General features: G+C 54.2%; 344 protein-coding genes and 2 tRNA genes (2 of these 346 running past the window's edge). 171 read left to right on the top strand and 175 right to left on the bottom strand.

The genetic code is table 11. From position 1 onward, the window contains the following. Nucleotides 1–902, bottom strand: the 5' portion of a protein-coding gene (locus tag ACW9KT_RS08695; protein ID WP_457079377.1) for a hypothetical protein. Its footprint begins 340 nt before the window's first position; only the first 902 of its 1,242 coding nucleotides appear in the window; it begins with the start codon at nt 900–902; the stop codon falls past the left edge of the window. A gap of 306 nt (nt 903–1,208) precedes the next feature. After that, the gene (locus ACW9KT_RS08690) at nt 1,209–1,553 is read right to left on the bottom strand and encodes a hypothetical protein (protein WP_457079375.1); all 345 of its coding nucleotides are present in this window, start codon (nt 1,551–1,553) and stop codon (nt 1,209–1,211) included. Nucleotides 1,554–1,962: 409 nt separating this feature from the next. Between ACW9KT_RS08690 and ACW9KT_RS08685 the strand changes: the two genes are divergently transcribed. The 3 genes from ACW9KT_RS08685 to ACW9KT_RS08675 all read left to right on the top strand — a co-directional run bounded on the left by ACW9KT_RS08685 (nt 1,963) and on the right by ACW9KT_RS08675 (nt 8,683). Further along, nucleotides 1,963–2,460: a helix-turn-helix domain-containing protein gene (locus tag ACW9KT_RS08685; RefSeq protein WP_457079373.1), complete on the top strand. Its 498-nt coding sequence runs from the start codon at nt 1,963–1,965 to the stop codon at nt 2,458–2,460. Nucleotides 2,461–2,706: 246 nt separating this feature from the next. Continuing rightward, nucleotides 2,707–4,041: a tyrosine-type recombinase/integrase gene (locus tag ACW9KT_RS08680; RefSeq protein WP_457079372.1), complete on the top strand. Its 1,335-nt coding sequence runs from the start codon at nt 2,707–2,709 to the stop codon at nt 4,039–4,041. A gap of 1,156 nt (nt 4,042–5,197) precedes the next feature. Continuing rightward, nucleotides 5,198–8,683 carry a hypothetical protein gene (locus ACW9KT_RS08675; protein ID WP_457079370.1) on the top strand — a complete coding sequence of 1,162 codons (3,486 nt, stop codon included), beginning with the start codon at nt 5,198–5,200 and terminating at the stop codon, nt 8,681–8,683. 632 nt (nt 8,684–9,315) lie between these two features. On the opposite strand, the gene ACW9KT_RS08670 is transcribed toward ACW9KT_RS08675, so the two are convergent. From ACW9KT_RS08670 to ACW9KT_RS08615, 12 genes are all read right to left on the bottom strand, one after another. Beyond that, on the bottom strand, nt 9,316–9,909 hold the full coding sequence (locus tag ACW9KT_RS08670) for a hypothetical protein (protein ID WP_457079368.1): 594 nt from the start codon (nt 9,907–9,909) through the stop codon (nt 9,316–9,318). A 65-nt stretch (nt 9,910–9,974) separates the two neighbouring features. Continuing rightward, complete coding sequence (locus ACW9KT_RS08665; RefSeq protein WP_457079366.1) at nt 9,975–10,319, bottom strand: DUF5681 domain-containing protein; 345 nt, start codon at nt 10,317–10,319, stop codon at nt 9,975–9,977. A 229-nt stretch (nt 10,320–10,548) separates the two neighbouring features. Continuing rightward, nucleotides 10,549–12,159: a DUF4394 domain-containing protein gene (locus tag ACW9KT_RS08660; RefSeq protein ID WP_457079364.1), complete on the bottom strand. Its 1,611-nt coding sequence runs from the start codon at nt 12,157–12,159 to the stop codon at nt 10,549–10,551. An 86-nt stretch (nt 12,160–12,245) separates the two neighbouring features. Further along, nucleotides 12,246–13,868 carry a DUF4394 domain-containing protein gene (locus tag ACW9KT_RS08655; protein WP_457079362.1) on the bottom strand — a complete coding sequence of 541 codons (1,623 nt, stop codon included), beginning with the start codon at nt 13,866–13,868 and terminating at the stop codon, nt 12,246–12,248. A 249-nt stretch (nt 13,869–14,117) separates the two neighbouring features. Next, entirely contained in the window at nt 14,118–14,738 is a 621-nt protein-coding gene (locus tag ACW9KT_RS08650; protein WP_457079361.1) for a hypothetical protein, read from the bottom strand. 105 nt (nt 14,739–14,843) lie between these two features. Beyond that, on the bottom strand, nt 14,844–15,752 hold the full coding sequence (locus ACW9KT_RS08645; RefSeq protein WP_457079359.1) for a hypothetical protein: 909 nt from the start codon (nt 15,750–15,752) through the stop codon (nt 14,844–14,846). Between the two features lie 368 nt (nt 15,753–16,120). Next, nucleotides 16,121–16,450 (bottom strand): hypothetical protein, encoded by a 330-nt coding sequence (locus ACW9KT_RS08640; RefSeq protein WP_457079357.1) that lies wholly within the window; start codon nt 16,448–16,450, stop codon nt 16,121–16,123. A 152-nt stretch (nt 16,451–16,602) separates the two neighbouring features. Beyond that, complete coding sequence (locus tag ACW9KT_RS08635) at nt 16,603–16,890, bottom strand: helix-turn-helix domain-containing protein (RefSeq protein WP_457079355.1); 288 nt, start codon at nt 16,888–16,890, stop codon at nt 16,603–16,605. Nucleotides 16,891–16,950: 60 nt separating this feature from the next. Then, on the bottom strand, nt 16,951–17,169 hold the full coding sequence (locus ACW9KT_RS08630; protein WP_457079353.1) for a hypothetical protein: 219 nt from the start codon (nt 17,167–17,169) through the stop codon (nt 16,951–16,953). 825 nt (nt 17,170–17,994) lie between these two features. Then, the gene (locus ACW9KT_RS08625; protein WP_457079351.1) at nt 17,995–20,145 is read right to left on the bottom strand and encodes a tetratricopeptide repeat-containing sensor histidine kinase; all 2,151 of its coding nucleotides are present in this window, start codon (nt 20,143–20,145) and stop codon (nt 17,995–17,997) included. A gap of 269 nt (nt 20,146–20,414) precedes the next feature. Further along, nucleotides 20,415–22,160 (bottom strand): FG-GAP repeat domain-containing protein, encoded by a 1,746-nt coding sequence (locus tag ACW9KT_RS08620; protein WP_457079349.1) that lies wholly within the window; start codon nt 22,158–22,160, stop codon nt 20,415–20,417. 101 nt (nt 22,161–22,261) lie between these two features. Continuing rightward, a complete protein-coding gene (locus ACW9KT_RS08615) occupies nt 22,262–23,557 on the bottom strand; it encodes a glycoside hydrolase family 28 protein (protein ID WP_457079347.1) in 1,296 nt (431 codons plus the stop codon). 313 nt (nt 23,558–23,870) lie between these two features. On the opposite strand from ACW9KT_RS08615, the gene ACW9KT_RS08610 reads away from it, so the two are divergent. Further along, the gene (locus ACW9KT_RS08610; protein WP_457079345.1) at nt 23,871–24,326 is read left to right on the top strand and encodes a hypothetical protein; all 456 of its coding nucleotides are present in this window, start codon (nt 23,871–23,873) and stop codon (nt 24,324–24,326) included. 78 nt (nt 24,327–24,404) lie between these two features. On the opposite strand, the gene ACW9KT_RS08605 is transcribed toward ACW9KT_RS08610, so the two are convergent. Continuing rightward, on the bottom strand, nt 24,405–24,821 hold the full coding sequence (locus ACW9KT_RS08605; protein WP_457079344.1) for a hypothetical protein: 417 nt from the start codon (nt 24,819–24,821) through the stop codon (nt 24,405–24,407). Nucleotides 24,822–25,062: 241 nt separating this feature from the next. Here ACW9KT_RS08605 and ACW9KT_RS08600 point away from each other — a divergent pair, with 241 nt between their 5' ends. The 6 genes from ACW9KT_RS08600 to ACW9KT_RS08575 all read left to right on the top strand — a co-directional run bounded on the left by ACW9KT_RS08600 (nt 25,063) and on the right by ACW9KT_RS08575 (nt 35,166). Beyond that, complete coding sequence (locus tag ACW9KT_RS08600; protein ID WP_457079342.1) at nt 25,063–25,767, top strand: outer membrane beta-barrel protein; 705 nt, start codon at nt 25,063–25,065, stop codon at nt 25,765–25,767. Between the two features lie 237 nt (nt 25,768–26,004). Beyond that, entirely contained in the window at nt 26,005–26,874 is an 870-nt protein-coding gene (locus ACW9KT_RS08595) for a universal stress protein (RefSeq protein WP_457079340.1), read from the top strand. 108 nt (nt 26,875–26,982) lie between these two features. Next, a complete protein-coding gene (locus ACW9KT_RS08590) occupies nt 26,983–27,702 on the top strand; it encodes a class I SAM-dependent methyltransferase (RefSeq protein WP_457079338.1) in 720 nt (239 codons plus the stop codon). 815 nt (nt 27,703–28,517) lie between these two features. Next, complete coding sequence (locus tag ACW9KT_RS08585) at nt 28,518–28,853, top strand: ASCH/PUA domain-containing protein (protein ID WP_457079336.1); 336 nt, start codon at nt 28,518–28,520, stop codon at nt 28,851–28,853. A 141-nt stretch (nt 28,854–28,994) separates the two neighbouring features. After that, a complete protein-coding gene (gene gltB, locus ACW9KT_RS08580; protein WP_457079334.1) occupies nt 28,995–33,512 on the top strand; it encodes a glutamate synthase large subunit in 4,518 nt (1,505 codons plus the stop codon). Nucleotides 33,513–33,696: 184 nt separating this feature from the next. Beyond that, nucleotides 33,697–35,166 (top strand): glutamate synthase subunit beta, encoded by a 1,470-nt coding sequence (locus ACW9KT_RS08575; RefSeq protein ID WP_457080179.1) that lies wholly within the window; start codon nt 33,697–33,699, stop codon nt 35,164–35,166. 254 nt (nt 35,167–35,420) lie between these two features. On the opposite strand, the gene leuB is transcribed toward ACW9KT_RS08575, so the two are convergent. From leuB to ACW9KT_RS08525, 10 genes are all read right to left on the bottom strand, one after another. Further along, nucleotides 35,421–36,542 (bottom strand): 3-isopropylmalate dehydrogenase, encoded by a 1,122-nt coding sequence (gene leuB / locus ACW9KT_RS08570; protein WP_457079332.1) that lies wholly within the window; start codon nt 36,540–36,542, stop codon nt 35,421–35,423. Then, a complete protein-coding gene (gene leuD, locus ACW9KT_RS08565; protein ID WP_457079330.1) occupies nt 36,530–37,126 on the bottom strand; it encodes a 3-isopropylmalate dehydratase small subunit in 597 nt (198 codons plus the stop codon). Before leuD ends, leuB begins: the two co-directional genes overlap by 13 nt. A gap of 9 nt (nt 37,127–37,135) precedes the next feature. After that, the gene (gene leuC, locus ACW9KT_RS08560; protein WP_457079328.1) at nt 37,136–38,527 is read right to left on the bottom strand and encodes a 3-isopropylmalate dehydratase large subunit; all 1,392 of its coding nucleotides are present in this window, start codon (nt 38,525–38,527) and stop codon (nt 37,136–37,138) included. A 1-nt stretch (nt 38,528) separates the two neighbouring features. Then, a complete protein-coding gene (locus tag ACW9KT_RS08555) occupies nt 38,529–39,695 on the bottom strand; it encodes a 2-isopropylmalate synthase (protein WP_457079326.1) in 1,167 nt (388 codons plus the stop codon). A 411-nt stretch (nt 39,696–40,106) separates the two neighbouring features. Further along, the gene (gene ilvA, locus ACW9KT_RS08550; protein WP_457079324.1) at nt 40,107–41,381 is read right to left on the bottom strand and encodes a threonine ammonia-lyase IlvA; all 1,275 of its coding nucleotides are present in this window, start codon (nt 41,379–41,381) and stop codon (nt 40,107–40,109) included. Further along, nucleotides 41,374–42,438: a ketol-acid reductoisomerase gene (gene ilvC / locus ACW9KT_RS08545; RefSeq protein ID WP_457079322.1), complete on the bottom strand. Its 1,065-nt coding sequence runs from the start codon at nt 42,436–42,438 to the stop codon at nt 41,374–41,376. The genes ilvA and ilvC overlap by 8 nt, the downstream gene beginning before the upstream one ends. Nucleotides 42,439–42,635: 197 nt before the next feature. After that, nucleotides 42,636–43,241, bottom strand: coding sequence for an acetolactate synthase small subunit (gene ilvN, locus ACW9KT_RS08540; protein ID WP_457079320.1), 606 nt, complete (start codon nt 43,239–43,241; stop codon nt 42,636–42,638). Nucleotides 43,242–43,387: 146 nt separating this feature from the next. Continuing rightward, nucleotides 43,388–45,124: a biosynthetic-type acetolactate synthase large subunit gene (ilvB, locus tag ACW9KT_RS08535; RefSeq protein WP_457079318.1), complete on the bottom strand. Its 1,737-nt coding sequence runs from the start codon at nt 45,122–45,124 to the stop codon at nt 43,388–43,390. Nucleotides 45,125–45,132: 8 nt separating this feature from the next. Then, nucleotides 45,133–46,806, bottom strand: coding sequence for a dihydroxy-acid dehydratase (gene ilvD / locus ACW9KT_RS08530; protein WP_457079316.1), 1,674 nt, complete (start codon nt 46,804–46,806; stop codon nt 45,133–45,135). A 37-nt stretch (nt 46,807–46,843) separates the two neighbouring features. Continuing rightward, complete coding sequence (locus ACW9KT_RS08525) at nt 46,844–47,749, bottom strand: branched-chain amino acid transaminase (RefSeq protein ID WP_457079314.1); 906 nt, start codon at nt 47,747–47,749, stop codon at nt 46,844–46,846. Between the two features lie 462 nt (nt 47,750–48,211). Between ACW9KT_RS08525 and ACW9KT_RS08520 the strand changes: the two genes are divergently transcribed. Further along, on the top strand, nt 48,212–49,756 hold the full coding sequence (locus ACW9KT_RS08520; RefSeq protein WP_457079313.1) for a hypothetical protein: 1,545 nt from the start codon (nt 48,212–48,214) through the stop codon (nt 49,754–49,756). 209 nt (nt 49,757–49,965) lie between these two features. On the opposite strand, the gene ACW9KT_RS08515 is transcribed toward ACW9KT_RS08520, so the two are convergent. The 3 genes from ACW9KT_RS08515 to ACW9KT_RS08505 form a co-directional block, all read right to left on the bottom strand. After that, on the bottom strand, nt 49,966–51,690 hold the full coding sequence (locus tag ACW9KT_RS08515) for a CotH kinase family protein (RefSeq protein ID WP_457079311.1): 1,725 nt from the start codon (nt 51,688–51,690) through the stop codon (nt 49,966–49,968). Nucleotides 51,691–52,069: 379 nt separating this feature from the next. Then, complete coding sequence (locus tag ACW9KT_RS08510; RefSeq protein ID WP_457079309.1) at nt 52,070–53,200, bottom strand: metallophosphoesterase; 1,131 nt, start codon at nt 53,198–53,200, stop codon at nt 52,070–52,072. A gap of 161 nt (nt 53,201–53,361) precedes the next feature. Then, complete coding sequence (locus tag ACW9KT_RS08505; protein ID WP_457079307.1) at nt 53,362–55,365, bottom strand: alpha/beta hydrolase family protein; 2,004 nt, start codon at nt 55,363–55,365, stop codon at nt 53,362–53,364. Nucleotides 55,366–55,723: 358 nt separating this feature from the next. On the opposite strand from ACW9KT_RS08505, the gene ACW9KT_RS08500 reads away from it, so the two are divergent. Both ACW9KT_RS08500 and ACW9KT_RS08495 read left to right on the top strand, forming a co-directional pair. Beyond that, nucleotides 55,724–58,666, top strand: a complete 2,943-nt coding sequence (locus tag ACW9KT_RS08500) for a glycosyl hydrolase 115 family protein (protein WP_457079305.1) — start codon at nt 55,724–55,726, stop codon at nt 58,664–58,666. 60 nt (nt 58,667–58,726) lie between these two features. Then, a complete protein-coding gene (locus tag ACW9KT_RS08495) occupies nt 58,727–60,073 on the top strand; it encodes an alpha-amylase family glycosyl hydrolase (protein WP_457079303.1) in 1,347 nt (448 codons plus the stop codon). Nucleotides 60,074–60,086: 13 nt separating this feature from the next. Here ACW9KT_RS08495 and ACW9KT_RS08490 read toward each other — a convergent pair whose 3' ends face one another. Continuing rightward, nucleotides 60,087–61,667: an N-acyl-D-amino-acid deacylase family protein gene (locus tag ACW9KT_RS08490; protein ID WP_457079301.1), complete on the bottom strand. Its 1,581-nt coding sequence runs from the start codon at nt 61,665–61,667 to the stop codon at nt 60,087–60,089. A 199-nt stretch (nt 61,668–61,866) separates the two neighbouring features. Between ACW9KT_RS08490 and ACW9KT_RS08485 the strand changes: the two genes are divergently transcribed. From ACW9KT_RS08485 to ACW9KT_RS08460, 6 genes are all read left to right on the top strand, one after another. After that, nucleotides 61,867–65,163 (top strand): WD40/YVTN/BNR-like repeat-containing protein, encoded by a 3,297-nt coding sequence (locus ACW9KT_RS08485; protein ID WP_457079299.1) that lies wholly within the window; start codon nt 61,867–61,869, stop codon nt 65,161–65,163. Between the two features lie 253 nt (nt 65,164–65,416). Beyond that, entirely contained in the window at nt 65,417–65,866 is a 450-nt protein-coding gene (locus tag ACW9KT_RS08480) for a DUF983 domain-containing protein (protein WP_457079297.1), read from the top strand. 173 nt (nt 65,867–66,039) lie between these two features. Further along, nucleotides 66,040–66,915, top strand: a complete 876-nt coding sequence (locus tag ACW9KT_RS08475; protein WP_457079295.1) for an AraC family transcriptional regulator — start codon at nt 66,040–66,042, stop codon at nt 66,913–66,915. A gap of 367 nt (nt 66,916–67,282) precedes the next feature. Continuing rightward, complete coding sequence (locus ACW9KT_RS08470) at nt 67,283–68,365, top strand: NAD-dependent epimerase/dehydratase family protein (RefSeq protein ID WP_457079293.1); 1,083 nt, start codon at nt 67,283–67,285, stop codon at nt 68,363–68,365. Nucleotides 68,366–68,411: 46 nt separating this feature from the next. Further along, nucleotides 68,412–69,920, top strand: a complete 1,509-nt coding sequence (locus ACW9KT_RS08465) for a glycosyltransferase (RefSeq protein WP_457079291.1) — start codon at nt 68,412–68,414, stop codon at nt 69,918–69,920. 34 nt (nt 69,921–69,954) lie between these two features. Beyond that, nucleotides 69,955–71,679, top strand: coding sequence for a hypothetical protein (locus tag ACW9KT_RS08460; RefSeq protein WP_457079290.1), 1,725 nt, complete (start codon nt 69,955–69,957; stop codon nt 71,677–71,679). A gap of 391 nt (nt 71,680–72,070) precedes the next feature. Here the strand turns inward: ACW9KT_RS08460 and ACW9KT_RS08455 are convergent, their stop codons facing one another. The 18 genes from ACW9KT_RS08455 to kduD form a co-directional block, all read right to left on the bottom strand. Then, the gene (locus ACW9KT_RS08455; RefSeq protein WP_457079288.1) at nt 72,071–72,931 is read right to left on the bottom strand and encodes an aminotransferase class IV; all 861 of its coding nucleotides are present in this window, start codon (nt 72,929–72,931) and stop codon (nt 72,071–72,073) included. Continuing rightward, complete coding sequence (locus ACW9KT_RS08450) at nt 72,921–74,051, bottom strand: DmpA family aminopeptidase (protein ID WP_457079286.1); 1,131 nt, start codon at nt 74,049–74,051, stop codon at nt 72,921–72,923. Before ACW9KT_RS08450 ends, ACW9KT_RS08455 begins: the two co-directional genes overlap by 11 nt. A gap of 232 nt (nt 74,052–74,283) precedes the next feature. Then, on the bottom strand, nt 74,284–75,828 hold the full coding sequence (locus ACW9KT_RS08445) for an aldehyde dehydrogenase family protein (RefSeq protein ID WP_457079284.1): 1,545 nt from the start codon (nt 75,826–75,828) through the stop codon (nt 74,284–74,286). A 166-nt stretch (nt 75,829–75,994) separates the two neighbouring features. Next, complete coding sequence (locus ACW9KT_RS08440) at nt 75,995–77,347, bottom strand: Gfo/Idh/MocA family oxidoreductase (RefSeq protein WP_457079282.1); 1,353 nt, start codon at nt 77,345–77,347, stop codon at nt 75,995–75,997. 39 nt (nt 77,348–77,386) lie between these two features. Next, on the bottom strand, nt 77,387–78,442 hold the full coding sequence (gene fbp / locus ACW9KT_RS08435; RefSeq protein WP_457079280.1) for a class 1 fructose-bisphosphatase: 1,056 nt from the start codon (nt 78,440–78,442) through the stop codon (nt 77,387–77,389). Between the two features lie 117 nt (nt 78,443–78,559). Further along, complete coding sequence (locus ACW9KT_RS08430; RefSeq protein ID WP_457079278.1) at nt 78,560–79,033, bottom strand: nuclear transport factor 2 family protein; 474 nt, start codon at nt 79,031–79,033, stop codon at nt 78,560–78,562. A 56-nt stretch (nt 79,034–79,089) separates the two neighbouring features. Then, entirely contained in the window at nt 79,090–80,445 is a 1,356-nt protein-coding gene (locus ACW9KT_RS08425) for an MFS transporter (RefSeq protein WP_457079276.1), read from the bottom strand. 81 nt (nt 80,446–80,526) lie between these two features. After that, nucleotides 80,527–81,183: a bifunctional 4-hydroxy-2-oxoglutarate aldolase/2-dehydro-3-deoxy-phosphogluconate aldolase gene (locus ACW9KT_RS08420; protein ID WP_457079274.1), complete on the bottom strand. Its 657-nt coding sequence runs from the start codon at nt 81,181–81,183 to the stop codon at nt 80,527–80,529. 136 nt (nt 81,184–81,319) lie between these two features. Then, nucleotides 81,320–82,327, bottom strand: a complete 1,008-nt coding sequence (locus ACW9KT_RS08415; RefSeq protein WP_457079272.1) for a PfkB family carbohydrate kinase — start codon at nt 82,325–82,327, stop codon at nt 81,320–81,322. Between the two features lie 110 nt (nt 82,328–82,437). Beyond that, the gene (gene uxaC, locus ACW9KT_RS08410) at nt 82,438–83,895 is read right to left on the bottom strand and encodes a glucuronate isomerase (RefSeq protein WP_457079270.1); all 1,458 of its coding nucleotides are present in this window, start codon (nt 83,893–83,895) and stop codon (nt 82,438–82,440) included. A 50-nt stretch (nt 83,896–83,945) separates the two neighbouring features. Continuing rightward, on the bottom strand, nt 83,946–85,601 hold the full coding sequence (locus tag ACW9KT_RS08405; protein WP_457079268.1) for a UxaA family hydrolase: 1,656 nt from the start codon (nt 85,599–85,601) through the stop codon (nt 83,946–83,948). After that, a complete protein-coding gene (locus ACW9KT_RS08400; RefSeq protein ID WP_457079266.1) occupies nt 85,598–87,127 on the bottom strand; it encodes a tagaturonate reductase in 1,530 nt (509 codons plus the stop codon). Before ACW9KT_RS08400 ends, ACW9KT_RS08405 begins: the two co-directional genes overlap by 4 nt. Nucleotides 87,128–87,137: 10 nt before the next feature. Beyond that, on the bottom strand, nt 87,138–89,189 hold the full coding sequence (pelA, locus tag ACW9KT_RS08395; protein WP_457079264.1) for a pectate lyase: 2,052 nt from the start codon (nt 89,187–89,189) through the stop codon (nt 87,138–87,140). 27 nt (nt 89,190–89,216) lie between these two features. After that, nucleotides 89,217–89,561, bottom strand: a complete 345-nt coding sequence (locus tag ACW9KT_RS08390; protein WP_457079262.1) for a cupin domain-containing protein — start codon at nt 89,559–89,561, stop codon at nt 89,217–89,219. A gap of 7 nt (nt 89,562–89,568) precedes the next feature. Then, complete coding sequence (locus ACW9KT_RS08385; protein ID WP_457079260.1) at nt 89,569–91,452, bottom strand: RagB/SusD family nutrient uptake outer membrane protein; 1,884 nt, start codon at nt 91,450–91,452, stop codon at nt 89,569–89,571. A gap of 20 nt (nt 91,453–91,472) precedes the next feature. Then, nucleotides 91,473–94,751, bottom strand: coding sequence for a SusC/RagA family TonB-linked outer membrane protein (locus ACW9KT_RS08380; RefSeq protein ID WP_457079258.1), 3,279 nt, complete (start codon nt 94,749–94,751; stop codon nt 91,473–91,475). A gap of 36 nt (nt 94,752–94,787) precedes the next feature. Further along, the gene (gene kduI, locus ACW9KT_RS08375) at nt 94,788–95,606 is read right to left on the bottom strand and encodes a 5-dehydro-4-deoxy-D-glucuronate isomerase (RefSeq protein WP_457079256.1); all 819 of its coding nucleotides are present in this window, start codon (nt 95,604–95,606) and stop codon (nt 94,788–94,790) included. A 41-nt stretch (nt 95,607–95,647) separates the two neighbouring features. Continuing rightward, nucleotides 95,648–96,418, bottom strand: a complete 771-nt coding sequence (gene kduD, locus ACW9KT_RS08370) for a 2-dehydro-3-deoxy-D-gluconate 5-dehydrogenase KduD (protein ID WP_457079254.1) — start codon at nt 96,416–96,418, stop codon at nt 95,648–95,650. A gap of 337 nt (nt 96,419–96,755) precedes the next feature. Between kduD and ACW9KT_RS08365 the strand changes: the two genes are divergently transcribed. Further along, complete coding sequence (locus ACW9KT_RS08365) at nt 96,756–97,847, top strand: LacI family DNA-binding transcriptional regulator (protein WP_457079252.1); 1,092 nt, start codon at nt 96,756–96,758, stop codon at nt 97,845–97,847. 62 nt (nt 97,848–97,909) lie between these two features. On the opposite strand, the gene ACW9KT_RS08360 is transcribed toward ACW9KT_RS08365, so the two are convergent. The 4 genes from ACW9KT_RS08360 to ACW9KT_RS08345 form a co-directional block, all read right to left on the bottom strand. Continuing rightward, the gene (locus ACW9KT_RS08360; RefSeq protein ID WP_457079250.1) at nt 97,910–99,532 is read right to left on the bottom strand and encodes a glycoside hydrolase family 43 protein; all 1,623 of its coding nucleotides are present in this window, start codon (nt 99,530–99,532) and stop codon (nt 97,910–97,912) included. Between the two features lie 116 nt (nt 99,533–99,648). Beyond that, nucleotides 99,649–101,598, bottom strand: coding sequence for a glycoside hydrolase family 88 protein (locus ACW9KT_RS08355; RefSeq protein ID WP_457079248.1), 1,950 nt, complete (start codon nt 101,596–101,598; stop codon nt 99,649–99,651). Nucleotides 101,599–101,666: 68 nt separating this feature from the next. Further along, nucleotides 101,667–104,027 (bottom strand): glycosyl hydrolase family 28 protein, encoded by a 2,361-nt coding sequence (locus ACW9KT_RS08350; protein ID WP_457079246.1) that lies wholly within the window; start codon nt 104,025–104,027, stop codon nt 101,667–101,669. Between the two features lie 412 nt (nt 104,028–104,439). Continuing rightward, the gene (locus ACW9KT_RS08345; protein ID WP_457079244.1) at nt 104,440–105,327 is read right to left on the bottom strand and encodes a carbohydrate kinase family protein; all 888 of its coding nucleotides are present in this window, start codon (nt 105,325–105,327) and stop codon (nt 104,440–104,442) included. Nucleotides 105,328–105,521: 194 nt separating this feature from the next. Between ACW9KT_RS08345 and ACW9KT_RS08340 the strand changes: the two genes are divergently transcribed. Beyond that, a complete protein-coding gene (locus tag ACW9KT_RS08340) occupies nt 105,522–107,699 on the top strand; it encodes a bifunctional alpha,alpha-trehalose-phosphate synthase (UDP-forming)/trehalose-phosphatase (RefSeq protein ID WP_457079242.1) in 2,178 nt (725 codons plus the stop codon). A 96-nt stretch (nt 107,700–107,795) separates the two neighbouring features. Here the strand turns inward: ACW9KT_RS08340 and ACW9KT_RS08335 are convergent, their stop codons facing one another. After that, on the bottom strand, nt 107,796–109,580 hold the full coding sequence (locus ACW9KT_RS08335; protein ID WP_457079240.1) for a glycoside hydrolase family 15 protein: 1,785 nt from the start codon (nt 109,578–109,580) through the stop codon (nt 107,796–107,798). Between the two features lie 172 nt (nt 109,581–109,752). Between ACW9KT_RS08335 and ACW9KT_RS08330 the strand changes: the two genes are divergently transcribed. Together ACW9KT_RS08330 and ACW9KT_RS08325 are read left to right on the top strand one after the other, a co-directional pair. After that, nucleotides 109,753–110,454: a TVP38/TMEM64 family protein gene (locus ACW9KT_RS08330; protein WP_457079238.1), complete on the top strand. Its 702-nt coding sequence runs from the start codon at nt 109,753–109,755 to the stop codon at nt 110,452–110,454. Between the two features lie 133 nt (nt 110,455–110,587). After that, the gene (locus ACW9KT_RS08325; RefSeq protein ID WP_457079237.1) at nt 110,588–112,828 is read left to right on the top strand and encodes a hypothetical protein; all 2,241 of its coding nucleotides are present in this window, start codon (nt 110,588–110,590) and stop codon (nt 112,826–112,828) included. Between the two features lie 98 nt (nt 112,829–112,926). Here the strand turns inward: ACW9KT_RS08325 and ACW9KT_RS08320 are convergent, their stop codons facing one another. The 3 genes from ACW9KT_RS08320 to ACW9KT_RS08310 form a co-directional block, all read right to left on the bottom strand. After that, nucleotides 112,927–114,237, bottom strand: a complete 1,311-nt coding sequence (locus tag ACW9KT_RS08320; protein WP_457079235.1) for an LruC domain-containing protein — start codon at nt 114,235–114,237, stop codon at nt 112,927–112,929. A gap of 239 nt (nt 114,238–114,476) precedes the next feature. Beyond that, nucleotides 114,477–116,447, bottom strand: coding sequence for a sensor histidine kinase (locus ACW9KT_RS08315; protein ID WP_457079233.1), 1,971 nt, complete (start codon nt 116,445–116,447; stop codon nt 114,477–114,479). A 294-nt stretch (nt 116,448–116,741) separates the two neighbouring features. After that, nucleotides 116,742–119,777 (bottom strand): CheR family methyltransferase, encoded by a 3,036-nt coding sequence (locus tag ACW9KT_RS08310; protein WP_457079231.1) that lies wholly within the window; start codon nt 119,775–119,777, stop codon nt 116,742–116,744. A gap of 324 nt (nt 119,778–120,101) precedes the next feature. Between ACW9KT_RS08310 and ACW9KT_RS08305 the strand changes: the two genes are divergently transcribed. From ACW9KT_RS08305 to ACW9KT_RS08290, 4 genes are all read left to right on the top strand, one after another. Then, nucleotides 120,102–121,112 (top strand): chemotaxis protein CheB, encoded by a 1,011-nt coding sequence (locus ACW9KT_RS08305; RefSeq protein ID WP_457079229.1) that lies wholly within the window; start codon nt 120,102–120,104, stop codon nt 121,110–121,112. Nucleotides 121,113–121,560: 448 nt separating this feature from the next. Then, a complete protein-coding gene (locus ACW9KT_RS08300) occupies nt 121,561–121,965 on the top strand; it encodes a hypothetical protein (RefSeq protein ID WP_457079227.1) in 405 nt (134 codons plus the stop codon). Between the two features lie 196 nt (nt 121,966–122,161). Next, complete coding sequence (locus ACW9KT_RS08295; protein WP_457079225.1) at nt 122,162–122,482, top strand: STAS domain-containing protein; 321 nt, start codon at nt 122,162–122,164, stop codon at nt 122,480–122,482. A 275-nt stretch (nt 122,483–122,757) separates the two neighbouring features. Further along, nucleotides 122,758–124,452 (top strand): MFS transporter, encoded by a 1,695-nt coding sequence (locus tag ACW9KT_RS08290; RefSeq protein WP_457079223.1) that lies wholly within the window; start codon nt 122,758–122,760, stop codon nt 124,450–124,452. Between the two features lie 79 nt (nt 124,453–124,531). Here the strand turns inward: ACW9KT_RS08290 and ACW9KT_RS08285 are convergent, their stop codons facing one another. Next, nucleotides 124,532–125,713 (bottom strand): OpgC family protein, encoded by a 1,182-nt coding sequence (locus tag ACW9KT_RS08285; protein ID WP_457079221.1) that lies wholly within the window; start codon nt 125,711–125,713, stop codon nt 124,532–124,534. 495 nt (nt 125,714–126,208) lie between these two features. Between ACW9KT_RS08285 and ACW9KT_RS08280 the strand changes: the two genes are divergently transcribed. From ACW9KT_RS08280 to ACW9KT_RS08240, 9 genes are all read left to right on the top strand, one after another. After that, a complete protein-coding gene (locus tag ACW9KT_RS08280; protein WP_457079219.1) occupies nt 126,209–129,562 on the top strand; it encodes an efflux RND transporter permease subunit in 3,354 nt (1,117 codons plus the stop codon). Between the two features lie 57 nt (nt 129,563–129,619). Beyond that, entirely contained in the window at nt 129,620–131,125 is a 1,506-nt protein-coding gene (locus ACW9KT_RS08275) for an efflux RND transporter periplasmic adaptor subunit (RefSeq protein ID WP_457079217.1), read from the top strand. Between the two features lie 155 nt (nt 131,126–131,280). Then, nucleotides 131,281–132,753, top strand: a complete 1,473-nt coding sequence (locus ACW9KT_RS08270; RefSeq protein WP_457079215.1) for an efflux transporter outer membrane subunit — start codon at nt 131,281–131,283, stop codon at nt 132,751–132,753. 74 nt (nt 132,754–132,827) lie between these two features. Next, nucleotides 132,828–134,612: an ABC transporter ATP-binding protein gene (locus tag ACW9KT_RS08265; RefSeq protein ID WP_457079213.1), complete on the top strand. Its 1,785-nt coding sequence runs from the start codon at nt 132,828–132,830 to the stop codon at nt 134,610–134,612. Between the two features lie 493 nt (nt 134,613–135,105). Continuing rightward, nucleotides 135,106–135,993, top strand: coding sequence for a membrane-binding protein (locus ACW9KT_RS08260; RefSeq protein ID WP_457079211.1), 888 nt, complete (start codon nt 135,106–135,108; stop codon nt 135,991–135,993). Between the two features lie 113 nt (nt 135,994–136,106). Next, a complete protein-coding gene (locus ACW9KT_RS08255) occupies nt 136,107–137,006 on the top strand; it encodes a PhzF family phenazine biosynthesis protein (RefSeq protein WP_457079209.1) in 900 nt (299 codons plus the stop codon). A 264-nt stretch (nt 137,007–137,270) separates the two neighbouring features. Then, nucleotides 137,271–138,086 carry a DNA-formamidopyrimidine glycosylase gene (mutM, locus tag ACW9KT_RS08250; RefSeq protein ID WP_457079207.1) on the top strand — a complete coding sequence of 272 codons (816 nt, stop codon included), beginning with the start codon at nt 137,271–137,273 and terminating at the stop codon, nt 138,084–138,086. 204 nt (nt 138,087–138,290) lie between these two features. After that, the gene (locus ACW9KT_RS08245) at nt 138,291–139,757 is read left to right on the top strand and encodes a glycoside hydrolase family 30 protein (RefSeq protein WP_457079205.1); all 1,467 of its coding nucleotides are present in this window, start codon (nt 138,291–138,293) and stop codon (nt 139,755–139,757) included. 29 nt (nt 139,758–139,786) lie between these two features. Further along, a complete protein-coding gene (locus ACW9KT_RS08240; protein ID WP_457079203.1) occupies nt 139,787–141,376 on the top strand; it encodes a carboxylesterase/lipase family protein in 1,590 nt (529 codons plus the stop codon). 123 nt (nt 141,377–141,499) lie between these two features. On the opposite strand, the gene ACW9KT_RS08235 is transcribed toward ACW9KT_RS08240, so the two are convergent. After that, entirely contained in the window at nt 141,500–142,555 is a 1,056-nt protein-coding gene (locus ACW9KT_RS08235; RefSeq protein ID WP_457079201.1) for an SDR family NAD(P)-dependent oxidoreductase, read from the bottom strand. 212 nt (nt 142,556–142,767) lie between these two features. Between ACW9KT_RS08235 and ACW9KT_RS08230 the strand changes: the two genes are divergently transcribed. Continuing rightward, a complete protein-coding gene (locus ACW9KT_RS08230; RefSeq protein ID WP_457079199.1) occupies nt 142,768–143,259 on the top strand; it encodes a hypothetical protein in 492 nt (163 codons plus the stop codon). Between the two features lie 86 nt (nt 143,260–143,345). On the opposite strand, the gene ACW9KT_RS08225 is transcribed toward ACW9KT_RS08230, so the two are convergent. Beyond that, complete coding sequence (locus tag ACW9KT_RS08225; RefSeq protein WP_457079197.1) at nt 143,346–144,110, bottom strand: sulfite exporter TauE/SafE family protein; 765 nt, start codon at nt 144,108–144,110, stop codon at nt 143,346–143,348. A 127-nt stretch (nt 144,111–144,237) separates the two neighbouring features. Here ACW9KT_RS08225 and ACW9KT_RS08220 point away from each other — a divergent pair, with 127 nt between their 5' ends. Then, a complete protein-coding gene (locus ACW9KT_RS08220) occupies nt 144,238–145,821 on the top strand; it encodes an MDR family MFS transporter (RefSeq protein WP_457079195.1) in 1,584 nt (527 codons plus the stop codon). Between the two features lie 87 nt (nt 145,822–145,908). Here ACW9KT_RS08220 and ACW9KT_RS08215 read toward each other — a convergent pair whose 3' ends face one another. Next, nucleotides 145,909–147,603 (bottom strand): T9SS type A sorting domain-containing protein, encoded by a 1,695-nt coding sequence (locus ACW9KT_RS08215; RefSeq protein WP_457079194.1) that lies wholly within the window; start codon nt 147,601–147,603, stop codon nt 145,909–145,911. A gap of 230 nt (nt 147,604–147,833) precedes the next feature. Between ACW9KT_RS08215 and ACW9KT_RS08210 the strand changes: the two genes are divergently transcribed. The 5 genes from ACW9KT_RS08210 (at nt 147,834) to ACW9KT_RS08190 (ending at nt 154,244) form a co-directional block, all read left to right on the top strand. Continuing rightward, entirely contained in the window at nt 147,834–148,865 is a 1,032-nt protein-coding gene (locus ACW9KT_RS08210) for an LLM class flavin-dependent oxidoreductase (RefSeq protein ID WP_457079193.1), read from the top strand. A 228-nt stretch (nt 148,866–149,093) separates the two neighbouring features. After that, nucleotides 149,094–151,511: a TonB-dependent siderophore receptor gene (locus ACW9KT_RS08205; RefSeq protein ID WP_457079191.1), complete on the top strand. Its 2,418-nt coding sequence runs from the start codon at nt 149,094–149,096 to the stop codon at nt 151,509–151,511. Nucleotides 151,512–151,605: 94 nt separating this feature from the next. Beyond that, nucleotides 151,606–152,838 (top strand): PepSY-associated TM helix domain-containing protein, encoded by a 1,233-nt coding sequence (locus ACW9KT_RS08200; RefSeq protein WP_457079189.1) that lies wholly within the window; start codon nt 151,606–151,608, stop codon nt 152,836–152,838. A 127-nt stretch (nt 152,839–152,965) separates the two neighbouring features. Then, nucleotides 152,966–153,421: an ankyrin repeat domain-containing protein gene (locus tag ACW9KT_RS08195; RefSeq protein WP_457079187.1), complete on the top strand. Its 456-nt coding sequence runs from the start codon at nt 152,966–152,968 to the stop codon at nt 153,419–153,421. 322 nt (nt 153,422–153,743) lie between these two features. Then, nucleotides 153,744–154,244 carry a hypothetical protein gene (locus ACW9KT_RS08190; RefSeq protein WP_457079186.1) on the top strand — a complete coding sequence of 167 codons (501 nt, stop codon included), beginning with the start codon at nt 153,744–153,746 and terminating at the stop codon, nt 154,242–154,244. Between the two features lie 169 nt (nt 154,245–154,413). Here ACW9KT_RS08190 and dnaB read toward each other — a convergent pair whose 3' ends face one another. Continuing rightward, complete coding sequence (gene dnaB, locus ACW9KT_RS08185; RefSeq protein ID WP_457080177.1) at nt 154,414–155,949, bottom strand: replicative DNA helicase; 1,536 nt, start codon at nt 155,947–155,949, stop codon at nt 154,414–154,416. Nucleotides 155,950–156,369: 420 nt separating this feature from the next. Here dnaB and ACW9KT_RS08180 point away from each other — a divergent pair, with 420 nt between their 5' ends. After that, a complete protein-coding gene (locus ACW9KT_RS08180) occupies nt 156,370–157,755 on the top strand; it encodes a UDP-N-acetylmuramate--L-alanine ligase (protein WP_457079184.1) in 1,386 nt (461 codons plus the stop codon). A gap of 159 nt (nt 157,756–157,914) precedes the next feature. Here ACW9KT_RS08180 and ACW9KT_RS08175 read toward each other — a convergent pair whose 3' ends face one another. After that, on the bottom strand, nt 157,915–158,481 hold the full coding sequence (locus ACW9KT_RS08175) for a hypothetical protein (RefSeq protein WP_457079182.1): 567 nt from the start codon (nt 158,479–158,481) through the stop codon (nt 157,915–157,917). A 24-nt stretch (nt 158,482–158,505) separates the two neighbouring features. Then, nucleotides 158,506–159,303, bottom strand: coding sequence for a M48 family metallopeptidase (locus ACW9KT_RS08170; protein WP_457079180.1), 798 nt, complete (start codon nt 159,301–159,303; stop codon nt 158,506–158,508). A gap of 295 nt (nt 159,304–159,598) precedes the next feature. Here ACW9KT_RS08170 and ACW9KT_RS08165 point away from each other — a divergent pair, with 295 nt between their 5' ends. From ACW9KT_RS08165 to ACW9KT_RS08135, 7 genes are all read left to right on the top strand, one after another. Next, complete coding sequence (locus ACW9KT_RS08165) at nt 159,599–160,213, top strand: fumarylacetoacetate hydrolase family protein (RefSeq protein ID WP_457079178.1); 615 nt, start codon at nt 159,599–159,601, stop codon at nt 160,211–160,213. Between the two features lie 13 nt (nt 160,214–160,226). Beyond that, nucleotides 160,227–162,266 carry a M23 family metallopeptidase gene (locus ACW9KT_RS08160; protein ID WP_457079176.1) on the top strand — a complete coding sequence of 680 codons (2,040 nt, stop codon included), beginning with the start codon at nt 160,227–160,229 and terminating at the stop codon, nt 162,264–162,266. An 84-nt stretch (nt 162,267–162,350) separates the two neighbouring features. Next, nucleotides 162,351–162,911, top strand: coding sequence for a lipocalin family protein (locus ACW9KT_RS08155; protein WP_457079174.1), 561 nt, complete (start codon nt 162,351–162,353; stop codon nt 162,909–162,911). A gap of 10 nt (nt 162,912–162,921) precedes the next feature. Next, complete coding sequence (gene bcp / locus ACW9KT_RS08150; protein WP_457079172.1) at nt 162,922–163,374, top strand: thioredoxin-dependent thiol peroxidase; 453 nt, start codon at nt 162,922–162,924, stop codon at nt 163,372–163,374. Nucleotides 163,375–163,420: 46 nt separating this feature from the next. Further along, complete coding sequence (locus ACW9KT_RS08145) at nt 163,421–164,320, top strand: transketolase (protein ID WP_457079170.1); 900 nt, start codon at nt 163,421–163,423, stop codon at nt 164,318–164,320. 167 nt (nt 164,321–164,487) lie between these two features. Next, nucleotides 164,488–165,888, top strand: a complete 1,401-nt coding sequence (locus ACW9KT_RS08140) for a vWA domain-containing protein (RefSeq protein WP_457079168.1) — start codon at nt 164,488–164,490, stop codon at nt 165,886–165,888. Between the two features lie 75 nt (nt 165,889–165,963). Continuing rightward, the gene (locus ACW9KT_RS08135) at nt 165,964–166,920 is read left to right on the top strand and encodes a transketolase family protein (RefSeq protein WP_457079167.1); all 957 of its coding nucleotides are present in this window, start codon (nt 165,964–165,966) and stop codon (nt 166,918–166,920) included. Between the two features lie 87 nt (nt 166,921–167,007). On the opposite strand, the gene ACW9KT_RS08130 is transcribed toward ACW9KT_RS08135, so the two are convergent. Continuing rightward, entirely contained in the window at nt 167,008–167,550 is a 543-nt protein-coding gene (locus ACW9KT_RS08130) for a hypothetical protein (protein ID WP_457079165.1), read from the bottom strand. 184 nt (nt 167,551–167,734) lie between these two features. Next, on the bottom strand, nt 167,735–168,031 hold the full coding sequence (locus ACW9KT_RS08125; protein WP_457079163.1) for an HPF/RaiA family ribosome-associated protein: 297 nt from the start codon (nt 168,029–168,031) through the stop codon (nt 167,735–167,737). Between the two features lie 109 nt (nt 168,032–168,140). Between ACW9KT_RS08125 and ACW9KT_RS08120 the strand changes: the two genes are divergently transcribed. The 5 genes from ACW9KT_RS08120 (at nt 168,141) to ACW9KT_RS08100 (ending at nt 171,976) form a co-directional block, all read left to right on the top strand. Next, nucleotides 168,141–168,923 (top strand): DUF481 domain-containing protein, encoded by a 783-nt coding sequence (locus ACW9KT_RS08120; protein WP_457079161.1) that lies wholly within the window; start codon nt 168,141–168,143, stop codon nt 168,921–168,923. An 87-nt stretch (nt 168,924–169,010) separates the two neighbouring features. Next, the gene (locus tag ACW9KT_RS08115; protein WP_457079159.1) at nt 169,011–169,562 is read left to right on the top strand and encodes an RNA polymerase sigma factor; all 552 of its coding nucleotides are present in this window, start codon (nt 169,011–169,013) and stop codon (nt 169,560–169,562) included. Between the two features lie 30 nt (nt 169,563–169,592). Then, nucleotides 169,593–170,057 carry a hypothetical protein gene (locus tag ACW9KT_RS08110; RefSeq protein ID WP_457079157.1) on the top strand — a complete coding sequence of 155 codons (465 nt, stop codon included), beginning with the start codon at nt 169,593–169,595 and terminating at the stop codon, nt 170,055–170,057. 39 nt (nt 170,058–170,096) lie between these two features. Continuing rightward, nucleotides 170,097–170,594: a Spy/CpxP family protein refolding chaperone gene (locus tag ACW9KT_RS08105; RefSeq protein ID WP_457079156.1), complete on the top strand. Its 498-nt coding sequence runs from the start codon at nt 170,097–170,099 to the stop codon at nt 170,592–170,594. A gap of 182 nt (nt 170,595–170,776) precedes the next feature. Continuing rightward, the gene (locus ACW9KT_RS08100) at nt 170,777–171,976 is read left to right on the top strand and encodes an aspartate aminotransferase family protein (protein WP_457079154.1); all 1,200 of its coding nucleotides are present in this window, start codon (nt 170,777–170,779) and stop codon (nt 171,974–171,976) included. Nucleotides 171,977–172,040: 64 nt separating this feature from the next. Here the strand turns inward: ACW9KT_RS08100 and ACW9KT_RS08095 are convergent, their stop codons facing one another. Together ACW9KT_RS08095 and ACW9KT_RS08090 are read right to left on the bottom strand one after the other, a co-directional pair. Next, nucleotides 172,041–172,418, bottom strand: coding sequence for a response regulator (locus tag ACW9KT_RS08095; RefSeq protein ID WP_457079152.1), 378 nt, complete (start codon nt 172,416–172,418; stop codon nt 172,041–172,043). 69 nt (nt 172,419–172,487) lie between these two features. Continuing rightward, a complete protein-coding gene (locus ACW9KT_RS08090) occupies nt 172,488–176,534 on the bottom strand; it encodes a PAS domain S-box protein (RefSeq protein WP_457079150.1) in 4,047 nt (1,348 codons plus the stop codon). Between the two features lie 197 nt (nt 176,535–176,731). Between ACW9KT_RS08090 and ACW9KT_RS08085 the strand changes: the two genes are divergently transcribed. Both ACW9KT_RS08085 and miaA read left to right on the top strand, forming a co-directional pair. Continuing rightward, nucleotides 176,732–177,859 (top strand): glycosyltransferase, encoded by a 1,128-nt coding sequence (locus ACW9KT_RS08085; RefSeq protein WP_457079148.1) that lies wholly within the window; start codon nt 176,732–176,734, stop codon nt 177,857–177,859. A 2-nt stretch (nt 177,860–177,861) separates the two neighbouring features. Then, the gene (miaA, locus tag ACW9KT_RS08080; RefSeq protein ID WP_457079147.1) at nt 177,862–178,824 is read left to right on the top strand and encodes a tRNA (adenosine(37)-N6)-dimethylallyltransferase MiaA; all 963 of its coding nucleotides are present in this window, start codon (nt 177,862–177,864) and stop codon (nt 178,822–178,824) included. A gap of 6 nt (nt 178,825–178,830) precedes the next feature. Here miaA and ACW9KT_RS08075 read toward each other — a convergent pair whose 3' ends face one another. Together ACW9KT_RS08075 and pfkA are read right to left on the bottom strand one after the other, a co-directional pair. Further along, nucleotides 178,831–179,385, bottom strand: coding sequence for a hypothetical protein (locus tag ACW9KT_RS08075; RefSeq protein WP_457079145.1), 555 nt, complete (start codon nt 179,383–179,385; stop codon nt 178,831–178,833). A gap of 216 nt (nt 179,386–179,601) precedes the next feature. Beyond that, nucleotides 179,602–180,573, bottom strand: coding sequence for a 6-phosphofructokinase (pfkA, locus tag ACW9KT_RS08070; protein ID WP_457079143.1), 972 nt, complete (start codon nt 180,571–180,573; stop codon nt 179,602–179,604). Nucleotides 180,574–180,835: 262 nt separating this feature from the next. On the opposite strand from pfkA, the gene ACW9KT_RS08065 reads away from it, so the two are divergent. Continuing rightward, entirely contained in the window at nt 180,836–181,288 is a 453-nt protein-coding gene (locus ACW9KT_RS08065; protein WP_457079141.1) for a tellurite resistance TerB family protein, read from the top strand. Nucleotides 181,289–181,353: 65 nt separating this feature from the next. Then, on the top strand, nt 181,354–182,121 hold the full coding sequence (locus tag ACW9KT_RS08060) for an MBL fold metallo-hydrolase (protein WP_457079139.1): 768 nt from the start codon (nt 181,354–181,356) through the stop codon (nt 182,119–182,121). A 24-nt stretch (nt 182,122–182,145) separates the two neighbouring features. Here ACW9KT_RS08060 and ACW9KT_RS08055 read toward each other — a convergent pair whose 3' ends face one another. After that, a complete protein-coding gene (locus ACW9KT_RS08055; protein WP_457079137.1) occupies nt 182,146–182,610 on the bottom strand; it encodes a hypothetical protein in 465 nt (154 codons plus the stop codon). A 153-nt stretch (nt 182,611–182,763) separates the two neighbouring features. Between ACW9KT_RS08055 and ACW9KT_RS08050 the strand changes: the two genes are divergently transcribed. Beyond that, on the top strand, nt 182,764–184,338 hold the full coding sequence (locus tag ACW9KT_RS08050) for an NFACT RNA binding domain-containing protein (RefSeq protein ID WP_457079135.1): 1,575 nt from the start codon (nt 182,764–182,766) through the stop codon (nt 184,336–184,338). A 64-nt stretch (nt 184,339–184,402) separates the two neighbouring features. Here ACW9KT_RS08050 and ACW9KT_RS08045 read toward each other — a convergent pair. Together ACW9KT_RS08045 and ACW9KT_RS08040 are read right to left on the bottom strand one after the other, a co-directional pair. Continuing rightward, nucleotides 184,403–184,485 (bottom strand) — tRNA-Leu (locus ACW9KT_RS08045). A gap of 267 nt (nt 184,486–184,752) precedes the next feature. Further along, complete coding sequence (locus tag ACW9KT_RS08040) at nt 184,753–185,421, bottom strand: Dps family protein (RefSeq protein ID WP_457079133.1); 669 nt, start codon at nt 185,419–185,421, stop codon at nt 184,753–184,755. 508 nt (nt 185,422–185,929) lie between these two features. On the opposite strand from ACW9KT_RS08040, the gene ACW9KT_RS08035 reads away from it, so the two are divergent. After that, nucleotides 185,930–187,957, top strand: a complete 2,028-nt coding sequence (locus ACW9KT_RS08035; protein WP_457079131.1) for a DUF4394 domain-containing protein — start codon at nt 185,930–185,932, stop codon at nt 187,955–187,957. 152 nt (nt 187,958–188,109) lie between these two features. Here the strand turns inward: ACW9KT_RS08035 and cfa are convergent, their stop codons facing one another. Beyond that, entirely contained in the window at nt 188,110–189,231 is a 1,122-nt protein-coding gene (gene cfa / locus ACW9KT_RS08030) for a cyclopropane fatty acyl phospholipid synthase (protein ID WP_457079130.1), read from the bottom strand. Between the two features lie 173 nt (nt 189,232–189,404). On the opposite strand from cfa, the gene ACW9KT_RS08025 reads away from it, so the two are divergent. Beyond that, the gene (locus tag ACW9KT_RS08025) at nt 189,405–189,947 is read left to right on the top strand and encodes an MOSC domain-containing protein (protein WP_457079128.1); all 543 of its coding nucleotides are present in this window, start codon (nt 189,405–189,407) and stop codon (nt 189,945–189,947) included. A gap of 14 nt (nt 189,948–189,961) precedes the next feature. Here ACW9KT_RS08025 and ACW9KT_RS08020 read toward each other — a convergent pair whose 3' ends face one another. The 3 genes from ACW9KT_RS08020 to ACW9KT_RS08010 form a co-directional block, all read right to left on the bottom strand. Next, nucleotides 189,962–191,851 carry a CocE/NonD family hydrolase gene (locus ACW9KT_RS08020; RefSeq protein WP_457079126.1) on the bottom strand — a complete coding sequence of 630 codons (1,890 nt, stop codon included), beginning with the start codon at nt 191,849–191,851 and terminating at the stop codon, nt 189,962–189,964. 301 nt (nt 191,852–192,152) lie between these two features. Beyond that, nucleotides 192,153–194,777, bottom strand: coding sequence for an MGH1-like glycoside hydrolase domain-containing protein (locus ACW9KT_RS08015; protein WP_457079124.1), 2,625 nt, complete (start codon nt 194,775–194,777; stop codon nt 192,153–192,155). Nucleotides 194,778–194,930: 153 nt separating this feature from the next. Further along, nucleotides 194,931–195,746 carry an SDR family oxidoreductase gene (locus ACW9KT_RS08010; RefSeq protein WP_457079122.1) on the bottom strand — a complete coding sequence of 272 codons (816 nt, stop codon included), beginning with the start codon at nt 195,744–195,746 and terminating at the stop codon, nt 194,931–194,933. Between the two features lie 154 nt (nt 195,747–195,900). On the opposite strand from ACW9KT_RS08010, the gene ACW9KT_RS08005 reads away from it, so the two are divergent. Continuing rightward, nucleotides 195,901–196,332, top strand: coding sequence for a hypothetical protein (locus ACW9KT_RS08005; RefSeq protein WP_457079120.1), 432 nt, complete (start codon nt 195,901–195,903; stop codon nt 196,330–196,332). A gap of 56 nt (nt 196,333–196,388) precedes the next feature. Here ACW9KT_RS08005 and ACW9KT_RS08000 read toward each other — a convergent pair whose 3' ends face one another. From ACW9KT_RS08000 to ACW9KT_RS07990, 3 genes are all read right to left on the bottom strand, one after another. Further along, nucleotides 196,389–197,825 carry an RtcB family protein gene (locus tag ACW9KT_RS08000; RefSeq protein ID WP_457079118.1) on the bottom strand — a complete coding sequence of 479 codons (1,437 nt, stop codon included), beginning with the start codon at nt 197,823–197,825 and terminating at the stop codon, nt 196,389–196,391. Nucleotides 197,826–198,066: 241 nt separating this feature from the next. Further along, nucleotides 198,067–199,467: an RtcB family protein gene (locus tag ACW9KT_RS07995; protein ID WP_457079116.1), complete on the bottom strand. Its 1,401-nt coding sequence runs from the start codon at nt 199,465–199,467 to the stop codon at nt 198,067–198,069. A 1,148-nt stretch (nt 199,468–200,615) separates the two neighbouring features. Further along, complete coding sequence (locus tag ACW9KT_RS07990; protein WP_457079114.1) at nt 200,616–202,142, bottom strand: TROVE domain-containing protein; 1,527 nt, start codon at nt 202,140–202,142, stop codon at nt 200,616–200,618. An 805-nt stretch (nt 202,143–202,947) separates the two neighbouring features. Here ACW9KT_RS07990 and ACW9KT_RS07985 point away from each other — a divergent pair. Together ACW9KT_RS07985 and ACW9KT_RS07980 are read left to right on the top strand one after the other, a co-directional pair. Beyond that, nucleotides 202,948–203,865 (top strand): histone deacetylase family protein, encoded by a 918-nt coding sequence (locus tag ACW9KT_RS07985; RefSeq protein ID WP_457079112.1) that lies wholly within the window; start codon nt 202,948–202,950, stop codon nt 203,863–203,865. A 59-nt stretch (nt 203,866–203,924) separates the two neighbouring features. Continuing rightward, complete coding sequence (locus ACW9KT_RS07980) at nt 203,925–204,932, top strand: J domain-containing protein (protein ID WP_457079110.1); 1,008 nt, start codon at nt 203,925–203,927, stop codon at nt 204,930–204,932. Between the two features lie 260 nt (nt 204,933–205,192). Here the strand turns inward: ACW9KT_RS07980 and ACW9KT_RS07975 are convergent, their stop codons facing one another. Both ACW9KT_RS07975 and ACW9KT_RS07970 read right to left on the bottom strand, forming a co-directional pair. Further along, the gene (locus tag ACW9KT_RS07975; protein ID WP_457079108.1) at nt 205,193–206,131 is read right to left on the bottom strand and encodes an alpha/beta fold hydrolase; all 939 of its coding nucleotides are present in this window, start codon (nt 206,129–206,131) and stop codon (nt 205,193–205,195) included. A gap of 57 nt (nt 206,132–206,188) precedes the next feature. Beyond that, entirely contained in the window at nt 206,189–206,779 is a 591-nt protein-coding gene (locus ACW9KT_RS07970) for a TetR/AcrR family transcriptional regulator (protein ID WP_457079106.1), read from the bottom strand. A 361-nt stretch (nt 206,780–207,140) separates the two neighbouring features. Here ACW9KT_RS07970 and ACW9KT_RS07965 point away from each other — a divergent pair, with 361 nt between their 5' ends. Next, nucleotides 207,141–210,314: a hypothetical protein gene (locus ACW9KT_RS07965; RefSeq protein WP_457079104.1), complete on the top strand. Its 3,174-nt coding sequence runs from the start codon at nt 207,141–207,143 to the stop codon at nt 210,312–210,314. A 280-nt stretch (nt 210,315–210,594) separates the two neighbouring features. Here ACW9KT_RS07965 and ACW9KT_RS07960 read toward each other — a convergent pair whose 3' ends face one another. From ACW9KT_RS07960 to ACW9KT_RS07950, 3 genes are all read right to left on the bottom strand, one after another. Continuing rightward, nucleotides 210,595–211,665, bottom strand: a complete 1,071-nt coding sequence (locus tag ACW9KT_RS07960; protein WP_457079102.1) for a DUF6268 family outer membrane beta-barrel protein — start codon at nt 211,663–211,665, stop codon at nt 210,595–210,597. 8 nt (nt 211,666–211,673) lie between these two features. Then, nucleotides 211,674–212,129, bottom strand: coding sequence for a DUF2147 domain-containing protein (locus ACW9KT_RS07955; RefSeq protein WP_457079101.1), 456 nt, complete (start codon nt 212,127–212,129; stop codon nt 211,674–211,676). 459 nt (nt 212,130–212,588) lie between these two features. Continuing rightward, nucleotides 212,589–214,436, bottom strand: a complete 1,848-nt coding sequence (locus tag ACW9KT_RS07950) for a glycoside hydrolase family 15 protein (RefSeq protein WP_457079099.1) — start codon at nt 214,434–214,436, stop codon at nt 212,589–212,591. Between the two features lie 287 nt (nt 214,437–214,723). Here ACW9KT_RS07950 and ACW9KT_RS07945 point away from each other — a divergent pair, with 287 nt between their 5' ends. Both ACW9KT_RS07945 and ACW9KT_RS07940 read left to right on the top strand, forming a co-directional pair. Further along, a complete protein-coding gene (locus ACW9KT_RS07945; protein ID WP_457079097.1) occupies nt 214,724–215,608 on the top strand; it encodes a universal stress protein in 885 nt (294 codons plus the stop codon). Between the two features lie 350 nt (nt 215,609–215,958). Next, a complete protein-coding gene (locus ACW9KT_RS07940; protein WP_457079095.1) occupies nt 215,959–216,501 on the top strand; it encodes a hypothetical protein in 543 nt (180 codons plus the stop codon). 187 nt (nt 216,502–216,688) lie between these two features. Here ACW9KT_RS07940 and ACW9KT_RS07935 read toward each other — a convergent pair whose 3' ends face one another. Next, the gene (locus ACW9KT_RS07935; protein WP_457079093.1) at nt 216,689–217,342 is read right to left on the bottom strand and encodes a DinB family protein; all 654 of its coding nucleotides are present in this window, start codon (nt 217,340–217,342) and stop codon (nt 216,689–216,691) included. A 238-nt stretch (nt 217,343–217,580) separates the two neighbouring features. Then, nucleotides 217,581–219,287, bottom strand: a complete 1,707-nt coding sequence (locus ACW9KT_RS07930; protein WP_457079091.1) for a flavin monoamine oxidase family protein — start codon at nt 219,285–219,287, stop codon at nt 217,581–217,583. A 364-nt stretch (nt 219,288–219,651) separates the two neighbouring features. Between ACW9KT_RS07930 and ACW9KT_RS07925 the strand changes: the two genes are divergently transcribed. Beyond that, entirely contained in the window at nt 219,652–220,179 is a 528-nt protein-coding gene (locus ACW9KT_RS07925; protein ID WP_457079089.1) for a DUF421 domain-containing protein, read from the top strand. Between the two features lie 67 nt (nt 220,180–220,246). On the opposite strand, the gene ACW9KT_RS07920 is transcribed toward ACW9KT_RS07925, so the two are convergent. The 3 genes from ACW9KT_RS07920 to ACW9KT_RS07910 form a co-directional block, all read right to left on the bottom strand. Further along, nucleotides 220,247–221,224 (bottom strand): ABC transporter ATP-binding protein, encoded by a 978-nt coding sequence (locus ACW9KT_RS07920; protein ID WP_457079088.1) that lies wholly within the window; start codon nt 221,222–221,224, stop codon nt 220,247–220,249. A 141-nt stretch (nt 221,225–221,365) separates the two neighbouring features. After that, nucleotides 221,366–221,974, bottom strand: a complete 609-nt coding sequence (locus ACW9KT_RS07915) for a class I SAM-dependent methyltransferase (protein ID WP_457079086.1) — start codon at nt 221,972–221,974, stop codon at nt 221,366–221,368. A gap of 178 nt (nt 221,975–222,152) precedes the next feature. Further along, a complete protein-coding gene (locus tag ACW9KT_RS07910; RefSeq protein WP_457079084.1) occupies nt 222,153–224,705 on the bottom strand; it encodes a DUF5916 domain-containing protein in 2,553 nt (850 codons plus the stop codon). Nucleotides 224,706–225,468: 763 nt separating this feature from the next. On the opposite strand from ACW9KT_RS07910, the gene ACW9KT_RS07905 reads away from it, so the two are divergent. Further along, nucleotides 225,469–227,640: a M3 family metallopeptidase gene (locus tag ACW9KT_RS07905; protein WP_457079083.1), complete on the top strand. Its 2,172-nt coding sequence runs from the start codon at nt 225,469–225,471 to the stop codon at nt 227,638–227,640. 72 nt (nt 227,641–227,712) lie between these two features. Here the strand turns inward: ACW9KT_RS07905 and ACW9KT_RS07900 are convergent, their stop codons facing one another. The 5 genes from ACW9KT_RS07900 to ACW9KT_RS07880 all read right to left on the bottom strand — a co-directional run bounded on the left by ACW9KT_RS07900 (nt 227,713) and on the right by ACW9KT_RS07880 (nt 234,022). Beyond that, nucleotides 227,713–229,056 carry a leucine-rich repeat-containing protein kinase family protein gene (locus ACW9KT_RS07900; RefSeq protein WP_457079081.1) on the bottom strand — a complete coding sequence of 448 codons (1,344 nt, stop codon included), beginning with the start codon at nt 229,054–229,056 and terminating at the stop codon, nt 227,713–227,715. 156 nt (nt 229,057–229,212) lie between these two features. Then, nucleotides 229,213–230,991 (bottom strand): SLC13 family permease, encoded by a 1,779-nt coding sequence (locus ACW9KT_RS07895; RefSeq protein ID WP_457079079.1) that lies wholly within the window; start codon nt 230,989–230,991, stop codon nt 229,213–229,215. A gap of 187 nt (nt 230,992–231,178) precedes the next feature. Next, entirely contained in the window at nt 231,179–231,715 is a 537-nt protein-coding gene (locus tag ACW9KT_RS07890) for a DUF4136 domain-containing protein (RefSeq protein ID WP_457079077.1), read from the bottom strand. A gap of 33 nt (nt 231,716–231,748) precedes the next feature. Next, nucleotides 231,749–232,729, bottom strand: coding sequence for an aldo/keto reductase (locus ACW9KT_RS07885; protein WP_457079075.1), 981 nt, complete (start codon nt 232,727–232,729; stop codon nt 231,749–231,751). A gap of 129 nt (nt 232,730–232,858) precedes the next feature. After that, complete coding sequence (locus ACW9KT_RS07880) at nt 232,859–234,022, bottom strand: MFS transporter (protein ID WP_457079073.1); 1,164 nt, start codon at nt 234,020–234,022, stop codon at nt 232,859–232,861. A gap of 128 nt (nt 234,023–234,150) precedes the next feature. On the opposite strand from ACW9KT_RS07880, the gene ACW9KT_RS07875 reads away from it, so the two are divergent. Further along, complete coding sequence (locus tag ACW9KT_RS07875; RefSeq protein WP_457079071.1) at nt 234,151–235,755, top strand: PQQ-dependent sugar dehydrogenase; 1,605 nt, start codon at nt 234,151–234,153, stop codon at nt 235,753–235,755. Nucleotides 235,756–235,782: 27 nt separating this feature from the next. Here the strand turns inward: ACW9KT_RS07875 and ACW9KT_RS07870 are convergent, their stop codons facing one another. The 4 genes from ACW9KT_RS07870 to uvrA form a co-directional block, all read right to left on the bottom strand. Then, on the bottom strand, nt 235,783–236,208 hold the full coding sequence (locus ACW9KT_RS07870) for a hypothetical protein (RefSeq protein WP_457079069.1): 426 nt from the start codon (nt 236,206–236,208) through the stop codon (nt 235,783–235,785). Nucleotides 236,209–236,472: 264 nt separating this feature from the next. Continuing rightward, nucleotides 236,473–236,859, bottom strand: coding sequence for a DUF3037 domain-containing protein (locus ACW9KT_RS07865; protein WP_457079067.1), 387 nt, complete (start codon nt 236,857–236,859; stop codon nt 236,473–236,475). Continuing rightward, entirely contained in the window at nt 236,837–237,637 is an 801-nt protein-coding gene (locus tag ACW9KT_RS07860) for a HipA family kinase (protein WP_457079065.1), read from the bottom strand. The genes ACW9KT_RS07865 and ACW9KT_RS07860 overlap by 23 nt, the downstream gene beginning before the upstream one ends. Nucleotides 237,638–237,896: 259 nt before the next feature. Beyond that, entirely contained in the window at nt 237,897–240,446 is a 2,550-nt protein-coding gene (gene uvrA, locus ACW9KT_RS07855; RefSeq protein ID WP_457079063.1) for an excinuclease ABC subunit UvrA, read from the bottom strand. Between the two features lie 592 nt (nt 240,447–241,038). Between uvrA and ACW9KT_RS07850 the strand changes: the two genes are divergently transcribed. Next, on the top strand, nt 241,039–242,070 hold the full coding sequence (locus ACW9KT_RS07850; protein ID WP_457079061.1) for an N-acetylmuramoyl-L-alanine amidase family protein: 1,032 nt from the start codon (nt 241,039–241,041) through the stop codon (nt 242,068–242,070). A gap of 21 nt (nt 242,071–242,091) precedes the next feature. Here the strand turns inward: ACW9KT_RS07850 and msrB are convergent, their stop codons facing one another. Further along, a complete protein-coding gene (gene msrB, locus ACW9KT_RS07845; protein ID WP_457079059.1) occupies nt 242,092–242,538 on the bottom strand; it encodes a peptide-methionine (R)-S-oxide reductase MsrB in 447 nt (148 codons plus the stop codon). A gap of 170 nt (nt 242,539–242,708) precedes the next feature. Between msrB and ACW9KT_RS07840 the strand changes: the two genes are divergently transcribed. The 3 genes from ACW9KT_RS07840 to ACW9KT_RS07830 all read left to right on the top strand — a co-directional run bounded on the left by ACW9KT_RS07840 (nt 242,709) and on the right by ACW9KT_RS07830 (nt 246,546). Further along, the gene (locus ACW9KT_RS07840; RefSeq protein WP_457079057.1) at nt 242,709–244,067 is read left to right on the top strand and encodes an HTTM domain-containing protein; all 1,359 of its coding nucleotides are present in this window, start codon (nt 242,709–242,711) and stop codon (nt 244,065–244,067) included. A 315-nt stretch (nt 244,068–244,382) separates the two neighbouring features. Beyond that, complete coding sequence (locus ACW9KT_RS07835; RefSeq protein ID WP_457079055.1) at nt 244,383–245,612, top strand: multidrug effflux MFS transporter; 1,230 nt, start codon at nt 244,383–244,385, stop codon at nt 245,610–245,612. A gap of 154 nt (nt 245,613–245,766) precedes the next feature. Next, a complete protein-coding gene (locus ACW9KT_RS07830; protein ID WP_457079053.1) occupies nt 245,767–246,546 on the top strand; it encodes an oxygenase MpaB family protein in 780 nt (259 codons plus the stop codon). Between the two features lie 72 nt (nt 246,547–246,618). Here ACW9KT_RS07830 and ACW9KT_RS07825 read toward each other — a convergent pair whose 3' ends face one another. Then, on the bottom strand, nt 246,619–247,431 hold the full coding sequence (locus ACW9KT_RS07825) for a DUF2490 domain-containing protein (protein ID WP_457079052.1): 813 nt from the start codon (nt 247,429–247,431) through the stop codon (nt 246,619–246,621). 281 nt (nt 247,432–247,712) lie between these two features. Here ACW9KT_RS07825 and ACW9KT_RS07820 point away from each other — a divergent pair, with 281 nt between their 5' ends. Beyond that, nucleotides 247,713–248,273 (top strand): cupin domain-containing protein, encoded by a 561-nt coding sequence (locus ACW9KT_RS07820; protein WP_457079050.1) that lies wholly within the window; start codon nt 247,713–247,715, stop codon nt 248,271–248,273. Between the two features lie 63 nt (nt 248,274–248,336). On the opposite strand, the gene ACW9KT_RS07815 is transcribed toward ACW9KT_RS07820, so the two are convergent. Together ACW9KT_RS07815 and ACW9KT_RS07810 are read right to left on the bottom strand one after the other, a co-directional pair. Beyond that, entirely contained in the window at nt 248,337–249,338 is a 1,002-nt protein-coding gene (locus ACW9KT_RS07815) for a glycoside hydrolase family 43 protein (protein ID WP_457079048.1), read from the bottom strand. A gap of 338 nt (nt 249,339–249,676) precedes the next feature. Further along, on the bottom strand, nt 249,677–250,522 hold the full coding sequence (locus ACW9KT_RS07810; RefSeq protein WP_457079046.1) for a phytanoyl-CoA dioxygenase family protein: 846 nt from the start codon (nt 250,520–250,522) through the stop codon (nt 249,677–249,679). Nucleotides 250,523–250,756: 234 nt separating this feature from the next. Here ACW9KT_RS07810 and ACW9KT_RS07805 point away from each other — a divergent pair, with 234 nt between their 5' ends. Continuing rightward, entirely contained in the window at nt 250,757–251,320 is a 564-nt protein-coding gene (locus tag ACW9KT_RS07805; protein WP_457079044.1) for a nuclear transport factor 2 family protein, read from the top strand. A 274-nt stretch (nt 251,321–251,594) separates the two neighbouring features. On the opposite strand, the gene ACW9KT_RS07800 is transcribed toward ACW9KT_RS07805, so the two are convergent. Both ACW9KT_RS07800 and ACW9KT_RS07795 read right to left on the bottom strand, forming a co-directional pair. After that, on the bottom strand, nt 251,595–252,413 hold the full coding sequence (locus ACW9KT_RS07800; RefSeq protein ID WP_457079042.1) for a DUF4142 domain-containing protein: 819 nt from the start codon (nt 252,411–252,413) through the stop codon (nt 251,595–251,597). 146 nt (nt 252,414–252,559) lie between these two features. Then, nucleotides 252,560–255,022, bottom strand: a complete 2,463-nt coding sequence (locus ACW9KT_RS07795) for a TonB-dependent receptor domain-containing protein (RefSeq protein ID WP_457079040.1) — start codon at nt 255,020–255,022, stop codon at nt 252,560–252,562. A 257-nt stretch (nt 255,023–255,279) separates the two neighbouring features. On the opposite strand from ACW9KT_RS07795, the gene ACW9KT_RS07790 reads away from it, so the two are divergent. From ACW9KT_RS07790 to ACW9KT_RS07780, 3 genes are read left to right on the top strand one after another with little or no spacing between them, the layout of a single operon-like run. Beyond that, nucleotides 255,280–256,536, top strand: a complete 1,257-nt coding sequence (locus ACW9KT_RS07790; protein WP_457079039.1) for a WG repeat-containing protein — start codon at nt 255,280–255,282, stop codon at nt 256,534–256,536. A 50-nt stretch (nt 256,537–256,586) separates the two neighbouring features. Then, a complete protein-coding gene (locus ACW9KT_RS07785; protein WP_457079037.1) occupies nt 256,587–258,884 on the top strand; it encodes a GH92 family glycosyl hydrolase in 2,298 nt (765 codons plus the stop codon). A 40-nt stretch (nt 258,885–258,924) separates the two neighbouring features. Continuing rightward, nucleotides 258,925–259,380 (top strand): hypothetical protein, encoded by a 456-nt coding sequence (locus ACW9KT_RS07780; protein ID WP_457079035.1) that lies wholly within the window; start codon nt 258,925–258,927, stop codon nt 259,378–259,380. A 291-nt stretch (nt 259,381–259,671) separates the two neighbouring features. On the opposite strand, the gene ACW9KT_RS07775 is transcribed toward ACW9KT_RS07780, so the two are convergent. Next, the gene (locus tag ACW9KT_RS07775; RefSeq protein ID WP_457079034.1) at nt 259,672–259,923 is read right to left on the bottom strand and encodes a hypothetical protein; all 252 of its coding nucleotides are present in this window, start codon (nt 259,921–259,923) and stop codon (nt 259,672–259,674) included. A gap of 146 nt (nt 259,924–260,069) precedes the next feature. Here ACW9KT_RS07775 and ACW9KT_RS07770 point away from each other — a divergent pair, with 146 nt between their 5' ends. The 5 genes from ACW9KT_RS07770 (at nt 260,070) to crcB (ending at nt 265,026) form a co-directional block, all read left to right on the top strand. Continuing rightward, nucleotides 260,070–260,366, top strand: a complete 297-nt coding sequence (locus ACW9KT_RS07770) for a hypothetical protein (protein ID WP_457079032.1) — start codon at nt 260,070–260,072, stop codon at nt 260,364–260,366. Nucleotides 260,367–260,445: 79 nt separating this feature from the next. Further along, nucleotides 260,446–261,720 carry a glycoside hydrolase family 2 TIM barrel-domain containing protein gene (locus ACW9KT_RS07765; protein ID WP_457079030.1) on the top strand — a complete coding sequence of 425 codons (1,275 nt, stop codon included), beginning with the start codon at nt 260,446–260,448 and terminating at the stop codon, nt 261,718–261,720. A 166-nt stretch (nt 261,721–261,886) separates the two neighbouring features. Beyond that, nucleotides 261,887–263,206, top strand: coding sequence for a MutS-related protein (locus ACW9KT_RS07760; RefSeq protein WP_457079028.1), 1,320 nt, complete (start codon nt 261,887–261,889; stop codon nt 263,204–263,206). A gap of 397 nt (nt 263,207–263,603) precedes the next feature. After that, nucleotides 263,604–264,524, top strand: a complete 921-nt coding sequence (locus tag ACW9KT_RS07755; protein ID WP_457079026.1) for an SdiA-regulated domain-containing protein — start codon at nt 263,604–263,606, stop codon at nt 264,522–264,524. A gap of 127 nt (nt 264,525–264,651) precedes the next feature. Further along, on the top strand, nt 264,652–265,026 hold the full coding sequence (crcB, locus tag ACW9KT_RS07750) for a fluoride efflux transporter CrcB (RefSeq protein WP_457079024.1): 375 nt from the start codon (nt 264,652–264,654) through the stop codon (nt 265,024–265,026). 113 nt (nt 265,027–265,139) lie between these two features. Here crcB and ACW9KT_RS07745 read toward each other — a convergent pair whose 3' ends face one another. The 3 genes from ACW9KT_RS07745 to ACW9KT_RS07735 form a co-directional block, all read right to left on the bottom strand. Beyond that, a complete protein-coding gene (locus ACW9KT_RS07745) occupies nt 265,140–268,535 on the bottom strand; it encodes a DEAD/DEAH box helicase (protein ID WP_457079022.1) in 3,396 nt (1,131 codons plus the stop codon). A 92-nt stretch (nt 268,536–268,627) separates the two neighbouring features. Beyond that, a complete protein-coding gene (locus ACW9KT_RS07740; protein WP_457079020.1) occupies nt 268,628–270,229 on the bottom strand; it encodes a protein adenylyltransferase SelO in 1,602 nt (533 codons plus the stop codon). Nucleotides 270,230–270,608: 379 nt separating this feature from the next. Continuing rightward, nucleotides 270,609–272,423, bottom strand: a complete 1,815-nt coding sequence (locus ACW9KT_RS07735; RefSeq protein ID WP_457079019.1) for a M61 family metallopeptidase — start codon at nt 272,421–272,423, stop codon at nt 270,609–270,611. Between the two features lie 261 nt (nt 272,424–272,684). On the opposite strand from ACW9KT_RS07735, the gene ACW9KT_RS07730 reads away from it, so the two are divergent. Together ACW9KT_RS07730 and ACW9KT_RS07725 are read left to right on the top strand one after the other, a co-directional pair. Further along, complete coding sequence (locus ACW9KT_RS07730; protein ID WP_457079017.1) at nt 272,685–273,431, top strand: ThuA domain-containing protein; 747 nt, start codon at nt 272,685–272,687, stop codon at nt 273,429–273,431. A gap of 83 nt (nt 273,432–273,514) precedes the next feature. Further along, nucleotides 273,515–274,516 (top strand): SDR family oxidoreductase, encoded by a 1,002-nt coding sequence (locus tag ACW9KT_RS07725; RefSeq protein ID WP_457079015.1) that lies wholly within the window; start codon nt 273,515–273,517, stop codon nt 274,514–274,516. Between the two features lie 128 nt (nt 274,517–274,644). Here ACW9KT_RS07725 and ACW9KT_RS07720 read toward each other — a convergent pair whose 3' ends face one another. After that, nucleotides 274,645–275,454, bottom strand: coding sequence for a GNAT family N-acetyltransferase (locus tag ACW9KT_RS07720; protein WP_457079013.1), 810 nt, complete (start codon nt 275,452–275,454; stop codon nt 274,645–274,647). 355 nt (nt 275,455–275,809) lie between these two features. Beyond that, on the bottom strand, nt 275,810–276,052 hold the full coding sequence (locus ACW9KT_RS07715; RefSeq protein WP_457079012.1) for a hypothetical protein: 243 nt from the start codon (nt 276,050–276,052) through the stop codon (nt 275,810–275,812). 281 nt (nt 276,053–276,333) lie between these two features. Here ACW9KT_RS07715 and ACW9KT_RS07710 point away from each other — a divergent pair, with 281 nt between their 5' ends. Beyond that, nucleotides 276,334–277,290, top strand: coding sequence for a helix-turn-helix transcriptional regulator (locus tag ACW9KT_RS07710; protein ID WP_457079010.1), 957 nt, complete (start codon nt 276,334–276,336; stop codon nt 277,288–277,290). An 87-nt stretch (nt 277,291–277,377) separates the two neighbouring features. Further along, a complete protein-coding gene (locus ACW9KT_RS07705; RefSeq protein ID WP_457079008.1) occupies nt 277,378–277,905 on the top strand; it encodes a DinB family protein in 528 nt (175 codons plus the stop codon). A gap of 218 nt (nt 277,906–278,123) precedes the next feature. Here the strand turns inward: ACW9KT_RS07705 and ACW9KT_RS07700 are convergent, their stop codons facing one another. Then, complete coding sequence (locus tag ACW9KT_RS07700) at nt 278,124–278,924, bottom strand: SDR family NAD(P)-dependent oxidoreductase (protein WP_457079006.1); 801 nt, start codon at nt 278,922–278,924, stop codon at nt 278,124–278,126. Nucleotides 278,925–279,005: 81 nt separating this feature from the next. On the opposite strand from ACW9KT_RS07700, the gene ACW9KT_RS07695 reads away from it, so the two are divergent. Both ACW9KT_RS07695 and ACW9KT_RS07690 read left to right on the top strand, forming a co-directional pair. Then, nucleotides 279,006–279,626 carry a GreA/GreB family elongation factor gene (locus tag ACW9KT_RS07695; RefSeq protein WP_457079004.1) on the top strand — a complete coding sequence of 207 codons (621 nt, stop codon included), beginning with the start codon at nt 279,006–279,008 and terminating at the stop codon, nt 279,624–279,626. A 96-nt stretch (nt 279,627–279,722) separates the two neighbouring features. Next, nucleotides 279,723–279,980, top strand: a complete 258-nt coding sequence (locus ACW9KT_RS07690) for a hypothetical protein (protein WP_457079002.1) — start codon at nt 279,723–279,725, stop codon at nt 279,978–279,980. 54 nt (nt 279,981–280,034) lie between these two features. On the opposite strand, the gene ACW9KT_RS07685 is transcribed toward ACW9KT_RS07690, so the two are convergent. The 3 genes from ACW9KT_RS07685 to ACW9KT_RS07675 all read right to left on the bottom strand — a co-directional run bounded on the left by ACW9KT_RS07685 (nt 280,035) and on the right by ACW9KT_RS07675 (nt 283,762). After that, on the bottom strand, nt 280,035–280,739 hold the full coding sequence (locus ACW9KT_RS07685; RefSeq protein WP_457079000.1) for a PD-(D/E)XK nuclease-like domain-containing protein: 705 nt from the start codon (nt 280,737–280,739) through the stop codon (nt 280,035–280,037). 149 nt (nt 280,740–280,888) lie between these two features. After that, nucleotides 280,889–281,266, bottom strand: coding sequence for a cupredoxin domain-containing protein (locus tag ACW9KT_RS07680; RefSeq protein ID WP_457078998.1), 378 nt, complete (start codon nt 281,264–281,266; stop codon nt 280,889–280,891). Nucleotides 281,267–281,425: 159 nt separating this feature from the next. Beyond that, entirely contained in the window at nt 281,426–283,762 is a 2,337-nt protein-coding gene (locus ACW9KT_RS07675) for a heavy metal translocating P-type ATPase (RefSeq protein ID WP_457078996.1), read from the bottom strand. A gap of 666 nt (nt 283,763–284,428) precedes the next feature. On the opposite strand from ACW9KT_RS07675, the gene ACW9KT_RS07670 reads away from it, so the two are divergent. The 16 genes from ACW9KT_RS07670 (at nt 284,429) to ACW9KT_RS07595 (ending at nt 311,713) form a co-directional block, all read left to right on the top strand. Next, the gene (locus ACW9KT_RS07670; protein ID WP_457078994.1) at nt 284,429–284,938 is read left to right on the top strand and encodes a hypothetical protein; all 510 of its coding nucleotides are present in this window, start codon (nt 284,429–284,431) and stop codon (nt 284,936–284,938) included. A 174-nt stretch (nt 284,939–285,112) separates the two neighbouring features. Continuing rightward, nucleotides 285,113–286,180: a heavy metal-binding domain-containing protein gene (locus ACW9KT_RS07665; protein ID WP_457078992.1), complete on the top strand. Its 1,068-nt coding sequence runs from the start codon at nt 285,113–285,115 to the stop codon at nt 286,178–286,180. A 91-nt stretch (nt 286,181–286,271) separates the two neighbouring features. Continuing rightward, nucleotides 286,272–287,507, top strand: a complete 1,236-nt coding sequence (locus ACW9KT_RS07660) for a TolC family protein (RefSeq protein ID WP_457078990.1) — start codon at nt 286,272–286,274, stop codon at nt 287,505–287,507. Further along, a complete protein-coding gene (locus tag ACW9KT_RS07655) occupies nt 287,504–288,103 on the top strand; it encodes a hypothetical protein (protein ID WP_457078988.1) in 600 nt (199 codons plus the stop codon). Before ACW9KT_RS07660 ends, ACW9KT_RS07655 begins: the two co-directional genes overlap by 4 nt. After that, on the top strand, nt 288,100–289,314 hold the full coding sequence (locus ACW9KT_RS07650) for an efflux RND transporter periplasmic adaptor subunit (RefSeq protein ID WP_457078986.1): 1,215 nt from the start codon (nt 288,100–288,102) through the stop codon (nt 289,312–289,314). The genes ACW9KT_RS07655 and ACW9KT_RS07650 overlap by 4 nt, the downstream gene beginning before the upstream one ends. A gap of 115 nt (nt 289,315–289,429) precedes the next feature. Continuing rightward, on the top strand, nt 289,430–292,693 hold the full coding sequence (locus ACW9KT_RS07645) for an efflux RND transporter permease subunit (RefSeq protein WP_457078984.1): 3,264 nt from the start codon (nt 289,430–289,432) through the stop codon (nt 292,691–292,693). Between the two features lie 340 nt (nt 292,694–293,033). Further along, entirely contained in the window at nt 293,034–293,417 is a 384-nt protein-coding gene (locus tag ACW9KT_RS07640; RefSeq protein ID WP_457080175.1) for a response regulator, read from the top strand. Continuing rightward, nucleotides 293,414–294,460, top strand: a complete 1,047-nt coding sequence (locus ACW9KT_RS07635; protein WP_457078983.1) for an adenylate/guanylate cyclase domain-containing protein — start codon at nt 293,414–293,416, stop codon at nt 294,458–294,460. Before ACW9KT_RS07640 ends, ACW9KT_RS07635 begins: the two co-directional genes overlap by 4 nt. A gap of 167 nt (nt 294,461–294,627) precedes the next feature. After that, complete coding sequence (locus ACW9KT_RS07630) at nt 294,628–296,124, top strand: M28 family peptidase (RefSeq protein ID WP_457078981.1); 1,497 nt, start codon at nt 294,628–294,630, stop codon at nt 296,122–296,124. 620 nt (nt 296,125–296,744) lie between these two features. After that, nucleotides 296,745–299,819 carry a SusC/RagA family TonB-linked outer membrane protein gene (locus ACW9KT_RS07625; protein ID WP_457078979.1) on the top strand — a complete coding sequence of 1,025 codons (3,075 nt, stop codon included), beginning with the start codon at nt 296,745–296,747 and terminating at the stop codon, nt 299,817–299,819. A gap of 9 nt (nt 299,820–299,828) precedes the next feature. Then, entirely contained in the window at nt 299,829–301,388 is a 1,560-nt protein-coding gene (locus ACW9KT_RS07620) for a RagB/SusD family nutrient uptake outer membrane protein (RefSeq protein ID WP_457078977.1), read from the top strand. Between the two features lie 327 nt (nt 301,389–301,715). Beyond that, entirely contained in the window at nt 301,716–303,080 is a 1,365-nt protein-coding gene (locus ACW9KT_RS07615) for a glucoamylase family protein (protein ID WP_457078975.1), read from the top strand. A 227-nt stretch (nt 303,081–303,307) separates the two neighbouring features. Next, complete coding sequence (locus ACW9KT_RS07610) at nt 303,308–304,960, top strand: family 43 glycosylhydrolase (protein ID WP_457078973.1); 1,653 nt, start codon at nt 303,308–303,310, stop codon at nt 304,958–304,960. A gap of 242 nt (nt 304,961–305,202) precedes the next feature. Next, the gene (gene bglX, locus ACW9KT_RS07605; RefSeq protein WP_457078971.1) at nt 305,203–307,518 is read left to right on the top strand and encodes a beta-glucosidase BglX; all 2,316 of its coding nucleotides are present in this window, start codon (nt 305,203–305,205) and stop codon (nt 307,516–307,518) included. A 437-nt stretch (nt 307,519–307,955) separates the two neighbouring features. Continuing rightward, on the top strand, nt 307,956–309,389 hold the full coding sequence (locus ACW9KT_RS07600) for an AMP-binding protein (RefSeq protein WP_457078969.1): 1,434 nt from the start codon (nt 307,956–307,958) through the stop codon (nt 309,387–309,389). A 2-nt stretch (nt 309,390–309,391) separates the two neighbouring features. Beyond that, nucleotides 309,392–311,713 carry a DUF3419 family protein gene (locus tag ACW9KT_RS07595; protein ID WP_457078967.1) on the top strand — a complete coding sequence of 774 codons (2,322 nt, stop codon included), beginning with the start codon at nt 309,392–309,394 and terminating at the stop codon, nt 311,711–311,713. On the opposite strand, the gene ACW9KT_RS07590 is transcribed toward ACW9KT_RS07595, so the two are convergent. The 3 genes from ACW9KT_RS07590 to ACW9KT_RS07580 all read right to left on the bottom strand — a co-directional run bounded on the left by ACW9KT_RS07590 (nt 311,687) and on the right by ACW9KT_RS07580 (nt 316,635). Then, nucleotides 311,687–312,757, bottom strand: a complete 1,071-nt coding sequence (locus ACW9KT_RS07590; RefSeq protein WP_457078965.1) for a hypothetical protein — start codon at nt 312,755–312,757, stop codon at nt 311,687–311,689. The two genes, ACW9KT_RS07595 and ACW9KT_RS07590, sit on opposite strands and share 27 nt — an antisense overlap. A gap of 170 nt (nt 312,758–312,927) precedes the next feature. Further along, the gene (locus tag ACW9KT_RS07585; protein ID WP_457078964.1) at nt 312,928–315,504 is read right to left on the bottom strand and encodes a PEP/pyruvate-binding domain-containing protein; all 2,577 of its coding nucleotides are present in this window, start codon (nt 315,502–315,504) and stop codon (nt 312,928–312,930) included. A 228-nt stretch (nt 315,505–315,732) separates the two neighbouring features. Continuing rightward, nucleotides 315,733–316,635, bottom strand: coding sequence for a hypothetical protein (locus ACW9KT_RS07580; RefSeq protein ID WP_457078962.1), 903 nt, complete (start codon nt 316,633–316,635; stop codon nt 315,733–315,735). 42 nt (nt 316,636–316,677) lie between these two features. Between ACW9KT_RS07580 and ACW9KT_RS07575 the strand changes: the two genes are divergently transcribed. Next, nucleotides 316,678–318,954, top strand: coding sequence for an efflux RND transporter permease subunit (locus tag ACW9KT_RS07575; protein WP_457078960.1), 2,277 nt, complete (start codon nt 316,678–316,680; stop codon nt 318,952–318,954). A 64-nt stretch (nt 318,955–319,018) separates the two neighbouring features. Here ACW9KT_RS07575 and ACW9KT_RS07570 read toward each other — a convergent pair whose 3' ends face one another. The 3 genes from ACW9KT_RS07570 to ACW9KT_RS07560 all read right to left on the bottom strand — a co-directional run bounded on the left by ACW9KT_RS07570 (nt 319,019) and on the right by ACW9KT_RS07560 (nt 323,024). Further along, a complete protein-coding gene (locus tag ACW9KT_RS07570) occupies nt 319,019–321,745 on the bottom strand; it encodes a cyclic nucleotide-binding domain-containing protein (RefSeq protein ID WP_457078958.1) in 2,727 nt (908 codons plus the stop codon). Between the two features lie 75 nt (nt 321,746–321,820). After that, the gene (locus ACW9KT_RS07565; RefSeq protein ID WP_457078956.1) at nt 321,821–322,516 is read right to left on the bottom strand and encodes an HAD family hydrolase; all 696 of its coding nucleotides are present in this window, start codon (nt 322,514–322,516) and stop codon (nt 321,821–321,823) included. Nucleotides 322,517–322,529: 13 nt separating this feature from the next. Then, a complete protein-coding gene (locus ACW9KT_RS07560; RefSeq protein WP_457078954.1) occupies nt 322,530–323,024 on the bottom strand; it encodes an NUDIX hydrolase in 495 nt (164 codons plus the stop codon). Between the two features lie 52 nt (nt 323,025–323,076). Between ACW9KT_RS07560 and ACW9KT_RS07555 the strand changes: the two genes are divergently transcribed. Continuing rightward, entirely contained in the window at nt 323,077–323,721 is a 645-nt protein-coding gene (locus ACW9KT_RS07555) for a CatA-like O-acetyltransferase (protein WP_457078952.1), read from the top strand. An 87-nt stretch (nt 323,722–323,808) separates the two neighbouring features. Here the strand turns inward: ACW9KT_RS07555 and ACW9KT_RS07550 are convergent, their stop codons facing one another. The 4 genes from ACW9KT_RS07550 to pxpB all read right to left on the bottom strand — a co-directional run bounded on the left by ACW9KT_RS07550 (nt 323,809) and on the right by pxpB (nt 327,724). After that, the gene (locus ACW9KT_RS07550) at nt 323,809–324,999 is read right to left on the bottom strand and encodes an NRAMP family divalent metal transporter (protein ID WP_457078950.1); all 1,191 of its coding nucleotides are present in this window, start codon (nt 324,997–324,999) and stop codon (nt 323,809–323,811) included. After that, nucleotides 324,996–325,778 carry a LamB/YcsF family protein gene (locus tag ACW9KT_RS07545; RefSeq protein WP_457078948.1) on the bottom strand — a complete coding sequence of 261 codons (783 nt, stop codon included), beginning with the start codon at nt 325,776–325,778 and terminating at the stop codon, nt 324,996–324,998. The genes ACW9KT_RS07550 and ACW9KT_RS07545 overlap by 4 nt, the downstream gene beginning before the upstream one ends. A 196-nt stretch (nt 325,779–325,974) precedes the next feature. Continuing rightward, nucleotides 325,975–326,991, bottom strand: a complete 1,017-nt coding sequence (locus ACW9KT_RS07540; RefSeq protein WP_457078946.1) for a 5-oxoprolinase subunit C family protein — start codon at nt 326,989–326,991, stop codon at nt 325,975–325,977. Then, nucleotides 326,981–327,724: a 5-oxoprolinase subunit PxpB gene (pxpB, locus tag ACW9KT_RS07535; protein WP_457078944.1), complete on the bottom strand. Its 744-nt coding sequence runs from the start codon at nt 327,722–327,724 to the stop codon at nt 326,981–326,983. The genes ACW9KT_RS07540 and pxpB overlap by 11 nt, the downstream gene beginning before the upstream one ends. A 212-nt stretch (nt 327,725–327,936) precedes the next feature. Between pxpB and ACW9KT_RS07530 the strand changes: the two genes are divergently transcribed. Continuing rightward, the gene (locus tag ACW9KT_RS07530; protein WP_457078942.1) at nt 327,937–328,638 is read left to right on the top strand and encodes a PA2169 family four-helix-bundle protein; all 702 of its coding nucleotides are present in this window, start codon (nt 327,937–327,939) and stop codon (nt 328,636–328,638) included. A gap of 183 nt (nt 328,639–328,821) precedes the next feature. Beyond that, nucleotides 328,822–331,431: a M1 family metallopeptidase gene (locus ACW9KT_RS07525; protein ID WP_457078940.1), complete on the top strand. Its 2,610-nt coding sequence runs from the start codon at nt 328,822–328,824 to the stop codon at nt 331,429–331,431. 44 nt (nt 331,432–331,475) lie between these two features. Here the strand turns inward: ACW9KT_RS07525 and ACW9KT_RS07520 are convergent, their stop codons facing one another. Then, a complete protein-coding gene (locus ACW9KT_RS07520) occupies nt 331,476–332,204 on the bottom strand; it encodes an arylesterase (protein ID WP_457078938.1) in 729 nt (242 codons plus the stop codon). A gap of 126 nt (nt 332,205–332,330) precedes the next feature. On the opposite strand from ACW9KT_RS07520, the gene ACW9KT_RS07515 reads away from it, so the two are divergent. Together ACW9KT_RS07515 and ACW9KT_RS07510 are read left to right on the top strand one after the other, a co-directional pair. Continuing rightward, a complete protein-coding gene (locus tag ACW9KT_RS07515; protein WP_457078936.1) occupies nt 332,331–333,026 on the top strand; it encodes an ABC transporter ATP-binding protein in 696 nt (231 codons plus the stop codon). A 179-nt stretch (nt 333,027–333,205) separates the two neighbouring features. Next, nucleotides 333,206–335,749: an ABC transporter permease gene (locus ACW9KT_RS07510; RefSeq protein ID WP_457078934.1), complete on the top strand. Its 2,544-nt coding sequence runs from the start codon at nt 333,206–333,208 to the stop codon at nt 335,747–335,749. A gap of 74 nt (nt 335,750–335,823) precedes the next feature. On the opposite strand, the gene ACW9KT_RS07505 is transcribed toward ACW9KT_RS07510, so the two are convergent. Beyond that, on the bottom strand, nt 335,824–336,114 hold the full coding sequence (locus ACW9KT_RS07505; protein ID WP_457078932.1) for a hypothetical protein: 291 nt from the start codon (nt 336,112–336,114) through the stop codon (nt 335,824–335,826). Nucleotides 336,115–336,349: 235 nt separating this feature from the next. Between ACW9KT_RS07505 and umuD the strand changes: the two genes are divergently transcribed. Both umuD and ACW9KT_RS07495 read left to right on the top strand, forming a co-directional pair. Continuing rightward, nucleotides 336,350–336,820, top strand: coding sequence for a translesion error-prone DNA polymerase V autoproteolytic subunit (gene umuD / locus ACW9KT_RS07500; RefSeq protein ID WP_457078931.1), 471 nt, complete (start codon nt 336,350–336,352; stop codon nt 336,818–336,820). Then, the gene (locus tag ACW9KT_RS07495) at nt 336,804–338,099 is read left to right on the top strand and encodes a Y-family DNA polymerase (RefSeq protein ID WP_457078929.1); all 1,296 of its coding nucleotides are present in this window, start codon (nt 336,804–336,806) and stop codon (nt 338,097–338,099) included. Before umuD ends, ACW9KT_RS07495 begins: the two co-directional genes overlap by 17 nt. A gap of 89 nt (nt 338,100–338,188) precedes the next feature. On the opposite strand, the gene ACW9KT_RS07490 is transcribed toward ACW9KT_RS07495, so the two are convergent. After that, nucleotides 338,189–338,261 (bottom strand) — tRNA-Lys (locus ACW9KT_RS07490). A 269-nt stretch (nt 338,262–338,530) separates the two neighbouring features. Between ACW9KT_RS07490 and ACW9KT_RS07485 the strand changes: the two genes are divergently transcribed. Then, nucleotides 338,531–339,055, top strand: coding sequence for a hypothetical protein (locus ACW9KT_RS07485; RefSeq protein WP_457078927.1), 525 nt, complete (start codon nt 338,531–338,533; stop codon nt 339,053–339,055). A gap of 180 nt (nt 339,056–339,235) precedes the next feature. Here ACW9KT_RS07485 and ACW9KT_RS07480 read toward each other — a convergent pair whose 3' ends face one another. Then, a complete protein-coding gene (locus ACW9KT_RS07480; protein ID WP_457078925.1) occupies nt 339,236–340,042 on the bottom strand; it encodes an SDR family oxidoreductase in 807 nt (268 codons plus the stop codon). A gap of 161 nt (nt 340,043–340,203) precedes the next feature. Between ACW9KT_RS07480 and rlmD the strand changes: the two genes are divergently transcribed. From rlmD to ACW9KT_RS07465, 3 genes are all read left to right on the top strand, one after another. Then, entirely contained in the window at nt 340,204–341,613 is a 1,410-nt protein-coding gene (gene rlmD / locus ACW9KT_RS07475) for a 23S rRNA (uracil(1939)-C(5))-methyltransferase RlmD (RefSeq protein WP_457078924.1), read from the top strand. 103 nt (nt 341,614–341,716) lie between these two features. Beyond that, nucleotides 341,717–341,986, top strand: coding sequence for a GIY-YIG nuclease family protein (locus ACW9KT_RS07470; RefSeq protein ID WP_457078922.1), 270 nt, complete (start codon nt 341,717–341,719; stop codon nt 341,984–341,986). 75 nt (nt 341,987–342,061) lie between these two features. Next, complete coding sequence (locus ACW9KT_RS07465; protein ID WP_187308949.1) at nt 342,062–342,436, top strand: hypothetical protein; 375 nt, start codon at nt 342,062–342,064, stop codon at nt 342,434–342,436. An 84-nt stretch (nt 342,437–342,520) separates the two neighbouring features. On the opposite strand, the gene thiL is transcribed toward ACW9KT_RS07465, so the two are convergent. After that, on the bottom strand, nt 342,521–343,549 hold the full coding sequence (gene thiL, locus ACW9KT_RS07460) for a thiamine-phosphate kinase (protein WP_457078920.1): 1,029 nt from the start codon (nt 343,547–343,549) through the stop codon (nt 342,521–342,523). 163 nt (nt 343,550–343,712) lie between these two features. On the opposite strand from thiL, the gene ACW9KT_RS07455 reads away from it, so the two are divergent. From ACW9KT_RS07455 to ACW9KT_RS07430, 6 genes are all read left to right on the top strand, one after another. Then, the gene (locus ACW9KT_RS07455; protein ID WP_457078918.1) at nt 343,713–344,303 is read left to right on the top strand and encodes a TetR/AcrR family transcriptional regulator; all 591 of its coding nucleotides are present in this window, start codon (nt 343,713–343,715) and stop codon (nt 344,301–344,303) included. A gap of 32 nt (nt 344,304–344,335) precedes the next feature. After that, nucleotides 344,336–345,325 carry a 1,2-phenylacetyl-CoA epoxidase subunit PaaA gene (gene paaA, locus ACW9KT_RS07450; RefSeq protein ID WP_133272234.1) on the top strand — a complete coding sequence of 330 codons (990 nt, stop codon included), beginning with the start codon at nt 344,336–344,338 and terminating at the stop codon, nt 345,323–345,325. A gap of 146 nt (nt 345,326–345,471) precedes the next feature. Further along, complete coding sequence (locus ACW9KT_RS07445) at nt 345,472–346,152, top strand: phenylacetic acid degradation b (protein WP_457078916.1); 681 nt, start codon at nt 345,472–345,474, stop codon at nt 346,150–346,152. Next, nucleotides 346,149–346,904, top strand: coding sequence for a 1,2-phenylacetyl-CoA epoxidase subunit PaaC (gene paaC / locus ACW9KT_RS07440; RefSeq protein ID WP_457078914.1), 756 nt, complete (start codon nt 346,149–346,151; stop codon nt 346,902–346,904). Before ACW9KT_RS07445 ends, paaC begins: the two co-directional genes overlap by 4 nt. A 64-nt stretch (nt 346,905–346,968) precedes the next feature. Next, on the top strand, nt 346,969–347,448 hold the full coding sequence (gene paaD, locus ACW9KT_RS07435) for a 1,2-phenylacetyl-CoA epoxidase subunit PaaD (RefSeq protein WP_457078912.1): 480 nt from the start codon (nt 346,969–346,971) through the stop codon (nt 347,446–347,448). A gap of 47 nt (nt 347,449–347,495) precedes the next feature. Beyond that, complete coding sequence (locus ACW9KT_RS07430; protein ID WP_457078910.1) at nt 347,496–348,095, top strand: hypothetical protein; 600 nt, start codon at nt 347,496–347,498, stop codon at nt 348,093–348,095. A 193-nt stretch (nt 348,096–348,288) separates the two neighbouring features. On the opposite strand, the gene ACW9KT_RS07425 is transcribed toward ACW9KT_RS07430, so the two are convergent. Beyond that, on the bottom strand, nt 348,289–350,034 hold the full coding sequence (locus ACW9KT_RS07425) for a M3 family oligoendopeptidase (RefSeq protein WP_457078908.1): 1,746 nt from the start codon (nt 350,032–350,034) through the stop codon (nt 348,289–348,291). A gap of 123 nt (nt 350,035–350,157) precedes the next feature. Beyond that, complete coding sequence (locus tag ACW9KT_RS07420; RefSeq protein WP_457078906.1) at nt 350,158–351,264, bottom strand: 2Fe-2S iron-sulfur cluster-binding protein; 1,107 nt, start codon at nt 351,262–351,264, stop codon at nt 350,158–350,160. Between the two features lie 172 nt (nt 351,265–351,436). Between ACW9KT_RS07420 and ACW9KT_RS07415 the strand changes: the two genes are divergently transcribed. Next, nucleotides 351,437–352,132, top strand: coding sequence for a peptidoglycan DD-metalloendopeptidase family protein (locus ACW9KT_RS07415; RefSeq protein ID WP_457078905.1), 696 nt, complete (start codon nt 351,437–351,439; stop codon nt 352,130–352,132). Between the two features lie 77 nt (nt 352,133–352,209). On the opposite strand, the gene ACW9KT_RS07410 is transcribed toward ACW9KT_RS07415, so the two are convergent. After that, the gene (locus ACW9KT_RS07410) at nt 352,210–353,424 is read right to left on the bottom strand and encodes an ABC transporter permease (protein WP_457078903.1); all 1,215 of its coding nucleotides are present in this window, start codon (nt 353,422–353,424) and stop codon (nt 352,210–352,212) included. A 49-nt stretch (nt 353,425–353,473) separates the two neighbouring features. Between ACW9KT_RS07410 and ACW9KT_RS07405 the strand changes: the two genes are divergently transcribed. The 3 genes from ACW9KT_RS07405 (at nt 353,474) to ACW9KT_RS07395 (ending at nt 356,373) form a co-directional block, all read left to right on the top strand. Then, nucleotides 353,474–354,745 (top strand): exo-beta-N-acetylmuramidase NamZ family protein, encoded by a 1,272-nt coding sequence (locus tag ACW9KT_RS07405; protein WP_457078901.1) that lies wholly within the window; start codon nt 353,474–353,476, stop codon nt 354,743–354,745. A gap of 96 nt (nt 354,746–354,841) precedes the next feature. Beyond that, nucleotides 354,842–355,789 (top strand): methionyl-tRNA formyltransferase, encoded by a 948-nt coding sequence (fmt, locus tag ACW9KT_RS07400; RefSeq protein WP_457078899.1) that lies wholly within the window; start codon nt 354,842–354,844, stop codon nt 355,787–355,789. A gap of 98 nt (nt 355,790–355,887) precedes the next feature. Next, nucleotides 355,888–356,373, top strand: coding sequence for a dihydrofolate reductase (locus ACW9KT_RS07395; protein ID WP_457078897.1), 486 nt, complete (start codon nt 355,888–355,890; stop codon nt 356,371–356,373). Between the two features lie 141 nt (nt 356,374–356,514). Here ACW9KT_RS07395 and porU2 read toward each other — a convergent pair whose 3' ends face one another. Next, nucleotides 356,515–361,644: a putative type IX secretion system sortase PorU2 gene (porU2, locus tag ACW9KT_RS07390; RefSeq protein WP_457078895.1), complete on the bottom strand. Its 5,130-nt coding sequence runs from the start codon at nt 361,642–361,644 to the stop codon at nt 356,515–356,517. Between the two features lie 79 nt (nt 361,645–361,723). Further along, entirely contained in the window at nt 361,724–362,827 is a 1,104-nt protein-coding gene (locus ACW9KT_RS07385; protein ID WP_457078893.1) for a putative type IX sorting system protein PorV2, read from the bottom strand. 469 nt (nt 362,828–363,296) lie between these two features. Between ACW9KT_RS07385 and ACW9KT_RS07380 the strand changes: the two genes are divergently transcribed. Further along, nucleotides 363,297–363,656 (top strand): PadR family transcriptional regulator, encoded by a 360-nt coding sequence (locus tag ACW9KT_RS07380; protein ID WP_457078891.1) that lies wholly within the window; start codon nt 363,297–363,299, stop codon nt 363,654–363,656. Between the two features lie 48 nt (nt 363,657–363,704). Next, entirely contained in the window at nt 363,705–366,350 is a 2,646-nt protein-coding gene (locus ACW9KT_RS07375; RefSeq protein WP_457078889.1) for a PspC domain-containing protein, read from the top strand. Between the two features lie 410 nt (nt 366,351–366,760). On the opposite strand, the gene ACW9KT_RS07370 is transcribed toward ACW9KT_RS07375, so the two are convergent. From ACW9KT_RS07370 to mce, 3 genes are all read right to left on the bottom strand, one after another. Beyond that, nucleotides 366,761–368,191, bottom strand: a complete 1,431-nt coding sequence (locus tag ACW9KT_RS07370) for a CCA tRNA nucleotidyltransferase (RefSeq protein ID WP_457078887.1) — start codon at nt 368,189–368,191, stop codon at nt 366,761–366,763. Nucleotides 368,192–368,269: 78 nt separating this feature from the next. Beyond that, nucleotides 368,270–368,842 (bottom strand): L-threonylcarbamoyladenylate synthase, encoded by a 573-nt coding sequence (locus ACW9KT_RS07365; protein ID WP_457078885.1) that lies wholly within the window; start codon nt 368,840–368,842, stop codon nt 368,270–368,272. Nucleotides 368,843–368,877: 35 nt separating this feature from the next. Beyond that, a complete protein-coding gene (gene mce / locus ACW9KT_RS07360) occupies nt 368,878–369,288 on the bottom strand; it encodes a methylmalonyl-CoA epimerase (RefSeq protein ID WP_457078883.1) in 411 nt (136 codons plus the stop codon). A gap of 166 nt (nt 369,289–369,454) precedes the next feature. On the opposite strand from mce, the gene ACW9KT_RS07355 reads away from it, so the two are divergent. From ACW9KT_RS07355 to ACW9KT_RS07345, 3 genes are all read left to right on the top strand, one after another. Then, nucleotides 369,455–370,669, top strand: coding sequence for an IscS subfamily cysteine desulfurase (locus ACW9KT_RS07355; RefSeq protein WP_457078882.1), 1,215 nt, complete (start codon nt 369,455–369,457; stop codon nt 370,667–370,669). 95 nt (nt 370,670–370,764) lie between these two features. Continuing rightward, nucleotides 370,765–371,181: a Fe-S cluster assembly scaffold IscU gene (iscU, locus tag ACW9KT_RS07350; RefSeq protein WP_084446771.1), complete on the top strand. Its 417-nt coding sequence runs from the start codon at nt 370,765–370,767 to the stop codon at nt 371,179–371,181. Between the two features lie 89 nt (nt 371,182–371,270). Then, nucleotides 371,271–371,597: a HesB/IscA family protein gene (locus ACW9KT_RS07345; RefSeq protein ID WP_457078879.1), complete on the top strand. Its 327-nt coding sequence runs from the start codon at nt 371,271–371,273 to the stop codon at nt 371,595–371,597. 85 nt (nt 371,598–371,682) lie between these two features. On the opposite strand, the gene ACW9KT_RS07340 is transcribed toward ACW9KT_RS07345, so the two are convergent. The 3 genes from ACW9KT_RS07340 to ACW9KT_RS07330 form a co-directional block, all read right to left on the bottom strand. After that, nucleotides 371,683–373,977 (bottom strand): T9SS type A sorting domain-containing protein, encoded by a 2,295-nt coding sequence (locus ACW9KT_RS07340; RefSeq protein WP_457078877.1) that lies wholly within the window; start codon nt 373,975–373,977, stop codon nt 371,683–371,685. Between the two features lie 134 nt (nt 373,978–374,111). Continuing rightward, nucleotides 374,112–377,456, bottom strand: a complete 3,345-nt coding sequence (locus tag ACW9KT_RS07335) for a T9SS type A sorting domain-containing protein (RefSeq protein ID WP_457078876.1) — start codon at nt 377,454–377,456, stop codon at nt 374,112–374,114. A 970-nt stretch (nt 377,457–378,426) separates the two neighbouring features. Beyond that, nucleotides 378,427–379,557: an IS110 family RNA-guided transposase gene (locus tag ACW9KT_RS07330; RefSeq protein WP_457078874.1), complete on the bottom strand. Its 1,131-nt coding sequence runs from the start codon at nt 379,555–379,557 to the stop codon at nt 378,427–378,429. A 312-nt stretch (nt 379,558–379,869) separates the two neighbouring features. Here ACW9KT_RS07330 and ACW9KT_RS07325 point away from each other — a divergent pair, with 312 nt between their 5' ends. Further along, nucleotides 379,870–380,862 carry an IS110 family RNA-guided transposase gene (locus ACW9KT_RS07325; protein ID WP_457078872.1) on the top strand — a complete coding sequence of 331 codons (993 nt, stop codon included), beginning with the start codon at nt 379,870–379,872 and terminating at the stop codon, nt 380,860–380,862. A gap of 51 nt (nt 380,863–380,913) precedes the next feature. Here the strand turns inward: ACW9KT_RS07325 and ACW9KT_RS07320 are convergent, their stop codons facing one another. The 3 genes from ACW9KT_RS07320 to murI form a co-directional block, all read right to left on the bottom strand. After that, nucleotides 380,914–382,086, bottom strand: a complete 1,173-nt coding sequence (locus ACW9KT_RS07320) for a glutathionylspermidine synthase family protein (RefSeq protein ID WP_457078870.1) — start codon at nt 382,084–382,086, stop codon at nt 380,914–380,916. A 101-nt stretch (nt 382,087–382,187) separates the two neighbouring features. Next, nucleotides 382,188–382,847 carry a hypothetical protein gene (locus ACW9KT_RS07315; RefSeq protein WP_457078868.1) on the bottom strand — a complete coding sequence of 220 codons (660 nt, stop codon included), beginning with the start codon at nt 382,845–382,847 and terminating at the stop codon, nt 382,188–382,190. Between the two features lie 191 nt (nt 382,848–383,038). Further along, nucleotides 383,039–383,875 carry a glutamate racemase gene (gene murI / locus ACW9KT_RS07310; RefSeq protein ID WP_457078866.1) on the bottom strand — a complete coding sequence of 279 codons (837 nt, stop codon included), beginning with the start codon at nt 383,873–383,875 and terminating at the stop codon, nt 383,039–383,041. Nucleotides 383,876–383,990: 115 nt separating this feature from the next. Between murI and ACW9KT_RS07305 the strand changes: the two genes are divergently transcribed. The 3 genes from ACW9KT_RS07305 (at nt 383,991) to ACW9KT_RS07295 (ending at nt 390,078) form a co-directional block, all read left to right on the top strand. After that, on the top strand, nt 383,991–384,224 hold the full coding sequence (locus ACW9KT_RS07305; protein ID WP_457078864.1) for a hypothetical protein: 234 nt from the start codon (nt 383,991–383,993) through the stop codon (nt 384,222–384,224). Between the two features lie 268 nt (nt 384,225–384,492). Beyond that, a complete protein-coding gene (locus tag ACW9KT_RS07300) occupies nt 384,493–388,035 on the top strand; it encodes a PAS domain S-box protein (protein WP_457078862.1) in 3,543 nt (1,180 codons plus the stop codon). 126 nt (nt 388,036–388,161) lie between these two features. After that, nucleotides 388,162–390,078 carry an ABC-F family ATP-binding cassette domain-containing protein gene (locus ACW9KT_RS07295; protein WP_457078860.1) on the top strand — a complete coding sequence of 639 codons (1,917 nt, stop codon included), beginning with the start codon at nt 388,162–388,164 and terminating at the stop codon, nt 390,076–390,078. 56 nt (nt 390,079–390,134) lie between these two features. Here the strand turns inward: ACW9KT_RS07295 and ACW9KT_RS07290 are convergent, their stop codons facing one another. The 3 genes from ACW9KT_RS07290 to ACW9KT_RS07280 all read right to left on the bottom strand — a co-directional run bounded on the left by ACW9KT_RS07290 (nt 390,135) and on the right by ACW9KT_RS07280 (nt 391,856). After that, nucleotides 390,135–390,896: a hypothetical protein gene (locus tag ACW9KT_RS07290; protein ID WP_457078858.1), complete on the bottom strand. Its 762-nt coding sequence runs from the start codon at nt 390,894–390,896 to the stop codon at nt 390,135–390,137. Nucleotides 390,897–390,978: 82 nt separating this feature from the next. Next, complete coding sequence (locus tag ACW9KT_RS07285) at nt 390,979–391,335, bottom strand: DUF952 domain-containing protein (protein ID WP_457078856.1); 357 nt, start codon at nt 391,333–391,335, stop codon at nt 390,979–390,981. Between the two features lie 122 nt (nt 391,336–391,457). Further along, nucleotides 391,458–391,856, bottom strand: coding sequence for a hypothetical protein (locus ACW9KT_RS07280; protein WP_133272204.1), 399 nt, complete (start codon nt 391,854–391,856; stop codon nt 391,458–391,460). Nucleotides 391,857–392,039: 183 nt separating this feature from the next. On the opposite strand from ACW9KT_RS07280, the gene hppD reads away from it, so the two are divergent. Further along, nucleotides 392,040–393,173, top strand: coding sequence for a 4-hydroxyphenylpyruvate dioxygenase (hppD, locus tag ACW9KT_RS07275; RefSeq protein WP_457078854.1), 1,134 nt, complete (start codon nt 392,040–392,042; stop codon nt 393,171–393,173). 192 nt (nt 393,174–393,365) lie between these two features. On the opposite strand, the gene map is transcribed toward hppD, so the two are convergent. Beyond that, nucleotides 393,366–394,130 (bottom strand): type I methionyl aminopeptidase, encoded by a 765-nt coding sequence (gene map, locus ACW9KT_RS07270; protein WP_457078852.1) that lies wholly within the window; start codon nt 394,128–394,130, stop codon nt 393,366–393,368. A 469-nt stretch (nt 394,131–394,599) separates the two neighbouring features. On the opposite strand from map, the gene ACW9KT_RS07265 reads away from it, so the two are divergent. Together ACW9KT_RS07265 and ACW9KT_RS07260 are read left to right on the top strand one after the other, a co-directional pair. Further along, a complete protein-coding gene (locus ACW9KT_RS07265; protein ID WP_457078850.1) occupies nt 394,600–396,336 on the top strand; it encodes a phospho-sugar mutase in 1,737 nt (578 codons plus the stop codon). A gap of 178 nt (nt 396,337–396,514) precedes the next feature. Next, nucleotides 396,515–397,759, top strand: a complete 1,245-nt coding sequence (locus ACW9KT_RS07260) for a porin family protein (RefSeq protein ID WP_457078849.1) — start codon at nt 396,515–396,517, stop codon at nt 397,757–397,759. A gap of 124 nt (nt 397,760–397,883) precedes the next feature. Here ACW9KT_RS07260 and ACW9KT_RS07255 read toward each other — a convergent pair whose 3' ends face one another. From ACW9KT_RS07255 to ACW9KT_RS07225, 7 genes are all read right to left on the bottom strand, one after another. Continuing rightward, entirely contained in the window at nt 397,884–399,566 is a 1,683-nt protein-coding gene (locus tag ACW9KT_RS07255; RefSeq protein ID WP_457078847.1) for an ABC1 kinase family protein, read from the bottom strand. Between the two features lie 200 nt (nt 399,567–399,766). Beyond that, nucleotides 399,767–400,297, bottom strand: coding sequence for a phasin family protein (locus ACW9KT_RS07250; protein WP_457078845.1), 531 nt, complete (start codon nt 400,295–400,297; stop codon nt 399,767–399,769). 237 nt (nt 400,298–400,534) lie between these two features. After that, complete coding sequence (locus ACW9KT_RS07245; protein ID WP_457078843.1) at nt 400,535–401,527, bottom strand: alpha/beta hydrolase; 993 nt, start codon at nt 401,525–401,527, stop codon at nt 400,535–400,537. 120 nt (nt 401,528–401,647) lie between these two features. Next, entirely contained in the window at nt 401,648–402,808 is a 1,161-nt protein-coding gene (locus ACW9KT_RS07240; protein WP_457078841.1) for a hypothetical protein, read from the bottom strand. A 186-nt stretch (nt 402,809–402,994) separates the two neighbouring features. Further along, nucleotides 402,995–404,299, bottom strand: coding sequence for an aspartyl protease family protein (locus ACW9KT_RS07235; protein WP_457078839.1), 1,305 nt, complete (start codon nt 404,297–404,299; stop codon nt 402,995–402,997). Nucleotides 404,300–404,368: 69 nt separating this feature from the next. Then, on the bottom strand, nt 404,369–405,451 hold the full coding sequence (locus ACW9KT_RS07230; RefSeq protein WP_457078838.1) for an o-succinylbenzoate synthase: 1,083 nt from the start codon (nt 405,449–405,451) through the stop codon (nt 404,369–404,371). 211 nt (nt 405,452–405,662) lie between these two features. Continuing rightward, nucleotides 405,663–405,944 carry a KGG domain-containing protein gene (locus ACW9KT_RS07225; RefSeq protein WP_457078836.1) on the bottom strand — a complete coding sequence of 94 codons (282 nt, stop codon included), beginning with the start codon at nt 405,942–405,944 and terminating at the stop codon, nt 405,663–405,665. Between the two features lie 399 nt (nt 405,945–406,343). Here ACW9KT_RS07225 and egtB point away from each other — a divergent pair, with 399 nt between their 5' ends. From egtB to ACW9KT_RS07195, 6 genes are all read left to right on the top strand, one after another. Then, nucleotides 406,344–407,651, top strand: a complete 1,308-nt coding sequence (gene egtB / locus ACW9KT_RS07220) for an ergothioneine biosynthesis protein EgtB (protein WP_457078834.1) — start codon at nt 406,344–406,346, stop codon at nt 407,649–407,651. A gap of 132 nt (nt 407,652–407,783) precedes the next feature. Continuing rightward, complete coding sequence (gene egtD / locus ACW9KT_RS07215) at nt 407,784–408,758, top strand: L-histidine N(alpha)-methyltransferase (RefSeq protein WP_457078832.1); 975 nt, start codon at nt 407,784–407,786, stop codon at nt 408,756–408,758. A 53-nt stretch (nt 408,759–408,811) separates the two neighbouring features. After that, nucleotides 408,812–409,918 carry a pyridoxal phosphate-dependent aminotransferase gene (locus ACW9KT_RS07210; protein ID WP_457078830.1) on the top strand — a complete coding sequence of 369 codons (1,107 nt, stop codon included), beginning with the start codon at nt 408,812–408,814 and terminating at the stop codon, nt 409,916–409,918. 126 nt (nt 409,919–410,044) lie between these two features. Continuing rightward, a complete protein-coding gene (locus ACW9KT_RS07205) occupies nt 410,045–411,406 on the top strand; it encodes an MATE family efflux transporter (protein WP_457078828.1) in 1,362 nt (453 codons plus the stop codon). A gap of 110 nt (nt 411,407–411,516) precedes the next feature. Continuing rightward, a complete protein-coding gene (locus tag ACW9KT_RS07200; RefSeq protein WP_457078826.1) occupies nt 411,517–412,098 on the top strand; it encodes a DUF922 domain-containing protein in 582 nt (193 codons plus the stop codon). A gap of 21 nt (nt 412,099–412,119) precedes the next feature. Beyond that, nucleotides 412,120–412,473, top strand: coding sequence for a tRNA-binding protein (locus tag ACW9KT_RS07195; RefSeq protein WP_457078824.1), 354 nt, complete (start codon nt 412,120–412,122; stop codon nt 412,471–412,473). 49 nt (nt 412,474–412,522) lie between these two features. Here ACW9KT_RS07195 and ACW9KT_RS07190 read toward each other — a convergent pair whose 3' ends face one another. Further along, complete coding sequence (locus ACW9KT_RS07190) at nt 412,523–412,927, bottom strand: DUF4296 domain-containing protein (RefSeq protein ID WP_457078822.1); 405 nt, start codon at nt 412,925–412,927, stop codon at nt 412,523–412,525. Nucleotides 412,928–412,964: 37 nt separating this feature from the next. On the opposite strand from ACW9KT_RS07190, the gene ACW9KT_RS07185 reads away from it, so the two are divergent. The 5 genes from ACW9KT_RS07185 to ACW9KT_RS07165 all read left to right on the top strand — a co-directional run bounded on the left by ACW9KT_RS07185 (nt 412,965) and on the right by ACW9KT_RS07165 (nt 417,300). Continuing rightward, nucleotides 412,965–413,867 carry a DUF58 domain-containing protein gene (locus ACW9KT_RS07185; RefSeq protein ID WP_457078820.1) on the top strand — a complete coding sequence of 301 codons (903 nt, stop codon included), beginning with the start codon at nt 412,965–412,967 and terminating at the stop codon, nt 413,865–413,867. A 148-nt stretch (nt 413,868–414,015) separates the two neighbouring features. After that, nucleotides 414,016–414,840, top strand: a complete 825-nt coding sequence (locus ACW9KT_RS07180; protein ID WP_457078819.1) for a hypothetical protein — start codon at nt 414,016–414,018, stop codon at nt 414,838–414,840. A gap of 177 nt (nt 414,841–415,017) precedes the next feature. Beyond that, entirely contained in the window at nt 415,018–416,070 is a 1,053-nt protein-coding gene (locus ACW9KT_RS07175; RefSeq protein WP_457078817.1) for a VWA domain-containing protein, read from the top strand. 126 nt (nt 416,071–416,196) lie between these two features. Continuing rightward, nucleotides 416,197–416,877, top strand: coding sequence for a YggS family pyridoxal phosphate-dependent enzyme (locus ACW9KT_RS07170; RefSeq protein WP_457078815.1), 681 nt, complete (start codon nt 416,197–416,199; stop codon nt 416,875–416,877). A gap of 45 nt (nt 416,878–416,922) precedes the next feature. Then, nucleotides 416,923–417,300 carry a DUF423 domain-containing protein gene (locus tag ACW9KT_RS07165; RefSeq protein ID WP_457078813.1) on the top strand — a complete coding sequence of 126 codons (378 nt, stop codon included), beginning with the start codon at nt 416,923–416,925 and terminating at the stop codon, nt 417,298–417,300. Between the two features lie 111 nt (nt 417,301–417,411). Here ACW9KT_RS07165 and ACW9KT_RS07160 read toward each other — a convergent pair whose 3' ends face one another. From ACW9KT_RS07160 to ACW9KT_RS07150, 3 genes are all read right to left on the bottom strand, one after another. Next, nucleotides 417,412–417,948, bottom strand: coding sequence for a DUF1573 domain-containing protein (locus ACW9KT_RS07160; protein WP_457078811.1), 537 nt, complete (start codon nt 417,946–417,948; stop codon nt 417,412–417,414). A 111-nt stretch (nt 417,949–418,059) separates the two neighbouring features. Continuing rightward, entirely contained in the window at nt 418,060–419,472 is a 1,413-nt protein-coding gene (locus ACW9KT_RS07155; RefSeq protein WP_457078809.1) for an ATP-dependent DNA helicase, read from the bottom strand. A 143-nt stretch (nt 419,473–419,615) separates the two neighbouring features. Next, complete coding sequence (locus tag ACW9KT_RS07150) at nt 419,616–420,050, bottom strand: PaaI family thioesterase (RefSeq protein WP_457078807.1); 435 nt, start codon at nt 420,048–420,050, stop codon at nt 419,616–419,618. A gap of 46 nt (nt 420,051–420,096) precedes the next feature. Here ACW9KT_RS07150 and ACW9KT_RS07145 point away from each other — a divergent pair, with 46 nt between their 5' ends. From ACW9KT_RS07145 to coaD, 3 genes are all read left to right on the top strand, one after another. After that, on the top strand, nt 420,097–420,594 hold the full coding sequence (locus ACW9KT_RS07145) for an NUDIX domain-containing protein (RefSeq protein ID WP_457078805.1): 498 nt from the start codon (nt 420,097–420,099) through the stop codon (nt 420,592–420,594). 189 nt (nt 420,595–420,783) lie between these two features. Next, on the top strand, nt 420,784–421,668 hold the full coding sequence (locus ACW9KT_RS07140; RefSeq protein WP_457078803.1) for a DUF3822 family protein: 885 nt from the start codon (nt 420,784–420,786) through the stop codon (nt 421,666–421,668). Nucleotides 421,669–421,721: 53 nt separating this feature from the next. Next, nucleotides 421,722–422,219, top strand: a complete 498-nt coding sequence (gene coaD / locus ACW9KT_RS07135; protein WP_457078801.1) for a pantetheine-phosphate adenylyltransferase — start codon at nt 421,722–421,724, stop codon at nt 422,217–422,219. Here coaD and ACW9KT_RS07130 read toward each other — a convergent pair. Together ACW9KT_RS07130 and ACW9KT_RS07125 are read right to left on the bottom strand one after the other, a co-directional pair. After that, nucleotides 422,203–422,694 carry a hypothetical protein gene (locus tag ACW9KT_RS07130; protein ID WP_457078799.1) on the bottom strand — a complete coding sequence of 164 codons (492 nt, stop codon included), beginning with the start codon at nt 422,692–422,694 and terminating at the stop codon, nt 422,203–422,205. The genes coaD and ACW9KT_RS07130 overlap by 17 nt on opposite strands. A 17-nt stretch (nt 422,695–422,711) precedes the next feature. Then, nucleotides 422,712–423,413: an NUDIX hydrolase gene (locus ACW9KT_RS07125; protein ID WP_457078797.1), complete on the bottom strand. Its 702-nt coding sequence runs from the start codon at nt 423,411–423,413 to the stop codon at nt 422,712–422,714. 236 nt (nt 423,414–423,649) lie between these two features. Here ACW9KT_RS07125 and ACW9KT_RS07120 point away from each other — a divergent pair, with 236 nt between their 5' ends. Next, nucleotides 423,650–424,144: a metallophosphoesterase family protein gene (locus ACW9KT_RS07120; RefSeq protein ID WP_457078795.1), complete on the top strand. Its 495-nt coding sequence runs from the start codon at nt 423,650–423,652 to the stop codon at nt 424,142–424,144. A 105-nt stretch (nt 424,145–424,249) separates the two neighbouring features. On the opposite strand, the gene ACW9KT_RS07115 is transcribed toward ACW9KT_RS07120, so the two are convergent. Then, on the bottom strand, nt 424,250–424,639 hold the full coding sequence (locus tag ACW9KT_RS07115) for a hypothetical protein (protein ID WP_457078793.1): 390 nt from the start codon (nt 424,637–424,639) through the stop codon (nt 424,250–424,252). Between the two features lie 104 nt (nt 424,640–424,743). Here ACW9KT_RS07115 and ACW9KT_RS07110 point away from each other — a divergent pair, with 104 nt between their 5' ends. Beyond that, entirely contained in the window at nt 424,744–425,793 is a 1,050-nt protein-coding gene (locus tag ACW9KT_RS07110; RefSeq protein ID WP_457078791.1) for a threonine aldolase family protein, read from the top strand. Here ACW9KT_RS07110 and nhaA read toward each other — a convergent pair. Beyond that, nucleotides 425,790–426,965: a Na+/H+ antiporter NhaA gene (nhaA, locus tag ACW9KT_RS07105; RefSeq protein WP_457078790.1), complete on the bottom strand. Its 1,176-nt coding sequence runs from the start codon at nt 426,963–426,965 to the stop codon at nt 425,790–425,792. The two genes, ACW9KT_RS07110 and nhaA, sit on opposite strands and share 4 nt — an antisense overlap. A gap of 162 nt (nt 426,966–427,127) precedes the next feature. Here nhaA and ACW9KT_RS07100 point away from each other — a divergent pair, with 162 nt between their 5' ends. From ACW9KT_RS07100 to ACW9KT_RS07090, 3 genes are all read left to right on the top strand, one after another. Next, complete coding sequence (locus tag ACW9KT_RS07100) at nt 427,128–428,390, top strand: cation:proton antiporter (RefSeq protein WP_457078788.1); 1,263 nt, start codon at nt 427,128–427,130, stop codon at nt 428,388–428,390. Nucleotides 428,391–428,525: 135 nt separating this feature from the next. Beyond that, nucleotides 428,526–429,185, top strand: a complete 660-nt coding sequence (locus ACW9KT_RS07095; RefSeq protein WP_457078786.1) for a metallophosphoesterase — start codon at nt 428,526–428,528, stop codon at nt 429,183–429,185. 14 nt (nt 429,186–429,199) lie between these two features. Further along, nucleotides 429,200–429,835 (top strand): DNA-3-methyladenine glycosylase family protein, encoded by a 636-nt coding sequence (locus ACW9KT_RS07090; protein ID WP_457078784.1) that lies wholly within the window; start codon nt 429,200–429,202, stop codon nt 429,833–429,835. 30 nt (nt 429,836–429,865) lie between these two features. On the opposite strand, the gene ACW9KT_RS07085 is transcribed toward ACW9KT_RS07090, so the two are convergent. Continuing rightward, nucleotides 429,866–430,780: a DUF58 domain-containing protein gene (locus ACW9KT_RS07085; RefSeq protein ID WP_457078782.1), complete on the bottom strand. Its 915-nt coding sequence runs from the start codon at nt 430,778–430,780 to the stop codon at nt 429,866–429,868. Nucleotides 430,781–431,031: 251 nt separating this feature from the next. On the opposite strand from ACW9KT_RS07085, the gene ACW9KT_RS07080 reads away from it, so the two are divergent. The 4 genes from ACW9KT_RS07080 to ACW9KT_RS07065 all read left to right on the top strand — a co-directional run bounded on the left by ACW9KT_RS07080 (nt 431,032) and on the right by ACW9KT_RS07065 (nt 433,784). After that, on the top strand, nt 431,032–431,373 hold the full coding sequence (locus ACW9KT_RS07080) for a DUF3276 family protein (RefSeq protein ID WP_457078780.1): 342 nt from the start codon (nt 431,032–431,034) through the stop codon (nt 431,371–431,373). Nucleotides 431,374–431,592: 219 nt separating this feature from the next. Continuing rightward, nucleotides 431,593–432,690: a redox-regulated ATPase YchF gene (gene ychF, locus ACW9KT_RS07075; protein ID WP_457078778.1), complete on the top strand. Its 1,098-nt coding sequence runs from the start codon at nt 431,593–431,595 to the stop codon at nt 432,688–432,690. A gap of 30 nt (nt 432,691–432,720) precedes the next feature. Next, nucleotides 432,721–433,014 carry a zinc ribbon domain-containing protein YjdM gene (locus ACW9KT_RS07070; RefSeq protein ID WP_457078776.1) on the top strand — a complete coding sequence of 98 codons (294 nt, stop codon included), beginning with the start codon at nt 432,721–432,723 and terminating at the stop codon, nt 433,012–433,014. A 218-nt stretch (nt 433,015–433,232) separates the two neighbouring features. Next, entirely contained in the window at nt 433,233–433,784 is a 552-nt protein-coding gene (locus ACW9KT_RS07065; protein ID WP_457078774.1) for a hypothetical protein, read from the top strand. 54 nt (nt 433,785–433,838) lie between these two features. Here ACW9KT_RS07065 and ACW9KT_RS07060 read toward each other — a convergent pair whose 3' ends face one another. The 3 genes from ACW9KT_RS07060 to ACW9KT_RS07050 form a co-directional block, all read right to left on the bottom strand. Further along, on the bottom strand, nt 433,839–435,287 hold the full coding sequence (locus ACW9KT_RS07060; protein WP_457078772.1) for a M48 family metalloprotease: 1,449 nt from the start codon (nt 435,285–435,287) through the stop codon (nt 433,839–433,841). Between the two features lie 93 nt (nt 435,288–435,380). After that, complete coding sequence (locus ACW9KT_RS07055) at nt 435,381–436,862, bottom strand: M48 family metalloprotease (protein ID WP_457078770.1); 1,482 nt, start codon at nt 436,860–436,862, stop codon at nt 435,381–435,383. 321 nt (nt 436,863–437,183) lie between these two features. Continuing rightward, nucleotides 437,184–438,512 carry a type IX secretion system plug protein gene (locus tag ACW9KT_RS07050; protein WP_457078768.1) on the bottom strand — a complete coding sequence of 443 codons (1,329 nt, stop codon included), beginning with the start codon at nt 438,510–438,512 and terminating at the stop codon, nt 437,184–437,186. Between the two features lie 121 nt (nt 438,513–438,633). Between ACW9KT_RS07050 and ACW9KT_RS07045 the strand changes: the two genes are divergently transcribed. Both ACW9KT_RS07045 and ACW9KT_RS07040 read left to right on the top strand, forming a co-directional pair. Then, the gene (locus tag ACW9KT_RS07045) at nt 438,634–439,848 is read left to right on the top strand and encodes an exo-beta-N-acetylmuramidase NamZ family protein (protein WP_457078766.1); all 1,215 of its coding nucleotides are present in this window, start codon (nt 438,634–438,636) and stop codon (nt 439,846–439,848) included. A 286-nt stretch (nt 439,849–440,134) separates the two neighbouring features. After that, on the top strand, nt 440,135–441,703 hold the full coding sequence (locus tag ACW9KT_RS07040) for a SulP family inorganic anion transporter (RefSeq protein ID WP_457078765.1): 1,569 nt from the start codon (nt 440,135–440,137) through the stop codon (nt 441,701–441,703). Between the two features lie 191 nt (nt 441,704–441,894). Here the strand turns inward: ACW9KT_RS07040 and ACW9KT_RS07035 are convergent, their stop codons facing one another. Continuing rightward, entirely contained in the window at nt 441,895–443,802 is a 1,908-nt protein-coding gene (locus ACW9KT_RS07035; protein WP_457078763.1) for an ABC-F family ATP-binding cassette domain-containing protein, read from the bottom strand. A 417-nt stretch (nt 443,803–444,219) separates the two neighbouring features. Between ACW9KT_RS07035 and ACW9KT_RS07030 the strand changes: the two genes are divergently transcribed. Next, nucleotides 444,220–444,819 carry a porin family protein gene (locus tag ACW9KT_RS07030; protein WP_457078761.1) on the top strand — a complete coding sequence of 200 codons (600 nt, stop codon included), beginning with the start codon at nt 444,220–444,222 and terminating at the stop codon, nt 444,817–444,819. A 164-nt stretch (nt 444,820–444,983) separates the two neighbouring features. On the opposite strand, the gene ACW9KT_RS07025 is transcribed toward ACW9KT_RS07030, so the two are convergent. The 8 genes from ACW9KT_RS07025 to ACW9KT_RS06990 form a co-directional block, all read right to left on the bottom strand. Beyond that, complete coding sequence (locus ACW9KT_RS07025; protein WP_457078759.1) at nt 444,984–446,609, bottom strand: amidase; 1,626 nt, start codon at nt 446,607–446,609, stop codon at nt 444,984–444,986. A 195-nt stretch (nt 446,610–446,804) separates the two neighbouring features. Next, complete coding sequence (locus tag ACW9KT_RS07020) at nt 446,805–449,411, bottom strand: DUF5686 family protein (protein WP_457078757.1); 2,607 nt, start codon at nt 449,409–449,411, stop codon at nt 446,805–446,807. Nucleotides 449,412–449,640: 229 nt separating this feature from the next. Then, nucleotides 449,641–450,534: a ferritin-like domain-containing protein gene (locus ACW9KT_RS07015; RefSeq protein WP_457078755.1), complete on the bottom strand. Its 894-nt coding sequence runs from the start codon at nt 450,532–450,534 to the stop codon at nt 449,641–449,643. Between the two features lie 46 nt (nt 450,535–450,580). Further along, nucleotides 450,581–451,330, bottom strand: a complete 750-nt coding sequence (locus tag ACW9KT_RS07010) for a ferritin-like domain-containing protein (protein WP_457078753.1) — start codon at nt 451,328–451,330, stop codon at nt 450,581–450,583. Between the two features lie 363 nt (nt 451,331–451,693). Beyond that, complete coding sequence (locus ACW9KT_RS07005) at nt 451,694–452,593, bottom strand: ferritin-like domain-containing protein (protein ID WP_457078751.1); 900 nt, start codon at nt 452,591–452,593, stop codon at nt 451,694–451,696. A gap of 54 nt (nt 452,594–452,647) precedes the next feature. Further along, a complete protein-coding gene (locus tag ACW9KT_RS07000; RefSeq protein WP_457078749.1) occupies nt 452,648–453,385 on the bottom strand; it encodes a ferritin-like domain-containing protein in 738 nt (245 codons plus the stop codon). A 286-nt stretch (nt 453,386–453,671) separates the two neighbouring features. Further along, nucleotides 453,672–454,550, bottom strand: a complete 879-nt coding sequence (locus ACW9KT_RS06995; RefSeq protein WP_457078747.1) for a DMT family transporter — start codon at nt 454,548–454,550, stop codon at nt 453,672–453,674. Between the two features lie 134 nt (nt 454,551–454,684). Beyond that, nucleotides 454,685–455,965, bottom strand: coding sequence for an MFS transporter (locus ACW9KT_RS06990; protein WP_457078745.1), 1,281 nt, complete (start codon nt 455,963–455,965; stop codon nt 454,685–454,687). 259 nt (nt 455,966–456,224) lie between these two features. Here ACW9KT_RS06990 and ACW9KT_RS06985 point away from each other — a divergent pair, with 259 nt between their 5' ends. Both ACW9KT_RS06985 and ACW9KT_RS06980 read left to right on the top strand, forming a co-directional pair. Continuing rightward, on the top strand, nt 456,225–457,100 hold the full coding sequence (locus tag ACW9KT_RS06985; protein WP_457078744.1) for an HAEPLYID family protein: 876 nt from the start codon (nt 456,225–456,227) through the stop codon (nt 457,098–457,100). A 430-nt stretch (nt 457,101–457,530) separates the two neighbouring features. Further along, nucleotides 457,531–460,278, top strand: coding sequence for a S8 family serine peptidase (locus ACW9KT_RS06980; RefSeq protein ID WP_457078742.1), 2,748 nt, complete (start codon nt 457,531–457,533; stop codon nt 460,276–460,278). 53 nt (nt 460,279–460,331) lie between these two features. Here the strand turns inward: ACW9KT_RS06980 and ACW9KT_RS06975 are convergent, their stop codons facing one another. Beyond that, entirely contained in the window at nt 460,332–460,511 is a 180-nt protein-coding gene (locus ACW9KT_RS06975) for a DUF2256 domain-containing protein (RefSeq protein WP_457078740.1), read from the bottom strand. A gap of 332 nt (nt 460,512–460,843) precedes the next feature. On the opposite strand from ACW9KT_RS06975, the gene ACW9KT_RS06970 reads away from it, so the two are divergent. Continuing rightward, nucleotides 460,844–461,373: the 5' portion of a DUF1572 family protein gene (locus tag ACW9KT_RS06970; RefSeq protein WP_457078738.1), read on the top strand. The gene runs 52 nt beyond the window's last position; 530 of the gene's 582 nt are visible here — the first part of the coding sequence; the start codon lies at nt 460,844–460,846; its stop codon lies beyond the right edge, outside the window.

The following is a 461,373-nucleotide window of genomic DNA, read 5'->3' as shown; positions in this document are numbered from 1 at the left end:
AAATAGGGTTTAGGCGCGTACTTCCCAACATTCATCTGCAAGTAAAGGGCGGCTAGTTCAACTCGCCGCATAACCTTTTTATGGAAGTCACTCCATTGTTCCTCGGCTATATCAGTGAAGTTGCCATATACCCCTACCTTAATAGCTTCCCTGGCCTTTTTTTCCTCAACTGGCGAGAATCTTTGGCCCTTGTATATGAGGCTTTTTGCATACTCCCAACAAGCGATGACAAGTCCTTCTTCTTTATCTAATCTTGCTTTCAGCAGCGCATTTTTCGAACGCAAGAGCATTTCCTCCTCCCTATTGGCGCGGCGCCCCAGATGACTTGTTTTCATCTTGCTTTCGCTTGGTATCAGGACAGACTGCGGCCCTCCGTTTCCAGAAAATGGGATTCCAGTTATCGGCCCGGAGACTAATTTATCCACATGACCAATTTTCAATTTCAAAGATTCAAGGGGTTCTAGAATCTCAGTATGGGAAAGTTTTTTACTTTTTTCGCCTAAAAAATCACCTATACCCTGACAAGCATCATTGGCCAAACGCCCCGTTTCCACTATATTTTCAGGTGTTTCCCACACGAAATCCGGGTTTATCCACAGATAAAAGCTGGCGCGGCTACCACGAAATTTCTTCTTTTTAATGAACCCAACTTTTGTGAGTTCGCGGATATGCTTACGTTGGGTAACTTTTGATAGACCACGTTTCTCGCCTAGTTCACGGGCATTTGCTTGAATAAAAGGCGTCTGTTGTTCATCATCTGTCAAGCCTAGGGGCTGAGAAAGACCAGATGCCTGCCAAGCTTTGCGCTGACGCTGGATCAGGAATTCACCTAAGGTTTTGGCTCCGTCACAAACAGCCTTCGGCTGAGTAATAATTGTCTTAAGGCTGCCGTCTTTAGACATGCGCGTATGAACCTTAGGCGGATTCTGCTTTCGTAGATTTTCGACGAATTGATGCCAACGTAAACGAGAGGCGCTAAGGGATAGAAGTTGTAGATGCATTTGATTGCTGTTGGTTAGGAGAAAGAGAAAAAAGCGAGGTATCGGTAAAGGCGGGTGCTCCTCTGCCGACACCTTCGCTAGACCTACAGACTGCAGGCCCTCCGTACTCTTAGCCGGAATCGAACTGGCATCTGTGCCCAACTTCGGCACCGACTTAGCATTAGTCGAAGAGAGTTTATTTATGCTTACACTTGATATGACAAGCCACTATGTAGGGATTGTTGCTCTGTGCAGCTTAGTCAAGTCAAACCCTACCCCTTGACCAAAAGCCAGCAAGGCAGCGTAAGGAATGCGTGGAAAACCAGGTGAGAACTCTAGAGTTGCTAGGTGGATAATTTTCCCCTTTCGGTCAGGTTTTCCCACTTTCACCCACTTCTCAACGGTTTTGCGGTTAACTCCCGCCATCGTTGCCACTTCATCAATGCTGTGAAATGTATCGTAGTTAGCAGGACCCAGCAGGCGCATTAGGTTCTGCAATTGCTGCAAGGCCACCTGCACGTCCTCTTTCACGGCCGCTACATCGGCCTTTGTGGCGATCTCATTTGGAGCCATCAGGCAGTAGATAGTATATTATTAAAAAACCAAGCCGACCTACAAGGTTACTGGTCGTAAGTGCTCTGGAATTTGGTATTCTGGGATACCATACTGAATCAAAGCACACAAGTCCGATAGGCTTAGAATTCTGCCTTGACGTACACCCGTAAGGCGCACAGAACTTCGGGGGTACCCATTGCGCACAGCCGTGTCTACACAACCTGTTGGCAGTATCTCACATACGGTTGCGAGAAGGAAATAAAATTTCTGCTTCTCAGTTAAAGGGTTCCCCATAATTCTAAAATTTGATGCTTTCTTGCGTCCAGTTGCCAATCTTATATCTGTGACTGGACGAATGTATGACGATTTGGTGACTTGTACAAGTCACCAAATCGTCATTATTAAATAAAATTTCTTTTAAGTTGGCATGAGCGATAAAAAGGATATCTATATTTCTGTAAATAAGCGTTTTATAGAAATATTCGCACTTATAAGAGAATTACATTTTCTTAAGCGTCAAGAGCTATGCGATATCCTTGATGTCCAATACAGCAATCTGAGCAAGTTTGAGAAGGGAGAAAGGCATATTGACCTGGCCAACGTAGTCAATATGACTAGTAAATTTGGCGTATCGCCTACTTACTTACTCACCGGCGAGGGTGAAATTTTCACATCTAAAGCAGAAGCTCAGCTTTTACTCGACATTGAAGACAACGTGAGGAGGCGTGAGGATCAAATCAGAGACCTCCGGAAACGTTTTTCTGAAGTTGCTTATACTTTAGCACAAGAAAGAAAAGGTATTGTGACTAGTAGATTTGATCAAGAAACTAACGCTTTAAGAAAAGAAATCGAAGTTCTTCAAAGCCAGATTCAGGATAAAGACTTAATAATACAGCTACTTAAAAGCAAGTTGAATATGTCTTGAATACACATATAAAGCGTTTGTAGCACTATTTTCAATCAATTTCATTGGAGCATCGCTGTATCTAACTTCGACCACTGCCGGCATCTAGTGCGCCTAAAATTTCCAATGGTCTCTTGTTGACAAAGCGCATCAAATTAGACTTACTACAGAACAGAAGTCGAGATCAGTCGCTGAGCATATTGCTTAAGTCCCTTGAAATCACACATGGTTTCCTAAGTAACAGCGGCATCATTCTATACTTGTATTTTGGAAATCACGTATCAGCTCCGCAAGGACTTACTGAATAAGAAGGGTTACGCCCCAATCCAAATGACGGTTTGCTGGGCAGGTAAACGTATTCGCGTGGCCACCGGAGAACGTACTAAACCTGAATGGTGGGACGAGGAACGGCAATGTATGGCCAGCCTTAAAGGCACTTACTACGCCGATGTCAATAAGAAGCTTAGCGATTACAAAAATGCCGCCGAGCAGGCCCAACAAGCGTCTGAGCAACGCCACGAAATCCTGAGTGAAACCGCGATGCGAGAAGCAATTCAGCACGTTGTTACCCCTCTTAGCGACACCGGGGCTCCTGCCCTGCTACCAACACCCTTCGATGGCCGCCCCGAATTCTGGCAGCTATTTGATCGCTGGCTCGTGGAGTATGCCAAAAAGGTGCATCCCTCGACCTTTCGGCCTATGTCGCCCAAGACCCTTGCCGGCTTGGAGGCCACGCGCGCACGCTTAGAGCAGTTCGTTCGGCATACCAACCAAGTGCCCACGCTGTCTGGCATGGACCAAGATTTCTACCACGCCTTTCGGACGTATGTGGTTGAGGAGTTAGGCCAAGAGCTGAACACCTTTGGTAAACATGTGCGCCGGTTAAAAGCCTTTTTGGCTTGGTGCGAAGAGCAGGATTTGCCTGTTAATCGAAAGTATCGCAAGTTCGTGGCACCCAGCCTATACGTAGGTGTAGATGCACTTACGGAGCAGGAACTGCGCCGCATCCAGAGCCTCGACTTTACCGCGGCTGACTTACGGGCCCAACTCCAAGTACTGCGCGGGGCACCCGCCAAACACGGCCGCGAGCAGCTTGCCTTCGAAAATTGGGTACGCCAAGTGGAGCTGGCCCGCGACAAGCTGCTAGTATGCGTGTATACGGGCTTGCGAATCAGCGACGCCGAAACACTGAGTTGGCGTCATGTACACGGGCAGATCATTCAGATCCAAGCCGAAAAGAATGTGGCTACATGCTACATTCCCTTTTACGAAGACGACTTATTTCATTTACCCAGCTTGGCGCAACGCTACGAGCATCGTACCTCCGACGACTTACTGCTACCACACTGCCCACACATTAATAAACATTTAGAGTTTGTCCAGGCCCTAGCTGGCATCAAGCGCTTGACTCTCACCACTAAACTTGGCCGCAAAACCTTCGTTACCTTGAAACTCTACCAAGGTGTTCCCACACGTCTGGTCATGCAAGCCACTGGCCACCAAACGGAAGAATCCTTCAATCGTTACGTGGGTGTGGACACCCTGAAATTACTGCACGAATTCATGCGCAAATCACCCGGGTCATACCGATCTTCGAAATAAAACCAGTATCAGATTTTACGCATCTAAGATCTTCGAAGCTTCTATCTACGAATACGCAAATGATTCATTTAGTTAGAAACACAACTTTGACAGTAATCTTATAAGAGAGCACCGTTATCAAAAAAGTTACTTATGCGTTATATTAAAGCCCCTTAGTTTATTCTGAGGGGCTTTTTTCTTCATCTTCGGATACGAATAACGCAGGAGCCCGTATTAGATTAACCCTAGCTTGGGCAAACTTATATAACTGGGAAGCCTATGGATAGGCTAACTTTTGCGTGCACCTTAGCCCACGGTGGGATCATCGCCATTGCTCTCTAGCCTCTACCCCCCCTATCCCTATGTGTGCCCCTAAGAGTTGCCTAGCCTGGCAGGAGGCACGTTGCCCACGGTCCGCAAAACCTTTTAACAAGGCACTAAACAGCAAATGCCAGTTCCCTAGACAACGGAAAGCACAACAGGAAGCTAACGCGGGTATTTTCGGACACGAAAGCGATGTTGACTATCTCGAGGATGAAGGCAGCCAGCCCATTACAGTCTCAAATTAAGTTTCTGTATGCGTTCCCATTATAAATGCTTCCTCTAGAGGTCCTTTAACTTTCCACGAACCATCGAGCCATGTAGTGTATTACTGCCTGTACCCTTCAAAAGCCAGAAACTTAACTTGGATAAGCTTGAATAATTCACCCTTAACCTGTTGACTTCTTCATTACTTAAGGATAAATTGTATCATTCCTTAGCTTTCTAAAACATAATTCTATTTACAGCACACTTACTCTTTTTTAATTCAAATACTATGCAAATTCTGTTCGCTAGCGGATACCATGAAAAAACAGAAGCTTAAAGCATAATTTGTATTATTCAAAGGTGTTTTTATTATAACAAGTAACGCTAGGATACTATGCATGGTAAAGTTTTAATTAACATTAATGCTCTACTTCTGACTTTCCTATAGAATTAGATAAGCTAAAAAATTTAATAATGCTTTTGGTTACCCTAGTTACTAATTTCTATGATCGATCCAAAGCGGAAAGAAATTTATTAATCTAAACTTTATTCATATAACACTTTGGAATTTATTCGTCTTTATTAAACAGGAATAGAACCAATATTTTGTAAATACAAATTCAATTATTCATGTTAAAGCATTTAAAACATGAAATCTATAGACAAAGATTTTTTAAAGAACAAATCAATTTCTATTGTTTCAATAGTATTTTTTGTCTTTACTCTTACGGGCTTACCCAAAAAAGGGCATTCTCAAACCTTCACAAGTGCTAAATATACTAAGGGCACTCAATTACTAGATAGGTTAAATGAAAGGATTCCCTTTTCTAATAAGCTTAATGATCAACAGGTTGTTGAATTGGTCGATAATTTAGCATTTTTACTCATGTACTATGACCCACAAATAGTAGCTGCTGATTACAGTCCAACCACAGATACAGAAATTACTTTTCCGTTAGGACCCTCAAATATTACAGAAGTATATAGCAGGCAAAAAGTAGTAAAAAAAGAAACAGAGTCTAATTCACAAATTTTTAAGCAGCGGTTTATATCTGAGATCCTAATTCACGGTTTTAACAAGCCATTCTTTGAGCTATGTTTTGATATAATTGATAAAACATATTTTTGGGAAGATGACTCAAAATATCTTCTAAGTTGTCTTAACCATCTAATTTCTCAAGTTAACCCTAATATAGCTAGCACCCTAACTAATGAATTGCAAATACCAGTTTACAACGATGCAACTCCGAGGAAATGCGGTTTTCAAGCACAGCTTTTTTCGATGAAATCAGGTAGTAGATTATATAATAGAAAAGGCTTATATAATTTGAGAAGTAGTAAGCATATAGATGCAAGTAAAATTATCAATAGATATCAAGCATTTTCTCAATACTCATTAGCATCGCTTTACACAATTTCAACTCAACAAAGAGAGTTGTTAGCTCGGTCACCTTTTTCCAATATATTAAAAGAATATCGATCCAAGGATTTAGAATGCCTTTTTAAAAATTGGGAAATCGAACACAAACCTTTTGACCCATCCTATTGCCCTGAATGCAGGGATGCTCCATGGTTTAAAGAAGAAAGAGTCAGGAAAATGCTTGAAAAGCAAAATCAATCAAGAAATATAACATCAGAAAAAATTACTTCTAAAGGCCTTGTTAAAACTAGCCTACCAAAGGGGGACAACGCTGAAGGTGTGGCGCCTATCACAACAGGTAGATTTTCTTCAATAACCGAGGATAGAATCAAGGTTCAGAACCACGTTGTTTCTTCAAAGAAAAGGCCATTTACCGGTTATGACGAGAATTACACATATAATTACAAGGTTTTAATAGTTAACGATTTCGGCTTCGGCAAGCATGATTATGATTTAAATGGGCTTAAAGAATTAAAAACCCTTTTAAGGGATGGGGCAATAGTTGCCCAAGGAATAGATCAATCTTATAACAGTTTGAAAATTTACAAATTAGAGCCAGTTGGCAATAACTGTACTAATTGCGATGAACGTCGGATAGGCATTTTACTGTCAGATAAACGATATAATAAATTATTAGAGACAGCCAATTGGTTGGAAGTTCAATCTGGCAATGTGAATTACCAAATTGAGGCCACCGCATCTTCAATAGAGGCTATGCGAGAAAGGAATTTTTTATCTCAAAAGGAATCTGATTTTCAACTAAGCATCAATAGAAAGTGTGTTGAAACTGATTCAAGAGGTATCACAAGAGATGAAACTGATTTAATAATTGCGGGAAACGACTATCATAAAATAAAATTTAATAATATCAAAACATTCTCCCAAGTTGGCGAACAACAATTACAGCGACTCCGAAATGATGTTGAGACTACATTGGCAGCGTCAGATAATATAAATAGTTATTTATCAAATATTCCAGGCAATTTGGAATACCCTTCTATAACAAAGGCTAGAGATAAAAGCTTTTATCATTTTGCTTCTTTCTCAAAACAAAGCTACAAACCTGAAGCAGAGACATACCCCTCCCCAGCAGCTGAACTATACAGCTCATTTATTGAAACCTTTAACCGCTTAACTGAACTAACTAACGCCCTTATTCAAGCAAAAGACTCAAATGAAGAGGTAAGAGCAACTACTAATACCAATAATAAGACATTAGATCAAATTACGTATGAAATTAATAATACGTATCCTCGACTAGAGGAGATTAATCGGAAAATTTTTATTAATTATAACGTCTCAAACTTTAACCTTGGAATAAAATTCCCAGAGAATATTAATATAAAAACTAAAGGAATTTCTAAAAGACCATTGTTACTTATTTTTTCTCAGGGCAATATTATTCCTACAGCGCCTTCGCCTTGCACAGATGGAATTGTAAGGCCGACAGCAACAAAAAAATACTTTGTAAAATTTGTTGACTTACTTCATAAGGAGTTAATAGCTTTGGGGGGAGCACCCGCTATAAAGCCCATATTAAAAAATGAATTTGAGAACGACTTTGATTTCATACAAAGGCAATTTAAAGTCAATCAAGAATGGTGTTATGACCAGAATGATCCAGATCAAGTTTCATTAAACAATAAACTTATAGGTTTAATGGAAAATTTTTCAAAATTAAAGGATCTAAAAAGGGATGCTATATTTCGAGAGTTTTCGAATAGAGTATCAAAAAGGCAAACCCTGTTAAACAATATTAATCAGACAATTCAAAGCGATAATTTTAATGTAGACGACCTTATAAAACAAGCTGCCAAATTGAATGAAAGCCAATTTGGCTATCAACTAATCATAGAAAATGACCCTAAACTTAGGGATGCTGTCAGTAGCTATGAAACTTTACTTCAAAATATTAAACTTAGCTATACCAATGTAGCTTTAGCTATTTTTAAACTCTATACAGGCCGTTCACGGGCTTTAGTTAATGAGTCTTATAAGTTTACACAGAACAAAAATTTCTGGAATTTTGATGATGGGAAAACAGGCTATGAATCCTGTCAATATCACTTAAGCAATATACGATCTAAGTGGGTAGAATTGAAATATATTAAAGACAATTCACAACTAGAAGGCGATGAGATAAAAGGTTTTCAAAAGCAAGTTGACGGCATTGTAGAGTACATAGAAGAAGAAGATAAAAATTTTCCAAAGTATGATCGCCTAAAAGAAGAAAACCATTTAGTTGGAGCGGTACACGAGTCGAAGCTTTATTTAACAAAAGAATTACAAAATATCTTAGATGAGGTTGCTCCAATTTATTATGAAATCGCTAACAAGTACCAACTGTCTAATACTGTTCGAATCACATCTTTGTCATTCGAACATGGAGGAAGTCTTACCTTTGGAAATAATAAAAGGCACACGCTACATAAGCTTGGGAAAAGCGCAGACTTTATACCTATATCAATTTCAGGCAAATCTATACCAAAAAATGAAGAGGAAATAAATGCAAATGCTGAGCTTGTTAACTATTTAATTCAAAATAAATCAATTAAAAAAGTTTATTTTAAGAATTTGAAGGTTAAATCAAAAGTAGAAAAGCTACTTCTCGGTTCATTTCCAGAAGAAAGTGATAAAAAAAAATTAAATGACTATATGAAAAAGCTTGTACAACAAGATGACCACGAAGACCATTTCCATATTGAGCTTTTCTAGCATTATAAAATTATAGTATCTAACTATTTAACTGGCATTGACTACGTCCCATATATTTGGACAGCCGCACAGTATATAATTCGACATCTAGAGCAGAGCGCTCATCGACCAGCACAACTACTTCCCCGCGCGCCTCCGCATAGAACATCAAACTCAATCGCGACAAGCCAGCCGAACTGCTAACTGGGTAACGCACACTAGAAGGGGTAGGTCTCTACCAAGGTATCTCCACCCGCTTGGTCATGCAAGCTACTGGTCACCAAACGGAAGAGTCCTTCAAACGCTACGTGGACGTAGACATCTTAAAGTTGCTCCACGAGCTCATGCGTAAATCGCCTGGTTCATATCTACCTTCAAGTTAAAATCAGTGGCAAAAACCAGTGTCAGATTTTGTGGATCTAAGTTCTTCGCAGTTGGTATCCATCAATATGAAGCTGATTCCTTTGGCTAGAAACGCAATTTTGATAGTAATCTATAAGAACGTAGAGGTAGTAAATAAGTCCCCTACGGACTACTACCCTGCTTGTTTTTGGCTGTAAAAAACCCGCTCAGCATCGCGCTGAGCGGGTTTTTGCCTTTTATGGATTTTCGTCACGGGACAGTTCACGGGACAAAGTTTTGTCTTTGCTCTTTCACGGGACAAAGACGCTACACATCATACTCTCTACTACTGGCCCCACTCTTTCCGCCCGCTGCTCCAGCCTCAGTAGCTTCGCATACCACTTGGTGGGCTTGCCCTGGTAGTGCATTTTGCGGCCTTTCCGATATTCCCTTAACCAGGCGCGGTCGGCTTCGAAGTACACGCCTAAGCCCCGAAGCTGTTTGGGCTCCAGTTGGGATTCATAATACAGGCGGGAAGTAAAGGCCAGACGGTGGGCAAACTGGCCCACGCCAGCGGGCATATACAGAATCGTAGCCCGTCGGCCGGTTGAGGGACAGATAAAGTAGTACCGGTGGCCCGCGCCTAGATTCGAGGGCACGGCTTCCAACTGAATCCGGTAATCATAGGCATCGGTATCGTTGACCGTGTAGCGCAGGCGCACGTAGGTTTCCGCCGGGAGAATAACCGCCTCCAATGCTATGCGCCCGGAGGGGCGGCCGTTGTGCGTCCAGTTAAGGGTAGTGGAGTGGAAGCCTGGCCGGAGCAGCCCGATTTTACGCAGGTAGGAAAGTTCCAGGCGGCGGATAGCTTCGGTGGTGTCGGGAAAGTTGGGGGTGCGGGGCATGGCTGTATAAGAGTGAACCGGACAGAGGTAGCCGAAATCCTTAAGGAACAGGTGGTAGCTTTGCCCTACCTATTCAGGAGGCGAGTGACTTCACGGCCATTGTTTACCCGATTGGCTTCCTGCTCTTCGGCCGTGCTCCCGCCAATGCGGAGCGTCACTTTGATCGGCCCTTTTTCCTGCTCCGCTGCGAGGGTGGTGCGCTGCATTTTGGGCGTAATGAACTCGGCGAGCTTCACGTAGGCATCAATAAAGTCTTTGCCCTCCAAGGCTGCTAGCTTGGTCCGGAGTGTATCCGCATCGGTGCCGGCTAGCGCGTCGGCGATGACTTCGCGGGCTTGGGCAGTAGCCTTATTCGGGCTCCCTTTCCGGCGACCATTAGGGTTGCCGCTGTTTCCTTTCTCGTAGGGCATCGGAGTACAATTTACAGTGAGTGACAAGGGCAGCGGGCAGTTTCAGGCCTTACCCCCTTTACCTTTCATTTTGCACGCGTGAAAATTTCATGTAGACATACGGTTACTATTTAGACTAGACAGCAGAAAGTTACTACCCCCTCCCCCTATAGTGAAGATGAGATAAAAAAGAAGCCCCAGCTAGGTGCCAGGGCTTCTTTTGTGTGTAGTAGGTCAACGAACCAGATGATTAGAAACCTAAGCCTACAGTAAAGGCCCCGCCAAGTCCTCTCGCTCCGGACCCGGTACGGGTGGTGGTAACGGCCCCCGTGGACAAGTCGACCGTAGAGATAAGGGAACCTGATTGACCACCGCCGGCTGAGAATAAGTAGCCCGTGTTGGTAGTGCCACCAATATCAAAACCTGAGGCAAAGCCTGTATTTCCTATGAGTGCTAGCGTGCCGTCATTGGGCGGGCTCTGCCGGTACAGTTTACTATTATCAAGCCCGCTATCCGTACCAATAACGTACAAGTTAGTTGTCGTTGCCCCCGCAAAATTATTATCGTAGGCTGCGGATAGGGCAAAGGGAGTCCCCGGATTCAGGCGGCCATCGGCAATGGCTACCCCATCCGCCGGATTTATCCGCAGATTCTGCCCTGAACGAGTCACTAGGCGAATGCGGTCGGCGACGGGATTAAAATCAAAGCCCACGCCAAAGCCATCTGTTTCTAATGGAATACTCAGGTTAGCCACGAAGGTAGCTGCGCCCGTCGCCGTATTGAGGGTATAGAGCCCACTCAGGTTGGTGACCGCATAGATTTGGCCCGTGGCCGGCCGGAAATCCATCCCAAGAATGGCTTCTGCTACCTTCAATCCCGTAACACTCCTGGTTAGCAAGGGCTCCACATTATTGGTAGGATCGAAAATATAGAATGTACTGAATACTTGGTTATCCCGGGGGCTTTCCTGATACGTCAAGGCGTAGGCCACGGGCCGGGTGGGAATGGCCAGCCCCGTGTAGCCAGTCGTAGCCGCATATTGGGCCAGAGACCGGGCCGCACCCGTGCTCAAATCGACCGCGAAGAGGGTAGGATTGCCATTGACCGAATAGAGGCCTAAGGCCGTGCCCGTCCGGGCATCGATATCAAACCCCCCGTCGCCGCTGATGTTCAGGTTCAGATTACCAACCGCGACCAAGGTGCCCTCGTTGGGTGGGTCCTGGCGGAAGAGCCGGTCGGAGGCCGGATCTAGGTCGTAGAGCACCGTGGTGCTGGCTCCCGCCACATTGTTGGTGTAGGCCGCGCCCGTAATGGTAGCGCCCGTCGCCCCATTGATCGAGCCATCGGTGTTGGCGACCGTGCCGGTCTCGGGATTCAGACGCAAATTCTGCCCGGTCGACGTGATGAGGCGAATGCGGTCGACGGTGGGGTTAAAGTCGAAGGCGGCGACTTGATTGCCGGCCAGTCCTGGGCGAAATGACTCCGTGGTCAGTGCCCGGGCTACGCCGGTGTTCTGGTTGATCACATATAGGCGGCTGCTGCTGCCAATACCGTAGAGCTGGCCCGTAGCAGGACGAAAATCGATGGCTAAGATAGTCTCTCCACTCTGCAAGCCCGTGATGGCCACGGAGCTGGTGCGCGTGGCGGCATTGGTTGTGGAGTAGCCATCCAGCCTAGTACCCCCCGACAAGGCATAGAACGAGATGTCCTGGCCTAAGGGGGGAAAGGTCGGGATAGTGGGCGGGGTGGGGTTGGGTTTGGGGAAGTACTGCTCGAGGATGTCTTCGCAACTGGTCAAGGAGCCTAAAAGAACCAGCAGCAGACCAGCCCCGAGCTTGGTCAGGGGAGAGTTTGTTTTCATAAGAAAATGAACTACTAAAACAGGGTGTAAAAGCCCTGACTCCTCAGCCAGGGCGTTGTTCTTACGACAAGAGAGAAGGAAGTACCTTAAAAGCCTAAACCTACGGTGAAGCCATCGCCGCCGAAGGTTCTAGCGAACTCCCGCGTCACCGTGACCTGGCCCGTGGACAGATTGATGGAGACAATCTGAATGGGGACCACCACCGTGGAATTAATGGGCGTATTGGGTTGTAACAGGGCGTAGCCGATGTTGCTCATGCCACCAATATCAAAGCCCCCCACGTACGCGCCCAGGCTGCCCGGTTGGACCCAGCGGCCGATGGTCGTCAGCCCCCCGGTGGCGGGGGAACTGATCCGGTATATGCCGGCGTCACGCGCGCCTAATACATACAAGGTAGCCGTGCTGGCCCCCGCCACGTTGTTATCGTAGGCCAACTCGATGGGAAAGGGATCAACCTCCCCCGGATTCACGAGCGGGCCATCCACGGTAACGTCGCCGTTATCGGGATTGATGCGCAGAATCCCATTCCTTTCCGTGAGCAGGCGAATCTGGTCATCGACCGGGTTGAAGTCCATGCTGATAGTTTGCCCCTGCAGGGGGACACTTAACCGGGCCACCAAGGTAGCCATGCCAGTACCTAGGTCAATGGTGTAGAGCCGAGGGTTTGGATCGCCCAACGAACTCCGATTGCGCGCGATAGCATAGAGCTGCCCGGTAGACGGGCGGAAGTCCAGGTCTTCAATGCTCGCGTTCTGAATAGTCAAACCGCCTACGAGTTTGGTTATCAGGGGCGAGGAATCGGTGGGATTGAAAATGCGCAGTTGAGCGCCTACCCCCGCGTAGGCCACGGGCTGGGTAGGGATGGCCAGGCCGCTATAGCCGGCGCTCGCGTTGTACTGGGCCAGAGGTCGGGCCGCCCCATTCGTCAGATCGACTACAAACAGGGTAGGGTTGCCATTGACGGCATACAAACCTAAGGCTGTACCCGTTTTGGCATCAATATCGAAACCCCCATCGCCGCTAATGTTCAAGTTCAGGCTGCCCATCGCTACCAGCGTGCCGTTGTTGGGCGGGTCCTGACGGTAGAGTTGATCGGTGGCGGGATCGAGGTCATAAAGTACCGTGGTGGTGGCCCCGGCCGTATTGTTGGTATAAGCCGCCCCGGTGATAGTTGCGCCCGCGGCCCCGTTTAGGACGCCATCGGTAGCGGCCACCGTGCCCGTTTCGGGATGGAGACGTAGGTTCTGGCCTGTGGACGTGACCAAACGGATGCGGTCCACGGTCGGATTAAAGTCGAAGCCCACTAGGTTGCCGGCTACCGCCGGGCTGAAGGCCCCAGCACCGATGGCGCGGGCTACGCCGGTGTTCTGGTTGATCACGTAGAGGCGGCTGGCGCTGCTCACCCCGTAGAGCTGACCCGTAGCGGGCCGGAAATCGATGGCTAAGAGTGTCTCGCCGCTGGCTAGGCCTGTGATAGCCACGGAACTAGTGCGCGTGGCGGCATTGCTCGTATTATACCCATCGAGTCTTGTCCCACCCGACAAAGCATAAAAGGCAATGTCCTGGCCTAGTGGTGGAAAGGTCGGGATGGTGGGTGGGGTGGGATTGGGCTTGGGGAAGTACTGCTCGAAGATGTCTTCGCAGCTGCTGAGCGAGGACAACAAGAGAACAGCCACGCCCCATTTGGCGAGGGAAGAGGGTTTTAGCATAGAACCGAGAAAATAGAAGAATGAAAAGAAATAATAGAACTGATCTGGTTTGACCACTACGGACCATCTAGGCCTTTAGATGCACGCTGTCCCAAATAATATCCAACTTAGTATGTCCTCTCTGGTACTGACCTTGCTCTCCCCTCTGTCCTGCTAGTTGGACACGGGAAAATTATACGAAGGGTACGGTTACTTTCTGGAGTAGCTAACAGGAATTTATCCCCCCTCACCTGCCTCCCTACGAGATCACTAGAGCAGCTCCAGAATCTGAGCAAACGGGGCGCGGGCCTGGGCTAGCAGCTTGATGCGGTGCATATCCTGCGCATAAGAAGCTGAGAACAGGGTTTGCTCCAACCCCCGAATCATCGCCTCTTCCCCGTACTGGTTGCGTTCGGCCTCGGTGAGCGGGCGGGCTGTGCCGTCGGGCTGCAAGTTCACTAAGGCACTTCCAAATAGTTGCGCCAGGCCGTTGCCGGTGCGGCGCTCCATTTCCGGAATGCTGTCAATATAGATTTCTAGCTCCCGGCTCAGGTGCAGGCAACTGACACTACTCTCACTCTCCAGCGCATACAACATATCGGCATAGGGGTCGTAGGGTTTAGGTTCGTCGTGTTCGCCGTAGCCCCATTCATCGTAATCGTCGGGCACAGTGGTAGCCAGTCCGTGGGCGGCGGCTTGCTGAATAGCTTTCAGGTTGTGAATATGATCTCCTACTTCGGCTAGGAGGACTGCCAGTAAGCCGGCGGCCTGCAAGTAGTCATCCCGTCGGGCACGGGCCTGTTTATTCTGGTAGAGCAGGCTGCGCACGTACGCTAGCTGGGAAAGTTTCAGCTTGGTTTTGATGATCTGTAAGCCGTCTATTTTGGGCATAGCGGTAAGGAGGAAAAGGTGAATGTCTAGGGAAGGAGGAATGCGGGATTGCCAAGTGATTACAAGGGGTGCAAAGGGTATCAGATTTGAGCTGTTGGATTACTGCTACCGTTCGCTCTCCGCTACCAATGCCTCCAGCTCATGGGCAAAGACCGCCTCAAAGGGATGCGGCTCGGTGCGTTGCTTTAAGTGCTGGAGCAGCTGAGCAGCGCGGGCGCGGTTGCGTTGGTAGGTCGCACGGGGTTGGGTGCGGCGCATCGCCTCCCAAAAGGCTAGATCAGTAGCGGCATGGAGTAAGGCTGAATCCGACAGGGAAAGGCCAGTATAGTCTAGCGGGGTACGGCGTTGGGTGGTATTCCAGTGGAGGCGCAGGTGAGCGGCGACGGCTGCTAGTACCGGCGGACGGGGCAAGTCGGCTACGGTGAGCGTCGTCTGTCCTAGGGCTGTCAGCAGCGGGCGGGCTTGGGTGAACACCACTTCAAATCGGAGCAGGTGGCCCGGCAGGCAGGGTTCTCCTTTCAGGCGGGCGTATGCTCCCTTGTAGTAGAACTTGAGCCGGTAGGCACTGTGGAAGGCTCCGTACTCCAGCGGGCGGGTCGCGCCGGCCGGGGGGTTGAGGGCCGTGAACCGGCTCTTTTTGTGGCTCACCAGACTCTCCAAAAACAAACGCGGCGCGGTGGGCACGCGCAGATTCACGCCCGCCTCCAGCCGGCGCACCGTGAGCCACTGCGGCGGCATGGCCAGCGCCTGGGCTAGCTCCGCACAGGCTACTCCAATCTCCGGGGCCGAGAACCGGCCCGCGTTGTGGCCGTGGGCAAAGGTGTGCAGCGAGCCACGTACCCGACCCCAGCGGGTAGCAGGGGTATACTCCAGGCGCAGGCCCCGGTAGGCCGCCCGTAACCGGCCGTACTTATCGGGTTCACCCGAACTATGGGCAAAGGCGGGCCCGCGGGCGAGCCGCTGCTCGGCCGCCGCATTGGGCAGCAGAAAATGTAAATGAGTGTTATCGTACACGCGTATCCAGCCCGAAACGGTTATCTTTACTGGCAGTAGTATCCGCCACTTCCTAGCCCGAAACGGCCCACTACGGAGCGGGAACCCTGACACGTTGGGGTTCCCGCTCTTTCGTGTAGGCGGTTGCCGGCGGGCACCCCTAAGGCACCCGGCTTCCTTGCAAATCATTGTTGTTTGCAATGGCCTCCCCTACTCCGGCTCATCTGCGGAGAGCAGCTGCAGCCACGCCGGCAACCGGGCATAAATCTGCCGGACGCGGACCGTGGCAAAGGCCGCATTTATCTCCCGATAGCAGGACTTGTAGCTGTCCCAACAGATCACCAGGAGCATCCAGCCCGGACGTAAGCCGACGGCCTTTCCGAATAGAGCTACCATCGTGCGGGGGTATTCTTGACGTCAAGGTGGTTGAATTTGTAGTCGCCTACCCGCAAGCTATCTATTACTGACGCAGCCGCGCCGGGCACGGGTACCGACCGCAAGCCGCTCAGAAACTCTTTCTGGCCTTCCACGGTCGGGCCCTGCAACATCTCATTGCATTGGTTGCGACTCGTGTAGCGGAGTTGCGAGCGGGACAGGAAGAGCAAGGGATGCACCCGCACGCCGGCCGGAGCGGGTAGCAGGGTGGCTACTAATCGATACTCCAGGAGCATCCCGTTCAGGTTGGCAAAGTAGCTGGAAGTTTCGCAGCGGTAGAGCATCGCGGCATGGCCGCGGTCAGGCGGGGAGCTTTTAGCGGGCGCAGGGGCCGGGGTGGCGTACCTCGGCGGGCATCAGTAGTAGGTTCGGTGACGGGGCGCAACTCCGTTGCAGCGCGGCGGCGATGGTAGTATCCTTCCATTGCCCTAGCCCTTTACCCGTGTGTACTTGGAATGAGCGCGGCCGGCTTCCAACACCTTGCCCCTTCAAAATAAACGCGACGCTCTAGGCGCACAAACGGAACAACGCCGGCCTTACGCCACTCGGTTAGGGTAGTTTTAGATACCCCGAACTCCCGGCACGTTTCGACCATGGTGAGCAACTCCAAGGCGGCGGCATCTGGTGCAGCTGGAGCAGCGGATAGTAGCTCGGTGAGCAGGTTGCAGAGCAGCTCCCGGACGGTATCCGGGCTGCTCAGAATTAGTAGATTTTGGTTGTCCATTGCGGCAGTCATTTAGTGATGCCACAAAGGTTGACTAGGTATGTAAGTATGTGGTCTAAATCAGGCTACTGCGTAGCGGCTATATACTGAAGGGGACAACTGCCATACTCGTTGCTGCAGTTCGATACCTGCTAGAGGGACTGGATGGAGGAGCGGCTGATCGGCCTGGGCAATAAAGGTGCTGATGGCCTGCATGCGCAAGGATACCCGGGGGCGGGCCTGAAGCAACATCCATACAATTGAGACAAGGGGCAATAAAGCCAGCAGGTATAGAGGCATAAACATTGGGGAATTAAGAAAGGTATAGTGCAAATAGCGATCCTATTTTTTGTCTTATGACATCCCCGCCCCCTTTTAAAGTTATTTGGTGGTAACAGTGCAGTTCCAGAACCTGAGCAAATGAGGCGCGGGCTTAGGCTAAGAGCTTCACGCAGTGCATATCGTGAGTATAAAAGGCTGAAGCAAGCTGTTTTCCTATCCCTCAAATTGTAGTTTCTTCTCCTTATTGCTTGCGTTCGATTGAGGGAGGGGACAGGTCTTGCCGACGGGCGCCCAGTTCATTCGATCGGCAGGAATCCACTATTCCTCTATTTTTATCTCCTTAGAGATACGTACCAAGTAGATGCTCAACAGGCAGCCAGAAATAAAGTATTGCTAAGTGATAACCAAGGCAACAGGTATAATATTTGAACTGTGTCCTTTTGGCTAGGAGGTTTGCGAATAGCTCCGTAACTAGCCTATTTATCTTATCAACCTTTATGGAAATACAGCTACTTCTCATCCCTTCCGATTCACAGTCATTCAGCCAAAAGGCAGAAAAGCCCCCTACCCAGGCAAGTCAGCATTGGGTCGTGACGGACAACGAAACGTCTCGCAGAATCAAGTACATATTCCGCCCAAACGGCGATATTCTAACTACTCCCTTAGCGATTAGATCGTCTGCAAAGGCAGAATAATCACTAGCTTTTATTGACTGTCAAATTTCGGGTTCCCAACACAAGTGTACAGGCGGAACAGGACGCGGCTTAGAGTTGCGCTAGGAGGTCTATCCTAATGGAGTGTGGGTTCGGTTGTATTTCCAATTTGCTAGGGATCCCGTATAATTCAGGAAAACAAAGGTCGCTTGGCATCGCGCGGAGCGACTTTTTGTTTTATGCTATGCTTGAGCGGTAGCGTGAGTAGCACTTCGGTGCCTTCTCCCTCTTGTGAATTGACAGACATCGAGCCGCCGTGGCCTTTAGTAATAATATCATAGCTCAAGGATAAGCCCAGACCTGTGCCTTCCCCGGGGGCTTTAGTGGTGAAAAAGGGTTGAAAGATTTTCTGCATTACGGCCGGGGACATACCAATACCATTGTCGCGCACACTTAGCTCTACTTGCTGGCCTGAGCAGCGCGTCCGCACCGTGATCTGTGGCTGATAATCCGCGCCCTGCGTGGCGGCTTTTTGTTGCAGTGCATAAAACGCGTTAGTGTAGAGGTTTAGCAGCACCCGACCAATATCGGTTGGCACCACCTCTACGCTACCTAAGTCAGGGGCAAGGTCAGTAGTTAAAGCGGATGTAAAATGAGGATGTTGAATACACCAGCTCTCGTGGGCAAGGCGTAAATACTCGTCGGCCAAAGCGTTGAGGTCAACCGCTTGACGCTGGCCATTGCTGGGCCGGGCATGATCGAGCATACCCAGCACGATGCCGGACGCCCGCTGCCCATGATGGATAATTTTCTGCATGTTTTGAGCCAGCTCACCGGCCAGATCCTCTACTTCCTCATAATTACCGGCACGAGCCTCTTCCTGCAACTCCTGGCTAAGGTCGGCAGACACCTCGGCGAAGTTGGTAACGAAGTTGAGCGGGTTCTGCATCTCGTGGGCAATGCCGGCTGTCAATTCGCCTAGCGCTGCCAGCTTCTCAGCTTGTATCAATTGAGCTTGGGTTGCCTGCAACTCCTGCTGCTGGCGGCGCAGCTGTTTGTTGGCCTGCTGCTTTTGCCGATTATTGCGCCACAGCAGCACGCTCAACCCCGCAACCACTGCCAAGGCTGCCAGCGAGCCAATAAGGAGCACTTGTTGCTGGCGGTTTTGCTGGCGGATCAACTGCTCGTTGCGGGTTAGCAGCTGTATCTGCGATTTTTGCTTATCCAAGGCATATTGATACTGCAGCGCGGCCGTGCGCCGGGTTACTTCCTGACTAGTAAGACTGTCGCGGTAAGCCATGAATAAGGCGAGGTAGCGGTAGGCATCAGTAAAGCGCCCTCGGTCAGCACTGGCCTGGGCCAATACGTCGCTGGCGTCGCGAATCGTGCTTTTTACGCCGCTCTGTTGGGCCGCCTGGAGGGCTGCTTGTCCGTATGCCCAGGCGCTGTCGGGCTGCTCGGTATGTAAGTAGGCCCGAGCAAGCACAAGCTGCACTAAAGGAATTCTACCTACATCATCTAGCTGCCGCATCCGTTGCAGACAGCGATAGGCTGCGGAAAAGGCCTTTTGATAGCGACCTAATCGCTCCTCCATATCGGCAATATTATAGAGGCTCATGGTGATGCCGCCTTGGTTTCCGAGCGACTCAGAAAGCACTGCATTTTGTTCAAAATACCACCTCGCCTGGGCCCATTGCCCCTGTAAACGGCATAATTCCCCTAGCCCGGACACGCAATGCGCAATACCATCTTGGTCGCCCACGCCCTGGGCCAACTTCAGGCCGCGCACAAAGTACTGCCGGGCTTTAGGGTATTCACCCAATGCAATGCAGGCATTTCCAAGTTGACTATTGAGTAGCGTAAGCCACTTTTGGCTATGGAGTTGCTCGGCTAGCTCTAGTCCTTCGAAGCTATATGCCATGGACTGGGCATAATTGCCCTGCCCGCCCACAGCATACGACAGGTTATATAAACAGGCAATTTGATTAAGTCGGTCGCCGAGCTTCGTAAATAGCTGCTGGGCCTGTTGCGTATAGGTTAAGGCCGGGACATAATCATTCCGAAAACGGTAGTAAAAGCCTAACCCAAGCAGTGCCCGCGCTTCTCCAGACGGATAGTTCAACTGGCGCGCTAAGCTTAACGCTTCCTCATACCCAGCTCTGGTTTGTTGGGGGGCTTGGCTACGCTGGAAAAAAGCCAAGGCGTTGAGACGATTCACGCGCCCCGTATCAGGGGTAGGATGCGCTGCCAGCGCCGCCTGCGCGCGCTCAATAGCTGAAGGCTGCGCCCCCGCTACGAAGGGCAGAATAATAAGCCAATACAGAAGCAAAAGCGTTTTCATCCCTAGCTTTCTATCCGGAAGAAACCTTTCGATAAGGTATTGATTCTAAATGGCATGACAAAGCAGAAAAAAGGAGCCAGCCTGAGCTATGCTCTCTTTTCTGCATTTATATCTAAAATCGTCGCTGCGCTCAATAAGCCGATTGTTCTTTCCTGCTTGTCGTGGTGGGTATTTACGTTTAGTCACCCGCCATACAACACGCCTTATCATGCTGCAACCTTGAGACAAAGCAGCCGCACAGCTTAGCATGAAAAAAGCGTGTTTTAAGCTTAATAGTGCGTATGGTTTACCACTGTGCTTTTCAGGTACTCCAGGTTTTTCTTGGTATCAGGACCATTGTGCTGGGCACTGCGACTACCATACACGCATAGCCGGTCGCGGTTAAGAGTAATGACCTGCTCCGCCCCCTGACCCATGAAGTCGAACATATGAAAGACGGGGTCAGGGAAGTACAGCTCACCGGTGCCCACGTCGTTGAGGCGGAACTTGTGCCAGAATAAATCGATGGAGCCGTCGCCGCGCCAGTTGCCGCGCACGAAATCGGGGTTACCGTTAATGGGGTTGCCGGGCCACTTTTTTACCAGGTTACCCACGTTGTCGAACCAAAATAGCTGACTGGATAAGTAAGGCTCGCCGGCCTCGCGGTTGCCATAGGTGCGGCCACCTACTACCACTTGCGGACCGGGCACGTTTTTGAGAAAATTGCCCCCCGCCAACTGCTGGCTATGCTCGGCGGTGTTTTGCCAAATTATCTTACCCGTAAAGCCCTCATAAATAAATACGCCGGTTTCGCTGTTGGCGGTGGCAATGTCCAGCTTCCCGTCGCCGTTGATATCGAGGAATTTGTAGCTGTCGGCGTGGTCGTGGTTATCGGGCAGCAGGTCGAAGCGGTTCCAGATTTCCTTGCCTTTGGTATCGAGCAATAGCGAGCCAACTAACACCTCATCGAGACCGTCATTGTTCAGGTCGACTGGGTAGATATAGTGGCCGAGGTTATCTTTCTTGCGGCGCTCGGTGTGCTGCCACAGGGGTCTGAGAGCGGCCGTATAAGCATTAATGTTTTGGGTGCCGCCCATATCGGTAAACACCACGATGTCGTTGGGCTGGCCGAGATGCAGCTTGGCAATAGCCAGCCGGAAGTTGTTGTAAACGTGGGGCAGCGGCTGAGTGGGCCAAAGCGTTTTGCGCAGAATCCTGCCGGTGCGACCATCGGCCACCACCAGCCACTCCTGCCCTTCTATAAAGCGCCAATGCACTACCTCGGCGCGGCCGTTACGGTCAAAATCCCAGAGTACGCCCGGCGCCTCAAACTCTGAGCGTTCCTTAGTGTACTCAGTAGGAGCTTTATAGCTCCACAACTCTCGGCCGCTGTGGTCGAACACGTGAGCCGAAAAATCGGGCGCCAGCACCATAAAATCGGTTTGCCCGTCGCCGGTTACGTCCCCGAATTTTACCGCATTGGAGGGTGGAATGCGGTATTCTTTGAGCAGCTGCACATCCTGCGGCAACTGATAGGGTCGTACGTCCTCTGCTCGCAGATTCGCATTTTTGCTGAGCACCAGCACGTCCACCGTGGGCCCCGCTTCAATGCGCGTCAGCTTGACGTAGGCCGGGCCCGCGGGCAGTTCAAACGTGCCACCGCTCTGCCAGCTCAGCTCGGCGCGACCAAAGGCTGCGGGTGTCACTTTATCGTTGATGGCGACTTTGAATGAGCTGTTTTTCTCGCCCTGACTGCGCACAAATAGCGTGTAGGTGCCCGCTTCCGGAATGTGCACCTTGGTCATGAGGTTCGTCTTGGACTTCAACACCAGGGCCGTGTTATTGAAAATCCAGGGCGCACGCAGGGCATCAGCATCCGCAATGATATTGCCCTTGGGTATTTCCTCAATAAAATCAGAGGCCGGAATGATGACGGTAGCCGGCAGCGGCTCGGGGCGAACGACGGGCTGTTGAGCACTGGCCGAGGCGGCAAAAAAGCCCCCCAGCAACACTATGAGAGCAATACGGTTAGTCATAGCAGAGCAGGAATTAAGGAGCGGCAAATGCTGAGGCAGCGTGGTACTATGCAAGGTCGAATAAACCTGAGCGGCAAGCTTCCTGCACCGTCCTGTCGGCGCTAATGCACGTTGGTTTGCCGAATCAGGGCCGGTCCCTCCTTCACTTCTAAGTGCAAACCCGAAAGATCTACCTGCCGGGCGTGCTCTAAGATCAGACCGCGCTGGGCCTGAATGCGGCAGCGCCGAAACCGCACGTTCCGAATGGGGCTGTCGGGCAGGCCGTGCAGGTCGCCGGCGTTGGTAACGGTGCCCGAAACATTAATCAGCCGCACGTGGCGCACCACCGGCAGCACCTGCGCGGGCGGAGCCAGCGGCGGCACCATGCGCCAAGCCATGTTGAATTCCACTGCTTTGCGCGTGTCTTTCAATTGAATATTGCGGTAGGTGATGTGCTCGACCACCCCACCCCGGCTGGGCTGCGACTTAAACCGAATGGGCGCCCAGTTGCTGGCATCGGCCACGCAGTTGCGCACTGTTACGCGACGAATACCACCCGATGTTTCGCTGCCCATCGCCACCCCGCCGTGGCCGTAGCCGAAGTGGCACTTCTCAATGAGAATACGCTGGCTGGGACGATTAACGCGCAGACCGTCAGCATCTTTCCCCGACTTGATGGAAATACAGTCGTCGTTTACATCAATGCTACAGCCCACAATGCGCACCTTTTCGCTGGAGTCCACGTCGATGCCGTCGGAACTGGGAATGTTGTGGTCGGCGGTGATGGTCAGGTTGGCCACGGTCACGTTGCGGCAGTAGAGCAGGTGCAGCCCCCACACGGCCTGATTATGCAGGCGCAAGTCAGCTATGCGCACGTTTTGACAATTCTGAATACCCAGCAGGCGCGGGCGGCCAAGCCGAGGTCCGGGCGCTGGGGGGCTTTTTTCGCGTTCGAGTTGGGCCTGGCGTACCCATTCGTCGCCGGAGCCGTCGATTGTGCCTTCGCCGGAAATGGTGAATCCTGTTAGCCCGTCGGCATTCACCAGCGCCGCCGTCCACTCCCGCTCAATGCCTTCCCACCGAGTATTTATCTGTGGATAGTCGTTGGGACTGATGGAGCCCTTCAGCACGCCTTGCCGATCAATGCGCAGGCTGACGCCGGGTTTGAGAAATATTGCACCGCTGCTAAACACGCCCGCCGGCACCACCACTGTGCCCCCACCGGCCGCTGCGCAGGTCTCAATGGTGGCTTGAATGGCGGCAGTGTTCACTGTTACGCTGTCGCCCTTCGCACCGTAGCTAATAATGGAGTAATCCTTGGTCGCTTTCCTGCTTCGGCCGACTGCCCCAGCTGATCCGCAGGCTGCGACCATAACGCATAGAAATATAGTAAGTAATTGGTAAGCAGCGTATTTCATAGCTAAAACAAAGTAAGAAAGAGGCCTTCAGGGCTACGCCACGAACTTCATGCTGAACCGTGTTGGCTCATATGTAAGGCTGTGGGGGGCTTTTTTTGTCGCCTGCGTAGTGCAAAGGCCAAACCTGACTCCTTAAATATTGGCCAGGAGAACCAGTCGAGCATCCTGCACTTACCTGGGCAGCACATAGCCCGAGCACCGGAATTCGAGGCTTATAACTGTTATTTTCCTGACTGGGGGCTTTTTTAATTGGTGTTTACTGCACTTTCTATCTGTCTTGGATAGCGTGCACTTTCCTGCTTATTTTCACCCCATGCATTCCAACTCAGAGACCTGGCCGGAGCAAGACGCCTCGTTTGCCGCGCACGATGGCGCCGACCTCACCAGTACTGCCCCACTGCCAAATGAAGGCCTCATTGCTCTGAGCCGACGCACGCGAGCTAGCGACGCTGTGCTGCTTAAGATGCTGCCCCTAGTTAAGTTGCTCGACACTATTCAGCCGCACGTGGCCAGTGAGTCAGTGTTTCGCACACGGCGCAAGAAAATTCAGGCGCACTTGGCCGTAGTGCGGGCCGAACTGCACGCGCCCCGACCCAAACACAAGGTTCTAACCCACGCTTTTCAGGCCCTGACCGAGCTGGTGCGGGAAGAAACCCACGACATAAGCAAGAATGAGGTGAAGCAAGCTGCGAAGGAAGTGGTGTTAGCCACGCTTCAGCACGCGCCAGCTTTGATTAACGTAGCCCACCAGGCTCGCCTGCTGTCATAAGCTAAATAGAGAAAGCCATCTGCGCATCCTCTGTTGGGGCCTGGCGTGTTAGCTACATTGGCAGCGATGCCTTTATGCTTACTCAGGAAGGGTAAGGACGTAAGCCTGAGCTTCTTCGAGTGACTGGAAGGCAAATGAGCGATGTTGCCGGCGAGCTATCTCCTGCATTTCATGCACGGAGAGACGCGCTAAGGCATTTTCGGCAAGTACATAGCACGTAGATAAGCTAGTGGGGCGCGCTATTTTTCCGCTATACCATTCCTCAATCAGAAAAGCTTTTTCGGTAGCCGTTAGCGGCTCAATATGACGCATGTCTATGAGGATGCGTTGCCAGCCTCGAAGCAGGAGAATGGTCCCTAAACGCTCAAGCAGGGCACGTAATTCCTTAATACTCCACTTCGACTTATAGTAGTGCACCAGAACATAGCCATCCGGATGCTCGGTAATTTGCCCCATTGCGTTTTGATAACTGACTGAAAGAGAGGCATTAGACATAAGACAGGATACATTCTAAAAAATACGAAAAGGTAGATTAATGTTATGACTAACCTTATCTACTTAAGCAGCTAGTTTCGCAACTGTTGTGCAACTATTGGCGCCCTTCTAAGCTCCTTTATATACTAGGGACTGCGGTTACCTGTAGTTCTGGGGGGCTTTTCATTTCAATATTCATCAAAAAATATTGCCTTGTCCTTATCATTTACCATTTCTAGTCTATTATGATTTCTAGTCTATTATGAAAAGAATTACAATTAACATTTTGGCGGCGGTGGGTTTGTGCTGGTTAGCAGTTCCCAGCCACGCGCAACAGCTACAGGCGGCCGGCATTAGCGGCGGGTTCAATATTGCACGCCTGAATTCAGATCGGGCCGCCTTCCGGTTCAATTCCATCTTGGTTGACCCGCTTGCTGATCAATCCAACGACGAGACCGGCAACAGTATCACCCTCTTTGGTCGCTGGAAGCTGGGCCGCAGTGGCTGGTATCTCCAGCCGGAAGTAGGCTATATGTCGGCGCTAGAAACTCCGGTCAATTTGTCGAATGCCACCGGCACTTTCCCTTACTCCAATAGTCGCATTCGGCGGCTGGATGCGCGGCTGCTGGCCGGCTACCAATCTGGCCCGCTACGCTTGTTTGCCGGTCCGAGTGTGGGCTACTATCTCTATAACTCACGTGACTTTACTTCCCCAGATCCCGAGCTGCAGGCCGCTATGAATGCTCTGAATGCTAAACCCGACCGATTACAGGCGGCTGTGCAAGTAGGAGCAGGCGTAACACTGGGGCGGGTGGATCTGAATGTGCGCTATGAGTGGAGCCTCTCGCCCTACAAACAATCCTTTCCCACGTCTGGGTCTGACAACTCACCTTATCTAACGCGCCGCTTGCAACAGCTGATTCTAGAAGCTGGTATTCAGCTCTATAAGCGACCTACGCCGAAATAAATACTGGCAGCGGGTAGGTAGAGTAGCGCGTGCAGTCACCTTACTTGATAAAAATCAAGCTTTAGGGTGAAGCTAATCAGAGCGCAGGCGTGAGACGACGACAAAATTTGTGGTATCTTCTCTGGCGAATGGCGGGGGGCTTTTTTCTGCTGTCATCCCGAAAAAAGCCCCCCGCTTCTTCTCTGATGTGCTTCCCTTTGGTCGTACGCTGCGCTGGCTTTCAAACTGCCCCATGCTATGAAACCTTCCCTTTTAGTGCTAGCCAATTTCTCGGAAGCTGCTGAGAAAACGGCGCGGGTTGCGGCCGCATTAGGTAGCCCATTGCAGCTACCGCTGGTTCTGCTTCATCTAAACATGCTCCCCGCAATTCTGGAGCCTGAGCTGGTGGCGGCAGCAGCCAAACAACTGGCCCGCGACGAAGCCGAAATCGTGGCTAGCCTCCAGACCCTAGCCCGGCGCTTACCGGTACCCGCCGAAGTAGCGGAAGCAGCCGGCGTCATGACCGACGCAGTGGCTGCAGCAGTTGAGCAGTACCACCCACTGCTCCTGGCTATGGGCGTAAGTCCCGAGCACGACCTATTAGACTACTTGGTGCATAACCAGTTGCTGCCGGTGCTGCGCGCCACGCAGCAGCCGTTATTACTCGTGCCCGAAGCTTGCAATCCTATTGTCAACGCCCCCAGTCGAGTGCTAATAGCCATTGATGCCGAGCCATTTAATTTGAACGAGGCAGCCCGCAACTTAAGCTCGCTGCTAGCGGCTTGGCAAGCCACCTACACCGTGACGCACGTGGCTACCGAGCGTGAGCAGCGAATAAGTTCAGATCGAGTAGCGCTAGCCCATGTTCGCACGAGCGGCCTGCTCCCACCCGACGTTCCTCTGGAGCTTTACCAAGAGTCGCATACATCGCCCGCCGCTGGCATTTGCCAAGCCGTGGCCGACACCCAAGCCGATTTGCTGGTGATGATAGCCCGCCCCCGGAGCTTCTTGGGGCGGCTGTTCCATCGCAGCGTTACGGCGCAGGTATTGCGCCAGAGCCGGGTCCCCGTACTGCTAATGCCGGCCATATCGCCCTCGTTACCAGGCTGGATGTCTGGGCTAAGCTGAGTAAAGGCACTATAACTGGGCAGGTCGGTAGCCGCAAGCAGCTCTACTTTTTGCCTAGTGTTATACTTTGCCAGCCGTTTAGCGCTAGCGTAGGAACCAGCTTCTTCTATGAAAGCCCCCCAGAATCAAACGGATGAGTACGGATTCGCTTCCGCACTGGCCCTTACTCCTGCGACTCAAGCTTTAGCTGCGAGCTATCCACCCCCACCGGCCAATGCTACGCCCCCTCAGGCACTGGAATATGAGCGCGGGCGCTGGAATCATTTCTTGCTCGATGACACTTGGCGCCGCACGCGGTTCAACTCTCACCCGAATACCCTGCTGGTGGAAGCCGTAAGCAAGCGCCCCACCGGCACGGCGCTGGACATAAACATGGGCGAGGGCCGCAACGCTCTATACCTAGCTCAGCAAGGCTGGGCTGTGACAGGCGTAGATATTGCTGATCAAGCCCTAGCGTTTGCGCAGCAACGGGCCCACCAGCAAGGCCTCCACCTTACTACCATTGAGCAAGACCTGAACACGTTTGATTGGGGCACTAGTCAATGGGATTTGATTGTGCTCTGTTACGCCGACGAAGACACCCACGTTGCGCAGGTACAGGCAGCCCTTAAGCCCGGTGGCCTTCTCGTATTTGAGAATTTTCACACCGATATCAACCAGGCGCGCGGCCTCAAGCCCAATCAGGCAATTGGCTTTGCCACCAACCAGCTAAAGGACCACTACGCCGCAGCCGGCTTCGACATTCTGCGCTACGAGGAGCCCATCGGCGTAGCCGACTTTTCCCGCGAAACTCACCGCCTCGTGCAGCTGGTGGCTCAAAAGCACTGATTTGCAGTGACTTTTAGCAGCCAGATACGCATCCCCGTGGCTTACTACTACAGCCGATTCCATCATTCTCCCCAAAACTCCAAGCGCCAGATTACTCTATCCTGCTTGGTATAGAAGATTTGTGCGGCGTTGTTGGGGCCTTGCACCTCAAGGGGCAGCATAGACAAAACACATCCGCAGGCAAAAGTTGCGTGAGGGGCCTATCAGCAAGGTATTAGCTCTCGTAATAAGCTTTATAAAACTAGCTATGACAGCTGCTAAGCTGAGCGGTGCTTACCTTTGCGCTTCGTGTTAAGAGCCAGACCTTTGCAACTTCACTTGCTAATGGCACGCTTTGTTTCTTGCTTGTGTTAGAAGCGTTTTGTCTGTCACTCTATTAAATTTTAAAACAGCACTGAAGTAAGAGTATTGACATTTTAAATCATTTATTTCTTATATTCAGCCAACGTACGCCCTGGAGTAGCTGCCATCCCACCCAGCCCGCTCATTATTTCGCTTGCGACAGGGGGCAAGCGGACCAGACTACCAGAAAGCCTTGCTTTTTGGGGAGTGCTGGGTCATCAGTACAAACACCTTTTCAGCCTTCATTCTAAAAGGCAACATTTTTTTAACACTGACCAGTGGGCTCATTTCGTGAGCTACCAGTAAACGGTCGTGTGGCACGCGTGGGGATGAACATACTTTTCGATGAACGGATGACCTGTACACAGGTCTGTTTTCCCGCGGCCGCTTGACCGCGCTAGCTCAGCTTCTGAGCTAACCCTAACGTGAGCTAACTAGCTGTTAGCCACACCCAACTTCAAACGACGACTACCATGATTACCAATATAGCAACCCTAGATTACCCTACTTCCCTGTCTCATACCCGCACCCACGAGCTGAAAATATGGCCGGCGTGCTTTGAGGCAGTGCAGTCGGGCGCCAAAACTTTTGATGTGCGCGAAAACGACCGCAACTACCAGGTTGGCGACGCCGTGCAACTGCGGGAGTATGAGCCAGAAAGCGAAACCTATAGCGGCCGCTCAGTAGCCCGCTGGATTAGCTACGTACTGCAAGGTGGGGCTTTTGGCCTACAAACCGGCTGGTGCGTACTGGGTCTGAGCGAATTGCGCCCCCTGCCGCCCGGCGTCAGCGACACCCGCCTGTGGTAAACTAAAGAACTTCCTGGGGGCGAAGGTCCATCCGGCCTCGCCCCTTAGGAAACACCGCTCCCACCTATTGCTGCTGTATGAGTCCCAACGTGCTACCGCCAACGAGCAGCACGCCCGAACCCTAACGCCCTCTTTCTAGTGATGAAATTTACTGACTCGCAAGGCCTTTACCGTCCTGAATTTGAGCATGATGCATGCGGCACTGGTTTTATCACTTCCCTCACGGGGCAGAAGTCGCACCAGACGATTGCGGATGCGCTGACTATGCTCGAGAACATGGAGCACCGCGGCGCCTGTGGCTGCGACTCCGATTCGGGTGATGGCGCGGGCTTAATGCTGCAGGTGCCGCACTGGTTTTTTCTGGAAGAATGTACGGCCCTGAATATCAGGTTGCCCGAGCCAGGCTGCTACGGGGTAGGCATGGTGTTTTTGCCCAAAAATGCCCCCCAGCGAGAAGCCTGCCGCGCCAGCATCAACGCGGCCATTGCGCGCTTGGGCATGCAATTGCTGGGGTATCGGCCGGTGCCCGTAAATCCGACTGGTATTGGGCAGACGGCTTTGGCGGCGGAGCCCGTCATGGAGCAGGTGTTTGTGGCGCGGCCTACCGGCATCACCACTAGCGAAGACTTTGAGCGCAAGCTATTTGTGCTGCGACGCCTGATTACGAAAACGGTTATGGAATCGGTGCCGGAGGCGGAAGATGACTTCTACTTTGCCTCGCTTTCATGCCGCGTTATCGTGTACAAAGGCCAGCTAACTACTTATCAGGTGCGCCATTACTTCCCCGACCTTTCCGATCCGCGGGTCACATCGGGGTTTGGGATGGTTCATTCGCGCTTTTCCACGAATACGTTTCCATCCTGGAAGCTGGCTCATCCGTTCCGATTGATAGCGCATAATGGCGAGATAAACACGCTGCGCGGCAATCTGAACTGGTTTTACGCCGGGCTTCGCTCCTACGTCTCGCCTTATTTCTCAGATGAGGAAATGGACATGCTGCTGCCCGTAATCGACAACAACCAGTCGGACTCAGCTTGCTTGGACAATATCGCCGAGATTCTGCTGCACTCGGGCCGCTCACTGCCCCACGTGATGATGATGCTCGTGCCCGAAGCCTGGGACGGCAACACGCAGATGGATCCGCTGAAAAAAGCCTTTTACGAGTTCCACGCCACATTTATGGGGCCTTGGGATGGCCCAGCGGCCTTGCTCTTTACCGATGGTAAGATGATCGGGGCCATGCTGGACCGCAATGGTTTGCGCCCATTGCGCTACGTGGTTACCAACGACGGGCGGGTGCTGGTGGCCTCCGAGGCCGGCGTGCTGGGCATCCCTGACTCTATCATCACCCAGAAAGGCCGCCTGCAACCCGGCAAGATGTTGCTCGTGGATACGGTTGGGGGGCAAATTATCACCGATGAAGAGCTGAAAGCGCAAGCTGCCAGCCAGCAGCCCTACGGACAGTGGCTGAACGAGTACCAGATTCGGCTGGAAGAGCTTCCCGAGCCCCGGCAGATGTTCACCGATTTATCCGCCGAATCGGTGTTCAAATACCATCAGGTATTCGGCTACACTCGGGAGGATATCGACAGCATCATCACACCCATGGCGGTGGAGGGCAAAGAGCCCATCGGCTCGATGGGCGTGGATGTGCCGTTGGCGGTGCTGTCGGATCAGCCCCAGCACCTATCCAGTTACTTCAAGCAGTTTTTTGCTCAGGTCACCAACCCGCCCATCGACCCGATTCGAGAGCGGCTGGTAATGAGTCTAGCTACCTTCATTGGCAACAACGGCAACATCCTCGACGAGGACAAACTGCACTGCCACTGCGTAGCCCTGCACCAGCCCATCCTGACTAACCACGAGTTGGAAAAGCTGCGCAGCATCGATACGGGGCTATTTCATGCCAAAACCTTAATGAGCTATTTCAAGGCTGATGGCAAGCCGGGCTCTTTACAGAATGGCGTAGATCGGCTGTGTCGCTACGCGGAGGATGCGGTGAGCGACGGCTTTGAGGTTCTTATACTTTCTGACCGTGCCCTGGACTCGGAGCATGCGCCGATTCCATCTTTGCTGGCGGTTTCGGCGGTGCATCACCACCTCATTCGCAAGGGTTTCCGGGGTTCGGTGGGGTTAGTAGTAGAAGCGGGCGACGTGTGGGAAGTGCACCATTTTGCTTGTTTGCTGGCATTTGGGGCCACGGCCATCAATCCTTACCTAGCGCTATCCACTATTCGAACGATGCACGCTGGGGGGCAATTTGACTCTTTAGAAGACTATTCGCAGCTGGCCAAAAACTATGTAAAGGCAGTATGTGATGGGCTTCTCAAGATTTTCTCCAAAATGGGAATCTCCACCTTGCAGTCGTACCACGGCGCGCAAGTGTTCGAGATTTTAGGTCTCAATCAGGCGGTAGTCGACTATTGTTTCACAGGGGCTGTCACGCGTATTGGCGGGCTTGGCTTCGATGAAATAGCCCGCGAGACGCTGTACAAGCACTTTCAGGGCTTCACTAGCACCACGCTGGAAGAGCAGCAGCTTCTGCCCGATGGAGGCGTGTACCAGTGGCGCCGTCGGGGGGAGGCGCATATGTTCAACCCCGAAACCGTGCACCTGCTCCAGCACGCCACCCGCACGAATAATTACCAGACCTACCAGCGCTACGCCCGCTTGCTCAATGAGCAAACTGACCGGCTGTTTAGCATCCGGAGCCTGTTGGATTTTGCCCACCATCGCGAGCCCATTGACCTAAGCGAAGTAGAGCCCGCCGAAAACATCATGCGCCGTTTCGCGACCGGGGCCATGTCGTTCGGCTCCATTTCGCACGAGGCGCACAGCACGCTAGCTATTGCAATGAACCGCATTGGGGCCAAAAGCAATACCGGCGAGGGCGGCGAAGATGCCATGCGCTACGAGCCTCTGCCCAACGGTGACTCTATGCGCTCCAGCATCAAGCAAATTGCGTCGGCTCGCTTTGGCGTCACGGCTCATTATCTTACTAACGCCGACGAGCTACAAATTAAAATGGCCCAGGGGGCAAAACCCGGCGAGGGTGGCCAACTCCCAGGCCATAAGGTAGATGAGTGGATTGCCAAGGTGCGCCATGCCACGCCCGGAGTGGGGCTCATTTCGCCCCCACCCCACCACGATATCTATTCTATAGAGGACTTAGCCCAGTTGATCTTCGACCTGAAAAACGCCAACCGGGCGGCCCGCATCAATGTAAAGCTGGTGTCGAAGGCGGGTGTGGGCACCATTGCGGCTGGCGTGGCCAAAGCCCATGCCGACGTGATTCTGATTGCCGGCTATGACGGCGGCACGGGTGCTTCGCCCATGAGTTCCATTAAACATGCCGGCCTACCTTGGGAGCTAGGCCTGGCCGAAGCGCATCAAACTCTGCTTCGCAACCAGCTCCGCAGCCGCGTGGTATTGCAAGCGGATGGTCAGCTCAAAACCGGCCGCGACCTTGCCATTGCCGCCTTGCTTGGCGCCGAAGAATGGGGTGTTGCTACGGCTGCACTCATTGCAGGGGGCTGCGTGATGATGCGCAAATGCCATCTCAACACTTGCCCGGTGGGCGTAGCAACCCAAGACCCGGAACTGCGCAAGCTCTTCACGGGCCAGCCAGAGCACATCGTGAATCTATTCCGCTTTTTGGCGGAAGAGCTTCGCGAAATAATGGCTGAATTGGGCTTTCGGACGGTGAATGAGATGGTGGGCCGAACGCAATTTTTGAAAGTGCGCGAAAGTGTAAGCCACTGGAAAGCCCGCACCTTGGACTTGAGTGGACTGCTACACCCTGCTCCAAACCCTTCGGGGGGCACTTTATACAATAGTGAAACCCAGGACCACGGCCTCGATAATATTCTGGACTGGCAGTTGCTTGACCACGCCAAGCCAGCGTTGGAGGAGCGCATTCCGGTCTTCGCATCGTTCACGGTCCGTAATATCGACCGGACCATCGGCACGCTGCTTTCCAACGAAATAACCAAGCGCTACCACGCTGCCGGCCTACCTGATAACACAATTAACTTCCGCTTCAGCGGCTCCGCTGGGCAGAGCTTTGGAGCATTTAGTGTGAAAGGCTTATCGCTCACCCTTGAGGGTGAAGCCAACGATTATGTTGGCAAAGGGCTATCAGGCGCTCAATTAGCTATTTTCCCTTCGCCGGATAGTCAGTTTGTACCCGAGCAAAATATCATCATTGGTAACGTAGCCCTGTATGGCGCGACCTCTGGAGAGCTATTTGTGCGAGGCCAGGCTGGGGAACGGTTTGCAGTGCGCAATTCTGGCGCAACGGCGGTAGTAGAAGGCGTGGGCGACCATGGCTGCGAGTACATGACGGGCGGACGAGCACTTATTCTGGGCAAAACCGGGCGCAATTTCGCCGCTGGCATGAGCGGCGGCATCGCCTGGATTTATGACCCTGACGGTAGCTTTCCCGACAACTGCAACACCGAAATGGTGGAGCTGGACCCGCTGGACTCGGACGACGAAGACCAGATTCAGGCGCTACTGCGCAAACACGTGCAGCTCACCGGAAGCCAATTAGCTGCTTATATGCTAGATAGTTGGGCAGAAGAAGCGGGCAAGTTTGTCAAGGTTTTTCCTTCCGAATACAAAAAGGTGCTGCAAAAGGCGCAGTACGCTACCGTGTAGAGTCGCAATACTTTGCGTCTCCCCATTGCAGAAATTGTCATTCTAATGTCTGTCAAAAAAGAACGTCTCAAGTAGACGGTTATGCAGCGAAGCGCGAAGCATGACGGGCAAAATTAATTAACTGCTCAAACCCAATTGTTCAACGCCGAGGCATTTCGTGGCTCGTCTCTACATCAATTCCAATATGGGGCACATCACAGGATTTAAAGAGTTTGAGCGCCAGTTACCACCCAAGGCAGCACCACAGGAGCGGGTAACGCACAATCAGGAATTCGTTGGGATGTATTCTGAGGAGCAACTCAACCACCAGGCCGCTCGGTGCATGGACTGCGGCATTCCGTTTTGTCACGCGGGCTGTCCTTTGGGCAATATTATTCCTGAATTCAACGATGCAGTACACCAGCACGATTGGGAGCAGGCGTATCAGATTCTGTCTTCGACCAATAATTTTCCCGAGTTCACGGGCCGCATCTGCCCAGCGCCCTGCGAATCGGCTTGTGTGTTAAGTATTAACCGTGAGCCAGTTGTCATTGAGGAAATCGAAAAGCACATTATTGAAATTGCTTTTAGCAAAGGCTACGTGCGGCCAACAGCCCCTATTCTCAAATCTGGGAAAACGGTAGCGGTAGTTGGTTCTGGTCCGGCGGGCTTGGCGGCGGCAGCGCAATTAGCCAAAGCGGGACATTCTGTGACTGTATTTGAGCGCGACGACCGGCCTGGGGGGCTTTTACGTTACGGAATCCCCGATTTTAAGCTCGACAAATGGGTGATTGACCGCCGCATTCAACTACTGGAGGAAGACGGCATTGTGTTTCGCTGCAATACCGAAATTGGTAAAGACTTGCCCGCCACTGAGCTTACCCGCACGTTCGATGCGGTAGTGCTGGCCGGCGGCGCCCTGCTGCCCCGCGACCTGCCCATTCCGGGCCGGGACTTAGCCGGGATTCACTTCGCCATGGATTACCTGACGCAGCACAACCGTCGGGTGAGTGAGTTACCCATCACCGATGAGCCTATTCTAGCCACCGATCGTCAAGTAATTGTCATTGGCAGTGGCGATACGGGCTCCGACTGTGTGGGCACCGCCAACCGGCAGCGGGCCAGTTCCGTCACGCAATTTGCTCTCATGCACGAGCCCTCCACCGACCGCCCTGCGCACACCCCTTGGCCTAATTACCCCACTATTTTCCGCACCAGCACCTCCCACGAGGAAGGCTGCCACCGTTATTGGGGCATTCATACCAAGGCATTTCTGGGTGATGAGCTAGGCCAGTTGCGGGCTGTATTGGTTACCGACGTAACCTGGGAAACCGATGTACTCGGCCGGCGCATTGCCTTTCAGGAAATAGAAGGCTCCGAACGCGAGATACCTTGCGACATGGTACTGTTGGCCTTGGGCTTCGCCTCCCCCCAATACAAAGGCTTATTGGAGCAACTAGGCGTAAAACTGGACGAGCGCGGCAACGTACTCGCCCCCGACAATACCTATCGCACAAGCCTAGCGAACGTGTTTGTGGCCGGCGACATGCGCCGCGGTCAGTCATTGGTAGTTTGGGCCATCTCCGAAGGCCGGGAAGCAGCGCGGCAGGTAGATATGTTTCTGACCGGCAAGACCTCGCTGCCTAGCAAGAATGCCGTGGCAATGTTTGCTTGAGATAGATAAATTAATCGACATCGAGTAAAGTAAAAAGCCCCCCAGATATGTGCTGGGAGGCTTTTTTACTTTCGAGAGGGTTTAAGCTTTTCCGAAAGCTAAATCATGAACCTAAAAATTATCAAGGCCGTCATGCAGAGTGAAGCGAAGCATCTCGCGTGTTTAGTGAGAGTAGTAATCCTGCGTCAGCACGCGAGATGCTTCGGCTCCGCCTCTGCATGACGGCCTTCTTACTTGATGTTAGTATCGAGAGGCTAAATAATGGTGCTTAGACCAGCTTCGATATTGCTTCTATGCAGCTGACAATCATTAATATCCAGCACGCCGTAGGCAATAAAGCTTCCCACCTGCTCGGTCGTGTAAGGCACGCTAGAGGTCAGTTCTGGAGTGAGTACTCCTTTGTCTAGGGCATTGTGGACAGCATCCTTAACGCAGTCGGCTTCTATCTGCATTCCGAAGTGCTCCAGCATCATCGCTGCCGATAAGATCGTAGCAATGGGGTTGGCGATGCCTTTGCCTTTGGCCTGCGGGAAAGAGCCGTGAATAGGCTCAAACAAAGCCACTTGGTCGCCGACGGAGGCGGAAGGCAGCAGGCCCAACGAGCCAGCAATGACCGAAGCCTCATCAGAGAGAATATCACCAAACATGTTCTCGGTCAGGATTACATCGAACTGGCGCGGGTTGAGGATAAGCTGCATGGCGGCATTATCAACGAACAGATAATCGACGGCCACGCTGGGGTACTGGGGGGCAATTTCCTGCACCACTTCGCGCCATAAGCGTGAGGTTTCCAGCACGTTAGCTTTATCCACCAAAGTCAGTTTCTGGCGACGATTGTCGGCCGCCTGAAAAGCCCGGTGGGCAATGCGGGCAATTTCCTCCCGATTGTAGGTGCAATGGTCATAGGCAGCGCCATCATTGGTGCGGCCTTTTTCACCGAAATAAATGCCCCCTGTCAGCTCCCGGAAGATGAGCATATCAGCACCCTGAATGCGGTCCTTCTTGAGAGGCGAGTGTTCCAGCAGCCGGTCGTAGGCCGTAACGGGGCGAATGTTGGCGTAAAGCCCCAGCGACTTGCGCAGCTTCAGCAGCCCTTGCTCGGGACGAACTTTGGCGGCAGGGTTGTTATCGTATTTGGGGTCGCCAATGGCGCCCAGCAGCACCGCATCAGCTTGCCAGCAGGCGGCAAGGGTTTTGTCGGGCAGCGGGTCGCCGGTGGCATCAATAGCACAGGCGCCCATAAGCTGGTAGTCGAACGTAAACTCGTGCCCAAAGCGCTCAGCTATGGCTTTTAGCACCCGCACGCCTTCTTGACACACTTCGGGGCCGATGCCATCGCCAGCCAACACTACAATTCGCTTTCTTAGTATGCCCATGGTCGCTGCTGTTCGTAGGCCGCTATAGCCTCTTTTTGGTTGAGTAAAAAATCAATGTCGTCGTACCCATTGATCAGGCATTCTTTCTTGTAAGGATCCAGCTCAAAGCCTATGCTTTCCTCCCACACGGGCACCGTCAGCGTCTGCGTAGGCAGGTCCACTACCAGCTGCGTCTGCGGGTCCTGCTCTACCTGCCGGAAAAGCCGTTGCAGAATTTCATCCGAAACTTGTAGAGGCAACAGCCCGGTGTTCAAGGCGTTACCCTTAAAAATATCCGCGAAGTAGCTGGAGATGACCACCTTGAAACCAGCGTCGTAAAGTGCCCAAGCCGCGTGCTCGCGGCTGGAGCCGCAGCCAAAGTTTTTGCCCCCCAGCAGAATTTGCCCCCCATAGCGCGCATCATTCAGCACGAAGCCTTGCTTGGGCTGGCCGTCGGCCGTGTAGCGCCAGTCGCTGAACAGGTTGGCGCCGAAGCCTTCGCGGGTCGTCGCTTTGAGAAAACGGGCTGGGATAATCTGGTCCGTATCGATGTTTTCGATGGGCAGCGGTACGGCCGTTGACAGGAGCGTTTGAAACTTTTCCATGGACGCAGCCTAGTTTAAGTACTTGGTAATGTCAACAATGCGTCCTTCCACGGCCGTAATGGCCGCGACCAGCGGACTAGCCAGCAGGGTGCGGGCACCGGGCCCTTGCCGCCCTTCGAAGTTGCGATTGGAGGTAGAAACGCAGTAAGCGCCAGCTGGAATCTTGTCGTCGTTCATGGCCAAGCAGGCACTGCAACCGGGCTCGCGCAGCTCAAAGCCGGCCGCCGTCAGCACTTGGTCCAAGCCTTCGGCAATGGCCTGCTTTTCCACCGACTTGGAGCCCGGCACAATGATGGCCTCCACGTGCGCCGCTTTGTGCTTCCCCTTCACATAGGCAGCGACAGCGCGGAGGTCCTCAATGCGCGAATTGGTGCAGCTCCCGATAAATACATAGTCAATCTGCTTGCCCAGCAAGGATTCGCCGGGCACAAACCCCATGTAACTTAATGACTTATCAAAGCTTACTGCTTCGCTTTCCAGCACCCTTAACGGAATGCTGCCGTTCAGCGCCATGCCCATACCCGGGTTGGTACCGTAAGTAATCATGGGCAAAATGCCCCCCGCATCGAATTGCAGCTCAGCATCGAAGCTAGCGTCGGCGTCTGAATACAGGGTTTGCCAATACGCCACGGCCTGCTCCCACCGCTCGCCTTGCGGAGCGTAAGGGCGGCCTTTCAGGTAGGCAAACGTGGTAGCGTCGGGCGCGATAAGACCGCCGCGGGCGCCCATTTCAATACTCATGTTGCACACCGTCATGCGGCCTTCCATGCTCAGGGCTCGAATGGCGCTACCCGCGTACTCCACAAAGTAGCCTGTAGCGCCGCCCGTACCGAGTTGAACTATTATGTGCAGAATCAGGTCTTTGGCCGTAACGCCTGGCCGCAACTCGCCGTCTACGGTAATGCGCATGCGCTTGGGCCTACTAATCAGCAGGCATTGCGAAGCCATTACCTGCGTTACCTGACTGGTGCCAATACCAAAAGCAATAGCGCCAAAAGCGCCATGCGTGGACGTGTGGCTGTCGCCGCACACAATGGTCATACCGGGCTGGGTAATACCCAACTCTGGTCCAATGACGTGCACAATACCTTGGTATTCATGCCCTAGGCCAAACAACTCAACGCCATGTTTGGCGCAGTTTTCACTCAACTTATCAACCTGAGAGCGCGAAAGCGGGTCCTGAATAGGCAAGTGCTGGTTGCGCGTAGGCACATTGTGGTCCGCAGTGGCTACTATCTGGGCGGGGTTATACAAGGTCAAGCCGCGGGCGGCGAGTTCGTCGAATGCCTGCGGACTGGTCACCTCATGAATCAGGTGGCGGTCGATGTAAAACACCTCCAAATCGCCCACGGCCTTCACCACGTGCGCATCCCAGATTTTATCAACTAACGATTTACCCATCTTAATTAGCCGTAACCAGGTTTTCTTGTTCCACTAATAAGTGCAAATCACTATCCACCACTTCCTTCTGACGGTCTGCGAGTTGCATAAAAGAGACATAGGCTTTGTTTAACGCCTGCCGGTCAAATTCATAGCCTAACTTTTGGAGACGATATGCCAATGCAGCGCGCCCAGAGCGAGCCGTAAGTACAATAGAGGAATCGGCCACACCTACCACACGTGGATCAATGATTTCGTAAGTTGCCCGATGCTTAATCACCCCGTCCTGGTGAATGCCGCTGGAGTGAGAAAAGGCATTGGCCCCCACAATCGCCTTATTAGGCTGCACCGGCATCCCCATCATAGTTGAAACCAGGAGCGAAGTATCAGCCAGCCGCTGGGAAACGACGCTGGTATCGAGTTGTAGATAAGGATGCTGGCGCAAAATCATGACGACCTCTTCCAAAGCCGTGTTACCAGCCCGCTCCCCTACTCCATTGATAGTGCACTCTATCTGGCGGGCACCATTCAGCACGCCTGCAATTGAATTTGCCGTAGCCAGCCCCAAATCATTGTGGCAATGCGTTGACAAACAGACATTTTCAATGCCGCGCACATTCTCTCGCAAGTACTTAATCTTGGCGCCGTATTCGTCGGGCAAACAATAACCGGTAGTATCCGGAATGTTCAGAACGGTGGCGCCAGCCTTTATAGCAGCCTCACAAACCCGGGCCAGATAAGCGTTTTCTGTGCGGCCGGCGTCCTCGGCGTAAAACTCGACGTCTTCCACAAAGGATTTGGCCAGCCTCACAGCCGCTACAGCGCGCTCAAGTACTTTATCCTGGGTGCTGCAAAGCTTGTGCAGAATGTGCGATTCAGAAGTCCCGATACCGGTATGAATGCGTGGATAACGTGCTGGCTTCAGCGCTTCAGCCGCCACCCGAATATCATTCTCTACAGCCCGCGTCAGGCCGCAAACGGTAGCTTCGCGGGTTTGGGCTGCAATAGCCTGTACAGCTTCAAAATCGCCGGGACTAGATACCGGAAAACCAGCTTCTATTACATCAACACCGAGCTGCTCGAGCTGTTCGGCAATAATGAGTTTTTCGTCGCGGTTGAGCTTGCAGCCCGGCACTTGTTCGCCGTCGCGCAGCGTGGTATCGAAGATTTGAATTTTCTCAGCTGCCATATAGTCGGAGTGCTTTTAGCAAATAGCTGCTCGCAAGTACACCGGCAAAACGCGGAGAGGGAAACGAATTTTCGAGAAGCCTACTATTTCTAATTGCGTCTTTTTATATTATAACATATTGATTATCAGCATTTAGAATTCATATAAGATACAATGGCTAACGCTTGAATAGGCTATATTTTTTGCTGGATATATACTAAAAATGCCCCCTAAAGAACGTCATGCAGAGCGGAGCGAAGCATCTCGCGTGCTGATGTATGATTACTAATCAATCATCAGCACGCGAGATGCTTCGCTCCGCTCTGCATGACCGCCTTCTTGTTGGAGTATTAGCACTACAACGACCGCGAGCAAGATGCTCCGCTCTGCATGACGTTGTTTTTAAGCTTAGGCTGTTAGCACATTATAAGCCTAAACTAGCAGGCTCAAGAAATCCTGCTTACCGTTGAGGTATTCAAAAGCAAATCCTTCCGCCTCCATCCGAAATTGAATGCCTTCAATTTCATGGGGCTTTTTCACTTCGATCCCCACGAAAACTGGTCCTTTTTCCTTGTTGTTTTTCTTGATGTACTGGAAATGAATGATGTCATCGTCGGGATGAAGCACGTTGTTCACGAAGCGCCGTAGCGCACCGGGGCGCTGGTTGAAGGTGACCATAAAGTAGTGCTTCAGCCCCTGGTGGCGCATAGCGCGCTCCTTAATATCCTCCATTCGAGTGATATCGTTGTTGCTGCCGCTGAGCACGCACACGACCGTTTTGCCTTTGATTTCCTTGGCATACTGGCGTAGGGCGGAAATGCTCAGCGTACCGGCGGGCTCCAGCACAATGCCTTCTTCATTATACATTTTGAGCAAGTCTTCGCACACCTGCCCCTCCGGCACCAGCACCACGTCGTCGAGTAGCTCCCGACACAGTGCAAATGTGAGGGCGCCAGGGCACTTTACGGCGGCCCCATCTACGAAGCTTTCGATATTCTCCAAAGCCTGCCGCTGCCCGGCCTGAATGGCTTGCTGCATAGAAGGTGCGCCTTGCGGCTGCACTCCAATGAGCTTGGTGTGCGGACTCAGTTGCCGAAAAACGCTCCCCACGCCCGAGGCTAGCCCACCCCCACCGATGGGCATAAAGCAATAATCGATAGGTACTGGGGAAGCTTGCAGAATCTCCAGGCCCACGGTAGCCTGGCCTTCTACAATAGCCATGTCGTCGAAGGGGTGAACAAAGGTGCTGCCTCGCTCATCGCAGAAGTGCTTGGCGGCTGTGAACGTGTCATCGAAGGTGTTGCCAGTTAGGATTACTTCCACCTGGTCTTTCCCGAACAAGCGCACCTTGCTCACCTTCTGAGCCGGCGTATTGGCCGGCATGAAAATATAGCCCTTCAGCCCCAGCAGCTGACACGCATAGGCCACGCCCTGGGCGTGATTGCCAGCGCTGGCGCACACTACATCGTGCGCGCCCTGCTCCCGCGTCAGCGTGCAAATCTTGTTGTAGGCGCCCCGAATCTTGTAGGAGCGCACCACCTGCAGGTCTTCTCGCTTGAGGTAAATGGCGGCCCCGTAGGTGGCCGACAAACCCAGATTCTGCTGTAACAGCGTTTCGTAAATCACGCCCTGCAGATTGCGGGCGGCTTGCTTCACGTTTTTCAGCAGCACCGCTGGGGCTGAAGTGGCTATCGTTTCGCTATGCATCTGCTTCTTGGGTCTTTTTAAGGGAGCGAAGCTGGCGCACAGTCGCACCAGTCTGCCACAGCTCCGACTCGCGGACTTCTTTTAATTCAACCTCCAGTTCCTGGCGGTAATTAGGCGTGGAGCCTCGCTGAATAGTGCGCTCCGCTTCTTTGCCGGAGGCTACACTGTCGTACAGCTCATTGAGCACGGGCAGCGTGGCTTCGCGGAAGCGGCCTTTCCAATCGAGAGCACCGCGCTGGGCCGTTACGGAGCAGTTGCTAAACATCCAGTCCATACCGTTTTCGCCTACCAGCGGCACTAGGCTCTGGGTGAGTTCTTCCACCGTTTCATTGAAGGCTTCCGAAGGCGAGTGCCCGCGCTGCCGCAACACTTGGTATTGGGCTTCAATAATGCCCGCCAAGGCGCCCATGAGCACGCCTCGCTCCCCGGTCAGATCTGAGTAAACTTCCTTCTTAAAATCGGTTTCAAACAAGTAGCCGGAGCCCACACCAATGCCTAATGCAATAGCTTTTTCGTACGCTTCGCCCGTAGCATCCTGGTACACGGCAAACGACGAATTTAGCCCCCCACCCTGCAAATACAGCCGCCGCAGACTGGTACCGCTGCCTTTGGGCGCTACCAGAATTACGTCCACGTCGGCGGGCGGAATGATGTTGGTTTGGTCGTTGAAAGTGATGCCGAATCCGTGGGAAAAGTAGAGCGTTTTGCCAGGCGTCAGTCGGTCTTTAAGCGTAGGCCACAGCGCAATCTGGCCGGCATCCGACAGCAGGTTGGCGATGATGGTGCCGCGCTCCGCTGCTTCCTCAATAGAAAACAGCGTTTCGCCTTCCACCCACCCATCCTGCAGGGCTTTCTCCCAAGACGGCGAATCTTGGCGCTGCCCGATGATAACATTGAAGCCATTGTCGCGCAGGTTTAGCGCCTGGCCGGGGCCTTGTACCCCGTACCCGATCACGGCAATTACTTCGTCCTTCAAATAGGCTTGCGCCTTGAACAGCGGATATTCATCGCGGGTAATTACAGTTTCGTCTACGCCGCCAAAGTTGATGGTTGCCATGTTGTGGGGGTTTGAGTTTTATGGTTTAAAGTTGTTTTGCTGTCGTCTGGGGGGCTTTTTTGACTGTCATGCAGAGCGCAGCGAAGCATCTCGCCTGCTGATGTTAGACTACTAACCTCACGGCCGCGAGCGAGATGCTTCGCTGCGCTCTGCATGACGTTCTTCTAAATATTGTGGCGCACAAAGCCACACCTGCATTACATCGTAAAGACCTTGTCGCGACTGTTGAGAAATTCATTCTCAATGACTTCGGAGCCCGGCTCGGTGCGCTCGAATTCGCGCAGTTTGCGGTTGAAGCCGTCGCTGTGCTTGATGATGGCGATGCGGGCGCTGCGCACAAACTCGATTAGGCCGTAGGGCTGCAGCACCTTGATTAGGTTGTCGGTTTCTTCGCGGTGGCCCGTGGTTTCGAACACCGTATAATCTCTGCGAATCACGACGGCGCGGGCACCGTATTCGCGTAGCAGACGCTCCACAGAGGCTTTTTCGGCTATGATATCGGTAGGCACTTTGTAGAGCGCCATTTCCTGCCAAATCACCTCCTGATTGGTATTGAAATACACTTTCAGCACTTCCACTTGCTTCTCAATTTGCTTGGCGATTTTGCGTACCACCTCTTCCGATTCATGAATCACGATGTTGAAGCGGTGAATCCCATCGATTTCGGAGGGCGAAGTGTTCAGGCTCTCAATGTTGATTTTGCGGCGCGAGAAGATGATGGCAATGCGGTTGAGCAAGCCGATCTGATTCTCGGTGTACGCCGTGATGTTGTATTCCTGGCGGTCGATGGGTTGCTCACTCATATTTCTTGATTTAACTCTCTTCTTGGCCGTCATGCAGAGCGCAGCGAAGCATGCTTCTTAGATTACCAATCCTATGTCAGCATGCGAGATGCTTCGCTGCGCTCTACATGACACGTTCTTTTGGTAATCGCAGTACTAAGTCGCCTTTAACGCAATCGAATTTCGCTGACGCTGCAGCCTTGCGGAACCATTGGGAAGATGTTGTTTTCCTTGGTCACCATTACTTCGAGCAGAAAAGAGCCAGGATGCTCCAGCATCTCTTGCAGGCTACTTCTCAACTCATTGCGATCTGAAACGCGTTTGCCACTAATGCTGTAGCCGCTGGCTACTGTCACGTAGTCGGGGCTGGCGATGTTCACGAAAGAGTAGCGCCGGTCGTTGAACAGCTCCTGCCACTGCCGCACCATGCCCAAAAACTGGTTGTTGAGGATGATGATTTTGATGTCGACTCCGGTCTGCATAATGGTACCCAGCTCCTGAATCGTCATTTGGATACCACCGTCACCAATAATGGCAACTACCGTGCGGGCGGGGCGACCAAACTTGGCTCCGATGGCTGCGGGCAAAGCAAATCCCATCGTGCCCAGCCCGCCGCTAGTGATGTTACTGCGCGAGTGGTTGAACTTGGCATAACGACAGGCGACCATCTGGTGCTGACCCACATCGGTCACCACAATGGCGTCGCCCTGAGTCAGCTCGTTTAGCTGCTGAATTACTTCGCCCATCGTCAGCTCATCCGAGGCCGGGAAAAGCTCGTCCTGAATAACGGTGGCTACTTCCTCGGTCTGAAATTGCTCGAACCGCTGCCGCCAAGCTGGGTGGGTTTTCGCTTCAATCAGCGCCGTGAGCAATGGTATCGTTTCCTTACAATCGCCCCACACGGGCACGGTCGTGGCCACGTTTTTATCAATCTCCGTGGGGTCGATGTCGAGGTGAACTACTTGGGCCTGCTTGGCATATTTATCGAGGCGGCCGGTTACCCGGTCGTCGAAGCGCATACCGATGGCAATAAGCACGTCGCACTCGTTGGTGAGCACGTTGGGGCCGTAGTTGCCGTGCATACCCAGCATGCCCACGTTTAGGGGATGATCGGTGGGCAGCGCGCCGGCTCCCAGAATAGTCCAGGCGGCCGGAATGCCGCTTTTCTCAATAAAAATGCGGAATTCCTGCTCGGCCGCTCCCAAGATTACCCCCTGACCCCAGAGCACAAAGGGCCGCTTGGCTTGGTTAATTAATGCCGCTGCCTGATCCACGTATTCAGGCCGTACAATGGGCGAGGGCCGGTAACTGCGGATGTGGGTACAGGGCTGGTAGGCAGAAAAGCCAAACTTCTGCTGCTGCGCGTTTTTAGTAATGTCAATCAGCACCGGGCCGGGCCGGCCGCTGCGGGCAATGTAGAAGGCCTTGGCTAGGGCCTCCGGAAGTTGACTAGCCTCAGTTACCTGATAATTCCACTTGGTAACCGGGGTCGTAATATTGATAATGTCGGTTTCCTGAAAGGCATCAGTACCCAGCAAATGCGCGAACACCTGCCCGGTGATACACACTAGAGGCGTGCTGTCGATAAGCGCATCAGCTAGGCCCGTAACAAGATTAGTAGCGCCGGGCCCACTGGTGGCAAACACCACCCCTACTTTACCGGAAGCGCGCGCATAGCCTTGAGCTGCGTGAATACCGCCCTGCTCGTGGCGCACCAACACGTGGTTTAGCTGCTCCTTGAAGTCAAAAAGCGCGTCGTAGATGGGAATAATGGCCCCGCCCGGATAGCCAAAAATGGTGTCTACGCCTTCCGCCAGCAGGGCCCGCAGCGTCATTTCAGCTCCCGACATGGTCTGGGGGGCTTTTTCCTGCAGCAGTTGGACTGTTTCTTCCTTCGTGAACATAGTCTTGCTTATGAATCGGTGATGCACCCCTCACTGGCGGAACCCACGGTGCGGATATACTTGCGCAGCACGCCCCGGGGGGCTTTTTCGGCTGGTGGCGTCCATTGGTCCCGGCGAGCAGCCATTTCGGTTTCCTCCACCAGCACACTGATCGTATTGTTGGCGGCATCTAGCACCACCTGGTCGCCGTTGCGGACCAGGGCAATGGGGCCGCCATCGTAGGCCTCGGGGCACACATGGCCGATAACAAAGCCGTGGGTGCCGCCCGAAAAACGGCCGTCGGTTACCAGCGCTACTTTATCGCCCAGGCCTGCCCCGATGATGGCCGAGGTCGGCTTGAGCATCTCGGGCATGCCGGGTCCGCCTTTTGGACCCACGTAGCGGATAATGACCACTTGACCGGCCTCAACTTTGCCTTGGGTTAGCCCCTCGTTCAGTTCTTCTTCCGAATCAAATACACTGGCTGGGCCCACAAACTTGGTACCTTCCTTCCCCGTGATTTTAGCCACGGCACCTTCCGGCGCCAGATTGCCGTACAGAATCTGAATGTGGCCGTCGGCTTTGATGGGATTGGAGAAGGGCCGCAGCAAATCCTGCTCTTCGCCCAAGGCAGCTATGCTGGCTAGGTTTTCCGCCAGGGTTTTGCCAGTTACCGTCAGCAGGTCGCCAGTCAGTAGCTTCTCGTTGAGCAAGGTTTTCAGCACGGCCGGAATGCCCCCCAGCGCCGACAGGTCTTCCATCAGATACTTGCCGCTGGGCTTGAGGTCGGCCAGCATGGGCACCCGGTTGCTGACTTGCTGGAAGTCCTGCAACGTCAGCTTCACGCCCGCGGCATCGGCAATGGCAATGAGGTGAATAACGGCGTTGGTAGAGCCTCCCAGCGCGGTAATCAGCACCATGGCGTTTTCGAAGGCTTCGCGCACTAAAATATCCCGCGGCTTGATGTCCTTTTCCAGCAGGCGCAGCAAGTACTCGCCCGTGTGCAGGCATTCCTCCCGCTTGGCTGCACTCACCGCCGGCGCCGACGAGGAATAGGGTACCGACATGCCCAGTACTTCCGCCGCCGAGGCCATCGTGTTGGCCGTGTACATGCCCCCGCACGCCCCCGGCCCGGGGCAGGCGTGGTTGATGATACCCCGATAATCCTCATCGGAAATGGCATTCTGTAGCTTCTTTCCATAGGCCTCAAAGCACGAGACGATGTTGAGCTGCTGCCCCTTAAAATTGCCCCCCTTGATGGTGCCGCCATACACCATCAGCGAAGGCCGATTCAGGCGCGCCATTGCCATAAGAGAGCCAGGCATGTTTTTGTCGCAGCCCACCACGCAGGCCAGCGCATCATAATTGTGCGCGGCGGCCATGGCCTCAATAGAATCGGCAATTATCTCTCTCGAAACCAGGGAATAACGCATACCCGGCGTGCCGTTAGTAATGCCGTCACTCACGCCAATTGTATTGAACCGCAGCCCCACCATGCCGTGCGCACCCACACCCTCCTTCACCTGATCGGCCAGCCCGTTTAGGTGCATGTTGCAGGTGTTACCATCGAAGCCGGTGGAGCAAATACCCACGAACGGTTTGCGCAAATCTGCCTCCGACAGGCCGGAGCCAATCAGCATAGCCTGGGAAGCCGGCAAGCTGTCGTCTTGAGTATAAATGCGGCTGTAAGGATTGAGAGCCATGAGCGGTGAAATGGTGAGTGGTGAGTCAATCTGGTTTTTACTCGCTTCCCACCTCTTGCTTCTCGCTTTTATAAACCTGGCCCGTCACCAGCGCGTGGTAGCGGCGCGCAAGCTGGGCTCCAATGGTATCCTGGTAGGGCGTCTCGAACACAACATCATCTACGGAAGACACGCCAATCACCTCGGCGGCAGTACCCGTCATGAAGGCGCCGGCGGCGCCCTGCAAGGCGGCGGGCGTGAAGAACTTTTCGTGCACTGTAATACCCGCTTCCCGGGCCAGATCGATGATGGTGTTGCGGGTGATGCCGCGCAAAATGCTGCCGGCCGGCGCGGTAAAAAGCTCCCCGTTTTTCTCGAAGAAGAAATTGGCCCCCGGTCCTTCGGCCACGTAACCATTCATATCTAGCAGCAGCGCCTCATCGTAGCCCCTACCTTTCGCCTCAGAGCTGGCAATGATGGAGTTGACGTAGTGTCCGGATATTTTTGCCTCTATGGGCACTGCTTTGGGGTTGGGCCGCTCGTAGGGCGAAATGGTCAGGCGCAGGCTTTGGTCGCCGAGGTATTTGCCCCACTCCCACACGGCCATCAGCAGGTTGCTGCTGCTCGCGCATTTCAGACTCATATTGGGCGTAGCGGCGTATACCAGCGGCCGAATGTACGCGTCAGAGAGGCCGTTTTTTTCCAGCAGCTGGTAGCTGATTTGAATCAGTTCCTCCACCGAATACGGCAGCGGCATTCCCACCGTATCGCAAGAATATTGTAACCGTTCGTAGTGCTCGCGCGCCTTAAAAATCTGGGAGCCTTGGGGGGTAGTATAGGCCCTGATGCCCTCAAAAACGGCATATCCGTAGTGCAACGATTGCGCATAAACACTACAGGTAGCTTGATCGACCTGAACAAACTCACCATCAACAAAAGCGACAGTGTTTTCCTTGAAATACATAGAAGCGGTGAATTTGAGTTAAGTAGTCAGCAGTAAAAAAGCCTCTCCGAGCGTGGGCTTAGAAAGGCTTATTCTTGAAAAACAGAAGTAGCTCCTTCAGCCCAGCGGCAGCTGAATAATGACCAGAATGACGACTAGGACAGTAAAAAGCATGGCGGCTGGAGCGGTGTTGCTGTTGATGCGTGCAGGAGAGTATAGCCCAACTATGCACGTAGATACATTTGAGTTTTCGGTCAGGATGAACAGCTAGCGGGCAATAAGCAGGTGCTGCTTTCTGTTTAGCTTGCGTCATTACGCTGAGCTGTGGCTGAGAGCAGGCTCATTGTTGCCAGAAGCTGCACGCAAGTAGCACTGCTAGTTTAGCGGGCTAAAAACTAAATTCACTTTATTCACTATTTCCAAATGCAGCCTTTTTGGCTGTAATGCGCTATTATATAAGCATTTACCAAACACCGAAATACAATGCCTAACGAAAGCCTTGATCCGGTTTTTCAGTTAATTAAGTCCTTAACTCGCTCTGAAAAGCGACACTTTCGGCTATTTACCAACCGGCAAGGCTCCAATGAGGGCTTAAAATTTCTACAGCTTTTCGACGCGCTGGATGAGCAGAATCGCTACGACGAGGAACGGGTGCTTGCAGAAGTGCCGGCCATTAAAAAGGTGCAGCTGGCCAATCTGAAAGCCAACTTGTACAAGCAAATGCTGGCCAGCCTGCGCCTTTACCACTCAGGCCAAAACCTGGATATTCAGCTGCGCGAACAGCTCGATTATGCTCGCGTGCTATACAACCGGGGCCTATACCAGCAGAGCTTAAAGATGTTGGAGAAGGTGAAAGTAGGCGCTCACCAGGCCGAAATGTCCCACATCGCTTTGCTGGCCCTTGATTTTGAGAAACTAATTGAGGCGCAATACATTACCCGCAGCTTGCGGGGCAAGGCGGAGAGTTTGTCGGCGGAGGTGCTCGACACGGTGGCCCACTTAACTCAGGAGCATGAGCTATCCAATCTGGCGCTGCGGATGTATGGGCTTTACATCAAAATCGGGCACTCCCGAAACCAGCAGGATTACGAAAGCATCAGCAAGTTTTTCCGCGCTGCCACAGCGAAAGTTGACCTTACGAATGCCGGTTTTTTCGAGAAGCTTTATTACTACCAGGCGCAGGTGTGGTACCACACGATCACGCAGGATTTTCGGGCTTGTTATCGCTATGCACAAAAGTGGGTCGATCTGTTTTTCCACTATCCTGCCATGCAAGAGCAGCAAGCCATGCTCTACCTCAAAGGCCTGCACAATCTACTAATCTCCCTGTTTAACCTACAGTACTACAGCAAGTTCAGTAAAGTCTTGAAGATATTGGAAGCGTTTGCCGCCAACCCGGAGCGGCGCACGAGTCCCAACACCGACATGCTGATTTTTTTGTACAACTATACTAATCAAATCAATGCCTACTTCATGCGGGGGCGCTTTACAGAAGGCCTCGGCATTATTCCAGAGTTGCTCGACAACCTAACCCGCTTTTATCACCAGCTAGACCCGCACCGCCGTATGGTGTTTTACTATAAAATTGCCAGCCTGTATTTTGGAAGTGGCGACTACGGTAAAGCCATTACCTATCTCGAAAAAGTCATTCAGCAAAAGGACGTTAGCCTGCGCGAGGATATTCAATGCTTCGCCCGCATCCTGAACCTTATTGCACACTATGAGGCCGGCCGCGATGAGGTGCTCGAATACCAGATCAAATCGGTGTACCGCTTTCTGGGCAAGATGGATGAGCAGCAGCAAATGCAGGTTGCCATATTCCAGTTTCTACGAGGGTTAGGCGACATCGCCCCGACTCAATTAAAGGATTCTTTTTTCCAACTCAAGGACCAGCTTATCCGCATTGCCGCGAATCCGTTTGAGCGCCGCCCTTTCCTCTACCTCGACATTATTTCCTGGTTGGAAAGCAAGATTGAGAATGTGCCCGTGCAGGAGATTATTCAGCGAAAGTTTCTACGGTTGAAATAAGCTAGCTCTAAACCAAGCGCTACCGCGTACCCTTGCCACAGACTACAACACTTATGCTAAAAAGCCCCCCAGAGTAGTTCTGGGGGGCTTTTTTATATTTTAAATCAGCTATTTCGCTTAATCGCTCTCTCGCACCTTATGTTACAGTGATCAAAGCCTAAACAACGAAGAAATAACTCACATCTAATATAGTACTTTATCTAATCGCGTTAGTCAACTATTAGCTTCTGCTTTTTGAATGTTTTATCATTTTTTACAGTAACCACGTACATCCCTTTTTTCATACCATGCAGTGGTAATTTATTTACTTTTCCTGATAAAAAATATTTGGTTACCACCTTACCATTTATATCCTGAATAATTAAGTCGTAGGCTCCAGAATCAAAAGTTACAGTAAAATAGTCTTTCGCAGGATTGGGGTAAAGTTGCAATGACACTTCGTTTTGAGCGTCTTGGGTACTTAAGACCACGTCTGAAGGAAGTAATTCTTTACCAAAAGCAACGTCCAAAAATTCTAGACGGTACTTAAGCCATATTCCAATATACGTAAGTTGAGATTCTTCGTGCGTGTATGCACTCCAAGCAGCATGCTCTCGCTCATAAACATTGTTATTTAAGAGAAGCTCATGGTTGCTATTGAATTTCGATAAAATAAAATCTTCAGTTATAACCGTAGCTCGCAGCTCAGCCCAGCGCTTATTTAATGCAGCTCGAAAGCCTGTAGGCGAACGATCCTGCATCATGCGTGCATAAAATCCATTCGTTAGGATACCATCTGTGGCATTTACATTCTGCCCCGACCAATCAGTGCCGAATACGCCATCTAAATCCCAAGGCACATAGAAGTAAGGGTCATCCGTTTTGTACTTAGCGATATATAAGTTTTTCCCATAATTATCACCAGCTCTTAATAAATTAAGGAAAATATAGTAGTCAACAGCATTATCAAGTCTGAACCATTTTTTATAATCACGATTAAACTCTTGGTCAGTGCTTTTCGTGACAAAGTTTACGAAGCTGTATAAGTTAGACCAGTTAATTTCTTCCTCGGGGTGCTTATATTCAAAGCCACTCCAAGTTTCACTTGCGTTATTGAATGGTGGCGCACTATTGAATATTACCGCATCGTCCCAATAGGAGCCTTTATACAATTCACCTTTTATGCCACTGCTATATTTTTTTAATTTCAACTGCTTGCGGTCAACTCGCTCACTAAGCGCGTATAGTCCTTTATAATGATTATTTATAAAAACCTCTACATACGCCATATCAATTCCATTTTTAGCGTCGGGCTCTTTATCCTTATAATATATTTGGTGAATATCCTGCCATAGTTCATTAGAGACTTTACTTCTTAAGCGTAAAGGCTCGTTATACATCGCCTGTAGATTCCATTTATTATCAGTGCGCATTTGCAGAAATCGCACGTCGCGGCTTTCTTTTCCAGTTTTATCACTCCAAAAGCTTAGTTCGTAAGACTTTTTAGGAAATGATTGTGAAAAAGAACCGCGAACTTCTACGCCCACTGCCGACTCCGTAATAACCCCATTCGACTCAGACATCGAAAACTCAGCATAAACGCTGGGGCTATCTACTATTTCATTTTCAGACCCAATATGGATGACCGGAAGCTGTGTAAAGTATAGCGTATATAGTACGTCTTCGTAAGTAATTTGATAAGAGGATGCTGTATTAAAAGAAGTGACTGGCCCTACAAAATCATACTGCTTGTCGAGTAGAAGTGTAGTAACCCCAGTAGCATCTAAAGAAATTTGGCTTATATTTCTATTAATTATTATTAAATGGTTTTTATGATCTATATGGTAAAACTTTGCTGGAATTGTAACGATATCACCAGCAACTGATTTCGCTGTTATAACGAGTAAGGCAATTAGAAAGCTTGTTATTTTTATAGCAGTAAGACTTTTTCGCATATGGCTTGGTCAAGTAGAGAAAGTATAGCGTGAATAATGGGTTTTATGAATATGCTCATTTACTAAAAATCATGCCACACCTATATATTATATAACTAAACAAAGAAAATAGATTTTACTATACTAATGCCCTGAAAGTTAGGCGAATACCAAAAAAGCCCACCGTCTCTTACTATTGCTGAGACGGGCTCGCGCAAGAGATGATGAGCTTTATAAGCTGCTTTTTGAAGGAAAGAGAAGTAATGCCCCCTCTTACGGGTAGACAATTGGCGCAAGGCGCAGGCGCGAAGGGGCGCTGCTCGCTAGCATGGCAAAAGCAACAACACGCAATGTGGAAATGCTAATGCCGCTCGTACGAGTGACTTACAGAGCGGAGGACCTAATACGCTACAGCGCGGGTTACTAGCGATAAGTCGCTGCCAACTAATTGTACATAATAAATGCCCGCGGGTAACGCATTGCGTTGCCATTCAAGACGATGGCGGCCAGCCTTTACCAAGCCTTGATGAAGAGTAGTTACTTCCTTACCTAATGTATTTAGAATCCTCACTTGCACTACTGCATCTGTAGGCAAGGAGAACTCAACCCGCGTTACGTCCTGAAAAGGATTAGGCGTAACTGGGTACAGCATAGGCGTCGTACTTAAAGCTTGGTGGATGGTATACGTATCAATCAGCTGTCGTTTGCGAGTATAAAACTGCATAACCAAGCTATCGGGTGAAGCATTGAGCAGCATGGCCCCGAAGTCGTCGCCATATAGGGCCTGGCTTTGGGGCAAGGGTGCCTTTTGGACCTTTTTAACGCTATGACCCCCTAAGCCATTAACAAAATATGGCAAGCCATCAACTAGAAGTCGCTCGTAGTGGTGGTCGTGGCCGGCTAATACGACGGATGCGCCCCACTCGCGGAAAGGCCACTGTACTACTTTAATACTACCATGATGCCCCGATGAGGAATATGGCGCGTGGTGCAAATACACAACCTTCCAGCGCGCCGTAGAAGCTGACATTTTCTTCTTAAGCCATTGAGCCTGGATGGAATTGGCATCTATGCCATCGGGCTCGGCGGGGTCACTGTCGAGGGCAAAAAAGTGAACGTCGCCACGCACAAAATCGTAATAGCGGCCATTGCCAGGCAGGGTAAAATAGTCTTTGTACGGCTCACCATTTCTGGTGTAATAATCATGGTTGCCGAGGGCGGGAAAAAAGCGGTTGGTGGATGCGCTGGGCCCGTAGCGACCTTTGTAATTGTAAATGTAGGCGTGATAATACTGCCCTATATTTTGGTCGATGGTGGCGGAGTCGCCCAGCTCGTAGTTGTTGTCGCCGAGGGTGATAATAAAGTTTGGATCCCAGCTCTTGACTAGGTTCGCAACATCTTGCTCAGCACGGCCCGCGTGCCCGTAGTCGCCTATGGCTGCAAAGCGCTGCCCGTGACTGAAATGAGCTACTGCCCACAGACCAATAATAAGAAAGAAGCGGCGGAAAGCGAAAGGGAAACAGAGTAACATCAGATCGGCAGTACAAAACAAAACACTGTAATTAAAGCCAATATGAATCAATTCATACTTCCCTTGGCCACCTTCCCCCTGCTGCTGCCCCAAATGAATTCAATTTTCTTGCCACTGTCACCTCACAAAAAAGGCTGAACAGTAAGCAGGCTGCCGCCTGTTCACTTTACAAGCGCAACCCGACTATGCAGCCGTAGAGGACCCAGTGCCGTTATCAAGTCAGGTAAGTCGTAGTAATGCAGCACTTTGGGCAGCACCAACGAATACCAATCTTTGGTGGTTGGGTGGGTCAGAATATCTATGAAAGTGCTAGGCAAATTACTCACCTCAACCCGGCTAATCTGCGGGGTTAGTACGGCCGCGTGCAGAGCAACCGGCGCCGCTCGACCAGTTGCGTGTACATCAATGGGCAAAGCCCTGAACCGGTTATCATGACTAATAAAGCTCAGTACCGTAAATACATCCTCCACGCGCTGCCCCAGCAGGGGCCGCCCCAGATGCAGGGCCAGTAGCGCCGGCCGGTATTCTTGGTTGTAGTACTTAGGGTCGTTGAAGGCGGGTGGATCGGTGGTTTCGCCCAAACCTCGCAGATCTACGAGCAGTACGGCTGCTCGCTCCCGCAAGTAGCTCGCAAGTAGCGTGGCGCTATCTAGGAGAGCAGCTTTGCCTTGGTCGGACAGCCAGACAACAACCTTGCTGGGGGGCAAATTATTGGGCGGCAAAGCCAGCAGCGCTGGTAAAGGTGGCTGGCCGGCGCGGCGCAGCAACAGCTTGCGCAACGTGAGGCCCCGAGCTTGCACGTTGCCCTGATCGGCGGCAGTTGTGGGGGGCACTACGGCTGTGGTAGCAGGCAACGCTAGTACTTTCCGCACTGCGGCGGCCAGATCCAGCTGCGTAAGGGTTGGGCGCTGACGAGCCAGCTCCTGAGCCTGCACTAGGTACTCCTCGGGCAGGGTGCTTTCGTTGGCGAAGGCCGTAGTCACCTGGCCCGTTGAGGTGCAGCGCAGCTTCTCGGCTGGTAAAGTAGCTACGTTGGCTTCCTGCACGGGTCGAGTATCTTCGTACAGCCAGCGCCGAAACCAGGCGACGGCCACCTCACGCTTGGGCTGGGAGATGCCGTGCCCATCGTCATAGGTAAAGTGACTGATCTGCAAAGGCTTCTCCAGCACCGTATAGCTGTGCTTCAACTCAGCGTACGTGGCCATTAGGCTGGTATAATCCACAAAATCGTAGCGGCCAGCCAGGAGCAGCAGAGGTTTGGGCGCAAACATGAGGGGCCAGTCACCCAGGTCGAGGCCAGCAGGGCCGGAGCCGGGCAATTGCACGCAGCCGTCGGCAGGACCGCTAAGCTCTAGGTTTCGCTCGCTAATAACCACGTAGCTGCATAAGGCGGCCACTTTCACCCGTTCATCAAAACCCATAAAATAGGCCGCTTGAGTGGCCCCCCCGGAGTTGCCGAGACAGCCGATGCGGTCAGGATCTACCTCGGAGCGGGTGAGGAGGTAGTCGAGGCCACGCACGTTGTCCCAGAGTTGGGCGGCGGGCACACTAGTACCCAGCAGGGTAGCGCCGGCATTGAGCAGGGTGTGCTCGGTGGTGCCTCCGCGGGTAAGCGGCTGGCCGCTGGCGTCGGTCAGCTGGTACCGTTCGCCCTGCGAGATCGGGTCGATGACCAGCACCACAAAGCCATTTTGGGCAAATAGAATAGCAGTCTTTTGGTATGATTCGGTGGCTTTGGCAGTAGCCTCATGCCCACAAAAAAGCAGCACGCCCGGCTTGCGGCCCCGTCGGTTCGACACGTACAGGTTAGCCGTTACGTGGTGGCGCGGCGTGCTTTCGTAGATTATCTTTTCGATGCGGTAGCCGTCGCGCGCGATTTTGCCCCCCACGCGCGCCTTCAGCGGCGTGCGCGTCGGCAAAGGCCCTATCAGGCTGCGGTAGCGCGCCCGAATGCTATCCTGATACACCTGCATCGCCAGGCCTGCGTGCGTGGCCCGTGCCATGGCCGCGCGCCGCCGGTCGTACTGCTGGTGCACCTGCTGGAGCAGATAGGTATTGAGCGTGGTGGGCGCCTTCCAGTCAATAACCGCATAGGGCGTCGTCTGGGCGTGGGTGTAGCCAGCGAGCAATAATCCGAGCAGTAGGGTAATCAGCAGACCTCTCACGGCGCGTAGCGGATTAACTCCATTGAGTATTCTTAAAGCTACCAAAAACCCTCATTAATCACTGAAAAAAGCCCCCCAGACTTCGATATTAGAAGCATTTTTATTGCTTCTGTTACCATACATAAAGCGCTGTACTGTAGATTGTCGCCTAGTGTTAAGCGGCTTTAGCGTGGCCTCGGGCAGGCGGCTGGTCGTTGGTCATTATCTCTTGGTCATCTTATGTCCCAGCGTGCCCTCTTCTTCCCTTCTGCTTATAGGAATCTGATATCCGATGAAAAAATGGACAGTGCACCTTCTAGCATTGCTGACTTTACTTCTAAGCCAACCGGCGAGGGCACAGGAAAGTAAGCCGGCACCTTTGCAATTAGCTGCTTCGCACAGCTCAGCGGTTTTTCCGTTGGTGCACCAGCGCACAGCGGCCCCGATCTACCTAGATGCAAAGGATGCGGAAGTGGTGCGCGTAGCGGCCGAAGCCCTAGCTCACGACATCAACAGTATAACCGGCACGACGTCCGCGTTGCACACCGAACCTAGGCCGCTAGCACCCTATTCTGTGCTAATCGGCACCTTGGGCCAGTCTGCCCTGATTGATAAGCTGGCGGCGGCGGGAGCGGCAAATCTAAAGCAGCTTCAAGGGCAGCACGAAACGTTTAGTATCGGCGTGGTAGACCAACCGTTTGGGAGGGCGGGAAAGGCGCTAGTAGTAGCGGGCAGCGACCGGCGGGGCACGGCCTTCGGAGTATTCGAGTTGTCGCGTCGCCTGGGCGTGTCGCCCTGGTACTGGTGGGCCGATGTGACACCTCAGCATCAGGATAATCTGTACCTCACGGCCGGCGTATACCACAGCCCCGCGCCTACAGTGAAGTATCGTGGCATCTTTCTGAATGACGAAGATTGGGGCTTACAACCCTGGGCGGCGCTGAACTTGGATAAGGATATTAAGGACATTGGTCCGAACACCTACGCGCGCCTTTTTGAGTTGCTATTGCGCCTGAAAGCCAACCTGATTTGGCCGGCTATGCACCCGAGCACCAAAGCGTTTTTTCACTATCCCGGCAACGCGCAAATGGCCGAGCGCTACGCTATTCTAGTGGGCACTTCCCATGCCGAGCCCATGCTGCGCAACAACGTAGATGAGTGGCACGAAAAAACGATGGGGCCGTTCGACTATTTTCGTAATAAACCCGCCGTGTACCGCTACTGGGAGCAGCGAGCCAAGCAAGCGGGCTCGTTGGAGGCCATCTATTCGCTGGGTATGCGCGGCGTGCACGATAGCGGTATGGAAGGCGCCAAAACGCCTCAGCAAGCCGCCCATATGCTGCAAAACGTGCTGGCCGACCAGCGCGAAATCCTGCGCCGCCACGTGGCTCCAGACGTGACCCGCATCCCGCAGATATTCACGGCCTATAAGGAAGTCCTGGACGTATACGACGCCGGCCTAAAACTTCCTGATGACGTGACGCTGGTGTGGCCCGATGATAACTACGGTTATATCAGCCGCCTGAGTAACCCGGAAGAGCAAACCCGTGAGGGCGGCTCAGGAGTGTATTATCACGCTTCTTACTGGGGCCGGCCGCACGATTACCTCTGGCTAAGTTCCACCCACCCGGCCCTCATTCGGGAGGAAATGATGAAATCCCACGCGCTAAAATCCAATCGGCTTTGGGTGCTGAACGTGGGCGACCTTAAGCCGCTGGAATACAACACGCAACTGTTCCTGGATATGGCCTATGACGCCCGGCCATTTGCGCAGAGCACTTATGGGCCAGCGCACTTACAACAGTGGTTGCAGGAGGCGTTTGGAGAAAAACACGCCGAGGCATTGCGCGACATCTTGTGGGAATACTACGACCTGGCCTTCGAGCGCCGCCCGGAGTTCATGGGCTGGAGCCAAACTGAGCCCACCACGCCGACCCAACGTACGCAGTATAACCACTTCTACTACGGCGACGAAGCCCAACGCCGCCTCGACCGCTACCAAGCCTTAGTGCAGCAAGTCCAGCAGCTGCGCTCCCAAATCGCGCCGGCCCGCGCCGATGCGTTTTACGAACTGGTCTATTATCCCGTCGTGGGTGCGGCGCTGATGAATCAGAAGTTTCTGTATCAGGACAAAAGCTACCTGTACGCGAAGCAAAACCGCGCCAGCGCCGCGGATTATGCTTTGTGGGCCCAACAGGCCTACGCCAGTATTGAGCAAGAAACGGAGTATTATAACAACCAGCTGGCGGGGGGCAAATGGCGCGGCATGATGTCGATGAAGCCCCGCGACCTGCCCGTGTACCAAGCGCCAACTGCTCCTCCCCTCACCCTTGATACCACCCAGATTTGGGGCATCGCGCCCGAAGGATTTGCCCCCCACGACTCAATTCAAGCCGTCACGCCCGCATCTTCCCTGAGGCTGCCCACTTTTTATCCCTGGGGTCAACAGTCATATTTTATTGATGTATTCCTAAGCCGTCGCCAAGCCGTTACTTGGAAAGTGAAGTCCTCAGCTAAATGGTTGGGGCTTTCCGCGAAAAAAGGCAGTCTGACTTCAGTCATCGGCCAAAAACAGCAGCGCCTGCAGGTTTCTGTCGACTGGAGCAAAGTACCCAAGCGTGGCGAGTCTACTGGCTTCCTGACGTTTACTGGCGCTGGCAAAACCTTCCGTGTGGCTGTGCGAGCCGCGGCGGCTGAAGCTAAACTAGCGGCTGATTACAAAGGCTTTATCGAAAGTAATGGGTACGTTTCTTTGGCGGCTGCTCATTACAGCCGAAAAGTCGATAAGGCCGCGAGCCACTGGGCCGTAGTGGAGGGACTTGGCCACACGGGCCAATCCGTACAAGCTCAACCTTTGCTGGCCACCCCGCCCGTAGATACCGTCAACCTACGGGTGCTGGCGCCGGCCGTGGAGTACGACTTTTACACCTTCACGCAAGCGGCGCCCGTCGTTACCGTCTCTTCGCTGCCCACCCACCCTACCACCCGCTCAAGCAGCATGCGCTACGGCGTAGCCCTGGATAATGGGCCTGTACGCGTAGTTGATTTTAAAACGGTAGGTCGCTCGGAAGAGTGGAAGGTGAATGTGCTACGCAACAGCGCCCAGAGGCAAATTAAAGGGCAACAACTCAGCCCAGGGCGGCACACGCTCACGCTTTACCTGATCGACCCGGGCGTCGTGCTCGACCGTATTGCCATCGACTTAGGCGGCTTGCAGCCAGCGTACGGCACCATTCCCGAAACGCGCTTGTCGGGTTCTATCTTACCTATCAACGGTGGAGAAAAAGACGGCCACAATCCACTGAAAAAGTCACTGCAGTAGCCTGTTGAGCTTCATCCTGCGTACACTGACGCAGTCATTTTGCCCCCCATAGTTGCTGCCGTGTCTGATTCTGCCCTTCATCCTCATGCCCATCTGTTCCAGGTTCGCCATCCGGAGTGGGCAGCCCAGGCTACTATTTACGAGGTGAACCTGCGTAATTATACGCCAGAAGGTACTTTCCGTGCATTCGAAAGTCATCTACCCCGCTTGGCCGCTATGGGCATAAGCATTGTGTGGCTGATGCCTATTCATCCCATTGGCGAGGTGGAACGCAAAGGCAGCCTAGGCAGCCAATATGCCGTGCGCGACTATTTTGGTGTCAATCCCGAGTTCGGTACCCTCGACGACTTGCGCAATCTTGTAAGCAAAGCCCACGGCTTAGGTCTGCGTGTATTGCTCGATTGGGTAGCCAACCACACGAGTTGGGACAATGCACTCGTAACCGAACACCCTGACTGGTACCAGCACGACGCCCAGGGCAACCTGGTGCCGCCCGTAGCCGATTGGACCGATGTAGTAGCCTTCGACTACACCCACCCAGAGTTGCGCCGCTACATGACGGATACTCTGCTCTACTGGGTGCGCGTGACCGACATCGACGGTTACCGTTGCGACGTGGCCGGCCTCGTGCCCACCGATTTCTGGAACGATGCCCGTGTGGAGCTGGACGCGGTGAAGCCCTTATTTATGCTGGCCGAATGGGACGAATTATATCCATCTGGGGGGCTTTCTTGGGAGGAATTCAACGGCGATACCAAGCTGCTAGAAAAGGCCTTCAACATGAGTTTTGGCTTGCGTCTGCACTACCTGCTCGACCACATTGCGGAAGGCAAGCAGCCACTCCAAGCCATTGATGACTACCTGGCCGCTGAGCGAGCCAAATATCCGCCTTCGGTCTATCTGATGCATTTTACCAGCAACCACGATGTGAACAGTTGGGACGGCACCGAGTATGAGCGTCTGGGACCGATGGCGCTGCCCTTCGCCGTGCTCACGGTGCTATTACCTGGCATGCCATTGCTCTATACTGGTCAGGAAGCGGCCCTGAACCGGCGCCTGGCCTTCTTCAATAAGGACACGATTGATTGGCAAGATTTTCCGCTGCAGGATTTCTACACTCGCCTATTGCAACTCAAGCGTCGGCACCCGGCCCTGCGCAACGGCGACACCGCCAGTCACTTCGAGCGTCTACCCGGTCCCGCCGGCCTTTATGGTTTCTGGCGCCACAAGGAAGGTAACGCCGTGCTCTGCGTTATCAACGGCGCGGCCACTTCACAGACGCTGCCATTACCTGGTGAAGTTGCAGGTACTTGGACCGACATCTTCAATGACACTACACTCACCCTATCGTCGGGCGAAGAATTGCTAGTACCAGCCCACGGCTGGCGGGTATTGGAGAAAGCGTAAAACTCGAGTAGCGTTATAGCTGGCGGCCCGGACCATACAAAATTTGCCCCCCACGGGCTCCGGTATGGCGGCCATCGCGCAGGGTGATGCGGCCATTTACCAGCACATACTGCATGCCCACAGAGTATTGATGAGGCTTCTCGAAGGTCGAGCGGTCAGCTACAGTAGTTGGATCGAAAACGACAATATCAGCGACGAAACCAGGGCGCAGCAAGCCTCTATCCGCGAAGCCGAAGGTTTGGGCGGGCAGGCTGGTCATGCGGCGGATGGCTTCCTCCAGAGTCAGCACGTGCTTTTCGCGCACGTAGTGACCCAGTACACGGGCATTGGAGCCGTAGCCGCGCGGATGCGGTACGCCCTCCTGCCACACCCGAATGCTGGCATCCGATGCCACCATATTCTGCGGGTAACGCATGATGTTTTGCACATCTGTTTCACTCATACCGTGGAACACCATGCCCGCATCGTGCTGTAGCACCAGATCGAGCACAGTGGCGGCTTCGGCGCGGGCGTTGTGACGACGGCCCCGACGACGGTTTATTTCCTCAATGCTACGGCCTTGATAGCTAGTATCGGGCGGAAAGCTGGCCACCACGGCGTAGCTGAAGTGCTTGAGCTTACGACGGCGCAGGCGCTCTACCATGCTAGCCACTACCGCCTTACGAACGGCAGGGCGCGCCAAGCGAGCCTGCAGGGAGTCGCGGCCATCGGCCTGCACATCCTCAGGAATCAGAGTACTGAGTGAAGTAGAGCTAGCCGTGTAGGGGTATTGGTCGATGGTGACTTCCTGACCCGCCCGACGGGCTTCCTCAATAAGATTGAGCATGTTGGCAGTTCGGCCCCAGTTCTGCTGTCCGCCCAGCTTGAGGTGAGAAATCTGGACCGGTAGCCCGGCTTCGCGGCCAATGCGCAGCGCCTCCTGAATGGAGAAGGTAACACTGTCGCTTTCATTACGCATATGAGTGGCGTAGAGGCCGTGGTGCCGGCCCGCTACTCGCGCCAGGCGCACCAGCTCAGTGGTCTGCGCATAGGTGCCCGGAATATAGATTAGCCCCGACGATAACCCCACGGCGCCGGCCCGCATAGCGCTATCCACCAGTCCTTCCATGCGCAGCAACTCGGCTTCCGTGGGCGTGCGCTTTGCCCGGCCCAACACGGCCTTGCGCACGGTGCCATGACCTATCAGCGAAGCTACATTCACCGACAATCGGGCACTATCCAGCACGTGAAAATAGCCCCCCAGTGCCAGTCGCGAGGAGCCGCAGTTGCCCGTCACCACGGTTGTCACACCGTCGTAGATAAAGTTATCGGCGGTGGGTTGGCGCAGCTCGTCGTCTTCGATGTGGGTGTGCACGTCGATGAAGCCGGGCGCTACGGCCAGCCCTTTCACGTCCAGCACGGTGTCGGCGGGGTAACTGGCGGCCAGCCAGCCCACGGCCACAATACGCCCCGCTCGGATGGCCACGTCGCCCAGGGTCCAGGTATTGCCGGTGCCATCGTAGATCCGACCATTACGGATTAGAACGTCAGCCTTCTGGGTTTGAGCCGAGGCGATTTGGGCGAAAAGCAACAGAAAGAGCAGGTAGCAGCGCATAGCTGCTAAGGTAGTACAGAGCAGGTTTTACTGCGTCATCAGCAGCAACTCCATCAGTAGATTATAGCCCCTCAGAAAGCTGCTCGCTAGTTTAGTATTTAAGGCTGATTACCTTAGAGGCAGTTGACTTGCTAAGCCCTTTCACCGTGGTTTTTGGGCGCCCGCTCTCAGCGTTTACTCCATGTTAATTTCCCTGCGCATGAAACTTTCGCTACCGTTGAATGCCGCTTTTGTTGGCGTGCTGTCTCTTCTGCTACTTGCTACTTCAGCCGAGGCACAACAGCGCTCCAAATCAAAAAAAGCCCCCCAAGGCACGGCGGCCGTATATGACACTACCCTGTACAACGGCTTGCGGTGGCGCTCCATTGGCCCGTACCGTGGTGGGCGGGCGGGTACGGCGACGGGCGTGCCCGGCAACCCCAACCTGTACTACATGGGCACGGCCGGGGGCGGCGTGTGGCGTACCACCGATGGCGGTGGCACTTGGGAAAACATCTCGGACCGCTACTTCGGTGGCTCCATTGGGGCCGTAGCCGTCAGCGAGTCAGACCCGAACGTGCTGTACGCTGGCGAGGGCGAGCAAACCGTGCGTGGCAACGTGTCGTCGGGCTTTGGGGTGTGGAAGTCGCAGGATGCGGGCCAGACTTGGGTGAACGTGGGCCTGAAGGATTCGCGCCATATCGGCCGCATCCGCATTCACCCCAAAAACCCGGATCTGGTGTACGTAGCAGCAATGGGCGACCTGTACGCGCCCAGCGAGATGCGCGGCGTGTACCGCTCTAAGGATGGCGGTAAGAAGTGGGAGCGAGTTCTATTTGCCAACAAAGACGCGGGCGCCGTCGACCTAATTATGGACCCTGGGAACCCGCGCATTCTGTACGCCAGCACCTGGAACGTGCGGCGCACCCCGTACAGCTTCTCCTCGGGTGGCCCGGGCTCGGGCCTATGGAAAAGCACCGATGGCGGCGACACTTGGCAGGATATTTCCCGCAATGAAGGTTTGCCAGCGGGCACTTTAGGCATCATTGGCGTGGCGGTTTCGCCCGTAAATTCCAGTCGGGTGTGGGCTATGGTGGAGGCTGAAAAGGGAGGCTTATTCCGCTCCGATGATGGCGGAAAGAACTGGCAGAAGCTCTCAGACGACCGCAATCTGCGCCAGCGGGCCTGGTACTATACCCGTATTTATGCTGACCCCAAGGATGCAGACGTCATGTACGTGCTGAACGTATCGTACCATAAAAGCAAGGACGGAGGCCGCACCTTCCAGGCCAATGATGCCCCCCACGGCGACCACCACGATCTATGGATCGCTCCCGAGAACCCCAACCGCATGGTGATGGCCGACGACGGTGGTGCCCAAGTGAGCACCGACGGTGGCCTGAACTGGACTACGTACCACAACCAGCCCACGGGGCAGTTTTACCGCGTGGTTACCGACAACTCTTTTCCCTATCGCATTTACGGGGCCCAGCAAGACAACTCAACCGTACGCATTCCGCACCGCACGGCGGGCCGTAGCATCGAGGAACGCGACTGGGAGGCAACGGCAGGGGGCGAAAGCGCCCACATAGCAGTGGATCCGCGCAACCCTGACATCGTGTACGGGGGCAGCTACGATGGTTTTCTTTCCCGCGTAGACCATAGCACCAAGCAGGAGCGCAATATTGACGTGTGGCCCGACAACCCCATGGGCCACGGCGCGGAGGGCATGAAGTATCGGTTTCAGTGGAATTTTCCCTTGTTGTTTTCCGCCCACGACCCCAAAAAGCTTTACGCCGGCTCCAACCATCTGCACGCTACAACCAACGAAGGGCAGTCGTGGGAAATAATTAGCCCCGACCTGACCCGCAACGATCCGAAAACCCTGGGGCCGTCGGGTGGACCCATTACCAAAGATAATACGGCCGTGGAGTACTACGGTACCATCTTCGCCATTGCGGAGTCGCCGGCCGAGCAAGGCGTTATCTGGACAGGTTCCGACGATGGGCTGCTGCACGTAACCCGTGACCAGGGCAAAACCTGGACGAAGGTGCAGCCCAAAGGCATGCCCGACTGGATTCAGATTAACAGCATCGACGCCCACCCCACCAGCAAGGGTACCGCCTACGTGGCGGCCACCATGTACAAGTCCGGCGACTTTCGACCCTACCTGTATAAGACGACCGACTACGGCAAGACGTGGACAAAAATCACTACCGGCATTCCTGATACGCATTTTACCCGCGTAGTCCGCGCTGATCATAAGCGCCCCGGTCTACTTTACGCCGGCACCGAATATGGCATGTACGTCTCCTTTAATGATGGCAAGCAGTGGCAGCCGTTTCAGCTTAATCTGCCGCCGGCTTCTATCACCGACCTCACGATTAAAAATGACAACTTAATTGCCGCAACTCAGGGCCGCGGGTTCTGGTTGCTCGACGACATCACGCCTCTGCACCAGCTGAGCGCGCCGGTGGCCGCCAGCAAGTTTCATCTGTACACGCCTACCCCGACCTATAAGATGGAGGGACGCGGCACTCCTACTATTCCTAAAACCGCAGGCCAGAATCATCCGGGTGGGGTTATGATTCACTATCACTTCGCCCAAAAGCAAGATTCTACCAGCAAAGTGAAACTGGAAATCCTGGATTCAAGTGGCAAGCTTATTCGCACGTTCGCTAACACCGACCGCGAACTGGGGGGCAAAAATTTGACGAAGGCAGAAAAAGCCAAGGTAAAAAGAGAGCTACTGCCTACTCGTAAGGGCCTGAACCGATACGTATGGGATTTGAGCTACCCCGATGCCAGCCAGTTTGAAGGGCTAATTCTGTGGGGTGGCGGCACCCAGGGACCTAGGGCCGTGCCAGGCACTTATAAAGCCCGCCTGACACTAAATCAGGAAACTCGGGAAACGGCCTTTACCGTGCTGCCCGACCCACGTAGCAAAGCCACCCCCGAGGACTTACAGGCGCAGTTTAACTTCCTACAAGAGGTGCAGCAGAAGCTCACGGAAACCCACGATGCTATCCGCGATATCCGCACCATTCGCGGGCAGCTCAACACCATCATGGGCCCCTTGAAAGACCAGGCTAATGCTAAGGATGTGGTGGATACAGCAGCGGCCATTGACAAGAAAATGACCCAGATTGAGGAGACACTGTACCAGACCAAGAACAAAAGCGGTCAGGACCCGCTGAACTTCCCCATTCGCTTAAACAACAAGCTGGCTAACCTGGTCGGCCAGGCCAGCACCGGCGACTATCGACCCACAGAACAGGCTGTAGCGTTTAAGAAGGAAGTAACGGAGCAGATAAATCAGCAGCTCAATCAGTTCAAGATGCTCAAGGAGCAGGATATTCCGGCATTGAACAAGCTCATTCGGGATAAAAGTGTGGATGCTATAACGCTGCCGCAGCCAGCCCCGCCGGCTTCGCTCAGAACCCTGAGACCTGACCATCCAGGCAGGCCAAATGCAGCCTGCCTGGATGGTCAGGTCTCAGGGTTCTACTTTGAATGAGAATATCCGCTTTCGGGGTTTAGATCAAAGTAGTTAGAGCAAGGCCCAGCAAGAAAACATATTAGGTAGCGAGTACTCCCAACATCAATGTGCCTCCCTTTGGAAAGGGAGGCACATTGATGTTGGGAGATTTCATACAAAGTCAGAGTGAGCAGATCGTTGATTTGTGCGGTAACTACCCGAGTTTGTGTCTTACCTGGCTAGTGTACCATAGTTAATTTTGTGTTAACAAATTATTCATAATCAAACTGTTATGAAACCTATTGATTCTTCAACATTAGCTCTTCTGGATCTACGCTGCCCGCGCTGCCATCAAGGCAAGTTGTTTTTTTACCCCGCCTATCGACTTACCAAGTACGCGGTGATGCCCGAGCGGTGCCCCGTCTGCGAGGTAGCCTATGAGCCAGAGCCAGGCTTCTACTGGGGGGCAATGTTTGTGAGCTACGCCTTTTCAGTGGCTTGCTTTGCGGTGGGAGGAGTAGCTACCTACTACTTATTCAACGATCCAGCAGTGTGGGTATACGTGCTTGTGGTAACAGGCTTTGTGCTGGTCACGGCGCCGCTCACGTTGCGCTACTCTCGCGCCATCATGCTATATCTGTTTGGCTTCATTCATTTCGACCCGAAATACTCTAAACGTCGGCAGCTAGAGGATGGGCAGAAGCCTGTCGAACAAAAAAGCCCCCTGAACGCCCTTGCTTAACTTTTTTCACCGGCCAACCGATATCGGTTGGCCGCTTTTTTTATGTTACTGCAATACCGCACGCCAGCTACCGCCAACCAGCCGTACGTAGTAGCGAGTTAACACCTGGAAGCGAACCTTGTGTAGCTTGCGCCGACAAGCTAGGGCCTGGATAACGGCTTCAGCCCGCTCCTATGAAAGCTCCGTCGTTGCCGGTTTTGGCGCTTGATGCGTTCCTCTCCCATCACCAGCACCTATACTATATTCAGCAGTTAGAGGTGCACGTGGCGCAGTTTCCGCACGTGCAAGAGCCTCACGCGCACGATTTTTACCTGCTGCTCTACATTACGCACGGCTACGGCACCCATACTATCGACCTGATTTCGTACGATTTACAGCCGGGCAGCTTGTTTTTTCTGGTGCCAGGGCAGGTTCACTCGTGGTCACTGTCGGCTGATGCGCGTGGGTTTATCTTATTTTTTGAGGAGGGATTTTATCTACAGCAGTACCCGGCGGCTAGGCTGGTGGAGTATCCTTTTTTTAACCCGATTAATGCTCCCGTAGTCTACACAAGCCTTGCCGACAATGGCTTGCTATCTTTAATGGAGCGCATTTACCAAGAGAATACCGCCGCTCAGCCCGCCTCGAATCGTGACCTTGTAGTGGGCGCCTACCTCTTCTTATATCTGGAGCTCGCGGCCCGCTTTTACCCTCACGATTCGCCTTCGCCACCGGCTTACGGCCAGCACCATGTGCGGGAGTTTGGTCGGTTGCTTAATCAACATTTTCGCACCCAAAAATCGGTAGGATATTATGCCGAGCGCTTATCCCTCACGGCCAACCACCTGAATGCTATCTGTCGCCGTATGCTCAACAAAACAGCTAGCGACCTAATCCATGAACGGGTAGTGACGGAGGCCCAGCGCCAATTAAAGCACTCCGCGCTGTCAGTGGCTCAAGTGGCAGATGCGCTGGGTTTCGACGATGCTTCCTACTTTGCTCGGTACTTCAAAAAGTACGTGGGCCAGGCGCCGGAAACTTTTCGCCAGCACCAGCATAGCTCCACTTAGTAGCTTATAGTTTCCTGTAGTTTATTATTGACGGCATAAGCAAAGTGGCTCCAAGGGTGTGTCTGAAAACAGGAATAAAACTTATTAGTAAATTGCAACTTGAAAAGTTGCAATCATGTCTCGCTTATGGCACTTGTTGTTATTTGTTTAGTCTTTTAACGACTTTTAGCAACTGCCTATATTTATCTACTCTAGTGGTGGTGGCATAAACAAAATTGGCGACTAAAAGTCAACTCATTAGCTTATTGTAAAGTTGATTTAGAAGGCATTGCGTACCATTGGCACTAAATTTTCATATAGTCTAAGTTCGAAATATACACAAATAGTCAGCTACGCAGAAAGCGCTTGCATTTTACTTATTCAATAGATGAAAAAAATTTTAGTAACGGGCTCCTCGGGTTTAATTGGTTCTGAAGTAGCCATATATTTCGCTAATAGAGGATGGCAAGTCCATGGGGTAGATAATAATCAAAGGGCCGTTTTTTTTGGTCCCCAGGGCGATACCCGCTGGAACCAGCGTCGTCTGGTTATGCAACTAGGCAGTGACTTTCATCATCACGAATTAGACATCCGGGACCGCGAACAAGTGCTTGGGTTAGTAAAGCAACTCAACCCAAGCGCCATTGTACACGCCGCCGCCCAGCCTTCCCATGACCGGGCCGCCGCCATTCCCTTCGATGACTTTGATACCAATGCGGTGGGCACGCTGAATCTGCTGGAAGCCGCGCGCCGCGTCTGCCCGGAATCTCCCTTCGTACATATGTCGACCAATAAAGTGTATGGCGACAAGCCCAATCTGATCGATTTAGTCGAGTTGGAAACGCGCTGGGATTACGCCGATCCCAACTATTTACATGGTATCGCGGAGGATTTTCCCATTGATCAATCTAACCATTCCATTTTTGGAGCCTCGAAAGTGGCGGCCGATGTAATGGTGCAGGAATATGGACGCTATTTTGGTATGCCCACCTGTTGCTTGCGCGGAGGCTGCCTAACCGGTCCTAACCACTCGGGGGTGGAGCTCCATGGGTTTCTGAGCTATCTCGTTCTATGTAACCTAGAGGGGCGTGAGTACAACATCTTTGGCTACCAAGGCAAGCAAGTGCGCGATAACATACACTCCCACGATGTAGCTCGTTTTATCGAACACTTTATTATGGCGCCCCGGATAGGCGAAGTGTATAACCTGGGAGGAGGCCGGGCCAACTCCTGCTCGATTCTAGAAGCCTTCGAACTAGTTAAACAACATTCTAATATACCTCAGGTATACAAATATGTAGATCAAAACAGATCCGCTGACCATATATGCTACATATCGAACCTGGCGAAGATCCGGGAGCACTTCCCCACTTGGGATATTTCTATCTCCCTCGACGAGACAATACGACAAATAGTTGAGGCCTCGCGCTTGAGATTTTCGCAACATTCTTCTACAAGTGTTAGCCGATAGAACCACTTTCTGGAGTGGTAGTAAGTCAATTATAGATCCAAGCTGAATGCCGGAAGTTATAGAGTCGCTAGGGGAACGGGAGCAGTTTCGAGATCATTATTGGCAGGAAAGAGATCCTATCGTTGAGGACCGATTGCTCTGGAGGGCTCAAACGTTCCGGCATGTGATGCACCTCATGCCCAGTCAGTCCATTCTAGAGCTGGGCTACGGACAAGGTTTACTCACGGCGAAGCTACTAAAGGTTTCCAGAGCCGAAAATCCTATTACAGCGGCCACTTTCACAGCCAATTCAGCGCAGGCAGTCAGCAAAATCGAATCCGTAGAGTATGTAAACCTGGCCCTTTTCCCAGATGCCCTACAAGGCAGGGAATTCGATTTTATTATCGCCATGGACTTGTTGGATGTCACGAACTGCTCCTGGGTTCTCCAACAAGCCTACACCTTATTAAAGCCTGGGGGGCAAATTCTATTTTACGAGAGTAACCCTTGGAATCCCGTTTTAAATCTAAACCGATTCATCTCAAGATTTCTGGGCAACAAAGACCAACGACGATTACTGAGCAAACCGGCGCTGTATGAGATCATCTCAGAAGTTGGGTTCATCAAAGTATTCTCAGTTTTCACTGATTTTGCTTATGCTCCACTGACGTATAAGGGCTCGTGGCTTCTCGAGAATTTATCTATTCTGCTCGAGAACATGCCTTTCATTCGCGTTCTGGCCGGTTCCATTCTCCTTCATGCCCAAAAGCCTCCTCGAGTAACCACGCAACCGGAGTGTAGCCTATATGAGCATACTCGCTTAAGAAAAGCGGTATCCGTCGTTGTTCCCTGTCACAATGAGGAGATGAATTTGCGCCCTTTAGTCAGCCGGCTGATGAATTTATACGGGGAGTATATTCGGGAACTAGTCTTAGTGGATGATAATAGCCGGGACAATACCAACAACGTCATTATTGAATTATCAAAGGAATATCCATTAATTAAACTTGTTACGCGCACACCGCCCAATGGAGTCGGCCGGGCGATACAGGACGGGTATAAAGTGGCTACAGGAGAATTCATTCTCTCTATGGATTGTGATTTCCAGCATTTGTTACCCGAGTTACGAGATATTTTCGATGCAGCAAACGAAGGCTATGATGTCGTAATAGGCAGCCGTTTTTCTCGGCATAGTGTACTGTTAAACTACCCCTTCCAAAAGATTTTCGCGAACAGAGGATTTCATTTTCTAGCACGCTTCATTTTAAGAACCAAGTTTAGAGACCTGACCAATAACCTGAAGCTTATTAAAAAGGAAGTGCTAGAACAGATTGAACTGACTCAGCCCGGTTTTGCGATAAATGCTGAAACGGGCTTGCTTCCAGTTTTAATGGGCTTTAGTTTTAAGGAAGTACCTATATCGTGGATTAATCGCACGCATGACATGGGAATATCCTCCTTCAAATTAGTAAAAGTAGGGGGTGGCTACTGGCAAGTATTAAGTAGACTCTGGGCGAAGAAAGTATTAAATAGCAAGAAATATTATTCAAAGATCACCCTTAGAAAAGCAGTTTAAAGCTACGAACTCATTAACTTATGCTAATTAAGAAATGACAAAAAAGGAAGTAAACGAAGAGAGCAGCGTGCAAGAATACAGCAAAGAACAAGAAAAAGAACAAGAATCTATCTCTAAACCTGCTAGCTGGGAGTATCTTTTGCTTTCGCTAGCTGTGATCTCTCTATTAAGCAGTTGTGTTATTATTTCCTCAAAAAAGTACTTTTGGAATGACGAGCTATTTTCTTATTACATGACAGCAGAACCGTCATTCACTAGAATGATCGCTGCCTTTAATGATAAACTGAATAACACTCCTTTTTTATACTTTTTTTTGGGCTGGAACTGGGATAAGATTTTTGGCTCATCTGAGCTATCCCTACGCTTATTTTCTTCCTTAGGCATTTGCACGGGATTATTAGCCGTGTGGACCACAGTACGACGAAGCTTCAATGCTTGGCCAACGATTATCGGTGTTTTAATAATATTCTGTACTTCGAGTGTTATTCTTATTCAGAATGCTGAAGCGCGAATGTATGGTTTGTTTCTTGCCTTGGTTACTGTAGCTTATTTTTTGTATGATTATTTAACTAGAAATCCTAAAGCAGCTGCAAGTATACTTTTAATAAATATTATCCTACAAGCATGTATTATCCATACTCATCTTTATGGTTTTTTTTACAGTGGAGCTATATTGTTTTCGATTGTCGTATTTGATCGCATTTATAAAATTTTTAGGCCTTTGCTCTACGTATCCTTTGCTATTGCCTGGGCTACAATTGTTTTCTATCTACCCACTTTTTTTATTCAGGCTGATGCTGGTAAGCCAAGAACTTGGATACCTAAGCCTGATTTTCGGGATTTAATCGATATTTACAATATCTCTACTAACAGTTTTTTCTCGAGATTTATTTGTGTTTTGTTTTTTGCCATTCTAGCTATTATATATTTTAACGCAAGGCGTATTAATACCCGCACCATACTACACAAAATCAAAAAGCACGAATTAAGCAATATTGTACTTAGCGCTAGTTTTTTGCTTGTTCCCTTAGCAATATGGGTTATTTCTTTGACCGTTAAACCTATATTCTATAATCGTTATCTGATTCCAAGTTCTATAGGCTGGGTGCTGCTTTTTGCATTTATATGCAGCCGTATGAAAGTCCATGCGCCAATTGTAGTTGGAAGCTCTTATAAAAAGCGAGGTATGCTGCTTCTGCTGACTATGCTTATCATTGCTTATCCTATCTATAATGCAGTACAATTTGAGCGGGCTGGCTTCCCAGGAAACTATGATATGTCACCCGACCTTGTAAAGAAGTATGCAGATTTACCTAGAGTTGTTCCCTTTTCGTCGGCCTTTCATCAGCGCATGTATTATTCAGCGCATAAAAGTAAATACTTTTATATTTTAGACTGGGAGTCAGCAATTAATAAGTACAGCGGAAACTTTCTTCCTCAGGAATATAAGCACATGGAAGCTTGGAAGCGCAGATTCCCTGAAGTATTTGACAAAAACGTTTTAACCTCTGATGAATTTCTGCAGCAGTACGACCGTTTTATAGTCCTTGATGCTCCAGATTATCTCTGCAAATGCGAACCAGATCACAGGGGTTTACACACACCTGATTTGTGGATGAAGCATTTATCTTGCCCCCAATGGGTTGAAATGAAACTATTAGCCAACCCTAACTACAAAGTAACATTTCTCAATAGAAAAAATTGGTTTTCCGTATTATTAGTAGAGAAGCAAAAAATGCATGTTGCAATACACCCATAATACAATAGTTATAATATTCATAAAAAATCACTCTTACAATTATTAGCTTTACTAAGCTCTTATATGTGGCTGATATAGATAAATTATTAATTAAATAATATCTTTATAGTTTTACTAACTTTGCTATAATCGAGCAGCTTGAATATTGAGTAAGGATAAAATCTGTTTTTAAATTCACATTCAGATCATTGATTACTCCTTGTGGTTGACGCAGGAGTGCCGTCTATCCCATTCTTTTTTTGAAGCGCATACTTTCTTGATTGAACGTAGACCCGAAATCAAGCCGCCCAACTATAACCTAACCGACGGGTACAGCTGTAACAAATAATTTCTTGGCTATTGCGTCCAGCGGGCTTTACTAACTAATGCTACATCTCCTAGGCTGGCTTGACTAGGTTACGACTACTGTTTGCTGCTGTTGTTCTTCCAGTTGCAGCAGGGCCCGGAGCAAAGCCATGGTTACTGGCCCCGGCTTGCCCGTACCCAGTACAACATCATCAATTTGCACCACTGGCAGCACGCGCTTGGTCGTGCTGGTCAGGAAAGCTTCTTTGGCTTGATACACATCGTCCAGGGTTACAGTACCTGCTGTTACTTGATAAGGCTGCCCAGGCAACGCCAGGATATTGCGGCGCGTGATGCCCGCTAGCACATTAGTAGCGGGGGTAACTACCGTGTTGTCCTGCTTTACCAGGAAGAAATTAGCGCGCGGAAATTCCGTTACCACGCCTTCGTGATGATAGAGTACCTCATCGGCACCGTGGGCCTTAATCTGCTTGAGCAGCCGGATGCCCATAGAATAGTTGATGGTTTTGGCCGGCGGTATTTCGCGCAAGTAGTCGTGCGTTATCACTTTGATGCCCTCATCCAACTGCTCAGGCGTAGGCAGCACCAGCGGCTGCTCAGTGAGCAACAAGTTAGGTGTGCTCGGCTCGTAGCCGTTGGCCGAGTAGCCACCGGTCAGGATCATCTTAATGCCAGACAGGGGCAAGCCGTTGCGTCTAATCAGAGCCTGAATAACTTCAATCAAAGCCGGGCGCTCTAACGGTACCGTCAGTTCCATGAGCTGCGCCGATTGGTAGAAGCGGTCGAGGTAGTAGTCGAGAAACAGCGGCTGTGCCGCGTGCACCTTGAAGAAGTCGAATACGCCGTAGCCACGCTGAATGGCCAAGTCGCTGATGTGTAAAAAAGCCTGATCGAGGGGTGTAATCTGACCGTGAATGTAGGCGTGCAGGGGCGAGTTAGCGGGCATGATGGTGCTTTAAAATCTTCAATACTTTCTCTAGCGGCAGGGCCTCAATGCGCTGTTGCTGCTTGCCCTGCATGGTTTCGGCCTTGAACAGTGAGTTGACGATTGCTTCTTCCGTGGCCTCAATAACCGCCAGAAACAGCGGCGACATGGCGTCGTTGGTAAGCGTAGTCGTGGTTTGGGTAGCAGGCGTAGGCGCATACGGCACACGCAACCCCGGATGAGTGGAAAAAGCGATGATATAATCGCCGCTGCCATTAGTGGCAATGCCACCCGTTTTGCCCAGGCCTAGAAAGGCCCGTTTGGCTAGGCGCTCCAGGTTGCGGGCATCGACTGGCGCATCGGTGGCTACTACAATCATGCATGACCCATCGGCGCGGTCTTTCAGCTGCTGACTCAGATAAAATTGCTCTAACTCCTGGCCTACCGGTGCCCCGTTAATTTGAAGCACGCCACCAAAATTTGTCTGCACCAGCACGCCCACGGTATATCCTCCCTGCTGGGCTGGTACGCGGCGCGATGCCGTGCCAATGCCGCCTTTGAAGCCAAAGCACACTGTGCCCGTGCCGGCACCTACGTTTCCCTCCGCTACAGGGCCAGGCTGAGCCTGCTCGATGGCGGCCAGCACGTGTTGCTCCGTGACGTGGCGGCCACGGATGTCGTTAAGGGAACCGTCGTTGGTTTCCCCCACCACCGCGTTCACCGACTGTACTGCTTCATTGCCAGGCTGCCGCAGCACATACCCGACAACCGCGTTCATTGCGGTGCCCACGCTGAGCGTATTAGTCAGGATAATGGGTGTTTCCAGGAGGCCGAGTTCTTTTATTTGCGTGCTGCCCGCCAGCTTGCCGAAGCCATTGCCGACGTACACCGCTGCAGGTACCTTTTGCTGAAATACATTGCCCGCATGCGGCACGATGGCCGTGACGCCGGTGCGCACCTCTTGGCCTTGCACCAGCGTGGTGTGCCCGACGCGCACACCCGCTACGTCGGTAATGGCATTGAGCGCTCCGGGGGGCAAAACTCCAATGCGGATGCCATACTCGCGGGCGCGTTTGCGCTCCTGGCTTCGAGCTTGTAAGGCCAGGCCCAAGAGCAGCAGCACTAGCAAGGAAAGTTTCATGCGGTGGAACAAGGAGAGTGGGTAAAGGTATCAGCCTGAGCTTTAAATACCAGTGGACAGTTTGGGCGAGCGGAGGCGTGAGTTTATATCAAGAGGCTTCTAAAAAGTAAACGCTATTTGAAGCAATCAACCCTCAAAAGCTACTCTCACCTAAGCAAAAAGGCCCGAAAAAGCCCCCAGGGTCCTTTTCGAGCCTTTTTGCATATGCAGCTAGTATTATGAAACCCAGCTTCTAAATCTTCTCTGGTAGCAGCGTGGCGTCCTCGTAATTCCCCAAAACGGAAACCCCCGAGTCGCCTTCCGTGACGGCTTCGACCAACAATTTGCCCCCCACGAAGGCTCCTTTCCAGCTTTCACCCAAGCCACCGAACACTTCTTCCCGGTCGCCGCGGGAACGCAGCTTGTTAAGGCCCACTTTGAAGGCGCGCACTTCCTTAGCCGTACGACGGGCCAGCTTTTCGTCGTCGGAGGCAATGGCAGCTACTAGGGCCCCGTTGCTGATATTCATCTCTCCCACCAGTTCTTCTACCCTATCTACTAGCACGATGGAATCGATGGGGCCGAACGGCTCTTTGAAGTAAAGCTCGCTTTGGCGGGGCAAGTTGACGAGCGCACGGGGCGCCACGTAGGCTGAGCGGTCTTGGCCGGGAAGGAACAGACTATCGTCGAGCTTACCTTCGTAAATGGGCGTGGCACCGGTCTGGAGGGCGTTTTTGTACAACCGATCCAGGTCCTGAGCTTGCTGGGCGTGAATCACCGGGCCAAAAGCTAGGTCTGGCAGCTTGTCGTCGGCGTTATCGACCAAGGTAGGGTTACCCACTTTCAGGCTGCGGATAGCGCTTTGGTAAGTTTCAAGGAACTGCGGAAACAGCCGACGTTCTACCACGAAGCGCACGTAGGCGGTGCAGCGCTGCTTACCGTAGTCGTAGCCTTTCTTGAGCTGATCGGCCATGCTGTTCCAGTCGCTGTAATCCCAGATGCCGTAAGTGTTCACGCCTTCCATTTCCAGCATGTAGCGCTTGTGATGGGCGCTTAGAGCATCAGCAATGTTGCGGCCGTTGTAGCGGCCACCCACGAAGCTGAGGCAGTCGATGGCATCATGCTTCACGAGCACGTCGCTCAATTCGCCCCCCGGACCGCTCACCAGCGTAACCGGTAGGCCGCAGCGCCGAGCAATAGCGAAAGTGAGGCTCAGGGAGATAAAGCCGCCATCGGTAGGCGTCTTGGCAATAACAGAGTTGCCGCAGAGCGCCTGCACCAGCACCGCGTGCAGCAGCACCGACATGGGATAATTCCAGGAGGCAATATTGCTCACCAAACCCAGGGGCTTGCGCTGACCCAGCATTTCCTCGATGTTATCGACGTACCACTGCACACCCTCAATGGCCCGGTCGATGTCAGTGAATCCCAGCTTATAGGTTTTACCGATCTCCCAGATGAGCAGCTTACCCACTAAATCTACCTGGTCGCGGAGTTGGTTGAGGCAGTCCTGCACCCGGCTTTTGCGCTCGTCGAGGTCGGTGGCGGCCCAGGCGGCGGCTTCTTGCTTGGCGAAAATAACGGCTCGCAAACCCGTATCGTGGTCGAGCATAGGCAGGGCGCCTAGGTCCGTGCCATCCACGGGCGACGTGAATTTGCGGGGCTTGCCGGGTTCCTGCCAGCGGCCTTCCATCAGGTTCAGAAACTGACCATCGGGCGTCAGGATTTCGGGAGTGACACTTCTAACCTGGCTCAGTAGATGACTGAACTCGACCTGGGGGGCAATTATTTTGGGCATAGTAGAGGAAAGGGCTGGTTGTGAAGTTGACGGCAACCTAGCTCCCAGTGGAAGGGTGTGGTAAATTGTTTAGAACGATGATGAGGTGTCAGACCCAATAAATCGATATCTCAAACCAAGAAGCAGTCATGCTTCGCGCTACTCTACATGAACGCCTTTTTAGCCTTTAAGCCTTCACGGCCACAGGTTTCAAATTGGTAAGGTCGGCAATGCGAACGGGCTGACCGCTGGCAATGCTTTTGCGGGCCGCTACGCCCACCAGAATGGCCATGGCACCATCGCGGCTACCGGCGGCCTGGCGATAGGTGTCGGGGGCTTCCGGGTGACGAAAAATCTGAGCCCGCAGTAGCTTGTCGCCGCCGCCGTGGCCCTCGGCCTGGGGCACCTGGAAGTACTCCACTTTGCCGAAGTTTCGAGAAAGCATAATCTCATCGTAGGGCTCCATTTTCATAGCCCCCGACTCTTTTATCCAGGCGTCGATGCGGCCTTTGGTGCCGTTGAAGGCAATGCGGTAGCCTTCGTAGGGCGAGTAAGCCGTGAGCGAGTAGCTGACCTGCGCACCGTTGGCGTAGCCGATGGTGGCGGCCATCTTATCGTAGATGTTCACGTCTTCTTTGTACACACAGCCGTCGCGCAGGTAGCCATCGTATTGCTCGTTGGCGGCGTAGAGGGCCATCAGGCGGGCATCTTTGGTCATGTCCCAGTAGTAAGGGCACTTGTCTTTGTGCGGGCAGGGGCGGCAGTTGGTGAAGCGGAACGGGCCGTTTTTGCCATAGTTTTCCAAGGCTCCTTTGGCGTACACGGTCTCGGGCTCCGACTCCAGCCACCAGTTTAGCAAGTCGAAATGGTGACTGGCTTTGTGCACCCATAATGAGCCGCTTTTCTCGGTGAGGCGATGCCAGCGGCGGAAGTAGTCGGCGCCGTGGCGGTTGTCGAGATACCAGTGGAAATCGACGGACGTCACCTCCCCGATTTCGCCCTGCCGGATCAGATCATACATCTTCTGGCGGTGGGGCGAGTAACGATAATTGAAGGTAACTGTTACCTTCTTGCCCGTCCGCTTTTCCGCATCCAGGATTGCCTGGCACTTGGTTTCGTCGGTAGTCATGGGCTTTTCCGACACGATGTTGGCGCCCATTTCCATCCCCTTGATAATGAATTCATCGTGGGTGGAATCCACGGTGGTCACAATCAGAATTTCGGGTTTGGTTTTGCGCATCATCTGCTCAAAGTCCGTGAAAGTGGGGCAGTTTACGCCCATCATCTTCTTCGAGGTTTCGAGCCGACCTTTATTCGTGTCGCAGAGGCCTACAAACTCAATAACATCACCGTGTTCTTCGAGCAATAGCTTGCCCCACATACCGGTGCCACGGTGCCCGGTGCCCACCATGGCTACGCGGCGCTTGGCCTTAGCCGCCCCAAGTACCGTGAGGGGCAGCGGCGTGAGCAAACCCGCTGTTGCCAGCATTGACTTCTGCAGAAATTCCCGGCGCGAAGCATCGCCCTGAGTCGCATTCATAGGATGAGAAACAAGCAGTGAAACGGAGAAAACTTACTCTTACTGAACGCTATGCATGCCAGAGGCCGCCTCGTAGGTCGGCGTCGGCACCAGCTCGTCGGCGCCGGCTAGCAGCTCGGCCACCAGATCAGGGGAGCCGATAAAGAGAGGCGCGCGCTGGTGGTAATCGGTAGGCTCGATATCGAGCACTGCTTGGGTGCCTGAAGAGGCCAGGCCGCCAGCTTGCTCCATCAAGAAGGCCAATGGATATCCTTCATAAAGCAGACGCAGCTTGCCCTGGGGGGCTTTTTTATTAGGCGGATACAAATAAATGCCTCCCGTAAACAGGTTGCGGTGGTAGTCAGCCACCAGCGAGCCCACGTAGCGTCCGCTCATGGTGCGGCGCTTGCAGTTGAGCAGAAACTTACGCACGTACTCGGGGTACTCAAACCAGTAGCCCTCATTGATGGAGAACACCGGGCCGGTAGCCGGAATGCGGATATCGGGGTGCGAGAGAAAGAATTCGCCCAGCGACGACTCGTAGGTGAAGCCCGCCACGCCGTGCCCCGTAGTATACACGAGCATAGTGCTGGAGCCGTACAAGATGTAGCCCGCGGCCACCTGCTTGCGCCCGCCCTGCAAAAAATCGGCGGCGGTGGCTTCTGTTCCCACCGGAGATATGCGCCGGTAAATGCTGAACAGGGTGCCAATACTGATATTCACGTCGATGTTAGACGAGCCATCCAGAGGATCGATGGCTACCACGTAGCGGCCCTCACAGTTGCCGGTATGGATAATGTCTTCCTCTTCCTCCGACAGCACCGCGCAGGCTTCCTTGCCATTGGTTAGCGCGCGGATAAAGCGAATATTAGCTTCTACATCCAGCTTTTGTTGCTGCTCGCCCTGCACATTTTGCCCCCCAGCGGCCCCGATAATACTTGTAAGACCGGCGCGGTTTACTTCGCGGTTCACAATCTTACCGGCTAAGGCAATGTCGCGAAGCAGCTGCGACAGTTCGCCGGTAGCAAACGCAAACTCCAACTGCTTGCGCATAATGTAGCGGTCGAGCGTGGTACCAACCGGTTGGGCTAAGTTGTTTTCGTGGGCAGGATTCATGGGAGAGAGATGAGAGGTAAGAGCTTAGAACTTAGACAGTAGAGGTAAGATCTTGGAGCTTTAGCGGTCATGAGCAAGAACCTACGTTCTTCACTCTTACCCCCTAAGCTCAACAATCTAACTCTTCACTTCGGGCTGTTTTTGGGACTGCCAGAGCACTACCTGCCAGCCTTTCTTGGGGTCTTTTATCTGCACCACCACATACTTGATGTGGGCAATATTGAGCTGCCCATCAGGCTTGGGCGGCGAGGTGATAGTAATGGTGCCATTCACCACCGCAGCTTGGCCGTCGTTGTAGGCCCGCACGTTCACCGCTTCCACATCAATCTTATCGTACACGCTCTTGCCGTCGCGAATGCTCTGGATGTAGCTGGTCTTGTTGTCCTGCTTGCCGTTGGAGTGCGTGTACACGAGGTCCTCGCCGAAAAACTTATCTAGCAGCGCGTAGTCTTTGCTTACCTGGGCCGCAAAGCGCTGGCGCTCCAAGGCTTCCACTTGTTTGGCGGCGTCTATATTTTTCTTGTTTTGGGCGAAGCTGAGCGCCGGCAGCACCAATAATAGGAGCGCCAGTAGCAGAAAATGTTTTTGCATAACACGGGAGAGTTAGAGAGCGGGAAAGCAGTTCAGTAGTGAGGGCAGCTTACCGTTTAATCGAGAGAAATTTGCTTCATGCGCGGCGCGAGGAAGTGCATGAGCACCCAGGCCAGCAGATAAGCGCCACCGCAAATCAGGAACATGATGAAGTAGGCCTTGTCCAGCTGATTGATGCTCTCGTAGTACACGAACATCTGCTTCTGTACTAACGCTGTCAGCAAAATGCCCCCCAGTCCACCAGCCATGCCGCCGATACCGGTAACCGAGGCCACGGCGCGCTTCGGGAACATATCCGATACGGTGGTGAAAATATTGGCGCTCCAGGCTTGGTGCGCGGCCGCAGCAATACCAATTACCAACACCGCTAGCCACATATCAATCCGGCCGAGGTACTGGGCAAATACAATTGGGAATACGCACAGGGCAATGAGCAGCATGGAGGTTTTACGAGCCTTGAAAGCAGGCATTCCGTGCTTGATAAAGTTTAGCGGAATCCAGCCGCCACCCACGCTACCGATGCTCGACAGCACGTACACCGCCGCCACTGGCAAGGCCACATCAGTGCCTTTCAAACCGTATTGCTTATTCAGGAAATCGGGCAGCCAGAAGAGATAAAACCACCAAACTGGGTCGGTGAGGAATTTGCCTAGCACAAAGGCCCAGGTTTGACGGAAAGTCAGGAGCTTAAACCAAGAAACTTTAGGCTGGGTCGTAATCGAAGCGGCCGCCATATCGTCCACGTCGCTGTGGATATAGTCGAACTCGGCTTTAGTCAAGCGAGCTTGCTTAGCGGGTACCTCGTAGTAAATAAACCACAAGAGCAACCAAACGAAACCAAACGCGCCGGTGATGATAAAAGCCCATTTCCAGCCGATGGTTTCGGCAATGAGCGGCACGGTGAGCGGGGCGATGATGGCGCCCACGTTGGAGCCCGAATTGAAGATGCCGGTAGCTAAAGCCCGTTCGCGCTGCGGAAACCACTCGGCCGTCGTTTTGATGGCCGCTGGGAAGTTGCCGGCCTCCGTTACACCTAGGAAAGCCCGCGCTACACTGAAGCCAAAAGTGCTGGTGACAAAAGCGTGGCCAATAGCGGCCAAGCTCCACAGGAAAGTGGCTAAGGCGTAACCAATCTTGGTGCCCAGTGCATCGATGATGCGCCCCGCTCCTAGCATACCTAGGGAGTAAGCGACTTTGAAGGCTATCTCGATGTTGGCATAGTCACCCGAATTCCAGTTAAACTCCGTCTCGAGGTAAGGCTTCAATAGCGAAATAACGGCCCGGTCAAGATAGTTGACTGTAGTAGCGAAGAACACCAGCGCGCAGATAGTCCACCGATACTTGCTCATCTTTTCAGATGCTGCAGCAAGCGGGGTGCCGGGCGGAGATTGAGTTGGAGAGGGTATCATCATCGGGTGTGGAAATTGATAGCAAAGCAGAACTCGTACTCGTGGGCAAACTAATGGCGCGACCAACGCGCCATCCGGGCAGCGTTACTTTTTCAAGGTTTCGACAAACGCCAGCAAATCAGCAATCTGTCGGCTTAGGGCTGCCGTGTCATCAGCATTTTTAAAAAGCTGCGAGCCCATCCCAACAACATTTACACCGGCGCCAAACCATTCAGATAGGCTCTCCGTCGTGGGCTCTACGCCACCAGTCACCATTATCTTCACAGCAGGCATGGGGCCGCGCAGGCTCTTAATGTAACCCGGCCCGACTACGTTGCCCGGAAACACCTTCACGAGCTTCGCGCCCAGTTGGGTAGCGTTATAGATTTCGTTCAGCGTCATAGCACCCGGCAGCCAGGGCACATCGTGCTGCTGGCACACGGCTGCTACGGACTCCGTGGTCACGGGCTGCACCACAAAATCGGCGCCGGCGGCAATGAAGCGCTCCGCTTCTTCGGCCTGATAAATCGTGCCGATGCCAAGCAGCATATCGGGGCAAGTATCACGCACAAAAGTGACCAGCTCAGCGAAGACCTGGGGGGCTTTTTCGCCTCGATTGGTAAACTCAAAAACCCGTAGTCCGCCATCGTAGCAGGCCTGCATAATACGCTTAGCGTAGGCTACCTCAGCGTGGTAAAAAACCGGCACAATGGGGTGGCGCAGGACAGTTTCGAGAATATGGTCAGCGGAAAAACGAGGCATGAGGGAAGGTAAAATGGTGATTAAGGGATTAAGGGATTTAGTGACTCAGTGATGTAGTGAAATGGCTAGTTTGTCATTTGACTTGCGCAGCAGGCACAGACATTTCACCAGTTCACTAATTCACTAAATCGCTAAATCACCGTACCAAGCGGCCAGTCGTGTTGCCTTGGAGCACGTGCTCCACTTCGGCCACCGTTACTAGGTTCACGTCGCCGTGAATGGTGTGTTTGAGGGCCGAGGCTACTACCGCAAAGTGCAGCGCCTCCTGCGGCGTGGCGTACTTCAGAGAGCCATAAATAAAGCCCCCCAGAAAGGCGTCGCCACCACCTATTCGGTCTACCACGGGCGTGATATCGTAGTAAGGCGTTTCCGAGTAAGCACCATCGAACAGTTGGCCCTTGATGCGCTCGTGAGAGGCACTTTGGGTTTTGCGACGAGTGCTGATTACTTGTTTGATTTGTGGAAAGCGAGTCATGAGCTGCTCGCTGATAGAAGCGAACTTGTTCTCTGCGCCCGCAGCTGGTGTTATCCCAAATAAATCGTCGGCGTCATTTTCCGAACACACCACTACGTCGCAGCCAGCCACGAGATCAGGCATTACATCCTGGGCGCGCTGCCCGTACTGCCACAGATTGCGGCGGTAGTTCACGTCAGCTGACACGGTTAGACCCATACGGCGAGCCGCCTGGATACCTTCACCGATGGCTTGAGCAGCCGCAGCCGAAATGGCAGGCGTGATGCCCGTCCAGTGCAGCCATTGGGCATTTTTCAAAATCTCATCCCAGTCAAAAGCAGCTGGATCGAGGTTAGCGAAGGAAGAATCGGCGCGGTCGTAAACCACTTTACTGGCCCGCATTGATGCCCCCACTTCTAAGAAGTAAAGCCCCAGCCGCTTGCCGCTGTATACCGTGTGGCTCATGTCCATGCCTAGGCGCTGAAAGCTTTGGGTGGCGGCCTGGCCTAGCTCGTTGGCCGGAAAGCAGGTAACGTGCGCGGCTGGTATGCCTAGCCCTGCTAATGCTGCGCCCACATTTGCCTCGCCGCCACCGTAGTTCACCTCGAAGCTGGCTGCCTGCGTGAACCGATAGTTTAGAGGCGGCGAAAGCCGCAGCATAATTTCGCCAAAGGTGACAACCTGTTTCATCGGGAAGGTAGGAATGCTGAAAAGAAAAGCGAAGCTAATTCGCCGGTAAGCCGGAGCCCATCTTGCTTCTCCTCATTTCGTGGTACTAGCAAGATGGGCAATGAATACGGCTATACCTTCATGTACTCACCTGAAGCGGCAGTTGGTGCCGCTTGGGCTACCGCGTCGAAGCCGAAGTATTGCTTGGCATTGTAGTAGCAAATGTTCTCAATAATGCCCCCCAGCAGCTCCATATCATCGGGCAGTTCGCCGTTCTCTACATCGTTGCCAAACAGGTTGCAAAGCACGCGGCGGAAGTACTCGTGGCGCGGGTAGGAAAGGAAGCTGCGTGAGTCGGTGAGCATGCCCACAAACTTGCTGATTAAGCCCATGTTCGACAGGGCGTTGATCTGCTTTTCCATGCCGTCTTTCTGGTCCAGAAACCACCAGCCCGAGCCCCACTGTACTTTGCCGGCTACCGTGCCATCCTGGAAGTTACCAATCATGGTAGCCATCAGCTCGTTGTCGGCGGGGTTGAGGTTGTAGAGAATGGTTTTGGCCAGCTGATCCGACGAATCGAGGCGGTCGAGGAAGGTAGACAGGGCGCGACCTTGGGGGAAGTCACCGATAGAATCCCAGCCGGTATCGGGGCCAAGTTGGCGCAACATACGCGCGTTATTATTGCGCAGCGCGCCCAGGTGAAACTGCTGCGTCCAGCCGCGGGCGTGGTCCATGCGGGCCAGTTCCAAGAGCAAATCAGACTTGAGCGCCTCCGTGTCGGCCTGGCTTAGCTCTTGTCCGCTGCGTGCTTGCGCAAAGGCACTGGCAACCTGTTCCGTTGAGTAGTCCGAAGCATACATTCGCTCCAAGCCATGATCCGAAAGACGGCAGCCTTGGGCGTGGAAGAAGTCGTGACGACGGCGCAGGGCCTCCAGCAAATCGTCGTAGGTAGCAATGTTGACATCGGCCGCCGCGCCTAGCTTATCCAGGTATCTGTTATAGGCGGTTATGTCTTCTGGCGACATAGCCTTATCGGGACGGAAAGTAGGCAGAATTTGGACCCCAAATGGCTGGGCCGCAATAGCCTGATGATACTCCAATGAATCGGCTGGATCGTCGGTGGTGCACACCACTTTCACCTGCATTTTGAGCAGCAGATTCTTAACCGAATATTCCGGCGTGCGCAGCTTCTCGTTGCAGGCGTCGTAGATGCGGCGGGCGCTGTCCTTGTTCAGCACTTCCGTGATGCCGAAGTAGCGCTGCAGCTCTAGGTGAGTCCAGTGATAAAGAGGGTTACGTACGGTCTGCGGCACTGTCTCGGCCCACTTCTCAAACTTTTCCCAGTCCGATGCATCGCCCGTGATGTAGCGCTCATCTACGCCATTGGTACGCATGGCGCGCCACTTATAATGGTCGCCATACAGCCAGATTTGCGTGACGTTCTCAAACTGCCGATCCTGGGCAATCTGATCGGGCGGCAGATGGCAGTGGTAATCGATGATAGGCATTGGCTTCGCAAACTCATGGTAGAGCTGTTGGGCCGTTTCCGTTTGCAGCAGGAAATCGTCGTTGAGAAAGGGCTTTTTCATAGTGGTGATCTTAGCTAATTGTTCTGGGAGGCTTTTTCGGCGGGGCTCAATTACAGCGAAACCCCGCGCTTCCACGGAATGAAGTCAGTTTGTCCGTGGCGCACGGCGGCAACTTCTTCCCCGCTAGCTACCCGAACTACATAATCCAGAATTCGCTCGGCCGCCTGCTCAATAGTTTCTTCGCCGTCGATAACGGTGCCGGTGTTCACGTCAATGATATCGGGCATACGCTTGGCCAGCGCTGTGTTGGTCGCAATCTTCACAACCGGGGCAATCGGGTTGCCGGTGGGCGTACCCAAGCCAGTGGTAAACAACACAACGTTAGCGCCCGAGCCTACCTCAGCCGTCGTTGATTCCACGTCGTTGCCGGGCGTGCAAAGCAGGTTCAAGCCAGGCTTAGTCACAGGCTCAGGGTAGTCGAGCACCGCCACTACCGGCGAGCTGCCGCCCTTGCGCGCCGCACCCGCTGACTTCATAGCATCCGTAATCAACCCATCTCGAATGTTGCCGGGCGAGGGGTTCATGTCGAAGCCCGAGCCCACCGCAATAGCGCTGTCGCCGTACGCCTTCATCAACTGGCTAAAGCGCTCAGCCGTAGCGTTGTCTACTGATCGATTCACCAATTCCTGCTCAACGCCGCACAACTCCGGAAACTCCGCTAGAATAACCGAGCCACCCAGCGCCACGACCATATCCGAGACGTAGCCAACAGCCGGATTAGCCGAAATGCCAGAGAAGCCATCGGAGCCGCCACATTCCAAACCGATGTTCAGCTTGCTCAGTGGGGCCGGGTGACGACGAATCTGATTCGCCTGCATCAAGCCCGCAAACGTCTGCCGCAGCGCCATACTGATCATGGCTTCTTCCGTACCAATTTTCTGCTGCTCTAGAATGAACAGCGGCTTATCAAAGTTGGGGCTGCGCTTGTTGATTTCGTCTTGCAGCATGGTCACCTGCGCATTCTGGCAACCCAAACTCAGCACCGTCGCACCTGCCACGTTCGGATGTGTGATATAACCAGCCAGCAGCCCGCACAGCGTCTGCGCATCCTGACGAATACCGCCGCAGCCGCCTTCATGGCTCAAAAACCGGATACCATCTACGTTTGGAAACAGCCGGTTCGGGCCCTGGGGGGCATTTTCATCGCTTTGCAGGTCGGTTTGCAGAATTTCTTCTACCGACTTACCTGCTTGCATCAAGGAAATGAGCGCTTGCGTTTGGGGCTGGTAGCTCTTGCGGCGAGCGTACCCCAGGTCATTTACCAAAGCTTCTTCCAGCACCTGCACGTTTCGGTTTTCGCAGAACACGAGTGGAATAACCAGCCAATAATTGGCCGTGCCCACGCGCCCGTCGCTGCGATGGTAACCCATAAAAGTGCGGTCCTGCCAACGGCTTACGTCGGGGGCCGTCCAGGGGGCTTTTTCGTGCTGATGCTCGTCGTAGCTGTCGGTGGCGTGCTGAATATTGCTGGTTGTCAGCAAGCCGCCAGCCGGTATCGACTGGCGCACTTTGCCCACCAGCACACCGTACATGGTTATTAAGTCGCCGGGCTCGAAGTCGCGGGTGGCTAGCTTATGCTTGGCCGGAATACGAGCCGTCGTAGTTAAGGTCGTTCCATCCCACGGTACGGGTGTGCCTTCTGGCAAATCAGCCAGGGCTACCAATACGTTATCGTCGGGATGAATTCGGGCTACCTGATGCTTCATTTGACTAAGGTGGCTTTTTTATTTAAATGCTTTGCTACGGTGGCCGAAACGCCAGTTTCCAGCATTTGCTGCAAGTTGTCGCTCACGCGTTTGGCAAAGCCGGGTAATTGGCTGAGGTCGTGACCCCAAAGTGTTTGATTCTGCAAAACCGTTGTCGTCAGCTCGGCCGCCGAGAGGTTGCGAGCCCACAGTTCGGCAAAGTAGCCCGCCTGATCATCGTTAATGGGATACTCCGTGCCGTTGGCCGTGCCGTGCCAGGTTTTGCCTTCTTGCCGAGTGCCGCGCATGAAAAGCAAATAGGCCGCAAACCCCATTGCCATGTACTGAGGCGCAGTGTTGAAGCGCTTATAGTAATGCAGCAAGGTGGGCACGTTGCGCATCTGCATTTTCATGGTGTACTGCATGGTAATGGCCAGCCACCGGTGCTCGATATAGGGGTTGCGGAAACGGTCCAGCACCTGCAAACCAAAGCGCTGACCAACTTTCTCGTCCACGGCATACGGGATGCCCGGCAGCAGATCACCTAACATCAGATTGTGGACAAAAGTGGCCACACAATCATTCTCCATGGCACCGCGCACCGTCTCGCATCCACTCAAATAAGCCAAGCCGCAGCTCAGCGTGTGCGTGCCATTGAGTAGGCGCAGCTTCAACTCCCGAAACAAGTTGATATCGGGGCGAATAAATATCCCCTTATCCGCCTGGTGGAAAGATAGAACTCCCTTCACCCGCTCGTCGCCCTCAATTGCCCACAGCAGGTATACTTCCGTCATGGTCAGCAGCTCATCGTCGTAGCCTAACTGGGTGGTCAGTGTCTGCTGTGTGGCCGCGTCGGGTTTGCCCGGCACTATGCGGTCCACGAGCGAATTGCAGCAGGTGTTTGCCGTTTCCAGCCACTCGATAAACTCCGGCTCCAGCCCATTACGGTGTGCTAGCTCTAACAAAATGGCCTCTAGCTTGCGGCCGTTATCGGGAATGAGCTCCGTAGGCACAATGACCAAGCCTTTCGAGACATCGCCGCTAAACGCCTGAAAACGGGCGTAGAGTACGGCCAACAACTTGCCCGGAAACGAGTGCGGTGGCTCCTGACGGATGTCATCAGCCGTAAGCTGAATACCAACTTCAGTGGTGTTCGAAATCACGATTTGCAGGTCTGGGCTAGCGGCGTAGGCTAACACATCCGCCCACTGACTCTTGGCCGACAGCACGCGGCTAATAGACGCACAGAGCACATTTTCTTCCACCGTCTGGCCGTCTTCCACGCCCCGAATACCCACGGTATACAGGTTATCCTGGCGCTCAAAAGCCGTGAGGTCGCCCCCGTCGGTAGACTTCACGACCACGATGCGGCCATTGAAAACACCTTGCCGATTGGCTTTATCAATCAGATAATCTGGCAGGCCGCGTAGCAAGACGCCGGTGCCAAATTGCAGTACTTTTTCGGGCAGCTCCAGCAGCGCAGCCGTGGGGCGGAGCACGGGTGCCTCAGTGTCAGCTAAGGCAACGGCACGAGAGAGATTTTTCATAGTTCGATACTTATAATTTCGCACCGGTGGTAGTAGCCCACTTCTGTTGCCATTTGGGGTATTCTTTGTTCAGCAGCTTAGCGGGCCAAGTGCCTGCGTAGGCATAGCCCGCCCGCCGCTCATTCTCAATTTCAGCCAGGGTAGATTTTTTTACCCCATCGCGGCCCACATAGATGGGCTTATTGGTTTCCATATCATAAAAGCGGGCCCAGATAACGGAGCCAGGCTCTGGCACAATCACACGGTCTTTGCCGGTAGGCTCCTTGGGCGCGTCAATCAGCTTCACGGCGTATCCCGATAGCTTCACGGCGTCCAACCATGCCACCGCTGCCTCAATTGATTTCTTAATTTCTGGAGTAGGATTGTCTACTTCCATCAGGAATTCCACAATCTCAACTGTTTCCATACCGCTGAGCGAGGCCAGCTCAAAGGCTCTGGCTTTTACCGGTTGTAGAGTTTTTTCGTCGTGCTGAGCGCCCCATGCAGTGAGCTTTCCGTTCTGCACATACTGGGTTTTGAGAATGCAGTCAATTCCGCGCGCTACAGCTGCCTGGGCCTGAGGTATTAGGCTCGAGTTCACGATTGCAAAGTTGCCTTTTTGCTGAGCCACATTGCGCAGCAACTCCAGCACCCGAATCATGGCGTTGTCGTTGTAGGTAATGGCATGGCGGTAGCTGCTCATGTCGGGGTAGTACTGCGGAAAGCCCCCGTTAGGGTACTGCATCTTCAGCAGAAAAGCGATACCTCTTTCAGCTGCTTTTCGGTAAGCTTGGTTATTGGTTTTCTGAAACGCCTCCATCAGGTACTTAATCTCCCGGGTGGTGGCATCGTTGTCGATGGTAGCATCGTTGCGACTAGCGTCGTCGAGCGTAGCCGCTTTTTTAGCAGTACTCAACGGCTTGCTATAGTCTACTTTCACGTCGCCCACGGCTTTAGGCCAGCCGCCTACACTGCGCTGATACACCAACATTTTCTCGGCAATGGTATCAACACCTACAGGCGCTATTGCCGTGATGGCTGGCGACTTCCGGTCGGGGTTCCAGCGGCCACCAAAAGTCCAGTTAGCCGTTATTTGGCGAACCTGGGGGGCTTTTTCTGCAGTGTTCAAGTTGTCGCTGTGCCAAGCATAGTCACCGCCTTCGCGGTGGCAATTGGCATAATACACACGCCGACCCCAATTAGGCGTACCTGGCCCCGAGGGTGAATGGTAGATGTCGGCATCAGCCATGTTCTTGGGGAACTTGCAATCAATCAGATAGAACTGCGACTCGCGGTGATATCGACCTAGCTTAAAGTTGTCGTCGCCTTCAAAAGTGCAGTTTTTGAGCACCGTTTTGGAGTCGCGATTACCTGAACCATCATGCCAGATGGCGGCCGACATATTGTGGCAGATAAAGCGGCTGTTTTCGATGTAAGCCCAGCCCCGCGGACAGTAGAAATCCACACCACCTTCCATGGTGCAGTTTTGAAAATAGAACATGCCATTCTCGGTGTCCCATGGGCTAACGGTATCACCGCCCAGCGCCCGAAACGTACATTGCCGCACCGTGATGCGAGTAGCGCCCTGAGAGGTACGCATGGCCATTTGGTGACCGTCTTTTTGCACCTTCTTTTTACCACTCGGGTCGGCGGGGCAGTCTATCGTAATCTCGCCTTGGGCATCGAAGCCGTAGCTGTTGATGAAGGTGAGATTTTCGAGCGTGATGTCAGGAGAGTTACGCATGTTTAGCGTCGCTACGCCCCAGTCATCAGCACCTTTCACAGGGTCGCAACGCCAAGCGTCGCGGGCCTGCGAAATGGTGATGATAGTGCCTTTCTCGCTCTGACCTTTAAGCGTGATATTGCTCTTGCCGTCGATGAAAAGCTTCTCGCGGTACGTACCGTTTTTGATCAGAATTACCCGTGGCTTCGCAGCCTCATTCGGCAGGCTATTGATAGCCTCCTGAATAGTGCGAAATTTCCCCGAGCCATTCTGAGCTACCACAATCTGCTGAGCCTGACTGGGGGACAAAATGCTCCCCAAGAGCAGTAGCAGCAGAAGTGATTTGATAAGTTGTTTCATGTTCATTGTACAGGTGCCTTCGAGGCATTACACAAAATCCTCCCGCATGGGGCTGAAGGCATCCACCAGTTTTCCCGCTTCTTCGCACACCACGCCATGCCATACTTGGGAGGGCGCATAAAAGGAATCACCAGCTTTTAGCGTGCGTTCCTCCTCTCCTACTGTGCACCGAAAGACGCCGCTTTCCACATAGGTTATTTGGGTGTGCACGTGCTGATGCAAGGCACCTACTGCGCCCGCTTCAAAGCTGACACGCACCAGCATCAAGCTTGGCTCGTGGGTGAGAATCTGCCGTCTCACTCCTTCTCCGACCGTCTCCCAGGGAAGACGGTCGGAGTGGATGAAAATGGGCGACGTGGGCACAGTTGCCATTAGCTGCTTAGTAGCCGAAGTTCTGCACCAGTTTGTTATCTGCCGCAATAGTAGCCTGCGGAATGGGTAACAACTCTCTGCCGGCATTGGGCACGTATTCGGCGGCTAAACCAGTACCCAGGCTGACAGCTGTGGTATTGCCAAGTGTGAAGGGTGTACCCAGAGGCCTGGTATTAGCAATGTACGCCGCATCAATTGCCTGGCGCCAGTTTACCCGCACTGTACCCGTAGGAGCGGTATTTGGAGTGGGTGATGGACGATAGAACGAGCGTGTCCACTGTACGCTACTACCTACAGTAGTAGGTGTGCGGAAGTACATATACTGCGGTACGTTTTGGTAAGGTGCTTGGCCCCTGGCTAGCTTCTCCAGGTTGGCCTTCACTTCAGCCATCTTCGCGCTGAACAGATTCCAGCGGATCAGGTCGTATTTGCGAATAGCTTCGCTGCCGAACTCTAGATACCGCTCGTTTACAATAGCATTGAAAAAATCTGTTTTGCTGGTCAGTCGGAAGCCACCCTGCGCAAGCGTGGCCTCAGCCCGAGCACGGCTACCACCGAAAGCACGTGCCCGGACGCTTAGCATGGCTTCCCGCGCATTGGCAGTGGGGCCTTCAAGTTCGTTTTCGGTTTCAGCGAACATCAGCAACACATCGGCAAACCGAATGATGGGCCAGTTGTACCCTAAGTAGTTGCTTGCGCCCGTGAGCAGCGGGGTACGCCAGTCGCGGCGGAATTTGCCGTCCGCTATCACGTTCAGAGCCACGCCCGTAAAGAACGTGCTGTTGCTAGCCATACCGTAGGTGGTAATAGTGACGTCGCGCCGCGTATCCGTGGAGTCGAAGGCGTAGAAGTAAGTTGGTACCACATTTACGCCCCCTTGGGTAGAGCCGTAAATGCTGGAAGCATTTTGCAGACGGGGTCCATTATAGTAGCCCAGTTTGCTATCCGACACAGCTGTTGAGCCTGTCATTCCCACCTGAAACATAATTTCATTAGCACTTTCGTATTGCAGCTGATTAATGCTCTTGAATAGCCCTTCGAAGCTAGGATTCAACGAATGCTCGGCCGGCCGCGCCATTATCTCGCTGCATTCTTGTCGCGCAATGCGGTAATAGTCAAGGTAGTCCGCGGGGCGCTCCATCTGGCCGGTGGTGGGGTTAGGGCTATAGCCGCCCCGAAACAGGGCAATACGGGCCCGCAGAGCTTTCACAGCTCCTTTGGTTATCCGCTCGCTAGTCACGCCAGCAGCAGAGCGCCACGGCACCAGCTTCTGCGCCAGCGCCAGGTCTTCAATCAGTTTGGCCAGCGTGGCTTGACGGTCAGCGTTGGGCAGCAGGAAATCCTGGCCTGATACTGACGGCGTAAATTGGGCCGGCACGTCGCCCCAATGACGTACTAGGTCGAAATAATACTGCGCCCGCAAGGTAAGCGCCTCCCCGTGCAGTCGGTGCATGGTCGCCGTGTCGGCGGCACTACCGCTGTTGTAAAGCGGCGACAAAGGAATTTGCTGAATACAAATGTTGGACCGTTCAACGCCTTGGTAGAGAGTGTTCCAAGGATTGGTTAAGTCGGTGTTCGTTGACAGCGCTTTGTAGCGAGCGATGCCCCGGCGGCCGCCATCCGTAGCCGGGCCCGGTGAGCTGATCATTTCGTCGCTATCATAAGGAAAATACATGCTTATGCGCTGTCCGTAGCTATTATCTCCTGACAGTGGATCATAAGCCCCGATAACGGCAGCCGTGGCGCCTGCTACAGTGCTGAAAGTATATTCGGTTGTATTGAGTGCAATAGGTTCTACGTCGAGGTAGTCTTTGCAAGACGTTACCATCCCAGCGGTACCAACTAGCGCACTAGCGGCCAGTGCAGCCCGGAAAAAAACAGAGGATTTCATATCGAGTAACGGATAGAGAATTACAAAGAAAGATTCACACCAAACATGAAGGCGCGGCTGCGTGGGTAAGCAGCGTAATCAACACCGGGTGTGAGCGGTGTATTGCGGCGCGTGTTCACCTCCGGGTCGTAGCCCGTGTATTTGGTGAAGGTGTACAGGTTGTTAAGCGTCACGTAGAAACGCAACTGCTGGACTTTAGCCCGCTCAGTTAGTGCTTTAGGCAGGGTATAGCCCATAGTTACGTTGTTGATGCGCAAGAACGAGCCATCTTCCACTGCCCACGAATGCAGGAAGTAGCTGGAGGTTGGCCGCCAGATGTTAGCGTCCTGATTGATTTCGCTTAGCCGCTCTGCCGACGTGATGAATGTACCATCGGTTTCGGTGATGCGGTAGCGCGAGTTCATGTCGTCGAGCACGTTGCTAAATACCGTGTTGGCTGTGTTCGTAGTAAACTCAATCTTGTTGGCATTGTACACATCGTTGCCCAACACAAAGTTCAGGAAGATGCTGGCATCGAAGTTCTTGTAAGTGAACTGCTGGTTCAGGCCACCCACCATTTTAGGGTTGGCGTTGCCGATAACTACTTGGTCCTCCTCATTAATTAAACCGTCGCCGTTCTGGTCTTTCAACCTCAGTAAGCCCGGCTGTGCCACCACGCCATCAGGTGTGCCCGAAGCCAACAAGCCGGGGCGATCGGTTCGCAGAACCCACCGCTGAGCAGCTGGGTTGGCCGGATTGTAGCTCACGAAATCATCAGCCGTGTAGTAACCATCGGTTACGTAGCCAAACATTTGACCCACTGGCTGGCCAACTCTAGCTACGTAATCGCGGCTGAGCGTGGCTGCGCTTCCAGCCCAACCGGAGCTGATGGCCGGTAATTCATCAAGACCCTCACCCAAACTCTCAATACGGCCCCGGTTGAACGAGGAGTTGGCCGTTGCCGTCCAAGTGAAGGCGTCATTGGTGATGATAGTGCCAGTCAGTTGCAGCTCCAGGCCGCGGTTGGAAGTAGAACCGATGTTCTGGGTTTGGCTAGTGTAGCCCAGGAACGCCGGAATGGTGCGGTTGATTAGCAGGTCGCTGGTCGTATTGTAATAGGCATCAGCGGTGAACTGCACCCGGTTATCAAGCAGGGCCAGATCAACTCCAATGTTGCGCGACGTAGTAGACTCCCACTTCAGGTTGGGGTTAGCCAGCGAAGTGGCAGCCGAACCCAACACGATAGACCTGTTTATAGCATAAGGCGCGCTACCAGCTGAGAAGAGCTGCTCACCTAAGAAGTCCGCAATCCGGTTGTTACCAGCTTTACCGTAGCTCAAGCGCAGTTTCAAGTCCGAAATAGCAGCGGCCTCTATATTTTGGAAAAAGCTTTCACGCGAAATGCGCCAGGCTAGCGAAGCCCCAGGGAAATAGCCCCAGCGGTTGCCGGGCCGGTACTTCGACGAGCCATCGGCCCGGAAGGTACCCGTGAACAGATACCGGTCGTCATAAGAGTACGTGACGCGGCCAAATCCCGAAAGGAGGCGGTAGTCTTGTGGAATGCTAGTTTGCGGCAACACCGGCTGCGACGTCTGGCCAGCGGGCAGTACGCCCTGATTGATGTTAGCCAAAGCCCGCTCGGCCGTGATATCCAGCGGCAAGAAGTTGGTTTGGATGTACTGCTGTGTGTTGCGTTGCTGATAAATTTCTTGGCCAACTAACACCCCTACCGAGTGCAGGTCTTTTTTGAAATTATAATCTAACACGTTGGAGTTGTTGAACGTGTTTTGCACGCCTGTCGTGATAGAGGCGGTAGGCAGCTGCTGGTAGTTGCCGGCGGGCTGCCGCAACAGCGGAGAGAAACGACCATTGAAGGTACCAAGGTTGGCATTCGTGATATCGAAACCAGCCGTAGTCCGAAACGTTAGATTCTCAACGATTTTCAGAGCTGCGTTAGCGCTTATGTTAAATGTTTGGCGCTTATCACGGCGGTATTCACTGTCGATAGCTACAATTGGGCTCACCAACGAAGAAATGGCGAGGAACTCATCGTCGAAGGTGTTCGGATCTAGCACCGCGCCGGATGCTCTGGGCACCGATAAAGGCTGATACTGCACTGTATTACGCAACCGCGATGTGGTGTTGGAGCCCGTAGTAGAAGTACCAGCCCCGTTGGTGGTTTGGTCGTTGAAGCGCACGTTCAATCCCACCTGCAGCCGCTCACTTGCTTTGGTATCGAAGCGGAAGTTGACGAGTTTCCGGTCGTAATCGGAGCCGCGCTGAAGACCATCCTCTAGGTTGCGCGTCAGGCTCAGGGAGTAGGTAGTGCCTTTCACGCCCCCTGCTACTGACACGTTGTGGGTTTGCTGAAACGCGTCGCGCCCGAAGGTTTCATCCTGCCAGTCAATGAACGGGGCACTACGAGCTCGTTGCAGCGTATCGCTGTTGAAGTTGCTGCTCCCGAAGAGTGATCTGAAAGAAGGCAAACCGCCCGTACCAGTGCCTGCTATTTGAGCGCGCTCGAATTGGTAATCTAAGTATTGCTCGGGGTTGAGCACGCCTAGTTTATTGGCAAGGCGCCGGACACCAGCGAATCCGTTGTAGCTGATAACGGTACGACCCTCAATTCCTTTCTTAGTGGTAATAATTACTACTCCGTTAGCACCGCGCGCACCATAGATGGCCGTAGCCGAGGCATCTTTCAGCACGTCAACGGATGCAATATCCTGGGGGGCAATTACGCTGAGTGCATTTTCAACCTGCACCCCGTCCACTACATAGAGTGGTGAGTTGTCTTGCGTGATGGAGCCACCGCCTCGTACCCGCACCTGCACGTTCTGGTTGCCAGGAGTACCTTCGGAGCTGGTTAGCTGCACACCCGCTAAGCGGCCGGTCAAGGCCTCAGCGGCCGAGTTTACAGGAATGTCCTTGATTTGCTGAGCACTCACCGATGATACCGAGCCAGTTACGTCGCGGCGATTAACCTCTTGGTAGCCAATTACCACTACATCGTTCAGCTGCTGCGCATCTTCCTTCAGCGTAACATTGATCTGGTCACGGTCGCCGACGGCAACTTCCTGCGACACGTAGCCGATAGAGCTGACATTCAGGGTCACAGGCTGGCCCGTTGGCACCGTAATGCTGAAGCGGCCTTCTGGGTCAGTAGATGCACCGTTGGTAGTTCCTTTAACGAGTACAGTCACGCCGGGCAAGGCCTCGGTTGCCGAGCGTACCACGCCCGTAATGGTTCGTTGGGCCTGAGCGAAGGCCCCCGTCGCCGCACCCAGCAGCAGACAGAATACGAATAGATATTTTTTCATGAGTAGGGAATGGAATGGTGGGTTTTCAGTAGTCAGTTACCGCAAATCATAGATGCCTACAGCATCCATGTCGGTGTATTCTAGATTTTCGCCGGCCATACCCCAGATGAAGGCATAAGCGGCCGTGCCGCAGCCCGTGTGCACTGACCAAGGTGGCGAGATGATGGCCTGCTCGTTGCTCACCCAAAGCGGCCGCGTTTGGTTCGGCTCACCCATTAGGTGCAGCACCCGCTGGTTGGGGGGCAAATTGAAGTAGAGATAAGCTTCCATGCGCCGGTCGTGAGTGTGGGCCGGCATGGTGTTCCACACGTTGCCCGGCTTCAGCTGCGTAAGGCCCATCACCAGCTGGCAGCTCTGAATGCCTTCATTGTAGATGTACTTGTAAATAGTGCGCTCATTAGCTGTTTCCATGGACCCCATCTCTACCGGGGTGGCTTCAGCCTGAGTGCGCAACGTGGTCGGGTAAGTAGCGTGGGCCGGAGCCGACAAGAGGTAGTATCGAGCATCATTACCACTGAACGTAATGGTTTGCGCGCCTTTACCTACATATAAGCAATCCTGATTGCCAAGCTCGTAGCTGGTACCATCCACTGATACCTGACCGGCGCCCCCCACATTCAGAATGCCCAGCTCGCGGCGCTCCAGAAAGTAGTTAGCTTTCAGGTTCTCAGGGTTGGGCAAAGTCAGCGTCTGCCCAGCCGGCACCGCGCCCCCCACAATCATGCGGTCGTAGTGGGAATACACAAGCTCAATCTGACCCTCGACAAAGAGCTGTTCGATCAGGAACTGCTCGCGGAGCTGTTCGGTGGTCAGGGTGACGGTTTCGCGGGGGCTGCTGGCGTGGCGTTGCTGCATAGATAGGTGGTACTTTATTCTGTAGTTGGTTATTGTTGAATTTAGCGGCCCATCCAGCCGCCATCGACGGTAAGAATAGTGCCGTGCACGTAGTTGCCGGCCTCGGAGGCCAAGAAAACAGTAGGCCCTTTGAAGTCCTCGGGCGTGCCCCAGCGGCCGGCCGGAATGCGGCCTAGAATGCTCTGGCTGCGGTCGGGGTCGTTGCGCAGGGCTTCGGTGTTGTCGGTGGCGATGTAGCCGGGGGCAAGGGCGTTCACGTTCACGCCCCGGCCGGCCCACTCATTGGCCAAGGCTTTCACGACCGAGCCAATGGCGCCCTTGCTGGCCGCATAGCCCGGCACGTTGATGCCACCTTGGAAGGTGAGCAGAGAAGCCGTGAAGATGATTTTGCCGCTGCCTTGCTGTAGCATTTGCCCCCCAATGGCGCGGGCCAGGCGGAAGGGTGCGTCCAGATTGATAGCCAATACATTATCCCAGTCGGCATCGGAGTGCTCAGCGGCCGGCGCGCGGCGGATGGTGCCGGCGTTGTTGATCAGGATGTCAATGCGGGGAAAGTCAGCCTGCACTTGCTGAATGAAGGCATCAACCTGAGCCCGCTGACTGAAATCGGCCTGATAAGCCGTAAACTGCCGGCCTAGCGCCTGCACCTGCTGCTCCGTCTCACTGCCACTAGCGGCGAGCGAGGCCGATACGCCGATAATGTCGGCGCCCGCCTCAGCTATGCCAACGGCCATCGCTTGCCCAATGCCCCGATTACAACCCGTGACAAGTGCGACTTTACCGGCTAAGCTGAAGAGGGAAGAATGACTCATAGAGCAAGTGGTTTTATAAACTTTTCAAAGAAATTCAGTGTACTTTTAAGACATCGATCATTCTGTCTAGTCTGTTAATATCATATCATATGACGCTTAACAGAAAGAATATCACGGCTTTTATTCGCGCAAACGTTATCGGGAACGTTGCCAGCGGAGCATCTTGGCCGGTGCCCAAGTAGCATTTGCGCTGAAATCTGAGACATATTGTAGGTGCTCACGCGTAATCGGCGCTGGCAGCGAGCTACTAAATGTTGAACTTTAGTGGGTTTTGCCCCCCAGCCATCTCGCCCCTACCCTTCCCATTTACTTACACTCTCCCTTACCTGTACTTAACTTGGAAACTTTCACGATAAAGGATATTGCCCGCGAGCTGAACATATCAACCTCTACCGTTTCGCGAGCCCTGCGCGGCAGCTATGAAATCAACCCTGAAACCAAGCGATTGGTGATGGAATGCGCTGAGCGCCTGAACTACCGGCCCAACCCCATTGCGCTCAGTTTGAAAGGCAGCGGTACCCGCGCCATCGGCGTCATCGTACCGCAGATTGCCAACTACTTTTTCTCTCAAGCCATTAATGGTATTGAGGCCATTGCCTACAATCGAGGCTACCACGTTATTATTTTTCAAAGCCACGAGTCGTACGAGCGAGAGGTGGCCAACGTGGAGCAGGCCATGTCGCGGCGGGTTGATGGGTTGCTGTTGTCACTATCCAGCGAAACCTCCGACGTGACTTATCTGACTGAGCTGCATGAGAAAAAGGTACCTATTGTGCTCTTCGATCGGGTGTCGTCGGAGCTGGAGGTAACGAAGGTGGTAGCCGACAACTTCAAGGGCGCTTTTGCTGCCACGGAGCACCTGATTCAATCGGGGCGGCGGCGCATTGCTCACCTCACTATCCAGCCTTGGCTGAGCATTACGCAGGAGCGCCTAGCTGGCTACCGTGCGGCCTTAGAAAAGTACGGATTAACCTACGATGAAAACCTGGTACGCTACGGCACTTTCGGGCCTAATGAAGTGGGCCCAATGGTTGATGAGTTGATGGCGCTGCCCGTCGCGCCCGATGCCTTTTTCACTGCCAGCGACCGGCTGGCTGTGGGTTGCCTCACGGCCCTGCGCCAGCGCAATCTCACCATTCCCGACGATGTCTCGCTCATTGGCTTCACCAATCTGAACGTAGCTGAGCTTTTGTCACCTTCCCTCAGCACTGTAGTCCAGCCAGCCCAGGAAATAGGGCAGGTGGCGGCCGAGCGACTTATCGATTTAATTGAGCGCAAACACCGCGCGCAGCCCGTGGCTACTGTCCGTATTCCCACGGAACTCATCGTGCGTGACTCTACGCGCCTGTCGGAACGCTTGGTGGCGCAGATGGCCGCCACGCCCCCAGATCAGAAGTCGAAGCCGCGGGATTTTGTGCTGTCAATTTGATTTGAGAAAGCCACAAGAAATTTGCCCCCCAGCGTTGGTTTAGCAACGATTGGGGGGCTTTTTTATTCAATCCGAAACCAATCAATGTCGGCCGAGCCGGCGTCGTTGGTTTTGCTGGCACGCGTGCAAAACAAGCCTACTTTGGCTCCAATCCAGCGGCCTTCACGGGCTTGAAATTCGGTGCCGATGGGCTGAAACTGCTGACCATCGAGGCTATAGCTGAACTGGCACTTGGCGCCTTTGCGCACGGCCACGCGCAGATAAATCGGTTGGTTAGCCGGCACATTCACCGACGGCGCGGTGGTCGTTTCGGGAGCTAGCTTATCGGCATTCTGGCACATCACGGGCGCCAGCGAGAGGCGGCCATTTTGGTTGGTAATACTCAGACGCGCGTAGTCCATGCCCATCATAATTAGCCCTGTCTGTTCGCCCTCAAAGCGGGGTGTAAATGTGAGCTTGGTGGTAGCAGTAAAAATCTCCGCGGGCAGCTTTTGCAGCAGCAGATTTGGCACTTGCCAGAAATTCTTGAAGTCGGTGGGCAAGGGTACAGAATAGAGACGCAGTGTGCTCTGAGAAGTATTTAGGAAAACCCAGCCCGGCTGCGGATTGGCGTGCCACTGCCACTGTAAACCCAGCGTGGCGGCATCAAATTCGTCGGAGGTGGCGGGTGTGGCTAGCGGTTGCGCTGCGCCTTTGTGCGAGGGTTTACGGTAGGTGAGCACGGGTTCACCTTTGCCGTCGCCGTCCGGGTCGTTGCCGATGACGGGCCAGTCGTTTTTCCAGACCATGGGCTGCAAATGCACCACTCGCCCGTAGGGTCCCTGGTCCTGAAAGTGCATAAACCAGTCTTCCTTATCGCCGGGCGTCGTGATCCAGGCGCCCTGGTGAGGGCCGTTGACGGGCGTGGTGCCTTGGTCCATCACAATGCGGTCCTCGTAGGGCCCAAACACGTTCTTGGAGCGCATGACCACTTGCCAGCCCGTAGACACTCCCCCGCCCGGCGCGAAGATGTAGTAGTAGCCGTTGCGCTTGTAAAACTTGGGGCCTTCGATGGTCGGGTGCTTGTCGTGCCCATCAAAAATAATCGTCTCATCACCCAGCACCTTCATGCCGTCGGGCGACAGGCGGGAGATGGCCAGTACGCTCTTAAACCCCGCCCGCGAGCCGGCAAAGGCGTGCACCATATACGCTTGCCCGTCCGCGTCCCAGAGTGGGCACGGGTCAATCCAGCCTTTCGCTTCTTTAATAAGCACGGGCGCCGTCCAGGGTCCGGCTGGGTTCTTCGCCCGAGTCACATAAATACCGTAGTCGGGATCGGGATAATAAATATAAAACTCGCCTTTATGATAGCGAATGGAAGGCGCCCACACGCCGTTGCCGTGCTGAGGCTGATTGAACGCCTCAACCGGCGGCTGCTTGGTAAAAACTGTGCTGATAATCGTCCAGTTTACCAGGTCCCGGGAATGCAGGATTTGCAAACCGGGCGCACTGTTAAAGCTTGACGACGTGAGGTAGTAATCGGAGCCCACGCGCACCACATCCGGGTCGGAATAGTCGGCGTAGAGTACCGGGTTCTTGTAGGTACCATTGCCCAGATCCGGCACCCACACTTTCGACAACGTGGATGATTGGCCCGCAGCAAAAAGCGGCAGTCCCAGAAAAATCAGAACGAGAAATTGCCTCATGAAAGAGTACGCTAAGCTATAGCTCGGCGCACGAGCAGAGCGAGTTAAAACAGACAGACATAAGCGGCGCGGTGGCACCTGCTTGCTATACTCGTGCGCCGAACCATAGCGTAGCGTTATTTGCGGGCGGCTTGCTGCAACAGCCAGGTGGCTAAGTCTTTGCCGGCCTGGAAGTTCTCGTAGGTAGCCGGAATCTTGCGGCCGTCTACGTACTCGTTATACAGCCACGGGTCACCAAGGGCAAACACAGTTCCTTTGCCCAGCTTGGCCGTAGCCATAATAACGTGGCCTCCATCGGACACGAGGGGCTGGCCTGGGGCCTTGACATCCAATGGTGCCAGTTCTTTGATATAGGCAGTTTTGGCGTTTTTGAACACGGCCTTACCCGAAGTGAGGTCTACTTTGCCTTGCTCAAACTGGTCGCCTTTCACCATGTTTAGATTGGTGTTGGTGAAGCGTAAACCGAAGGCCTTAGCCAGCTCATTAAAACGAGGAATCTCCGCGTTGGAAGTGTCGTTAGCCAGCATTACTAGCGTGCCGCCAGCTTTTACCCAGTCGGTGATGGCCTGCACGTGGGCAGCTTCTACGAAGTTCGGATTAGGCGTTTCCTTGCGCGTGTCCGGGTCAACAATGATGTAGACATCTACGCCTTTGAGGGTAGCGGCAGTAGGCGCAGCGGGTATGGAAATAGTTTTGCCCCCCAGCTCCCGAAACTGGTTGCCCCAGAACCAGAAACCGCCGTGGGTGCGCTCTTCCCAAGTGTAGTGAAAAGGTTCCTGCTCGCCCGTGATAGGGCTCTTGCGCGACTCGTGGTTGAAGTAAGTATCTAAGCCCACGGTTTTGCCCTGCCCGAGCTTGTTTTCGGCGGCAATTTCCATCTCCACGCTAGCCAGAATAAACGGCCCAACGCCTTTCAAATCGTTCTTGCGCAGGGGCTCCGTTAGGTAGTACTCGAAGCTACCGTCGCGGTAAGGGTTGCCCCCTAGACCGCCTACACTGACGGTCCCGTTGAAGGCTAAGGCGCCATCAGCCTCGTTGCTAACAAAAGTCTTCAATAAGCCCTGATACCCTTTGTCGGCCACCTTCTGGAATGACTTGTCCAAGTAGCCCATGCGTACGCCTTTGGCTAGCATATACACAAACATGCTGCTACCCGAAGCCTCGGCATAATTTCCCTTGCGCGTGGCCTGATCGACTACCAGCGACCAAGTGCCCGTTTTTTGGTCTTGATACTTTGCCAATACTGGCGCCAGACGCTGTACGTACTTCACCAGATTAGCGTGTTCCTTATGTTCTTTGGGAAAATAATCGAGCACATCAACTAGCGCCATCGCGTACCAACCCATGCCCCGATCCCAGAAGTTAGGGGACTGGCCCGTCTGCTTGTTGGCCCATTTCTGCTCCCGGCTTTCGTCGTAGCCGTGGTAGAGCAAGCCGGTTTTGGGGTCGACCAGATTTTTCTCGATCAGGGCAAACTGCTTGGCTACATCGTCAAAGTCCTGCGGCTGATTGAAAACCTGATTGTACTCAGCATAAAACGGCTGAGCCATATACAGGCCATCGAGCCACATTTGGTTGGGATAAATCTTCTTGTGCCAGAAGCCGCCGGCCTTTGTGCGGGGCTGCTCGGCCAGTTGCTTGCGCAACAGCTGGGCGGCCTTGATGTATTTTTGCTGCGCTGCCGAGCTGCCCAAGGATACCTGGCTCATCAGCAACAAGGCGTGACCGGTGGTCAGGTTATCGAGGTTATAATCTTCGATTTTGTACGTGCGAATGGTGCCGTCGGCCTGCACAAAATGGTCGAGGTCTTTCTGAATGTAGGTGAAGTATTTTGCGTCGCCGGTGCGCTGCCATACTCGCTCCAAGGCCTTCATCATCAGCCCTTGCTCGTAGTCCCAACGAGCGGTCTTGCGGTTACCGATCAGAATGGAATCGGGAAACCATTTGATGAAGGAATCAGTCATGCGCTGCGACATGGGTCGCGCGGCGGTCTGGGGGGCTTTTTGGGCTTGAGTTCCAAAGGAAACGAGCAGCAAGCCAATAAGGAGGAAGCGGCGAATACGCATAAGTATGGTAGAGGGCTAGGAGAACGAAACTCCCTACCTCAGACGAGGCAGGGAGTTTTGATCGGGCGTTATCGGCTGGAAACGGTTACTACTTTCTTGGATACTTTCTGGCCAACTTCCAGGTCGCGCTTAGCGGCTTTGGTGTTGGTGTTGCGCAGCGTTACGGCTTTGCTACGGTCGCCGGTTACGCGCAGAAGCAGCTCAGCACCGTTGGCGTAACGAATGTTGTCGAGCACAATGTTGCGGCTGTTTTGCACCTCCAGCACGGGCTTGGTATCGGTGGAAAACAGCGCCACGTTCTTGAGACGAATACCGTCGGCTTCCTGACAGATGAGGCCCTTTTTGCTTTCCAAAACGACATTTTCTATTTCAATATCCTTGATATTCATCTCGGGTACACCGCGAATCAGGATACCAGTATTAGCACCCTTACAGGTTACGTTTTTAATGCGGAAACTGCGGAACTGTGGCGTACCCTCGTTCACTGGCTCAGCTTTAATTTCGGGAATGGCAAAGGCCTCGCCGTTCACTTGCACCGGATCCTTGGCGGCGTAAAACATATCGAACAGGATGGCTTCACCAGCAATATCGGTCATGTCGACGCCATCCACGAAGATATTCTCTACTACGCCGCCACGGCCGCGAGCCGTTTTAAAGCGCAAACCAACATCAGTGCCCATAAAGGTGCAGTTAGTCACATAGATGTTGCGGGCGCCGCCCGACATCTCGGAGCCAATCACGAAGCCGCCGTGAGCGTGGTATACTTTAGTGTCGCGGATGATAAAGTTCTCGGTCGGCACCCCGCGCTTGCGGCCCTGCTCGTCGCGGCCCGACTTTATGCAGATGCCATCGTCGCCCACGTCGAACGTGCAGCCTTCCACCAATCCATTGCGGCAAGATTCGAGGTCTAGGGCGTCCGTGTTTTGGCCATACCAAGGGTTTTTAGCCGTCACGTTGCGCAGGGTAATATCATCGCAGAGCAAAGGATGAATCGTCCAAGCTGGTGAGTTCTGAATCGTAAAGCCTTCGAGCAGAATCTGCTTGCAGCGCTGTAGGCTGAGCATGTTGGGCCGCAAGAAATCCTTTACCTCGGTGTAGCGGTTGAAATCAATCTCAGTCTGACCAGCCGGAATAACCCAGGCTTTGGGGGTGAGTGAGCCTTTCAGTGAGCCGGCCGTGGGGTACCAGGTGGTGCCTTTCTCATCGACTAAGCCACCCGATTTCACGAGCTTCTGCCACTGGCCTTCGCTCAGTTTTTCCTTCTTTACCATGCGCCAGGCGTCGCCGGCACCGTCGAAGGTACCCTCGCCAGTAATGGCAATATTTACAAGGTCGAAGCCCGAAATGGGCGACTGATTGCGCACGGCGTCCTCGCCTTCCCAATTGGTTTTGATCAGCTTATAATCGGAGAGTTTGCTGCTAAACTGCACCAGCGCACCGCGCTGCACGTGCAGGTTCACGTTGCTTTTCATCTCAATCGGGCCCGTGAGCCACAGACCGCGCGGCACCAGTACCACTCCGCCCTGCTGGCTGCAAGCGTCGATGGCTTTGCGGAAGGCTTCGGTGTTCAGGGTTTGGCCATCGGCTACGGCCCCGAACTTTGTGATGTTAAATGTATCGGCGCGGAAGCTAGGCTGGAGTACTACTGGCAAATCGTAGGCGTACTTACCAGCAAAGGCTAATGGCTTGAGGCGAGTAGCCAGACCGAGGTTTTGTTTCTTGATGTCCTGAGCTACCAGCTGCGCGATGCGCTCGGCGCCGTAGGCCGAGAAGTGCGTGTTGTCGTTCTTGGCGGGCGCTACTGGGTTCTCAAGGTAGTGGCCGTTCTGGTAGCTCCAGAACAAGGGGCGGCTGCCTTTCTCACCGAGCTCCGAGTACAGGGCCCAGCTTTTCTCATGCATGTCAATTAGCGGCACTTTCTGCGACTTGGCTACCTCGCGGACTACGGCGGGATATTCGCCGTGGTCGTCTTTGCGCTTGCCTTGCTCGTCGAAGTAGCGCCGGCCTACAGGCGTGAGCAGCACCGGATTTGCCCCCCGTTGCTTGGCCTCCTGCACGTAGCGTGTCAGGTTTTTGCGATAGTCTGTTTGGGGCGCAGCGTAGCGGGCGGTATCTTCTTGCTTACTATCATTGTGGCCAAACTGGATGAGTACCCAGTCGCCGGGCTTCACCTGCTCCATCACCTTAGCCCAGCGGCCTTCGTGGCGGAAGTTGCGGGTGCTGCGCCCATTCATGGCGTGGTTCTGCACGGTAGTTTCGCCGTCAAGAAATTGGCTCAAATACATACCCCAGCCCCGCTCCGGTTTGCTGCGGTCTGGCTTCTCCGACATGGTAGAGTCACCAACAAGGAATACTTGAACCTTCTTTTCTTCGGCCGGGCGAAAAGCCAGAGCTACCAAAGACAAGAGCAATACAGCGTATTTTTTCATAGAATAAGCTTTGTAGAAAAAAGCCCCCCAGCCCAGGCTGGAGTGTAATTCTTTCCTGATGCGGCCACTTTAGCAGCTATTGAGCAATAGCTTAAGCTACAGACGGAGGCGTTAGGGAAACGGGCTTAGCAAAGAGTTTATTTGCGCAATCGTTACCGGGAACGTTCTCATTCCGCCTTCTTACGCCTTTTGTTATCCTCAAATTATGCGCTTCTGAAGCCGTTTTGCGTGTTAAGCAAGTGGAAGCAACTTCTTTGGGCATACATTAATGTTGGATTTCTACAAGATGCTATAAAAGTAAATCGGGTAGCACACCAAGTCTATCTTAGTATGCTACCCGATTTACTTTTATAGTGTGATTTCTATAGTGAAACCGTTCTTTTTGTCTAGCCGATTACATAAGAACTCATGCTTAGCGATCTAGCTCCAGCAACTCCGCAATTTGCGCTTGACTGAGAGCTGGAGTTGCTCCCTGATAGGTGGCCACCAACGCCCCACTCGCGCAGGCAATGCGCAGGCATTCGTCGTAAGGCCGACGGCTCAACCAGGTTTGCAGGAAAGCCGCCAGAAAGGCGTCGCCGCTGCCGATGGTGTCCTCTACATCGACTTTGAAACCTGGGGCACGATACAATTGCCCCCCAGCCCACAGCATGGCCCCATTGACACCGAGCGTTACGCAAACCGCTTGCAGGCCAAAACGACTGGCTAAACTAGCCAGTGCAGCTTCGTCGTCGGGGCCACTGCCAAACCAGTCCAGAATTTCAGCCAATTCGTGATGGTTCATCTTCACAATTTCGGCTTGTTCGAGCAGATGTGTAATTACCTCCTGGGTGTAGTGCGGCGGGCGCATGTTCACGTCGAACACCTTTAGCTGAGCGCTTCGCAACAATTCATACAAGGTTTCGCGGGTTGCCGGGCTACGCGCGGCCAGACTACCATACACGAATACGGTGGCGCCGGCTACCAGCTCGCGCACCTCGTTGTTGTATTGAATGTAATCCCAGGCCACGGGCTGCACAATCTGGTATACTACCTCTTGGAGATCATCCACATTGACCTGTACGACGCCCGTGGGATGAGACTCTGCGCGCTGCACGTACTTAGTGCTGACGCCCCGGCTTTCGAGAAAATTTACAAGCTCAGTTCCCAAATCGTCATCGCCAACCCGGCTGATAAGCTCCACGGATTGCCCAAACTGGTGCAAGTGCACGGCCACGTTGAAGGGCGCCCCACCCGGCTGCTTGCCCGAGGGTAGTACGTCCCATAGTATTTCGCCAAAGCATACGACTACATCTCGCATAGTAAGTTAATTTAATGATGTATAGAACAGCGAAGCCATCTGTCATCCCCAGTTTGCCGAGGGCGTTTTTAGACGCAATTCCCCGCTTATAAATCTAATTTTAGGAGCCTTCTTCACACTTTGATTACAAAGAGTTTTATCGAAAAGGCTCATTTTACCGTAAGAAAACCTATTTATTACGAAGTGAATACCCTATGTCCCGAACTATTATTGTTTCTAATCGCCTACCAACCAAAGTACAACGCAGCGAAGAAGGCCTTTCATTTTCCCCCAGCGAAGGGGGTTTAGCCACCGGTTTGGGTTCTATTTACCGGGCTGATAACAACGTTTGGGTGGGCTGGCCCGGCATCTCGGTAGATGAAGAGGAAGAGCAGGAAGTAAGCAAGCAGCTCCGCGCTGATAGCATGCGCCCAGTGTTCTTGACGGAGGCTGAAATCCGGGATTTCTACGAAGGCTTCAGCAATGAGACGCTCTGGCCGACCTTCCACTATTTTGCCCAATACGCCATCTACGACCAGAGCCACTGGGAGGCGTACGTAGCCGTAAATGAGAAATTCTGTCAGGCTGTGTTGGAGCTAGCGGGCCCTACTGATACCATTTGGGTGCACGACTACCAACTGCTGCTGTTGCCGCAGATGCTGCGCCGGGCGCGGCCTCAGGCTACTATCGGCTTTTTCCTGCACATTCCGTTCCCTTCCTACGAGCTGATTCGGGTGTTGCCGTGGCGCCGCGAGTTGCTAGAGGGCATGCTGGGGGCCGATTTGATTGGCTTCCATACCTACGGCTACATGCGCCATTTTTTGAGTTCTGTATCGCAGCTGTTGGGCTACCAAAGCCAGAATGGGCTAGTAGAAGCAGGCCCGCGCAGCGTACTGGTCGATGCTTTCCCGATGGGAATTGACCAAGCCAAATACGCCGAAGTGGCGCAATCGGAGCAGGCGCGCAAGCACGAGCAAACCTACCGCGACGCGCTTCGCAACGAGCGTATTATCCTGTCCATCGACCGGCTCGATTATACTAAAGGCATTGCTCAGCGTCTTCGCGCTTATGAGCTATTGTTGCAAACCCACCCTGAGTGGCTTGAGCGCGCTACCTTGCTCATGGTAGTAGTGCCTTCCCGCGACCAAGTAGATCAGTACAAGGAGCTTAAAGAAGAAATTGACGAGTTAGTAGGCCGCATCAATAGCACTTATCGTACTATCTCCTGGAACCCAATTCAGTACTTCTATCGCTCTTTTCCGCTGGAAGAACTAGCGGCGCTTTACCGTATGGCCGAAGTGGCATTGGTAACTCCCATGCGCGACGGCATGAATTTGGTAGCAAAAGAATTCATTGCCAGCAAGATAGATAAGCCGGGCGTACTCATACTAAGTGAGCGGGCCGGTGCAGCCCGAGAGTTGTCCGACGCTATCATCATCAACCCCACGGATACGCATCAGCTCGCTGAGGCTATGCACGAGGCTTTGATGATGCCCGAAGACGAGCAGCGTCAGCGCATGGGAGCCATGCAGGCGCTGGTCAAAAAGTATAACATCCATCAGTGGGTGGAGATTTTCATGAACCGCTTGACCTACAGCAAATTGAAACAGCAAACACTAGCCACCGTCACGCTGGGCGACGAGGAGTTGCAGCGCATGACTTCAGAGTACCAAAATGCCTCCCAACGGATTCTGTTCCTTGATTATGATGGTACGCTGTCGGGCTTTAACTCAAACCCGCAGTTGGCTGGCCCCGACAAGGAGCTTCTGACCCTCCTCACCGATCTGAGCGCCGACAAACGCAACCGGGTAGTCATTGTAAGCGGGCGCGACCGTACCACGCTGGAAAAGTGGCTGGGGCATTTGCCGCTCGATTTTATTGTGGAGCACGGCGTATGGCTGCGTGCGTTAGGGGATGAATGGACTATGCTGCGGCCGCTCACCAACGACTGGATGCGCGAGATTCGGCCAATTCTGGACCTGCATGTCAGCCGCACAGCGGGCTCCTTTGTGGAAGAAAAAGAGTACTCCCTAGTGTGGCACTACCGCCGCGCCGACATAGAACTCGGTGAGGTGCGGGCCCGCGAGCTTACCAGTCATCTGCACTTCCTGGCTTCCAACAGCGACCTGCAAGTAATGGAGGGCAATAAGGTGGTCGAAGTAAAAAGCGCTGGTGTTAACAAAGGCGCTGGTGCCGCGCGCTGGCTTAGCATCTACCCCGCTGAGTTCATCCTCGCCATCGGCGACGACCGCACGGATGAAGACACGTTCGGTGCTATGCCGCCCCATGCCTTCACGGTGAAAGTAGGCAGCACTCACCGCTCCCTCGCCCGCTTCCACCTCGATACGCATCGTGATGTACGGCGCATACTCCGGGCACTAGCGGAAGCGTAACCTGCACTTATTATCAACTTAAAAAAAGCCCCCCAGATATATTCTGGGGGGCTTTTTCTGTTGATAATAAGATCCAATCAGCAGCTTATAAAGGAGCTACACAAAGTTTGGCTGGTCTAGCTTCTTGGCAATGCGATAAGCAGCATTCACTAGGCCTACGTGGCTATATGCCTGCGGGAAGTTGCCCCACTGCGAACCGGTGCGTGCGTCCACGTCTTCCGAGAGCAGGCCCAGATGATTAGTGTACGTCAGCAAGGATTCAAACTCGCGGATGGCATCTTCCACGCGACCTACGCAGGCCAGCGCTTCCACGTACCAAAAAGAGCAGATCAAGAAGGTGGTTTCGGGCGTGCCGAAGTCGTCGGCGTGGCGGTAGCGGTAGAATAGGCCTTCGGGTGTCTTCAACTCTTTCTCCAACTCCACGAGGTGAGTTTTAGCCACTTCAGAAGCCGGGTCGAGATAGCCCATCATGATGAGCTGCATAGTGCTGGCATCGAGGTGAGGCGAGCCAATGGCATTGGTGTATACCCCGCGCTTGGTATCAAAGCACTCCTCAATTTTCTCACTGGCTTCCTCTATGAGGCGCGTTGCCAGTGCTTCCATCTCGGGGTTTTGGAGGCGGCGTGCTACGTGGCGAGCGGCGTGGGCCCCAGCCCAATGAAACAGATAAGTGTAGCTGTGATACTGCGCGAGCGTTCTAAATTCCCACAAACCGGCATCGGGCATGTTCATGGTTTTCTCGATCATGTGCAGGGCGTCGTACACCAGCTTCTGCGAGTCCACACGCTCTCCATCGATAAAGCGGCGGTCGACGTAGAGCGGCAGCAAAGCCACCAGCACCTGCCCGTACACGTCGTTCTGAATGTGGGTGTAAGCATCATTACCAATGCGCACGGGCTTGTTGCCCAGGTAGCCTTCCAGGTCCAGCTCGCGCTCTATTAGCTCGGTGGTACCGCTGATGCCATAGAGAGGCTGGTATTTGTCTTTGACTTTAGACGAGATATTGGCGATGTAATGGAAATACTGTTCCATCTCCTCAAAGTGGCCGATGTTGTTGAAGGCCGTGAGGATGTAGTACGTGTCGCGCATCCAGCAGAAGCGGTAGTCCCAGTTGCGGGTGCTGCCGGGCGCCTCGGGCAGGCTGGTAGTGCTGGCCGCAATAATGGCCCCCGTGTCCTCGTACTGGTGAATCTTAAGCGCTAGCGCTGACCGAATAACGGCCTCTTGGTAGAAGCTGCTGATGCTGGTACTTTTCACCCACTTCTGCCAATACTGAATGGTGCTACGCAAAAACCGCTCGGCGGTACTTTCCAACGGAGCCTCTAAGGGAGCGCCGTAGGTGAGCACCAGGTATTTAGGCTCATTTAGCACAAACACTTCCTCGTCCAGGATGTAAGTCAGCGGGATGTTGGTGGTGAGGCGAATCTCTTCTTCCAGGCCCAGAAAGGCGATATGGTTAGAGCTACGGCGGCGGCTCAGGGGCAGCTCGCCGTAGTTGCCCACGGGCGTACAGTTCACTTTTACGCGGGGCGTGCCGGAGATGGGCTCCAGCTTCCGAATCAGCATCAGGGGCTTGTAGTAGCGGTCGTACTGCTGAAAGCGTGGGGCAAAATCCGTGACCCGGTAGCGCCCGTCCTCGTTCTCGATTTCCGTGCAGAGCACGTTGGTATTCTCGCGGTAAAATTGGTAGGAAGAGTAATCCTCCGTGGCCGGCTTAATGCTAAACTCGCCACCCTTGCGCTTGTCGAGCAGGCTGCCAAACACGAAACTGCTGTCGAACCGGGGCCAGCAAAGCCAGGAAATAGAAGTGTCTTGTTTTACCAAGGCCAGAAAGGCACAGTTGCCAATCACGCCCATATCGTAGGTGTGCTTTGTCGTCATGAGAAGGGGAAACAGGTGATGAAGGCGGCGCGGAAAGAGTAAGCAAGCACCGCTCATCCGTAGTGTACCTAATTGGAGCCGGTCGGGTTGCCACCAGATTAATCGAACGCCGGCAGTTTTGCGTACACGCCGCTACTTCAGCCAGGCATCTACCCCCAACCATCCCAGGATTTTGAACAACGATTCCTCGACCAAAAAAACTAGCAACCGCCTGCCCCTCTATGTGTCGGCAGGCGTCGTTGCGTTGCTCGTTGGCTGCTATTTTCTGTGGCCCGCTTTTCAGAGCGCGGTGCGCGAGGCCTTCGAGAATCTGACCAGCGGCGAGCGGCCCCGCATTGCTAAGTGGGTGCAGCAGTTTGGCCCTTGGGGCCCGGTGTGGCTGATCTTGGCCTTCATCATTCAGATGTTTTTGGTGGTCATCAATGTTGTGCTACTGATTCTGGTAGCTATTCTGGCCTATGGGCCGTGGTGGGGCTCGGTGGTGGCGCTGGGGGGCATTGTGATAGCTTCGTCCATTGGCTACGGACTGGGCCATTTGCTGGGTGAAAACTTTGTAGGGGGCTTATTAGGGGAGAAAAACGAGAAAAAAGTAGTGGAGCAGGTGCAGCGCTACGGGGTGTGGGCCGTGGTTATTGCGCGTATCTCCCCTATCATCTCCAACGACGCGGTCAGCTTCGTGGCCGGCTTGGCGCGCATGGGCTACCTCAAGTTCCTGATTGCCACGGTGGGGGGCATTTTACCCCTGATTGGTTTGCTGGCTTATCTAGGCGAAGACAACGATCGACTCAAAAGCGGTTTGCTCTGGGTTTCGGGGGTGAGTTTGGTGCTTTTTGGCGGCTATGTGTGGTGGGATAAGCGCCGACAGAAGGCTTAAATGAGAGTTGGCAGGTAAAATAGCACAGTCATTGTAGGGGCTTTTCTACTAGCTAGCTCATCTTTTTAGATGCAGGCGGGAAAAGGCAAAAAACAGTTTTTTGCTTTCGCCGGACGCCCCCACCCTTCTACCTTTGTCCACTTGTGGACTGCTTGGGTGGTTCGCGCTTCTGGCTACTGGCTTCTCACCTTCTGACCTGAACCGCCCCGTGCGCTTTCTTCCAGACTTTGGCCGCGTTGTCGGCACCGCGTTTTTCCTGTTGTTTTTCCTGGGATTCGGCCCCGCCGCCTTTGCGCAGGCTCCGCTGCTGCGCGAGGTAGTTGTGCGCATCGATACGGCCCGCTATATCCTCACCCGGCACACCATCACGGCGGAGCAGGAACCGCACCTGTACTTCTATTACCGCCAAGACGACGAAACGGCTGAGCTGCTGGTATATCCCACCCAATTTGCCCCCCAGCGCCCGCTGCGCCTCCAGCGCTCCGCCGATTTCCAGCTGCTCGACTCCCTGACCGTGGTCGACAATGCTTTTTACCGCGCTAAAATTCGCTTCCGCGACCTCACGGCGACACGCTTTCTGCGCCTGACCTTCACGCAAGTTGCTGATGGGGATGCCGCTACTGCGCGAACCCAGACGGTAAATCTACTGCCCGTTACGCGCACAACTCTAGCCTTCCGGCCCTCTGACACGGACCTTTATGTAGGCGAGGAAAAAGTGTTCGAGCTAACGAGCAACAACCCTAAAAACGTGCGCGTCAGCACCGAATGGACCCAGGGCCAAGACATTGACTATCGCCTTAGCCAGCAAAACGGCACGCTGCGGTTGCACGTGCTGCCCAACGTTCCGGGCAACCGCTTGCTCACGGTGCGCCCCCAAACCGAGCGACCCTTCCTCACCGACAACAATCGCCGCCTGAGCTATAGCCTAGCGCCGCTGCGCCAGGATTTTACCGTAAAATCCAGCCGTCTTCGCTTTCTGAGTGTTGATAAAAAGGAAGTTACCCTCGATGAAACGTCCCGTCGTCAGGGCATAGAAATCATCTTGGATAATGGCCGCAGCTTTGACCTAAAGCGCACCTACCGTATTGAGGATCAAGAAGAACAGGGCGGCCCACTGATTGCCGAGCTGGTCACGCGTAGCTACCTCTCCAACGACCGGGTGCTGTGCTGGCTGCGCGTCTACAACACGCACCGCCAGACCGACAGCTACCTCTACATCAAGGACAACGACCAGCCCAAGTATCTCACGAATTTCAACGTAACGCCCAAAACCAGCATCAGCAGCGTGCAGGTGCGCCACCGGGGCGGTGACTGGAACAACAACCAGAACGTAAACCCTGGCGAAACAGTGGATGTGCGCCTGGAAGGTCAGTCGTTGCAGAAAGCGCGGTTTCACTTCGAAGATTTAACCATCATCCCCTCTGACTCCTCTGTGCGCTCGGAGCAGGCCGTGGTGTACCGGGTGCAGATTCCTTTGGGCATTGATAAGAAGCGGCTTACCATTTTCAACGCGGGCCAGCCCACCGGCTTCAGCCTGCAAGTGCGGGAGTTTCAGCGCCCCCACCCACTCGATTTTGTGAGTGTAACCTTCGGCGAAGCACCCCGCCCCATCACCCGCCTCAACGGCCCGGTGCTCTATGACAAGGCCATCCGCGACGTGGTGTTCAGCTTTAACCCCGACGCCATCGACACCGACGCCCAGCTCTACGGCAAGCAGTACCTTACCTTCGAGATTCGGACCCTAAACAGTAAAGGCGAGCTGATTGAGATGCGCACCCTGGACAACGTTTTGATTTGCCCCGGCGAAAGCTCCATCCGGGGGGCTTTTTACCACGATAAGCAGTGCCAGGTAGGCAACCTGAGCCTGAATTCCCACCTCAGCACCCGCAAAACATACGACCTCGACGACTGGGCCCGCATTCAAATCACCGTAAAGCACGCCACGGGTCAGTACAGCGAGCCCGGCTTCCAGCAGAAGCTAGATATAGTATTGCAGCGTCGCGTGAAGTTCGATATCGATGTAAGCTTCCCAGCCGGCTTGCTCACGAAACAAGTAAACAGCGACGTGCAGGGCGTAGGTACTTTCAACGGAATCAGCCTTGCCACGCTGGCTCAGTTCAGCTTCTACAATCCCAACAAAATCAACAAGCTGCGGCCCTACAAAGTGGGCGCTGGCTTTGTGGCCCTCAACGCTTTCAACCTGAACCCAGACGCCAACAGCGCCCGCAACCTAGGTATTGTGGTGCTGGGTTCCGTCTACCCCACCCGCAGCGACGCTAAGCTCACGTTTCCGCTGTACCTGGGAGGCGGTTATTTGCTCAATGGTGGTAAGCTCTTCTTCCTACTTGGGCCAGGCATTGGCATAAGGCTATAAATACAAACAGGCAGCAAAAAGCCCCCCAAACGTATGTTTGGGGGGCTTTTTAATAACTCACTATTATAAATGCCTATGCTTTACATACTGAGCAGCAACTAAAAGGCACATTTAGATTTATCATAGGTTAGAGAAGCATCAGCTAAACTAGCTGCCCAATTTGAATTAAAGCCCTCAGTTATAGAAGTGAAAGCGGGATATGGTCCGGTAATGATTTGACGCTCCACGGGCCATGCCCAGTCTTTAGGGATAATGATGCCATTTGGATACTGTTTTTGGGGGATGCTTCCGTCCAGCCATGTTGCGGCGTCTGGGGTAACACCATAAATATATAAATCATAAGGAGTGCTCGTTTTTACAGTTATAAAAGGCTCATATGGCTTTGCTGCGTCATACACGAATTCATTATTAGTCTTTATAGTCACCTTTTGGGAGGGGAAGCTAAAGCATGGGTCAGCTTGCACAGTGTTTGTAAAGCCTGAGGCACCAAGACCAGGAAGGGAAGCTGCGGTGCTTGGGTACATCGTAACTTCATAAAAAAGACCATTTGTAGTTACGTCAACTGCATTGGGGCCTAAGAATATTTGTGGTTTGCCAGATTCCATGATTATGCCCTTGGTTGGAATTCTGAACTTAAACGCATGATCCAGGCTAGCACCACGGGCCACAGCCAGGAAATTGATGGTTAGCTCGCTGGTTGATTTTGTTACAATTGACTGTACAACAAGGTCATTATAGTCACCATCGTTGCCTATGTTTTGCAAATCTTCCCAAGCGTACGTGAAGTCAATCTGTTGCCTGCACTCACTCTTGCAGAAGTTGAAATAGCCCGACCAGTTTTTGCCACCAAAGGTCGCCGTCTTATCCATCGACACGCCTTTATTCGATTCAGAGCACATAGAGCCCCAAGCTGTTTCGCCGTTTGATAGTGCTGCGTGCGCTGCGATGGAGAAACAATCTTCGGATAACTGACCAGCCGGGATAGTAAAGGAAAACTCCCTTTGTTGCGCGGATTTATTAAAAGACTGTTTATAAGTGAATTTACCTGGTATAGCTCCCCCGTTATTTGCTTTGCCCGCCGCCTTAAATCCAGCGACATTGTTTAACGCGAATACATCCATATGCACTTCTAATAGGTAAATGCCTGGGGCTGTCACTTTATATGTCACCCTCACATCTTTATTAGCTAGCACATCGACATCTACCGAACCCACGTTGGTGTGCTGCCCAGCAACTAGGCAAGCCGATTTACAAGGTGGAGGGGTAGTAGGTGGTACTTCAGTATTAGATTTACTAATTGCACGGGGGCTGGCAATATTTTCTTTATCTGAGCAGCTCTGAAAGGCTATCATCAGAGCTACAACCGAAAATAACCAACTGACCCTGGAGTTTAACCCTTGAGTTCTCATAGTACTAATAGGTTTAGTGAGGAAAATAGGCCTTCATGCCACTGAAGTATGAATGAAATTAGAATAAATTACACCTATTTAAAAGATATATATAAAAATTGTTTAATTATTTATATATGCCTTTTTTAGTTCAACACAACCGTAAGAAGCCTTGTCCCACACATCCCCAAAAGCAGCACGGCGCACCAAGTCTGAACCTGATGCGCCGTGTTGCTTTTGGGGCTGAATAGGTACAGAAGCTACCGCACCTGCAACTCAATGCTTACAATGGTGCCGCGGCCCGGGCGGGAATCAATGGAGAGCGTGCCGGCCAGCAGATCGACGCGGTTTCGGATACTGGTTAGGCCGATGCCCGAGTGGCGGGCGTTTACTTGGGCCGCATCGAAACCTACGCCATTGTCTTCCACCGAAATAGCCACGTGCCCATCCTCGTGAACTACGTGTACAATGGCTTCGCGGGCCTTGGCGTGCTTGATGATATTGTTGAGCAATTCCTGCACAATCCGGTACACCGACACCTCTAACTGCTGTGGCAAGTCGTTGAAGCTGCCGGTGAGGTAGAGGTGCACGTGCAGGCCGGCGCGTGGAATACGCTTCACTAGCTCTTCCAGCGCCGACTTCAACCCGAAATCCTTGAGGATGCCGGGCGTTAGCTCAAAGGAGATAGTGCGGGTCGATTTGATGGCTTCTTCGAGTAGGGCCAGCGCCGCCTCCCGCGAGAAGGTACCCCCAGAGCGATTTTCCAGGTTGAGCTTCGTGGCATAGAGCAGCTGCCCCACCCCATTGTGCAGAGCTTCGGCAATGCGCTTGCGCTCCTCCTCCTGGGTGGTCAAGATGGCGGAGAGCACCTCCTGCTGTTGCCGCAGCTTTAGGCGGGTAGCTTCTTCGGCCAGCCGGACGCGCTCCGTTACGTCGCGGATCAGAATCAGGCCACCTGTTACCTCCTCGTCGTTGCCGCGCAAGGGTACGAAGTAGGACTCGAAGTGACCTTCGCGGCCGTAAAGCTGAAGCTTGTAGTGGGTGACGGGTTCCCCCGCTAGTACTTTGCGCACGGCTTCGCCTTCAGCGCCGTCACGATGGTGGGGAAACAACTCGAACATATCCCGCCCCAGTACCTCACTTCTGCTTAGGCCTGTATTCAGCTCCATCACGCTGTTCCAAGCCTGTATGCGGTGCTGCGCATCAAAGGCCAAAATGCCATCGACGCTATTGTTGAGCAAACTTTCCGAAAACTCTTTCTCTCGGCGCAGCTGCTCGCGGGCCCCGCGCTGGGTTGTAATATCGCGTAGTACGGCGTGCAGGATGGGCTCCCCATCGATGGTGATGGCCGTTAGCGAGATTTCCTCCCATCCCTCCTCCCCGTTTGGGCCTAACACCATCCACTCAAAACGCTTCCACCCGTAGTTCTGCGCTTCGGCGCAATGGGCACTAGCCGCCTCATACGACGATTGGCCACCAGGCTGAACAGGCGGCGAAAAAGCCGACACATGCTTCCCGACGAGCTGACTCTTGTCCTGAGACCGAAAAGCGCGCAGGGCGGCCTCGTTGCAGTCGATGAAGTGGTTGTTATGAATGAGCATGGTGGCATCGCGGCTTTGCTCGAACAGCAGCCGGAAGCGGGTTTCGCTAGCTTCCAAGGCCCGAATCATCTCGCGCGATTCGGTGGTGTCGATAACGGCCAACCGGCAGTTTTTTTGCCCCCCAGCTGAATACATTGCCAGGCCTTCCAACCGGCCAAAGAAGCGCGAACCATCGTCGCGCAGCAATTCCAGCTCGCAGGTCTGGCGGGTGTCAGAGACCAGCGTCTCGAGCAAGAAGTTCTGAAAATCAGGTCGGCACTCTGCTGTTACGAACAGGTCGAAACGGCGGTCTTTGAGGCGCTGCCGCACTGTATTTAGCAGCTGAGCGGCGCGCAGATTGAGCTGAAGAATTTGGCCCGATTCGCTGAGGGTAAAGTAGCCTACCGGCGCGAAGTCGTAGAGGTCGATGTACTGGGCGTGAGCTGCTTCGGCCTCTGCCTGCGACATCAATAGCTCCTCGTACTGCATTTCCAGCTCTATCTGGTGCACTTGCAGCTCCTGCACTAAGCGTTGCGTATCGGGCGGCACCATATCGCTTACGCTCTGCGTCACGAGGTGCCGACGGTTTTCGGCACGTTCCCGAAGCTGCTGCAAAGCCTCATAGGCAGTAGACCGCTGATTGGTGTCCATGGCGTGAAAGCGTGTGAGCTAGTAGTATAGTAAACGGAGATCCTTCTGGGGGGCTTTTCTTTGAATCCTATTACGGTTTTGTACCCGTGTCAGGCACTGGCTGGCGGTACTGACTCGTGCTTGCCAGGGTCCGGGAAAAGCTAGTATTCCAACCTCATTATTTTTTTATCATCCAACAGAAGAAATACCTACTACTACGCAAAGCTGCGGGGTTGATATAACTGTATGAAAACTTATTTCAAGTCAATGGGCCCCAAAAAGATAAGCTATTACGCTTGATTTTACTGATTGTCTCTACTTCAGTTTATTATCATCACTTACTCCTAGCAGCAAACACTCGGTTTGCTCACCATGACTAACGAGGCGGCGGCCATATACCAGTACTGGGCGAGCCTCTTGCTGAGGCAGCTTTACCTGCACGGGCACTTCATCAAACTCTTCGTGCTGCTCGTTAAGCAAATCGAGCAGCAGACGCCGTAGTGGGAGCTGGTTCCAGGCTCCGTCGCTTAGCTCAGCTAAGGGTTGGCCTTTAGCCTCGGCCACTGTTATCCCAAATCGCTCGGCAAAAGCGCGGCTGATGGTGAGCACCCGCAGGTCGTGGTCGAGCACGAGGATGGGCTCGCGCAGCGTTTCGATAATGCTCTCCGCAAAGCTGGTGCTGACTTGCAGGCGTCGCTCCAATGTCTTGAGTTGGGTGATGTCGTTGAAGGTAATAACGGCCCCGTTGATGTAGTTGTCGAGGGTGCGGTAGGGCAGCATGCGCATGGCGTACCACTCGCCCGTGGTGGTTTGCACCTCAGCATCCACCACTACCAGGCGGTCGATTACCTGCTGTACATCCTGCGCGAGGCGCTCGTAGCGCAGGGTGTTGGCAAAATGAGTAATGGAACGCCCTACATCCGAGGGCATAAGCCGGAAGATGCGCTCTACCGGTGGCGTGAAGCGCTTGATCACCAAATCATTATCAAGGAAGATAGTGGCAATCTCGGTGGCGTCCAGCAGGTTTTTCATGTCGTTGGCGGCTTGGCTCAGCTCATCCGTCCTGCTCACGTACTGCATGTTGAGGGTCAGCAGCTCCTCGTTCATGCTCTGCATCTCCTCTTTGTTGGTCATGGCTTCCTCGTTGGTGCTTTGCAGCTCCTCGTTGGCGCTTTGCATCTCCTCATTGGTACTTTTCAGCTCCTCCAGGCTGCTTTCCATTTCTTCGATGGTAGTTTGCAGACGCTGCTTGGTGTATTGCAGCTCTTTTTCCAGGGCCGCCACCACCGCGTCGCGGCCTAGCTCGGCATGGAGCACATTGGCTTTGCCCATGCGTATTTTGCGGGGCGTGGGCTGCTCCTCAAAAGCTACCAGCAAAAGCCCTTGTAAGAGCTCCGGCTCGGTGAGGTACTTCACGCTCAGGCGCATCAGCTGAAAACCACCTTCGGTAGCCAGCTTCAAGTTCTCCACAACGGTATCCTGTCGGCTGTCCGTGACCTGATGAATGGCTGCGCTTAGCTCGTAGCGCAGCTCCTTGCGCACCATCTCGTAGATATTCATGGTGCCCAGGCCAGGCGCGGGCTCCAGATAGCGGCCTGTGCGCCCGTTTACAAACAGAATCTCGCCCTTGGTATTAATTACCACGGCGGGGGGTGTAAAATAGCGGAGCAGTGCTTTCTGGGCGTAGGAAGCAAACGGCCCGTCTTTGCGGATCTGGCTCGGACTGGTCACGCTGCTCGGCAACGTGGGGGTAGAAGGTAGCCGCGACAAGCCGGAAGGAAAATTGACTAAACGCGGCAGGCTGGGCGTACCCTCCAGGCGACGCGAGATTTTCCACTTCACGTCCAGGGGGCCAAATAAGTCCTGGAATCCGGTCAGGTTTTCGCTCGGCCCCAGAAACAACAGCCCGCCAGGGTTGAGGGCGTAGTGGAACATGGGCAGCAGGTTGCGCTGGAGCTCCGACGACAGGTAGATGAGCAGGTTGCGGCACACCAGCAGATCGAGCTTAGTGAAGGGCGCGTCCTTGTTGAGGTTGTGGGGGGCAAATACCACTATTTCACGAATCTCCTTGCGAATCTGATAGCCGCCCTCCGCCTTGGCAAAATAGCGTTGCAGCCGCTCTGGGGTCACATCGGCTACAATGTTGTTGGGGTAAAAGCCGGCGCGGGCATAGTCGATGCCTTCGATGTTGATATCGGTGGCAAACAGCTGCACCTTCAGGTATTTATTAGGCGCTATTAGGCTTAAGCATTCCGACAGAATAATGGCCAACGAATACGCCTCCTCGCCGGTAGAGCAGCCCGGTGCCCAGGCCCGCACTATGTTATTGTCGCTTTTCTGGCGCAGCAGTGGCAGCAAGTGGTCCTTGAGCGCCTCAAACGCCTCCGCATCGCGGAAAAACTTGGTTACGCCGATGAGCAGCTCCTTAAACAGCGCATCTACCTCGCCGGGGTTTTCCTGCAAGTACCGCACGTAGTGCGTAAACTCCTGGATTTGGTGGGAGTTCATGCGGCGCTCAATGCGACGCATCACGGTGTTGCGCTTGTAGTAGGAGAAGTCGTGGCCGGTTCGGGACCGAATCAGCAGGAAGATCTTTTGCAGGGCATGCGCCGGTTTGGAGGCCGACTCGGCCGACTCGCGTTGGGGGCGGCTTGTTAGGGGCTTATGGATGTACTCCAGCAGCTTGCCAGGCAGTTGGTCGGCGGGCAGCACGTAGTCCACAAACTCGGTAGCAATGGCTGAGCGGGGCATAGAGTCGTACTCGGCTGTATCGGGAGACTGCACCATCACCATCCCAAAGTTCTCCATCACCATTTTTAGCCCAATGGTGCCATCGGAGCCCATGCCCGAGCAGATAATGCACACGGCCCGCTCCCGAGCGTCTTTGGCCAGACTCTGAAAAAAGTAGTCGATGGGCATGCGCTTGCCCCGGGGCTGGGTGGGCGTGAGCAGCAGCAAAGTGCCGTGGAGCAGGCTCATGTCCTTGTTGGGCGGAATCACATACACGTGGTTGGGAGTCACCTTCAGCCCATCGGTGGCCTCCATCACGGGCATCTGAGTAAAATGCTGGATTACTCCCGTCAGGGTGTTGCCCTGCTCCGGCGCCAGGTGCGTAATGACGATAAAGGCCAGGCCGCTATCGGCCGGCATATGCAGAAAAAACTGCTCGAAGGCACTCAGCGAGCCAGCCGAGCCACCCAGCGCCACAATGGTAAACTTATCACTGCTCCTTTCCTGAAGATTAGCTACCCGTTGTTGGGCCATGGATATGGTGGCCGGTATCTGCTCCGGGTCGTGGGCGTTGATGCTGATGCCTTGTTTTTCGAAAAAGCCGTCTTGGGGAGAAGTCATGAGAGGAATGTGAGGTGCAACCAGCGTAGGTTTTGCTTAGAGAGCTAACAATTGAACCGCTATAACCATAGCTAGGGGCTGCTTTGGCAAGTAGCCGCCGTCTGGAGAATGGTGCCGCGAAGGTCTGATAGCTCTAGCAGGCGCGGCGCACGTAAAATGCTCGGCGTACTATTACCTCAAAATTAAGCATAAAACCACTCCTCCGCCTACTTGACAGCAGCGGCAGCTTATAGCTCAGCTCAACAACGGTCTAATTATCTTCATTCTCGTACATTAGGGAAAGCACTGGTGCTCTGCTCTACTGATTTACTCAGCTCTGTTCTTGTGATAAACCCCTTTCATCTTATTGTAGTTGGCGCTTCGGCCGGCGGAATGCCTGCCCTGTGCCGCTTTGTCGAACAATTGCCCCCCAACCTGCCGGCAGCAGTGCTTATTGTTCAGCATTTCGCCCCCGACTCCTCCGGTGAGCACCTCGTACAGCGCCTCTCGCGACACACCTCACTCACCTGCCGCCTACCTTCCGACGGCGACCCGATTGAGCCCAGCACCGTGTACCTAGCTCCCCCCGATCGGCACCTGCTGGTAAAGAATGGTCATCTGCTAATAACTAAGGGCCCGCGCGAAAACCACTACCGCCCGGCCGCTGATACCTTATTTCGCTCGGCGGCGGCGCATTATGGCACCGCCGTTATTGGCGTCGTGCTCACAGGTATGCTCCACGATGGTACTGCCGGCCTAGAGTTTATTAAGCGCTGCGGGGGCCTGGCTGTGGTGCAGGACCCGAACGAGGCCGAGTTTCCGAGTATGCCCGAAAGTGCGCTCAGCAACGTGGCAGTCGACTACGTGGTACCCGTGTCGCAGATGGGAGAGCTGCTGATTCGTCTGGTACAAATACCGCTTGGAAATAATAGCACCATTCCTGATGACATAAAACTGGAGGCCGCCATTGCGGAAAGAGTTGTGGGAGACACCGAAGACTTACAGCGCCTGGGAAGGCCCAGCGCCATGACCTGCCCCGACTGTGGTGGCTCCTTGTTTGAGCTGAAGCACGGCAAGCTGCTGCGCTACCGCTGCCACACCGGCCACTCCTTCACAGCCGATGCGTTGCTCAAAAGCACCCAGCACAGCCTAGAAGAAACCCTGTGGGTGGCGCTGCGCATGATGGAAGAGCGCAAAAACCTGCTCACCAGCATGGCCAGCCGGGGCGAGAGCATCTTTTCGGTGCAGCAGGAGGAGCGGATTCTGGAAATAAAGGGCCACATCAACCGCCTGCGCGAGTTTTTGCTCAACGGCGTGAATTCCAACGTCACCGCCCCAGAGGAAGAAGCCAGCTAAGCTCCGCTACTCGTCTGGAATATCGACCAATCTAAAAAAGCCCCCCAGAACAAACCTGGGAGGCTTTTTCAAGAATGTATGTATCCGTAGTTAACGCAGTAATACGTAGTGTTTACTAGCGGCATTTTACGTGTTTGGGTCGATGCATTTCCGTAGAAAACGACAGAATTTTTGAGTCCGAACCGCGTTTAAGAACGTGAGTGGGCTGCCCGGTGAACGGGAAGATGGTGGCAGAGAGCATTATTACTCTGACTTTGCCGGGCACTCCACTACGGCAGGTTTATAGCTGCCGATGCTCTCTGCCGCTGCCCAGTAGCCGGAGCGCGCTGTTGCTCCGCTACCGAGGCACTTTATCTTATCCCGGGCCGCCACTTAGGTGGCGGCCCGGTTTTTTGTTTCCCTATTTTATCCGCACGCCTTATAGCTTCACTTTTACGCCCGTCTTGCCATGTCCTTTCCTCTCCGGTTCGTACTGCGGCAATCATCGGCAGATGCGATATTTCAGCATTTGGCATTTTACAGCCTCACCCAGCAACTCACGCATTGGGTATTGCCAGGCCCAGCCCAGCGCCTAATGGCCGGCCAGCCGTATTATTTGCTCTGCGAAGCTCCGCTCAGCTGGCCTCTGCCCGCCCACCAGGTAGATAGTGGCGAGTGCACGCTAGTCACTTCGCAGGAGGGCACTATGGTCGAGGACTTCCAGCAAGCTCTGCGCTCCGGCAACTTACAGTTTCATCTGCACGGCCAATTGCTGCGGGGGGCTTTTACCCTGGCCCGCCTTGGGTCAGAAAGCTCCATCTGGCGCTTCAGTGTGGGACATTCTGTGCCGTATAGCCTCGCTGCCCAGAGCTGAATCGCTACACTATGTGTGTTTAAACTTCAGTACCTACCCGCATAAGTACGAATGATTTAGGCAGCAATACGGAGTTAAAAACAAGTGCTACTACGCAGCCGGGAGATTTCTTTCCGGCTTATTTTTGTTTAATGCCCTATCCAGTTCGCACCTATTCTACTCTACTAATTATTCTTTCACGATTCTAGCCTTCGTTATGCAGCCCCTGGCATCTCGCTCTACCATTCTAACTCCCCCGCTAGTCAAGCTTTGTATTGACCCTAGTACTCCTACCCGCTTTGCCCGCACGCTAATGCGTTGCGCCACCATGCGCCGCCCCCGCCTCCTGATCGACTGCGGGAGTCTGCCCTGCCTGCGCACCCACGGCGTAGCGCACTTGGCTTCTTACCTGCTCCTGCTGCATCAAACGGGTGCCAAGCTGCGGCTGTACAACGTCAGCCCCTCCCTCCACTACATGCTGTACCTGCTCCGTCTTGATACCGTTTTTCGGGTGTATCCGCCGAAATATGCTTGCTAAAACAGCACGAGCAGCTGGTAAACGGCATCTAAAAACTCTTTCTACGTACCGAGCTTTCAGCTAGCGAGCCCACCTCCCAGTGAGCTCATTCTGTGTATACCGACTCTTAATTTATCTCAGTAAAAGACCTAGGGGCAAATCGAGATCGGCACTTCCGCTTCTCGCTGCTGCTAATTTCCGGCACTTGCTTTCAGGGGGAGAAGCAGCAATTTTTGGTGGGGCTACGTAAGCTAGAAGATTCGTTTGCGAATGGCTTAGCTTCAGATTTGCCCCCCATGCCCGTCTCGTCCACGCTTACTTCTCCCGCTTCCACTTCGCCCTTCGCCCCGCTCAAAATTCCGTTTTTCCGGATGCTTTGGGTTGCGTCGTTTGTCTCAAACATTGGCACTTGGATGCAGAACGTAGGCGCTGTGGGGTTAATGACCCAGCTTACCCCTTCGCCCGTACTGGTGGCCCTGCTCCAAACAGCCTCGGCCCTGCCAGTATTCCTGCTCAGCCTACCTGCCGGCGCCCTCGCCGACCTCGTGGACCGACGCCGCATGCTGCTGCTCACCCAAACCTGGATGGCCTCGGTGGCTTTGCTGCTGGCCGCTCTCACCCTGCTCGGCCTCACGTCGCCCTGGCTACTGCTGCTGCTCACATTTATGCTCGGCCTGGGTGGCGCCTTGAATAACCCCGTGTGGCAAACCGTAACACCTGAGTTGGTACCCCGCGCCGAACTGCCCCAAGCCATTGCTTTAAACAGCGTAAGCTTTAATCTGGCCCGTGCGTTTGGGCCGGCGCTGGGCGGCTTGGTCATTGGCTATTTCTCGGCCGGGGGGGCCTTTTTGCTGAATGGCTTATCGTTTCTAGCCACCATTTTTATGGTGTGGCGCTGGCAACGCGAGCCTCAGGCTACTTCTACCTTGGCTACGGAGCGGGTGGTGGCAGCCATTCGGGGTGGGATACGCTATGCTCGGTTTGCGCCCCCCGTGCAGCGCATTCTGGTGCGGGGCGTGAGCTTCACTTTCGGAGCCAGCGCCTTACTGGCGCTCATGCCGGCCGTAGTAGCTCAGCGCTTGCAGTTACCTACTTCTTTCTACTCTACCCTGCTCTCATGCATGGGACTGGGGGCCGTTTTAGGAGCCGTGGTATTGCCCCGCCTCAACCGAGGCATCACCATCAACCACCGCGTAACGCTGGCCACGGTTGCGTTTGCGCTGGGGTTGCTGGGGCTGGCTTTTGCCGATAATTACTGGCTGCTTTATGGGCTACTGGTGCTGGTAGGCTTGGCTTGGATGCTCGTGCTCAACTCCTTCAGCGTAGGGGTGCAAACGGTGGTGCCGCGCTGGGTGCAGGCCCGTACCATTAGCTTGTACCTACTTACTATTCAGGGCGGCATGGCGCTGGGTAGCGTTGTTTGGGGCTCCGTTGCATCTACCTGGGGGCTGCCCGTAGCCTTGTCAGGTGCGGCCATCTGGCTCGGACTAAGCACGCTGTTAGTGTTCAGGTTCTCCCTAATCAACGCGCCCGAAAGCCTCGACTTCACTCCCGCCCGGCAGCGCCCCGTGCCGGAGCTAGCCGAAGCCGAGCCCTCTCCCGATGCCGGCCCCGTCATCATCACGACCACCTACCGCGTCGCGCCCACCGACCGGGCCGAGTTTGCCGCCATCATGGACGAGCTCAGCCGCATTCGCCGCCGCGAGGGCGCCATTCGCGTGGGTTTGTACGTCGATCTGGCCGACCCTACGCGCCTGGTGGAGTATTTTATGGTGGAGTCGTGGGAAGAATACGAGCAGCTCCACGACCGGGGCGTGAGCCGGGAGGAAGCCGAGGTAAAAACCCGCGCCCGTGCCCTCCACATTGGCCCCGAGATGCCCCGCGTAGCCCGCCTGCTGGCCCTCCACCCCGAGCCTTCTCAGCCGCCCCGCGTGATGGTACCCGGCAGCACCCGCCACATTGCCAGCACCGCCGGCGAAACGTCGGCTTAGCGCTACAAGGCTTCTAAACTGGCTGCTCCTTATTTGCCGCCTATACCCACACAATGGCACCTAAGATAACGTCAGTTCTTTAAACTGCCTGTTTGTAGTCCTCTGTTAAAACCTTAGCATTCGTCAACCAATCCTCGCTGGGTGAAGGATTAATTTCATTCTTACTAAGTACATAAGTCTTTTTCTTAAAAAAGGTAGGTGCTAGAAATAAGGCAGGTAGTATAAAGCAAAATATTATTAATGAAGATACTGGGTAAATAAAAAAATGACGAGAAATCTGAAATGAAAATACACCACTAACTGACTGGATAAATGGTTTAAAAATAATCAGCAAAACTACATGGAATGAAAAAACCTCTAAAGAGTGTTGCCCCAGATAGCAAGCAGGTTTAAATGAAAACCAATTTTTTTTAACAGAAGAAATAAAAGAAATTATAAAAATAACTGCCATACAATTAATTATTCTTACTAGACCCAACGTACTCCTTGAAAAGAGAAATCCTAATTCGTCAACATTAATACGAGTAATTTTCAATATAAAAAGGACTAGGCACACGGTTATCGAAAGTGATAATAAAGGTTTATTTTTTACCCACCAAGCAGACCTGCCATGATAGAGGCTAAACCCTGAAAACAGACCTATAAAGAAAACAAACTGCCAAGACAGTATATTAAAGAAGCCAAAATTCATATCAGTTGTACCTGGTATTTCTTTAAAATAATCAAGCTCAATAAAGAAGGAAATTATATATACTACAGTAGACAATACAAAAATATACCAAGCATACCCTTTTATAAAATATTTAATTATAATTGGCACGAATAATACAAAAATTGTATACATAGGCAAAATATCTAGATAGGCTGGTTGATACAACAAAACAGTTCCAAGTATCATTGACAAGAAAGGGTTATTATAAAATAGGCCATAATTATTTCCCCAGTATTCATTTACTCCATAACCAAAGAGCACAGCGAGCAACGCAAAAAATAAGATGGCTATATGGTTTTTATAAATTAGCCAAGCCCTAGCTTTTGCCGCTACGCTTACAAAATTTTCCCCCTTCTCAATCATCCTACGAGTGTATACCAGTCCCGCGGTTAGCCCTGACAGAAAAACGAAGCCCTCAGCAGCAGTTACCCATCCGATAAACTCACAAGTAAAGTATTTGGTAATGTCTCTGCTTGGTAGAATGTGGTCTATCGTCATCAATATCAACAGAATACCTCTAAAAAAATCAAGTTTATCGCTCCTCTTCATAGTTATATTTTTTGTGCAATTTATATAATTTTATACCTAAATCGAAAAAACATATAAGTTTTATTGAATATTTTTTTAGTTAAATCTTATACAGTTGAAATTTAACTATTTATAGAAAGCATTCCCTTGTTATGCGCAGAGCCTACCGATTGAGTTTTGACTTAATCCGTAGGTTCTAGACGAATGTGTGCTTGCTCCTTAGCATCCATTGACGCGGACGTGAACCTACTAGACAGTACAAGCAAGTGAGGCCCAGTCAGAGGCCCCTTTTAGAAATTAGCTGGATATATCACGAGGTAAAAGCGAGCGTTAGGGACGCCCAGCTTTTTAGCTTGAGCCCAACTTTCAGCCTTGTAAGTGGTTGGTACTGTGAATTCGCCCACCAGCAGCTATTTCTATTGGCCTAAACAGCTACGAATACGTAACTCAACAGCACTGCCAATTACTGCTCCCTTTATAGAGGCTGTGCTTATTTCCTATTCTTTAGTCTAGCTTATGTGGATGGTTCGCCTGGCGCTATCGCGTCCGTATACCTTTATTGTAATGGCCTTCGTGATTCTGGCGGGGGGCATTTTGACCATCTTCACGATGGCAGTGGATATCTTTCCCGAGGTCAATATTCCGGTGGTGGGCGTGGTGTGGAGCTACTCGGGCATGAGCGCCGAGGAAATGAACCAGCGCGTGCTCAACGTGAACCAGCGCGTGTACACCACCACCGTCAACAACATTGAGCATCTGGAGTCGCGCGCCATCAAAGGCGTGGGCATCATCAAGGTTTTCTTCCAGCCTGGTACCGACCCTGACGCGGGCGTAGCCCAGCTCACCGCCATCACTGCCACCCTCATTCGGGGCTTACCCCAGGGCATTGGTCCCCCACTGATTATTCGCTACTCGGCGGCCAACGTGCCCATTGCCCAGGCCAGCCTTTCTTCCCAAACCCTTGGTGAGGCTGACCTTTACGATGCCAGCCGCTCCTTTGTGCGGCCGGGCCTGGCGGTGGTAAAAGGCGCCTCGCTGCTCGTGCCCAACGGGGGCCGTTCCAAACAGATAATGGTGGATCTAAAGCCCGAAGCCTTAGCCGGCAAAGGCCTGTCGGGCAATGATGTAGTCAACGCCCTAACCACCCAAAACGTGATTCTACCCGCCGGTACGGCCAAAATTGGCGACCGGGAATACGATGTGCGCCTCAACAGCAGCCCCGAGCTGATTGCCACGCTCAATGACCTACCCGTGAAAGTGGTCAACGGCGTGACGGTATATATCCGCGACGTGGCTTTTGTGCATGAGGGCGCAGCCGTCCAAACCAATATTGTGCGTCAGGATGGACTGCGCACTGCCGTTATTCCTATCCTGAAAAGCGGCCTAGCTAGTACTCTCGATGTCATCGACGGCATCAAGAAAGAACTGCCCAATGTAGTGGCTACTTCGCCGGAAGGACTGGATGTGAAGCTGTTGTTTGACCAATCCTTTTTTGTGCGCTCCTCCATCTCGGGGGTGGCGGTGGAGGGCTGCGTGGCGGCGGCCCTTACGGGCATTATGATTCTGCTGTTTCTGGGCTCCTGGCGCTCCACGCTCATCATTACGCTGTCCATTCCGCTGTCGGTCCTGGTCACCATTATGCTGCTGCGTGCCTTTGGACAGACGCTTAACATCATGACCCTTAGCGGCATTGCTCTGTCTATTGGTAACCTGGTAGACGATGCCACGGTGGAAATAGAGAACATTCACCGCAACATGGGCATGGGCAAAGGCGTGAAGAAATCGATTCTGGATAGCGCCTCGCAGGTGGCGCTGCCGGCGCTGGTTTCTACGCTCGGCCTGGCCATCGTATTCGTACCGATTTTCTTTTTGTCGGGTGTGTCGGCCGACATTTTTACTCCACTAGCGCTGACGGTCATTTTCGTGCTGTTTGTGTCGTATTTCCTGTCGCGCACCTTTCTGCCTACGCTAGCTAGAGTGCTGCTGCGCAAGGAACTGCCCATCTACCACGAGCAAGGTCCCGAGCGGGTGCCCAGCGACGAGGTGCGCGACGGCAAAAAAGTAAGTGAGCACGAGAAAGAGCTGGGCCAGCTCCGCCGCGAGCAGGTCGATAAGGAGCAAGCCGCTAACCTCGACGGGGAAGACGCTGAGCCCCCACTCACCGCCGAGGAAAAGAAAGGCGCTGAAACCATTCAGAAAAGCTGGATCTGGCGGGCGCACCAAAAGTTTGACAAGCAATTCGACAAGGTGCGAAATGCTTATTCCAGCGCCCTGTACTGGGCCCTCGACCACCGCAAAACCGTCGTTATTGGCTTCACAATACTGTTTATTGGGTCGGGCTGCTTGTATCCGTTTATTGGGCAAGACTTCTTTCCGAAAGTAGATGCCGGGCAGATGCGCCTGCACGTGCGCGCCCCGGCTGGTACGCGCCTGGAGGAAACCGAGCGGCGCTTCCGGGAAGTGGAAAGCATTATTCGGGATGTGGTACCGGCTGAAGAGTTAGAGTTGGTGTTATCCAACATTGGTCTGCCCAGCATTCCAGTGAATCTACTACTGAGCGACAACCCGGTTATCAGCTCGGCCGACGGTGAGATTCTGGCTTCGCTGAAAAAAGGCCACGGCCCCACGGAGGAGTACATTCAAGAAATCCGGCGCCGGGTGCACCGCCAGCACCCTGATCTAACCATCTTCTTCCAGCCCGCCGACATTGTCAATCAAACCCTGAACTTCGGCCTGCCCTCCCCCATCGATGTGCAGGTGACGGGCCGCGACATGGATATCAATGAGAAGGTGGCCATGCAGCTTCAGCAGAAAATAGCTGCTATTCCGGGGGTGGTCGATGCGTTTATTTTCCAGATAAAAGCCCCCCAGATTCGGCTGGATGTAGATCGGGTGCGCGCCCAGCAAGTCGGTCTCACACAGGCCGACATTGCTGATAACGTGCTAGTCAACCTCAGCTCCAGTACTCAGACTGACCCCAACCAGTGGCTCAACCCCGAAAGCGGCGTGAATTATACGGTGGCCGTGCAAACGCCCCCCAATAAGCTCGCTACGCTTAATGATATTCGCACCATCGGCATCACCAGTCCCTCCCAAACCGACGTCCAGCTCCTGAGCAGCTTCGCCGAAACCCGCCGCGACCAAACCGAAGCCGTGGTAAGCGACTATGACATTCAGCGCGTGGTTGATGTGTACGCCAGCGTGGAGGGCCGCGACCTGGGCGGCGTGGCCAAGGAAATTCGGAACATTATCAAGGAAACCAGCGAAAAACTACCCGAGGGCACAACCATTGAGTTGCGCGGGCAGGTGGAAAGCATGAAGACTTCCTTCACGGGTCTAGGCATTGGCTTGGCCGGTGCTATTGTGCTGCTTTACTTGCTGATGGTGGTCAATTTTCAGAGCTGGCTTGACCCTTTTATCATCATCACGGCGCTACCAGGGGCCATTTCTGGTATGCTCTGGATGCTGTTTGTGACTCAAACCACCTTCAGCGTGCCTTCCCTGATGGGCGCCATTATGTGCATTGGTATTGCCACGGCCAACAGCATTCTGGTGGTGTCGTTTGCCAACGAGCGGCGCGAGGAGCAGCCCGACCTCAGCCCCCGCGACGCGGCCATTGATGCCGGCGTAACCCGCCTGCGGCCGGTGCTGATGACGGCTCTGGCGGCCATTATCGGGTTGATGCCGCTGTCGTTGGCGCTGGGCGAGGGCGGCGAGCAAAATGCTCCTCTAGGGCGCGCCGTAATCGGCGGACTGATTCTGGCCACGTTTACCACCTTGTTCTTTGTGCCGGTTGTGTTCAGCTACTTCAAAAAGAAACAGCTGGTAGCCGAAGAAAAACAAGCTGAAGAAGACCGCGTAGCCGCCTAACTCAACCTGCCTCGACACAAGCCAACCAGGCTCCACCCCCACGACTTTCTCCCCTCTATGGCCACCCGCTCCGACGACTATAAAGACCCGCCCCAGGACGACCCGCGCCCCGACGAGCCCGCAGATGCCGACCATCCGGAGCCGCCTGCCAACCTCCGCGCCCGCGCTGAGCTAGGCGATTCGTTTGCGGAGGAAAAAGCCCCCCAGCCCGCTCCCGAAGCCGACTGGAAAACCTCATCGCCCCCCAGCCCCGAGGAGCAAGCCCAACAAGAGGAAGAAGCCAAAAAACCGGCAAATGAGCAGTCTAAAGACGATAAGAGCCAGGACAAAAACGACGAGGCAGAGAGCGAGAAAAAGGCCCCCGGCAAGAAAAAGCGCAAACCCTGGCTGATTGCGCTCGGCATAGGCGCCGTGTTTGCGGCCTTGCTGCTAGTTGGCTTGCTGCCGCGCCTGAGCAAGGACAAAAAGCGCAAAGAGGAAGCCGAGAAACAAGCTAATGCCCTCACCATCGTGACCGTGGAGCCCGCCACCGCTGCCCCCGACACGACTCGCGTAGAGCTGCCGGCCGATACCCGTTCCAACCGCGAAACCTACGTTTTTGCCCGGGCCAATGGCTTCGTAAAAACCTGGTACGCCGACATTGGCGCCCGCGTAAAACGAGGGCAATTATTGGCTTTACTCGCCACGCCCGAGCTGGATCAGCAGGTGGCCCAGGCGCGCGCTAACCTCAACTTAGCCCGCACCAGCTTTGAGCGTTTGCGCAGCATCGAGCTGCCGGGGGCCATTTCGCAGCAGGAGCTGGATGAGGGCCGGGCGCAGTATGAAGCCCAGCAGGCCGTGCTGAGTGGGTTGCTGGCCCAGCAGGGCTTTCGGCGCGTCACGGCCCCATTTAGCGGCATTGTTACGCAGCGCAATGTGGAAGTTGGCTCGCTCGTGTCGCCGAGCAACGCCGAGGGTACCCAGCTATTCAAGATCGAACAAACCGATACGCTCCGGGCCTTTGTGGACATCCCGCAGAACTTTGTAGCTGGTATCGAGCCCGGCGTGCTAACGGAAATAATAGTGCCCGAATACCCCAACCGCACTTTCCCCGGCCGCGTGGCTCGCGACGCCGGCGCCCTGAACGAGCAAACGCGCACCCTGCTTACTCAGGTGCAGGTTCCTAATACCGACAAGCTCCTACGACCAGGCATGTTTGCTCAAGTTCGCTTTCAGCTACCGCGCACGCAGCCGAGCGTCATTATCTCAGCCAACGCCTTAGTGCCCAGTGGCATCGAGCCGCGAGTAGTGGTGGTGGCTAATGACAAGATTCGCTACCAAGCCATTGTACCTGGCCGGGATTTCGGAGACCAGATAGAAGTAATAAAAGGCTTGAAAGGAGGCGAAATGCTGGTCGTGAATCCCATTGAAAGTCTGCGCGACGGCCAGCAGGTAGAAGCCCGCAAGCCCAAGAAAGAAGACAAAAAACCAGGTAGCCAATCGAAGCCCAAAGCTCCTGAGCGCCCCTACGACCCCGACCGGCCCCGCGTGGCTATACCCGCTGCTCAGCCCGATAAGAAGTAAACCGAAGATGTGGCGCGAACTGGTAGTCCGCGTATCGTTGAATGAATGGCTGGGGGCTTTTTTTCTTAGCCTGCTACTATCCGCAACGAAACACGAACTACCAGTTCGTGCTACACTCAATCAAGCTAAGACTTGGCGTTATATCATAACTCTGCATGAGGTTCCCCTCCCTTCTACTTACCTACACGTTTATCCTATTGCTGCTTAGTGGCTTGAGCAATTGTAGCCGCACGCCACGCTATCAAGCCCCGACGGTATCGACGCCTTCTACCTGGAAAAATGGTGCGCCTGTCGCGGCCACGCCCGCGCCGCCGGCTCCCCCGCCCATTGCCCTCGACCAGAAACCAGCCCTTCCCGCTTGGTGGACCATTTTTAATGACCCCGAGCTGACTAAGCTGGAGGAGCAAACCCTGGGGGGTAATTTCAGCCTCAAGGCCGCCGTAGCCCGCGTCGATGAGGCCCGCGCGGCCATTCGCCTAGCTACTTCCGCCCGTCTGCCTGAAGTTTCTCTCGAACCCCAAGCCTACATTACCCAACTCTCGGGGCTGCGGCCCATCCCCTTCGCGGTGGGGGGCGAAAATGGGGCAACTACCCCTCAGGCTATTGTCCAGACCCAATATTATGTACCCCTCACTGTTAGCTACGAAGTCGACGTGTGGGGCCGGTTGCGTCGGGGTGTGCAAGCCGCCAAAGCCGAAACAGAGGCTAGTGAAGCCGAGCTGCGAGCTGTCCAGCTGAGCCTGACCGCCGACGCGGCTACCTATTATTTTGGGCTGCGCGGCCTTGATGCCGAGCTAGCAGTGCTGGATAGCACGCTGCTAGCTCGGCGCCAAAGCCTGGAGTTAACCAATGCCCGCTTCACGGCCGGCGTCGATAACGAAATAGCCGTGCGCCGGGCCGAGACGGAGCTAGCCACCGTGGAAGCTAACTTGTTTGATGCTCAGCGTCAGCGCAAAGGACTGGAAGCTGCCTTGGCCGCCGTTACGGGCCAAACAGCTAGCGCCTTCACCCTTGCGCCTCGGCCCAGCGCTCCTATTGCCCCCCAGGTACCGGTTTCCGTCCCGGCGGCCCTGCTCACCCGCCGCCCCGATCTGCTGCAAGCCGAGCGCCTGCTGGCCGCCACCGATGCCCGCGTGGATGCCGCACGCCTTGCGCGCCTTCCCACCGTGCTTCTGAATGGCTTTATCGGCCCCCAGTCGGCCGAGCTGCGCGATTTGCCCAAGATATCCGACAACTACACGTATTACCTCGGCGGGGGTATTTCCATCCCAATTTTCAACGGTGGGCGCCTGCGGGCCAATCAGCAAATTGCCCAGGCCCGCTACGATGCCCAGGCCGCGGAGTACCGCCAAACGGCTATTGTCGCGTTTCAGGAGGTGGAAACTTCGCTGGCTGATGTGCAGCAAACCGCCGTCCAGCTCGCGGCTCAGCAACGCGCCCTCACCGCCGCTCGTCAGGCCGGACGCCTCACGCTGGAGCGCTACCGCCGCGGCCTCGCCGACTATTTCCAAGTCGTTGATGCGGACCGTATTACCCTCAATGCCGCCCGCCAGCGCGTACAGATTCAAGCCAACCAATTGCGCTACACAGTACAGCTTGTGCGGGCTTTGGGTGGCAGTTGGGAATAAAGCGATACTTATGGGGGTCTTTTCTTTAACTTCTGCCTCATTCCGCTGCTACTCTGCCCTAATCTCCCTTCACCATGCGCCTTCTCTACTCTTATCTTCGCCAATACCGGGGCCTACTAGCCCTGGCTTTGGCTCTAGCAGCTGTCAACCAGATATTCTCCCTCCTCGACCCCTGGATTTTTCGCAAAATCATTGACCAGTATGTGGTGCAGCCTGGCGGGGAGTTGCACGATATCAACGCTAGTACCTTTATTCGCGGCGCCGGCCTGCTCATTCTGGCGGCCATGGGCGTAGCGATGGTATCGCGCATCGCTAAAAATTTCCAGGATTACTACGTCAACGTCATCACCCAGCGCCTGGGCGCCCAGCTCTATTCCGATGGCCTGCGGCACTCCCTAGAGTTGCCCTACCAAGTGTTCGAGGATCAGCGCTCCGGCGAGACACTAGGCAAGCTCCAGAAGGTGCGCTCCGACGTGGAGAAGCTGATTCAAAGCTTTGTTAACGTGCTCTTTACCTCGCTAGTGGGCATTATTTTCGTGGTCGTCTATGCAATTTCGGTGTACTGGGTTATTGCGCCCGTTTACTTTCTGACCATTCCGCTGCTGGGCTTTTTAAGCTCAGTGCTAAGCAAGAAAATCAAGGTATTGCAGAAGACCATCGTAGCCGAAACCACGGCCCTGGCCGGGGCTACCACCGAGAGTCTGCGCAATATTGAGTTGGTCAAGAGCCTGGGGCTGGGCCAGCAAGAAACCCTTCGCCTCAATGCCACTACCGAGAAGATTCTGAAGCTGGAACTGAAAAAGGTGCGCTATATCCGCTCCCTGTCCTTCATTCAAGGCACCTTCGTGAATTTGCTGCGCAATGGCATTCTGCTGCTCATGCTGTTTCTGGTGGTGAACGGGCGTATCAGCGTTGGCGAATTCTTCTCCTTATTTATCTACTCTTTCTTCATCTTCGGGCCCTTGCAGGAGTTGGGCAACATCATCAACATTTACCGCGAAACCGAAGCCTCATTGGCTAACTATCAGCAGATTCTCGACACGCCGAAAGAAGTTAAACCTACAAACCCCCAGCGCATTGAGCAGATTCAAACGCTACGTTTCGTTGACGTCCGCTTTCAGCACTTATCGGCCAATAATGCGGCCCTCGATGGGATTTCCTTCAATACCAAACTCGGCGAAACCATTGCTTTCGTTGGGCCCTCAGGCTCTGGCAAAACGACTCTGGTAAAACTGCTTGTAGGCTTGTACCCGCCCGCCAGCGGACAGATTCTTTATAATGACTTACCCGGCTCCGACCTCGACTTGGACCAGTTACGCGAGCAAATCGGCTTCGTAACTCAGGACACGCAACTCTTTGCCGGCACCATCCGCGAAAACCTGCTCTTCGTAGCGCCCCAGGCCACCGACGAAGAGTGTCTGCGCGCCCTGCACCAAGCCGCCGCCGACTCCCTATTGGCCCGCGCTCCGCAAGGCTTGGATACCATTATTGGGGAAGGCGGCGTGAAAGTATCGGGGGGCGAAAAGCAACGCCTCAGTATTGCCCGAGCACTATTGCGCCGCCCAACGCTGCTGGTTTTTGATGAAGCTACCTCTTCGCTAGATTCGCTTACGGAGGAGGAAATCAGCCAGACGGTGCGGGAGCTTTCGGGCTCACGCCAGCACATTACCATCCTCATTGCCCACCGGCTAAGCACCGTGCTTCACGCCGACCGCATCTATGTGCTAGAGCGGGGCCGCATCGCCGAGCAGGGCCGCCACGCCGAGCTGCTGGCCTCCAAAGGTTTGTACTATGCCATGTGGCGCCAGCAAATTGGGGAGCGTACGGCCGTTACGGAGCTGACAGAGGCCGTCAGGTAAGAGCAGACCTCATTAGTATAAAGGCGGTCATGCAGAGCGCAGCGAAGCATCTCGCTCGCGGTCGTTGCTTTCCCGTTCTGTCATCCTGACGAAGGAAGGACCTTCTCACACCTGCCCGGTTTATTGTTCAGCTGTGGGAAGGTCCTTCCTTCGTCAGGATGACAGACGCCTTTTGGCGACACCTTATAGGTAATGACAATTGCAATACCAGCACGCGAGATGTATCGGCTCCGCCTCTGCATGACCGCCTGTCTATTTGAAGCCGCCACCATAATTCCCGCCCTAGAGTCACCCAGCATAACGGCTGACTATTTACTCGTACAAAGGTTTAATCACAGAATTATTCAATCACCAAATTTCACTTTTTCCGTAAAATTCAAACGAAAATACCACCGATTAACGTTGTGCTTTTAAACCGCTGACAAGCTGACTGCCTTGGCCTTCCGGCCGGAAATTTGCCGGTCTACAGCGTTTACTTCACATAACCTTGACTATGAAAACCAACCGCATCTTCCGCCGTTTTGCAGGCCTGTTGCTTGCTGGGGGGCTTTTTTTAACTAATCTCGACGCCACGGCCCAAACCAGCACCGGTGCCCGTCGCGACGTGCTGCGCGAAATCACCGATGTAGTCGGTTTGAAGCCTCGCTTTGAATTGCGCTCGACCACTGAAGTACAAAATGCCGCTGCTGTTGTCTATAACGGCCAGCGCTACTTACTATACAATCCGCAGTTTGTGGGCGCTGTGAATCAGGCCGGTCGCACCGACTGGGCGGGCATCAGCATTCTGGCTCACGAAATGGGTCACCACCTCAATGGCCACACCCTGCGCGCCGGCGGCAGCAACCCCACCGACGAGCTGGAAGCTGATGAGTTTTCGGGCTTCGTGCTGCGCAAAATGGGTGCTAGCCTAGCTCAAGCCCAGGCTGCAATGGCCGTCATTGCCGATGATCAGGCTTCAGCTACGCACCCCGGCCGTCCTACCCGCCTGAAGGCAATTGGCGAGGGATGGCAGCGAGCCAATAACCAGATTGTGGCCAGTGCCAACACTACCGCGCCTTCTGCCGCGCCGGCAGTACTCACCCAGCGTACGCCTCCTGCAACTCCCGTTCATACGGCTAGCAATACGGTGAGTGTTATCGGTAAGATCACCTTCCGCAATAATCCAGACGAGCAATATTACCTCACTGACCGCCTCAGCGTGGTGCGTTTAGGACGTAACAATCGATCGGCCGAGGTGGTGGGCAAACTTACTCGTTCAGGCAGCCGTGCTTTCCCCTACGTGCTCACCGATGGGCAGCAGCGCCGCCTGTATGTGAGTGCTAACGGTGGCGTATTTGACCCCGATGGCGAGCAGGTAGGCCGCCTTTCCGACCCTTCTTAAGGATTGGTTGAGTTTTTGACTAAAGCTAATTCTCCGGCCGGGGAATTAGCTTTTTTTTATATCCTAACTCGCCGCCGTCTTCCTACCTTAGGGGTTCCGATCTATCCACACCTATGCCCATTTCGTACCCTTTTTTACTTGTTGATGCGTTTACCCAAACAGCGCTGAGCGGTAACCCGTGCGCCGTAGTGTTTGATGCTGATGAACTACCCGCCGAAGTCATGCAGAAGGTGGCCCGAGAGTTCAACCAGTCTGAAACGGTATTTGTGCGCCGCTCAGCCACGGCTGATTTCGCGCTACGCTATTTCACCCCCGCCGAAGAGCTTCCGCTGGCTGGCCACCCCACCATCGCCGCCGTCACGGCCCTGATCTATGCGGGCCGGTTGCCCCTAGCGGGTATCCATACCACCTTGCAGTTGGAGTTGCAGGAAGGGCCTATTCAAATTGATGTATTAGCGCCTGGGGGGCAAAAGCCGACGCACGTAGTCATGACGCAGCGTCGCCCAATATTCGGGGCCGTGCATGATCCGGCCGTGGTGCTGCCCTTTTTCGGCCTCACACCCGATGACCTTTACCCCGGCGCGCTCATTCAAACCGTGAGTACGGGTACACCCCAGCTAATGGTGCTGCTACGCGACCACGAAGCACTGCGCCGCGCCACTCCGCCCGAGCCTGTCGCCTTCCGCGAGTATCGTGCGGGCAGCGACTTTTTCAGTCCACACTTATTCTGCCTGGGTGGCGCTACTCCGGCCGGGCACACCTTTGCCCGCCATTTCGGAGTACCTCCCGATACCCTGGAAGATCCGGTAACTGGTTCGGCCACCGGCGGCATGGCGGCTTATTTATGGCATTACCGCTACCTCGACTCCCTCAATTTTGTAGCCGAGCAGGGCCACTGGATGGGTCGGCCCGGTACGGTGCAAGTGAGCGTGCGCGGTTCGCACGAATCAATACAGATGGTGCAGATTGGCGGCACCGCCGTAGTAGTTGCCGTTGGCACTATGCGGATTTAAGGCACAATTGAGCGGCGCGAAACGCGGTAGGAATACGTATTTGCATCTCCTCATCAAATGATTGGGACTGCACCAATTAAACAACGGCCACTACCATCAGCAATAATTGAGACACGAAGTACCGCGTCTTAACGGCGTTCAAATTGCGAGTTGTTAGGCTGAACTTCGGCGCAAAAATTTGGTTAAGAAATGGGACTCTCAAGCCCGCTACTAAATGCCCTCAGAGGGCATTTTTTATTCTTACTCAACAACCCGCTCCTCCTCGTGCCCGAACTTCCCGAAGTAGAAACCTACCGCCGGTTTCTCGATGATATCATTCTCCATCAACCCATTACTGCCTTTGAAGTCCGCGACGCGCACGTGCTCGGTACCGACGAAGACACATTGCGCCAGCGCGTAGTTGGCCGGCAGGTAGCTGCCACCCGCCGCATTGGTAAGAACTGCTTTCTGGAGCTGAACGACGGCGCCGTGCTGGCCCTGCACTTTGGCATGACTGGCGATGTAGGCGCCTATCGCGACGACCACGATGCTCCCCGCTTTACCCGCGTGGCCCTGCACCTCGCCGACGGCCTGCGCGTAGCCTTCATCGACCCGCGCAAGTTCGGTCGGATTCGCCTCGCTGAAAGCGTGGAAGCGTATCAAAAAGCGAAAAAGCTTGGCCCCGACGCACTCGATGTCAGCGCTGACTACCTAAGGCAGGCGCTGGGGGGCAAAAAGACTATTCTTAAGCCTTTGTTGCTTGATCAGCGCATCACGGCGGGCCTGGGCAACTGGATTGTCGATGAGGTACTATTCCAAGCCAAACTGCATCCGGAACGAATAGCTAATACGCTGACTGACAATGAGTATAAAGCGTTGAGTGCGGCCATTCAACTGGTGCTTCAAACCGCTATTCAGCACGAAGCTACCTACCGTCATTTTCCGGCCTCCTTCCTTATTCACGCCCGCGAGTGGGACGACTCCGCTACGCCCGGCTCGGAACAGCACAAGTACTGTCCGCGCCATCCTAAAGTATTAATCGACAAGAGTTACGTAGGCGGACGCGCAACTTATGTGTGTCCGCGCTGCCAGGTTGCTTAGTTTAGAGAAAGCCCCCCAGAAGGTTTCTGAGGGGCTTTTTTTAAATACCAGATCAGGATTCACATGCTTGGTAAGTTGTGCTGATTGAAAATAGCTCAGCTTTTATTCAAAACAGATGTTACTTGTATCTTCCTAGCTGCTCCATCCTATGTATCGGAGGTAGCCGATGGCGAAGGTGGACAGCGCCTATACTTTATTCTACCTATGATCAACAAACTATTCCCTACCCTGCTGTTGGCCACATTGGCTTTCACCAACTCCATGGCCCAGTCGGCTTCGAAAGCTTCGCTCGGCTACTCAGCGGTTGGTAAAAAAGCTTTGGTGTATACTACGGCAGCTAACACCCAACTGCGTTTGGCAGCAGGCGAAACATTGGCTTTTAAGCCCGAGGCACAACCCCTGGAAACCCAGGTTTGTGTTTTTGTTGATCCTACTAAAACGTTTCAGACCATGCTCGGCATCGGTGGAGCGCTGACCGATGCAGCCGCCGAAACTTTCGCTAAGCTGCCGAAGGCCACGCAGCAGGAGTTTTTGCAAGCGTATTATAGCCCGACCAACGGCATTGGCTATACCCTGGCCCGAACAACAATTCACAGCTCCGATTTCTCGACTGGCCCTTACACTTATATAGCCGATAAAGATGAAAGCCTGAAAACTTTCAGCGTAAAGCACGACGAGCAATTCCGCATTCCATTTATCAAGCAGGCGCAAGCGGCTGCGGGGGGCAAATTGACGATGTACGTGAGTCCTTGGAGCCCGCCGGGCTGGATGAAGGACAACAACTCGATGCTGCAAGGCGGCAAGCTGCTGCCTCAGTACCGGCAGAATTGGGCTGATTACTACGTGAAGTTCATTAAGGAATACGAGCGCCAAGGTATTCCTATTTGGGGCCTGAGCGTGCAGAATGAGCCCATGGCTAAACAGCGGTGGGAGTCGTGCATTTTTACGGCCGCGGAGGAGCGCGACTTTATTCGCGATTATCTCGGTCCAACACTGAAAAAAGGTGGCCTCGGCGACCGGAAGCTCATTGCTTGGGATCATAACCGCGACCAGGTGTATCAGCGGGCCAGCACCATCCTCGATGACCCCAAAGCCGCCCAATACGTGTGGGGCATTGGCTACCATTGGTACGAAACCTGGACCGGCAGCAAGATGCAGTTTGATAATCTCCGCCGGGTGCACGAAACCTATCCTAACACCAACCTAATCTTCACGGAAGGTTGCGTAGAGAAATTCAACTACGATAAAGTAGATGACTGGGCTCTGGGCGAGCGGTACGGGCACTCGATGATCAACGACTTCAACAGCGGCACCGTGGGCTGGACCGATTGGAATGTGCTGCTGGACGAAACCGGCGGCCCCAATCACGTGCAAAACTTTTGCTACGCGCCCATTATCGGTGATACCCGCAGTGGTAAGCTATTGTATACCAATAGCTACTACTATATCGGGCACTTTTCGAAGTTTATCCGTCCCGGAGCTAAGCGTATTACTACCTCTTCCAATCGGGACTTCTTGAGCGCCACTGCCTTCTTAAATACGGACGGCAAAGTGGCGGTAGTGGTGATGAACGACAGCAATAACAAGCAGGACTTCCAGCTGTGGTTACGCGATCAAGCCACCGCCGTGGTGAGCCAGCCGCACTCCATCATGACGTTTGTGATTAACTAAGCTCTTCGCTTTCTACCGTCCTGGCTCTTATGAAAACACTAATGTTGGTTGCGCTTCTAGCTGTGCAAGGCTCGCCGTTCGCGCTGGCCCAAACAAAAAAGCCCCCCACAAATGCCACGGCTAACAGAGTGCAAACTGCTTCGGGCGTGCTGGAAGGCAGTACTGCGGCCAGTGGTGTGCGGGAGTTCAAGGGAGTGCCATTTGCAGCTCCGCCCGTTGGTGAGCTGCGCTGGAAGGCTCCGCAGCCGGTGAAGAACTGGGCGGGTGTGCGGGAGGCTAAGCAATTTGGCCCCCAGGCTATGCAGCTGCCCATCTACAGCGATATGATTTTTCGCTCTAAGGGCGTAAGTGAGGACTGCTTATATCTCAACATTTGGACGCCGGCCAAGTCGGGGCGGGAGAAGCTGCCAGTGCTGGTGTATTTCTACGGGGGCGGCTTTATTGCAGGCGACGGCTCGGAGCCGCGCTACGACGGCGAAAGCATGGCGCGCCACGGAATCGTAGCCGTGACGGTGAACTACCGACTCGGCATTTTCGGCTTTCTGGCTCACCCTGAACTCACCCAAGAATCACCCAACAAGGCGTCGGGCAACTATGGTTTTCTGGACCAAAGCGCCGCCCTGCGCTGGGTACAGCAGAACATCGCGGCCTTTGGCGGCGACCCGAAGCAGGTAACGATTGCTGGCGAGTCGGCGGGCTCCATGTCGGTAAGTGCGCAGATGGCGTCGCCTTTGTCGAAGGCGTTGTTTGCCCGCGCTATTGGCGAAAGCGGCTCAATGCTGAACACTACCTTCGGACCTATCCCACTAGCGGAAGGGGAGAAAAATGGGGCTGCTTTTGCTGCCAGCATTGGCGCTTCATCGTTGGCGGCTTTGCGGGCGCTACCGGCTCAGCAGCTACTCGAAGCGGCGAGCAAGCCTGGCGTGCCACGCTTCGCGCCCACACTTGATGGCTACTTTTTCACTCAGATGCCCACGGCCACATTCGCGGCCGGTCAGCAGGCGCGGGTGCCGCTGCTAGTGGGCTGGAATTCGCAGGAAATGAGTCATCCATTCTTGCTTGGTCAGGAGCCACCCACGCCCGACAATTTTCGCAAAGCTGTGCAAAAGCTATATCCTGAACGCGCTGAGGAGGTACTGAAGTTATACCCCGCTAACACGCCCCAGGAAGCAGAGCAAGCAGCCACCGACCTAGCCGGAGACCGGTTTATTGCCTATAGTACCTGGAAGCTGGCCGATATGCAGGCCCAAACCAGTGGGCAGCCCGTGTATCGTTACCTCTATGCTCGCCCCCGCCCCGCTATGAACCCAACCGCTGGCAATGTCCCCGCTGCGCGCGGGGCAGCGCACTCAGCAGAGATTGAATATGCTTTGGGAAATTTGCCTACCAACAAGGTATACGCCTGGACACCCGATGACTATAAAGTGTCGGAGATGATGCAGAACTACTTCGCCAATTTCATCAAAACCGGCAACCCAAATAACCCTGGGCTTCCTACCTGGCCCGCCACAAAAGCCGGTGGAAACAGCCAAGTGATGCGCATAGACGTAAAAACGGGCGCAGAGCCAGATCAGCACCGCGCCCGATATCTTCTTCTCGATCAGTTATTTAGTAAATAACTACTTGCCTGAATTTCGGCTTAGATTCACATATAGTAGAACCGCCGCTGGTAAAACGGTTAACCTTAGCCAAAGAAGAGGTATTAGTCAGTTCACTCCTACGCAGCTATTCACCTAGAAACCCTACGGCACTTCAGAAGGATCTGCGTTCTTAACCAGCTCGTTGTTTTCCTTTTCGGCCTTTTGCGTGAGCGTAGTTAGCCAGGAACGCGTGATGGGCGTCTCGCTTTCGTAGCCGTGGCGGCGCTCATCGCCCATTTCTCCGTTTTCGCCCGGCAAGGCCCGGTTTACCAAGCTCAGCAGGTCGGTGGTGGTGCCGGGAATGAGGCCGTGCAAACCGGCTAGCAGCTTAGCGGGCGTGCCTACAATCACCTCAGCGTCACCGCGGCGGCAGGCGTCCCAAATTCGGCGGGCGGCGGCTTCAGCACCCAATGTCAGTACCGGCAGGGAGTCGGCCACGGCGAAGGTGGAGTACTCTTCTTTGTGCTTGCCTTTGATGATTGCGTGGCGGGCGCTGCCCGTACGCAGCAAGTTGGGGCAAATGGTAGTAACCAGAATGCCATGCTGCTTAAGCTCAATACGGAAGCTTTCGGAGAGACCAACCAGCGCAAACTTGCTGGCGCAATAAGGCGCCAGGTGCGGAATCGGCACTTTGCCCCCCACGGAAGCAATATTCACAATACGGCCCTCGCCGCGGCGGCGCATGGCCGGCAATACCGCCTGCATGGCGTGCAACGGCGCCCAGAAGTGCGTATCCATCGAATCTTGGTACTCGCGCAACTCCATATGGTCGAGGGGGCCAGCGGTGATAATGCCTGCGTTGTTGATGAGCACATCAATGAAGCCTAGCTGCTGCTGCACCTCGGCAATGAGGGAGCGCACGGCTTCGGGGTCGGTGAGGTCGCGCTGCAGGGCCACTACTTCAGTGCCACCAGCAGCCAGCTCCTGCCGTGCGCGCTCCAGTTCCTCGGCGTCGCGAGCGCAGATAGCTACTTTGGCGCCTTCGGCTACGGCTTGACGAGCCAGCACTAGGCCTAGCCCGCGCGAGCCACCAGTAATAAGGACTACGCGGCCTGCCAGATCATAGGAGCCGCGACGGTTCGACCACAAGGCAGCGGCGGCCACCAAGGCACCTGCGCCCGCCAGTGCCAACCAGTTAGTTTGGGATTTTTGCTTCATGCTTCTAGTAAGCGAAACCAAGGGCAAAGGTTACACCGGCTGGGGGGCAAAATTTTGCAAAGCTCGGGCATGAATGCACGACAATCTGCGTTACAAGCCCATTAATTCTTTCTGGCATCATATTTACGTGCTGGAAAGCGTGTTCCGGCTTTCTTTTTCTGCCGCATCTTTGCATCGGGCGCCAAGTACAGCCCTCGTTTTTCTCCTTTGATATGAAGACTTCCCTTCTTGCCACTTTTCTTCTGCTTTTGCTAGCACCAAGCTTTGCGCAGGCTCAAACCGCAGCTAAACCCAAAGCTCCCACTACTGCAGCCACCAAACCCAAACCAGCCGCCACGCCTGCTGCCGCAGCCCCCACTCCTGCCCTCGATGAGGCCAAGATAGAAGCTCGCGCGAAAGCCCTAACCGACAACATGCGACAAGCGCTGGCTTTGAATCCGGCCCAATTGGAGAAGGTAAACAAGATAAATGTGACCAGCGTGCGCAACGTGGAAACGGCCCGTCTGCGCTACCGCACCGATTTGCGCAAGCTTAATGGAGTAGTAGAAGACATAGGTCAATCGCGCTTAGCAGCGCTGAAAGATGTCTTGTCGCCGGATCAGTTTGCCCGCTACCAGCGCAAGCGCGAAGAGAAAATGGGCGTACCAAACACTAGCGCCGCCCAGGGCAATCCGGTACCTGGCCTGCCCAGCAGCCAAGACTAAAGTCACAGATATAAAAAAGCCCCCCAGAAATATTTCTGGGGGGCTTTTTTATATCTATAGCTGTTATTAGGCAGGTTCCTAGCCATTTAGCTGAACGTATCCACCCCCAGCTTTATAATAATAGCGCACACGACCACCAGAAACAGCACTCGCACGAAGCCCGTGCCGCGCTTGAGCGCCATGCTCGTGCCGAGCACCGAGCCAAGCATATTACAAACGGCCATGGGCAGGGCCACGCGGTAGAGAATCTGGTCGGTGAAGGCAAAGTAGGCGACGCCCGCCAAGTTGGTAGCCGCATTGATTAGCTTGGCCGAAGCCGAAGCCGACAGAAAGTCGTAGCCAAACAGCCCCACGAAGGCAAACAGCAAAAAGCTGCCCGTACCCGGTCCAAAGAAGCCATCGTAAAACCCGAGGCCAAGCCCAACGAGCAAGCCGTAGAGCAACTCGCGCCGGTCGGAAAGGCGCGGGGCGTGAATAGAGCCAAAGTCTTTGCGCCAAAAGGTATATATCGCAATAACCACCAGCAGACCCAGCACCAACGGCCGCAGCAGCTCTGGGGGAAAGAGCGTGAGCAAGCGAGCACCGGCAAAAGAAGCCAGACCGGCAACCACGGCCGTAGGTCCGAGCGCGGGCCAGCGGATGGGCACCTGTCCCATGTAGCGCCGCAGGGCCAGCGTGGTGCCCGCCAGCGCCGACACTTTGCCCGTTCCGAAAATAGTCGGATCGGGTACGGTACCTTTAAGCAGCAGCAGCATGGCCGGCAACTGAATCAGGCCGCCCCCGCCTACCATCGAATCAATAAAACCAGCCAGAAAGGCAAAAAAACAAAGCAAGGCCAGGGTGATGGTCATTGGGGGGCTTTTTTGAAATCGAGCGGCGAAGGTAATTGGCTAGTGGCAGTTGTAAGCAAAAAACGTTGGGGTCGATGCCAACAACCTCCAAGCCGCTGCCGCGTAACTCAGTCCGACTTATTTACCTATGACTAACTCGCTTACCCAACGCACCAAACTGTTTACCCTGGCTGGTGTGCTATTGGCACTTTTTCTGGGCTCCCTCGACCAAACCATCGTAGCCACGGCTCTACCCCGCATCGTAGGTGACTTGCACGGGCTCGACCGTTTTACTTGGGTAGCAACAGCCTACCTGGTCGCGAGCACGGCTTTAGTGCCCATCTATGGTAAGCTAGCCGACATGTACTCGCGGCGCACAATTGAGGTCACGGCTATTCTGGTGTTTCTCTTTGGCTCGGCTTTGTGCGGCTTGGCTGGGGAGTTTGGTACCTTGCCCCTGCTGGGCGATGGCATGAGTCAGTTGATCATCTTCCGGGCCGTGCAGGGATTCGGCGGGGCCGGTTTGTTTGCTATGGCCTTCATCATCATCGCCGATTTGTTTCCCCCCGCCGAGCGCGGCAAGTACCAAGGCTTTGTGGGTGCCACGTTTGGCGTATCATCGGTGCTCGGGCCCTTTCTGGGGGGCCTTTTAACCGACCACGGCGACGGCCTAGTACCGGGAGTGGAAGGCTGGCGCTTAGTCTTTTACGTTAATCTGCCGCTAGGCGCGCTGGCCCTCTGGTTTATTTTATCCCGAATGCCAGCCCTGCGCCCCCGTGGCGAGCAACAATCCCTCGACTATGTGGCTGCGTTGCTGCTCATGCTGGGTCTGGGGCCGTTGGTAATTGCGTTGCAGATCAACAAAGTACAGTATGGCTGGACCTCCCCCACTACGCTAGGCCTTTTTGCCCTATCCATCACGGCTCTAATTCTATTTGTGGTGCGTTCTAAGCGCGCTTCTAATCCTATTCTGGACTTCTCGCTTTTCGATAACAAAGTCTTTCGCACCGTCAACTTGGCGCTTTTCCTCTTGGGGGGCGCTTTTTTGAGCATCATCATTTTTGAGCCCTTGTTCTTGGTGAATGTGCTGGGCACCACCGCTACCCAAGCCGGTGTCAGCCTTATTCCGCTCTCGTTGGGTGTAGTTACGGGGTCGATGCTGGCCGGACAGATGGTATCGCGCTTTGGCCACTACAAGCGTTGGATGCTGGGCGGCGGCGTGGTGCTCATGACGGGCTTAAGTCTGCTGGCTTCTATGCCGGATAACGTAACGTATTACCAGGTGCTGTTTTACGTGGTGCTATGCGGCCTCGGACTAGGGCCTAGCATGCCGCTGTACACACTGGCCGTGCAAAATGCCATCGAGCCGCGCCTGTTGGGTCAGGCCACATCGGCCAGTCAGTTTTTTCGTCAAATAGGGGGCGCTATTGCGGCGGCCGGGCTGGGTGCCGTGCTGGCGTCTAGTTTGGCTCAGTCGCTGCCAGCCGCGGCAAGAGCCGCAGACTCTCCCAGCGAAATAATCGTGTCGGAAGGCCCCGCCCTACCTACTGGGTTGGCTCGGTTATCTGGGCTTCCTAAGGATGTGGTACGAGCAGCTTTCACCCACGCCATTTCACGTATTTATCTATGCACGTTGCTGTTGGTGATTGCCGGCTGGATTACTACCTGGTTTATTCCAGAGCTGCCCCTGCGAAAAACAAACGCCGTGCGTGAGCCCGCAATAGCCGAATAAAACATTGGCGCGCATACAATACAGAACAAGGCCCCGCCACAGATAACCTGTGGCGGGGCCTTGCGCTAACTGGAGTTAACCTGCTGCTTACTCTACCAGTAGGCGCTGCGTATTGCTACCTATTCGTACGATATATACTCCGCTCGACAGGCCCTGTAAGTTCAGCGTGGCCTGCGTGGCATTAGGCGGCAGTTGCTGCCGACGTACCTCCCGCCCTAGCGCATCGATAAGCAAAAGAGGTTGCTGGGCCTGTTTCTTCTCCGACCAACTCAATTGTACTAGCTCGTGGGCTGGATTGGGGGCCAGGGCAAAGGGAGCTACCGCGCGTGAGCTTCTGCTTGCCGTCACCAGCCCCATCAGTTTGGCGGCGTACCCCGAGTTAGCGCTTGGTAACGTAATGGTGCCAAAAGTGGCCGAAGTACTTCCTACGTCGCCGCCTATCACGGCATTGCCACTTCCATCCAATGCTAAGGCATTAGCAAAATCGTCGCTGGCTCCGCCGGCGCGCAGAGCCAGGTTCCAGGCTCCGGCGCTGCTCACGCGGGCTACATAGATGTCGCTAGTAGTACCGGCCGTGCTGGCATTGGTGAGTGCTATCGTCCCGAAGGTAGCTTGGGCACCGTCAAAGGAGCCGGTCACGCTGACGCTTCCGTTAGCGTCAACGGCCATTGCGTTTGCATAATCATTACCGGGTCCGCCGCCGCGTACAGCCTGCGTCCAGTTGCTGGTCGGGCTCAAGCGCGCCACAAATACGTCGCTGGTAGTGCCCGCAGCGTTGGCGTTGGTAAGAGTGGTAGGGCCAAAGGTGGCCGTAGCGCTGCCCATATTTCCGGCTACGGTCACGTTGCCAGTCGCATCTGCTGATAATGCTCGGCCATAGTCATTGCCAGTGCCTCCCCCACTCGCCGCCTGCGTCCAGGTGCCCGCACTATTCAAACGAGCTACATAGATGTCGCTACTGTATTGGGTGGTATTGTTATTCGTGAGCGAGATGGTCCCAAATTCGGTTGTAGGACCTGCAAAATCACCCGCTACAATGACATTGCCGTTCGGGTTCAGTACCAGCGCGCGGATAAAGTCATCTCCTGGGCTCCCGCTACGCACTGCCTGCGTCCAGGTGCCCGCACTACTAAGACGAGCCACAAAGCCATCGTTGCTGCTGTTGGTGTTAGCGTTGGTCAGCGTTGTCGAACCGAAGGCGACGGAGTTGCTGGAAAAATTGCCCCCCACAACGATATTACCGCTGCCGTCCATGGCCAGCGCCGTAGCGGCATCGTTATTTTGCCCCCCAATGCTTACAGCTTGGGTCCAAGCACCCGCGCTACTCAGGCGAGCCACAAAAGCATCGCTCCGGTCACCATTGCCATTAGCATTGGTTAAAGAAGTAGCACCAAAGTCGGTTCTGGGCCCGAAGAAAAAGCCGGCTACCGCTACGTTTCCATTACCATCGACAGCAACGGCAACGCCCACATCATCGCCTGTGCTGCCAGCTCGTACGGCCTGGGTCCAAGCGCCCGCATTATCCAAGCGAGCAACAAAGACATCATTACCACCCGCACTGGTTAGGGTGGTACTCCCTAATACAATGGTACCAGAAAAGCCGCCGGCCACTATTGTGTTTCCGGCCTGATCAACGGCCGCCGCATATACGTGGGAGTTTCCGGTGCTTCCATTAGCCTGCCCTGAGGCCCACTGCCAAGTTTGGGCCTGAAGCCCAATCGAGACGCTCAATAAAAGTGCTATTGCACCTGCCCTAAGCGGAAGAGTAGATTGTTTAGTCATGATGGTAACTGTTGAGATAGATGGATAAATGCTGCCCATGAGGACAAACTAAAATAAGAACCGTTGCACAAATTGTAATTAATTTTATAAAAAATATAATCTAACGTCTACAGTTATTACTGACATCGATTACCTAAAATCAGCTATATCTAGGTAAAAATGAAGCCGACTGAACACCGGAAGGCACCGGAGGGTTATAGCACCTACTCTTGGCTAAACTCCCCAGCATAATGATTGATAAACTCCGCCTCAGCGTGCTTGACCAGTCACCCGTTCGTCAGGGTGGCACGGCACGCCAGGCGCTCGAAGAAACTATTCAGCTAGCTCGCCTCACCGACCAGCTGGGCTACACTCGCTTTTGGGTGTCAGAGCACCATAATACCGGCACGCTGGCCGGCTCGGCGCCTGAGGTGCTATTAGGCCGCCTAGGGGCCGAAACCCAGCATATCCGCTTGGGCTCGGGGGGCGTAATGCTGCCCCACTACAGCGCTTTGAAGGTGGCAGAGAACTTTCGCCTCCTCGAAACGCTCTACCCCGGCCGTATCGACTTGGGTGTGGGCCGCGCTCCCGGCACGGACCGCCTCACGGCCCACGTACTCAACCCTCAAAACACCTTCCGCGACGAAGATTTCATTGATCAACTGATGGACTTGCGCAGCTTCCTGCGCGATGAGAAAGTCCCCAATACGGTACACGAAAAAGTAAAAGCCGCGCCTTTTGCCACCACCATGCCGGAGCTATGGCTGCTTAGCTCCAGCGGACAAAGCGGCTTATTTGCGGCCCACATTGGTGCATCATTCTCTTTCGCTCACTTCATTAACCCCATCGGCGGCCCCGATATGGTGCGGCTGTATAAAGAGCGTTTCCGTCCCTCCGATGAGTTGGCGGCTCCGCGGGCTACCGTGGCACTATTCGTACTCTGCGCCGATACCGAAGCCAAAGCTGAGGAGCTAGCCGAAACGCTGGCTTTGCAGATGCTCAAGCTCGAAACCGGCGACCACACATCTATTGGCTCTTACGACACCGTACGTAATTACCCCTTATCGCCTGAGCTGCGTGCCCGGCTTACTTACCACCGTCAGCGCATGGTAAGCGGCACGCCAGAGCAAGTTCACGCTCAGCTTACTCAGCTGGCCGCGAGCTACGGTGTGGAGGAAATTACGGCCGTTACTATCACCTATGATTTTGCTGATCGGCTGCGTTCCTATGAATTACTGGCTGATGTATTTGAACTAGCTCCAATAACTCAGGCCGTTGCCTAGAAGGCAATTTCCCTTCAGCTTTGAAGCACCTGGCCAGTAGGCCAGGTGCTTCTTTGTTTTAGAAAGGCGTGGTTGATTATACAAACTAATTACAAACCAGAGTCTTAAAAATATATTAAAAACTTCATCATGTTTATTTTGACTAATTCCAGATAAGCTATTTCCTTTGCATTGTTTTTAAGGATTCTAAATAAGCACATGCGCCTCTCTACCACTTCTCTCCTGCTAATGACCACGCTGTTAGCTCCAGCTATAGGTCATGGTCAGCACAATCTTACTGCTTCTATTGCGCCAGTATCAGTAGGCACGCCAGACGACTCAGAGAAGAATCGGGGCTTTGTTACGGGTAAGGTAACAACGGCAGATGGACAGCCCGTAGAGCAGGCCGGTGTTCTGGTCAAAAACTCAACCATGGGCACTAGTACCAACGCCGACGGTCGTTTTCGGCTTCCTCTGCCCGCTGGAAGCTACACCTTGGTTGTAAGCTACTTAGGTGTTGGGCGTCAGGAAATCGACGTAGTTCTGGCAGCCGATCAAACCATCAATTTGCCCCCCATCATGCTGGCGCAGAGTGCCCAGCAACTGGCTGAGGTAACCGTAACCGCCACTCGTACTGTGAACGATCAGCCGGTAAGCGTAGGCAAGATGGCCATCCGCCCTCTCGATTTACCGCAGAGCGTTGTCACTATCAACAAGGAAGTAATTGAGCAGCAGCAGATTCTGCGCGTAGGAGAAATCCTTCAAAATGTGAGCGGCGTATATGTAATGGGTAATACCGGCGGCACTCAGGAAGAAATTGCCGGCCGCGGCTTTGCCTTCAATAGCAACAATACCTTCAAAAATGGCGTGCGCTACAACAACGGCGTGATGCCCGAGGTGAGCGGCTTGGAGCGGTTTGAGATCTTGAAAGGCAGCTCCGCTATCCTTTATGGCAATGTGGCAGCTGGCGGCGTAATCAACTTAGTTACCAAAAAGCCGCAGTTTCAGTCTGGGGGGCAAATTGGGATGCGCGTAGGCAGCTACAGCTTCTACAAGCCAACTCTTGACGTGTACGGCGCCATTAACAACAGTGAGCACGTAGCTTTCCGACTGAACACGAGCTACGAAAACTCCCAGAGTTTCCGCGATGGCGTGACGGGCGAGCGGTTTTACGTGAATCCTTCGGTACTGGTGAAAGTAGGTTCCAAAACCGACTTGCTGCTGGAAGGCGACTATTTGAAGGACAACCGCACCCCCGACTACGGTATTGGCGCTATCAACTACGAGATTGCCAATGTGCCTCGCAGCCGCTTCCTTAACACGGATTGGGCCAATAACGAGACCACTCAGAAAAGCGCTACCCTTACCCTTACCCACCATCTTACCCAAAACTGGCAGGTACGCACCACCGCTGGCTACCAACTATACGACAACAACTTACTGAGCGCGGCCCGTCCTACGGGCATCCGGGCCAACGGCAACTTGCTCCGCAATACTCTGCAGAGCAGTGCTAAGGAAGGCTATATTCTTGGCCAGGTAGATTTGATGGGTAAGTTCAACACAGGAGCTATCAACCATAACCTTCTCGTCGGCGTTGATGGCGACCAGTATAACAGCCGCAGCACTTCCTATGTAGCTGCCGCTTACGATTCCATCAACATCTACGATCCGAACAAAGTACTAGCTCAGCCCCGCGTACGCGCCGACATTACGAACCTGACGCGCAACCAGCTCACGAAGGGAGGCACTCGGCGCGGCGGCATTTACGCACAGGATTTGATCAGCATCAGCGAGAAATTAAAGGTATTGGCTGGCTTGCGCTGGACATATCAGGAAACGCCCAGCGACGTGCTCACCTACCGCACCGACGTAACCACTAAGACTCGTCGCTTCGATGAGGCCTTCTCTCCCCGCCTGGGCATCGTGTATCAGCCGATCAAGACTATGTCGGTGTTCTCTTCCTACTCCAACTCTTTCAACACTAATTCCGGCCTCGACGTGACAGGTACGGCTCTACCTCCCTCCATCCTCGACCAGTACGAGGTAGGTATCAAGAACGATCTCTTCCAAGGAGTGCTTTCAGCCAACGTAACGGCCTACCAGATTGTGAACAGCAACCTGGCCCAGACAGTACAGCCCGGTGCGCCTAACTTCAACAAGGATTTACCAACCGCCCAGGAGCTTGCCGGTGAGGTTACTAGCCGCGGCGTAGAAGTAGACGTGCTGAGCAAGCCTTATCAGGGGTGGTCGTTCATTGCTGGCTACAGCTACAACCAGACAAAGTACACCAAGAGCAATATCTTCGAAGTAGGTAGCCTGCTGCGCTACAACCCCAACCACACGGCTAACTTCAGCGTGTTTTACACCTTCGGCGGCGACACCTTCCTCAAAGGCTTGAACGCCGGCTTTATGACCAGCTACATCGGTGAGCGTCAGGCCGGTCGTTCTACACGCCGCACCGTCGAAAATGATGCTTTCCGTCTTATTCCGCTGGAAGCGTACACCTTGTTCGACCTATCTGTAGGTTACACCATCGACCGGGTCAGCCTGCGCCTGAAAGCGTCTAACCTGCTAGACGTGTATAACTTCAATGCTCACGACGACAATAGCATCAACCCCATCATGCCACGTCAGTTCTCTGGCACGCTTGCTTACCGGTTATTCTAAGTAGCACTGCCGTCAGTTTACGCCCCGGACTGCTTCAGTTCGGGGCTCTGTCGTAAATTTGCCCCCCACTTATCGATTTCAGCCTACTATTGCCATGAAGGTTTTCTTGCGGAATATTCACCTCTATCTCAGTCTGGCCTCGGGGTTGGTCATCGCAGTGCTCTGTTTCACTGGCGCCGTATTGGTCTTTGAGAAAGAGCTAGAGCAAGCCTGGCACCCCGAGCGTTATTTCGTGTCGACACCCACCACGCAGCCCCGCCTTTCCCTGCAGCAGATAACCCAGGCTGTACAAGCGAGTGTGCCACAAGCTAAGGTAACCGGCCTAAAAATCTACACTGACCCCGCGCGCACCGTGGAGGTTAGCCTAGCTGCTAATGACAAAGCAGGTAAAGGTGGCGCCGAGCAAGGCGGGCGCGAAGGCAAATCAAAGGCTGGGGGGCCAGCCAAGGAAGGTAAAGCTGAAGGCAAGCCTAAAGGCGGTGGTGAAGGTGGCGGCGGGCCAAAGTACTTCGTTAATCCTTACTCAGGGCAGGTGATAGGTCCATACGTGTACCGCGAGACATTCTTCTTCACCATGTTTGCCCTACACCGTGGCATGGTAGCCGGAGCTGTGGGTAAGATGATCGTAGGTGTGAGCACGCTGCTCTTCCTATTTATCATTGGTACGGGCATCGTATTGTGGTGGCCAGCCACAGGCAAGGTGCTCCGCCAGCGACTTTCCGTAAAGTGGGATGCTAGCTGGAAACGTCTCAACCACGACCTTCACATCGTGCTCGGCTTCTATAGCGCTCTATTCTTATTTGTGTTCGCGTTTACGGGCTTAGCTTGGTCATTCGAGTGGTTCAACCAAGGCATCTTCACCCTCACCAACTCGGAGATGAAAGGCCCCGAGCCACCCAAATCCGTTGTTGCTTCCGCCGATACTCGCCTGACCTATGATGCGGCCTACAGCATAGCGCGTCAGCAGATGCCTACGGCTGAGAACATTAGCATTCAACTAGCCAAAGATTCTGCCGAAGCGGTACGTGTGGTTATGCTTCCCACAAATGCCCCCCATGAGTCGGCCAATGATGAACTATACCTTGATCAGTACACGGGCCAAGTTTTAGGCAAGCTCGCCTTTGAGGACCGTAACTTAGGACAACGGGTACGCCGCTCTTTCAAACCCGTACACACCGGCTCCATCTTCGGCATGCCATCCAAGGTTATTGCTTTAATAGTGTGCGTATTGGGCGTTACCTTCCCAATTACGGGTGTTATTCTTTGGCTCAACCGACTTAAAAAGGAGAAGAAGAAAAAGCTAAAACACCTGACTATGGCAAGTTAACAAAAGCCTTATGGTTGAGCTAATACTCGCCATAAGGCTTCTTTATTTTGTAAATATTTAGTGGTGGTAAAAATGACAAGATATTGTACTTTTACGCAATGTCTTCCTCACTTTACCACCCTTTTTCATGAAAAAGATTACCCTTTTTTGCCTATTATTCTTCAGTTATACCTACGTAGCAATAGCCCAAGATAAAGGCAAGGAGTTATATACTGCCGTTTTCAAGAATAACACCGTTGCTGTAGAAACTCTACTAAAAGATGGCGCTAATCCTAATCAGGCTATAGAAATAGTACCGGGTTTCCCAACAAGTTATTTAATAACAGCCGCTACTAATAATAACATAGCTGTTGTAAAATCGCTACTACAGTACAAAGCGAACGTCAACTGGCGCGATGCTTTTCAAGCTACTGCTTTACATTATGCAGCCGGCAAAGGCAGTAAAGAGCTGATAGAAGTACTTTTAACTAGTGGAGCAGATATTCAGGCTAAAGATGAAGACGGTAACACTGCTCTGGCAAGTGCAAAATCGAGTGGTAACAAAGAGGCGGTTATCTTATTAGAAAGCAAGCAAAAAATTTAAGTATATAAATCGTTATATACTACTTAATAGCAATTATTTTTCTGTAGTAATACTTACTTATTGCTACGAAATGCTGAGTTACTAAATAGTAATTATAATTAAAGTGCAATTGACATAATTTTGTATGGGTATTTATATGTGTTGTTGATCTCCAATTCAAAATGACCCTTTATATTTGCAGGTAGGATCACTAAACAATTGTATTACATTAATACATTTAAAGTTGTTTAATCTCCCTTCTTTACTCTGAAACTCATTAGACTCGACCTTTTAGTATAGTCTAAGTCTGCACACCTATTTTCACTAACTATTCCATCTTTTCATGACCAAAGTACGTCTGCTCGCTGCTCTTTCTCTAGGTACTATGTTATTTGCTTCTTGCGAGAAGCAATTAGAAGAGAACCCTACTCCTCAATCTGCAAGTCAATCTTCGTCAGCAAAGGCTGAGATTCCTGGCAACTGGCAGTTGATCGCTTCAAAAGGTGTAGTACCTATGCCTAATTCGGCTAACACCAGGGTTACGAACATCTTTGCAATGATAGAGGATTGCAAGAAGGATGATAAACTGCACTTCGAGTCTACGGGTGAGTTAACAGAACTACCTGGCGCTGTAGATTGCAATGCAGAATTTATTGACGCATCTGCTAATAAGTCTTCAGCAAAAGCTGGTTCATGGGCACTTAGTGCTGATGGTCAGACTTTGACTTTGACGCAAGGTCAAGCTAAGCAATATCAAGTTGTTGCTTTAAGTGCCTCCTCATTAAAACTGCGTAGCGTAGGTGCCTCTAATGAGCCCTACACTGAATTAGAATATAAGCGCTAAACCATTCAGTGCTCATATATTCGCTAAAAAAGCGGCTGCCTTTAAATTGGCAGCCGCTTTTTGTTTGTTTCTCAACCAGTAATCTTCTTAAAAGAAGGGAGCGAGTGCGGGCCTTAAACCAAGAACCCTCTTTAAATATATCCCTGCCCTCGCATCCAAAACTTTCAGCTTAAAAAGGCGGGTCATCATTCCCAAAATTGCTTTTGGGGAAAGGCACTGGGCCAGGGCCATTATCATTTATTTTGCTGCCTAAGCGAATAGTATTAGGTGCGAAGCTGGAAGGATCTTCGTCAAACGTACTAGCGGGAAAGGCACCCGTGTTAAACCCACCCGCCTCGTCGCCGAAACCGACGCCGTCGAGGTCGGCAAACTTGGTGAAGCGACCGATAAACTTAAGCTGCACGGTTTCCAGAGAGCCGTTACGGTGCTTAGCAATGATGACTTCGCCTGTTCCCTGGGTAGGGTTACCCATTTCGTCCTCCGTAATCTTGTAGTACTCGGGGCGGTAGAGAAAGATAACCATATCAGCATCCTGCTCGATAGAGCCCGATTCGCGAAGGTCACTTAGTTGCGGCTTTTTATCGCCCCCACGGGTTTCTACCGAGCGCGAGAGCTGAGACAAAGCCAGTACGGGCACATTTAGCTCTTTAGCTATTCCTTTAAGTGCCCGCGAAATAGATGCAATTTCCTGCTCACGGTTGCCGGCTCCTTTTCCCCCATCTGTATTTCCCGACATCAACTGTAGATAATCGATGATGATCATCTGAATGTCGTGGTGGGCCTTGAGGCGGCGGCACTTAGTGCGCAATTCCCGAATGCTGAGCGCGGGGGTATCATCAATAAAGATTGGCGCGCTCGACAGAGACGAAATCTTATGATTGAGCTGCGCCCACTCATAATCTGCTAGGTTGCCTTTCTTGATTTTCTCCGAATCAAGCTCTGCTTCCGCCGAAATCAGACGATTGACCAACTGAAGCGAGGACATTTCCAGGGAGAAAATTGCGACTGGCTTTTTGAATTCAACGGCCGCGTTGCGCATGGCGGATACCACGAAAGCGGTTTTACCCATACCCGGCCGGGCCGCGATAATTACTAAGTCGGAAGGCTGCCAGCCACTGGTCACCCGATCCAGGGCGGAGAAACCACTGGGTACGCCCGTCAGGCCATCCTTCTGGTTTTTCTTCTCCTCCAGTTCTTTAATAGCCTTGCCCATTAGGCTGCGCATATCATCGAAGTTTTTTCGGATGTTGGATTCCGAAACCTCGAATAAAGCTTGCTCCGTTTGATCTAGTAAGTTAAATACGTCGGTTGTATCTTCGAAAGCGTCGCGGTGAATGGTTGAAGCGATGTTAATCAGCTCCCGCTTGATGGCATTTTCGGTGATAATTCGGGCGTGATATTCAATGTTAGCGGCCGAATTTACCTTAAACGTGAGGTTGGCTACGTAGTGGTGGCCGCCGGCGGGTTCTAGCTCGCCCATCTCCCGCAACTCATGCACTACCGTCAGAATATCAATCGGTTCTGACTTGTCAAACAAATTCAGAATAGCCTTGAAAATGCGCTGGTGCTTGTCGTCGTAGAAGCTAAGAGGCTTGAGAATGTCGATAACGGTTGTTAGCGCATCTTTTTCCAGCATAAGCGCGCCCAACACGGCGGCTTCCAATTCGCGCGCTTGGGGGGGCAATTTGCCCGCCGGGCCGGTCATAGATAAGGCGGCAGGACGGCCATTCAGGGCGGCTATACCCCGGGAGGCCTGCAACTTTACGCGCTCATTCATCTGATCGTTCATCACTAAGGTGTTGCTACAAGGTAGTCAGATTTGAAGGGGTTTGGTTCGCGACCTCATCATATAATTGTCGCTTTTCCTCTCCTTACCAACTAATTTTTATTGCTCAAAGGGGTGCAAATCTAGGGGCAGATTTGTAGAAGTAGCAGGCGGAAAAGTTCTTTCTTTTTGCTAACTGATCTGTAAATAAAGTCTCCTACGCACAGGAGTAACACCTGGTAATCCGTTTTGTCTGGAAACTGGCGAAGCTCTGCCGTATACCTCATCAACTTCTGCGCCGAGCCTAGTACCTTTGCCGACCGGTTTCCCGACCGATTTATCTTTGCTCGCTAACTAAAAATGCCCCCCACGCCCACCGCGCTCCACCGTCTTCACCTGATTGCCGTCGGAGGAAGCATTATGCACAATCTGGCCCTGGCCCTGCACCGCCGCGGTGCTCAGGTAACTGGCTCCGACGACGAAATATTTGAGCCCGCTCACGGTCGTTTGGCCGCCGCCGGAATTTTGCCCCCCAGCGAAGGTTGGTTTCCAGAGAAAATAACTGCCGATCTGGATGCAGTGATAGTAGGCATGCACGCGCGGGCCGACAACCCTGAGCTGCTGCGCGCGCAGGAATTGGGGCTGCGCATCTACTCCTTTCCCGAGTTTATTTACGAAGCCTCTCGCGACAAACAACGGGTCGTGATTGGGGGCAGCCACGGCAAAACCAGTATTACTTCGCTGATTCTACACGTGTTGCGTTACCACGGCCGCAAGTTCGACTATGCCGTGGGCGCCCAGCTCGAAGGGTTCGATTTGATGGTGCAGCTCACGGAAGATGCTCCGGTCATTATCATTGAAGGCGACGAATACTTGTCGTCGCCCATCGATCGGCGTCCTAAGTTTCACTTGTATCACCATCATATTGGAGTTATTTCGGGTATCAGCTGGGATCATATCAATGTATTTCCAACGGAGGAAGATTACCGCGAACAGTTCCGAATCTTTGCTGAGATGACTCCTAAAGCGGGTGTGCTCATTTTTGACCGCGACGATGAGCAGGTGCAGCTTGTGAGTGTACCCACTGACCCCGATGTGAAGTACATTGGCTACGGCCCTCACGAGCATGTGCTGCGCGACGGGAAGACCTTTCTGCTGACCAAGAAGGACGACGAGATTCCAATTCAGATCTTCGGCGACCATAATCTGCGCAATATCTCGGCGGCCAAAGAGGTCTGCAAACAGCTAGGAATTAAGGGCAAAGACTTCTTTGAGGCGCTAGCCACATTCAAAGGCGCCGCGCGCCGCCTAGAGCTAGTGCGCGCCGGCCACGATTCGGTGGTGTACAAGGACTTTGCTCACGCCCCATCCAAGCTCAAAGCCACGGCAAGCGCTTTCAAAAAGCAGTTTCCACAGCGGCGCTTAGTCGCCTGCCTGGAGCTCCACACATTCAGCAGCCTCAATCCGGCCTTTTTGCCCCAGTACGCGCACACCTTCGACGCGCCCGACTTGGCCATTGTGTACTTCAATCCGCAAGTGCTGGCCCACAAGCGCTTGCCCAATTTGCCCCCCGAGCAGGTAACTGCTGCCTTCGAGCGCCCCGATTTGCGCGTGTTTACGGACAGCCGCGCCCTAGCTGCTTTTCTGCACGAGCAAAACTGGACTGATGCCAATTTGCTAATGATGTCATCGGGCACCTTTGATGGCTTGGATTTGGCGAAGCTCGCCGAAGCGGTTACTAACTAAATCGAAACCTAGCTAGGCTAGTACGTAAAAAGGCCCGCTAATAAGCGGGCCTTTTCTATTTGTCGGCTTTTGGCTTTTTGGGTGGTTGCTTGTCTGTGGTTAGCAGCAAGGCAGCGGCAGTTAGCACAAGGCGCAATATCCATTTACGACTTAGCATCTTCAGCGTCGGGGGAAAAAGGTGTTGTTGCTTTCCACTTCCATATCGCAGCGGCTACCGCCGGTGTTTTCCTCGCAATCGGTGCCGGTGATGCGGTTTTTCTCGAAGGAAAAATAGCAAAACGTGCAGCCTACGCTTGTTACGATGTAGCGCTCGGCGTTGGAGCGCAAGTACAAGCTGTTGTCGGTAGAGGCTTCTAGCGGAATAGCCATAGCCCGGTACATGCCGTTGCGCAGCCCCATACCCACCAAATAGTAGATGGGCTTATCCTTAGCGCTGGCCTGCACCTTTCGAATGGTGGTTTTGTCGATGACAGTGCCGTCGCCAAATTGCCGGATGAAGGCTGTAGCTAGCTGAGCGCGGGGAACTACGTACTCTACCTGCCCTTCTATCACCCGGCCCACCAGCTTGCTGCTCACCTCCAACTGCCGCCGCTCCAAGTCGTTGGAGTCTTCGGCGTTGATTTCGGGTATACCACGCTTGCTGGTTTCACAGGCTACCAGCGTAGTAAGCAGTAGCACAAGGAAAGGCAATACGTGCCGTAGCAGAATCTGGGAGGCAAATTTCATTCGATACAGGCTATAGTGCCCTACTTAGCGCGGTTGATAATACTTACGTGCTTCGGGCAGTAAGCGCTGAATATCACCAATGCGGGTTTCGTTGGAGGGGTGAGTAGACAAGAATTCGGGCGGCGAAGCTCCATTGTCTCGAGCAGCCATGCGCTGCCAAAAACCAACGGCGCTGTCGGGGTTGTAGCCAGCCATGGCCATAAAGATAAGCCCTAACCGATCAGCTTCCGATTCTTGATTGCGACCGTAGCGAAGTAGTCCCAGCTGAGAACCAACCCCGAAGGCTTGCAACGCTACTTGTTGGGTAACAGCCGAGTTGGTAGAAAGAGCAGTACCCAATGCTTGGCCTCCTAACTGCTGCACCAGTCCTTGGCTCATGCGCTCACTGCCGTGCTTAGCTACCGCGTGGGCAATTTCGTGGGCCATAACTACGGCCAGGCCATTTTCATCTTGGGTGATGGGCAGAATGCCGGTATAAACGGCGGTTTTGCCCCCCGGCATAGCCCAAGCGTTTTGCTGTTTGTCGTCTTGAATCAGATTAAACTCCCAAGCGTAGCCAGCCAGCTGGTCCTGCGCATTCTGCTGCCGGAAGTATGACTCCACAGCCTGTTGTATGCGCTGACCTACGCGCCTTACCATGGCGGTTTGAGTGGAATTAGAAGAGAGTTGGCTTTTGCTGATTATCTCACGGTACTGCTGAGCAGCCATGGTATTTATCTCGGCGTCAGACACCAAGCTCAGCTGGCGACGACCCGTAATGGGAACAGTGGAGCAGCCAGCAGCTATAAACAAGCAACTAGCAACGATGAATTTTCTAAACATGGCAAAGGAGTGTCTTTGGAAGAAATAGGACTTAACTACCAGTACATATGCATTTATGGGGCCAAAATGCCTCGTAGCCCAACACTAGCACTGGCTAACTATACGACGCCGCAGGGGGTAAATGTTTGATGCTTTAGGGCCACTTCTTCCGCCGCAGAAACCTTATTTATTTCCTACCCCACAGAATTAGCCCTATTTTTGGCCCTATAGGCTTGCTGTTGTGTGCACAACGTTTGCTCATCGGGCCTGCCCCAAGCTCAACAGCTGAGCTTCAGTCACTACGCTATCTACCTCCATGAAAATACTTTGCATCGGCCGCAACTATGCCGAACATATTGCCGAATTAAACAACGAAACTCCCGACGAGCCCGTCATTTTTGCCAAGCCGGATACAGCGTTATTACAGCGCAATCAGCCCTTCTTCTACCCTGACTTCTCCCGTGATATTCATCATGAGATAGAGCTGGTGCTGCGTATTTGCAAAAACGGAAAGAACATTGAGGCTCAGTTTGCCGGCAACTATTTCGACGCTATCGGCTTAGGCATCGATTTCACGGCCCGTGATCTACAGAGCAAGGCCAAAGCCAAGGGTTTGCCTTGGGAGTTAGCGAAAGGTTTTGATGGCTCGGCGCCCTTATCTACCACGTTCAAGCCCGTAGCCGAGTTTGCTGATTTAAGTAATATCAATTTTCGCCTGGAAGTAAACGGCGAAGTTCGGCAGCAAGGCAACTCGGGGATGATGCTGCACAACTTTGCCGCCCAGATTGCTTATATCTCGCGCTTTATCACCCTGAAAATGGGCGATTTGATTTTTACCGGCACTCCCAGTGGCGTAGGTCCCGTGCAGATTGGGGACCGCTTGGAAGGGTACATTGAGGATGAGAAGCTGTTGGATGTTGCGGTTAAATAAGAAGTTGAGAATTGTGGGTTACCAAGTAAGCGTTTCGAGTAAAGTATACAAGCTGAGTGGATTAGGGGTATTCATAGGTGCATTGCTGCTAGCTGGCACTGGCCTGCGCCCGGCACCTTTTGGGGGCGAGCTGCTAGCTCCTAAGCGCCCGGAGCAAGCGGACGCCGCCGCAGGCGGAGCACTAAATAAGGCCCAAAAGATCGTTCCGCCCGACAGCGTGCCGGCCGATTATTTTCTGTTTCCCATCAAGCCGGGCAAAGCCAATTTTCTGGCCGGCAGCATGGGTGAAATTCGGCCTAACCATTTCCATGGCGGCCTCGACATAAAAACGGATGGCCGCGTCGATTTGCCCGTCTACGCCTCGGCCGATGGATATATATCGCGCTTGAAACAGTCGGCTTTCGGCTATGGCAACGTGCTGTATATTACTCATCCTAACGGGCTTGTAACTGTATATGGGCACCTTAACCGGTTTGAAGGACCGATAGCCGATTATCTGCGTCAGCAGCAGTACACCAAGCAAACCTTTGAGCTGGAGCTGTTTCCTGCGAAGGACCAGTTTCAGGTGAAGCGCGGCGGGATAGTGGCTATGTCGGGCAATACGGGCGGTTCCGGGGGACCGCATTTGCATTGGGAAGTGCGGGACAACGAGGACCGACAGCTTAATCCGCTGCGTTTTGGGGGCTTTGCCGAAATTCAGGACCACGTAGCGCCTACACTCCAGGCTTTTGCCGTGGAGCCGCTTAGTATTGACGCCCGTGTATTGGGTCGCTTCGATAAGGCGGTTTTTGTACCCAAAACGCCCCCCACACCCGGTGCTCTCTACAACTGGCCCGATACCATTAGGGCTTTCGGTACCGTGGGCCTGCTGGTACAAGGCTACGACCGCTTCGACCTAGCTACCAACCGCAACGGCTTGCAAGCGGTTGAGGTGAGCGTGAATGGGCAGGCGCTCTATCGTCATATGATTGACGGCGTGCCATTCAGCGATTCGCGGCAAATCTCGCAACATATTGACTATCAGTGGCAGCAAACCAACGGACGCACCTTTGAGAAGCTGTTTGTAGATGATGGCAACTTGCTCCCAATTTATAACACGGGTACGAGTAAAGGCAAGCTGCGCGTGGAGGAAGGCAAAATCTACAAGGTGGAAGTGCGCCTGAGCGACTCCTATGGCAATACGACGCCCTTTGCGTTTGTTTTGCGCGGCCAAAAGCCGGTGTACTACAAAACGCGCAATGCCACAGTACGCCAGCCGGCCCTGCGCTACGATATTAATCGCAACATCCTTAAAGTAATTGCCGCTGACCCTGACACGAGCCGTCAGGGGGCAAATCTGACCCTGATGCGCGGCAACCGTCGCTTGGAAGTAGTGCCGAGCTACACGGTGCAGAGCGAGAATGTCTACCTCTACGATTTGCGGGCCGGCCTACCAGACTCTATTCGCTTCGGCTCGGTTACTAAGGCGTTTGAGCCCAAGGCACCCATTCCGGCGGCCAAGGAACAGGCCTTTGCTAATGGAGTCCAAAACCTAGTTTTTGCCCCCCGCACGCTGTTCGACACCTTGTATCTGCAAACCAATTACAAGGACGGGCTCTGGACGATTCATACGCCGCGCACCCCGTTGTTTAAGCCGTTGCTGGCCACGCTCAAGCCGCCAGTAGCAGTGGCCGACAAAGCGCGTTCGGCCGTATACATGATTAATTATAAGGGGGGCAAAATCTATCAAGGCGGTACTTGGGACGGGGAGCAGATTACGTTTCCGGTCAAAACGTTTGGCTCGTTCCGCATCCTGACCGATACCCTTGCGCCCACAGTACGGCTCGTGCGTAAGTCGCCGGCGGGGCTTACCTTCACCGTAGCCGACAACTTGTCGGGGCTTGGCAGTTACCGTCTGCTGATTAACGGGCAGTGGCGAATGCTACGCTATGAGTATAAGAACTCTACCCTGTTTACCGACCCGCAGGACAAAACCGTACCTCTGACTGGCGAAGCGGAACTCCGCCTGACCGACCAGGCTGGCAACGAGAAATTCTTACGCTTTAAAATTTAAAAGAAGCATCATGTTCTGGCTGCCATGCTTTATCTGGCGTCCGCCTGTCGAAGCCTGACACATGGTTCTAACCACTTACTACCTATGAAAACCCGCCGTCCTGTTCTTTTTGCTGCCGCTGCCACCGTTACCCTGGCAGCTGCTGGCTTGGTGTACTCTCGGACCCGGCGCTATGCGCCGCTGGCCGTGGCCGAGCACGTGGACTTAGAGCGGTACATGGGGCTGTGGTACGAAATTGCCCGCTTGCCTACTCGCTTTGAAAAAGGCTGCCAGCACGTGACGGCGGAGTATACGCTGCGCCCCGATGGCAAAGTGAGCGTATTGAATAGCTGCCGCAAAAACAGCCTGAACGGCCCGCTCGAAACAGCGCGTGGCACGGCTCGCGTAGTTGACTCGACCACGAACGCCAAGCTGAAAGTGAGTTTTTTCTGGCCCTTCGAGGGTGACTACTGGATTCTGGACCTTGACCCTGAATACCAGTATGCACTGATAGGCGAGCCCTCGCGAGAAAATATGTGGCTGTTGAGCCGGACGCCTCACCTCGCCCAGCCCATACGGGAGCAGCTGATTGCCCTTGCCCAGGCCGCTGGCTTTCCGGCAGAAAAGCTCATCTTCACTCCCCAACCCACTACCGACTTACCCTAAATTTGCCCCCATGTCCCTTCAGCCCGGCGACCCTGCCCCCGATTTTGAAGCCCTTGACCAAAACGGCAATCTCATTCGTCTTAAGGACCTGCGCGGCCAAAAAGTAGCGCTCTACTTTTATCCTAAAGATGATACCTCTGGCTGCACGGCTCAGGCCTGCAACCTGCGCGACAACCAAACCGAGTTGAGAGCCGCTGGTATTAAAGTGTTGGGTGTAAGCATTGATGGGGTAAAGTCGCACCAAAAGTTTGCCACTAAATACGATTTACCCTTCCCCCTATTAGTCGATGAAGACAAGAAAATAGTGGAAGCCTATGGCGTGTGGCAGGAAAAGTCGATGTACGGCCGCAAGTACATGGGTACTATGCGCTACACCTTTCTAATTGATGAGCAGGGCAAACTCGAAAAGGTAATTACGAAAGTGGACACCAAAAATCACGCGGCCCAATTACTTGGCGCCTAAGCTCACCTCCTTATCTTCACCTCGAACCTCCTACCATAACGTCCTTATGTCACAACTCAGCACTGCCAGCGTGCAGCCCGAAACTCAACCCGCCCAGCCCGAGAAAAGCATCGCTGAGCTGAAACAGATTGCCTCACAAGTGCGCCGCGACATTGTGCGCATGGTGCACGCCGTGAACTCGGGGCATCCCGGCGGCTCGCTCGGCTGCACCGATCTGCTGGTGGCTCTGTACTTCCGCATCATGAAGCACAACCCCAGCTTCTCAATGCAGGGCCACGGTGAGGACATGTTCTTTCTTTCCAACGGGCATATTTCACCAGTATTCTACTCGGTGCTGGCCCGTTCGGGCTACTTTCCGGTGAGCGAATTGGCCACCTTCCGCAAGCTAAACTCGCGTTTGCAGGGCCATCCGGCCACGCATGAGCATCTGCCTGGCGTACGTATTGCCTCAGGATCCCTGGGCCAAGGCTTGAGCGTAGCAATTGGCGCGGCGCAGGCCAAGAAGCTCAACAACGATGACCGCGTGATATACGTGCTCATGGGTGACGGCGAGCTGAACGAAGGCCAGGTGTGGGAAGCCGCCCTGTATGCCCCCCACCGCCAGGTTGATAACCTGATTGCCATTGTGGACCGCAACGGCCAGCAGATCGATGGCGCAACCAAGGATATTATGAACCTGGGCAGTTTGCGGGCTAAGTTTGAAGCCTTTGGCTGGTTGGTGCTCGAAACCGACGGCAACGACCTCGAAAAACTCGTTCCGGCCTTAGATGAGGCTCGTCAGCTGTTAGGTCAGGGACAGCCCGTGATGGTGCTCATGGATACGCAAATGGGCGCTGGCGTTGACTTTATGATGGGCTCGCACAAGTGGCACGGCGTGGCGCCAAACGATGAGCAACTGGAGAAAGCCTTGCAGCAACTTTTAGTAGAAGAAGCCAGCGACTACTAAGCCACAGATTTCGCTTACTGATTTTTGCTTTAGGGCTGAAATCGGTCATGCAGAGCAGAGCGAAGCATCTCACTCGCTTCGTTGAAGTACTACTCTCACTAAACACGCGAGATGCTTCGCTCTGCTCTGCATGACAGCTGGTTAGGGACAGAACACTCGTTTATTTCATGAACCACCTCGGGCGTCTGTGCGGATTGCTGCTGGGGGGCATTTTGCTACTCACATCTTCCTTGTGCGCGCAAAATTTGCCCCCCACCAAGCCTCGCACCACCCGTATCCTGTTTTTGCTGGATGCCTCGGGCAGTATGGGAGCTGTATGGGAAGGTCGGCCACGCATGGAGGTTGCTAAGGGTCTGCTGGCCAAAATGGTAGATTCGCTCAACACCTATCCTAATTTGGAGCTAGGCTTGCGCGTGTACGGTCATCAACACAGCCGCGAAGAAAACAACTGCCAAGATTCTCGCTTGGAAGTACCTTTTGCGGCCAAAAACGCCAAGCCCATCAAAGACAAGCTACTGACCTTACAGCCCCGCGGCAACACCCCCATTACGTATTCTCTGCTGCAATCAGCCAACGACTTTCCAACTGACAAAACGGCGCGTAACGTGCTCATTCTTATTACCGATGGGCTGGAGTCATGTCAAGGTGATCCGTGCGCTACGTCATTGGCTCTGCAGCGCAAGCACGTGTTTCTTAAGCCTTTCGTCATTGGCATTGGGGCGGAGAAGGAATTCGGCAAGCAACTCGAATGTCTGGGGCAGTACTATAATGCGGCCGATGTAAAGACGTTTCGCTCGGTACTCGACAACGTTATTACCCAAACCCTGCAGAAAACCACGGTGCGCGTGAACCTCACTGACGACGCCGGCAAACCCGTGGAAAGCAACGTGAACATGACCTTCGTCAACAGCACCACCGGGCAGCCCGAATACAACTACGTGCACTACCGCGACGCCAAAGGTCAGCCCGATGTACTTGACATTGACGCCCTACAATCTTACGACCTCGTCATTAATACGCTGCCTCCCGTCCGCCAAGCGGACTTGAAGCTCAAACCCGGCCAGGATAACCTGCTGACTTACAAGACACCGCAAGGAACCTTACGCCTCCAGAGCCCCAATCTGACTCCGAATCCTTATGGCACAGTGCAGGCGGTGGTCCGGGCGGCAGGCAACCCAACTACTGTAGTAGCTCTGCCTTTTGGGAGCAGGCAGAAGCTGCTGGGGGGCAATTATGAGGTAGAATTGCTTACCCTGCCGCGTCAAACCCAGCGCATAACTATCAAGCAGGGCCAGGAAACAACAATCACGTATCAAGCGCCTGGCACGCTGAACATTATCACCGATTTGAGCGGCTACGGCAGCATCTACCAGCTCAACGACGACGAATCGCAAACCTGGATTTACAACCTGCCCGAAGCCACTAGCAAAATCAATCTGCCCATGCAGCCGGGCGCTTACCGTCTGGTATTTCGCACCAAAAATGCTACCGGTAGTCAGTTCACCGACGTGCGCAATTTCACTATCCGCAGCGGTCAAACGACTTCGGTGAGTATGTTTGGGAAATAATATAGCCCGTTCTGTTTTTTGTCTTCTTTGAGAAGGCAGCCTCACTTCCGCTTCTACATATCACTTCTTCTACACATGAAAGAATTCCCCTACTCCGAATCCAAAGACACGCGCTCCGGCTTCGGTGCCGGCCTGCACGAACTAGGCAAAACCAACGAGAACGTAGTAGCCCTTTGTGCTGACCTCACCGGCTCTCTCAAGATGGATGCTTTTAAGAAGGATTTTCCGGAGCGCTTCTTCCAGGTAGGTATTGCCGAAGCCAACATGATGGGCATGGCTGCTGGCATGACCATAGGGGGCAAAATCCCGTTTACGGGCACCTTTGCCAACTTCAGCACCGGCCGCGTGTACGACCAGATTCGACAGAGCATTGCTTACTCGGGCAAGAACGTGAAAATTTGCGCTTCCCACGCCGGTGTTACGCTGGGCGAGGATGGTGCCACCCACCAGATTCTGGAAGACCTGGGCATGATGAAAATGCTGCCCCACATGACGGTTATCAACCCCTGCGACTACAACCAGACCAAAGCGGCCACCATTGCTATTGCCGACTATGAGGGCCCTGTTTATCTGCGCTTTGGTCGTCCCGTAGTGCCCAACTTTACCCCCGCCGACCAGCAGTTTGAAATCGGCAAAGCCGTAATGCTCAACGAAGGCGCCGACGTGAGCATTTTCGCCACCGGCCACTTGGTTTGGAAAGCTATCTTGGCGGGTAAGCTGTTGGCAGAAAAAGGCATTGATGCCGAAATCATTAACATTCACACCATTAAACCTCTGGATGCTGAAGCCATTCTCACCTCGGCGCGCAAGACGCGGTGCGTAGTATCAGCCGAAGAGCACCAGATGAATGGTGGCCTCGGCGACAGCATCGCTCAGTTGCTCGCCCGCGAGGAACCGTTGCCCCTGGAAATGGTAGCCGTGAACGATTCCTTCGGTGAAAGCGGTACCCCCGATCAGCTCATGGAAAAGTATGGCCTGATGGAAAACGACATCGTAGCGGCCGTAGAGCGAGTATTAGCTCGCAAAAAATAGCACTCATACTTTACCAATATCCCGCACCCCGAGTCCCTGTTGCACCTTCTGCGACAGGGACTTTTTGCTGACTTGTATGGAAACGAATTAGTGCTGTAGGTCAATTAATCGCTGTTCTAATAAAGTATCCAGTTGGGGCCACTGGGTACGATTAGCAAAGGTATAGTCATGGTAGCAGGCCAGGAATTGTTCGATCTCCAGCTTTACTTCCTGTAATGCGTCGGGGTGAGTAGAGATAGCGCGCTCGTAATCGGCTGCTAAGCCGTAAATCCATCCTATTTCCTTATCCGAGTCTACTAGGGTGCGCAAGCGGTAAAGAGACCGAACAATTTGCCCTAAGCTTCGGGTACCGCGAGCTAGGTGCCAATGCAGCCATCCAAGCGCCGGCCGCACCGAAAAGGTAACGGCCGGAAATGACATCTTTAGGTATGCCTGTATTTGTGACTTATCAGTGCGCAGGAGACGATATAGCTGCAGAAAGAATGGATCAGGCGACGGGTCACGCCACATCACCTCATCTACCCAATCGCTTACCTCAGCTAGCGAAAACACTTCCAACTGTAAACCAAGTCGGACAAAAAAAACCGCCTCAGCCACAGGTACTGTTTCGAATTCAGCATCCAGATTCATCGCTACCTTTTCTTTATGCAGGTAAATAGCGTATTAACTTATGCGGTACTGCACGCGGGTCATAATAATGGTCGAGCCCAAGCGTCTATCAGTCAAACCACAACTCATACAAACGGCCTGCATATTCCAAGTGGGAATATGCAGGCCGTTTACCTTTATTGCGTGGGTGGCGTACTTGCTTACGCTAGTCTATAAACTGCCGCTTCAGCTTCTCGCTGGCATCGCGCAGGCCGGCAGCCCAGGAAGCTCCGGCACCTTCCGCAAACAAGTCTTTGCCGGGAATACCCAAGCGCCAGCGGACGGTTTTGTTGTTTTCGGGGTTGGTGCCGTCCTCGCGCAGGTAAACGTCGGCGGCTACTATATCTTGGCGGAAGCGCATCACACGGCGCAACTCACTTTCTACCTGATCCCGGAGTGCGGCGCTTTCGGAAAAGCCTACGGTCTGTAAATCCACTTTGATGTTATCGATATTGTACTGCATAGGGCAAAGAGAAAAGAAGGTGAAACTACCTCGCTACATTGTCAAACGTGGCGAGTGGGCCTTTTTTAGTACGGGAATACAGCAGGGCGGTTACCCGCTGCTGTCAGTTATGAATTCCAAGCTGAGTTTTGTGTTGGGGGGCAAAAGTTGGTTTTGCTTGTATCTTACCCTATTGACAGCAGCCTTCGTAGGTGTAGCGGCGCCCGGCGCCCAAGCTCAAGCGCAGCAGCTTGACACCACAATTATCGTATACACTGGCCAACTGACGGGAGCCTACAGCGCGGGGGGCGTAAATCGGACGTTACTTTCCTCCACGCATACCGCCTCCTTTACGCGGGGCGAGCATGTAGGCTTGCCTTTGAGCGGCAGCTTTATCTATGGCAAGCAAGACCGCCTGCTTAAAGAGCGAGAATTCCTGCTAAACGCCACCCCTTACTACCGCCTAAACCGCTTCCGCTTCTACGGCATCGGCGGATTCGAGAGCAGTAACCTCCGCGGCATCGAGCGGCGGGTGCAGCTAGGCGCCGGTCCGGGCTGGGCCTTTTACTCCGATTCGCTGGGGCGGGAAGTATCGGTGAGCAACCTACTAATCCGCGAATCGACCAACTTTCGGGATGGCACTGAGCGTGTGACGGCTCGTAGCTCGGCTCGCCTAAAAGTGGCTTACTCCCACAGCATTCTTACGATCAGCGCCCTCACCTTTTACCAGCCTTCGCTAGAGGATTTTGCCGACTACCGCTTCAGCAACCTAACTACGCTGGCCCTCAAGCTTACCCGCCGCCTGGCCGTGAATTTCACGTACAACTACACCCACGAGAGCCGAGTAATTGAGGGCCGCTTCAACGATAATACGAACGTAACGCTGGGAGTCTCTTACGCGACGAATAAGTAGAACAGCTCTCGAAAAAGGCAATTATCAGCATTAATTAAACTTTGCCGCGCTTTAGCATTCTAACTAGCTCATCCCCTACTCCCTTACTTGGAAGACCAAGAAATCCTCCTCAAGTTCTCTGATCCGGCGGCCCGCAATGTGGCCTTCAATCAACTTGTGCGCAAGTACCAGCAAAAGGTGTACTGGCACGTGCGCAAGATGGTAATTGACCACAACGATGCCGACGACCTAACCCAGGATGTGTTTGTGAAGGTGTGGAAGCACCTCGGCAACTTTCGCCAGGACGCCTCCCTTTACACCTGGATCTACCGCATTGCTACCAACGAGTGCCTGAACTTTCTGCAAAGTAAGCGGCGCAAATTTTTCTTACCCATGAACGATGTGGGGGCCGAATTAGCCGCCAAAGTTGAAGCTGACCCTTTACTAGCCGGCGACGAGATAGAGCTGAAACTGCAAAAAGCCATTCTGCGCCTGCCCGACAAGCAGCGCTTGGTCTTCAACCTCAAGTACTACGAGGAGATGACCTACGAGCAGATGGCTGACGTGACTGGAACCTCTGTAGGTGCGCTCAAGGCCTCTTACCATCACGCAGTAAAAAAGATTGAGCAATACGTGACCGATGAATCTGCTACCGATTAAACCTCACGGCCTTAGCGGCATCCAATGCATATGAAAACTCCTTTTCGGCTCGATGACCACCCGCGCCGGCCGCAGCATCCGCTGGCTCCACCCCCAGCTGGCTACTTTGATCAGCTGCCACGCCAGATAATGGTCCGCGTACAGCCCGAGGCGGCCACGGAATCTGTGACCTGGGGCTGGCTGACTTCCCTTTCTCGCCCCTTGCGCACGGCCTTGGCTTCGGCTGTGGTCCTGGGGGGCTTTTCAACTGCCTTTTACCTGAGCCAATCGACTATGCAACCCGTCAATTTGCCCCCCAGCACCTCTACCACGCTGGCGGCTGTACCCGAGTCTGCGCTTGTCAACTATCTGGCCGTGAATAACCAGCTAGAAACCGAAGACTTAGCTTCTCTGCCGCTGCCCGATGATAATCTGATGGCTTATTTCCTGCAAGCCTCGCCCCAGGACCTAGAAGCTGCTTTGGGGCCGCAGCCGCTCGATGAGGCGTATTACTAAGCTCCATTTGTCTCTCCTCCTTTGTTTATTTCTTTCACTATGAATATTTCCTTTTTCTTTTCCCGCTTCGGGTTGGCCTTGGCCCTGCTACTCACGGCGCTGCCCAGCCTTCGTGCTCAGGATTCGCGCGCCGATGCGGAAGCACGCATCGAGAATGCGCGCATTGCTTATATCACCCGTGAGCTCGCACTTACACCGGAGCAGGGCCAGCGTTTTTGGCCTTTGTACAACGAGTACAGCACGAAGCGCCGTGAGCTGCGCAAGTCGCACGATGAGTTGCGTCGCAGTGCTTCCCCCACCATGACCGAGGAGCAAGCCCGCGACAACCTTAAAAAGATCGTCGCTAATTCGAAAAGCGAGCTGAACATGACGGAAGACTATTTCGCTAAGTTGCAGAAAGTAGTTTCGGCTCGGCAGGTAGCACAGCTTTACAAGGCTGAGCGCGAATTCGGCCGTTTAATGATGCGAGAGATGAAGGGCCAGCACCAGGAAGGCCGGGCGGGTGGTCGCCCCACTAAGCCTTCAGAAAACAAATAACCAAGCTGGCTTTCATTAAATGAACCTAAAAAGGAGGCTGGCCCATCAGTCTCCTTTTTTGTTGGATAGTACCGGCTGGAGAGCAAACCCAACCAGTCGGTTCTATCTAACTCATCCTGAGAGCAGGCCGACGGCCACGTGGTGCGTACTTTTGCCCCACAGATGCTTTTTTACTGATCCGTATGCTTACCCCTCGTCAGCTTTTCCTTCGCCATCAGGCCCAAACGTCCGATTCGCCTTTGCTTCTTGAAATTGAGAGGGCCGAAGGCGTGTACATGTACGGGCCAGATGGCCGCCGCTACCTCGATTTAATATCGGGCATTGGGGTAAGCAACGTGGGCCACCGCCACCCACGAGTTATTAAAGCCATTCAAAACCAGCTAGATAAATATCTGCACCTCATGGTGTATGGTGAGCTGGTACAAGCCCCGCCGGCCGAGCTTGCACATGCGCTACACCAAACCCTGCCAGCCCATCTCGATGCGGTGTACTTTACTAACTCCGGTACAGAGGCTGTAGAGGGCGCGCTAAAGCTGGCCAAGCGCCATACGGGCCGCTCCGGGCTTATTTCTTGTAACCGTGCTTATCATGGCTCTACCCACGGCGCTTTGTCCGTCACCGGCTCCGAGGATTTCAAACGCAGCTACCGGCCTCTGTTGCCCGATGTGCGCCACATCGAGTATAACGACTTCGCTGACTTGCAGCATATTACCGAACATACTGCGGCCGTCATCGTCGAAACGGTGCAGGGCGAAGCGGGCGTGCGGGTTCCGGAAAACAACTATCTGCAAGCCTTACGTAAACGCTGCCTCTACACTGGCACGCTCCTAATTCTGGACGAGATTCAGTGCGGCTTCGGGCGCACGGGCTCGTTCTGGGCCTTCGAACAGTTTGGCGTGTGGCCTGATATTCTGGTGTGCGCTAAAGGTATGGGCGGCGGCATGCCTATTGGGGCATTCATTGCCTCCCAGGCTATTATGGCGGGCATACGCAGCAACCCGGTGCTAGGTCATTGCACTACGTTTGGCGGCCATCCGGTATCATGCGCGGCCTCGCTGGCCACACTACGTGTTATTCTGGAAGACAACTTACTTGCCGGCGTAGCCGCAAAAGCCGCTCAGTTTCGGCGGCTTCTGGTGCATCCGGCAATCCGGGCCGTCCGCGGGCAGGGCCTGCTCATGGCTGTGGAGTTTGATTCTTATGCCGTGCTCAAGCCCATCATCGACCGCGCCCTTGAGCATGAAGGCATCCTGACTGACTGGTTTTTGTTTTGCGATAATTCACTTCGACTGGCCCCACCCCTCACCATCACGAATGCCGAGATTGATGAAGCCAGCGCCGCCCTGCTGCGGGCCATAGACTACGCAACAGGCCAGCCATAGTCAGATACCGAAAAGCCCGACCAGTATTCTACCGGTCGGGCTTTTTCATGACAATGTAGCTTGATTAGCCTACGTACTGCTTTACCACGCGCACCAAAGCATCAAAATCGAGCGGCTTAGGCAGATAATCGGTGATGCCAGCCTCACGAAACTGCTCCATCGAGTAGTTATTAGCGTTGCCCGTAATTGCAATGATGGGCACTTGAGCCACTTGGGGGTTCGAGTTGCGACGGATTTCGCGGGTGCATTCCATGCCGTCTTTTACCGGAATATTGATGTCCATCAACACGCAGTCGATAGACTGACTTTCCATTTGCTTAATAACCTCATTCCCGTTTTTGGCCGAAAGGATGTGGTATTTCTGCAGTTCAAGGATTTTCTTGGTAAGGTTCAGAATAACGGAGCTATCCTCCGCAATCAGAATCGTTTTGGACTCGGCCATGATTGAATAGATTTAGTTTCAGTAGACAGAAGAGAGGTGGAGAATGGAAAGAACGGTATTTAGATTGAATTACACAGCCTGTGTGACGGCGGGATAAGTGGTTACAAACTCCGTAAAGTAACGCATTAGAGCGGAAAAACGCTGTTCAATTCCAGTCAGTTTATTTTCTTTGATGGTATGTTCCAGACTCTTAGCACATTCGGCGAGCTGATTAATGCCTAATGTAAAGCCTGTGCCTTTGAGCTGATGTAAATGTGGTAAAATCTGCGCGTATTGTTTTGCTTTGACCAAAGCCTCTGCCTCCTCAAGTAGCTGACCAGCTTCCCGCTCAAAGTCATTGTAGAGCTGAGCGGCAAAATCGCTGCCTCCTAACTGGCGCAGCTGCTCGACTACGGAAGCATCAATGCCGCTCGCAATTTCCTCGGGCAATGGCTCCGCAACCGGCACTGGCGCCGCCGCAGGCGTAACCGCCTCTGACTCCAAAGCTACCATGCGGGCAGCCGGAGTTGTTTCCATCGTAATAGTCGTCCAGCGGCGAAGCACGCTGTACAAATCCTGGGTTTTGACGGGCTTAGACACGTAACCGTCCATGCCTTCCTGCACGAAACGCTCGGCATCTTCCTTCATGGAGTATGCCGTCATGGCTACTACGGGGGGCGTTTTTTTGCCCAAGCGCCGCCGAATCTCGTTCATGGCCGTCACGCCATCCATTTCCGGCATCTGGATATCCATAAATATGATATCGTAGGTTGCCTTGGGATTTGTGGCTTTGCTAATGGCTTCGAACCCGTCGCTGGCCACGTCGATTTGGCAGCCCAACCGGTCGAGCAGGCGTACTGCTACTTTCTGGTTGATAGGGTTATCATCGACGAGCAGCACGCGGGGGGCATTTTCGAAGTGAGATACTTCTTGGGTTCGCTCACGAGCCGTAACGCGCTCTTGCAAAATCTCTTCTGCATTGCGAGCCACCCGGCACCGAATCGTGAACCAGAAGGTACTACCGACGCCTTCGTTAGAAATCACACCAATTTCGCCCCCCAGCAGATCGGCGAGCTGCTTGCTGATGGCCAAACCTAAACCAGTGCCACCAAAGGCCTTCGTCGGGGTATTATCGAGCTGGGTGAAATTCGTGAATAGTAGTTTTTCATTCTCCGACGAGATGCCAATACCCGAATCCTGCACTGCAAACCGCAACGTATGATTGTCGCCGTCAGTCGACACCGATGATACCTGTATGTTCACTAATCCTTGAGAAGTGAACTTAATAGCATTGGAGGTCAGATTAGAAAGCACCTGCAACAGACGCGTTTCGTCGGTGTGGATGAAGCGCGGCGTGTGGGGCGTGATGTGGTAGCTAAACTGCAGGTCTTTTTGGGCCGCCCGGTTAGAGAACAGCGAATGCAGTTTATCGAGCGTGTAATGCAGATCAATACCTGATTCACTTAGTTGAAGCTTACCGGCCTGAATCTTCGACAAGTCAAGGATGTCATTCAGAATAGCCAACAGTGCATCCGACGATTTGCGAAGTGTATCGACATAATCTTCCTGCTCCTCACTCGACACCGTCTGGTGCAGCAGATCAATCATACCAATAATACCGTTCATGGGCGTGCGCAACTCGTGGCTCATATTCGCCAAGAATTGGGTTTTAGCATGGAGGGCCGATTCCGCCTCATTTTTGGCAAGTTTGAGCTTTTCCTGAGTCTGGTTCAGCTCCGTGATATCGCGGGCAATGCCTTCAGTTCCACTCAATGCCCCCGATACGGCGCGTGCATTGATAAGCAGCGGTACGCCGTGGCCGTCCTTATGACGCAACGTAGCCGGGAAGTTGCGCAATGACCCAATCGTAGCCACCTCGGTCAGGAGTCGGTCACGGTCTTCTGGATTCATATAATAGTCCACGATGCGTTGCCCGAGCACTTCTTCCGGCTTATAGCCAAGCACTTCGTACACCGAGGGACTGACAATGGTAATAATCCCTTGGTCGTCGGTGCGGTAATAGATATCTTGAAAGGACTCGAAGATGGCGCGGAATTTTTCTTCTTGGGCAGCCAGCTCCAGCTGTGAGCTTTTCTTTTCGGTGATATCATGGGCCATGCCCGATATTTCCTCAAACGAGCCGTCGTCGAGGTAAATAGGGTTAAGGTAGATTTCGCGCCAAGTATCCTGACCGCGGGCATCGCGCAAGCGCACTTCAAAGCGCTGAGCGAGGCCCTGAAAAGCCTTCTTGTAGTTCTCCTCGAACAGCTGGTGAGCCTCTTCCTCCATCATGGCCATATCAGCCTGCCAGAGGTTGACATTCAGGACTGGGTACACACCATTACGCCGCAGGAAATAAGCGGCGTAGTTGCGGTTGAAAGAGGTAAGCCGCGAATGCATATCCACGGACCACATTAGGTGGGAGCCACTTTCAAAAATGGCATTCAGCCGCGCATTCTGCTTATTGATCATCTCCTCATTGCGCTTGCGCTCAATGGCCAGGGCTACCTGGTTAGAAATGAAGTGCAGAATCTCAATGTCGGTGGTTGCGTAGGCGTCGGCCTTGTGGTAGTCCTGCACCGCAATCACGCCGATAATGCGCTCCCCAATGCTCAGGGGCGAGCAAAGCATAACTTCCGGCATCAGGCCAAAGGCGGAGATGGTACCCTCCGCAATCAGGCTGTGAAGCTCTTCCTTCAGTAAAAATTGTGGCCGCCCCGTCCGGATGATATATTCTGATACGCCTGTAGAAAACGGCCGAGCGCCCATTCCACGGCTGCCCTGAGAATTTTGATCGACGAAATACGCAAACTGTAACTGAGTGCGAGCGTCGTCGCAGAGGGCAATGTAGAAGTTATTGGTCTCAATAATCTTGCTTAGCTCCCGATGAATAGCACCGTAGAGCGAATTCAAGTCCTTGGAGCTAATAGCAAGATTAGCAATACTATAGTATACTTTCTGCAGTCGTTCGGCCTTAATACGGTCGGTGATGTCGTGCAGAATGGCGCGGGTCGAAACGGGCTCATTATCCTGCCAAGAGCAGGAAATACTGCCAATTAGGTGAACCGGCTTGCCCGTTTTAGTCAGAAATACGGTTTCGAGCTTATTTACCTTCTCGCCCTTATACAAATTGCGCAGCTGATAAAGCAGCTTGGCTTTGTAGTATGGGTGTACTACCTCATTGAGACTGAGCTGTGTAAGGTCATCGTCGTTGTAGCCCAGCTTTTCTTTCCAGGCCTTGTTCACGAACAGAAAACGATTGTCAATGCTCAGATTCTGAATCAGATCGTGGGCATTGTCTAGAAAGTCCTGCAGGCGGTTCCGATTGTCGGTCAGGGCGCGGGCGGCTACCTGCCGATCCGTGTGGTCGCGACCCACAAAAAAGGCCCCCACAATATTCTGGTCAAGGTCGCGCGCAAATTCTACGTGCCAGTGCACAAGGCGCGTCTGGCCAAGCTTGGTCAACAGTGGAAACTCGCAGGAATCTGCTACATGCTCATCCTGAATGTTTTGCAAGAAAGCCTGCCGGCTTAGTTCCTGGTCGGAGGCGGGCGGAAAAAGGTCAAAGTAATTGTGCCCTATCAACTCAGCCCGCGAATACTCGGTGAAGTTGAGAAAGAACTCGTTTACGTCTTGAATAACGCCTTGCCGATCTACCAGCACATACGACAGATCGGTGCGGCTGAGTACATCGCGCAGTTGCTGCTGAGTGCGCTCGGCTTGCTGACGCTGTTCACCAGACTCATGGCGGCGCCGGCCTTTGGTCACGTCGCGCAGGGTAAGCTGCACGCGTACCCCCACAGGCAGCTGAATCCGATGTAAAGTTACCCAGCCATCTACGGTCACATGGTCGGTGCGGCGGCCGTGCCACCACTTCGAGAATCGTTCGCCGGTACGGGCCGTGAGTAATATCGCCTCGCGCAGCATGAGCTCCGAAAGCCAATGATCTTGGCGCTCATCGGCGGGGGGCATGGCAAATGCCATAAGGCCCGAAGCCAGCAGCATGGGTCGTGTAGTACCCAGCAGGCGCAGAGCAGTTTGGTTGCAATCTACCAGTAGGCCGTGTTCGTCGTAAAGTAATAAGCCATCGTAAGCATCGTCGAATAAGGTGCGATAAAAGTCCGGCGGAGTTGGCATGTTTCCCAAGGCGGAGGGAGCAAGCGATGATGCGGAGCGAATAGGCATTGCAAGGGGTAGCACCGACAGGTCAATTGAAGTCAAACCACCGGCCGGTACGCGGTTTAACTTTCTAAATTTGTCAAAAATATATCAAAAACTGCGCTTTACCATCGAATTTCGCTCGTCGGTAATCAGCGTTTTGTGTCCGCTAACTTATGCGTCCATTGCTCTTTGCGGTCACCACCGATCTAAACTACGACCAGCGAATGCAGCGAATTTGCAGCAGTTTAGCTAGTCATGGTTACGAAGTATTGTTGATAGGCCGTGAGTGGCCGCATTCGCAGCCCCTAACACCACAACCGTACCAGCAATATCGGTTAAAGTGCTTATTCAAAAAAGGCAAGTTATTCTATTTAGAATATAACTTAAGATTGTTTGCTTTTCTACTTAGTCATAAAGCAGCAGTTTGGTGTGCTATCGATTTGGATACTGCCCTTCCCATTTGGCTGCGGGCTAAGCTGAGCAGTCAGCCGTTTGTGTATGACGCTCACGAGCTGTTTACGGAGGTACCCGAGGTGGTGTCTCGTCCAACTATTCAAGGTCTGTGGCGATTGGTTGAGCGCTTCATTGTACCCCGTGCTACCATAGCGTATACAGTAGGTCCGGCTCTGGCAGAGTGGTTTCAGCAGCGCTATGGTCGGCCGTTTGCCGTGGTACGTAATGTCAGCCGCCTGACTAGCGCGGATTTGCCCCCCACGCCTACTGAAGATTCCCTAAATGGCTACATTCTGTATCAGGGCGTGCTCAATGAGGGCCGCGGCCTGGAGGCGCTGCTTGATGCCATGCCCCAAGTGAGTGCACGCTTAGTTATTTGTGGCGAAGGTGATCTGTCGGCGGAGTTGCGCGCCCGAGCCGAACGGCTGGGCCTGCTAGCTAGTGGGCAGGTCGAGTTTCGTGGATTTGTACTCCCCACAGAACTGCAAACCATTACGCAGCAAGCCAGCTTGGGGGTGATGCTGCTCGAAAACCGCGGCTTGAGCTACTACTATTCGTTGGCGAATAAGTTCTTCGATTATCTACATGCCGGAATACCGCAGCTGGTGGTGGATTTTCCGGAATATCGTCGGCTCAATGACCTTTATGATGTGGCCGAGGTAGTAGCCCTTACACCCGATTCGCTAGCGGCGGCTATCAATCGTTTACTGCGCGCCGACCCCGCTCGCTATCAGGAGCTCGCCCAAAATTGTCGTCGTGCCCGCCTCGAACTGAACTGGCAACGCGAAGAGCAGGTCCTGCTCGCCCTCTACGCTTCCTTAACCAAGCCCACACCCATAACCGCCTAAGTATGAGTGATTCTTTGCCTGAAAATGCCCCCCAGAAGTCAATTCTCCTGGTAGTAGCTGGTCCGACGGCCGTTGGCAAAACGGCGTTGTGCGTACGGCTGGCTCTGCAGCTTAATACGGTGGTAGTATCGGCCGATTCGCGGCAGTTTTATCAGGAGCTGAGTATTGGCACAGCCAAGCCCACCACGGCTGAGATGCAGGGCGTGCCGCACTACTTTATTGACTCCCACTCTATTACCGAAGAGTACAACGCCGGCCGCTTCGAGCTTGATTGCCTGGCCTTGCTACAAGAGTTATTTCAGCAGCACGCCGTCGTTATTCTGACTGGTGGCTCGGGTCTGTACTTGCAAGCCGTAACTGAGGGTTTTGATGTGATGCCACCGATAGAGCCCCAAGTGCGAGCCGACTTGCAACACGAACTCACGGCAAATGGCTTAGAGCCATTGGTAGCCGAGCTCTTGGCCACCGACCCCATTACGCACGCCCGCATCGACCGCCAAAACCCGCAACGAGTGCTACGAGCCTTAGAGGTGACGCGCGGTACTGGGCAGCCCTTCTCTAGCTTTCATGCCCAGAAAAATGCCCCCCAGCGCCCATTTCAGTCGCTCAAGATTGCTCTCACTCGAGAACGCGAGGAGTTATATGCCCGCATCGATCAGCGCGTGGATGAGATGCTAGCCGCGGGTTTGCTGAATGAAGTGCAATCGGTGCTGGCGCACCGCCACCACAACGCTTTACAGACTGTAGGTTACCAAGAGCTATTTGATTTTCTGGATGGTAAGCAAGATTGGACCGAAACAGTACGCCTGGTTAAGCGCAATACGCGCCGCTACGCCAAACGTCAACTGACCTGGCTGCGCCGCGACCCGGCCTACCACTGGCTGCACCCTGATGAAGCTGAAACCCAAATACAAGCTTTGCTTGCTGCCCAGAATGAAACTAGTCAGCGCAATGACTCAGAGTAAAGCAAGTTAAAAGCGACGGCCTATGTTGAGTTGAAGAGAAGCTAGGGAATTGGCAAAAGTATCGTTTTGAAATGAGGCTTTGCCGCCTGCTCGCCAGTTTTGTGCGCTTCCGAGTGCTACATCCAGATTCACGGAGAACATATAGCCGGCGTGCCAGCCTTCCTCATGGTCTAAATCAAGGGTGGCTTCGTTGGTCGCGAAGTTGAGGTGATTTGCTGGTGAGCCGTAGCGGTTGGAATAACCAACGTAACCGCCACCACCCGCGAAAAAGCGCACCTGTCGGTCATTACCAAACGGAAATATGTACACCTCCTGCTCCAGATTAGCGGTCTGGTAACTCAAGGCATAAGGCACATTGACACTGGGACTGCCAGGGCGCTGCGGATTAGAGACCGAAGCAACGTTCTCTCGATTACCGCCAGCCATTGCTAAGCGCGTACCAGTACCTAGGTGGTGCATAAAAAGGCGCCCGTATTCCACTTGGGCCTTAAACAAACCATAATCGCCGGTGCCCATCCCCGCTGTACCGATTCCTAGTTGCAAGCTTGAAGTAGGGGGCAAACTATTAGCAGTTGTTTGTGCGCTGGCAGTTATAGCAGCAGTACAAAGAAGCATAGAGCAGCTAAGACGGATGTAGAGAGATTTCATACAGTTGTATTGTACAATTTTATAGAAGAAGTAAAGTGCCGTAATATACTTGGCAGAGATGAGCTTATCCGTACCAAGCACAAAAAGGCGCCAAAGGGCGCCTTTTGTAAAAAAGAATTTTCAGAAAATCTATACAGACAAAATCTCCACCATGCGCATAAAGCTTTGGTTGATAAGCTTCTTCTTGTAGATAGTATCTTGAAAAGGTGTGTAAACCAGCTTACGGTCAACAATGCCGGCCATCACATTGTGCATGCCGTTCAGCAAACCTTCTACGGCCGCGATGCCAATTTGAGAACCCAGCAGCCGGTCGGCGGCGGTGGGAGAACCGCCCCGCTGTACGTGCCCAATGATAGTAACGCGGGTGTCCATTTCTGGAATAGCTTCTTTTACTTTAGCCGCTACGCTGGTGGCGCTACCTTCCTCTTCACCCTCCGCCACGACAACAATAAAGGAAGTTTTGGAACGCTTCCAGCCTGTGCGTAGCGTGTCAATAACAGCGTCGGTCGACATTTGCGTCTCCGGAATCATCACGATTTCGGCCCCTCCGCCAATGGCACACGGAATAGCAATGTAGCCCGAGTCGCGCCCCATCACTTCAATAAAAAAGCAGCGGTCGTGGGAGTCGGCGGTGTCGCGGATCTTGTCTATAGCTTCCAGCGCCGTGTTTACGGCCGTATCGTAGCCAATGGTGTAGTCGGTGCCAAACAGGTCGTTGTCGATGGTACCGGGGGCTCCCACGGTAGGAATGCCAAACTCCTGTTCAAAAAGCATTGCCCCGGTGAAAGTACCGTTGCCGCCAATAGCTACTAGGCCATCAATCTTGTGATTCGTAAGCTGATCAAAAGCCATCTGGCGGCCTTCCTTCGTCATGAAGGTCTGGCTGCGGGCCGACTTTAGTATGGTTCCGCCCTTCTGTACCGTGTTGGATACGGAGGCAGAATCCAGCTTTACAATTTCGCCTTTAATCATGCCCTTATAGCCGCGCATGATGCCATATACTTCAATGCCATGATACACGGCCGTGCGCACTACGGCCCGAATGCAAGCATTCATGCCCGGCGAGTCGCCGCCACTGGTAAAAACTGCAATACGTTTCATCGTCAATCAAAAAGGTAATTACCCAAGCTGGGCGGGGCAAAGGTGGCAATTCTGAGTAATATTGGCGGAGGAAATATTATATCCGGTACTTTGTTCGTTCTAAATTGCCCCCCAGCGCTTAGCTGTTTTTTGGTAGTTTGCGTATGGGACGCTATTGGAACCTTCAAGCTAAGCTACTACCTTACCAGTCGGTCCGTACTTATGTTTCGGCCATTTCTGCTTCACCCATCCCCTTCCCACCTGTACTTAAGCAACGCTCCGTATGTTTGGTTTTTTTGAAAATGAGCAAACCAAGAAGATCAAAAGCCATATTGTGAACTTGGCTGCCTTGGCCAAAGCTGATGGCCATATTGATGAGCGGGAAATGAATTTTATTGTAGCCATAGGGCAAAAGAACGGCATGCGGGCCGCCGAGGTCCGCAGTGTTGTGGCCAACTCGGGCTCTGTCAACCCGCTACTACCAGACAATGACTCCGAGCGCTTTGACCAGATATTTGACCTCGTGGATATGATGCTAGCTGACGGCATAGTGGATGATAATGAGATGGAATTCTGCATTGATATGGCCGGCAAGCTAGGTTTTCGCAAAGCCATCGTGGGCGTGCTGGTGCGCAAGATTTCTATGGGCGTGAAAGATGGCTTGCCCCGCGAGCAGATTAAAGAAGAAACCCAGTCTTTTTTGAATTACAACGCTCAGGACGCCCAAGGCGAGTAGGCTCACCTATATTGGCCGTCGTATTAAAGCTGGCCGGCGCGCCCGGCAGCTGATTTTTCTCTGGCATGCAAATTACCATTCTCGGCTCGGGCACTTCGCAGGGCGTACCCGTCATTGGGTGTCACTGCGCCGTTTGCCGTTCCCTGGATTATCGTGATAAGCGCCTGCGCGTGTCGGTGCACGTGGCTGTGGGGGGCAAAAGCATCGTTATCGACTCCGGGCCCGACTTTCGCCAGCAGGTGCTGCGTGAGCAGATTGACCACCTCGATGCGCTGCTTTTCACTCATGAGCACAAGGACCACACGGCCGGCATGGACGACATCCGGGCGTACAATTTCAAGCAGCAGCGCGATATGCCGGTGTATGCGGAGCAGCGCGTACTTGATCAACTGAAGCGGGAGTTTGCCTACATTTTTGCCGATTATAAGTACCCTGGTATTCCTAGGGTTAATACTATTCCTATCCTTGACGATCAAGCTCCTTTTGAGGTGGAAGGGATAACTGTGCACCCCATTCGGGCTTTGCATTATAAATTACCAGTTTTGGGATATCGCATTGGTGATTTCACTTATTTAACTGATGCTAGTTATATCCCACCGGATTCTATGGAACGTATCAGGGGCTCCAAGATAATTGTAATAAACGCGTTACGATATGAATCGCACATCTCTCATTTTTCCTTACCCGAAGCCGTTGAAATTCTTACCGATTTAGCCCCCCAGCGCGGCTACCTCACCCATATCGGTCATTATCTCGGCCGCCACCGTGATGTGGAAGCCGAGCTACCTGATTTTATCCGGCTGGCCTACGATGGCCTGCGAGTAGAGCTGTAAAAGCTCAGACCAACTGGGAGGCCCTTATAACGCCTGTGGGCGACTTACAACCAATTGCACCGAGCGGTACTGCACTTTGGTTTTTTTGTCTTCTAGACCTGGTTTCATTGCTTTCACATACACCACGTACGTGGTACCATTGACCCTAACGTGCAGTGAGTCAAGCCAGTTGGCTGAGCTACTGCCCCGTGATGAGTCGAGAGTAAAGGTTTGCGTGTTGTCGCTAGCGTCACTAACGAGCACTGTTGCTTTCCACCAGGCGCAGGGACCGAAACAGCAAACCACGTCGTCGGGTATAGTCTGATACTCCAGCTGATCAATTTTAACGGTTAACTCTGGGGCTGTCATGTTGTCGAGGGAGGCTTTCTGCTTATAAAACAGGTCAAATTCCTGTTCGAAAGCAGCTTTTATGCCCCGAGGCTGCTCGTCCGATTTACCGCACGCGGTTAGGCACGCGCTGGCGAGCAGCAAGAGTAGGTATTGTTTCATAGGTGCTAGGAGAATGGAGTGAGGACTGGTTGCGGAACTACACATTGGGGAGTATGCCGGCTCAGAAATGGTTGCAACCAGAAATAAACTTTCCGCCTTTGTTGGCAACTCTGTCCATATTTGCCCTCGCCCCGCGTTTATACTTTTCGCCTCATGCACAACAATTACTATTTCCTGCGCCAACTCGCTCCGGCCCTTACTGAGCAGTTGGCCGGCTACCAGGTTGTGGCGTGCTTCTCGCAGGAGAAAGATGAGCTAGTCATTGGCCTTACCAATGGCACTGCGGAGTTTTGGTTGAAAGCGCAGCTGACCGCCTCGTTTCCAGTGTTAGCTCTGCCAACGAGCTTTCACCGCACGCGCACCAACTCTGTCGACTTGCTGCCCGGTCTTTTAGGCCTTACCGTACATAGTGCCGATGTTTTTCCCAACGACCGGGTACTCACGCTGCATTTCGACGGCGGTGCTTCTCTCCTGTTTAAACTATATGGTCCGCGCCCAAACGTCGTTTTTCGCCCGTCGCCCGATGCTCCCGCCGAGCTATTCCACCAGCGCTACACTACCGACACCGATTTGGCCCCGCTACCAGCCGCCGAAGCTACCATGCTCCGCTCCGCTGACGACCCGCTGAAACGATATCCCGCACTCGGCGATTTGCCCCCCCGCTACCTACGCACCCGCGGCTACGATCCTGCCAATGAAGCCACCAAGGAAGCACTTGTCCGGGAAGTAGTTGGCGTGCTCGAAAACCCGCTGCAGTTCTACATTATCAATCTGGATGGCCGCACACGGCTGAGCTTGCTGTCGGTGGGCGAGATAGAGCAGGTTTTGCCCCTCGACCCGATTGCTGCGTTGCGCACGTTCGTGCCATTATTTCTAGGCCGGCGGGCGTATGAGATGGAAATGCGGCAGATACGCCAGCTGTTGGAGCGTCGGGCCGAGGAGGCAACCACCAGCGCTAGCCAGGCCCGTGCCCGCCTTCATGCTTTGGAGCACGGCGCCAGATACCGTCAAACCGCTGACCTTATCATGGCTCACCTCACCCAAATTCCGGCTGGGGCTGCTCAAGTCGAAGTTGTTGATTTTTATCAGGATAATAAGCCTCGCCTTATAAAGCTCAAGTCCACTGAAACACCCCAGCGCACGGCCCAAAACCTTTACCGAAAAGCCAAAAACCAGCAAATAGAAACCCAACAGCTCCAGGAGCGTGTAGAGCGCCGCGAGGCCGATGCTTTCTGGTGCCTGGAACGCTTGGAGGAACTGGGGGGCATTTTGGATCTACGCGCCCTGCGTACCTGGCGCAAAACCCACGACCTACAGCCCGAAACAAAAGCTAAAGCCGCAACCGAACTACCTTTTAAGGTTTTTGAGGATGAAGGTTTTACCATTTTGGTGGGTCGCAATGCGGCTAACAATGATCTGCTCACTCAGCGCTATGCCCACAAGGAAGACCTCTGGCTGCACGCCAAGGACGTAACCGGCTCGCATGTAGTCATTCGGCACCGGGCGGGCCATCCAGTACCCAACATGGTAGTAGAGCGTGCCGCGCAGCTGGCCGCTTGGTATTCGCGCCGCCAGCATGATTCGCTCTGCCCAGTTACGGTCACGCCAAAAAAATTCGTGCGAAAGCCTAAAGGTGCGTTACCTGGTCAGGTGCTGGTAGAGCGTGAGAAGGTGGTGTTGGTGGTTCCTGCTAACCCGTTTGAGCGCTTGGGGGGCAAATTGGCGTAAGTCAGCCAGAGAAACTGTAAGACAACAAAAAAGCCCCACCAATATTGGTGGGGCTTTTTTGTTGTGCGCGCGGGGAGATTCGAACTCCCACACCCGGAGGGCACCACCCCCTCAAGATGGCGTGTCTACCAGTTTCACCACGTGCGCAGTAGGCTGACAAATCACTTTACTCTTCAGAAACCGAAGCTTCTACCTTCGCTGAGGCGGCGAAGTGGGGACAAAAGTAGCTACTTGCACAGCCCCACGCAAATGCTCTGCGGTATTTTTTCGCTGTTCAAGGCTTCTACTTAAATACTGGGGGGCTTTTTCAGAGCCTTTGCTCCGATTAGTATTTGCGTAATTGGTTGATATGCTTTCACGGCGGCCCTTCCGTCAGGAAAAGCCGCCGTGAAAGCATTTTCGCCACAATATTTATTAAGAACGAGCCAGGGGCGTATCTACTACGTGCTCCGATACAAACCAAGTCTGCAACTCGTTGGTACGAATTAGCTGACTTACAATTAAGTCGTTCGTACCATCATCGCCAGACTCATCAGCCTTTTTGGCATACTCGTGGCATTCTTTAAGAATAATTTCGTGGGCTTCCAGCAGGCGTGACACCTGTACAGGTGCCTCTTCACGGTCGCGGGGTGGGCGCGGAATATGAGTGGTTTCAGCAATGTCGGCTGCCATAGCCAAGCTTACTCCTCCTAAAAGCTGAATGCGCTCTGCAATGGCATCTACCAGTACACTTTGCTCTTCATAGTGCTTATCATAAAGCAAGTGAAGCTGATAAAATGTAGGGCCTACAACCTGCCAGTGGTGTTTTTTGTACAGGTCCCGGATAGTGATGGTGTCGACCAACAGCTGGTTGAGCATGTCCACGCTCTCTTGGCGCACATCCTCGCTTAAGCCCACTGACATGCGGGGGGAAACAATGCCAAAGCGCTGAATTGCATCAGCTCGTTGATTCAGAATAGGCTGCTCTACATTGCCGGGCTGAATAGCGCCCTGCTTAGCAGCCTTGCCATTGTCGGAAGGAGCAGCAATTGCAGCCGTTTTCTTGGCGGCAGTCGGTTTTTTATCGGTGGTTTTGGTAGCCATGAAAGAGAACGTTTGGAGACTAACTTAGAAAGACGAACATGGGCAATTAGGTTTTACTCTAACATTTATGATCGTCTGATGTCAATACGCAACGTCGCGCATCAGGTTAGCGAGCACACTTTATTTACTGGCAGCTGTAGGGGCGAGGGCGCTTTATTGTCACTTAGCTCAATTATCCCGAAGCTTACCGCATTATGGAGTTGGCTGAGCGAAAGCTATCGTATTATCACTAGGTACCCCAACAAAGCAAAATACTAAATCGAGCCTTTTCGGAGTTTCGTTAATTATTACTTAAAACATATACCTTACGGAGTGCGTATAAGGTGGTTGCTAAAACGCAGGAACTTTTTCGAATTATTTAAAACAGAAAATTTAAGCCGTTTGAGCAATCTATTTTCAGTATTTACTGCGTAAAAGATCTGTGTAACAGATTAGATTTGCACATCTATTACGCATTTACTGCTGTTTCTCTGACATTTTATTTTTCCATTCTAAACCCCTTAGTCGAATGCAATTACCATTACTTCCTTCTTCACCAGTAAAACAACATAGCCGCCGTGCTCCTTGGATACTTGGAGCCGCGCTAGGCTTGTGCCTTGGTGCTGCTGCTCCGGGCACAGCTCAGACTGTGTACGGCCTGAGCCCTACCGGTCTAGTAACCTTTAATGCTGCTACTCCGGCCACTGTCACTACAGCTATACCTTTTACGGGAGTAACAACTGGTCAGACGCTGGTTGGCCTGGACGTACGCCCTAACACTGGTCAACTGTTTGCGCTGGGGTACAATGCTGCCACGACCCAAGCGCAGCTTTATACTATCAATCCTACAACTGGTGCCGCTACGACTGTAGGTGTGGCGCTTACGCTAGCCTTAGGAACCGCTACTGACCGCATTGGCTTCGACTTTAACCCCACCGTTGACCGCATTCGGGTAGTAAGTAGCAATAGGGCCAACTTTCGCCTTAATCCCAATAACGGTACTATAGCCGCCACCGACGGTACTCTAACCTATGCTGCTACTGATGCCAACACGGCTCAGACGCCCGGGGTAGGAGCGGTGGCTTACACCAACAGCTACATCGGCACCGGTTCTACCACACTCTATGGTATTGACGAGATTAATAACCGCCTAGTCACTCAGAATCCTCCAAATGAAGGCATACTGAATACCGTTGGGACTGGTGCTTTAGGGGTGACTACTAATGGACTTACGCAAAGTGCAGACATTGATATCTACTTTAATCCGACTTCGCGCGTAGATCAGGCTTACTTACTCATTAACTCAACCACTGCACCGGCTTCTAACCAGCTATATACCTTAAACTTGACTACCGGCGTAGCCTCCGCACCAGTCACGATCGGCAGCGGTGCGCTCGGTATCACAGATATTGCTATAGGCATCGACCGCACGGTGTCGGATCTTCAGCAGAGACTTGTTTATGCCTATCAAGTGGTTGGCACCGCTACTAACTTACTTTCCTTTGATTCGGCACGGCCTTCGGTTATCCGTTCTATCACGGGTATCACGGGTCTGACAGCTGGTCAAACACTAGTAGGAATTGATGCTCGCCCTAATACAGGTCAGTTATTCGGCCTAGGCTACGATGCGAGCCTGGCAGCGGCTAATGCGCGTTTATATATTATCAACACGACTACGGGCGTAGCTACGCCCGTAGGAACTGAGGCCACGACCCTAGCTTTGGGCACGGCAACGGACCGGGTCGGCTTCGATTTCAACCCCGTTGCTGATCGGATCCGGGTTGTGAGCACCAACCGGGCTAACTATCGCCTCAATCCCATTGATGGAACGATAGTGGATAATGATCCTAATACACCGGGTATCCAGCGTGATGGTGATGTAAACTTTGGCCCCAACACGGGTAATACGGGTGTTCAGCCATCTATTGTAGCTGCAGCCTACACCAATCCTTTCTTGGGCTCAACTGCTACAACCTTGTACGTGTTTGATAACTCGTTCAATCAAATTTTTAGTCAGGACCCACCGAACGCAGGCGTCCTGGATGCAGCCGGCCCTCCAACTGGTTTCATCGTGAACCGGGCTGCGGGTGTTGGCTTTGATGTTCACGCAGAAAACGCAACCTCTAATTTTGTATTGCTGGCCGCCGCGCTTGGCACCAGCACGAACGCTAACCTCTATGATGTTAACCTGGGTTCAGGGGGAGCTACATTGATAGGGGCCATTGGTTTAGGTGTACCCGTTAACGGCATTGCCTTCGCTATTACTGGCACCGTTCTCTCTAACAACAAAGCATCGGAGAAAGTAAGCGCGCAGGTAGAGGTGTTCCCCAATCCTGCTACGAACATGGTATCAATCAACTTACCTGCTTCACTCAGCAAGCAAAGTGTAGAAGCTACGCTCGTTAATGCCTTAGGTCAATCAGTGCTGCGTCGTACGCTTTCCGCACGTGACGGCTCTTCCAAGAGTATGTCGCTAAATGGCGTAGCGAAGGGCGTATACATGCTTCAGCTTTCAACTTCTGAAGGTGTAGTATCCAAGCGCTTGATAGTACGTTAATGCAATTGATTAGCGCTGAGTGACACCAGTGCTTTTCTCACAAAAATGCCCCCCGACTTCGTTGGGGGGCATTTTTTGCTTTGTGTAACGCACTAAGCTATTAGGTGGAAGGAGTAGCAACGACTTCTACAATCAGCGTAAAACGCACGGCGTTATCGCACCGCTTCATAGCCACCTAGCAGGCCGCGTTTGGAAAGTACCATTTGCCAAAGCTGATTATGGCGGGAGCGAAAAGAGGCAGCGCTTGACAGTAAGTAATATTTCCACATTCGATAGAATCGGTCGCCGTAATCAGGTCGCAGCTGTTCCCAGTGGCGGTCGAAATTCTGAAACCAAGCCATGAGCGTGTTGTCATAGTACACGCTGAAGTTGTGGCAGTCTTCGAGCACAAACAGGTGTTCCATGGCGCCACCTAGTTGCTTGATAGAGGGCAGCAGGCAGTTGGGAAAGATGTACTTATTAGTAAAAGGGTCAGCGGAAGTGCGCGAATACGCCATGCCGATGGTATGGAGCAGAAATAGCCCGTCGTCCTTGAGGCAATTGGCGGCGGTGCGCATATAGGTGCGGTAATTACGATGGCCCACGTGCTCGGCCATGCCCACCGATACCACGTGGTCGAATTTCTCACGCACGTCGCGGTAGTCTTGCAGCCGGATTTCCACGGGCAAGCCCCGGCATAGCTCCTGTGCCAGCTTTACCTGCTCGCGGGCTACTGTCACGCCCACTACTTCTACTCTGTAGCGCTCAGCGGCAAATTTGGCGAACGAGCCCCAGCCGCAACCAATATCGAGCACACGCTGGCCGGGCTGGAGGTATAGTTTACGGCAGATCAGGTCCAGCTTATTTTCCTGAGCTTGATCAAGGTTGTCGGCATTTTTCCAGTAGCCGCAACTGTAAGTCAGGCGTTGGTCCAGCATGAGCTGGTACAGGTTGTTGCCGATATCGTAGTGGCGCTGTGCGTTTTGGGCGGCTTTGCCTTTGGCTTGACGATTGAATATTCGGGTCAACAATACTTCTAGAACGCTACGCCAACCCAGGCGCGCGGTTTTGTATAAGTCGGCACGCAGCGCCCGGAAAATGAATTCATCGATCTGCTCGCAGTCCCACCACCCGTCCATGTATGATTCGCCCAGCCCTAATGTACCCTGGCTGAGAACTCGTTGGTAAAACCGGTCGTTGTGTACCTGTATATCCCAGGGGTTCGCGCCGTTCACTTCAATGCCAGCTGGAGCAATGATGCTGGTTACATGCTGCTGTAGTTTCTCTGTCTTCATTCGGTAGGCTTCTAGGTCAGGGCATCTCTTTGTAAGGCTATTGTTTAATTGTTTATTAAAAAAGTAAAATATATTCTAATTATTTATAATACCCTTATCGAATAGTGCATCCTTCAGGGTCAGCTCCCCTACACTAATTTTACTTGACTCAAGCTTTCATATCACTCTCCCTCATGGCTTTTCCTTTTTTCGGCGACGATAAATCTACCGTAGGTCGCTTGTTAGCCACCTTACCTCAAACCGGTCGCATCGAATGGATTGGCATCCGGCCGGTGCGGCGTGAGCCGCTGGTGTCGCTGCTGGAAGTAGAAGTCGTGACCGATAAGCACCTGAGCGGCGACCACGCCCGTCCCAAGCCGGGTGGCAAACGGCAGGTTACCCTCATTCAGCACGAGCACCTAGAGGCTGTGGGGGGCTTTTTGGGCTTCGATGGACGCGTAGAACCGGGCCGGCTGCGGCGCAACTTAGTGGTAAGCGGCCTGAATCTGCTGGCGCTGAAAAACCGCCAGGTACAGTTGGGCGACGAGGTAATTCTAGAAATAACAGGTGAGTGCCACCCCTGCTCGCGCATGGAGGAAGAGCTAGGGCCCGGCGGCTACAACGCCATGCGCGGACACGGCGGCCTCACGGCCCGTATCCTGCGTGGGGGGCAAATTCGAGTCGGCGACACGGTACGTGTAGTGGAGCCGGTAGCCGCCGATGCTGCCGCGAAATAACGGCCTCGGCTACGCTACTGCTTTCGCACCTGTAGCCCCGATGGCCGCTGGGCATCGTGGTAGAGGCGCAGGGTAGCCTTCACGAAGTCCTTTTGCTCGGCTTCGGAGATGTCCACGTATGTCTGCGGATTGCGGTCTACGAGCGGAAACCAAGAGCTTTGCACTTGCACCATCAGGCGGTGGCCTTTCTTGAAGGTGTGCAGCACATCGGGCAACTCGTATTTTACCTCCGCCACCTGGCCCGGCTGAAATGGCTCTGGCTTCTCGAAGCTGTTGCGAAAACGCCCCCTGATTACCTCCGCGCGCACCAGGCGCTGATAGCCAGCCATTTGCAAGTTCTTAGGATTAGGCGCGGGGTTGCGGGCCGAGTCGGGCAGCACGTCGATGAGCTTGACGATGAAATCGGCATCGCTGCCGGTGGTAGTTACGAACAGGTCAGCGGTGATCGGGCCGGCTAGGGTTAGATCCTCGGTTAGGGGTTCGGTTTGGAAGACCAGCACATCGGGCCGGCGCGCAGCAAAACGCTGATCCTCTATCATGTACTCATTATTGCGGCGGGCAAAAATGCCGTCGGTGTAGGGCACGGGCTTGCTGGGGTCGCTCACGTATTCAGCGAAGCTATCGGGAGCAGTGGCAGGCGCAAAAGTTAGGGCACCGCTCGGCTGAAAGTATAGCGTCTGCGCTTGGGTGGCGGCCGGCGGCCACTGCTCAAACGTCTTCCACTCATTGGTGCCGGTGTTGAAAATGGTGGCTTCGGCCTGAGTGAACTTGCCTTTGTCTTTAAGGTAAGCGTTGAAAAACTTCAGCTCTATATCCTCCTGATAATATTGGGCGGTGTTGCTGCCAAAACTTAGTGGCCCAAACTGGCTCCACTCCTTCCGCGACCAGGCGCCGTGGGTCCAGGGACCCATTACCAAGCGGCTGTTATTCTTCGGATTCTGCTGCTCAATGGCCTTGTAGGTATTCAAGGCCCCGAACAAATCTTCAGCATCGAAAAAGCCTCCCACAACAAGTACAGCTGGTTTCACGCTCTTCAAAGCCGTGCGAATATTGCGCGCTTGCCAATAAGCGTCGTAGGTATCGTGTTGCTGATACTCGTTCCAGATCTTGGCTTTGTTGTTAAAATACTGGGGCGCGTTGGCGTTTTTGATGGGGCCTAAGTCAAGGAAAAACTGGTAGGCGTCCTTGGGTCTGAACGTGAAAAACGGCTTGTACTCTTCTACCGGACCCGTGCGCGGGGCATCAAAGTAGTTGGTAAAAGAGAAGTTGTCGAGCAGAAAAAAGGCGCCGTTGTGGTGGGCATCGTCACCAATAAATTCATCTGTTACTGGGGCCTGGGGCGATACTGCTTTCAGAGCCGGATGTGCATCGGGCAAGGCAGCAGTGGCGTAGAAGCCCGGGTAGGAAATGCCCATGAGCCCGGCACGACCGTTGTTGTTCGGCACGTTCTTGAGCAGCCACTCAATGGTGTCGTAAGTGTCGGAGCTTTCGTCGGTTTGCTTGGTTTTATTGCCGGGCACGTTGGGCGTTACTTCCTCAAACTGGCCCTCGCTTTTGTAGCGCCCGCGCACATCCTGATAAACGAAAATGTATTTCTCCTGCGACAGCGCTTGGCTCATGCCTGGGCCGGTTTTGGGGTAATTCGTCTCGCCATAAGGTCCGGCCGAATACGGCGTGCGCTCTAGCAGAAAAGGATACCGGTTTTTCTTCGCAGCATCTACTGGCACGTAAATGACCGTGTACAGTTTCACCCCATCGCGCATGGGAATAAGGCGGTCGAGCTTGCGGTAGTTCTCGCGGACGAAAATGGAATCCTGGGGGGCATTTTGCTGGGCCTGGGCAGCAGGAGCCGCTACTAAAACAAAGGCAGCGAAGCAAAAAGCAGCAGTGCTGAAACGGAGCATCTTAAGAAGCGGGTGAAACGGAGGAATGCGGTTTCAATACTAGGAAATAAAATACTTAGGCCGTCATGCAGAGCAGAGCGAAGCATCTCGCGTGCAGTCGTTGCCCTCACTAGCTCAGCCCATCAGGCGGTCATGCTGAGCTTGCCGAAGCAGCTCTCCCACTTTGTTAATTATACTTACCAGTAGAGATGCTTCGGCAAGCTCAGCATGACCGCCTATTTCGCCTGGATTACTAACCTGACATCAGCACGCGAGATGCTTCGCTGCGCTCGGCATGACTGTCTCTTTTCGTTATATCGCTTTACGATTGTGGCTCTAATAGCCGCACGATAAGGCCAGTCCAGCCGGTTTGGTGGTTGGCTCCCATACCGTGACCGTCATCGCCGTGGAAGTACTCGTGGAAGAGTAGGTTGTCTTTGAAGTGTGGGTCGGTTTGGAGCAGCCTCGATTTGCCGAAGGCCGGACGATGGCCTTTCTCATCCTTCAGAAACAGCTTGGTGAGGCGCTCCGAAAGGCAGGCGGCAATGTCTTGCAGGTTGCGTAGCTCTCCCGAACCTGTTGGATACTCCACTTTTAACGAGTCGCCATAATAAGTATAAAACTTTTGCAACGACTCGATAATCAGGTAGTTGATAGGAAACCAGATAGGGCCGCGCCAGTTGGAATTACCTCCAAACATGCTCGATTCAGCCTCGCCCGGCACGTAGCTAACGATGAAGTCAGCTTCAGGTGTGGGAAACACATACGGGTGCGTTAGGTGGTAGCGTGACATAGCCCTCACCCCAAATTCTGACAAAAATTCGGCTTCATCCAGCATGCGTCGAAGCAGGCATTTGAGGCGATGGCTACGGAGCAAAGACAGCAGGTGCCGATTGCCCTTTCCGGGCTCTAACCACCGCGACACCAGTTCCGCTAGCTGAGGCCGATTGTCGAGCATCCAACGCAGGCGGCGGGTAAAATCCGGCATGGCCGCCAGTAGTTCATCGTCGAGTACCTCGACCGCAAACAAAGGAATCAGGCCCACAATAGAGCGCACCTTGAGCTTAGTGCGCGTATTATCGGGAGTGTGGAGCACGTCGTAGTAAAATTCATCTTCCTCGTCCCAGAGGTTGAAAGCACCGTCACCGCTACGGGTCATGGCCTCCACTATGTAGAGGAAGTGCTCGAAGAACTTGCTGGCAATGTCCTGATATACAGGGTTGGTCTGGGCAAGCTCCAGAGCAATCCGCATAAGGTTGAGGGCGTACATAGCCATCCAAGAGGTGCCATCCGATTGCTCGATGGTGCCGCCGGTGGGCAGCGGGGCCGAGCGGTCGAACACCCCGATGTTATCCAGGCCCAAAAAGCCCCCCTCGAAGATATTGCGGTTGCTTTTGTCCTTATGATTCACCCACCAGGTGAAGTTGAGCGTCAGCTTGTGGAATACCGATTCCAGAAAATGGGTGTCGCCTTGGCCGTTGTTCAGCTTCTTATCCATCTGATACACGCGCCAGGTGGCCCAGGCGTGCACAGGCGGGTTCACGTCGCTCAGGTTCCACTCGTAGGCCGGCAGCTGGCCGTTGGGGTGCATATACCAGTCGCGGGTGAGCAGGCGCAACTGGTGCTTGGCAAACTGGGCATCCACCATGGCCAGCGGAATGCAGTGAAAAGCGAGGTCCCAGGCCGCGTACCAGGGGTATTCCCACTTGTCGGGCATGGAGATGATGTCGTCGTTGTAGAGGTGGCGCCAGTTGCTATTGCGGCCGGTGCGGCGCTCGTTGGGTGGGGCCAGCATGTTCGGGTCGCCATCGATCCACTGGGCCATGTCGTAGTAGTAGAACTGCTTGCTCCAGAGCATGCCCGCAAACGCCTGACGCTGAATATTGCGCGCATCGGGCTTGGTTACTTTCTCCTGAACGCAGTCATAAAACTCGTCAGCCTCCTGAATACGGGTGGCAAATATGTCGGCAAAATCGGCAAATGGAGCGGCCAAAGTAGCCTGGCTTAGGCGCAGACGCACCGTTTGCGACTCGCCGGGCGGAACATGCAGAGTGTACTGGGCGGCGGCTTTTGTGCCGGTTTGGGCCGGATTGATGGCGTCGAGCTTACCGTCAATAATGTAGTTATTGATGCCATCCTTGAAAAACATTCCCTCCGCTGGCAGCCCATAGAGTCGGTCGCCGTTGGTGTCGTTGTCACAGAAAAGCAGCTCTGGATTTTGGTCGCAGTAGAGTTGGTAGCGGCCGAGGGTCTGATGATCAATCTGCACTACACCGGGCTCGGACGTGCTGAGTTCCGGCCGGTAAGGGTCGTGGCCCCACGACCAGGTATTGCGAAACCATACCTGGGGTAGCACCATGATGGGGGCCATTTTTGCCCCCCGGTTGTGTACCGTTATCTGAATCAAAATGTCATCAATACCTGCCTTAGCGTACTCAATGTAGACATCGAAATAGCGATTATCGTCGAAGATGCCAGTCTCATCCAACTCGAATTCGGGTTGCTTGCGGGTGCGTTTCGCGCTTTCTTCCACCAGCTGCACGTACGGAAACTCCCGCTGCGGATACTTATACAGCATCTTCATGTAGGAGTGGGTGGGCGTGCTGTCGAGGTAGTAATAATACTCCTTCACGTCCTCGCCATGGTTGCCCTGTCCATTGGTTAGGCCAAACAAGCGCTCTTTGAGAATGCCGTCGGCCCCATTCCAGAGTGCTACCGAGAAGCACAGGCGCTGGCGGTGGTCAGAAATGCCCCCCAGACCTTCCTCGCCCCAGCGATAAGCATAGCTGCGGGCCAGATCGTGGGTGATGTACTCCCAAGCATTGCCGTTGGCCGAGTAGTCTTCGCGCACCGTACCCCACTGACGCTCGGTGAGATAAGGGCCAAATTTCTTCCAGACGGTATTTTGAGTGTTTGATTCAGCTAAGCGTAGTTGTTCTTGCGTCATAGGTGTGTTGTAGCGCTGACTTATTCGTCAGGCTAAAATGTAATAGTGGTGCCGATAAAAACGCAAGGCATAGCGACTTTCCCTCACTCAAGTGAGCTTCCGAGGTCTGACTGCCGCACTGCCGAGCTACCAGACACCATTAGTTTCTACCAATTATCCGTTGTCGGCAAAGCCCGGATACAAGGTCATGCCACCATCTACGTATAGGGTGGTGCCATGGACATAATCAGCTTCATCGGATGCCAACCACGCGGCCACACGCCCGATATCTTCCACCTCACCTATGCGGCCATACGGGATGAGCTCTAACAGCTTATTCGCGGCTTCAGGCGTTTCCCAGGCTTCGTTGTTGATGGGCGTCTTGATGGCACCCGGCGCGATGCTGTTCACTCTAATTTTATGCGGCGCGAGCTCCTGAGCCATGCTTTTCATAAGCAGCATTAGGCCGCCTTTGGATGCGGCGTAGTTAACGTGACCGGCCCACGGAATGGTTTCGTGCACGGAGCTCATGCAAATAATCTTGCCGGCCGCTCTGGATATGTCCTGCTGTACACCGCGCTTGATAAACTCCCGTGCCGCCTCGCGGGCGCAGAGAAACTGGCCCGTCAGGTTCACGTCAATTACCTTTTGCCACTGCTCTAGGGTCATATCGACCAGCGTTGCATCTTGTTGAATACCGGAGTTGGCAACCAGAATGTGAAGCGTGCCGAACTGCTCGATGGTTTGCCGGAACATCTGCTGCACTTGGTCTTCCTTGCTTACATCGGCTTTGATGGCAATAGCCTTTCCGCCCTTCCCCTCTATCTCTGCCACTATCTTTTCAGCCCCTTCAGCATCGCCTACATAGTTGACCACGACGGTAGCGCCCGCATCGGCCAGGGCCACCGCTACCCCCGACCCAATTCCAGAACTAGCCCCGGTTACGAGCGCAACTTGATTATGTAAGCGTTTGGTAGAAGATGAAGACATAGCGGTAAGTGTTTCGGTAGGGTCTATTTATGTGCGTAGCCAGTGCAGACCGCACTAATGCAAGTTCAGCCCTACTCAATTTTCGCAGTAGAGGTTGCTACGGAGGAGCTATTGGATGCTCAATAGGCTTACCTTGTATTAGATATTTTCGCCTATGCTGATTGACAAGATTACGCTACTGCTTTTGAGCGCAAGCCTTTTAATATCCTGTGGTGATCAGCCTCAAGGCTTTCAGGCTAGTGGAACTATAGATACTAAAGTATCTGCCACGCCGGAAGAAAGTCCTTGCCATAAGGGCATAGCCCGAGCTAAAGTCGATACTAAAGAAGGGATTATTGGCTATTACTTCTGGGGAGAAAGTATACCCTTCTATGTAGATACTTTACAGAAGAAATATAGCATATCTACCTATATACAAGGGTGTAGTGTGAGCCAAGATGACGAAGCAAGCTGGATTTGCTACAACCACTTTATGGACAGTGTCATTTTAGCTAAGTATCACATGAATATTATTGATCAAGAAGAAAGGAAATCAGAAGAATGGGTTCGCGCATTGCTAGCAAAAAGAAAGCGTGGGGCCTATTAAAATAAATATGTAGAAGCCTCAGCAAGCTCAGCGTGACGGTTTAGACTTTGTTTCAGCTACTCCCCTCGCCCTTTCCCTCTGCTGCCGCCGGCATCCATGCGCACTACTTTGGGTGTGAACGTACCCAGCACATCCACTAAGTCGCGTTGGTGGGCCATTACTTGGTGAATGTCTTTGTAGGCACCGGGCGCTTCGTCGAGGCCGCCGCCGATAAGCTCTATGCCGTGGTCGCGCAGCTGGCGGCGCATGTCGCCCTCTCCTATTTGGGCTTTGGCTTGGGTGCGACTGAGGCGGCGCCCGGCACCATGGGAAGCCGACTGGAGCGAGTCTCTCTCGCCCCGCCCGCGCACGATGAAGCCGGGCGCGGTCATGGAGCCGGGGATGATGCCTAGCACGCCTTTGCCGGCCGGCGTAGCGCCCTTGCGGTGTACAATGGCTTCGCGGCCATCGGGTAGCGTTTCCTTCCAGGCAAAGTTGTGATGATTCTCGACTTGCGCCAGCGGCTGATTACCTAAGGCTTTGCTCAGGCGGCGGTGAATATCGTGGTGGCAGGCCGAGGCGTAGTCACCCGCCAAGTTCATGGCACGCCAGTACTCTTGCCCTTCCTGGGAGTCCAACGACAGCCAGGCCAAATGCCGCGCCTGAGGCGGCAGGGGACATTTTTCCATGGCAACTTTGGTAAAGTGCTGGGCCACGGCCGCACCGAGCCCACGGGAGCCGCTGTGCGACAACAAGCCCACGTATTGCCCCACCGGCACACCCATTTCATTGTTCGGGTCGGTAATATCGACCAACCCAAACTCCACAAAGTGGTTACCCGAACCGGAGCTGCCCATTTGGGAAACTGCCGAATCGCGCTTATGCCGCACCACTCCGATTTCGCGAAATTCCGGCCGCTCGAAAATGGGGTCGTCGGTGAAGGGTTTCTTGAATACTTCTTTGTTGCCAAACTTGGTGTGCTCCAGCAGCAGCTTACGCAAATCCTGGGTGTGCTTACCTAGGTAGCTGGCCGGCATGTCGAAGATAGACAGGGCCATACGGCAGCCGATATCCATGCCTACGCCGTAGGGAATCACCGCGTTATCTACCGCCAACACGCCACCGATGGGCAGACCGTAGCCCTGGTGTGCATCGGGCATCAGTGCCCCATCAATCGTCACGGGCAATTGCATGGCCGTATCCATTTGCTTGCGGGCGCCATCTTCAATAAAGGCCTCGCCGTAGCGGCGGTAGTCTTTAATTTCGGGATTGAGGGCCACATCACGTGACGGCTTGGGCACGAGCTGCTCAGCTAGAGGCCGCCACATTTCGTCGCGCAGGTACTTGAATGGGTCGTTTTTTATTTCCTGCAACAAGGCCTGGGCGCTACCCTTATCGAGGCGACGCAGCTCGCGCTGGTCGAGGATGTCGAGGGCGAGGCTGATGTGCTGATCGTTGGTAAAGCCGAGTTGACGGAGGTCCTTGCTGTGAAGCTTATTGGTTGCTTTGGCCATGATGCCGGGAGTTGGGTGGTACCCCGTTGTAGCGCTGATCGGCGGTGATAGGTTATGGTCGAGGTTGGGTTGGTGAGGTTGATTTAGTGGTTTTGTGTTTCTAAGACCATCACACAGAACGCAGTAAAACATCTCGCCTGCTGATGTTGTAACTGGAATTATCATCCTTCGTGCCTCAGGATGAAAACTGAGGAAATTAGATAAAAAGCCCCCCAGAAGTTTTCTGGGGGGCTTTTATCAATTATGCGCCATCCATGCGCACGATTTTCGGCGTGAAGGAGCCGAGCACGTCCACTAGCTCCTGCTGACTTTGCATCACAGCGTGAATGTCTTTGTAAGCCATAGGCGCCTCGTCGAGGCCGCCGCCTTGCAGCACTACGCCGTGGTCGGTGAGGTGCTGGCGCACCGCCGACTCGCTTAGCTCCTGCTTGGCCCGCGTGCGTGACATCAGGCGACCAGCCCCGTGCGAGGCCGACCCCAAAGAATCGGCCACACCCCGGCCGCGCACGATAAAGCCGGGGGCTGTCATCGAGCCGGGGATGATGCCGAGCACGCCTTTGCCAGCTGGCGTAGCACCCTTGCGGTGCACAATCACCTCACGGCCGTCGGACAGCTTTTCGCGCCAGGCGAAGTTGTGGTGGTTTTCCACTTTCGCCAAAGGCCGCTCGCCCAGAGCTTTGGCCATTCGCAGGTGAATGTGCTCGTGGCAGGCGGATGCATAAGCGCCCGCCAGGTTCATAGCTGCCCAGTATTCCTGCCCGAGTTCACCGTCGAGGGAAAGCCAGGCTAGGTGCTTGGCTTCGTTGGGCAGTTGGCAGTTTTCCATGGCCAACTTAGTGTAGTGGTTAGCTACACCAGCGCCCAAGCCCCGTGAGCCAGAGTGTGACAGTAGACCTAAATACTGGCCTACCGGTACGCCCATCTCATTAGTCGGATCCGTGATATCTACGATGCCGAACTCTACGAAGTGATTGCCGGAACCCGACGTACCGATTTGCTCGGCGGCGGTTGCCTGCTTGTTGCGCAGGAAAGGAATGTCGCGAAACTCGTCCCGGTCCAGCACCTCGTGTCCCATTTTGCGGCCGTGCTGAAAGTCAGTCCGGTTGCCGAAACGCGTGTTGTCTAGGAGCAGCTTTTGCAGCTCTTGTACGCGTTGGGTGAGATGCTTGGGGGGCAAATTGAAGATCGACAGCGCCATCCGGCAGCCAATGTCCACGCCCACGGCGTAGGGAATTACGGCGTTATCGGTGGCCAAAACGCCGCCGATGGGCAGGCCGTAGCCGTGGTGGGCGTCGGGCATGAGGGCGCCAGCTATCGTGACGGGCAGTTTCATGGCCGTGTCCATTTGGTGCAGGGCGCCGGCTTCAATGTGTTCGGCCCCGTAGAGGGCGTAGGGTTTGCGAGCCACCAATTCGATATGACGCGAAGGTGGTGGGAGCAACGCGGCTGCCACGTGGCTCCAATCGAGGTGCGTAACAAAGTCCATGGGAGTAGTCAGAATTTGCTCTAGGAGCGTGAGCTGGTTGGTGATGGAGAGTCTCTTAAAATGCTTGCGCTGCAATTGAGCTAGCGCGAGCCCGATGGCGCGGCCTTCGGGGAAGCCAAGCTGCCGCAGGTCGTTGCCGCGTAATTGTTGGGCCATAAGTGGGTTAGCGAAGGAATACTTCGCGTTTGATTAGAAAGAATTGACGCGAACGGACTGTCTTCCTCAGCTGAGGAAATAAGGCGCTCTAGAAAAGCTTACCGAAGCACGGAAACGGGTGAAAAAGCTGGGGAGCCTATGACAGGTTCGTTAAAAGCGAAGTAAGGCTACCCGACGACACCGTTTCCGGCTCGGCTCCTGCTGGGGCAACAAAGCGTGCAGCCACTGTGCTATGCTCTAACCGACTGAGCTACTGCCCAAATGGCAGGAAGGGTTCGAACCTCCGACCTTAGCGTTATGGCGAAGTAAGGCTGCACTACGGCACCCATCAGGAAAACAAGCTGCTACCCAAGGCAATGAACGGCAGGCGCTGCCGACACGCTTTGGCAAACGTGTCTCTTGCGGCCGAAGCCACAAGTTGCGGGGTTTGAACCCGCTGATTCACAATTGAATCTCACCGAAGTAGCGCCTTTCTACGGCACCTGAGTAGCAGGAATAATAATTCATTGGGGCAATAAGGCGCCCAGCCAACTGTCCTGCTCTAACCACTGAGCTACCGCCAACCCGAAGGCTGACGAGAGGGATTCGAACCCTCGACCCGGCGAATCTGAATCGAAGTAAGGCTAAGCTACGGCACCCAATGAGGTAATTTCTACTAAAAGCCAACCGGGGTAAAAAATGGGAAGCGCGGCCGAAGCCATTCTGCTCTACCAACTGAGCTACTTTCGCTGCCTGAAGCGGTAGGCGAAAGGCAGGAATCGAACCCGCGACACGAAGGAACGCTACCCGACGACACCCGGCGGGATATGTATTTACCAAACCCAGCGGCAAGGGCAACAGTGGTAGGCGTGTCTGGGCGACAAAAAGCCCCCCAGCGGGATTCGAACCCTAACAGGTTGCCCAAAAGCCACCTGATTCACCGACGAAGTAACGCCCATATACGGCACCTTGCCTGTAGGTTGGTTTCCAAGTAGCCGGGAGCGGGCCCAGCCCGTTTGGCTGTGCATTTAGGCCCCCGACTTTTGGTTTTAATCTACGTTTGTCATGCAGAGCGCAGCGAAGCATCTCGCGTGCTGACGTTGAGTTAGTAATCCCGCTAAACACGCGAGATGCTTCGCTTTGCTCTGCATGACGGCCGGGTTTATGTGTCAATTCAAATCAATTTTCTCTATTTCAGCCAAGGCTGACTCGCCGTTTTCCAGGGCTTGCAGCACGTCGAATACTTTATCCGACCAACCCGCAATCAGGGCGACGCCGTGGTCGGCGCGCACCTCTAGAGGCGCTGTGCCGTGACCAGCCAAGTCGAACAGGTACAGGTGAGCGTTAGGCGCTACGGTGCGGCGGTAGTCGATCCAGGCTCGGGCCAGTGTGTCACCGTCGCCGGTGCTGTTCCAGAGCTGCACGTCGGTGAAGATCATCACCTTATCTACCACTTCGCGACGCTGCACCAAGTCGCGGACGACCAGGTAGCCGTTGGTGCTGTAGCCTACCTCGCCTTCGCGGCGGTAGAATTCCTGCACGTTTTGCAACACCCGGCCACGGGGCAGGCTGATGCGCTTCCACGTATCCCCGAACATGCCGGTAACTACGTGGCTGCATCGGCTTTGCAACAGCATGCCGAGCACCAGGCCCACATCGTAGAGCAGCACTTTGCTGCGCGCCGATACGGGTTGCTGCATCGAGCTCGACACGTCGCAGGCCACGAGTACGCGGGTGCTGGCGTCGAAGCCGCGCAAGTTGGCCGCGCTGTGAGCAATGGCCGTTTCCAGGGCTTCCAGCACCACCGCCACGTAGCCCGACTGTACGGTCAGGACCTCGCGGTAGGCGGCCAGGAAGCGGAAAGGCAACTGCTTGGAGCGCGCCACCGCAAACCGGTCGGTGAGACGGGCACACACCTGCTCCACTGCCGCTTCCGACACGTCGGCTTCGAGGATGTTGCGCAGGTTGCGGAGCAAGGCCATGTAGCCCAGTTTGCCGCTTCCAATCAACGTTTCCCAAGCCAATCGGAACGCTGTCTTACGTTCCGCAGCCGAAGCAAAGTGCTGCTGCCCTAGGGCCGACAACTCGGTTTCCCAAGTGTAAGGCGTGGGCAGCGTACCCTGCACGAGCTGGTCGAACAAGACTTGTTGTTCCGCGTTCTGGGGCGTGGGGTGCACCAGAAACAAGGCGTCGCGGAGGCGCACCCGACCGGCGCGGTCGTACTTGGCCAGCTGGTAGCCGTCGAAGCGGTTGAAGGCTAGGGCCAACCCTTTCTGCAACTGCTTGGAGAGGCGGTTGAGGGTTTTCACCCCATCGCGCTCGTTGGCTTGGGCGTAGAAGGCCAGTAACTCTGTTATCTCGTCGGCGCGCTGCACTACCCGGGCCACCAGGCGGCTTACCAGGCTGTCGCCGCGGTGCAGGCGGGCCAGTTCCACGGTGAGTACTAAGGGCACGGTGCGCAAGTACAGCTGCTCACGGGCGTACACTGCCAAACGGGCCACAAACTCGGGGTCGTTGCGGGCCACCAACTCACGCAAGCGAAGCAAGCGGGTATCGGCGGTTTCGTAGAACTGGTCGCTGAGGGCGGCGGTGGCTACGGCGGCGTACAGCTCCAATTGGGGGGTAAGAGCGAAGGCCGCGGCGCCCTCGTGGTTGCGGACGCTTTCGTTGCGGCGAAGAGTAAAGTTGAAGCGCATAATCGTGGAGTTGTAAGAGTGAAAAGGTTATTACCGCGGTGTTTTATAAAATAATTATTAACCTTATTTTTATAATAATGCTAAAATTCATAATAACGCTAAAACTAAAAGCAGTCAATCATTTTATTTATTTCGAAAATAGACGCACCTCTTCCACGCTGAAAAATGATTTATTTTTTCAGTTAAATAAGCATAAAAAAAGCCCGGCTTTCGGGGCCGGGCTTTTTTTATAGAAGGGTTACGCAGGGTTTATCTACGTAACGTATCCAGGGAAAAAGCCCGGTCGCACCAATCTTGGAAACGGGTGGTTGACCGTTTATTCAGCGAGGTATGCAGGAAGGTGGGGCGTTGGCAACGCATGACCGTGCGGGTGTAAACTGTTGTAAAACAAACAACCCGAACTGTTTAGGTTCGGGTTGCGGAAGTATCAGAGGGGAATCTGCTGCTACTTAGCTGTACCGAACCGCGCTGGAGCTCCGTGGCTCCTGGGCGTCTTGCTTTGAAATAAAATTGGTGCAGCGTAGCATGGCTTTGTGTAGTTGATGGGACAAATATGCAGGGTTGATTTTATTCATGCAATAGGCAATGCATATATTTTTAAAATAAATTTTGCTGGCATTATTTCTATCTATTACAAAAGCTCATTCAAATCATTATGGAGCATGTTTTTGTATATTATAATTAAATAATTTTTTTTACGGTCATGGCTTAAATCATTGAATTCAGGTTATTAATAAAGAGCCGAGCACTCTTGTTGCGCTGTGTACGTATGTTCTCGGGTTCATTCTATTCGCTTCCTTACCTCATGCCCTGCCTCGCTACTTCCGAACGCTACACTTTGGATTTGCCCCCCGGTCATCGGTTTCCGATTGCCAAGTACGAGCTGATTCGGGAGCAGCTGCTGTGGCAGGGAATTGCCCCCCAAACCGACTTTTACGACCCTGGCCTCTGTGCTGAGGAGGATATACTGCGCGTTCATACGCTTGAGTATTGGCACAAAGTGCGCGACCAGCGCCTCTCCCCCGCTGAAGTGCGGCGGCTGGGTTTGCCACAAAGTGAGCAGCTGGTGCAACGTTCGTTGAGCAGCAGCGCCGGCACCCTACAATCGGCGCGACGCGCTCTGCACGATGGCGTGGCGCTGAACTTAGCTGGCGGCACCCACCACGCCTTCGCCGACCGGGGTGAGGGTTTTTGCGTGCTCAATGACATTGCCATTGCCGCGGCGCACTTGCTGCATCATGGGTTAGCGAAGCAAGTATTGGTAGTGGATCTGGACGTACACCAGGGCGATGGTACAGCCAGCATTTTTCAGCAGGAGCCGCGGGTGTTCACCTTTTCTATGCACGCGGGGGCCAATTATCCGCTTCGTAAGGAGAAGTCGGACCTGGATGTTGAGTTGGCGCTGGGCACTTCTGATGCAGAATATTTGCAGCAGCTTACCGCCACATTGCCCCGCCTGCTAGCGGAAGTGCAGCCTGATTTCGTGTTTTTTCAAGCTGGGGTTGATGTGCTGGCGACTGATAAGCTCGGCAAGCTGGCCCTGACGAAGGACGGCTGCCGCCAGCGGGATGAGTTTGTGTTGGGGCTTTGCCGGGACAAAAAACTGCCCGTAGCCGTGAGCATGGGTGGCGGCTACTCCGAGCGAATCGGCGACATCGTGGACGCGCACTGCAATACGTTTCGGGTAGCGTATGAAGTTTGGAGTGATAAGGTGACGCCATAGTCTTTAAGTGAATCCGCTTCGGATACTGGCTTGGAGTTACACATTATCTTTGCTAGCCCATGGCAAAAACCACTTCTTCCGATCTTCCGGCCGCCAATTCTTTACCCATTCCGGCAACGGATGCGTCTATCAACCCAGCCCAGCAGGCGTTTCGGGAAGCGGTGCAGCAGGTAGAAGGATTGCGCCAGCGCCTACGCGATTTGCAGACTGAGCAAGCTGAAGCCCGGCGGCGCTATTGGCAGCAAGTGGGGCCAGCGGCGAGGGCCGTTGTGGAGGCGCGGCAGACATTGTTTGCGCCGCTGGAAAACGCCCTGCTACTTCATTTCTTTAGTCGGGCCGAGGAGCAGCAGATTACGGGGGTAATTATTGGAAATGCTCACGCTTTGCAGGAGCGTTTTGGGGAAGATGCAGCGGATATTTTGCTGAAATATGCCCCCCAAAGTCGTGCCGCCCAGCCAAAAAGCGGCACTTCCGATGCCGCAGAAGCCAACGCTGGCTTCGATTCTACGCTCCCTCCACACGAACAAGCGGCAGAGCAAGCTCGCGCCCGCCGCAAAACCAAGGCTCAGAAAGCCCAAGAAGCCGTCGAAAAAGCGGCCCGCGAAGAGGAGCAACGACTCTTATCCAACACAAAAACCCTCTACCGCCAGCTCGCCCGCACCCACCACCCCGACCTAGAGCGCAACCCCGACGCCCAGCAACACAAAACCGCGCTCATGCAGCGCATCACCGAAGCCTACGAAGCCAACGACCTCTACACGCTGCTTCAGCTTCTGTCCAAATCGGCCCCCACCGACCACGCTGATGACGATGTGCTCACCCGCTACACGCAGGCCCTGCGTCAGCAGCAAACTGAGCTAAAGCAGCAGTTAAATGAGCTGAAATACGGCCCGTCTAAAGTGCTTAGTAGTACGGGTAAAAAGCAGGAGGCCGAGTTGCGCCAACTAAAGCGCTACTTGCGCGCTGAGGCTGATTACGTGCAGCACGTGGCGCGCCTGATTCAGGAGCCTGAAGGCTTGCGCGAAGTGCTGCGCGGATTGGCAGCGGAAGGCCAGGAGACTGTGTAAGAAGCTGAAGCTACTGACGGAGTTTAGCAACAAACCGGACCGTCATGCAGAGCGGCAGCAAAGTATCTCGCGTGTGGTCGTTGCCAAAGCATGACGTTCCGTTTAGATGGGTTACTACCACAACATCAGCACGCGAGATGCTTCGCTACCGCTCTGCATGACGGCCGGGTTTACAAAAGCTCATTTAAGCGATAATGAAAAGCCCCTTATACGTCACTAACAACGTCTGGGGGGCTTTTCACACAGCTTTACCTCGTTCCCTAGTTTATAAACTCAACTACTTGCTGAATCACGGCCGGGTCACGCATGATGCGGTTGTGGCCCAGGCCGGTGGTTGGGTGAAATTCCAGGTCTGGCCAGTGGCTTGCTATTTCTTCGGCATCGATGAAGGGCACGTGTACATCCTCACGATCATGCAGCAGTAGCGCACGCTGCACGGGCAAGTGACGGCCAGCCTCTAACAAGCTAAAGCTCTCAGCACTGCGCCCAAATTGCTCCTGAATAAAGCGCCCCATGCGCTCGACTACGCTGGGGGGCAAATGCAGCAACTCGGCGAAGCGGGCAGCTACTTTGCGCGTGCTGCTCGGCGCGCTCATGAGCACCAAGCGCGGTAATTGTCCCCCGGCAGCTTGGTTGAATCGTACGGGCACGCCCGCGGTACAGGCGGCCCCAAACGAGTGCGCCACGGTAGCATGTACCGGACCAATAACATCGGCCACAGCTTGCACGGCTGCTGCAAAGCTTACCAGCGTCGCCCGCTTCCCCTCCGACTGGCCGTGGGCCGGCCCATCCAGCGCTACCACTCGAAAGCCGGCCTTTGCCAAGCCCGCCGCCATGTGGCCCCAAAAGCTGGCCCGGTGCTCCCAGCCATGCACTAATAGCACGGTTCGCCCGCCACCGGGGTTCCACTCGTAGTAGGCTATGCGCCCGCTTTCGGCCTCTACCCAGTGCTGGGTAGCCTCCGCTAGCGCCTTGGTTTCCCAAGCTTTTAGCGGCAACTGGCGCGGCGTAGTAAACACTTTCCAAGCTTCCCGGAACGCCCATTCTGCCGACACCGCCGACAACACCCGAAACTTGAGCCGCAACAGTTTCAGGCCAGGCGGCACGGCTGGATACTGCACCTTAACGGGTTGGGGAACGATAGCAATTGTTGGTTCCAAAGGATACACGGTAAGAGCAGGCGAGTAGGTATTAATCATGGTAGAATACGTTTGGGAAGTATTCAATTAGCGAAGCACAAACTCTCTTTACTTGTCTTATTCAGGCAGTAATTCGCTGCGTAGTTGCTCAAAAACGAGATAGAAGTGTCGTTCGTCGTGGACGCGGGCTACCTGCAACGCGCCGGCCAGCGTGGTAAGAACCTGGGCAGCCTTCGCCGTCGGTTCGCCCCGAAATACTAGGGTGCCTGCCTCTCGCCCCGCTCCTAGCACCTGGGCCAGCCAGTCGGTTAGCTCCCGATTGAAGAGGCGAAGTTCCTGCTGCATGGTGACCGGTAAAGTGCGAAACTCAGCGGCCAACGAACCGAACAGACACACGCGCTGCTCACTGCGCAGATGACCCAGATACACTTCAAAAAGAGCGTTCAACTGGGCTTCGGGGGGCAATTCGGTGAGGCGAGGCAGTCCGCGCCATTTGCGCAACCGTCCCCGTTGCCGCTGAATAATGGCCGCCCCTAGATCCTCCTTGCCCGGATAGTGATAGTGAATAGCGGCTGGCTTAATCCCCAGCTCTTTGGCGATGTGCTGGTAACTGAAGGCGTTGTAGCCGCGGCCCAACAGCAGTTGCTCCGCTAGATCCAGAATGCGGGTGCGGGTATCGGGTGCTATAGTTTCAGCTTGGGTTGTCATAATGCCCAAACGTACTTACTTATTAATAAGTAAGCAAATAAAACATGTATAGCCCACTTAAAAGCTATATAAGCCCAATACAATGCTGTGCATGACCCTCTGTTTAGCAAAATCACTTGTTTCAATCTCTGCACGCGAGATGCTTCGGCTCTGCCTCTGCATGACGTTCTTTTATGTTACTGCGCAGCTTCCTTGCTAATCTTGGGCAAGACTTATCTATATTACCTCCCATCTTTTTTAATCCAACTCAAGCTCAACTAGCCAGCAAGCCGTAATTACTCGTAACAAGTAGCGTAGCCGCACCTGAGCGGCAGTTTTTATGAAATGGAGTTGGCTTCGGCGCTTAGTGGTTGTCTTATTCTTGCTGATACTACTTGCACTGGGGCTAGTGGCCGTGTTGGTGGGCACCGGGTTTGGGCAGCGGCGCGTGGAGCAGTGGGTACGCCTGCAGCACCGGCAGAGTTCAGATTTAGTCTTGGCACCATTTGAAGTCCAGATTTCACCCTGGCGCGACTTTCCCCACGTAACGGCTTCGCTATTGGGAGTGAGCCTGACCGATACTGCGAATCAACAGTCATTAGAGGTCCTCCGCGTTGCGCGCATGGATATGCGACTCTCGCTGCGTGAGTTGCTGCGGAGGCAGATACACGTAACGCATTTGACTATTAACGATGTAGTAATGCAGGAGCGTGTCGATTCGCTGGGGCGCAGCTGGAGCCTAGGGCGTAAGGGCAAGCGGAAACAAGGACCAGGCAAAGCCCCCAAGATGAATTTAGAGCTGGAGGCTTTGATCATTAATAACTTCCGCATTGTTACCCGCAACGACTACACCGACGGCTTGTTCGCCGCGCATGTGCGCCAAGCTCGTCTGCGGGCTTACCTGCGAGGAGGCATATTGCGCGTAGCCGGCACCCTTGATGGGCAAATCGATCGGTTGGGTTCTATTGATGCCCCCTTGTTTGAGGGAGAGCCCGTGCTGGCCTGGGCTAATTACCGCTACAACTTTCGGCGGCGACAGGGCTACATTCATCACACGCGGGCTACGCTTAATGGTGATACGGTACAAATTAGCGGCACGCACACCGTCGAACCGGGTCAGCGTGGTACCCAGCTCAACTTACGGTTCGCGGGCACTCAGCCTCTACCCGATGTACTACGTATTGCGCTGCCCACGAGCTTGCGGCCCATTGTAAAAGGTGCTACTAGCCCCAGTAAAGCCCACATTCGCTATACAATTCGGGGACTGAGCGGGCCTACCGTGCGGCCGCGAAATGTGCTGCGGTTTGCTTTGCGCGATGCTCAGCTTACTTGGCCCGATACCACGCGCCACATCAAGCAATGGGATATGGCCGGCACCTATGACAACGGCCCCGATCATGCACCCAAAACCACCACGCTCACCCTCGACCATTGTCGCATTCATACCGCGCCGGGGTGGTTGGATGTAGGTCTTACCATCACCGATTTTACTCGCCCCTTCCTGAATGGTCACCTGATTGGGCGCACCGAGCTGCCGGAGTTGGCGGGCGTAGTAGTGCCAAATTTCTGGCGGGCCAGCCGGGGCACGGCCGAGCTGGATGTGAAATTAAGCGGCCCCCTCTCGCTGCCGACGGGCAGCAGCGCCCCCGAGTTTCCCGATAGCTTGGCGGCGCGGGGAAGTGTGTTTTTGCGCGATGCCTCCTTTGTACTGCTAGACCGGGGGGCAAATTTTACGGGTGTAAATGTGCTCGTAGGGCTACAGGACAATGTCTGGCATTTGTCTGATGCCTCGGGAATGCTGGATGGAATGCGCTTCAAAGCATCAGCCACTACCACGCATTTGCTTGATTATTTAATGGGCCAACACCCAATGGCGCAGGTAACGGGGCAATTCACCATAGACGAAGTACGCCTCGACCGCGTGCGCCAACTGTTGCGGCCTGCTACTAACGCTGCGACCCGCAAGCCGCCGAAGGCCCGCGACCTAGACATGAGCCTGTTTCCGCTGGGGTTGCGTCTAGATGTGGGCCTGCGTTGCGACCGGCTCCTGCTGCCCGCCGACACACTCACCAACTTAGCCGTCACTGTGCGCCACGACGGCCGCCGCGTGCAGCTCAACAACCTGAGTGGGCGCGTATGGGGCGCCCAGGTAAGTGGCAGAGCTTCATGGCCATCTGACACCACCCAGCAAGTGGCTCCTATTCGCTTCGAATTGGCCGTGCATTACGACCAGCTCAACTATCAAAACCTGGTACGCCACGCCTCACGCCCGCCCGAGCGCTCCGCTAAGGCACCCGCTAGTCCGGCCCTGCGCGAATTGCTGCTAGCGGCCAATGGCCACGTCACCTGCTCGATTGACGCTATGTACCTGTCGGCAGGCGAAAACGTGAAGAAGCTGCGACTGCGCTTGGAAAAAACAGGCAGCTCTCTGCGCATGCCTTACCTCAATTTTGCCACCACGCAGGGTGGGGTGGGAAAGGCCACGGCTACGGTGCAGGTTGTAGGTACACAGGTGCAATCGGCCAATGCTACCCTCGATCTGCGCTACGCCACTCTCGACGTGCAGCAACTGCTGCAAATGCTGGCAGGCCTAGATGTAAAAGAGAAAAATGCCCCCCAGAAAACCAGTCGAAGGACGGTGCCCGCACCAACGCCCAACGGTAGTTCCCGCGACAAGTCGTTGCTATCAAATGGCATTCTGAGCGCCGTGGTACGCGTGCAGGCCGACAAGGTACAGTACACGGCAGTGCGCGGAACGGAGTTTCGGCTGGTGTCAAGGCTGCGGGAGGGTGAGGCAGTGCTGGAAGAATGCTCCCTGAATGCGTTTCAGGGCCGCATAAGGTTGCGCGGGCGCATGCTCACCGACGCCGACCAAGATCATCATCCCCTGCACGTGCAAACCCAACTGGACGATATCGTTCTGCCTGAGCTGTTTACTACGCTCACGGCCATGAATCTTAACTTATTAAATGGCCACAACGTGCGCGGCACCCTGCGTTGCGCCGCCGACATTCACACCGACCTCGATTCTACCTTTCTGCCCGTATTTAACAACACCCTGGGCTACCTCAAAACGGATATTCGCAACCTGGAGCTATTAAACGTAGATGTATTTACGGAAGCGCTCAAGTTTATGAAGACTGAGCGCACAAGCCACTTGTTCTTTGAACCGGTCAGCACGCAGTTTTTGCTTCACGAGGGTCGGGTACTAATCCCCAGCCTGCGCCTCAATAGCAACCTGAGCAACCTGGAAGTAAGTGGCTACTACCAACTCGATGGGCGCGCCAATCTCTACGTGGGTCTTAATCCGCTGCAAGTCTTATTTGGCGACAATAGAAAGCGCGTTGATCGCATTAAGAACGACCAGCTTGTGCGCAGCAGTCGGGGCCGGCCCACTTATATCAATCTGCACCGTCCGGCGGCGGGTAGCGGCTACAAGGTGCGCTTGTTTAAGAAAGCCGAACAGCGCGAGCAGCAGGACGCCATGCGCCAGCAGGCTCAGGAGCTACTCCAAAGCGGCCGTTTGGATACCACGCTGCGACTGCTACGCCCGTAAAGACAAATCGAAGTGACAGCATTCTCCTACAGAAATCAATTGTTTTCAAATAGGCAAAAAGAAGCCCCAGCTGCAGTAACAGTTGGGGCTTCTTTGTAAGGATTGCGCTTCAGTCAACAACATACTACCATAACATACTACCATTACTTCCTACACAATACCCCCACGTGTGGATCTTGCTTTGGTTGTTGAGGCTGTCCGCAGTAGAGTTGGAAAGTGGCGCTGATCAGGTCTAGATGTGAAAATGCCCCCAGGTGCTGTCTGTTACGTAACCTAATTATTACGGACTTACTAAGTTAATGCTGATGTTAAAATACAGCGGATTACCTAGGTCATTGGTATACACTTCGCGGTTAGAGCCAGTTGGATTCTGGTTGGCGAATGCATCGAAGCGCCAGTTGTAGCGCAGGCCGGCTTGGGCAGAAACCCAGACGAAGCCCGCCAGCTGCCGCTCGTAGGTGACGCGCGGCTTCAGCTCGCCCCGGCGCAGGTACAAGTCCTGGCCATTCACTTCTCCGAGGTAATAGGCATTGCCCTCGATTTCGTAGCCAAACATGAGCAAGCTGGTAGTGCCGAAACTACGCCGCAGATTCACGCGGGCCGGAAAAATGGCTTCTACTCCCCACTGCGGAGAGAAGGTGCGGTTGTAGAACACCACCGGAATATGCAGCAGTTGCCCGGCGCGGTACGTGCGCGTCACGCCCAGCCCCCACATAAAGTTGTCGTTGCGCTTCCAGCCGTAGATGGCAGTGCCGCTGTAGGTAATGGCTTTGCTGCTCACATCATCGAAGTCGCGGTAGTTGCCGTTCAGATCAGCGTTAGCTTGCACGATAACGAAATGCTTCTCATTGAGAGGCTTGAAAGCAGTAGCGTTCAGCCCCGTGGAGCGTAGGCCCCGGTTTAAAGCCCTAAACTGTTGCGACTGCTCTGGGTTAGCAATCCGGACGCCGGTGTTCCAGTAGGTTAGGCCTAGGTTCAGGATAAAGCTGGAGCGGGAAATGACGGGCGCATTCACACCCAGGCGCACTCCACCGAAGCGCTCTACGGATTGGGTAACTTCCGGCGACGAGAGGTCCGGGCCGCTGGATGTGATGTCAAAGGACGGTTGAGCTTCGTAGCCCACCGAAATCAGTTTCGTTGGGCTCAGGTATAACACCTTTTGAGTAGCATAGGCCTTAGCACCTTTAGCGTCGGCGTCGCCAAATTCACCGAAATCGTCTGTATCTACCGAATCGGTGGGGATGACCGGCGCGGGTACCCCGGCTGGTACTGGCGCCGTTTGGGCCAGGGCGGGAGCCATAGCGGCAAGGCCTAGTGTCAGCGCAAAGCTGCAGAGTAGTTGTCTGGTCATGGCGCGAACTAAGCTTTCTTCACCTGCCGTTTCCACACATCTGTGCGGCCAAAGAGCGAAACTCCAATGAAGCCACGTACTTCGAGCGTGTTTGCGTCGATAAGCTTCATTTCGCAGGAATAGTCGTTGCCGGTTTTGGGGTCGTACACCCGGCCTCCCTCCCACGTGTTACTACCGGCGTACACAAACTCGCGCAGGTTTTCCAAGCCTTTCAGGGGCCGGGTGCGCAGCTTCTCATCCGGATTGTTGACGTCGGTTCGGGGGGTGCCGTCGGGATTATTGGGCACCTTAAGCCACACTACACGGCCAAAGTATTTATCACCTTTCTTGTACACCTGCACCATGCCGGTGCCTTCCCCATTCTTCCAGACGCCCAGCACGTCATCGGCCTTTTGAGCCATAGCCCACGTAAATGTGGTGCACAACAAGAAGATTACTAGTAAGCTTTTCTTCAACCAATTCATGATTAAAATGTGATTAAAACGTGTTTAAAGATGTCATAAATATAGGTATACTCCCTTGATATAAAAGTATTACTATCATTTTTATAGATAAATATTTTATAGAGCCAAGACTACTGTTGCTTTGATGGCTTTTCAGTAAAAGCTTTATTCATTGAAGGACAGAGGAGTTAACTTAATGCTGTCGGCATTTTACCTGCTTTGATTGCAGTGAGCGTGGCTGCTGCGGGTGTCCGTCGTTGGTGGCTCAGAAACTTCCTGCTCCGCTTCATGGTCCCCCAAAATGCCCCCAATGCCTGCCCTAAACAGTTATAACCTAATCTCTTATTCCTTTGGTGAGGGCTGCCAGGAATCCAAGGTGCAGATTGTAGTTATGGAAGGTGTCGACTTAGTAAAGTTTCCGCTCTATGGCGAAAACTCTACTAAGTTGCTAAGGGGCGCCAACGTAAGATAACGCCCCATTTATACGTACCACCTTGCGTGGGGAGTGCTTTTGCCTGGGGGGCTATTTAGGTCGCGGTTGAGTTGGAAGGCGGCGCTGATCAGGGCCAAGTGGGTGAAGGCTTGGGGGAAGTTGCCGAGTTGCTCGCCTTGGTCGCCGGTTTGCTCAGCAAACAAGCCTAGATGATTAGCGTAGCCCAGCATTTTCTCAAAATACAGCCGTGCCTTTTCTACCTGTCCGCCGCGGGCTAGGCACTCGATGTACCAGAACGAGCAGATGTTAAAGGTGCCCTCGTCGCCGGTGAGGCCATCGGTGGCGCCGCTGGCCAACTTGTAGCGGTACACCAGTGAGTCGCTCACTAGGTTTTCCTCAATAGCTTTGAGCGTGGACAGCCAACGCGGCTCGGCTGGACTAAACATGTGCACCAGCGGCATGAGCAACACGGCCGCATCGAGCACATCAGCGCCTTTGTACTGCACAAAGGCCTCCATGTCGGGGTTCCAGTAGTTGTCGTACACGTCTTGATAGATGGCGTCGCGGGTGCGACGCCACTCGTCGAGGGGAGCAGGAAAGGAACGGTTTTGGGCGATGAGAATTCCCCGGTCAAGGGCCACCCAGGCCATTACTTTAGAATAGATAAAATCCCGCTCCTCATCGCGCACCTCCCAGATGCCGTGATCGGGGCGCTGCCAGTTCTCGGCCACGTAGTCCACGAACATGCGCACGTTTTGCCAAAAAGCGTAGGTGATGGGGCCGCCGTCTTTGTTGTAGAGATAAATTGTGTCAATCAGTTCCCCATAAATATCCAGCTGAAACTGCTGGGCCGCCGCGTTGCCAATGCGCACCGGCGCCGAGCCGCGGTAGCCTTTTAGGTGGTCGAGCATCTTTTCTTCGAGCTGCGAGGAGCCATCCACGGCGTACATGAGCTGCAGTTCGGAGGCGTCGGTCATGGACTGGCAGCGGTCCATCAGCCAGCGGATAAACTCCTTGGATTCATCTACAAAGCCCAGGCGCAGAAAGGCATACATAGTAAAAGCCGTGTCGCGGATCCAAGTGTAGCGGTAGTCCCAGTTGCGCCCCGCCCCGATGGTGGCGGGTAGTCCAAACGTGGCAGCGGCCACCGTGGAGCCGTACTGCAGGGAGGTCAGCATTTTGAGGGTAATGGCCGAGCGCAGGACCATCTCGCGCCAACGACCGGTGTAAGTGGAGCCGTCGGCCCAATTCTGCCAAAACGCGACGGTGTCGTGGAAGGCATCGCCCACGTAATAATCGAGGGTTTTGGACGTAAACTGGGAGGTATCCTGAGGTACGCCCTCGATGACAAAAGAAGCCACGTCGCCGTGGTTCAGCGTCCAGGTACCCGTTACGTTGCCATTTTCCAGGGTGAGGGGCTGGTTGCTCAGCAAACGCAGCTGATAGCCATCGGAACCAGTGCTGCGGAATAGAATAGCGTCATCCTGCTGCTCCGTGTCGTGTTGGGCGCGGGCGTAGTCGAAGCGCGGCTGGAATGTCATGCTAAACGTGAGCTTACCTTTTACCACGCGCAGGGCGCGCACCACGGCGCAATGCTGCTCGGGGTGCTTTACGGGCATAAAATCGGTCAGCTCAGCTATGCCTTCGGGGGTGAGGAAGCGAGTGATGAGCACACCCGTATCGGGCAGATACAGCTGCTTGTAGCGCACGTCGTCGCTCACGGGCGCCAGCTGCCAGAAGCCGCCTTTTTCTTTGTCTAGCAAAGCAGCGAAGATGGTGGGCGAATCGAAGCGGGTGAAAGGCAGATAATCAATAGAACCGGTGCGCGACACCAGCGCCACAGTGTGCAGGTTGCCGATCAGACCGTAGTCTTCGATAGGAAGATAGTTGTTCATGCAAAGCGAGAAAAAAAGCCCAGGGAAACTGGTCCGTTACTGCTAACGAAAAAAGCAGAACCATGACTAAGGAAGTGCACTCTGGGGGGCTTTTTTCGGCTTCGTAGCTTAGCAGTAGCGTGGAGTTGGGCTTTGCGGGCAGCATAGCAGGCTTGTGCTTCATGGTCAAGCAGTTCGCACAGCTGCTCTCCCTAAAATTCATAATTTGTGGCAATACTTCTATATTTTTTTATTTAAAATATATCTGTAAATTATTACACCATAGTACGAGGGCAAAATGCCCAAGTATGGCTCACCCTTCCACGCTCACAGCCATGCATAATATTCTCGTCCCAACCGATTTTTCCCTCGAGTCACACCACGCATTGGAGGTAGCCCTGCAGCTGGCTCACCGCAACCGCGGCCAGCTTACGCTGCTGCACGTGGTAGATGCGCCCAGTGGCTCCAGCATGACCTCGACTGGTGGCGGGGTCGGCAAATTGTCGCTTAACAGCGTATTCATGGTGCAGCTGCTCCAGCGCGTGAAGCATCAGATGCACGAGCTTATGAAGGAGGTAGCGCGAATAGCACCCGAAGTGCCCGTGTACGACCGCATAGCTACCGGCGACGTGGACGAGAGTATCCTGGAAGTCATTCGCGAGAAGCAGATTGATCTGGTAGTAGTTGGCGCGCATAAGCACGCCCCTTCCAATCACCTATTCGCTCCCGACTCCCACGCTGAGCGCCTAGTGCGCTTAGCTCCCTGCCCCGTGCTCACCGTGAAGCATCCAGCGCCCCACTTTGAGGTGCGTTCCATCGTCTTTGCCTCCGATTTCTCCCCCGAGGCTCATCGGGCGGTGAGCAGCCTGCGCCAGGTGTGCGCGGCTTTCCCCGAGGCTAAGCTGCACTTACTGGACATTGTAACCCGCGCCGATGACTACTCAGCAGCCATTGACCGCATTCATGCCTTTGCATTTCGTCATAATTTGAACGACTACGAGGCCGACGTGTATAATGCGCCGCTGGTGAGCGATGGCATTACTCACTACGCCGAGCGGTCCCACGCCGATCTGGTTGTCATGCTCACCCATGGCCGCACCGGCCTTATGCACTTACTGCAAGGCAGCATTGCCGAAAGCGTAACCGTGAAGGCCTCTACTCCAGTTCTCACGTTTCATCCCGAAACGTATTAGGCAACCGCGTGCGGTTGACAGAGTTCGTCCGTAGTGGCTCCCTAAAGTATAATTTCGCAGAAGCATTCGTACCTACCAACATAAAAGGCTCCGACGATTGTCGGAGCCTTTTATGTTGGTAGGCATTCAGTAGCTAGATTAGCGATGCCCACCTATTTCCGGGTGAATACGCTAATAGATTATTGAATAATTCAAGGCATAAGTCTTATTATCTCATTAAATAGAAACTCAACTCGCATCCCGACTCACTAAGAAAATTTATATTTTTGCCTTGAAAATAACAGCCCGTATACTAGCGCGCAATCCTATATTTGAGGGTTTATACACCTCAATTTATCTGCTGTTAACGAATGTCCTTTTTACTCCGTAGCTTTTTTACCACCGCGCTTGTCGGAAGCATTACCATAGCCACTTATGCCCAATCGGAGACGCCGGTTCCTCCGTCCGTTATCACTGAAGCAGTCACGGTGTCTCCCGCTGCTTTGGATCCTTTGATGCCTCCTACTGAATTAAAAGGGGGCAGTTACAAGGATGGTAAGTACAGAGAATATTTGCTCAAACACTACCCAAATGACAAAGAAGCTCGTGCTGTTATTCATTTATTTAGTCGCAAGCAGCGTGGCGGCTTTGTATGGCTGACCGCGGGAGCAGCCACTATCGGCTTAATTGCAACTCAGACTGGTACCACTACCCACGACTCAGGCGTCGCGTACACCTTCGAGGTTACGCCTTTAGGATATGGGCTGTTGGTGGGCTTGTTTGGGGGTGTTGGCATTGGCAAACTTTCTCGCTTCAGCAACAATAAGCTCTACCAAACTCTATCGGCCTACGACCAAACTAAAACTCTGCCGGTTTACGTGCAGAAAAGACTCACAAAAAAAGACCGTAAGTAGCGAGCCATATCCTGCGCCAACAGTTAGCTAACACTCACGATAAATCAACAAAAGGCCTCGGCAGATGCTGAGGCTTTTGTATGTCAAAAGAGCTTGCAATTGATCTAGCTTAACCTATCACACCATTCCTAGCTAGAAATATCAGCGAAGCAGCTACGGCCACCCAAGTCCACAAAGTTTTGCTGTGCTAGTCATTTGTCTTTTTGACCGTGGGGAGGCGGCTTTTGAGCCACTTAATTTGCCCGTTGTGATTGGACTCGTGCTCGCACACGTGAAACCATTTGCAGTAATTATTAGTCGGGCCCCAAGACCAAGTAGTGTCTACTGCCATCAGCCAGGCATCATCCCGCAGCTGTAGTTCGCGCAGCGACGTGGCACGCACGGTCTGTAGGGTGTTCAGGTAATAGTCGAGAGGCTTGCCCTTGATTTTTTGCCGGGCTTCTGCGCCTAACTCTAGCGGCGTATCCCACTGCTTTTTGGTGGGCTCATCGCGGTCTGACCACTTCCGGCCTTCAAAGGTATCCAGCTGATAAAAGCGCTCAACGGCCGCCAAATGCAACAGCATCGCGCCGATGGAATTTGCCTTAGCGTCGTGCACATAATCCAGTTCGGCCACCGTCAAGCCGCGCACCGAACTCAGGACCACTGCCCGCATCCAATCCAGCATGGAAACCAAGGTTCCGACCTGTGGTGAGTAGCCTGTTCGGGGACCAATAATGTTAGGGCTTTCTTCCGCAGCAGCCATGCTACAGCCAACAGCTGGCAGCAATGGCAGGCCCAGGAGCCCAGTCGTGAGGGTGGCCGTGGTTTTCACAAATTGGCGGCGGTCTGAAGGCTTCATACTCCACGGTTATTTACATGAAATGTACTGGCACTGGCATACCTCTCACCATAAGGTTTGCCCTGAGCCTTAGCATATAACGAGTGCGAAACACAGGCAGTTTGGTTGTGCTTTGCGCACAGAAAAGTCGTTTTTCAAGCAAGTTCCAGTTACCACCATTAGCAGTTTGCAAAAAAGCCCCCCAGGATTGTCTGGGGGGCTTTTCATGCTCAAAGCGCAAGGTTTAAGCTAAAATGCGCTAAGCCAGCACTGCCTCTCGCTGCCGCATACGCCGCTGCAAGGCCGTGCTCCGACTGGTGCGTAGCGCAGCTTGCAGTTCTTCGGCCGCCATCCGGCCCGTTTCGGCAGCCCCGTTCATATAGCCTTGATACCAAGCGCTGCAATGCTCACCGGCAAAGAACAAGTTGCCAACGGGCTTGCGCTCAGCTCCAGCAATGGTTGTGTATTGGCCCGGCCGGTAACAGGCATAGCTAGCCAGTGTGTACGGATGCGTGGGCCAGTGCATGCGCACGACTTGCCCTGTATATTGTCCGCGGGCCGCGGGCCAGGCCGCTTCCAGCACCGGCAGGTAGCGGCTCACCTGCGACTCTGCCGAGCCCGTACCCACCCGCATTCCTTCTTCCCCGCCCAAGTACACGGTGTAAGACGACTGAGTGGTAGGCTGCAGCTGCCCCGAATCCCAGCCAGTTTGCACAGTACAATCGGTGAAGATGTAGCCGGTGTAGCCGTTGGTGCGCCAGGGCCGGCTTTTGAAGCCTAGTATCAGCTTGGCGTTGGTACCATAGCCCAGGTTTTGGATGGCATTGGTTTTCCAAGCCGGCAGGGGCACCTGAATATTGATTTGGCGCAGCACCGTGAAGGGTAGCGTGAGCAACACGTAGTCGGCGACTACCTCCAGGGGCTTGCCAGCAGTGCGCTCAAAGGTGAGCAGATACTGGCCGGATGCGTTTTGAGCCAGCTTTACCAGTTTGTGTTGTAACGTGATCTGGCCGCTCAGTTGCGCCGCTAATGCGTCGGTGAGGCGCTGATTACCGCCCTGGATTTTATACCGCTCGTCGCTTTCGCCGAAAATATCGAAGGCCCCTTTGTGAGTATCAACCGAAAACAAATACAGGAAGTTGATGGCCGACTGCTCGGTTATCTCGCGGCCGTACTCCGTGAGGTAGGCCACATCCAATAATTCGCGCAACAGCCCTTCCTTGATTCCCACAGAATCGAAGTACTGGGCAATGGAAAGCTGGTCGAAGCGCGCCACGGCGGGGGTCACTTTCTCATACGTGATAGTGCCTGGTAGCGAGCGAATATCGGCAGCAATCTGGCGAGCATAAGGCTGAAAGGCCTCAATCACCTGCGCCACTGTGTAGTGCTGCCCGTTGAAGAAATAGGCGTCTTTTTGCAGAAGCGTTTCGCTGGGCGCCTGCACGTCGAGGAGGGGCAGGCCAAACTCGCGTACCAACTGTAGCATGTCACGGTGGCCACTATCGATAAATTCGCCCCCCAGCTCGGTGGTAAGGCCCGGAGCCATGAGGTTGGTAGCGGTAAAAATTCGCCCCCCGGCGCGGTTACTGGCTTCATAAATAGTAGCGCTCACCCCCGCTTTGCGCAACTGATAAGCACAGTTGAGGCCCGCAATGCCTGCTCCTACCACCACAATGCGCGGTTGAGAGCCTTTAGCATCGAAAGTGTTTGTGCTACTTAGGCTAGATGCGGGCTCCACTATTTCTTCTGCGCAGGCGCTGAGCAAGCCTCCTGCACTTAGGAGCAAACCAAACTTGGCAGTATTAGCGAGGAAATCGCGGCGGCTCTGACTGGTTGCCATTTCGGCCAGCTCTTCGGCCGCAGGCGCACCGGGTTCGTTGGCAACTGTAGCCAGGCCGAAGGCACGTTGCAGGGCCCGTAATAATGGCGTACGGGGTTTATTGGGAGGCGTAGAAGATTGTTGCATACACGAATGCACTTGATAGTTTGATGAAATAGAGAACTTTTAAAAATAAGTATTATTAAACTAATTCGGCAAAAAGTACAGCATAATTTTATGACCTTTAGCCTCTTAGCTCGTCTATAAAAAAACCCTCTTTTCTTAAGCACTAAAACAAATAGACGAGTAGCACTATAAAGCCCTTTGCTACCCGTTGCTATCTAGTAAGCCCGTGTATTAACAGATAGGTAGCTCATGCGCACCCTGCTGCATAGTGTGAAGCCTAGTCCCGATTAGATATTTGTCGTAAAAAGCTACAGGAATAGTCACCTCATATTCTATGCAGCGACTTTGACTTTGTACTTAGCACTTTCCCCTAACCGATCAGGCTATGTTTGAGCAAGTAGATTGGCAAACCTTGTTTGTTCCCACTACACCTTTGCTGGAAATATTTGTCCGGGGCACCCTTATTTACCTTGGCTTATTTCTGTTGTTGCGGGTGCTCCTAAAGCGGGAGTCAGGCACGTTGGGCATTACTGATATGCTGCTGGTAGTGCTAATTGCCGATGCCGCTCAGAATGGTATGGCTGATGACTACCGCTCCATTACAGAAGGCCTATTACTAGTGGCTACCATTATATTCTGGAGCCTATTTTTAAACTGGATAAGTTTTCGTTTTCCGCTACTTGAAAAGCTGGTTAAGCCCGGCAAGCTCTTGCTAATCAAGGACGGCAAAATGATTAGGGCTAATATGCGCAAAGAGCTGATTACAGCCAACGAACTCATGAGCGAAATTCGCTCCAACGGGCTCACCGACATCTCAAAAATCAAGGCGGCTTACATGGAGCCGACTGGCCTTATCAGCATAATTAGCACTGAGGAAAGTCAGGGCAAAAAGAAGGAAAAGACGGTTGTTTAAACTTAAGGAATTGAGGCTACCTGCAAGCAATTTTATGCTTACTGCGCAGCGTCCGTCAGAATCAATTTTACAGGTACCAAACATCAATAGCTGCCACTGTAATAGCTACATTATCACCGGGAGCGACACCATTTTCTTCGGTGCGGAGCGTGACGGTAGTTTGGCCTAGCTGAACTGCAACTTCAAAGTAAGAACCGTAATACCGAACCGCCAGTACTTGGCCCGTAAGGCTATTTTTCTTGGTGGTTAACTTAATTTTTTCTGGCCGTATCAGCAGCTTTTCACTAGTTGCTTTTGTGCCAGCTAGAGCGGATAAAGCTTTTACTTGAGCCGCGTCCGTTAGCAGATTATATCCTCCAAATAACCCGGCCACGTACTCATTTGCGGGCTGCTTATATATCTGTAAGGGAATTCCTTTTTGAACAATTTGCCCCCCACGCATTACCACTATTTCGTCGGCCCAGGATAGCGTATCTAGCGGGTCGTGGGAGATGAGAATACAGGTTATTTCCAGCTTGTCGCCAATATCCTGAATTACCGCTTTCAGAATATTCTTGTGCACCATATCCAGGTTGGAGAATGGCTCATCGAGCAGCAGTAATTTCGGTGAGGCCAGCAGCAATTTGGTTAGGGCAATGCGCTGCCGCTCCCCACCCGATAACTGGTCGGTGCGGTGCGTACCCAGGTGGCCAATTCGACACACGTTGAACAGCTGTTGGGCTTCTGCTTCGGATAGCTTATTCGCGTACTTTAGTACTTGCTCTACCCGCAAAAACTGGGGCAGCTCGTACTGCTGCGACAAGTACGAAATACCCGGATTGCCGGGCATCAATTGCTCGGCTGGGCCCTTCACTCTTCGGCCTTCAAAATGCACTTCGCCGGCAGTGGGCTGCACTAGGCCAGCGATGGTTTGTAGCAGGGTACTTTTGCCGGCTCCGGTTTCGCCGGCTAAGGCAATTTTCTGTAGTTTCTGTTGAGTAAAGCTTATGTCTTTTAATACATACGCATCGTTTTCCTGCAAGCATATTCCCGAAACAGTTAACATCAGACAAGCAGAAAAAAGCAGTAATGAAAAGTATAGCTGAGCTCAAAAGTAAGCACGCAGCAGTCACTACCTCTCAGCCCCCATGCACGAGCTACTTAGACAGCCATAACTCATAGCAGCTGATGCTAGCCTTACTACCATCTAGCTGGAATGGGAAGCGGCGGCAACTTCTGGCTGCTTACTACTCGCGGCGGCGGGATTAGGTGCGTATACCAGCACGTGGGCAGGCGGCAGATTCAGCAGAACATGGGTGTCGCCGAGTGAAGTAAAAAACCGCTCAAACAGGCGCTTGTTGCGCAGAGAATACTGAAACAAAATCAGCTTGCCTGCTGGCTGCAACAGCTGTTGGGTATGCTCCAGAATGCGCCAACCAAGGCGCCGGGGCAAAGAGGAAAACGGCAGGCCGCACACCACGTAATCAGCTTTCTCCCGACCGATTTTGGTTAGATACTCACCGGTTTTATCGGCCGAGCCGTGAACGATGTGCACGTTGGGCTGGCTGGAATACCGCTCTTTCAAAATCTCGCTGAACCGCCGATTTACTTCCACCAAGAGAATAACCGTTTCGGCCCGGCGACGCTGCAGAAGCACATCGGTAAAAACGCCCGTGCCTGGCCCGTACTCGATGATGCAGCTGGCGCTGGCAAAATCGATAGGCTCCATGACTTTATCGGTAAGCTCCCGAGAGCTAGGCACCAGCGAACCAACGGTGGCCGGATTGCGAAAAAATTCTTCTACGAAGGAGGGCACAATGAAACGGCAGTTGAGAGAAGTGAATAGAAAAGCAAGTGGCGAAACCAGCAGCTTGTACGGCAAAAACTGCCTTGGGTAGTTCCTACTCCCCTACTATCTGCCAGAAAAAGCCCCCCAACGCCGGAGCCTATTGCTAGGGCCAACGCTGGGGGGCTTTTTCCCGAACCCTTGGTGTTTATTTGGTTTTTCTAAAGGCCAAGTAATCGAGGAAGTAGAGGATTTTGATGGAGACGGAGTTGTTGTGGGGGGTGTTGATGGTGTTGCTCAGGTTGTCGAAGTACAGGGGCGTAGCCTCGTTGGCTTGTAGAAAGGACGTACCCGCGTTCTTCCACACCACGCTGATCTGCGAGCCGGGGGCAAACCACCAGGAGTAGACCGCATCCACGTTGAAGGCATTGTAGGTGTTGTCGCGGTTGCGGCGGTAGTCGACCAGCTCCTCTTCTCCGCCGGGCAGCAGGGCAGCGAAGTCGGCGTAGCGCACGTTGCTCGTGTAGTGGCGCGTACGCACGGTCAGGGACATGCGGTTGGTGAACGTGTAGGCCACCGAGACGATGTTGGAAACCGTGGCTACGTCGCGCCGGCCCAGAATAACCTTTCCCATAAAGGGCTCATCCATGGGCTCATCGCGCGACATGCCGCCGTTCACGTAGCCAATCTGGTTGCCATCGAAGCTCCAATCGAGGCTGTATCGAAAGGTGAGGTGGTCATTTACGCGGTAGCGTGGGTAGGCACCGAAGCTGTAGCGTACCCGCCGGTCGCGGGCGAAGCGGTCTTCCAGGACGTAAGTACTATTGCCGGCGTTCATGCCCAGGGCAAACTTCTTGCGCGTATCCGAATTGAAGAACACAACCAAGCTAGTGCTACCCGGCACCCGCACGTAATAGTCGCCCAGGGGAAAAACGCGGGGCTCAAAATAATCATGGTTGCGCGGGTCAACGTTGAAGTCAAAGCCAACTTGCAGAAAGTTCTTGGTAAACGTGGTGTTGGCCCCCAGGTAAAAGCTCGTGCTCTGATAGCGCGTGGGTTTATACAGCAAGGTATGCCTTGCCTGCCCAAACAGATAAAAGTTGTTTACCTTCCAAAACGGCTTGTATTTCCAGAAGCCAAAGTCAGCAGATTGGGTGATTTTGTTGTTGCCAAACAGAATACCTAAGTCGTTGGGGTTGTAAGTATCTGACTCGATGCCGTGGTTGAGGCCCCAGGTAAATTTGCCGCTGATTTTGCCTACGCCTACCCGGTACTTGTAGCCGTCTTGGTCACTTACTTCATTGTCGGAGCCAAAGGCCGTACCGCGGCGCCGCGAGTACACCAGGCTACCGTCGACAGCATAAGCATTCTTCTTGTCAGCGAAGCGAAACAGCCCTCCGGTGACGTTGGCATCGTAGGTCTTGCCCCAGCGCGTAACGTTGGTGTTGATCAAGCTCACGTAGGAATTGTTCTTCAAGCTCTGGTCCAGCACAGCAATGCTGTAATTGCTGAAGGGCTGGGTCTGCACTTCACGTTCCTCCCCTGTTTCGGTATCCCGCACGGTGGCGTACACGTCATTAGACAAGGCATTGAAAACGCCAATGCCCAAGCCCTTGCTGGTGCGGCCCGAAACTTTGGTAGCGTTCAGCAGCCGGGTTTCCGACGGGTTACGCACGACTTTGGTCGAGTCCGTATCTTTTAGATCGTAAAAGCCAATGGGCGTAGCACCTACCCGACGGGAGTAGAACAAGTTGCCCTTGTTAAAGAGCTCGGTGCCTTCGGTGAAGAACTGGCGGTTCTCGTTGAACTGCACCTCAAAGGGCGAGAGGTTCAAGACTTGGTTGTCGCTCTGCACCTGCCCAAAGTCGGGCACCAGGGTAGCGTCCAGGGTAAAGCTCTCGTTGATGCCCCACTTCAGATCCGCGCCCCCGTTGAAGGACGTAGTTGTGCGGCGCGTGCCTTCCGCGTTCAGCGGGTTGTGGTTCACGTAGGTCGACACATAGGGCGTCAGTGACAGACGCAGCGGGGGTTCTACGTTTTGAATGCCACGCAGCTCACCCCACTGGTTTACGAAGCCATCTACTTCGGGCTTGACTTCGTTCCAGAAAAACTGTGCATTGTCGCGCTTGCGTTGGCGGGCAAAATTCAGCCCCCAGAGCTGTTCTGAGGCTTTGCTGAAGCGAATAGCGGAATAGGGAATGCGCAGTTCGGCTATCCAGTCGGTGCCACGCTGGGCAGTTTGGGCATCCCACACCGCATTCCAGTTCCAGTCTTCGCCTACGGCCGGCGAATAGCGCGCATCAAGCTGCACGCCGGAAGTGGTTACGGTGAAATTGTAGCCGTTTAGTTTGTCATTGTAGGTATCCAGAAATATCGAAAACAGATCGGTGTTGCCGAACTGGTCGCGCTGGGTCATTTCGCGCAGAATCGAGTCGGGCGACACGTCGTGCATAATGGCGCCGATGTAAAGGTTCTGGTCGTCGTAGAGCACGCGCACTTCCGTCCGTTGCTTTTCCGGTACGCCGGGGTTTGGCCGCTGCTGAATAAAGTCGGTAGCAATGGGGGCCTGCTGCCACACAGCCTCGTTTAGCTCGCCGTCGAGCTTAATTGGCTCCGTGATGCGCACGGCCTGGAGCTGGCGCTTAGGCGCTGCCGTGGCGGAGGAGGTAGCAGCCGGGGTTTGCTGGGCTACCGCAAATTGCCCCCCAGCCATTAATCCGGCAAGCAGGAAGCAAAAACGCAGCGTAGAAGTGAAAGACATAGCGCAGTGGGTAGAAAGCAGAAATGGCGAAGAGGAAAAAGCGGATGACTTGCGCCCGAAAAATTGGACGCACCAGTGGCAGGCAGCACCAAAAACGGGATGCTGAAAAGTAGGTGAAGCGGAAAGCGGGGGGCCTTTTTAAGGCCGGAGTCAGCTAGTAGAATAATCCGCAGCTAGCAGCAATTGGCCGTATTACTGATGCGCTGGCGAGGTTCGAAAAGCGGGAGTCGAGGTGTTGAGTGAGGCGGTTACCTGAATTAGGAGGAATCGTTACAGCCAGATGAAAATATTTTTCAGAGGCTCCAGTCAGCTGTAATTGGTAAAGGAAGTCGGCTGATTTGACGGGGGTAACTTCGGTATTTGCGCAAGGTTACAGGCTAGGAGAAAACTTTTTTTCGGGCGTTATAAATTATAATTAGCGGCCGCCTCAGAAGCTAGTTTCTGAGGTAGAGACACATAGTTGTGTCTCGTCGTTGAACGGTTGCAACTGCGCGGTTTAGACATAGCAACGTCCGCAACGACAAGACACAACTATGTGTCTCTATACCTTGATGGAATGAATAGCTGCGAGATGAAATGCAGCTTGCTGTCGACACGTGCACGCAGCTCAAGAACCGCCAACAAAAGGAACCGAAGCGTTCCTTCTTACCTTCATGCTCAAACCGACACATAAACCACCCTTCTGCTCATGCCCAAACCGCATTTTTCTACTAGCAGGCTTTTACTAGCAAATACTCTTTTCACCTTCAGTCTTGCTGCCTCTGTGAACCCGACTTCCAGCCACGCCCAGACTACGACGGCTCCGACCTTTACCGCCACCGCTACTAGCCCCCAAAATAACGCCGTATTGGCCCCGTGGGCTGGCCCGTTTGGCGGCGTGCCTGCCTTCGATAAGGTGGAGGTAGCTCAGTTTAAGCCGGCTTTGGAAGCGGCTATGACCGAAAATCTTAAAGAGATTCAAGCTATTGCCAGCAACTCCCAGGCTCCAAATTTTGAGAACACCATTGCCGCGCTGGAGCGGGCTGGACAGTCGCTAGATCAGGTGCAGACCGTGTACGGCGTATGGACCGGCACGATGAGCACCCCGGAGGTGCAGGCCGTGCAGCGGGAGATGGCCCCCAAGATGGCGGCCTTCTCAGACCAGATCACCCAGAACGAGGCCCTGTTTCGCCGCATCGAAGCGGTGTACAATTCGCCCGATAAGAAGAAGCTGACGCCGGAGCAGCAGCGCCTGGCGTTTGTGTATTACAACAACTTCGTGCGGGCTGGTGCTAAGCTCGACACGAAGGCCAAAACGCGTTTATCGGCTATCAACCAGGAGCTAGCGGGCCACTTCACTAAGTTCAGCCAGAACGTACTGGCCGACGAAACCGACTCGGTACTGGTGTTGAAAACGCCTGCTGACTTGGGTGGCCTGCCAACCTCTCTGCGCGAAGATGCGGCCAAGGCAGCCGCTGACCGCAAGCTGTCGGCAGCCGGCGTGATTACCAATACTCGTTCTTCCATCGATCCTTTCCTAACCTATTCTGACCAGCGCAAGCTGCGCGAAAAGGCTTGGCGCATGTTTGTGAACCGTGGCGACAACGGCGGTGCCAACGACAATAACGCCCTGATTACTCAGATTCTACAGCTGCGCGCCGAGCGGGCCAAGCTGCTGGGCTACAAAACCCACGCCCACCTGCGCCTCGACAATACCATGGCCAAAACGCCCGAGAAGGCCATGGCCCTGATGGAGGAAGTGTGGACTCCCGCCGTAGCCCGCGTGAAGGAAGAAGTAGCCGATATGCAGGCCCTAGCTAAGAAAGAAGGTGCAACCTTCAAGATTGAGCCCTGGGACTACCGCTACTACGCCGAAAAAGTACGCAAAGAGCGTTACGACCTCGATCAAAATGAGGTGAAGCAGTACTTGCAGCTTGATAAGATGCGCGAAGGCATGTTTTGGGTGGCTGGTGAGCTGTTCAACTTTACCTTCAACCCCGTGACCAATGTGCCCGTGTACCACCCCGACGTGAAGGTGTGGGAAGTGAAAGACAAAACTACTGGTAAGCACGTCGGCCTCTGGTATTTCGACCCCTATGCCCGCCCCGGCAAGCGCTCCGGCGCCTGGATGAACGCCTACCGCAAACAGGAGCGCATGGACGGCAAGCCCGTCACGACCATCGTGTCGAATAACTCTAACTTTGTGAAGGGCAAAGATGGTGCGCCAACCCTCATTTCCTGGACCGACGCTACTACCCTTTTCCACGAATTTGGTCATGCGCTGCATGGCTTATCGTCCAATGTAACCTACCCAACTCTATCGGGCACTAGCGTCGTGCGCGACTACGTGGAGTTCCCTTCACAGGTGCTGGAAAACTGGCTTTCTACGCCGCAGGTACTTCAGCGCTTCGCCGTGCACTACCAGACCGGCAAGCCCATTCCGCAACCGCTAGTTGACCGCATCGAGAAGGCCGCTACATTTAATCAGGGCTTCGAAACCACCGAATTCCTGGCTAGCGCGCTTATTGATATGAAGCTTCACCTGGCCGGCGATCAGAAGATTGACCCTGACAAATTTGAGCGCGAGACTCTGGCTCAGCTAGGTATGCCAAGCGAGATTGTAATGCGCCATCGCACGCCCCAGTTCTCGCACGTTTTCTCTTCCGATGGCTACTCGGCCGGCTACTACAGCTACCTCTGGTCAGTAGTAATTGCGGCCGACGCGTACGGTGCCTTCACCGAAGCCGGCGGACCTTACGACAAAGCCGTAGGCAAGCGCCTCACGCAGCAGATTTTCTCCGTTGGCAACACCGTAGATCCGGCCGAAGCCTACCGCAGCTTCCGTGGCCGCGACCCCAAAACGGAGGCTCTCATGCGCGAGCGTGGATTCCCCGTAACGGAAGCCAAAGCCAGCAAAGCGGCTGATAAAAAAGCCCCGAGCAAGAAGAAAAGCTAGCTTCAACTAATACTTGTAAAAAGCCCCCCAGAAATCATCTGGGGGGCTTTTTTCATCTTCAAAGTGAGGGATTTAAGCTACCACAACTTGCTGCAGCTCTGCTAGCGTCTGCTGAATTTCAGAAAGTAAGGGCCGGTCCCCCGCGTTGGGTTGTGCGCATCGCTGCTGCAGATCCACTAGCCTATCCATTGTCATATCTGACACTGCTACTGAGCCACAGCAGCGGTCCGACAGTTCTTCGAGCAAGCAGCCGAAGGCTCGCACCTCCAGACGTTGTAAAGCGCGGGCCGTTTCTGCGTCTTCGGGGTCGAAAAAGCAAGCTGCACCGAAGTCGCTGAGCAGGCTGGCGCCGGCTTCGTTTGTAAGAATATTGTGGGCGTATAAGTCGCCGTGCATGATGCCCCGGGTGTGCAGGTGTGCAGCGGCAGCGGCTATGCCTTGGGCAATCCTTAAGGCAGTTCGCAAGGTAAAGGTGGCATCGGGAGCGTACACGTCGCGGGTGCACGAAACGAAGCTGGGCGGGCCAGCTAGGTTGCCAAATGCGGGGTCTATCAGCTCCAGTACTAGGCCTTCAACTCCGTCGGGATGGCCGCCAATTTTGCCCTCTACCGCTATCAAATTCGGGTGGGAGCCGGCGCTGATGCAGGCCGCCATCTCGCTGCGCGGCAAGCCGTCGCTCGTGACTGCGCCTTTGAACAGCTTTACCGCTACGTCGCGCGGATTAACGGCCTCCTGCTGCCACTGCGCCCGATAAATAACGCCTGATGCTCCTTCACCCAGCTGTTGCTGCAAGGTTAAGTTTTCCCAATTAATGGCCTTGATGGGATGTTGAGCCACGGCGGCTTGTTCGGCTGCCTCGCTAAACGGATTACCCGCGTAGGCCAGCCACGAAAGCCGTGGTAAAGCAAGTAGCCACGGCGGCAGCTCCGTGAACCGATTTGCGGCAATGCGCACTAGCTCCAGACGAGTGCAGGCAGCCATGGTAGCAGGCAACGTGCTGAGCTGATTGCCGGCCAGCATCAGCTTCTGCAAATGTGTACAATTGCCCAACTCGGGTGGCACCTCGCGCAACTGATTATCGGTGAGAATAAGCCAGCGCAGGGATGGAGTAAGCGCCGCGGCCGGCAGCGTGTGAATCTGGTTGGCTTTGAAACCGACCATGCTTAGCTGCGGACATTGGCCCAACACTTCGGGCACGCTGGTGAACTCATTATTGGAGCAGAACAAGATGCGCAGCTTGTGCAGTCGCCCCAGGTCGGGGGGCAAATTGGAGAGCTTATTCCCCGAAAGGTTGAGAATTTCGAGTGTGTCGGCCAGCGCGAATATCTCGGCAGGAAACTCAGATATGCCTTCCGACAAATCGAGGCGCGTGGTGCCCGCCAGTTTTCCGGCGCGCAGTTGGTCAAGCGTGTGCATGGAGCAAAGGTAGGACGGGCGCCGGGAGCAACCATCACGTGCTACTCGTCTGCTGGGGCTTTAGCTAGAGTGTTGGTACGTAGGAACTGTCACGAAATAGCCCCCTAGCTCTCGTATTGGGGGGCTTTTTTGCTGGCGCACACCGACCTAATGCGGTTAAAACGGAAAGAAATACGGCAGCAGCCAGGATGCCAAAATCCAGTAAATCAAGTTGAGCGGGGTGCCAACTTTCAGGTAATCTGAGAACCGATAATTGCCGGGGCCATAGATCATGGTATTCGTTTGATAACCCATTGGCGTCATAAAGCTGAGGGAGGCGGCATAAGTAACGGCCATTAAAAAGGGCTTGGCGCTAACGCCTAGCTCGCGCGCCGTGACAATGGCAATCGGAGCTAATAAGGCAGCCGTGGCATTGTTCGACATGAAATTGGTGGCCATAAACGTGATGAAGAAAAACACCGACATCAGAATGTGTGGTCCGTAGTTGCCAAACGTGGTAATCAATAGTCCCGACAGGAGTTGAGCCGCACCAGTTTTGGCCAGCGCTGTTCCCATTGACAGCACGCCAGCCAGCATAAAAATCACCTTCCAATCAATAGCCTTGTAAGCCTCATCTACTGCAATACAACGGAAAACAACTAATAAAATAACACCTGCTAAAGCGCTTAAAACAATGGGCGCCAACCCCATAGCTGCAACACCTATCACTCCCAGGGTAATGAGCATGACGGGAATAATTTTGCTGTAGTCGTAAGGGCTTCGATCTATTTCTGATACAATGAGGAGCGCATCGTTGAAGTGCAGCTTGCTGGCTTGCTCCTTATCGGCAGCTATAAGGAGCACGTCGCCGGACGAGAGCTTGACGCGGGTAAGCTGCTCGTGTAATATCTCGTCGCGGTGCCGGATGGCCAGCACCGTAGCGCCGTGGTTGTAGCCTTTGAAGTCCAACTCTTTTAACGACTTTCCCTCCATATAAGAATTGGGCGTCACGATGGCCTCGTAGAGTTTCGTGGTGCTGGTGCGCAGGTCACTATCACTGAATTCGCGCTCTGATTTCAGCTCGATGCCTTTTTCGTCCTTTATCTTTCGAAGCTTCTCTACGTCACAGCGCACCTTCAGCACGTCATTAGCGCGCAGCACGGTGTAGGGAGAAGGGTGCAGCCGTTGCTTGGCTCTGGTTATTTGCAACACATCGATGTCGAGATTCTGCACCAAGCCCGAGTTTTTCAGCGCCACATTTACCGAGGGAGAATCCTCCAACAACACTATTTCGGTGAGGTACTGGCGCATGGCAAAATACTCCGTCAAGTCTTTGGCAACCTTGCGATTGGGCAGCAAATGGCGCCCAACAAAAAACATATAGGCTATGCCGATTACTAAAAACCCAACCCCGGCTGGCGCAAACTCAAACATGCGGAGCGGCTCCTCGCCTTGCGCCTGGGCTATGCCGCTCACCAAGATGTTAGTGGAGGTACCGATAAGGGTACACACGCCGCCCATTAGGGCCCCAAAAGACAAGGGCATCAGTAGCTTACCAGGATTAATATTCGTGTCGCGGCCCACCTGAATAACCACGGGCATAAGTAGAGCCACCACGGCAGTATCGTTGATAAAAGCCGATAACAGGCCAGCCATAACCATTACGGCGAGCAGGCAAAGCAGATAGTTTCGGCGCCCAACTCTAGTAAGTATGGTTCCTACGCTGTTTAGGGCCCCTGACTTGAATATGGAAGCGCTTATGATAAACATGGCCCCTACCGTGATGGTCGCGGGGTTACTGAACCCGGCAATTCCTTCTTCGGGAGTGAGAATGCCCGTCACCATGAAGAGCACCATAATCAGAATGGCCACGGTATCAATAGACAAGCGCTCACTGACAAACAGCACAATGGCTAAGCCAATGATCACCAACACTATACTAATTTCGAGCGTCATGGAATCTGCCTTATAGGTTTGGCACTGCAAGGAGCTGCGTTGATAACGGAGTTAATCATTTCCTGCCTTTTAGCTCAGTCCTAAGTTTCCAAAAAGTAGCTTGCCACCTGATATTATTAAGAAAACAGCTCTGGCCCCTATGGCTCAGAGCTGCTCTGCCGTGCCCAAGTCGTCTTCGATAGGTTAGCTATCGGGGTGACACCGGGTATTTTTCAAAAAGCGTTGTAATCGCGCTGTTGATTCGGTTGGTAAGTTTGGCGGCATCCTCGGTCAGAATACTCGCCACGGAGCCTTCCCAAATAAGCTCTTTGCGGGCTGCATCTACTACTTCCACGGTGGCGGTGCCTTCTTCGTAGCTTCCGGTTTTTACTTCCTGGCTTTGCCAGCGATAGTTGCGCTGCCCAAGGTAAAAGGGCGCTTCCTGAATGGTGGTCTGGCGGGTTTGGCTCTTGTCTTTAATCACGACGCCGATGTTCACCAATAAGTCGGGGTTATCCGACTGCTGATAGCCGCGTCGGGTCATCTCACGCCCGATGGCTTGTTTCAGCGTTTCGATACCCGTGCCAGGGCCTTTGAACTCAGCCTCATTGCGGGCATTTACGTCCATAAAGTTGTAGGTTTTATAGGCCGTAAAATCGATGCCGGGCTGTTGGTTAGTGTACTGTACGCGTTCGGGGGCGCAGGCCACCAGGCTTAGCAGAAGCAGGAACAGAAGTGTTTTCATAGGTAGAATATTGAAGAATTGTATGCCCTACTTTTAAGAAAAACCCAGTACCGGATGCGGCTGATACAGCTCTTCCAAACGAGTTATTTCGTCTTCAGAAAGCTGTACATCTACGGCGGCTACGGCATCTTCGAGGTGGCCTGGCTTGCTGGCTCCCACGATAGGCGCCGTGATTGTGGGTTTGGAAAGCATCCAGGCCAGGGCTACTTGCGCATTCGGCAGGCCGCGGGCTTCGGCAATTTCTGTTACGCGGTCGGCTACGGCAAAGTCGTCGTCGCGAGAGTATAGAGATTTGCCAAAGGCATCGGTGCGGGCGCGCTCGGTTTCGTTACGCTCCTTGCTGCGCTTGCCCGTGAGCAGCCCCCGCGCCAGCGGCGACCACGGAATTACGCCAATCTTCTGGTCAGCGCACAGCGGCAGCATTTCGCGCTCCTCCTCGCGGTACACGAGGTTGTAGTGAGGCTGCATGCTCACAAAGCGCGTCCAGTTGTGCTTGTCGGCCAGGTACAAGGCTTGGGCAAATTGCCAGGCATACATGGAGGAAGCCCCGATGTAGCGGGCTTTGCCGGCTTTTACCACGTCGTGCAGGGCTTCCAGGGTTTCCTCAATGGGCGTGTTATAATCCCAGCGATGAGTCTGGTAAAGATCTACGTAGTCGGTGCCCAAGCGCTTGAGGCTGGCGTCGATGGCACTCATGATGTGCTTGCGCGACAGGCCTTTATCGTTCGGGCCTGGCCCCATGGCGTTAAATACTTTGGTGGCAATAACCACCTCGTCGCGAGAGGCAAAATCGCGCAGGGCCCTGCCTACTACTTCCTCGCTCGCGCCGTTGGAATACACATCGGCAGTATCGAAAAAATTGATTCCTAGCTCCAGCGCTTTTTGAATGAAAGGGCGGCTTTGCTCCTCGTTCAGAGCCCAGGGCCAGCGGTCGGTGGGCGTGCCGTAGGTCATCGTGCCCAGGCAAATTTTAGAAACCTGAAGCCCGGTGGCTCCTAAGCGAACATATTCCATGCTGTCAGTTTGATGTATTACTTAGCCTATACGCCCGGAAACGCCCAGAGGTCGTTGCTGCGCTGTTTCTGTGCTTTGTTTGCTCTCAGATTAGGGATATTCCCTTCAGCTCAAGGCTAAAAAAGCCCCCTATACTTCCTCCTCGCGCAGCTTGGGTACCAGCCACACCACCAAGACGCCCAGCAGGGCCACCAGCGCAAACGACCAGCGCAGACTCGACGCTTTGGCCACAAAGCCCACCAGCGGTGGCACGATCAAAAAGCCGAAGTAGCTCACCGTGGACACGGAGGCAATAGCCGCAGCGGCGCGCTCAGGCCTGGCTTTGCCCACCAGCCCAAATACCAGCGGCACCACGCACGACACCCCCAGACCGCCTAGCACAAACCCTAGCCCAGCCAGGATGGGTGTGGGAAAAGCGGCAGCCAGCAGCAACCCAGTCGTCATGAGCACGCCGCTGGCTTGCAGCATGGGCTTGGTGCCAAAGCGGCTTATTCCCCAGTCGCCGAGGAAACGTCCGGTAGTCATAGCGACCAGATACGCCGTAAAACCGATGGTCGCCAACTCCTTAGGTGCGTGCACGGCCTGGACGAAATACACGCCGGTCCAGTCGTAGAACGTACCCTCGCAGGCCATAGAGGCGAAGGTGATAAGGCCATACTTCAGCAGAGGCTTCTCAGGCCAGGAAAACAATGACTTGGTGACGGGGGGCGACGGAGGCAGCGCCAAGGCGTTAGAAAAGAAAGCAATTGCCACAGCCGTGAGCACTACCGCTACGCCCAAAAAGTGATAACTGATGGGTACTGCTTCTTTAATCAGCAATGTACCGACCCCAGCGGCCGCGAAGCCCGCCACGCTCCAGACGCCGTGAAATGAGGCAATGATAGGGCGCTCATACAACGTCTGCACCCCCACCGACTGTGCATTCACACTCAGGTTGAGCAAGTTGCGAGATGAGCCGAAGCAGAACAGCAAGACCACTAGCTGCCAGGTTTGAGTAGCAAACCCCAACAGTGCCAAAGCCACATTGAACAGCACGGCACCTGCCATCATCACGTGGCGGCTGCTGAAGCGCTGCAATAACTGACTGGTAACAGGTAGCGTAAGCATGAGCCCGATGGGCAGGGCCAGCAAAACGCCCCCCAGCTGGGCTTCGTTGAGTCCGAGGCGGTGCTGAATAAGCGGAATGCGCGAGGCCCACGTAGCAAATCCAAAACCTGATACGAAAAAGAATAGCGCAATAGCAATGCGTGCCCGCGTGGCCGAAGCGCGGGGAGCTGCCAATACTGAACCCATAACCACCAAATAAGCAACAACCAAATAAGCACCCCATTACGCAAAATGAACCCCAATGGCTGCCCTACGAAGCAGTTTCGCAGCACCTTTTCTATTTTATCTTTTTACCGCCTATCAGCTTACCTCTCATGCGCCTACCTATTCACTTCCTCCTACTTTTTCTATTTGAAATTGCTTGTCTACCGCTAGCTGCGCAAACGTTCACCGGTCCCCAAGGCGAGAAATTTACCGCCCGCATTGTAGCCCGGAAACTAAGTAATCCGTGGGAAGTCACTTATGGTCCCGATGGTCACCTCTGGGTAACGGAAGCCCGCAGCTACGTCGTGAGCCGCATCGATCCGGCTACGGGTGCACAATCAGTGCTGCTGGATCTGAGCAAAGCGCGCAATTTTCCGCGCTACGACGTAATTCCGGATGAAGTCGACGGGGGCAAGCCGTGGCCCCAGGGCGGCCTGATGGGCCTGGCTCTGCACCCACAGTTGCTGAGCGGTCAGCCCTACGTGTACCTGGCCTACCTCTACCACTTCGACGGGGTTACTAGTCCCGGCAAGGGCAGCCGGCCCAATCATGGGGGCTACAAGTTTACCACCCGCATTGTGCGCTACGAATACAATGCCCAGGCCCAGCAGCTCACCCGGCCAGTAGTGCTTTGCGACACTATTCCGGGCAGCAACGACCATAATGGCGGCCGGCTGGCAATTGTCCCAGTGGGGGGCAAAGACTACTTGTTCTACTCCGTGGGCGACTTAGGCGCTGGCCAATTTGAGAATGCCGGCCGTCCGAACCATGCCCAAAACCCTACTTCCTATGAAGGCAAAATTTTGCGCTTCAACCTTGTACCCGACGCTGACACCCAAGGCGCAGACGCCTGGATTCCGGACGACAACCCATTTGCTGGGCAGCGGCAGAATGCAGTATGGAGCTACGGCCACCGCAACGCTCAAGGCTTGGCGTACGCGGTAGTGGGCGGGGCTGGCCACCTGTATTCATCGGAGCACGGCCCCTACTCCGACGATGAAATCAACCGAATTGAGAAAGCCAAGAACTACGGCCATCCGCTGATTATTGGCGCGGCTGATGGCAACTATGACGGCCTGGCAGCGTCGGCAACGGAGCACAAAAGCTTGCCCGGCATCTGGCACACCACCTACCCTACCATCAAGAGCGAGAAAAGCAACGCCGCGGCCCTCGGCACTAGCATGTACCGGGACCCCATCAAGATATTATACCCGCTGACGAATACCTTTCTGACTTCCGTGCTAACCAAAATCCGGGAAAAAGCCCCCCAGGAGCCCGAATGGCCATCGGAGGCACCAAGCAGTTTAGCTGTGTATACCAGCGCAGCTATTCCTGGCTGGCAGAACTCGTTGCTGGTGCCGACGCTGAAAGAAGGCAAGCTGATTCGGCTCAAGCTAACTGCCAGCGGAACCGGCGTTACGGGCGACACGCTCACATACTTTAAGCTACCCGTACGCTACCGCGATATTGCCCTCTCGCCCGACGGAACCAAGATCTACCTGGCCGTTGATAGCACGTCCGTTACTTCTGGCCCTTCCAAAGAAGATCCCCAGCAGATTTCCTATAAGGGCTGTATCGTAGAATTTGCCTACCAAGGCCAAAGTAACAGGCCCCGAAATGGGGCAAAGGCCAAGGCGCCTGCTGCCCCTGCGCAACAGCCAAAGCGAGAGCATCGCGCCACGGAGCGCAGCATTTTAACGCAGCGAAAAGAATAACCCAGAGAAAGTATTCTGAACAGCAGTTTACAGACTCTGCTGCTGAGCCAGAAGCCAGGTAATAGCCTCTGCTTCCTGCTCGAAGTACTGATAGGTAATAGATAAATCGCGGACGGCCGCTATTACTGTGGCCGTAGCTAAGCGCGCGAATACATTTTGCGCCACGAGCACCGCTCCAAATCGGTAGCCTCCCTCTGCCACCGTACGCGGTAGCCACTGCTGAATAACAAACCCTTGCTCATCGGGCGTAAAGGGGTTCATCAAGCGCTGATCCACGAGCAAGCAGCCATCCTTACGCTGCGCTAGCAACCTCGTTACGTGGCTCAGTAAGGACTCGAACGCCTCGCGCGACCGTTGGCCGGCCTGATAGGTAAGGCGGGCAAAGCCCATAGGATCATCCACAGCCCGGCCCACGGGGTTCTCGTAATAAACGCGGTACTTACTCGACATCATTATCTTGCCCCTCAGCCAGAAAAGGTAAACTATTATCCGAGTAACAAACCTCGAATAGCCCTTACTGTCCCCAACTACCATACCAAGGAGCCGAACTGTAAGAACCTAAATTTTGGCTTTTACCAGGATTTGTCGTAGGTGGCTTCTTACTTAGAAACTTGCTTGATTAGAAAGTTTCGAGGCAAAAGTGGCTGGTTTTACTGGCTGGGGCTTTTTAGGCCTCCCCTTTCCAGGGTGCCGTGACCCGTAAATGATTCACATGCTTTATTGGACCAACTCGGCATGCAGCCGCGCCAGCGTGGCGGTGGCATCTTCGCACAGCCCGGGGTGCACGGGCGAGGTTTGAACCACGGTGCTGCGCGTAGCCGTGAGCCACCGAAACCGCTCGGCAATGGGCAAGCGGCCAATGGTACCACCGGCGGGGCGTCCCTGACAAATTTGCTCAAAAGCCTGCAGACGATTCGTCAGCTCCTGCAGGTCCAGCTGATCACCGGCCAGGGCGCGCAGCTTGGCTTCGGGAAGTTCGTAACGCGTCTGTAGAAACCCCTGCGCCCGGCAGTACACTATGACGCCCACATTGAGGAATTCCTCACGCTCCACGCGCGGCACTACGCGCAGAACGGCGTACTCAAATAAGTGCTTGTCGGGCATGCTGTGCTTCCTGAACAAAGGTGTCTGATGCGGCGAGGCGAGCTTCTAAGAAGCTTATGTAATTGGCCCGCTGCTCCTGGGCTGTGGTGTCGGCTGAGAAGGCTTCCTGAAGCCATTCGTCAGGCACTAGACCCACTATTTCCCTGATAAGCTCGGGGGTGAGCCTGGCGCGGTAGTCGGCGTTTACGGCTTCTAGTTCCGTGGCTTGGGGCAATAATACATGGTCCTTGATCTGAGCAAAAGCACGTTGCCGCTCCGGCTGCGCCCAGCCCGCTCCGGCGTGGTGCACATAAAGAGCCGCCCCGTGGTCAATCAACCACAACTCCTTATGCCACATGAGCAGATTGGTGTTGCGGGCGGTGCGGTCCACGTTAAGCGTAAGCGAATCAAGCCAAACAATCTGGGAGGCGAGCTGTGGGTCGATTGTGGTTACCAACGGGTCGAACGTGCTGGCCCCGGACAGGTAGTGCAGGCCCAGATTAAGGCCCGTGCTAGCGCGCAGTAAGTCCTGAATTTCTTCGTCGGGCTCGGTGCGGCCGAAGGCTTCGTTGAGCTGGCAAAACACCAACTCGGGCATGCGCAAACCCAATGCCCGCGCCAGCTCGCCCACAATTAGCTCGGCAATCAGGGCTTTAATCCCCTGGCCTGCACCACGAAATTTTAAGACATACAAAAACCCATCGTCCGCTTCGGCAAGGGCCGGCAGGGAGCCCCCCTCACGCAGGGGCGTGACGTAGCGCGTCACATCAACGGTTCTTAAAGAAAGATTAGCCGGCATAGGCACACAAGACAAAATCGAAAGGCCCGCAAAGGACGCACAATGTGGGGAGTTTAGACAAGAGGAATCATTTACTGCGTATAGGAAAGAGTATGGAGGTGATCTAAGTATCTGTTGTAGAACAATAAAAGGGGGTCATACAGAGCGCAGCGAAGCATCTCGCTCGCGGTCGTTGCAATGGTAACTCAGTCGTCAGCACGCGAGATGCTTCGCTATGCTCTGCATGACCGCCTATTTGATAAATCTTTGCATTCCCTACTCACTGCCCATCCCCAAGAAAGCGAGCCAAATATGGGGCGGTACGGCTGTTTTTTGCTTTGGCGACGTTAGCGGGTGAGGCGGCGGCTACTACTTGGCCGCCTTCGTCGCCGGCGCCGGGACCCATGTCAATTACCCAGTCGGAGCCGGCTACTACGCGCATGTCGTGTTCAACTACGATGACCGTGTTGCCAGCTTCCACTAGGTTATCGAGCTGAACCATGAGCTTTTCCACATCGGAGGGGTGCAGGCCGGTGGTGGGCTCGTCGAGGATGTAGAGCGAGGTGCCGCGCTGGGTGCGTTGGAGCTCGGTCGCCAGCTTGATGCGCTGGGCCTCACCCCCTGATAGCTCTGTGGCGGGCTGGCCCAGGCGCAGGTAGCCCAGGCCAACTTCGCGCAGCACCGTAAGGGCGCGCTGCACCGAAGGCTCAGCGGCAAAGAACTCCCAAGCGGCATCCACCGTCATGCCGAGCACCTCCGCTATGTTTTTGTCCTGGTAAGTGACTTCCAGAGTTTTGGCGTTGTAACGGGCGCCGTGACACACGGGGCAGGGCGCGTACACGCTGGGCAAGAACAGTAGTTCCACCATCACAAAGCCTTCACCCTGACAATTTTCGCAGCGGCCTTTGGCGACATTAAAGGAAAAGCGGCCGGCATCATAGCGGCGCGCTTTGGCCATTTTGGTGGCTGCAAACAGCTTGCGGACGTGGTCGAAGAGGCCGGTGTAGGTAGCCATATTGGAGCGCGGCGTGCGGCCAATCGGCTTCTGATCTACCCGTACCAGGCGCTTAATGTTCTCCATCCCGCTCACAATTTGCCCCCCAATGGGTATGGGCGCGGCCCGCTCGAGCTCGTCGGCTTCGGTTTCTTCCTCCGCTTCAATGTTTTGCCCTAAGTGCTCAGCTACCAGCTCTACCAGCACCTGGCTCACTAGGCTCGACTTGCCCGAGCCCGACACGCCCGTAACGGTAGTGAGCACGCCCAGCGGGAATTCTATCGACAACTCGTCCAGATTGTTGCGCGTGACGCCCGCTAGCCGCAACCAGCCGCTAGAGGTGCGCGGCTGACGTGTGGGGGGCATTTTGTGGTCGAATAAGTAGCGGCGCGTCTGCGAAGTCGGTACAGCGGCTAAGCCCATTGGTACGCCGCTATACAGCACCTGCCCGCCCTGCTCACCCGCCGCCGGACCTACGTCTACCAGCCAGTCGGCCTGCCGTATCACGTCCAGATTGTGCTCGACTACAAACAAAGAATTGCCGCTTTGCTTGAGGCTTGCCAAAGCAGCCAGCAAAGCTTCCGTGTCTGATGGGTGCAAGCCGGCCGAAGGTTCATCCAGCACATATACTACCCCGAACAGATTAGAATACAGCTGGGTAGCTAACCGCAGCCGCTGCAACTCTCCCGGCGACAACGTCGGCGTACTGCGTTCCAATGACAGGTAGCCCAGGCCCAAATCGAGCAATACCGCCAGGCGCGCCACGAGGTCGGCGGCAATGCGTTGGGCTACGATAACCTGCTCTGGGTGGGCCGCATCGTGCTTTTTGCGGCCGGTGTGGGTGCCATCGGCGAAGGGGCGTAGCAAGCCGGCCACGCGCTTTAGGGGCAAATGGGAAAGCTCCGCAATGTCCAGCCCGGCAAACTTCACCGACAGCGACTCAGGCCGCAGGCGCTTGCCGTGGCACAAGGGGCATTCGGTGCTGAGCATGTACTGCAAGGCCCGCTTTTTCATCAGCGGGCTTTGAGTGTTGGCAAAGGTGTGCAGCACGTGGCGCTTGGCGCTGCTGAAGGTGCCCATGTAGTTTGGCGGCTCCCGGCGCTTCAGAGCACGCTGCGTTTCGGCGGGCGAGTAGCCGGGGTACACAGGTACTACGGGCTGCTCGTCGGTAAACAGAATCCAGTCGCGGTCTTTCTGGGGCAGGTCGCGCCAGGGCCGGTCCACGTCGTAGCCCAGCGTGACCAGAATATCGCGCTGATTTTGCCCTCCCCAGGCCTGGGGCCAGGCTGCAATGGCCCGCTCCCGGATGGTGAGCGAGCCGTCGGGTACCATACTTTGCTCAGTTACTTCGTACGTGCGGCCCAGGCCGTGGCAGGTGGGGCAGGCGCCTTCGGGCGTGTTGGGTGAAAAGGCTTCGGCGTAAATTATGCTCTGCCCCGCTGGGTAGTCGCCGGCCCGCGAATACAGCATGCGCACCAGGTTGGAAAGCGTAGTTACGCTGCCTACCGACGAGCGCGTAGTAGGTGTACCGCGCTGCTGCTGCAAGGCCACGGCGGGGGGCAAACCTTCGATGGCATCCACCTCGGGCACGGCCATCTGGTGAAACAGCCGCCGCGCGTACGGCGACACCGACTCCAGGTAGCGCCGCTGGGCCTCAGCATACAGCGTCCCAAAAGCCAGGCTCGACTTGCCTGAGCCCGACACGCCGGTGAACACAACCAGCGCATCGCGCGGAATTTCTACGTCTACGTTTTTGAGGTTGTGCTCCCGGGCCCCGCGCACGTGCACAAAGCCGGTAAACGAAGTAGGATCAGGCTCAGAAACAGATTTAGCCATGTGGTAGCAACGCGAAATGAAGACGGCGGATGAATAAGTGTTCAGATACGTATCTGCTGCCGGATCATATAAATGCTGGCCTCTAGAATCTTACTAAAGCTTAGCAATTAGATTATTATAACTGCCGCGCAATTCATAAAGCATTACCTAATTGCAGATTACTACGCTAGAATTAGAAAACTAAAAACTAGCTCCCCTCCTCAGTTGAGGAGGGGCTAGGGGTGATTAACCGGAGCGTTGGTTAGCTGTTTGCCACGCTATTAAAGGAACGTCATGCAGAGGCGGCGCCGAAGCATCTCGCGTGCTGACGACTAGATTACTATTACAACGAAGCGAGCGAGATGCTTCGCTCTGCTCTGCATGACATACGCGAGTAGTTCAACGATTGGCCAACCACCCCCAACCCCTCCTCAACTGAGGAGGGGAGCTAGTTTTTAGTTTTCTAATTCTCGATTACTAGCTGGCATTTTGGATTATGTGCTGCTTTGTAGCTTAAGTAGCATACTGCATCTCTTAGACATATAGTATTGGCACTACTTTTTCGGTGCTTTCGCCGTACACGACTTTTCTGCCTTCTCCTAGCATCTTGCTTTTGCGTTCCGTTCTCCTATTCCTAGTACTGGTTGTCACCTCCGTTCAGGCTTTTAGCCAAACTACCTACCGGCGGGTTGCGGCGCGTCCCGGCGATGGCACGCATACTCTGCTGCGCCGCTATGGCCTGAATCCGGCCACGCATTTACAGGCCTTTCTGGCGCTGAACAAGGCCAATCTAAGCAAAAACCAGAGCTTGATTGTGGGCAAAACGTATCGTCTGCCACCGGCTGCTGCCCGCTCTAACACAAAAGCGCCCAGCGCCCCAGTGGCTAGCAAAGTCGCGTCAGGCCCTATTCCGCTGGCCGCACTATTTGGCAAACAATACGCGAACCTGGTGGTGCGCGACCAGAATCTGCGGGGGGCAGTTTTGTACTTAACGTCCGGGCACGGCGGCCCCGATCCGGGCGCTATTGGCCAATATGGCAGCTATTCCCTGGCCGAAGATGAGTACGCCTACGACGTGACGCTACGACTGGCTCGGGCCCTGCTGGAGCACGGCGCTACGGTGTACATGATTACGCAGGACCCCAACGATGGCATCCGCGACCAAGCCGTACTGCCCATGGACTACGACGAAGTAACGTATCCGCGCCAGACTATTCCGCTCAGCCAAGTGGCCCGCCTGCGCCAGGGCATCAATGCCGTAAATAAGCTGCACGCCCGCCACAAGGGCGCTTACCAACGTCTGCTGACGCTGCACGTGGACAGCCGCAGCGCCGGTCAGAACATCGACGTATTTTTCTACCACAACTCCAACAGCAAGGCGGGTCAGCAGCTAGCCCAGCGCATTCACCAAACCTTTACTGACCGCTACCGCCGCGCTCAGCCCAATCGGCCCTACTCCGGCAACGTCACGACGCGCAATTCGCTGTTTGTAGTGCGCAACAGCCTTGCGCCGACCGTTTTTATGGAGCTCGGCAACATCCGCAACGACAAAGACCAGCGCCGTTTCGTTATTCCCGACAACCGGCAGGCCCTGGCCAACTGGATTTGCGAAGGCGTCATTGCTGATTATCGCGCCCGCCGCTAGGCCAACATTTGCCCCCCAGGCTCAACTTTCGGAGCGAAGCAGGCTCTCGGAATTCATGCAGTAACGCAACCCACTGGGCTCGGGGCCATCCGGAAATACGTGGCCAAGGTGACAATCGCACACGTTGCAAAGAGCTTCCAGGCGCTGCATATTGTGGCTGTTGTCGAAGGCGTACTTGATGGCATTTTTGGCGATGGGCTGGGTAAAGCTGGGCCAGCCGGATATGGCGTGATACTTCTCGGTTGAGTTGAACAACAAGCTACCGCAGCCTACGCAAGCATATACGCCCGGCTCGTAGGAGCGACAGTAGGCATTGCGGTAGGGCCGTTCGGTGCCTTTCCGGCGCGTTACCTCATACTGCGTGGGCGTCAACTGAGCTCGCCACACTTCCTCCGCCTGCTCCACTCTGCGGGCCGGCTCGGGGTTGCTGTATTTGGCAAATTTGAGCACGTCTATCCAGCGGAGCATCGGCTGTTTCTAGTGTTGGGGTCTTTTTGGCTAAACCAACTGCTTGGCTGGGCAGTTCAGGATTATCATGCTACTGGCAGCCGTGGCTGTTAAGCAATCATACTTATTTACCCGAAAATTGCCCCCCAGCGTAACAACCCGGCCCGCGCTGGGTCTCGTATCTTGCCAGCATGCTTACCCGCTTTACTGCCGCCTTGTTTCGCCCCATTGATATTGCCTGGCTGGTAGTGGTACGCATGGCGGTCGGGGTGTTGCTAGCGCTGGAAATGGCGGGCAGCTTGGCCCTAGGCTATATTCGGGAGTACACCGAGCCTCAGTTTCACTTCTCGTATTTGTTTTTCGACTGGCTGCCCGACTGGCCGCCGTCCGTGATGGTGGAGCTGCATTGGGGGGCAATTTTAGCCGGTATAGCCGTGGCGGCCGGCTGGCATTTCCGCCCCGCCGCTCTGCTCCTGACACTATGCTACACGCTGCTGTTTCTGGCTGAGCAAACGCGCTTTATCAATCACACTTACCTCTACTGCCTCGTGGCCGGCATGCTGGCTTTTATGCCAGCCCACCGCGCCGCTTCCGCCGATGTGCGTGCCGGGCGGGTGACGCCCACCGCCTCCGTACCCGCCTGGACGCGCTATCTGCTGCTTTTTCAGCTGAGCGTGGTGTACTTTTATGCGGGTCTTGCCAAGCTGGGTACTGACTGGCTGCTGGCCAAACCGCTAACCTTATGGCTGTCGGCTAAGGCCACTTATCCCATTATTGGGGGCATATTAGGGCACCCGGCCTTGCCCCCGATAATGAGCTATGGCGGCTTGCTGTTCGACCTGCTGGTGGTGCCTCTGCTGCTTTGGCGCCGCACGCGGCCGTGGGCATTTGGGGCGGCTATATTTTTTCACCTATCCAATGTACTCATCTTCGGCCTGGGCACTTTTCCTTGGTTTTCCCTGCTGGTTACGGCGGCCTTGTTCTTCCCTCCTTCCTGGCCCCGCCGCGTACGTGGACTGCGCCGCTGGCTGGCACCCCGTCTGCCGCAGTTTACCCCAACAAATACTGAGTTGGCCCGGCCAATAGCTCCCCGCTATGCGCCCGCGTTGCTGGCCGCTCTGGGGTTTTACGTGGCTGTTCAACTGCTGATTCCGTTCCGACATTTCCTTTATCCGGGCGACGTGCACTGGACGGAGGAAGGTCATCAGTTCGCTTGGCGCATGATGCTACGGGCTAAGTCCGGTACGCTTAGCTACCGGGTAGTGCGGGCCGATGGCTACACGGAAACCGTTTCCCCGGCCACGTATCTCACCCCTAGGCAAGTGCATAAGCTGGCGGGCCACCCCGACTACATTTTGCAGTTTGCTCACTTTCTCGCAGTCGAATATGCCCGGCGCGGCCTCGGTCCAGTAGCCGTGTACGCCGACTCGCAGGTGCAGCTGAACCAACATCCAGGCCGCCCCATCGTCGCGCCCAACGTTGACCTGGCCGCCCAGCCGCGCACGCTGTGGCCGGCTACCTGGATTGCGCCCGCGCCGTCTCAGCAATAAGGCGCACAACTGCCTATTTAACCTCAAGCCAAGCTCACAAAGAGCAACTCACTGTGGGTATCGCCATGGGGCGAAGCTGCTTGAGCTACTGACTCCTTCCGCTAGCCCCGACTTATATATGCAACTTGCGGCATTATTTCGCGGGCGTAGCTGTTCAGGCCACTTATCTATTCCAGAACTTCCGTACCCTCGATTAGTTCTTTCGTATTCTGTAACTGCCTGGGGGGCTTTTTAGCTCCGTTGCGGCTCGTCAGATTACTTCCTACCGTCTTTCTTTTTCGAATATACAGGGGCCAAAATGCCCCAGAGTTACCCATGTCCAAGCAACAGTACTTTTTTCTAATTCTGATTTTGGGCAGCCTGTCGGCGCTCGGACCATTTTCTATCGATATGTACCTGCCGGGCTTTCCGGCCATTGCTGAAGACCTGAACACGACAGCCGCCCGCGTGACTTTGTCGCTATCAAGCTTCTTTATCGGCATCTCGGCGGGCCAGCTGTTGTATGGGCCGTTGCTCGACCGGTTTGGGCGCAAAAAGCCCCTCTATGTTGGACTATTGGTGTATGTGCTGGCCTCCGTGGGCTGCGCCGTTATTCATACCATCGATGGGCTGATTGTGCTGCGGCTGGTGCAGGCTATTGGCAGCTGCGCCGCTGGGGTAGCTTCGGTAGCCATGGTGCGCGACTTGTTTCCGGTGAAAGACAGCGCTAAGGTGTTTGCGCTCATTATGCTCGTTATTGGCCTTTCCCCCATGATTGCGCCCACCGCGGGCAGCTACGTCACTACGGCTTTTGGGTGGCAGGCGGTGTTTATCGTGCTGGCGGCCATGGGCTTGCTGCTCTTGGTCGCCACGTTCTTCTGGCTACCCGATACCTACAAGCCCGACGTTACGATGTCCTTGAAACCCCGGCCCATTCTGACTAATTTCTGGACGGTGCTGCGGGAGCCGCAGTTTTATACCTACACGTTTACCGGCGCAGTTTCTTTTTGCGGTCTGTTTGCCTACGTGGCCGGCTCACCCCTGTTGTTCATGGATATCTTCGGGGTAGATGCTCGGGCGTACGGCTGGATTTTCGCCTTTCTTTCGGTGGGTCTTATTGGGTCCAGCCAGGTAAATAGTGTGCTGCTGCGGCGCTATCAGAACGAACAGCTGGTATTTGTTGCCCTTATCTGCCAAGTGTTTACGGGCCTGGCGCTGCTAATATGCACCAGCTTTGGCTGGATTGGGCTGGAAGGCACCATTGCGCTGCTGTTTCTCTTTTTGTGCTGCCTGGGCTTCAGCAGCCCCAATACGGCGGCTTTGTCGCTGGCGCCCTTCTCCCGCAATGCGGGCAGCGCGTCGGCCCTGATGGGCGCCATACGGATGGGTATGGGCGCGCTGGCTTCAATGGCCGTCAGTATTTTCAGCAATCATACGGCGGTGCCCATGGTAGCCGTTATGGCTGTTACCTCGGTGCTGGCATTAGTGCTATTGCTCACGGGCCGCAAGCAGATTAGGGAGCAAGTAGAGGTAGCCACGGGTCAACTAGCCGAGCCAGTACATTAATAAACGGCAGATTACCTACTTACTAAGTAATCGAACGCCCACCTCTGCCCGCCGCTTGATACGCAACGGGCGCAGGCGGGCGTTCAGCTATTTCCGACTTCCTTTCAACTTCCGTTCTGCGGAGCTATTTGTCCTCTTTTCGAGTTCTTGGTCTATGGAATATTTCGTTGCTAAGCATTCTGTAGTGCGCTCTATTTGGGGCAAAGCGGATACTGTGCTCTTTATTTTTGCTGGCGCGGCGGCCGAGTTTGCGCTGAACAAAGCCGTTGATTGGCTGTACTTTACCGGTCGCCTGCCCGCCGATCCGCTGGCGCGCCTGTTTTCCACCGTGGAGTACGCGCGCAAGATTGTATTTGCCCCCCAGGCCGGCGCTGAGCGGGCCATCGATACCATTGCCGCTATCCACGGCGCCGTAGAAGCCAAGCGCGGTATGGCCATTCCGGATTGGGCCTACCGCGATGTCCTTTTTCTCCTTATTGACTATTCCATCCGCTCGTTTGAAGCCCTAGAGCGCCCGCTCACCACGGCGGAAAAGGAGGAAGTGTTCGAGGTATTTAGTCGTGTAGGGCAGCGCATGGGTATCCCCAATTTGCCCCCCACGTACGCCGAGTGGCTTATAGTACGTCAACAACACCTGGCCGCTGACCTAGAGCATAGCCGCTTCACTACCGATTTGTATCAGCAGTACCGCAAGCACCTGGGGCCACTGCGCTACTGGCTACTGTTGCAAGGCCAGCGCTTAGTAGTGCCCGATGTGGTGCGCGACCTGCTGCACCTAGGCTCTCGCTCTTGGCTCCGACCAGTGTTGCCGCTGTATCGCCAAACGCAGCATTTGCGCATGAGCCAGTGGGCCAAAGCGGCCTTACTCCCAACTGAGTACAAAGCTCAAATTCAAGCCTTGGATAGAGAGCCGGCCGAACTGCAATTCGGCTGAGTGGCAGTGCGCTTTTAGATATTAAAACGTCTCTCAGACCTTTGCAGCCCATTTTGTGCCGGCCAGTAAGGTCTACCCCGACGGTTGTGACTTAGTCAAATCTAGGTTGTAAATCACGTTGAGCCGAAAGCCATTGTTATTCTCAAATACAGACTGTTGTGTATCGGGCTCTGGCTCAGCGTGTTGGGTCCACTGGTTAAGGTAGTTCAGCTCCAGCTTCCAGTTGTCGCGAATTTGGTAGCCCAGGCCGCCCGATATGCGGTTTTGGTTGAATACGTTGCGGCCCACATTCCTTCCGAAGCCGATAAATATTTCATCGAAAAAGTTGACGTACCATTCGCCGTCGTCAATGCTGGGGCCTTGCAGCGGAATTTCACCCGCAATCTGGTAGCGCGCCCGGTTCTGGTATTCCCAGCTTTCTACCCGACTTGGATTGCTTTCGGCCAACTGCCCCAGCCAGCGTTGCTCTAGCCGCAGGCGGTGCGAAAGCAGCAGACGGCCATAGGTACTAGTGAAAGTTATGTCCTGATGTGCTCGGTTTTCTGGGGTTGGCTTGCCCAAATCGGCCGTTGGATAGTCACCGTAGGGGTAGGTAGTAAGCTGGGTGTAGCCGCCCGACACCTCCACATTCTCGGCTAGCGCGTACACCAATCCTAGGCGCGAGAGTAACTGTTGACGGCCCAAGCCCAGGCGCGTGCGGCGCCATTGCAACTCGGTGTGCACGGCCCAATCGGGGCTCAGTTGGTGGTCGCCGTTATAAGTAAACCACCCGATGGCATTGCGGTCCAGCACCCGAGCTGTTGACTGGCCCCAAGCTGGCGCGGCGAGCAAACTACCAAGCAACAGAAGCGCCAGCTTCAGGGCATTGAAATAAGGTGGCGGCATTGCTTCGTGATGAGGGGAATAACTAACTCAGGGAAGTAGCCTCCCGCAATTCATTTGGTGAGATATCGGAAGGTCAGCGGCCAGTTCCGCTTCTCAGGCAGTTCGGTAGTCCTAGGGTAGTACCGATTGTGCTCGGGTATAGTTGTGCTTGCCAGTAGTCAGCAAAGCAGCGACATGGATTATTCGCTATATTACACTAGCACTGAGGTTGATGCGTGCCAACTACTTCTAGCAACGGCCGATGCCAAAGTCATTGAGTGTGTACCTAAACTCTGATAGTTATGCAGCGCCGACGCTTTATTCAGACTACCCTAACTAGTCTGCCCCTGATGGCCGCCGCGCCCGCATCGCTCATGCTCGATCAGCCTGGCAAAGGCTTTAAGATAGGTGCCGGCGAGGGCCGCTTGCACGGCCACATGCAGTTGATGGGCGTCAACGCGAACATTCTGGACTTAAAAGTATCGGGGAAAGACACCAACGGCGGCCTGGCCATTTTTGAGCAAACTAGCTTGTCGCAGGGCCGCGGCACACCTCTGCACGTCCACTTCAAGCAGGATGAGGTATTTTATGTGCTAGAGGGCGAATATTACTTTCAGGTAGGCAACGATAAATACCGCCTTAAGACTGGGGAAAGCATCTTTCTGCCCCGCCAAGTACCTCATGCATGGACTCAGGTCAGCGCTAGCGGCCACATGATGGTAACGCTTCAACCAGCGGGCAAACTGGAAGAGTTTTTCGTCACGTTATCTAGCCTAAAAACGCCCCCCACACCCGAAGAAATGGCTAACATTTTTGCAGCCAATGAGATGAAAGTAGTAGGCCCACCTTTGCAGATTGATTGAAAAGCAAAGTACCGCTTCTTAAAATTTTGACCCAGCTAGTATTAACTCAATTCGCCACAAAAGCTACTCCGGCGACCCAAAATCGGGCAAGCCATCTGGCTTCCAGCTAAACGGCTTGGCTCTAATCTGCCGGGCCCAACCGGCCTGACTCCTGCGAGCGGCGTGATAGATGATATAATCTTGCCCCTTTATCTGCACAAAGGACGCGTGACCGGGCCCGAAAATGGTGTCGGTTTTGGCAAATACCGGCTCGGGTTCTTTGCGCCATGAAGCGGGGTCCAGCAAATTGCCCCCTAAGTGCGTGAGTTGACCCAAACAATAGTCGTCGGTCCAGCTACCGCTTGCTGAGTAAATGATAAAGATGCGGCCATTGCGGACCAGCGCCTGCGGGCCCTCATTTACGTGCGGGTAGCCCTGCTTTTCCCATCTGTATTCGGGCCTCGAAATGCACACCCGATCTGAGGCGATAGTCAGCGGGTCCCGCATGCGGGCGATGTAAATATTCTGGCTGGTATTGGTAACGCCCTCCCACCCCGACCAGATGAAATACAGCTCACCTTCTTCCGTACGCAGCACGGAGCCATCGATGGCCCAGCGGTCGGTTGGGATTTGCAATTGGCCCTGAAACTCGTATTTCCCCTGCGGATTGCCCGAAAGTCCTTCCAACACAAACATCCGCTCCTCCCCCAGCCGGGCGTTGTAGAGCGCAAAGTAGATGTACCATTTCCCATCGATCAGTTGTAGCTCCGGCGACCATATCTCCACGAATTCGGGCGCCGGGCCGTGCTCCGTTGGCCACACCTGCACAAGCTCAGCACTCGCCATTTCCGCCAACTCTGCAAACCGAGCCACCAGTATCTTTCGCTTCAGCCGATCGACGGTACAGTAGTATAAATGCCCCCCAGCCGAGATAACCCACGGATCTTCACCGTCTGACACCAGCACATGCGTTTGGTCGCCGCTAGGTGGCAATGCCCGAGCCGCAGCAGTCAGCTTGTTGATTTCTTCTACCGTCATCGGCGCTAAGTGCGCTTCCTGGTAGATATGGTCCTCGGGTATAGGCATAATGGATTAGAGACTGAGAGGTATTCTCCCCTTCTAAGCTTAAAGGAAAATGACGTGTTCCAGGCGGGGCTGGGATGGTTACTAATCTATTTAAGTTGTTCTAAAAGGCATTCATGTCATGGCCTGATTGCATATCAAGAACGTCATGCAGAGCGCAGCGAAGCATCTCGCATGCGGTCGTGGGATTACCACTCCAGCGTCAGCACGCGAGATGCTTCGCTGCGCTCTGCATGACAACCGGGAGTTGTTCAAGCTTCGGCCAATCACCCCTAACCCCTCCTCCGCGGAGGAGGGGAACTAGCTGTTTAGTCTTAGCTTAGCGCCAAAAAGCAACCGCTTTACGCCTCGCCCATCATCAGCCCTTCAATCGTGTGGCCCTGCACGATGGGCTCCAGCTCATCTACTAAGCGGCAGGTCAGGTGCGGCTGTAGGCTTGCGGGCAGGGTGGCGTAAAAGGCGCGGGTGAGCTGCAGGTCGTGGCGCTCGGCGTTGGTGGCAGTGGGGGCATCGACGCCCAGCACCAGCGCGGGCCGCGACTTATCGGAGTGGTTGGCCGTGCCGCGGTGAATGGTCAGGGCCGAGCGGGCGGAAATGTCGCCCATCTGCGGGTACTTGCGCTGGGCGCGTGCTTCGTAGCGGGGGTAGTTGGCCTTGGGCGGAAACATCGCGTGCTCGAAGTTGGTGGGCAGATCCCACTGCGTGCCGGGCGCAATTTCGAAGGGGCCCATGTCCTCGGTCACGTCCACGGTCGTGAGGTTGAAGGCCAGGGAGTTGAGCCGACGACCCATGATGGTATCGTCGGGGGCAGGGAAGTCGCGGTGCCAGGGCTGGTTCATGGCGCCAGGGTTGGGCACGTCGAAGCCAATTTCCACGATTTTGTACGCCGGCCCGAGTACGGCCTCGCACACGGCCGTCACCCACGGGTGCGTAGCCAGCTCCACAAAGCCGCGGATGTCTTCGGGATGAATCTCGACGTAGTGGCGCTTGGGGCCGCGGCCCAGGGCACCGCCGGGGCGCTGGAGAGCAGCCTCGTAGAGCACGGCAATGTCTTCACCAAGCTGCTGCACCCAGTCGCGAGTGAATGCGCCTTTGAGCCCAATGATGCCGTCGCCATATAGACCGCCCATGATGTGCGCTACTTCATAAGTAGGCCGCGTACTGGCACTTATCTGCGTTGTTTCCATATTGATGTCCTTTTCTACTTATTTAGTCATCTAAATATTGGCAGCATCCTGATCCGGTTTTGAATACGCGGATGCAGGCAGCGACCCTAACTGCATTTCTTAACGAAGTCAGCGAGTTTTGGTAGTAACAATCTTGCTCTATATTGCTCTAAACCAGGCCAGATGTCTCAAAAAATTTAAGCCAACGAAGCGATTTACTAAGTTGCAAAAGCCTGTTTTTTATCCTGTAACGCTATGTTAAAAACCTTTACTAATCTAGTTACAAAATCACGCTTGAAGCGTGTGGCCGTCATGGGTGGTTCAATCCTGGCCTTGGGGGGCAATTCGTGCTCCTCAAGCAAGCCGGCCGAATCACCTACTATTTCACAGGTGACACCAGTCGCTGGGGTGCAACTACCTCCAGCTAAGGAATTATATACGACCATCGCTCGGCTCGACAGCGCCATGTTTGCTGCCTTTAACCGCCACGACGCGGACCAGCTCCAAACCTTCTTCGCCGAGGAGCTCGAGTTCTTTCACGATAGAGGCGGCCTGGCCGATTTTCGCAAAACGATGGACGGGTTCCGGAGCTTATTTGAGCAGAACAAAACGACCGGACTCAACCGCCAATTGGTGCCTGGCAGCTTGGAAGTGTATCCCATTCCGGGCTACGGCGCCGTCGATGCTCATTTGCACCGCTTCTGCCACGTAGAGAATGGCAAAGACGACTGCGGCACTTTCAAGAACCTGATGGTATGGCGCCTAAAAGACGGCCAGTGGAAAGTAACCCGCGTTGTCAGCTACGACCATGACCATTGATTACATACCGAAAACTCTGGCTGTTAGCCTACACTAAATCTTTAAAAACGCCCCCAGCGCCATCTTAGCATCTGAATAAGTCCTAAGAGCTGGGCCCACGTGCATTAGTAAGCCTCTTCAAGCTGCTTCGTTTCTATAAACAACGCTCCCGGCACTAAGGCAACTGCTGTTGCTTAGCGCCGGGAGCGTTGTTTATACTTATGACAGGGAATGCCTTGGGGGGCAAATCTTGGCAACACCTTCAGTTGTCGGCTTACTCAACGCATGTGCCTGCTCAATCAGCCTTCTTTTCGATGTTGTCTGCCATTGTATGGTGCGACCGCAACATGGGCAGCGTTTTGGTGGCAAATGCCTGAACAGTTGGTGAGTCTGCTGCTTTGCTTTTTACCTCAAACATTGCAATGTCCATCTTATGGGCCGTTTCCATGAGGTCCATGTACGCCTCGTCGAAGTCCTTACCGGTTTTACTTTTCAGTCGGTCGGCCATAGCTTGATGAACAGGCATCATCGTTTCTGGCATGGTTACCCCGAGCGGCGTAGCTACAGCCTTAAGCTCCTGTGTAGCCTTGGTGTGGTGGCTAACCATCATCTGAGCAAATTTCTTTACCTCAGCATTGGAGGCTTGTTGTGAAGCTAGTTTACCCGCCTGAATTTCCAGCATATTGCTGCTAGCCGCGTTCAGTAAAAAGACGGGGTCTTGCATAGTGGAAAAAGTGGCCATAAACGCGCTCATATCAGTAGCGGCGGCTGCGCCCGTGGCCCCGGTAGCACCTGCACCACTTGTGCCTTCCGTCGCGGCAGACGTGCCGCCACCTGCCCCCGATGCAGCTGTGCCACCTACACCTGCACTACTTGTACCAGTCGTTCCGCTGGCGCCCATAGTCCCTCCGGCAACTGAGCCTGTCGAACCTGCATCCATAGCAGAGCTACTTGCTCCTGTGGCGGAGGTGCCGCTTGCAGCACCCATACTGCTAGTACCAGTTGCGCTACCAGTAGCGGTTTCTGTACCGGAGCTAGTGCCTGTATTGGCGCTACTGCAGGCAGTGCCAATTACGAGTACACCGGCCACCAGGAAATGAGGAAATACTTTCATTGTTTTCATAGTTAGGTAGAATTACGAGAGTGATGCTTTTTTACGATAGACAGCAACTCAGGTATACATATTAATAGGATATTTTTATAAAAAGACTCCCTATAGTTGAGCTAAGCAGCTCAACTATATAATAATTTCAGTGACCGTTACTGTGCCCGACGTTTCTCTTCCTCGGCCCCGGTCTTGCGGTTGGTGACCGCCGCTTTTTCGTTGCCAAATTTCCAGGCAAAGGAGAGCGTTACCACGCGCGTATCGCGGCGGATATAGAGGTCTTGCTGGTAATTGGTGTAGATAGAAACAGCGCTAAAAGGTAAGGTGTAAAGGATGTCAGTGGCCGCCAGCTTGATGGTGCCTTTGCGGTCCAGCACTTCTTTTTTCACGGCTACACTCACTTGCCCGTAGTCGCTGAATTCGAAGAAGCCCACCCGCTGCCGGGAGTTGTAGCGCGCGTTCAATTCTGCCCCCCAGCCTTTGCCCAAAGTGAAGGTGCTGTTGCTGCTCAGGGTATAAGCCGGCTGCCCGGCCCGTAGGTTCGTTCCGGCTAGCGTGCCGTCATAGTGGACGTAAAAGAACACGGCGTTGTTGTAGATGCTCAACCACTTACCGACCGTAATGGGCGCTGTGAGCGTGAGCGATACATACTGCTGCTGGTCTAGGTTTACGTTGGTCGAAACGGTGGTAGTGTCAGTTTCGGGGTAGGCCACATCGGTGATGGGGTCCTTGGTGACACTGTAGCTGAGGCCGGCGGTGTACTTCTGCTTGAAGGTATAGTTCACCTCCATGTTGTAGCTAGTTTCGGGGCGCAGGTTAGGGTTGCCTTTGCCGGAAGTAGCGGGATCGATGATAAAGCGGAAAGGGTTGAGCTGACCATAGGAGGGCCGGTTGATACGGCGGCTCAATGACATCGTTACTTCGTTTTGCTCGGTGGGCGAATACTTCAGGGCCGCGCTTGGAAACAGCTGGTAGTAGTTGCGCTCGAAATTCTCAGAAGTCACAATTTGGCGGCCAGTGGCGTGGGTTTTCTCACCCCGCAAGCCAGCTTGCAAGTTGAACTGCTTGCTGAAATTATGATTCAGGTTGGCGTAGGCGGCCGTAATGACTTCGTCGTAGCGAAAGCGGTTGCTCAGGTTCAGGTCGGGCGTGGTGATGCCTTCGCGGGTATTTGTGAACTGGATGTCGTTGTCGGCGTACACCTGGCTGGCTTTGGCGCCGGCTTCCAAGCGGGTGTCGGCGTTTAGCTGCTGGGTGTAATCAGCCTTTATAGCTTTGATGGTCAGTTCACTGGTTTGGTCGCTGGCCAGCGTAGCATCGGGCCGGCCTAACAGTTGAAAAAAGGTGGTTTGGCTTTGGGTACGGTGGGTGTTGTAGCGGGCATAGTCTACGTCGGCTGTTAGCTCGGGGCGGCCGGTGCCCTCACCGAAGGTGTGCTTGAAGTTGATGTTGCCCGTGATGTTGGGATTGTTGCCCCGGCCCGTACTCAGGGCGGTATAATAATCGGTTACCTCACCTGCGCCATTGTAAAAAGTACTGGTGTTGACGCCTGAGCCGCTGGGCTTCGGGTTCGGTACCGCAAAGCCCGAAATAACGCCCCCCAGCACAGTGTTCTTCGACAAATTCACGTCTGTGCCGACCTTATAAATCAAGAAGTGATCCTCGAATACTCCTCGGTTACGCTGGTCAGCAGTACCGATGAGCACCGGCTCCCCGTTGTCCTGCGACTCGTAGAAATAGCGGTAGGTATCACGAACACCAAAGTTGCGGCGCCGGCCATACGTGAGGGAGCTGAACACGTTGACATCTTTGTTGCGATGGTTCCCCGACAAGCTACTGGAAAATTTGCCGTACTCGCCGCGGCCGTAGCTGATGTTGGCGTTGCCGTTGGTACCCTGGCGCTGGTCTTTTTTGAGGTTGATGGCAATGATGCCGGCGCCTCCTTGCGCATCGTATTTGGCGGGTGGATTTGTAATCAGTTCAATGCTTTTAAGCTGATCAGCTGGCAAAGAGCGGAGGTAATCGGCTAGCTCGGTGCCGGTCATGGGCTGACGCTTGCCATCAATGAGCACCAGCAAGCCCTGACGGCCGCGTAAGGCGAGGTTGTCGTTGCCATCTACGGTCACGCCGGGGGCGCGGGCCAGTACATCAAGGGTGGTGTTGCCGGAAGCTAAAGTTGAGCCTTCCACGTTCACCACGGTACGGTCGGCCAAGCGCTCAAACAACGGCTTCTGCCCGACTACCTGCACTTCCTTCAACTGGGTGGCGGCGCTGGTTTGCAGGGTGATGACGGGCAATTTTTGCCCCCCAGCGGGTAGCGTAAAGACCTCTGTCCAGTACCGCACAAAGCCTACTTGCGCCGCCGATACGCGGTAGCTGCCCTCGCTCAAGCCCTCGAAGCGAAAAGCCCCCTGACCGTCGCTAAACTCAGTTTTGACCACCGACGAGTCGGCGGCGCGGTGCAGGGTGACAGTGGCGTAGTCAACTGGAACGCCCGCCGCGCTGCGTACGGTGCCTGTGATGCTGCCAGGCGTTTGGGCAGCGGCCGAAGCGGCGATTAGCCAAGCCAATACGGCTAATAATATTCCGGCAACGAAAGAAGTAGAGCTAGTGCGCATAATGCTTCTAGTGATGATGAAAACGGGAGTCAGGGTCAGGTTAGCGAACGGCCAAGGCAACTAGGCGGCAGGCTGGGAATTCTCGCTTCGCTAACCGCAGGGCATGACGCGGACAGCAGCCCGCTAGCAGCGGCCTTAGCTGAGGTGTCTTTCCGGTTGCGCGGGCCGGACAGACGAGACATGCATTGATTAGGAAGAGAGTTCAAACGTGGACACCGCAAAAAATCGGAAAGGTTACAGGCGGTGTCTTATTTTTTTTGCGGCTTGCCCTTTTGATGCATGCATGCGACGTAGAGACGCGATACCATTTACCAAGTTGCTTTACCACACTAGCATTGTTGAAACGTACTCTTTCCCACCCTCCTGCCTACCTTACCAGCTTCAATCTAAAGCTGATGAAACTCCTGCCTCTCGCCGCTTTGCTCCTCGCGGCTTTCTCCTCCTTCGCTCAGCAGCCAGACGAGGTCTGGACGCGCTTTAGCGAGGAGATAAATGAAAGAACTCGATACGGCTACCAGGATGCAAAAGGGCATATTCAAGTGCCAGCTAAATTTGGCGAATTTGGCACCGCCATAACCTTTCGACACATCATTGCCGTGAGTGAAGCCAACACCGGAGCTACTTATCATTTGCTGAAAAATGGCCGGCAGGTGGGACGCGACAGCGTGTATATGGTTGACTATTATTATGACTGTGAAAACGAGGGCAAAATTCGATTTAAGAGCCGAAAAAGTAACCGAGTAGGTTTTCTTGACAGCCAAGGGCAAGTGGCAATTCCGGCTGTGTATAATTCCATTACCCAGTTTCACAACGGACTAGCGTTAGCACTAATTGGAGCGCGGGCTACATGCCTAAGTGGCGAGAGCGATACGATGCGTTGCGAACACCCAAGCTGGGTAGGTGGGCGCTGGGTGCTGTTGAATGAGCGTAATAAAATAGTGATCGACAACCTGCACGAGCAAAAGTGGAAGGGGTGGCTAGATCTGTATTCACTAAAAATTAATGCTGCAGCCGTGAATACAGCTACCACCATAACTTTCCGGGCCGTAAATGGCGCCCGTTACTCATTTGTAGATTACAAGAAAGAATTCACGCATTGGTTATACAATGTGTTTGTGCCCGCTGTGCGCACTGGCAAGGCCGAAACCCTAGCGTCACTGTGCTTCACAGAATTGGCTTTTCGCCCTCGCAAAGGCCAGTTTGAACTTATTGAGCGGGCAGCGTTTATGCAGCAATTTTATGGGCCGGTATCACAATCGGGACTTAGGGCGGTGCATCGCGACGCAAAAAACGTCGCTATTTTCACTGAAAGCCTAGATATGTCCATTTTAACGAGCCAAAGCTTTCAGCCTTTCCTAACAGAATGTGGTGATCCTTTTTATGAAAAATACCCAGCGTTTCATGTAGTCGTGACTTATAATTCACCATCAGGTAAAGCGGAAGACATATACCAAAACGATTTCGGGTTTATCCGCACGGAGGAGGGCTACCGTCTTTTTCAGGTATCACTGTAAGAAATTTTGAAGAGTGAGGAGTAGCTTGATCAACTCTTATCTTGCTCCTCATGAAGCTATTTTTGCCCTTGCTCCTCCTTGCGGCCTTGTCAGGTCTCGCCCAAAACCAGAAGCCGAAATCCACCGAAAACCTGGTGCAGTACGCTAAGCCTCTGGTGGGCACGGCCAAGATGGGGCACACGTTTCCGGGGGCTACAGTGCCGTTCGGCATGGTGCAGCTCTCGCCCGATACCGACACGCTGAGCTACGAGCAGAACGGCAAGTACAATCCCGATGTGTATAAGTATTGCGCTGGGTATCAATACGCCGATAAAACCATCGTCGGCTTCTCGCACACTCACTTCAGCGGCACTGGCCACTCTGACCTTGGCGACTTTCTGGTAATGCCCACCACTGGCCGCTTGCAGCTCAACCCTGGCACGGCCGCCAAGCCCCAAAGCGGCTACCGCTCCGCTTACTCCCACCAGACGGAAGTAGCCGAGCCTGCTTACTACAAGGTGAAGCTGGAAGACCACAGCATCCTGGCCGAGCTGACTGCCACCAACCGCGTGGGCTTTCACCAGTACACGTTTCCGCAGTCCGATCAGGCCCACATCATTCTAGATCTGATGGCGGGCATTTATAATTACCCGGACAAAAACGTGTGGACTTTTGTGCGGGTTGAAAACGACTCTTTAGTGACCGGCTACCGCCAAACCAACGGCTGGGCCCGCACCCGCACGCTGTATTTTGCCCTCCAGTTTTCCAAGCCGTTTCGGCAGTACGGCAGCCGCAACTACTCGCCCAAACAGGTGTATCGCGGCTTCTGGGGCCGGTTTGACCAGAGCAAGAACTTCCCCGAGCTAGCCGGCGAGCAGCTGCGCCTCTACTTCGATTTTGAGACGAAGGCCAACGAAAAGATCAAGCTCAAGATGGCTATTTCGCCGGTGAGCACGGCCGGGGCCTTACAGAATCTGCGCACCGAGGCACCGGGCTGGGACTTCGAGCAGGTGAAGCGCCAGGGCCAGCAGCAGTGGCAGCAGGAGCTAAGCCGCGTCACGATACAGTCGCCGAAGCGGGCGGACAAGGAGAACTTCTACACGGCGTTGTATCACACCTTCCTCAGCCCCACTACCTATATGGATGCCGACGGCCAGTACCGCGGCCTCGACCAGAATATACACAAAGCCGAGGGCTTCACTAACTACTCCACATTCTCCCTCTGGGATACTTATCGGGCTTTGCACCCGCTGTTTAACCTCTTGCAGCCCAAGCGCAATGCTGATATGGTGCAGTCGATGCTGGCCCATTTTACGCAGAGCGCCGAGCACATGCTGCCCGTCTGGAGTCACCACGCCAACGAAAATTGGTGCATGATCGGTTACCACAGCGTGCCCGTTATTGCCGATGCCATTGTAAAGGGTAACGCACCTTTTGATGCCAATAAGGCTCTGGATGCCTGCGTGACTACCGCCCGCCAGCAGTGGTACGACGGCATCGGTGACTACCTGCGCCTGGGCTACGTGCCGGAGGACAAGCGCGGCTCTTCCGTCTCGAAAACCCTGGAATACGCCTACGACGACTGGTGCATTGCTCAGGCAGCGCAGAAGCTGGGGCGTCAGGATATTTACCAGGAGTTCAGCAAGCGCGCTCAGAACTGGCAGAACGTGTATGACAAGCGCATCGGCTTCATGCGCCCTCGCCTCAGCGACGGCAGCTTCCGCAAAGAGTTCGACGTGCTCAGCACCCATAACCAAGGCTTCATTGAGGGCAACGCCTGGAACTATAGCCTTTACGTTCCGCAAGATCCGGCGGCGCTTATTCAGCTCATGGGGGGCAATTCTCGCTTCGTGCCCCACCTCGATTCGCTGTTTACAATGCACCTGCCCGACAAGTTTTTTGCCGAAACCGAGGACATCACCCGCGAGGGCATCATCGGCAACTATGTGCACGGCAACGAGCCCGCCCACCACGCCGCTTACCTCTACAACTGGACTGATCAGCCCTGGAAAACTCAGGCTCGTGTACGCATGATCCTGCCCAAAATGTATCGCCCCACTCCCGATGGCCTCGGCGGCAACGACGACTGCGGGCAGATGAGCGCATGGTATATCTTCAGCGCCCTGGGCTTCTACCCCGTCGCGCCCGCCTCCCCCGACTACGCCCTAGGCAGCCCGGCTGTGCACGGCGCCACCATTAACCTTGAAAACGGCAAGACCTTCACCATCACCGTCAAAAACCAGAGCGACAAGAATGTGTATGTGAAGGAAGCGCGGCTAAACGGGCAGAAACTGACGCGTCCGTTTTTATCGCATCAGGATATTATGAATGGCGGCGAATTGACGTTTATGATGGCGGCGCGGCCGTGAGGTTATTTACTTTATAAAAACTTACTTTAATACTATACTCATGGCATCTGTAGAAAACCTCACAAAAAGTGTTGTAGTGAATTTTGGTTTAAATGAAGTCGCAGCAGCCGTTTATCAATTCCCTAATTATTTCGAGAAAGCGTACACGCTAAGGACCATTAATGATGTAATGAATATCTATACGTTCAGTGCATTGGAGACACTTTCTCTTGGTGTCTACATTGATATTACACTAAAGAATCTAGCGGCTGATAAAACGGAAATACATGTAGAAATACGCCGCAAAGTCGGATCGTTTGATGAAGCACACGAAATAGAAAATGCCAATACACATATGAGTAATGTGCTTGAGGCTATAAGCGTGTTTTTGAAAAACCCGAATTACAACTCACCCACAAAGTCGGCTGGCGCAGTAAATGACAATCGCTACGTGATACCTATACTGGTTGTACTAGTTGTTCTCGCTGGGCTCTTTTTAGTGTTTTACGTTGCCTAGATTATCATAAACAAAACCCCTAATTGGCGCGAGTTTAGCGTAGCGTAACTTGTGCCTAGTCATAGCGTGGAGGTTATACCTCCACTGCCGCGAAGCGGCAAGTTGGCACCACAGCGTTGCTAGTTGCTGTAGTAAAATCTCTTTCGTGTCATACTTCTGCAAGCTCAGCTTGACCCAGTCTGGTTTTCAATTCCTTGCGTTTACTCAACTGCCTAAACTTCAACGCAAAAGCCCCACTCTGAGCCAGTATTGGCTCAGAGTGGGGCTTTTGCCTAAGATCCGGCGGAGTGCCTACAGATTAGGGTTGAAGTTGGTCACGTTGGTATTAGACGCACCGGTACCCTTATTCTTGTTGCGGTTGTAGAGGTAAGCAGCGCCGGCAGCCAGCAACGCACCAGTGACAAGCTTGCGTCCACCGCCTCCAGCCCGACCGGCATTATCATATGTACCAGTAGCAGGGTTTACGGCCCTTCTACCACCGCCAAACAAGCCCGAAAGCAGGCCACCTAGTGAACCGCTTGGGCGATTAGAAAATATGCTCATGATTGACAAAGGCTATGGTGAATAGCTATAATAACGCAGACTAGGCTAGCAGGGTTGACGTGTCCAACGGTTCAGCTGTGCCGTATACCTGCCTAGCAACTGCCGCCTCTTCAGCAGCTTTTCTCACCTTCTAGGCACAAATAGCTATGGACCCCAAAACGCCTCCTAAGCAGCCCAATCCGGCTGATAACTCCCTTCCTTCAAAAGGCACCGCCGATACCCAGAGCGCCGACGGCCCCACCGTTACCAACCAGCCCCGCCCCGATAGCGCCCCCACCGCCGCGCCGCCTCCCACTCCTGATGCCGAGGCTCCTACGCCCGTTGCAAAAAACGATGCCGCGGCAGATATTCTTACCGACCCCACGGCGGCTGGTGCGCAGTCCGACATGGGCGGCGACACAGACCCCGGCGCCAGTAACACCAGCAACATCGAGCCCCTGTAGAAGCTAGTGAATTGGGTGGGGCTGTATAGAGGCTGAATCTAGCTAGCTTTAACCAACTAAAAAGCCCCCCAGCCATCCTATGAAGCTTGCTTTTTTTCTGCCATTGCTCGCCCTAACCATCACAGCCTGTGCCCAAACCGGACCCATCAAGGTTGAATTTAAACAGGTAAATGGCCGCTACGAGCTGCTACGTGCGGGGCAACCTTACTTCATTAAGGGGGCTGGTGGGGGTCAATTTCCGGAGCGCATCAAGGCTTGTGGGGGCAACTCTATCCGCACCTGGGCTACCAACGACGCCGATAAAGTGCTGGCCGACGCCAACAAACACGGCCTAACGGTGATGATGGGTTTGTATGTAACCCCCGAGCGCCAAGGCTTCGACTACAACAATCCTCAGGCTGTGGCCGAGCAACTCCAGATGCTGCGCGCTGAGGTGGTGAAGTACAAAGACAATCCGGCCTTATTGTTCTGGGGCATAGGCAATGAGCTGAACTTGGAGTACACCAATCCGAAAGTGTGGGATGCGGTGCAGCAGATTGCCCAGATGATTCACGAAGTGGACCCCAACCACCCCACCAGCACTGTGCTGGCCGGTCTCAATCAGAAGGAAGTCGACTTCATCAAAGCCAAGTGCCCAGCCGTGGATATTCTCGGCATCAACACGTATGCCGGGCTGGCTGCCATTCCCCAGCAAGTGCACGACACGGGCTGGACTGGCCCCTACGTGGTGGCCGAGTGGGGTCCGACGGGCCACTGGGAAAGCCCCGTCACGCCCTGGAAAGCGTCGGTGGAGGAAACCAGCAGCCAGAAAGCCGCCGTGTACCAGAGCCGCTACGAAGCTTTTATTGCTAAAGCTAAAACCCAGTGCCTGGGCACCTACGTGTTTTTGTGGGGCCAAAAGCAAGAGCGCACGCCCACCTGGTACGGCCTATTTACGGAGGACGGCAAGGAGTCGGAAGTGGTGGATGTAATGCAGTATTTGTGGAGCGGCAAGTGGCCCCAAAATCGGGCGCCGCACCTGGGGGGCTTTTTGCTGGATGGCAAGCAGGCCACCGACAATATTTACTTGCAACCGGGCCAGAGCTACCCCGTTGCCACCACCGTCACCGACCCCAACAAAGACCCGCTCACTTACCGCTACGAGCTACTGCCTGAGAGCACCGACCTGAAGTCGGGCGGTGACCGGGAAAGTCGCCCCGCTGCTATTCCGGGTTTGATTCCGGCCGATGCCAAAGGCCAAACCAAGCTCACCGCCCCAACCCAGGAAGGTGCCTATCGGTTGTTTGTGTACGCATACGATGGGCACGATAATGTGGCTACGGCGAATATCCCGTTTTATGTGAAGGGAAAATAAACTCAGAGCGTCACGCTCGAACAGGCGGACGCCAGATCAAGCATGACGTTCCTAGGTGTAGAGTATAACAGCCGAGCGCCTACCGAAAATAACCTGAGCGACAGGCTGCAAATCGCACAATATTTTCAGACCACCGGCGTCAAGTAGCTTCACTCCAGCGTCCGCTATGTTACACGTCGAGGATCTACAGATTGAGGCGGAGCTGATGCCGCTGTTCAACTTCACTCACAACGCAGAAGCAGAGGCTGCTTTGCTGCACTTGCTCCAAGAGCTTCCACCCACGGTTGACTTAGTACAGGCAAAGCAAGCCGTTTTCCAAGGCTTTTTAGCCAATTGGGAGGTGCTGGCCGACTTCTCCTACTCCAAGATCCAGTTGCGCGAAGTGCAGCGCTTCCTGGCAGATGTAAGTAGTGGCCGAGTTATCCTGCCTACCAATCAAGCCAAAGCCTCCCTCCAACTGCTATTTTCGGAAGAGGCGCGCTACCAGACCCGCGCCCGCTATGTACAGGTTATTCAATTTCTGCACCGCTTACAGCAGCACTATTTTCACCGCTTAAATCCCCAGGCGTTTCCTAGCAACTACCGCTCTCAGCTTCTACTTATAGGCAGGTTTCTGGAGCGTTTTAGCCTGGAAAGCAACGCGCGAGTAATCGTAGAAGACGCTTTTTCGGTGGCTCGCATGGTACAAGTGGCCCGACAGCTTCAAGCCATTTCAGAAGAGGATTTAACGACGTTCTGGGGGGCTTTTAATCGCTTTGAGGCGTACTGGTCGGCCGCAAAGGGAATGCGCACTCTCGGCTTCACTTTTCCGCAGTTTCGGGAAGAAGGGCTGCAGCTAGATGAATTTTATCACCCCCTGGTGCAGCAGCCAGTCGTCAATACGCTCGTGCTGGCGCCCGCAGAAAACGTGGTGCTGCTGACGGGCCCGAATATGTCGGGTAAATCCACGTTGCTGAAGGCGGTTGGCCTGTGCGTGTACTTCGCTCACGCAGGCATGGGCGTACCAGCAGCCCGATGTGAGCTGCCATTTTTCGAGTCTATTGTGGTAGCTATCAATCTGCGCGACAGTCTGCGTGATGGTTACAGCCACTTTATGGCTGAAATTCAAAACCTCAAAACCGTCTTGCAAGCTGCCCACAGCCAGGGCCGCACGTTCGCAATATTCGACGAGCTTTTTCGGGGCACCAATGTAGACGATGCCCTAGAAATCACCTCCGCAACGCTTAATGGCCTGGTTAATTTTCCGCGCTCCACTTTTCTGCTGTCTACGCATTTGCTGCAGTTAAATAGCCACCTATCTACGAAGGCAACCATCCGCACTTGCTACATTGATTGTGTGCTGCGACAGGGCATTCCTGTTTTCTCGTACCAATTAAAGTCGGGCTGGTCGCAGGTAAAAATAGGCAAGGTCTTGTTTGAGCAAGAAGGCCTGCACAACCTCTTGCAATCCAGGGAACCGATTGTGGAAATCGGAGATGCAGAATAAACGTGGAGCCTAAATCAAGGTGCTCATTATAGTAAATCAACTGTACCGAGCAACTACAGAGCACCAAGCTCTTTTCAGCCGAATAGGACCAGACTTCATCTGAATGATTAGTACTGAGTATAGGTGAGTAAAAAGCCCTCACTACTCAAAAAGCGTCAGCAGCTTCTATTTCGTTACGGATTTTACCCGCTGAAAGCATTGCCAGGTGATATAAAGCGCGACAGAATTGCACCAGGTGTTAACGCCACCAAGTAGCGGCCCGCCATCAGGCATAAATGCCCCCCAAAGCCATTTTGACCGTAGTATGTCGAAGTAGACGCTCATCTACCTCTACACGTACTACCTGGAATATCCTCGGCAGAGCTGTTTTTGCGGCTGCCACTTTTGCTGCTTTATTATGAAAGAAATCTTGTTTTGCGCCGCGCTTATTGCCTTTGGCTGTGACTCTCCTACTGACCAAAATACGGCTGTTACGGCCGACATGAACGCCGCTACTGGTACTACCGAGTCTGCGTCTACCGGCCCGCTCAAGCGCAGTGCCTATAACTTCACTAAGCCTAGCGCTAGCTATACCATGCCGCCCGAGCTGGCCGAAATATCAGGTATCGCCTTTGCTGGCCCCGAACGGCTGGCTGCCATTGAAGACGAAACCGGCATTTTATACTTCTACAACCTGCGCACTGAGCGCGTGGACAGTACGGTAAAGTTTGGCAAAAAGGGTGATTATGAGGACGTAACCCGCATGGGCGACGCCTGGTTGATCATTCGCAGCGACGGCACTTTATTCCGGCGCACTGCCACCGAAACCACCACCCACGCCACCGGCCTAACGACGGCCAACGACCTAGAAGGCCTCACCTACGACGCCGCTTCCCGCACGCTCTTGGTTGCCTGTAAGAACGAAGCCGGCGCCGGCCTCGACAACACCAAGCGCGCCCTCTATCGCCTCGACCTCACCACCTTCAAGGCGGAGTCCAAGCCAGCATACGTACTCGACGTACCCCAAATTCTGGACGCCGACCCTGGGCAGCAAAAGGGTAAGAAAGACCCTAAGGTGAGCCAATTTGCACCCTCAGCCGTAGCCGTACACCCGCAGACGGGCAACATATTCGTGTTGTCGGCGCGGGGCAACGGCCTGGTAGAGTTGAATGCTGCCGGTAAGCTGGTAGCCGTGCAAACGCTCCCCAGCAAGCTCTTTCCTCAGCCCGAAGGTTTGGCTTTTGCGCCTAATGGCGACTTGTACATATCCTCCGAGGCGGGCAAAAAATCGGGACAGGGCCTAATTCATCGGTTTGAATCTACGGGCCCCGTGGAATAAGCAACCTATTGCTGAGTATTAGTAGCTTGCCAGCGGGTCTGTTGCTGGCTAAGAATACTTCTGTACCTGGCCCACCGCGCATAGCCCGGCAGCAACTGAAGCAGCCCGGCTATTCATCCTGTTTTGCATGGACCGTTCCATCTTATTTATTGGCCTGGGGGGCTTTTTGGGGTCCATAAGCCGCTATTGGGTGCAGCAGTACTTTCTGCGCCACGCGCCGATGAGTTTTCCGCTGGGCACGTTTCTGGTCAACGTCGTTGGCTGCTTGCTCATTGGCTTGCTAATGGGCTTCTTCGAGCGGCACACGACTGTGCCGCTGGCTTGGCGCCTGTTCCTGACCACGGGTTTCTGCGGAGGCTTCACCACGTTTTCGACCTTCGCTTACGAGAGTATTACTCTAGCTCGTAGCAGCGAGCTTCTCCTGCTGGCCTGCTACACCGCTGGTAGTTTGCTGGTGGGTATGCTGGCGGCTTTTGTGGGAGTTTGGCTAGTGCGTTTATAAGAACGTCATGCAGAGCACAGCGAAGCATCTCGCGTGCTGACACTAGATTATTAATCCTACTACCGCGAGCGAGATGCTTCGCTTCCGCTCTGCATGACCGCCTTTCTTAAACTCTAACTAAACAGCTCCAGCAGCTCCTGTTTCGTCAGGGATTTCACTAGCGCCGTATCGGTTTTAATCAGCTCATAAGCTAGCTCCCGCTTGGCCTCCTGCAGCTTCATAATTTTCTCCTCAACGGTATCGGGGCAGATGAGGCGGACGGCTACCACTTTTTTGGTTTGGCCGATGCGGTGGCTGCGGTCGATGGCTTGGTTTTCCACGGCGGGATTCCACCAAGGATCCACAAGGTAGACGTAGTCGGCTTCGGTGAGATTCAGGCCGGTGCCGCCGGCTTTCAGGCTGATGAGAAAGACCCGCACAGCGTCATCTTCTTGGAAGGCGGTGACGGCAGCGGCGCGGTTGCGGGTTTGGCCGGTGAGGTACTGGTAGTTGATGTTGCGCTGGTCAAGCTCGCGCCGGATCAGGTTGAGCATGCCCACAAACTGAGAGAAGACCAGGATTTTGTGCTGGGGGGCTTTTGTGCTGATTTCGTCCAGCAGCGCCTCCAGCTTGGCCGAAGCCGAGCCGTAGTACTCCTGCTCGCGCAGTAAGGCTGGCGCATCACAAATCTGGCGCAGCTTGGTGAGTCCCTGCAAAATGTGCAGGCTGCTTTTGCCCATCGTTTCCTCGTGCAGGCCCAGCAGTTTGGCCCGATACTCCTGCTTGCAGACCTCATATACCCGGCGCTGCTCGGCGCCCATTTCGCAATACAGCACCATCTCGGTTTTGTCAGGCAGCTCGGCGGCTACCTGGGCCTTGGTGCGGCGCAGCACGAAGGGGTTAATCTTGCGTTGGAGCGCCCGTGCCCGCTTCACGTCCTTAAACTTGTCGATGGGCGCGGCATACTGATCCTGGAAGTGCTGCCGACTCCCCAGCAAACCGGGGCAGGCAAAGGACAGCTGCCCGTACAAGTCGTAAGTATTGTTTTCGATGGGCGTGCCCGTGATTACCACGCGGTTGCGGGCCTGTAACAAGCAGGCCGCCCGGTAGCGCTGGGAATCCGGGTTTTTGATGGCCTGTGCTTCGTCAAGAAACACGTAATTGAAGCGGTATTCCCGCAGCCACTGAATATCCGACACCACCGTGTTGTAAGTCGTTAGCACGATATCGTGAGAGTCAAAAATGCGCGCATCGAGGTGGCGGTCGGGGCCGTGCAACACGTGTACGCGTAGGGTGGGCGCAAACTTTTCTACCTCGGCTAGCCAGTTGAATACCAGCGAGGTTGGCACCACAACCAGATTCGCGCCTGGGGGGCTTTTTTCGCGCTGCAGCAGAATAAAGGCCAGCACCTGTAAGGTTTTGCCCAAACCCATGTCATCGGCCAAGCAGCCACCGAAGTTACAGGTATCTAAGAAGTTGAGCCAGTTCAGGCCCTGGTACTGGTAGTCGCGGAGGGTAGCGCGCAGATCGGGGGGCAAAGCTACGGGCTTGATACCGGCAAAATCAGCCACGGCGGCTTTGTAGCGGGACAGTTGGGCCTTGGCGTTGGGTAGCAGCGCTTCCGGTTCGTAGAGCTCTTCTAGCGTAGCGAAGCTGATGCTGGGCGTCCGGATATGGTCGGCTATTACCTCGCCCGCCGCGAAGTAGGCGACAAACCGCTCCACCCATTCCTGGGGCAGAATCCCGCGGGTGCCATCGTCGAGCTGCACGTAGCGGCTCTTGTTGCGAATGGCTTTGTGCAGGTTTCGCATGGAGGCTTCCTGCTTGCCAAAGCGCACGCCCAGCTTGGTGTCAAACCAATTATTTTCGCCCGTCACGTGCACAGTTACGTGGGCTTTGTAGGGACTGAAGGTGTTGCTTTTAAGCTGATTGAAACCCAGAATGGTAATGCCTAGATTGCGCCAGTCCTCAAAGGCATTGAGAAACCATTCTTCCAGCAGAAACTGGCTTTTAGGCACGTATAAGCTCTCCTGGCTAAGCTGCTCCTGAAAGTCAGGATAATGACGCAGCAGCGCCGCCAGAAAGCGGTTTTCCGCCTCCGCATCGCGTGCTAGCACAAAGCTCCGACCTAGCTCATCGGTAGCGTACAGCTGCCGCCGCGAAAGAATAGACACTTCCGTAGGACCGTAGCCCATTACGGGCAGCAGTTCCACATGGGCACCCGCATCAGACAGGTACAGCAGTAGCTCCGGCGCCTCGTTGAAGCCACTGTCTGCCAGTTGCTTGGGCGTGGCAGGCCGCATATAGCCGTAGGTGATATGCAGGCGGTTTTCGAGGCTGGCCAGCACGTCGCGCTGAAACTCGCCGAACTTGGCCTGGTGGATAAGCAGGGTGTTATTGCGCCGCTGAAAAAACTCAATCACCCGCCACACGTCGAGGTCATCGAGCAGGTACAAGGCCCCGTGCACCGCCACAAAGTACTCGTACTGAATAGTCAGGCCTTTGAGGTCGAAGGGCTGATCGTGGAGCCAGAGCTTGCCGCTCACCTGGTAATAGTCGCCCTGCTGCTCCACCAGTATGCGCAGATCCAGCTTGGTATGCCGGAGCTTCACCGGCGTAATCGACTGAGCCGTAAGGTTGTCGGAAGTGGCTGTATTGTGAGCGTACACTGGCAAGCCGGCGGGGTTATGTACCACGGCTCGCAAAGCCTCAATGGCGGCGCGGGAGCGAGTGTCTTCGTAGTTGCGCTGAAACCGGGAAACAGCGGTGTAAAACTTCACTTCATCGGGCTGCTCAAGCTGCCAAATTCCATCCAACGGGTTCAGCACGCCCACTGGGTTTTTCACCTTGCCCGTGGCCGTAATGGCCGCTTCGGCCAGGTAGATAGTAAGGTGCCCGTAATACCGATGCCGGCTTAGCACGAGCAGTTGCTGACTGGGGGGCAAATCGGCGGGCGGCCCACTTTTCGCCGGCGATAATTGAGTTATCAATTCTTGCTTCGTGCTCGCCGTAACGGGATACAAATCTGGGCGGCGGGGCGTGGCCACGACGGAGGCCGGGTGTGTATAGGTTAGCTCAAAATGAGCGTCCAGATCGTGGGCTTGCTCTAGGCCATAGTCGCGGGCCAGGGCGCGCAGGTAAGTGTAGCGAGCCTGCTTATCGAAAAAAAGCCGCAGCTCATTTCGCTGTAGAATACTCAGCAGCACCAGCGCCTGATGCTCACACAGGGTAGTTTTGGGAATGACGCAGGCACAAGAAACCAGCAAGTCCGGACCCTGCTGCTCCACCACCACTGGCGGAAATCGCAGCTCATTGGCTACGTTCGTAGCCCTTATAAATATGCCGTGATCCAGCACCAGCGTTTCGGGCTGAATAGATGCTAGCGTACGAGTATCCGCCAGCGGCAGCCCCGCGCTGTGCTGCTCCACGATAGCGCTGGTCAGCTCCGCTACGGATAGGCCCGGCAACACATACTTGTGCGGGTGCGGTCCGGCCGCGGAAAATGAATCTAATTCTTCTGTTCTCAACATGCAATAAGCAGCACAAAGCGTGCTGACGAAAGCCAGCCAGCAAAGGTAGCTTCCATCGGCGCGCTTTGTGTCACTCAAACAATTGCCTTACACTAAGAGCTGCACGAGAGCGTAGCGCAACCGGGTTTGGTGCGAGCCCAATCGGGACGCTTGGCGGCGAGGTCGTCGTGTTCAGGCTGCTCGGCGAAAGGCGTTTTAAGCACTTCCATCAGTCGATTCAGCAAAGACAAATCCCCGGCTGCGGCCGCGTCGATGGCTTGCTGAGCGAGGTAGTTGCGCAGCACGTATTTGGGGTTGGCGCTGAGCATGCTTTCGCGGATACCTTCCGGGTTAGCTTTCTCCTGCTGAAGCCGCTGGGCGTACCGCTGAAGCCACTGAAGCAGCACCTGCTCCCCCTCCGCCGACACGTCGTAGGAAGCAGCGGTGAGGACCTCTCGGAATAGGGTTTCCTGCTTTTCCGGGTCCGCAAATAAGGCCGGAACGGCATGGGAAAGCCCACGAAAAAACAACGTCATGTCTACCTGCGCCTCAGCCAACGCTTCAGGTAGCGCTTCGAGCAAAGCGCGGTCCTCAGTCGAATTTAGCTCAGTAAGACCCAGCTTACGCATCATCATAGCGTGCTGGGTTTCAGCTAGGGTGTTGGTGTAGTGGTCGAGGCTTTCACGGAGAGCTTCCGGCTCTTTTACCAGTGGCACAATGGCCCGCGCTAATTGATATAGGTTCCAAAGCGCAACCTGGGGCTGCTGCCCAAAGGCATAGCGGCGGCTGCTGAAGTCGGTGGTGTTGGGCGTCCAGTCTGGGTCGTAAGGCTCCAGCCAGCCGTAAGGGCCATAATCGATGGTGAGGCCGAGAATGGACATGTTGTCGGTGTTCATCACCCCGTGCACAAAACCCACTGACATCCAGTGCGCTATCATCACGGCGGTGCGGCGGCACACTTCCTCAAACCAGCGCATATACACTTCCGGCGACGGTGCGCCCAGCTCGGGGTAATGATGCTGAATCACGTAATCGGCTAAGGCGCGAAGGTTATCCATTTCGCCGGCCACGGCCATCATTTGGAAGTTGCCGAAGCGAATAAACGTAGGAGCCACCCGCGCCACCACGGCGCCCGGCTCTTCCTGAGGGTTGCCGTTGTAAAACATATCCCGCACCACGGTGTCGCCGGTGCCTACCAGACTGAGCGCGCGCGTGGTGGGCACGCCCAGGTAATGCATGGCTTCAGAGCACAAAAACTCGCGCAACGAAGAGCGCAGCACGGCGCGGCCGTCGGCGCGGCGGGAGTATGGCGTAGGACCGGCCCCTTTCAGCTGGATTTCCCAAGTAGAGCCATCAACGGCCGTTAGCTCACCCAGGGAAATGGCCCGCCCGTCGCCGAGCTGCCCAGCCCAGTGGCCAAACTGATGCCCGCCGTAGCGAGCCGCAAACGGCTTCATGCTGCCCGTAACCAGATTACCAGCCAGCGCATCCACGGCTGGGCCGCGCTCCTCCGGCCGGGCCAAACCTAAAAAGCCCCCCAGATCGTCGGACCAAGCTAGCAAGTGCGGGTCGCGGACGGGCGTGGGCTCGATGCGGGAGTAGTGGTAGCCGGGAACCTGGCGAGGGTTTTTGTTGCGGGACGCTTCCCCGCGCAGCTCCTCCACAAAGGAGTTTTGAAAGGGAGCTTGATCTAGTTGTTGGGTGGATATAGACATAATCTTGAGAATTCAGTGGTGTGAATGGGCGCAGCAGGATGCGCTTTTAGGCCAACGCTTCTTAGCGGTGTTGGTTCCGGTCGAGTAATGATTTTGGTTGTTATAGCGCTTGCGGATGCCTTCCTCCCCCCTTCTCCCAGAAAGATGGGAGCTTGGCATCTAGTTCAATGCAGCTACGTTGGCCTTCGTTTCCGCAACCGTTACCAGCGTTATGAAAAGCAAAAAGCCAACGACCGTGGTCGTTAGCTTTTTGCTTTGTGATTACTCTTCAGTTCTACTACCAGCGCAGTAGCTGTGCTGGAGACGGAGCCGAAAATGCGGTGTAGGCCGGGCGTCAGGCCCCCGTCTTTTTGGGAGAAAGGATCGAGGGATGATGCCTCTATAAATTCTTCATCCACGCCTCACGCAGGGCCAACTGAGTTGGCGTAGCGGCAGGGTTTGGCTCGAAGGCGTAGCTTTTTACTTCGTCCGTAGAGGCGAGGCGCACGCGCAGTGTTTGCTCCTTGCCGTCGCGGCGGATGGTGATGGGCAGCTCTGTATTAGGAGTGCGCTCCCGCACCTTGCTGACGACAGAAGCAAAGTTGCGCCGATCAATGAAAGTGCCGTCCAAGCCCGCAATCTGGTCGCCGGGGCGTACGCCGGCCGCTTGCAGGGGCGCGCTCACGGCGGTGAAGTACACTTCATCGCCACGTACCTGATAGGAAGCCTGGCCGAGAGTAGCTATCTGGCGGCCGGTGCGCAGGCTGCGGTCGTAGCGGATGCCCACTTTAGCGAAGTATTCTTGCAACGGCAGCGGCTCGGCTTTCTGGATATAGCGGGCAAAAAAGTCGCCGATTTCGGGGTAGGTGAGTTGGGTGAAATCCTGGAAGAAGTTCTTTTCGCTGATGGGCTTGTTGGGGCCGTACTGCTTAGCCAGTTCTAGCAGTACTTCGCGCAGGCCGCGCTTGCCGCCGCTTAGCTCTAGCAGGCGCAAATCGAGCAAGGTAGCGGTGAGGGCGCCGCGCTGGTAAATGTTGCCGTACTGCTTCTGGCCTTCGTCGCTGAAGGAGTTGAGGCCCAGCTTGCTCAGGCTGTACGTGGTGTCAGTGCGGGTACGGTCGTAGACAACTTTATCGTGAAGGGTTTCGAGGTAGTCATCCAATGAAATCAGTCCGCCGCGCAGCTGCATGGTGTGGGAAGCCCACTCCGTAACGCCCTCGTAGAGCCACAAATGCTCGGAGCCGGTGGGATTTACGAAGTTGAACTGCTCAATAATCTCAGAGTGAATGTTGAGCGGCGTGACGATGTGGAAGAACTCGTGGGCGGCAATATCGACTACGCTTTGGGCTGTTTCGGGCGTGAGAGGCGTTTCGCGCAGCACATATTCCGAGCTATAGGAATGCTCCCAGGCGCCCGCCGATTTATCGGCAAAATGATAGAGGAAAGCGTAGCGCTTCACCGGCAAATTGCCCCCCAGAAAGGCTTGGGCAGCGTTTAGCATCTTCTGCATGTGGCCTAGCAGCGGCTCGGCCTGCACTTTATCGGTGGCGGAGTAGCAGTATAGGGCAACGTCAGCGTCGCCGAGCTTGGTGTTGGCTTCGGTGAGGCGACCCAGCAAAATGGGCGAATCAACGGCGTGGTCGTAGTCGTCGAGGCGGTAGTAGCCCTGGGCATCGGGGACGAGCACAGTGCCTACTTTCCACTCCTTGGGGTGCTCCAGTTTCAGGCGCAGCGGTTTGCCTTGCATATCCTCGGGGTAGCCCAAGATGGTTTGGCCGTTGAGCAGGGCGTGGTCGGCTTCCAATGACGAGCCGCACATGAGATAGATTGGGTGCTCTTGTACTTCCGTATCCCAAGTTTCGGCGATGGTGTAACGGATTTCGCGGGTTTTCTTGGGGTTGGCCAGCTGCCATTGGTTGGTGGATAGCTGCTTGGCTCCTAGCGACTTTCCTTTGGCATCAAACGCCTCAAACTTGCGCACAAAGCGGCCCATATCCATGACCTGGTAAGTACCGGGTGCGGTGGCCGCAAACTGGTAGATATCCTGCGACTTCTTGAGCTTGGGCAGTTGGAGTTTCACCTGAAACTCGTTGCTGTTGGCCGCCGGATCCATCGTGACGGTGTAGGTGAGCTCTTTGACGGTTTGGGCCTGAAGGGCGGCCGGAGCCGCGGCCAGCAAGGCCGCCAAGGCGGCGGTGCGAAAGAATGAAGGCATGCGTGGGGTGGAATGAGAAAGGAAACGTACGAAGCGAAGGTAGCGAGAAAGCTATTGACGTGTTTTGGCAGCGCTAAGACGCATGCTTCCTAGGCCAGGCATCGAAACACAACCAACAAGACCCGTTGAATGATACAGATAGAAACTCACTCGCTCACCTTAGGCGCATGAGAGCGGTGTGCTGTATCTTTTTACCGAACTGGCGCGTTCAGTTTTACTAGCTCTTCATAGCTAAGCAGAAACGCGTTTATTCTCCTATTCATGCTTCGACTTTTGCTCTTGACAGTTCTCACGTTTGCTAGCCTGTCAGGCTGTTCTTCAAGCAGCAATCCACCGTCGTCCGTAGCGCCTACGCCTGCCATTCTGGTTTTTTATAAAACGGCGGGCTTTTATCACGAGTCGATTCCTGACGGACGAGCCGCTATCCAGAAGCTAGGGCAGGAGAATGGAATAAAAGTAGATACTACAGCCAATGCCGGCGCTTTCACGGCCGACAACTTAAAGCAGTACGACGCGGTAGTTTTTCTGAGCACTACGCAGGAAGTGCTCAACGATGCGCAGCAAGCGGCATTTGAGCAATATATCCGCGCCGGCAATGGCTTCGTGGGCATTCATGCGGCCACCGATACGGAGTATGATTGGCCCTGGTACAACCGACTGGTGGGCGCTTATTTCAGCAGTCATCCGGCCATTCAACCGGCCGTTATTTGGATTACAAATAAGGCCCACAGCTCCACCTCTTTTCTGCCCGATGCCTGGTCGCGCACCGATGAGTGGTATAACTTCCGAAACATTCAGCCCACCATCACTGTGCTGGCTACTCTAGATGAAAGCACCTATACCGGCGGCACCAACGGCGCAAACCATCCCATTGCCTGGTATCACGCTTTCGACGGCGGACGCGCCTTTTACACGGCTGGTGGCCATACCGCCGAAAGCTTCCGGGAACCCTTATTTCTGCGGCACCTTCTGGGGGGCATTCAGTACGCTATCGGGCAGCAGCAGTAGGTGGCACGGGCGCGAAGCTGCACTATAACTCCACCCGTGAGTGTCCGTTAAAATTTGATGTCTTCCCTCCTATTTCTATAGCTATGAATAAGCGCAACTTACGCGGCACTACGGTAGTCATTACGGGCGCCAGCAGCGGTATTGGCCGCGCTACGGCCCTCGCCTTCGCCCGCCACGGCGCCATCCTGGTACTAGCCGCGCGCCGGGCCGATGTGCTGGCTGAAGTAGCCGCCGAGTGTGAGCGTCTGGGTGGGGCCGCCCTGCCCGTGCCTACCGACGTAACTGATGCTCAAGCCGTAGCGAGTTTGGCAGAAGCCGCTGCCGCCTTCGGGGGGCAAATTGAGGTTTGGATCAACAACGTGGGTACGGGCGCAGTCGGTGAGTTCAACAAAACTCCGCTGGCCGCTCACGAGCAAGTGCTGCGCGTGAATTTGCTAGGCAATCTGTACGGGGCATATGCGGTGCTGCCTTACTTTAAACGTCAGAAAAAGGGCATTCTCATCTTCATGAATTCCTTGGGAGGTTGGGTGCCCATGCCCTACACGGTGGCCTACAGCACCAGCAAGTTCGGGCTGCGCGGTATGGCCGATGCCCTGCGCACGGAGCTGCTCGACTCGCCTGATATTCACGTGTGTAGCGTGTATCCGGGGTTTGTGGATACACCTGGCTTTCAGCACGGCGCCAATTATTCAGGGAAGGTAGTGAAGCCCGTGCCGCCCATATTTGCCCCCCAGCAGGTGGCCGATACGCTGGTAGCCCTGGCCCAACGCCCGCGCGCCAATGTGATGGTAGGCTGGTCGGGCAGGGCCCTGCGGCTGTTCCGGGCAGTGGCACCGGGCGTTACGCAATGGTCGATGCTGCGCTTTTTCAAGATTGCCCAGGGCCGCGCCAACCCAGCACCCATTAGCGAGGGCAGCATATTTGCCCCCCAGCCCGCCCCGCACGGCACCGATATTTCCGGCGGCCACAAAAGCTACGCGGAATCCGCTAGCAACGGCGCTTGGCTGAGTGCGGCATTAGTGGCGGGCGTAGCGGCGGGCGTGTACGCGTGGTGGCAGCGTAGTTCAGCTGGTGCTAAAGAATAGGCAGATACAGTGCAGGCCATTTAGGCGGGCCTCATGCGGCGGTACTATACGGTAGCTGAACTGCTGGCGGTTGCTTGACCGTTTCGCACACTGGTACCTGTGTTAATGATCAGCAAACCGGCTGGCTGCTACTTCAACTGCCATTTAATGCGTGTGTACGCAATGCGAAACCCGCGTTTTTCGGCGTTGCGCTGCGATTGGCTGCCTGGCTCTGCTCCCATCATTGCCATGGTGCAGCCCTGCTCAGCCGCATACTGTAAGCGCGCTTGTAATAAAGCTTGCTGGGCTCCTTGCCGGCGGCCTTCGGGCACAGTACTGGCGCCCGCCAGCAAGGCCACGCCATCATGAACAAACAAGCTGCCGGTCGCAATTGGCTGCCCGTCGAGTTCGGCGAGAAAGGATACGCCCCCTCGACTTTGAGCGCTGATCTGCCCAAATTCAAACATGAAATCCGACAGGTCCGGATGTTCGCTGCTCCAGCCGCGGGCAGACGTGCGGGCCCATAGTTTTTCTTCGCCTGCTTCTATGGGCCTGGTTTTCAGCGGCCCATTCGCCAAGCTGCTCTCGCTGCCAAGTGCGAGGGGCTGGCACATAACGCTCGTAAACTCTATCGGCTGGTACCCGCGCCCGGTGAGCAACGGCAGCAGCGCAGAGCCTGCGAGGGGGCTGACTTCGTAGTAAACAGGTGCTTGGCGTTCTTTAAAAAAGGCCTCCAGCGTATCCAAATCAGCCGCTGTGACTTCGGCGAACAATCCTAGGCCAAACGTTTGGGTTATAAACGATTCTTGGCCGTCGAACATGGCGTAGGCACCCGACACTTCTATCCACTGCGCCTGGCTTTCGGGAAATAAGCGGGCCCGCGCTTCTACCAGTTGGGCATTGGCGCTAGCTTCGGCGCGCTCTAGTCGTTGGGCCAGAGATAGATCAGAAAAAAGCATAGCTAATGGTTCACTTGGCTATAAATGTCCGTTCATGTAGTAGGTTAGTCTAGCCGCACTATTCAGATCAATAAAGCAGCTACTCATCGGCGTTAGCAAACAGAACTGCCACACGCAGAACCTGGCGCTCATAGTTCAAAGGGAAGCTGTGCCAGATCTTGCTATCAGGAGTGAGTGCCAAAAATGGCAATAATATATCAGGCAGCAAAAGAACGGCAGCTACCTGACGCTCAGCCTGAAGACTAGGCCAAGGTTATCAGTCGGGTTCGCTCAACTAAGCGCCTTATTCATGTCCTTATAGCTTTCTGCAAGACGCAAGCCTTAGCCGCTTGGGCCTGAAAGCCTAACTGCGAGACTAATCTGGCAGCACCGCAATCTGCACGCCGAAGCCGCGCACCAGCGCCGCGACTTGCGCCCACAAGGCGGGCTCGCCATACGGGCTTTGCACCCGTAGCACCCGGTCGCAATCATCTAAGTCGAAGGTGGCCTTGAGGCTAGTGAACTGCATTTGGAGCGCCCGAATGATAGTGGTAGCCAGCAACGGAGAGCTCACGTTGGTTTGGAAAACCTCTACTGCCGGCAGCGGACAAGGAGCCACAAAGAGCTGGCGAACGGAGCATGCTAACATTTTTTGCATTGACGTGACCTTGACAGTGAAAAAATCGATTTACAGGGCAGTAACCCTCTGTTTTTGTGCTGTAAAGAACGCCGCGGCTGGTGACAACCCTATGTCAGCAGGAGGCAGAATATTTACCTTTTTCTCTTCTTTTAACTAAAATTTTTAGTTCTTGTCAACGCTTTCATAACCGGCTGGTTTCTTTGAGCCCAACTGCCGGAGCACGAGGAAATTTCCTGGGCGGCCGCTTTACTTTTCGCGCTATGAACCGTTTTGACCGCATCACTGCCATTCTTATTCAGCTGCAAGCCAAGCGTAGCGTGAAGGGCCAAGACCTGGCCGAGCGGTTTGGCGTGAGCCTGCGCACGGTGTACCGCGACCTGCGCACCCTGGAAGAAGCTGGCGTGCCGTTATGTGGGGAAGCGGGCGTGGGCTATTGCCTGGCCGATGGTTACCGCCTGCCCCCGGTGATGTTTAGTCGGGAAGAAGCGACGGCCCTCATTACGGCCGAAAAACTGGTGTCTCAGCTCACCGACGCCTACACGGCCCAACTAAGCAGCGCGGCCATGGATAAGCTGCGCGCCGTGCTGCGCCGCCCCGACCGCGACTTTCTGGAGGCGCTTAGCCCCCGCATTACGGTGCTCCGGCCCCGCGCGGCGCGGACACCGATTTTGCCCCCCACAAGTAATACCCACCAGCTGCTGCTCACTAGTATTGCCCAGCAGCAAGTTGTACAGCTCGACTATCGGGCGGGGTATGATGGAGCCTCTACCCAGCGCGATGTGGAGCCGATTGGGGTGTACTATGGCCAACACTGGCACGTGGTAGCGTTCTGTCGGCTGCGCCAGGAGTTTCGCGACTTTCGCCTCGACCGCATTGCCGGTCTGCACCTGCGCGACGAGCATTTTGCCCCCCGGCCCGACACGTTGCAGTCGTACTGGAAGCAGCGGGCGGAGCGGTGGCAGGCGCACGCGGTAACGGTGCAATTTGCCCCCCAGGTGTTGGCGCACGTGGAGGAAAGTAAGCACAGCTTCGGCTGGACCCACGAGCAGCAGCTGCCCACTGGCTGGCGGGAAATGACTTTTCTGGTGGGTTACCTGGAGCACATGGCCCGGTGGCTGCTTATGTTCACGAACTGCGTAACGGTGGTATCGCCGCCGGAGCTGAAGCAGCGGATGCGGGAGCTGGCAGAGGAGGCGCACCACCATTTTTGCAAATAATTTTCAGTTGGCTTCTTTGCTACTGACACAGGGCTGTCAGTGGGCGCCATTAGGTTTGGGGTATCGTTCATTTAACCTCATTCAGCTATGCTAACTGCCACTGCCACCCCCACGCCCCTGGCCCAAACGCTGGTGTCCGAACTCGACCACGAATTAATGTTAACGCGCCGCGTGCTCGAACGCTTGCCTGAAGAGCACTTTGGTTGGCAGCCGCACGCCAAATCCATGACATTGATTCAGTTGGCCTCACACACGGCGAATATACTGGCCTGGGTAGCACCCACCTTCGACACCCCCGAATACGACATGGCCAGCGAAGCCGACGAGGAAGATGCACCGGCCACCAGTCGCGCCGCGCTGCTTGAACGCCTGGAAGCCAACGGCGCCTCCGCCCGCGCGGCCCTAGCTAATGCCGACGCCGAAGACTTCGACTATGTTTGGACCTTCCGCAACGGTGAGCAAGTCCTGTTCAGCCAGCCCCGCGCTGAGGTTGTCCGGACGTACTTCCTGAGTCATTTAATTCATCACCGCGGCCAGCTTAGCGTGTATCTGCGCCTGCTGGATATTCCCGTGCCTTCGATTTATGGGCCTTCGGCTGACGAACCGAGCCGTTAGATTTCTTTGATTTAGTTATTGAAAAGCCCCCCAGCTACAACATGGTAACTGGGGGGCTTTTCTTGCTGAGGTTTATCAAACCAGGCGGTCATGCAGAGGCGGAGCCGAAGCATCTCGCGTATTTATTAAGGTTACTAATCAGGCGTCAGCACGCGAGATGCTTCGGCTCCGCCTCTGCTGACGGTCTTACATATTTTGCGAAGGCTTGACTGCCTGCTCTACTTATCTGCGTCTACCGGCTTGCCCTGCTGGAGCATGTTCATAGCCACCATATTGTCGGGCATGATGTGGCTGGTGGCTACCATTACTTTGTTTTTGAAGCCCGACACGATTTTGTCTTTGCCGGCCATGAGGGCTTCGTAGCCATCCTTGGCCACGTCGGCGGGGTCGGCTTTGCTGCCTTCCTTCACCAGCTTCGACTCGGTCATCTCGGCTTTATTGAAGAAGTCGGTGTCGGTGACGCCGGGCAGCAGGGCGGTGATGGTGATGTTGCGGTCGTGGTTTTCGGCGCGGATAGCTTCGGTGAAGGACGTGACGAAGGCTTTGGTGCCGTGGTACACCGCTTGCAACGGACCGGGTAGCTCGCCACCGATGCTGGACACCATCAGGATTTTACCCTCGTTGCGCGCCACCATGTCTTGCAGGAAGCACTTGGTGAGCGTTACGTAGGCGCCAATATTGAGCTGAATAATGTCCAGTTCACGGTTGATGTCGGTGTCAACAAACTCGCCGTACTGGCCCTGGCCGGCATTATTAACAAGCACCGTTACCTGAAGGCCCCGGCGTTTTACCTCCTCATACACTTCAAAAGGTGCCTCGGGCCGGAACAGGTCTTTGGCCATGAAGCAGACGTCGATGCCGTATTTCTGGCTGAATTTGGTGGCCATGCGGTCGAGCTCGTCGCGGTGGCGAGCCACGATTACTAGGTTGTAGCCGTCTTTAGCGAAGAGTTTGGCTAGCTCGTAGCCGATGCCGCTGGTAGCGCCCGTGATCAGGGCGAAGTTTTTCTGAGTTGTCATAATAGTTGAGATAGGATAGTGTTGTCTAAGAAATTACGACGTGTAGCAGGGTTAGTTTAAAGATTTAGCTAATGCTGAGCTGTGGCTATCGCCGCATTGCTGAGCTATCTGGCCTTCATTTTTGCCCCCCAGACTCCCATTCGCAACTCCCGTTTCGGCCCTGCGTTAGCAAGCAGCATGAGTCGAGCATTTACCAAGGAAGACGACGCCCAACAGCCGCCCATTATTCCGCCCCGGGCCGCCCTGCCCGCGGGCACACCCAACTACGTGACGCCCCACGGCCTGGAATTGCTGCGCGCCGAGCTAATAGAGCTGGAAGCCGAGCGCGCCCAAGCCGAAGCCAACCGCGACAACGACGCCGACCGCACCCGCCTGCTCAGCCTCTTCAATGGCCGCCTCAGCGACCTGACCGGCCGTATTGCCAGCGCCAAAGTGGTAGACCCGCGTCAGCAGCCCACCGATGAAGTTCGCTTTGGCGCTACCGTTACCTTACGCACGGTTAGCGGCGGCAAGCCCGGCCAGGTGCGAAAGTTTACGCTGGTCGGCGTAGATGAGGCGTCGGTGGCGGAGGGGAAAGTGGCGTTTGTGGCGCCTATTGCCAAAGCTGTGCAGGGGGCAAAATTGGGGCAGAAAGTCACACTGCGGCTCGGGCCTAAGGAAGAAGTGGTGGAGGTGACGGCCATTTCATACGAATCTGCTTAACCTGAGAGGCGCACTCGTGAAGCTCAGCGTAACGCGCCGCCGCTAAATGCAGTAAGCCTAGCAGGTATTCTTTCACTCGTTTTTCTAAGCGCACTCATGGCTTCCCCAACCCCCAACGTTAACCCCACTCAGCTGGTCCGCTACGTGCTGCAAATAGACGACATGACGGACACCGAAAGCATCGGGCGAGTGCGCCAACAGCTCACCGAGATGAAGCTCCTCGTGGACCGCATCGAGCCCGGCGAGGTGGAAGTAGCTGTTACCCACCCCGAGCCGCCCAGCTCCGACAAGATTCGGGAGGCCATAGAAGGACTTGGATTTAAGGTGCAGAATATTAGCGCCCAGACAGGCTGATTTACTCTCAGCCAATCAAGACTAAAATGCCGGGAGGCAAGCCACGTCGCGTAATTATTCGCCGTTTAGTCCTTCGGTAATTTCTCGCACCGCTTCCGACAAGTATGCGGGCACTTCTGCCTTAGGCTTCAATAAGTTTAACAGGCGCAAGTACTTGGCACGACCCTCCCCTAGCATTGTGCGCGTTACTTCTACGGTAAACAGGTTGAAAGGCTCAACTTTTTGCACGCCCACCAGTAGGAAACGGTCGGCGTGGAGGGCGTCGAGATAGAAGGCAGCTTGGCGGTCGTAGTCGTAGCCGGAACACTGCCACAGGAAGTGGTCGTAGTCGCGGGCGTTGGTGGTTTTGAAGTCGATAATGGTGTAGCCGCGGTCGGTTTCGGGCACCACCAGGTCGGCGCGGAGCTTACAGACAGTATCAGTAGTAGGCTCGGTGAAAATGCAGCTTGGCTCGGGCACCCCAGTAGCCAACAGCTGCTTCAATTCGGGGTTGAGCTGCACGCCTTCCACCATCCACCACACTAGCGTGTCGTTGATGCCGGGCAGGCCAGGCTCATACAAAGAGGGTTCCAGTAAGGCCGTATGAAACGCCGTTCCCAATCCTAGAGCGCCCGACATGGAAGCTGGCTTCTGGTAGCGACCGTTCAGGGCATCGCGCAAACGAGACAAATCGGAGTTGGCGATGGCCGGCAGCGCGCGGTATTCATCGTAAGGCAAGCGCAGCAAATCGGGGCGGCGGAAGGGGTCGGGTTGGGTCATAGCGTTGTAACAGTAGCATACGCAGGATAGCTCCAGCGTAGTTACCTATTTCTGGGGTCTAAGTTCGAAAAAAAGCCCCCCAGTCGCGCAAATTACGTCCAATGAAATCAGCCGCTAGCGTCACCCAAGCCGGCTCAACCCATAAGCGGTTATTTAACAATGATTTGCCCGCGCAGCATGTGCATACCGCACGTAAACTCAAAACTGCCAGCTTGCCGGGGCAGCAGCTCCACGGCCGTCGTTTGAAAGGGCGCCAACTCGCGCCGAATCTGAAAGTCGGGCAGCAAGAGTTCCTCGGAGCAGCTGTTGTCTTCGTCGCGGTAGAAGTTGAGTTGCACGGGCTTGCCTTTCTCCACCTCAATGACATTGGGCGAGTAGCCGCCCTTTACCATGATATCAATCTGCTGCACCCCGGCGCTCGTCGATACGGCCGCGGCTACCTGATGCGGCGCCAAAAAGAAAAACCATGCGACGAAGCCGATTAAAGCCAGCCCGCCGAGTAGAACGATGATTTCGATGGAGTCCATAGGCCTAAAAAGTAATGAGCTTGCATGTTCTAAATTAAACTGTCATGCAGAGCGGCAGCGAAGCATCTCGCGTGCTGACGCTGGATTAGTAATTTAACGGCGCGAGCGAGATGCTTCGCTGCCGCTCTGCATGACGGTCTTGATAAAAAAAGCCCCTAGCTACACCTGCGCGGCGCGCAGGCGCAACGAGTTCGTGAGCACCGATACCGAACTGAGCGCCATGGCGCCCGCAGCCAGCATGGGGGAGAGCAGCCAGCCGGTGAAAGGATACAGCAGGCCAGCAGCAATCGGGATGCCTAACGTATTGTAAATGAAGGCAAAGAACAGGTTCTGGCGGATGGTGCGCATGGTGAGGCGCGAGAGGCGTAGGGCCGTGACTACACCCGTAAGGTCGGAGCGCATGAGAGTGATGCCGGCTGCTTCCATGGCTACATCGGTGCCGCCGCCCATGGCTAAGCCTAGATCGGCCTGAGCCAGCGCGGGCGCGTCGTTGATGCCGTCGCCGACCATGGCTACCGTGCGACCTTCGGCTTGCAGCTCTTTTACTTTACTTGCTTTCTCCTGAGGCAGCACTTCGGCGAAGAAGCGTGTGATGCCGACTTGGGCGGCTACTTTGGCGGCAGTTTGTTGGTTGTCGCCGGTCATCATTACTACTTCCAGTCCTTGTCGCTGCAACTCCCGCACGGCCGCCGCCGACGTGTCGCGGATGGTATCAGCTACACCCAATAAGGCGACAAATTGCCCCCCAATGGCTGCATACAATATTGTTTTGGCCTCGCCAAGTAGTTGTTCTGCGGCCTGGGTTTGCTCGGGGGTAAGTGCGATGTCATGCTCCTCCAGCAAGCGACGATTACCAATCAGCACCCGCTGGCCTTGCACAGTGGCCGCCGCCCCACGCCCTTCGTAGGCTTGGAAGTCAGTGGTCGGCAACTGGGGGGCATTTTGCGCATCTGCGTAGCGCACAACGGCCTCAGCCAACGGATGCTCCGACTGGCGCTCCAACGCCGCCAGAACGGCTAGAACTGAATCTTGGCTCAAGTTAGGGGGCAAGCCTAAGGCAATAAAATCGGTCACAGCAGGCTCGCCGCGGGTGATGGTGCCGGTTTTGTCGAGCAGCACGGTATTTACCTGATACGCCTTTTCCAATGCCTCCGCGTTGCGGATGAGCACGCCGTGCTCGGCGCCTTTTCCTGTGCCAACCATGATTGCAGTAGGCGTGGCCAAGCCTAGCGCACAAGGGCAGGCAATGATGAGCACGGCCACAAAGTTGACCAGTGCCAGCGGCAAACGAGTAGCTTCGGGCGCTGCCAAAAACCAAATGACGAAGGTGGCAATGGCAATCATTACCACCACGGGCACGAACACCGCGCTGACCTTATCAGCCAGGCGCTGAATGGGCGCGCGGCTGCCCTGGGCCTCTTCCACCAGCTTCACAATCTGCGCCAGCATGGTTTCCTGACCTACTTTGGTAACCCGGAAGCGGAAGGAGCCAGTTTTGTTGAGCGTCGCCCCAAACACCAGGTCGCCCTCCTTTTTCTCTACCGGCAGGCTTTCACCCGTCAGCATAGCCTCGTCGAGGGCTGAGCGGCCTTCCGTGATGATGCCGTCGGTGGCTACTTTCTCGCCGGGCCGCACGATGACGATATCCTGAAGCCGAACTTCCTCCACCGGAATATCTACTTCTTGACCGTGGCGCACCACGCGGGCAGTTTTGGCCTGCAAATCCATCAGGGCCCGAATAGCCGCCGAGGTGCGCTGCTTGGCCCGGCTTTCCAGCACTTTACCTAGCAGAATAAGGGCAATGATGGTGGCGGTGGTGTCATAATAAACCTCCGGCATGAGGCCTTGACGCATAAACCAGCCGGGCACCAATGTAGCGGCAAGACTGTACAAAAAAGCCGCCCCCGTACCCACGGCAATGAGCGTATCCATGCTGGCGGTGCGGTGGCGCAGGCCGTTCCAGGCCGACACATAAAATTCCCGGCCGCTATAAAACAGGACGGGCAGCGTAAGCAGCAGTTGCACATAGTTGAGCACCGGCATCGACACGCGCTGCATCAAAGCCGGCCACAGCATAATCATGGACAGCGGCATGATGATGGCCGCCAGCGCCACGGCCACCCAAAAGCGGCGCAGCAGCTTGCGGTAGGCGGCGGCCTTGCGTTGGGCTAGCTCCTCGTCAGACCCAAGCTTACCAGCGGCCACGGGCGCCACCGGCTCGTGCACGACATAACCTGCCTGCTCCACGGCCACCCGCAAACCAGCTCGGTCTATCTGAGTGGGCAAATATTCAATGGTGGCCTTCTCGCTGGCCAGATTAACGGTAGCGCGCTGCACGCCGGGCGTACGGCTAAGAGCCCGCTCCACAAAGTTGGAGCAGGAAGCACAGGTCATGCCCTCAATGTTGAGCGTCGTGGTTTCGGTGTCGGCGCTGGGGGGCAAATTCGCCGGCTCGCCAGGAGTTGGCGCTTGCGGAGTATATGGCGCAGTATTCATAAAATTGAAGATTTGCATATAGAACAACTAGTAGGACTTAAAACGTCCAAACTGCTATTCAAATAAACTATCGGGTGGCCTGGATGGATGTGCGCAATTCGCACTAAGACTTACAGAATCATGGCCCCTCGCAGCGAAGCTTCTGAAAGCGGGTAGTAAATGATGATGGTCAAGACTAGAGCTAGAAACTAGTTTCCCTCCTCCGCTGAGGAGGGGCTAGGGGTGGTTGACCGGAGCGTTATTTGGTTGTTTATGTAGACCGTCATGCAGAGCAGAGCGAAGCATCTCGACCGCTTCGTTGGGGTTAGTGTTGCAACATCAGCACGCGAGATGCTTCGCTCTGCTCAGCATGACATACGCGAGTGATTCAACGATTGCCAACCACCCCTAACCCCTCCTCAGCTGAGGAGGGGAACTAACTTTCCTAGCCTTTCTAGCTCTAACCTTTAACCCTAGTTTGATAGTCCCCTGAAGGCGTATATAATTAAGCTTATGAATTATACAACTATGGCTTAAGCCTGCTTCTGCCTCAATGCAAAAGCATCGGCAGCCGCTCTAGACGCCCTCTATGCACCGTGTGAGGCACTTATTATTCCAAGACAACCAATCAATGTTGGTTTGCTTGGCAATGAACAACTGACGTAAGTTTGTCGTTAGTATTCCGCTATGTATACACTCCCTGCCCACATTCGTCGCCGAGTGGCTGCCAGCTTGCTGGGGGCCTTTTTGAGCGTGTTCGTGGTGCAGTTTCTGTGCTTGTGCTTTGGGGTACAGGCCCGTAGCCTTTCGCCGATTAACGCAGTAACTGCGACCATTGAGTCGCATAGCCATGCAGCCGATGTGCCGGCTCACGCCCACGCTTCGGCCCACCAGCATGAGCACAAGGCCGCAAAGCACCAGCATAGCCACGATTCGGCCACTGACCATAAGCAGGAGAAAAGCGACGAGTGCTGCCGCGACAAAACCTCAGCGTTTTTCGCGTCGCTCACGCACCCACCGAAGCATAGCCTCGATAAGTCCATGCCGCTGTATCTGGCTTTGCCGCCGGCCAGCAGCTTCACCTTAGCCCACTTTCAGGCTTGGGACCGCACTCAGCCTGTGCTACTGGTGCCACCGGCTCATCTTAAGCCCAAGATTCCGGATATCCGGGTATTTATTGGTTCTCTAACAATTTAAGGCTCCGCGTCTGCAAAGGTCCGCGCTGCCCCGGCTTAGCCGTGGGCTGGCGCGGACCTTTTTGCGTGCCTTTCCGGCTTTTTGCCCCGCCTAATACCAGCATCTCAGTTTCTCCTATTTCAACATCAAATTGCCCCTTAGGGCGCTCTTCTTCGCTTTACTAACCTTTTTTTTATGAAACACTTATTGCCCGTAGGTCTGCTCTTAGCCGGTCTCTCCTTTTCCGCCACTAGCTGCTCCGACAACTCCTCCACTACGACCCAAACAGCCACCGATGGCCACGACCACGAGCATGGCACGGAGGCCAGCGCCGCTCATGCAGGTGAGCATATCTACACTTGCCCCATGCACCCGGAAGTGGTGAGCAACGAGCCCGGTAAATGCCCCAAGTGCGGAATGAACCTCGAGCACACCGACGGCGCCAACAACGACGGGAAAACCTACCGTATGGTCTTTTCCTCTCAGCCCGCTCAGTTAGCAGCAGGCAAGCCGGTTACCTTATCGTTTCTGCCTCAGATAGAAGGCCAGGAAAAGTCGCCGGTGCCCTTAGCCGTAGTGCACGAAAAGAAAATGCACCTCATTATTGTGAGCAAAGACCTATCGGAGTTCTTCCACGAGCACCCCGAGTTTACGGCCGAAGGCCAGTACAATGTGCCTTTCACCTTCAAAACCGGCGGTGAATATGTGCTCTATCAAGATTATCAGCCCGAAGGCGGCGCCCACCAGCTAGGCCGCCAAGTAGTAACCGTGGCCGGCACCCCCAAAGCCCCCGTTCAGTTTTCTAAGGACCAAATGCGCTGGCAGAAAGGCGGCTACGAAGCTGTATTGTCGTTTGATAAGCCGGTGCAGGTAGGTCAGCCACTGGCCTTACAAGTAAATGTGAGCCGCAACGGTCAGCCCGTCACTAACCTCGACAACTACCTCGGTGCCCTGGGTCACATGGTCGTTATCAGCCAAGATACTGAGAAGTATCTGCACGTGCACCCCGGCGACGCGGGCACCAGCCGCGGCCCCAGCATCGGTTTCCAGACGGGCTTTGAGCAGGCCGGCTTGTACCGCGTGTTCCTCCAGTTCAATCATGGGGGGCAAATTCACACCGCCGACTTCACCGTGAACGTAGCTCCAGCTGCTGGTGCCACAGCTGCCGCCACCTACGAGTGCCCCATGCAATGCGAGGGCAGCGCCAGCACCAAGCCCGGCAAATGCCCCGTCTGCAACATGGATTTGGTAAAGAAGAGCTAAGCCGTCAGGCGGTCATGCAGAGCAAAGCGAAGCATGATAAACGAGTTAAGTAAAATTCAGAAACAGGCAGTAACAACATGGCCTTCTCTCAGTGAACAACTCCCTCGCATATCACTCACGACACTTAAAGCTGGGGCTCCTGGCCACGCTTGGCATAGTGCTGCTTACGCTGCCCGCACGCGCTCAGCAAGTGCTTAGTCTCGACAGTGCCCTGGCAGGTGCTCTGCGGGTGAGTCCGGCGCTGCGGCAGGCGGGAGCGGAGCAGCGTGAGCAGGAAGCTTTACGTCGGGGGGCTTTTTCGCTTATTAATCCGGGCGTTATTGTGGAAAGCCCCACGGGCGCATTTTACACCGTGGGCGCCCAGCAGACGTTTGAGTTCCCGACCGTGTACAGCCGACAGGCCAAGGTTGGTCGGGCCCAGGTGACGTTGGCCCAGCGCAACCAGCAAATAAGCCGAAATACTGTACAGCGCGAAGTGCGCCTGAGCTACTTAGCCTTGCAAATAGCTGAAGCCCGACAGCGCCAGCTTGCCAGTCAGGACAGCCTGCTGCGCACGCTGGCCGCGGCTTCGGAACGGCTGTATGCTGCCGGCGAAGTAGACTATTTGCAGCGAGTGAGCACCGAGGCCGAATCGCGGCAGGCGGCTAACCGGCTTCAGCAAGCCGCCGCCGACCGCCGTGCCGCCCAGGCCCGACTGAGCCTGCTGCTGGGCCAACCCACGGTAGAGTTGACTACGGGTGCTGACTTAACGGCGCTCGGCACCTTAGTTTTGCCCCCCAGCGATGTACCAACTGCTGATAGCGCACAACTGCAAGCCAATCCACAGTTGGCGTTTGCCTTGCAAAATATCGAGGTGAGTCGGCTGAACCTGCGGCTGGCGCGGGCGCGGGCCTTGCCGGGGGTAGTGCTAGGCTATCAAAACCAGGGCGACCGGGACTCGCCGGTCCGCAACCGGTTTCAAGCCGGCTTGTCCTTGCCCTTGTACTTCTGGACTTACCGCTCCCAGATCAGAGCCGCCGATGCTCGCATGCAAGCCTCCCTGGCCCAGCGCGCTGCTACCGGGCTGGAAGTCAACCGCGAGTATCAACAGGCCCAGGCTGATGTAGCCAAATTTGAGGCTAGCCTACGTTACTTCCAGCAAACGGGCCTGCCCCAGTCCAAGACCATTGTCAGCACAGCTCAGCGGCTGTTTCGGGCTGGCGAGGTGAGCTATTACTTGTTTGTGCAAAGTGTTAACCAGGCCTTCCAAATCCGCGCCGACTACCTCGACGCGGTGCGCGGCTACCAGGAAGCGCTTATTCAACTCAACTTTTTACGCGGCCAATGAAAACCTACCTGTTTGTCTTTCTACTGCTTGGCAGCCTGGTATTTGGGCCACCGCCAGCCACGGCCCACGGCGGCGAAGACCACGGCGAAACCGCCGCGGCAGGCGCGCCGGGGGCACAATATTTCTCGGTTACCAGCCAGTCAACCCAGTTTGAGCTACTGCTGCGCTACGAGCCGCTGAAGGCTGGCGAGCCGGCTCATTTGCGCCTGTTCGTGTCAGACTACGCCACCAACGCACCTATCTCCGGCGCCCGCCTCACCTTCACAGTGCCCGAAAACGACAAGCTCCAGTTTGCGGCCACGCCCCACGGGCCCGGCGAATACTTGGTAGAAGGTCAGTTTCCAGCTAATGAAACCTACAGTCTCACGGTAAACATCGTGGCCGACAAGCGGGCCGATTTGATGCTGCTCAAAGGCATAGCCGTGGGCAAAGAGCTACCCACCGCTACTGCTGCGCCTGCCGCGGGGCCTTTCCTCACTTGGAAAATGGGCCTGCTCCTCCTGGGGGGCTTTTTGGCTGGCGTTGCACTTACCGCTTTGCTCCTACGTCGCCGCTCCCGCACCACCGAGGCCCAACCACCGCTGGTACACTCATGAAAACGTCCCCCACATCATCCCGCCTACGCCCGACAGCACCCCATCAAGGTCGGTTACGCGGGCTAAGTAACAAGGTCAGCTCTTGGAAAACGGCCGGCTTCTCACTCGTCGTACTTAGTGCGCTGTTTGCCCTATTACTGCCACCGCCCCGTCCCCTCGCGGCTCATGGCGGCGAAGACCACGGCGAAACCGCTGCCGGCGCTCTAGGTGCCACCACCGGCGCCCCCGACGAGGTCATCATGCCCAAGGAAAGCCAGTTTCTGTTCGAGATTCGCACCCAACTGGCCGCCTCCGATACGCTGCTTACCCGCCGCACCTTGCTGGGCCAAATAACAGCTGCGCCTGGCGGCGAAGGCCGCTTAGTAGCCCCGCAAACCGGCCGCTTGGTAACGCTGAATGTGCGTGTCGGCCAAAATGTGAAGGCTGGCCAAGTGCTGGCTGTGTTGGACCAAACCCTCGCCGCCACCGAGCAAATCGGCCTGGCCACCGACCGCGCCAACGCCCAGGCCGAGCTACGCGCCGCTCAGCAAGATTACGCCCGCTTAAAAAGTATTGAGGATATAGCCGCCCGCAAAGACGTGGTAGCCGCTGAGCTACGCCTGCGCCAGGCCCGCCAGAACGCTGGCATCCTAAACAACCAAGGACAGCAGCGCCGCGTCGAGTTGCGGGCGCCTATCACGGGCACCGTCGATGTATTTGGCCTCGCCGTGGGGCAGCAGGTAAATCAGGGCGACGAGCTGCTGCGCGTTATCAATCCCAGTCAGTTGTATGTGCGGGCACAGGTGTTTGCAACCGATATGGAGCAAGTAGGCACCGCTGGTCGCTTTGTAATTGAAGGCTTGCAAGGCGGCGCGTCCGTGCCGGCCCGCTTGGTGTCGTTCAGCAACGTGGTAAACCCAGTGAACCAAGCCCGCGAGCTGGTGCTGGCCGTGCAGAGCAACTCCGCGCTCCGCCCCGGCCAAAGCGTGAACGTGCGCGTGCAAAATCGCGGCGCCGAAGCCCAGCTTGCTGTGCCCACCAGCGCCGTCACCGACGTGGGCGGCCGCCCAGCCGTGTTTGTGCACACGGCCCCCGAGGTCTTTAAGCTCCGCTATATACGCCCCGGCTCTGCCGACAATCGGCAAACCATCATTGCCGAAGGTCTGACCGAAAACGAGCGGGTAGTTACTCAGAATACCTACCAGTTGAAGTCCGTGTATTTGAATCAGTAAAGGCGCCTTGCATGCGCCTACCGTTGTTTACCGGGATGAGCTGGTTGCTGGCAATGCTCGAGAATAAACAACCAAACAACGACGGGTGCGTGCCACGCGCCCCTACCCCGCTACCATGCTTGATCGCATCATTCGTTTTTCCCTCGAAAACCGCTTGCTTACCCTGGCTTTCGCCCTGGCCCTGCTGGTCGGCGGCTTCGCCACCCTGCGCGGCCTACCCGTTGATGTGCTGCCCGACCTCGACCGGCCCCGCGTTACGGTATTCTTAGAAGCGCCCGGCATGGCCCCCGAAGAAGTAGAAGCTCTTGTGACGCGCCCCGTCGAGACGGCGCTGAACGGGGCTACGGGAGTGGAGGCAGTGCGCTCCAACTCCGCCGTGGGACTGGGAATGATCTTCGTCGAGTTCAACTACGGCACCGACATTTTCACGGCCCGCCAAATCGTAAGTGAGAAGCTGCAAACTGTGCAGGAGCAGTTGCCAACGGGCATCTCGCCAGTGCTGGGTCCAATCTCCTCCGTAATGGGACAAATCATGCTTGTCGGTCTCACTAGCGGCCACGAGCAACCCACCAAGAAGGACACAATTGCCCCCCAGAACCAATCAAAGTATCAACCGCGCACCTCTGACGCCGACCTGCGCACCCTCGCCGACTATACCGTGCGCCAGCGCCTGCTCAGCATTGCGGGCGTAGCTCAGGTCATTCCCATTGGGGGCGAGCAGCGACAATACCAGGTGCTCGTTGATCTGCCTAGGCTCAATGCTACAGGCTTGACTATTAATCAGCTGGAAGAAGCCCTGCGTCAATCCAACCTGAACACCACCGGCAATTTCTTTGACCGCAACGGCTCCGAAGTGCTCATCCGTAACCTAGGCCGCCTGCGCTCGGTGGAGGATATCGAGAACATCATCGTGAGCTACCGCAATGGCTCGCCGGTCACGGTGCAGCAGGTAGCGACGGTGCAGTTTGGGGGGCGTTTCAAACGCGGCGACGGCAGCGTAAACGGCCAGCCCGCCGTCATTCTCAGTATCGAAAAGCAGCCCGGCGCCAGCACGCCTCAGCTCACCCGCCAGATAGAAGCCGCGCTAGCCGCCTTGCAGCCTTCCCTGCCCCGCGATGTGCGCTTCAACACCCGTTTGTTTCAACAGGCCGAGTTCATCAACGCCTCGCTCACCAACGTGGAGGAAGCACTGCGCGACGGCGCTATCCTGGTCGTGATTGTGCTGTTCGCCTTTCTGCTTAATGTGCGCACCACGCTTATCTCGCTCACCGCCATCCCCTTATCCTTGCTCGTTACGGCCTTGGTTTTCAAGGTGGGGGGCATTTCTATCAATACACTCACCCTGGGCGGCCTAGCTATTGCCATCGGCGAGCTAGTGGATGATGCTATTGTTGACGTGGAAAACGTGTTTCGGCGCTTGCGCGAGAACCGGCAGCTGCCTCGGCCACGGCCCGCTTTGCAGGTCATTTATGAGGCGTCCTCGGAGGTCCGCAATTCTATTGTATACGCCACTATTATTGTGGTACTCGTGTTTCTGCCGCTGTTCGCGCTGTCGGGTATGGAGGGACGAATTTTTGCCCCCCTGGGCGTGGCCTACATTACCAGCATTATCGCGTCGTTGTTCGTTTCGCTTACGGTGACGCCGGTGCTGTGCTATTATTTATTGCCCAAACTAAAGCTACGCGCCGAGCAAGACAGCCGCTTAGTGCGCTGGCTCAAGGCCAAAGACACGCGCCTGCTTAGCTTCGGCTTCCGGCACCCCAAGCTAATTTTGGGCACTACAGGCTTGTTATTCGTGCTGGCGGCGGCTATGGTGCCGTTCTTTGGCACTGAGTTTTTGCCGCCCTTTAATGAAGGCTCGCTTACTGTCAACTTCTCAGCTCCCGCCGGCACTTCCTTGGCTGAGTCGAACCGCTTGGGCACTCTGGCCGAAAAGCAGATGCTGCAAGTGCCGGAAGTGGCTTACACCGCCCGCCGCACCGGCCGCGCCGAGTTGGACGAGCATGCCGAATCGGTGAATAACTCGGAGATTGAAGTAGCTTTCAAAACCGACGAAGAGCTGGAAAAGGAAGGCCTGGAACGCCGCGACAAAGACGCAATTCTGGCCGATTTGCGCCAGCGCCTGAGTTTGCTACAAGGTGTGACTATCAACGTAGGCCAGCCCATCTCCCACCGCCTCGACCACCTCTTGTCCGGCGTGCGGGCCCAGGTAGCCATCAAGGTATTTGGCAACGACCTGCTGGAATTGCGCCGCTACGCCAATGAGGTTCGCGATGCGGCCGCCACCGTGCCGGGCGTTGTCGATTTACAGGTTGAAAAGCAGGTGCAGGTGCCCCAACTGCTCATTCGCCCCCGCGAAGATGCCATTCGGGCCCTCGGCTTGCCTCGCGGCGAAGTGGTCCAGGACCTGGAAACGCTGTTTCAAGGCGCAGTCGTGTCGCGCATTTTGCAGGGTCAGCAGAGCTTCGAGCTTATCGTGAAGCTACCCGACTCCCTGCGCGCCGACCTCAACCAGATTGCCGCCACCCGACTCGAAACGCCCAGTGGCGGCTTCGTGCCCGTCAGCGCCGTGGCTGATGTAAGCTACGAGCCCGGCCCCAACACCATCAACCACGAAAATACCCAGCGCCGCATCACCATCTCAGCCAATGTAGCCGGCCGCGACCTGGGCAGCGCCGTGCAGGAAATGCAGCGGCGCATCAGCGAGCAGGTGCAGCTGCCTACCGGTTATTACCTCACTTATGGGGGGCAATTTGAGAGTCAGCAGGCCGCCAGCAGCAAGATTCTATGGTTGAGCTTGTTCTCGCTGGGGGGCATTTTTCTGGTGCTTTACGCCCATTTCAAGTCCTGGCTGCTCGTCGCCCAAATCATGCTCAATATCCCGCTGGCACTTATAGGCTCGGTGGCGGCCGTGCTGCTCACGGGCGGCACGCTCAGCATTGCCTCATTAGTGGGTTTCATCACGCTCACCGGTATTGCCTCTCGCAACGGCATCATGATGATTTCTCACTACATTCATCTGGTTGAAAAAGAGGGCGAAGCATTTTCTGATAAGATGATTATGCGTGGCTCCTTGGAGCGCTTGGTGCCTGTACTGATGACAGCTCTGGTAGCGGCCTTGGCTCTAGTACCGCTCACCCTAGCTAAGGACGCGCCCGGCAAAGAAATCCTGTATCCAGTGGCCGTGGTCATCCTGGGGGGCCTTTTGTCTTCCACTATGCTTGATATTATCGTTACGCCCGTCGTGTTTCGCCTAGTGGGTCGCAAAGCCTTAGCTCAATATCGCCGGAACCACGCCGCCCCTACCCTCACCACCTCCGTAGACGCCCAACCCTTCACCCCTCCCACTGACCAAAATCCGGCGCCGGCAGTTGGTTAAGCTGCAACTACAATAGTAAAAATATGGTCATACAGAGCGGAGCGAGGCATCTCGCGTGTTTCGTTAGACTACCAACCTCATTACCGCGAGCGAAATGCTCCGCTCTGCATAACGGTCTCAAGTATTGTTCTGCTATAAGCACATAAGTACGGGCTACCATGCACTTAGCTTTATACTGATTTTGCCAAATCTCATTCGCCATTTAGCTCGTTCAAACTAGTTGTTGCGGCTTGGTCAAAAGACATCTTATTTAGTAAAGCTAGAAGCTTACTTTTGATGGCTTGGTTATTTGCCCAGATTAAGGATAACTTCATCTTCCAGTAGTACTACCTTCGCCATGATGAAAATATTAGTGGTTGACGACGAGCCGGATGTGCGCCAGTTATTTGAGCAGCGTTTTCGCCGGGAAATCCGCAACGGAACTTTCTCCTTCGATTTTGCCTACTCCGGCGAAGAGGCTCTGACGTACTTAAATGAACATTTTTCGGAGGTAGTTTTGATTCTTTCCGACATCAATATGCCCGGCATGAGCGGCCTAGAACTACTGCGCCGCATCAAGCAAGAGCACCCAACTCCGCCCCCGCCCACGGTGATGATGATTACGGCCTACGCCGATGAATCCAGTTACCGGCAAGCTATGGAGCTGGGAGCCAATGATTTCCTAACCAAACCCGTAGACTTCGCCGCCCTCAAGGAGCGCTTAGCTTCCATAGAACAGGCATGAAAACAAAGATCTTAGTTGTTGATGATGAAGCCGATTTAGAGCTGCTCATTAAGCAGAAATTTCGTCGCAAAATCCGGGAGCATCATTACGAGTTTCTCTTCGCCAGCAATGGGCAAGAGGCCTTAGCCCGCGTAGCCGAACACCCTGATACTGACATCATTCTCTCCGACATCAACATGCCCGTGATGGACGGGCTAACCATGCTTACCAAGCTGCACGAAGCCCACACTGCCGTCAAAACCGTGATGGTATCAGCCTACGGTGATATGCAGAATATTCGCACGGCCATGAACCGCGGCGCGTTTGATTTCGTGTGCAAGCCTGTGGATTTCAACGATTTGGAGCTAACCATCGAGAAAACCATCGTTCAGGTACGGCAGCTGCGCGAAACGCTCCAGGCCATCCAGGAAAACAACATCCTGAAAATGTACGTGGACGAGACGGTGCTCAACTTCATGGCCCGCCCCGACTTCGAGAACAAGCTCCTGGCCAGCGAAACCATTGAAGCCACCGTGGTTTTCATTGATATCTGCGGCTTCACGTCACTGTCGGAAATTTTGCCCCCCGGTGATGTCGTGAATATGCTGAATACCTACTTCGACCAGATGGTGCGCGAAATTATTTCGCACAGCGGCTACATCGATAAGTTTATGGGCGATGCCATCATGGCCGTATTCCGGGGCGAGTACCACCTCGACCGTGCCATCGACGCGGCCCTGTCGGTGCGCAGCTTAATAGCCGCCAGCCCCGGCACGTTGCCTGACGGCTCTGCCTACCAACCGAAGGTTTCTATTGGCGTTAACACCGGAGAAATGGTATCCGGCAACATCGGCTCTGCCTCGCTGAAGCGCCTAGATTATACTGTAATCGGTGACACGGTGAACGTGAGCCAGCGCTTACAGGGCGCCGCTCAGCCCGGCCAGATTATCGTTACGGAAGCCACTTATCAGAAGATAAAGGAGTCATTTCAGTGCAAGCCAATGGGCGAAATCACGCTGAAAAACAAAGCCAAGCCCATTATGACCTATGAGGTAGTGGCATAATAGCCAAGACCCTCGCGCCATTTTAAATCATTGACGGTCATGCAGAGCGGAGCGAAGCATCTCACGTGTTTATGCTGAGTTATTAAGCTCACTAAACACGCGAGGTGCTTCGCTCCGCTCTGCATGACCGTCCATTTTGATAATCTATCCTTCCTCTCCTTCCTTCTATGAAACATCCCTTATTTTCTCGTTGCTTAATTCCCGGAAGTCTGCTGGCCTTGTTACTGCTCAGCAATGGCTCAGCGACTGCCCAACGCAGTCCGTTTGCCGGCGACAAACGCTCGGCCATCAAGGAAGAAGATTTAAAGCGCGACTTGTTCGCCCTCGGTGGGGACCATTTTCGGGGTCGGGAGGGCGGCACGCTGGACGAACTGAAAGCATCCGTATGGATTGCTGAGCAGGCCCGCGCCATCGGCTTGCAGCCGGCCGGCGACGATGGCACTTACTTCCAGTTCTTTCATATTCAGCGCACCCGCCTCACCAAGGACAGCCAGCTGCGCATTGGCACTCACCAGCTCACCCACGGCAAGGACGCTATGATTCTGGCCCCTGGCGTGGCGACCATAAATGCCCCCCTGGTGTTTGTAGGCACCGGCACACCGCCCGAAATGGCTAACGTGGATGTAAAAGGCAAGGCCGTGGCTATTCTGTTTTCGGGTACGCAGCCCGCCGATTTGAGCTACCGCCGCTTCGTAAACACCACTATGCGCGACCGTTCGGTGGAGTTGGTGAAGGCGGGCGCGGTGGCCGTTGTATTCGTGTCGGATGCGCGGGCCCAAAACCTGTACGAGAACTGGACCACCAGCTACGAGCGCGGCCGCTACAGCTTGCCTGGCGAGGCGACTACCCGTATAGTGGAGCAAGTTCCTACTATCTGGCTGCCAGCCGAGGCGCTAGCTTGGGTGCGTCAGCCTGGCCAGCAGATGACGGCTACGCTGAAGGTGGAAAGCTTTGCTTATCCATCGGTAAATATTGTGGCCACCGTCCCCGGCACTGATGCGAAGCTGAAAAAGGAGAACGTTCTGTTTAGCACCCACCAAGACCACGATGGTGTACGCAAGATTGTAGCCGGCGACTCTATCTGGAACGGCGCCGACGACAACGCCACCGGTTGCGCGGCCTTGCTGGCTACCATGCGCGCTTTTAAACAGAAGCCAGCCAAGCGCACGGCGCTATTTGTGTTTCATGGAGCCGAGGAGCGGGGCTTGCTAGGCTCCCGCTACTATGCTGCCAATCCCACCGTACCCCGTGAGTCGATTGTGGCGGTGCTCAATGCTGAAATGATTGGCCGCAACGCACCCGACAGCGCCGCTTTACTTGGCTCGCAGCCGCCCCACCGCAACTCCTTGAGCTTGGTAAACACCGCTTTGGCCGCAAACCAGGCCAGCGCCCAGTTTAAGCTGGATACACTCTGGGATAAGCCCACCCATCCCGAAGGCTGGTATTTTCGCTCTGATCACCTTTCTTATGCTCGCCTTAATATTCCGGCCATCTGCTACACTACGCTGCTGCACAAGGATTACCACACGCCCGCAGACGAGCCTGAGCGCATCAGCATTCCCAAGCTAGCCGGCGTCACGCGCTGGCTCTACCTGACGGGTTGGGCCGTCGCCAACCAGCCCGATCGCCCGGCCCTCGACAAAGACTTTAAGCTGGAACGCTAGCAACGATCAGGTGGGGGGCTTTTTTAGCTTTACTCCCTGATAATTAGCTTGTAAAGTACGCAGCACAAGCAGCAAGAAGGTTGGCGAGTTTTCGCCAACCTTTTTTTGTATCTTATTCTCTGAATCAATTAATACTTCGTTAGCACAACCTTACGAAGTATACATCAGTACTGCTTCTACGGCTGCGTTTATGTAGGGCCCCGGTTCCGCATAGAATTCAGCCGCAACCGACCTGCTGGACAAGGGAAATGCAGTGCCCTGGCTATTCAAAAAGCCCCCCAACCAGCCCGACGCAACCTCCTATTTGCGAAGTCAATAGTTGTGTCCTTTCTCATTTTGCTGCCTATCGTTTGAGTGCCTTCCGAGTGCCGCAGGTTAAAGCATAATTGCTGCTACCGTCGGTAAAGAGCAGAGAGAAATTTGATTCATCGCTTTTAATACTACGTGTTCCTTGCTTGCATCAGCCCTTAGATGAGTCCGCAAACGATTGCGCTTACTCTCTGATCTGATTGTAGTTACAACTGGTGAGTGCTTCGTGAGGCAAACTTCTGGCCCCGACGCACTCATGAAGCTGGCATATCCTTCTGCATTTCCTTTCCCATCCCAAACCCTTCGTTTATATGATCCCTCTTTTACAGTTTCCTGGGCTTCCCAGGCGGGTGCAGCAACTCACGACCATAGTTGGGTTGGGGGTTGTATTGTGCATCAGCAGCGTAGCGGCTACCGCTGCCGTGGCGCCTGCAAAGAGTGCCAGCTTGGCTCAAACCCCGGCCGACATCACCGTAACTGGCCGCGTGATCGATGAAACCGGCGGCGGGTTACCCGGCGTGAACGTGGTAGTCAAAGGCACTACCAACGGCACCAGCACCGACCCCGACGGCCGCTATACCATCTCGGCCCCGACCGACGGGACGCTGGTATTTTCCTTCGTGGGCTATAATCCGCAGGAAATAGCCATCGGCGGCCGCACTTCCATCGACATTAATCTGGCGCCTAACACCCAGGCCCTGGGCGAGGTAGTAGTAACCGGCTACGGTACCCAAGCCAAGCGCGACCTGACCGGCGCCATCGCGCGGGTAGAGGGCACCGAAATTGTGAATCAGCCGGTACAAACAGCAACTCAGGCCTTACAAGGCAAGATTGCCGGGGTGCAAATCACCAACAACGGCCAGCCCAACTCCCAGCCCGTCGTGCGGATCCGGGGTACGGGCACGCTGCTGGCTGGCGCCAACCCGCTGTACGTGGTAGACGGGGTGCAAACCACTGATATCCGTAACCTAAGTAACGCCGACATCGAAACCATCGACGTGCTGAAAGATGCCTCGGCGGCGGCCATTTATGGCGTCCGGGGGGCAAATGGCGTCATTATTATCACAACCAAGCAAGGCAAGGAAGGCAAGCCGGTGCTGAGCTACAGTGCCACCGGCGGCTTCAAGCAGGCCGCCCGCCTCGTGGATATGGCCAATTCAGACCAGTATGTAGGCTACCTCCGCGACATTTCGCCCAATACCACCATTCCCGACTTTTCGGGCACTACCGACTGGTACGATGAAATTCTGCGCCGCAGTACTTTCCAGAACCACAATTTAGCCGTGTCGGGCGCCAGCGAGAATGTGCGCTACTACTTCTCCGGCAACCTATTGCAGGATGATGGTATCGTCATCAACAACAAGTTTCAACGCCTAACGGTGCGCTCCAACACGGCCTTCGATATTTCCGATAAGGTCACGATTAGCTCGCAGGCCTCATTTAGCCGCGCTAATACCCGCGACGTAAATATTGGGGCCGCCTACGGCAACTCTTACCGCGCGGCACCTATTATTCCAGCCAAGCAAAACGACCGATACGGCAATACGTCGGCTTTCGGCAACGTGGGCAACCCGTTGATTGACCTCGAAAAAAACGACAATCGCTCCTTAGAAAACCGCTTGCAAGGCAATGTAGCCGTTGATGTAAAGCCCGTCACTTGGCTAACCTTGCGTTCGGCCTTCAACGTGGACCTGAACTACAACAACCGCCGCGTGTATGACTTCCGCTACCTCAACGACGAGAACACTTTCTTGGCCGCAGGCGGCAACCAGCGCTCTGATCGCAGCGGTCTGAACGTAACCCGGGTTAACGAAAACCGCTACTTGTGGGAGAACACTGCCACCTTTCAGCAGCGCTTCAACGACAAGCATAGCCTTACGGTGCTGGTAGGCAACGTGGTGGAAGAAGGCTTGCGAGATGAAGTGACAGCGGGCCGCCGCGACGTGCCCGTCGACCGCGACCAGTGGTACATCGTGGCCGGCGACCCCAACTCATCGGTGAATGGCTCGAGCGCTTCCAAGGACCGCCGCCTCTCTTACTTAGGCCGCATCAACTACGCCTTCCTCGACCGCTACTTACTCACCACCAACCTGCGCCACGACGCCACTTCGCGGTTCAACCGTGATCAGCGCAACGGTTTTTTCCCCTCAGTGGGTTTGGGCTGGGTGATTTCGGACGAAGCCTTTCTGAAGGATAACAGTATGCTAAACTTCCTGAAGCTGCGCGCCAGCTACGGACAGCTCGGCAACGACCAGATTCCTGCCGATACCTACATCGTGACGGCCAACACCAACATTCCGTACGTGTTCAACGGCCAGCCGGCGCTGGGCGCTACCATCACTGAAATCAAAGACCGGGATGTACGCTGGGAAACCACTACTGAGTACGACATCGCCTTAGAGTTTGGCTTGCTCGATAACCGCCTGACCGGCGAAGTAACGTATTACGACAAGACAACCTCCGACGCGCTGATTCCGGTCAACATTCCCGGTATCCTGGGCGACCCTAACAACCAGTTCATCACCAATGCCGCCGACATCACCAACAAAGGCATAGAAGTCGGTCTGAACTGGCGCACGAATATTGGCGCAAGCGCCGATTGGAGCTACAACATTGGGGCAAACGCCACCTTTAACAAGAACCGTATTGCCGAGCTAAACGGCGGGCAGGCATTGTTCGCTGGAACCAACAACGTGACCCGTTCCGACAACGGCGTAGCGGCCGGCAGCTTCTACCTTCTCGACGCCATCGGTGTGTATCAAACCGCCGACGAGATTACCAGCGGCCCCCGCTCTACCTTCAACCCCCAAGTAGGCGACCTGAAGTATGCCGATACGAACGGTGACGGCGTGGTTGACTTGCAGGACCGCTCCTACTTTGGCTCCTATCAGCCGCCCATCTACTTTGGCATCAATGGGGGGCTAAATTTCCGCAACCTGGACTTCTCCTTCGTGTTTTCGGGCAACCTGAATAACAAGGTGTACAACGCTAAAAAGCAGCAGCGTAACTCCACCAACGACAACGTGGAAGCCAGCTTTGCCAACGACCGCTGGACGGCCGCCAACCCCTCCAACACCGACCCGCGCGCCCTAATGGCCAGCATGCCTAACTCGACTTACTTCCTGGAATCGGGCTCGTTTATGCGCCTTACCAACGTCGTTCTGGGCTACACGGTCCCAGGCGCGACCTTGGAGCGTTTCCGCATGACTGCCTTCCGCGTGTTTGTCTCGGCGCAAAACGTATTCACCATCACCGACTATACCGGCTTCTCCCCAGAACTTTCCGGCGGTCCGCTGGACTCAGGTATCGACAGCTTTACTGCTACTACTAGTTCGTACCCCATTAGCCGCACCATCACGCTGGGGCTGAACATCAACTTCAAATAAGCTACGCCGATGTATTTCTCACTTCCCACCTCCTTCCCGCGCCGCGCCGGCACGGCCGCTCTGGCCCTGACCCTGGCGATAGTCAGCGGCTGCAAAGATTTCCTCGACGTAGCCCCCCAGGGCCAGCTCAGCGAAGACGCTATCCGCACTGATCCCGCCGCGGCCCAAAAGCTGGTTGATGGCGTGTACAACGTCATGTATCTAGGTGGCTTCGGCCCCGATGTACATGGCTTGCAGCACGTTATTATGACCGATATTGCCTCCGACGACTCCGACAAAGGCAGTACCCCCGCCGACTACGGCGACGCTCTTACCATCGATAACTTCACGCTCACGGCCGCCAATGGCACGCCCAACAATGCCTGGAATGGCTACTTCCAAGCCGTGGCTCGCGCCAACCAGGCCCTCGACAAAATTCCGCTGAGCCCAGCTCCCGAGGCCGAGAAGAATCGCTTGATTGGGGAGGTGCGTTTTCTGCGCGGCTACTTCTATTTCAACCTGGTGCGCCTGTTTGGCGGCGTGCCCTTGCTCGACCGGGTGCCGCTAACCTCGGAAATCAACAGCCCGGAGTTTCAGCAGCGCGCCACCGCCGAACAGATCTACGAATTCATCATCAGCGACTTACAATTTGCGACCGATAACCTGCCGCTGAAAGGTGCCACGCAAACAGGCCGCGCCACGAAAGCCGCTGCCCAAGGTATGCTGGCTAAAGTGTACTTGTACCGCCGTAATTATCAGCAGGCCTTTACCCTGACCAACGAGATTATTCAGGGCCGGTCAGGTGCATATGCTTTGCAACCCAACTACGCCGAGATCTGGCGTACAGCGGGGGCCAACGGGTCGGAGTCCATATTCGAGGTGCAGACGGGCGTCAATGCGGCCTGCAACAACTCGGCCGTAGAACTGTACACCGTATCGCAGGGTCCGCGCGCCGGGGGCCGGGGCGGCTGGGCTGACTTAGGCTTCGGCTTTAACACGCCCACCGAGTCGCTGGCCAATGCCTACGAGCCAGGCGATGTGCGCCGCGCCGGCACCATCATCTTCATTCAACCCACAGCTCCCGCTGGGCAGCGCTCCACTGGTACCGTGCTCTGGGACGGTTTCCGCATCCCGAGCAAAGACTCCGTGGAAGGCTTCCGCTACAGCTACAAAGCCTACCATAGCCGCACCCGCGAAGCCAACTGCGGCAACAACGATTACCTACCCAAGAACATACGGGTACTGCGCTACGCAGAAATCCTGCTCATAAACGCTGAAGCCGCTCTGCAACTCGGCAATACCGCTGCGGCAACTACCAGCCTGAATGCCGTGCGTACCCGCGCGGGCCTACCAGGCAGAACGGCCCCCACGCTCCAACAAATCTGGCAGGAGCGCCGCGTGGAGCTAGCCCTCGAACACGACCGTTTCTTTGACCTAGTACGCCAGGAAGCCGTACAGCCCGGTCGCATCGTCCCAATTTTTGCTGCTCAAGGTAAAACCTTCGTGAAAGGCAAACACGAGCTATTCCCTATCCCCCAAGCCCAGATTGACCTCAGCGGCGGCCAGCTCACGCAGAACCCTGGGTATTAATTAGCCACTGGTAAACAATACTAGAAATAGAGCTAGAAGATTAGCTCCCCTCCTCAGCTGAGGAGAGGTTGGGGGTGGTTGGCAATCGTTGTTTAGTTGTTTACAAGCTCGTCATGCAGAGGCGGAGCCGAAGCATCTCGCGTGTTTAGTGAGAGTAGTAATCAGACATCAGCACGCCAGATGCTTCGGCTCCGCCTCTGCATGACCGCCTGCAGTATCGTTTACCAAACCAACGCTCCGGCCAACCACCCCTAGCCCCTCCTCAGCTGAGGAGAGGAACTAGACTTCTAGCCTTTAGCTCTAGCTACACGTCGCATAAGCTGACTTATGAAAGCAAAACTCCTCCTTTTCCTGTGTCTGCTCCTACCGCCTGGCCTGCTGCAAGCCCAGCAAAAGCCAGCCCCCAAAAAAGCCCCCCAGACTACCAAATTCGACCCGCGCCAGCGCCCCCGCAACCTCACCGATGAGCAGCTGCTGGACCAAGTGCAGCGCCAAACGTTTCGGTACTTCTGGGACTTCGGGCATCCGGTGTCGGGCATGGCGCGCGAGCGGAGCAACGTGGCCTACGAGTACGGCGACGAGGTAGTAACCACCGGCGGCACGGGCTTCGGCATTATGGCCATCATCGTGGCAGCCGAGCGAAAGTGGATAACGCGGGAAGAAGCCGCGGCGCGCATTCTTAAAATCGTCAAGTTTCTGGAGAAGTCCGATTCGTTTCATGGCGTGTATTCGCACTGGCTGAATGGCGAGACCGGCAAGGTTATCCGCTTCAGCCAAAAAGACGACGGCGGCGACTTAGTGGAGACTTCCTTTCTGTTTCAGGGCCTGATTTGCGCCCGCCAATATTTCACTCAGGAAACCAAAACCGAGCAGGAACTGCGCAACCGCATTCTGTGGATGTGGGAAGGCGTGGAATGGAACTGGCACACCCAAGGGGGGCAAAACGTGCTCTACTGGCACTGGAGCCCCAACAACGGTTGGAGCATGAACCACCAGATTCACGGCTGGAATGAGTGCCTGATCACCTACGTGCTGGCCGCTTCCTCACCTAAATACGCCATCGACAAGAAAGTGTACGACCAGGGCTGGGCCACCGGCGACTACTTCAAAAATGGTAAGGAGTTCTACAAAATCAAGCTTCCGCTGGGCTTCGACTACGGCGGGCCGCTGTTTTTCTCGCATTATTCCTTCCTAGGTATCGATCCGCGCGGCCTCAAAGACCAGTACGCCGACTACATGCAGCAAAACCAGGCGCACACCCGCATTAACTATGCCTACTGCGTCGATAACCCAAAGAAGTTTAAAGGCTACGGACCCACTAGCTGGGGCCTCACCGCCTCGGACAGCCACAAAGGCTACGCGGCCCACTCCCCTTCCGAGGATTTAGGTGTGATTTCGCCCACCGCCGCCTTATCGGCCATGCCTTACGCACCGACTGAATCAATGGCTGCCTTGAAGCACTTCTACAACGACCTGGGGGACAAAATATGGAGCGAATACGGCTTCGTAGACGGCTTCAGCGAGCACCATAATTGGTACGCCAAATCCCACCTCGCCATCGACCAAGGCCCTATCATCGTCATGATTGAAAACCACCGCACGGGCTTGCTGTGGAAGCTATTTATGAGCAGCCCCGACGTACAGCGCGGCCTCACCAAACTCGGCTTTGAAAGCCCACAGATTAAGAAGTAATTCTTCAAACCGTCATGCAGAGCGGAGCGAAGCATCTCGCGTGTTTAGTTGTTTAGTGTGGCAACATCAGCACGCGAGATGCTTCGCTTTGCTCTGCATGACAGACGATTTTTAGTTTAATTATGCTCAGAACCCTGCTCTTGTGCTTTACTGTGTTGCTAAGTTTTGTTGCTCGAGCACAACCAACTGCCAGCCCTGGTCAGCGGACGTATTGCAATCCGTTGAACTTGGACTACGGCTACACGCCCATCCCTGACTTTGCGGTTTCGGGCAAGCACCGTGCTACGGCTGACCCCGTCATCACCTTATTCAAGGGCGATTACTATCTTTTCTCCACCAACCAATGGGGCTACTGGCACAGCAAAGACCTCTATAGCTGGAAGTTCGTTTCGCGCTCCTTTCTCAAGCCCCACCACAAAGTATATGACGATTTGTGCGCGCCGGCCGTGTGGGTAATGGGTGATACGCTGTTTGTATTTGGCTCAACACACGAAAAGAACTTCCCGATCTGGATGAGCACCAACCCCAAGGCCAACGAGTGGAAAGAAGCCGTGGAGCCCTTTCAGATCGGTGCTTGGGACCCAGCTTTTTTCCTAGACGATGATGGTAAGTTGTATCTGTACTGGGGCAGCAGCAACGAGTTTCCGCTTTACGGCCAGCAAATCAACCGCAAGACTTTCCAACCAATCGGGCAACCCAAGGAGATGTTTGGGCTGAATGACGAGCGGTTTGGGTGGCAGCGATTTGGCGAATACCTCGATAACACCTTCCTCGACCCGTTTATGGAAGGTGCCTGGATGAACAAGCACAACGGCAAATATTATCTCCAATATGGCGCGCCCGGCACCGAATTCAGCGGGTACGCCGACGGCGTGCAGGTGAGCGACAAGCCCTTAGGTCCATTCACGCCACAGCCGCACAACCCGTTTGCTTACAAGCCCGGCGGCTTTGCCCGTGGTGCTGGCCACGGCAACACTTTCCAGGATACCTACGGCAACTGGTGGCACCTCTCCACGATGGTTGTATCTGTGAAAAACAACTTTGAGCGGCGCCTAGGGCTGTGGCCCGCGGGCTTCGATAAAGACGGCGTGCTGTACAGCAACACCATGTTTGGCGACTATCCGCACTACCTGCCCAACGGTCCCGCCGACCACCTCAAAAGCCGCTTTGCGGGCTGGATGCTGCTCAACTATCAGAAGCCGGTGCAGGTGTCATCGACCCTGGGGGGCTTTTCTCCCAACTTCGCTGTCGATGAAATCATCAAAACCTACTGGAGCGCCGCCACGGGCAACAAAGGCGAATACCTCCAGACGGATTTGGGCAACCTAAGCACGGTGCACGCCATCCAGATAAACTACGCCGATCAAGACGCAGAATTTCTAGGCAAGCAACAAGGCACGTATCATCAGTACAAGCTCTGGCACTCCCTTGATGGCAAAAAATGGAAGATGCTGGTGGATAAAAGCCAGAACAAAAACGATGTTCCCCACGATTACATCGAGCTGACCGAGCCAGTAAAAACGCGCTATCTAAAGCTCGAAAACATTCACATGCCCACCGGCAAATTTGCCATCAGCGGCCTGCGGGTATTTGGTAAAGGCAACGGCTCAGTCCCCGAAGCTGTGCAGAACTTTATCGTGCTACGGACAGAAAAAGACAAGCGCAGCGCCTGGCTGAAATGGAAAGCCGTCGACAACGCCTACGCCTACAACATCCACGTCGGTATCAGCCCCGATAAGCTCTACAATTGCATCATGGTGCATGGCTCACCCGAATTTTACTTCAAAGGCATGGACAAAGAACTCCCATATTATTTCACCATCGAAGCCATCAACGAAAACGGCATTTCCACCCGAATACCAATCGTGACGGCCAAGTAGAGACACGTATTTGTGTCTCATCGTTGAAACGCCTCACCCACATAAAAAGAACGTCATGCAGAGCAGAGCGAAGCATCTCGCGTGTTTAGTGAGAGTAGTAATTCAACGAAGCGAGCGAGATGCTTCGCTCCGCTCTGCATGACAAACGTTTTTGAACGGCCGCAGAAGCTGAGCATTCGTACTCCGTCTGGGGGGCTTTTTACCTTCTGTTCGCACTCCAATTCCATCCTATCCTTTCCCACATGAAAAGAACGTTCCGCACCGCCTTGCTCCTATCACTAGGGCTTCTGCTGAGCCCGACGCTGCAAGCCCAGACCGCTGTTGCTCCGCCTTCCAGTGTTAATACCCAGAAGATGAATCAGTTTGTGGAGGCGCTGATGAAAAAGATGACCCTGGAGGAGAAAATTGGCCAGTTGAATCTCGTGTCGGTGGGCTTCGACGTGACGGGGCCGGTGGTTAGTAAAGACGTAGACGCTAACATTCGGAAAGGCAATGTGGGGGCGGTGCTCAATACCTACACGCCGGTGGCGGCGCGCAAGCTGCAAGAGTTAGCCGTGAAAGAATCGCGCTTGAAGATTCCGCTGATTCTGGGTTACGATGTTATACATGGCCACCGCACCATCTTCCCCATTCCGCTAGGCATGGCCGCCAGTTGGGACTTAGCCGCCATGGAGCGCAGCGCCCGCATTGCGGCCGAAGAAGCCGCCGCCGACGGTATCAATTGGGTATACTCGCCTATGGTAGATATTGCCCGCGACCCGCGCTGGGGCCGCATTGCCGAAGGCGCCGGTGAAGACCCCTACTTAGGCTCCCAAATTGCCCGCGTGATGGTGCGCGGCTACCAGGGTGCCGACAACGACATGAGCAAGCCTACCAACGTCATGGCTTGCCTCAAGCACTTTGCCCTCTATGGCGCCGCCGAAGCTGGCCGCGACTATGGTACCACTGACATGAGCCTAGTGCGCATGTACAATGAATACTTACCCCCCTACAAAGCCGCCATCGAAGCCGGTGTAGGCTCTGTAATGACGTCTTTCAACGATATTAACGGCGTACCAGCTACCGGCAACAAGTGGCTAATGACCGACCTACTGCGCACGCAATGGGGTTTCAATGGCTTCGTAGCCACTGATTACACTGCCATTAATGAGATGATTCAGCACGGCATGGGTAACGATGCACAAGTGTCGGCGCTGGCGCTGAACGCGGGCACCGACCAGGATATGGTGGGTGAGATTTTCCTGAAAAATCTGGCGCAAAACCTGAAAGACGGCTCAGTGAAGCAGGAGCAAATTGACTTAGCGTGCCGCCGTGTGTTGGAGGCCAAGTACAAGCTCGGCCTATTCCAAGACCCCTACCGCGGCGTGACGGAGAAGCGCGCGAAGGCGACCATGATGAAGAAGGAATTCATCGCCGATGCCCGCAACATCAGCCGCAAGAGCCTAGTGCTGCTCAAGAACGACAAGAACACGCTGCCGCTCAAAAAGACGGGCACGATTGCGCTGATAGGCCCATTAGCTAACCGCCAACGCGACATGATTGGTAGCTGGAGCGGCGCCGGCGACTGGAAGCAGGCCGTTTCGCTGGAGCAAGGCATCAAAAACGTAGCTAGCGGCGTGAAAGTGGTGTACGCCCACGGTGCCAACATCACCGATGACGGGCAGATGATTGAGCGCCTAAACGCCCACGGTGGCGACCTAAATATCGACAAACGCACGCCCGAAGCAATGATTCAAGAGGCCGTGCAAGCCGCCCAAAGTGCCGACGTAATTATAGCCGCCGTAGGCGAGTCGCAGGGCATGACAGGCGAGGCAGCCAGCCGCGCCGATATAAGCATTCCGGCCCCGCAGATGGAATTGCTGAAAGCCTTAAAAAAGACCGGTAAGCCGCTGGTGCTAGTGCTCATGAATGGCCGGCCCATGGCGCTAAGCTGGGAAAACCAAAATGCCGATGCTATCCTGGAAACCTGGTTTTCGGGCACCCAGGGCGGCAACGCTATTGCCGATGTGCTGTTTGGCGACTACAATCCATCGGGCAAAATCACGGCTACGTTCCCGCAGGTCGTGGGTCAGGTGCCGCTCTTTTACAACCACAAAAACACCGGCCGCCCTTTCAACGGCACTGACAAGCTCGATAAGTACAAGTCGCGCTACCTGGACGTGAGCAATGATCCGCTGTATCCCTTCGGTTATGGCCTGAGTTACACCACCTTCAGCTACAGCAAGCCCGAGCTAAGCAAAACCTCTATCAAGCAAAACGAGCCCCTCGAAGTGCGCGTAACCGTGCGCAACACCGGCAACTACGACGGCGAAGAAACCGCCCAGCTCTACATCCGCGATATGGTCGGCTCTATTTCCCGGCCCGTCAAGGAGCTGAAAGGCTTCCAGAAAGTGATGTTGAAAAAAGGCGAAAGCAAAACCCTCACCTTCCGCCTCACTCCTGATGATCTGAAGTTCTATAACAACGACCTGAAGTTCGTGTCAGAACCCGGCGACTTTCAGGTATTTGTTGGTAGTAACTCCCGGGATGTGCAGGAAGCCGCCTTCAAGCTGGAATAATCGCTTTTAACTGAACAAACACACTTCAGCCTGCTGCTGGAGGGCAAATTTGCCCCCCAGCAGCAGGCTGAAGTGTTGAATGGGGTACCGCCTAAGGCAACTTAGTCCATTTTGAGACTTAGAGCGCAAAGCGAGCAGATGCACTTTAGCATACGATGATGCCCTGCTAAACTCATTCTCAAAAGTCTAAAATAATACTTAACAAAATATTGACTTACAATTACTTAAGCTAAATATACAAGCTAAAGAAAGGTCTGATTAAGCTTACTTTTCGTTGTTGCAAGCTCTGGTTTATTAGCACCTTTAGATATTGTTATGCGCCGGAAGTCCATCCGGCCTTAGCGCTCACTAAGCGAAAAGCTGACATGACTTTTGCGCACGTTTCAAGAAAAGCTCAACTAGAACCCTGCCCACCAACAACTTATAGCCAGCGAGCCGTGAATAGCAACTTCTTTGAGACCATTCGCCGCACGCTTCTTCAACAGCCCGAACAGGTGTTTCTGGTGTGGCCCGCTGGTGAGCTTCATGCTCCTGTTTCCTACACCGGGCAGGCCATTCTCAACCGCACCCAGGCTATGCGGGAGGCTCTGCAAGCCACGTCGGTGCGGGCGGGCGAGCCGGTGTTGCTCGTCATGCCCGTCAGCTTCGATCTCATTTGCGGGCTACTGGCCGTGATGGCGCTGGGGGGTGTTCCGGTGCTGCCACCAGCTGCTGCCACGCCTAGCGCTATTTTACGGCTTCTGCGTAAAGCCAATATTCGCGCTGTCCTCACTCAGCGCCCCCTCCGCCCTACGTCCCGCCTGCTGGCTTGGCTTTTCCGGCTGAAGGTGACAGCGGTAGCTCACCTGTCGGCGGCCGGGGAGTTAACGCCTGCCGAGCCATTAGACGGGGCGCAATCTGCGCTGGTGTCGCACAGCTCCGGCTCTACGGGACAGCCCAAAGCCGTGCGGCGTAGTCATCGGGTATTGCGGGCTCAGCACGAGGCCATCAAGGCTGTGTTTCCGCCTTGGGCAGGGCAGCGCGACTTCCCACTGTTTCCGAACATTCTGCTGCATAATATGGCAGCGGGCGTGGTCAGTATCCTGCCTGATGTCCCCTGGTGCGCTACTCAACAATTAGAGCCGGCCCGCGTGCTGGACCAGCTGGTACGAGAGCAGGTCGAGACGATGACGGGTAATGTTGCTTACTTCAATGCCCTGCTTAGCTACCTCCGCCAGCACCCCAGGCAGTTGCCGGGAGTAGTGGGCATCGGCATCGGTGGGTCGCCGGTACCTGAGCCACTAGTACAGGGGTTGCGGCAGTTCTTTCCGAACGCCGCGGTGCACGTCATTTATGGCTCTTCGGAGGCCGAGCCGATTGCCGTGCGCCAAGTAAGCGCGCAGGTAGCCAATCCGTTGGCGGGCTATTGCGTCGGCAAAATTCATCCGGCGCTGGAAGTGCAAATTTGCCCCCTGGGGCAGCTCAATAGTGGTCTGGAACCAGGCTCAATGGTGGGCGAGATTCAGGTTAGAGGTCCTCACGTAGCCACCGCCCAGCCCGGACAGTGGCTAGCTACCGGCGACTATGGTTACCTTGCTGATGGCCAACTGTTTCTGACTGGCCGTCAGGGCAATGAAGGCCTACACGGCGGCGTGCAGCATTATCAGTTGGAACACCTGCTCTATCACCTACCGGGCGTAGAGCGCGTGGCCGCCCGCTCTGATGCGGCGGGATTTACGATATTTATCCAAGGCTCTGCCAGTCAGCAGGATGTCGAAGAGTTGCTGGCCAAAACTTTCCACGGAGCCCTCCATTACACTATCCATTTTCGCTCAACCTTGCCCGTAGATTCTCGCCATCATTCTAAAATTCTGTACGCCCAACTCACCTAGCCATGAATTCAGAATTCTATAATGTCGCCTTGGACCGAATCCGCTATTCCTTGGTGTGGGAAGACAGCCGCACGCTCTATCAAGCCCTCGCCATCGCGCCCACCGACCATGTGCTGGTCATTACCTCGGCCGGGTGCAACGTGCTGAACGCGCTGCTGCAAAACCCACGCTACGTGACGGCCATTGACTTGAACCCGGTGCAGAATAAGCTGCTGCTGCTCAAGTGTCACCTCATTCTGCGCCACGAGCCGCAGGTATTGCGCGCCCTCATGGGCTTTGACGGCACTCCGGCCGTAGCCCAAACCTGGGCGAAGATTGCTAACTCGCTCCCGGCAGACATGCAGCAATACTGGGCCACATTTTTCGAGAGCCATCCGGGGGGCATTCTTACGGCTGGTAAGCTGGAAAGCTACATCACCGGCTTCCTATCAAGCCTCGACGAGGCAGAGCAGGCTAAAGTGCGCCAGCTTATCACCTTCGACTCGGTGGAAAAGCAACGCGACTTTTTCGCGGCCGAGCTAGACGGCACTTCCTTTCAAACGCGTTTTACTACCTACTTTGACGAGGCCAACCTCAGCAAAGGTCGCCATCCGGCTTTGTTTAAATATGCCTTAGAATCGGGTGGAGAAGCTTTTTATGCGCGCCTGAAAGAAACAATCAGCACTAAGCTGGTGCGGGATAATTTCTTTTTCCGGTTTTTCTTCTTCGGACCGGAAGGCTTGCCGGAAGATATTTTGCCCCCCTGCTACCAACGCGCTAATCATCAACGGCTGCGGCGGCAGTTGGGCAAGCTAACCGTGGTGACGGAAGAGGCCGTGAGCTACCTGCACACGGCGGCGGGTCGCACCGTCACGAAGGCCAGCTTGTCCAACATTTTTGAGTACACCAGCCCGGAAGAGTTTCAGCAGGTCAGTCAAAGCCTATTCCCGTCCGCCGACAGCCCCTTGCGCCTCGTGTACTGGAATCTGCTGCAAAACCAGGGCGAGTTGGCCTCGGCCTGGCTGCCGCTGAATGCTGCCCTGTCGGAGCAATTGTCGGCGCAGGATGCCTGCTTTTATTTCCGCAACGTGCGGGTACTGGACTCGGCCTTGGCACCGATTAATTTCGCCTCAACCGCCCTCGCTTATCCGGCCATCAAGCAGACGAATGCGCCCGACTATTTCAGCGCCGCTTTTCTGGAACAAATAATTCAGGCGCACGCCCCTGATCAAACTATCCGCGTGCGGTCGGTAGAGCCTCTGCCCATCGACAACTCGGCCAGCATTCTGGTCACGCTCACGGCCGGACTTACGGAGAAAACGATTGGGCATTTTGGCCTGGCCGTAACTCTCGAAATTGATGGCGAGGTGCAAGTGCAGCGTATGGTGCTGAAAGTAAAGCCTCCCGGTCGCGAAATTTCGGCCATGCTCACCAATCTGGCGCAAGCCTGTTGGGGCCCTTTGGCCGAGGTTTACCCCGATTTCGCTTCGTTAACCGGCTTCGAGCACACCCACTGCCGCGAGGTGGAAGTGTACCAAAACCACGCCTCCACCCTCATGCCTAAAGTGTGGGGGCTTTATGCCAACGACGAGCAGGAAGCGTACTGCGTACTGATCGAATACTTGGAGGACGTGACCCTGCTTAACTCCGCTATGGCGCCCGAGACCTGGGCCGATGCGCATATTCGCGCGGCCCTGGAGCAGTTGGCTGAATGGCACGCCCGCCACTTGGTAGCGCAGCCGCCCCAGCCCGTTGGCCTCTGGGATGATCTGCACTCGCCCGCTTACATGTACCAGCTTACTCCCCTTTGGGAAGCCTTGCTACTGAACGCGGCCAATCACTTTCCCGAGCTATACCCCGAGAGCCGGGTGCGGGAGCTGCGCACGGCCATCGAGTTGATTCCAACCTACTGGGGGGCATTATCCGGCATGAATAAGACACTTATTCATAATGACTTGAACCCCCGCAACACCTGCTTTAAGTTGGTGGATAATGAGCTGCGCCTGTGCGCTTACGACTGGGAATTAGCCACCTACCACGTGCCCCAATACGACGTGGTTGAGCTCCTCTGCTTCGTGCTCGACGAGGACCGTTACCACCTGCGGAGCACCTACTTTGAGCATTACCGCCAAGCTCTGCACCGCCTCACGGGCCGCTACGCCGATGCCGCAGAGTTTCTAGAAGGCGCGGGCTACGCTGCCCTGGACTTCGGATTGCATCGCCTAGGCATGTACATGATGGCGCACACGGTTAGCCCCTACCCCTTCCTACCGCGGGTGGTGGACAGCTATTTCGACACGCTGGCCCAGCTTCAGCCCTTATCTCAACAAGTTCTTACTGAATAAAGCGTACTGAGCGACTTCGGCCGGTAAACCGTCGGTGAAATGCCGGGAAAAGTTATCGGAGCGCATCAAGCAGAAAATCACCTGGTCGTACAACTCCCGAAAGCTCATCATGCCATAAGCGCCCATGTAGTTCATCAACTGTTGATTACGAAAATCGGGGTGCACACCTACGGTTTTGGCCAGCAGGGTTCTCTCCGGCAACAACGGATAATCGCGGGCAAAGACGGGAACTACGGCGCCGAGCCGCAAGGGGGCATAATTGGGATGACAAAAGCTCAAAGCCACCAACTGGCCCGAGGTTTTCGCCCGAAACAGCACGGACGTATGCGGGCAAAGTTTGGCCGCATACGTCGCATTATACAGCCGCTGAAACTGCGCCAACGGAATGCTGCGGTAGGCCGGATTAGCGCTAAATACTTGATTCACTAACTCAAACAGCTCCGTTTCGTGCTCCTGCCAGGTATCGGGATTCAGCGGAATAAATTCGTAAGGAATCTGCTCCAGGGCCGCCAGCAGACTAGCTTTATCCAGATACACCGCCGGCACCACGTCGGGGCGAATGAGGCGGCTCTCAAAGGTGAGCGTCGGGGCGAAGCCGAGCTGGGCGAGCAAGGTCGGATAGTAAGCTGGGTTAGTGGGTTCCCGGTCAAATGCCCCCCAGGCTGGAGCGGGCGTAAGCCGCAGCCGGTACGCGTAGAAGGTGTTAAAATTTAGCGGCCCAATAAGTTGGGTGCAGCCTCGGCGGCGAGCCTCCGCGCTGAGCAACTCGAACGCAGCCTGATTCAGATTCAAATCATCAATGGTTTCCCAGAATCCAAAATAAGCCTGGGTGCTGCCGTGCGGATAAATACCCACCAACCGGAGGTTTTCGTGGTCCGTGAACACCACGATGTCGTTGCGCTCCGCCTCCGCACGAAACAGCTGATTTACGGCATTTCTTTCTTCGTAAGACTGTTGGGGGGCATTTTGGTAGATGCAAGCCGGAATTTCAAAGAATGACGCGCTGAGCGACTCTGTGAAAGGCAGCTGACTGATTGAAGGCATTTGTGAGACTAGTGAAGCTATTTAAGAATCCGTTATTGTCATGCAGAGCAGAGCGAAGCATCTCGCTCGCTTCGTTGAATTACTACTCTCACTAAACACGCGAGATGCTTCGCTCTGCTCTGCATGACGTTCTAATAAGTTATTAAGGACTGCTTAGACACTTTCAGATTTTAAGAAGGTAGCAGTTCGATTTCGCCGGTTTCGCCGCTCATGCGGATTTGCTGGCCGGTTTGCAAATGCTTGGTCACGGCGGGTACGTTGATGATGGTTGGAATACCTAGCTCCCGCAATAGAATAACGGAGTGCGAAAGCGAGGAGCCCTTCTCGATAATAACGCCCCGGCACATCGGAAACAGGGCCGCCCAGCCAGGGTCGGTACGGAGGGCGCATACGATTTTGCCCGTCACATTCAGGTCGCCACCGGGGTCGGTGATGACGATGACCTCGCCCTCGGCCGTGCCGGGAAAGCAGCCGGTGCCCATCAACGTATCCGACCGGCTGGGGGGCAAATCGGGGCCGGTGGGCGGACTGGGAACGGTGACACGGGAAGGCACGTCTTCGCGGGCATACTGGGCAAATTGCGCGCGCCGCTGCTGCACTAATTGTTGCAGCTCCAGACCCGGCTGGGGGGCAAATGAGGTGGTTATTTCCTGTTCGGTCAGCCAGAAAATCTCCCGCGCTTCCTGCAATTTATTTTCTATCAGCAACTTGTCGCCCATTGCCAGATACAACGCCCGGTACATGCCAAACAGGCGCGTGCGCTCCAGCCGCAACGACTCGCGGTAGCGGATGGCGTGTTGTAGCTTGTTCAGGTTCGCCCACAAGCGTTTTCGAAACCAAATAGAGCGCTTAGTCAGTAGCGCAAGGAGCTCCGCGCGGGCCTGCTCGTGGAGGTGAGCTACGGGTTTGGTGGCGGGCAGTGGGGCGGGCTTGGTCAGCAGGAAATTGCGCAGATATTTGTAAAAAACAGCCGGCTCCACCCGCATCGTGGTGGTTTCCAGCTTCAGCTCGCCCACGGTGCGGTCGCCGTACTGCCCGATGAAGTCTTCTACGGCGCGGTAAAACTCGGGTGCCGTCTGTCGGACTTGCTCGTGCACATCAGGGGGCAAATCCAGAATCAGCTGGCGTAGGGTTTCCTGGGGCCAGGCTTGGCGGGCCAGGGCCTGCATCTGGTGCGTAGGCTGGGTGCTGGCAATCTGGTCGTCGCCGGACAGGTAGCGGCTCAGAAACTCATCCGTATCCTTAACACCCGCTTTTTTCAGGCCGCGGGCTACTTTGCCGTTATTCATCATCACAAAGAAGTCGTTGATGATGGGCGTAGTCCAGTTGCCGAGCAGCTGCGTGTCCAGCTCCGCTTTCACGCGCAGCAGCGCAGGGCCCTCGAGTGTGGTCAGGGGTTGGGCGTAGAAGTGCTGGTAGTGCTGCTGGAAGTGAGCATGGAAAGCCGGAATTGTGGTTTTCAACTGCGAGAAAGCCCGCAATAGCCGCAGCATATTTACGGCCAGGCTGGGCAGGAGCCGGAGTTTATCGGCCCAGGTTTTTTCCTGATCCTGCACAAAGTCTACAGGCTCTTCCAGGCCCATCATGCGTTCCATGTCGGCTTTATTTTGCCGAAAGGAAGGCAGCAATTGCAGGCCGCGGTACCAGTTGTTGATGTTGTAGTAAATCCGTCCCTTAACCAGACCCAACAGCTGCGAGACTACTCCGTGTTGGGCTGCAATCCGGGCTGGCGGCAACCCGAGCACGCGCATGGTTTGGGTGTACACAGTGGCGTAAGCGCGTTGGGCAAAGCTGAACGTGAGCGGCGTGGTCACCCCGCAGTAGCTTTCCTGAATGTTGGAATTGTCGTACACAACCACCTCCGGAATGGACTGGGTGATGGGCCGGGCCTGCACAATCCATAAGTCGCTGGCGGTGGCCACAAACTCCACGTCCTGAGGGCCGCCCAACTCCCGCTCCAATCGGCTACCGATAGCGAAAAGCTCGGTGAGCTGAGCAGGTGTTAGGCAAGGTTGGTCTTGGTCGGAAATAAGAACGTCGGCTGGTTGTAGGCCCGGCTGATTCAAGTCCACATTAGCACTGAGCTGCTGAGGCTTGTGGGCAATTTTGTGGCGGTGCAGCTGACCCGTTTTTTTAAAAAAATAGAATTCATCGGGCTCAAAAATGCCCCCCACCAGTCCTTCGCCGAAGCCCCAAACGGCGTGCACAGCCAGCTCCTGCGGATATTCGGGCAGCGTCGTAAAAAGCACTCCACTGGTCACGGGCATCACCTGCCGCTGCACAATAACCGCAGGCCGGGCTGCCGCTAAGCCTTTGAGCTGGCGGTAGCTATTTGCCCTTTCCGAATAAGCGCTGGCCGCACAATGAGCTACTGCGATGGCTACTTGGTCGGGTGTGGTCAGGTTTACGAAGGAGTCCATGAGGCCGGCAAAGGCTGTGTGTACCCCATCTTCGTCGGTAACGGAGGAGCGCACGACTACGGGCTGCTGCGGAAAATCCCAGCTAACGAGCAGGCGCACAAGCTGCTGGTGGTCAGCGGCGGCCAGCGAAAACTGAAACAGCCGCTCGCGTCGCTGAATGAGACCCTCGGAGTCGGTTGGCAGCCCTTGCAGCTCCGCATCGAACGTATCGGCCGGAATAACCAGAAAATCGGGAACGGGCACACTGGCTGCGCGCAGGCGGCGCAGGCCGTGCGCCTTGCCGCCCAGCGCCCGGTCAGCAGTAAGCTGAGAGCCGGATAGAATCATATAAGTGGTGTCAATTCGAAATAAAGATTGTTTATCATGTCGGCATTCTGCACCTCTACCTTGAATGGCTAATTAGCTATTTAGTAACTGACTTCAATAGGCAGTCATGCAGAGCAGAGCGGAGCATCTCGCGTGCGCCTTTAGATTAGTAATCAGACGTCAGCACGCAAGATGCTTCGCTCCGCTCTGCATGACTGCCTATATTTAGCCACCCTCAAGTACACAAGCTTACCATCGCAAGCTCACGATTACCGCTACATAGCTCACCAGCATAGCCAGCGATACTAGTAGCTCCGCTAGCCGCACTAGTTTCTCGCGGGGACGAACGAGGGCCGTACCGTACACGGCCACTGTCAGTATTAGCAGCCCGCCCAGGAGCAAAAAAGCTCCCCAGCCGGCACTCAGCTGCCAAAACAGACGGGCCTGTACCCCGGCGCTACTCAGCAGCACCAGCACCACCGCCGCTATGGCGCCGCCGTAGCCCAAGGTTTTGGAATAGGAATCAACGCCTTCCCGCTCGGCGGCGCTTGTCCGGATTTTGCGGGCCAACTCGAAGGCAAAGCCGCCCAGCAAGCTGAGCAGGGCCAGCAGCAGTCCGCCTTCTTGCCAGAATAAGATCATTGGAGCGTAAGCCAGCCACAGCCAGCTGATAACCAGCGGCATAATGACCATGTGGGAAATGGCATAGAGCAGCAGTCGGGCGCGCAGCCATTCGGCCACTCCAAACTCGTAGCGCATCAGCAGGCTGTAGCCCAATAATGGCCCCCAGCCCAACGTAGCGGGCCAGCCGCGGTGCACCGACCAAGCCAACTCCAGCGCGGCCCCCACCCAGGCCAGCACTTGCAGCTGCCCCAGGTTCACCCGACCCGATTGGAGCACCCGCTGCGGATACAGCACGGCGTCGGAGGCAAAATCCTTGATTTCATCGAACACCCGCAGCCGGAAAAAGAACGATATAGTGACCAAAATGCCCCCCAACTCGCTCAAACCGAAGCGTGGCAGCGGGCCAGTTGGGCCAGCAGCGGCGCGGCCCGCCACTGTGAATACCGTGGCAAACAGGATGGCAAACAACGCCATGTTGACGAGGGGAAAACGCTCGTGCAAATAGGCAGCTAGGTTTTTCAGGTTCATGATGCGGGAAGCGCTATTTTAGGCACCTCTTCCGGTGTAAAGATGAGCTTCCTCCACAAGATTCGCTACCTGTTGCTACTCTTAACTGTGGTAGCCTGCATGGCTTTGTGGCCGGGAGCAAAAGCCGCCGCAGTAGTAGACAACAACCTCTCGGCTTGGTTTCTAGATAAAGACTCCGCGCTGGCAGCCTACCACGACTTTCAGGCTCGCTTTGGCAACGACGAAGTGGTGATTCTGGTGGTGCAAGATGCCCATTCGGTCCTGGCCCCAGCCTACTTCCAAAAGTTCAGGGCGCTTACGGCGGAGCTGGAAAAACTGCCGGAAGTAGCCAGCGTCGTGGGCGCGGGCAACGCGACGCTGCCTGCCCGCACCAGCCTGTTGGGTGCAGCACCGCGCCCGGTGCTGCCACCTGGGGCCACGGCCAGCCGCGTGCGTGAGTCGCTACGGGAGCTGCCGACGCTGCGCCAGCAGTTGTTCACTGACGATTACCGCGCGGCTCGCTTTCTGGTGGTGCTGCGCCAGCTCCCCGATTTTGACAACCGGCGGGGGGCAATTTTGGAGAAAGTGCAGGCCGTAGTGTACCGGCATTTCACCCATGAGCAAGCATTTCTGGGCGGCGTGGGCGTCATCTATGCTGGTCTGAATGCCTTGTCTCAGCACGATTTCGGCTTGTTTCTGGGGCTGGGCTACTTGCTGATGTTTGCCATTTTCCTGGTCATCTACCGCAATTTTTACCTTCTACTCTATACCCTGGGCATCGTTGGGATAGCTACTTATCTCACCTTTGGCATCTATGGGGCGCTCGGCCACCGCATCAATCTGCTAACCGTGCTGCTGCCCATTATTATCATCCTGCTGGGCTTCATGGATTCCATGCACGTGGTGAATGAGCGCAACCTGCTGCCCACGGCCGCCACCGATTCGCCCCGCGACAGTGCGCTGCAAGCGTTACGCAACGTGTTTCAGCCCTGTCTGTTCACAATGTTTATCACCATTGCTGGTTTCCTGGCGCTGCTCACCAGCCCCATGGCCATTCTGAAAAACTTCGGCTTATTCGCGGCTCTGGGCATTGCGCTGTGCTTTGTGTTCACCTTTGTGCTGGGCGTGCTGGTGTTGCCCCTCACTCAGCCAGCGCCCCGCCCCACGCGGGCTACCAGCCAGGGTCTGCTTCGCTTTTATTCGTTTGTCCTAGCCAAGCGCCGGCTTTTTGCTGCTGGCTCAATGGTACTCACGCTAGGACTACTAGCCGGCACGCCCCAGCTTCGCAACGACACCTATACGCTGGGGTATCTACCTGATAACTACATAACTGTCACCGACCACCGGGCCATGGAAGCGGCGTGGGGTCCGTATATGCCCCTGGAGCTTTTGGTTGAGCCCAAGCCGGGTCTGGCACTGGACAGCGGCCGGGTACTACGGGCGGCCGTGGCGTTTGCCGACTCGGTGCGGACGGTGCCGGGAGTGGGGCGGGTATTTGGGTTTCAGTCCCTGTATCAGGCGGGGCTGGAAGCGCAGTTTCGGGGCAATGCTGGGCGGGCGCTTGGCAGCCAGGGGGCGCTGCGAGCAGTGCATCAGCAGCTTCACTCCAACTATCCAACTCTCACTCAGCAGTTTGTGCACGAATCCAGCGGCACCGGGCGTATTACGGTGTCGGGGCGCATGCTGTCGGCTCAGCAACTTACCGCCAAAATGGATACGGTGATGAGCATTGCGGCAGCTACGCTCGGGATGGTGGCCACCGTGACGCCGGCCGGCTACCAGCCTATGTATGCCCGCATCACCGACTACGTTACCACTTCACAAACCAATAGTCTGCTCACGTCCTTCGGGCTCGTGTTTTTGCTTACCTGGGGCTTTATCCGCAGCTTCCGGCTAGCACTTATTGCCGTGGTTCCCAATCTGTTTCCGGTGCTCGTGCTGCTTGGTCTGATGGGCTGGTGGGGCATCCCCCTCGACACGGCCACGGCCAGCATTGCCGCCATCGTGCTCAGCTTTTGCACCGATGACAGCATTCACTTTATTCACGCCTACCAGCAAAACCGCCACCGCGGCTTCTCGCCCGCGCAGGCCCGCCTGGCCACCGTCGCCCACATCGGCCCCACCATCCTCCTGACTAGCGTTATCCTTTTTTTAGGCTACACGGTAATGCTGCTGGCCTCGCTGAAAACGGTGCAGCTTTTTGGGTTGCTCACGGCTATTTCCATTGTCGGGGCCCTTTATGGCGAGTTGGTTATCTTCCCAATTGTGCTGGAACGGTTTGATCGTCGGGTGCGCACGACTACGTTGCTAGAAAAAGAAATGCCTCCAGTTAAAATCTGAAGGCATTCGTACGAACGATGTTTTACCAAGACGCTAAGCTGGGGAGCAAATTTGCCCCCTAGTGCTAGGCTGGATTGCTGAGTGGCGCTTGCGTTTGCATTTTCTCATTCTGCCGACGCAGGCGCTGGCACAGCACTTTCATAATGTTGCGCAGAACTTCACCACGCTCCTCCATCACATCGTAGAAATCTTCCTGATCGAGGCGGAAAGCAATTACCTCGCCGTGGGCCACGGCGGTAGCGGAGCGGGGTTCGGCGTCGAGCAGGGCTAGCTCACCAAAAAAGTCGCCTTTGTGGAAAGTGGTGAGGCGCTGGGCGCCGTTGAAAATCTCGACCTCGCCGGCATACACGATAAACAGAGACGTGCCCAAGTCGCCCTTAGAAAAAATCTTTTGCCCGTCCAGAAAACTAACTTCCTTCATGATGGGCACAATGCTGCTCAGCACGTTTTCGGGCGTCTCGGCAAACAGGGCAGTTTGCTGAAGCACGTGCACTCGGTCGCGGGCCGAAACGGAGTCAGTAGAGGCGTGGGTGTGGCTCATAAGCAAGGCAGGTAAGGCAGGCTCAGAATGCGTAAGCTGTTGATAAAGTTCGGGTTGGCGGTCCGCTACTTTTTTCACTACAAAGAAGGCACTTTCCTGAATAAGCAGGCTAGCACTATGCATATACGGCTGGATAGCGGGGAGTGTGCTGGCGTCGGGGTGCCAGTGCCGCAAGGCCACGCTGATGGTCCAGTCGGAGAAGAATGCTTCACCCTGCTGTATGATGAATGGCACCACGCGGGCTGGTTGCGTAATTGGTCCTAGCAATTGATCGAATACGCGCACTTTTTCGGCTACCGGCGCCACATCGAGGAGGGCTTGGAGGCCTTGGTAAAGCGAGCGGGGAATGATGTTGTCGAGAATTTCGAGGGCGTTGGCTTGCCGCTCACGTGCCGCGTGGGCTACACCGCGCTGGGCATCGGCAATGAGCTGGGGCGGATACAATTGCAGGAGAAGGCCAAAAATCCGCTGCTGTACTTTGGTCAGCTCGTATTGCAGGCAGCGGCGCAGCTCGTGATGGCTGAAGTCGGCTTCGCCGTGCAACAGCTGTTGGGCCAGCCGCATTTCTTCCTGCACCAACGCCTGAAATATGGACGCTTCGGCAGGCTGGGGGGCAAAATTGCGGAGTGCTCGCAAGGCGGCCTCGCGCCGGTGCAGGTTGGGCTGCCGGGCCAGCGCTACCAGCGCCTCCCGACTCTCGGGCAGCGGCAGCCGGGCACAAAGCTGGGCCACGCGCCGCACCAGCGCGTTGGGTGTATCGGCGGCGTTCAGGGTTTCTATAAACTCGGGCAAAGCGGCCGGTCCGAGTTGGAAAAGTCGCGCCGTGGCGGCTTTGCGTTGGGTTTTATCCTGTAGTGCTTCAATTAACTGCGGCACGTCGCCGAGGCTGGCCGTGAGTTGATCCTCCGATAAAGAGTCGCTGGATGAAGTTTCAGCGTCCGTCCCCCCGCCAAAGCGCCGACCGAGGGCATGCTGAAGCTCGGCCATATAGTGTCCGTAGGTGCGGTGCACGAAGAACAGCGCCCCAACGGCAAATAAGCCCATCCAGGCGAAGGGTACCCACTTATTTAGGTCCGACTGATCGTGCAGGGCAAACAGCAAAAAGCCCCCCAGACCCAGACCCAGCGGCTCGTAGAAGCCCTTGGCCCGCGTGTGCGCTCGCAGGCGCTCAGGGGGCGAAAGAGGCTGAAACAGCACCAGAAACACCGGATCGAATACCGCACGGCGCAGCACTTCCAGCCCCAGATACAAGCCGCAGAAGTACAGCAGCAGCACCGAATCATTAGCGCCGACCTGCCACAGCCCGCCAAATGCTAGCAAGCCCAGTAGCACCGCCACCGGCAGCAGCACCAGCATCCGCCGAATCCCGACGCGCTCCAGGGCCTTCTGGGTAAGCAGCATTTTGAAGAGCATGGCCAGCAAGTAAGTGACAATCAGCACGCTGCTGACGTAGCGCATCACGGTAGCCTGGTCATGAAACTTGTGCTTGACGTTGACAAAGAAGGAATACTCTACCCCCGCCGTGACGGCCGCAATGGCCGTGATACTCAGGCAGGTAGACAAAACCAATTGGCTATCCCCAAACCAGCGCTGCAAGCCCGGAGCCAGGCCAGTGACGCGTTGAGGTCTTGGAGCCGGCCGGGCCTCTACGGCGTGCGAGCTGAGCGTAGCGCGCAAGGTGTACAAAGCGCCCAAATAAGCACCAAAAGCCAGCAACAGCAGAAACAATAACTCAGTATGCGCGTGCACTAGCAAAGCCAAAACGGCCCCCAGTGCCTTAGCAGGCATATCGCCGGAGCCAATAAGCCCAAACAGACGCTTGCTCTGACGCACATCGAACACTACCGCCGACACACCCCAAAACTCCAGATTAGTAAGCAGATAGATAACCCGGTAGCCCGCCATAATTGCCACGGCCGCCGCCACTGAGTGCCCCACGGCCACCAGCACGCTGATTACGCCCGTAAAAGCCACCACTGCTAGTAACACCCGCACGGTGAGGCGCTGCAAGGGCAAGCGATGCTCGAAGTAGGTGTAAGCCTTGCCGGCGCCCATCATAGCCAGGGCGGCTATGCCGTAAGCTAGCGGCAGGTTGCGCTCAGGGTTGTTTTCGAGCAGGATAACGTTGGCCGACACGTACACCAGAACGGTGCCGATGCCCAACAGAAAGTTATGCAGAAAGAATAGCCATACCGTTTTGACCTCAGTCGCGCGCACGCCGATCAAATCGTACCACTTGGAAGCAAGCATGGATGAGCGTTAAGGAAGAAGTAGCAAGGTAGGCGTTCGGTGAGAAGTTGAACCGAAAGTAAATGGCGACTCCCCTTAATTTAGGTAGTTCAGCACATCGGTCATGGAAGCGGCTTCATAGAATGGCACGCCCTCCAGCTGCTCGGTGGGAATTTCTTCGTGTATCCAGTTGGCGTGATAGGGCACGTGTACGGCCCTTGCGCCCAGCTGAACTACCGGCAATACATCAGACTTCAGCGAGTTGCCAATCATGATGAATTCAGAGACTGGCACCCCGTAACGGGCTAAAATGCGCCGATACGTAGTCTCATTTTTCTCGCTTACTATCTCCACGTGGTCGAAGAAGTCGCCTAGGCCGGAGCGGGCAAGCTTGCTTTCCTGGTCAAACAAGTCGCCTTTGGTAAGCACCATAAGCGCCTGGCCGCGCTGCTTAAGCGTGCTCAGCACTTGCTCCACCCCCGGCAGCGGCTCAATGGGATAGTCGAGGAGGCGCTTGCCTAAGTCGATGATTTGCTGTATTTCGTGGCCGGCAACGTTCCCTTCAGTGAGTTGAATGGCCGTTTCAATCATCGACAGCATAAACGACTTGGCTCCGTAGCCAAACAGCTGCATATTACGCCGCTGCACCTCATACAGGTGCGGCCCGATGACGGCCGGGTCGCCGCAGCGAGTAAGAATGGCGAACAATTGCGCCTCCACATGGTCGAAGTGCGGCTGATTGGACCACAGTGTGTCGTCGGCGTCGAAGGCAATAAGTTGTGAAGCGGGCATTGTCTTAAGTTTGCTAGGAAATAATGGGCAATAACACGCCTTGTAGTTCATCGCGCATGACTAAGGGGCGCAGAGCAGCGTCGTAGGTCACGTCGAAGTGAAAGGCCCGATTGGCCAGTAAGTACTCGTAAATAAAATGATCGGTGAGCGGGGTAGGTACCACGGCCAGCTCAGCCTTCTCCACCCAAACTAGCGTGCCTTCCGAACAGGCCGGTGGCGGCACCCGGTCGATGTGGGCTTCAAATACGAAGCTGATCCAGTTGTAGTCGACGGGTGAAGTTTCGACTAGCATCCCCCGCCAGACCAACTCCTGCGGCTGTAAGCCGGTTTCTTCTTGCACTTCGCGAAAGGCAGCCTGTTGGGGGCTTTCGTACGGGTCTAATTTGCCCCCCACGGGCGTAAACAACCCCTGGTGGGGTGGCTTTAGTCGCTGAAGCAACAGGAAGGCGTCGGCGTGGCGCAACACACAGAGTACAGCTGTTTTCTTCAATCCGGGAGCTACGGTCATGGGAGGGGGATTTGTGGCCCTGAGTTGAGCGAAGTTACCGAACTTGCGGCTCATGAAACATCTGATTGACCTCACTCAGTGGCCCCGAAGGGAGCATTTCGCGTTTTTTTCCACCTTCGATGAGCCTTTTTTTGGACTGACGGCTAACGTAGACTGCACCCAAGCGTACGCCGAAGCCAAGCGGCAAGGAGTTCCTTTCTTTTTGTACTACCTGTATCACTCCTTGCAGGCAGCACAGGAAGTGGAGGAGTTTCGCTACCGCATCGAGGGCGACCAAGTAGTGTGCTACGACCGGGTGCACGCCTCCGCCACCATCGGCCGCCCCGACCACACGTTCGGCTTTTCCTTCATCGAGCTGCACGACTCCCTACCCGATTTTGTGGCCGCCGCCAACCGCGAAATAGAAGCCGTGCAGCAAAGCACCGGTCTGCGCCTTTCCGACAGCACCGCCCGCCCCGACGTACTGCACTGCTCGGCTGTTCCGTGGGTGCGCTTCACGGCACTGTCGCACGCCCGCAGCTTTCGCCACGCCGATAGTTGCCCCAAGATTTCCTATGGTCAGGTTTACCTCAAAGGCGCTACCCGCCTGCTGCCTATATCGGTGCATATACACCACGGCTTAGCTGACGGCTACCACGTAGGTTTGTTTCTGGAAGCTTTTCAGCGCCGGCTGAATGCTGGCAGCTCTGTGCTTTAGGCGGCTCATGAGACTAGAGCTGGAGAGCTAGTTCCCCTCCTCAGCTGAGGAGGGGAACTAGCTCTCCAGCTCTAGTCTCATACAGGATTAGCCAAACAAAGCCCCTATTTGCTGAGCAAATACCTGCGCGCTCAGCCACGTCATTACCAGCGCCACCAGCACACCCACCACGGCCAGCCATAGCGGGTGGCGATAGTCCCCTACTATTTTCTTACGGTAGGCGGCTACCAGCATCGTGCTCAGCGTGATGGGCAGGATGAACCCGTTCAGGGCGCCGGCCAGAATGAGTAGGCTGACGGGCTTGCCGATGGTGATAAAAATTAGGGTAGAAACGAAGATGAAGCCGATAATCAGGCGGTTTTCGTGGCGGCTGATGCTGGGATGCAAGGATTTCATAAACGAAACCGAGGTATACGCCGACCCAATAACCGACGTAACAGCCGCCGAAAACATTACCACACCAAATAGCTTGTAGCCAAAGTTGCCAGCAGCCAGCCGAAATACCGAAGCTGGCGGATTTTCAGCATCCAGCGTCAGCCCTTTGCTAACCACGCCCAGCGCCGCCAGAAACAGAAATACCCGAATAACTGACGCCACCGTGATGCCCGATATGGCGCTGGACATAACCTGAGGCAAAGCAGTGCGCCCTTTTATGCCGGCATCGAGCAGACGGTGGCCGCCGGCGAAGGTGATGTAGCCTCCCACCGTGCCGCCCACGAGCGTGACGATGGCCATAACATCTATTTTCTCGGGTACCAGCGTGCGGGCCAATGCTTCCCCCAACGGCGGCGCTGATGTTAAGGCTACGTAGACAATAATTAGAATCAGGACTAAGCCCATGATTTGAGCAAAGCGGTCCATGGCTTTGCCGGCTTCTTTCACCAGAAAAACACCGATAGTAAGGGCAGCGGCTACTGCGGCACCTGTTTCTACTGGAATTCCGAACAAGACTTGCAAGCCTAGCCCGGCTCCGCCCACGTTGCCAATATTGAAGGCTAGTCCGCCCAGCACAATGAGGGCGGAAATAAACGTTCCCAGGCCCGGCAGCACGGTATTGGCAATATCCGGCGCCCGCATTTCGGACACGGCAATAACCCGCCAGATGGTGAGTTGCACGCCCAGATCAATCAGTATAGAAGCTAGAATAACGAAGCCAAAATTGGCCCCCAGCGCTTGGGTAAAGACGGTAGTTTGGGTAAGAAAGCCCGGCCCGACGGCCGAAGTAGCCATTAGAAACGCGGCGCCCAGCAGCACGCTCCAGTTTTTGGGCTGCTTCATCGAGTTAACTTCTTGAAGTCGGCGTGCAGGCTGATTCCTTCCTGCTGAAGCGTTTGGTTGATGTGGCGAGCAAATTCCAGGGCGTGAGCACCGTCACCGTGAATGCAGATGGTATCGGCCCGGATGGCTACGTCGGTACCGTCTTGGGCGCGGACTTTACCGTCTTTCACCATACGCACGACTTGTTGGGCCGCCTCGGCGGCGGTGGTGAGCAGGGCGCCAGGCAGGCGGCGCGAGGTGAGCGTGCCGTCGGGTTGGTAGGTGCGGTCGGCGAAAACCTCGTGGGCCACTTGCAGGCCGAGCTCGGCGCCAGCCTTGGTCAGTTCGCTGCCGGCCAGGCCGTAGAGCACCAGTTCGGGGTTTACGCGGTACACAGCTTCGGCAATGGCTTCGGCCAGCGGCGCGCTGCTTGCGGCCATGTTATATAATGCGCCGTGCGGTTTTACGTGGTGGAGCGTACCGCCTTCGGTGGCCAAAAAGCCCCCCAGCGCCCCTATCTGGTACACTACCACGTCGAAGGCTTCCTGCGGGGAAACCGCCATGTCGCGCCGGCCGAAGCCCACCAGATCGGGCAGGCCGGGATGGGCGCCAATGGCGACGTTATGTTCCAGGGCGAGGCGCACGGTTTGGCGCATCACGGCGGGGTCGCCGGCGTGGAAGCCACAGGCAATATTGGCGGAGGTCACATAGGGCAGAATGGCCGCGTCGTTGCCCAGCGTGTAAGCGCCGAAGCTCTCCCCCATATCGCAGTTTAAATCGACAATAAATGATTGGCTCATCTATACTTTCTTATAATAGGAGATTCAAATTGGTGGTTATGCAGCGCGAAGTATTTCGCTTTCAGTCGCTTGATTATATAAGGCGGTCATGCAGAGGCGGAGCCGAAGCATCTCGCCTGCTGATGAGAGATTAGTACTATTGCTAAACACGCGAGATGCTTCGGCTCCGCCTCTGCATGACCGCCTTTTTGGTTACTTATTTCACACCTTTTTTAAGCCTTAGCACCTGCCGTAGCTGCCTAATATTCAATTCTTGCTGACAAAACAAACGTTGAGCCTCAGCCAGCGACACTTCCTGAAGGCGAAATTTGCCCCCCGGCGGCACTTGCGCTAGTTGCGAAAAATCGGCGGTAATAACCTGAGCAATGCGCGGGTAGCCGCCGGTAGTTTGGTGGTCGGCTAGCAACACTATTGGGTTGCCATCGGTGGGCACTTGCACGGTGCCGAAGGTAACGGCGCTGGACAGCATTTCGGCGGGCCGCGCCAGGGCCAGCGCACTGCCCGCACCACGCAGGCGGTAGCCCATACGGTCGGAGGCGAGTGTGACGGTGAATTCCTGCTGCCAGAAGTCGTGCTGACTAGCGGTTGTGAACAAATCGTATTCCGGGCCCCGCACGGCTCTAATTATGGGGTCGATTTGCAGAGTTGGATACAGCTCGGGGCTGGGGCTCCAGGCGGCTTGCGCCCAGGCCTGGGCCGGAGCAGCAGCAGTCAGGCGCTGCCCGAATTCCTTGGTCGCTCCTGTTGGCTGCGGGCACGGAAGTACGTCACCGGCTCGGAGTGTGCGGCCCTGCCAGCCGCCAATGCCAGCCCGCAGATACGTAGAAAATGAGCCCAGCACCCGTAGCACTTCAATGCCGCCAGATACGGCCAGATACGCGCGGCAACCCGCGCCCTGGGGGGCAAATTGCAGCACGCAGCCTGACTGCACGAAGATGGGCCGATTCATTTTTACCGGCTGGCCATTAATAGTGGGCGCCAGGTCGGCGCCGGTCAGAGCTATTGAGTGGTTGGCTTCAAATCGAATTTTGGGGCCGAGCAGCGTTATTTCTAGGCCCGGCGCGCCTTCCTCGTTGCCTACCAACAGGTTAGCGACGCGTAAAGCCAGCACATCCATGGCCCCACTCACGATGATACCTTCTTTCTGATGGCCAATTCGACCTAAATCCTGCACGGTGGTCAGGAGGCCGGGGCTGAGAATGCTAAGACTCATGTTCGCTTTGCTGCTCAAACTCGGCGGCCGAAATAGACACGAAACGCACCCGATCACCGGCCTGCAACAGGCTTGGGTTTACTCGCTGCGGATGAAAAAGGCGGCGCGGCGTGCGGCCAATCAGTTGCCAGCCACCAGGCGTGGGAATGGAGTAAACCCCCGTTTGCTGTCCCGCAATACCAACGGAGCCCGCTGGTACCAGCGGCCGGGGTTGGGCTTTGCGCGGAGTCGCGAGTTCAGTATGCATACCGGCCAAGTAAGGAAATCCGGGCGCAAAGCCAACCATAGCCACTACATACTTCGCTTGGGCGTGGAGCCGAATAACATGGGCAGCAGATAAGCCAGCATGGCGGGCTACGTCTTCCAAATCAGGCCCAAATTGCCCCCCATAGCACACCGGAATTTCGACTAACGTAGGCGCTGCCTCGGTAGCGGGCGCTTGGGCTTGTTCTAGCATTTCCTGCACGATTTCGGTAATACGCGCGTAAGGATCTAAGCGACCTTCTTCGCTGATTATCCAGGGGTTATAGTAAATAGTGAGAGTGGTATAGGCGGGTACATATTCCAGCACACCCTCGATATTTATTTGATCCAGATAGGTGCAGCAGGCCCGAATTCTCAGCTGGGTTGGGGTATCGAAGACGCTACTGAAGAGCAGCACAATGCCCGAGTCGCCCAGCGGATATAGATGGGGTTGCGGCTGCTCTATTTGCCCCCCAGAGTGGTTTTGCATCTGCTGCGTGCGTGTAAGACGGGTGCTCTTTCTGGCAACCCAGGGCTTGTGCTTTACCTCCTCAGTACTGGGAACGCATGGAGAAGACAGGTGGCGAAATGTAGCTAAAAAAGTGGCTTTATTGGCAAAATACCCCATTTAGAGCAAGCTCAACTTAACTACTTCGCGCTAGCTCCCGTAAGGTATACCTCATTATATCACTACATTGAATCATGGACCAGTCTCAACAATCACCACAAAATAACGCTTCGAGCCAATCTCAGGGCGCCGGCCAACTGCTCGATCAAGCTAAGCAATTGCTCAACAAAGGCAACGTGGGCGATTTGGTTAACCAACTACCTAATTCGGTAAAAGACTTAGGTACGAAAGCCACTTCAAGCTATAACAAGCTCAGCACTACCCAAAAAGTAGTAGGTGGAGCAGCTATTGCGCTGGGTGTAGGCCTTCTGCTCACCAATCGCAAAAAAGGCACCGGCGACAAAAAAGCCGACACGCTACATGAGCTGCTGCTCTTCGTAAATGACCGCATCGAAGGTTACAAAAAGGCAGCAGAAGAAAGCCAAGATTCAGAATTGCAGGGTTATTACAAGCAGCTTGTTTCTCAGAGCCAGCGTTTTGCAAACGAGCTAAACGACCACCTGCGTAAGCAAGGCGGCGAACGCGAAGAAGGCACCACTGTGAAGGGCAAAATTTATCGCCGTTTCATGGAAGCTTCTTCTGCCGTAACTGGCCACAGCGAAAAGACAATTTTGGCTACCAACATCCACGGTGAAATGTGGGCGCTGAAAGCCTACAAAGAAGCCCTGAGCGACCGTACGTTAACCGGTGTACTGCGCCAAGAAGTAGAGCGTCAGCACACGCAGTCGCAGCAGACGTATGACAGGTTGAAAAGCTTAGCTGAAAAGCAGCAATAGGCTAGTCATTAGCTTCGTAATTTAGGTCCCGTTGGGATGGCACTGAGTGTCATCTCCAACGGGGCTTTTTGCTATTATTCAGCAAGTGAGCTTTCTCCAAGTTAGGGCTATGAATTGGCGTTGAGTTACCGTCCAGCGTAGTCTTACACAGTTCCGCTCCTTTATTTTCGCAGTACTTTTTCCATGCAAAATCGCTTTAACAAATACCTGAGGAGTGGGATATTTTTCTTTCTCGCGGCTACGCTAATGCATTGCAGCACGGCCGTCAAAACAACAGATGTGATAGTAGAAAAAGGCGTATCGCAGGAGTTAGCTACTTACCGCAGCAAAGTGGTATCGGAGTTAGCGTATGCTCTGCACTTTGCTATTCCAGAGGCGAAGGAGCAACCCATTTCGGCTACCGAGTCTATCTCCTTCAAGCTAAATGAAAATAAAAGCCCCCTACAACTCGATTTCAAAGAAAACACCGCTCATTTGAAAAGTCTGGTCGTCAACGCGAAGCCCGTTGCCATCGACCACCGCAATGAGCATATTATCATTCCGGCAGCAAGCTTAAAAACCGGCAAGAATCAAGTTGATATAGAGTTTATCGCGGGCAATTTATCTCTGAATCGGAGCGACGATTTCCTCTACACGCTGCTCGTGCCCGACCGTGCACGCACTGTATTCCCCGTTTTCGATCAGCCTAGTTTAAAAGCCACTTTTCAGCTCACCCTGACTTTGCCTAAAGTGTGGCAGGCACTGGCTAACGGGCCGCTGCAAGACTCAGTGGTCACTGCCACCAACAAGACATTTCGCTTCGCTCCCTCAGACACCATCAGCACTTATTTATTCTCCTTCGCGGCCGGCGAATTTAAGCGTATTTCGCGCACAGAAAAGGGCCGCGTCATGCACTTCCTGCACCGCGAAACTGACCCCAGCAAATTGCGCCTGAGTCTGGACCCAATATTCCAGATTCACGGCGATGCGCTGGCGTTTATGCAGACCTATACGGGTATCCCCTACCCTTTCCAGAAGTTTGATTTTGTGGCCATCCCCGACTTCCAATACGGTGGTATGGAGCACGTGGGCGCCATCGATTATAAGGCCTCCACATTGTTCTTGGATGAGGGTGCTACGCAGGATCAGAAGCTAAGCCGCTCCAACCTTATTGCTCACGAAACCGCCCACATGTGGTTCGGTGATTTGGTGACCATGCAGTGGTTTAACGACGTGTGGATGAAGGAGGTATTTGCCAATTTCATGGCCGATAAAATCACTCAAATAGCTGTCAAAAACTCCAACTACGACTTAAAATTCGTGCTGGATCATTTCCCCGCCGCCTACGGCATCGACCGCACAGAAGGCGCCAATCCGATCCGGCAGCCGCTGGAGAACTTGCAGGATGCTGGCTCGCTTTATGGCAACATTATTTACCATAAAGCGCCCATCATGATGCGGCAATTGGAGCGCCTGATGGGACCCGAACAATTTCAGCTGGGTTTGCAGGATTATCTCAAAAAATATGCCTTCGGTAACGCCACCTGGCCCGACTTGATTAGTCTACTCGACGCCCGCACGCCAGCTGATTTGCAGGCCTGGAATCAGGTGTGGGTGAATGAGCCCGGCCGGCCCGTAATTAAGTACGATTTGCAGACGCTGGGCGGCAAAATTTCACAGCTGACCCTAACGCAAAAAGCCGAAGATAAGTCGGACCGAATCTGGCCGCAGCTATTCGAGGTCCTACTCGTGTACCCGACTGGTACCAAAGAATTTACCGTGACTATGGACCAGCGCGAAGTGGCACTAAAAGCCGTGGAAGGCGAGCCCGCGCCAACGTATATCCTGTTCAACTCCACGGGGCTGGGCTATGGACTATTTCCCGTAGACAAGAAAATGCCCCCCAGCGTATTTGGCCTGCAAAATCCGGTGGCGCGGGCGGCGGCTTATGTGAACCTCTACGAGAATATGCTGACTGGTCATGCCGTAACACCGTCGCAACTGTTGCAGCTTACGCGGCAGGGGTTGATCCAGGAAAAAGAGGAGCTAAACTTGCGGCTATTGACCAGTCAGCTAAGCGATATTTTCTGGAAGTTTTTGCCCCCCACAAAGCGCCCTGAACTTGCTGCTGATTTGGAGAAAGAGATTTGGCAAGCCCTACAGCAAAACCCAGCTACCAACGCCAAAAAGCAGTTATTTAAAGCATACCAATCGGTGGCACTAACCCCAGCTGCGCAAGCTAAACTGTATGAGATTTGGTCAGCAGAAAAAGCGCCAGACGGCGTCAAGTTAACCGAGGATGATTATACGTCTTTGGCCCTTGCACTAGCCGTGCGTGACTACGCCGCTGATGGTGAAATCTTGCAGAAACAGCTCGCCAGAATAAAGAACGCCGACCGCAAAAAGCGCATGGAATTTTTATTGCCCGCGCTGTCATCTAACGTAAAAACTCGGGACACATTTTTTGCCTCTTTGAAGGATGAAAAGAACCGAAGCAAAGAGGCTTGGGTAGTAGCGGCCTTGGGTTATCTGCATCATCCGCTGCGTGCCGCGACCTCCGAAAAGTATCTTGCAGAGAGTTTAAATCTGTTATCAGAGATTCAGCAGACGGGGGACATTTTCTTTCCGTATTCCTGGCTGCAAGCCACGTTTGGCGCTTACCAGAAACCGGCTGCGGCTCGCACAGTTCGCTCTTTTCTAGCCCAGCACCCGGAGTATAATCCGAAGCTGAAAGCGAAGATTCTGCAAGCCAGCGACGATTTATTTCGGGCTGAGAAATTAGTAGAATCGCAGCCCTCAGTGGTAGTTGAGTGAGTTTAATGTTCTGATTGAGCAAGTTGAACGATAGACTCACTAAATCACCATCTCACCACTAGCATTGCCGCTGCCTTAGCTGCTGCCGGAGCTTGTAGCAATGGCTGCAAAATATCCCACACCGTGCGGGCAATGAGGCGGTGGCCGGCGGGCGTGGGGTGAATGCCGTCGGGCTGGTTGAGCTTGGCTACTCCGCCCACGCCTTCGAGCAGGAAGGGAATGAGCACTAGGTCGTTTTCGCGGGCCAGATCGGCGTATACTTCCTTGAACTCGTTGGCATATTCGGCGCCGAGATTGGGCGGAATCTGCATGCCGGCCAGCACAATCTTGGTTTGGGGGCTGATGCGGCGCACGGTGTCGATGATGGCTTGTAGGTTGCGGCGCGTGTCGGTGAGCGGCAGGCCGCGCAGACCATCATTGCCCCCCAGTTCCAGCACAAACACCTCCACGGGCTGGCGCAGCACCCAGCCTACCCGGCTGCGGCCGCCGGCAGTTGTCTCGCCGCTGAGGCCGGCATTTATCACCTCGTAGCCCAAGCCGGCTGAGTCGATTTTTTGCCCGACCAATGCCGGAAAGGCTTCTTCCGGCTCTACGCCCAGGCCAGCCGTGAGACTATTACCAAAGAAGAGTATGGTTCTGGACTGCACGGTGGCAGCCTTGTTATCAGCGGCGGGTGGGGTGGCGGCGGATGTATTTGTTTGGGAATCAGAGTTGCCGCAGCTAGCCAGCGTGAGCAGGAGACAGCAACTAAATACAGACAATAGGGTTTTCATGCGTGGGGGGGCAATTTTAAGATAGTTGCGTAACGACAGAAAGTATTACAGAGGTTAAACCGTCGTTTAGGATGCAGCTATTCCCTCTGTTACAGTTCCTTTTAACAACACATACGTCCATTCTTCGTGCTCAAAGTAGAAAATCTCACTAAATCATACGCCAGTGGCGGCCGGGCGCTCACGGTGCTGGAGGCCGTCAGCTTTGAATTACAGGCTCAAGACACATTCGCGATTGTAGGCCCCTCAGGCAGCGGTAAGACCACCCTGCTAGGCCTTTGCGCCGGCCTCGACCGAGCCAGCGCGGGCAGCGTGTGGCTCAACGGGATTCAGCTCGACAATCTCAGCGAAGACCAGCGCGCCGCCGTGCGCAACGAGCACGTGGGCTTCATTTTTCAGAATTTCCAGCTTCTTCCCTCCCTCACGGCTCTCGAAAATGTGCTGGTACCTTTGGAGCTGCGCGGCGTGCGCGGCGGTACCAAAACCGCCCAGGAGTTGCTGGAGCGCGTAGGCCTAGGAGGCCGCGGCCACCACTATCCTACCCAACTTTCCGGCGGCGAGCAGCAACGTGTGTCCCTAGCCCGCGCCTTCGCCAATCGACCCAAAATCCTCTTCGCCGACGAGCCCACCGGCAACCTCGACGCCGACACTAGCGCCACGGTAGTAGAGCTGCTGTTTGAGCTAAACCGCGAGGCCGGCACCACGCTCGTGCTAGTAACCCACGACCTGGAGCTGGCCGCCCGCACCCAGCGCATCGTGCGCATCAAGGGTGGCGCTGTGGTCTCGGATACGGTTAATCAGGGAAGTGTACAGGTGGGGATATAGAGGGATTACCCAAAGTTCGACCCTCAAGGCGGTCATGCAGAGCACAGCGAAGCATCTCGCTCGCTTCGTTGAGTTACCATTGCAACATCAGCACGCGAGATGCTTCGCTGCGCTCTGCATGACGTTCTAATACGAGGCCGCCTATTTTATTATTAACGCTAATCTGAGCTTTTTAACTCATGTCTAATCTTCCCTGGCTTTGGCGCATGGCGTGGCGCGACAGCCGCCGCAGCCGCTCGCGGCTGCTGCTATTTACGTCGGCCATTGTGCTGGGCATCGCGGCGCTGGTGGGCATCAACGGCTTCGGCGACAACCTGGCCCGCAGTATCGACGAGCAGGCCCGCGAACTGGTGGGGGCCGATTTGGTGCTCTCCGCCAGCCAGCCCTTTGACTCTACTCTGCAAACTACCCTGCGTCAGCTCGGCCAGCGCCGCAGCGACGAGGTAGCTTTTGCCTCGCTAGTCCAGTTTCCTAAAGGTCAGGGCGTGCGCCTGGCCCAGGTGCGGGCCCTCACGGGGGGCTTTCCTTACTATGGCGAATGGCTCACGGAGCCCGCGGCGGCCGTCGCCGCATTCCGCGAAGGCGGTGCCGCTGGTCAGCGCGTGGCTTTAGTCGATGATGCGCTGCTGGCCCAGTTTGCCGCCCGGCCCGGCGATTCTATCAAGGTTGGAGAGCTGACTTTCCGCATTGCGGGGCGCGTGCGCAAGACGCCGGGCCAGTCGGGTTTTAGCGCCTCGGTGGCCCCCACAGTGTTCATTCCCCGTGAGTTGGTGGAGCAAACGGGTTTGTTGCAGCGCGGCAGCCGGGTGCAGTACCGTACCTATTACCAGTTTGCGCCCGGCACCAATGTTGACCAGCTCATCAAGCCCCTGACGGCCCGCCTCGACCAAGCTAACATCGACAGCGACACTGTGGCCGAGCGCAAGCGGCAGACAGGGCGCTCGTTTACTAACGTCACCCGCTTTCTGAATCTGGTGGCTTTCGTGGCGCTGCTGCTAGGCTGCGTGGGCGTGGCCAGCGCCGTGAGTTTGTACGTGCGCGAAAAGGTGGCTGCTGTGGCGGTGCTGCGCTGCCTGGGCGCCAGCGGCTGGCAGGCCGTCCTGATTTATTTGCTCCAAACAGCGCTTATGGGCCTGCTAGGGGCCATTTTGGGCGCAGCGTTGGGCACCGGTATTCAACTCTTACTGCCCCAAGTGGTCGAAGGCTTTTTGCCTGTTACGGTGAGCGTGGCTATTTCGTGGTCGGCGGTGGCAGAAGGCATTGTTACGGGGGTATTTGTGGCCGTACTATTTGCCTTGTTGCCCTTGCTGAGCATCCGGCGGGTGTCGCCGCTTCGCACCCTGCGGGCTTCGTTGGAGGAAGATACTGCTGGTCCTGATCCGCTGCGGGGCATAGTGTACGGGCTGATTCTGGCCTTCATCACCGGTTTTGCCTACCTCCAAACCCGCGACTGGAAGCTGGCGTTGGGCTTTGCGGGGGGCTTATTGCTCACGTTTGCCGTGCTGGCAGGCTTGGGCGAAGGCCTGCGCCGCTTGGTTCGGCGCTATTTTCCCAGTTCCTGGAGCTATGTGTGGCGCCAAGGCCTAGCCAACTTGTATCGGCCTAACAATCAGACCTTACTGCTCACGGTATCCATCGGATTGGGCGTTTTTCTGCTGGCAACGTTGTACTTATTACAAGGCTTGCTCCTGAGTCAGGTAGAAATATCGTCTACCAATGGGCAGCCAAATCTGGTGTTGTTTGATATTCAATCCGGCCAGCGGGAAGGCGTCACGCAGCTGGTGAAGCGCAATGGCCTGCCCGTGTTGCAGCAAGTCCCCGTCGTGACCATGCGCTTGTCGGCCATCAACGAGCGCTCGGCGGCGGAGCTGAAAAAAGATACCGCCAGCGGCGTTTCCAAAGGCGCTTTGGGCCGGGAGTACCGCGTCACTTACCGCGACTCCCTCATCAGTTCCGAAACTTTAGCCGCCGGTAAGGCTCCTTTCCTCGGCGCCGATGGAATTCCGCGTGTTTCTTTTGATGACGGTTTTACCGACCGGCTTAAAATCAAGATTGGTGACACGCTGACCTTCAACGTGCAGGGCGCCCCGCTGGTCACCATCGTAGGCGGCACCCGCACTGTTGATTGGAGTCGGGTACAAACCAACTTCTTGGTCGTCTTTCCCAAAGGCGTGCTGGAGCCGGCGCCGCAATTTCACGTGCTGCTCACCCGCGTCCCCGATAATGTCCGTCTGGCCACCGTGCAGCGCGAACTGGTCGCGAATTTCCCCAACGTATCGGCCATCGACTTAGGCTTGATTCTGCAAACTCTGGACGAGATTCTTACCAAAATCTCCTTTGTGATTCGCTTTATGGCCTTGTTCAGCATGGCTACAGGCCTGTTGGTGCTGGTGAGTTCAGTCGTAGTGAGTCGCTACCAGCGGGTGCGGGAAAGTGTACTGCTGCGCACGTTGGGCGCTAGTCGGGCCCAGATTCTGCGCATTACCTTGGTCGAGTATGCACTGCTGGGCTTGCTGGCGGCGGTAGCGGGCTTGGGTTTATCCGTAATGGCAGCCTGGGCCCTGGGCGCATTTGTGTTTGAAGTGCCCTTCGCGCCCCAAATCGGTCCATTGCTTCTGTTAGCCGCTCTTACTACCACGCTCACCGCCATCATCGGCCTGCTCAACAGCCGCGACGTGCTGACGCGCCCGCCACTAGAAGTGCTGCGTGGCGAGGTTAGCTGACCAGTTTACTAAACGCATAAAAAAGCCCCCCAGAACTTTTCTGGGGGGCTTTTTTATGCGTTTTACGTGGGCTGCTAATTGTATTGTTCGCCTGGCTCCCACCGTTCGTCTGCTTTGTAAAAGGTGGAGTTTATGTGCTTGGGTTTTGGCTTGATTTCCCCGTCTCGTGTCAGAATATCTCTGATCAGATCTTCTACCTTTCCTTGTGGAATGGCTCTCATCGTTATATCCGCTTCAGAGCGTGTCATGATGATGGCCACGTCAATTAGGCCCGGGGCAGACTCTATCTGGCGAAACGCAACGACCTGATCCAAGTTTATGGTGATGGGCAAGTCCGCGCCATCTCGTAAGGGTTTGAACATCATAGGTGTGTTGCTTAAGGGTGGATAACGCTAGTAAGATAGCACCTTTATTTTAGCAGATAGCGGGTTTAAGCTGAACAGTTGTTATTCCTGTAACTCATCTACTACCTAAGGCTAAGCCTGATTCATGTTTTGTTTTCATCACTCTACAGTCATGTTCTACTAAAATTATTGTCAATACTTATACTAATTTAATTAGCATAGCGTATACTTGCATCAAACCTATTGCTGCGTTGGTATGCGTGACTTTGTAATTGTTTCTGTTTTACGCCAGCCTGTATGGCTACCTTTTATCCAGAGCCTGGTACCCGCTGGCTTTCCCTCCCCCGCCCAAGACCACGAATCTGCCGCCCTAGACCTGAACGCCCTATTGCTGCCCCACCCCGATGCTACCTACCTGATTCGGGCCTACGGCGACAGTATGATGGGCGGGGAGGATGGCATCCGCAGTGGCTCGTTGCTGGCCGTCGATTGCACGCTCGAGCCCCGTTCCAATGATGTCGTCATTGCTTCCTTGGATGGCATGGATTACACGCTCAAACGTCTCATTCAGCGCCCCGATCAGTCGTGGTGGCTGGTGCCGGATAACCCCAGCTACGCGGCTATTCCGATTGAAACGCCCGATGTATTCACCGTTTGGGGCGTGGTGACGCACATCGTGAACGAAACCCGTCCCGGCAAACTCGGCCAATATGTTCGCGCTCGTTGATTGCAATGAATTCTACGTGAGCTGTGAACGGGCTTTTCAAAATAAGCTTAGAGGTGTGCCCGTAGTGGTGCTGAGCAACAATGACGGCTGCGTCATTTCACGCTCCTTAGAAGCCAAAGCGCTGGGAATCAAAATGGGCGAGCCGTATTTCAAGTTAAAGCCGCTGCTGGAGCAACACGGTGTGCGGGTTTTTTCCAGCAACTACGCTCTCTACGGCGACATGAGCCGCCGCGTGATGTACTATTTGGGCTCGGTGGTGCCCGATATTGAGATTTATTCCATCGACGAAGCTTTTCTGGATCTGCGTGGCATGGAGCGCTACCGCGGCGACCTAGTCGAATATGCCGCCAACCTCAAAAAAGAGGTCTACCGGCGCACGCATATTCCTACCTGCATTGGCATCGGCCCCACCAAAACGCTGGCTAAGCTCGCCAACCGCCTAAGCAAGAAAAACCCAGCGCTGGGGGGCATTTGTTATCTCGATACTGAAGCCAAACGGCAGTGGGCCTTGGAGCAAGTGGCCGTGGAGGATGTGTGGGGTATTGGCCGCCAGTACGCCGTTAAGATGCACGAGGGCGGCATTCATACCGCCGCTGCGCTGGCCCAGTGCTCCGAGTCGTGGGTGCGCAAGCACTTGGGCGGCGTAGTGGGCGCTCGCCTGGTGCGCGAGCTCCAGGGTTTTCCCTGCCACGCCTTCCAGCCCCATGAGGAAGGCGCCGCTCCCGAGCGGCAAAGCATTGCCTGCACGCGCACATTTGGCACGCCTCTCTCCACATTTCCCGATTTGCTGGGCGCCATTGGTGCCTTTGCATCGCGAGCCGCCGAAAAGCTGCGGCGTCAAGGCTCGGCCGTCAACACGATGACCGTCTTTATCAGTAAAAACAAGTATGGTACTGCTCCGCCGCCCTACACCTTCTCCACCGTCGTGGCGCTGCCCGTAGCCACCGATGATACCGCCGATTTGCTGCGCCACGCTCGCATTGCGCTAAAGCGAATCTGGCAGCCCGGCACGGCTTATACGAAGGCCGGGGTGGTGCTCGCCGGATTAGAAACGGCCGGTCAGCAGCAGCTCAGCTTGTTTTCTGCGTCAAACCGAGGGGAAGCCCGCGCCCAGCTTCTGCAGGATCTCGACCAACTCAATCAACGCTTCGGTGCGGGCACCGTCCGGTTTGCAACGGCCATGATTCCCAAAGGCAAGCAGCAAGTACCCTGGCTTGGCAATGCTGATTTCAAGAGTGGCGCCTACACTACCAACTGGGATGAATTGTGGGCTTTGTAGTTTTTGGCGGCTAACCCAGCCGGCATTTAGCAGACCAAAACGCGGAAGTAATAAAAAAGAAAAAGCCTCAACTTTCGTTGAGGCTTTTGTGATCCCGCTGGGATTCGAACCCAGGACCCATACATTAAAAGTGTATTGCTCTACCAGCTGAGCTACAGAATCGTTTATTTGCAAGTGGAAAACGCCTTCCTTGATTGCGGGTACAAAAGTAGAGGGGCGCTCCTTAACCACCAAACGTTTTGCTAAAAAAACTGTATCTTTTTTTTCTTTTTTGGACCTTTTGTAGTCAACCTGTTCTGGCCCAAAAGAATAGCCGAGCTTTAGCCAAAGCAGATTCTTTGTTTGAGGCTGGTGCTTACGAGCAAGCTTACCCTTTATACCGGCAAGTATTGCGGCAGGAGCAACTGGCCTCACCCCGCTTGCTTTTGCGCATGGCCTACATTCAAGAGGGATTGGAGCACTATGCAGCGGCTCTTTATTATTTAAGCCTTGCCCAGGCGCGCCAACCTCGTGCCGCCACCTGGCGCAAAATGACCGAACTGGCCCAGAACTATCGCCTCACTGGCTATTCCGACACGTGGCAGCAACAGCTATCCATCACGCTACGACGCTACTACTACCGGGTACTGCAATTGTTGCTAGTAGGGGCAGTAGGGGGCGGTACACTCCTGTTTTTGCGTCGCCATCAATCGGGGCCCGCTTGGTGGGGCGTGTATGCCGGCTACCTAGGCCTAACGGTTGTTTATCTAAACATCTTCGGCCCGGAGAAGGTGGGCATTGTATCGCAGCCCACCGCGGCACTAATGGGTGCTCCCAGCCCTGGAGCAAACTGGCTAACTACCGCCGCTGCCGGCGACCGACTAGTAGTGGTAGGCCAACGCGACATCTGGTACGAAGTGCAATGGCGTGGACAGTCCGCTTACATCCGGCGCCACGATTTGATGCTTGTGCAATGAGAAAAAGCCCCCCAGACACCTTTACTTAAGGCTGGGGGGCTTTTTCTTATTAACTAATAAATGCGGTCATGCAGAGCACAACGAAGCATCTCGCGTGCTGAGGTTGCTATGGTAACTCAAAGAAGCGAGCGAGATGCTCCGCTCTGCATGACGGCCTTTGATGATCTGAATAATTTACACTTACTTCACCGGAGACCCTTCTTCTTTACGAAAGTGATTGAGTACAAGCTTGTCTGTGAGGCTAGGAAGCCATTTGTTTAGAAAGACTGTAAGCTTGCCTTGGCCAGTGAGCACGAGGTCGCGGCGGCGCTGCTGCACAGCGCGTAACAGGTGGCCGGCTACTTCTTCGCTGCTCATCATCTGGCCTTCGTCGCGGGGCGACTCACCTTGGGCCGAGCCATCGGCGGCCAGGGCGGTCTGGCGGATGTTGGAAGCGGTGAATCCGGGGCAAGCAACGAGCACGTGTACACCTTGGGGCAATAACTCGGTGCGGAGAGCTTCCAGGAAGCCTTGCATGGCAAATTTGGAGGCTGAGTAACCTGTGCGGCCGGGCAGCCCGCGGTAACCGGCGATGCTGGAGATGCCCACGATAGAGCCTTTGGCGGCTATAATATGGGGCAAGGCAAACTTGGTAGTGAAAACAGTGCCGAAGAAGTTGGTCTGCATCAGGCGCTTAATTACCTCCAAATCAGCATCCTGAAATAAGGCCCGCATGGAAATACCGGCATTATTAATCAACACATCAAGGCGGCCGAAAACGGCTATGGTTTCCTCAATGGCGCGGGCTGAATCGGCTTCTACGCCTACATCGGCGCGCACGGTGCAGTGCTGAATGCCGAGTTGGGTGAGCTGCTGGGCGGTTTCGGCGAGCTTGGCTTGGTCGCGACCCGTGACCACGACGCGGGCGCCGGCTTGCCCAAAAACCACGGCACAGGCCCGGCCGATACCCGAGGTACCGCCGGTGATGAGCACTACTTTATCTTTCATAAGCCATTGTTCAAGCAGAAGCCGACACACAACTTTGCGGCCCGCTGAGAACAAAACTACGGTTTTTGCCGCGCCGCTGGGGGGCTTTTTTGAAAGCCGAGTGCTTGGCTAATGCGCCTCATCGGCTGGCAAGGCCGCTACTTTGCCCTACCTTTGTCCTCGTGAGAAAATCAGTAAAAAACATCCCAGCGGAGACGCTCCGCGAAATAGAAATCACCACCATGGTAGCCGAGGGCAAATGCCTCGTGCGCCAGGATAATCTGGTCATTTTCGTGACCGGCGTAGCGCCCGGTGACGTGGTGGATCTGCGCATTACCAAAGCCAAAAAAAACTTCCTGGAAGCCATACCCACGCGTTTCCACAAGTACTCTGACCTGCGCGTGGAGCCTTTTTGCCAGCACTTTGGTACCTGCGGGGGCTGCAAATGGCAGCACTTGGGCTACGATACCCAGCTTCAGTACAAGCAGCAGCAGGTGGAGGATACGTTGCAGCGCATTGGCAAGGTAGAAATGCCCCCCGTGGCCTCCATTCAGCATTCGCCGGCCCGCACGTACTACCGCAACAAGCTCGAATACACCTTTAGCCACAACGGCTGGCTCACCAACGAGCAGATTCAGTCGGGCGCGGAGATTGAGCGCCGGGTGCTGGGCTTCCACACCCCGGCCCGCTTCGACAAGATTATCGACGTGCAGCACTGCTGGCTGCAACCCGAGCCCTCAAACGAAATTCGGCTGGCCGTGCGCAACTACGCCCACGAGCACGATTTGCCTTTTAATAATCTGGTGACGCAGGAGGGCTTCTTACGCAATCTTATTATTCGCACGGCCAATACCGGCAACCTGATGGTGATTTTGCAGTGCTATTACCACCACGATGCTCTGGTGCCCCTGCTGGATTATCTGCACGCGAAGTTTCCTCAAATCACTTCGCTCAACTACGTGCTCAACAACAAGGGCAACGAGACTTTCCACGACCTGGAGGTGGTATGCTACAAAGGTGAGCCCCACATTCACGAGGAAATGGAGGGGCTGCGCTTCCGCGTGGGGCCGAAATCCTTCTACCAGACCAACTCCGAGGGCGCGTACAATCTCTACAAAATAGCCCGCGATTTTGCCCAGCTAACTGGCAATGAGCTAGTATACGACCTATACACCGGCGCCGGCACCATCGCCAACTTTGTGGCCCGTCAGGCTCGCCAGGTAATTGGGGTGGAGTATGTGGAGCAGGCCGTGCAGGACGCTTACGTGAACTCGGAAATCAATAATATCACGAACACAGCCTTTTTCGCCGGCGACATGAAGGACGTGCTCACCGCCGAATTCACCGCCCGGCACGGTCGCCCCGACGTCATCATCACCGACCCGCCCCGCGCCGGCATGCACCCCGACGTCGTGCAGCGCCTGCTCGAAATGCGCGCCCCCCGCATCGTGTACGTCAGCTGCAACCCTGCCACCCAAGCGCGGGATTTGGAACTGCTAGATTCTGCGTACCGCGTGACGCGCGTGCAGCCGGTGGATATGTTCCCGCACACGCATCATGTGGAGAATGTGGTGGCGCTGGAGTTGAGGTAAGTTCATTTGATACTCGTCTGTCATCCTGACGAAGGAAGGACCTTATCAGGTTAGCAGGAGCCGTTATAAAACCATTCTCAGCCAATCAATTATGCCATACTACGTGTACATCACCACCAACCCGGCTAGAACGGTTTTGTACATCGGAATTACCAATAGTCTTTCTCAGCGCATGGCGCAGCATTACAGTAACCGTGGTACAAATCAAACTTTTGCTGGGCGCTATTTCTGCTACAATCTGCTATACTTTGAAGAATTTTCTGACAGTAAGGCAGCTATTGAGCGCGAGAAGGAACTGAAAGGCTGGACGCGAGCGAAAAAAGAAGCGCTAATTGCTTCATATAATTATGACTGGCTTTTTTTGCAGCCGTAGAAAACACAAGAATGCATCGGCGATAAGGTCCTTCCTTCGTCAGGATGACAATGAAAACAACGACTGCTGCGTAACATGGACTACTCTAACGACCCCGAACTGAACGGTAAATACTTGGGCACCATCACCAAGGACTTTGCCACGGTATCGGACACGCTGAAAGAAGCTTCTTATCAAATTCGGAAGCGGGAGATTTCTAAGTATCCCATCTTCGTGTTTGCCCGGCAGGAGGTGCCGCTGGGGGGCCTTTTGGTGAATGCCGACGAGCTAAACCTGGAGTGGCACGTCTTCGCCTCGTATCTGGATGTATTTGTGCAGCAGCGCGTTATCAGCCCGGAAGGCATAGAGGCTTTTGAGCAGACTTATAAAGACCCGGAAGAGTATTGCTGCTTATTCGTGCTGGATGAGGAGTTTACGAATTTCGTGTACGTGCCTTATCCTGAGGATTAGGTTTCAGATGTAGACAACCAACGAAAAAGCCCCCCAGACTGGTCTGGGGGGCTTTTTCGTTGGTTGTCTACAAGATATTATGCTCTAGAAATGCTGGAAACCTTGCGCCGTGATAGGGACGGGCTGGCCGGCTTTGGTGATGAGGTTTACGCCGTCGCTTTTTTCTGTGATATGGCCGAGAATGGTGATGTCGGGGTGGTTTTTGATTTTGGCGTGGTCGGCTAGGGGCAGCGTGAAGAGGAGCTCGTAATCCTCTCCGCCATTGAGCATGCACATGATGGGGTCGAGGTTGAACTCGTTGGCGACTTCCAGCATGGGATTGGCGGCGGGCAGATTCTCGGAGAAAATGCGGGCTCCTGTACCGGAGGCCGTGCAGATGTGCAGGATTTCGGAGGCCAGGCCGTCGGAAATATCAATCATGCTGGTGGGCGTGAGGCCTAGGTCGCGCAGCTCATGGATGACATCCATACGAGCTTCGGGGCGGAGCTGGCGCTGGAGCACGTAGGTGTAGTTGGCTAGCTCGGGCTGCATTTCGGGGTCGGCGAGGAAGGCGGCTTTTTCGCGTTCGAGTACTTGCAAGCCCAAAAATGCCCCCCCAAGGTCGCCGGTTACGCAAATCAGGTCGTTGGGCTGGGCGCCGCTGCGGCGCACGGCGCGGCCGGTTTCCACCTGTCCCATGGCCGTGATGCTGATGGTGAGGCCGCCGCGACTGGCGGTGGTGTCGCCGCCTACCAGGTCTACGTTGTAGGCTTCGCAGGCCAGGCGCATGCCTTCGTACAGTTCCTCAATGGCCTCCACGGAGTAGCGGCTGCCGATGGCGAGGCCTACTACAATTTGCGTGGGCAGGGCGTTCATGGCGGCAATATCCGACACATTGACGGCCACAGCTTTGTAGCCTACGTGCTTTAGAGGGCAAAAAGTAAGGTCGAAGTGGACGCCTTCCACCAGCAGGTCGGTGCTCACCACGATATCGTGTTGGGCAGCGGGCGTCAGGATTGCGGCGTCGTCGCCGATGCCGAGCGTGGTGCTGGGCTGGCGCAGGGTGATGGTTTCTTGGATGCGGCGGATAAGGCCGAATTCGCCGACTTTATCGAGAGGTGTAATATCGCTCATAGGTGCAAAGGTACGTGGTCTTTCGGGCTGGCGTTGGCAGCATTTTGCCCGCGGGCGCCACCGCTAAACAGTAATGAGGTTACTCAGTGATTTGCAACGATATACTAAACGCAACTTCCACTTGCTAACGAACGTTAGGAACCTTAGCTTTGTTGACTTGAATATGGAAGCCACTGCCCCTACCCTTTCGCGTAAAGCCCAGATCGACCAGACGGCTACGGCTCTGTTTCGGACGCGGGGTTTTGCGGCCACCAGCATGCGTGAGCTAGCGGAGGCGTTAGGCTTGGAGGCGGGCAGCTTGTATTCCCATATTAAGTCCAAGCAGGAGTTGCTGCACCGCATCTGCTTCCGCTTGGCCGACGATTTTTTTGCTGGTTTTGCCGCTGCTACGCATGATGCGGCCGAGCCCGCTGCCGTGCAGCTGCGTCGGGCCATCGAAAGCCATGTGCGCGTGCTGACCCAGGATGTAGCCGCTTCTGCCGTGTTTCTGCACGAGTGGCGCCACCTGAGCGAACCCGCCCGCACCGAGTTTTTGGCTTTGCGCGAGCGGTACGAAGCCGGCTTTCGGCACCTAATTCAGCGCGGCATCGAGCAAAACGACTTGCGCACGCCTGATGCCGCCTTTGCAACGCTCACGCTTCTAGCTAGCCTGAACTGGCTGCCTACCTGGTATAAACCCGAGGGCAAATTGCCCCCCAGCGAAATTGCGCACCGCTTGGCTGGCCAGCTGTTGCTTGGTTTGGCCAACTCCTAACTTTAGCATTCCACCCTCATAATCCCACCCTTATGTACGGCTCCGCAAGCACCCACGATATTCCGGCCAGCGCTACTACCGGCCTCGAAAACGAAGATCCAATCCTGTTGGCTGAGTTCGAGGCACGCATTGCCCGTGGCGAAAAAATCGAGCCTCGGGACTGGATGCCGGCTTTGTACCGCAAGCAGCTCATTCGCATGATTGAGCAGCATGCCCACTCCGAAATCATTGGTTCCCTGCCCGAGGGCACCTGGATTACGCGGGCTCCTGGCTTTCGTCGCAAGATGGCTCAAATGGCCAAAGTGCAGGACGAAGTAGGCCATGCTCAGCTACTGTATTCGGCAGCTGAAACGTTGGGCAAAACCCGCGAGCAGATGCTTTCTGACCTGATTAACGGCAAGAGCAAATACTCCAACGTCTTCAATTACCCCGCCTTCACCTGGGCTGATTCCAACGTTATTTCCTGGCTCATTGACGCCGGTGCTATTGTCAATCAAATGGCAAATGCTAAAGGCAGCTACGGCCCGTATTGCCGCGCCCTGGAACGGATTTGCGCCGAGGAAAGCTTCCATCTGAAGTATGGCCACGATGCTGTAGTGCACTTGGCTACTGGCACGCCCATTCAGCGCCGTATGATTCAGGAGGCTCTGAATCGTTGGTGGCCGCCGATCATGACCTTCTTTGGCCCTTCGGATAAGATGAGCGTGCACACCGAGATTCTGATGCGCTGGAAGGTAAAAATGGCCTCTAATGACCATTGCCGCCAGCAATTCCTCGACATGTACGTGCCCAAAATCTGGGAACTAGGCCTGACGGTGCCCGATGCCAAGCTCCGCAAAAACGAAGATGGCGTGTGGGAATTCACAGAGCCTGATTGGGAAGACTTCAAGCGCGTTATTAATGGCGACGGTCCTTGCAATGCTGAGCGCCTAGCCGTACGCCGCGCCGCCGAAGAAAACGGTGCCTGGGTACGTCGGGCTTTACTTTCGCCTAAGGCGAAGTACGTAAAGCCGCTGGCTTAAGCGATTTGAAATAAAACAGAACGTCATGCAGAGCGGCAGCGAAGCATCTCGCTCGCTTTGTTGAAGTTACCGCTGTAACGACCGTGCGCGAGATGCTTCACTGCCGCTCTGCATGACGTTCCATTAGCTTGACATACGATTCTCCCATGTCCCTCTCCTCTCTCGATCCGCGCATTTCCCGCTTGGGGCTGCCCGATTCGCCCACGCCCCCACCCGATAAACCCGAACTAGACCAGTTCGAGACCTACGAAGTATTTCACCAGAAAAAGGAAGGTACAGCTTACGCTTACGTGGGGCCAGTGCACGCGCCTTCGCTGGATGTGGCTTTTCTATTTGGTAAAGAGCAATATAGCCGCCGTTTTGCGTGTACTGGTCTGTGGGTGACGCCAACCAGCGCAGTGCAAGTAACGGCTTATGGCGACGATGCCGGCTCGGTATACGATACACTGTCTGGGGGGCAAAACGAGGCTACTGAAGTGCCGCTTACTGAATCGGCGGAGGAGCAAGCGGCTTACGCAGCCGGTGAGGAGGACTACGACATTTTCCACTTGAAAAAGCGTGGCAAAGCCCACGTGCACGTTGGAAAGGTGCGCGCTAGCTCGCATGCCATGGCATTGCAGCAGGCCAAAGCAGTGTTTGGCGACCAGCGGCCCGTAGTGAATGTGTGGGTAATTCGTTCGGCTGATATCCTGCGCTCTGATGAGGAGGACCGCGACATCTGGTTGACTACCCCCGAGAAGAAATACCGCGATGCCCTAGCCTACAAAGTGCAGGACAAAATTGAGCGCTTCAAAGCCGAGAACCCCGAAAACGCCCCCCAAGCATGAATACCGACGCGCTAAAAGACCTGCTCTACCGTCTGGCCGACGACCAATTAATCTTGGGCCACCGCAACTCCGAGTGGAACGGCTTAGGACCCATTTTGGAAGAGGACATTGCTTTTTCTTCCATGGCCCAAGACAAGCTGGGCCACAGCCTACAACTCTACACTCTCCTCCACCAGCTCGGCGAAGCCGAGCCTGACACGGTGGCCTTCACCCGAAATGCGCCCCAGTTTCATTGTGCGCAGTTAGTGGAGCTCCCTATCGGTGAATACGACTTCAGCTTGATTCGCCATTTCCTGTATGACCACGCTGAAATTTTGCGCTTTGAGGCTCTAAGTCACAGCAGCTACGAGCCCTTGGCTCAGGTGGCGCGCAAGCTCAAGGGCGAGTTGAAGTACCACACGCTACATGCTAACACATGGATAAAGCAGCTCGGCAGCTCGACGGAAGAAGCCATCGAGCGGCTGCAGGGCTCTTTGAACTACACGTTGCCTTTTGCCCTCGGCTTGTTCGAGAAAACGGCCGCCGAAGACGATATTATTGCAGAAGGCATCTTCGTGGGCGAAGATGAAATCAGGGCGCGCTGGCAGGAAAACATCACCAAAGTTTTAAGTCAGACTGCTTTAGAACTGCCCGCTATGACCACGCTGAAGCCGGTCTTTGGCGGGCGGGTTGGTCAGCATACGGAATATCTGCAGCCCTTGCTCGATGAGATGGCCGAAGTATTTCGGGTCGACCCAACGGCGGAATGGTAACCGGTTGTTGCTTGTTACATAACCGCACTGTCGGCTCCTCGCATCTCACACCACTTGCATACTCATGGATAAAGCCACTATTCTTACCTGGCTCGAAGCGGTAAAAGACCCTGAGATTCCGGTGCTTTCGCTGGTGGATTTGGGGGTAATCCGCGACGTAGTAATTGACGAGAGCGGCCGCGTGACGGTGAAGATGACGCCCACGTTTTCAGGTTGCCCGGCAATGGACTACATGCAGCGCGACGTGGTACAGACCTTGCAAGCGTACGGCGTGGCCGATGTGACAACAGAAATGAGCTTTGAGGAACCTTGGGACACAAATATGGTTTCGGAGAAAGGTCGCGAGGCTTTGAAGAACTTCGGCCTTGCGCCCCCGCCCATGTATCAGGGAATTCTGGACCTCGACATTTTAGAATACGCCCAATGTCCTCATTGTGATAGCCATAACACGGAGCTGCGAACCCCATTTGGAGGAACCTTATGCCGCTCCATGCACTACTGCAACGACTGCCGCCAACTATTTGAACAATTTAAACCTGTTTAGCACTTAACAGCGTATGCTATTCGCCAATTTTCGGCGTTCTTTCCGTTATGAAAAAGTTATTTCCATTGGCCTTCTTCCTTTTAATGGCCGCTTTTACCGCTTGCAAAACTGATCGTGCTAATAAGGCCGCCACGGTGGATCCGGTTTCGCCCGCTGCAGCTAAAGCTCAATTAGATGTGTTCCGTGATACACTGGATGTCCGCTGGACGAAGATGATTGCCAGCGACGACGCCAAGCTTCGCGATACAGAACAGGTATTGCGGGAATTGCGCAAGCAACCCGGCACTGATGCCGCTCAGGTTCAGCAGCTCACTCGGGCCAACGCCCGCCTGAAGTCATTGCGCTATAATCAGCAAACAATGGCCTCCTCCGAGCGCATCGACGCTTACGATGCCGCCCAAGACTCGCTATTGCGGGCCGTGTACACAGTAGCTTTACCTCCCAGCGGCCCCGTTAATGAGACCGTTCAGTCCCTGGCCGAAAGCATTCAAGCTGCCGACAGCGAGGTAATAGGTTATCGCGTCCGCTACGATCAGGCTGCCAAGCAGTTTAATAACTACCTGAAGCTCCACGAGCCCGAAATTTCCAAGCTGGGGGGCAAATACAAGCAGTTGCAGCCAGTGCCCCTATTTGAGCTCCAGCAATAGAGGCTTAATATTCACGTAAAAAAGCCCCCAGACTTAGTCTGGGGGCTTTTTCGTTATAAATCAGACCGTCATGCAGAGCGTAGCGAAGCATCTCGCTCGCGGTAGTAGGATACTAATCCAGCTAAACACGCGAGATACTTCGGCTCCGCCTCTGCATGACGGTCTAAATGACTGAGTTGCTACTTTAAAACGCCTAAAGTTGAGCCATTTCCTCCCGCACAAAGTCAGCGAGTGAGCGCAGATACTCGGTGCTGAAATCGAAACGGATACCAGCAGCAGCGTAGATTTCGCCGATGGGCGCCGTGTAGCCGAGTGCGAGGGCACGCTTGTATGCTTCCAAGCCCTGCTGTGGGTTTTGGCGATAGTTGCGCCACACGGCAATAGCACCAAGCTGAGCCATGGCGTACTCAATGTAATAGAACGGCACTTCGTAGAGGTGCAGCTGCTTCTGCCACAGATACGGCTTGTACTTCTCAAGCCCTTTCCAACTTACGGTGCGCTGGTTGAACTCGTCGAATGTCTGTACCCAACGGGCGTGGCGCTGCTCGGTAGTATGCTCAGGGTTTTCGTAGATCCAGTGCTGAAACTTGTCGATAGTGGCTACCCAGGGGAAGGTTTCGAGCACGCTTTCTAGGTGCGTTTTCTTGGCCCGGCGCAGTTCATCGGCATCGGGAAAAAACTCGTCCCAGTGGTCCATGCTCATTAGCTCCATGCTCATGGAAGCCAACTCAGCTACTTCACTTGGTGGGTGCTTGTCGGCTGATAGCGACAAGCTACGAGTGAGGAAGGAGTGCACGGCATGGCCGCCTTCGTGCAGCATCGTCACTACATCGCGCAACGACGAGGTAGCATTCATAAAGATGAACGGCACGCCGGTTTCGTCCAGCGGATAGTTGTAGCCACCGGGCGCTTTGCCCTTGCGCGACTCCAGATCGAGGTGGCCCATGTGGCGCATTGTGCGCAGGCAGTCACCCAGATATGGATCGAGGTGTTGAAAAACGGTGATGGTTTTTTCGAGCAATTCAGCACCAGTATCAAAAGGGCGCAACGGGGCTTTACCGCTTACGTCTACGTCGAGGTCCCAGGGCCGCAGCTCGGGCAAATTTAGGTCTTGGCGGCGCTCCAGATCGAGATCATCAATGAGGGGCACCACGGTTTCGCGGATGGCGCGGTGGAAGTTAAAGCAGTCCTGGGGCGTGTAATCGAAGCGGCCCAGCGCGGCAAACATGTAGTCGCGGAAGTTCTTGAAACCCGCGTTCAGCGCCATCTGATGGCGTAGGCTCACCAGCTGATTAAACAGCTTATCTAACGGCTCCTTATCCTGAATGCGGCGTTCTTGAATAGCCAGATACGCCTGCTCGCGTACGGCCCGGTCAGGGTTTTTGAGCAGGTCGGCGGCGCGAGGCAAGGTCATTTCCTCGCCGTTAATGGTTACCGTCATGGCGCCCACCGTGGCCGCGTACTGCTGTTGTTTGGTGCTGATATCAGTTTTGAGCGGAATATTCTCAGCCCGATAGATTTCTAAAGCCTGCCGCACCGAGCGGATAAACACGCGGTAGCGCTGCGGATCAAGCGCGCCCACGTGTTCCGACTGCATCAGCTTCTCGTTGAGCGCATGGTCGTAGGGTGCCACGTTGGGCTCTATTTCATTCACGAAATACTGGAAAGCCTCCGACCGTCCCTCATCCTGGGTATCGCAGGTCATGCGGATATAGCGCCAGGCCAGGTTTTCGCTGAGTACGCTTTCTAGCTCGCTGCGGTCGAGCATCCAGTTTTCAAGCTCCTCGGGGGTATTTATTTCCCGATCACGCAGTTCAATTAGATAAGGTTCGAGAGCAGACCAGTCGGTGACAACAAAATCTTCGGGTAGGTAGCGGCGGACGGGGCGCTGGGTATCCGTGGCCGAAGCGAGCTGAATTTCGGGGGCGTCGTTTAGCATAATAAGTACAAGATAAGCCAGCAGTTTTTATTGTCGGAGTTTGATGCGAGGCCTCCATCAAGGTTTAATGAAGGCGACTCACAAAAAGTCCTTTACGCAACGTTTTGTTTCGCGCTGTTCAGTTTACCCAATCTCAATCACCACATCGGCCGTGAGCGGATGGCCGACGCAGGTGAGCACGTAGCCTTGCTTCATTTCCGAATCGGATAAGCCTTCGCGCTCATCCAAGTGAACTTTGCCTGACAAGCATTTGCCGCGGCAGGCGGTGCACAGGCCGGCTTGGCAAGAATACGGCAAGTCAATATCCTGGTCAAGTGCTGCTTCTAGAATCGTCTGGTTGGGCTCCACTACCAGCTCATACTCGCTGCCTTCGTAGTTGATGGTGATGGTGCGGGTCACAATTTTGCCATCATCATCGGCCGTCGATACGTCGCCGTGGCCTCCGGGCTGGGCAGCGGCAGCTTCGGTAATGTCGGCGGCGGCAACGAAGCTTTCGCGGTGAATTTTAGCGGCTGGTACGCCCAGCAGGTCGAGAGCGGCACGGGCTTCCTGCATAAGACCATCGGGGCCACAGAGAAAGTACTCAGCCTGCTCGGCCGGAAACTGGTGGCGCTGTTCCAGAATACGCAGCAGCATAGTGCGATTCAGGCGGCCTTTGTGCTGGCAAGAATTAGGATTGGTCGGCTGGCTGAACACGTGCTCTACCTGCAAACGCCCCCCAGATTGCTTTTCCAGTTGCGCGAGTTGCTCCCGGAAAATAACCGATTCCTCATTGCGGTTGCCGTACACGAGCAGCACGTGGCTTTGTGGCTCTTCGCGCAATACAGCCTTCAGGATGCTCATCAACGGTGTGATACCGCTACCGGCGCCAACCAGCACCAGCGAGCGGGCCGATTTAGGGCTGGGCTTAATGGTGAAGTTACCAAGTGGCGCCATAACTTCCATTTGCTGGCCTACACGCACTGTATCGAGCAGATAGTTGCTTACTAAGCCGCCGGGCACCCGCTTCACCGTCACCGATAGGCGCGGCGCTTCGTGCGGGGTGCTGCTCAAGGAGTAGGATCGGCGCTCCTTTTTGCCCCCTGGGCCGCAGGGCAGAATCAGAGTCAGGAACTGGCCGGGCTGGCTGGCAATGGGCTGGCGATTGGGTAACTCGAGATGAATGGTAACGGCGTCGGACGTTTCGTGGGTGATTTCGACTACGTTGAGGGTAAGGTAAGGGCTGCTCATTCTGGATGGAGGACTGGGGCTTGGAAACGTAGAAAGCTGGGGGGCAAAAGTACGGGATTAATGCCGCCCAAGCTTTAGCTTGCGCCCGGCTTTACGTGGTTAGGCCAGGGTGGTTATGGGCTTTTTTACATTTTAAATGGCTCACAAACTGTCGTTCACTTTCAAGTATACAATGACTGAACTTTCTCAACTTCTTCATCAACATCAGGCGCAGTTTAGCCCAGTACTGCCCGTCGACCTCAACGGCCCCGAGGTATGCCGCCTCGACTTTACGGCGCAAAATCCGCTCGTCGTGGGCGCTGATCTGCGCGATACGGCCGCTTTTGAGGCACTGGTGGCAGAAATGCTGGCTAGCCAAGAAGCCCTCATTGGGGTGGGTGGCTATCTTGAAAATCGTATTATCTACCGCCGCAGCCCCGGTTTGTTTGGCGACCCTGCTCTGCCCGCCCGCTCCATGCACCTCGGCGTGGATGTGTGGGTGCGTGCCGGCACCCCTGTGTGGTCGCCCTTGCCCGCTACCGTGCACAGCCTAGCCGACAACGACAACTTTGGCGACTACGGCCCTACTGTTATTTTAGAGCACGACCTAGAAGGCATACCTTTTTATACCCTTTACGGTCATTTGGCCCGCCGCGAAGTCGCTCTGTTACGGCCCGGAATGTTTATTGAGCCCGGCGTAACTTTCGCCGAAGTGGGACCCCCGCCCGAGAATGGCGACTGGCCGCCACATCTGCATTTTCAAGTAATAAGTAATATGCTTGGGCTTAAAGGTGACTTTCCGGGCGTGGCCTTGCCCGCAGATCAGGAAAAATGGGAAGCCTTATGCCCAAACCCCAACTTGATTTTGCAGAGCCGACACTTGAACTAAGCATTTGTCAGTTTTCAATTAATAAAAGAGCCCCCCAGAGTAGTTCTGGGGGGCTCTTTTGTGAGAAAATACCTGAACTAATCGAACTTGATGGCGGCTACGGGCAGAATCCGCGAAATCAGATAAGTGGGAATGAGCACGGCCAAGAGCGACGTGAGGAAGGTGGCCACATTCAGGATGATAATAATGCTCAGATCCCAGTGAATGGGCACGCGGTCCATGTAGTAGTTTTCGGGGTCGAGAGGAATGAGGTGAGTGTAGTACTGTAAAGCACAGAAACCCAACCCAATCAGGTTACCGATGACCATACCACGCAGCGTCAAACTCAGGCCCCGGAAGAAAAACATGCTGCGAATCTGGTTATCCGTGGCTCCAATAGCCTTCAGCACCCCAATCATGTTGGTGCGCTCCAGAATCATGATAAAGATGGTGGCTACCATGTTAAAGGTTGCCACGAAGATGATCAGGATCAGGAAGATAACGACGTTCTTATTCAGCAGTTTCAGCCAGTCGAAAAGCTGGGCGTACTGGTCGGTAATCTTATCCAGCTTCAGGTCGTAGGGCAAGCTTTCGTAGAGGCCATCGGCCACAGGGTCGAGGCGCTGGAAGTCGCGCAGCATTACTTCCACCCCGCCCACCAGCGAATCTGGCCAAGCATTCAGGTCTCGAATTTGCCGGATATCCCCGATAATATAAATCTCATCGAACTCGTCGAGGCCCGTTTGGTAGATGCCGCGCACCAGAAACTTGCGCACCCTGGGCGGGTTCTGAATGAAATAGAAAAGGGCATCGTCGCCCACTTTCAAACGCAGTTTGTCGGCCACTTTGCGCGAGAGCAGCACGTCGTTGCTGGCACTAGAATCGGGAAAGGTGAGAAACTCTCCGGCCACTAGGTTCTGGCGCATGGGCGAGCGGCTAGTCTTCTCATCAATGCCCTTGAGCACAACGCCCAGCACTTCGTCTTGGGTTTTGATGATGGCTGTTTTGCGGGCAAAAGGCTGAATAACCCCGACTTGCGGCGAGCGGCGCAGGGCCTTGATCAGCCGCGGTCCACCAATAGGCTCGGCGTTCAGGGAGTTGTTGGTGTCGTACTTGCTAATTTGCAAGTGAGCTCCAAAGGAGAAGATCTTACTTTGGATCTCGTTGCGGAAGCCTTCCAGGATGGAAAATGACACAATCATTACCGCTAGCCCCAGGGCAATGCTGATAATGGCTATTTTTGTCACCGACGACGTAAATGAGCCGGAGTCGGCCCCGTCGATCTTGTTGGAGATGTAGCGCGAGATATTCACTGCCGTAAAGCTACTCTAACCCACCCAGTTTTCTAGCCTCCATTTCCTTATGTATTCTCCCCTCGTTTCTGGTTTGCTGAGTTTGAGTGTGCTGCTGACCAATTGTTCGGCTACGCAGTCGGCGGGTACTACACCAGTTGCTACCGCCGAGCCAGCTGCTACACCTGCTTCCACTGCTGTAACAGCAAAGCCAGTACAGTCAGCCCCCCAGCAGATTGTAGAAAGCCTACGTATGGGCGCCGAGCAGGGAAACCGCTATTTACCCCTTTTACGCGGCAAGCGCGTCGGACTGGTGGTGAATCAGACTTCGCTCGTGGGAAAGTCTCACCTGGTGGATACGTTGCTGCGCCAGGGTATTCAGGTAAAAACCATTTTTGCCCCCGAGCACGGCTTCCGGGGCGAAGAGGCCGACGGCGCTACCATCAAGGACGGACGCGACTCTCGCAGCGGCCTGCCCATACGCTCCCTCTACGGCGCTACCCACAAGCCTACGCCCGAAATGCTAAAAGACTTGGACGTGCTCGTTTTTGATATTCAGGATGTGGGCGCCCGGTTTTACACCTTCAGCAGCACCTTACATTATGTAATGGAGGCGGCCGCTGAACAAGGCAAAACGGTAGTAGTATTAGACCGTCCCAACCCCAACGGCCACTATGTAGATGGGCCGGTATTGGAGCCGCAGTTTAAAACCTTTGTAGGCTTAAACCCTATTCCTGTGGTGCATGGCCTGACGATGGGCGAGCTGGCTCAGATGATAAATGGTGAGGGCTGGCTGGCGGGGGGCAAAAAAGCGCAGCTGACGGTAATTCCGGTAGAAGGCTACACCCACGCCACCCGCTACACGCTGCCCGTGCGTCCTTCTCCCAACTTGCCTAACCCGCACTCAGTAAATCTGTATGCTACATTGTGCTTGTTTGAGGGTACTGATGTAAGTGTAGGGCGGGGAACGAATACTCCATTTGAAGTAATTGGGGCGCCTACTCAGCCCAGCACGCGCCCATTCAGCTTCACGCCCACTCCCAACGCGGCTTCCACGGCCCCACCCCAAAAAGGCAAGCTCTGCTATGGCCTCGATTTGCGCTCAGACAATACCGACATGGGCTTCACGCTGAAATACCTGATGGATTTCTATCAGCAGAGCACCGACAAGGCTAACTTCTTCAACAAAGGCTTTGAGCGCCTTATTGGCACCGCAGCCTTGCGCCAGCAAATTATTGCGGGCAAGTCGGAAGAAGAAATTCGCAAGACTTGGGAGCCGGCCTTGGGCCAATACAAGGCAATGCGCAAGAAGTACTTGCTGTACCCTGATTCTAACGGGTGAAGATAGGAAGTGGTGGGTTTGTCACTTGACTTGCGCACTAAATAACACGAATCTCACTACCTCATATTTCACAAACTCACCACTTCACCATTGCCTATGCTCCGAATCGTTTTCATGGGTACGCCCGAGTTTGCTGTTCCCACTCTGGAAGCCTTATTGTCTTGGTCTGGCTGTTCGGTAGCAGCCGTTGTTACGGCGCCCGATAAGCCTGCTGGGCGGGGCCGACAGCTGGCCGAATCGGCAGTGAAGCAGGCAGCGTTGGCGCATGGCGTGCCCGTGTTGCAGCCTACCAACCTGAAAGCCCCGGAGTTTCAGGCGGAGCTAAAAGGCTACGCGGCCGACTTACAAGTGGTGGTTGCCTTTCGTATGTTGCCAGAGGCTGTGTGGAATATGCCCCCGCTGGGGTCTATTAATATTCATGCTTCCTTGCTGCCTCAATATCGGGGCGCGGCGCCTATCAATTGGGCGCTCATTCAGGGAGAAACCCAAACCGGCGTCACCTCCTTTTTCCTGCGCCACGAGATTGATACTGGCGACCTCATTTTTCAGGATGTGGTGCCTATCGACGACGAGGATGATTTTGGCTCCTTGTACGAGAAGCTAAAAATGGCCGGCGCGGCCCTGGCTTTACGCACGGTGCAGGCCATTGCGGCCGGCACTGCACCCAGCATGCCCCAGGTTGAGAGCAGTGAGTTGCGCAGCGCCCCGAAGATTCAAAAGGAAACCGGCCGCCTCGATTTCACCCAAAATGCCCCCCAGCTTGCCAATCTGGTGCGCGGCCTCTCTCCCAGCCCTACTGCCTTCACCCAACTGCCCGATGGTCGCACGCTTAAAGTATTTCGTGCTCAGGCCCTGGATGATGAAGCCGCCAGTGGTCCGGCCCAGTTGGTGCCGGGCGCTTGGCTTACCGACGGCCGCACATACTTGCGCGTGCAAACCAGCAACGGGTTACTGGACTTGCTCGACGTGCAGCTCGAGGGCAAAAAACGGCTTCCTATCCGAGATTTTTTGCGCGGTTTCAATGAGTCGGCGTTGGTTAAGTAAAGCGTTTTCTGGACTGTAGTCACTTCAGCACCCTGGTTTGATATGGTGCCGAAGCCAACTGTAAGGCCTATTACTCGTTATTGATTGAAAGAGACTATATGATTGCTTTGGTAGTAGCGGTGGCGGAAAATGGAGTTATTGGGCGTGATAATCGGCTTATCTGGCACCTGCCCAATGACTTAAAGCACTTCAAAAATATAACGCTGGGCCATCCCATTATTATGGGACGTCGGACGTACGAGGCTATCGGCCGGCCGCTGCCGGGGCGCACCAACATCATCGTCACGCGCCAGCCCGATTGGCAAGCCGAAGACACCGAAACGACTTACTCTGTACCCGAGGCGCTAGAGTTGGCTCAGACTTACGACGAAAGTATCTTCGTCATTGGCGGAGCCGAAATCTATCGCCAGTCGTTATCCGCCGTGGATACCGTCTACCTCACGGAGGTTCATCATTCCTTCGAGGGTGACGTTACGTTTCCCGACTTAAATAAAACCGAATGGCGCGAGGAAACCCGCGAACGCCACGAGCCCGACGCAAAGCACGACTACGCATACAGCTTCGTGACGCTACGGCGGCGGTAACAGCCTTTTTGGACACTATGCCGATAAGTTTGCTAAGTTGCTGGTGAACCTTTAGAAGCTTTAGCAATACTGCATTAATAGAATATAAAAGCCCCCAGGCATGTGCCTGGGGGCTTTTATATTCTATTAATAAATCGCCTATTAGCGCAGCAATACCAGCTTGCCCCACTCCTTTTTGAATGCCCGGTCGCCGGCAGTGCGGCGGCGCTCAAACTGGCTGGGGTTGTCCATCACGACGCGGTAGAGATAAGTACCATTGGCGAGCTGGTCGCCGAATTCGTCGGTGCCATCCCAGGCGTAGTCGGTGATGTTGTTACCGATATGTAGAGGCCCAAGCTCGGCCATCATAATCTCCCGTACCACCTTGCCGGTCAGCGTCATCACCTGAATTTTCAAGTCGCGGGGCAGTTCGGCGCCCGTGAGCGTGAACACGAACTTGGCCTTGCTGGTGATAGGGTTCGGATAAGGGTAGAAGTTGGTGACGGTAGACTCATTAATCACCTCAAACCGGATAGAATAGCGCTGAGCACTGGCCGCCAGATTGGTAGCGTCGCGGCCCTGCACTTCTAGCTTGTAAATGCCATTGTCCAAGGGCTTCTGCTTGCCCGGCTGATACTCAACGCGGGCCACGCCTTTGGCTATATCAGAAGTAAACACCACGTCGGAGCCCGTCATTGGCACCTTCACTGGAATAGACTCGCCGGGCTTGGTCAGGAACAAGTCGAAGCTATTGGCGTCGCGAACAGCGTTGAGCTTATCTTCATCATTAAGCTGCACCATAATAATGGGCACCGGCGAGACGATGTCTCCATCTAGAATGTGTTGGCCATCGAAAGCCACATCGAGCACGGGGGGCGTGTTGCGGTTTTCGATTGTGAAAGGCGGCAGCCGGAGCTCGTTGTTAAAGTAGAATTGCTCTGGTTGCAGTCGAGGGTTCACAATGACTTCGCCAGTAATTACGCCCAGCAACCCCCGCACATCCAAACGAACATCAAATGTAACAGTGGCCCCAGCCTTGAGCTGGCTAGGAGCTTGAATTTGAGCTTTCCGCTCATTTGTTCCACTCTCGTCGCGCACGGTGATTTCGGCAATAAGTGGCTGGGCAAAATCAAGCGACGAGACATTCTGGAACATCACCGGGAACGAGAGCTCGCCCTTGGTCATGGCCTGCTGAGCTAGCGTAGCACTATCGTACACTTTGGGTTCTTTCGCCTCAGCCAAGTCGCGGCGCACTATGCCTTCCGGCAGACCTTCGTAGGTCACTAGCCATTGCTTTAGCTGAGGCGCCGTGCGATTGAGCGTATCGCGCACTTGCAATACCAGCTGTAGATAAGGATACTCCTGCGCCGATACGCCAGATAGGGCCAACTGGCGGTTTTTCACGTCAGCATTCAATTGCCGTTGGTTACCGTCTTTATCAATACCAACTAGTCGGAGCGTATAGCTATCGGATGGCTCGGTGCGCACGGTGTGCAGGAGCGTGCCCCACTGCTTGGCCGGGCCAATAAGCGTAGAAGTAACCGTGCCGCGAGCAGCCCGAGTGCGCAGGGCCGCATCCAGCGTAATTACCTGCTCGGCCCGGGCTACGGTGCTGCCAGCGTCAAAGGTGAGTTCTTGCGCGAGGCGGGCTCCGGGACCCTTTTGTCCCAGAAATACAAAGGGGTCGCCGTCTTGCAGTCGGTCGATGAGTTGGGAACCCAATGCTTTCAATGCGGCCTTTAACTCCGGCGAGAACGTTGAGAAATTCACCCGATTCATCGAAACCAACGCCACATACTGGCCGGGCTTCAGGCTAGTTAGAAGCGCCAGCAGCTGAGCCTGGCGGGCGGGCGTATTTAGGTTGTCACCCCCGCCGCTGGCAAAATGATAGAACAAGTTCGGGTCAAGGCCACAAACGTCATAGTTACCGGGTACATCGCGAATTGGAGCCAGCGTTTGGCCATCGTACACGGCCGCCAACATGTTGGGCACGGAGGGTGCGCAGTTGATGACGTATGGGCTGGTGCCATCTACAGTAATCCCGTAAGACGTCAGGAAAGTAGCCGCATCGCCGGTACTGCCTCCGCGGGTAGACAGCTTTATTCCCGTGCTTTGGTCGCTGAAGTCCCATTTGCCCGAGGGCGCGGCCACGTCTACTCGGGCGCGCGCATTGCGGCGAAATTGGCCGTGGTGGCTTTGCGACCAACCACCCGGGCTGCCGTTGATCAGACGAAACGAGCTAACTGCCCAGTCTTGATTCTCGCCGCTTTGGCTGGTTTGGAAGCGCAGACGCCAGTACCATACTACGCTGTCACGGCTGGCTGTGGGGGGCAAAGTTGGTGCCCATTCGGGCGTAATTGCCGCCTGCACCGTAGTCCGACGCACTAGTGGGCTATTAAACGTGGGAATTGTATCCAACTCCATTTCGTAGGAACGCAGCTGGCCGCGAGGATCATTGTTCTGCCCAATCAAGCGTACCGCCGGCGTGGATACAATGGCAAACTCGGGCGGGCTGAGGGTAGTAACGCCGCCCTGCAGGAAGTTGAATTTAATAACGCCCTGGTTATTGGTTTTACTAAGCTCGGCAATCTTGTTTTCAGGGTCGAGCACGACCACAAACTCGTTTTCTCCGAACACATTACCCGTATTGGGCAGCTCAAAAACGTAGGTCGTATCACGCCGAGCCTGCGGTACTTCAAAGCGCAGCACATCGGCCGCGCGGCCCGCAGTAGCCGGGTAGCGGCGCGTTATGGATATGCCCAATACCTTGCTATCTGTGCAAAGGCTGCCGGCATTACTCACGCCCACGCGCAACTGAAACCGTGCAGAGGAAGCTTGCACTGTGGTTTCAGGTGCCTGGGGGGCAATTTGCAGGCGAGAATCAGCCGTAGCGAAGTCAGCTTTATCGGGCGCATATAGCTTCAGCGCGGGGTCGCCCTGCCATACAGTATTCATCAGCAGCGACACCCCATTGGGGTTATTACCAAATACTGTTTGTAGACGGCGCGATGCTTCCGCCTGAATTGCTGCTACGGGCTTGCCGTACCAGTTGGGGTCGTTGAACAGCAGCTGATACATCCGATCGCAGAAGGCGTCTAGTTGCCCATCGTAGCCAAAATCAGAGTCGGCCAGAAAACCGACAGCACCCTTATCTGCCGCCAAGGTCCAGTCCTCGCCTACCGATATAAACGAACCAAAGGCAAAGCCCCCGGCGCATCCATTTACAATAAAGACTGGGTACTTACCCTTATTATTATAGTTATTACTCGGGTCGTTGATGTCACCCAAGTTGAGGTCAAATACGAGCGGGGAGCCGTGGCCAAAGTAGGTAATCAGGCTTAGACCATTGTTGAGCTCCGGAGCAATATTGATCGTGATGGGAAAGCGCTGATAGTCGCCTGGTGTGTCACGCTTATAGGTTTTCACCACAGTACCACCGAAGCAAGGCTTCTCGGCCCGCGCCTTATACCCATCTACATAGCTTTGGAACTGAGCAAACTCGCCCTCATTGGCACCGCCGGCCATGTGGAGCAAGTTTTTGCGCCAAGGCTCAGGGCCCAGCGACTCGTGCTCCCGCAGCTTGTTCAAGTAATTTACAACCTGCTGAGGCGTCTGAGCGGCTACCCGACCCGTGGGAATGCGCGGTACATACTGATTGCGCTGCCAGTCGGCTGTGAAGAATATGTCGGACGGGGCGCGGGTGCTGCCGGGTACCAAATCTGGGAAGGGCGTCTGGTTATCCGGCACCTTTCGATGGTAAAATCCACCGGCTGCGGTGCGTACCTGCTCGGCCGTTGCCATACCTCTGCCTAACAGCAGCAAATACTTTTCACGGTTACTGGTGAGCATCCACTGCGAAAACTGCCGGATAGCTAGCGGTGATTTCTCCCCGTAGTGAAACTGGTCGTAGAGCTGTTGAGTGGTCACGACCAGGGTATCATGGCGGCCGCCCGCTGCGGAGGCGCGGTAGGTAGCATAAGCCCGCACGGGATTAGCTACCCCACCAGCGGAGCGCATCAACGAGCCGTGGCTCACGATCAGGAAGCTATAAGCACTAGGCGTGAGGGTGCGAAAGCGAACAAGGCGCGCGGGCAGCGGCAGCCGAGGGCGCGCGGCATCGACTAGCAGCAGTTGACGGGTGCGCCCATTGGCGGCCGGAAATACGTAGGCACGCTGCGCGTTGCCGACTACGCTTCCTTCTACGCGCTGCACATTGCCGGGATCGGTGACATCATAGCCCCGCAGGGTGGCGGGAGCATTGTCGAGGACGAACGCAGCGGGTCCGCTTAAGGTAGAGTCATTCAGGAAAGCCGTGCTGCGTCGCTCGCCAAACACGCGATTGTCGCGGGGGCCGATAACGGTTATGTAAGCCAGGCGCGACCGGTCGCGGGGGAAGCGGCTGTCATTCGGGCCCGTGTTCTCAAAACGCAGCTTTACTTTTCCCTCAGCGCTAACATCAGAGCGCAAGAGTGGGTACTGTGCTTTTACTCTATCGAAGCTATCATAATTAGCTACGGTGCCCAGCAGCCGGACCGTCCCGTTTGGCTGCACCACTGATACTTGGGTGATGTGCTCGGATACGCTTGTTCCGACCAGTCCGATTTCAACCCGCGGTGCCACTCCATTGCTGGCCAACGTTTGCAGGGAATCTACCTCAAAATCGACGGGGTTGGCGGCGTTGCGTCCAAACTGACTCGACACAAATCCTTCGCCAGCGCTTGCCCAGGGCATATAAGCAAGAGGGCCTTCCGTAATATCAGCATATTCTTCGGAGAAGATACGTGTCCGGTACAGCAGATTATAAGGCTGGCCGCTGGTAGCGGCTACGCTCGCTTCGGCCATGCGCCGACCAACGGGGGTGGCTGCCACCGTCAGAAAGTAAGCGGCTGTATCGGTAAAGAGGCTGTAGAGCGGCTGAGGCTGGTCAGTGGCTTTCTTATACATGCCCCGGTCCAGGCGGCCATCGTTACGCTGACCATAGAATTCAATGAAAGTACTCGGGTCAAGGCTGGTCTGGTTGCCGCCTACGTAAATAGCGACTTCCTGCCCCCGACGCCAAAGTTGGAGGCGGCGTGGGTCGGTGCCGTTGCTGAGGCCAGCGCGAGTGAGGTACTGATGGTCGAGGCGATGGATGCCATCTTGGCTAATGCGCACCTTATAATAGGGCTGCCCCGCTACTATCCACTCGTTGCCGAAAGGGCCCGACTGCGCCGCGGCTTCATGGTCACTCAGGAATAGTAGCAGCGCAAAAATGCCCCCCAACAGATACCCCAACGTGTATTTTTGTTTCATGCTGATTGACTTGCTAAACGAAGCACAGACACATACAAAGTTCTACTACAAGCATGTGTCCGCGCTGCCATTTAAATAGTTATTTGAATCCGTAGCCTAATGAGACGATAATAGAGTTAGTCTGAGTACGCTGCCCCAGCTTCTCCACGGCCAGGCGCGACAAAGCTAGATCGAGGCGCAAGCCGCTGGTAGCAACGCCCACGCCGAGGCTGGGCTGTGCTTTCCACTCTTCTTTGCCGCTGAAAGCCTGTATTTTCTGAAAATTGCTCACTCCACCGCGCAGGAACACAATGTTATTGTAGCCTATTTCCAGGCCGGCGTGGGGATCGATGCTAATAAGGCCGGTGGAAATGGGCGTATTGCGCTGTCCATCGGTAGTCATTTCCAGATCGGTGGCCACGAGGGCGGTGAACTGACCGGGCAGTTCAATGGCGCGGCTCACGCCCAGCACGAGGCGCGGCAGTGTTACTTCGGAGCTGTTAGACGGAATGTCGTCGATGGTAGTGGCAGAGCCCTTAAACTTGTCGGCGTTGATAGACCACACATTAAAAGTAGTGGTGATGTCGCGGGCCATCAGGCCTAAGCGCCAACCCTTATGCTCGTACTGCAAGCCAGCATCAACCCCAAAACCGTAGGCGTTGGCAAACTCACCCACATTGCGGTAAATAATCTTGGCGTTAACGCCCAGCTTTAAACCTTCAACGGCACCAATGCGTCGGGCGTAAGAAAGCAGCAAAGCATAGTCGGCCACAGAGAAATAACGAATCCGGTCATACTGAATATAGCCGTACTCGTTTACCAAATCGCGGGTGTCGGCAATATCATCCACGCCGAGCCGGATTAGACTGGCACCAATGGCGCTGCTCTCGTCGAGCGGCATAGCGAAGGCCGCATAGTCGTTTTTCACGATGCCCGAAAACAGCTCGGAGTGCATCAGCACGCCGTCATACTTGGTTTTCAGGTCCAGCAATCCGGCGGGGTTCCAGTAGCCTGCCGTAGCATCCTGCACAATACTTACCTGGGTGTTGCCCATGCCCAGGGCCCTGCCCCCAACTCCGATGTTCAGAAACTCATTGCTGTACTTAGGAGTGGCATCATTTGACTGCGCCCAAGCGGCGGGCGCCACACCCAGGCTCAGTCCCAACCCGACTAATACTGGGACTACTTTGGAGAAGTGCAGCATAGAAAACTATAGGGTAAAAAGAATAATCGTAATCGAAACGCAAGTTACTTATTTCTAGCGCGTCGGCTGGGCTAATAAAGAGGATAATAAAGTGAACGGTCCGCATAAATCGGGCCGGCTGGTGGCTGGGGGGCATTTTGCAGTTTAAGAGCTACACCTAACGTCTTTGGGGCTCCCTATTTTCAGATGTGACTTCCTGATTTTTACTTGATCAAACTCAAACGCTAGACAAAAGCTGGGGACCAGTACTTATCAGTTTTAGTTTGTGAGCTCTCGGCGTAGCATTGGGTGTATGGCAAAAAATGCCCCCCAGCCGGCTATTGAGCATTTAACCCACCCTTCTAAAAGAAAAATCTTCCAAAAACGCCATGTAAGCAGGTGTTTGAAAATTATTTTCACAAGTACCTTGTGTTGCATAGTACCTTTTACTATCTTTGACTCATTCTTCACCGATATCTGCCCAAAGCCCATGAAAGTAGAGAACACCCAAGTGCAGATGCGGAAGGGCATCCTAGAATTCTGCATTCTGGAAATTATCGCCCGTGGCGAGGTCTACGCCTCCGACATGCTGGAAGAGCTGACATCAGCCCGCATGATTGTAGTGGAAGGCACGCTGTATCCGCTCCTAACACGCCTTAAAAATGCCGGCCTGCTCGATTACACTTGGAAGGAATCCACGTCGGGGCCGCCGCGCAAGTACTACACGCTGACGGCCGTGGGCATAGAGTTTTTGCACCAGCTGCGCTTGACCTGGGAAGAGGTAGCCGACTCGATCCGCATCATTCGCCAAAAGCCGCATGTGAACGGCTCTGCTCTGGCGCAGCAGTAGCGCCGCCTCCACCTTTCTTTCGACGTTTTCCTGATTTGCAGCACTGAGATGAAAAAGAACATCAGCATCAACCTCCAGGGCATCATCTTCCACATTGAGGAAGATGGCTACGACGTACTGAGCCGCTACCTGGCAGAGGTTAAAGCCCACTTTAGCGGCTACCGTGGGCACGAGGAAATCGTGGCCGACATCGAAGGTCGCATTGCCGAGCTATTTGGCGCTCGCCTCTCTCCTACTAAGCAGGTTATCTCCCTAGAAGATGTGGAGGCCATGACTGCCAAAATGGGCCGGGTGCGCGACTTTCAGGCCGCCGACGATGCCATGGACGATGAAGATCTGCTGGCCTCAGCTGTTGATAGCGGCACTGCGGCTGGCACATATGCTCGCCCCGAGTACTCTTATAACAGCACTGGCACCAGTGCCGGCGCAGCCACCGCAACGGCCACAGCCGAAGCGACTGAGCCTCGTCGCCTCTTCCGCGACATTACCAACAAGAAAATAGCCGGTGTATGTGCTGGCCTAGCCCACTACTTCAGCATCAACGCTGTATGGGTGCGCTTGCTAGCTTTGGCCTCTCTTTTCTCGCCTATTTTCGGCGACTTTGTAGGAGCTCTGCCTGGGTTCACTTTGCTGGCTTACATTATTCTATGGATAACCCTGCCTAAGCGCCATGACTTGCCCGAGCCTATGGGCACCGGTATAGGTGGTGGCGAGGCTACCGGCGAGCGCAAGCTTTTCCGCGACACCGATACCGGTAAAATCGGTGGCGTATCAGCAGGCTTAGCGGCTTATTTTAAAGCTGATGTCACCTTGATTCGCATTCTGTTCGTGCTCAGCTTGTTCACGGGCTTCGGCTTCTTGCTCTATATTCTGCTCTGGATTGTGATTCCTGAAGCCCGTACCGTGTCGGAAAAGATGCGCATGCGCGGCGACGCGGTAACCCTTTCGGGCATAGATAACAGTTTGCGTAACAATGCATTCGAGGCAGGTGCTGTATCCGGCAGCGGACGGCAGGTAGGGACTTTTCTTGAAGAGTTGGCGCGTAACTTGCGCCCCTTGGTCAACTTCCTGGGAACCCTGATTCGGATTTTTGCGGGCATTCTGCTAGTTATCATCGGCTTCTCAATGCTGTTGGGTCTGACCATCGCTCTTGGCATTGGCTTGGGCTTAATTCCTGAAACGAATAGCATTGTCACCGGTGATATGCCAGCCCACGTGCTGCTCAATGGTCTCCCTGTCTGGTCGCTTTTTGCCTTCTATCTAACAGCAGCCATTCCCTTCCTGGCCCTACTGCTCTCTGGCCTAGGCTTGCTGTTCCGTCGCTCAGTACTTACTCGCACCGTTGGTTTGACCCTGCTTGGGCTGTGGCTCCTCGGCGTAGTTGGCTCGTCAATAGCGGCGGCTCGTATCAGCCACGAGTTTCAGGAGGAAGCTGATGTGACTCTTAACCAGAGCTTTCCGACCATGCGTGCCTCCACCATCTATCTCGACATCCGCGGCACCGACCACAGTCATGAGCAATGGGTAAATGCTCGGATAGCAGCGGTGGATAGCAACCAGGTAGTATCCGTTGACAAAACCTTTCGGGCAGAAGGGCCTACGGAAGAGGAAGCTCGCAGCACGGCTACCTCGACCATAGCTTATACCGTACGCCAGCTAAACGACACCACGCTGATCTTTGATGACCACTTTTCTTATCGTCCGGGTGCACGCTACCGCGATCAGGAAGTGAGCGTAACGCTCAAATTGCCTCGCAACCGCACTTTCCGCCTTGGCGATGGCACGGCCAGCTGGTTCGGCAGCAACAGCTTTGTTGGTGATAATATCCCTGAAAATGCGAGTCAGCACCTCTATCGCCTCAAAGGCAACCGCTTCGAATGCGTGGATTGCACGCCCGAGGAGCTAAACATCGATACGGACGAGAGCACCGACGAAGAAGGTGAATTCAATATCGACGTTGACGAGAATGAGGAGAATGGCGACGTTAATGTGTCATTGGACTACGGCGGGGCTCCTAGCTTCTCTACCAATGCAGATGAATACGGCTCTGCTCGAGAGACTTACAGTGAGGACGACTTCCGCCAAGTGAGTGTGTTAGGCTCTTATCGAGTAGTTATTCGCCCCGGTGATACTTATCGGGTAGAAGCGGCTGGCGGATCAAGGGGCGTGAGAGATGTGAAGGTGGAGCGCAGCGGTGGGGAGTTGACCATTCGCTCGCGCCGCCGCAACATATTTGGCGGTGACTGGAGCCGTGATCAGGACAAGGTCTTGATTACGATCACTATGCCAACGCTGGAAAAGCTGGAGTTGGCTGGTGCCGTACGCGCCGACGTTGCTGGCTTCCAAAACCAATCGAAATTCGAAGTAGACCAAGCAGGTGCTAGTCACTTACGCTTGGTGGGCGATTACCAGACCCTCGATCTGGACTTGGCTGGCGCGTGCCGCACCACCGTGAGGGGCCGCGTGGAGTCGCTAAACGTAGATGGTGCCGGCGCGTGCGAGTTAGCCGCCGCTGGTCTTACCGCCCGCTCTGCCGACATCGATTTGGCCGGTATGAGCAAGGCCCGCCTGCGGGTAGAAGAAAGCTTGCGTGCCGATGCTGTTGGCGCCAGCGTGATTGAGTATACCGGCAATCCTAACAGTGTAAAGGTGAGCGACGTGGGAGCTTCCCGCATCACGCGCATCAACGAATAAAAAAGCCCCCCAGAGCCTAACACATGGCTGGAATCAGCCTGCAGAAGAATGGCCGAAGGATAATTTTTTAAATAAAAAAGTGTCGATCGGGCAACCCTGTGCCTGTAACCTTCATCTATTTATTGAGTGAATAGATTTTAGGGTCTAAGTGAGTGAAAGGTGGACCCTGAGGAAGCCCTCTACCCAATCCGAGCTGCAACTGGGAGGGTAGAGGCTTCCTCAAACTTTTTTGAGCCTATCCTAGCCACTTGCTCCCCGGAAGGTAGCGAGTTGGGGCGCAAGGCAACAGCAGATGATCTGGCAGGTTTGAAGTAAATTAACTCCGTACTACACCTGTTGGTCTAGCTTATTTTGCCTCATTCTATAGATAGGAAGCAATTTTAAAATTGCCCCTCATGCCTCGTATTTATCTATTGCGGAGCTGATGACTGGGTAGATGTTAAGCCTTTGGCCCTACCTAGCTCTAGCAAAAAGGCAAAAGCTTCAGCTAGCTCATTGCGCACTTTGCCATCCAGAATAGCTTCTAGCACGGCTTCTTTCAGTTCGCCCACTTCGCGGGAGGGCTTTAGATTGAAGGTTTCCATAATTACCTCACCGGTAATAACCGGCTTGAAGTTGCGCAGGTGGTCCTTCTCCTCTACCTCTTTCAACTTTTGCTCTACCACGCCAAAGTTGCGCAAATAGCGCTCCTTGCGCTGGTGGTCTTTGCTGGTAATGTCGGCCCGGCAGAGCAGCATGAGCCGGTCTATGTCGTCGCCGGCTTCGAACAACAGGCGGCGCACGGCGGAATCAGTTACAGTTTCCTTTACTAAAGCAATCGGGCGCAGATGCAGTTTCACAAGCTTTTGCACTTGGCGCATTTCTTCGCCCTGGGGCAGCTTAAGCTCGGTGAATAGCTGGGGTACCCATCGGGCACCGCGGTCTTCGTGGCCATGAAAAGTCCAGCCTACTTTGGGGTCGAAGCGCTTGGTAGCAGGCTTTGCAATGTCGTGCAGAATAGCAGCCCACCGCAGCCACAAGTCGCCACCGGCGGCTACTACGTTGTCGAGCACTTGCAGCGTGTGGTAAAAATTATCCTTGTGGGCGTGCTGGCCTACCTTTTCTACTCCCTGAAGCAAAGCCATCTTGGGAAAAATCAGCTGCAACAAGCCTGTTTGAAACAGTAGCTTGAAACCATAGCTAGGCTTGGGGGCCAAAATTATCTTGTTCAGCTCATCGGTAATGCGCTCCTGCGACACGATCTTAATTCGCTCCTTATTGCGGGCAATAGCATCGAAGGTATCGGGTTCAATATCGAAGTCGAGTTGAGTGGCGAAGCGCACAGCCCGCATCATGCGTAGCGGATCGTCAGAGAAGGTGATATCTGGGTCGAGCGGCGTGCGAATGATTTTGCGTTGCAGATCGCCCATACCGTCGTAGCGGTCCACCAACGTCCCAAAATCTTTGGGGTTTAGACTCAAGCCCAAAGCATTGATGGTAAAATCGCGCCGCGCCAGGTCTTCCTCTAAAGTACCTGCTGCTACTTCCGGCTTCCGCGACTCGCTCCGGTAGCTCTCCTTCCGGGCTCCTACAAACTCGATTTCTACCTCCGGTGTGGGCAGCATGGCTGTGCCAAAGTTCTTGAACACGGTTACGCGGGGCCGGCCGGGCAGCTTTTTACCTACTGCCTGCGCCAGTTGTATACCATCGCCTACGCATACCACGTCAATATCCTTGCTGAGGCGCTCTAAAGCTAAGTCGCGCACGTAGCCGCCAATTACATAAGCTGGGAAATTTAACTCTCCGGCGGCTTCGGCAATAACCCGGAAAATAGGCAGATCAGGTAGCTGGGGAGACTTCATAGGAGCAACTGGGGGGCATTTTAGGCCACAAAGGTAGCACTCCCAGTTGGGCTGTGGGGCGAATTTTCGGCTGGGCAGCTACTCGCGCACTATTTCTAGCTGCCCATCTGCCCCAAATCGTACGACTCGCGAGGGCGCAACCGTAGCTACATCTTGCTGCCGCCAGCCCACCACATGATCCACGGCCCGCACGATTTTGGGGTCTACAACAGCATAAGTAGCCGGGGTAGGCTCACCAGCCAGGTTAGCGGAAGTAGACACTACCCCGTGACCTAGCCGGCGCACCAGCTTATGACAGAACTCATCCTGCGGAATGCGCATGCCAATGGTACCATCAGGACCTAGCAGTTGCGGGGCCAGCCGATGGTTGGCTGACAAAATATAGGTGGTAGGGCGAGTTTGCTCGGCTAATGCTTGGTCTAGGCCAGCGGGGATGTCAGCAGCGTAGTGACGCAACATATCCAGATCGGCTACCAGCACTATGCTAGGCTTGCCCTCGGGCCGGCCTTTTAGTTTATAAAGCCGCTCAACGGCCCGCGGCACCTCGGCGTCGCAGCCCAGGCCCCACACGGTATCGGTCGGGTAGAGAATGATTTGCTGGAACAGCAACGCCTCGACAGCGGCTTCTACTTCTTGCTGAAAATTAGCCACAGAGCTAGGAAATAAGAGATGAAATGATTTTTCGCTTACTCAGGAGCAATCTCCTGGCACAGCTCCACCAATACGCCAGCTGCACTCTTCGGGTGCACAAAACACACGAGCTTATTATCGGCCCCACGTTTGGGTTCCTCGTTCAGGAGCGTAAAACCCTGCTCCCGCAGCCGCACCATGGTGGCCCGAATATCCGCTACTTCAAATGCCACATGGTGAATGCCTTCGCCCTTCTTGCTTAGATAGCGCGTAATGGCACTATCAGGGGTCGTACCGGCAAGCAATTCGATTTTAGATCCGCCCACTCGAAAGAAAACCGTGTCGACGCCTTCACTGGCCACATGTTCCTGCTTATAAGGCTCTTGATTCAGGAGCGTGCTGTATAAAGCAGTGGCTGCTTCTAGGTCGTGTACGGCCAAGCCGAGGTGCTCCAGATTTGTAAACATAGCGGGCAAACGATACGGGTGAGGAAGCTTACTTAGAATATCTCTACTTTTGTGGGCGCAAAGTAAAACCAGTTTGTTTGTTTTGCTGTTCTAGATGCGAATGATTCTCCACTGAGTTACCTTTGGACTCTCATTGGTTTTCCGTTGACTCACTGAAATTCGAGCCATGCTCAAGCTACCTATTTACCTCGACAATAACGCCACCACGCCCCTCGACCCGCGTGTGCTGGAAGCCATGATGCCTTACCTCACTGAGGTATTTGGCAATGCAGCTTCCCGTAATCACCCCTTCGGCTGGGCAGCGGAAGAGGCTGTGGACTATGCCCGCGAGCAGATCGCTCAACTCATCAATAGCGACCCCAAGGAGATAATTTTCACCTCAGGCGCTACCGAATCTGATAACCTAGGTATTAAAGGCGTTTTTGAGATGTATTCCCAGAAGGGCAATCATATCATTACCGCTACCACTGAGCACAAAGCTGTGCTTGATACCTGCAAGCACATCGAAAAGATCGGCGGCAAGGTTACGTATCTTCCGGTAAACCGCGAAGGTCTTATCAGCCTGGCCGACCTGGAAGCCGCCATGACTCCCCAGACTATTCTGGTGACTATCATGTACGGCAACAACGAGACGGGCACTATTCAGCCTATCCGTGAAATCGCCGCTATTGCCCACAAGCATGGCGCCCTGTTTATGAGCGATGCCACACAAGCTGTTGGAAAGATTCCAGTTGACGTTCAGGCTGACGGCATCGACATCATGGCATTCACTGCCCACAAGATGTATGGCCCAAAAGGCGTAGGTGCTTTGTACGTACGTCGTAAGAATCCTCGGGTGAAAGTTACTGCCCAGATGGACGGTGGTGGCCACGAGCGCGGTATGCGCTCGGGTACGCTCAACGTTCCTGGTATCGTAGGTTTAGGCAAGGCTTGCGAGCTGGCTCGTCTGGAGATGGACAGCGACGCTAAACGCCTTTCCGCTATGCGCGACCGTCTGGAGAACTCCTTGCTAGAGCTTGAAGAAAGCTATGTGAACGGCTCCCGTGAGCACCGCTTGCCCCACGTAACCAATATTTCTTTCACGTATGTGGAAGGTGAAGGTCTGATGATGGGCGTGAAAGACCTGGCTGTATCTTCTGGTTCGGCCTGTACTTCAGCCTCTTTGGAGCCTTCTTACGTATTGAAAGCATTAGGTTTGAGCGACGACTTAGCGCACTCTTCCCTCCGTTTTGGGTTAAGCCGCTTCACCACTGACGAGCAGATCGATTATGCTATCAATCACGTAAAAGAGGCTGTAAACAAACTCCGCGAGATGTCTCCGCTATGGGAGATGTTCAAAGAAGGTGTTGACCTCAGCAAAATTGAGTGGGCTGAACACTGATTTAGACCTGAGATCGAGACACGAGTAGTGAGGCTCTTTTGTCTGTTATCAATGTTTAGTCTCACACCTCATTCTAACTTCTCAACTCTACTATAATGGCTTACTCCGATAAAGTAATCGACCACTACAGCAATCCCCGCAACGTGGGTACGCTGGACAAAAGCAAAAAGAACGTAGGCACCGGCCTCGTGGGCGCTCCTGAGTGCGGCGACGTAATGCGTCTGCAAATTGAGGTGGACGAAGCAACCAACACCATCACCGACGCCAAATTCAAGACGTTCGGTTGCGGTTCGGCTATTGCCTCTTCTTCGCTAGCTACCGAGTGGCTGAAAGGCAAAACTGTTGACGAGGCGCTGAGCATCGACAACATGGAAATCGTAGAAGAGCTTGCTCTTCCTCCGGTGAAGATTCATTGCTCAGTACTAGCTGAGGATGCTATTAAATCGGCTATCAACGACTACCGCGTAAAGAACGGTTTGCCAGCCCTCGAAGAAGCCAAGTCGCACCATTAATCTGTTGCATTTGTTAAGGCTTGGAGAGCCTGTTATTTTAAGCAGGCTCTCCATAATTGACATTGTACACCTCGTAACTGGCAATTCCCATGATTACCGTATCTGATAAAGCCAAGGAGAAAGTAACGCACCTGATGCGCGATGCCCAGCTTGACGAAACGTATCGTCTGCGCGCCTCGGTAGCAGGTGGCGGTTGCTCGGGTCTTTCCTACAAGCTTGATTTCGATAACGAAGTCAAGCCCATGGACCAGGAGTTTGAAGACAAGGGCGTGCGTGTAGTGGTCGATATGAAGAGCTTTCTTTATCTGGCCGGCACCCAGCTCGACTTCTCCGATGGTCTGAACGGCAAAGGTTTCTACTTTGATAACCCTAATGCTTCTCGCACCTGCGGGTGCGGCGAAAGCTTCTCGGTATAGTGTATTTAAATACCATAAAAAAGCCCCCAGACTAAGTCTGGGGGCTTTTTTATGGTATTTATCTAGCAACAACAGGCATCTCTCATTATTCTACCTGTTTCATAAACTTATGCACCTGCCGGCCCTGCGCTCTTTCTATTTCCAAATAATAAAGCCCTGCGGGTAACGTCGAAATATCGAGTGTAGTAGCTGCAGTGGTTGTCTGACCTTGACGCAACGCTTGCCCCGTAGCCGATACTATGCGGTACGTAGCAAGGCCGTTATAGGATAATTGAAAAGTAAGCTGGCGCTGAGCCGGATTTGGAAATAGCTCATCTCCCGCCCCGCTTTTCACTGCTACAATATTCGAGTAGGCTACCATACCATCGAAATCGATTTGGCGCAGGCGGTAATAGGTTGTAAGACTGCTCAAAGGCGTGCCATCAATGATGCAGTAGGTTTGCTTCTGCGTGCTTTGGCCCTTACCCTTCACCTTAGCGACCCTTTCGAACTGGCGACCTTCGGAGCTGCGTTCCACTTCAAAGCCATCATTATTCTTCTCCATAGAAGTAGCCCACTGCACAACCACACCTTGTGTACGGGAAGTTGCCGAAAATGAGATAAGGTTAACGGGAAGCGGATTATTCCCTGCAACAGACTCCGCATATGTGCTGGCTAACGCAAAAGTACCGAAGCTGGCAAAAGGCGTAACGGATGTGACAGTGCCCGCGGGGATTCCGCTCCCTGTACCACCTAAGTCCTCCCAACTCTGGTTATCGGCTGAAGATTTAGCGATACGCAACTTTTCTGCGCTATCCACTTGATCATCGGATCCGTAACTCAGCTTAATAGACCCATTAATAAAGTTGGTAGCGAGTGAGCTTCTGGTCACGGTGAAATAACGAACTGACGATACTTTCTTAATATCTCCCGTGAAAGTCCGGGCAATCGGCTTGCCTTTCACTTGCTCAACAGTATACCGCACTTCAGTGGCATCAGCATGGTTTATAGTCAGCGTTAGGGGGCGGTAAGCAGTAGCGGACCCTATCGGGAAGTCGAGGCTAGTGCTGCCGCTGGCGGCTACCATTCGCGTGAGTGAACCCACTATGAAGCTGTTTTCGTGGCCATTAATAGTAGCTCCTGCTGTCAAGGTAAGTGACCCGGCGGCGGTTGTAACGACGTTGCCTTTAGTCAGCGTTAGAGATTTAGCTATTTGCGTAGGTGTTTGGGTCGTTACGCCAGTAGCGTTATCGATTGTAACCGTGATGTTGTCGCCAAACGAAACGGGAATAAGCGGAGAAGCTGCACTCGTAATTAGTTGGCTATTGTTACCATTAAAAGCGATGTTAGATGCACTTAGTGTATTTACTAATGCACCCCCATTCAATACTAGGTTGCCCTTTATATTTGCGTTAGCAACATTTAGGCGCACATTGCCTGTCAGGATAAGAAGGTCATCAAGAATAGTTAAGGGCAAACTTGAAGCGGCGATAGATCCCCCCACGATTGCCGTACCAGTCGTTGAGCGGTTGTATTCCAGAAAGCCATAGGTGCGACCCGATAATTGTGGACCGGCAGTCGTTGACGTTACAGAGTATGTATACCGACTGCCCTTCTCAAAAATCGTGACTGGAGCTGTAGGTAGGCTTGTTCCAAAGGGAGCACTGCCCCCGCGATGATCGTAGGTAGAGCCATTACGAAAAACAACTGTCCCACTGGACTCAGCCCTGTCATTGAAGGGAAAGCCAGTGAACAATCTTTCGGCTCTAAAAACGCTACCAGCAACAAATTGAATAGTGGCAACTCCTTTTTTCAGAGATAAGAGTTGATGCGGATCGTTGGTAAGTGATGCCGTGGTACTGTTACCAAAAATGAGGCTACCGGCAATCAGAGCAGTGCCCTCGGTGCCTAAATGAAAGGCAAGACCCGCTGTGGATCTTACGCCTTCCGGGCTTTTCACTTGCACTGAACTACCAGTAGTAACTTCAAAACTGGCACCTGTGAGTGCAGCCGCTAAAGTCAATTGCCGGGCTGGAGGTGCTGCTGTGGCGTCCGCATTAGGCAGGACAGTTAATACAACTACTATATTATTGATGAATCGTAGCTGTCCAATGGTTTGAGGAGAAACGAAATCAACCAATACATTGGCTGAACCAGTTCGATTTCCGTCAAAGAGCAAGATGTCGTCAGATGCCGGAATGCGCACTGGTTCCCAGTTGCTAGCCGTACTCCAATTATTATTGCCCCCTGTGCCTACCCAGGTATAGGTTAGGGCATGAGCTTCTAAACTAGATATGAGGGAAAGGAATAAAATGCTCACTAATATCAAAGAAGATTGTGAGCGGAAACGTAAAAAACAAGTAATAAGGCTCATGTAATAGTTTAAAATAACAATCTCCAAATTTGATTAAATCAATGCCGCGCAAGTCTCAAACCGTGCCACTATTTGGTTTTAGCACAATAAAAAAGCCCCCCAGACTCTGGGGGGCTTTTTTATTGTGCTAAAACTGTTGGGCTCTATAAATACGTGGAATATTAATTCTTCACGATTCGGCGAGTCACCTTCTGCACGTTGTCGTTTACTGTTACCAAGTAAGTGCCGTTAGAGAGGCTGTTCATGTTTACTTCACCATTGGCAGCTAATTGCTCTGTCCGAACTACTCGACCGGCCAAGTCAGTGATAGTTACTTGCACACTGGTTTTGATAGCATGTGGCAGGCGAACATTTAGAATATTCTGTACTGGGTTAGGGTACATCGTTATTTCTGTCATCTCACCATTAGCAATGCGGACGACCGATGAGAGGCTAGTCTTACCATCAAAATCAATCTGCTTCAGACGGTAGTAAGAAACGCCAGATAAAGGCTGCTCATCTACAGCTACGTAAGTTGTTTTGCCTGATGTATTACCCTGTCCATTTTTGAATAGGATGCTAGTGAAAGTAATTCCATCCTGACTGCGCTGTACTTCAAATCCTTTGTTATCCTTTTCGCTGGCTGTTTCCCAGGTAAGGTTTACGCGGTTTTTGTTCAGCTTAGCAGTGAAAGAGATCAACTCAACGGGGAGCGGCAGACCAACCGCAGGTACTCCATTGATAGGTTCTGGAGTAGCTGGCGTTTTATAATTTTCGGCGCTACCTACACCTAAGTTATTGTACTCAAAGATGTAGAAGTAGTACGTCTGGCGTAAGTCCAAGCCTTCGATAGTAGCTTGACTGTTTGGACCAGCAAATACAGCGAAATAACCAGGTGCTACCTCATTGCCTGCGCCGTATACTTGGTTACCAGTTTGATAACCGCGACCGTCAAGTGGTTGCTGGTTGGGTGGTAATTGAGCATTAACGCTAGCGACAATTAAACGATTCTCTCCATACCCCAAGCTGACATAGTTAGCCGGCAAGGCGAAGAAAACTGTTGCCTTATCACCACTCCGACTTACTCTAAAGACAGTTTCCTCGGTTGGCTGGGTTGCGATTGAATTACCTAACAGGATACCATTTCCAGCTAAAGTTTGCAGCGAGTTATTGTCAACTTCCGTGCTCTGGTATTGCAAGTTAGCTGAAGCACCACCTACCCGAGTTGGAGCGTAACGCACGAATATTTGTTGGTCGACACGGAACGTGCTTGGATTAGGCGTTAACGTTACCGTTGGGGCAAAGTCTGCATTGTTCAGTGATACTTCAAACTGTGGGGTCCGGTTTGGGTTGAATGGGTTATCTGAGTCGGGTGATACCGAAATGGTAACTGCCTGACGCACACGCTCCGCAACAATCCTCTGGCTCTGACCCGTAGTTTTCGTATTGATAACCACGTTTACCGCTCTAGTGAATGCGTTATCCACATCTACATTCGGGATGCTGGTACCTGTTAAGGCTAAGAATACATCCTGTGCTGGTGAGCTAGTAATAGAAATAAAGGCACCTGCTTCGCTACGTGGAGTGGCTGGAAGATACCGCACGTACACCGTAGTTTGGGGCACATTGCTTCCTACTAATGGCAGCGTGATTGAATTACTAGTTGTGGTTATACCTGCAAAATCAGCCTGGGTTGATACCTGAAAAAACTGGGGGGCTTTTATCGTGATAGGCAATAGCAAGTTCGTACCCGATACGGTAAAGGTTTGTGCTACTGATGGCACATTTGATACCGTAGAGAAGGACACTAGATTAGCAGACGGGTTGATAGTTGACTCACCGGCTGAGGTGTTGTTAGCCAATATTGTTACCGTTGCCGTAGTTGAGCCGCCCGTGGTAGGCGTGCTGGCAATGATAGTCCCACTAAATCTGCCGACAGCTACTGGGCCAATTAGTCGAACCTCAATACGCCGAGGAATAACGGCATTATTAGCGTCACGGCTAATTTCAATGGGGCCATTGATAAAGCTTCCTCCGGCGGTAGCATCGCGAAACACGATATTATTAGTGCTACCAGCGAGAGTAATGGATCCAATCAGATTAGTGCCACCCACTTCAAAGGATAACGTTTGAGCCGATCCGCTACCCGTTACGGATTGGAAGTCTATCCTGTCAGGATCAACAAAAACCGAGGGGCCAACTGGAGCTGCGGTGCCTCGCCCTTGCAGGCCGATGGTACGGGTAGTAGCGCCAGTAGAGGTGATCGAGAGGGAAGAATTGATAACCCCCGTAGTAGTCGGTACAAAGCGCACTTGTAACAAAGTAGCACTAAGTGTCCCCATTGTAGGGCTCAGCGTGATCGGCGCACTTGTGAAGTTACCAGTGTTACCTAGTCTGATCTGAAAATTAGCAGCAGGGGGCGAAATGGTTACATCAGATGCTAAAGCTTCCCCACTCACAGTGAAGTCAATTGGCTCCGAGTTACGGCCTACTTCAGTAGTACCATTGAAGGTAACACTGGTGGGTGCTACCGTTAATTGAGGCGTAGGAGCTTGACCCGTACCTCTAACAGTTACTGAACGGCTTTCCGAATCGGGGCTTGAAAGCGTTATAGTTGCATCATACAACTTAGCCTCCTTGGGAGCAAAGACAACACTCACCGCTGTGTTTGGTACGGTTCCACCTACTGCCGGTAACGTTGCGGTTGTGCTATACGCATTTGTGCCCGTGCGCACTAAGAATCCATCGGGAGCGCTTACTGTAATAGCACCCGTCAAGCCAGCACCACTAACGGTTATCGTTCTGGCACCAGATTGCTGACCTACTATAGTATTGCTAAATAGAATTCCATTTGGTGTAACCGCTATCCCCTGCTGTATACCCGTTATTTCAATATCATCTAACCGGAAAAGACGGTTTACACCACCAACTTTTACAAATCGAATGTAAAGCTCATCAACTTCCGGAATGTCAGCTGGGTCTACCTGTACTACTTTCCAACCGCTAGCATAGGTTAATGTGGAGTTATCAGCTGCGGTATAAGCAACATCGAAGAAAGAGGTTCCATCACCGCTAACCTGCACCTTAAACTGATTAGCGATATTACGCCCCACCGATCCCGGTACCGTTCCAGCGAATACACTAAACTTCAAATTGAGGTCGACTAAATTAGACGTAGAAAGACCAGCAATTACAAAGTCAATTTCATTAGAGCTAGACTGAAAAGCCTGGCTTCCTCCAGCTGACGAAGCAACACCGAAGGTTAGTTCAGGTGCCGTTGTGCCTGCTGGCCCTCCGCCAACAGCGGAACCTAGCGCACTGCCTGAATACGTCAACTCAGGGTAGTCAAAATCACCTTCATCTTGCGCGCTACCAATCGTCTCGAAAGGCGATATAGTACCCATCGTTTCAAGAATCTGGTATGCCTCCTGCGCCTTACTCAGAGTTGGCACCCAAAGTAGAAGCGCTAGCAGCAAAAGACGGGTCGGAAGTCTTCGCAGACAACTACTTAAGTAGTATTGTTTCATAGATTAAAGAAAGAAAAGTGATGTTTCAAAAAAGTAGAGTAGTGGATGATTTTACTTTGTGACTATTAACTAATAAGCTTGGCAGCAACACAAGAGCTATTAAGTTTTAACGCAGTATGTCAATTGCAAAAATTATAAATGTTTTAATAGCAGCTGTTTACATGCCGTTTTACAATCTGACAAAATTAATACATTTACTTGTTGTGTTTCACAATTAATATCACAAACAGTTATTATAAATACTATATCATTTTAAAAGATTAAATTTTCAGCACACACATTAAGTATTAAATCATCATTATATAATAATTTATTTACTAAGCAAACATCTGCAGCATGCAGTTATCATCTTGCTGATGCGTATAAGCAATTAACATACCTCAAATTTCTTATTAATTGCATATAATCTATATTAATTAAAAGTTTATCTTGATCCATAACCAACCTCGAGTGTCCTAGTATTGAATGAGATTTATCACTCTCTTTTGTGAATTCCATTGTAAACACTTTTACCATACAGCCCATAGTTCGAACATAATCTCAAAGTGACATATCTTGATTGAAGACAACTTAATATTGATTGTTATTCTTATAAATAATTGTACTATTAATTTAAAATATTTGGCACCGCTCTTTTTGTATATAAATGCTGCAAGCAGCAGTTAATACTTAAGAAAAAGAAGGAACCCTACTGCTCAAAGCAAAGCAGTAGGGTTCCTTCTTTTTCTTAAGTAATAAAATACTATTTAGGTAAGCTCAACGGGGATTATCCTACGTTCGCCTACCCACCGTAAAACCGGCTATTGAAAAGGAAAAGGGAGGCGTAAGATTCATCGATTATGGAGCCATTACGAGCTCGTTTAACATGACAATCCCCTCTCTTTTCTAGGACTACTTTGGACAGTTCCAGGAGGCCAGCGAGCCTGTATTAGATACTGTGATTAAAAACAACCCGATGGACTGTTTTTTATTAGATTAGGGCTTCTAAAGGAGCGCCCGTGGGTGCATCCTGCGTAGCCTCGGCACCTACGGGCGTCGGGGCTACTTCTTGGGCTTTTGCCGTCGCTGGGTGGTAAGCAGGATCATACATCTGGTCATTTTTCCAAAGCGAATAGCAGAGCACGAGCAGCTTGCGCATGACGGCAATAACGCCGACCTTCCCGTTGGGGGAACGGGCCCGCAGCCGAGCGTAAAATGCTTTTTGCTGCTCGTTGTAGCGCAGACTGCTCACCGCCGGCAAGTAAAGGGCCGTGCGTAGGCGGGCGTTGCCGCGCTTAGAAATGGCCGTAGGGCGGGCTAGGTTGCCACTTTGCCGCTGCACCACATCCAAGCCCGCATACGAGGTCAGTTGCCGCTCGTTCTCCACCAGAGCGAAGCCGCTGGTTTCGGCCACGATGGTTATGGCCGTCGTCAAGCCAATGCCCGGCACACTGGTCAACTGGGCCAGCTTGCGAGCCAGTTCGGGCATGGCCTCTACCAGGGCTGCTGTTTGGGTATCGATGGCCCACAGCTGCTCCTCAAACAAGGCTTGGCGTTGCTGCAAGCGCATCAGGGCCTGTGGGTCAGGCTCGTAGCTGTGCGCATAAGCGTGGGCGCGGTTCTTCGTCTGCGCGGCCTGGGTGCGCAGCGCGGCCCGCTCGCGGGTAAGCGAGCGAAGCTGGCGCATGGCCGGGGTGAGCGGCTGCCAGGCCGGCAACTGGCGCTCTAGGCCCAAGCGACAAAGCAGGCGTGCGTCGAGGGCGTCGGTCTTGCTTTTCTGTTCCGTACTGCCGGCAAAGTGCTTGACCTTGTTGGGCAAGAGCACGCTCAAGGCTTGCTGCCGCGCACTCAGATAATAAGCCAGTTCTTCGTAATAGACGCCCGTGGCTTCTACCACGTACCAGAGCGGGCGCTCCGCCTCTGCCTGAGAGGCGGCGACCCATCCCTGCAACGCCTCGAAGCCGGCGGCATCGTTGGCAAACTCTGCCACTTTGCCTAGCCGTAGGCGTTGCGTGGCGTCAATGCTGCCCAAGCAGGCAGCAAACGTGGCTTTGGCGATATCGATGCCAACCACATATTTGAGTACAACAGGCGGCAGTGCCACCGGGGTAACAGCAGGCATACAGGCGGAGAAAAGAAGGTAAACAATACGTCTTACCCACAGGGTTTTCACCGCAACTTTCCTCGTAACATGCGGGATGCCACCAAGCCAGGGCTCCCTTTATACTGTCCAGTCTTCGGGCGAAAACAGAAGGCGGGGCACAGTTTCTAATACCCAGCATCACAGCCGTGTGGCCGCGTGCTTCAGGATAGCTGGTGACCCCGCCTTCCTTACCGGTAGCGCCGATAAGATACGGCAGCACAATCATACGAGGATAGCAAAAGACTTCCTAGAACTCCTTTTTATCTCGTTCTCACCGTCACTCTTCTTGGTATGATTTCTCCTCTTTCTCTCCCTGTGGTTGGTGTTGATGTGAGTAAAGCTACCCTGGCCGTCTGCTATCAACCCACTGACCAGCAGTTCAAGCACTTGGAGGTGCCCAACACCAAAGCCGGCTTTCAGCAACTCGTGCAGGCTTGTGGGGCGCAGTGCTTATTTGTGATGGAAGCCACTGGTACCTATAATCTGGCGCTGGCTTATTACCTGCACGAGCACGGTGGGCAAGTGGCCGTACTCAACCCCTTGGTCATCAAGCGCTTCATTCAGATGCACCTGAGCAAAGGCAAAAGTGACCGCAAGGATGCGCAGTGGCTCTTGCGCTATGGCCAGCAACAACCCTTAAAGGTCTGGCAGCCGGAGGAAACGGTGTTGGTCGAGTGCCGCCAGCTCGAACAGGTGACGGAGCAGTTGCTCAAGCAAAAAACCATGGTGAGCAACGCCTTGGAAGCCATGCAACGGCAACCCATCATCAGCAAGACCGCGTTGAAACGGTTGCAACAGACTCTAAAAGCCCTTAACCAACAGGCCGATGCAGTAGAGGATGAACTCCTAGTCCTACTCGAGCAGCGATTCGGGCCAGAAATCGCGCTGCTGTGCTCCATTCCCGGCATTGGGCGCAAGACGGCCAGTATGCTGCTCTTGTTTGCCGGCGGCTTCACCCGGTTGGACAACTATCGGCAACTCATTGCCATGGCGGACCTCTCGCCGCGCGAGCACAGCTCGGGCACCAGCATCCGCGGCAAAGTGCGCATCACCAAGATGGGTGGGGGCTTGATTCGCGGGAAACTCTTCATGTGCAGCTTCGCCGCGAAGAAGTTCAATACCGCCTGCCAGGCCCTGTATGAGCGACTCGTGGCCAAAGGCAAGAATGGAAAAGTAGCCCTCATTGCCGTCTGCAACAAGCTGCTCAAACAAGCCTTCGCTATTGTCAAATCGGGCGTGCCCTATCAACCTGATTTTAGCTCCAAACTGGCCCTGAATGCTTGACTTTTAACACAGTTCGTGTTATGAGGAGTTTAATCACTGTGTTCTTGTATACTATTCAATGATATGCGCAAGAAATTCTGACAGATTGGTAATCACAGATTTATCTCGACGAAACCCTAAGGCACAGCCTTCGCCAGCCCAAAACACGCCCGCCTGATAGCGTCGCTGCTGCTGATCGGTAGGCAGCTCGGCCCAGCGTTGCCGAACCTGGGGCTGGGGAGCAAATTCGCCGGGCACTTCAGCAGCTACTCGCCCATTTTGCACTTCGGCCACGTTTTGGCCTTCCCGTCCAAACAAAGGCTTCCGGACGTAATGGCCCGATAGATCCTGCAAAGCAGCTTCTAACAATAACGGATGGTGTGGATACACTTGCCAGAGCCAAGCTAGGATTCCTTTGCTTTGAAATAATAAGGAGTACGCTGGATTTGCAATCATTACGTCGCGGCTGAGCAGCAACTGGCTCAGATCAGCGGTAAGTTCGGGCTCCTCCTGCGCTAAGATCTCCCACGGCACTAGTTTAAACAAAAACCCGAAACGCTGCCATTGATTGTCTTCTATCGGTGCCCATACGCCTCGCTCCTCTCCTGCCACGGATACTTGCATAGCATCCACCGAGCATAGGTGAACGTGCTCGAAGCCTGCTTCGCGGGCCGCTTCGGCTAATACAGCGCAGTTGGCCTCATCTTCCTGACTATCGGGTAAGTAGACGAGTAGCAAGCTGGGCTCTAGGTCCGAGTTCAGCTCCAGCCATTGACGAAATTGTGCGCTCAATCCCTCAAATAGTCCGTTTGCCTGTCGGCTCTCGTCGGAGGTGCCGGCGGCTACTAAGCTGGCCCACTGAACTACAGCGGTTTCGGGCAGGCTGGTGGCTGTGTCAGCATTGAATTCCAGCAGCTTCGGGCCGTCGGGGGTTTGAACCAGATCAAAGCGGCCGTAGATATGCCAGTGTCGCTCATCGTTCCAGGAGTGGCGTACGGCAGCCCACAGGTTGGTCGGAATAGCTAATAACTGGAGTAGATCGTCGGGAATTGGATCAGGAATCGACTCCACTAGCATATTGTAGAGGGTATTGGCAGCCTGTAGCAAGGTATCTGCTTCCTCTTCCGATACAACTACAGCCTCGCGGGCCACATAGGTGGCGCAAGCCTCTTCGATAGCCCAGTCCCAACCCAAACCACGTACGGCCGGCGCAATATCGCCGGTAAGAGGTAGTAGCTTAATCATTTAACAATGAGCAATTAATAGTTGACACTTAATAATTTACCCCCCAGCACCATTCTAAAAGTACTGGGGGGCAATTTTCGTTTGATTGAGGATGGATTTATCTAGCCACCAAATCCGCCACCGCTCCGGCCCGAAAAGCCACTGCTTCGGCCTGCCCGCGGTGCCGTACTCTGGATACCCGAGCGCGATACCGAGGTGCTGGGTCTAATACCCGCGCCTGACGACCGATTGCCTGCGAACCCACGACCAAAGAAAGCGCGACCCTGCTGTTGCTCTCGCGCCACATTCTGGCGCCAGCCGGCATTTTGCTGAAGCAAGCCAGGATTCGCGTATGCGGCCCGATTTGGAGTGAGGAAGCGCCCGGCCATATAGCCGATGCCACTCCACATCAGAATATCCATCATGCCGGTACCAGCCACCCGGTTCTCCGGGTTCTGACGGCTATAGTCCTGCATTTGCTGTTGTAGAGCTTGTCCTTGGAGGGTGTCAACCTTGCCGTCGAAGTGCTTAAGTATAGCAGCAACTTCCTCTTTACCGGCAGGGCGCTCAGCGGTAACCTTCCATTCACCGGGCGTTACCTCGGTCATTTCTGTGATAACGCCTTGTGAATAAGTTTCGCCCCCACCCCACTGCTCTTGACCCGTTTCCGAACCGTTATTGCCCGAGCAGGCTGGTAACACAGACAAGCCCAAGGTAGCCGCCGCCGCTATCAGCAGCGTATTACGACGCCAGTCGCCGAGCCGGTGATAATTCTTTTTCATAGGTGTAGTAGTGCTAAATACTGCCTGACCAAAGGGAATTTCACCACCCAGCAGGCTCACTTTATTAAACGTGATTATTGCCAAAAAAGGTCGATGTGAGTGCGCATCCTTAGTAAAGCGAAGATCAGTCTGTTTACGCCTAGCAGCTGAGGGGCACACCAGGGGGCTTTTCAAGGTACCTCAGCACCGACTTACTCCCATAGCGGGTAGTGCTCCAAGTGAACTTCTCGTCCAAAGAAGATACGCGTGCTTTCCTCGAATGAACGGGTGAAATCAGATACATAAAAATGGTGCGTGGGGGGCTTTTCGGAGGCCAAGGCGGCCATATTATGTGCTTCCAGATAAGCTTTGGCGTGGGCCGCAACCGCGTCGGAGGCATCGAGCACTTCTACTTTTCCCTCGTAGAAACGCGAAATCTGCTCTTTAATGAGTGGATAGTGCGTACAGGCCAGCACTAGCGCCTCAATATTTTCGAGCTCTGAATTGGTCAGATAGGCGCTGATGATGTTGTCGCTGACAGTATTCTCAAAAAAGCCTTCCTCTATCATCGGCGCCAGTAGCGGCGTGGCCAACGACTGTAGTTGCACACCCATATCGAGGTCGTCCAGCTTTTTCTTGTACACGTTAGAATTAACCGTTTGCTTGGTGCCAATAAGGCCGACAGTCCGCCCGGCGTATGCTTTACCTACGTGCGCCACAATAGGATCAATCACATTGAGCACTCGGGCTTTGGAGCCAACGTACTCTCGCACCAACTCATAAGCCGCCGCCGAAGCTGAGTTGCAGGCAATCATAATGATCTTGCATTGCTGCTTAAGCAGTAAGTCGCAGATTTTAACGGCGTACGCCTGAATAGCGGCTGTGCTTTTGTCGCCATAGGGCAAATGAGCCGTGTCGCCAAAATAAATGAGCCGCTCATGGGGAAGGAGACGACTGACAGCGCGGGCCACCGTGAGTCCGCCAATGCCGCTGTCGAACATACCAATGGGCCGGGCCCGCAAATCGGAGGAAGCAGGAGAAGATGCCATACGCGGCGAAGGTACGGGCTTTCGGCAACGGCTGCCTTAATCTGGAGCCATAGGAATTATGTAATTTTTAGTAAAGTCCTATCTTGGCTCCTCTCTCGCCCAAGCACTCATTTATATGAGTAAGATTTTAGAAGAAATAGATCATGCCCTCGCCAACTTCGATCTTAGTCGGGGACGGCCTGTGGCCATCGAACTTGGTGAACTGAAGTACACTCAACTCGTTCTCGACGTGGCTCATTTACACCGCGCAGGCGGCGAGTTGACGACCAATACTGGTCGGCCGCTAGCTTATAAAGGCTTGGAAATATTGCGCGACGATTTGCACGTAGACCGCGTACGAGTCATCTGAAGCGCCACCTAAACTACCCATCTGTGGTAGCTGTACCGAAATTTCTAGCTCGGCAAGCACTGGTGCAATACTGTACTTATATTAAAGCTTAGCTCCCCGCTGGAGGGCATTTTGTGCTGTATTGGGCAGGGAACTGCTTATGAATTATTGCTTTTACCTGTATATTGGTTGGGCTTGGCTAATCAAGAACTCTTAAATTTACGGTCCGCTAATAATCAACAAGTCGGTATTTCGTCTTTATGTAGAAGGCAAATGTGCTGTCAATATTATGGAGCAAACTGGTGTCAATACGTCCTCATCCAAACCACAGGTTGCCTTTGGCAAATCAACTGAAGACGTTACACTAGCCAGTAATTTACCGGCTCACTTGGAACAGGCCTTGCTGCTTATGGAGCCGGCCTTTGCTGCAATAGCCCTCCTCAACGACCACGGCCGCCTCCTATGGGTAAATAAAGGATTCATAGAGTTGTTTGGGATTGAGTCCAGCGAAGCCCTGGGGCAGGCACTTTGGGAAATTTTGCCCCCCAAGCACAACGCAGAAGCATCTCCCTTCAATCCGCCCGCAGTTTTATCTACTCAAACTACCCTGCAATACGAGGGGCAGGTATCTGCTGCAACTGGTGCATCTTATTGGCTGCGCGCCAAAATACAGCCGGCTCCTTTGCACCAACCAGCGCGCTTTTTCGTGCTGCTGGAAGATATCACAACTTGGAAAGCTGCACGTGTCACGGCTCAGGACCGCGAGACCCAATTGCAACACCTTATTGAGCAGGTGCCGGGCGTGCTGTTTCAGTGGCGCGATAACTTCGATGGCACTTCACACATAGCTTATTGTAGTGATTCTTCGCAGCAGATATTTGGGTTTCAACCTGATCAGCTGTCCTCTCTACAGGCGTTCGTGCATCCCGACGACCAAGCGGCGTGGACCAAGTTTTGGCGGCCTGCTACTGGCATAGTAGAAACCCGCACGTTTATGGGTCGCCTGCTGATGCCGGACCAGCCCGTGCGCTGGTGCCAAGCCGACTGTCGGCCTTCTGTCACCGATGCCGAGGGCGTGCTCTACAGCGGTATCATACAAGACATTACGGCGCTCCAAGAGGCCGAGGAGGCGGTGCAAGACAGTGAGCAGCGCTGGCATCTGGCCATTGAGCGGTTTGGCGACGGAGCGTGGGAATTTAACTATCAAACCGGAGACGACTACTTCTCCAATGCCTACCGGACCATGCTCGGGTACCCCGATGAGGACTTCCCAATGGGCTTCCATACCTGGCACAACCACGTTCACCCCGACGACCAATTACCTAGCTTGCAGGCCGCTGAGGCCTACTTGCGCGGAGAGGTACCCATCTATTCCGTAGAGCGACGCTTGCTGTGCCGAAACGGCGAGTACAAGTGGGTGCTTACCCGCGGCCTCGTGACCAAACGCGACGCTAACGGCGACCCGCTCATCATGACCGGTGTGCACACCGATATTTCGGCCATCAAGCAGGCTAACCTCGCCATTGAAGCCTCCACCCGACGTTTGTCGACCACTATTGCCAACTTTCAGGAGGGCATTTTGCTGGAAGATGAACACCGGCAAGTGGTGTTGGTCAACGAGGCTTTCTGCCAAATGCTGAACACAGATGCTACTCCTGAACAGCTGGTGGGTGTCAAGACAGAGCTGTTACTGGCCTCGGCGAGAAGTGGCGGGCCTAGTGAACCAGGGTGGCTAGAGGGCACCAATGGCCAGGTTCTCGATCAGCAAGCTGTAATTGGTGACGTACTCCAGCGCAAGAACGGCAAAGTGTTTCAGCGCGACTTTATTCCGATTTATAGTCATAATGCTTCCCTAGGTTATCTATGGAAGTTTCAGGACGTTACGGAACAGAAAAACGCGGAAGAGGCGCTGAAACGGCGCGAAGAAAAGTACCGGCGCATCATCGAACGCATGAAGCTGGGCTTAGTCGAAACTGATTTAGACGACCAGGTTCTCTACGTCAACCAAGCATTCTGCGACACTCTGGGCTTTTCCAGCGACGAAATAATGGAGCAGCATCTGCTTAGCTCCTTATTGGTAGAGGTAGTGTCGCCCCCGCAGGATGGCACGGAGGCCTATGAACGCATAGTAGCCAGCAAAGGAGGCAGTCAGAAGTGGCTATTGGTGAGCCGAGCCCCAGTCTACAACGATGAGCGGCAGATCATCGGTGCCATTCATATTACGCTCGACATTACTCACCAGAAGACGCTGGAGAACAAACTGCGCGCGGCCAAAGAGCACGCCGAGGACTCATCGAAAGCCAAAGAGGTGTTTTTGGCCAACATGAGCCACGAAATCCGGACGCCCATGAATGCTATTCTGGGCATGGCGCAACTCCTGGCCAAAACCGAGCTCACGCCAGATCAGGAGGATTTCTTGGGGGCCATTTCTACCTCGGGCGAGAACCTACTCGTTATCATCAATGATATTCTGGACCACTCCAAGATTGAGGCGGGCCAGTTACAGGTCGAGAAAATCGGCTTCAATGTCAGTCAGCTCATTGCCCAGATCGAGAAAACGCTGCACTACAAAGCAGAGGAGAAGGGGCTGACGCTTATTACGGAAATAATGCCGCAGGTACCACCCGTGCTACTCGGCGACCCGTACCGCATTACCCAGATTCTACTAAATCTGGCTGGCAACTCCATCAAATTCACTGAGAAAGGCAGTGTCACTATTTCCTGCGAGTTGGTGCAGCAAGTAGAGGACGCCGTGGAAATTAAGTTTATGGTGGCGGATACCGGTATTGGCATCGACCCGGACTACTTAAGTGACATCTTTAAAGAGTTCAGCCAAGAAGACTCATCGGTGACCCGCAAATTTGGGGGCACGGGCCTGGGCCTCAGCATCAGCAAAAGCCTCGTGAATCTGATGGGGGGCGAGTTGCTAATCGAGAGCGAGAAACACGAAGGCACCGTCAACTCCTTCTCCCTACTTCTGCAAGTGGGCTCCGAAAACGACTTGCCACGCAAGGAAGTAGCCAACCACAGCCTGCGCGAAAGACTACGCGGTAAGCAAGTGTTACTAGTAGAAGACAATAAGTTTAATCGGCAGATTGCGAAGGCGTTGCTCAATAATGTTCACATTGAGGTGACCGAGGCGGAGAACGGTGCCATGGCAGTGGAGCTACTGCAAGCTCACCGTTTCGACTTGATTCTGATGGACATGCAAATGCCCATTATGAACGGCCTTGAGGCTACGGCCGTGCTGCGCCACCAAGTGGGCCTTTCTACTCCCATTATTGCGCTTACTGCTAACGCCATCAAGGGAGAGCGAGAGAAGTGCCTGGCGGCGGGCATGAATGACTACCTCGCTAAGCCATTTCAGGAAGATGAGCTGCTAAAGATTGTGAGCGACTGGGTGCTGGGCTCCCCGCCGTCTGGGGTGACTGTAAGCGCCAGCCAGCCGGCGCCGACCGGTGCTAATGGGCCCGCGCCACTTTATAATCTTGACCTTCTGTACCAAATAGGTCAGGGCGACGACGAGTTTGTGATACTTATGCTTACGAGCTTTATTGAAAGCTGCGAAGAAGCCATACACGATCTGGGCCAAGCATTACAGACGCATGATACTGAGTTGCTGAGGGCCGCCACGCACAAGCTCAAGCCTAGCCTTGACCACTTGCACGTGCACCAGGCGTTGCCGCTGGTAGAGCATTTGGATTCGTGGACTGGCGCTTTCGACCCGGAAGCGCTGCAGCCTCTCATAGAAACCGTCCTTAGCATGCTTGCACAGATAATCAAGCAGATGCAGATCGATATGGACGAGTTGGCCGCCAAAAATGCCCCCTGACACGTACGTAGTCAGCGCGTAGTACCAAGGTTGATAGCTTGAGTCAATAGCTAGAGGGAGGAAGGATTAGACTAGGAATCCACACCTTGTGCTTCCTAGCTGGATTGCCTTGGCTACCTTTGTGGTATGAATCTGTTATCAGCTGAGAATATCTCAAAAAATTACGCCGACCGCTGGCTATTCCGCGACCTTTCCTTTGGCCTGAGCCAAGGTCAGCGCGTGGCCCTAGTAGGTATTAACGGCTCGGGCAAAACAACTTTACTGCGTATCCTAGCCAGCTTGGAGCCTGGTGATACTGGCTCGGTGAGCGTGCGTAAAGACACTCGCGTGGCCTTTTTGGGTCAGCAGCCCATCTTCGATGAAGCCCTGACCGTAGAGCAAACCATTTTTGCCAGTCAAAACGATACTCTGGCCGCCATTCGCGATTACGAGCACGTAGTAAACGACCCCAAGCACAAATCTGACGATCTGCAGCGCGTGATGGAGCGTATGGACGCTCTGAACGCCTGGGACTACGAGTCGCAGGTAAAGCAAATTTTGGGTCGCCTGGGCATCTTGGGTGATTTGCTGGAACGGCCAGTAAGCAAGCTTTCGGGCGGGCAGCGCAAGCGCGTGGCCCTAGCTCGGGTTCTGATTGAGGAGCCTGAAGTGCTTATTCTCGACGAGCCCACCAACCACTTGGACCTCGACACCATTGAGTGGCTCGAAAACCGGCTGGCCTCGCCCAATCTCACCTTATTAATGGTGACCCACGACCGCTACTTCCTGGATAAAGTGGCCAACGAAATAGTGGAGCTGGACCAAGGCCGCGTGCATCGGTATCAAGGCAATTATTCCTACTTCGTAGAGAAGAAAGCTGAGCGCGAGCAGATAGAAGTGGCCGAAGTAGAGAAAGCCCGCAACCTGTTGCGCAAAGAACTGGACTGGATGCGCCGACAGCCCCAAGCCCGCGGCACTAAGCAGAAGGCGCGCATTGATGCTTTTTACGAAACGCAGGAAAAGGCGAAGACTAAGATCAGCGGGCCACAGTTAGAGCTGTCCGTGAAAACTACGCGTCAGGGGGGCAAAATCATTGAGGTGGAGCACCTGCACAAGCGCTTTGGCGACAAAGTGGTGCTCGATGACTTCAGCTACGTGTTCAAGAAAAAGGACCGGATTGGCCTTATTGGTCCCAACGGCGCCGGCAAGTCCACGTTGCTTAACATGCTCACCGGCAGCCTCACGCCGGACAGCGGCACCATCGATAAGGGCCAGACCACCGTTTTCGGTTATTACACCCAAACGGAGCTGGAATTTGACCCCACGCAGCGCGTCATCGACATCGTGAAGGAAGTGGCCGAAGTTGTGGAAATGGCTAACGGCGAAGTGGTGACAGCGTCGCAGTTTTTGCAGCACTTCCAGTTTCCGCCGGCTCAGCAGTATACGCTGGTTAGCAAGCTGTCGGGGGGCGAAAAGCGCCGTTTGCAGCTGCTGCGCGTACTTATCAAGAACCCTAACTTCCTGATTCTTGACGAGCCCACGAACGATCTGGACATCATCACCCTCAACATTCTGGAGGATTTCCTACTGAACTTCGGCGGCTGCCTGCTCATCGTGTCCCACGACCGCTACTTTATGGATGCGCTAGTAGAACACGTATTTGTGCTGGAGCCTGGGGGGCAAATTCGCCATTTCCCCGGCAACTACACTGATTACCGCGAGTGGCAGAAGGAAAATAACGCCGAGGAATACGCAAAGGACCAAGCTAAGACGGCCAAAGCCGCTGCCGGCGTTGCGCCAGCTGCTGCACCAGTAAAAGCAGTGACGCCAGCCCCCGCAGAAGCTCCGAAGCGGAAAGCCACTTTTGCCGAGAAAAAGGAGTACGAAACTCTGGAAAAGGAGATTGAGAAGCTCGAAGAAACCAAGCAGCAGCTTATCGAGAAGCTCAATGCCGGCACCGGCTCCCATAAAGACCTAGCCGACTGGGCCGCCGAACTCAAGCGCACCGATGCCGCCCTCGACGCCAAAGGCGAGCGGTGGTTGGAGCTGGCCGAGCTAGCATAAGTAATAGAGTACCATAAAAAAGCCCCCCAGACGAGTTCTGGGGGGCTTTTTTATGCTTAATACTTTAACCGCTTTTGGCTGTAGTCGAAGGTAAATATGTGCGGACCAACGGGCGTAGTGAGGCGCAGTACCGCCGATTGATCGTAGCCCGGAAACACGACGTAGCCACGAATCAACTCGCCGGGCTGCAGATTGTAACGCCGCAGCAAAGCCCCCTGCCAAAGCGCCAGCTCCTGCGCAATCTTATCGCCAGCTTCCCGCTCCTGTGCTTCGTTGAGGGGTTTTGGTTTCGGGTTTCCCTGCGGACTTTCTCCTGCTTTACCCGCTTCTCGCCGTTTCTTGCCCATGGCTTCCTTGGTAACGTTGGCAAGGATAATCATCCATTCAATCTCACTGACGCCCATCACGATGCCGTTATCGATGCTGAGTCTGGTGCTGAGCGGCTGTACTTCCGCTTCTGGATCGTGGGCGGGTACGGGGGCTAAAAAAGACGACGTATCGGCGGTGGAAGTGGATGGCGCTGCTTGAGTTGGGCTAAGTTGATAGTAAAAGCGGGCCGGATCAACCAGCACTGCCCGGCTTGAACCGTTGCGAATTTCTACCTCGTATACTGCGTCCTTGATTCGGAAATGAGAAAAAGCAAGCTCCATTTCTACCCCGTCGAGTTCGGCAAATAGCGTCTGGGAACCATTTATTGGTTCACCTTCTAACTCTTGGGGCTGCACAGCAAGGTAGTACGAAGGCCCGCAGGCGGTAAGCAGCAAGCTAAGCGCCACCACCAACCAGGTATTAAAGCCGAAAAACAAACGGATAATCATACGGTAGGCGCTGACATATATAGCTAAGAATCAATAGTAGCAAAAATGTTGTTTGCTAACGGTGCAGAGCCGATGTTATTCTTCAGGCCTCGTCTTCCAGCTCCGGCGGCAAGGCGTGCTGACCATCTGGCTCTGTTTGAAATGGTAAAGCCCGCACTATAGCAGCCAGCGGAATAGGGGCAAAAACGTGCGGGAAGTAATCATTGCGTGCCTGGGCATATTCCCGCTTCACGGGCACCGCCGCTACCCACAACTCCGATTCATCAAGCTCCAAAAGTATAATATCGGTGCGCCCAGCGTAGTAGCGGTTGGCCGTGGCCTCCACCTGATACAGCTCAGAGGCATGAATAAAGCCTTCGGCTCTTAGATCAGCGCTGACGAAAAAACCTGTTTGCTGGGCCGTCTGCCAATCGGCAAGCTCAGCTATACGATAGATCATAGGTAGAATCAGAGTAATTGCCCCAACACAACGGAAAGAACCTCTCCCGCTGCCGGAGCACCAGCGCGGGAGAGGTTCTTAACTTGCCCTGAAGCAAGCGTTTTACAAAGCTGGCAACGACCTTACGCCTGCCACACTTCTTTGCGCACCTTCTTGCCTACTGACAAAATCAGCCGAGTAGGATTGGGCACCAATACGAGGCGGGCTTCTTTGCCGGGAAACTCATCTGAATCGACCCACACGCCTTCTTTGTGCGAAGGCTCGTAGCCGGTGTCGCCGCCTACATCATTGGGCAAGTAGGCCGTGGGCAGCAGCACATCGGTATCGGGGCAGAGCTGCTGATGTACTTTTTCCAGCACTTCTTCCAGATAAGCGCCGTACTCTTCGTTAAAGTCGTCTTCTAGGTCGTGCAGTTCTTCCTCAATGTCGTCGTAGCTGTCGTGGTTGTAAGGAAGCTTGTGCAACTCCTGCTTCTTCTCGATCAGCGCGACCAGGGCTTTATTTAATTCCTCTTTGTTCATAGCTACTCGTGCATAAGTGTGGTACAAAGGTGCGTAGGATTCGGGAATTCTTTCGCAAGCCGACTACTTGCTCGTTTTGCCCCCCAGCCCATTAAACTAGCGCGGTTTCCCCAACGATTTAGGGTAAACGCGTATTTTTACCCAACTAACCTTTTTCTCACCCGATTTCCACCCCCATCCGCTATGCAGACGATGACTTCGCCGGCCGTGCAGGCCCACCCCGCCCACGACTTTCTTCCCCTGAATGGTACCGACTACGTCGAGTTTTATGTTGGCAATGCTAAGCAATCGGCTTATTATTATCAAGCAGCATTCGGCTATGAGCTAGTGGCTTACGCCGGCCCCGAAACCGGCCTGCGCGACCGTGCTAGTTACGTTTTGCAGCAGGGGAAAATCCGTCTGGTGCTCACAACTTCCCTCCTCCCCGATTCCGATATTTCGGAGCACGTGCGCAAGCACGGCGACGGCGTAAAAGTGATGGCCTTATGGGTCGATGACGCCCGCAAGTCGTTCGAAGAAACCACCAAGCGCGGCGCTAAGCCCGCCTTCGAGCCTTATACAATCAGCGACGAGGATGGCGAAGTAGTCTTGTCGGGCATTTACACCTACGGCGAAACCATTCACACTTTTGTGGAGCGCCGCAACTACCGGGGGGCATTTATGCCGGGCTTTGTAGCCAAAAAGAGTTTAGTACCGCAGGACACTCCGGTAGGCCTGCTGCACGTAGACCACTGCGTAGGCAATGTGGGCTGGGGTGAGATGAACCAGTGGGTGAAATTCTACGAAGATGTGATGGGCTTCAAACTGCTGCTCACCTTCGACGACGAAGATATTTCCACCGAGTATTCGGCTCTGATGAGCAAGGTGGTAAGCAACGGCAACGGTTACGTGAAATTCCCCATCAACGAGCCAGCAGAGGGTAAAAAGAAGTCGCAGATTGAAGAATATCTCGATTATTATCATTCGCCGGGCGTGCAGCACATTGCCATTGCCACCAAAGACATTCGCCACACCGTCAGCGAATTGCGCCGTCGCGGCGTGGAGTTCCTGACTGTGCCAGCCGTATACTATGACGACCTACTAGAGCGTATTGGCAGCATCGATGAGGACTTGCAAACGCTCAAAGACCTGAACATTTTGGTTGACCGCGACGAAGAAGGCTACCTGCTGCAAATCTTCACCAAGCCCGTAGAAGACCGCCCCACGGTATTTTATGAAATCATTCAGCGCAAAGGTGCTAAGAGCTTCGGCAAGGGCAACTTCAAGGCCCTGTTCGAATCGATTGAGCGCGAGCAAGCACTGCGGGGCAACCTGTAGTAGCTCACGCAACGCTCCGCCACCTTGACGCCAGAGTACTTGTCAAGCTGGGCTTGCCGGCGCATCTCTACTGAGTACTAAACTCACCCGAAAGTAGAGATGCACCGGCAAGTCCAGCTTGACTTTTTTAATTATCCTAAATTGCAAAGGAGTTGAGAACCAGTTCTAACCTAGCTCCGCAACTTGGGTAGCTTACTCCCAAATACTATTTGCCTCTGTTAGAATAAGGGGCTGCCCATCAGTAATCACAATGGTATGCTCGTGCTGAGCCACGAAGCTGCCGTCTTTGGTGGCCAGCGTCCACCCGTCGCTGAGTTGATGGGCCAGCGTGGCGCGGGTGGAGATAAACGTTTCCACCGCTACTACTGAGTTCTTCTTGAAGCGCTTCAGGTTGTAGCGGTCGTAGTAGCAGGGTATTTCCTTGGGCTCCTCGTGCAGGCTGCGACCGATGCCGTGTCCCACCAGATTCTTGATCACCCGATAACCCGCTTTTCGCGCTTCGCCTTCAATCAGTCCGCCAATATCGGCAATGCGTACGCCGCCGCGAATGCGATTGAGGGCGGTGCGCAAGATCTGCCGGGAGGCATCGACCAGTGGCTGGTGATTGTGAATATCGGCTCCGAGCACGAAGGAGCCACCATTATCGGCCCAGTAGCCCTCCAGCTCCGCCGATACGTCGATGTTCACTAAGTCGCCGGGCTGTAACACCTTGCGCGCCGAGGGAATACCGTGCGCTACTTCATTATTCACGCTGATACACGTCCAGCCCGGAAAGCCATAGGTAAGCCGCGGAGCCGATTTAGCTCCAAATGCCGCCAGCATACGTCCGCCGTATTCGTCTACCTCCTTGGTCGTCATCCCCGGCTGGGCATACTCGCGCATTTGTTTAAGAGTCGTACCTACAGCTTCACTAATGCGCTGAAGGCCTTCTAAGTCTACATGGGAGGTAATGGACATAGGTCAAATGATTTTGGCTCTCTGATGTCGTATAGTTCTTACATAACGGAACAGGCCATGGCAATGTACTGCTTACCAAATAACTTTCTGCGCAAATACTAGCCCTGCTGAGCCGGTAAATGTCGGCACCTGTTCGACGCGGCAGGGCGGCCATCAACCTTGCTGGCGGCATCTTGACTTGGCCCGCAGCTACACGCAGCAGTACTTCTGAATGAGCGTCTAAACAGCATTTGCTAGTTGATGGATCGTTTTCCCGAGACCATTCACGCCGACGCTGTGTAGGTTTGCTCTCAAGCTATTGCCTGGTTCTCTTTACCTACACTCGGCTGCTAGTCCACAACTTGAGTTAATTAAAGAATGCGCCCCCTTAATTGAGTGCTAAATGCCGTGCTTTTATATGGCTGCTTAGTTCAAACCTCTTTTCTTTACACTCGTTCTTCAGCCCAACTGCAACTTACTTTTATCTCTAATGGCCTTAACCTCCGACGTTCAGCAAAAAATTAATACGTGGCTTACCGGCGCCTACGACGCCCAAACCCAAGCCGATATCCAAGAGCTCCTCGATAGTAATCAAGAAGATGCCCTGAGCGACGCTTTCTATCGGGATCTGGAATTCGGTACGGGCGGCTTGCGTGGGATAATGGGCACGGGCTCTAACCGCATGAACCGCTACACGTTGGGCATGGCTACGCAAGGCTTGTGCAACTACCTGCTGAAGTCGTTTCCCAACCAAGAAATAAAGGTGGCCGTAGCACACGACTCGCGCAACAACAGCTCAGAGTTTGCCCGCATCGCGGGGGGCATTTTTTCGGCGAATGGTATTACTGTTTACTTGTTTGAAGCCCTGCGCCCCACGCCCGAGCTTTCATTTACGATTCGCCATTTGGGCTGCCAGAGCGGCGTTGTAATTACGGCCTCGCACAACCCTAAAGAGTACAACGGCTATAAAGTATACTGGAACGACGGCGCCCAGGTAGTAGCGCCGCACGACAAGAATATCATCCGGGAGGTAAACGAAATTCAAAGTGTGAACGAGGTGAAGTTCACAGCCGATGAGTCGCGTATTCACCAGATTGGGGGGCAAATTGACGACGCGTATTTGAGCGAAGTCCAGAAGCTGAGCATCAACCCCGAGGCCATCAAGCGTCAGCATGATTTGAAAATCGTGTACACGCCCATTCATGGTACGGGCATCACGCTGGTACCGAAAGCCTTAGAGCGAATGGGCTTTACCAATGTGAGCATCGTAGAGGCCCAGGCCACGCCCGACGGCAACTTCCCAACCGTCGTTTCGCCGAACCCTGAGGAAAAAGCCGCCATGCAAATGGCCCTCGACCAAGCCCGCCAACTCGACGCCGACCTCGTCATTGCCACTGACCCCGACGCTGACCGTGTGGGCATTGCCGTGAAAAACACACAGGGCGAATGGGTGCTGGTAAACGGCAACCAAACGGCCGCTTTGCTTACCTTCTACCTGTTGTCAGCGCGCAAAAATGCTGGCAAAATGACCGAGCAGGACTTTATCGTTTACACCATTGTAACTAGCGAAGTACTCGGTGATATTGCTAAAGCCCATGGCGTAAAGTCCTATCAAACCCTAACTGGCTTCAAATACATCGCCGGCCTCATCCGCGACCTGGAGGGCAAGGAAACGTATATCGGCGGCGGCGAGGAAAGCTACGGCTTCATGATCGGCGACTTTGTGCGCGACAAGGACGCTGTTTCGGCCTGCGCCATGATTGCCGAGATGGCCGCCGTAGCCAAAGACAACGGCCGCACGCTCTACGAGGAAATGGTGCAGATGTACGCCACCTACGGCCTCTACCGCGAAGACCTAATTTCGCTCACAAAAAAAGGCCAGCGCGGCGCCGAGGAAATCCAAGAAATGATGCGCGACTTACGCGCCCAGCCGCCCCGTACCATCGCCGGCTCGCCCGTAGTGGAGCTGCGCGACTACCAAACCGGTGTCATCCGCAATCTGCAAACCGGAGAGGAAAAACCCACGGGCTTAGAAGCGTCTAATGTGCTCCAGTTCTTAACCGAAGACGGAAGCAAAATCTCCGCCCGCCCATCGGGCACCGAGCCCAAAATCAAGTTCTACTTCAGCGTAAAGCAGCCGCTTGAGTCAGTAGAGAAATTTGAGCAAGGCTACGAAGAGTTAGGCGGCAAAATTGCCCATATTATTGAGGATATGCAGTTGAAGTAGCCTAAGTGTTCAGTAAAGAATAAGCCCGACAAGACATCTTGTCGGGCTTATTCTTTACTTGCTAATTAGTCGCATACTTCCGAAACGCTATGAGAGAGAATTATAGAGAAGGAATCTATATTATCGCTTAACCAGCGTTGATAGCCGAACACCGCAGAACATTTATCTAGCTAGCACTTTGCGGGCCGATAATATTCTATTTGAAGTACTTTATGCGTGTGCCTTCAAACACACCTGTATCAATACAATTTCATTAATGAAAAGACTTTTACTTGCTGTTATATGCGGCCTGTTGGTAGAAACGGCTTCTGCGCAAATGGTAAATCCAGATTATGTCGTAACTGTAAAAGGTGATACACTTCGTGGCCGTATTCAAGTAATTGGCAAACGACAGAATACGATTCGGCTTCATCGATCAGGAATAGCTCCAATGAAATTCGACGCTGCACAAATTAGCAGCTATGGCAATGCTAGCAGGCCTATTCGAATAAGCAGAGAAATTGGTTCGGGGGGCCCTTCCCAACTCTTAGCTCCGTTGGTATCAGGCTATATAAGCTTATATACTAGTGAGGATGAACAGCAAGAGAAGCAATACTATTTGCAAGTAGCTGATTCCACACACGTAAAGGCGGTTAAACGCGCTACTCACCAGCTTACGTTGGCTCAAACTTTACCTGGCTGCTCAACACTGGATTTTGGCTCTAATGAAATCCAAAGTCGCTACCCGTATACTTCGAAAGGGATGACTCAACTTATCATGGCCTATAACAAGTGCAGGCACCCGGCACTACCCAGCACGGTAATAAAACGTGCTTCAGGGTGGCATGCTTCGTTTGGGTTGAAGGGCGGAGTCAATACATCCAGCTTTAACCTGACTGGCACATCTTATGCTGGATTTGGCAAACAGAAACAAGCAACCGGATATCAGGTGGGAGCTAGCGTTAATTTCTCTACGCTGTCTAATTTCTCCCTAGGATTAGAAGCCAATTACATGCAGTTGCGCAGTTTGTATGGTCCTTACGAGCTTTATTATTATAATCTCGGAAATCCAGAGAATACTCATACTATTCAAATTGATTACTCTCAAATACAAGTTCCCTTACTGCTGCGCTACCAAGTAGGCCGGAGTATGTGGCGGCCTTACGTTAATGCGGGTCCAAGCATAGGAATTAAACTCCATGATTCTTCAGTGGACACATTTACCTCCGCTTCCAGTGACACTAAAAGTGAAGCTATTGAGGTAGGTAAACGCTCCTTAGGTATAGCAGCTGGAGGTGGAGTTTCCATTCATCATCATTCATTACCTATACTCAGCGTTGAGCTACGCTACGATAGAATGAATCAAGGAGTAGCACACACAAATTATGCTGTGCATTTGAGGCAACAACGCTCTATACGCTTAGATATAGGAGTAACTTTTTAGCATCAGTGCGAAAGAACTATCCGCAGTTCCTGATAAAATAACTTAGAAACGAGATGCTAAGGTGGGGGCAAAGTTGACAGTATAATTGCTGTTGACGCGGGTAGACTACTATTGGTTAGAATTTCTACTCTCGTGGCTTCCGCAGCCCTAGTATAAATAGTATCAGCAGCAAAAATCCCGTCACGCCTAGCCCAAACCACGTCAGCATGGGAATACCGCGATGGTAGGCCATTTCAACTGAATATTTACCCATCAAGCTCAGGCCTGAGAACAGCAGAAAGGCAACCGCCAACAGCGTTATGATTGTGCGGCTAACTAATTGGTCAGCTTTACGCAACAGCGGCTGATAACCACCCAGTTCTACTTTTACGCGCAAATCCCCACGGGATATTTTGCGCATAATTTGCCTGATGTCGGTGGGTAAAGTGCTTAGTAAAGACAGGAGTTGAATTCCAGTGTACTGAGCTTCGCTAGCTAGATTTTCCGGCGAGTATTGCTCCGCAATAATGCGGGCGCCATAAGGCCGCACAAACTCAAACGTGTTAAACGATGGGTGCAACACTTTGCCGATACCTTCCAGAATTACCAGCGCCCGCAGAATCAGGAAAACGGCCCCCGGCACTTGCAGCTTGTAGTCGTAGATGATGACTTGCAGACGATCAGCCAGATCTGACATACTCATCTCCTTCACGTCGAGCACCGTAAAGTCCTCAATCAAGTCGTTGAGGTCGGCCTCGAAGCGGCGCATATCCGGGATATCGGCGTGCAGCGCAAGGCGGCGAAAGTTGAGCGCCATGCTGCGCGCATCCTGTCGCGCCATCCCGATAAACACCCCTGCAAAGGCATATTTCTGTTGCTTAGTGAGCTTGCCCACCATGCCAAAATCGATGAGCACGATGGTGCCGTCGGGGCGCACCAGTACGTTGCCAGGGTGCGGGTCGGCGTGGAAAACGCCAAACTCAAAGATCTGAGTCAGGTAAATATCCATGCCCGTTTCCGCCACCTTGGCCGGGTCAAGGCCCCACTCCAGCAACTGCGGCTTGTTGGATATTTTGCAGCCACTCACGAACTCAATTACCAGAACCCGGCTGGTCGAGAACTCGCGGTAGGGCTTAGGCACGTAGAACGTCTCATAATCAGCGTAAAGCGCGCGAAACTGGTCCATGCTCCGGGCTTCGGAGGTATAGTCCAGCTCCTTAGTCATGCTCCGCTCAAAGGCATCTACGATGTCTTGGGGGTTACTCAAGCCTTGCTTGCGCAGAAAGCCGGCCGTGAGGCGTACTAGCTCGCGCAGCAGGCTCAGGTCGGTGCGTACTTTTTCCTGTACGCCGGGGCGCTGTACTTTCACCACCACTTCCTCGCCCGTGAGCAGGCGTGCCCGGTGCACCTGCCCAATGCTGGCCGAGCCCAACGTCACGTCGTCGAATTCGCTGAAGACTTCCGTAATCGGCTTGCCTAGCTCCTGCTCAATTATTTGGCGAGCAATGGCCACGGGGAAAGGCGGCACGTCGCTTTGTAGCTTCTGGAACTCGTCGATGAGTGCTTCGGGCAGCAAATCAGGGCGGTTACTCAGAGCCTGAGCCAGCTTGATAAATGTGGGACCCAGTTCCTCGATGATCAACCGGATTCGCTCCCAACGATTGGTGTCAAACACCGTCTTATCAGCGTGCTGCCACGATACCCGACGCCCCGCTGGCACCAGCCGCCGCAAGGCGGTATTCGTTACTACATCCTCAAATCCGTAGCGCACCAGCACTTCCATTACCTGCCGGATGCGGCCCAGATTAGAAATCGTGTTTTTGAACATGCAGGAAAAAAGGAACCAGTGAAAGGGGAGCCAACGGCTGGCAAGCGGATATTATTGACAAGAAAGGTAAGCAAAATGCCCCCCAGCTTGATAAAATCAAAACCCATGCTCGCCAGGAGCAGACGGAGCCATTTTTTGACGAAAAAGCCAGCGCCGCTACTGCGGGCGCTGGCTTTTCATGCTAGTTGCTAGCAGCGGAATTAGGAGGCGCTGGAAGCGTTATCGCCGTTGTCGGCAGGCTTTGGAGCTTCTTTTTTAGCGGCTGGCTTCGCGGCTGGCTTGGCAGCGCCAGCTTTAGCAGCAGCCGATTTTTGGGCAGTGCCCGCGGTGCTGCTTACTTTATCAGCAGCCTTTTTGGTGGCGCCAGCAGCTTTAGACGTAGTGCTGGAAGCTGCTTTCGAACCGCTTTTGCTGCCGCCAGCAGTAGCACCAGTGCTCGATGCGGTTGAAGACTTAGTGCCGCGCACACTGCGCTTCAGTTCTTCCACATCGGCGTTGGTGGCTACTCCTACGCCCTTCATCAGCCGGTTAGCAATACCGGTGATTTGCGATTCGAGCTCCTTACGCTTAGTGTCGGTGTTCTTCTTCAGATCGTCCATGATTTTCTGCCCCTCTTTCTCCGACAACTTGCTTTCCTTCACCAGCTTATCGATGGTGGCTTGCACACGGTCGTTGGTTAACGATACAAAACCAACACCGGCATTGATGAATTTTTTAAACAGGTCTTCCATGTTGCTGAATAGTTAAAAAGGAGGTGAAATGAAACGAAAAACGGCATTGCTGCTTCGGTCGCTGCAAAAAAATAGTATGCAAGCCGACTACTTTGGCAAACCTACGAAAACGCAGCTATATAGTTGGTGCTGAGATAGAAATTTTTTGAATTCCTGATCGCAGCTATTCCATACAGTCATGTTTTATAGGTTCACTTCTTTATTTCCTGTGCCTCAGGGACGTATTTTCGTTTTTACTCATGCTGCCTTTTTCCGCACCCGCGACGCGCTTGCCAATGGCAGCACATGAACGGGCTTCAGAATGGGCATTGGCAACGGAGCTGCTTGCGCGGCCCAAATGCCATTGACGAAGGTGGCGACGCTATTCAGAGCTTCACGCGCCTCGGGCAGCAGCCGCCAGAACAGGTGCCACCAGTGCACCAACCCTCTGAATGACTGCAAGGTAACCGACACACCCGCCAAACGGGCCTTGTCGGTGAAGCACATTACGCTTTCGCACAGCACCTCGGTATCGGATATTTGAATTAGCAACGGGGGCAGGCCGTGTACCTCGGCGCGGGCTGGTGAAACCAGCGGATGCGTAAGCGGGGTGTCGCCGGCGTAGTAGGGGCCCCAGCCGCGCATCTGTAAGGCTTCCAGCAGTTGGGTTTCTTCCCTGGCTACCCGGCGCAACATAGAAGCGGGCATGTCCAGATCGGTCCAGGGAGAGAGGCCGATGGCGGCGGCAGGGAGCGGCTGAGCGTCATCGCGCAAGGCGATAAGTAAGGCTAGGGCCAAACCCCCACCGGCCGAATCGCCGGCTACGATAATGTTCTGGGGGGCAAATCCTTGCTTCAGCAGCCAATGATACGCCAGCAACGCATCATCGAGGGCGCCGGGAAACGGATAATCAGGCGCTTTGCGGTAGTTGATAGCCAGCGTATTAACCTGGCAACGCTTGGCCAACGTCCCTACCAGACTACGGTGAGTGTTCAGAGACCCTAATACGTAACCGCCCCCATGCAGATACAGCAGCACCCGGTGCGGATTAGTACCAACGGGGCGGGCCCACTCGGCAGTCATGCCTTCAATAGTTGTCTTTTCGAGATGAACGCCCCAGGGCATAAACTGAAACAACGAGCTTATTTCCATAGTCAGCCGCATCGCTCCCAGGCCGGGCCGTTTGCGAGCCAGCGGCCCGGTGGCAGCCGTAAGAATCTGTTTGAGCAATAAATGCTGGGTGGAGGGCATTGCTTGACCTTTTGGGTGGGAAGAGGGCGGGCAGGGCGGTCGACAGCAGCCCAAAAGGCCGTTTGCCAGTACTATTTCGTTTGTACGAGGTAAGACTTTGGGTACTCTTACCAGCTACAATTATTCTTTTTCTCCTATTCTATGGCCTTTATAGCCCCGAATAGCAATGGGTATCCATCCTAATACGGGAATAAAGAAGGTGAGGGTGAAGGGATTGCGCCAGAGCATGCGCAGCCAGGAGCCTTGCTTTGTTAATTGAAGGTTTACACCATCGGGACCTCTCTCAGCATATTGACGCTCAAACTCGCGGAAGAGTTCGGGCCAAGCAAAGGGCAGAAAGAAAGGAAAGTAGCTCCAATTGGCCTTGATGCGCTGCCAAAGCTCGCCCCAACGGTACGGCTGCTGCCCATGGTCGCGCACAGCGGCATCCAGTTCCGTCTGCATTTGTTGGCGCACTTGCTCCGATAGGGCCAGGTAATCTTCGCGGGTAAGCTCGCTAGGGGGCTTTTTAGTTAGTTCGTAGGGCTTGATGCGGGTGCCTAGCACAAAGGTGAGTTTGGCTGGGTAAGCGAGGTAAAAAAACCAAGGCTGAAGCAGCACCATAATGATAATAGGCCCTACGGGAAGAAAGGGAATACCTATCTTTTTCATCCACTTATTCAGCCAGTCCCAGCTATAGGCATATGGGTTTAGGTATTCTCCATTCACCGTGTAGTACGGCACAATATCGGTGCGGTGCTCAATGCCTAGCCGAATGATGCTGGTAGCGAGGCGTTGCAACTGGTACTTGCGGTTGAAGCCCTTACCAATGCCGGGTACGCCCTCAGGGTAAAGCATCAGGTTGTGGTCGTTGCAATACATCATCGTCTCAAAATTGAGCGTGGTAGCATCAACACAACCGCATTTTTTCCAAAAATTCGGGATCAAATACGGGTTCATCAGCACCGACTGCGAGAGCATGGGTGCTGAAAGGGGCCGCGGTAAGTGATACATACCGGGCAGAATGCGCAGCAAGTGCGATAAGGCGACCATGGCATCCCAGGGAAAAGCCATGCCTGAGTGATTGCTGGCAAACAGCAGCGGACGCTCCGGATTATTGCGCTGCGGATAGTTCTCGAAACCCACTAGCTTGGAGCGAAACCAAACCCGATCGAGTAGCTGCAAAAGGTGCTTATCAACGGCCCGAACGTACTGCTCGTCGAAATAATCGGAATAAATGTGCTGATTGGCCAGAATGGCGGGCGACGGGAGCGGCAACGTAGGCGAGGAGGCCGTGGGCATCGGGCAAAAAAGCGAATGTGGGTGGCTTCTAATGTAGTGCTTTTACGGGCAAATCTAAACGCTACGCTTCATGAGCGAGGAAGAATTAGGAATGCAGAATGATAAGTGATGGATGAATAATGGGGCCCAGCCAGCCTATTTTTCATTGATCATAGTTACCTCTTCCCTCCTCATTTAGGGCTGCTTTTAGATTTGGCGTCTTAGGCGCACGGTAGTCGAGATAAGCTCGCCCGTGGAGCGGCGCACGATGAAGAGAAGGTTGCGCCCGTCGGCGGAGTGCAGCAGCCGACTGATTTGGGTGAGCGACAAGCCTGATACTGGAATCAGGTTAATGACCAGAATTTCGTCGGTGGCCTGTAAGCCGGCTTCCTCCGCGGGTGAGCCTTTTTCTACTTTAAGAATGGTATAACGACGATAATCGGCGCCGCTGGCTAGCAAGTCCAGGCCGCTCATATCATGCTCGAATGGGTCGCGGTAGAGCCCATTAGGCCGCAGCCAAAGCTGATTGCGGGTATAATCGATAATAATATCAAAGCGCTTGAGCAGTTCAAAGCCGATGTTGCCGTTGCGAAAAACTTCCGCCCGATGACTTACATCAGAAGCGTCGGGGAAGGAAGTAACCAGCGATGGCACCCGGTATCGCCCCAGCTGCAAGGCCGTTACGCGCCCCAGATACCCATTAATAAGACCGTTGAGCCCCCGGCCTAGCTGCGCCCGAATTCGCTTGGGCGGTAGGGTAAGGCGATTATCGGAAGACGTTTCGAGCGACAGGGCGTGGCCGGCGCCCGTATCGAGCACGAGTTTGAGTGGCAGCTTAAGCGAGTCATGCAGCGCGACCTCGGTGCGCAGATACGCCTTCTTGCCCTCCAAATCGATGCCCATTGTAGTCCAGCGCCGCCCCTTGGGAGGTCGAAAAGTGGCAGGCGCAGTCAGAACTAGGCGCGACTCCATGGGGTTGACGCGCACCACAAAGCTGTAAAACACATCGTACCCCAAAATGCCGTGAATGGGCATGCCCACGTAGCCAGAAAGGTTAAGCACGTCGCTGGAAAGCAGCAGAAATGTGAGGGCGGGCGCTACTGCTTCGCCATCGCCTAGCTCTACCCGCACACTATCGGTCTGAAAAGCTTCTAGGGCCTGATCTTCGCCGGCCCCAGCTACCCGGTAGCGCTGGCCTAGGCGCAGACCGAGCTGCTTGCCCAAGGTCGGATCGGTGAGCAGAGAAGTGCCCACGCCCGTATCTAGCAAGAAGTTAAAGGGCCCTTGTCCATTAAGCTTAGCACTGATAATAAGCAGGTTCCGCTGCATTTCCATAGGTACCACCACGCGCTGCGTACGGGCGCGCTTGAAGTGAAACGGAAGCTGCTCGGCGGTTTGCCCCACGGCCTGCAAGCTCAACAGTAGACTTACCAACACCACGCCGCCAAAAGCCCCCCAGCACCGTTGGGTGCGCCTATGCAAGGAGTCTAGAATCAGCCGAAAGGCAACCATGCGTATGATTTGGTGGGCAGGGTAAGTTACTGAAAAAACCTCCCCATCGCCACCTCGAGCCTGGTCGATTCAAGCTGGAATTTCCCACTCACCCTGCGGGTCATAATGCAGGTGGCCGGCGGCAATGCGGAGCGGGGCCGCTACATTATTATGATAGAGCTGACCGGTGCCTAGGCCCTGCGGAAAATCGGGGCGGGCAACCTCGCCGGCTAGCTGACTGACAGCATTGAGCCCTACATTCGACTCCAGCGCAGAAGTTAGCCATGAGGCTGCGCCCTGGGCTTCGGCGGCAGCCAGCCACTGCCGGGTAGCCCGCAGTCCACCGACTAGGGTGGGCTTGAGAATTATATAAGACGGGCGGATTTGCGCCAGCAAAGCCTGCTGATCCTCGGCTTGAGTTACGCCAATCAGTTCCTCATCCAAAGCAATTGGAATAGGCGACTCGCGGCACAACCTGGCCATCAGAGCTGCCTGCCCGGCCGCAATGGGCTGCTCAATGGAATGCAAATCAAAGCGGGCCAATTGCTCTAGCTTGACTAAAGCCTCATGGGGGGCAAAAGCGCCGTTGGCATCCACGCGCAGGGTCAGACGTTCGGGGCCGGCTACGGCTCTTATTTCGGCCAGTAGCTGCAGCTCAGTAGCGAAGTCAATGCCGCCGATTTTCATCTTCAAGCAGGAATATCCTTCGGCCAGTTTCTTCTTAATCTGGCTTTGCATAAAGCTGGCTTCGCCCATCCACACCAAGCCATTGATGGGCAGACCCGCCTCACCGCGACTGAATGCATTGTCGAAAAGCTGGCGCCGGCCTCCATTTTGCCAATCTAGAATTGCCGTTTCGAGAGCAAAACGCAGCGCAGGCCATGTTGGCTCTACCAGCTCCTCGACCAAAGTATCCAAGGCGCTGGGGGGCAAATCGGGCAGGTGGCGGTAGTTGAAAGCAGCGCATAAGGCAGCTACTCGCGGCTCGAAATCGGGGCCATAGTCGGGGCTAAGGCCAGCTAGCGGCGCGGCTTCACCTATTCCTAAGTGTTCGGGCTGAGCCGTGTCGTGCAGGTGCAGATAGTAGGCAATGTGCTCGGAAAGCGCCCCGCGTGAGGTGCGAGCAGGAAAGTTGAATTGAAGGGCACGCCGAGTATAAGTGAGCTGGAGCATTCGAGGAGCGGCAACAATGGAGCGGGTGACGTGAAGTAAAAAAGCTAGCTGGGCCAAAGAACAGCAAATGCTGAATGAAGCTATAAGGCTAGCTAGCTTTTCCGTGATAAGTACACAACAAAAAAACCAGCCCCCGCGCTAGGCGCGAAGGCTGGTTTATAAAGTCGGCGGCACCACTCTGGGAGTGATGCCGTCGTTACATCAATGGAAACTATCGGGTAGCACCGCCCTGGTTGCTCCGTCCGCGGCTCGCCTGACCCCCCTTACGGCCGGCGGCGCGGGCCTCCTCTGATGTAAATCGGTGACCACGGCCACTCTCGTGTGAAGCTTTACCGCCTTCGCTGGCGATGCGGCGCTGCTCGGCTGGATCCATGGCGGCAAAACCGCGGAGGCTCTTGCCTGAAGCACTTGTTTTGGCTTGCTTGTTTGCAGCACCACGGCCAGTGTTTGAAGAGGCGGAAGTGTTGCGCTGATTCTGTTGGTTCGAGATCATAGCGGTAGGGTTTGAAAAGTATGTATGTGAATTATGTGAGGTTGTGGAAGGAAATCAAATCGATAACACATCAGGCCGAAGCCCATGTGTTTGAACGGGATAACTAGTACAACGATAAGGGTTTAAGAAGCAAAAACAGCCTTTACAGCTCAAAATACCGCTTTCTACCGACCTTGCCTGCGTAGTCGAGCTTGCCCGAAACGCGATAAGTACCCGCCCCTACTGTTGGGCTACGTACTAGTCACCATTGAGCTGTTTTTGCGAGGTTTGTTACGTGTTTTTACTGGTCGCTTTGTGCTCTTACTACCTCACTTGGCCAACCAGAAACCGGCAGAGACAAAACCCGCCGCGGTTTTTTCAGTTTAGCTTTAATAAGTAGTTCACGCCTTTGCTCCTGCCATGTCCTCCTCCGTATTTGCCCCCCAGCCCGTAGCCACGCCCGCACTGGCCGCCGAACTACCCGCCCGCTACCAGGCCGTGCGCCAGCAAACGGAAACCATCTGCCGGCCCCTGCTACCCGAGGACACCGTAGTGCAGCCCATGCTCGATGTGAGTCCACCGAAGTGGCACCTGGCCCACACCACCTGGTTTTTTGAGACGTTTCTGCTGCGCGAATACTTACCGGACTACCAAGTATTTCACCCCGACTACGCTTACCTATTCAACTCGTACTATAACTCACTGGGCAGCCGCGTGAACCGCGCCGACCGGGGCACCATCTCCCGCCCCGCCCTCGCCGACGTGTATGCCTATCGGGCCCACGTTGATAAGCACATTGATCAGCTGCTCAACTCGCTAGCTAGCCAAGATTTGCCCCCCAGCTTCGCCGAAATCTTTGAACTGGGCCTACAGCACGAGCAGCAACACCAGGAGTTGTTGGTAACGGATATCAAATACATTCTCAGCACAAGTCCGCTGGCGCCGGCTTATAAAACAGCGCCGGCAGTAGCGCCGACGCCCGAGCCGGCACCTGCTACCTGGCTACCGGTGGCGGGCGGCGTGTACCGAATTGGTTTTGAGGGCGAGGGTTTCTGTTTTGATAATGAAAAAGCCCCCCACGAAACCTACGTAGCTGATTTTGCTCTCCAGAACCGGCTCGTGACTAATGGCGAATACCGACAGTTTATGGATGCCGGCGGCTACCGCGATTTTCGCTATTGGCTGGGTGAAGGCTGGGAGCTAACGGAGCAGGCCGGCTGGGAAGCACCGCTGTATTGGGTGCAGAAAGACGGCGTGTGGCACCGATTCACGCACCACGGCTTACAGCCCGTCGATTGGGCAGCGCCCGTTACGCACATCAGCTTTTACGAGGCCGATGCGTATGCTCACTGGGCGGGGCATCGGTTGCCCACAGAGCAGGAGTGGGAAATTGCCGCCCGGCAGTTTGAACCTGCTATTGCAGCTGGCAACTTCTTGAAAAGCAACCTTTTCGACCCACAGCCCCTACCCGCCGGCGCCGACCCGGAGCAATGCCACCAGCTCTTTGGTGATGCTTGGGAATGGACGTATTCGGCCTACCACCCCTACCCCGGCTACGAGCGGGCGGCGGGCGCGCTAGGCGAGTACAACGGCAAGTTTATGCTCAATCAACTTGTGCTGCGCGGGGGCTCCTGTGCCACTCCCGAAAGTCATATCCGGCTTACGTATCGCAACTTCTTTCACGCCGATAAGCGCTGGCAGTTCACGGGTATTCGGTTAGCGCGTTGAGTTGGCCGAAACCTTAATATGCTTTTGTAAGCGCGCACAGCAGGCACAAATTGCGCACTTACGCTTCCTTTTTACACCCTCCGTGGACTTCTGCGGGAATTGATTCTTTGCTGCCCTAAACGCCCGTACCACATGCCACACCTTGCCACTATTGCCGCATCCGAAATCGCCCGCCACGTAGCGTCGGGTTTGCAGAAGTCGCCTAAATCACTTTCCTCCAAATACTTCTATGACGACGCAGGCAGCAAGCTATTTCAGCAGATCATGGCGTTGCCCGAGTACTACCCGACCCGCACCGAGTTTGGCCTGCTGACCACTCACCGAGCGGCCATTGTGGATGCCTTGCGTCCCGCCTCTGCTGAGCCTTTTTATCTGTTGGAACTAGGTGCTGGCGACGGGTTGAAAACCAAGATTCTTCTGCGCGAGCTCCTCGATCTTGGGGTCAATTTCACGTACATGCCGGTTGATATTTCTGCCGGCGCCTTGGATGGTCTGACCGCAAGCCTACAAGCCGAGTTGCCTAAGCTGCGCGTGGAGCCCGTAGTGGCCGAATACACCGCTGCCCTCACGCTGATGGCCGCTCGGCCCGGGCGTAAAGTAGTGCTATTCTTGGGCTCTAACATTGGCAACTTCACACCCTCCGACCGGCGCGAGTTTCTACGCGCCCTCACCCAGCCCCTTAACCCCGACGACCGCCTGCTTATCGGCTTTGACCTGCAAAAAGCCCCCCGCATCATCCGGGCCGCCTACGATGATGCCCAGGGCGTAACGGCGGCCTTCAATCTTAACCTGCTCACACGTCTGAACCGGGAATTGGAAGCCGATTTCGACTTGGCTAACTGGCAGCATTACACTGACTACGACCCGATCAGTGGGGTGGTTCGCTCGTATTTGGTCAGCACCTGCACTCAGCAGGTACACTTTGGGGCGCTTGATCAAATCGTGGAATTTGCGGCCTGGGAAATCATTCATACCGAAAATTCCTACAAATTTACCAGGCCCCTGATAACCCAGGTAGCGACGGAGGCGGGCTTGGAAGTGCTGAACTTTTTTACGGATGAGCAAGCTTACTTCGCCGATGTAGTGCTGGCTCCACAAGGTGATTAAGTAAGCTTTCTAGGCGTATTGCCTAAATCAAATAAGAACTCCACTCTCTCACTATGATTATCAGTCTGGCATCGGGGTATGGCAATTTCGCTACGCCCGCCGTGGCTGCGGAGCGCGCAGTAGCGGCTATTCAGTCGGGGCAGCTGATGCCAGGAGCGGTGGAAGGTTTGTTGGAATTGCGCGAGGCACTGGCTGCCTCGTATCATCAGCAAAATGCCCCCCAAGTCACGCCGGCGCATATTGTGGTTACGCCAGGTGTAAAAGCTGCGCTGTTTGCCTTGCTAAAAACCATACTGCGCCCCGGCGACGAAGTATTAGTGCCCATGCCCAACTGGTTTGGCTTCCGGGAGCTGATAGCGCGTGCGAGCGGCACACTTTGTCCACTCCCGCTTGATGCTACCGATGGCTATACGCTCCGGCCCGAGGTGTTGGAAGCGGCCATCACGCCTAGCACTCGTCTGCTGCTGTTCTCTAATCCTAATAACCCAACTGGCCGCGTGTATCAGCACGCCGAGGTGGAGGCGCTGTTGGAGGTGACGCGTCGCCACCCGGAGATGTATGTACTGTCGGATGAAATCTACAACCGCATCACCTTCGGCCCGGTGCCGGTGCCGTCCTTGCTGGAGTTTGCCGATCCTCACGGGCAGCATCTTGTGGTCAACGGGTTTTCAAAGTCCTTGGCCCTGATTGGGTGGGGCGTGGGTTATTTGGTAGCACCACCAACCCTAGCCCAAGCGGTGGCAGCGGCCCAGTTTGCTACTGGCGCGGCTGTACCAGTACCGAATCAGCAAGCGGCTTTGGCGGCTACGGAACACGCCACTACTATCGCTCAGGCACTTCTAACTCAGCTTGCGCCAACTCGTAAGCTGCTATTAGCGGGATTGGCAGAAATTCCCGGCGTTCAGTATATAGAGCCCGAGGGCACCTACTACGTCTTTGCCGATTTACGCCAGTTTTTGCCCCCCGCACCATCGTTAGCGGCTTCCTCGGCGGCCCTGCTGGCTCAGTTGCGCGCTGCTGGCGTAGATGTGGTAGATGGAGCTACCTGCGGCGCTCCTGGTTTTGTACGTGTTTCTTACGCCCTGCCAGAGCCTGACCTGCGCGAGGCACTTCGGCGACTAAAGCAAGCGCTGCTCACTCCGGAATTACAGAAGCAATAGGTGAGGTCGGAAGCAAGTTCACTCCCATGCAGCTGTGAGGCAGCGCACACTGGTTAATGATCTTGTCTACTCCAACCCATAGCCCAATTAAGGAGCGTACCTTTGCGGCTCATTTTCCGCTTCATCATGCCGCTCACCGCTGTTCGTCCGCATATCAAACCCACTCTTGTACTAGCTTTCCCTGTAGTACTTAGCCAGTTAGGCCACGTATTGGTTAACGTAGTGGATAGCGTAGTAGTGGGCCAAACCGGCAAAGTAGCGCTAGCGGCGGTATCGCTGAGCGTGAGTGTAAGCACGGTGGTGATGGTGCTAGGGCTAGGCCTTTCGATGGGCATCACGCCACTAGTCGCCGCCGCCGATGGTAAGCGCGACATGCCACTACTAGGTCGGCTTTTGGTGAATGGAGTGCTGCTGAGCACCCTAGGAGGCATCGTTTTGGCTTCCCTCGGGTTACTAATTGCCCCCCAGCTTCGCTATTTGAATCAGCCAGCTGAGGTGGTGGCGCTGGCCACGCCGTGGGTACGACTTATTTTCCTGTCATTTCTGCCTCTAATGGTTTTTCAAGGTTTCAAGCAGTTCGCCGAGGGCTTGGGGCTTACGCGGCAGGCCATGTATTTGTCGGTGGGGGCCAATTTGCTCAACGCCCTGCTGTGCTATGCGCTGGTGTTTGGCAACCTTGGGGCCCCGCGCATGGGCATGATAGGCGCGGCCTGGGCCACGCTCACGGCCCGCGTAGTAATGGCTTTGCTGATGGGCTTCTACGTGCTGCGCGCATCTCGTCTGCGGCCTCACCGGGAAGCTGCTGCCGTCAATCTGCAATTGCATGGGCCTACTCTGCGGCGTTTGTTGGGCCTGGGTGCTCCTATCGGGGTGCAAATGATGTTTGAGATGGGTGCCTTTAGCTTTTCGGCTGTGATGATTGGCTGGCTAGGCACTACCAGCCTGGCCGCCCACCAGATTGCCATCAATGTAGCTTCTGTTACGTACATGGCCGCCAGTGGTATTGCAGCGGCGGCTACCATACGGGTGGGCAACATGCGCGGCCACGGCGATGCGGCAGGCGCCCGGCAGGCTGGCTTTGCCGCCTATTGGCTTACGTTTCTATTTATGGGGCTGATGGCGCTCATTCTGATTGCGGCCCGCCAGTATATTCCTTATTTCTATAACAACGATGCCGTGGTAGTGGGCCAAGCGGCTACGCTGCTGCTCATTGCAGCGCTCTTTCAGGTATCGGATGGCTTGCAGGTAGTGGGCCTGGGGGCATTGCGCGGACTGGAAGATGTTAAAGTTCCTTCCCTGGTGGCGCTGCTGTCTTATTGGGCGGTGGCTTTGCCCTTAGGTTATTGGCTTGGGTTCAAGTTTCAAATGGGTGCCGTTGGTATCTGGATTGGACTGCTGACTGGCCTTACGCTAGTAGCAGGCTTGCTGCTCTGGCGTTTTCGGCAGCACAGTGCCGTATTGCCGAAAGCAGCTATGGCAATGCATTAGCTCGAGGCTGGCATTATTTTTTACCAACCTTGTTTGCACGTTAGACCTGCTCAGCAGCGTTCTTATCCCAACAGTTATTTTTTGCCCTAAAAAGCCCCCCAGCTCTTCCTATGTTTCACGGCTTGCCGCTTTCCTTTATTTCCTTTCTGCTGCCACTTTTGGCGGCTTTCACGTCTGCCCCACCCGCGCCCGCCGATGCGCCCGAGGTACTGGCGTGGTCGGCGAACCGGCCGCTTACCTGGGCCGACTTCAAAAGCAAACCTACCCCAGCCGAAAAGCTGGCCGCTCTTACCTCCGCTACCATCGACGTGCAGGTAGGCTGCACCGATTTCGTATTTACTTCTAACGTCCGGGCAGTATTTGTACCCACCGAATCTTGGGTGCGCGACTCGGCTTCGGCTACTCCCAACTTGCTACGCCACGAGCAGCTGCACTTCAACATCACGGAGCTACACGCCCGCCGGATGCGACAGAAGATTGCTTTGTTGAAGCTGAACTGTACACGTTTGCAGCCCACTTTTAAAAACGCCACCAACGTAATTTTTGCGGAGTGGCAAAAGGAGGAAGCCCGCTACGATCAGGAAACAAACCATGGTTTGAACCTGGACCGGCAGAAGACCTGGGAAATTCAGGTGAAGCAGCGCCTGGCTATGCTGGAGCAGTACGCCTCCAAGCCGACTACTACCAAATAGCGCTTTTTGCTACTTTCCGGCATGGAATCATCGATAGCATCTCCGCTAACCTGGTCTGAGTTTGAGCGTGTAGACTTGCGCGTGGGTACTATTCTGGAAGCGCACCCCTTTCCCGAGGCGCGCAAGCCTGCCTACCAGCTTCTGGTTGATTTAGGCCCTGAAATTGGCACTAAACGCTCCAGCGCCCAAATTACTCGCCACTATCAGCCTACCGACCTCGTAGGTCGTCAGGTGCTGTGCGTGGTTAATTTTCCGATCAAAAAAATCGGGCCTTTCCGCTCCGAAGTGCTGATAACGGGGGCCGCTGATGAGAACGGCGATATTGTATTGGCCTCCCTGGCTGGGCCCGTACCCAATGGCAGCCGGCTGATATAATAAAAAAAGCCGGTCGGATAGCACGCTATCCAACCGGCTGAGCAAAGCGTTATTTAGTACGCGCAGCTTCGGCGGCTTGGGCTTCGGCCGTGGCCCCGAGCTTGGCTTCCCGCGCGGCCAAGCTGTCAATCACGATGCCGTAAATATCGTCCAGGTCTTTGTTGTGAATGGCGTAATAGCGGTAGCTGCGCTGAAATATCGTATCCGTAACGTTGTAGCGGGCCAGCAGTTTACGCTGCAACTGATTGAATGCAGCGCGGGCCGAATCGGGGGGCAACGCGGCGGCATCTACGCGACTTTCGTTCAGATGCACTTCTATCAACATCGCTACCATTGTGGATTTGGGCAGCAAAGGTTGAGGAGCCAAAGGCTCTTCGGGGCGCTGACACTGGCTAAATCCCAGCGTTAGCAGCAGACTCAGAATAGACAGAAGAGATACAGGGAGCTTTTTCACAACTGCAAAGTTAGGAGGAACCCGTAGTTTAGCTGAAATGAATACCGCCGACCTCACTCCGCTCCAGCAACTCGTGCGTAAGCTTCGGCAGATGGAGATACGCATCATCAAAACGGTAGATGCGCAGTTGCAGGGCAATTTTCACTCCGTGTTTAAAGGCACGGGGCTGGAATTCGACGACGTGCGCCTCTATCAGTACGGCGATGAGGTGCGGGCCATCGACTGGGCCGTATCGAGCAAGGGCCACGGTACCTTCGTCAAAACCTATAAAGAGGAGCGCGAACAGTCGGTGCTGCTGCTGCTTGACGTAAGCGCCTCTCAGCAGGTAGGCGCCGCCGGCCGCCGCAAGCTGGACGTGGGCCGCGAAATATGCGGTCTGCTGGCTTTGGCGGCCGCCCGCCAAGATGCCCAACTTGGTATTCTGGCTTTCTCCGATCAAAAAGAACTTTATCTGGCGCCCGGCAAGGGCATTCGTCACGCCTACAGTCTTATCAAGCGCATTTTTGAGCTAGAGCCCCGCTCCCCGCGTACAGCAGTGGGGTCCGGAATTAAACAGGCGCTAGGGCTACTCAAGCGCCGCAGCATTGTCCTGCTCATCTCCGATTTTATTGACACTAACTACGAGCGGGAGTTAACCATGCTGGCCCGCAAGCACGACTTGGTAGTATTGCAGCTGCTCGACAAACGCGAGCGGGAGTTTCCACCTTTGGGTATTGTGCCCCTGCACGATCAGGAAACGGGCCGCACTATGTGGGTCAACACTTCCGCCGCTTCGTTTCGGGCGCGCTACCGGGCCACGTATGAGCAAAACCGCGAGCAGATCGGGCAGATTTGCCGGCGCCACCGCACTGAGTTTTTGTCCATTGCCACCGATGCCGACTACGTAGCGCAGTTGGCCAGCTTGTTTCGGCGGCGTAATCAGCGGGGTGGACGTGCGTAGGTTTTTCTGCAAAAAATGCCCCCCACGAATCCCAGCTACTGGCTTTTTTAGCTGGAATGCTCCCCAAAGCTGGTGGGCCTGCTTACTGTTGCTGTCCTTTGCCGTGCAAGGCCAAGAAATGCTCCCCGAGCAGCCAAAAGGCCGTTTTATGAAGCCTACCGTCCAGGTGGGCGAGATCATCAACTACGAGTTCACCTTCGACCACGACTCCAAGCTCGAAGTTGTTTTCCCCGACTCTACGGCCCAGTTTGCGCCTTTCGAATATGTGGGCAAAACCTTCCAGCCCACCCGTACGCGCCAAGGCCGCAGCTTCGATCAAACCGTCTATCAGCTCCGCACCTTCAGTCTGGACTCCGTACAGCGGCTGAGCTTACCAGTTAGCATTCTACGCGGACATGACACACTCAAGATCAACTCCTCACCTGCCACCATTCGATTGATCCGCACGGCGCCCGTGCCAGAATTTATTCCACCTACCACCCCTGTGTTAAAGCAAAACACGGCCCTGCTGCCCATAAAGCAGGAGTTTAATTATCCTTTTTGGCTCATCGGGTTTGGGCTGGTGGGTCTAGTAGCAGCGGGGCTGGGTTTGGGATTTGGCAACTACTGGCGGCGGCGCTACCAGCGGTACAAGCTGCGGAAGAATCATGCGTACTTTTTGGCCCAATATGCCCGCCACATCGAGCGTTTCGAGTTGTCGCGCTCCCTTACCAACATGGAGCGCGCCATTACACTTTGGAAAAACTACCTCACTAACCTCGAGAACAATACCATCAACAGCTTGACTACCCGCGAGATAGTAGCGCATTACGGCAACGACAAAGCCGTAAGCCAAGCCCTGCGCATCACCGACCGGGTAATTTATGGCAATCAGTTCAACGACGACGACACCGAAACCAGCGTTGCCTTCGACTTACTGCGCGACTTCGCCGAACGACGCTATGGCTTCGTGAGCGGAGAAGTAAAGAATTGATGAGAAACAATTACTCTTTAGAAAAACACCCCTCTAGACGGTCATGCAGAGCGGCAGCGAAGCATCGCGCTCGCGGTCGTTGAATTACTACTCTCACTAAACACGCGAGATGCTTCGCTCCGCTCTGCATGACCGTCTAGCGACGCTTTCAATTCCCAACTCAGCTTAAACCTAATCATGTTCGAACAGCTTTGGCAACGCTTTCTGGCTCCAATAATTGATGGGCTGCGCTATGCCACGCTGACTAGCTACACGTGGCAGGAGCCGCGGCTATTGCTGCTGATACCACTGCTGCCGCTGCTGTTTGGGCTGCGGTGGCTGCTGGTGCACCGGCGGCGTCCGCGCCTGGGAGTGGCGTTTGTGGCCGGGCAGGCACGGCGCGATTGGAGCTCCCTGCTCCGCTTTCTGCCCGATATAGTGCTGATGTTAAGTTTGGCCTTTGGCATAGTGGCTCTGGCCCGCCCGCAACGGACGGATGAGCGCGTGGTGCAAACGGGCGAGGGCATTGATATGCTGCTGGTGCTGGATGTGTCGGGCTCGATGGAGCTCCAGGATTTGCTGCCCAATCGGTTGGAGGCGGCCAAGCGCGTGGGGCGGGAGTTTGTGGATGGTCGCATGGGCGACCGGCTGGGGTTGGTGGTGTTTGCCGGCGACGCTTACTCGCTGGCGCCCCTCACCACCGATTACGACTTGCTGCGCGAAAGCCTGGATGGGCTGCGCCTGGGTATGATTGCCAACGACGGCACGGCCATCGGTACGGCCCTGGGCGTGGCTACTAACCGGCTCCGCGACTCACGCAGCCGCACCAAAATTGTGATTCTCATCTCCGATGGCGAAAACACAGCCGGCAGCCTCGATCCGCTCACCGCAGCCCAGCTGGCTCATGCCTATGGCTTAAAAATATACACCGTTGGCTTGGGTCAGGACGGACGTGTGCGCTATGGCAACGACGAAGCCGGCCGACCACGCTTCGTGGAGACCCGCCTCGACGAGACCACCATGCGCCAGATTGCCCAAGCCGGCGAGGGCCAGTTTTTCCGCGCCACCGACAATGACGCCCTACGCCGGGTATTTCGTCAGATCGACACGTTCGAGAAATCGGAAATCAAACAAACCCGTTTCCGCAACACCAAAGACTATTACCGCTTCTACTTGTTCTGCTGCGTAGGTTTGTGGCTGGTGTGGCTTGGCCTGAAAAACACATTTTTGACCAACGCGCTGGAAGACTGAATCGCCAATTACCAATTCGCATTTACCAGAGGAGCTTTGTGCAAGACCACAATCTTCGCACTACCCGAACATCTTATCTGCTTATGCAATTGTTAAAAGGTAACTGATAAATGCTAACTGTAATACATGTCCATCGCTGATAATCTTCGCTTCTTTCAACAAGAGTTGCAAGGTACCAATTGCCGCCTAGTGGCTGTTACTAAAACCCATCCAGTAGAGCGTCTGCGCGAGGCTTACGATGCCGGGGCACGCATCTTTGGTGAGAATAAAGTGCAGGAAATGGCGGCTAAGCAACCCGATTTGCCCCCCGATGTAGAATGGCATCTTATCGGCCACTTGCAGACGAATAAGGTAAAATACATTGCGCCCTTCGTACATACCATTCAGAGCGTGGATAGTCTGAAACTGTTGCTCGAAATAGAGAGGCAAGCCGCCAAGCACAACCGTGTTATCAATGCACTACTCCAGTTTCACATTGCCGCCGAGGACACCAAATCGGGCCTGAGCATGCCGGAAGCCGAGGAAATTCTGCAATCCGAAGCGTTTGGCGCGCTGCGTCATGTGCAGCTCACGGGCGTGATGGGCGTGGCTACCTTCACCGATGATGAAGCCCAGCTCCGCCGTGAGTTTCAGGAGTTGCGCGGCTATTTTGAGTTGCTGAAGCAGCGCTATTTTGCCCCCCAGTCCGAGTTCAAGGAGATTTCTATGGGCATGAGTTCCGACTACAAACTGGCTATTGCGGAGGGCAGCACCCTTATCCGGGTGGGCAGCGCTATTTTTGGCGCTCGGCCCGTTCAGCAACACTAGGTGCCGGTCATAGTCCCCTACTCTCTCCCACTTACTATTTAATTTATGACTGCTCGTTTGATTTTACAGTTCGCGGCTTTACTTGGTGCCCTGGGCGTGGCTATTGGCGCGTTTGGAGCGCACGGCTTGCGCAAGATGCTAGAAGACACTGGCCGCTTCGACACGTTTGAAACGGCTGTGCGCTATCAATTCTACCACACGCTGGCCTTACTGGCCGTAGGCCTACTGCTCGCCGTGCGCCCCGATATTCGTGGAATGAGTCTAACGGCCTGGCTGTTTCTGGGGGGCATTTTGCTGTTCAGCGGCTCGCTGTACACGCTCTGCTTTACGGGCATCACTAAAATGGGCGCAGTAGCACCCATTGGTGGTTTGCTTCTTATTGCGGGCTGGCTCAGCCTGCTCTGGTCGGTGCGGCAGTTGTAACCAACGTCTCCCATTGAGAATGTTTATTGGCCTCAGATCACTAAAACTCAATACACAAAAAAGCCCCCCAGAAATAATCTGGGGGGCTTTTTTGTGTATTGATACTTCTACTTAAGAAGACTTACGCTTTGCTTTGATTTTGTTGTCGCCCATTTTGGTTTTCTGCTTGGCATCCCCTTCGCCGGTCGAAACGTCAACTTTGGCTGGTATTGCCTCGGTTGTGGCAGTGGCGGCATCCTTCACTTCACCCACCAACGACACCATTGCGTTGCCGCCCGCTGAGTTCGACTCCACGGTTAGCACTTTATTCTGCACGCCCATTTTACCGGCGGTGTTGAATTTAGCGGTTACCGTACCCGATTTGCCGGGCATGATGGGCTCTTTAGTCCAGGCGGGCACAGTGCAGCCGCACGTGGTACCAATGTTGGAAATGACAAGCGGTGCCGTACCGGCGTTCTTGAATTTGAACACGTGCTCTACTACCTCGCCCTGCTTCACGCTACCGAAGTCGTACTTCATTTCCTCAAACTGAATCTGTGGACCAGCTACTTTCTGCTGGGCGTTGGCAGGCTGCACGGCAGCCGTTTGGGCTTGGGCGGCAAAGCCTGCCAGCGAAAGCGATAATGCCAGAATAAGTGCCTTTTTCATGAGTTGAATGCTTTGATAGTTGAGAAAAACAAAAGTACAGGTTTATTGACTTCCGCTGCGCAGAATTCGCAGCAACAAATAGGTATCCAGCTTTGTGCCAATAGATTATATCTACTCGGCCAGTAGCTTACTATTGAAGTTAAGCAAAAACAACCGGTCGGCAGCGCGCGTGATGGCCGTATATAGCCAGCGCGCAAACTCGGCGTTTACCATGTCATCTTTTAAAAAACCGTGGTCGACGAATACGGCCTGCCACTGCCCGCCCTGCGCCTTGTGGCAGGTAAGCGCATAAGCGAATTTTACCTGCAAAGCGTTCAAATATGGGTCTTTTCGTAGAGCCGCGCTTTTCTCGCGCTTGGTGCCCAAATGGGCATAATCGGCCGAAACGGTCTGGTACAAAGCGTTGCTGCGGTCGGCAGGCAAGGCTGGTGCATCGGTGTGCAAAGTGTCTAGGAGCAGTTTTACTTCTATTTCCTCCTCATCAGGATAATCGACGAAGCGAATGCGGGCATCGGCGAAACGAAAGCCGAACTCTTCCTGCCGACGCACGATTTTGCTCACTTGTACAAAGTCACCGTTGGCCAAAAAGCCCATTTCGGAATCTTTAGGCAGCCAGAAATAGTTGTTGCGCACCACCATGAGGTAGTCGCCGGCCTCGATTTCCTCTTCCGCACCAAACAGCGCGTGCCGAATGTGCTGGTTATACATGTTAGCGTTCTTGTTGGAACGGCAAATGATGGTCGTGTTTTCGTGGCCGAAGTTTTTGTAGGCCCAGCGCAGCCCGTCTTCCAGCTTTTCGCCCCCCACAGGGAAAATATCGGCGTAACCGCGGGTATGAAATTGTATGTGCGGCTTTTCCTCCCGCAACTCTTCGCGCAGAATAGTGGCATTTACCAGAATTCCCGACTCCTCCGCCTGCCGCATTACCTGGCGCAGCTCTACCGAATCTACTTTGGCGCGGAATCGGGCGGCTAGCAGTTCCGGGTCGAGAGCGGGGCTGAGCAATTGGCCCACGGGCGGCAGCTGAGCGGTGTCGCCAATGAGGAGCAGGCGGTTGGTGGGCTTTTCAAATACATAACCGAGCAAATCATCAAGCAAACCGTTTTCGCCGAAAGCTTTCTCGTCAGAAATCATGGAGGCCTCATCCACGATGTACAGCGTATCGGCTGTGCGGTTAGGTTGGCGCTGGAAGCTCAGGCTTTCAGAGGGTGTACCGGAAGTTTGGCGGTAGATTTTTTTATGAATGGTGCTAGCAGCCACACCTGAGTAAGCGCTCATTACCTTGGCCGCCCGGCCCGTAGGAGCCATGAGGGTGTATTTGCGACCTAGTTGGTGCAGCCATTGCACCAAGGCACTGACTACGGTCGTCTTGCCCGTACCCGCATAGCCACGCAGCACGAACACCTTGCGGCCGGGCAAGTCATCCTTCAAAAACTCGTCGAGTTGCCGAAAGAGTTGCGCCTGGTCCTGAGTGGGCTCGTAGGGGAAATAATCGCGGACGGAAGGTGTACGAACGGTAAGCATAATTCAAACATGTTAAAACCAGAATAACATACCGAGCAAAGCGAAGCATCTCGCTCGCTTCGTTGTAACAGCACTCCAACGAAGCGAGCGAGATGCTTCGCTTTGCTCGGCATGACGGCTTGTTTGTATAAAGTAAACAGAGCTTATTGAGGTTCAATTACTGCCATTGTAGCCGTTGCTTTAGCTATCAGCACTTCATCACACCACACTTCGGCTTCGCAGAAATGCAAGCGGCGGCCGGCTTTCAGCACCCAACCTTTGGCCAGTATCTTTTTACCAACACCGGGATTAAGATAAGACACTTTCAGCTCGGCTGTTACCATGCCGTGGTCATCCGGAATTAGGGTGACGCCGGCAAAACCGGCTACCAGATCGGCCATGGTGGCGATGAGGCCGCCGTGAGCAAAGCCACGTTGCTGTTGGTGAATTAGCTCTAGGGGAAGTTCAGCTTCGACGCGACCAGGCTCAATGAGCGTGAGGTCGGCGCCGATGTGGTGCATAAACTGTTGGCGGGTGAGCTTTTGCCGGATTCGGGCAACTAAATCGGGCGCTGGGGCGGAGTTTTGCGTAGGAGGCATCAATAGTCAAAGATACCCGGTTTTGGCCGGCCTTACCAATCCATTTATGCCCCCCGAATCCCATCCCGATTTGCTTCAAGCTTACAATGGCCAAGTGCGCGTGCGCGTTTGCGGCCTCTTAGTACACCAAGGCGCCTTGCTGCTCACCGCCCACCGCGGTATGTTGCCTAATGATGCGCCCTTCTGGTCGCCGCCCGGTGGGGGCTGGCATTTTGGTGAGTCGGTGAAGGAATGCTTGGTGCGCGAGTTTCAGGAAGAAACCGGCCTCGACATCACCATCGGGCGATTCTTACACCTGCATGAGTTTCGCAGCGACAATCTACAAGCCCTGGAGCTGTTTTTTGAAGTGAAGCCGACAGATGTCAATGCCGTTCCTCAACTGGGCACCGATCCTGAGCACGCTGCCGATAATCAACTACTTACTCAACTAGCCTTTCGTACGCCCCGACAGCTAGTAGCTTTACCTTTATCCCAAGTGCACCCCATTCTGCACCAGATTATCAGCCCCGACGACATTTACATTCCAAATATTCAGTTCAAATAACGCGTTCCGAGTCGACCAATCAGCAAAAAAGCCCCCAGACATTCTCTAGGGGGCTTTTTTGCTGCCTCTTTTTCTTTTTAACTGGGCTGAATGTCGTCGAGTTCATGCTATGGGTACTCCTCGTGTTGGCTATGTAGCCATTTGACTTCTTACCTTTAGCGGCCTACTTGGCATTTATTGCTCTCTGCCGTGTCTGCTTCCCCTTCTACGTTTTCTTCCTCGCCCACCGCGCTACTCGACCTGCGCGACGAAACCTTTGATGCCGCTCAGTTGAGCGCCTACAATCTTTATCTTACGGCGGGCCAAGCAGGCCTGCGCGTTGGCGTAGCCGATGTGCACCGCAATAAGTTTGTGGTGCTCGAAGAGTATTCAGCTCCTTCCGCTACTTCCCTCGCCGGTCAGTTTCGCAACCTCGCGGCCCAGCATGATTTGGTTGGGCAAACCGGCTGGAACCATGTGCGGCTGGCCGTCCAAAATCGGCACTTCACTCAACTGCCCCAACCCCTTTTCCGCGCCGGCGACGAAGACCGCTACTTGCGCCTCCATCACTCCTTTGACGCTGGCCACGAAACCGTGCATCACTACACGCATCCGGGCTTGGAGATGGCCAGCATTTTCGCCGTTGAAAAGGCTTTAGCGGAGTGGTTCCGGAGCATTTATCCTACCGGCAGACTCATTCACCAAACCAGCGCCCTGATTGAAGGCGTGGTGCACCAAAGCCAGCAGGGGGCACCGCGTCGGCTATACTTAAGCATTGGTCACCACGAGGTAACCATTGTAGCTGTGCGTGGCAAGCGCCCCGAGTTCTGTAACACGTTTGCGTTTACTACTCCCGAAGATCTTATCTATTACACTATTTTGGTGATGCAGGAGCTACAGCTCAACCCTGATCAGGACCCAGTGGTGCTGTGGGGCGATTTGATGCACCATTCCGAGCTATTTACTATTCTGCGCAAGTACATTCGCCACCTCAAGTTCGGCAATCGCCCGATGGACTTGTCGTATAGCTACCGGCTAAATGAGGTGTTTGAGTATCGGTATTTTGAGCTGTATAGCCTGCATCTTTGCGAGTAAGCTACACGCCAATGCTCACAGCCTATATGCCGTGAGAAACCATTATTCTTCCCATGACAACCCGCATTGCCCTGTTTCCCGGATCCTTTGATCCCTTCACCAATGGTCACCTCGATGTAGTGCGCCGGGGGGCAAATTTATTTGATGAGGTCATTATTGCTATCGGTAACAATAGCAGCAAGTCGCGCTTCTTTCCCGTGGAGCAAATGGTAGCTATGATTAAGGAAGTTTTCCACGACGAGCCCCGGGTATCGGTGCGGTCCTACAAGGGGCTTACGGCTGATTTTGCCCGCGAAGTGGGAGCACGTTACCTCCTGCGTGGCCTACGCAACACGACCGATTTTGAGTACGAAAACACAATTGCGCAGGCTAACCGGCATGTGAACCCGGAGCTAGAGACGGTTTTCCTGATTACGGCGCCCGCGCTAGCAGCCATCAGCAGCACCATTATTCGCGAGATTCATCGCTTCGGGGGCAACGTGGATAGCTTCGTGCCTTTTGCGCTGCCTGCCTACGCTGCTACTATCGAGGAGCCTAACGCCGGCCAATAACACGCACACCGAGTAGCTCCGTCGTTTTTATCGGATTCAGCACGGGTAGCACGATATAAGCGGGTGCTGTCAGGATGAGGTTGCCGCGCTGCATCAGTTCAGCCTCGTTGTCGCCTATCAGCACAATGTCGCGGACGCGGCGGGTGCGGGCGTTGAATGTTACTGCCAGCGTGACGCCATTGGTTTCAAACGTATTGGTCCAGCCCTCATCGGCTACCCGTAGCGACTTGCCGCGCCTTTGTTTCGGAGCGGCTACGGTTGGCTCTAACTGGCTTTCGCGGGGAGTCCCCAACCGACTGCGTACTTCCTCTATGGTATAGCCTACAAAGGTGGGGACGTCTACGGCCACGGGCAGCACCTCTGCCGGGGCTTGTGCTGCAGCAGATGGCGCCGCTTCACTCGTAGCCTGAGGCCGCGTGCAGGCCGACAGGCCACCCATAAGTACAGCAAAAGCAACCGAGTAAAGTAGACGCATAGGCTTCTACGAAGATACTACTTCGTAGAAGCTTCCTCGGCAGAGGTCGTGCCAAGCTTTTCGCTCAGGTAATGGCGTACAACTAAGGTAATAGAAGCATAAGACTCTGGCAGTACCGCAAGAGCCTCCTGTGGCGTCATCCAGCGCACTTCCTCGATGTATTCCTCCGCCTGGGGCTTGATGAGCGAATCATCGATGCAGTGCATCACGTACCAATTGGTCTTTTTGAGAATTTTGTTGCCGTTGTAGGCGTACGAGTGCCAAGTGCTGGGCAGTTCTTCCCCCAACTCAATTTTTATGTTGCACTCTTCTTCTACTTCGCGCAGGGCGCCTAAGGCTGGATCTTCGTCTTTTTTGAGTTTACCCTTCGGCAAATCCCACTTACCCAGACGGTAAATCATGAGCACCATTCCTTCCTTCACCACCAAGCCGCCGGCCGCTTTCACAATTCGGAACTGGTCTTTTAGGTGCAGGATCAGGCGTTTTTTCTTGCGAGCCAGCAACGTGAGGGAAGTCAGCTTTTTCAGCTTTTTTACTTCCATCAGCCGCAATAGCCGATCGACGAAGGCGTCGGTGACGTCGCGCACCAGCACATCACCCACCAGATCCTTGGAGATAAATTCATCCTCCGCATTCAGAATCAGGTCGTAGCGGTGCTTGTATACTTTCTCGCTGTTCTTCTTGATGATCAGCGGAATGTCGTTGATGAACACATTCATCGAGGGCAATATGGAAAAGGCGAGAAGGGGAAATATGGCAAAACTTGGCGTAAAACACCGGATAAATATCCGCAAACGAAAATCGGCCAAAGGATGGGCAAGATACGAGGTAGTATGTTTAAGAGTTAGCTAACGCATGAGTTTCCGTTAGTAAGTCTTCATCCTAAATCGTATTTGGTACTCGAAAGCTGCTGTTGAGCATTGTTTTGCCCTTAGCTAGCCCCTAAAATATCTATATGAAAAAGATTGGTCTCCTCTCCGACACCCATAGCTACTTAGATGAGCGAATTTTACACTACCTAACCGGCCGCGACGAAATATGGCACGCCGGCGACTTCGGTACGGCAGCCGTCGCCGAGGAGCTAGCCACGATAGCGCCCCTGCGCGGCGTATATGGCAACATTGATGGGCAGGACGTGCGCCGCACCCAGCCGCTAGTACAGTCGTTTGAAGTAGAAGGCCTGCACGTGCTCATGACCCACATTGGCGGGTACCCGGGGCACTATAGCCCCGCCGCCCGGCCCCTACTGAGCCAGGAGCGCCCGGGGTTATTTATCAGCGGGCACTCTCACATTCTCAAAGTCATGCCCGACGCCAAGCTGGGCCTACTGCACCTAAATCCCGGCGCGGCTGGCCGACACGGTTTTCACAAAGTGCGTACGCTGCTCCTCTTTGAGGTGCTGGGGGGCAAAATTCAGCACTTGCAGGTTGTGGAATTAGGTCCGAAATAAGCACATTATTTCTTTTGACCAAGTGACACAAAAAAGCGTCTTCCTTTTGCAAGGAAGACGCTTTTATACGCTAGTATAGCCAACCGACACCGGTGGCAGGCCGGATTAAAGGGCGATTTCGGGCTTAGGCTTGTCGCCTTCCTGACCGTCTTCGTTCACGGGCTTGGTAACTGCTTCAGCCTCGTCGAAGCCTTCAGTACCAGTCTGGTTGGCTTCTACCGACTGGGTAGGAGCGGACTCAGGAGCAGAGGGTGCAGCCTTCTCAGCAGCGTCGGCGGCATTGGCGTCGGCTTGCTTCTGGGAGCGGGCAGCGGCTTTCTCAGCCTTTGTAGCAGATTGGGCGGGGGCAGCGCCACCGTTAAAGCTGGCTTTCAACTCCTCAATGTCCACGTTCTTCAGAACGGGGGTGAGGAGCAATTGCTTGATGACACGCTGCTTGTTATTTTGGCGCGCAATGTTCTTGCGGTGCTTCCGCTTCAGTCGGGTGACGCTCATATCCGGGTCGGTTAAAGTCGATTTATTAAGGAGGGGCAAAAGTAAGTCTTATTTTTGAATCCTGAAACCATCGCCTCCATATCTGTCTTTTCACGCCCGGCCCTATGTCTGAACCTATTATCGATCTGCGCTCCGATACCGTCACCCGTCCCACGCCCGCTATGCTGGAGGCTATGTTCCGCGCCCCGGTCGGCGACGACGTGTACGAAGAAGACCCTACCGTGCGGGAATTAGAAGCTACTGCTGCCGCCCAGTTTGGGTTGGAAGCTGGCCTGTTCTGCCCCTCGGGCACTATGACCAACCAGATTGCCATCAAAGCCCAGACTGAGCCGATGGCGGAAGTAATATGTGAGCAGACCGCTCATGTGTATTTGTGGGAAGTGGGCGGCATCGCGTTCCATTCGGGTGCCTCTACGGCCCTGCTGCCCGGCGACCGGGGCCGCCTCACGGCCGCGCAGGTGGAAGCCGCTATTCGCCCGGTTAATAATGTTCACTACCCCGACACCCGCCTTGTGTGCCTCGAAAATACTAGCAACCGGGGCGGTGGCAGCTGCTACTCACTGGAAAGCATTCAGCAGATTGCCGAGGTTACGCGCCGGCACGGCCTAAGCCTGCATCTTGATGGCGCCCGCGTGTACAATGCGTTGGTTGCCACAGGCCAATCAAGCCAAGAGTACGGAGAGTACTTCGATTCTATCTCTGTTTGTCTATCAAAAGGGCTAGGAGCGCCGGTAGGCTCAGTATTACTCGGCAGCAAGGCTCTAATTCAGAAATCGAAGCGGATTCGCAAAGCAATGGGTGGGGGCATGCGTCAGGCCGGGTACCTGGCCGCGGCCGGCTTATACGCCCTGGAGCATAACGTAGCGCGCCTGGCCGACGACCACCGCCGCGCTCAGCAACTCAGCCAGGTTCTTCAGAATCAACCCTACGTAGCACAGGTACTGCCTGTCGAAACCAACCTTGTCATCTTCCGCTTAGCCGATGAAATGCCCGCTAGCGCGTTTTTACAGCACTTGGACGAACAAGGAATTCGCGCTGCTTCTTTTGGCCCCCAGATGATTCGCTTCGTTACGCACCTAGACGTGGACGACGATATGGTGGCCCGGGTAGAGGCGGCATTAACCTCCGTGCCTGCCGCTGAAGTAGGCGCTTAGGCCTCGTGTTTCACGATTTCTTCAGCGGGCACCACCACAATATCGGTGCGGTCGCGCAGCAGAAATAGCCCCACTAAAGCAGCCATTACGGAGCCCAGGATAACAGCCAGCTTGGCTAGGTCGATGCGGCTGGGATCGGAGAAAGAAAGATTGGCGATAAAAATTGCCATCGTGAAGCCGATGCCAGCCGTGAAGCCCAGCCCCAGCATACGGCGCCACGTTACATTGGCGGGCAGTGAGGCCATGCCTATTTTGATCATTACCCAGGTGCTGCCAAAAATCCCGATCGGTTTGCCCAAAAACAATCCAACCGCAATACCTAAGCTTAGCGGAGAAGATAGTTCGCGCAGCGTTTCAAAAGAGAGCACAATAGCCGTATTAGCGAGGGCAAACAAGGGCAGAATAAGATAGCTAACCGGCTTTTGCAAAGCGTGCTCAATGCGTTCCAAGGAATTGGTTGGAATAGTGAGGGCCAAAAGCACCCCAGCTATAGTAGCGTGCACGCCCGATTTGAGCACAAAGAACCACAGCCCCAATCCGAGCAGAAAGTACAGCGGTAGCCACCCTACTTTTAATCTATTCATCGCTACCAGAACTGTTAGGATACCGGCGCTATACAGCAAATAGGGAATATTCAGGTCGGCGGTGTAGAAAATGGCGATGATAATAACAGCCATCAAATCGTCGATAATAGCCAGAGCAGTAAGGAAAATGCGCAGGCTGAAGGGCACTCTGTCGCCAAGTAACGATAGAATACCTAAGGAGAAGGCAATGTCGGTTGCGGTGGGTACGGCCCAGCCGTGGGTGAGCCCCGTACCCATGGTGAACAGCAGATAGATACTAGCAGGCACCGTAACGCCCCCCACAGCTGCTACTACCGGCAACAGGGCCGCGCGAATGTTGGTCAACTCCCCATACAGTACTTCTCGCTTTATTTCGAGTCCTACCAGAAAAAAGAAGATCACCATCAGACCATCGTCAACCCAGTGGGATAGAGTTTTCTCGAGGGGTGGCAGACCAACCGACAGTTCCCAAAAGTTTACATACCCTTCGCCGAGGGCTGAGTTGCTGATTGCCAGTGAGAGAGCTGTGGCTATCAGCAGCATCAAACCAGAGAGTTTACCACTGTTTGATAGCTCCCGGATAGGACTAATAATTATTCGAAAAAGCATCTGACTAAGGTAATACTGGACTACTGGGGGCAGGCAAGTATACGGACCACCCAACAATTATAATATGATTGAGGGCCACAAATGATAAAAATGCGACCTTCGGGCTGCCGTCATGGCCAGTTTTGGCGGTCCATAACAGCCGCTTTTCCTTACCGATTCTCTATGAAGCTTTACAACGTTTTTGCGCTACTATTAGTGGTAGCAGCCGCTTTTGGATATATCAATCACCGGTTTTTGCGGCTGCCCTCCACCATTGGGCTTATGGTGCTGGCGTTAGTGACCTCTTTGTCTATAGTAGTACTGGGCCATTTGGGCATAGGCTCGGTGCTAGGCGTAGTCGACCTTGTGCGCAGCGTGGATTTTAATACCGTGTTGATGCAGGTGATGCTGAGCTTTCTGCTGTTTGCCGGGGCTATCCACGTAGATGCGCGCAGCCTCGGCGAAGAGCGGGTTCCGGTATTTACTCTGGCAACTATAGGCACGCTTAGCTCTACCTTACTGGTCGCGACGGCCATGTACTTCCTGTTGCCGCTGTTCGGGCTTCCCACTAATTTTATTTACTGCCTGCTCTTTGGGGCCCTCATCTCCCCCACCGACCCGATTGCGGTGTTGGGCATTCTCAAGCAGGCTCGCATTCCTCGCAACCTAGAAATAAAGGTTGTAGGCGAGTCCTTGTTTAACGACGGCATTGCTGTGGTCGTTTTTGTGAGCTTGTTTCAAATTGCACAAGTAGGCTGGGCCGAGCTAGGGCCAGGTGGTGTGGCTATTTTGTTCTTGCAGGAAGCTGTGGGGGGCATTATTCTGGGGGCAGTGCTAGGCTACGGGGCCTACTGGTTGCTGCGCTCCATTGATAATTACAAGGTGGAAGTGCTCATTACCCTGGCCCTCGTGACGGGCGGCACGGCTCTGGCCACAGCCCTACATACCTCTGGCCCGCTGGCAATTGTCGTGGCGGGGCTGATAGTGGGGCAGCAAGGACGCAGCCTGGGCATGTCGGACACGACCCGGGAGTACGTTGACAAATTCTGGGAAATCATTGATGAGATTCTTAATGCCGTCCTGTTTGTGCTGATTGGCCTGGAAGTGCTGGTGGTGCAAATTGGCCTCACTGACTTACTAGTGGGCGCAGTAGCTATTGTGGTGGTCTTGTTGGCTCGCCTCGTAGCCGTAGCGCTGCCGCTAAGCGTTCTGCGCTTCCGCCGCGACTTCACTGAGCACTCCATCAAGATTCTAACTTGGGGTGGCCTGCGGGGTGGCATTTCGGTGGCTTTGGCGCTGTCTTTGCCCCCCAGCCCCGCTCGCGACCTCATTGTCGGCGTCACGTATGTGGTCGTTATTTTCTCTATCATCGTGCAGGGCCTCACCATCGGGCCGCTGGTGAAACGCCTGGGAATAAGCGTAGACGAGGAAATCCCAGTTCATTAGTAGAGTCCGGCGCCAGCTTGCGTTACATTTACTTCCTTACTTCGGGCAGCCCAAATGCAGTTACTTAGCGTATGTGCCAGCGGCCACCCCGGAGGCGCATTTTCGACCTCCGGCTTTTAGATTGTTTGCTTCGGTATGAATCTGTTTATAGTCGGTGATGTGCATGGCTGTTATTTCACCTTTCTGGAACTGTTGCAGCACTGGAACCCCGCCCGGGAGATGCTCATTCAGGTCGGTGACTTGGTAGATCGTGGCAACTTTTCGCCCGAAACAGTGGCTGCGGCTATTTCTCTAAATCTTAAACACCCCAGGCAAACCGCCTTTCTGAAAGGCAACCACGAGGCGGGTATGCTGAAGTATTATGGCCCTCAAGGTCCGTACCCGAACTGGCTGGAATGGGGCGGCCGCGAAACCGTGGAACAGTATAAAGTACAGGCTCATCTGCAGCTGCCTCACCTTATTTGGTTGGCTCAGCGTCCTTTATATTGGGAAAACGACGCCGTATTTGTGAGCCACGCGGGCGTTGCCGACACCCCCAACCCGCTCGACGAAGACGACCAGGATGGCGTGCTGTGGCGGCGCGGCCCTTTGCGCAATATTGGCCGCCTACAAGTGGTAGGGCACACGCCAACCCAAGACTGCCGACCGGCCTTTGATGCGGCCCACCAAGCACTTTACCTCGACACGGGCGCCTACATGGGCAACTGCCTAACCGGCGTCAAGCTTACTCCTCAGGGCGAAGTGCTGGAGTACATTGCCATCGACACGCACCGCACCGATATTAGCTTCCGTTAAGCGCATTTTAGCTTATGCTCCCCGATTCTTTTACCGAAACCGCCCTGGCCCATCTGCGGCGCGACCCAGCCCTGGCCGCCGTTATTGATAGTTGCCGCCCCGTGGAGCCCCGCCCCCACGAGGACATATATCTGGCTCTGCTCAAGGCAATTGTAAGTCAGCAAATCTCAACTAAAGCAGCTGCGGCTATCTGGAAAAAAGTCGAAGCCTTGTTCAAGCCCGATGGCTACCCCGAGCCCAGCGTGCTGGTGCTAATGAGCGATGACGAGCTGCGCGCGGCCGGCCTGTCGCGCCAGAAAGCCAGCTACCTGCGCGCCATTGCCGAATTTGCTCTTCAGGAAAAACTTGACTACACCTTTATTGCCGGCTTAGATGAGGAAGCCCTCACCCGCCACCTCACAGCCATTCGCGGGGTCGGCCGCTGGACTGCACAGATGATTCAAATGTTCGCCTTAGACCAGCCCGACGTATTTCCCGAGGACGACCTAGGCGTGCAGAATGCTATGCGCCGCATGTATCAGCTGGAGGAAACCGGCCGGCCTTTTCTGCGGCGCATCACTCAGATTGCTGAAGACTGGCGTCCCTATAGAACACTGGCTTGCAAATACTTGTGGCAGTCATTACCAACTACGCCGAAGCCGGAAAACTAATAAAAGCCTTTACCTATTCTGGGGGGCATTTTACCGCACCTTTCCCCGCTTCACCAGGTACGCATACAGAGCCTTATCGAATGGCTCACGGATGTCTACTGGCACGAAGTCAATCTTGAACTGGCCACAACGCAGCGCCAGATCCTGCTCGTAGCGCTGCATAGCCGCCCGGTACTGCTCGCGCACTTGATTGGGTTGCAGTTTGATTTGTTCGCCGGTTTCAATGTCCTCAAACAAATAAGGCCGGTCGGCGAAGGCAAATTCCGACTCCGTGGCGCGGTCCATTACGTGAAACAGCAACACCTCATGATGCTGATGGCGCAAGTGCTGTAAAGCGGCCAAAGCGGCCGTTTGCTCCTCGGGCGCGCGACCGAGCATATCGCTAAACAGCACTACCAACGAACGCTTGGGAATCTGTTGGGCAATCTGGTGAATGACCTGGGCTACGTCCGTTGACCGGCGCGTGGGGGGCCTTTCCAGCAGCTGTTGCAGCGTCAGGAGCAGCGTGTGGCGGTGAGTGCTGGTAGAACGCACGGGGGTTTGCAGTTCTACTTCGTTAGCAAAAGTGACCAGGCCCACAGCATCGCGCTGCTTTTGAAGCAGAGTGATAAGCGCTGCCGCACACAGAATAGAAAAGCGCAGTTTGTCGTGGCCCGGCGTGGGGTAATACATACTCGGGCTCACGTCGAGCAGCAGGTGGCAGCGCAGGTTCGTCTCTTCCTCATATCGCTTCACAAACAGCTTATCGGTGCGGGCAAACACTTTCCAGTCGAGGTGGCGGGTGCTTTCACCAGGATTGTACAGCCGGTGCTCCGAAAACTCCACCGAAAAGCCGTGGTAAGGTGACTGGTGCAGGCCCGTAATGAAGCCTTCAACCAGCTGACGGGCCAGAAACTCTAGGTTCTCAAACGAGCGAACAGCAGCTAAATCGAGGGGTTGAGCCATGTATAAAGTTGACAGAGAAATTGTTTGCGTAAGTGCCTGTGTGGCGCCTATTTTCTTGAAACCCGAGTAAAGATACGTAGCTAACGGCCCTCAATGCTGAAAGGTCTACTCAGCATCCAAAGTTGAGGCAACTTTGCTCTGGGGGGCTTTTTACCATAAAAACGTAACATTAAAATTTTTATATCCCATTCGAGAAGAGTACTTTGGTCGGCCATTCAACTATTTAATAAGAAAACTTTACCGTAGGAACCGTGGAAGACCGTCACGATCAGGAAGAAATTTATTCGCAGCGCATTAAAGCCGGAAAACGCACGTACTTCTTCGACGTGAAAGCCACGCGCGGCCAGGACTATTACCTCACCATCACCGAGAGTAAGCGCAAGCTCCGCGACGACGACACCTTCTCCTACGAGAAGCACAAGATCTTCCTTTACAAAGAAGACTTCGCCAAGTTTGTCGATGCCCTGCAAGACGCCGTGGATTACGTGCGCGAAGAGTTGCTGACGGAGGAGGAAGTAGCCGAACTGGACCGCCCCCGCCCTGCTTACAACGACGAGCCCTACAACGGCAACACCTCCGACAGTGCTTACTAAGTTAGCCTAGCGAAACAAGCATCTACTCCCCTATTCAGTTACAGCGCGGCGCGCTTTGGTTTCGGCCAGAGCGCGCCGTTTTGCTATCCAAATACAACCTCGAGCGCATATACTTGGCGCACCGTGCTTTCCCGGCGAACAACCCGTACCTTTGCCCCTCGAATTTGCCCCCCAGGGTCAGTTCATCCCTTACTATTCATACTTCAAAATTTCAAAAGAATGGGTCTCCGCTGCGGAATCGTCGGTTTGCCGAACGTGGGTAAGTCCACGCTATTCAACGCCCTCTCGAATGCCAAGGCCGAATCGGCCAATTATCCTTTCTGCACCATCGAGCCCAACGTGGGCATTATCACCGTGCCCGATGAGCGCCTCCAGATCTTGGAAGAGTTGGTAAGCCCCGAGCGCGTGCTGCCTACTGTTATTGAGTTCGTCGACATTGCCGGCCTCGTGAAAGGCGCCAGCAAAGGCGAAGGCTTGGGCAATAAATTTCTGGCCAACATCCGCGAGGTAGACGCCATTATTCACGTAGTGCGCTGCTTCGATGACCCCAATATCGTGCACGTAGCCGGCTCCGTTGACCCTGTATTTGACAAGGAGGTTATCGACACCGAATTGCAGCTCAAAGACTTAGAAGGCATCGACAAGAAGCTGATCAAGTCCGAGCGCTCTGCGAAGGCTGGCGATGCCAAAGCCAAAAAAGAAGTGGCAGCGCTGCAACGTTTCAAAGCCCACCTGGAAGCTGGTCAGAATGCCCGCTCCTTACAGGTTGACGCTGATGAGCTGGAGGCCGTTGAGGATTTGCAGCTGCTTACGATCAAGCCCGTTATCTATGTGGCTAACGTGGATGAGGCCGCTATCCGCACCGGTAACAAGCACCTTGATGCCCTGCGCGAGTACGTAAAAAGCGAAAACGCCGAGGTTGTGCCGATTTCAGCCGCCATCGAGTCGCAGATTGCGGAGATGGAAGACCCTGAGGAAAAGGAAATGTTCTTGGGCGAGTACGGCTTGAAAGAGTCGGGCTTGAGCCGCCTGATTCGCGCCAGCTACGAGCTTCTTAATCTGATTACTTACTTCACTGCTGGTGTAAAAGAAGTACGTGCCTGGACCATTCACCGCGGCGATAAAGCCCCCCAGGCTGCCGGCGTCATCCACTCCGACTTCGAAAAAGGCTTCATTCGCGCTGAGGTAATCAAGCTGCCTGATTACCAGCAGTACAAGACCGAAGCTAAGATCAAAGAAGCCGGCAAAATGGCCGTGGAAGGCAAGGAATACGTGGTGCAGGACGGCGACATTATGCACTTCCGTTTCAACGTTTAAAGCACGGATACGCAATCCTATCAGTGTCAGGTGTGGTCCTACGACTCTAAAGTTGTAGGACCACAATTATTTAACGACACCTCAGCGCACGCGATTATTTCAAAAAAGCTCCCCATGGACGTAAAAGACAGCAACGGCACCCTGCTCAGCGAAGGCGACTCCGTTACCATCATCAAAGATTTGAAAGTCAAAGGCGCTTCGCTTACCCTGAAGCGCGGCACAATGGTGAAGAATATTCGTCTCACCAACAGCGACAAAGAAATTGAAGGCCGTGCCGGTGGCAGCACCATGGTACTGAAAACAGAGTTTTTGAAGAAAGCCTAGCTTAATACGCTTTCGCGATTCGTCTGTCATGCCGAGCAAAGCGAAGCATCTCGCCAGCGGTATTAAGGATTACTAATCAATCAAACGTAAGCCTGCGACATACTTCGCTTTGCTCGGCATGACAGGCGAGAAAGCTGCGGTTTCTTCAGTGGCAGTTCTGTAACTTAAACGCCCCGGCCGAATATCGGCCGGGGCGTTTTTATTCTCTGTTATACTGTATGAAATTACTATTATTCCTGTTGTTAACAGTTGGCGTAGTGCCGGTTATAGCTCAGCAAAAGTGGCGTCCATACGCAGGAATCCATGCTAGCGGCGACGCGGAAATGTATTATTTAGGTCCATCCTTTCAGCTTGGCACCGACTATTATTTCAACGACCGGTTAGGTCTTACTGGCTATGTCCACTCCTACCGCCGGGGCATTACGAATACCGATCCCGCTGATTATGAAAAGGGCCACTTCCATTGCCTGACTGGGGCTGTCCTGTTTGAGTTGCGGCCTGGTAAAAAAGCTCTCCAAGGATTATTTCTGGCCGGGGGTCTCGCGGTTCAGCAAGTTGACAGTGAGTTTGACAGCAGTTGGGCCTATTGGGACGAGCGCAGGACAAACGTATTGCCCGTCATTCGTATTGGGTATGCGTTTCCTTTGCTCCAACGCCATCTGATAACGGTCGAGATAAACGCTACTGGGCCTTATCAAGAGCGGAAATATCTAAGCACTTACACTGAAATAATTACCCAGCTCAGCCTTGGTACCCGAATTATCTGGTAGAAGCTGCCGGACTTATATGCAGCCCAAGCAGCTTCTACCACTTAGGTTCAACAGCTACCTCCCTACTACCTTAAACGCGGTACCAGCACTCAACTGATCCGTCAGCTTCATACCGTTTAGCACGGCTAGCTCTTCGCGGCGGGCGGCGGGCACACCGTTAGCAGCCAAGGCTTGGGACAGCGTGGTTGTGCTAGCTACTGTTTTGATGCGGATTTTCTCGGGTTGGCGGTTGAGCTTGCTCGCGTCGGTGAGCCGGGCGAAACCTTGGGCGCTGCGCTGGAACTGGGGCGCGTAGGTGTTGAAATCGGCGGGCGACGTGAGGCCAACCAGCGCATAGATGGTTTTGCCATCCTGGATGAGATAGGAAAGCGTACGGGCGCTTACGCCCTGCTGCCCATTCTGGGCCTGCTGCACCTGATTAGCTTGAATGGCAATAGCGGGAAAGCTGTTGATAGTCGTGCGCTGAGCCTGGGGCGACTGTAGGCTCAACTGCTTCACTAAGGCTTCGGCGGCGGCATCGAGGGAGGCGCCGGGGGCGGGCAGCAGCACCAGAATGGCTTTGCCATTTGGCTCGCCCATTTGAAATTGCGAAGGGGAATTCTGCGATTTCCAGCCCGAAGGAATTGGGAATTGGAACTTCAAATCGGGGTGATAAAAGGCGCCGCCTTCCACGAAGCCCTGGCGGGGGTCTTCGCCGTAGGGCAGGCCTTCGATGAGCCGCAGGTACTGCTCGCGGTTAACCGCCAGTTTGGCACCGCCCACTTGCTGTTTGGCTTGGCTGGCCAGTTGCTTTACGGTGCTATACCGGTCGGCCGAGTTAGGGTGCGAGGACAGGAAGGTGGGCACGCCGCCGGCGCCGCTCTGCTGCTCGTTACGCTGGAGGGTGAGGAAGAAATCAGCCATTTGCGAAGCGTCGTAGCCGATTTTTGTGGAATACTTCACGCCTAGCTCGTCCGACTCGCGCTCGTCGTCGCGGCCATATTTGAGAAACAGCAGGCCGGCACCCTGAGAAAGTGGCTCCGCTATCTGGGCCACGCGCTTGGAGAGGATAGAGCCCAGTATCAGCGCGCCGGTAGCTACCGTCGAGCGAGTTTGCTGCTTCTGCCCGTGCCGGGCAGTGATGTGGCCAATTTCGTGGCCTAGTACGCCGGCGAACTGCGCCTCATTATTGAAATGAGCCATAATGCCCCGCGTGAAATACACGTGCCCATCGGGGGCGGCAAAGGCGTTGATGACGGGCGAATCAAGTACGGTGAAACCCTTCACATCGCCGGGCCGGTCGGAAACCCTGCCCATCTGCATGCCTTTATCTTGAATAAAGCGCTGCATAGCGGGATTTTCGAGCAAGCCAAACTGCGCCACAATCTGCGGATCGGGTTTGGCGCCTTGCACAGGGGCTGGAGTTTTATTGGGGCCTGAGTTCAGGCTAATAGCGCTGGTTAGGGGCAGGAGTGCGGTCAGCATAACTGCCGCACTCAAACGACGAAAACGGGTGGAGTGCATAGGAAACGAGTGTGAGTAATAAGGCCGCCGGGGCAAGCGAAAAGGCAAAAAGTCAGCAGGCACTTCTTGCGCTGCATGAAGTTCTGATAAGGTTTATTTTGCTACCACTTTGATGAGCATACCGGCCGTCAGGCGGTCGGTGAGCTGCATGCCGTTCAGGATAGCCATTTCTTCCAGACGGTCATTGGGTACCTGGAAGCGGGTTAAGGCCTGCGACAAGGTAGTAGCGCTGGGCACCGACTTTATCCGGACGCGTTCAGGCTGGCGGTTAAGCTTGTCGGCATCGGTGAGGCGGCGGAAATTCTGCATGGAACTGCTGAACGTCGGGAAGTAAGTGGCAAAATCCGGGCCGCTGCTGGCGCCGATCATCGCATAGATGGTTTTACCATCCTGAATCAGGTAGATAAGCGTGCGCACGCCCGGCGCCTGTTGCTGCTGGGGTTGCCCCTGCTGCTGCTGTTGCTGTTGATCCGCCACGATGGCCAGGGCTGGGAAGCTGTTCACCGTCACTTGCTTCGACTCGACGGGCTGCAACTTAAACTGCTGCACCATCTGCTGGGCGGCCGCTTCCAAAGACTCGCCGGGAGCTAGGGTTAACAACATCATGGCTCTCCCGTCGGGGGCCGCCATTTGGAACTGCTGGGGGGAGTTTTGGTGCTTCCACCCTGCGGGAACGGGAAACTGAAACTTAAGCTCGGGGTGATAGAAGTTGCTGTTTTCTACAAAGCCCTGCTTGGGATCTTCCCCATAGATAAGGCCTTCAATCATACGCAGATAGGAGTCGCGACCCACGGTAAGGTTGGTGGCTTTGGTTTGCTGCTGCATTTCAGCGGCAAGCTGCTGCACCGTGTTGTAGCGGTCGCCGGGGTTAGGATGCGACGACAGAAAATCGGGAATAGCCTCGGCTCCGCTGGCGGCCGCAGCTTTTTCCTGCTCGCGCTGGAGGGTGAGGAAGAAATCGGCCATTTGCTTGGCGTCGTAACCGATTTTGGTGGAGTACTCCACACCTAAGCGGTCAGATTCGCGCTCATCGTCGCGGCCAAACTTGAGGAATAACACCTGCAAGCCCTGCATGGCTTGCTCACCGTACTGAGCCAGTTGCGGCGAGGCAATCATGCCGCCAATGAGAGCTATTTGGCCTAGGGTAGCCTTGGTTTGCTGCTGGGCTGAGTGGCGAGCGGTAATGTGGCCGATTTCGTGGCCTAATACGCCCGCAAACTGCGCCTCATTATTAAAATGAGCCATAATGCCGCGGGTAAAGTATACGTATCCGCCAGGCACAGCAAAGGCATTGATGACCGGCGAATCCACTACTTTGAACTCGTACTTGATATTAGAGCGATGCGATATGGCGGCCATTTGCTGGCCTTTATCCTGAATAAAGCGCTGCAACGCTGGATTATCGACCAAGCCAAACTGGGCAATTACCTGCGGATCGGATTGCTGGCCTATCGCTAACTCCTGCCCTTCCGACATGAGGCTAACTTGCTTTTTGCCCGTAACAGGATTGGTAGTGCAGGCCGCCAACAGCAACAAGCCAGCTGCGTTGAGGCTGCGTAGAAAATGTCGTTTCATAGGAGTGGCAAAAATGCCCCCAGGGTGAGGTGTGGGGCGAGGGAGAGGAGGGAACAGAAAGTGTTCCTGCAACGCCAACGTAGCCGAATAGTTACATATTCTCGTCGGCTGTTGTATCCAGCTACGCGGAACCGGACTTGTGCAGCTTTGCGCTTACCTCACCAATATGAGGTTATGCACTGAGCCGCACCACCTGATCTCCTAACTTTTCCTGAAAAAAGCCCCCTAGCCGCTGCTAGTGCCACTCCGAGTTTTCGGGTAGTGCACTAGCGGCGGCTGGGGGGCTTTTTTGAAGTCTACTAAAAGTAGCTCCTCCTAGATCTAAGGCCGACGACTATTCGCTGTAATAGTCTGATAACCAATGAGTAGGTCGGCGCGGGTGCCCGGCGGACGGTAGTACACCAGCAGATCATACTGATTTTCGGTTTCCTGATGGCTGCCTTCCCACGGTACGCTATTGGGGCCTTGAGGCGTTTGGGTGGCGTAGTAGTAGTTATAGTAGCCCTGCTTTAGCAAAGCAGTTGTGCTGTAAATCTGATTCTCAGCATCGTAAGTGAGCTTAAACTCATCCTTGAACTGCCAATCGGTGAGGGCACCGATGACATATACCGGGCCGGGCGCAGGCTGCTCGGCGCGAAGCTGAAAGGTGACATCGGCGTAGTCGGCATTGGAGGCACCGTTGCCAAACTCCCGGTTTTCGAATACGCGCTGGCCGTTAATATCATCGTATTGGGTATAGCCCTGGCCGTTGCGAGTACCCTCCAAAGTAAGCAGCACGGCGCGGGGATTGGCTTCTGGGTCCAATTTGGCCATGCCCTGCCCGAGCACGCGCAAGGAGCGAGTATCAAAAAAGCGGAACTCGCTGAGGCCCGGAAAGGTGTTTTCGAAATTGAAATACTGGTATTGCAGCAGGCGCTCAGCATCACGCACGAAGGTGGGCCGCAGGTTGATTTTGGCGTTATCCCACCGGAAGTTCTGGCGCAGAATCACCTTTACTTCCTGGGCCGGGTTCACGAGGTTCATGGCGCCGTAGCGAATCGCAAAATCCACTTGCTGCAAGGTGTAGCGCTCGGCACCGGCCACCGGAATACCCTGACGCAGATCCACTTCTACATCATTCTGATATACCATCAGCCGCCGACTCACCAGCGGCACCCGACCAGCGCTTTGTACCACAAGCAGGTAATTGCCACTAATCTTAACCGGCGGCACTCGCAGGCGGTAGTGGTAGAAAGGTACTTTGGTACCGACGCCGGTGCGATAATCAGTGATGAGAAACTCGTTTATCTCGTTCAGAAACTGCATGTCGGTCAGTACGGAGGGCTTCCAATCGACATCGCAGTGCACTAGCTTGGCCGTAAGCCGCTGCGATTGGGCGCCCAGGATGTCAAACTCCAGGGTAAAGCTCTGACCCTGCAAGGGCGCTACCGGCGGCTGAAATACTTCCGTGGGCTGCCCTGTAGCTACGTAGCATTGCACCGACTTTACATCGGGGCTATAAATGAAGTCCTGGTAGCGCAGGGTTTTGTCGGCATAATATTCAGGCGACCGCTGCTGGCCGGGCGAGCGGGCGGCATTGGGGTCAGTGATGGGCGTACCGAGCGGGACGCAGGCAGTAGCAAGGAGAAGGAGGAAGAGGTAGCGACGCATAAGGACGAAGATAGGACTTGCTGCGCGTTCTGACGAGGTGCATTCCGACTCTTACTTATTATGCAGCCGCGCTGGTTGCTGACACCTTGCTACCTTAAGGGTAAACTTACTTCTCGCTCGTATGCTCAACTCCCTGCTTCTCACCTTATTCGCCCCACTGCTTTGGCTAGCCACTGTCCTGCTGCCGGCTTCGCAAACGCCCAAAACGCCCCCCATCATCACCGGTGCCGACCAAACGGAACAATACCTCTCCTACCTTCAAGGCAAGCGCGTGGGCGTGCTGGCCAATCCCACCACTATTATCGGCCGGCGTCACCTCGTAGACAGTTTAAAGGGGCGGGGCATCAACATCGTGAAGGTGTTTGGGCCGGAGCACGGTTTTCGGGGCAATGCCAGTGCAGGCATAAAGGTGAAGAACGAGGTGGACGCTGCCACTGGCATCCCTATTATCTCCCTCTACGGCCCCAAGCGCAAGCCCTCCGCTGAAGATTTGGCCGACGTAGACGTGATGCTGTTTGACGTGCAAGACGTGGGCGTGCGCTTCTACACCTATATCAATGTGCTGCGCGACATCATGGAAGCCTGCGCCGACAACAACAAGGAGCTGCTAATTCTGGACCGCCCCAACCCCAACGGCTACCTCATCGACGGCCCCACGCTAGATATGCAGTATAAGTCGGGCATCGGGCAGTTTCCGATTCCGATTGCCCACGGCCTCACCATCGCTGAGTTTGCTCAAATGATAAACGGGGAAGGCTGGCTGCCCGACAAGCGCACCTGCAAGCTCCGCATCGTGAAGGTCAAAAACTACCGCCACGACCTAGAATACACGCTGCCGGTAAAGCCTTCCCCCAACCTCAACACCCAGCAGAGCGTGCTGCTTTACCCGTCGGTGTGCTTATTTGAGGGGGCGTATATCAACCTGGGCCGGGGCACGCAGTTTCCGTTCACCGTGCTGGGCAGCCCTCACCTAAAGGGCAAATATCCGTTCTCGTTCACGCCCACCAGCATCAAAGGCATGAGCGAAACGCCCCTCTTCATGGACCAGTTGTGCTACGGCCTCGACCTGCGCCGCTTTGACGCCCGCCAGCTGCGCACCTCCGGGCGCATCCGCATCGAGTGGATGCTGGAGCTGTACCGCGCCTCCCCCAACAAAGCCCAGTTCTTCGACCGCACCCTCAGCAAGGAGATGGGCGACATCAACAAGCTGGCCGGTGTGGCCGAGTTTCGCCAACAGATAGAAGCCGGCAAGTCGGCCCAGGAAATCCGCGCCTCCTGGGAGCCGCAGCTTAGCCAGTATAAGCAGCGGCGCCTAAAATATCTGCTGTATCCGTGAGGGGTGGCGTAATAGGTAAAGTGGTTTGAAAACACTAAATTCTATACACACGTAGCCCTCAATGTACCCATTATCTTCTCTTGACGACCTCGGCCTTTGGCATGACGAATAGTGTATTCCTATCTAGCTTGATACGAATGAATGTAAGAACACAACAGTTAATTAATAAATGCCACAGAGTTTAAAATTGCATTAGCAGTTACAAGAATTAATTATCAAATAAAAAGGCAATATTATCATATTAGGCAAAAAATATTTAGGGTTTAAAAAACAAAAACAGATAAAAATGGAATCGAAAAGCATGTTCAGAGAATTAAAGAGCGACCTGCCCGCCAGTATTGTGGTCTTCTTTGTAGCCGTTCCGTTATGTCTCGGTATTGCACTTGCCTCCGGCGCACCTTTATTTGCAGGTATCATTGCCGGCATCGTCGGTGGTATTATTGTAGGAATAGCCAGTGGTTCAGCTCTCGGTGTTAGCGGTCCTGCTGCTGGACTCGCGGTTATAGTTTTAACCGCTATTGCTTCATTAGGGTCGTGGACCACATTTTTATTAGCTGTTGTTATTTCCGGAGTTATTCAGCTAATAATGGGTTTTGCAAAAGCCGGCTTTATAGCCTATTACTTTCCGTCCTCTGTTATCAAGGGCATGCTCACTGGCATCGGATTGCTGATAATTATCAAGCAAATACCCCATGCTTTAGGATATGACAAAGATGCAGAAGGCGATTTAGCATTTGTATCTACTACGGGAGGAGAAAACTCATTTTCTGCCCTGACTAATGCTTTGCAGCATGTTACACCCGGCGCCGTATTGATTTCGGCAATATCGTTAGCGATACTTATATTATGGGATGCGGTACTAAGCAAGAAACATAAAATATTTCAGCTGATACAAGGGCCTATAGTAGTGGTTATTTTAGGCATTGTAATGACTTACCTATACCAGTCAGGGACTCTTAATTTTTCTCTTGAAAAAGACCAGCTAGTCCAACTACCTGTGGCAGGTAATTTAAATGAATTTTTAAGCCAGTTTACTTTTCCCGATTTTTCGCAGATAACAAATCTAGAAGTTTATAAGGTGGCGATTGTATTAGCTATTGTGGCCAGCCTCGAAACTTTGCTTTGCGCAGAGGCAACCGATAAACTTGACCCTTACAAGAGGGTTACGCCAACAAACAGAGAATTAAAAGCCCAAGGGCTCGGAAATATAATATCTGGCTTAATTGGGGGGCTGCCGATTACCCAAGTAATCGTGCGCAGTTCTGCCAATATCAACTTCGGAGCGAAAACAAAAATGTCAGCCATCCTGCATGGGGTATTCCTCCTGATTTCTGCTGTAACAATTGCAGGGGTACTAAATATGATACCGCTCGCAAGTTTAGCCGCCATTTTATTAATGGTAGGCTATAAACTGGCCAAGCCGTCTCTCTTCATACAGATGTACAAATTGGGTTGGGAGCAGTTTGTGCCGTTTGCTGCTACGGTAGTAGCCATCCTACTTACAGATTTGCTAAAAGGTATTGCCATAGGTCTGGTATTCGGCATTTTCTATACCCTGAGGCATAGCTATCGTAACTCCCACCACATGAAAGATGTGACAACAACGGAAGACGGACGCGAAGTGCATCATCTTGTACTGGCCGAGGAAGTATCTTTTTTCAATAAAGCGAGTGTTTTAAAAACATTGAATGCAATACCTGAAAGCTCAAAAGTGATTATTGATTTTGGGAAATCGAAGGCTGTTGCCCATGATGTACTTGAACTGATAGATGATTTCCAAGCGAATGCGAAAACAAAGAATATAACTGTTGAAAAAATACATGTTAATGAATATAATACGCTTCATCTCGAATAGATATCAATAAAAAACAAAGAGAGAAGAATTTATTCTAAATCGATAACCTATAATGAGCACCAGTAAGTAAATTAAGATACAGTCTTTCGACTACGCTTACTTCCTAAAGCTATTAACCATTGCTAATAAAAAAAGCCCCCAGATATAGTTTGGGGGGCTTTCTTGTATCTAAGAGGCTAGTTTCTATTTCCTCACACCAACTCTTCCCAGCGCTTAGTTTGGGCAGTCAGCTCCTTCTGTACCTGCTCGAATTTCAGCGTGGCATCTTTCAGTTGGGCGGCGTTGCTGTAGATGCCGGGATCGGCGAGTTGGGCTTCGTATTGGGCCAGCTCTTTTTCTAGGGTGGTGATGCGGCTTTCTACTTCCTGTAGCTCTCGGCTGCTTTTAGCGCTGCCATTGCTGGTTGATTTGGCCGGCTCGGCTTTAACAAACGCTGGCTTTTGGTTGGAGGAGGCTTTGGCGGGAGTGGGGGCGCTTAGAGCAGCTTTCTTGGCGGCTTTGTCGCGGTCTTCCTGCCACTGCTCAAACTCGGAGTAGGTACCGGGATATTCCTTGAGCTGGTAATCCTCAATAAACCAGATCTTGTTGGCTACATTCTCCACGAAGAACCGGTCGTGGCTGATGACGATGTAGGTGCCTTCGTACTGCTCCAGGGCCTGAATCAGAATGTTTACTGATTGCATGTCCAGGTGGTTGGTCGGCTCGTCAAGCAGGAGGAAGTTGGCTTCCGAGATAAGCGTTTTGGCCAGGGCTACGCGGCTTTTTTCGCCCCCCGAGAGCACCTTGATCTTCTTGTACACTTGCTCACCGGTGAAGAGGAAGGAACCCAACACGGAGCGCAATTCCATCTCGTTGCGCTTGGAGCCGGCCTCGTTCATCTCCTGCAAAATCTCGTTGTTCACGTTCAGGCTTTCCAGCTGGTGCTGAGCGTAGAACGACATAATCACGTTGTGGCCGAGCTGGTGGTTGCCATTGGAAGGCGCCTCCTGCCCTGCTACCAGGCGCATGAGCGTGGATTTACCTTTACCGTTGGCTCCAACGAGCGCAATTTTGTCGCCGCGCTCGATGTGCAGGTTGGTGTCGCGGAAGATAATTTTATCGCCGTACTTCTTGCCCACATGCTCCATGCGCAGGATGTGGCGGCCGGGCTGTACGGTGAAGTTGAACTTGATGTTCACGCGGGCCGCGTCGTTAGCTACGTCGTCGATGCGCTCCAGCTTGTCGAGCATCTTCACGCGGCTTTGAGCCTGCTTGGCCTTGGAAGCCTTGGCTTTGAAACGCTCAATAAACTTCTCTGCCTGCCTGATTTGGGCCTGCTGGTTTTCGAAAGCGCCTTTCTGAATGGCGTTGCGTTCTTCCTTTTCCTCCAGGTAATAGGAGTAGTTGCCGGCGTATTGTACCAATTTGCCCCCCGTCACTTCCACCGTCGTGTTGCTAGTGCGGTCCAGGAACTCGCGGTCGTGGGATACGATGATAACAGCGCCCTCGTAGTCGGCCAGGTAGTTCTCTATCCACTTAATACTGGGAAGGTCCAAGTGGTTGGTTGGCTCGTCGAGCAGGAGTAGCGAGGGTTTCTGAAGCAGGATTTTGGCCAGCATTACCCGCATCCGCCAGCCACCGCTGAAGGTTTTGAGCGGACGCTGTAGCTCCTCGGTTGTGAAGCCCAGACCTTCCAGAATCTCTTCGGCCTCGGCTTGCATGGTATAGCCGCCCAGGGCCTCGAAGCGCTCCTGCAAATCGGCGAGCTTCTGTACGAGGTCGTCGTGGTAGTTATTCTCAAACTCAACTAGAATCTGGTCAATTTTCTTCTGCACGTTCAGGGCTTCCTCAAAGGCCTGCATGGCCACGTTGAGGATGCTCTCGTGGGTGTCGTAGCTGAGCAAATCCTGATTCAGGAAGCCCAACGACACTTCTTTACCCATCTGAATGCTCCCTCCGTCGGGCTTGTACTCGCCCACCAGAATGCGCAACAGCGTGGATTTGCCCGTTCCATTCAGCCCAATCAGGCCGATTTTGTCTTTGGGCTTTATATGGAGACTGGCCTTGTCGTAGAGCGTACGCGAGCCAAAATGGAAGTCTAAGTCGTTAATGGAAATCATCCTACTTTGCTATGAAGCTGCAAAGGTAAGGATTTGAGAGGGTTAGTTTCAGCAGCACGCTGCATTTAGCTGCCGCGCGTCTGCGACGTGTATCTGCGAGTGGGAGCGTTTGCAACGCAACAAACTAGATGGTGGCAACTACAGCGTTCCGGGCGGCGCACGGCGCAGGCGCGTGTTAGCAGTAGGCACCAATCTCATTGGCGCACGTCACTAAATGTCTCCTAGCGTTGTGAAAATTCTCTAATGATATTCTAATAATATTCTAATGCCGTTCTAATGTTAAAACAGGATTAAATCTTACTGATACCACATTTATAACACCTGAAGCCATATAAAAATATAATATTTCCACAACCATAGCGGCATGAATCCGTTGAAAAGGGGTGTAAACTGATCTTACCACTTTATTTTTTTGATATGGTTTCTAAGAAGAAAATCATCTTATCTCTCGGGTTACTTACTGCCTTTGCCGGTACCGCCACCGCCCAAACTGCTCCCCGCTTCGGCCTTAAAGCTGGCGTAGTAGCCGCCAACGTTCGCGGCAGAGATGCTGATGCCAGGTTCGGCGACAACACTCAAAATCGCTTTGGTTTCCAGGCGGGTATTACCACTACTTCCACCATCGGCGTCGGCAACCTGCTGCAGTTTCACCCAGAACTGCTGTACTCCCAGAAGGGCTTCCAGTACAAACAATCGGGAGCCAACCAAAGAACGACGCTTCACTACATTGACGTGCCTCTGTTGATGCGCCTAAACGCGGCGGGGCTGTTATTCGAGGCCGGACCGCAGGCTGGCTATCGTGTCGGGCGGACAACGAAAGGAGATGTAGGCTTGCCTACCGGCAATACACGCCGACTCGATTTGGGCTACGTCGTTGGCGTGGGCTATGAGCTTGCTAGCGGTCCCAATGTGGGTATTCGCTATAATGGAGGCCTCAGAAGCCTTTACGGCAATGACAGAGTTCTTAACTCCGTGTTCCAATTTCAGCTAGGCTTCGCATTTCCCGGCCGCAGCTAAATTTATTGGTTCAGTAATAGCTCAGGCAGGCATTAGGCATAAACATGGCCTAGTGACTGCCTGAGCTATTTTATTATGAACACTTACGGTGTTGTAGGCATAAATTACAAACGGAACAAAAATGTAGTCTTCACCAGGCACAGCCGAGCAACTGCGTCCAAGTTTTACCCCACAAAAGGCCCCCGAAACTCCGGGGCCTTTCGATGCTTCGAGGCTTGCTCGTAGGCGTAGGCTAGGCTCAACAACCCCGCTTCCCCGTATGCCGGACCGACGAAGGACAAGCCCACTGGCAGGCCGTGTGCCTGGCCCATGGGCACGGTAATATTGGGGTAGCCGGCCATGGCAGCAGGCGAAGAGAAGCCGGGGCCGAGCCAGGAGTCGCCGTTGATTAGGTCGATGCCGGAGGCGGGGCTGCTGGTGATGCCGATAATAGCCGCGAGCTTATTGTTGCGCAGCGTTGAATCGAGGATTTTGCGAGCGCCGGCTTGCGACTTGCGCCGAGCTTCCAGGTATTTGGGGCTACTCAGACCTTCCAGCTTCTGAGAGGACTCCAGGATTTCCTGCTTGAAGAAAGGCATGGCTTTCGGCTCGTTTTGCTTGTTGAAGGCAATAACATCGGCCAGAGTTTTCACCTTAGCATTGGCCGTGGACAGGTACTTATTTACGCCGTCTTTGAACTCATAGAGCAGCACATCGTACTCGGCGTCGCCTAAGGGATTTATTTGCTTGAGCACGTCTACCTCCACGATAGTGGCGCCCTGGGCCTTGAGCACTTCGATGGCTTTTTTGAAAAGCGGAATAGAATCCGAGGTGCCTTCTAGGTGAGACTTCTCGACCCCAATAATTTTGCCCCCCAGCGCCTGCGGGTACAGAAACTGGGTGTAGTCGGAGGCTATTTTCTTCGTGTTTTCTTGGGTGACAGGGTCGGCGGGATCGGGGCCGGCAATAACAGAAAGTAGAATAGCCGCGTCGCGGACGGTGCGCGTCATAGGGCCGGCCGTGTCTTGGGTAGCGGAAATGGGAATGATGCCGGAGCGACTTACTAATCCCACCGTTGGCTTGAAACCCACCAGCCCGTTGCACGAGGCCGGCGACACAATGGAGCCATCCGTTTCGGTGCCAATGGCCAGGGCGCAGAGGTTGGCGGTGGCGGCTGTACCCGAGCCGGAGCTGGAGCCGCTGGGCGTGCGGTCGAGGATGTAGGCGTTCTTGGTTTGCCCCCCACGGCTGCTCCAGCCGCTGGTCGAGCGCGTAGAGCGGAAATTTGCCCACTCGCTTAGGTTGGTTTTGCCCAATAGCACCGCCCCGGCCTCACGCAGCTTCTTGACGATAAAAGCGTCTTGAGAAGCCTTATTACCAGCCAGCGCCAAAGAACCGGCGGTGGTTTGCATCTGGTCGCCGGTGTTGATGTTGTCTTTAATGAGCACCGGAATACCGTGCAGGGGCCCGCGCACTTTACCCGCTCTGCGCTCATTATCCATTGCTTCGGCAATAGTGAGGGCGTCGGGATTTAGCTCAATGACGGCGTTTAATCGGGGACCTTTTTTATCCAAGGATTCAATGCGGCGCAGATACAGCTCCGTGATGGCGCGGGAGGTGTATTGGCCCTTGGTCATTTTGTCCTGTAGCTCAGCTGCGGTGAGCTCGTTGAGGGCAAATGTATCGTTGGTATCGGTGGGGCCGGCAGTAGCTGCGGAAGTGCTGGTATCGGTGTTGCAGGCGTTGAGGGAGAGGGTAGTAAGGGCAACACCAGCCAAGCTACCATTTCGCAGAAATACTCTTCGGTTCATCTTTTCTTTTTCTTGTCAAGATAAGATGCAACGACTTGGGTAGCTAGTGCAGTGTGAAGTGCCAAAATTATAATTATACCACCAGCCGTAGAGGCACATACTTGTGCCTCCTCCTTGAACGTCAGGCATGACACAATCACACCAAATAACATTAGCCACGAGGAGACACGAATACGGGTCGCTACCCGCCGAACTTTAGAAGCCGGCCCCGATCCGAATACCAGTATCCAGCTTCTGGCCCGAGCGTAACGCAGTATACACATCTACCCGGAAGAGCTTGAAGATGTGCTCAATGCCTACGCCCAACTCCACGTAATGACCCACGGTGGGTGTGCGTAAGTAATTTACTGTGGCCACCTCCTGCCACTTCAAGCGACGCAACAAGGGCACTTTATTCAGGAAGAAGCCATTGAAATGATGATTGAAATGGCCTTCGATGTAACTCTGCCGAGTGCTAAAGTTGTAGTAGTCGAGCAACTGAAACTGATTGAAGTTGGCGGCGAAGATGGTTTGGTTGCCGGCAAAGTGGCGATAGTCCATGAAGGAAAGCTGAGGTCGGCCCAAAAAGCCCCCCACGGTTACGTCGAAATTGCTTTCGCCAAATAAGCCCAGTTCCAGCGTCTTGCGCAGGCCGCCCTCCAGGCGCGAATAGCGCACATCGGAGCCGAGCACGCCCCCAAAGCCCTGCCGCAAGCCCAGGTGAAACGTAGGGTACTTGGAGCCCAGATTATACTTGCCGGTGGGGCGAATGATATACTGCTGCCCCGGCTGCCAGAGCAGTTCGGCAAAGGCCGTCAGCGATTGGTTGCGGCCGAAGCTAGTTCCTTGCGGCAGTTCTTCGTTAATGGGGTCGTTGGGCGTGAAAGCACGGCCCGGTACGTCCACAATGGTTTTTATCGTCGCGTTTTCTAGCTCGTGCCGGTCGGCGTAGCCAATGGCGGTGCGCAGGGTAAGGCCGTTGACAAGCTCGGTGCGGAAGTTGATTTCGCCCCCGTCGCGTTGGTAGTACTTGGCGTAGTTAGTATTGCGCAACAGCGTATACTGCGTGTTGATGAAGGGCGTTAGCTGACTATTCGGGTCGAAGTTTTCAATAGTGCGGCCCACCACAAACCCTATCCGGCTAAAGGAAAGCGGCTTGTACGTGTAGCCCCCCGACAGGCTCGGACTAAATAGTTTGGCCGCGAAACCATAGCGTAGCGTTGGCGTGAAGGAGTAGTTGCGACGGTCCTCGAAGCGCTGGGTGTAGGTAGCCTCGGCATTTACAATGGTGCCCTCTACGGTGCTGTATTGCAAGATGTTAAAGATGGGCTCCACGCGCACCGTGCGCCGCCGGAAGGAGTTGGTGTACTCATAGCCGGTCAGCAGTACCTCCGTGGGCTCAATCTCATTGCGCTTCCGGTCCAGGGAGTCCTGGTAGGGCCGCGACTTTTTGATGACTTCTGTGCTGTCTTTTACTTGATAGTCGCGCGCTTCTTCTTCGGTGAGCGGAATGGGCCGTATCTGGGCCCAGTAGCTGGAGTCGCGCTCGTTGGCCTCCTTCTCTACCCGCATTACTTCACCCTTCGCCAGCGGCTCAAAGCCGGCCTCGCGGGCTTGCTGCTCTATTTGCTTGTCGGCCAACTTAGTTTGCTTGCGAATCTGGCGCGAAATGCCCCCCAGCTCGGGGCGTTGCTTCTTCACGTCGGCTACGGTTTCGCGGGCCGCTGGCGCGGGTGTTTCGGTGGCCGGGGCGGGCGCGGCGGCCACTACTTTCTCGTCCGGGCGGTTCGGATAAGTCGGCGTCACGCGGTAGTTGGACAGGATAGCATTGAAGGAGCCATTGCCTTTAAACCCAAACCCCTCTCCTACTAGGCTCACCTTCTGCGACTGCATTACCCACACGTCGGATGGACCGGGCGCGGGGGCAAACTGTTGGGAAATGCGGATACTCTCAACGTATTCAATGCCCGAATTCTGGTCCAGACTCAGCTCCAGACTGTGCAGGCGCCATAGCCCGTCGACTAAGTAAATGAAACCGGTGAAAGCCGGGTCGTTGCGGCGGCGCGGCGTCACGCGGATTTTATGGATCTGGCGCCCGTCCTGGGTGCTGGTGCCTACCAACTCGTAGCGGTAGAATAGCATGGCGTTCTGAGCAATAGGCGACACAAAGCCCCGCTCCGAAAAGCCCGACTGAATCAGGTTGTCATAGAAATTAAAGCTCCGCCCCGACGCTCTATTAAAGCTAAAGCCCTTGCTGCTCCCGCTCACCCGCGAGGAAATCATGCGCTCCTGAATCTTATTAGGCTGCCGAAACGACATTTCCGACACCGACTCCGACAAGTAAACCACGCCCGGCTTTAGGCTGGGGTCGGTTTTGATGATACCCAGAATCTTGCCGGGCACGTCGGTGAGGCGAATGATGGCTTTGATATAGGTGCGGGCCGTGAATGCTGCCACTTCGGCCCGGTGGTAGCGCCGCCACTGAATGGCGTGTTGCACCAGCGCGTAAGCCGGGTCGCGGTCGGTGGAGCGCACCAGCACTTCGCCCACGCTGTAGGTTTCGGTTTGCAGACTCACGTTCAACACCGTCACAGTGTCGCCGCCGGCTACCTGCACCGCCTCGATGCGCGGCTTGTAGCCCACGTACTGAAATACCAGCTCGTAGCGGCCGGGGGGCAATTTTAGCTGGTAGTCGCCCTGCTCGTTGGAAGCGGTACTGGTGGCTGTGGTGCGTACGGCTACGTTGGCATACGCCAGCGCCGCACCTTGCCCATCCGTCACCCGACCCCGGATAATGCCAGCATAACCGGTTAAGGAAATCAAAATGAAAGCCTTACATAAGAGGAAGGCAGCAAGTAGGGAAAAGCGCATCGGGCAGATAATTCAGACTTTGTCAAGGTAGATAGAATCTGGAGCACTATGGTTGCTTTGTAGCTGTCAGGTCAACCGATTTGCCCCCCAGAAGCCCTACTATCAGCGCTTGTAAAACAAAAAAGGACAGCCCTTGGGGCTGTCCTTTTTAAGAATTAAGCCGCTAAGCGGCGTGAGCTATCTACCTAATGAAGTTAGCGGCAATAGCCAACACAGTGCCCATGTCGAGTGGCTCGTCGAATGCCTCCGAAGCTTCGCTTGGCGACACTTGGCTGAGTCCCTGTACATTTATGCCAGCTTGAATTACGTTCTCTTCGCCTGGATACAAGCTAGCTGGGCTGCCGGGACCATAAACGGCGGCGGTAACGGCCGGTGCCGGACCGCCATTATCGTTGCCGGAGGGCCAGCTTTGTGGTTGCATACGTGGATCACCTGGCTCGCTCTGCACGCCGCCGCGGCGTATGGTGCGCAAGCGAGAAGCGTGACGGGCCTCTACGGAGTGAATGTTCAGCGCAGCTTCCAGCACTGTGTTGTTGCTAATAAGCAGCGGAGCACCACCTTTGTAGGCGCGTACCCCAGTATCTTCAAACGCCTGAGCTAAGGCCAGGAAAGTGCCGAGGTTGCTGAATACATTGGGTAGCAACGCCGCGCGCGTGCCCCCTTTAGAGCCAGTATAGTCGAAGGCGTTAACGGTTGGATCAGGAATAGCGTCAGCGCCTAATACTGAGCGCAGGAACCTTACGTGGTTCCGCTCATCAATAAGGATCAGATTGATATCTGCGCGAGTCTGCCCCGTGAGCAAACCTGGTGCAGCTAGCCCAAGCTGATAGAAATAGGTTTCCAGATACTCGAGACGAAGTGCAAAATTAAGCACGTCCCGAATTTGAGCGCTCAGTCCACTTGATTGGCCATAGGCCTTCTGGAACATAGAGCCCATAGCTAGTGGCACGGCAGCCGCAGCCAGTTTTTTGCCGAAGCCCGCAAAATGCTTGAACATTTGGCGGCGCTGATCGAGCCGTTCGTAGACTTCTGGATCTACCTTCTCGATTTCGGTAATGAGCTTGTGAATATTCATGGGTAAGTTTTTAGACGATAGAAAGGATGAATGTTACAGACTCAGCTTAGTCTCTGGGCAGGCTGCTGACGTCGATTTTCGAGCCTTGAGCCAAGAAAGTATTGGCTATGGCCGCGACTTCGGCGGGTGATTTTGATTTTTCCAGACCCGTGTTCAGGTCTACTACATCAGGCCCAACGAAAGTGCCGTCCTGCAACAAGTCACGGATCAGGGCCGCATGACGCGCTTCTACCGACACGATTTTACCGGCAATAGTGAGATAAGCGGGGTTCGTGATGAGCTTGCCAGCGCCGTTGTAAGCCGCTACGCCTAAGTCTTCGAACGCTTTGGCAGTAGACAGTACACTGGTCCGGTTAGAAAAATTAACCGACGAAAAATCCGCCGTCAACTCCTTAATCGGTACGGCTCCTGCCGCCTTGATAGCCGCTTTGAGAAAGTCTTTATGAATTCTCTCGTGATCAGCTAGATCTTTCAATATGATTCTTTCCGCACGTGATGCGTTGAGATAGACATAGCTTTCCAATACTTGCGCGTAAAAAGCGGCTTCTAGTTGCTCCAGGGCATACGCGTAATTCAAAATACCGACATCGCCACTGCCAACATTAACAACACCGCTGTTGCGGTCAACTTGCTTGAAGATGTCGTTCAACCGATCATCTGTACAACCCGTTAACGCAAGCCCAGTCAGCGCTACACCAGCAGTGGTATAACGCAAAAACGCACGGCGCTGTAGAGGCACCATTACTTCCTCCTGGGCATTTTCTGCTTCGGGGATGTTGTGGGAAATTTTGGACATAGTTTTTGTATTAAGTAGTGAAAAATCATGACTAACTCCATACGTAATAAGGTAGGCGGTTATATTTCAGTATTTCTAATAATACGTATTTATAGCACTTAATTACGTATATCTTACACTATTTCATTATATTATAACCTGTACTGTTGTATTATCTATAGAATCCTTATTTGAATAATGCCCTTTATCTGCACTTGAACAATGATACTAACATTGTTTTGTCCAAGTGTTTATTTACAGATTAGCTTACTCAATCTCATAGGAACCATCATACGTAGAAGAGTAGAGCAAAACATGGCGGGTTAATACAAAAAAAGGCGCCCTAAATAGGGCGCCTTTCAAATGCAGTGTATTTGTCGATTATTAAACGAACAGTGTGCTGCTGGCTACCACGAAATTGCGGGCAATGCTTTTTACCGTTACTGGATCTAGGGGCTCATCAAAGGACTCAGTAGCAGCGGTTTGGGAGATGTTGCTCGTGGTTTGAATGTTCAGGCCGCCCTGGGTGATATTGGCTTCGCTTGGAAAAGAAGCTGCTGGCGCTCCGGGGCCATAGGGACGCAAACCGATATTGGTAGGCGCAGCCGAATAGCCTTCATCATTTGTGATCCAGCTTTTAGGTGTGGTCGTGCTTTGTACACCTCCGCGCCGCAACGCGCGAATCTTGGAGGAGTGACGAGCCTCTACAGAGTGAATGTTGAGGGCAGCCTGAAGCAATGCTTTGTTAGGCATGAGCACGGGCGCTCCACCTTTGTAAGCTCTTACCCCAGTATCGACGAAGCTTTGAGATACTGTGATGAAGGTGGCAAAATTGCTGAAGACAGTAGCAAAGGGACCAGTATTGCTGCCACGACCTCCGGTGTAGTCGAAAGCGGCGCGCGTGGGGTCGGGTATTGCCTGGGTACCTAAAGCACCCCGCAATACGCCAATATGTCCTACCTCATCGTTGCGGATAGTGGTGATGGCGGGCACGGCATCGGCGGGCAGTAAGCCTTGGGTATTTAGCGCTGTTTCGTAAAAATACCGCTCCAAGTATTCCAAGCTTAGAGCTAGGTTCAGAACTTCCACAATAGCTGGTGACAAAGCACTAGTTTGCCCGTACGCCTTATTGAATAGAGTACCAACCGCTGCGGGCAAGGCTGCGGCCGTTAGCGTTTTGCCAAAGCCAGACAGGTGCTTGAATACTCGCCGCCGCGAGTCGAAGCGTTCGTACACCTCAGGGTCAACTTTCTCTATGTCTTTGATTATTTTAAACAGATCCATGGGAATGCCAGGTTAATTTGCTGCTGATAATTAATAGAGTTGATACGCGGGCATTTAAGCCAGCCGCGACACATCGAGTTTAGAACCTTCCTGCAAGAAAGTATTAGCAATAGCTACCACTTCAGCTGGGGTCTTGGAGCGCTCCAAACCAGTAGATAGATCTACCACATCATTGGCTACAAATGAGTTGAGCTGGAGGAGTTCGCGGATGACGCCCGCGTGCCGCGCCTCTACCGACACAATTTTGCCCGCTAGCGTTAGATAGTCGGCGCTAGTGAGCAGCGGACCGGCGCCGTTGTAGGCGTGTACCCCTAAGTCTTCGAAGGCTCTGGCATTGGTCAACACGCTGTTGCGGTCGCCGAAGTTGATGGCAGAGAAGTTGGGGGTTAGCTCCTTGATGGCATTGGTATTCAATACCGTTTTGAAAAAGTCGCGGTGCGCTAGCTCATGGTCGCGCAGATCTTGCAGAATAGCTTTCTCGGCTGCCGTGGCACTCGCGAAGTAGGCACCTCCTACTACCGCCGCGTAGAAAGCATATTCCAGTTGTTCGAGGGCGTAGGCATAATTCAATACGCCGATGTCGCCAGTGCCCACGCTTACCGTACCACCTCCCGTGCCTGTAGGATCAGGAATGACGTCACTATCGTCGTCGCAGCCAGCCAAGAGCAAACCGGTAAGCGCTAAGCCCGCGCCGGAGTAGCGCAGGAAAGTACGCCGAGGTACAGCAGCCAAGAAGCTCTCTTGGGTAGAAGAGGCAGGAGCTTCGGGGGGAGAAATAATTGGTTTAGACATAAAGAGTAGTTGAATAAAAGGTGACAGGTTATTTCCTGATTACGCCTTACAATCAACTACTTCCATGCGTTTACTTGAAATTAAGTAGTTATTCCTATAATACCGTAAAAACCGATAGAAAATAGTATTCTGTACGGAAAATAAGATCTTTCGCCGCTGCCAAAACAATTCTTATAATTTACAATTGTGCGTGTATTACCGCATTTGATGACAACATACTGCTCAGCAGTAATTTTAGACTTATTGAATATTATGACTTTGCAAAGAATGTTGAGCCTAGCTTAGACTAGACTGCGACTTCGCTGAGGGGAAGTACAGGGGCCGGGCGCTGGCGGCGGACGTACCAAGTGTTAAGTACGACGCCCACCAAAACCAAGCTCATTCCCAAGTAAACCTCCGGCCGGAACGTTTCACCGAAGAGGACGAAACCCAGCCCCAGAGCGTACACGATACCAACATAGTTGAGGTTAGCCACGCTAGATAATTTTTCGGCTTGATAAGCTTTCGTCATGCACACCTGCGTACCCTGGGCAAACAAGCCCGCAAGGCCTAGCCACAGCCAGTCGAGGCCGTGGGGCGTTACCCAGTGAAACAGGCAATACACCGCCGAAATAGGCAAGGCCACCATAGGAAAGTAAAACACCACGACTAAGGGATGCTCCCGGTCTTTGAGGCGACGAATAGAGTTGTAGGAAAACCCCGAAAACACGGCTGAGGCCACCCCAATAATCAAATACAGCGGATCGACGCGCGTATCCACACCTTCAATAACTAGTACACCGGCAAAGGAGAGCAGAAAAAACGCCCACTGCCAGGCTTTTACCTTTTCCTTCACGATGAAAATACCCAATACCGCTGTAAAAATGGGCGCCAGGTACTGAATAGTAACGGCCGTGGCCAGCGGCATTTTCTGAAGCGTGAAGAAGTAAAGAATAAGGGACAGCGCGCCGGTAACGCCCCGCGCAATGAGAAAGAAATGATTGGAGCCCCAAGGTCGTATATCCAGCGCCCGCAACGTGATATAGCTGATGCCCACGGATATAACAGAGCGGAACAAGATAATTTCGAGGGCTGGTAAGTGAGCTAGCAACTTTACGCACACGTTCATAAGGGCAAAGAACATTGTGGAAAGCAGCATGTAGCGGGCACCCTGGGTAAGCGGCATAAGCAGTCAACGGAGAAAAAACAAAGGTCGGGTGAGGCGACTAATGGTGCCTTAACAATTTCGCGCCCGATTTGCCCCTACCCTTTTTGGCTGTTGAGTATCAGCTAAAAAGCCCCCCAGAACTTAGGGCGCTCTTAGGCTGGTACTGGCGTAGCGCTTAGCTCACGGTAGCGCACCATTAGTACGGCCGCCGAGCCCACAATGAAGCCCCCTAGCAGCGCATAGCCCCACACGATGTTGGAGCCCAAGCTGAAAAAACGAAGGGTAAAGAGCAGGATAAAGCCCGTGCGCAGTAGCACATTCACGACGTTGAAAATGCTATTGACGCGCCCAATTACTTCGTTAGGTACGTGCACAAACAGGTAGCTCACGCGCAGAATGCGCGTGCCCGCATTAGTGAAACCAAGCACAAGTGAAAACGCTAGAAACAGCCCCACCGACCGCGTCGCGGCGGCTACCCCAAAGCTTACGCCGGCTATTAGCATGAGCACAATAACCGAGCGCAGCGTGGGATGGCGAAGGAATACCCGTCGTACAAACAGGCCTGCGCTTAGAGCCCCAGCTGCGTATGCTACCTCGGCGGCGCCGAATACGCCCGCACCCGCTCGCAGATGGTTATGCACGTACAGGGGCATCAGCGCATTCAAACTCACCAGCAGCCCTACAAACACCGAAAACGAATACAGCCCGAACACCCACACCGCGCGGTGCTCCCGCAAATACGTGATGCCCGTGCGCAGCCGTTTCCGCAGCGACCCCAGCTCCACCTGTGTCAGGATGACAGGCTGGTGACGGATGAAGGCGATGAGCACCACGGCCACGGCGTAGGTGATGCCATCGAGCAGAAATATTTGGTGCAGGGGCCAAGCCTCCAGGGAGAAAGGCAAAGCCAGCTCCGCTCCGAACAAGGTGTACGTCTGGCCCGCAGGCAGGCCTTCCAAAAGCAGTGCCGCCAAGGCCCCGCTCACCACTGACGTGGCCTGTCCTACAATCTCAATAGTTGAGGTAATGCGCGGATAGTCTTTGGGCAAACTGATTTCCTGCGCGAAAGCATACAGATTCGGGTAGTGAATTCCGTAACCAAAAACGGTAGTAGTGAAGGCCAACAAAATGCCCCCCAGGGGCACCCCGCCCATCCAAAATCCATAGCTAGCGACACCCAGCAGGATGCAGCCTTCCACAATATTGGAGGCCAGAAATACCCGCTTGCGGTCAAACCGATCGACGAGGGCGCCGGCGTACATACCCCAGAAAAGCGAGGCAAACGTGACCAGACCATACATCAAGTTGAAGGTACTGGATGCGCCCTGGCGGGCAAAAAACCACGGTACGGCAAGCATCGAGATGCCTTGGGCGAAGCCAGAAATAGCGTTGGCCGTAAACAAAAGGGCTACGGCGCGGCGGTTATCTTTCAAAGCAAAATGGGTGGTGATAAGTAATTCGGGTGGTGTAAAACGAAGCCATAACTCATTTATTAATAATGCCTGCTCACTCCATACTTGCTGCTGCTTGCCGAGTGCGCAATACTGTGCTATGTAGGCCAGGTACCCTCCCTAGATTTCAGATAGCAACGGATATGGCAGCCTCTGGTTAAAAGGTAATTAAAAACAATAGCCTAGCAGTGCGTCGGCAACGTTTTTGTGTGCCGGCCGCTTTATCCCTCTGTGCATTTTTATGAAATTTCTATTTCTACTTTTTCCCCTCTTCTTTCTGCTGAAGTCGCCCGCATGGGCTCAGCAAACAGAGCCCGCCAACTTATCCAATTCTTCGCTCGACAGCCTATATGTGCAGGAGATAGAAGATGCGCATAATCCGGATAAAGTGCTGCACGCCGAACCACTGTTCATCGACCTCATCCGCGACTTAGGCGCCCGAAAAGGAGAAAGCGAGTGGAACGTGGGCGCCGGCCTAACCGACAACCTACGCTACGACAGCTTTGAAGTGTTGGTAGAGTATGAATGGGCCCCCATTAATAGGCTGGGCTTGGAAGTTGAAGTGCCTCTCACCTTTTACTCCGGTAGCCGGAGTGCCGATGTGCAGCAGCCGCGCAACAAAATCAACGGACTAAAAACGGCTATTCAATACTCGTTTTTCGTGTCGGAGAAGCTGAAGACGTCGATGGCGGTTGGCTACATTAATGAGGTGACCATGAACGAGTTCCGAGAGCTGAACCGCAAGGTTGTAACGGGCAATATGTACAGCCCCTTTTTCGTGGCGGCCAAACGCTGGGGCGACAATTACCACACACTCATCTACACCGGCCCCATCGCCGACCAGCATTTTTCCACGGGCCACATTGAGTGGTCGTACCAGCTCAACTCCAGCTTTCATTACATGATAACAGGCACCCGCAACTTTCTCGGTGTCGAGTTCAATAAAGCCTGGCGGCACGGCGACTTCGACATGACTATCCGGCCCCAGATGCGCGTGGGCATTGCCGATAATTTACTAGTAGGCATTGTGGGGGGCATTCCGGTGCGCCGCGAAGAGCAGCGCCTCAGCTCTTTCGTGCGTCTGATTTATGAGCCCGGCCACAAACACAAGCACTAGCTTTCATACCTGAAGTGCCTAGCCTTCATACGATTACTTTCAGCCTAAAGAAGTAATAAGGCTGCTCATTGCAAATCGAGATTTAGAAATATTCCTGACTCAAGAGTGAAGTGTTAATCGCTTTTTTTCATTTTGTTTAAATTAGAAAAGTAGAACTCATTGCTTTTCATGATTGACTTCATAATTGCTTAACACAATCAGCTGATTTATAATAATTATAAATTATTTATTATTTTAAATATTACGACAATATTTTGTACATATTGAATTTATTATACTCTTCATAGATTTTAACTAAAGAAATAAAAAATTAAACTCTTCAAATTAATCTACCCTTAATAAAGCTAAACGCTTGAATTGCTGAAGAATCTGAAATCTGGGGTGCTACGTAGGTAACGCCGATTTACCACCCTAAACAGCATTCTTACGCATGAAAAGAACTTTACTCGGCCTGTTACTCTGGATGGGTAGCACCGGGGCCGTACTAGCCCAAGCGTTTGTTGACTCTCATCTCAAATCAGCGTTGTCCACCACTACCGGCTTGCAGCAAGTGGTGGTTACCTTTCGAGGAGAAAGCGCTCCTACTGCCGCCAATTTGCGGCTTTTACAAACTTTAGGCATCAGCAAAGGTGTTACACTGAAGGCCTTGCCAGTAGCAGGCGTGCTAGCTACCCGCGAGCAAATCGACCTGCTTGCTGCTGATCCTAATGTAGTATCCGTTTATCTAAACCGCTCCTTAGTTCGCGACAACGAGGGTGCCACCGCCCTGACTGGTGCTAAGCGTGTTCGTTTGGAATCGTCTTTCACGCAGCGTAACGGCGGTTTGCCGGTGTCAGGCAAGGGCATAGGTGTTGTAATTAACGACAGCGGCGTGGACGGGACTCATCCCGACATGACGCTGGGCAAAAACCTGAAGCAGAACGTACTGGGCACCACCAACCTGAATGCTCAGGATGCCATGTTGCCTATTACTTATGTAGAGAATGTGCCTAACACAGACCAAAGCGGCGGCCACGGCACGCACGTAGCTGGTATTGTGGGCGCTACAGGTGCTGCCTCCAACGGCAAGCACGCCGGGGTCGCACCGGGCGCCGACCTTATTGGCTATGGTACGGGTGCGGGGCTGTTCATTCTGGATGTGGTGGGCGCATTTGACTATGCGCTGGTAAACCAGTTCCAGTACAACATCCGCGTTATCACCAATTCCTTCGGTACTACTTCCGACATTGGCACGGAGCCAAACCCCAGCGACCCCATCAACATCGCGACGAAGCGGTGTGTGGATCGCAACATTGTAGTGGTGTTCTCAGCTGGAAACTCGGGCGCGGGCTCGGGTACTATTACGGGTAACTACAAAAAAGCCCCCTGGGTAATAGCAGTAGGCAACTCTGACAAGGCTGGCGTGCTGGCCCCTTCGTCTTCTCGTGGCCGCAAGGGCGTGGGTGGCAGCTTCACCATGGACGGCAAGAGCTTCTCTTGGCGCGATGAGCCAACAGTAACGGCTCCCGGCACTGATATCATTTCGACGCGGGCTATTTCTCCTATCGGTCTGCTCAGCACGCAGCAGGACATCGAAGCAATTGAGCCGGCTTATTTGCCTTTCTACACCCACCTTACAGGTACCTCGATGGCGGCGCCGCATGTGGCTGGTATTGTGGCCTTGATGCTGGATGCTAATCCTAACCTGACGCCCCTGGAGGTAAAAACCATTCTGGAGCAAACTGCTACCAACTTGCCCAACCGCGAGTCGTGGGAAGTAGGTCGAGGCATGGCTAACGCTTATGCTGCTGTGGATCGGGCCTTCCGTCAGGCCGGCTACGGTAGCACAGTGAACGCCACGCGCACTTTTAACAGCAGCGTAAATACTAACGTGGCGAGTTCGAATTTTACGATCAACTTCAATCCTTTAACTACCGTCACCAACAGCACCACATTCGCTGTGGCGCCGGGCACATCGTCGTTGGAGGTGAGTTGCAAAGTATCGGGCTTGTTAGGCGAAACGGGCAACCCGGTGAATCTGGTTTTGCTCTCACCCACTGGCAAGCGCTATGCTTCGGGCATTTCGGTGCTGTTTGCTACTAGCCCCGGCCGCGCTGTGGCGGTAGCCGGACCTGAGTCGGGCACCTGGACTGTACGTCTCGAAGGTTTGCAGGGGTTAGCATTGCCCGAAACCGTAAACGGTACTATTTCCTTAAACCAAGCAGCTGGCAGCCAAGGCCTCACCGACGTGGTGGGTCACCCAGCCGAGGCTTCTATCCAAATGGCTATCAGCAAGCGCCTGATGGATGGTTTATCAAGTGGCTTCAAGCCTGACCAAGATTTGAGTCGCATTCAGCTAGCTGATTATCTGCTGATGGGCCAAGCAGTGCGTCAGTTCTTACCCCTGAGCGGCGCCGCTTCCTTTGGCGACGTAAGCGCAACTGACCGGCTGCTAGCCGAATCAGTAACAGCGCAAGGAGCAGCTCTGCGCGACCGGTACCATGTACAGAATGGCGTAATGCAACCTTTGTCGGCGGGTGTATTTGGTCCATCGGCCGCTGTTACCCGCGCTAGCTTGGCTTACTCCTTGGTGCAGAGTCTAGGCTTGCAAAACAAAGCGCAGCAAGTGCCCAACACCGTAACGGTAGAGGTAGATGGAAAGCGTATTCCTATTGATGATGCTGCTCAGATTCCGGCTGGTTTAGCTGGCTACGTGCAGGTAGCATTGGATATGAACATCATTAACGCCTTCTATACCGTCACGCAGGGGCCATACGATTTGCTGCCGAAGCTGCACGCTACGTTCAAGCCGCTGCAAAAAGTGAAGCGTGCTGACTTTGCCGTTATCGTAACGCGCACTCACGACCAGTGGAACTCCAAGCCGCTTGATGCAGTAGCTAGTCAAAGCGCTACTACTACCTCAGATGCTCAATTTGCCCAGCGCGAATTGGTGGTAGCTGCTCCTAACCCCTTCTCTGACCGCACGCGTTTCAGCTACCAGCTGGCCGAGCCAGGCATGGTAAGCTTAGAGGTGTTTGATATGATGGGCCGCAAGGTAAAAACCGTGGTTAGTGGCGAGCAAGGTGCTGGATGGCACGAGCAAGCCTTCGACGGCACCGCACTACCAGCAGGTACATACTTGTTTAAGCTGCGGGCCGGCAACAAGAGCCACAGCGGCCGGGTAGTGTTATCGCGCTAAACGATTTTATAATCGCTTGCTAAAGAGGCCCGACTCAGCTGAGTCGAGCCTCTTTATTTAACTGGCTGACTGGCCCGACTGCGCTGGCATTTCTCGCCGCAGTATTTCACCTCCTCCCAGCAGTTGCGCCACTTTTTCCGATACTCAAAAGGACGGCCGCAAGTAGCGCAGATCTTGGTAGGAAGGTTGCCTTTGGTGAGTTTGGCAGGTAGCATAAAAGATGAGCGTATCATGCATTGAAGTAACACCGCAAGCTGTTGATAGTTGGTGTGGGCAGTTATATGATCAAGCCGATAAGGTATTCAAAGCACTGTGTACCTGCTAATAGCTACTGCTCCTCGCCGTAGCACCAGTATTGATTTAGGCAAAGCCTACTTGAGTATACTGCTTGGGGGGCAAAACCCGCCCGTTGCGGACTTTGGCATTAATAAAGTTTAGTTCTGACAAGTTCATAAGCCTCAATTCATGTCGCTGACTTGCTTGCTTAAAAATTGTAAAGGCTGTTCCTTTTTGGGACAGCCTTTTTTTGTAATCTAGTACTTCCTCACACCTATCTGCTCATTTTATGTCAATATCGTCGGATGCGCTGGGCCAGGAAGTGCTGGTTCTTTTGCGCCACAACTTTATAATGTATAAAAGCCTAGCTGACCGGTCGTTGGCTCAGATTACACCTAATGAATGGCTGTACAGTCCCGCGCTGGGCGCCAACAGTGCGGCCGTTATTGTGCAGCACATGATCGGTAACCTCCGCTCCCGCTTCACTGACTTCCTAACTGCCGATGGTGAAAAGCCCGATCGCCGCCGCGACCAAGAATTTGAGGAGCCCAGCGCTCCGGCCGAAACCTATGTACCGGCTTTGCAGGAGCAATGGGACGCAGCCTGGCGCATTCTATTCGACTTGCTGAATACGTTGCAGCCCGAGGACTTGCTGCGCACGGTTACGATTCGGGGCGAGGCGCACACTGCGCTGGCAGCCCTAGAGCGGCAGGTAGCGCACTACAGCTACCACGTGGGCCAACTCGTGCAATTGGGCAAGATTCTGCGGGGCGCTGACTGGCAGAATTTGAGCGTACCCCGGGGCCAAAGCGAAAACTT

This window comes from Hymenobacter sp. HD11105, assembly GCF_054051685.1.
Note: the sequence above shows the minus strand (reverse complement) of the source record. Positions and strands in the feature narration are given on the sequence as shown.

What these genes read in the sequence shown, in the direction of transcription:
- ACW9KT_RS07640 (WP_457080175.1), top strand. Translation starts at nt 293,034, where the DNA reads ATGAAAATATTAGTGGTTGACGACGAGCCGGATGTGCGCCAGTTATTT.
- ACW9KT_RS08095 (WP_457079152.1), bottom strand. Translation starts at nt 172,418, where the DNA reads ATGGCCGAGTCCAAAACGATTCTGATTGCGGAGGATAGCTCCGTTATT.
- ACW9KT_RS08310 (WP_457079231.1), bottom strand. Translation starts at nt 119,777, where the DNA reads ATGACTTCTCCCCAAGACGGCTTTTTCGAAAAACAAGGCATCAGCATC.
- msrB (WP_457079059.1), bottom strand. Translation starts at nt 242,538, where the DNA reads ATGCTCCGCTGGATAGACGTGCTCAAATTTGCCAAATACAGCAACCCC.
- ACW9KT_RS07835 (WP_457079055.1), top strand. Translation starts at nt 244,383, where the DNA reads ATGTCCAAGCAACAGTACTTTTTTCTAATTCTGATTTTGGGCAGCCTG.
- ACW9KT_RS07540 (WP_457078946.1), bottom strand. Translation starts at nt 326,991, where the DNA reads ATGAGTCTTAGCATTCTCAGCCCCGGCCTCCTGACCACCGTGCAGGAT.
- ACW9KT_RS07765 (WP_457079030.1), top strand. Translation starts at nt 260,446, where the DNA reads ATGAAGCTTGCTTTTTTTCTGCCATTGCTCGCCCTAACCATCACAGCC.
- ACW9KT_RS08515 (WP_457079311.1), bottom strand. Translation starts at nt 51,690, where the DNA reads ATGCGAAAAAGTCTTACTGCTATAAAAATAACAAGCTTTCTAATTGCC.
- fmt (WP_457078899.1), top strand. Translation starts at nt 354,842, where the DNA reads ATGCTCCGAATCGTTTTCATGGGTACGCCCGAGTTTGCTGTTCCCACT.
- ACW9KT_RS08610 (WP_457079345.1), top strand. Translation starts at nt 23,871, where the DNA reads ATGCATTCCAACTCAGAGACCTGGCCGGAGCAAGACGCCTCGTTTGCC.
- ACW9KT_RS08025 (WP_457079128.1), top strand. Translation starts at nt 189,405, where the DNA reads ATGGCTTTTCCTTTTTTCGGCGACGATAAATCTACCGTAGGTCGCTTG.
- ACW9KT_RS07685 (WP_457079000.1), bottom strand. Translation starts at nt 280,739, where the DNA reads ATGACCCAACCCGACCCCTTCCGCCGCCCCGATTTGCTGCGCTTGCCT.
- ACW9KT_RS07880 (WP_457079073.1), bottom strand. Translation starts at nt 234,022, where the DNA reads ATGGGTTCAGTATTGGCAGCTCCCCGCGCTTCGGCCACGCGGGCACGC.
- ACW9KT_RS07025 (WP_457078759.1), bottom strand. Translation starts at nt 446,609, where the DNA reads ATGAACCGAAGAGTATTTCTGCGAAATGGTAGCTTGGCTGGTGTTGCC.
- ACW9KT_RS07555 (WP_457078952.1), top strand. Translation starts at nt 323,077, where the DNA reads ATGAAACATCTGATTGACCTCACTCAGTGGCCCCGAAGGGAGCATTTC.
- ACW9KT_RS07590 (WP_457078965.1), bottom strand. Translation starts at nt 312,757, where the DNA reads ATGCCTTCAATCAGTCAGCTGCCTTTCACAGAGTCGCTCAGCGCGTCA.
- ACW9KT_RS07645 (WP_457078984.1), top strand. Translation starts at nt 289,430, where the DNA reads ATGCTTGATCGCATCATTCGTTTTTCCCTCGAAAACCGCTTGCTTACC.
- ACW9KT_RS08155 (WP_457079174.1), top strand. Translation starts at nt 162,351, where the DNA reads ATGAAAACCCGCCGTCCTGTTCTTTTTGCTGCCGCTGCCACCGTTACC.
- murI (WP_457078866.1), bottom strand. Translation starts at nt 383,875, where the DNA reads ATGGCATCTTCTCCTGCTTCCTCCGATTTGCGGGCCCGGCCCATTGGT.
- ACW9KT_RS08640 (WP_457079357.1), bottom strand. Translation starts at nt 16,450, where the DNA reads ATGCTCTACCGCTGCGAAACTTCCAGCTACTTTGCCAACCTGAACGGG.
- ACW9KT_RS07200 (WP_457078826.1), top strand. Translation starts at nt 411,517, where the DNA reads ATGTTTCACGGCTTGCCGCTTTCCTTTATTTCCTTTCTGCTGCCACTT.
- ACW9KT_RS07405 (WP_457078901.1), top strand. Translation starts at nt 353,474, where the DNA reads ATGTATTCTCCCCTCGTTTCTGGTTTGCTGAGTTTGAGTGTGCTGCTG.
- ACW9KT_RS08235 (WP_457079201.1), bottom strand. Translation starts at nt 142,555, where the DNA reads ATGAAGCAAAAATCCCAAACTAACTGGTTGGCACTGGCGGGCGCAGGT.
- ACW9KT_RS08275 (WP_457079217.1), top strand. Translation starts at nt 129,620, where the DNA reads ATGGCCACCCGCTCCGACGACTATAAAGACCCGCCCCAGGACGACCCG.
- ACW9KT_RS08280 (WP_457079219.1), top strand. Translation starts at nt 126,209, where the DNA reads ATGTGGATGGTTCGCCTGGCGCTATCGCGTCCGTATACCTTTATTGTA.
- ACW9KT_RS08120 (WP_457079161.1), top strand. Translation starts at nt 168,141, where the DNA reads ATGAATTCCAAGCTGAGTTTTGTGTTGGGGGGCAAAAGTTGGTTTTGC.
- ACW9KT_RS08200 (WP_457079189.1), top strand. Translation starts at nt 151,606, where the DNA reads ATGAAGGTTTTCTTGCGGAATATTCACCTCTATCTCAGTCTGGCCTCG.
- ACW9KT_RS07315 (WP_457078868.1), bottom strand. Translation starts at nt 382,847, where the DNA reads ATGAAAAAGAATTATCACCGGCTCGGCGACTGGCGTCGTAATACGCTG.
- ACW9KT_RS08630 (WP_457079353.1), bottom strand. Translation starts at nt 17,169, where the DNA reads ATGCCTCTATACCTGCTGGCTTTATTGCCCCTTGTCTCAATTGTATGG.
- ACW9KT_RS07185 (WP_457078820.1), top strand. Translation starts at nt 412,965, where the DNA reads ATGAATACCGCCGACCTCACTCCGCTCCAGCAACTCGTGCGTAAGCTT.
- ACW9KT_RS07090 (WP_457078784.1), top strand. Translation starts at nt 429,200, where the DNA reads ATGCTCCCCGATTCTTTTACCGAAACCGCCCTGGCCCATCTGCGGCGC.
- ACW9KT_RS08465 (WP_457079291.1), top strand. Translation starts at nt 68,412, where the DNA reads ATGCCGGAAGTTATAGAGTCGCTAGGGGAACGGGAGCAGTTTCGAGAT.
- ACW9KT_RS07370 (WP_457078887.1), bottom strand. Translation starts at nt 368,191, where the DNA reads ATGAAGTCTCCCCAGCTACCTGATCTGCCTATTTTCCGGGTTATTGCC.
- ACW9KT_RS08480 (WP_457079297.1), top strand. Translation starts at nt 65,417, where the DNA reads ATGAAACCTATTGATTCTTCAACATTAGCTCTTCTGGATCTACGCTGC.
- ACW9KT_RS07675 (WP_457078996.1), bottom strand. Translation starts at nt 283,762, where the DNA reads ATGAATACTGCGCCATATACTCCGCAAGCGCCAACTCCTGGCGAGCCG.
- ACW9KT_RS08345 (WP_457079244.1), bottom strand. Translation starts at nt 105,327, where the DNA reads ATGCGAGATGTAGTCGTATGCTTTGGCGAAATACTATGGGACGTACTA.
- ACW9KT_RS07710 (WP_457079010.1), top strand. Translation starts at nt 276,334, where the DNA reads ATGAACCGTTTTGACCGCATCACTGCCATTCTTATTCAGCTGCAAGCC.
- ACW9KT_RS07925 (WP_457079089.1), top strand. Translation starts at nt 219,652, where the DNA reads ATGTTTGAGCAAGTAGATTGGCAAACCTTGTTTGTTCCCACTACACCT.
- ACW9KT_RS07345 (WP_457078879.1), top strand. Translation starts at nt 371,271, where the DNA reads ATGATTACCGTATCTGATAAAGCCAAGGAGAAAGTAACGCACCTGATG.
- ACW9KT_RS07125 (WP_457078797.1), bottom strand. Translation starts at nt 423,413, where the DNA reads ATGAATGTGTTCATCAACGACATTCCGCTGATCATCAAGAAGAACAGC.
- ACW9KT_RS08380 (WP_457079258.1), bottom strand. Translation starts at nt 94,751, where the DNA reads ATGAAAAAATATCTATTCGTATTCTGTCTGCTGCTGGGTGCGGCGACG.
- ACW9KT_RS07320 (WP_457078870.1), bottom strand. Translation starts at nt 382,086, where the DNA reads ATGATTAAGCTACTACCTCTTACCGGCGATATTGCGCCGGCCGTACGT.
- ACW9KT_RS07510 (WP_457078934.1), top strand. Translation starts at nt 333,206, where the DNA reads ATGTCTAATCTTCCCTGGCTTTGGCGCATGGCGTGGCGCGACAGCCGC.
- ACW9KT_RS07785 (WP_457079037.1), top strand. Translation starts at nt 256,587, where the DNA reads ATGAAGCTATTTTTGCCCTTGCTCCTCCTTGCGGCCTTGTCAGGTCTC.
- leuC (WP_457079328.1), bottom strand. Translation starts at nt 38,527, where the DNA reads ATGGGTAAATCGTTAGTTGATAAAATCTGGGATGCGCACGTGGTGAAG.
- ACW9KT_RS07010 (WP_457078753.1), bottom strand. Translation starts at nt 451,330, where the DNA reads ATGTCCAAAATTTCCCACAACATCCCCGAAGCAGAAAATGCCCAGGAG.
- ACW9KT_RS08655 (WP_457079362.1), bottom strand. Translation starts at nt 13,868, where the DNA reads ATGCTAAAACCCTCTTCCCTCGCCAAATGGGGCGTGGCTGTTCTCTTG.
- ACW9KT_RS07290 (WP_457078858.1), bottom strand. Translation starts at nt 390,896, where the DNA reads ATGATTATCCGTTTGTTTTTCGGCTTTAATACCTGGTTGGTGGTGGCG.
- ACW9KT_RS06975 (WP_457078740.1), bottom strand. Translation starts at nt 460,511, where the DNA reads ATGATACGCTCATCTTTTATGCTACCTGCCAAACTCACCAAAGGCAAC.
- ACW9KT_RS07030 (WP_457078761.1), top strand. Translation starts at nt 444,220, where the DNA reads ATGGTTTCTAAGAAGAAAATCATCTTATCTCTCGGGTTACTTACTGCC.
- ACW9KT_RS07055 (WP_457078770.1), bottom strand. Translation starts at nt 436,862, where the DNA reads ATGAAACGACATTTTCTACGCAGCCTCAACGCAGCTGGCTTGTTGCTG.
- ACW9KT_RS07150 (WP_457078807.1), bottom strand. Translation starts at nt 420,050, where the DNA reads ATGCCTCCTACGCAAAACTCCGCCCCAGCGCCCGATTTAGTTGCCCGA.
- ACW9KT_RS07095 (WP_457078786.1), top strand. Translation starts at nt 428,526, where the DNA reads ATGAATCTGTTTATAGTCGGTGATGTGCATGGCTGTTATTTCACCTTT.
- ACW9KT_RS07820 (WP_457079050.1), top strand. Translation starts at nt 247,713, where the DNA reads ATGCAGCGCCGACGCTTTATTCAGACTACCCTAACTAGTCTGCCCCTG.
- ACW9KT_RS06995 (WP_457078747.1), bottom strand. Translation starts at nt 454,550, where the DNA reads ATGCCGCTTACCCAGGGTGCCCGCTACATGCTGCTTTCCACAATGTTC.
- ACW9KT_RS07120 (WP_457078795.1), top strand. Translation starts at nt 423,650, where the DNA reads ATGAAAAAGATTGGTCTCCTCTCCGACACCCATAGCTACTTAGATGAG.
- ACW9KT_RS08035 (WP_457079131.1), top strand. Translation starts at nt 185,930, where the DNA reads ATGCAATTACCATTACTTCCTTCTTCACCAGTAAAACAACATAGCCGC.
- ACW9KT_RS08190 (WP_457079186.1), top strand. Translation starts at nt 153,744, where the DNA reads ATGACCAAAGTACGTCTGCTCGCTGCTCTTTCTCTAGGTACTATGTTA.
- ACW9KT_RS08385 (WP_457079260.1), bottom strand. Translation starts at nt 91,452, where the DNA reads ATGAAATCCTCTGTTTTTTTCCGGGCTGCACTGGCCGCTAGTGCGCTA.
- ACW9KT_RS08600 (WP_457079342.1), top strand. Translation starts at nt 25,063, where the DNA reads ATGAAAAGAATTACAATTAACATTTTGGCGGCGGTGGGTTTGTGCTGG.
- gltB (WP_457079334.1), top strand. Translation starts at nt 28,995, where the DNA reads ATGAAATTTACTGACTCGCAAGGCCTTTACCGTCCTGAATTTGAGCAT.
- ACW9KT_RS08510 (WP_457079309.1), bottom strand. Translation starts at nt 53,200, where the DNA reads ATGTTACTCTGTTTCCCTTTCGCTTTCCGCCGCTTCTTTCTTATTATT.
- ACW9KT_RS08065 (WP_457079141.1), top strand. Translation starts at nt 180,836, where the DNA reads ATGTTTGGTTTTTTTGAAAATGAGCAAACCAAGAAGATCAAAAGCCAT.
- ACW9KT_RS07480 (WP_457078925.1), bottom strand. Translation starts at nt 340,042, where the DNA reads ATGAAAGATAAAGTAGTGCTCATCACCGGCGGTACCTCGGGTATCGGC.
- ACW9KT_RS07175 (WP_457078817.1), top strand. Translation starts at nt 415,018, where the DNA reads ATGTTCGAACAGCTTTGGCAACGCTTTCTGGCTCCAATAATTGATGGG.
- ACW9KT_RS07800 (WP_457079042.1), bottom strand. Translation starts at nt 252,413, where the DNA reads ATGAAAGTATTTCCTCATTTCCTGGTGGCCGGTGTACTCGTAATTGGC.
- ACW9KT_RS08690 (WP_457079375.1), bottom strand. Translation starts at nt 1,553, where the DNA reads ATGGCTCCAAATGAGATCGCCACAAAGGCCGATGTAGCGGCCGTGAAA.
- ACW9KT_RS07955 (WP_457079101.1), bottom strand. Translation starts at nt 212,129, where the DNA reads ATGAATTGGTTGAAGAAAAGCTTACTAGTAATCTTCTTGTTGTGCACC.
- ACW9KT_RS07050 (WP_457078768.1), bottom strand. Translation starts at nt 438,512, where the DNA reads ATGCGTCGCTACCTCTTCCTCCTTCTCCTTGCTACTGCCTGCGTCCCG.
- ACW9KT_RS07235 (WP_457078839.1), bottom strand. Translation starts at nt 404,299, where the DNA reads ATGGTTGCCTTTCGGCTGATTCTAGACTCCTTGCATAGGCGCACCCAA.
- ACW9KT_RS07530 (WP_457078942.1), top strand. Translation starts at nt 327,937, where the DNA reads ATGGACCAGTCTCAACAATCACCACAAAATAACGCTTCGAGCCAATCT.
- ACW9KT_RS08425 (WP_457079276.1), bottom strand. Translation starts at nt 80,445, where the DNA reads ATGATGATACCCTCTCCAACTCAATCTCCGCCCGGCACCCCGCTTGCT.
- ACW9KT_RS07385 (WP_457078893.1), bottom strand. Translation starts at nt 362,827, where the DNA reads ATGCTGCACTTCTCCAAAGTAGTCCCAGTATTAGTCGGGTTGGGACTG.
- ACW9KT_RS08005 (WP_457079120.1), top strand. Translation starts at nt 195,901, where the DNA reads ATGCTGATTGACAAGATTACGCTACTGCTTTTGAGCGCAAGCCTTTTA.
- coaD (WP_457078801.1), top strand. Translation starts at nt 421,722, where the DNA reads ATGACAACCCGCATTGCCCTGTTTCCCGGATCCTTTGATCCCTTCACC.
- ACW9KT_RS07995 (WP_457079116.1), bottom strand. Translation starts at nt 199,467, where the DNA reads ATGGCCCAACAATTACGCGGCAACGACCTGCGGCAGCTTGGCTTCCCC.
- ACW9KT_RS07165 (WP_457078813.1), top strand. Translation starts at nt 416,923, where the DNA reads ATGACTGCTCGTTTGATTTTACAGTTCGCGGCTTTACTTGGTGCCCTG.
- pxpB (WP_457078944.1), bottom strand. Translation starts at nt 327,724, where the DNA reads ATGCAAAACCACTCTGGGGGGCAAATAGAGCAGCCGCAACCCCATCTA.
- ACW9KT_RS07900 (WP_457079081.1), bottom strand. Translation starts at nt 229,056, where the DNA reads ATGCACACGCTTGACCAACTGCGCGCCGGAAAACTGGCGGGCACCACG.
- egtB (WP_457078834.1), top strand. Translation starts at nt 406,344, where the DNA reads ATGTCCTCCTCCGTATTTGCCCCCCAGCCCGTAGCCACGCCCGCACTG.
- ACW9KT_RS07115 (WP_457078793.1), bottom strand. Translation starts at nt 424,639, where the DNA reads ATGAGCGTCACCCGACTGAAGCGGAAGCACCGCAAGAACATTGCGCGC.
- ACW9KT_RS07745 (WP_457079022.1), bottom strand. Translation starts at nt 268,535, where the DNA reads ATGTTGAGAACAGAAGAATTAGATTCATTTTCCGCGGCCGGACCGCAC.
- ilvN (WP_457079320.1), bottom strand. Translation starts at nt 43,241, where the DNA reads ATGAGTGAGCAACCCATCGACCGCCAGGAATACAACATCACGGCGTAC.
- ACW9KT_RS07110 (WP_457078791.1), top strand. Translation starts at nt 424,744, where the DNA reads ATGTCTGAACCTATTATCGATCTGCGCTCCGATACCGTCACCCGTCCC.
- ACW9KT_RS08470 (WP_457079293.1), top strand. Translation starts at nt 67,283, where the DNA reads ATGAAAAAAATTTTAGTAACGGGCTCCTCGGGTTTAATTGGTTCTGAA.
- mce (WP_457078883.1), bottom strand. Translation starts at nt 369,288, where the DNA reads ATGTTTACAAATCTGGAGCACCTCGGCTTGGCCGTACACGACCTAGAA.
- ACW9KT_RS08335 (WP_457079240.1), bottom strand. Translation starts at nt 109,580, where the DNA reads ATGACGACAAAGCACACCTACGATATGGGCGTGATTGGCAACTGTGCC.
- ACW9KT_RS07570 (WP_457078958.1), bottom strand. Translation starts at nt 321,745, where the DNA reads ATGCTTGCTTCCAAGTGGTACGATTTGATCGGCGTGCGCGCGACTGAG.
- ACW9KT_RS07815 (WP_457079048.1), bottom strand. Translation starts at nt 249,338, where the DNA reads ATGCCTATACCCGAGGACCATATCTACCAGGAAGCGCACTTAGCGCCG.
- ACW9KT_RS07550 (WP_457078950.1), bottom strand. Translation starts at nt 324,999, where the DNA reads ATGAAGCAGCCCAAAAACTGGAGCGTGCTGCTGGGCGCCGCGTTTCTA.
- ACW9KT_RS07280 (WP_133272204.1), bottom strand. Translation starts at nt 391,856, where the DNA reads ATGAACAAAGAGGAATTAAATAAAGCCCTGGTCGCGCTGATCGAGAAG.
- ACW9KT_RS08270 (WP_457079215.1), top strand. Translation starts at nt 131,281, where the DNA reads ATGAGGTTCCCCTCCCTTCTACTTACCTACACGTTTATCCTATTGCTG.
- ACW9KT_RS08240 (WP_457079203.1), top strand. Translation starts at nt 139,787, where the DNA reads ATGAAAACACTAATGTTGGTTGCGCTTCTAGCTGTGCAAGGCTCGCCG.
- ACW9KT_RS07035 (WP_457078763.1), bottom strand. Translation starts at nt 443,802, where the DNA reads ATGATTTCCATTAACGACTTAGACTTCCATTTTGGCTCGCGTACGCTC.
- ACW9KT_RS08320 (WP_457079235.1), bottom strand. Translation starts at nt 114,237, where the DNA reads ATGAGAACTCAAGGGTTAAACTCCAGGGTCAGTTGGTTATTTTCGGTT.
- ACW9KT_RS08180 (WP_457079184.1), top strand. Translation starts at nt 156,370, where the DNA reads ATGCCCCCCACGCCCACCGCGCTCCACCGTCTTCACCTGATTGCCGTC.
- ACW9KT_RS07780 (WP_457079035.1), top strand. Translation starts at nt 258,925, where the DNA reads ATGGCATCTGTAGAAAACCTCACAAAAAGTGTTGTAGTGAATTTTGGT.
- ACW9KT_RS07335 (WP_457078876.1), bottom strand. Translation starts at nt 377,456, where the DNA reads ATGAAACAATACTACTTAAGTAGTTGTCTGCGAAGACTTCCGACCCGT.
- ACW9KT_RS07265 (WP_457078850.1), top strand. Translation starts at nt 394,600, where the DNA reads ATGGCCTTAACCTCCGACGTTCAGCAAAAAATTAATACGTGGCTTACC.
- ACW9KT_RS07920 (WP_457079088.1), bottom strand. Translation starts at nt 221,224, where the DNA reads ATGTTAACTGTTTCGGGAATATGCTTGCAGGAAAACGATGCGTATGTA.
- ACW9KT_RS07425 (WP_457078908.1), bottom strand. Translation starts at nt 350,034, where the DNA reads ATGCTAAACGACGCCCCCGAAATTCAGCTCGCTTCGGCCACGGATACC.
- ACW9KT_RS07305 (WP_457078864.1), top strand. Translation starts at nt 383,991, where the DNA reads ATGAGTAAGATTTTAGAAGAAATAGATCATGCCCTCGCCAACTTCGAT.
- ACW9KT_RS07495 (WP_457078929.1), top strand. Translation starts at nt 336,804, where the DNA reads ATGTTCGCGCTCGTTGATTGCAATGAATTCTACGTGAGCTGTGAACGG.
- ACW9KT_RS07945 (WP_457079097.1), top strand. Translation starts at nt 214,724, where the DNA reads ATGGCTCACCCTTCCACGCTCACAGCCATGCATAATATTCTCGTCCCA.
- ACW9KT_RS08290 (WP_457079223.1), top strand. Translation starts at nt 122,758, where the DNA reads ATGCCCGTCTCGTCCACGCTTACTTCTCCCGCTTCCACTTCGCCCTTC.
- ACW9KT_RS07625 (WP_457078979.1), top strand. Translation starts at nt 296,745, where the DNA reads ATGATCCCTCTTTTACAGTTTCCTGGGCTTCCCAGGCGGGTGCAGCAA.
- ACW9KT_RS07860 (WP_457079065.1), bottom strand. Translation starts at nt 237,637, where the DNA reads ATGCCGGCTAATCTTTCTTTAAGAACCGTTGATGTGACGCGCTACGTC.
- ACW9KT_RS07065 (WP_457078774.1), top strand. Translation starts at nt 433,233, where the DNA reads ATGAAATTACTATTATTCCTGTTGTTAACAGTTGGCGTAGTGCCGGTT.
- ACW9KT_RS07950 (WP_457079099.1), bottom strand. Translation starts at nt 214,436, where the DNA reads ATGAACAACTATCTTCCTATCGAAGACTACGGTCTGATCGGCAACCTG.
- ACW9KT_RS07445 (WP_457078916.1), top strand. Translation starts at nt 345,472, where the DNA reads ATGTCCCTCTCCTCTCTCGATCCGCGCATTTCCCGCTTGGGGCTGCCC.
- ACW9KT_RS07005 (WP_457078751.1), bottom strand. Translation starts at nt 452,593, where the DNA reads ATGGATCTGTTTAAAATAATCAAAGACATAGAGAAAGTTGACCCTGAG.
- ACW9KT_RS08165 (WP_457079178.1), top strand. Translation starts at nt 159,599, where the DNA reads ATGAAAATACTTTGCATCGGCCGCAACTATGCCGAACATATTGCCGAA.
- ACW9KT_RS08605 (WP_457079344.1), bottom strand. Translation starts at nt 24,821, where the DNA reads ATGTCTAATGCCTCTCTTTCAGTCAGTTATCAAAACGCAATGGGGCAA.
- ACW9KT_RS07040 (WP_457078765.1), top strand. Translation starts at nt 440,135, where the DNA reads ATGGAATCGAAAAGCATGTTCAGAGAATTAAAGAGCGACCTGCCCGCC.
- ACW9KT_RS08520 (WP_457079313.1), top strand. Translation starts at nt 48,212, where the DNA reads ATGCCTAACGAAAGCCTTGATCCGGTTTTTCAGTTAATTAAGTCCTTA.
- ACW9KT_RS08265 (WP_457079213.1), top strand. Translation starts at nt 132,828, where the DNA reads ATGCGCCTTCTCTACTCTTATCTTCGCCAATACCGGGGCCTACTAGCC.
- ACW9KT_RS08460 (WP_457079290.1), top strand. Translation starts at nt 69,955, where the DNA reads ATGACAAAAAAGGAAGTAAACGAAGAGAGCAGCGTGCAAGAATACAGC.
- ilvB (WP_457079318.1), bottom strand. Translation starts at nt 45,124, where the DNA reads ATGTTCACGAAGGAAGAAACAGTCCAACTGCTGCAGGAAAAAGCCCCC.
- ACW9KT_RS07415 (WP_457078905.1), top strand. Translation starts at nt 351,437, where the DNA reads ATGACTGAACTTTCTCAACTTCTTCATCAACATCAGGCGCAGTTTAGC.
- leuD (WP_457079330.1), bottom strand. Translation starts at nt 37,126, where the DNA reads ATGGAAAAGTTTCAAACGCTCCTGTCAACGGCCGTACCGCTGCCCATC.
- ACW9KT_RS08000 (WP_457079118.1), bottom strand. Translation starts at nt 197,825, where the DNA reads ATGGCCAAAGCAACCAATAAGCTTCACAGCAAGGACCTCCGTCAACTC.
- ACW9KT_RS07805 (WP_457079044.1), top strand. Translation starts at nt 250,757, where the DNA reads ATGTTAAAAACCTTTACTAATCTAGTTACAAAATCACGCTTGAAGCGT.
- ACW9KT_RS08090 (WP_457079150.1), bottom strand. Translation starts at nt 176,534, where the DNA reads ATGCCAACTCCGCCGGACTTTTATCGCACCTTATTCGACGATGCTTAC.
- ACW9KT_RS07205 (WP_457078828.1), top strand. Translation starts at nt 410,045, where the DNA reads ATGCCGCTCACCGCTGTTCGTCCGCATATCAAACCCACTCTTGTACTA.
- ACW9KT_RS08020 (WP_457079126.1), bottom strand. Translation starts at nt 191,851, where the DNA reads ATGCTCCGTTTCAGCACTGCTGCTTTTTGCTTCGCTGCCTTTGTTTTA.
- ACW9KT_RS07665 (WP_457078992.1), top strand. Translation starts at nt 285,113, where the DNA reads ATGAAACACTTATTGCCCGTAGGTCTGCTCTTAGCCGGTCTCTCCTTT.
- pelA (WP_457079264.1), bottom strand. Translation starts at nt 89,189, where the DNA reads ATGAAACAACTTATCAAATCACTTCTGCTGCTACTGCTCTTGGGGAGC.
- ACW9KT_RS08125 (WP_457079163.1), bottom strand. Translation starts at nt 168,031, where the DNA reads ATGCAGTACAATATCGATAACATCAAAGTGGATTTACAGACCGTAGGC.
- ACW9KT_RS07525 (WP_457078940.1), top strand. Translation starts at nt 328,822, where the DNA reads ATGCAAAATCGCTTTAACAAATACCTGAGGAGTGGGATATTTTTCTTT.
- ACW9KT_RS08685 (WP_457079373.1), top strand. Translation starts at nt 1,963, where the DNA reads ATGAGCGATAAAAAGGATATCTATATTTCTGTAAATAAGCGTTTTATA.
- ACW9KT_RS07160 (WP_457078811.1), bottom strand. Translation starts at nt 417,948, where the DNA reads ATGAAAAAGGCACTTATTCTGGCATTATCGCTTTCGCTGGCAGGCTTT.
- ACW9KT_RS07485 (WP_457078927.1), top strand. Translation starts at nt 338,531, where the DNA reads ATGGCCTACATTCAAGAGGGATTGGAGCACTATGCAGCGGCTCTTTAT.
- ACW9KT_RS08145 (WP_457079170.1), top strand. Translation starts at nt 163,421, where the DNA reads ATGTCACAACTCAGCACTGCCAGCGTGCAGCCCGAAACTCAACCCGCC.
- ACW9KT_RS07295 (WP_457078860.1), top strand. Translation starts at nt 388,162, where the DNA reads ATGAATCTGTTATCAGCTGAGAATATCTCAAAAAATTACGCCGACCGC.
- map (WP_457078852.1), bottom strand. Translation starts at nt 394,130, where the DNA reads ATGTCCATTACCTCCCATGTAGACTTAGAAGGCCTTCAGCGCATTAGT.
- ACW9KT_RS07940 (WP_457079095.1), top strand. Translation starts at nt 215,959, where the DNA reads ATGTCCTTTTTACTCCGTAGCTTTTTTACCACCGCGCTTGTCGGAAGC.
- ACW9KT_RS08590 (WP_457079338.1), top strand. Translation starts at nt 26,983, where the DNA reads ATGAAAGCCCCCCAGAATCAAACGGATGAGTACGGATTCGCTTCCGCA.
- bglX (WP_457078971.1), top strand. Translation starts at nt 305,203, where the DNA reads ATGAAAAGAACGTTCCGCACCGCCTTGCTCCTATCACTAGGGCTTCTG.
- ACW9KT_RS07180 (WP_457078819.1), top strand. Translation starts at nt 414,016, where the DNA reads ATGAAGCCTACCGTCCAGGTGGGCGAGATCATCAACTACGAGTTCACC.
- ACW9KT_RS08170 (WP_457079180.1), bottom strand. Translation starts at nt 159,303, where the DNA reads ATGTTTAGAAAATTCATCGTTGCTAGTTGCTTGTTTATAGCTGCTGGC.
- ACW9KT_RS07730 (WP_457079017.1), top strand. Translation starts at nt 272,685, where the DNA reads ATGCTTCGACTTTTGCTCTTGACAGTTCTCACGTTTGCTAGCCTGTCA.
- ACW9KT_RS08015 (WP_457079124.1), bottom strand. Translation starts at nt 194,777, where the DNA reads ATGACGCAAGAACAACTACGCTTAGCTGAATCAAACACTCAAAATACC.
- ACW9KT_RS08475 (WP_457079295.1), top strand. Translation starts at nt 66,040, where the DNA reads ATGAAAGCTCCGTCGTTGCCGGTTTTGGCGCTTGATGCGTTCCTCTCC.
- ACW9KT_RS07635 (WP_457078983.1), top strand. Translation starts at nt 293,414, where the DNA reads ATGAAAACAAAGATCTTAGTTGTTGATGATGAAGCCGATTTAGAGCTG.
- ACW9KT_RS08060 (WP_457079139.1), top strand. Translation starts at nt 181,354, where the DNA reads ATGCAAATTACCATTCTCGGCTCGGGCACTTCGCAGGGCGTACCCGTC.
- ACW9KT_RS07330 (WP_457078874.1), bottom strand. Translation starts at nt 379,557, where the DNA reads ATGCCTGCTGTTACCCCGGTGGCACTGCCGCCTGTTGTACTCAAATAT.
- ACW9KT_RS08445 (WP_457079284.1), bottom strand. Translation starts at nt 75,828, where the DNA reads ATGCCCAAAATAATTGCCCCCCAGGTCGAGTTCAGTCATCTACTGAGC.
- ACW9KT_RS07895 (WP_457079079.1), bottom strand. Translation starts at nt 230,991, where the DNA reads ATGACGCTCGAAATTAGTATAGTGTTGGTGATCATTGGCTTAGCCATT.
- ACW9KT_RS08205 (WP_457079191.1), top strand. Translation starts at nt 149,094, where the DNA reads ATGACCACGCTGTTAGCTCCAGCTATAGGTCATGGTCAGCACAATCTT.
- ACW9KT_RS07520 (WP_457078938.1), bottom strand. Translation starts at nt 332,204, where the DNA reads ATGAAAACCCTATTGTCTGTATTTAGTTGCTGTCTCCTGCTCACGCTG.
- ACW9KT_RS08635 (WP_457079355.1), bottom strand. Translation starts at nt 16,890, where the DNA reads ATGGACAACCAAAATCTACTAATTCTGAGCAGCCCGGATACCGTCCGG.
- ACW9KT_RS08585 (WP_457079336.1), top strand. Translation starts at nt 28,518, where the DNA reads ATGATTACCAATATAGCAACCCTAGATTACCCTACTTCCCTGTCTCAT.
- ACW9KT_RS07725 (WP_457079015.1), top strand. Translation starts at nt 273,515, where the DNA reads ATGAATAAGCGCAACTTACGCGGCACTACGGTAGTCATTACGGGCGCC.
- ACW9KT_RS08615 (WP_457079347.1), bottom strand. Translation starts at nt 23,557, where the DNA reads ATGAAATACGCTGCTTACCAATTACTTACTATATTTCTATGCGTTATG.
- ACW9KT_RS07840 (WP_457079057.1), top strand. Translation starts at nt 242,709, where the DNA reads ATGCTTACCCGCTTTACTGCCGCCTTGTTTCGCCCCATTGATATTGCC.
- ACW9KT_RS07970 (WP_457079106.1), bottom strand. Translation starts at nt 206,779, where the DNA reads ATGACAACCCAAGCTGAAACTATAGCACCCGATACCCGCACCCGCATT.
- ACW9KT_RS08595 (WP_457079340.1), top strand. Translation starts at nt 26,005, where the DNA reads ATGAAACCTTCCCTTTTAGTGCTAGCCAATTTCTCGGAAGCTGCTGAG.
- ACW9KT_RS07245 (WP_457078843.1), bottom strand. Translation starts at nt 401,527, where the DNA reads ATGCCCTCCACCCAGCATTTATTGCTCAAACAGATTCTTACGGCTGCC.
- ACW9KT_RS08085 (WP_457079148.1), top strand. Translation starts at nt 176,732, where the DNA reads ATGCGTCCATTGCTCTTTGCGGTCACCACCGATCTAAACTACGACCAG.
- ACW9KT_RS08215 (WP_457079194.1), bottom strand. Translation starts at nt 147,603, where the DNA reads ATGACTAAACAATCTACTCTTCCGCTTAGGGCAGGTGCAATAGCACTT.
- ACW9KT_RS07650 (WP_457078986.1), top strand. Translation starts at nt 288,100, where the DNA reads ATGAAAACGTCCCCCACATCATCCCGCCTACGCCCGACAGCACCCCAT.
- ACW9KT_RS07575 (WP_457078960.1), top strand. Translation starts at nt 316,678, where the DNA reads ATGAGCTTCCTCCACAAGATTCGCTACCTGTTGCTACTCTTAACTGTG.
- ACW9KT_RS07155 (WP_457078809.1), bottom strand. Translation starts at nt 419,472, where the DNA reads ATGCTTACCGTTCGTACACCTTCCGTCCGCGATTATTTCCCCTACGAG.
- umuD (WP_457078931.1), top strand. Translation starts at nt 336,350, where the DNA reads ATGCGTGACTTTGTAATTGTTTCTGTTTTACGCCAGCCTGTATGGCTA.
- ACW9KT_RS07980 (WP_457079110.1), top strand. Translation starts at nt 203,925, where the DNA reads ATGGCAAAAACCACTTCTTCCGATCTTCCGGCCGCCAATTCTTTACCC.
- ACW9KT_RS07755 (WP_457079026.1), top strand. Translation starts at nt 263,604, where the DNA reads ATGAAAGAAATCTTGTTTTGCGCCGCGCTTATTGCCTTTGGCTGTGAC.
- ACW9KT_RS07505 (WP_457078932.1), bottom strand. Translation starts at nt 336,114, where the DNA reads ATGATGTTCAAACCCTTACGAGATGGCGCGGACTTGCCCATCACCATA.
- ACW9KT_RS07225 (WP_457078836.1), bottom strand. Translation starts at nt 405,944, where the DNA reads ATGATCTCGAACCAACAGAATCAGCGCAACACTTCCGCCTCTTCAAAC.
- crcB (WP_457079024.1), top strand. Translation starts at nt 264,652, where the DNA reads ATGGACCGTTCCATCTTATTTATTGGCCTGGGGGGCTTTTTGGGGTCC.
- uvrA (WP_457079063.1), bottom strand. Translation starts at nt 240,446, where the DNA reads ATGGCTAAATCTGTTTCTGAGCCTGATCCTACTTCGTTTACCGGCTTT.
- ACW9KT_RS07655 (WP_457078988.1), top strand. Translation starts at nt 287,504, where the DNA reads ATGAAAACCTACCTGTTTGTCTTTCTACTGCTTGGCAGCCTGGTATTT.
- ACW9KT_RS08230 (WP_457079199.1), top strand. Translation starts at nt 142,768, where the DNA reads ATGAAGACTTCCCTTCTTGCCACTTTTCTTCTGCTTTTGCTAGCACCA.
- ACW9KT_RS07795 (WP_457079040.1), bottom strand. Translation starts at nt 255,022, where the DNA reads ATGCGCACTAGCTCTACTTCTTTCGTTGCCGGAATATTATTAGCCGTA.
- ACW9KT_RS06980 (WP_457078742.1), top strand. Translation starts at nt 457,531, where the DNA reads ATGAAAAGAACTTTACTCGGCCTGTTACTCTGGATGGGTAGCACCGGG.
- nhaA (WP_457078790.1), bottom strand. Translation starts at nt 426,965, where the DNA reads ATGCTTTTTCGAATAATTATTAGTCCTATCCGGGAGCTATCAAACAGT.
- ACW9KT_RS08055 (WP_457079137.1), bottom strand. Translation starts at nt 182,610, where the DNA reads ATGAAACAATACCTACTCTTGCTGCTCGCCAGCGCGTGCCTAACCGCG.
- ACW9KT_RS06985 (WP_457078744.1), top strand. Translation starts at nt 456,225, where the DNA reads ATGAAATTTCTATTTCTACTTTTTCCCCTCTTCTTTCTGCTGAAGTCG.
- ACW9KT_RS07145 (WP_457078805.1), top strand. Translation starts at nt 420,097, where the DNA reads ATGCCCCCCGAATCCCATCCCGATTTGCTTCAAGCTTACAATGGCCAA.
- ychF (WP_457078778.1), top strand. Translation starts at nt 431,593, where the DNA reads ATGGGTCTCCGCTGCGGAATCGTCGGTTTGCCGAACGTGGGTAAGTCC.
- hppD (WP_457078854.1), top strand. Translation starts at nt 392,040, where the DNA reads ATGCAGACGATGACTTCGCCGGCCGTGCAGGCCCACCCCGCCCACGAC.
- ACW9KT_RS08315 (WP_457079233.1), bottom strand. Translation starts at nt 116,447, where the DNA reads ATGGACACCAATCAGCGGTCTACTGCCTATGAGGCTTTGCAGCAGCTT.
- ACW9KT_RS08010 (WP_457079122.1), bottom strand. Translation starts at nt 195,746, where the DNA reads ATGTCTTCATCTTCTACCAAACGCTTACATAATCAAGTTGCGCTCGTA.
- ACW9KT_RS07830 (WP_457079053.1), top strand. Translation starts at nt 245,767, where the DNA reads ATGGAATATTTCGTTGCTAAGCATTCTGTAGTGCGCTCTATTTGGGGC.
- ACW9KT_RS07595 (WP_457078967.1), top strand. Translation starts at nt 309,392, where the DNA reads ATGAATTCAGAATTCTATAATGTCGCCTTGGACCGAATCCGCTATTCC.
- ACW9KT_RS07975 (WP_457079108.1), bottom strand. Translation starts at nt 206,131, where the DNA reads ATGATTAATACCTACTCGCCTGCTCTTACCGTGTATCCTTTGGAACCA.
- ACW9KT_RS08650 (WP_457079361.1), bottom strand. Translation starts at nt 14,738, where the DNA reads ATGCCCAAAATAGACGGCTTACAGATCATCAAAACCAAGCTGAAACTT.
- ACW9KT_RS08050 (WP_457079135.1), top strand. Translation starts at nt 182,764, where the DNA reads ATGCACAACAATTACTATTTCCTGCGCCAACTCGCTCCGGCCCTTACT.
- ACW9KT_RS07465 (WP_187308949.1), top strand. Translation starts at nt 342,062, where the DNA reads ATGGACTACTCTAACGACCCCGAACTGAACGGTAAATACTTGGGCACC.
- egtD (WP_457078832.1), top strand. Translation starts at nt 407,784, where the DNA reads ATGCCACACCTTGCCACTATTGCCGCATCCGAAATCGCCCGCCACGTA.
- ACW9KT_RS08350 (WP_457079246.1), bottom strand. Translation starts at nt 104,027, where the DNA reads ATGAAAAAATACGCTGTATTGCTCTTGTCTTTGGTAGCTCTGGCTTTT.
- ACW9KT_RS08675 (WP_457079370.1), top strand. Translation starts at nt 5,198, where the DNA reads ATGAAATCTATAGACAAAGATTTTTTAAAGAACAAATCAATTTCTATT.
- ACW9KT_RS07300 (WP_457078862.1), top strand. Translation starts at nt 384,493, where the DNA reads ATGGAGCAAACTGGTGTCAATACGTCCTCATCCAAACCACAGGTTGCC.
- ACW9KT_RS07810 (WP_457079046.1), bottom strand. Translation starts at nt 250,522, where the DNA reads ATGGAAACAACGCAGATAAGTGCCAGTACGCGGCCTACTTATGAAGTA.
- kduD (WP_457079254.1), bottom strand. Translation starts at nt 96,418, where the DNA reads ATGAGTCATTCTTCCCTCTTCAGCTTAGCCGGTAAAGTCGCACTTGTC.
- ACW9KT_RS08620 (WP_457079349.1), bottom strand. Translation starts at nt 22,160, where the DNA reads ATGACTAACCGTATTGCTCTCATAGTGTTGCTGGGGGGCTTTTTTGCC.
- miaA (WP_457079147.1), top strand. Translation starts at nt 177,862, where the DNA reads ATGAGTGATTCTTTGCCTGAAAATGCCCCCCAGAAGTCAATTCTCCTG.
- ACW9KT_RS07620 (WP_457078977.1), top strand. Translation starts at nt 299,829, where the DNA reads ATGTATTTCTCACTTCCCACCTCCTTCCCGCGCCGCGCCGGCACGGCC.
- cfa (WP_457079130.1), bottom strand. Translation starts at nt 189,231, where the DNA reads ATGAAGACAGAGAAACTACAGCAGCATGTAACCAGCATCATTGCTCCA.
- pfkA (WP_457079143.1), bottom strand. Translation starts at nt 180,573, where the DNA reads ATGAAACGTATTGCAGTTTTTACCAGTGGCGGCGACTCGCCGGGCATG.
- ACW9KT_RS08440 (WP_457079282.1), bottom strand. Translation starts at nt 77,347, where the DNA reads ATGAATGCGACTCAGGGCGATGCTTCGCGCCGGGAATTTCTGCAGAAG.
- paaC (WP_457078914.1), top strand. Translation starts at nt 346,149, where the DNA reads ATGAATACCGACGCGCTAAAAGACCTGCTCTACCGTCTGGCCGACGAC.
- ACW9KT_RS07455 (WP_457078918.1), top strand. Translation starts at nt 343,713, where the DNA reads ATGGAAGCCACTGCCCCTACCCTTTCGCGTAAAGCCCAGATCGACCAG.
- ACW9KT_RS08135 (WP_457079167.1), top strand. Translation starts at nt 165,964, where the DNA reads ATGAAAGAATTCCCCTACTCCGAATCCAAAGACACGCGCTCCGGCTTC.
- ACW9KT_RS07430 (WP_457078910.1), top strand. Translation starts at nt 347,496, where the DNA reads ATGAAAAAGTTATTTCCATTGGCCTTCTTCCTTTTAATGGCCGCTTTT.
- ACW9KT_RS07990 (WP_457079114.1), bottom strand. Translation starts at nt 202,142, where the DNA reads ATGCGCTTCAACTTTACTCTTCGCCGCAACGAAAGCGTCCGCAACCAC.
- ACW9KT_RS07760 (WP_457079028.1), top strand. Translation starts at nt 261,887, where the DNA reads ATGTTACACGTCGAGGATCTACAGATTGAGGCGGAGCTGATGCCGCTG.
- ACW9KT_RS08040 (WP_457079133.1), bottom strand. Translation starts at nt 185,421, where the DNA reads ATGGCTACCAAAACCACCGATAAAAAACCGACTGCCGCCAAGAAAACG.
- ACW9KT_RS07195 (WP_457078824.1), top strand. Translation starts at nt 412,120, where the DNA reads ATGGAATCATCGATAGCATCTCCGCTAACCTGGTCTGAGTTTGAGCGT.
- ACW9KT_RS07045 (WP_457078766.1), top strand. Translation starts at nt 438,634, where the DNA reads ATGCTCAACTCCCTGCTTCTCACCTTATTCGCCCCACTGCTTTGGCTA.
- ACW9KT_RS07255 (WP_457078847.1), bottom strand. Translation starts at nt 399,566, where the DNA reads ATGTTCAAAAACACGATTTCTAATCTGGGCCGCATCCGGCAGGTAATG.
- ACW9KT_RS07250 (WP_457078845.1), bottom strand. Translation starts at nt 400,297, where the DNA reads ATGGAAGACCTGTTTAAAAAATTCATCAATGCCGGTGTTGGTTTTGTA.
- ACW9KT_RS08665 (WP_457079366.1), bottom strand. Translation starts at nt 10,319, where the DNA reads ATGCCCTACGAGAAAGGAAACAGCGGCAACCCTAATGGTCGCCGGAAA.
- ACW9KT_RS07930 (WP_457079091.1), bottom strand. Translation starts at nt 219,287, where the DNA reads ATGCAACAATCTTCTACGCCTCCCAATAAACCCCGTACGCCATTATTA.
- ACW9KT_RS08210 (WP_457079193.1), top strand. Translation starts at nt 147,834, where the DNA reads ATGATTGATAAACTCCGCCTCAGCGTGCTTGACCAGTCACCCGTTCGT.
- ACW9KT_RS07720 (WP_457079013.1), bottom strand. Translation starts at nt 275,454, where the DNA reads ATGCTTTTTTCTGATCTATCTCTGGCCCAACGACTAGAGCGCGCCGAA.
- ACW9KT_RS08340 (WP_457079242.1), top strand. Translation starts at nt 105,522, where the DNA reads ATGTCCCGAACTATTATTGTTTCTAATCGCCTACCAACCAAAGTACAA.
- ACW9KT_RS07085 (WP_457078782.1), bottom strand. Translation starts at nt 430,780, where the DNA reads ATGGCTCAACCCCTCGATTTAGCTGCTGTTCGCTCGTTTGAGAACCTA.
- ACW9KT_RS08220 (WP_457079195.1), top strand. Translation starts at nt 144,238, where the DNA reads ATGACTAACTCGCTTACCCAACGCACCAAACTGTTTACCCTGGCTGGT.
- fbp (WP_457079280.1), bottom strand. Translation starts at nt 78,442, where the DNA reads ATGAATCCTGCCCACGAAAACAACTTAGCCCAACCGGTTGGTACCACG.
- ACW9KT_RS07670 (WP_457078994.1), top strand. Translation starts at nt 284,429, where the DNA reads ATGTATACACTCCCTGCCCACATTCGTCGCCGAGTGGCTGCCAGCTTG.
- ACW9KT_RS08360 (WP_457079250.1), bottom strand. Translation starts at nt 99,532, where the DNA reads ATGAGGCAATTTCTCGTTCTGATTTTTCTGGGACTGCCGCTTTTTGCT.
- ACW9KT_RS07170 (WP_457078815.1), top strand. Translation starts at nt 416,197, where the DNA reads ATGTCCATCGCTGATAATCTTCGCTTCTTTCAACAAGAGTTGCAAGGT.
- ACW9KT_RS07395 (WP_457078897.1), top strand. Translation starts at nt 355,888, where the DNA reads ATGATTGCTTTGGTAGTAGCGGTGGCGGAAAATGGAGTTATTGGGCGT.
- ACW9KT_RS07690 (WP_457079002.1), top strand. Translation starts at nt 279,723, where the DNA reads ATGGCTTCCCCAACCCCCAACGTTAACCCCACTCAGCTGGTCCGCTAC.
- ACW9KT_RS08415 (WP_457079272.1), bottom strand. Translation starts at nt 82,327, where the DNA reads ATGAAACAGGTTGTCACCTTTGGCGAAATTATGCTGCGGCTTTCGCCG.
- ACW9KT_RS07325 (WP_457078872.1), top strand. Translation starts at nt 379,870, where the DNA reads ATGATTTCTCCTCTTTCTCTCCCTGTGGTTGGTGTTGATGTGAGTAAA.
- ACW9KT_RS07615 (WP_457078975.1), top strand. Translation starts at nt 301,716, where the DNA reads ATGAAAGCAAAACTCCTCCTTTTCCTGTGTCTGCTCCTACCGCCTGGC.
- ACW9KT_RS07015 (WP_457078755.1), bottom strand. Translation starts at nt 450,534, where the DNA reads ATGAATATTCACAAGCTCATTACCGAAATCGAGAAGGTAGATCCAGAA.
- ilvD (WP_457079316.1), bottom strand. Translation starts at nt 46,806, where the DNA reads ATGGCTCTCAATCCTTACAGCCGCATTTATACTCAAGACGACAGCTTG.
- ACW9KT_RS07960 (WP_457079102.1), bottom strand. Translation starts at nt 211,665, where the DNA reads ATGACCAGACAACTACTCTGCAGCTTTGCGCTGACACTAGGCCTTGCC.
- ACW9KT_RS08670 (WP_457079368.1), bottom strand. Translation starts at nt 9,909, where the DNA reads ATGCCCCGCACCCCCAACTTTCCCGACACCACCGAAGCTATCCGCCGC.
- ACW9KT_RS08575 (WP_457080179.1), top strand. Translation starts at nt 33,697, where the DNA reads ATGGGGCACATCACAGGATTTAAAGAGTTTGAGCGCCAGTTACCACCC.
- ACW9KT_RS07735 (WP_457079019.1), bottom strand. Translation starts at nt 272,423, where the DNA reads ATGCCTTCATTCTTTCGCACCGCCGCCTTGGCGGCCTTGCTGGCCGCG.
- ACW9KT_RS08100 (WP_457079154.1), top strand. Translation starts at nt 170,777, where the DNA reads ATGCTTACCCCTCGTCAGCTTTTCCTTCGCCATCAGGCCCAAACGTCC.
- paaD (WP_457078912.1), top strand. Translation starts at nt 346,969, where the DNA reads ATGGATAAAGCCACTATTCTTACCTGGCTCGAAGCGGTAAAAGACCCT.
- ACW9KT_RS08400 (WP_457079266.1), bottom strand. Translation starts at nt 87,127, where the DNA reads ATGAAAAATCTCTCTCGTGCCGTTGCCTTAGCTGACACTGAGGCACCC.
- ACW9KT_RS08660 (WP_457079364.1), bottom strand. Translation starts at nt 12,159, where the DNA reads ATGAAAACAAACTCTCCCCTGACCAAGCTCGGGGCTGGTCTGCTGCTG.
- ACW9KT_RS07775 (WP_457079034.1), bottom strand. Translation starts at nt 259,923, where the DNA reads ATGAGCATATTTTCTAATCGCCCAAGCGGTTCACTAGGTGGCCTGCTT.
- ACW9KT_RS08245 (WP_457079205.1), top strand. Translation starts at nt 138,291, where the DNA reads ATGATCAACAAACTATTCCCTACCCTGCTGTTGGCCACATTGGCTTTC.
- ACW9KT_RS07375 (WP_457078889.1), top strand. Translation starts at nt 363,705, where the DNA reads ATGAAAAAGAACATCAGCATCAACCTCCAGGGCATCATCTTCCACATT.
- ACW9KT_RS07545 (WP_457078948.1), bottom strand. Translation starts at nt 325,778, where the DNA reads ATGAGCCAATCATTTATTGTCGATTTAAACTGCGATATGGGGGAGAGC.
- ACW9KT_RS07630 (WP_457078981.1), top strand. Translation starts at nt 294,628, where the DNA reads ATGAAACATCCCTTATTTTCTCGTTGCTTAATTCCCGGAAGTCTGCTG.
- ACW9KT_RS07985 (WP_457079112.1), top strand. Translation starts at nt 202,948, where the DNA reads ATGCCCTGCCTCGCTACTTCCGAACGCTACACTTTGGATTTGCCCCCC.
- ACW9KT_RS08555 (WP_457079326.1), bottom strand. Translation starts at nt 39,695, where the DNA reads ATGGCAGCTGAGAAAATTCAAATCTTCGATACCACGCTGCGCGACGGC.
- ACW9KT_RS07700 (WP_457079006.1), bottom strand. Translation starts at nt 278,924, where the DNA reads ATGACAACTCAGAAAAACTTCGCCCTGATCACGGGCGCTACCAGCGGC.
- ACW9KT_RS08420 (WP_457079274.1), bottom strand. Translation starts at nt 81,183, where the DNA reads ATGCCTCGTTTTTCCGCTGACCATATTCTCGAAACTGTCCTGCGCCAC.
- ACW9KT_RS07890 (WP_457079077.1), bottom strand. Translation starts at nt 231,715, where the DNA reads ATGAAAACACTTCTGTTCCTGCTTCTGCTAAGCCTGGTGGCCTGCGCC.
- ACW9KT_RS08450 (WP_457079286.1), bottom strand. Translation starts at nt 74,051, where the DNA reads ATGAAACTTTCCTTGCTAGTGCTGCTGCTCTTGGGCCTGGCCTTACAA.
- ACW9KT_RS07060 (WP_457078772.1), bottom strand. Translation starts at nt 435,287, where the DNA reads ATGCACTCCACCCGTTTTCGTCGTTTGAGTGCGGCAGTTATGCTGACC.
- ACW9KT_RS07875 (WP_457079071.1), top strand. Translation starts at nt 234,151, where the DNA reads ATGCGCCTACCTATTCACTTCCTCCTACTTTTTCTATTTGAAATTGCT.
- ACW9KT_RS08490 (WP_457079301.1), bottom strand. Translation starts at nt 61,667, where the DNA reads ATGCGCTGCTACCTGCTCTTTCTGTTGCTTTTCGCCCAAATCGCCTCG.
- thiL (WP_457078920.1), bottom strand. Translation starts at nt 343,549, where the DNA reads ATGAGCGATATTACACCTCTCGATAAAGTCGGCGAATTCGGCCTTATC.
- ACW9KT_RS07380 (WP_457078891.1), top strand. Translation starts at nt 363,297, where the DNA reads ATGAAAGTAGAGAACACCCAAGTGCAGATGCGGAAGGGCATCCTAGAA.
- paaA (WP_133272234.1), top strand. Translation starts at nt 344,336, where the DNA reads ATGTACGGCTCCGCAAGCACCCACGATATTCCGGCCAGCGCTACTACC.
- bcp (WP_457079172.1), top strand. Translation starts at nt 162,922, where the DNA reads ATGTCCCTTCAGCCCGGCGACCCTGCCCCCGATTTTGAAGCCCTTGAC.
- ACW9KT_RS07935 (WP_457079093.1), bottom strand. Translation starts at nt 217,342, where the DNA reads ATGAAGCCTTCAGACCGCCGCCAATTTGTGAAAACCACGGCCACCCTC.
- ACW9KT_RS07230 (WP_457078838.1), bottom strand. Translation starts at nt 405,451, where the DNA reads ATGCTCCAGCTCACTTATACTCGGCGTGCCCTTCAATTCAACTTTCCT.
- ACW9KT_RS08430 (WP_457079278.1), bottom strand. Translation starts at nt 79,033, where the DNA reads ATGCAAAAACATTTTCTGCTACTGGCGCTCCTATTATTGGTGCTGCCG.
- ACW9KT_RS08485 (WP_457079299.1), top strand. Translation starts at nt 61,867, where the DNA reads ATGAAACTTTCGCTACCGTTGAATGCCGCTTTTGTTGGCGTGCTGTCT.
- ilvC (WP_457079322.1), bottom strand. Translation starts at nt 42,438, where the DNA reads ATGGCAACCATCAACTTTGGCGGCGTAGACGAAACTGTAATTACCCGC.
- ACW9KT_RS07825 (WP_457079052.1), bottom strand. Translation starts at nt 247,431, where the DNA reads ATGCCGCCACCTTATTTCAATGCCCTGAAGCTGGCGCTTCTGTTGCTT.
- ACW9KT_RS08260 (WP_457079211.1), top strand. Translation starts at nt 135,106, where the DNA reads ATGAAAACCAACCGCATCTTCCGCCGTTTTGCAGGCCTGTTGCTTGCT.
- ACW9KT_RS08405 (WP_457079268.1), bottom strand. Translation starts at nt 85,601, where the DNA reads ATGAAGCATCAGGTAGCCCGAATTCATCCCGACGATAACGTATTGGTA.
- ACW9KT_RS07100 (WP_457078788.1), top strand. Translation starts at nt 427,128, where the DNA reads ATGAAGCTTTACAACGTTTTTGCGCTACTATTAGTGGTAGCAGCCGCT.
- ACW9KT_RS07885 (WP_457079075.1), bottom strand. Translation starts at nt 232,729, where the DNA reads ATGGAATATGTTCGCTTAGGAGCCACCGGGCTTCAGGTTTCTAAAATT.
- ACW9KT_RS08355 (WP_457079248.1), bottom strand. Translation starts at nt 101,598, where the DNA reads ATGCGTATTCGCCGCTTCCTCCTTATTGGCTTGCTGCTCGTTTCCTTT.
- ACW9KT_RS07000 (WP_457078749.1), bottom strand. Translation starts at nt 453,385, where the DNA reads ATGTCTAAACCAATTATTTCTCCCCCCGAAGCTCCTGCCTCTTCTACC.
- ACW9KT_RS07210 (WP_457078830.1), top strand. Translation starts at nt 408,812, where the DNA reads ATGATTATCAGTCTGGCATCGGGGTATGGCAATTTCGCTACGCCCGCC.
- ACW9KT_RS07705 (WP_457079008.1), top strand. Translation starts at nt 277,378, where the DNA reads ATGCTAACTGCCACTGCCACCCCCACGCCCCTGGCCCAAACGCTGGTG.
- leuB (WP_457079332.1), bottom strand. Translation starts at nt 36,542, where the DNA reads ATGGGCATACTAAGAAAGCGAATTGTAGTGTTGGCTGGCGATGGCATC.
- ACW9KT_RS07740 (WP_457079020.1), bottom strand. Translation starts at nt 270,229, where the DNA reads ATGTCTATATCCACCCAACAACTAGATCAAGCTCCCTTTCAAAACTCC.
- uxaC (WP_457079270.1), bottom strand. Translation starts at nt 83,895, where the DNA reads ATGAAAAAGCCCTTTCTCAACGACGATTTCCTGCTGCAAACGGAAACG.
- ACW9KT_RS08300 (WP_457079227.1), top strand. Translation starts at nt 121,561, where the DNA reads ATGTCCTTTCCTCTCCGGTTCGTACTGCGGCAATCATCGGCAGATGCG.
- ACW9KT_RS07865 (WP_457079067.1), bottom strand. Translation starts at nt 236,859, where the DNA reads ATGCCCGACAAGCACTTATTTGAGTACGCCGTTCTGCGCGTAGTGCCG.
- ACW9KT_RS08625 (WP_457079351.1), bottom strand. Translation starts at nt 20,145, where the DNA reads ATGAAAACGCTTTTGCTTCTGTATTGGCTTATTATTCTGCCCTTCGTA.
- dnaB (WP_457080177.1), bottom strand. Translation starts at nt 155,949, where the DNA reads ATGACCGGCCCGGCGGGCAAATTGCCCCCCCAAGCGCGCGAATTGGAA.
- ACW9KT_RS07240 (WP_457078841.1), bottom strand. Translation starts at nt 402,808, where the DNA reads ATGCCCACGGCCTCCTCGCCTACGTTGCCGCTCCCGTCGCCCGCCATT.
- ACW9KT_RS08525 (WP_457079314.1), bottom strand. Translation starts at nt 47,749, where the DNA reads ATGTATTTCAAGGAAAACACTGTCGCTTTTGTTGATGGTGAGTTTGTT.
- ACW9KT_RS07285 (WP_457078856.1), bottom strand. Translation starts at nt 391,335, where the DNA reads ATGATCTATCGTATAGCTGAGCTTGCCGATTGGCAGACGGCCCAGCAA.
- kduI (WP_457079256.1), bottom strand. Translation starts at nt 95,606, where the DNA reads ATGCAGCAACGCCACGCCAGCAGCCCCCGCGAAACCGTCACCCTGACC.
- ACW9KT_RS08455 (WP_457079288.1), bottom strand. Translation starts at nt 72,931, where the DNA reads ATGCCCGCTAACTCGCCCCTGCACGCCTACATTCACGGTCAGATTACA.
- ACW9KT_RS08130 (WP_457079165.1), bottom strand. Translation starts at nt 167,550, where the DNA reads ATGAATCTGGATGCTGAATTCGAAACAGTACCTGTGGCTGAGGCGGTT.
- ACW9KT_RS08140 (WP_457079168.1), top strand. Translation starts at nt 164,488, where the DNA reads ATGAACCACCTCGGGCGTCTGTGCGGATTGCTGCTGGGGGGCATTTTG.
- ACW9KT_RS08195 (WP_457079187.1), top strand. Translation starts at nt 152,966, where the DNA reads ATGAAAAAGATTACCCTTTTTTGCCTATTATTCTTCAGTTATACCTAC.
- ACW9KT_RS08390 (WP_457079262.1), bottom strand. Translation starts at nt 89,561, where the DNA reads ATGGCAACTGTGCCCACGTCGCCCATTTTCATCCACTCCGACCGTCTT.
- ACW9KT_RS07870 (WP_457079069.1), bottom strand. Translation starts at nt 236,208, where the DNA reads ATGATGTCGAGTAAGTACCGCGTTTATTACGAGAACCCCGTGGGCCGG.
- ACW9KT_RS08285 (WP_457079221.1), bottom strand. Translation starts at nt 125,713, where the DNA reads ATGAAGAGGAGCGATAAACTTGATTTTTTTAGAGGTATTCTGTTGATA.
- ACW9KT_RS07585 (WP_457078964.1), bottom strand. Translation starts at nt 315,504, where the DNA reads ATGATTCTATCCGGCTCTCAGCTTACTGCTGACCGGGCGCTGGGCGGC.
- ACW9KT_RS07580 (WP_457078962.1), bottom strand. Translation starts at nt 316,635, where the DNA reads ATGAACCTGAAAAACCTAGCTGCCTATTTGCACGAGCGTTTTCCCCTC.
- ACW9KT_RS07130 (WP_457078799.1), bottom strand. Translation starts at nt 422,694, where the DNA reads ATGCGTCTACTTTACTCGGTTGCTTTTGCTGTACTTATGGGTGGCCTG.
- ACW9KT_RS07565 (WP_457078956.1), bottom strand. Translation starts at nt 322,516, where the DNA reads ATGCCCGCTTCACAACTTATTGCCTTCGACGCCGACGACACACTGTGG.
- ACW9KT_RS08295 (WP_457079225.1), top strand. Translation starts at nt 122,162, where the DNA reads ATGCAGCCCCTGGCATCTCGCTCTACCATTCTAACTCCCCCGCTAGTC.
- porU2 (WP_457078895.1), bottom strand. Translation starts at nt 361,644, where the DNA reads ATGAAACAAAAATACACGTTGGGGTATCTGTTGGGGGGCATTTTTGCG.
- ilvA (WP_457079324.1), bottom strand. Translation starts at nt 41,381, where the DNA reads ATGCATAGCGAAACGATAGCCACTTCAGCCCCAGCGGTGCTGCTGAAA.
- ACW9KT_RS07560 (WP_457078954.1), bottom strand. Translation starts at nt 323,024, where the DNA reads ATGACCGTAGCTCCCGGATTGAAGAAAACAGCTGTACTCTGTGTGTTG.
- ACW9KT_RS08105 (WP_457079156.1), top strand. Translation starts at nt 170,097, where the DNA reads ATGAATATTTCCTTTTTCTTTTCCCGCTTCGGGTTGGCCTTGGCCCTG.
- ACW9KT_RS07355 (WP_457078882.1), top strand. Translation starts at nt 369,455, where the DNA reads ATGCTCAAGCTACCTATTTACCTCGACAATAACGCCACCACGCCCCTC.
- iscU (WP_084446771.1), top strand. Translation starts at nt 370,765, where the DNA reads ATGGCTTACTCCGATAAAGTAATCGACCACTACAGCAATCCCCGCAAC.
- ACW9KT_RS08255 (WP_457079209.1), top strand. Translation starts at nt 136,107, where the DNA reads ATGCCCATTTCGTACCCTTTTTTACTTGTTGATGCGTTTACCCAAACA.
- ACW9KT_RS08225 (WP_457079197.1), bottom strand. Translation starts at nt 144,110, where the DNA reads ATGACCATCACCCTGGCCTTGCTTTGTTTTTTTGCCTTTCTGGCTGGT.
- ACW9KT_RS08110 (WP_457079157.1), top strand. Translation starts at nt 169,593, where the DNA reads ATGAAAACTCCTTTTCGGCTCGATGACCACCCGCGCCGGCCGCAGCAT.
- ACW9KT_RS07770 (WP_457079032.1), top strand. Translation starts at nt 260,070, where the DNA reads ATGGACCCCAAAACGCCTCCTAAGCAGCCCAATCCGGCTGATAACTCC.
- ACW9KT_RS07420 (WP_457078906.1), bottom strand. Translation starts at nt 351,264, where the DNA reads ATGAGCAGCCCTTACCTTACCCTCAACGTAGTCGAAATCACCCACGAA.
- ACW9KT_RS08175 (WP_457079182.1), bottom strand. Translation starts at nt 158,481, where the DNA reads ATGAAATTTGCCTCCCAGATTCTGCTACGGCACGTATTGCCTTTCCTT.
- ACW9KT_RS07680 (WP_457078998.1), bottom strand. Translation starts at nt 281,266, where the DNA reads ATGGACTCCATCGAAATCATCGTTCTACTCGGCGGGCTGGCTTTAATC.
- ACW9KT_RS07910 (WP_457079084.1), bottom strand. Translation starts at nt 224,705, where the DNA reads ATGTCTTTCACTTCTACGCTGCGTTTTTGCTTCCTGCTTGCCGGATTA.